419 protein-coding genes, 3 tRNA genes, 3 pseudogenes and 1 riboswitch (2 of these 426 only partly in view) are annotated in these 461,373 nt (G+C 59.2%); of the genes and pseudogenes, 199 read left to right on the forward strand and 226 right to left on the reverse strand.

Annotation, left to right across the window (positions count from 1 at the left end):
* From csrA to ltaE, 4 genes are all read right to left on the reverse strand, one after another.
* Positions 1-66, reverse strand: partial view of a carbon storage regulator CsrA gene (gene csrA / locus HKK55_RS17755; RefSeq protein ID WP_002554426.1) — the 5' portion only. 123 nt of this gene lie to the left of the window's left edge; the window shows 66 of its 189 coding nt (coding positions 1-66); its start codon is at positions 64-66; its stop codon lies beyond the left edge, outside the window.
* A gap of 186 nt (positions 67-252) precedes the next feature.
* Complete coding sequence (locus HKK55_RS17760; protein WP_169355869.1) at positions 253-1,494, reverse strand: aspartate kinase; 1,242 nt, start codon at positions 1,492-1,494, stop codon at positions 253-255.
* A 95-nt stretch (positions 1,495-1,589) separates the two neighbouring features.
* Positions 1,590-4,208 carry an alanine--tRNA ligase gene (alaS, locus tag HKK55_RS17765; protein ID WP_169355870.1) on the reverse strand — a complete coding sequence of 873 codons (2,619 nt, stop codon included), beginning with the start codon at positions 4,206-4,208 and terminating at the stop codon, positions 1,590-1,592.
* 146 nt (positions 4,209-4,354) lie between these two features.
* Positions 4,355-5,359, reverse strand: a complete 1,005-nt coding sequence (gene ltaE / locus HKK55_RS17770; protein ID WP_169355871.1) for a low-specificity L-threonine aldolase — start codon at positions 5,357-5,359, stop codon at positions 4,355-4,357.
* Positions 5,360-5,555: 196 nt separating this feature from the next.
* Positions 5,556-5,725, forward strand: a riboswitch (FMN riboswitch).
* Positions 5,726-5,840: 115 nt separating this feature from the next.
* On the opposite strand from ltaE, the gene HKK55_RS17775 reads away from it, so the two are divergent.
* A complete protein-coding gene (locus tag HKK55_RS17775) occupies positions 5,841-6,350 on the forward strand; it encodes a 6,7-dimethyl-8-ribityllumazine synthase (protein ID WP_155586193.1) in 510 nt (169 codons plus the stop codon).
* Between the two features lie 131 nt (positions 6,351-6,481).
* On the opposite strand, the gene astE is transcribed toward HKK55_RS17775, so the two are convergent.
* From astE to acs, 14 genes are all read right to left on the reverse strand, one after another.
* A complete protein-coding gene (astE, locus tag HKK55_RS17780; protein ID WP_169355872.1) occupies positions 6,482-7,486 on the reverse strand; it encodes a succinylglutamate desuccinylase in 1,005 nt (334 codons plus the stop codon).
* 12 nt (positions 7,487-7,498) lie between these two features.
* Entirely contained in the window at positions 7,499-7,783 is a 285-nt protein-coding gene (locus HKK55_RS17785; RefSeq protein ID WP_169355873.1) for a topoisomerase II, read from the reverse strand.
* A 22-nt stretch (positions 7,784-7,805) separates the two neighbouring features.
* Positions 7,806-9,152 carry an N-succinylarginine dihydrolase gene (gene astB, locus HKK55_RS17790; protein WP_169355874.1) on the reverse strand — a complete coding sequence of 449 codons (1,347 nt, stop codon included), beginning with the start codon at positions 9,150-9,152 and terminating at the stop codon, positions 7,806-7,808.
* Between the two features lie 189 nt (positions 9,153-9,341).
* The gene (gene astD / locus HKK55_RS17795) at positions 9,342-10,811 is read right to left on the reverse strand and encodes a succinylglutamate-semialdehyde dehydrogenase (protein WP_169357894.1); all 1,470 of its coding nucleotides are present in this window, start codon (positions 10,809-10,811) and stop codon (positions 9,342-9,344) included.
* Positions 10,808-11,833 carry an arginine N-succinyltransferase gene (astA, locus tag HKK55_RS17800; RefSeq protein ID WP_169355875.1) on the reverse strand — a complete coding sequence of 342 codons (1,026 nt, stop codon included), beginning with the start codon at positions 11,831-11,833 and terminating at the stop codon, positions 10,808-10,810. The genes astD and astA overlap by 4 nt, the downstream gene beginning before the upstream one ends.
* A gap of 55 nt (positions 11,834-11,888) precedes the next feature.
* Positions 11,889-12,908 (reverse strand): arginine/ornithine succinyltransferase subunit alpha, encoded by a 1,020-nt coding sequence (gene aruF, locus HKK55_RS17805; RefSeq protein WP_169355876.1) that lies wholly within the window; start codon positions 12,906-12,908, stop codon positions 11,889-11,891.
* A 192-nt stretch (positions 12,909-13,100) separates the two neighbouring features.
* Positions 13,101-14,321 carry an aspartate aminotransferase family protein gene (locus HKK55_RS17810; RefSeq protein ID WP_169355877.1) on the reverse strand — a complete coding sequence of 407 codons (1,221 nt, stop codon included), beginning with the start codon at positions 14,319-14,321 and terminating at the stop codon, positions 13,101-13,103.
* Positions 14,322-14,551: 230 nt separating this feature from the next.
* Positions 14,552-15,532 (reverse strand): transcriptional regulator ArgR, encoded by a 981-nt coding sequence (gene argR, locus HKK55_RS17815; RefSeq protein WP_169355878.1) that lies wholly within the window; start codon positions 15,530-15,532, stop codon positions 14,552-14,554.
* A 248-nt stretch (positions 15,533-15,780) separates the two neighbouring features.
* The gene (locus HKK55_RS17820; protein WP_088426873.1) at positions 15,781-16,545 is read right to left on the reverse strand and encodes an ABC transporter ATP-binding protein; all 765 of its coding nucleotides are present in this window, start codon (positions 16,543-16,545) and stop codon (positions 15,781-15,783) included.
* 27 nt (positions 16,546-16,572) lie between these two features.
* Positions 16,573-17,685 carry a M14 family metallopeptidase gene (locus tag HKK55_RS17825; protein WP_169355879.1) on the reverse strand — a complete coding sequence of 371 codons (1,113 nt, stop codon included), beginning with the start codon at positions 17,683-17,685 and terminating at the stop codon, positions 16,573-16,575.
* Position 17,686: 1 nt separating this feature from the next.
* Positions 17,687-18,385 (reverse strand): ABC transporter permease, encoded by a 699-nt coding sequence (locus tag HKK55_RS17830; protein WP_155586203.1) that lies wholly within the window; start codon positions 18,383-18,385, stop codon positions 17,687-17,689.
* Positions 18,382-19,071, reverse strand: coding sequence for an ABC transporter permease (locus tag HKK55_RS17835; protein WP_155586204.1), 690 nt, complete (start codon positions 19,069-19,071; stop codon positions 18,382-18,384). The genes HKK55_RS17830 and HKK55_RS17835 overlap by 4 nt, the downstream gene beginning before the upstream one ends.
* Before the next feature lie 92 nt (positions 19,072-19,163).
* Positions 19,164-19,958, reverse strand: a complete 795-nt coding sequence (locus HKK55_RS17840) for an ABC transporter substrate-binding protein (protein WP_169355880.1) — start codon at positions 19,956-19,958, stop codon at positions 19,164-19,166.
* A 654-nt stretch (positions 19,959-20,612) separates the two neighbouring features.
* On the reverse strand, positions 20,613-22,568 hold the full coding sequence (acs, locus tag HKK55_RS17845; protein WP_169355881.1) for an acetate--CoA ligase: 1,956 nt from the start codon (positions 22,566-22,568) through the stop codon (positions 20,613-20,615).
* 394 nt (positions 22,569-22,962) lie between these two features.
* On the opposite strand from acs, the gene HKK55_RS17850 reads away from it, so the two are divergent.
* The 5 genes from HKK55_RS17850 to HKK55_RS17865 all read left to right on the forward strand — a co-directional run bounded on the left by HKK55_RS17850 (position 22,963) and on the right by HKK55_RS17865 (position 26,576).
* Positions 22,963-23,235: a DUF2790 domain-containing protein gene (locus HKK55_RS17850; RefSeq protein ID WP_155586207.1), complete on the forward strand. Its 273-nt coding sequence runs from the start codon at positions 22,963-22,965 to the stop codon at positions 23,233-23,235.
* 480 nt (positions 23,236-23,715) lie between these two features.
* Positions 23,716-24,966, forward strand: a complete 1,251-nt coding sequence (locus HKK55_RS17855; RefSeq protein ID WP_169355882.1) for a ribonucleotide-diphosphate reductase subunit beta — start codon at positions 23,716-23,718, stop codon at positions 24,964-24,966.
* Positions 24,967-25,149: 183 nt separating this feature from the next.
* Positions 25,150-25,368, forward strand: a complete 219-nt coding sequence (locus HKK55_RS29475; protein ID WP_336604599.1) for a hypothetical protein — start codon at positions 25,150-25,152, stop codon at positions 25,366-25,368.
* Positions 25,369-25,413: 45 nt separating this feature from the next.
* Complete coding sequence (locus HKK55_RS29480) at positions 25,414-25,863, forward strand: HNH endonuclease (RefSeq protein WP_336604600.1); 450 nt, start codon at positions 25,414-25,416, stop codon at positions 25,861-25,863.
* A gap of 71 nt (positions 25,864-25,934) precedes the next feature.
* Positions 25,935-26,576, forward strand: a complete 642-nt coding sequence (locus HKK55_RS17865; RefSeq protein WP_169355883.1) for an HAD-IB family hydrolase — start codon at positions 25,935-25,937, stop codon at positions 26,574-26,576.
* Between the two features lie 41 nt (positions 26,577-26,617).
* Here the strand turns inward: HKK55_RS17865 and HKK55_RS17870 are convergent, their stop codons facing one another.
* The 3 genes from HKK55_RS17870 to HKK55_RS17880 all read right to left on the reverse strand — a co-directional run bounded on the left by HKK55_RS17870 (position 26,618) and on the right by HKK55_RS17880 (position 28,591).
* Positions 26,618-27,022, reverse strand: coding sequence for a type II toxin-antitoxin system VapC family toxin (locus HKK55_RS17870; protein WP_169355884.1), 405 nt, complete (start codon positions 27,020-27,022; stop codon positions 26,618-26,620).
* The gene (vapB, locus tag HKK55_RS17875) at positions 27,015-27,254 is read right to left on the reverse strand and encodes a type II toxin-antitoxin system VapB family antitoxin (RefSeq protein WP_169355885.1); all 240 of its coding nucleotides are present in this window, start codon (positions 27,252-27,254) and stop codon (positions 27,015-27,017) included. The genes HKK55_RS17870 and vapB overlap by 8 nt, the downstream gene beginning before the upstream one ends.
* Before the next feature lie 377 nt (positions 27,255-27,631).
* A complete protein-coding gene (locus HKK55_RS17880) occupies positions 27,632-28,591 on the reverse strand; it encodes a LysR family transcriptional regulator (protein WP_169355886.1) in 960 nt (319 codons plus the stop codon).
* A 228-nt stretch (positions 28,592-28,819) separates the two neighbouring features.
* On the opposite strand from HKK55_RS17880, the gene argH reads away from it, so the two are divergent.
* The 7 genes from argH (at position 28,820) to HKK55_RS17915 (ending at position 35,835) form a co-directional block, all read left to right on the forward strand.
* A complete protein-coding gene (gene argH / locus HKK55_RS17885) occupies positions 28,820-30,247 on the forward strand; it encodes an argininosuccinate lyase (protein ID WP_169355887.1) in 1,428 nt (475 codons plus the stop codon).
* Between the two features lie 218 nt (positions 30,248-30,465).
* Positions 30,466-31,344, forward strand: a complete 879-nt coding sequence (locus HKK55_RS17890; RefSeq protein ID WP_169355888.1) for an amino acid ABC transporter permease — start codon at positions 30,466-30,468, stop codon at positions 31,342-31,344.
* A 24-nt stretch (positions 31,345-31,368) separates the two neighbouring features.
* Entirely contained in the window at positions 31,369-32,133 is a 765-nt protein-coding gene (locus HKK55_RS17895) for an amino acid ABC transporter ATP-binding protein (protein WP_169355889.1), read from the forward strand.
* 25 nt (positions 32,134-32,158) lie between these two features.
* Positions 32,159-32,980, forward strand: a complete 822-nt coding sequence (locus tag HKK55_RS17900; protein WP_169355890.1) for an ABC transporter substrate-binding protein — start codon at positions 32,159-32,161, stop codon at positions 32,978-32,980.
* Positions 32,981-33,146: 166 nt separating this feature from the next.
* A complete protein-coding gene (locus tag HKK55_RS17905; protein ID WP_169355891.1) occupies positions 33,147-34,334 on the forward strand; it encodes an MFS transporter in 1,188 nt (395 codons plus the stop codon).
* Positions 34,335-34,433: 99 nt separating this feature from the next.
* Positions 34,434-35,381: a hypothetical protein gene (locus HKK55_RS17910; RefSeq protein WP_169355892.1), complete on the forward strand. Its 948-nt coding sequence runs from the start codon at positions 34,434-34,436 to the stop codon at positions 35,379-35,381.
* 133 nt (positions 35,382-35,514) lie between these two features.
* Positions 35,515-35,835: a helix-turn-helix transcriptional regulator gene (locus HKK55_RS17915; protein ID WP_169355893.1), complete on the forward strand. Its 321-nt coding sequence runs from the start codon at positions 35,515-35,517 to the stop codon at positions 35,833-35,835.
* Positions 35,836-35,946: 111 nt separating this feature from the next.
* Here HKK55_RS17915 and HKK55_RS17920 read toward each other — a convergent pair whose 3' ends face one another.
* Positions 35,947-36,885, reverse strand: coding sequence for a GlxA family transcriptional regulator (locus HKK55_RS17920; protein ID WP_169355894.1), 939 nt, complete (start codon positions 36,883-36,885; stop codon positions 35,947-35,949).
* A gap of 116 nt (positions 36,886-37,001) precedes the next feature.
* Here HKK55_RS17920 and HKK55_RS17925 point away from each other — a divergent pair, with 116 nt between their 5' ends.
* A complete protein-coding gene (locus tag HKK55_RS17925; RefSeq protein ID WP_169355895.1) occupies positions 37,002-37,796 on the forward strand; it encodes an SDR family oxidoreductase in 795 nt (264 codons plus the stop codon).
* Positions 37,797-37,834: 38 nt separating this feature from the next.
* On the opposite strand, the gene HKK55_RS17930 is transcribed toward HKK55_RS17925, so the two are convergent.
* Both HKK55_RS17930 and HKK55_RS17935 read right to left on the reverse strand, forming a co-directional pair.
* The gene (locus HKK55_RS17930; protein WP_237151267.1) at positions 37,835-38,533 is read right to left on the reverse strand and encodes an amidase family protein; all 699 of its coding nucleotides are present in this window, start codon (positions 38,531-38,533) and stop codon (positions 37,835-37,837) included.
* 241 nt (positions 38,534-38,774) lie between these two features.
* Entirely contained in the window at positions 38,775-39,830 is a 1,056-nt protein-coding gene (locus HKK55_RS17935; protein WP_169355897.1) for an MBL fold metallo-hydrolase, read from the reverse strand.
* Between the two features lie 128 nt (positions 39,831-39,958).
* Here HKK55_RS17935 and HKK55_RS17940 point away from each other — a divergent pair, with 128 nt between their 5' ends.
* The 3 genes from HKK55_RS17940 (at position 39,959) to HKK55_RS17950 (ending at position 42,516) form a co-directional block, all read left to right on the forward strand.
* On the forward strand, positions 39,959-40,579 hold the full coding sequence (locus tag HKK55_RS17940; protein ID WP_169355898.1) for a TetR/AcrR family transcriptional regulator: 621 nt from the start codon (positions 39,959-39,961) through the stop codon (positions 40,577-40,579).
* A gap of 215 nt (positions 40,580-40,794) precedes the next feature.
* The gene (locus HKK55_RS17945) at positions 40,795-41,853 is read left to right on the forward strand and encodes a diguanylate cyclase (RefSeq protein WP_169355899.1); all 1,059 of its coding nucleotides are present in this window, start codon (positions 40,795-40,797) and stop codon (positions 41,851-41,853) included.
* A 135-nt stretch (positions 41,854-41,988) separates the two neighbouring features.
* Positions 41,989-42,516, forward strand: a complete 528-nt coding sequence (locus HKK55_RS17950) for a DUF1003 domain-containing protein (RefSeq protein ID WP_169355900.1) — start codon at positions 41,989-41,991, stop codon at positions 42,514-42,516.
* A 199-nt stretch (positions 42,517-42,715) separates the two neighbouring features.
* On the opposite strand, the gene HKK55_RS17955 is transcribed toward HKK55_RS17950, so the two are convergent.
* Positions 42,716-43,678 (reverse strand): LysR family transcriptional regulator, encoded by a 963-nt coding sequence (locus tag HKK55_RS17955; protein ID WP_169355901.1) that lies wholly within the window; start codon positions 43,676-43,678, stop codon positions 42,716-42,718.
* Positions 43,679-43,695: 17 nt separating this feature from the next.
* On the opposite strand from HKK55_RS17955, the gene HKK55_RS17960 reads away from it, so the two are divergent.
* On the forward strand, positions 43,696-44,397 hold the full coding sequence (locus HKK55_RS17960) for a CTP synthase (protein WP_169355902.1): 702 nt from the start codon (positions 43,696-43,698) through the stop codon (positions 44,395-44,397).
* Positions 44,398-44,539: 142 nt separating this feature from the next.
* Here the strand turns inward: HKK55_RS17960 and HKK55_RS17965 are convergent, their stop codons facing one another.
* Positions 44,540-44,863 (reverse strand): DUF2025 family protein, encoded by a 324-nt coding sequence (locus HKK55_RS17965; protein WP_169355903.1) that lies wholly within the window; start codon positions 44,861-44,863, stop codon positions 44,540-44,542.
* Between the two features lie 233 nt (positions 44,864-45,096).
* Between HKK55_RS17965 and HKK55_RS17970 the strand changes: the two genes are divergently transcribed.
* The 4 genes from HKK55_RS17970 (at position 45,097) to HKK55_RS17985 (ending at position 49,606) form a co-directional block, all read left to right on the forward strand.
* On the forward strand, positions 45,097-46,221 hold the full coding sequence (locus tag HKK55_RS17970; RefSeq protein ID WP_169355904.1) for a glycerophosphodiester phosphodiesterase: 1,125 nt from the start codon (positions 45,097-45,099) through the stop codon (positions 46,219-46,221).
* A gap of 81 nt (positions 46,222-46,302) precedes the next feature.
* Complete coding sequence (locus HKK55_RS17975) at positions 46,303-46,608, forward strand: PepSY domain-containing protein (RefSeq protein ID WP_169355905.1); 306 nt, start codon at positions 46,303-46,305, stop codon at positions 46,606-46,608.
* A 151-nt stretch (positions 46,609-46,759) separates the two neighbouring features.
* Positions 46,760-47,782: a transporter gene (locus HKK55_RS17980; protein ID WP_169355906.1), complete on the forward strand. Its 1,023-nt coding sequence runs from the start codon at positions 46,760-46,762 to the stop codon at positions 47,780-47,782.
* A gap of 207 nt (positions 47,783-47,989) precedes the next feature.
* Positions 47,990-49,606, forward strand: coding sequence for an inorganic phosphate transporter (locus HKK55_RS17985; protein ID WP_169355907.1), 1,617 nt, complete (start codon positions 47,990-47,992; stop codon positions 49,604-49,606).
* A gap of 141 nt (positions 49,607-49,747) precedes the next feature.
* Here HKK55_RS17985 and HKK55_RS17990 read toward each other — a convergent pair whose 3' ends face one another.
* From HKK55_RS17990 to HKK55_RS18000, 3 genes are all read right to left on the reverse strand, one after another.
* Positions 49,748-50,722 (reverse strand): biotin-dependent carboxyltransferase family protein, encoded by a 975-nt coding sequence (locus HKK55_RS17990; RefSeq protein WP_169355908.1) that lies wholly within the window; start codon positions 50,720-50,722, stop codon positions 49,748-49,750.
* Positions 50,719-51,597, reverse strand: coding sequence for an allophanate hydrolase subunit 1 (locus tag HKK55_RS17995; protein WP_169355909.1), 879 nt, complete (start codon positions 51,595-51,597; stop codon positions 50,719-50,721). Before HKK55_RS17995 ends, HKK55_RS17990 begins: the two co-directional genes overlap by 4 nt.
* Before the next feature lie 174 nt (positions 51,598-51,771).
* Positions 51,772-52,632, reverse strand: coding sequence for a 5-oxoprolinase subunit PxpA (locus HKK55_RS18000; RefSeq protein ID WP_237151268.1), 861 nt, complete (start codon positions 52,630-52,632; stop codon positions 51,772-51,774).
* A 235-nt stretch (positions 52,633-52,867) separates the two neighbouring features.
* On the opposite strand from HKK55_RS18000, the gene HKK55_RS18005 reads away from it, so the two are divergent.
* Positions 52,868-53,785, forward strand: coding sequence for a LysR family transcriptional regulator (locus HKK55_RS18005; RefSeq protein ID WP_169355910.1), 918 nt, complete (start codon positions 52,868-52,870; stop codon positions 53,783-53,785).
* Here HKK55_RS18005 and HKK55_RS18010 read toward each other — a convergent pair.
* Positions 53,771-54,676, reverse strand: a complete 906-nt coding sequence (locus HKK55_RS18010) for a LysR family transcriptional regulator (RefSeq protein WP_169355911.1) — start codon at positions 54,674-54,676, stop codon at positions 53,771-53,773. The genes HKK55_RS18005 and HKK55_RS18010 overlap by 15 nt on opposite strands.
* A 121-nt stretch (positions 54,677-54,797) precedes the next feature.
* Here HKK55_RS18010 and HKK55_RS18015 point away from each other — a divergent pair, with 121 nt between their 5' ends.
* Positions 54,798-55,556 (forward strand): SDR family NAD(P)-dependent oxidoreductase, encoded by a 759-nt coding sequence (locus tag HKK55_RS18015; protein ID WP_169355912.1) that lies wholly within the window; start codon positions 54,798-54,800, stop codon positions 55,554-55,556.
* Between the two features lie 2 nt (positions 55,557-55,558).
* On the opposite strand, the gene HKK55_RS18020 is transcribed toward HKK55_RS18015, so the two are convergent.
* On the reverse strand, positions 55,559-56,419 hold the full coding sequence (locus tag HKK55_RS18020) for an NmrA family NAD(P)-binding protein (RefSeq protein ID WP_169355913.1): 861 nt from the start codon (positions 56,417-56,419) through the stop codon (positions 55,559-55,561).
* A gap of 113 nt (positions 56,420-56,532) precedes the next feature.
* Here HKK55_RS18020 and HKK55_RS18025 point away from each other — a divergent pair, with 113 nt between their 5' ends.
* Entirely contained in the window at positions 56,533-57,441 is a 909-nt protein-coding gene (locus HKK55_RS18025) for a LysR family transcriptional regulator (protein WP_169355914.1), read from the forward strand.
* Positions 57,442-57,597: 156 nt separating this feature from the next.
* On the opposite strand, the gene HKK55_RS18030 is transcribed toward HKK55_RS18025, so the two are convergent.
* The gene (locus tag HKK55_RS18030; protein WP_169355915.1) at positions 57,598-58,038 is read right to left on the reverse strand and encodes a multidrug/biocide efflux PACE transporter; all 441 of its coding nucleotides are present in this window, start codon (positions 58,036-58,038) and stop codon (positions 57,598-57,600) included.
* Positions 58,039-58,126: 88 nt separating this feature from the next.
* On the opposite strand from HKK55_RS18030, the gene HKK55_RS18035 reads away from it, so the two are divergent.
* Positions 58,127-58,981, forward strand: coding sequence for a LysR family transcriptional regulator (locus tag HKK55_RS18035; protein ID WP_169355916.1), 855 nt, complete (start codon positions 58,127-58,129; stop codon positions 58,979-58,981).
* 4 nt (positions 58,982-58,985) lie between these two features.
* Here the strand turns inward: HKK55_RS18035 and HKK55_RS18040 are convergent, their stop codons facing one another.
* Positions 58,986-59,831, reverse strand: a complete 846-nt coding sequence (locus HKK55_RS18040; protein ID WP_169355917.1) for a LysR family transcriptional regulator — start codon at positions 59,829-59,831, stop codon at positions 58,986-58,988.
* Positions 59,832-59,942: 111 nt separating this feature from the next.
* Here HKK55_RS18040 and HKK55_RS18045 point away from each other — a divergent pair, with 111 nt between their 5' ends.
* The gene (locus tag HKK55_RS18045; RefSeq protein ID WP_169355918.1) at positions 59,943-60,668 is read left to right on the forward strand and encodes an SDR family oxidoreductase; all 726 of its coding nucleotides are present in this window, start codon (positions 59,943-59,945) and stop codon (positions 60,666-60,668) included.
* A gap of 23 nt (positions 60,669-60,691) precedes the next feature.
* Here the strand turns inward: HKK55_RS18045 and HKK55_RS18050 are convergent, their stop codons facing one another.
* Genes HKK55_RS18050 through HKK55_RS18065 form a run of 4 tightly spaced genes read right to left on the reverse strand, consistent with a single transcriptional unit; the run spans position 60,692 to position 63,274 of the window.
* On the reverse strand, positions 60,692-61,930 hold the full coding sequence (locus HKK55_RS18050; protein WP_169355919.1) for an RNA polymerase sigma factor: 1,239 nt from the start codon (positions 61,928-61,930) through the stop codon (positions 60,692-60,694).
* Positions 61,927-62,421: an SRPBCC family protein gene (locus tag HKK55_RS18055; RefSeq protein WP_169355920.1), complete on the reverse strand. Its 495-nt coding sequence runs from the start codon at positions 62,419-62,421 to the stop codon at positions 61,927-61,929. Before HKK55_RS18055 ends, HKK55_RS18050 begins: the two co-directional genes overlap by 4 nt.
* A 34-nt stretch (positions 62,422-62,455) precedes the next feature.
* Positions 62,456-62,800, reverse strand: coding sequence for a YciI family protein (locus tag HKK55_RS18060; RefSeq protein WP_169355921.1), 345 nt, complete (start codon positions 62,798-62,800; stop codon positions 62,456-62,458).
* Positions 62,801-62,842: 42 nt separating this feature from the next.
* Positions 62,843-63,274 (reverse strand): nuclear transport factor 2 family protein, encoded by a 432-nt coding sequence (locus HKK55_RS18065; protein ID WP_169355922.1) that lies wholly within the window; start codon positions 63,272-63,274, stop codon positions 62,843-62,845.
* Between the two features lie 148 nt (positions 63,275-63,422).
* Between HKK55_RS18065 and HKK55_RS18070 the strand changes: the two genes are divergently transcribed.
* Complete coding sequence (locus tag HKK55_RS18070) at positions 63,423-63,911, forward strand: N-acetyltransferase (RefSeq protein ID WP_169355923.1); 489 nt, start codon at positions 63,423-63,425, stop codon at positions 63,909-63,911.
* 69 nt (positions 63,912-63,980) lie between these two features.
* Here the strand turns inward: HKK55_RS18070 and HKK55_RS18075 are convergent, their stop codons facing one another.
* A complete protein-coding gene (locus HKK55_RS18075) occupies positions 63,981-64,466 on the reverse strand; it encodes a GyrI-like domain-containing protein (protein ID WP_169355924.1) in 486 nt (161 codons plus the stop codon).
* 197 nt (positions 64,467-64,663) lie between these two features.
* Between HKK55_RS18075 and alaC the strand changes: the two genes are divergently transcribed.
* The gene (gene alaC, locus HKK55_RS18080) at positions 64,664-65,881 is read left to right on the forward strand and encodes an alanine transaminase (protein WP_169355925.1); all 1,218 of its coding nucleotides are present in this window, start codon (positions 64,664-64,666) and stop codon (positions 65,879-65,881) included.
* A 153-nt stretch (positions 65,882-66,034) separates the two neighbouring features.
* On the opposite strand, the gene HKK55_RS18085 is transcribed toward alaC, so the two are convergent.
* Both HKK55_RS18085 and HKK55_RS18090 read right to left on the reverse strand, forming a co-directional pair.
* Positions 66,035-67,387 (reverse strand): GntP family permease, encoded by a 1,353-nt coding sequence (locus HKK55_RS18085; protein WP_169355926.1) that lies wholly within the window; start codon positions 67,385-67,387, stop codon positions 66,035-66,037.
* An 84-nt stretch (positions 67,388-67,471) separates the two neighbouring features.
* Positions 67,472-68,005 (reverse strand): gluconokinase, encoded by a 534-nt coding sequence (locus HKK55_RS18090; protein ID WP_169355927.1) that lies wholly within the window; start codon positions 68,003-68,005, stop codon positions 67,472-67,474.
* Positions 68,006-68,219: 214 nt separating this feature from the next.
* On the opposite strand from HKK55_RS18090, the gene HKK55_RS18095 reads away from it, so the two are divergent.
* From HKK55_RS18095 to HKK55_RS18115, 5 genes are all read left to right on the forward strand, one after another.
* Positions 68,220-69,251, forward strand: coding sequence for a LacI family DNA-binding transcriptional regulator (locus tag HKK55_RS18095; protein WP_169357895.1), 1,032 nt, complete (start codon positions 68,220-68,222; stop codon positions 69,249-69,251).
* 271 nt (positions 69,252-69,522) lie between these two features.
* Positions 69,523-70,155, forward strand: coding sequence for a glutathione S-transferase family protein (locus HKK55_RS18100; protein ID WP_169355928.1), 633 nt, complete (start codon positions 69,523-69,525; stop codon positions 70,153-70,155).
* Between the two features lie 10 nt (positions 70,156-70,165).
* Positions 70,166-70,903 carry an NAD(P)-dependent oxidoreductase gene (locus tag HKK55_RS18105; RefSeq protein ID WP_169355929.1) on the forward strand — a complete coding sequence of 246 codons (738 nt, stop codon included), beginning with the start codon at positions 70,166-70,168 and terminating at the stop codon, positions 70,901-70,903.
* 10 nt (positions 70,904-70,913) lie between these two features.
* The gene (locus HKK55_RS18110) at positions 70,914-72,329 is read left to right on the forward strand and encodes an MFS transporter (RefSeq protein ID WP_169355930.1); all 1,416 of its coding nucleotides are present in this window, start codon (positions 70,914-70,916) and stop codon (positions 72,327-72,329) included.
* 149 nt (positions 72,330-72,478) lie between these two features.
* Positions 72,479-72,991, forward strand: a complete 513-nt coding sequence (locus HKK55_RS18115) for a hypothetical protein (RefSeq protein WP_169355931.1) — start codon at positions 72,479-72,481, stop codon at positions 72,989-72,991.
* A gap of 215 nt (positions 72,992-73,206) precedes the next feature.
* Here the strand turns inward: HKK55_RS18115 and HKK55_RS18120 are convergent, their stop codons facing one another.
* Entirely contained in the window at positions 73,207-74,526 is a 1,320-nt protein-coding gene (locus HKK55_RS18120; protein WP_169355932.1) for a PAS domain-containing methyl-accepting chemotaxis protein, read from the reverse strand.
* 398 nt (positions 74,527-74,924) lie between these two features.
* Positions 74,925-75,794 carry a LysR family transcriptional regulator gene (locus tag HKK55_RS18125; RefSeq protein ID WP_169355933.1) on the reverse strand — a complete coding sequence of 290 codons (870 nt, stop codon included), beginning with the start codon at positions 75,792-75,794 and terminating at the stop codon, positions 74,925-74,927.
* 98 nt (positions 75,795-75,892) lie between these two features.
* On the opposite strand from HKK55_RS18125, the gene gstA reads away from it, so the two are divergent.
* Positions 75,893-76,495 (forward strand): glutathione transferase GstA, encoded by a 603-nt coding sequence (gene gstA, locus HKK55_RS18130; protein WP_169355934.1) that lies wholly within the window; start codon positions 75,893-75,895, stop codon positions 76,493-76,495.
* Positions 76,496-76,522: 27 nt separating this feature from the next.
* On the opposite strand, the gene hutH is transcribed toward gstA, so the two are convergent.
* From hutH to HKK55_RS18175, 9 genes are all read right to left on the reverse strand, one after another.
* Positions 76,523-78,004: a histidine ammonia-lyase gene (gene hutH / locus HKK55_RS18135; RefSeq protein WP_169355935.1), complete on the reverse strand. Its 1,482-nt coding sequence runs from the start codon at positions 78,002-78,004 to the stop codon at positions 76,523-76,525.
* Positions 78,001-79,005 carry an ornithine cyclodeaminase family protein gene (locus HKK55_RS18140; RefSeq protein WP_169355936.1) on the reverse strand — a complete coding sequence of 335 codons (1,005 nt, stop codon included), beginning with the start codon at positions 79,003-79,005 and terminating at the stop codon, positions 78,001-78,003. Before HKK55_RS18140 ends, hutH begins: the two co-directional genes overlap by 4 nt.
* Before the next feature lie 216 nt (positions 79,006-79,221).
* On the reverse strand, positions 79,222-80,148 hold the full coding sequence (locus HKK55_RS18145) for an aliphatic sulfonate ABC transporter substrate-binding protein (protein WP_169355937.1): 927 nt from the start codon (positions 80,146-80,148) through the stop codon (positions 79,222-79,224).
* A complete protein-coding gene (locus tag HKK55_RS18150) occupies positions 80,148-81,161 on the reverse strand; it encodes an ABC transporter substrate-binding protein (protein WP_169355938.1) in 1,014 nt (337 codons plus the stop codon). Before HKK55_RS18150 ends, HKK55_RS18145 begins: the two co-directional genes overlap by 1 nt.
* A gap of 94 nt (positions 81,162-81,255) precedes the next feature.
* Entirely contained in the window at positions 81,256-83,886 is a 2,631-nt protein-coding gene (locus HKK55_RS18155) for a TonB-dependent receptor (protein ID WP_169355939.1), read from the reverse strand.
* Positions 83,887-84,163: 277 nt separating this feature from the next.
* Positions 84,164-85,108 carry a FecR domain-containing protein gene (locus tag HKK55_RS18160; protein WP_169355940.1) on the reverse strand — a complete coding sequence of 315 codons (945 nt, stop codon included), beginning with the start codon at positions 85,106-85,108 and terminating at the stop codon, positions 84,164-84,166.
* Entirely contained in the window at positions 85,105-85,614 is a 510-nt protein-coding gene (locus tag HKK55_RS18165; protein WP_169355941.1) for a sigma-70 family RNA polymerase sigma factor, read from the reverse strand. Before HKK55_RS18165 ends, HKK55_RS18160 begins: the two co-directional genes overlap by 4 nt.
* A 218-nt stretch (positions 85,615-85,832) precedes the next feature.
* Positions 85,833-86,624 carry a phosphate/phosphite/phosphonate ABC transporter substrate-binding protein gene (locus HKK55_RS18170; protein WP_169355942.1) on the reverse strand — a complete coding sequence of 264 codons (792 nt, stop codon included), beginning with the start codon at positions 86,622-86,624 and terminating at the stop codon, positions 85,833-85,835.
* Between the two features lie 10 nt (positions 86,625-86,634).
* Positions 86,635-87,576 (reverse strand): fatty acid desaturase, encoded by a 942-nt coding sequence (locus tag HKK55_RS18175; protein WP_169355943.1) that lies wholly within the window; start codon positions 87,574-87,576, stop codon positions 86,635-86,637.
* Between the two features lie 382 nt (positions 87,577-87,958).
* Between HKK55_RS18175 and HKK55_RS18180 the strand changes: the two genes are divergently transcribed.
* Both HKK55_RS18180 and HKK55_RS18185 read left to right on the forward strand, forming a co-directional pair.
* Positions 87,959-88,396 carry a GNAT family N-acetyltransferase gene (locus tag HKK55_RS18180; protein WP_169355944.1) on the forward strand — a complete coding sequence of 146 codons (438 nt, stop codon included), beginning with the start codon at positions 87,959-87,961 and terminating at the stop codon, positions 88,394-88,396.
* Between the two features lie 58 nt (positions 88,397-88,454).
* The gene (locus HKK55_RS18185) at positions 88,455-89,273 is read left to right on the forward strand and encodes a class I SAM-dependent methyltransferase (protein ID WP_169355945.1); all 819 of its coding nucleotides are present in this window, start codon (positions 88,455-88,457) and stop codon (positions 89,271-89,273) included.
* Between the two features lie 135 nt (positions 89,274-89,408).
* On the opposite strand, the gene def is transcribed toward HKK55_RS18185, so the two are convergent.
* From def to HKK55_RS18200, 3 genes are all read right to left on the reverse strand, one after another.
* A complete protein-coding gene (def, locus tag HKK55_RS18190) occupies positions 89,409-89,948 on the reverse strand; it encodes a peptide deformylase (RefSeq protein WP_169355946.1) in 540 nt (179 codons plus the stop codon).
* A gap of 3 nt (positions 89,949-89,951) precedes the next feature.
* Entirely contained in the window at positions 89,952-90,896 is a 945-nt protein-coding gene (locus HKK55_RS18195; protein ID WP_169355947.1) for a YihY/virulence factor BrkB family protein, read from the reverse strand.
* Between the two features lie 181 nt (positions 90,897-91,077).
* On the reverse strand, positions 91,078-91,263 hold the full coding sequence (locus tag HKK55_RS18200; RefSeq protein ID WP_169355948.1) for a CsbD family protein: 186 nt from the start codon (positions 91,261-91,263) through the stop codon (positions 91,078-91,080).
* A gap of 199 nt (positions 91,264-91,462) precedes the next feature.
* Here HKK55_RS18200 and HKK55_RS18205 point away from each other — a divergent pair, with 199 nt between their 5' ends.
* A complete protein-coding gene (locus tag HKK55_RS18205; protein ID WP_169355949.1) occupies positions 91,463-91,840 on the forward strand; it encodes a hypothetical protein in 378 nt (125 codons plus the stop codon).
* A 255-nt stretch (positions 91,841-92,095) separates the two neighbouring features.
* Here the strand turns inward: HKK55_RS18205 and fadD1 are convergent, their stop codons facing one another.
* Complete coding sequence (fadD1, locus tag HKK55_RS18210; protein WP_169355950.1) at positions 92,096-93,787, reverse strand: long-chain-fatty-acid--CoA ligase FadD1; 1,692 nt, start codon at positions 93,785-93,787, stop codon at positions 92,096-92,098.
* A 374-nt stretch (positions 93,788-94,161) separates the two neighbouring features.
* Entirely contained in the window at positions 94,162-95,850 is a 1,689-nt protein-coding gene (gene fadD2 / locus HKK55_RS18215; protein WP_169355951.1) for a long-chain-fatty-acid--CoA ligase FadD2, read from the reverse strand.
* Between the two features lie 209 nt (positions 95,851-96,059).
* Here fadD2 and HKK55_RS18220 point away from each other — a divergent pair, with 209 nt between their 5' ends.
* Together HKK55_RS18220 and HKK55_RS18225 are read left to right on the forward strand one after the other, a co-directional pair.
* The gene (locus HKK55_RS18220) at positions 96,060-97,004 is read left to right on the forward strand and encodes an alpha/beta hydrolase (protein WP_169355952.1); all 945 of its coding nucleotides are present in this window, start codon (positions 96,060-96,062) and stop codon (positions 97,002-97,004) included.
* A gap of 68 nt (positions 97,005-97,072) precedes the next feature.
* The gene (locus HKK55_RS18225) at positions 97,073-97,543 is read left to right on the forward strand and encodes a MaoC family dehydratase (RefSeq protein WP_154745702.1); all 471 of its coding nucleotides are present in this window, start codon (positions 97,073-97,075) and stop codon (positions 97,541-97,543) included.
* A 56-nt stretch (positions 97,544-97,599) separates the two neighbouring features.
* On the opposite strand, the gene HKK55_RS18230 is transcribed toward HKK55_RS18225, so the two are convergent.
* Entirely contained in the window at positions 97,600-98,067 is a 468-nt protein-coding gene (locus HKK55_RS18230; protein WP_169355953.1) for a PA2169 family four-helix-bundle protein, read from the reverse strand.
* Positions 98,068-98,272: 205 nt separating this feature from the next.
* On the opposite strand from HKK55_RS18230, the gene HKK55_RS18235 reads away from it, so the two are divergent.
* A complete protein-coding gene (locus HKK55_RS18235) occupies positions 98,273-98,509 on the forward strand; it encodes a DUF3820 family protein (protein ID WP_003213031.1) in 237 nt (78 codons plus the stop codon).
* 13 nt (positions 98,510-98,522) lie between these two features.
* Complete coding sequence (locus HKK55_RS18240) at positions 98,523-99,701, forward strand: aminotransferase class V-fold PLP-dependent enzyme (protein ID WP_169355954.1); 1,179 nt, start codon at positions 98,523-98,525, stop codon at positions 99,699-99,701.
* Between the two features lie 124 nt (positions 99,702-99,825).
* On the opposite strand, the gene HKK55_RS18245 is transcribed toward HKK55_RS18240, so the two are convergent.
* Genes HKK55_RS18245 through zwf form a run of 3 tightly spaced genes read right to left on the reverse strand, consistent with a single transcriptional unit; the run spans position 99,826 to position 102,675 of the window.
* Positions 99,826-100,491 carry a bifunctional 4-hydroxy-2-oxoglutarate aldolase/2-dehydro-3-deoxy-phosphogluconate aldolase gene (locus HKK55_RS18245; protein ID WP_169355955.1) on the reverse strand — a complete coding sequence of 222 codons (666 nt, stop codon included), beginning with the start codon at positions 100,489-100,491 and terminating at the stop codon, positions 99,826-99,828.
* Between the two features lie 17 nt (positions 100,492-100,508).
* Positions 100,509-101,222, reverse strand: coding sequence for a 6-phosphogluconolactonase (gene pgl, locus HKK55_RS18250; RefSeq protein WP_169355956.1), 714 nt, complete (start codon positions 101,220-101,222; stop codon positions 100,509-100,511).
* Complete coding sequence (zwf, locus tag HKK55_RS18255) at positions 101,209-102,675, reverse strand: glucose-6-phosphate dehydrogenase (protein ID WP_169355957.1); 1,467 nt, start codon at positions 102,673-102,675, stop codon at positions 101,209-101,211. The genes pgl and zwf overlap by 14 nt, the downstream gene beginning before the upstream one ends.
* Positions 102,676-102,893: 218 nt before the next feature.
* Here zwf and HKK55_RS18260 point away from each other — a divergent pair, with 218 nt between their 5' ends.
* Positions 102,894-103,754 (forward strand): MurR/RpiR family transcriptional regulator, encoded by an 861-nt coding sequence (locus tag HKK55_RS18260; protein WP_178123141.1) that lies wholly within the window; start codon positions 102,894-102,896, stop codon positions 103,752-103,754.
* A 170-nt stretch (positions 103,755-103,924) separates the two neighbouring features.
* Here the strand turns inward: HKK55_RS18260 and HKK55_RS18265 are convergent, their stop codons facing one another.
* The 10 genes from HKK55_RS18265 to HKK55_RS18310 all read right to left on the reverse strand — a co-directional run bounded on the left by HKK55_RS18265 (position 103,925) and on the right by HKK55_RS18310 (position 115,335).
* The gene (locus HKK55_RS18265) at positions 103,925-104,770 is read right to left on the reverse strand and encodes a D-hexose-6-phosphate mutarotase (protein ID WP_169355958.1); all 846 of its coding nucleotides are present in this window, start codon (positions 104,768-104,770) and stop codon (positions 103,925-103,927) included.
* Positions 104,771-104,962: 192 nt separating this feature from the next.
* Positions 104,963-106,312 (reverse strand): carbohydrate porin, encoded by a 1,350-nt coding sequence (locus HKK55_RS18270; protein WP_169355959.1) that lies wholly within the window; start codon positions 106,310-106,312, stop codon positions 104,963-104,965.
* A gap of 202 nt (positions 106,313-106,514) precedes the next feature.
* On the reverse strand, positions 106,515-107,675 hold the full coding sequence (locus HKK55_RS18275) for an ABC transporter ATP-binding protein (protein ID WP_169355960.1): 1,161 nt from the start codon (positions 107,673-107,675) through the stop codon (positions 106,515-106,517).
* A 2-nt stretch (positions 107,676-107,677) separates the two neighbouring features.
* Positions 107,678-108,523, reverse strand: coding sequence for a carbohydrate ABC transporter permease (locus HKK55_RS18280; protein ID WP_169355961.1), 846 nt, complete (start codon positions 108,521-108,523; stop codon positions 107,678-107,680).
* Complete coding sequence (locus HKK55_RS18285) at positions 108,516-109,424, reverse strand: carbohydrate ABC transporter permease (RefSeq protein WP_169355962.1); 909 nt, start codon at positions 109,422-109,424, stop codon at positions 108,516-108,518. Before HKK55_RS18285 ends, HKK55_RS18280 begins: the two co-directional genes overlap by 8 nt.
* A 182-nt stretch (positions 109,425-109,606) precedes the next feature.
* Positions 109,607-110,893 (reverse strand): ABC transporter substrate-binding protein, encoded by a 1,287-nt coding sequence (locus tag HKK55_RS18290; RefSeq protein ID WP_169355963.1) that lies wholly within the window; start codon positions 110,891-110,893, stop codon positions 109,607-109,609.
* A gap of 104 nt (positions 110,894-110,997) precedes the next feature.
* Entirely contained in the window at positions 110,998-112,257 is a 1,260-nt protein-coding gene (locus HKK55_RS18295) for an AGE family epimerase/isomerase (RefSeq protein WP_169355964.1), read from the reverse strand.
* Between the two features lie 156 nt (positions 112,258-112,413).
* Entirely contained in the window at positions 112,414-113,259 is an 846-nt protein-coding gene (locus tag HKK55_RS18300; protein ID WP_169355965.1) for an ATPase, read from the reverse strand.
* 131 nt (positions 113,260-113,390) lie between these two features.
* The gene (locus tag HKK55_RS18305; protein ID WP_169355966.1) at positions 113,391-114,389 is read right to left on the reverse strand and encodes an NAD(P)-dependent oxidoreductase; all 999 of its coding nucleotides are present in this window, start codon (positions 114,387-114,389) and stop codon (positions 113,391-113,393) included.
* Positions 114,390-114,441: 52 nt separating this feature from the next.
* On the reverse strand, positions 114,442-115,335 hold the full coding sequence (locus tag HKK55_RS18310) for a LysR family transcriptional regulator ArgP (RefSeq protein ID WP_169355967.1): 894 nt from the start codon (positions 115,333-115,335) through the stop codon (positions 114,442-114,444).
* 100 nt (positions 115,336-115,435) lie between these two features.
* Here HKK55_RS18310 and HKK55_RS18315 point away from each other — a divergent pair, with 100 nt between their 5' ends.
* The 6 genes from HKK55_RS18315 to HKK55_RS18340 all read left to right on the forward strand — a co-directional run bounded on the left by HKK55_RS18315 (position 115,436) and on the right by HKK55_RS18340 (position 123,022).
* Positions 115,436-115,837 carry an ACT domain-containing protein gene (locus HKK55_RS18315; RefSeq protein WP_169355968.1) on the forward strand — a complete coding sequence of 134 codons (402 nt, stop codon included), beginning with the start codon at positions 115,436-115,438 and terminating at the stop codon, positions 115,835-115,837.
* Between the two features lie 5 nt (positions 115,838-115,842).
* Positions 115,843-116,445 carry a LysE/ArgO family amino acid transporter gene (locus HKK55_RS18320; RefSeq protein WP_169355969.1) on the forward strand — a complete coding sequence of 201 codons (603 nt, stop codon included), beginning with the start codon at positions 115,843-115,845 and terminating at the stop codon, positions 116,443-116,445.
* 188 nt (positions 116,446-116,633) lie between these two features.
* On the forward strand, positions 116,634-117,230 hold the full coding sequence (locus tag HKK55_RS18325; protein ID WP_169355970.1) for a superoxide dismutase: 597 nt from the start codon (positions 116,634-116,636) through the stop codon (positions 117,228-117,230).
* A gap of 543 nt (positions 117,231-117,773) precedes the next feature.
* Positions 117,774-119,825 (forward strand): bifunctional diguanylate cyclase/phosphodiesterase, encoded by a 2,052-nt coding sequence (locus tag HKK55_RS18330; RefSeq protein WP_169355971.1) that lies wholly within the window; start codon positions 117,774-117,776, stop codon positions 119,823-119,825.
* A gap of 152 nt (positions 119,826-119,977) precedes the next feature.
* Positions 119,978-121,306 carry an imelysin family protein gene (locus HKK55_RS18335; protein ID WP_169355972.1) on the forward strand — a complete coding sequence of 443 codons (1,329 nt, stop codon included), beginning with the start codon at positions 119,978-119,980 and terminating at the stop codon, positions 121,304-121,306.
* 261 nt (positions 121,307-121,567) lie between these two features.
* On the forward strand, positions 121,568-123,022 hold the full coding sequence (locus HKK55_RS18340) for a TrkH family potassium uptake protein (protein WP_169355973.1): 1,455 nt from the start codon (positions 121,568-121,570) through the stop codon (positions 123,020-123,022).
* Here HKK55_RS18340 and HKK55_RS18345 read toward each other — a convergent pair.
* Positions 122,979-124,040 carry an AraC family transcriptional regulator gene (locus tag HKK55_RS18345; protein WP_169355974.1) on the reverse strand — a complete coding sequence of 354 codons (1,062 nt, stop codon included), beginning with the start codon at positions 124,038-124,040 and terminating at the stop codon, positions 122,979-122,981. The two genes, HKK55_RS18340 and HKK55_RS18345, sit on opposite strands and share 44 nt — an antisense overlap.
* A gap of 161 nt (positions 124,041-124,201) precedes the next feature.
* On the opposite strand from HKK55_RS18345, the gene HKK55_RS18350 reads away from it, so the two are divergent.
* Positions 124,202-124,513 carry a DUF962 domain-containing protein gene (locus tag HKK55_RS18350; protein WP_169355975.1) on the forward strand — a complete coding sequence of 104 codons (312 nt, stop codon included), beginning with the start codon at positions 124,202-124,204 and terminating at the stop codon, positions 124,511-124,513.
* Between the two features lie 45 nt (positions 124,514-124,558).
* Here the strand turns inward: HKK55_RS18350 and HKK55_RS18355 are convergent, their stop codons facing one another.
* Positions 124,559-125,842, reverse strand: a complete 1,284-nt coding sequence (locus tag HKK55_RS18355) for an MFS transporter (RefSeq protein ID WP_169357896.1) — start codon at positions 125,840-125,842, stop codon at positions 124,559-124,561.
* 232 nt (positions 125,843-126,074) lie between these two features.
* Between HKK55_RS18355 and HKK55_RS18360 the strand changes: the two genes are divergently transcribed.
* From HKK55_RS18360 to HKK55_RS18370, 3 genes are all read left to right on the forward strand, one after another.
* Positions 126,075-126,380, forward strand: coding sequence for a hypothetical protein (locus HKK55_RS18360; protein ID WP_169352806.1), 306 nt, complete (start codon positions 126,075-126,077; stop codon positions 126,378-126,380).
* A 76-nt stretch (positions 126,381-126,456) separates the two neighbouring features.
* A complete protein-coding gene (locus HKK55_RS18365; protein WP_169355976.1) occupies positions 126,457-126,645 on the forward strand; it encodes a hypothetical protein in 189 nt (62 codons plus the stop codon).
* 94 nt (positions 126,646-126,739) lie between these two features.
* Positions 126,740-127,939, forward strand: a complete 1,200-nt coding sequence (locus HKK55_RS18370) for an MFS transporter (protein ID WP_169355977.1) — start codon at positions 126,740-126,742, stop codon at positions 127,937-127,939.
* On the opposite strand, the gene arfB is transcribed toward HKK55_RS18370, so the two are convergent.
* From arfB to HKK55_RS18385, 3 genes are all read right to left on the reverse strand, one after another.
* Entirely contained in the window at positions 127,936-128,349 is a 414-nt protein-coding gene (gene arfB / locus HKK55_RS18375; protein WP_169355978.1) for an alternative ribosome rescue aminoacyl-tRNA hydrolase ArfB, read from the reverse strand. The genes HKK55_RS18370 and arfB overlap by 4 nt on opposite strands.
* A gap of 78 nt (positions 128,350-128,427) precedes the next feature.
* On the reverse strand, positions 128,428-129,846 hold the full coding sequence (locus tag HKK55_RS18380) for a type III effector (RefSeq protein ID WP_169355979.1): 1,419 nt from the start codon (positions 129,844-129,846) through the stop codon (positions 128,428-128,430).
* A gap of 179 nt (positions 129,847-130,025) precedes the next feature.
* A complete protein-coding gene (locus HKK55_RS18385) occupies positions 130,026-131,444 on the reverse strand; it encodes an amino acid permease (RefSeq protein ID WP_169355980.1) in 1,419 nt (472 codons plus the stop codon).
* Positions 131,445-132,363: 919 nt separating this feature from the next.
* Here HKK55_RS18385 and HKK55_RS18390 point away from each other — a divergent pair.
* Together HKK55_RS18390 and HKK55_RS18395 are read left to right on the forward strand one after the other, a co-directional pair.
* A complete protein-coding gene (locus tag HKK55_RS18390) occupies positions 132,364-132,501 on the forward strand; it encodes a hypothetical protein (protein WP_003175756.1) in 138 nt (45 codons plus the stop codon).
* A gap of 74 nt (positions 132,502-132,575) precedes the next feature.
* Positions 132,576-133,535, forward strand: a complete 960-nt coding sequence (locus HKK55_RS18395) for a leucyl aminopeptidase (RefSeq protein ID WP_169355981.1) — start codon at positions 132,576-132,578, stop codon at positions 133,533-133,535.
* Between the two features lie 193 nt (positions 133,536-133,728).
* On the opposite strand, the gene rluB is transcribed toward HKK55_RS18395, so the two are convergent.
* From rluB to HKK55_RS18420, 5 genes are all read right to left on the reverse strand, one after another.
* Positions 133,729-134,976, reverse strand: coding sequence for a 23S rRNA pseudouridine(2605) synthase RluB (rluB, locus tag HKK55_RS18400; protein WP_155581410.1), 1,248 nt, complete (start codon positions 134,974-134,976; stop codon positions 133,729-133,731).
* A gap of 224 nt (positions 134,977-135,200) precedes the next feature.
* Positions 135,201-136,160: an SMC-Scp complex subunit ScpB gene (gene scpB / locus HKK55_RS18405; RefSeq protein ID WP_169355982.1), complete on the reverse strand. Its 960-nt coding sequence runs from the start codon at positions 136,158-136,160 to the stop codon at positions 135,201-135,203.
* A gap of 12 nt (positions 136,161-136,172) precedes the next feature.
* On the reverse strand, positions 136,173-136,871 hold the full coding sequence (locus HKK55_RS18410) for a ScpA family protein (RefSeq protein ID WP_177053511.1): 699 nt from the start codon (positions 136,869-136,871) through the stop codon (positions 136,173-136,175).
* A 120-nt stretch (positions 136,872-136,991) separates the two neighbouring features.
* The gene (locus HKK55_RS18415) at positions 136,992-137,621 is read right to left on the reverse strand and encodes an L-threonylcarbamoyladenylate synthase (RefSeq protein ID WP_169355984.1); all 630 of its coding nucleotides are present in this window, start codon (positions 137,619-137,621) and stop codon (positions 136,992-136,994) included.
* Positions 137,622-137,634: 13 nt separating this feature from the next.
* A complete protein-coding gene (locus HKK55_RS18420) occupies positions 137,635-138,498 on the reverse strand; it encodes a PHP domain-containing protein (RefSeq protein WP_169355985.1) in 864 nt (287 codons plus the stop codon).
* 87 nt (positions 138,499-138,585) lie between these two features.
* On the opposite strand from HKK55_RS18420, the gene HKK55_RS18425 reads away from it, so the two are divergent.
* The 7 genes from HKK55_RS18425 (at position 138,586) to HKK55_RS18455 (ending at position 144,135) form a co-directional block, all read left to right on the forward strand.
* The gene (locus HKK55_RS18425) at positions 138,586-139,182 is read left to right on the forward strand and encodes a septation protein A (RefSeq protein ID WP_169355986.1); all 597 of its coding nucleotides are present in this window, start codon (positions 138,586-138,588) and stop codon (positions 139,180-139,182) included.
* 1 nt (position 139,183) lies between these two features.
* On the forward strand, positions 139,184-139,483 hold the full coding sequence (locus tag HKK55_RS18430) for a YciI family protein (protein WP_169355987.1): 300 nt from the start codon (positions 139,184-139,186) through the stop codon (positions 139,481-139,483).
* Positions 139,484-139,587: 104 nt separating this feature from the next.
* Entirely contained in the window at positions 139,588-140,010 is a 423-nt protein-coding gene (locus tag HKK55_RS18435) for a translation initiation factor 2 (RefSeq protein ID WP_169355988.1), read from the forward strand.
* Positions 140,011-140,017: 7 nt separating this feature from the next.
* Positions 140,018-140,695, forward strand: a complete 678-nt coding sequence (locus tag HKK55_RS18440) for a response regulator transcription factor (RefSeq protein ID WP_169355989.1) — start codon at positions 140,018-140,020, stop codon at positions 140,693-140,695.
* A 176-nt stretch (positions 140,696-140,871) separates the two neighbouring features.
* Positions 140,872-141,336, forward strand: coding sequence for an LTXXQ domain protein (locus HKK55_RS18445; RefSeq protein ID WP_169355990.1), 465 nt, complete (start codon positions 140,872-140,874; stop codon positions 141,334-141,336).
* Positions 141,337-141,401: 65 nt separating this feature from the next.
* On the forward strand, positions 141,402-142,745 hold the full coding sequence (locus HKK55_RS18450) for a HAMP domain-containing sensor histidine kinase (RefSeq protein WP_169355991.1): 1,344 nt from the start codon (positions 141,402-141,404) through the stop codon (positions 142,743-142,745).
* Between the two features lie 40 nt (positions 142,746-142,785).
* On the forward strand, positions 142,786-144,135 hold the full coding sequence (locus HKK55_RS18455; protein ID WP_169355992.1) for a CoA transferase: 1,350 nt from the start codon (positions 142,786-142,788) through the stop codon (positions 144,133-144,135).
* A gap of 114 nt (positions 144,136-144,249) precedes the next feature.
* Here the strand turns inward: HKK55_RS18455 and HKK55_RS18460 are convergent, their stop codons facing one another.
* Both HKK55_RS18460 and arcD (HKK55_RS18465) read right to left on the reverse strand, forming a co-directional pair.
* Positions 144,250-145,113, reverse strand: a complete 864-nt coding sequence (locus tag HKK55_RS18460; protein WP_169357897.1) for a DNA-3-methyladenine glycosylase — start codon at positions 145,111-145,113, stop codon at positions 144,250-144,252.
* Between the two features lie 2 nt (positions 145,114-145,115).
* Complete coding sequence (gene arcD, locus HKK55_RS18465; RefSeq protein WP_169355993.1) at positions 145,116-146,543, reverse strand: arginine-ornithine antiporter; 1,428 nt, start codon at positions 146,541-146,543, stop codon at positions 145,116-145,118.
* Positions 146,544-146,993: 450 nt separating this feature from the next.
* On the opposite strand from arcD (HKK55_RS18465), the gene arcD (HKK55_RS18470) reads away from it, so the two are divergent.
* The 12 genes from arcD (HKK55_RS18470) (at position 146,994) to HKK55_RS18525 (ending at position 161,461) form a co-directional block, all read left to right on the forward strand.
* Positions 146,994-148,421 carry an arginine-ornithine antiporter gene (arcD, locus tag HKK55_RS18470; protein WP_169355994.1) on the forward strand — a complete coding sequence of 476 codons (1,428 nt, stop codon included), beginning with the start codon at positions 146,994-146,996 and terminating at the stop codon, positions 148,419-148,421.
* Positions 148,422-148,446: 25 nt separating this feature from the next.
* Positions 148,447-149,703 carry an arginine deiminase gene (gene arcA / locus HKK55_RS18475; RefSeq protein WP_169355995.1) on the forward strand — a complete coding sequence of 419 codons (1,257 nt, stop codon included), beginning with the start codon at positions 148,447-148,449 and terminating at the stop codon, positions 149,701-149,703.
* A 69-nt stretch (positions 149,704-149,772) separates the two neighbouring features.
* Positions 149,773-150,783 (forward strand): ornithine carbamoyltransferase, encoded by a 1,011-nt coding sequence (locus tag HKK55_RS18480; RefSeq protein ID WP_169355996.1) that lies wholly within the window; start codon positions 149,773-149,775, stop codon positions 150,781-150,783.
* 152 nt (positions 150,784-150,935) lie between these two features.
* The gene (gene arcC, locus HKK55_RS18485) at positions 150,936-151,865 is read left to right on the forward strand and encodes a carbamate kinase (RefSeq protein WP_169355997.1); all 930 of its coding nucleotides are present in this window, start codon (positions 150,936-150,938) and stop codon (positions 151,863-151,865) included.
* Positions 151,866-151,928: 63 nt separating this feature from the next.
* Positions 151,929-152,291, forward strand: a complete 363-nt coding sequence (locus tag HKK55_RS18490; protein WP_155581396.1) for a DUF5064 family protein — start codon at positions 151,929-151,931, stop codon at positions 152,289-152,291.
* A gap of 184 nt (positions 152,292-152,475) precedes the next feature.
* Positions 152,476-153,984, forward strand: coding sequence for a sigma-54-dependent transcriptional regulator (locus HKK55_RS18495; RefSeq protein WP_169355998.1), 1,509 nt, complete (start codon positions 152,476-152,478; stop codon positions 153,982-153,984).
* Positions 153,985-154,328: 344 nt separating this feature from the next.
* Positions 154,329-154,712, forward strand: a complete 384-nt coding sequence (gene gcvH, locus HKK55_RS18500) for a glycine cleavage system protein GcvH (RefSeq protein WP_169355999.1) — start codon at positions 154,329-154,331, stop codon at positions 154,710-154,712.
* A 10-nt stretch (positions 154,713-154,722) separates the two neighbouring features.
* On the forward strand, positions 154,723-157,572 hold the full coding sequence (gene gcvP / locus HKK55_RS18505) for an aminomethyl-transferring glycine dehydrogenase (protein ID WP_169356000.1): 2,850 nt from the start codon (positions 154,723-154,725) through the stop codon (positions 157,570-157,572).
* A gap of 161 nt (positions 157,573-157,733) precedes the next feature.
* The gene (locus tag HKK55_RS18510) at positions 157,734-159,110 is read left to right on the forward strand and encodes an L-serine ammonia-lyase (protein ID WP_169356001.1); all 1,377 of its coding nucleotides are present in this window, start codon (positions 157,734-157,736) and stop codon (positions 159,108-159,110) included.
* Positions 159,111-159,149: 39 nt separating this feature from the next.
* A complete protein-coding gene (gene gcvT / locus HKK55_RS18515) occupies positions 159,150-160,274 on the forward strand; it encodes a glycine cleavage system aminomethyltransferase GcvT (protein WP_169356002.1) in 1,125 nt (374 codons plus the stop codon).
* Positions 160,275-160,663: 389 nt separating this feature from the next.
* Positions 160,664-160,876, forward strand: coding sequence for a cold-shock protein (locus tag HKK55_RS18520; RefSeq protein ID WP_169356003.1), 213 nt, complete (start codon positions 160,664-160,666; stop codon positions 160,874-160,876).
* A 96-nt stretch (positions 160,877-160,972) separates the two neighbouring features.
* On the forward strand, positions 160,973-161,461 hold the full coding sequence (locus tag HKK55_RS18525) for an RDD family protein (protein ID WP_169356004.1): 489 nt from the start codon (positions 160,973-160,975) through the stop codon (positions 161,459-161,461).
* Positions 161,462-161,535: 74 nt separating this feature from the next.
* Here HKK55_RS18525 and nadA read toward each other — a convergent pair whose 3' ends face one another.
* On the reverse strand, positions 161,536-162,594 hold the full coding sequence (nadA, locus tag HKK55_RS18530) for a quinolinate synthase NadA (RefSeq protein WP_169356005.1): 1,059 nt from the start codon (positions 162,592-162,594) through the stop codon (positions 161,536-161,538).
* Between the two features lie 307 nt (positions 162,595-162,901).
* A complete protein-coding gene (locus HKK55_RS18535) occupies positions 162,902-163,801 on the reverse strand; it encodes a LysR family transcriptional regulator (RefSeq protein WP_169356006.1) in 900 nt (299 codons plus the stop codon).
* Positions 163,802-163,910: 109 nt separating this feature from the next.
* Between HKK55_RS18535 and lldD the strand changes: the two genes are divergently transcribed.
* The 3 genes from lldD to HKK55_RS18550 all read left to right on the forward strand — a co-directional run bounded on the left by lldD (position 163,911) and on the right by HKK55_RS18550 (position 172,206).
* Positions 163,911-165,053, forward strand: a complete 1,143-nt coding sequence (gene lldD / locus HKK55_RS18540; protein WP_169356007.1) for an FMN-dependent L-lactate dehydrogenase LldD — start codon at positions 163,911-163,913, stop codon at positions 165,051-165,053.
* Between the two features lie 397 nt (positions 165,054-165,450).
* Positions 165,451-167,118, forward strand: a complete 1,668-nt coding sequence (locus tag HKK55_RS18545; protein WP_237151378.1) for a ShlB/FhaC/HecB family hemolysin secretion/activation protein — start codon at positions 165,451-165,453, stop codon at positions 167,116-167,118.
* Between the two features lie 132 nt (positions 167,119-167,250).
* Positions 167,251-172,206, forward strand: a complete 4,956-nt coding sequence (locus tag HKK55_RS18550) for a hemagglutinin repeat-containing protein (RefSeq protein WP_169356009.1) — start codon at positions 167,251-167,253, stop codon at positions 172,204-172,206.
* Positions 172,207-172,291: 85 nt separating this feature from the next.
* Here the strand turns inward: HKK55_RS18550 and HKK55_RS18555 are convergent, their stop codons facing one another.
* A complete protein-coding gene (locus HKK55_RS18555) occupies positions 172,292-173,269 on the reverse strand; it encodes an alpha/beta hydrolase (protein WP_169356010.1) in 978 nt (325 codons plus the stop codon).
* 39 nt (positions 173,270-173,308) lie between these two features.
* Here HKK55_RS18555 and HKK55_RS18560 point away from each other — a divergent pair, with 39 nt between their 5' ends.
* The gene (locus HKK55_RS18560) at positions 173,309-174,259 is read left to right on the forward strand and encodes a LysR family transcriptional regulator (protein WP_237151269.1); all 951 of its coding nucleotides are present in this window, start codon (positions 173,309-173,311) and stop codon (positions 174,257-174,259) included.
* A gap of 140 nt (positions 174,260-174,399) precedes the next feature.
* Here HKK55_RS18560 and HKK55_RS18565 read toward each other — a convergent pair.
* The 18 genes from HKK55_RS18565 to HKK55_RS18650 all read right to left on the reverse strand — a co-directional run bounded on the left by HKK55_RS18565 (position 174,400) and on the right by HKK55_RS18650 (position 188,293).
* Positions 174,400-174,475, reverse strand: a tRNA-Lys gene (locus tag HKK55_RS18565).
* 63 nt (positions 174,476-174,538) lie between these two features.
* Positions 174,539-175,216 (reverse strand): 7-cyano-7-deazaguanine synthase QueC, encoded by a 678-nt coding sequence (gene queC / locus HKK55_RS18570; protein WP_169356011.1) that lies wholly within the window; start codon positions 175,214-175,216, stop codon positions 174,539-174,541.
* 1 nt (position 175,217) lies between these two features.
* Complete coding sequence (gene queE / locus HKK55_RS18575) at positions 175,218-175,865, reverse strand: 7-carboxy-7-deazaguanine synthase QueE (protein ID WP_169356012.1); 648 nt, start codon at positions 175,863-175,865, stop codon at positions 175,218-175,220.
* Positions 175,866-176,030: 165 nt separating this feature from the next.
* Entirely contained in the window at positions 176,031-176,864 is an 834-nt protein-coding gene (gene ybgF, locus HKK55_RS18580; RefSeq protein ID WP_169356013.1) for a tol-pal system protein YbgF, read from the reverse strand.
* A gap of 6 nt (positions 176,865-176,870) precedes the next feature.
* Positions 176,871-177,371 carry a peptidoglycan-associated lipoprotein Pal gene (gene pal / locus HKK55_RS18585; protein WP_003209827.1) on the reverse strand — a complete coding sequence of 167 codons (501 nt, stop codon included), beginning with the start codon at positions 177,369-177,371 and terminating at the stop codon, positions 176,871-176,873.
* Between the two features lie 52 nt (positions 177,372-177,423).
* Complete coding sequence (gene tolB, locus HKK55_RS18590; RefSeq protein WP_178128853.1) at positions 177,424-178,704, reverse strand: Tol-Pal system beta propeller repeat protein TolB; 1,281 nt, start codon at positions 178,702-178,704, stop codon at positions 177,424-177,426.
* Positions 178,705-178,721: 17 nt separating this feature from the next.
* Complete coding sequence (gene tolA / locus HKK55_RS18595) at positions 178,722-179,795, reverse strand: cell envelope integrity protein TolA (protein WP_169356015.1); 1,074 nt, start codon at positions 179,793-179,795, stop codon at positions 178,722-178,724.
* Positions 179,795-180,247 (reverse strand): protein TolR, encoded by a 453-nt coding sequence (gene tolR / locus HKK55_RS18600; RefSeq protein ID WP_161635741.1) that lies wholly within the window; start codon positions 180,245-180,247, stop codon positions 179,795-179,797. The genes tolA and tolR overlap by 1 nt, the downstream gene beginning before the upstream one ends.
* A 23-nt stretch (positions 180,248-180,270) precedes the next feature.
* A complete protein-coding gene (gene tolQ / locus HKK55_RS18605; protein ID WP_048727035.1) occupies positions 180,271-180,966 on the reverse strand; it encodes a protein TolQ in 696 nt (231 codons plus the stop codon).
* 1 nt (position 180,967) lies between these two features.
* Positions 180,968-181,423 carry a tol-pal system-associated acyl-CoA thioesterase gene (ybgC, locus tag HKK55_RS18610; protein WP_155581383.1) on the reverse strand — a complete coding sequence of 152 codons (456 nt, stop codon included), beginning with the start codon at positions 181,421-181,423 and terminating at the stop codon, positions 180,968-180,970.
* Between the two features lie 138 nt (positions 181,424-181,561).
* Entirely contained in the window at positions 181,562-182,620 is a 1,059-nt protein-coding gene (gene ruvB / locus HKK55_RS18615; protein ID WP_169356016.1) for a Holliday junction branch migration DNA helicase RuvB, read from the reverse strand.
* Positions 182,621-183,232, reverse strand: a complete 612-nt coding sequence (ruvA, locus tag HKK55_RS18620; RefSeq protein WP_169356017.1) for a Holliday junction branch migration protein RuvA — start codon at positions 183,230-183,232, stop codon at positions 182,621-182,623.
* Between the two features lie 116 nt (positions 183,233-183,348).
* Positions 183,349-183,873: a crossover junction endodeoxyribonuclease RuvC gene (gene ruvC, locus HKK55_RS18625; RefSeq protein WP_155581382.1), complete on the reverse strand. Its 525-nt coding sequence runs from the start codon at positions 183,871-183,873 to the stop codon at positions 183,349-183,351.
* 176 nt (positions 183,874-184,049) lie between these two features.
* On the reverse strand, positions 184,050-184,796 hold the full coding sequence (locus HKK55_RS18630; protein WP_169356018.1) for a YebC/PmpR family DNA-binding transcriptional regulator: 747 nt from the start codon (positions 184,794-184,796) through the stop codon (positions 184,050-184,052).
* Between the two features lie 134 nt (positions 184,797-184,930).
* Positions 184,931-186,706 carry an aspartate--tRNA ligase gene (gene aspS, locus HKK55_RS18635; protein WP_169356019.1) on the reverse strand — a complete coding sequence of 592 codons (1,776 nt, stop codon included), beginning with the start codon at positions 186,704-186,706 and terminating at the stop codon, positions 184,931-184,933.
* Positions 186,707-186,815: 109 nt separating this feature from the next.
* Positions 186,816-187,037, reverse strand: coding sequence for an FmdB family zinc ribbon protein (locus HKK55_RS18640; protein WP_010208103.1), 222 nt, complete (start codon positions 187,035-187,037; stop codon positions 186,816-186,818).
* Between the two features lie 202 nt (positions 187,038-187,239).
* Positions 187,240-187,593 carry a ribbon-helix-helix domain-containing protein gene (locus tag HKK55_RS18645; protein WP_169356020.1) on the reverse strand — a complete coding sequence of 118 codons (354 nt, stop codon included), beginning with the start codon at positions 187,591-187,593 and terminating at the stop codon, positions 187,240-187,242.
* Between the two features lie 226 nt (positions 187,594-187,819).
* Positions 187,820-188,293, reverse strand: a complete 474-nt coding sequence (locus tag HKK55_RS18650) for a Dps family protein (RefSeq protein WP_169356021.1) — start codon at positions 188,291-188,293, stop codon at positions 187,820-187,822.
* A 428-nt stretch (positions 188,294-188,721) separates the two neighbouring features.
* On the opposite strand from HKK55_RS18650, the gene HKK55_RS29435 reads away from it, so the two are divergent.
* A complete protein-coding gene (locus tag HKK55_RS29435) occupies positions 188,722-189,324 on the forward strand; it encodes a cold-shock protein (protein ID WP_169356022.1) in 603 nt (200 codons plus the stop codon).
* Positions 189,325-189,413: 89 nt separating this feature from the next.
* Here HKK55_RS29435 and HKK55_RS18660 read toward each other — a convergent pair whose 3' ends face one another.
* A complete protein-coding gene (locus tag HKK55_RS18660; RefSeq protein WP_169356023.1) occupies positions 189,414-189,620 on the reverse strand; it encodes a SlyX family protein in 207 nt (68 codons plus the stop codon).
* Positions 189,621-189,623: 3 nt separating this feature from the next.
* Entirely contained in the window at positions 189,624-190,049 is a 426-nt protein-coding gene (locus HKK55_RS18665; RefSeq protein WP_169356024.1) for an HIT domain-containing protein, read from the reverse strand.
* Between the two features lie 715 nt (positions 190,050-190,764).
* Between HKK55_RS18665 and HKK55_RS18670 the strand changes: the two genes are divergently transcribed.
* Positions 190,765-192,036, forward strand: coding sequence for an OprD family porin (locus tag HKK55_RS18670; RefSeq protein ID WP_169356025.1), 1,272 nt, complete (start codon positions 190,765-190,767; stop codon positions 192,034-192,036).
* Between the two features lie 188 nt (positions 192,037-192,224).
* Here the strand turns inward: HKK55_RS18670 and HKK55_RS18675 are convergent, their stop codons facing one another.
* Positions 192,225-193,067 carry a mechanosensitive ion channel family protein gene (locus HKK55_RS18675; RefSeq protein ID WP_169356026.1) on the reverse strand — a complete coding sequence of 281 codons (843 nt, stop codon included), beginning with the start codon at positions 193,065-193,067 and terminating at the stop codon, positions 192,225-192,227.
* 137 nt (positions 193,068-193,204) lie between these two features.
* Positions 193,205-193,690: a YajQ family cyclic di-GMP-binding protein gene (locus HKK55_RS18680; RefSeq protein ID WP_169356027.1), complete on the reverse strand. Its 486-nt coding sequence runs from the start codon at positions 193,688-193,690 to the stop codon at positions 193,205-193,207.
* A gap of 124 nt (positions 193,691-193,814) precedes the next feature.
* Here HKK55_RS18680 and HKK55_RS18685 point away from each other — a divergent pair, with 124 nt between their 5' ends.
* Genes HKK55_RS18685 through HKK55_RS18695 form a run of 3 tightly spaced genes read left to right on the forward strand, consistent with a single transcriptional unit; the run spans position 193,815 to position 197,396 of the window.
* Entirely contained in the window at positions 193,815-194,732 is a 918-nt protein-coding gene (locus tag HKK55_RS18685) for a putative 2-dehydropantoate 2-reductase (RefSeq protein ID WP_169356028.1), read from the forward strand.
* Between the two features lie 46 nt (positions 194,733-194,778).
* Entirely contained in the window at positions 194,779-196,815 is a 2,037-nt protein-coding gene (locus tag HKK55_RS18690) for a PAS domain-containing sensor histidine kinase (protein WP_169356029.1), read from the forward strand.
* Between the two features lie 2 nt (positions 196,816-196,817).
* Positions 196,818-197,396, forward strand: a complete 579-nt coding sequence (locus HKK55_RS18695; protein ID WP_169356030.1) for a cob(I)yrinic acid a,c-diamide adenosyltransferase — start codon at positions 196,818-196,820, stop codon at positions 197,394-197,396.
* Between the two features lie 105 nt (positions 197,397-197,501).
* Here the strand turns inward: HKK55_RS18695 and HKK55_RS18700 are convergent, their stop codons facing one another.
* From HKK55_RS18700 to secA, 3 genes are all read right to left on the reverse strand, one after another.
* On the reverse strand, positions 197,502-198,446 hold the full coding sequence (locus HKK55_RS18700; protein WP_169356031.1) for a Nudix family hydrolase: 945 nt from the start codon (positions 198,444-198,446) through the stop codon (positions 197,502-197,504).
* Between the two features lie 147 nt (positions 198,447-198,593).
* Positions 198,594-199,811, reverse strand: a complete 1,218-nt coding sequence (gene argJ, locus HKK55_RS18705; protein WP_169356032.1) for a bifunctional glutamate N-acetyltransferase/amino-acid acetyltransferase ArgJ — start codon at positions 199,809-199,811, stop codon at positions 198,594-198,596.
* A gap of 121 nt (positions 199,812-199,932) precedes the next feature.
* On the reverse strand, positions 199,933-202,668 hold the full coding sequence (gene secA, locus HKK55_RS18710; RefSeq protein WP_169356033.1) for a preprotein translocase subunit SecA: 2,736 nt from the start codon (positions 202,666-202,668) through the stop codon (positions 199,933-199,935).
* A 305-nt stretch (positions 202,669-202,973) separates the two neighbouring features.
* On the opposite strand from secA, the gene HKK55_RS18715 reads away from it, so the two are divergent.
* Positions 202,974-203,429: a DUF721 domain-containing protein gene (locus HKK55_RS18715; RefSeq protein ID WP_155581369.1), complete on the forward strand. Its 456-nt coding sequence runs from the start codon at positions 202,974-202,976 to the stop codon at positions 203,427-203,429.
* A gap of 22 nt (positions 203,430-203,451) precedes the next feature.
* On the opposite strand, the gene HKK55_RS18720 is transcribed toward HKK55_RS18715, so the two are convergent.
* Positions 203,452-204,930, reverse strand: coding sequence for a helicase HerA-like domain-containing protein (locus tag HKK55_RS18720; RefSeq protein WP_169357899.1), 1,479 nt, complete (start codon positions 204,928-204,930; stop codon positions 203,452-203,454).
* A 193-nt stretch (positions 204,931-205,123) separates the two neighbouring features.
* Between HKK55_RS18720 and HKK55_RS18725 the strand changes: the two genes are divergently transcribed.
* Positions 205,124-207,013 carry a methyl-accepting chemotaxis protein gene (locus tag HKK55_RS18725; protein WP_169356034.1) on the forward strand — a complete coding sequence of 630 codons (1,890 nt, stop codon included), beginning with the start codon at positions 205,124-205,126 and terminating at the stop codon, positions 207,011-207,013.
* A gap of 33 nt (positions 207,014-207,046) precedes the next feature.
* Here the strand turns inward: HKK55_RS18725 and HKK55_RS18730 are convergent, their stop codons facing one another.
* Both HKK55_RS18730 and purU read right to left on the reverse strand, forming a co-directional pair.
* Entirely contained in the window at positions 207,047-207,217 is a 171-nt protein-coding gene (locus tag HKK55_RS18730) for a hypothetical protein (RefSeq protein WP_169356035.1), read from the reverse strand.
* A gap of 80 nt (positions 207,218-207,297) precedes the next feature.
* Positions 207,298-208,146 carry a formyltetrahydrofolate deformylase gene (gene purU, locus HKK55_RS18735; protein WP_169356036.1) on the reverse strand — a complete coding sequence of 283 codons (849 nt, stop codon included), beginning with the start codon at positions 208,144-208,146 and terminating at the stop codon, positions 207,298-207,300.
* 351 nt (positions 208,147-208,497) lie between these two features.
* Between purU and mvaT the strand changes: the two genes are divergently transcribed.
* Positions 208,498-208,872 carry a histone-like nucleoid-structuring protein MvaT gene (mvaT, locus tag HKK55_RS18740; RefSeq protein WP_005790963.1) on the forward strand — a complete coding sequence of 125 codons (375 nt, stop codon included), beginning with the start codon at positions 208,498-208,500 and terminating at the stop codon, positions 208,870-208,872.
* A 90-nt stretch (positions 208,873-208,962) separates the two neighbouring features.
* Here the strand turns inward: mvaT and sbcB are convergent, their stop codons facing one another.
* Positions 208,963-210,387: an exodeoxyribonuclease I gene (gene sbcB, locus HKK55_RS18745; RefSeq protein ID WP_169356037.1), complete on the reverse strand. Its 1,425-nt coding sequence runs from the start codon at positions 210,385-210,387 to the stop codon at positions 208,963-208,965.
* Positions 210,388-210,586: 199 nt separating this feature from the next.
* Here sbcB and HKK55_RS18750 point away from each other — a divergent pair, with 199 nt between their 5' ends.
* From HKK55_RS18750 to HKK55_RS18775, 6 genes are read left to right on the forward strand one after another with little or no spacing between them, the layout of a single operon-like run.
* Positions 210,587-211,279, forward strand: a complete 693-nt coding sequence (locus tag HKK55_RS18750; RefSeq protein WP_169356038.1) for an RDD family protein — start codon at positions 210,587-210,589, stop codon at positions 211,277-211,279.
* Positions 211,276-212,256 carry a stage II sporulation protein M gene (locus tag HKK55_RS18755; RefSeq protein ID WP_169356039.1) on the forward strand — a complete coding sequence of 327 codons (981 nt, stop codon included), beginning with the start codon at positions 211,276-211,278 and terminating at the stop codon, positions 212,254-212,256. Before HKK55_RS18750 ends, HKK55_RS18755 begins: the two co-directional genes overlap by 4 nt.
* On the forward strand, positions 212,243-213,772 hold the full coding sequence (locus HKK55_RS18760) for a DUF4129 domain-containing protein (RefSeq protein WP_169356040.1): 1,530 nt from the start codon (positions 212,243-212,245) through the stop codon (positions 213,770-213,772). Before HKK55_RS18755 ends, HKK55_RS18760 begins: the two co-directional genes overlap by 14 nt.
* Complete coding sequence (locus tag HKK55_RS18765; protein WP_169356041.1) at positions 213,769-214,926, forward strand: DUF4350 domain-containing protein; 1,158 nt, start codon at positions 213,769-213,771, stop codon at positions 214,924-214,926. The genes HKK55_RS18760 and HKK55_RS18765 overlap by 4 nt, the downstream gene beginning before the upstream one ends.
* Positions 214,923-215,900 carry a MoxR family ATPase gene (locus HKK55_RS18770; protein WP_169356042.1) on the forward strand — a complete coding sequence of 326 codons (978 nt, stop codon included), beginning with the start codon at positions 214,923-214,925 and terminating at the stop codon, positions 215,898-215,900. Before HKK55_RS18765 ends, HKK55_RS18770 begins: the two co-directional genes overlap by 4 nt.
* A 7-nt stretch (positions 215,901-215,907) precedes the next feature.
* Complete coding sequence (locus tag HKK55_RS18775; RefSeq protein ID WP_169356043.1) at positions 215,908-217,239, forward strand: DUF58 domain-containing protein; 1,332 nt, start codon at positions 215,908-215,910, stop codon at positions 217,237-217,239.
* Between the two features lie 64 nt (positions 217,240-217,303).
* Here the strand turns inward: HKK55_RS18775 and HKK55_RS18780 are convergent, their stop codons facing one another.
* Positions 217,304-217,663 carry a PilZ domain-containing protein gene (locus tag HKK55_RS18780; protein WP_169356044.1) on the reverse strand — a complete coding sequence of 120 codons (360 nt, stop codon included), beginning with the start codon at positions 217,661-217,663 and terminating at the stop codon, positions 217,304-217,306.
* Between the two features lie 227 nt (positions 217,664-217,890).
* A complete protein-coding gene (locus tag HKK55_RS18785; RefSeq protein ID WP_169356045.1) occupies positions 217,891-218,265 on the reverse strand; it encodes a tetratricopeptide repeat protein in 375 nt (124 codons plus the stop codon).
* 174 nt (positions 218,266-218,439) lie between these two features.
* Between HKK55_RS18785 and pyk the strand changes: the two genes are divergently transcribed.
* Positions 218,440-219,891, forward strand: coding sequence for a pyruvate kinase (gene pyk / locus HKK55_RS18790; RefSeq protein ID WP_169356046.1), 1,452 nt, complete (start codon positions 218,440-218,442; stop codon positions 219,889-219,891).
* Between the two features lie 113 nt (positions 219,892-220,004).
* On the opposite strand, the gene HKK55_RS18795 is transcribed toward pyk, so the two are convergent.
* Both HKK55_RS18795 and HKK55_RS18800 read right to left on the reverse strand, forming a co-directional pair.
* Positions 220,005-220,754 (reverse strand): enoyl-CoA hydratase-related protein, encoded by a 750-nt coding sequence (locus HKK55_RS18795; RefSeq protein ID WP_169356047.1) that lies wholly within the window; start codon positions 220,752-220,754, stop codon positions 220,005-220,007.
* Between the two features lie 30 nt (positions 220,755-220,784).
* Complete coding sequence (locus HKK55_RS18800) at positions 220,785-221,717, reverse strand: iron-sulfur-binding ferredoxin reductase (protein ID WP_169356048.1); 933 nt, start codon at positions 221,715-221,717, stop codon at positions 220,785-220,787.
* Between the two features lie 303 nt (positions 221,718-222,020).
* Between HKK55_RS18800 and HKK55_RS18805 the strand changes: the two genes are divergently transcribed.
* The 4 genes from HKK55_RS18805 (at position 222,021) to HKK55_RS18820 (ending at position 228,521) form a co-directional block, all read left to right on the forward strand.
* Positions 222,021-223,544 carry a fumarate hydratase gene (locus HKK55_RS18805; protein WP_003214142.1) on the forward strand — a complete coding sequence of 508 codons (1,524 nt, stop codon included), beginning with the start codon at positions 222,021-222,023 and terminating at the stop codon, positions 223,542-223,544.
* Positions 223,545-223,800: 256 nt separating this feature from the next.
* Positions 223,801-225,567 carry an ATP-binding protein gene (locus tag HKK55_RS18810; protein ID WP_169356049.1) on the forward strand — a complete coding sequence of 589 codons (1,767 nt, stop codon included), beginning with the start codon at positions 223,801-223,803 and terminating at the stop codon, positions 225,565-225,567.
* Positions 225,561-226,886 carry a sigma-54 dependent transcriptional regulator gene (locus HKK55_RS18815; protein WP_169356050.1) on the forward strand — a complete coding sequence of 442 codons (1,326 nt, stop codon included), beginning with the start codon at positions 225,561-225,563 and terminating at the stop codon, positions 226,884-226,886. The genes HKK55_RS18810 and HKK55_RS18815 overlap by 7 nt, the downstream gene beginning before the upstream one ends.
* A 315-nt stretch (positions 226,887-227,201) precedes the next feature.
* Positions 227,202-228,521: an MFS transporter gene (locus HKK55_RS18820; RefSeq protein WP_169356051.1), complete on the forward strand. Its 1,320-nt coding sequence runs from the start codon at positions 227,202-227,204 to the stop codon at positions 228,519-228,521.
* Positions 228,522-228,648: 127 nt separating this feature from the next.
* Here the strand turns inward: HKK55_RS18820 and HKK55_RS18825 are convergent, their stop codons facing one another.
* Positions 228,649-229,404, reverse strand: a complete 756-nt coding sequence (locus tag HKK55_RS18825) for a hypothetical protein (protein WP_169356052.1) — start codon at positions 229,402-229,404, stop codon at positions 228,649-228,651.
* 202 nt (positions 229,405-229,606) lie between these two features.
* Here HKK55_RS18825 and HKK55_RS18830 point away from each other — a divergent pair, with 202 nt between their 5' ends.
* Positions 229,607-230,227 carry a flavin reductase family protein gene (locus tag HKK55_RS18830; protein WP_169356053.1) on the forward strand — a complete coding sequence of 207 codons (621 nt, stop codon included), beginning with the start codon at positions 229,607-229,609 and terminating at the stop codon, positions 230,225-230,227.
* 159 nt (positions 230,228-230,386) lie between these two features.
* Here the strand turns inward: HKK55_RS18830 and HKK55_RS18835 are convergent, their stop codons facing one another.
* A complete protein-coding gene (locus HKK55_RS18835) occupies positions 230,387-230,665 on the reverse strand; it encodes a hypothetical protein (RefSeq protein WP_169356054.1) in 279 nt (92 codons plus the stop codon).
* A 9-nt stretch (positions 230,666-230,674) separates the two neighbouring features.
* Positions 230,675-231,016 carry an antibiotic biosynthesis monooxygenase family protein gene (locus HKK55_RS18840; protein WP_169356055.1) on the reverse strand — a complete coding sequence of 114 codons (342 nt, stop codon included), beginning with the start codon at positions 231,014-231,016 and terminating at the stop codon, positions 230,675-230,677.
* 338 nt (positions 231,017-231,354) lie between these two features.
* Here HKK55_RS18840 and HKK55_RS18845 point away from each other — a divergent pair, with 338 nt between their 5' ends.
* Complete coding sequence (locus tag HKK55_RS18845) at positions 231,355-232,284, forward strand: AraC family transcriptional regulator (protein ID WP_155581348.1); 930 nt, start codon at positions 231,355-231,357, stop codon at positions 232,282-232,284.
* Positions 232,285-232,679: 395 nt separating this feature from the next.
* Here HKK55_RS18845 and HKK55_RS18850 read toward each other — a convergent pair whose 3' ends face one another.
* From HKK55_RS18850 to edd, 4 genes are all read right to left on the reverse strand, one after another.
* Positions 232,680-234,149: an ATP-binding protein gene (locus HKK55_RS18850; RefSeq protein ID WP_169356056.1), complete on the reverse strand. Its 1,470-nt coding sequence runs from the start codon at positions 234,147-234,149 to the stop codon at positions 232,680-232,682.
* On the reverse strand, positions 234,139-234,870 hold the full coding sequence (locus tag HKK55_RS18855; protein WP_169356057.1) for a response regulator: 732 nt from the start codon (positions 234,868-234,870) through the stop codon (positions 234,139-234,141). The genes HKK55_RS18850 and HKK55_RS18855 overlap by 11 nt, the downstream gene beginning before the upstream one ends.
* A gap of 147 nt (positions 234,871-235,017) precedes the next feature.
* Complete coding sequence (locus HKK55_RS18860) at positions 235,018-235,974, reverse strand: glucokinase (protein ID WP_169356058.1); 957 nt, start codon at positions 235,972-235,974, stop codon at positions 235,018-235,020.
* Entirely contained in the window at positions 235,971-237,797 is a 1,827-nt protein-coding gene (gene edd / locus HKK55_RS18865) for a phosphogluconate dehydratase (RefSeq protein ID WP_169356059.1), read from the reverse strand. Before edd ends, HKK55_RS18860 begins: the two co-directional genes overlap by 4 nt.
* A gap of 220 nt (positions 237,798-238,017) precedes the next feature.
* Here edd and gap point away from each other — a divergent pair, with 220 nt between their 5' ends.
* The 7 genes from gap (at position 238,018) to HKK55_RS18900 (ending at position 247,014) form a co-directional block, all read left to right on the forward strand.
* Positions 238,018-239,019 carry a type I glyceraldehyde-3-phosphate dehydrogenase gene (gap, locus tag HKK55_RS18870; RefSeq protein WP_169356060.1) on the forward strand — a complete coding sequence of 334 codons (1,002 nt, stop codon included), beginning with the start codon at positions 238,018-238,020 and terminating at the stop codon, positions 239,017-239,019.
* Between the two features lie 193 nt (positions 239,020-239,212).
* The gene (locus HKK55_RS18875; protein ID WP_169356061.1) at positions 239,213-239,731 is read left to right on the forward strand and encodes an RNA polymerase sigma factor; all 519 of its coding nucleotides are present in this window, start codon (positions 239,213-239,215) and stop codon (positions 239,729-239,731) included.
* 84 nt (positions 239,732-239,815) lie between these two features.
* The gene (locus tag HKK55_RS18880; RefSeq protein ID WP_169356062.1) at positions 239,816-240,784 is read left to right on the forward strand and encodes a FecR domain-containing protein; all 969 of its coding nucleotides are present in this window, start codon (positions 239,816-239,818) and stop codon (positions 240,782-240,784) included.
* A 118-nt stretch (positions 240,785-240,902) separates the two neighbouring features.
* On the forward strand, positions 240,903-243,488 hold the full coding sequence (locus HKK55_RS18885; RefSeq protein WP_169356063.1) for a TonB-dependent receptor: 2,586 nt from the start codon (positions 240,903-240,905) through the stop codon (positions 243,486-243,488).
* Positions 243,489-243,616: 128 nt separating this feature from the next.
* On the forward strand, positions 243,617-244,243 hold the full coding sequence (locus tag HKK55_RS18890; protein WP_169356064.1) for a biliverdin-producing heme oxygenase: 627 nt from the start codon (positions 243,617-243,619) through the stop codon (positions 244,241-244,243).
* Between the two features lie 71 nt (positions 244,244-244,314).
* Complete coding sequence (locus HKK55_RS18895) at positions 244,315-244,716, forward strand: YbaN family protein (RefSeq protein WP_169356065.1); 402 nt, start codon at positions 244,315-244,317, stop codon at positions 244,714-244,716.
* 159 nt (positions 244,717-244,875) lie between these two features.
* A complete protein-coding gene (locus HKK55_RS18900) occupies positions 244,876-247,014 on the forward strand; it encodes a methyl-accepting chemotaxis protein (RefSeq protein WP_169356066.1) in 2,139 nt (712 codons plus the stop codon).
* A 159-nt stretch (positions 247,015-247,173) separates the two neighbouring features.
* On the opposite strand, the gene HKK55_RS18905 is transcribed toward HKK55_RS18900, so the two are convergent.
* Positions 247,174-247,737 carry a nitroreductase family protein gene (locus HKK55_RS18905; protein WP_169356067.1) on the reverse strand — a complete coding sequence of 188 codons (564 nt, stop codon included), beginning with the start codon at positions 247,735-247,737 and terminating at the stop codon, positions 247,174-247,176.
* Between the two features lie 137 nt (positions 247,738-247,874).
* On the opposite strand from HKK55_RS18905, the gene HKK55_RS18910 reads away from it, so the two are divergent.
* From HKK55_RS18910 to HKK55_RS18930, 5 genes are all read left to right on the forward strand, one after another.
* Positions 247,875-249,302 (forward strand): di-heme oxidoredictase family protein, encoded by a 1,428-nt coding sequence (locus HKK55_RS18910; RefSeq protein WP_169356068.1) that lies wholly within the window; start codon positions 247,875-247,877, stop codon positions 249,300-249,302.
* 31 nt (positions 249,303-249,333) lie between these two features.
* Positions 249,334-250,398: an imelysin family protein gene (locus HKK55_RS18915; protein WP_169356069.1), complete on the forward strand. Its 1,065-nt coding sequence runs from the start codon at positions 249,334-249,336 to the stop codon at positions 250,396-250,398.
* Positions 250,399-250,400: 2 nt separating this feature from the next.
* Positions 250,401-251,498 carry a DUF1513 domain-containing protein gene (locus tag HKK55_RS18920; RefSeq protein ID WP_169357900.1) on the forward strand — a complete coding sequence of 366 codons (1,098 nt, stop codon included), beginning with the start codon at positions 250,401-250,403 and terminating at the stop codon, positions 251,496-251,498.
* 265 nt (positions 251,499-251,763) lie between these two features.
* Positions 251,764-252,936, forward strand: a complete 1,173-nt coding sequence (locus HKK55_RS18925) for an efflux RND transporter periplasmic adaptor subunit (RefSeq protein ID WP_169356070.1) — start codon at positions 251,764-251,766, stop codon at positions 252,934-252,936.
* A complete protein-coding gene (locus HKK55_RS18930; RefSeq protein ID WP_169356071.1) occupies positions 252,933-255,965 on the forward strand; it encodes a multidrug efflux RND transporter permease subunit in 3,033 nt (1,010 codons plus the stop codon). The genes HKK55_RS18925 and HKK55_RS18930 overlap by 4 nt, the downstream gene beginning before the upstream one ends.
* Before the next feature lie 130 nt (positions 255,966-256,095).
* On the opposite strand, the gene HKK55_RS18935 is transcribed toward HKK55_RS18930, so the two are convergent.
* The 5 genes from HKK55_RS18935 to colR form a co-directional block, all read right to left on the reverse strand.
* Complete coding sequence (locus tag HKK55_RS18935; protein ID WP_169356072.1) at positions 256,096-256,323, reverse strand: hypothetical protein; 228 nt, start codon at positions 256,321-256,323, stop codon at positions 256,096-256,098.
* The gene (locus HKK55_RS18940; protein WP_169356073.1) at positions 256,323-257,039 is read right to left on the reverse strand and encodes a lipopolysaccharide kinase InaA family protein; all 717 of its coding nucleotides are present in this window, start codon (positions 257,037-257,039) and stop codon (positions 256,323-256,325) included. The genes HKK55_RS18935 and HKK55_RS18940 overlap by 1 nt, the downstream gene beginning before the upstream one ends.
* 4 nt (positions 257,040-257,043) lie before the next feature.
* On the reverse strand, positions 257,044-257,724 hold the full coding sequence (locus HKK55_RS18945) for a class I SAM-dependent methyltransferase (protein WP_169356074.1): 681 nt from the start codon (positions 257,722-257,724) through the stop codon (positions 257,044-257,046).
* Positions 257,725-257,914: 190 nt separating this feature from the next.
* Positions 257,915-259,195, reverse strand: a complete 1,281-nt coding sequence (locus HKK55_RS18950; protein ID WP_169356075.1) for a HAMP domain-containing sensor histidine kinase — start codon at positions 259,193-259,195, stop codon at positions 257,915-257,917.
* Positions 259,185-259,868: a two-component system response regulator ColR gene (gene colR / locus HKK55_RS18955; RefSeq protein WP_010565305.1), complete on the reverse strand. Its 684-nt coding sequence runs from the start codon at positions 259,866-259,868 to the stop codon at positions 259,185-259,187. The genes HKK55_RS18950 and colR overlap by 11 nt, the downstream gene beginning before the upstream one ends.
* 200 nt (positions 259,869-260,068) lie before the next feature.
* Here colR and HKK55_RS18960 point away from each other — a divergent pair, with 200 nt between their 5' ends.
* From HKK55_RS18960 to HKK55_RS18980, 5 genes are all read left to right on the forward strand, one after another.
* Positions 260,069-262,018 (forward strand): LTA synthase family protein, encoded by a 1,950-nt coding sequence (locus HKK55_RS18960; RefSeq protein ID WP_169356076.1) that lies wholly within the window; start codon positions 260,069-260,071, stop codon positions 262,016-262,018.
* Between the two features lie 53 nt (positions 262,019-262,071).
* Positions 262,072-262,815: a phosphatase PAP2 family protein gene (locus tag HKK55_RS18965; protein WP_169356077.1), complete on the forward strand. Its 744-nt coding sequence runs from the start codon at positions 262,072-262,074 to the stop codon at positions 262,813-262,815.
* A gap of 72 nt (positions 262,816-262,887) precedes the next feature.
* Positions 262,888-263,586 (forward strand): response regulator transcription factor, encoded by a 699-nt coding sequence (locus HKK55_RS18970; RefSeq protein ID WP_169356078.1) that lies wholly within the window; start codon positions 262,888-262,890, stop codon positions 263,584-263,586.
* Positions 263,576-264,874 carry a HAMP domain-containing sensor histidine kinase gene (locus tag HKK55_RS18975; RefSeq protein WP_169356079.1) on the forward strand — a complete coding sequence of 433 codons (1,299 nt, stop codon included), beginning with the start codon at positions 263,576-263,578 and terminating at the stop codon, positions 264,872-264,874. The genes HKK55_RS18970 and HKK55_RS18975 overlap by 11 nt, the downstream gene beginning before the upstream one ends.
* 144 nt (positions 264,875-265,018) lie before the next feature.
* Positions 265,019-266,461, forward strand: coding sequence for a glycosyl hydrolase family 8 (locus HKK55_RS18980; RefSeq protein ID WP_169356080.1), 1,443 nt, complete (start codon positions 265,019-265,021; stop codon positions 266,459-266,461).
* 83 nt (positions 266,462-266,544) lie between these two features.
* On the opposite strand, the gene groL is transcribed toward HKK55_RS18980, so the two are convergent.
* The 4 genes from groL to HKK55_RS19000 all read right to left on the reverse strand — a co-directional run bounded on the left by groL (position 266,545) and on the right by HKK55_RS19000 (position 270,048).
* Complete coding sequence (gene groL / locus HKK55_RS18985; RefSeq protein WP_169356081.1) at positions 266,545-268,188, reverse strand: chaperonin GroEL; 1,644 nt, start codon at positions 268,186-268,188, stop codon at positions 266,545-266,547.
* 50 nt (positions 268,189-268,238) lie between these two features.
* Entirely contained in the window at positions 268,239-268,535 is a 297-nt protein-coding gene (groES, locus tag HKK55_RS18990) for a co-chaperone GroES (RefSeq protein WP_003208599.1), read from the reverse strand.
* Between the two features lie 238 nt (positions 268,536-268,773).
* Entirely contained in the window at positions 268,774-269,250 is a 477-nt protein-coding gene (locus HKK55_RS18995) for an FxsA family protein (protein ID WP_169356082.1), read from the reverse strand.
* A 66-nt stretch (positions 269,251-269,316) separates the two neighbouring features.
* Positions 269,317-270,048, reverse strand: coding sequence for a HugZ family protein (locus HKK55_RS19000; protein WP_169356083.1), 732 nt, complete (start codon positions 270,046-270,048; stop codon positions 269,317-269,319).
* A gap of 75 nt (positions 270,049-270,123) precedes the next feature.
* Between HKK55_RS19000 and HKK55_RS19005 the strand changes: the two genes are divergently transcribed.
* Complete coding sequence (locus HKK55_RS19005; RefSeq protein WP_169356084.1) at positions 270,124-270,882, forward strand: SDR family oxidoreductase; 759 nt, start codon at positions 270,124-270,126, stop codon at positions 270,880-270,882.
* Positions 270,883-271,023: 141 nt separating this feature from the next.
* Here HKK55_RS19005 and HKK55_RS19010 read toward each other — a convergent pair whose 3' ends face one another.
* Positions 271,024-272,031: a DUF481 domain-containing protein gene (locus tag HKK55_RS19010; protein ID WP_169356085.1), complete on the reverse strand. Its 1,008-nt coding sequence runs from the start codon at positions 272,029-272,031 to the stop codon at positions 271,024-271,026.
* A gap of 163 nt (positions 272,032-272,194) precedes the next feature.
* On the opposite strand from HKK55_RS19010, the gene HKK55_RS19015 reads away from it, so the two are divergent.
* The 4 genes from HKK55_RS19015 to HKK55_RS19030 all read left to right on the forward strand — a co-directional run bounded on the left by HKK55_RS19015 (position 272,195) and on the right by HKK55_RS19030 (position 276,988).
* A complete protein-coding gene (locus HKK55_RS19015; protein ID WP_169356086.1) occupies positions 272,195-272,548 on the forward strand; it encodes an MGMT family protein in 354 nt (117 codons plus the stop codon).
* Between the two features lie 43 nt (positions 272,549-272,591).
* On the forward strand, positions 272,592-274,124 hold the full coding sequence (locus HKK55_RS19020) for an AmpG family muropeptide MFS transporter (protein ID WP_169356087.1): 1,533 nt from the start codon (positions 272,592-272,594) through the stop codon (positions 274,122-274,124).
* A gap of 174 nt (positions 274,125-274,298) precedes the next feature.
* The gene (locus HKK55_RS19025; RefSeq protein WP_169356088.1) at positions 274,299-276,014 is read left to right on the forward strand and encodes a proline--tRNA ligase; all 1,716 of its coding nucleotides are present in this window, start codon (positions 274,299-274,301) and stop codon (positions 276,012-276,014) included.
* A 20-nt stretch (positions 276,015-276,034) separates the two neighbouring features.
* The gene (locus tag HKK55_RS19030; RefSeq protein ID WP_169356089.1) at positions 276,035-276,988 is read left to right on the forward strand and encodes a hypothetical protein; all 954 of its coding nucleotides are present in this window, start codon (positions 276,035-276,037) and stop codon (positions 276,986-276,988) included.
* 215 nt (positions 276,989-277,203) lie between these two features.
* Here the strand turns inward: HKK55_RS19030 and dinB are convergent, their stop codons facing one another.
* On the reverse strand, positions 277,204-278,262 hold the full coding sequence (dinB, locus tag HKK55_RS19035) for a DNA polymerase IV (RefSeq protein WP_169356090.1): 1,059 nt from the start codon (positions 278,260-278,262) through the stop codon (positions 277,204-277,206).
* Positions 278,263-278,543: 281 nt separating this feature from the next.
* Here dinB and HKK55_RS19040 point away from each other — a divergent pair.
* The 4 genes from HKK55_RS19040 (at position 278,544) to HKK55_RS19055 (ending at position 283,101) form a co-directional block, all read left to right on the forward strand.
* Positions 278,544-278,620: transfer RNA gene (locus tag HKK55_RS19040), tRNA-Met, on the forward strand.
* Positions 278,621-278,826: 206 nt separating this feature from the next.
* Positions 278,827-278,903, forward strand: a tRNA-Met gene (locus tag HKK55_RS19045).
* Between the two features lie 269 nt (positions 278,904-279,172).
* Positions 279,173-281,815, forward strand: a complete 2,643-nt coding sequence (gene mprF / locus HKK55_RS19050) for a bifunctional lysylphosphatidylglycerol flippase/synthetase MprF (RefSeq protein ID WP_169356091.1) — start codon at positions 279,173-279,175, stop codon at positions 281,813-281,815.
* Positions 281,815-283,101 (forward strand): virulence factor family protein, encoded by a 1,287-nt coding sequence (locus HKK55_RS19055; protein WP_169356092.1) that lies wholly within the window; start codon positions 281,815-281,817, stop codon positions 283,099-283,101. Before mprF ends, HKK55_RS19055 begins: the two co-directional genes overlap by 1 nt.
* A gap of 166 nt (positions 283,102-283,267) precedes the next feature.
* On the opposite strand, the gene HKK55_RS19060 is transcribed toward HKK55_RS19055, so the two are convergent.
* Positions 283,268-285,169, reverse strand: a complete 1,902-nt coding sequence (locus HKK55_RS19060; protein ID WP_169356093.1) for a potassium transporter Kup — start codon at positions 285,167-285,169, stop codon at positions 283,268-283,270.
* Between the two features lie 317 nt (positions 285,170-285,486).
* Here HKK55_RS19060 and rimO point away from each other — a divergent pair, with 317 nt between their 5' ends.
* From rimO to tsaA, 5 genes are all read left to right on the forward strand, one after another.
* Positions 285,487-286,815, forward strand: coding sequence for a 30S ribosomal protein S12 methylthiotransferase RimO (rimO, locus tag HKK55_RS19065; protein WP_178128886.1), 1,329 nt, complete (start codon positions 285,487-285,489; stop codon positions 286,813-286,815).
* A gap of 103 nt (positions 286,816-286,918) precedes the next feature.
* The gene (locus HKK55_RS19070) at positions 286,919-287,392 is read left to right on the forward strand and encodes a GNAT family N-acetyltransferase (RefSeq protein ID WP_169356095.1); all 474 of its coding nucleotides are present in this window, start codon (positions 286,919-286,921) and stop codon (positions 287,390-287,392) included.
* Positions 287,393-287,474: 82 nt separating this feature from the next.
* Complete coding sequence (locus tag HKK55_RS19075) at positions 287,475-288,185, forward strand: rRNA pseudouridine synthase (protein ID WP_169356096.1); 711 nt, start codon at positions 287,475-287,477, stop codon at positions 288,183-288,185.
* Between the two features lie 76 nt (positions 288,186-288,261).
* Positions 288,262-288,723, forward strand: coding sequence for a DUF1456 family protein (locus tag HKK55_RS19080; protein WP_169356097.1), 462 nt, complete (start codon positions 288,262-288,264; stop codon positions 288,721-288,723).
* 3 nt (positions 288,724-288,726) lie between these two features.
* Positions 288,727-289,422, forward strand: a complete 696-nt coding sequence (tsaA, locus tag HKK55_RS19085; RefSeq protein ID WP_169356098.1) for a tRNA (N6-threonylcarbamoyladenosine(37)-N6)-methyltransferase TrmO — start codon at positions 288,727-288,729, stop codon at positions 289,420-289,422.
* A 120-nt stretch (positions 289,423-289,542) separates the two neighbouring features.
* On the opposite strand, the gene fpr is transcribed toward tsaA, so the two are convergent.
* Positions 289,543-290,322, reverse strand: coding sequence for a ferredoxin-NADP reductase (gene fpr, locus HKK55_RS19090; RefSeq protein WP_003231344.1), 780 nt, complete (start codon positions 290,320-290,322; stop codon positions 289,543-289,545).
* Positions 290,323-290,446: 124 nt separating this feature from the next.
* Between fpr and HKK55_RS19095 the strand changes: the two genes are divergently transcribed.
* Complete coding sequence (locus HKK55_RS19095) at positions 290,447-291,373, forward strand: LysR family transcriptional regulator (protein WP_155581312.1); 927 nt, start codon at positions 290,447-290,449, stop codon at positions 291,371-291,373.
* A gap of 4 nt (positions 291,374-291,377) precedes the next feature.
* Here the strand turns inward: HKK55_RS19095 and HKK55_RS19100 are convergent, their stop codons facing one another.
* From HKK55_RS19100 to HKK55_RS19110, 3 genes are all read right to left on the reverse strand, one after another.
* Complete coding sequence (locus tag HKK55_RS19100; RefSeq protein ID WP_155581311.1) at positions 291,378-291,740, reverse strand: diacylglycerol kinase; 363 nt, start codon at positions 291,738-291,740, stop codon at positions 291,378-291,380.
* A 75-nt stretch (positions 291,741-291,815) separates the two neighbouring features.
* Positions 291,816-292,466, reverse strand: a complete 651-nt coding sequence (gene erdR, locus HKK55_RS19105; RefSeq protein WP_169356099.1) for a response regulator transcription factor ErdR — start codon at positions 292,464-292,466, stop codon at positions 291,816-291,818.
* A 261-nt stretch (positions 292,467-292,727) separates the two neighbouring features.
* Positions 292,728-293,438: a tRNA-uridine aminocarboxypropyltransferase gene (locus HKK55_RS19110; protein ID WP_169356100.1), complete on the reverse strand. Its 711-nt coding sequence runs from the start codon at positions 293,436-293,438 to the stop codon at positions 292,728-292,730.
* A gap of 210 nt (positions 293,439-293,648) precedes the next feature.
* Here HKK55_RS19110 and HKK55_RS19115 point away from each other — a divergent pair, with 210 nt between their 5' ends.
* Both HKK55_RS19115 and HKK55_RS19120 read left to right on the forward strand, forming a co-directional pair.
* The gene (locus HKK55_RS19115) at positions 293,649-294,089 is read left to right on the forward strand and encodes a PA3611 family quorum-sensing-regulated virulence factor (RefSeq protein WP_169356101.1); all 441 of its coding nucleotides are present in this window, start codon (positions 293,649-293,651) and stop codon (positions 294,087-294,089) included.
* A gap of 416 nt (positions 294,090-294,505) precedes the next feature.
* Positions 294,506-295,615 carry a TIGR00730 family Rossman fold protein gene (locus HKK55_RS19120; RefSeq protein WP_169356102.1) on the forward strand — a complete coding sequence of 370 codons (1,110 nt, stop codon included), beginning with the start codon at positions 294,506-294,508 and terminating at the stop codon, positions 295,613-295,615.
* A gap of 165 nt (positions 295,616-295,780) precedes the next feature.
* Here HKK55_RS19120 and recX read toward each other — a convergent pair whose 3' ends face one another.
* The 22 genes from recX to HKK55_RS19230 form a co-directional block, all read right to left on the reverse strand.
* Positions 295,781-296,248: a recombination regulator RecX gene (gene recX, locus HKK55_RS19125; protein ID WP_169356103.1), complete on the reverse strand. Its 468-nt coding sequence runs from the start codon at positions 296,246-296,248 to the stop codon at positions 295,781-295,783.
* Between the two features lie 8 nt (positions 296,249-296,256).
* Positions 296,257-297,309, reverse strand: a complete 1,053-nt coding sequence (gene recA, locus HKK55_RS19130; protein ID WP_169356104.1) for a recombinase RecA — start codon at positions 297,307-297,309, stop codon at positions 296,257-296,259.
* A gap of 83 nt (positions 297,310-297,392) precedes the next feature.
* The gene (locus tag HKK55_RS19135) at positions 297,393-297,893 is read right to left on the reverse strand and encodes a CinA family protein (RefSeq protein WP_169356105.1); all 501 of its coding nucleotides are present in this window, start codon (positions 297,891-297,893) and stop codon (positions 297,393-297,395) included.
* 129 nt (positions 297,894-298,022) lie between these two features.
* Entirely contained in the window at positions 298,023-298,706 is a 684-nt protein-coding gene (locus HKK55_RS19140; RefSeq protein WP_169356106.1) for a glycoside hydrolase family 19 protein, read from the reverse strand.
* A 42-nt stretch (positions 298,707-298,748) separates the two neighbouring features.
* Positions 298,749-299,759, reverse strand: coding sequence for a contractile injection system protein, VgrG/Pvc8 family (locus tag HKK55_RS19145; RefSeq protein ID WP_169356107.1), 1,011 nt, complete (start codon positions 299,757-299,759; stop codon positions 298,749-298,751).
* Positions 299,760-299,768: 9 nt separating this feature from the next.
* Positions 299,769-299,981 (reverse strand): tail protein X, encoded by a 213-nt coding sequence (locus HKK55_RS19150; protein WP_169356108.1) that lies wholly within the window; start codon positions 299,979-299,981, stop codon positions 299,769-299,771.
* Positions 299,974-300,357: a phage tail protein gene (locus HKK55_RS19155; RefSeq protein WP_169356109.1), complete on the reverse strand. Its 384-nt coding sequence runs from the start codon at positions 300,355-300,357 to the stop codon at positions 299,974-299,976. Before HKK55_RS19155 ends, HKK55_RS19150 begins: the two co-directional genes overlap by 8 nt.
* The gene (locus HKK55_RS29315; protein ID WP_237151270.1) at positions 300,357-302,258 is read right to left on the reverse strand and encodes a hypothetical protein; all 1,902 of its coding nucleotides are present in this window, start codon (positions 302,256-302,258) and stop codon (positions 300,357-300,359) included. Before HKK55_RS29315 ends, HKK55_RS19155 begins: the two co-directional genes overlap by 1 nt.
* A gap of 128 nt (positions 302,259-302,386) precedes the next feature.
* The gene (locus HKK55_RS19165; protein WP_169356110.1) at positions 302,387-302,980 is read right to left on the reverse strand and encodes a phage tail assembly protein; all 594 of its coding nucleotides are present in this window, start codon (positions 302,978-302,980) and stop codon (positions 302,387-302,389) included.
* Positions 302,981-303,154: 174 nt separating this feature from the next.
* Positions 303,155-303,661: a phage major tail tube protein gene (locus tag HKK55_RS19170; RefSeq protein ID WP_169356111.1), complete on the reverse strand. Its 507-nt coding sequence runs from the start codon at positions 303,659-303,661 to the stop codon at positions 303,155-303,157.
* On the reverse strand, positions 303,661-304,827 hold the full coding sequence (locus HKK55_RS19175) for a phage tail protein (protein ID WP_155581283.1): 1,167 nt from the start codon (positions 304,825-304,827) through the stop codon (positions 303,661-303,663). Before HKK55_RS19175 ends, HKK55_RS19170 begins: the two co-directional genes overlap by 1 nt.
* Positions 304,828-304,829: 2 nt before the next feature.
* Positions 304,830-305,021 carry a hypothetical protein gene (locus HKK55_RS19180; protein WP_169356112.1) on the reverse strand — a complete coding sequence of 64 codons (192 nt, stop codon included), beginning with the start codon at positions 305,019-305,021 and terminating at the stop codon, positions 304,830-304,832.
* A 94-nt stretch (positions 305,022-305,115) separates the two neighbouring features.
* Complete coding sequence (locus HKK55_RS19185) at positions 305,116-305,385, reverse strand: hypothetical protein (RefSeq protein WP_169356113.1); 270 nt, start codon at positions 305,383-305,385, stop codon at positions 305,116-305,118.
* Positions 305,382-306,233 carry a hypothetical protein gene (locus tag HKK55_RS19190; protein WP_169352807.1) on the reverse strand — a complete coding sequence of 284 codons (852 nt, stop codon included), beginning with the start codon at positions 306,231-306,233 and terminating at the stop codon, positions 305,382-305,384. The genes HKK55_RS19185 and HKK55_RS19190 overlap by 4 nt, the downstream gene beginning before the upstream one ends.
* Positions 306,234-306,577: 344 nt before the next feature.
* Positions 306,578-307,120, reverse strand: coding sequence for a phage tail protein (locus HKK55_RS19195; protein WP_169356114.1), 543 nt, complete (start codon positions 307,118-307,120; stop codon positions 306,578-306,580).
* On the reverse strand, positions 307,117-307,845 hold the full coding sequence (locus HKK55_RS19200) for a phage tail protein I (protein ID WP_169356115.1): 729 nt from the start codon (positions 307,843-307,845) through the stop codon (positions 307,117-307,119). The genes HKK55_RS19195 and HKK55_RS19200 overlap by 4 nt, the downstream gene beginning before the upstream one ends.
* Positions 307,842-308,837 carry a baseplate J/gp47 family protein gene (locus HKK55_RS19205; RefSeq protein WP_169356116.1) on the reverse strand — a complete coding sequence of 332 codons (996 nt, stop codon included), beginning with the start codon at positions 308,835-308,837 and terminating at the stop codon, positions 307,842-307,844. The genes HKK55_RS19200 and HKK55_RS19205 overlap by 4 nt, the downstream gene beginning before the upstream one ends.
* Positions 308,834-309,166, reverse strand: a complete 333-nt coding sequence (locus HKK55_RS19210) for a phage baseplate protein (protein ID WP_155581276.1) — start codon at positions 309,164-309,166, stop codon at positions 308,834-308,836. The genes HKK55_RS19205 and HKK55_RS19210 overlap by 4 nt, the downstream gene beginning before the upstream one ends.
* Positions 309,167-309,175: 9 nt before the next feature.
* A complete protein-coding gene (locus tag HKK55_RS19215) occupies positions 309,176-309,787 on the reverse strand; it encodes a phage baseplate assembly protein V (RefSeq protein WP_169356117.1) in 612 nt (203 codons plus the stop codon).
* 3 nt (positions 309,788-309,790) lie between these two features.
* Complete coding sequence (locus HKK55_RS19220; protein WP_169356118.1) at positions 309,791-310,303, reverse strand: hypothetical protein; 513 nt, start codon at positions 310,301-310,303, stop codon at positions 309,791-309,793.
* 22 nt (positions 310,304-310,325) lie between these two features.
* Positions 310,326-310,664, reverse strand: a complete 339-nt coding sequence (locus tag HKK55_RS19225) for a phage holin family protein (protein WP_169356119.1) — start codon at positions 310,662-310,664, stop codon at positions 310,326-310,328.
* 632 nt (positions 310,665-311,296) lie between these two features.
* Positions 311,297-312,031 carry an XRE family transcriptional regulator gene (locus HKK55_RS19230; RefSeq protein WP_155581272.1) on the reverse strand — a complete coding sequence of 245 codons (735 nt, stop codon included), beginning with the start codon at positions 312,029-312,031 and terminating at the stop codon, positions 311,297-311,299.
* Positions 312,032-312,227: 196 nt separating this feature from the next.
* On the opposite strand from HKK55_RS19230, the gene mutS reads away from it, so the two are divergent.
* Together mutS and fdxA are read left to right on the forward strand one after the other, a co-directional pair.
* On the forward strand, positions 312,228-314,819 hold the full coding sequence (mutS, locus tag HKK55_RS19235) for a DNA mismatch repair protein MutS (RefSeq protein WP_169356120.1): 2,592 nt from the start codon (positions 312,228-312,230) through the stop codon (positions 314,817-314,819).
* A gap of 142 nt (positions 314,820-314,961) precedes the next feature.
* Positions 314,962-315,285, forward strand: coding sequence for a ferredoxin FdxA (fdxA, locus tag HKK55_RS19240; protein ID WP_169356121.1), 324 nt, complete (start codon positions 314,962-314,964; stop codon positions 315,283-315,285).
* A 495-nt stretch (positions 315,286-315,780) separates the two neighbouring features.
* Here fdxA and apbC read toward each other — a convergent pair whose 3' ends face one another.
* On the reverse strand, positions 315,781-316,875 hold the full coding sequence (gene apbC / locus HKK55_RS19245; protein ID WP_169356122.1) for an iron-sulfur cluster carrier protein ApbC: 1,095 nt from the start codon (positions 316,873-316,875) through the stop codon (positions 315,781-315,783).
* Between the two features lie 171 nt (positions 316,876-317,046).
* Between apbC and metG the strand changes: the two genes are divergently transcribed.
* The 8 genes from metG to HKK55_RS19285 all read left to right on the forward strand — a co-directional run bounded on the left by metG (position 317,047) and on the right by HKK55_RS19285 (position 324,054).
* Positions 317,047-319,098, forward strand: coding sequence for a methionine--tRNA ligase (gene metG / locus HKK55_RS19250; protein ID WP_169356123.1), 2,052 nt, complete (start codon positions 317,047-317,049; stop codon positions 319,096-319,098).
* A 162-nt stretch (positions 319,099-319,260) separates the two neighbouring features.
* Complete coding sequence (locus tag HKK55_RS19255) at positions 319,261-319,839, forward strand: Rnf-Nqr domain containing protein (protein ID WP_169356124.1); 579 nt, start codon at positions 319,261-319,263, stop codon at positions 319,837-319,839.
* Entirely contained in the window at positions 319,836-321,032 is a 1,197-nt protein-coding gene (rsxB, locus tag HKK55_RS19260; protein WP_169356125.1) for an electron transport complex subunit RsxB, read from the forward strand. Before HKK55_RS19255 ends, rsxB begins: the two co-directional genes overlap by 4 nt.
* Positions 321,019-321,990, forward strand: coding sequence for an RnfABCDGE type electron transport complex subunit D (locus HKK55_RS19265; protein ID WP_169356126.1), 972 nt, complete (start codon positions 321,019-321,021; stop codon positions 321,988-321,990). Before rsxB ends, HKK55_RS19265 begins: the two co-directional genes overlap by 14 nt.
* Positions 321,987-322,598 carry an RnfABCDGE type electron transport complex subunit G gene (locus tag HKK55_RS19270; protein ID WP_169356127.1) on the forward strand — a complete coding sequence of 204 codons (612 nt, stop codon included), beginning with the start codon at positions 321,987-321,989 and terminating at the stop codon, positions 322,596-322,598. The genes HKK55_RS19265 and HKK55_RS19270 overlap by 4 nt, the downstream gene beginning before the upstream one ends.
* Positions 322,591-323,097 (forward strand): Rnf-Nqr domain containing protein, encoded by a 507-nt coding sequence (locus tag HKK55_RS19275; protein ID WP_237151271.1) that lies wholly within the window; start codon positions 322,591-322,593, stop codon positions 323,095-323,097. The genes HKK55_RS19270 and HKK55_RS19275 overlap by 8 nt, the downstream gene beginning before the upstream one ends.
* Before the next feature lie 25 nt (positions 323,098-323,122).
* Complete coding sequence (nth, locus tag HKK55_RS19280) at positions 323,123-323,761, forward strand: endonuclease III (protein ID WP_169356129.1); 639 nt, start codon at positions 323,123-323,125, stop codon at positions 323,759-323,761.
* 107 nt (positions 323,762-323,868) lie between these two features.
* Positions 323,869-324,054 carry a PA3496 family putative envelope integrity protein gene (locus HKK55_RS19285; protein ID WP_169356130.1) on the forward strand — a complete coding sequence of 62 codons (186 nt, stop codon included), beginning with the start codon at positions 323,869-323,871 and terminating at the stop codon, positions 324,052-324,054.
* Positions 324,055-324,135: 81 nt separating this feature from the next.
* Here HKK55_RS19285 and HKK55_RS19290 read toward each other — a convergent pair whose 3' ends face one another.
* From HKK55_RS19290 to HKK55_RS19300, 3 genes are all read right to left on the reverse strand, one after another.
* Positions 324,136-324,768, reverse strand: a complete 633-nt coding sequence (locus tag HKK55_RS19290) for a response regulator transcription factor (RefSeq protein ID WP_169356131.1) — start codon at positions 324,766-324,768, stop codon at positions 324,136-324,138.
* 635 nt (positions 324,769-325,403) lie between these two features.
* Entirely contained in the window at positions 325,404-326,621 is a 1,218-nt protein-coding gene (locus HKK55_RS19295) for an argininosuccinate synthase (protein ID WP_088422930.1), read from the reverse strand.
* 129 nt (positions 326,622-326,750) lie between these two features.
* Positions 326,751-327,659, reverse strand: a complete 909-nt coding sequence (locus HKK55_RS19300; protein ID WP_169356132.1) for an OmpA family protein — start codon at positions 327,657-327,659, stop codon at positions 326,751-326,753.
* Between the two features lie 156 nt (positions 327,660-327,815).
* On the opposite strand from HKK55_RS19300, the gene pyrC reads away from it, so the two are divergent.
* A complete protein-coding gene (gene pyrC / locus HKK55_RS19305) occupies positions 327,816-328,862 on the forward strand; it encodes a dihydroorotase (protein ID WP_169356133.1) in 1,047 nt (348 codons plus the stop codon).
* Positions 328,859-329,533: a ribonuclease T gene (rnt, locus tag HKK55_RS19310; RefSeq protein WP_169356134.1), complete on the forward strand. Its 675-nt coding sequence runs from the start codon at positions 328,859-328,861 to the stop codon at positions 329,531-329,533. Before pyrC ends, rnt begins: the two co-directional genes overlap by 4 nt.
* A gap of 273 nt (positions 329,534-329,806) precedes the next feature.
* Here the strand turns inward: rnt and HKK55_RS19315 are convergent.
* Both HKK55_RS19315 and HKK55_RS19320 read right to left on the reverse strand, forming a co-directional pair.
* A pseudogene (locus HKK55_RS19315) lies at positions 329,807-330,831 on the reverse strand (IS110 family transposase).
* Between the two features lie 116 nt (positions 330,832-330,947).
* Positions 330,948-331,550 (reverse strand): peroxiredoxin, encoded by a 603-nt coding sequence (locus HKK55_RS19320; protein WP_155581257.1) that lies wholly within the window; start codon positions 331,548-331,550, stop codon positions 330,948-330,950.
* Between the two features lie 237 nt (positions 331,551-331,787).
* Between HKK55_RS19320 and HKK55_RS19325 the strand changes: the two genes are divergently transcribed.
* The gene (locus tag HKK55_RS19325) at positions 331,788-332,006 is read left to right on the forward strand and encodes a bacterioferritin-associated ferredoxin (RefSeq protein ID WP_003208706.1); all 219 of its coding nucleotides are present in this window, start codon (positions 331,788-331,790) and stop codon (positions 332,004-332,006) included.
* Positions 332,007-332,206: 200 nt separating this feature from the next.
* A complete protein-coding gene (gene bfr / locus HKK55_RS19330) occupies positions 332,207-332,677 on the forward strand; it encodes a bacterioferritin (protein WP_169356135.1) in 471 nt (156 codons plus the stop codon).
* Between the two features lie 78 nt (positions 332,678-332,755).
* Here the strand turns inward: bfr and grxD are convergent, their stop codons facing one another.
* Positions 332,756-333,094 carry a Grx4 family monothiol glutaredoxin gene (gene grxD / locus HKK55_RS19335; protein WP_169356136.1) on the reverse strand — a complete coding sequence of 113 codons (339 nt, stop codon included), beginning with the start codon at positions 333,092-333,094 and terminating at the stop codon, positions 332,756-332,758.
* A 99-nt stretch (positions 333,095-333,193) separates the two neighbouring features.
* Complete coding sequence (locus HKK55_RS19340) at positions 333,194-335,302, reverse strand: molybdopterin oxidoreductase family protein (RefSeq protein WP_169356137.1); 2,109 nt, start codon at positions 335,300-335,302, stop codon at positions 333,194-333,196.
* A gap of 465 nt (positions 335,303-335,767) precedes the next feature.
* On the opposite strand from HKK55_RS19340, the gene argF reads away from it, so the two are divergent.
* Positions 335,768-336,688: an ornithine carbamoyltransferase gene (gene argF, locus HKK55_RS19345; RefSeq protein ID WP_169356138.1), complete on the forward strand. Its 921-nt coding sequence runs from the start codon at positions 335,768-335,770 to the stop codon at positions 336,686-336,688.
* On the forward strand, positions 336,685-337,794 hold the full coding sequence (locus HKK55_RS19350) for an ABC transporter ATP-binding protein (protein ID WP_169356139.1): 1,110 nt from the start codon (positions 336,685-336,687) through the stop codon (positions 337,792-337,794). The genes argF and HKK55_RS19350 overlap by 4 nt, the downstream gene beginning before the upstream one ends.
* 142 nt (positions 337,795-337,936) lie before the next feature.
* Here the strand turns inward: HKK55_RS19350 and ybaK are convergent, their stop codons facing one another.
* The gene (gene ybaK / locus HKK55_RS19355; protein WP_169356140.1) at positions 337,937-338,407 is read right to left on the reverse strand and encodes a Cys-tRNA(Pro) deacylase; all 471 of its coding nucleotides are present in this window, start codon (positions 338,405-338,407) and stop codon (positions 337,937-337,939) included.
* 360 nt (positions 338,408-338,767) lie between these two features.
* Here ybaK and HKK55_RS19360 point away from each other — a divergent pair, with 360 nt between their 5' ends.
* From HKK55_RS19360 to HKK55_RS19410, 11 genes are all read left to right on the forward strand, one after another.
* Entirely contained in the window at positions 338,768-339,619 is an 852-nt protein-coding gene (locus HKK55_RS19360; protein WP_169356141.1) for an MIP/aquaporin family protein, read from the forward strand.
* Between the two features lie 78 nt (positions 339,620-339,697).
* Entirely contained in the window at positions 339,698-341,203 is a 1,506-nt protein-coding gene (glpK, locus tag HKK55_RS19365) for a glycerol kinase GlpK (RefSeq protein WP_169356142.1), read from the forward strand.
* Between the two features lie 97 nt (positions 341,204-341,300).
* On the forward strand, positions 341,301-342,056 hold the full coding sequence (locus HKK55_RS19370) for a DeoR/GlpR family transcriptional regulator (protein ID WP_169356143.1): 756 nt from the start codon (positions 341,301-341,303) through the stop codon (positions 342,054-342,056).
* A gap of 243 nt (positions 342,057-342,299) precedes the next feature.
* A complete protein-coding gene (gene glpD / locus HKK55_RS19375) occupies positions 342,300-343,838 on the forward strand; it encodes a glycerol-3-phosphate dehydrogenase (RefSeq protein WP_169356144.1) in 1,539 nt (512 codons plus the stop codon).
* 318 nt (positions 343,839-344,156) lie between these two features.
* Positions 344,157-345,083: a glutamate/aspartate ABC transporter substrate-binding protein gene (locus tag HKK55_RS19380; RefSeq protein WP_169356145.1), complete on the forward strand. Its 927-nt coding sequence runs from the start codon at positions 344,157-344,159 to the stop codon at positions 345,081-345,083.
* A 195-nt stretch (positions 345,084-345,278) separates the two neighbouring features.
* The gene (locus HKK55_RS19385; protein WP_169356146.1) at positions 345,279-346,025 is read left to right on the forward strand and encodes an amino acid ABC transporter permease; all 747 of its coding nucleotides are present in this window, start codon (positions 345,279-345,281) and stop codon (positions 346,023-346,025) included.
* Positions 346,025-346,696, forward strand: a complete 672-nt coding sequence (locus HKK55_RS19390; protein WP_169356147.1) for an amino acid ABC transporter permease — start codon at positions 346,025-346,027, stop codon at positions 346,694-346,696. Before HKK55_RS19385 ends, HKK55_RS19390 begins: the two co-directional genes overlap by 1 nt.
* Positions 346,693-347,427 (forward strand): amino acid ABC transporter ATP-binding protein, encoded by a 735-nt coding sequence (locus HKK55_RS19395; protein WP_010170183.1) that lies wholly within the window; start codon positions 346,693-346,695, stop codon positions 347,425-347,427. The genes HKK55_RS19390 and HKK55_RS19395 overlap by 4 nt, the downstream gene beginning before the upstream one ends.
* A 192-nt stretch (positions 347,428-347,619) precedes the next feature.
* Positions 347,620-349,521 carry an ATP-binding protein gene (locus tag HKK55_RS19400; RefSeq protein ID WP_169356148.1) on the forward strand — a complete coding sequence of 634 codons (1,902 nt, stop codon included), beginning with the start codon at positions 347,620-347,622 and terminating at the stop codon, positions 349,519-349,521.
* On the forward strand, positions 349,518-350,858 hold the full coding sequence (locus tag HKK55_RS19405; RefSeq protein ID WP_169356149.1) for a sigma-54 dependent transcriptional regulator: 1,341 nt from the start codon (positions 349,518-349,520) through the stop codon (positions 350,856-350,858). The genes HKK55_RS19400 and HKK55_RS19405 overlap by 4 nt, the downstream gene beginning before the upstream one ends.
* Positions 350,859-350,876: 18 nt before the next feature.
* Positions 350,877-351,206, forward strand: coding sequence for a GlpM family protein (locus HKK55_RS19410; protein WP_178128887.1), 330 nt, complete (start codon positions 350,877-350,879; stop codon positions 351,204-351,206).
* Between the two features lie 153 nt (positions 351,207-351,359).
* Here HKK55_RS19410 and HKK55_RS19415 read toward each other — a convergent pair whose 3' ends face one another.
* Genes HKK55_RS19415 through HKK55_RS19440 form a run of 6 tightly spaced genes read right to left on the reverse strand, consistent with a single transcriptional unit; the run spans position 351,360 to position 358,619 of the window.
* On the reverse strand, positions 351,360-352,757 hold the full coding sequence (locus HKK55_RS19415) for a sigma-54 dependent transcriptional regulator (RefSeq protein ID WP_155581242.1): 1,398 nt from the start codon (positions 352,755-352,757) through the stop codon (positions 351,360-351,362).
* Positions 352,747-354,525, reverse strand: a complete 1,779-nt coding sequence (locus tag HKK55_RS19420) for a HAMP domain-containing sensor histidine kinase (RefSeq protein ID WP_169356151.1) — start codon at positions 354,523-354,525, stop codon at positions 352,747-352,749. Before HKK55_RS19420 ends, HKK55_RS19415 begins: the two co-directional genes overlap by 11 nt.
* Positions 354,525-355,649, reverse strand: coding sequence for a GNAT family N-acetyltransferase (locus HKK55_RS19425; RefSeq protein ID WP_169356152.1), 1,125 nt, complete (start codon positions 355,647-355,649; stop codon positions 354,525-354,527). Before HKK55_RS19425 ends, HKK55_RS19420 begins: the two co-directional genes overlap by 1 nt.
* Before the next feature lie 9 nt (positions 355,650-355,658).
* Positions 355,659-356,531, reverse strand: coding sequence for a carboxylesterase (locus HKK55_RS19430; RefSeq protein ID WP_169356153.1), 873 nt, complete (start codon positions 356,529-356,531; stop codon positions 355,659-355,661).
* Positions 356,528-357,922 (reverse strand): aspartate aminotransferase family protein, encoded by a 1,395-nt coding sequence (locus HKK55_RS19435; RefSeq protein ID WP_169356154.1) that lies wholly within the window; start codon positions 357,920-357,922, stop codon positions 356,528-356,530. The genes HKK55_RS19430 and HKK55_RS19435 overlap by 4 nt, the downstream gene beginning before the upstream one ends.
* Positions 357,915-358,619 (reverse strand): MtnX-like HAD-IB family phosphatase, encoded by a 705-nt coding sequence (locus HKK55_RS19440; RefSeq protein WP_155581239.1) that lies wholly within the window; start codon positions 358,617-358,619, stop codon positions 357,915-357,917. Before HKK55_RS19440 ends, HKK55_RS19435 begins: the two co-directional genes overlap by 8 nt.
* Positions 358,620-358,848: 229 nt before the next feature.
* Here HKK55_RS19440 and HKK55_RS19445 point away from each other — a divergent pair, with 229 nt between their 5' ends.
* The 4 genes and pseudogenes from HKK55_RS19445 to HKK55_RS29325 form a co-directional block, all read left to right on the forward strand.
* Positions 358,849-359,619, forward strand: coding sequence for a MipA/OmpV family protein (locus HKK55_RS19445; protein ID WP_169356155.1), 771 nt, complete (start codon positions 358,849-358,851; stop codon positions 359,617-359,619).
* A 72-nt stretch (positions 359,620-359,691) separates the two neighbouring features.
* Positions 359,692-360,558 carry a fatty acid desaturase gene (locus HKK55_RS19450; protein WP_169356156.1) on the forward strand — a complete coding sequence of 289 codons (867 nt, stop codon included), beginning with the start codon at positions 359,692-359,694 and terminating at the stop codon, positions 360,556-360,558.
* A gap of 201 nt (positions 360,559-360,759) precedes the next feature.
* Positions 360,760-360,870, forward strand: a pseudogene (locus HKK55_RS29320) (fatty acid desaturase); the annotation flags it as partial.
* A gap of 202 nt (positions 360,871-361,072) precedes the next feature.
* A pseudogene (locus HKK55_RS29325) lies at positions 361,073-361,183 on the forward strand (fatty acid desaturase); the annotation flags it as partial.
* 159 nt (positions 361,184-361,342) lie between these two features.
* Here the strand turns inward: HKK55_RS29325 and HKK55_RS19460 are convergent.
* From HKK55_RS19460 to HKK55_RS19480, 5 genes are all read right to left on the reverse strand, one after another.
* Entirely contained in the window at positions 361,343-361,765 is a 423-nt protein-coding gene (locus tag HKK55_RS19460; RefSeq protein ID WP_169356157.1) for an EamA family transporter, read from the reverse strand.
* Positions 361,762-362,142: a transporter gene (locus tag HKK55_RS19465; protein ID WP_169356158.1), complete on the reverse strand. Its 381-nt coding sequence runs from the start codon at positions 362,140-362,142 to the stop codon at positions 361,762-361,764. Before HKK55_RS19465 ends, HKK55_RS19460 begins: the two co-directional genes overlap by 4 nt.
* A complete protein-coding gene (locus HKK55_RS19470) occupies positions 362,139-363,059 on the reverse strand; it encodes an arginase (protein ID WP_169356159.1) in 921 nt (306 codons plus the stop codon). Before HKK55_RS19470 ends, HKK55_RS19465 begins: the two co-directional genes overlap by 4 nt.
* A 192-nt stretch (positions 363,060-363,251) precedes the next feature.
* Positions 363,252-363,905: a DsbA family oxidoreductase gene (locus tag HKK55_RS19475; protein WP_169356160.1), complete on the reverse strand. Its 654-nt coding sequence runs from the start codon at positions 363,903-363,905 to the stop codon at positions 363,252-363,254.
* Positions 363,906-363,966: 61 nt separating this feature from the next.
* A complete protein-coding gene (locus HKK55_RS19480; protein WP_169356161.1) occupies positions 363,967-364,986 on the reverse strand; it encodes an alpha/beta fold hydrolase in 1,020 nt (339 codons plus the stop codon).
* A 204-nt stretch (positions 364,987-365,190) separates the two neighbouring features.
* On the opposite strand from HKK55_RS19480, the gene metR reads away from it, so the two are divergent.
* Entirely contained in the window at positions 365,191-366,108 is a 918-nt protein-coding gene (gene metR, locus HKK55_RS19485; protein ID WP_169356162.1) for a transcriptional regulator MetR, read from the forward strand.
* 50 nt (positions 366,109-366,158) lie between these two features.
* Here metR and HKK55_RS19490 read toward each other — a convergent pair whose 3' ends face one another.
* The 3 genes from HKK55_RS19490 to HKK55_RS19500 are packed head-to-tail and all read right to left on the reverse strand — an operon-like array spanning position 366,159 to position 367,737.
* Positions 366,159-366,665, reverse strand: a complete 507-nt coding sequence (locus HKK55_RS19490; RefSeq protein WP_169356163.1) for a GNAT family N-acetyltransferase — start codon at positions 366,663-366,665, stop codon at positions 366,159-366,161.
* Positions 366,662-367,300 carry a LysE family translocator gene (locus HKK55_RS19495; protein ID WP_169356164.1) on the reverse strand — a complete coding sequence of 213 codons (639 nt, stop codon included), beginning with the start codon at positions 367,298-367,300 and terminating at the stop codon, positions 366,662-366,664. The genes HKK55_RS19490 and HKK55_RS19495 overlap by 4 nt, the downstream gene beginning before the upstream one ends.
* Before the next feature lie 26 nt (positions 367,301-367,326).
* Positions 367,327-367,737, reverse strand: a complete 411-nt coding sequence (locus tag HKK55_RS19500; RefSeq protein WP_169356165.1) for an NUDIX domain-containing protein — start codon at positions 367,735-367,737, stop codon at positions 367,327-367,329.
* 233 nt (positions 367,738-367,970) lie between these two features.
* On the opposite strand from HKK55_RS19500, the gene HKK55_RS19505 reads away from it, so the two are divergent.
* Positions 367,971-372,161 (forward strand): hypothetical protein, encoded by a 4,191-nt coding sequence (locus HKK55_RS19505; protein ID WP_169356166.1) that lies wholly within the window; start codon positions 367,971-367,973, stop codon positions 372,159-372,161.
* A 91-nt stretch (positions 372,162-372,252) separates the two neighbouring features.
* Here HKK55_RS19505 and HKK55_RS19510 read toward each other — a convergent pair whose 3' ends face one another.
* From HKK55_RS19510 to HKK55_RS19520, 3 genes are all read right to left on the reverse strand, one after another.
* Positions 372,253-373,599: an HD domain-containing phosphohydrolase gene (locus tag HKK55_RS19510; protein ID WP_169356167.1), complete on the reverse strand. Its 1,347-nt coding sequence runs from the start codon at positions 373,597-373,599 to the stop codon at positions 372,253-372,255.
* Positions 373,600-373,779: 180 nt separating this feature from the next.
* Entirely contained in the window at positions 373,780-374,052 is a 273-nt protein-coding gene (locus tag HKK55_RS19515; RefSeq protein ID WP_169356168.1) for a type B 50S ribosomal protein L31, read from the reverse strand.
* Between the two features lie 109 nt (positions 374,053-374,161).
* Entirely contained in the window at positions 374,162-374,920 is a 759-nt protein-coding gene (locus HKK55_RS19520; protein ID WP_237151272.1) for a hypothetical protein, read from the reverse strand.
* Between the two features lie 334 nt (positions 374,921-375,254).
* Here HKK55_RS19520 and HKK55_RS19525 point away from each other — a divergent pair, with 334 nt between their 5' ends.
* From HKK55_RS19525 to HKK55_RS19540, 4 genes are all read left to right on the forward strand, one after another.
* Positions 375,255-376,874, forward strand: a complete 1,620-nt coding sequence (locus HKK55_RS19525; protein WP_169356169.1) for an FMN-binding glutamate synthase family protein — start codon at positions 375,255-375,257, stop codon at positions 376,872-376,874.
* A gap of 46 nt (positions 376,875-376,920) precedes the next feature.
* Positions 376,921-377,205, forward strand: coding sequence for a putative quinol monooxygenase (locus HKK55_RS19530; RefSeq protein ID WP_169356170.1), 285 nt, complete (start codon positions 376,921-376,923; stop codon positions 377,203-377,205).
* A 58-nt stretch (positions 377,206-377,263) separates the two neighbouring features.
* Positions 377,264-377,560 (forward strand): cupin domain-containing protein, encoded by a 297-nt coding sequence (locus HKK55_RS19535; protein ID WP_169356171.1) that lies wholly within the window; start codon positions 377,264-377,266, stop codon positions 377,558-377,560.
* Between the two features lie 143 nt (positions 377,561-377,703).
* Positions 377,704-378,828 (forward strand): OpgC family protein, encoded by a 1,125-nt coding sequence (locus HKK55_RS19540; protein WP_169356172.1) that lies wholly within the window; start codon positions 377,704-377,706, stop codon positions 378,826-378,828.
* 68 nt (positions 378,829-378,896) lie between these two features.
* On the opposite strand, the gene HKK55_RS19545 is transcribed toward HKK55_RS19540, so the two are convergent.
* Complete coding sequence (locus HKK55_RS19545) at positions 378,897-380,318, reverse strand: amino acid permease (RefSeq protein WP_169356173.1); 1,422 nt, start codon at positions 380,316-380,318, stop codon at positions 378,897-378,899.
* Positions 380,319-381,001: 683 nt separating this feature from the next.
* On the opposite strand from HKK55_RS19545, the gene HKK55_RS19550 reads away from it, so the two are divergent.
* From HKK55_RS19550 to HKK55_RS19580, 4 genes are all read left to right on the forward strand, one after another.
* Positions 381,002-381,460 (forward strand): transposase, encoded by a 459-nt coding sequence (locus tag HKK55_RS19550; protein WP_169356174.1) that lies wholly within the window; start codon positions 381,002-381,004, stop codon positions 381,458-381,460.
* 296 nt (positions 381,461-381,756) lie between these two features.
* Positions 381,757-384,858, forward strand: a complete 3,102-nt coding sequence (locus tag HKK55_RS19555; RefSeq protein WP_169356175.1) for a transglycosylase domain-containing protein — start codon at positions 381,757-381,759, stop codon at positions 384,856-384,858.
* A 137-nt stretch (positions 384,859-384,995) separates the two neighbouring features.
* Positions 384,996-390,122: a DUF6543 domain-containing protein gene (locus HKK55_RS19560; RefSeq protein ID WP_169356176.1), complete on the forward strand. Its 5,127-nt coding sequence runs from the start codon at positions 384,996-384,998 to the stop codon at positions 390,120-390,122.
* A gap of 313 nt (positions 390,123-390,435) precedes the next feature.
* Entirely contained in the window at positions 390,436-395,421 is a 4,986-nt protein-coding gene (locus HKK55_RS19580) for an NEL-type E3 ubiquitin ligase domain-containing protein (protein ID WP_237151273.1), read from the forward strand.
* Positions 395,422-395,473: 52 nt separating this feature from the next.
* On the opposite strand, the gene HKK55_RS19585 is transcribed toward HKK55_RS19580, so the two are convergent.
* The 8 genes from HKK55_RS19585 to HKK55_RS19620 form a co-directional block, all read right to left on the reverse strand.
* Positions 395,474-396,700, reverse strand: coding sequence for a hypothetical protein (locus HKK55_RS19585; RefSeq protein WP_237151274.1), 1,227 nt, complete (start codon positions 396,698-396,700; stop codon positions 395,474-395,476).
* 140 nt (positions 396,701-396,840) lie between these two features.
* Positions 396,841-397,581: a molecular chaperone gene (locus HKK55_RS19590; protein ID WP_169356181.1), complete on the reverse strand. Its 741-nt coding sequence runs from the start codon at positions 397,579-397,581 to the stop codon at positions 396,841-396,843.
* Positions 397,582-397,594: 13 nt separating this feature from the next.
* Positions 397,595-398,122 (reverse strand): CS1 type fimbrial major subunit, encoded by a 528-nt coding sequence (locus HKK55_RS19595; protein ID WP_237151275.1) that lies wholly within the window; start codon positions 398,120-398,122, stop codon positions 397,595-397,597.
* Positions 398,122-398,862 (reverse strand): molecular chaperone, encoded by a 741-nt coding sequence (locus HKK55_RS19600; RefSeq protein WP_169356182.1) that lies wholly within the window; start codon positions 398,860-398,862, stop codon positions 398,122-398,124. Before HKK55_RS19600 ends, HKK55_RS19595 begins: the two co-directional genes overlap by 1 nt.
* A gap of 29 nt (positions 398,863-398,891) precedes the next feature.
* The gene (locus tag HKK55_RS19605) at positions 398,892-400,139 is read right to left on the reverse strand and encodes a hypothetical protein (RefSeq protein WP_237151276.1); all 1,248 of its coding nucleotides are present in this window, start codon (positions 400,137-400,139) and stop codon (positions 398,892-398,894) included.
* A gap of 40 nt (positions 400,140-400,179) precedes the next feature.
* Positions 400,180-401,418, reverse strand: a complete 1,239-nt coding sequence (locus HKK55_RS19610; protein ID WP_169356183.1) for a hypothetical protein — start codon at positions 401,416-401,418, stop codon at positions 400,180-400,182.
* 5 nt (positions 401,419-401,423) lie between these two features.
* Positions 401,424-403,949, reverse strand: coding sequence for a CS1-pili formation C-terminal domain-containing protein (locus HKK55_RS19615; protein ID WP_169356184.1), 2,526 nt, complete (start codon positions 403,947-403,949; stop codon positions 401,424-401,426).
* 121 nt (positions 403,950-404,070) lie between these two features.
* Positions 404,071-404,562: a CS1 type fimbrial major subunit gene (locus HKK55_RS19620; RefSeq protein WP_169356185.1), complete on the reverse strand. Its 492-nt coding sequence runs from the start codon at positions 404,560-404,562 to the stop codon at positions 404,071-404,073.
* A gap of 524 nt (positions 404,563-405,086) precedes the next feature.
* On the opposite strand from HKK55_RS19620, the gene HKK55_RS19625 reads away from it, so the two are divergent.
* Together HKK55_RS19625 and HKK55_RS19630 are read left to right on the forward strand one after the other, a co-directional pair.
* On the forward strand, positions 405,087-405,659 hold the full coding sequence (locus tag HKK55_RS19625) for a PadR family transcriptional regulator (RefSeq protein ID WP_169356186.1): 573 nt from the start codon (positions 405,087-405,089) through the stop codon (positions 405,657-405,659).
* Entirely contained in the window at positions 405,656-406,432 is a 777-nt protein-coding gene (locus HKK55_RS19630; protein ID WP_169356187.1) for a siderophore-interacting protein, read from the forward strand. The genes HKK55_RS19625 and HKK55_RS19630 overlap by 4 nt, the downstream gene beginning before the upstream one ends.
* A gap of 137 nt (positions 406,433-406,569) precedes the next feature.
* Here HKK55_RS19630 and HKK55_RS19635 read toward each other — a convergent pair whose 3' ends face one another.
* A complete protein-coding gene (locus tag HKK55_RS19635) occupies positions 406,570-407,196 on the reverse strand; it encodes a Pr6Pr family membrane protein (protein WP_169357906.1) in 627 nt (208 codons plus the stop codon).
* A 16-nt stretch (positions 407,197-407,212) separates the two neighbouring features.
* The gene (locus HKK55_RS19640) at positions 407,213-407,446 is read right to left on the reverse strand and encodes a VF530 family DNA-binding protein (protein WP_169356188.1); all 234 of its coding nucleotides are present in this window, start codon (positions 407,444-407,446) and stop codon (positions 407,213-407,215) included.
* A 278-nt stretch (positions 407,447-407,724) separates the two neighbouring features.
* Here HKK55_RS19640 and HKK55_RS19645 point away from each other — a divergent pair, with 278 nt between their 5' ends.
* The 3 genes from HKK55_RS19645 to HKK55_RS19655 all read left to right on the forward strand — a co-directional run bounded on the left by HKK55_RS19645 (position 407,725) and on the right by HKK55_RS19655 (position 413,794).
* The gene (locus HKK55_RS19645; RefSeq protein ID WP_169356189.1) at positions 407,725-409,755 is read left to right on the forward strand and encodes a TonB-dependent receptor; all 2,031 of its coding nucleotides are present in this window, start codon (positions 407,725-407,727) and stop codon (positions 409,753-409,755) included.
* Positions 409,756-410,346: 591 nt separating this feature from the next.
* Positions 410,347-412,761 carry a glucose/quinate/shikimate family membrane-bound PQQ-dependent dehydrogenase gene (locus tag HKK55_RS19650; RefSeq protein ID WP_169356190.1) on the forward strand — a complete coding sequence of 805 codons (2,415 nt, stop codon included), beginning with the start codon at positions 410,347-410,349 and terminating at the stop codon, positions 412,759-412,761.
* A 175-nt stretch (positions 412,762-412,936) separates the two neighbouring features.
* Entirely contained in the window at positions 412,937-413,794 is an 858-nt protein-coding gene (locus HKK55_RS19655; RefSeq protein WP_169356191.1) for a 2OG-Fe(II) oxygenase, read from the forward strand.
* 15 nt (positions 413,795-413,809) lie between these two features.
* Here HKK55_RS19655 and HKK55_RS19660 read toward each other — a convergent pair whose 3' ends face one another.
* From HKK55_RS19660 to HKK55_RS19700, 9 genes are all read right to left on the reverse strand, one after another.
* A complete protein-coding gene (locus HKK55_RS19660; protein ID WP_169356192.1) occupies positions 413,810-416,164 on the reverse strand; it encodes a bifunctional diguanylate cyclase/phosphodiesterase in 2,355 nt (784 codons plus the stop codon).
* A gap of 195 nt (positions 416,165-416,359) precedes the next feature.
* Positions 416,360-417,532 carry a PotD/PotF family extracellular solute-binding protein gene (locus HKK55_RS19665; RefSeq protein WP_169356193.1) on the reverse strand — a complete coding sequence of 391 codons (1,173 nt, stop codon included), beginning with the start codon at positions 417,530-417,532 and terminating at the stop codon, positions 416,360-416,362.
* Positions 417,529-418,503, reverse strand: coding sequence for a GTP-binding protein (locus HKK55_RS19670; protein ID WP_169356194.1), 975 nt, complete (start codon positions 418,501-418,503; stop codon positions 417,529-417,531). The genes HKK55_RS19665 and HKK55_RS19670 overlap by 4 nt, the downstream gene beginning before the upstream one ends.
* A 173-nt stretch (positions 418,504-418,676) precedes the next feature.
* A complete protein-coding gene (locus HKK55_RS19675; protein ID WP_169356195.1) occupies positions 418,677-418,976 on the reverse strand; it encodes a hypothetical protein in 300 nt (99 codons plus the stop codon).
* A 14-nt stretch (positions 418,977-418,990) separates the two neighbouring features.
* Positions 418,991-419,740: an SDR family NAD(P)-dependent oxidoreductase gene (locus HKK55_RS19680; RefSeq protein ID WP_169356196.1), complete on the reverse strand. Its 750-nt coding sequence runs from the start codon at positions 419,738-419,740 to the stop codon at positions 418,991-418,993.
* 151 nt (positions 419,741-419,891) lie between these two features.
* On the reverse strand, positions 419,892-420,653 hold the full coding sequence (locus HKK55_RS19685; RefSeq protein ID WP_169356197.1) for an SDR family NAD(P)-dependent oxidoreductase: 762 nt from the start codon (positions 420,651-420,653) through the stop codon (positions 419,892-419,894).
* Between the two features lie 12 nt (positions 420,654-420,665).
* Positions 420,666-422,006 (reverse strand): MFS transporter, encoded by a 1,341-nt coding sequence (locus HKK55_RS19690; protein ID WP_169356198.1) that lies wholly within the window; start codon positions 422,004-422,006, stop codon positions 420,666-420,668.
* A gap of 27 nt (positions 422,007-422,033) precedes the next feature.
* Positions 422,034-422,912 (reverse strand): polysaccharide deacetylase, encoded by an 879-nt coding sequence (locus tag HKK55_RS19695; RefSeq protein WP_003234086.1) that lies wholly within the window; start codon positions 422,910-422,912, stop codon positions 422,034-422,036.
* Between the two features lie 11 nt (positions 422,913-422,923).
* Positions 422,924-424,267 (reverse strand): amidase, encoded by a 1,344-nt coding sequence (locus HKK55_RS19700; RefSeq protein ID WP_169356199.1) that lies wholly within the window; start codon positions 424,265-424,267, stop codon positions 422,924-422,926.
* A 343-nt stretch (positions 424,268-424,610) separates the two neighbouring features.
* Here HKK55_RS19700 and HKK55_RS19705 point away from each other — a divergent pair, with 343 nt between their 5' ends.
* From HKK55_RS19705 to cmoB, 6 genes are all read left to right on the forward strand, one after another.
* A complete protein-coding gene (locus HKK55_RS19705; protein ID WP_169356200.1) occupies positions 424,611-425,600 on the forward strand; it encodes a GntR family transcriptional regulator in 990 nt (329 codons plus the stop codon).
* Between the two features lie 159 nt (positions 425,601-425,759).
* Positions 425,760-428,180: an endopeptidase La gene (gene lon / locus HKK55_RS19710; RefSeq protein ID WP_169356201.1), complete on the forward strand. Its 2,421-nt coding sequence runs from the start codon at positions 425,760-425,762 to the stop codon at positions 428,178-428,180.
* A gap of 216 nt (positions 428,181-428,396) precedes the next feature.
* Positions 428,397-428,789, forward strand: coding sequence for a protease inhibitor I42 family protein (locus HKK55_RS19715; protein ID WP_169356202.1), 393 nt, complete (start codon positions 428,397-428,399; stop codon positions 428,787-428,789).
* A 1-nt stretch (position 428,790) separates the two neighbouring features.
* Positions 428,791-429,447, forward strand: a complete 657-nt coding sequence (locus tag HKK55_RS19720) for a lysoplasmalogenase (protein WP_169356203.1) — start codon at positions 428,791-428,793, stop codon at positions 429,445-429,447.
* Positions 429,448-429,483: 36 nt separating this feature from the next.
* Positions 429,484-430,227: a carboxy-S-adenosyl-L-methionine synthase CmoA gene (gene cmoA / locus HKK55_RS19725; protein ID WP_169356204.1), complete on the forward strand. Its 744-nt coding sequence runs from the start codon at positions 429,484-429,486 to the stop codon at positions 430,225-430,227.
* Entirely contained in the window at positions 430,224-431,180 is a 957-nt protein-coding gene (gene cmoB, locus HKK55_RS19730) for a tRNA 5-methoxyuridine(34)/uridine 5-oxyacetic acid(34) synthase CmoB (RefSeq protein ID WP_169356205.1), read from the forward strand. Before cmoA ends, cmoB begins: the two co-directional genes overlap by 4 nt.
* Before the next feature lie 156 nt (positions 431,181-431,336).
* Here the strand turns inward: cmoB and tadA are convergent, their stop codons facing one another.
* From tadA to lptF, 10 genes are all read right to left on the reverse strand, one after another.
* Complete coding sequence (gene tadA / locus HKK55_RS19735; protein WP_169356206.1) at positions 431,337-431,834, reverse strand: tRNA adenosine(34) deaminase TadA; 498 nt, start codon at positions 431,832-431,834, stop codon at positions 431,337-431,339.
* Positions 431,834-433,213, reverse strand: coding sequence for a multicopper oxidase family protein (locus tag HKK55_RS19740; protein WP_169356207.1), 1,380 nt, complete (start codon positions 433,211-433,213; stop codon positions 431,834-431,836). The genes tadA and HKK55_RS19740 overlap by 1 nt, the downstream gene beginning before the upstream one ends.
* Before the next feature lie 129 nt (positions 433,214-433,342).
* Complete coding sequence (gene pdxJ / locus HKK55_RS19745; RefSeq protein WP_169356208.1) at positions 433,343-434,086, reverse strand: pyridoxine 5'-phosphate synthase; 744 nt, start codon at positions 434,084-434,086, stop codon at positions 433,343-433,345.
* 52 nt (positions 434,087-434,138) lie between these two features.
* Positions 434,139-434,828 (reverse strand): DNA repair protein RecO, encoded by a 690-nt coding sequence (gene recO, locus HKK55_RS19750; protein WP_169356209.1) that lies wholly within the window; start codon positions 434,826-434,828, stop codon positions 434,139-434,141.
* Between the two features lie 191 nt (positions 434,829-435,019).
* The gene (era, locus tag HKK55_RS19755; RefSeq protein ID WP_169356210.1) at positions 435,020-435,922 is read right to left on the reverse strand and encodes a GTPase Era; all 903 of its coding nucleotides are present in this window, start codon (positions 435,920-435,922) and stop codon (positions 435,020-435,022) included.
* On the reverse strand, positions 435,915-436,604 hold the full coding sequence (rnc, locus tag HKK55_RS19760; protein ID WP_169356211.1) for a ribonuclease III: 690 nt from the start codon (positions 436,602-436,604) through the stop codon (positions 435,915-435,917). Before rnc ends, era begins: the two co-directional genes overlap by 8 nt.
* Before the next feature lie 148 nt (positions 436,605-436,752).
* The gene (lepB, locus tag HKK55_RS19765) at positions 436,753-437,607 is read right to left on the reverse strand and encodes a signal peptidase I (RefSeq protein ID WP_169356212.1); all 855 of its coding nucleotides are present in this window, start codon (positions 437,605-437,607) and stop codon (positions 436,753-436,755) included.
* A gap of 5 nt (positions 437,608-437,612) precedes the next feature.
* A complete protein-coding gene (lepA, locus tag HKK55_RS19770) occupies positions 437,613-439,412 on the reverse strand; it encodes a translation elongation factor 4 (RefSeq protein ID WP_169356213.1) in 1,800 nt (599 codons plus the stop codon).
* A gap of 152 nt (positions 439,413-439,564) precedes the next feature.
* Positions 439,565-440,644 (reverse strand): LPS export ABC transporter permease LptG, encoded by a 1,080-nt coding sequence (lptG, locus tag HKK55_RS19775; RefSeq protein WP_169356214.1) that lies wholly within the window; start codon positions 440,642-440,644, stop codon positions 439,565-439,567.
* Positions 440,637-441,755, reverse strand: coding sequence for an LPS export ABC transporter permease LptF (lptF, locus tag HKK55_RS19780; RefSeq protein WP_169356215.1), 1,119 nt, complete (start codon positions 441,753-441,755; stop codon positions 440,637-440,639). Before lptF ends, lptG begins: the two co-directional genes overlap by 8 nt.
* 283 nt (positions 441,756-442,038) lie before the next feature.
* On the opposite strand from lptF, the gene HKK55_RS19785 reads away from it, so the two are divergent.
* From HKK55_RS19785 to rlmF, 5 genes are all read left to right on the forward strand, one after another.
* Complete coding sequence (locus HKK55_RS19785) at positions 442,039-443,529, forward strand: leucyl aminopeptidase (protein ID WP_169356216.1); 1,491 nt, start codon at positions 442,039-442,041, stop codon at positions 443,527-443,529.
* Positions 443,530-443,719: 190 nt separating this feature from the next.
* The gene (locus tag HKK55_RS19790; protein ID WP_169356217.1) at positions 443,720-444,148 is read left to right on the forward strand and encodes a DNA polymerase III subunit chi; all 429 of its coding nucleotides are present in this window, start codon (positions 443,720-443,722) and stop codon (positions 444,146-444,148) included.
* 7 nt (positions 444,149-444,155) lie between these two features.
* Positions 444,156-444,578: a DNA polymerase III subunit chi gene (locus HKK55_RS19795; RefSeq protein ID WP_169356218.1), complete on the forward strand. Its 423-nt coding sequence runs from the start codon at positions 444,156-444,158 to the stop codon at positions 444,576-444,578.
* Between the two features lie 213 nt (positions 444,579-444,791).
* Positions 444,792-447,638, forward strand: coding sequence for a valine--tRNA ligase (locus HKK55_RS19800; protein ID WP_169356219.1), 2,847 nt, complete (start codon positions 444,792-444,794; stop codon positions 447,636-447,638).
* A 248-nt stretch (positions 447,639-447,886) separates the two neighbouring features.
* Entirely contained in the window at positions 447,887-448,909 is a 1,023-nt protein-coding gene (rlmF, locus tag HKK55_RS19805) for a 23S rRNA (adenine(1618)-N(6))-methyltransferase RlmF (RefSeq protein WP_169356220.1), read from the forward strand.
* A gap of 84 nt (positions 448,910-448,993) precedes the next feature.
* Here rlmF and HKK55_RS19810 read toward each other — a convergent pair whose 3' ends face one another.
* Positions 448,994-449,275 carry an HU family DNA-binding protein gene (locus HKK55_RS19810; RefSeq protein WP_155581180.1) on the reverse strand — a complete coding sequence of 94 codons (282 nt, stop codon included), beginning with the start codon at positions 449,273-449,275 and terminating at the stop codon, positions 448,994-448,996.
* Positions 449,276-449,681: 406 nt separating this feature from the next.
* Between HKK55_RS19810 and yejK the strand changes: the two genes are divergently transcribed.
* Positions 449,682-450,686, forward strand: coding sequence for a nucleoid-associated protein YejK (gene yejK, locus HKK55_RS19815; protein WP_169356221.1), 1,005 nt, complete (start codon positions 449,682-449,684; stop codon positions 450,684-450,686).
* Positions 450,686-451,036, forward strand: a complete 351-nt coding sequence (locus HKK55_RS19820) for a glutaredoxin family protein (RefSeq protein ID WP_169356222.1) — start codon at positions 450,686-450,688, stop codon at positions 451,034-451,036. The genes yejK and HKK55_RS19820 overlap by 1 nt, the downstream gene beginning before the upstream one ends.
* A 177-nt stretch (positions 451,037-451,213) precedes the next feature.
* On the opposite strand, the gene HKK55_RS19825 is transcribed toward HKK55_RS19820, so the two are convergent.
* From HKK55_RS19825 to HKK55_RS19845, 5 genes are all read right to left on the reverse strand, one after another.
* Entirely contained in the window at positions 451,214-452,149 is a 936-nt protein-coding gene (locus HKK55_RS19825; protein ID WP_169356223.1) for a glutathione S-transferase family protein, read from the reverse strand.
* A gap of 81 nt (positions 452,150-452,230) precedes the next feature.
* Positions 452,231-452,536, reverse strand: a complete 306-nt coding sequence (locus tag HKK55_RS19830; protein WP_169356224.1) for a GIY-YIG nuclease family protein — start codon at positions 452,534-452,536, stop codon at positions 452,231-452,233.
* Between the two features lie 37 nt (positions 452,537-452,573).
* Complete coding sequence (locus HKK55_RS19835) at positions 452,574-453,044, reverse strand: nuclear transport factor 2 family protein (protein WP_169356225.1); 471 nt, start codon at positions 453,042-453,044, stop codon at positions 452,574-452,576.
* A 98-nt stretch (positions 453,045-453,142) separates the two neighbouring features.
* Positions 453,143-453,778 carry a response regulator transcription factor gene (locus HKK55_RS19840; RefSeq protein ID WP_169356226.1) on the reverse strand — a complete coding sequence of 212 codons (636 nt, stop codon included), beginning with the start codon at positions 453,776-453,778 and terminating at the stop codon, positions 453,143-453,145.
* 211 nt (positions 453,779-453,989) lie between these two features.
* Positions 453,990-454,808 (reverse strand): hybrid sensor histidine kinase/response regulator, encoded by an 819-nt coding sequence (locus tag HKK55_RS19845; RefSeq protein WP_169356227.1) that lies wholly within the window; start codon positions 454,806-454,808, stop codon positions 453,990-453,992.
* 437 nt (positions 454,809-455,245) lie between these two features.
* Here HKK55_RS19845 and HKK55_RS19850 point away from each other — a divergent pair, with 437 nt between their 5' ends.
* The 7 genes from HKK55_RS19850 to HKK55_RS19880 form a co-directional block, all read left to right on the forward strand.
* Entirely contained in the window at positions 455,246-455,875 is a 630-nt protein-coding gene (locus tag HKK55_RS19850) for a DUF1120 domain-containing protein (protein WP_169356228.1), read from the forward strand.
* 50 nt (positions 455,876-455,925) lie between these two features.
* Complete coding sequence (locus tag HKK55_RS19855; protein WP_169356229.1) at positions 455,926-456,543, forward strand: DUF1120 domain-containing protein; 618 nt, start codon at positions 455,926-455,928, stop codon at positions 456,541-456,543.
* Positions 456,544-456,591: 48 nt separating this feature from the next.
* On the forward strand, positions 456,592-457,206 hold the full coding sequence (locus tag HKK55_RS19860; RefSeq protein ID WP_169356230.1) for a DUF1120 domain-containing protein: 615 nt from the start codon (positions 456,592-456,594) through the stop codon (positions 457,204-457,206).
* Between the two features lie 38 nt (positions 457,207-457,244).
* Positions 457,245-457,865, forward strand: coding sequence for a DUF1120 domain-containing protein (locus HKK55_RS19865; RefSeq protein ID WP_169356231.1), 621 nt, complete (start codon positions 457,245-457,247; stop codon positions 457,863-457,865).
* A gap of 89 nt (positions 457,866-457,954) precedes the next feature.
* Positions 457,955-458,581: a DUF1120 domain-containing protein gene (locus HKK55_RS19870; protein ID WP_169356232.1), complete on the forward strand. Its 627-nt coding sequence runs from the start codon at positions 457,955-457,957 to the stop codon at positions 458,579-458,581.
* Between the two features lie 34 nt (positions 458,582-458,615).
* Positions 458,616-459,320, forward strand: a complete 705-nt coding sequence (locus HKK55_RS19875) for a fimbria/pilus chaperone family protein (RefSeq protein WP_169356233.1) — start codon at positions 458,616-458,618, stop codon at positions 459,318-459,320.
* A gap of 126 nt (positions 459,321-459,446) precedes the next feature.
* Positions 459,447-461,373 carry the 5' portion of a fimbria/pilus outer membrane usher protein gene (locus HKK55_RS19880; protein ID WP_178128854.1) on the forward strand. It continues 512 nt past the right edge of the window, so only the first 1,927 of its 2,439 coding nucleotides appear in the window; its start codon is at positions 459,447-459,449; the stop codon falls past the right edge of the window.

Consider the following 461,373-nt stretch of genomic DNA (forward strand, 5'->3'; position numbering starts at 1 on the left):
GGTCACGGTGATTTCTCCATCACCAATAATCAGGCTCTCCGCGCATCGACGAGTCAGAATCAGCATACCTTTCTCCTCACGCATTTCAGTTCAGGGACAACAGTCTGCAAAAAAAAGGCATTCGACCCACAACCAGATGGCCGCAGCCCTACACGCCTAAGTATTGTCGAGCACACGTAAAAGAACAGGTTTCTACAGGCACCAGACAGAAAAATGAAAGGCGCGGTTAAACCGCGCCTTCCTGACAACGCATCACTCGCCCTGTCGGGCCGGAGCGTCCAGCTCAAAAGCGGTATGCAGTGCGCGCACAGCCAGCTCCAGGTACTTCTCTTCGATAACCACCGACACCTTGATTTCCGAGGTAGAGATCATCTGGATGTTGATGCTCTCCTTAGCCAAGGCCTCGAACATGCGGCTGGCAACGCCTGCGTGAGAGCGCATACCCACACCGACGATCGATACCTTGGCAATCTTGATATCGCCAACCACTTCACGGGCGCCAATTTCGCTCGCGGTATTCTCCAGGATCCGGTGAGCCGCATCGTACTCGTTGCGGTGTACGGTGAAGGTGAAATCGGTGGTGTTATCGTGCGAAACGTTCTGCACGATCATGTCGACTTCAATGTTCGCGCCACTGATCGGGCCAAGGATCTTGAAAGCCACGCCTGGGGTGTCTGGCACTCCACGGATGGTCAGCTTGGCTTCATCGCGGTTAAAAGCGATGCCGGAAATGATCGGCTGTTCCATGGATTCCTCTTCATCAATAGTAATGAGGGTGCCCGGACCCTCTTTGAAGCTGTGCAATACGCGCAGCGGAACGTTGTACTTGCCGGCGAACTCCACCGCGCGGATCTGCAACACCTTGGAACCGAGGCTGGCCATTTCCAGCATCTCTTCAAAGGTGATCTTGTCCAGGCGCTGAGCCACGGATACAACGCGCGGATCGGTGGTGTAGACGCCGTCCACATCGGTGTAGATCTGGCATTCATCAGCCTTCAAGGCTGCCGCCAGGGCCACGCCCGTGGTGTCCGAACCGCCACGCCCGAGGGTGGTGATATTGCCGTGCTCGTCAACGCCCTGGAAACCGGCGACAACCACCACACGGCCTTCTTTCAGATCAGCGCGAATCTTCTGATCATCAATCTGCAGGATGCGCGCTTTAGTGTGCGCACTGTCCGTCAGAATACGCACCTGACTGCCAGTGTAGGACACGGCTGGCACACCACGCTTGTTCAGCGCCATGGCCAACAAAGCGATAGTCACCTGCTCACCCGTGGAAACAATCACATCCAGTTCACGAGGAAGCGGTTGTTGATCGCCACTGATGGCCTTGGCCAGATCGATCAGGCGATTGGTCTCACCGCTCATGGCCGACAGCACCACCACCAGGTCATCACCGGCATCGCGGAATTTCTTAACCTTGTCAGCGACCTGCTCGATTCTTTCGACAGAACCGACCGAGGTGCCTCCGAATTTCTGTACGATCAAAGCCATTTCTAAGCCGCCTCAGCCCGTAAAGGGGCGCCCATTATTCAATCAACCAGCGCTGCCTGAGCCCGCGACTAGACCACGGGCTCATTAACGTCGCCTTAAATGCCTGCCTCGACAAACGGCACGGTCAGGGCCAGAGCCGCGTCCAGGGCGCCAGCGTCAGTACCACCGCCTTGCGCCATGTCCGGACGACCACCGCCCTTCCCGCCCACTGCCGCAGCGGCTTGTTTCATCAAATCACCGGCCTTGAGTTGGCCAGTCAGGTCCTTGGTTACACCGGCAACCAGAACGACCTTTTCCTCATGGACACTGCCGAGCAGGATCACTGCGCGGCCGAGCTTGTTCTTCAACTGATCGACCAAGGCCAACAGCGCCTTGCCATCCTGACCATCCAGGCGCACCGCCAGGACTTTCACGCCCTTCACGTCCAGGGCAGAAGCCGACAGGTCATCGCCCGCCGCACTGGCTGCCTTGGCCTGCAACTGCTCCAGCTGTTTCTCCAACTGACGGTTGCGCTCCAATACGGCAGAAAGCTTGTCGATCAGGTTGTCACGGCCGCCCTTGACCAGGCTGGCCACTTCCTTGAGTTGTTCTTCGCCGGCGTTGAGGTAAGCCAGGGCCGCAGCACCGGTGACCGCCTCAATACGACGTACACCGGAAGCCACACCGCCTTCGCTGATGATTTTCAGCAGACCGATGTCGCCGGTACGGTTGGCGTGGATACCACCGCACAGTTCCACGGAGAAGCTGCCGCCCATGCTCAGCACGCGCACCTCATCGCCGTACTTCTCGCCAAACAGTGCCATGGCGCCTTTTTTCTTGGCGGTTTCAATATCGGTTTCTTCGGTTTCCACCGGGGTGTTCTTGCGAATCTCGGCGTTGACGATGTCTTCCAGAGCCTTCAACTGTTCAGGCTTGATCGCTTCGAAGTGACTGAAGTCAAAACGCAGACGCTGGCTATCGACCAGCGAGCCCTTCTGCTGCACATGCTCACCCAGCACCTGACGCAACGCGGCGTGCAGCAAGTGAGTGGCCGAATGGTTCAAAGCAGTGGCATTGCGCACATTCGCATCGACCTGAGTGTCTACCGGTGCGCCGACCGTCAGGTTGCCCAGCACCAGCACACCGTGATGCAGGAAAGCACCGCCGGTCTTGGTGGTGTCGCGCACGTCAAAACGACCGGACGTCGAACTCAAGAAACCACAGTCACCGACCTGACCACCGGATTCGGCGTAGAACGGCGTCTGATCGAGGACCACAACGCCCTCTTCGCCTTCGTTCAGGACGTCGACCGACTTGCCATCTTTATAAATAGCCACGATCTTGGCCGAGCCAACGGTGGCGTGATAGCCCGTGAACTCGGTGGCCACGTCAACCTTGACCAGCGTGTTGTAGTCCAGACCAAAGGAGCTGGCGGAACGGGCGCGCACACGCTGAGCTTCCATCTCACGTTCGAAACCGACTTCATCGACAGTCAGCTCACGCTCACGGGCGATGTCGGCCGTCAGGTCCATCGGGAAGCCATAAGTGTCGTACAGCTTGAACACCACGTCGCCCGGCACCACGGTGCCTTTAAGCTCAGCCAGGTCCTGTTCCAGGATCTTCAAGCCGTGCTCCAGGGTCTTGGAGAACTGCTCTTCTTCAGCCTTGAGCACGCGCTCGATGTTGGCCTGCTGCTGCTTGAGTTCCGGGAAGGCTTCGCCCATCTCGGCCACCAGCGCGGCAACGATTTTGTAGAAGAAGCTACCGGTGGCGCCCAACTTGTTACCGTGACGGCAGGCGCGACGGATGATACGGCGCAGCACATAGCCACGGCCTTCGTTGGACGGCAGCACACCGTCGGCAATCAGGAAGCCACAGGAACGGATGTGGTCCGACACGACCTTGAGCGAAGACTGGTTGTCGTTGGCGCAGCCAATGGCAGCGGCCGACGCGCTCAGCAGGTTCTTGAACAGGTCGATTTCGTAGTTGGAGTGAACGTGCTGCATCACCGCACTGATCCGCTCCAGGCCCATGCCGGTGTCTACCGACGGTGCTGGCAGCGGATGCAACACGCCATCGGCGGTGCGGTTGAACTGCATGAACACGTTGTTCCAGATCTCGATGTAACGGTCACCGTCTTCTTCCGGCGAACCCGGTGGGCCGCCCCAAATGTCGGCGCCGTGATCGTAGAAAATCTCGGTGCAAGGACCGCACGGGCCGGTATCACCCATGGTCCAGAAGTTGTCGGAGGCGTAAGGCGCGCCCTTGTTGTCGCCGATGCGAATCATGCGCTCGACCGGCACACCGATCTGCTGGGTCCAGATGTCGTAGGCTTCGTCATCAGTGGCGTAGACGGTGACCCAGAGCTTTTCCTTCGGCAGCTTCAGCACGCCAGTCAGGAAGGTCCAGGCAAAGGTAATCGCGTCACGCTTGAAATAGTCGCCGAAGCTGAAGTTGCCCAGCATCTCGAAAAAAGTGTGGTGACGAGCGGTGTAGCCAACGTTTTCCAGGTCGCTGTTCTTGCCGCCGGCGCGTACGCACTTCTGGCTGCTGGTGGCGCGGGTGTAGGCGCGCTTTTCCTGGCCCAGGAAGCAGTCCTTGAACTGGTTCATCCCCGCGTTAGTGAACAGCAGGGTGGGGTCATTGCCTGGGATCAAGGAGCTGGAGGCGACACGGGTGTGACCTTGCTCTTCGAAGAAGCGAAGGAAGGCTTCACGGATTTCTGCGCTTTTCATTAGGTTCTTCCACGGAGGCTGCGGCCAAAGGCCAGTGCTAAACGTCATCAGACGGAGCGACGGCAAAGGGCCGCATTATATCGGCCCTTTGCCCGTGGTACAGCGTGTTTATGTGATAGAAGCAGTCAATTAGACGGCCAGCACTGTCATTTTCGGGAAAACGCGACAAATGTCTCGACCACTTGCGCCAACTGCGCCCGGCTGACGTCCAGATGAGTGACCATGCGCAAACGCGGCGCAGCACTTAACTTGATCCCGCGTTCAGCCGCAAAAGCCTTCAATGCCTCGGCCTGATCGCCCATCTGCACATAGACCATATTGGTCTGCACCGGCTCAACCGTGTAGCCAGCGTTGCGCAATTCATCCCCCAGCCATTGAGCGTTGGCATGGTCCTCGGCCAGGCGCTCGACCTGATGATCCAGCGCATACAACCCCGCAGCCGCCAACGAGCCTGCCTGACGCATGCCGCCACCGACCATCTTGCGTAAACGACGAGCCTTGGTGATCAACGCGGTGGATCCACACAACACCGAACCAATCGGCGCACCGAGCCCCTTGGACAGGCACACCGAGACCGAGTCGAAATGCTGGGCAATCTCGCGGGCATCCACCCCCAGCTTGACCGCTGCGTTGTAGATCCGCGCGCCGTCCAGGTGCAGGGCCAGACCTTGCTCCCGACAGAAAGCCCGTGCCGCCGCCAGGTAGGCCAGCGGCAAGACTTTGCCTTGCATGGTGTTTTCCAGCGCCAGTAGCCGGGTGCGGGCGAAATGGAAGTCATCCGGTTTGATGGCCGCCAACACCTGATCCAGGTCCAGGGAACCGTCGGCCTGGACTTCCAGAGGCTGGGGCTGGATCGACCCTAGAACGGCCGCGCCACCACCTTCGTATTTGTAGGTATGCGCCTGCTGCCCGACGATGTATTCCTCGCCACGCTCACAGTGCGCCATCAACGCCAGCAGGTTGCTCATAGTGCCAGTAGGTACAAACAACGCCGCAGGGAATCCCAGGCGGCTGGCCAGCTCAGCTTCCAGGCGATTGACGCTGGGGTCTTCACCGTAGACGTCATCACCGCTGGCAGCCTTGGCCATTGCGTCGAGCATCCCTGGGGTCGGCTGGGTCACGGTGTCACTGCGAAGGTCAATCACGGTCATGAAGCAAACCTCTGGCGGATGAGTAATTCCTTTGGATAACGATTACTGCGGGCATGGCGGTTGAATATCAAGTCCTTTGTAGGCACGCGCCCCACAAACAGACCAACCAATATAATCAATAGCAATTATCGAAAAGCAGCCTATGCAGCTTTCAGAAATATATGGTAAAAACTGACCGCCGCCAGGGTTCTGGCGGCAACGTTCTCAGGGCGGGGTGTAATTCCCCACCGGCGGTAATTGCGCGCAATGCGCATAGCCCGCGAGCGCTTGGCGCCTCGAACTGCTTAGGCAGGACGGCGACAAGGTCAGCAGACCCGGTGTGATCCCGGGGCCGACGGTCATAGTCCGGATGAAGAGAGAACGGGATTGGCGCCTAAGGGCCGTGCGCAATCGATCATGCCTGGCATGGTGGGTGATGCCGTACCCTTAAATCCCATTCGATTCATAACGCCCTGTTTTTTTCATAAACAGGAGTCAGAACATGCAACCCACCGCAATTGACAGCAAAGCCAAAAACCATCACGGCGAGCGCGTCGCGTTTATCCAGGCCTGCTGGCACAAGGATATTGTCGATCAGAGCCGTAAAGGTTTCCTCGCCGAGATGATCGCCCAGGGCTACCAGGAATCGGATATCGATTTCTTCGAAGTCGGCGGCGCCTTTGAAATGCCCCTGCACGCCAAGCTGCTGGCCAAGACCGGCCGTTATGCCGGTATCGTCGCCGCTGCTCTGGTAGTGGACGGCGGGATCTACCGTCACGAGTTCGTCGCCCAGTCAGTGGTCAGCGGCCTGATGCAGGTTCAGCTGGAAACCGAAGTGCCGGTGTTCTCGGTGTCGCTGACACCGCATCACTTCCACGCCGGCATGGAACACCAGACGTTCTTTTTTGAGCACTTCGTGCACAAGGGCCAGGAAGCGGCGAAGACCTGTGCCGACACGCTGCACAAGATTCGTGCGTTGCGTCGTAATGAGCCACGGGCTGTAGCGGTTTAAGCCACACTGCAAAACCAATGTGGGAGCGGGCTTGCTCGCGAAAGCGGTGGGTCAGTTGATACACTTTTGACTGACACTCCGCCTTCGCGAGCAAGCCCGCTCCCACAGTTGATTGCGATCAGCCCTGAAGTTTATGCGAGGCCTTTGTCCGTCGTCGGCACAATCAAGATCCCCGCCCGCAAACCATTCCTCACCTTCGGGTTAGGGAAGATGATGCGTGCGCCCTCCTCCTCGATCACCCAGCGGCTCTTGGCAATGTCCTCGGCCAGCAGATAACCCTTTTTCAACTCCGAGAAGTTTTCCACATCCGCCGGCAGGTGCAGGATGAACTCATCGCTGTGCTTGATCACTTCCCGGGACACGCTGAACAGTTGCAGGCCGTTCAGGCTTTCGGTTTCAGGCTCGTTGCCTTCAATGATCTGCTTGAGGCGGGTTTCCAGGCGCGACACATTCACCCCCTGGTTCTGCCCAAATGGCCGGGCCTTGCCCAGTTCCAGGGTGAACGCCTCGGCGCCCAACTGCTCGTAGGTGAAGGCAGAAAAGGTGATCGAATTCTTGTTCTGCAACAGCACGGCTTCCATGCCCGCAGCGCGCAGGCGTGCCAGCTCACGACGTGAATGCTGACGCCCTTCTTTCCACGGATACAGGGCGAACTGCTCGATCTTCGAGCCGCGAATGGCGGTGTGCAGGTCGTAATGCAGGCGCGAACGATCAGGCAGGCTGAAGAAACTTCGGGCCAACTGTTCAAGCTCAGCCGCGCGCAGGGCTTCCGGGCCACTGCTTTGTTCGTGACGGCCATTGAACAGCCGGTTGACGTCCTGTTCGAGGTAACGCTCGCCCCGGCGCATGGCTTCGGGGTTGCCGAACAGGAACAGAATACGTGCGCGCGGCTTGAGATCGCCGCGGGCGATGCCGTGCAGCAACCGGTCGAGCAATTCGATCGGTGCAGTTTCATTGCCGTGGATGCCGGACGACAGCAGCACGTCGCTGCCATTGTCCCGCGCCTCAGACGGACGCACTTCCAGCGCGCCCTCACTGAGCCAGCGCAATCGCACGCCTTCGACGGTCGTTTGAGTCTTCTCGGCCGGTTCGCGTCCGGCCAGGGTCAGTTCAAGCAGTTTGCCGAGGGCGAGCATAGATCAGCTTCCTTAGTGGTTGCAGTCTGGACCGTGGACGTGATCTTCATCATCACCGACGTCAGCCGGTTCCATTTCCAGTTGCAGGCTCATCAGGTTGGTGGCCAATGGGCGCATCAGCAGGTTGGCGTACTCGGAGTCGCCTTCTTCCACATCCACACCGATCAGCAGTTGGCCACGGCCGTCGTGCTGGATCCAGATTTCTTTGCCCTGCCAGATTACCGCGACGCGGGTGCAGGAGGTTTCCAACTGAGTGCCATCGGTGTCTTCAAGGATCAGTTGCAGGGTGTCGGTCATAAAATAGCTCTCATCTGGGGCATTAATTGATCTGGAAAGGATAAACCGAGCCCAGTTTAAGGATTTGCGTCAGTTCATCCAGTGCCGTCCGGCACTCAAGCAGCAATTGCGGGTCAGCCAGGTCGGTTTCCCGCAGGCTGTCGCGGTAGTGCTTTTCGACCCAATGGGTCAGGGTGTCGTACAACGGCGCCGTCATGATAACCCCTGGGTTGACCGCCGCCAGTTCGGTTTCATTCAAGGCCACCCGCAAGCGCAGGCACGCCGGGCCGCCGCCGTTCTGCATGCTTTGCTTGAGGTCGAAAACTTTCACTTCGCGGATCAAGCCGCCGGAGGACGTCAGGCTTTGCAGGTACCGCCAGACACGTTCATTGCTGCGGCACTCTTCCGGCACGATCAGCAGCATCGAGCCGTCAACACGGGTCAGCAACTGGCTGTTGAACAGGTAGGAACGCACCGCATCTTCAACGCTGACCAGGGCACGAGGCACGCAGATCGACTGGAAATTGCCGCCACGTTTGCCGAGCTTGCCCTGCAACTCGCCGAGCATCTGCTCGGTATTGAGGAAGGCGTCCTCGTGATAGAACAGCACTTCACCGTTGCCCACCGCGATCACATCGTTGTGGAACACACCGGCATCGATCACCGCCGGATTCTGCTGCGCGAATACCACGCCATCATCTTGCAGGCCGTGCAGGCGGGCGACGGCCTGGGACGCTTCGAGGGTCTGGCGCGCCGGGTACTTTTGTGGCGCCGGGTAGCGGGTGTCGAACGCACTGCGGCCGAACACGAAAAACTCGACGCCAGCCTCGCCATAGTCACGGCAGAAACGCGTGTGGTTGGCCGCGCCTTCGTCACCAAACTGCGCCACCGCTGGCAACGCAGCGTGATGGGCGAAGTGTTTCTGGTCAGCAAACATGGCCCCCAACACGCGGCTGGTGGTCGGGTGTTCGATGCTGCGGTGGTATTTGCAGTTGAGGTTGGCGGCGGTGAAATGCACGCGGCCATCGGCAGTGTCGGCACTCGGGCTGACAGTGGCAGCGTTGGCCACCCACATGCTCGATGCCGAGCAACTGGCTACCAGCAACGGCATGGCCTGCTTGGCTGCTTGCTGGATCACTTGTGCGTCGGTGCCGGCAAAGCCGAGATTGCGCAGAGCCGCTACGTCAGGACGCTCCTGCGGGGCCAGCACCCCTTGCACAAAGCCCATTTCCATCAGGGCCTTCATTTTCGCCAGGCCTTGCAGCGCCGCTTCCTTCGGGTTGGAAGACTGCTGGCTGTTGCTCTGGGACGCGACGTTGCCGTAGGACAAACCGCCGTAGTTATGGGTCGGCCCCACTAGACCGTCAAAATTGACTTCACAGGATTTCATCGGCGAGGCTCCACGAACATCTGTTTTTTATAGGCTTCAAATTACTTGAATACACCACAAATCAAATATGGGAGCGGGCTTGTGTGGGAGCGGGCTTGCTCGCGAAGACGGTGGATCAGTTAATACATCCAGCGACTGACACACCGCCTTCGCGAGCAAGCCCGCTCCCACACAAGCCCGCACCTACATTTAGATCAGTGTTACACCGGGTGTCAGTGTTGCTGGCAACACCAGGCTTGGGGTCTCAAGCGAGGCCACCGGGTACGCGCAATAATCCGCAGCGTAATAGGCACTGGCGCGGTGGTTGCCCGACGCCCCTACGCCACCGAACGGCGCACTGCTGGCAGCACCGGTCAGTTGCTTGTTCCAGTTGACGATCCCGGCACGGCTTTCGAGCCAGAACTGCTGGTAACGCGTCTGCGAGTCAGACAGCAAGCCTGCGGCCAACCCGTACTGAGTGTTGTTGGCCTCGGCAATCGCCGCTTCGAAATCAGCGTAGCGGATCACCTGCAGCAGCGGGCCGAACAGCTCTTCGTCCTCGCGCTCGGTGACCGCCGTCACATCGATAATGCCCGGCGTCAGCAACGCGGCCTGGGCCTGTGGCTGGGTCATTTCCAGCAACGCTACAGCACCATTGGCGAGCATCAGTTCCTGAGCATCCATCAAGGCTTTCGCCGCCCCCAGGGAAATCACCGAGCCCATGAACGGCGCTGGTTGTTGGTCGAACGCACCGACTTCAATCGTCGCGCTCACCGCCACCAGGCGCGCCAACAGTGCATCGCCCCAAGCGCCCTCCGGCACCAGCAAACGACGGGCACAGGTGCAACGCTGGCCGGCAGAGATGAAGGCCGACTGGATGATGGTGTAGACCGCCGCATCCACGTCAGCCACTTCGTCCACCACCAGTGGGTTGTTGCCGCCCATTTCCAGGGCAAGGATCTTGTCCGGACGCCCGGCGAACTGCTGGTGCAGGTGGTTGCCGGTACGGCTGGAGCCGGTGAAGAACAAGCCGTCGATACCCGGATTGGCCGCCAAAGCGATCCCGGTTTCCCGCGCGCCTTGCAGCAGGTTCAGCACGCCCGCCGGCAGGCCAGCGTCGATCCAGCATTGCACGGTCAGCTCGGCCACTTTCGGGGTCAGTTCGCTCGGCTTGAACAATACGGTATTACCCGCCAGCAATGCCGGAACGATATGACCATTAGGCAAGTGGCCAGGGAAGTTGTACGGACCGAACACCGCTACCACACCGTGAGGCTTGTGGCGTAACACAGCTGTGGCGTCGCCCAACGGGCCGCTCTTCTCGCCGGTACGCTCGCGGTAGCTCTGCACCGAGATCGCGATCTTGTTGACCATGCTGGTGACTTCCGTCGCCGACTCCCACAGCGGCTTGCCAGTCTCTTCACCAATGCAACGCGCCAGTTCATCGGCACGGCTTTTCAGGTTGGCGGCAAACGCTTCCAGCACGCTCAAACGCTCTTCCAGCGAACGCTTGGCCCAGGCCGGAAATGCCTGACGCGCCGCTTGCACGGCGGATTCAACCTGCTCAACGGTGGCACCGTTACCCGACCACAGCACTTGCTGGCTCACCGGGTTCAGCGACTCAAAGCGCTCACCCTGGCCTGCCAGCCACTCACCTGCGATGTATAGCGAATTCATTATTTCGACTCCCGTGCAGCGGACAACGGTACGGCACGCACTTGATCACCGGCGATCAGTTTCAGGCGCTTGGCAGTCAGTGGATCGACCACTAACGTGCCAGCCGCCTGACGCGCTGGAGCGGCGGTGATGCGGCAATCTTCGCGTTTGCGGTTATGGATCAAGAACGGTGTGGCATCGTCTCCCGGCGTACCAATAGCCAGCACCAGCGCCTCACTGTCACGCACGGCGCGGATCTTGGAGGTTTCACATTCCACCGCCGGGCCCGCGTCAAAGATATCGACGTAACCCTGATAGCTGAAGCCTTCGCTCTTGAGCATGCTCAAAGCGGGCTCGGTATCGGTGTGAACCTTGCCGATCACGTTGCGCGCGTCCTCGGACAGGAAGCAGGTGTACAGCGGAAACTTCGGCATCAGCTCAGCGATAAAGGCTTTGTTGCCGACACCCGTGAGGTAGTCGGCCTGGCTGAATTCCATCTTGAAGAAGTGCCGGCCCAGGCTTTCCCAGAACGGTGAACGCCCGGCTTCGTCGGACATGCCGCGCATCTCGGCGATGATCTTGTTGCCGAACAGTTGCGGGAACTCGGCAATGAACAGCATCCGCGCCTTGGCCAGCATGCGGCCGTTGAGGCCGGTGCGGTAATCAGCGTGAAGGAACAGCGAGCACAGTTCGGAATTGCCGGTCAGGTCGTTGGCCAGGAACAGCGTCGGAATCTCGCGGTAGATGTTCAGTTCCTGGGAGGCGCTGACTGTCAGGCCGACCCGGAAGTTGTACCAAGGCTCACGCAGGCCGACCGCGCCGGCGATGGCGGAGATTCCCACCACCTGGCCTTCGTCGTTCTCCAGCACGAACAGGTAATCGGCATCACCGCGACCGGCTTCGCCGCGAAAGGTCTTTTCAGCCCAGCCGACCCGGTGGGTCAGGCGCTCTTCGTTGGCCGGCAAGGTGGTGAGGCCGGTGCCAGTGCTGCGCGCCAGATCAATCAGGGCCGGTAAATCGCTGCTGCGTACGGGACGAACGATCATGCTATCTCCTCAAACGGGCCGCTGGCTCCAGCCACCCGCGAAACTCTCGAATGCTTTAAACCGCCACCAGACGCACGCTGGCACCTTCACCGACGCCCAGGGCTTCGGCGGTTTCCAGGTCCAGGGTCACCGGCTTGCCTGGCGCGTAGTCCAGCTCCAGCATCACCGCGCGGTAATCCTGTAACTGCGCATTGCTGACCAGGTACTGACGACCGACACCCTTGACCCTCTCACCGATCTTCACCGGCACCACGCGGCTCTGGGCGATCGAACGAATGCCCGAGATCCGGGCGTGCAGCGTTGGGCCGCCGTCAAAGATGTCGATGTAATGATCGGTCTCAAAGCCTTCGCGCATCAGGATGTCAAAGGTGATCTGCGCCCGAGGATGCACCTGGCCCATGGCTTCCTGGGCTTCGTCCGGCAACAGCGGCACGTAGATCGGGTAATGCGGCATCAGCTCGGCAAGGAAGGTCCGACTCTTCAGCCCGCACAGGCGCTCGGCCTCGGCGTAGTTGAGGTCGAAGAAGTTGCGGCCAATGGCGTCCCAGAACGGCGAATCACCGTTCTCGTCGCTGTAGCCAACGATCTCGGTCACCACCGAATCGGCGAAACGCTCGGGGTGGCTGGCGACGAACAACAAGCGGCCACGGGAGTTGAGTTCCGACCACGGCGACCCCACCAGCTCCGGCACCACGTAGAAGCTGGTCAGCAAGCTGTTGCCGGTCAGGTCATGGCACTGGGACAGAACATGGATCTTGTTGTGAATCTTCAGCTCGCGGGAAGCGTGCACGAAGGTTTCGTTACGGAAGCTGTAGAACGGCTCCGAATAACCGGCCGAGGCGACGATGGCCGAACAGCCCACCAACTTGCCGGCTTCAGTGTCTTCAAGAACGAAGAAGTAACTTTCTTCACCGTTGAAACTGACTTCGGCAGCGAAGGACGCTTCGCTTGCGGCGATCTTGTCGCTCAGGCGTTCGACATCATCCGGCAAGGAGGTGACACCAATCGGGCTGTCCGCAGCCAGACGCTGTACCTCGCCCAGATCAGCCATTTGCGCGGGGCGCATCACCAGCATGGTGTCACTCCTTAACTCGAAAAATTCATAGAAAAATACCGGACAGATTTGAATCAACACAGACCCCAATGTGGGAGCGGGCTTGCTCGCGAATGCGGAGTGTCAGTCAATATCTCTGGCGACTGAACCACCGCTTTCGCGAGCAAGCCCGCTCCCACATTTGATCCGGTCCGGCAAATAAATGTGTGTCTATCAGGCTTGCGTCAGCTTCTTCACAGCACGTTCAAAACGATCCAGGCCTTCTTGAATGTCAGCATCTTCCACCACCAGGCTCGGGGCGAAACGCACCACATCAGGACCGGCTTGCAGGATCATCAGGCCTTCACGCTCGGCGGCATTGAAGATGTCCTTGGCCTTGCCTTTCCAGGCATCGCTCAGCACGCAACCGAGCAGCAGGCCCAGGCCGCGCACTTCGGTGAAAATGCCGTATTGCTGGCCGATCTGCTCCAGGCGAGCCACGAACAGGTCATGCTTGGCTTTAACGCCAGCCAGCACTTCTGGAGTGTTGATCACGTCGATCACCGCTTCCGCCACCGCGCACGCCAGCGGGTTGCCGCCGTAGGTGGTGCCGTGGGTGCCGACCACCAGGTGCTTGGCCAGGTCTTCACGCGTCAGCATCGCTGCAATCGGAAAACCGCCGCCCAGGCTCTTGGCGCTGGTGAGGATGTCCGGCACTACGCCGTAGTGCTGGTAGGCGAACAACTCGCCGCTGCGACCCATACCGGTTTGTACTTCGTCGAATACCAGCAGTGCGTTATTGGCATCGCACAGGTCGCGGGCACCTTGCAGGTAAGCCAGCTCAGCCGGCAGTACGCCGCCTTCGCCCTGGATCGGCTCCAGCACCACAGCACAGGTCTTGTCCGAAACAGCGGCTTTCAGCGCGTCCAGATCATTGAACGGAACGTGGGTGATCCCGGTGATTTTCGGACCGAAGCCGTCGGAATACTTCGACTGGCCACCGACGTTCACGGTGAACAGCGTGCGGCCGTGGAAGCTGTTCAGCGCAGCGATGATTTCGTACTTCTCGCTGCCGAACCGGTCGAACGCAACACGACGGGCCAGCTTGAAGGCGGCCTCGTTGGCTTCGGCGCCGGAGTTGCAGAAGAACACACGCTCGGCAAAGGTGGCGTCGATCAGTTTGTGAGCCAGACGCAAGGCCGGCTCATTGGTGAAGACGTTGGATACGTGCCACAGTTTATTGGCCTGTTCGGTCAGTGCACCGACCAGCGCCGGGTGGGCGTGGCCCAATACGTTGACCGCGATGCCGCCGGCAAAGTCGATCAGCTCTCGACCCGACTGGTCCCACACGCGCGAACCTGCGCCACGCACAGGGATGAACGCGGCAGGTGCATAGTTGGGAACCATGACCTGGTCGAAATCGGCACGTTGCACCGGGGCTTGCTCAACGGACATCGGAGTCTCCTGAAGAGGAACGCCTGCCTGAAACTGGCGGACGATGGAGGGATTGTAAGGACAGTTTTCAGCCCGGCCTTGCCGCCAAGCGACAACTTCTTATAGCGCCAACCCCGGTTTTACGCGGGTTTACGCCAATGCGACAAATTGCGTCGCAATGGCGCAGTTTAAACTGATGGCGAGAGTTTGCGGCCACGCAACTGGAATTTTGCTGCGCACAGAATTTTGGATCAGCCGCGCTCGGACGGCACCGACGACAATTCAAACGGGCTGCTGCTGCGGCGCTGGTTGCGGTCTTCGCGAGGGGTGGCGCCAAAGAAGTTGCGGTAGGCGCTGGAGAAGTGCGGTCCTGAGGAGAAGCCGCACGACAGGCCGATCTGGATGATCGACTTGCTGGTTTGCATCAACATCTGCCGGGCCTTGTTCAGGCGCAGTTCCAGATAGTACTGGCTGGGGACGCGATTGAGGTACTGCTTGAAGATCCGCTCCAATTGTCGTCGCGAGACGCACACATGCTGGGCGATTTCGTCGGTGGTCAGCGGTTCTTCGATGTTGGCTTCCATCAGCAACACGGCCTGGGTCAACTTCGGATGGCTGGAACCCAGGCGGTTTTGCAATGGAATACGCTGACGCTCGCCGCCTTCGCGGATGCGCTCCACCACCAACTCTTCCGATACCGCACCGGCCAGTTCAGCGCCGTGGTCGCGGGCCAACACCGCCAGCAGTAGGTCGAGCACCGACAGGCCACCGCAGGCGGTCAGGCGATCACGGTCCCAGTCAAACAGATGGCTGGTGGCGATAACCTTGGGGAAGCGCTCGGCAAAATCATCCTGCCAGCGCCAATGCACGGCGGCGCGATAGCCGTCGAGCAAGCCCAACTGCGCCAGTGGATAGACACCTGCCGACAAACCACCGATCACACACCCAGAACGCACCAATTGCTTGAGGGCGCTGCTCAACGGTGAAGCCAGCGCGGTCGGTGGCTCATCCGCCAACAGGAACAGCTTCTGAAAGCCTTCCAGCTTGCCGGCCCAAGGCTCACCCGGCAATTGCCAGGCGCCTTCGATCGGCGGTTCAGCCTGGAGAAACGACAACTCGTACACCACGTCCGGATGCACCCGCTGAGCAACGCGCAAGGCCTCCTCAGCCAGCGCAAGCGTCAGGGCTTTAGTGCTGGGCCAAATCAGGAAACCAATTCGATGGGCGGTCATGGAGTGCTATCCGAAACGAAAAACAGTGTTAAAGGCATCGCTAATGCTAGCCCGTAAGTGAACACAAATCTTAAAACCGATGAAGATCAAATGTGGGAGCTGGCTGGCCTGCGATGGCGCCAGCACATTCAACATTCCTATCGCCTGACACTACGCTATCGCAGGTAAGCCAGCTCCCACACTGGACCGGGGTTAGCCTGTAAGCCGCGCGAAGCATGCCCTATATCAGTGCACAACGGCAGCCTTGATTACTTCAAGCTGCCGGAAAGGAACTGCTGCAAACGCTCGGATTGTGGGTTGACCAGTACTTCACGCGGGTTACCACGCTCCTCGACGATACCTTTGTGCAGGAACACCAACTGGTTGGAGACTTCACGGGCAAAGCCCATTTCGTGGGTCACCACTACCATGGTCCGACCTTCCTGGGCCAGGTCCTGCATCACCTTGAGCACTTCGCCTACCAGCTCCGGGTCGAGGGCCGAAGTCGGCTCGTCGAACAGCATCACTTCAGGTTCCATCGCCAAGGCACGGGCAATCGCCACGCGCTGCTGCTCGCCACCGGACATATGGCCGGGGAACGCATCCTTACGATGAGCGACGCCGACCTTGGCCAAGTAGTGCTCAGCCTTTTCCCGCGCATCTTTTTTCGACATGCCGAGAACGTGGACTGGCGCTTCCATGACGTTTTCCAACGCGGTCATGTGCGACCACAGGTTGAAATGCTGGAACACCATGGACAGTCGCGAACGCATGCGTTGCAGCTGCTTAGGGTCCGCCGCCTTCATGGCGCCGTCCTTGTTGGCCACCAGTTTCAGCTCTTCGTTATTGAGCAGAATCTTGCCGGCGTGGGGTTGCTCCAGCAGGTTGATGCAGCGCAAAAAGGTACTTTTACCCGAACCACTGGAGCCGATGATGCTGATCACATCACCGGCCGCGGCGGCCAGGGACACACCCTTGAGCACTTCATGACTGCCATAGCGTTTATGCAGGTCTTGGACTTCAAGTTTGTACATGCGGTCGGTTCTCACAAAAACAGTTGGTCAGTCGTTGAGCAAGCGCCCGTGACGCAGCGCTTCGCGCCCCGCCACCTTGGCCAGCCAGAAACCCGCTTGGGCATAACGTAGCCGTTCAACGGCAAACAACACCCCAGGCGTGCCAGCGCAGACAATGCTGACGCGGTCGGTCAAGGGATCAATCACTTCAAACAGAGGGTCGCCCGCTTCCACCCACTCACCGGCGCGGCGCAGGTAACTGATCACCCCCGCATGGGGCGCGAACAGCAATTCGGTACCTTCGAAAGGCATGCCTTCGCAGGGTTCATGGGCCGGTTGTGGCCACTCCCCTTTTATCAAACCTTGCTCGGCGAGAAAGGCCAGGATGCCTTCAGCGTGGAAAATCGCTTCATCTCGACCCGTGTCAGCCTGACCACCCAATTCCAGCGTCGTCGCCAGGCACGCCAGGGGAATCTGCGCCTCGGGGAACTCCCGGGACAAGCGCAACCATGGCAGCGAGCAGGCTTCGTCAAAGGAACTGCCGCCGGAGTCTTCCGCCAGCAAGCCGACCTTCACATTCAAATGTGCCGACAGCGAACGCCACTGCGGCCAATGCTGGGGCAGCGCGTACATGTGCAGCGCGGCTTCGGCGTCGCAGTGGAGGTCGAGTACCACGTCGGCGGTGCAGGCATGGCTCAGCAACACCCGCTGCATGCCTTGCAATTGACTGCTCGGCGGCGGCAAAGCGTTGAGCGCATCAGTCATGGCCTGACGGACCAGTCGCACATTGGCGTGGGGATCATCTCCCAGGCGGCCCTTGAGCAACTCGGCAACCGGCTCGCTCAACTCGACGAAGTCACGGTTGAAATTTTTGCCGCTGCCGACTTCGAAACGCCCTTGGTGAGCGCCTTGCAGCAGTTGCCCCAAGCCCATCGGGTTGGCCACCGGCACCAGCTCGATCACGCCGTTGAGGGCGCCTTGCTGCTCCAGTTCGACCAGGCGTTTTTTCAACTCCCAGGCAGTGCGCATGCCCGGCAATTCGTCGGCGTGCAGGCTGGCCTGGATATAGGCCTTGCGCTCGCCGCTGCCGAAACGGAACACCGCCAGTTGGCGCTCGCAGCCCAGGTGCCCCCAGGGCAACACGTGATCGATACGTTCCATATCAGTGCTTCCGTGGAGCCAGGTAGCTCAGCCAGCGGCGCTCGGCCAACTTGAACAGGCGTACCAGGATGAAGGTCAGGCACAGGTAGAACACGCCGGCGGTGATATAGGCTTCGAACGGCAAGTAGTACTGGGCGTTCACCGTGCGCGCGGCACCGGTGATGTCGATCAGCGTGACGATGGAAGCCAAGCTGGTGGTCTGCAGCATCATGATCACTTCGTTGCTGTACTGCGGCAGTGCCCGGCGCAGGGCTGACGGCAGCAGGATCCGGCGATACAGCTTGTAGCGCGACATGCCCATGGCCTTGGCCGCCTCGATCTCGCCATGGGGCGTGGCCTTGAGGCTACCGGCAATGATCTCGGCGGTGTAGGCACTGGTGTTGATGGCAAAGGCCAGGCAGGCGCAGAAGGTCGCGCTGGACAGCAACGGCCACAGGAAGCTTTCACGCACCGCTTCAAACTGGGCCAAGCCGTAGTAGATCAAGAACAGCTGCACCAGCATCGGCGTGCCGCGGATCACGTAGGTGTAAAGCCAGGCGGCGCCGTTGACGACCGGCTGCTTGGACACACGCATCAGGCCCAAAGGCAACGCCGCGAGCAAACCGAAGAACAGCGAGATGGCCAACAATTTCAGAGTGGTCAGCAAGCCGCCGAGGTACAGCGGCATCGCCTCCCAGATGACGTTGTAGTCGAAGATCATAGATCAGCCGCCTTTACGCCTACCGAGTAGCGCTTCTCAAGGTGACGCAAGGCCAGCAACGACACACTGGTGATTACCAGGTACATCGCCGCCACTGCGAGGAAGAAGGTAAAAGGTTCGCGGGTGGCATCGGCCGCCTGCTTGGCCTTGAACATCATATCTTGCAGGCCCACCACGGAAATCAGCGCGGTAGCCTTGGTCAGCACCAGCCAGTTGTTGGTGAAACCGGGGATCGCCAGCCGAATCATCTGCGGCACCATCACCCGGAAAAACACCTGGAAGCTGCTCATGCCATAAGCAAGGCCGGCTTCAGCCTGGCCCTTGGGAATGGCCATGAAGGCACCACGAAACGTTTCCGAGAGGTAGGCACCAAAGATGAAACCCAGGGTGCCGATACCGGCGGCCAAGGGGTTCAAGTCAATATAGTCGTCGTAGCCGAGCATCGGCGCGACGCGGTTCAGCAGGTCCTGACCGCCGTAGAAAATCAGCAGGATCAGTACCAGGTCGGGAATCCCGCGGATCACCGTGGAGTACAAGTCGCCCAGCCATGCCAACCAGCGCACCGGCGACAGGCGTAACGCGACCCCGATCAGACCCAGAACAATGGCCAGGGCCATGGACGACAAGGCGAGCTGAAGCGTCAACCATGCGCCATCGAGGATGACAGCCCCGTAGCCTTTCAACATGATTCAGGTCCTCGAAAAGGGGGGATGAAAAAATGGCGCAAACTTCAGAGATCCTGGTGCTTGCGCCATTTCGGACAGACAGTTGCGATGACTTAGTTGGCTGCTTTTGGATCAGCGCCGTAAATATCGAAGTCGAAGTACTTGTCCTGGATTTGCTTGTACTTGCCGTTGGCACGGATCGCGGCGATGGCAGCGTTGATCTTGTCCAGATTGGCCTTGTCGCCTTTACGCACAGCGATGCCTACGCCGTCGCCGAAGTATTTGACGTCGGTGAACTGCGGTCCAACGAACGCGTAGCCTTTACCTGCTGGCGTCTTCAGGAAACCGTCCTGCAACAGGGTGGCGTCTGCCACGGTACCGTCGAGGCGACCGGCTTCCACGTCCAGGTAGATTTCGTTCTGCGAGCTGTAAGGAACCACGGTGGCGCCTTTAGGGGCCAGGACTTCCTTAGCGAAACGGTCGTGGATCGAACCACGTTGCACACCGATTTTCTTGCCCTTGAGTTCATCCAGGCTGTCGCTGACCACAGTACCTTCCTTCATCACCAGACGTGCTGGGGTCAGGTAGTAGCGAGTGGTGAAGTCCACGGACTTCTTGCGGTCATCAGTGATGGACATGGACGACAGGATCGCGTCGATCTTGCGCACTTTCAGCGCAGGGATCAGGCCGTCGAATTCTTGCTCGACCCACGTGCACTTGACCTTCATCTCTTCGCACAGGGCGTTGCCGATGTCGTAGTCGAAACCCACGATGCTGCCGTCCGGCGCCTTCGAGGCAAACGGAGGGTAAGCCGCTTCGATACCAATCTTCAGGGGTTTTTCGTCAGCGAAGGCCTGCATGGACAACACAGACAGCGCCAGGGCGCCCAACAGCACGAGTTTCTTCATCTTGGGACTCCATCGGTATAGGGCAAAAACAGCAGTATGAGCCATGGCCCACGATGCGACTGAGTGAAACCGAATAGCTTTGCGGCGTCCTACGCAATTGAACGTAAACGACGGCGAGCGAGTGATCGGCATTCTAACGACAGGCCGGAAGCCGATATTTCCTCAATGCGACAACAATTTACAGAAGCACCGAGAAAGCGGTTCCAGCCCATTGACAGCCTCGTGATTTTATGCAGAGGCAAAAGACATTAAACCTGTTAACGCTGCAAGTTGCGGGCCTATTATTCGCAAACCCTTCTAGCACGGCAAGTCTGGCGTTTAATCTTATTTCAGAGGGTGTCTAAAACGCGGGTTTTAGGGGCGCGGACGTAGCACTTTGCCCCAGGTTTGGGTGGTGGGTTACACATTTGGATGATTCGGTAACATTCAGAAACTTCCTACGATATAAATCGATATTTATTGGGCTGAAGGTGCAGATGGTCTGTCAGCCCCCGAACACGGACCAACCCAATCAGGCCTTGAAATGCAATCAAATGTGGGAGCTGGCTTGCCTGCTCCCACATTAAGCCGGTTCCGGCAGTGAAATATTGGTGTACCCCACAAAAAAGCCCCACCCGGCCTACGCCGAATGGGGCTTCATCCCACGAACCCGCCTTACGCGACGTTCATGGTCTTGTGGGTCTCAATCAAATGCTGCACCACACCCGGGTCCGCCAGGGTGGAGATATCTCCCAACCCATCATATTCAGCGGTGGCAATCTTGCGCAAAATCCTACGCATGATTTTCCCCGATCGGGTCTTCGGCAAGCCCGGTGCCCACTGGATCACATCCGGCGAAGCAATCGGCCCAATCTCCTTGCGCACCCAGTTCTTCAACTCCAGGCGCAGCGCCTCAGTCGGCTCTTCGCCATTTTTCAGGGTCACATACACATAGATGCCCTGGCCCTTGATGTCGTGTGGCACGCCCACCACCGCCGCTTCGGCGACTTTCGGGTGGGCAACCATAGCGCTTTCAATCTCGGCGGTGCCCATGCGGTGGCCGGACACGTTGAGCACGTCATCCACACGACCGGTGATCCACCAGTAGCCGTCTTCATCGCGACGTGCGCCGTCACCGGTGAAATACATGCCACGGAACGTCTTGAAGTAGGTATCGACGAAACGATCATGGTCGCCGTACAGGGTACGAGCCTGGCCTGGCCACGAATCGAGAATCACCAGGTTGCCTTCGGCAGCGCCTTCGATAATGTTGCCCAGGTTGTCCACCAACGCCGGCACCACGCCGAAGAACGGCCGTGCAGCCGAGCCCGGCTTGAGCGCATGCGCACCCGGCAGTGGGCTCATCAGGGTGGCACCGGTCTCGGTCTGCCACCAGGTGTCGACGATCGGGCAACGGGATTGGCCGACGTTCTTGTAGTACCAGTCCCACGCTTCCGGGTTAATCGGCTCACCCACCGAACCCAACAGACGCAAGCTGCTGCCGTCAGCGCCTTCGCAGGCAGCGGTGCCCGAAGCCATCATCGCGCGGATCGCGGTTGGCGCGGTGTAGAGGATATTGACCTTGTGCTTGTCGACGATCTTCGCCACCCGGGTGATATCCGGGTAGTTCGGCACGCCTTCGAACAGCAGTGTGGTCGCGCCATTCGCCAGCGGGCCGTAGACAATATACGTGTGGCCGGTGACCCAGCCGACGTCGGCGGTGCACCAGTAAATTTCACCTGGGCGGTAGTCGAACACGCGTTCGTGGGTCAGCGCCGCATACAACAGATAGCCGCCGGTGGTGTGCTGCACGCCCTTGGGCTTGCCAGTGGAGCCGGAGGTATAAAGGATAAACAGTGCTTCTTCAGCACCCATCTCTTTCGGCGCGCATACGGTGCCCGCCACTTTCATCAGGTCTTCGTACCAGATGTCGCGATGCTGGTTCCACTTGATGTCGCCACCAGTGCGCTTGCACACGATGACTTTCTGGATGCTGCTGGTTTCCGGGTTAGTCAGGGCGTCGTCGACATTGGCCTTCAGCGGAATTTTCTTACCGGCACGCAAGCCTTCGTCGGCGGTGATCACCACCTTGGATTTGCAGTCGATGATCCGACCGGCCAGGGCCTCTGGCGAGAAACCGCCAAAGACTACCGAGTGAATCGCGCCGATCCGGGTACAGGCCAACATGGCGACCACGGCTTCGGGAATCATCGGCATATAGATAGTCACCACGTCGCCGCGGTGTACATCCTGACCGCGCAAGGCGTTGGCGAACTTGCAGACTTGTTCGTGCAGTTCACGGTAGGTGATGGTGCGGCTGTCGGCAGGGTCGTCGCCTTCCCAGATGATTGCGGCCTTATCGCCACGCTCGGCGAGGTGACGGTCCAGGCAGTTGTAGGAAACGTTGAGAGTGCCGTCGGCAAACCATTTGATGTCGACATGGTGATCGTCGAAGGAAGTCTGCTTCACCGTGGTGAAAGGCTTGATCCAGTCAAGACGGCGAGCCTGCTCGCGCCAGAAACCGTCGGGGTTGACCACCGACTGCTGGTACATGGCCTTGTAGGTCGCCTCGTCGGTCAGCGTGTTGGCTGCTACTTCGGGGCGAACGGGGTACAGAGAAGCCGCACTCATCTTTCTTACCTCGGTGACATAGTTGTTGTTGTATGGCCCTGTTGTAGCCGGGCCGGGCCTATAGAACCATTCGACGATGGTAGTAACAAGCCCCTACAAATTGCCCAGTTATACCCCTACGCTGCTCTGGCCCGCGGCCTACGCTGGTTTGCGTCGTTTAAAAAAAATCTGAATACCGGGATTGTTACAGGATCGACCAATAGTGTTTATCAAAAGCACGGGTATATGAATTAAACCCGCACGCCTAAAATCGGCTCTGCCAACCAAGGCACCGTGATTAACCAAGTTGCAGCCCCCACGAAGGCACGTTAATCCGAACTTTCCAATCTAGTTGCACACGTGGCCTCACAAGGGCTTCGTGACCCCTTTCGACCGAAAAAAGGTAAATAGTCAAATGAAAGCTTTATTAGTTTTGGCCCTCAGCAGCTTGTGCGCTACCGCCGCCCTGGCCGACGAGATCCCGACTGAGGTAGCCAGCCAGAATACCGCCACTGTTGAGGATTACACTTACGACACCGACCTGGACATTGCCCGAGTAGTGTCCATGAGCAATATCCCGGATGTGTGTGAAGTTGTACCAGCGCGTATGGAATATGAAGATCACCAAGGCCAGCGGCATATTCTTAATTACAAGATCATGGGCAATGGTTGCTCTAACGGTTCGTAACTTCGTTAGTTGAAACTAAACCTGACCTTATCCGCCGCAAGAAATCATTCTTGCGGCCAAGAATCCGACGCCTGACACGCCCCGCCTTTCCCCTCCTCGCTACTCGAAAAAAATCCCACACCGGCAAACCCCAACAAACCCGCGGCTTGGCCTGCAAAGGTGGCTTTTTGGCCGTCGACTGAGGCCATCCGCCGCAACACAAAGCTGATTTTTTCCCTATAATGCACGGGCAAATCGGGCCTGCAATATCCCCTTACAGGGACGAAGAGCCAGACCTGAGGCCCCGCAGGAGCAAGCAACACACGCTCCGCCCCTCAAGCCTCATGCAGGACCCCGTGACCAAATTCCGTTTAATGCCTGCGTCAGCTGTTGCAACAAACGATTCCTTAAAGATCCACCGCGGCCTTTGGGCCGTGTGAACACCCAACCATCCGGTTTCACACGGGCACCCTTGAGCCCTCACGCAGGAGACGACACGTCATGCTGAGCTGGGACGAATTCGACAAAGAAGAAGACGGCGAAGTAGTTGCCAAAGGCGCCAACGCCGGCCACGCCACCGAAGCCAACATGGACCGCCTCGACGGTGCCGGCGCTGCCGCTGCCATCGAAGCCCGCGCCGTCACCGCCAATGACTCCGCCGCCATCGTGCGCGCCAAGGCCGCCCTGGACAAACTCGACGTCGCCGAAGGCCTCGCCGAGCTGGAAGGTTCCGCCGCCCGCGTCGCTGTCGACGAAAAGCGCATGATCAACTGCCGCGCCGACCTCAACCAACTCGTGCCATTCAAGTACGACTGGGCCTGGCAGAAATACCTCGACGGCTGCGCCAACCACTGGATGCCGCAAGAGGTCAACATGACCGCCGACATCGCCCTGTGGAAAAACCCAGAAGGCCTGACCGACGACGAACGTCGCATCGTCATGCGCAACCTCGGCTTCTTCTCCACCGCCGACTCGTTGGTTGCCAACAACCTGGTGCTGGCCGTCTACCGCCTGATCACCAACCCGGAGTGCCGCCAGTACATCCTGCGCCAGGCCTTCGAAGAAGCGATCCACACCCACGCCTACCAGTACTGCATCGAATCGCTGGCCATGGATGAAGGCGAGATCTTCAACATGTACCACGAGATCCCATCGGTCGCCAAAAAGGCAGCCTGGGGCTTGAAGTACACCCGTTCGATCTCCGATCCGAAGTTCGAAACTGGCACCGTCGAGACTGACAAAGAACTGCTGCGCAACCTGGTCGCCTACTACTGCGTCCTGGAAGGCATCTTCTTCTACTGCGGCTTCACCCAGATCCTGTCCATGGGCCGCCGCAACAAAATGACCGGCGTGGCCGAGCAGTTCCAGTACATCCTGCGGGATGAGTCGATGCACCTGAACTTCGGTATCGACGTGATCAACCAGATCAAAATCGAAAACCCACATTTGTGGGATGCCGAGATGAAGGAAGAAGCGACCCAGATGATCCTGCAAGGGACTCAGCTGGAGATTGAATACGCTCGCGATACCATGCCGCGTGGGGTGTTAGGGATGAACGCGGCGATGATGGAGGACTACCTCAAGTTCATCGCTAACCGTCGCCTGTCGCAGATTGGGTTGAAGGAAGAGTATCCTGGGACGACCAACCCGTTCCCTTGGATGAGCGAGATCATGGACTTGAAGAAAGAGAAGAATTTCTTTGAGACTCGGGTTATTGAGTATCAGACTGGTGGGGCATTGAGCTGGGATTGATCCTTCAGCCAATGAGTGCTTGCCAGGTTTGAGCTGAAAGCTCGACCGATCTAAAAAGCCCTGACTTGCTCAGGGCTTTTTTGTATCTGTTGAGCGCAAGGTCCTATAGATGAGTAGGAAATTTCGTAGACGCGGTAATGGCCACTCAGTATCGTCCTAGGGTTTTCTACCCTCGGCGATTGTATGGATACGCAAAAAAGCAATGCTGGCTGGAGTGACGCGGAGCTTGAGGCTTCAGTCGATGCCTATTTGAAGATGTGGAAGCTTGAGCAGGCTGGTCAGGCTTTTAAGAAGTCGGCGGAGAATCGCTTGTTGCGCGAGGGGCCATTGGCCCTACGCAGTGCTTCATCTATTGAATACCGCATGCAGAACATTTCCGCGGTTATTCAGCAGTTAGGCTGACAACCCATCACAGGTTACGTGCCCGCTAAAAACGTGGGTGCGGGTGTGAGTGCTCGTATCCGTGCGGTGCTAGAAGCTAAAGCTGTTTTGGATACTGAGACTTATACCGCTACGGCCGATGAGGCGGTTCTAGAGAAGCGCGCGGCCACCTTACAAAAGCGCTCGATTGCGGCCGAACCACAAGGGATTGTTAATCCGCAGCAAGTGAGTGCTACCAGCACTACTTATGTGCGCGACCCTCATGTGCGAGCGTGGGTTCGTCAGCAAGCAAAGGGGATCTGTGAAGGCTGCGGTTCAAACGCTCCTTTCGAGAGGGATGGTTTGCCATTTCTTGAAGTACATCACGTCAAGCACCTCGCCCAGAAGGGTTCGGATCGCATCACCAATGCTGTAGCCTTGTGCCCCAATTGCCATCAGCGTTGTCACCGATCGAGTGACCGGGATGTTTTCACCAAAGGGCTTTACTCCAAAATCACTAGATTGATACCGGAGTAAACTTCTGCGGTCACATCTGATGCATTCTAAAAAATAGTAGATAGGACCGAGACTAACCCGTGAACCCAGACATGCTCGAAGCCGGCCCCTTGGATGCCAAAGTACTTTCCGTCTTTGACTTCGACGGCACCCTGACCCACCACGACAGTTTTGTGCCCTTCCTGAGGTTTGCCTTTGGCAAGGGTGAGTTCGTTCGCAGGATGGTGAAGCTAGCGGTGCCTGGTGGGCAGTTTCTGCTACGCCAGATTAGCCGCGATGAACTCAAGGCGCAGTTGATCCGTACGTTTATGACCGGCGTGGAAAAGGCGTGGGTCCAGCGCAAAGCTGAGGATTACTGCCAGGCGTATTGGCCCAAGTTGATGCGCCCGGCCGGCTTGCAATCGGTCGCCGATGAGGTGAAGTCCGGGGCGGTGGTGACGCTGTGTTCGGCGTCGCCAGCATTGGTGTTGCAGCCGTTTGCGGATCGGCTTGGGATCAAGTTGATCGGGACGGAGCTTGAGGTGGTGGACGGCGTGTTGACTGGGAAGCTCACGGGAAATAATTGCCGGTGTGAGAATAAGGTGCTGCGGCTTGAGGCGGTGTATGGGGACCTGGGTGAGTATCGGCTCAGGGCTTGGGGTGATACGCGCGGGGACCGGGAGTTGTTGGCGGCGGCGCAGGATGCGCATTTTCGGCATTTTCACTCTGCGAAAAAACGGATCAGAAAGCACTGAATCCGCAATCGACGTTCAATCCAGAAGCTGGATAAGTTGCGTTAGGCAGCAATCCAGTTTTCCACAATCAGACCCTTTACGCGGTTGAACTCACCTTCATTATTCGTCACCAAGACCAAACCTGAGCTCCTGGCGTGGCCGGCGATATGAAGATCATTTACGCCGATGGGTGTGCCCTTCTTTTCCAGATCGGAACGGATGGAGCCGTAGTGAAAAGCGGCTTTGTCGTCATAGTGAATAACGTCGAGCCGGGAGGTAAAGTCCTCCACGGCTCTAGTATTCTTCTCAACTTGTTGGCTTTTTTCAGCTCCGTGCATCAGCTCTGCGAGGGTGATTGACGAGATTGCCATACGCCCCACGTTCGCGTTGAATTTGTCCAAAACCTCAATAGGCCGACGCTTGATGATGTAAATCACGATGTTGGTATCAAGCATGTACTTAATCATCAAAGGACTCCCGTTCTTGCTGAGCTTGGTCGGCGCGTTCCGCCATAAAATCATCAGATACCGACTCGCTTGCAAGGAAGAAGCTGTCCCACGTGTTTTCAATCGGCGAAATGATCAACTCGCGTCCAACGGCACGGACTTCGACCGTTTTCACACCCGCGGGAAAGCGCATGTCAGCAGGGATACGGATGTTTTGGGTCCGATTGTTGGTAAAGACCGTTCCAGTAGACATCAGGAACACCTCTCTGGGCATGGGAAGACAGGGAAGAATGATAGTTTGCCGCTGCTCTATTGCATAGCTCTATAGCAACCATTCGGCGGATGACTTCGTAGGTAGCGGTCTTGGTGCGCAGGATGCGCATTTTCGGCATTTTCATTCGAAGAAGAAGCTGGGTAAGTTGCAGCGTTGATGCGTAGCTCGCAAGCTCTATGTGGCGAGCGGGCTTGCCCGCGTTGGGCTGTGCAGCAACCCCTATTGAGAGTGGCCACATTTCTCCAGTTAGAACCGAGTGGCAGGATTTTGGGCCGCTTCGCGACCCAACGCGGGCAAGCCCGCTCGCCACAGGTTCTGTGTTTGCCGCCAGGTTTGTATGAACCCATAAAAGCGGCTCAGCTAATTGCTTTCAAATTCACACCTAATGCCGTCGCGAAGGCTTTGACCAACGGGCTTCTCGGTGCGTTGTGACGCAGGATCAGGTTGAACGGTGTGCTCAGGTGAACCTGCTGAGGGCAAAGTGCCCGCAAGCGCCCTTCCCTCACCAACGGTGCAGCATAGTGTTCCGGCAGGAAGCCCAAGAAACGGCTGGTGAGGATCAGGATGGCGACCGCTTCAACCTGTGACGCCGACGCTGATTGGCTGTCGTAGCTGACAAAGTTGGCCTTGTCACTATGGATCGCATACCGGTGGTTCACCACTTCGTGTTGGCGCAGGACGTCGGCGTTGATATCGCGGGCATCAAACAGTGGATGTCCGACGGCGCAGTAGGCGTGTGCCTTTTCTTCGTATAGCGGGAAATAGTCAAATTCTTCACGCCGCTGGTACACCGGGACGATGCCGACAATCAGGCGCCCTTCCACTACACCCCGCTCAACTTCGTCCAGTTGCGAGGCATGTAGGCGCAATCTTATTTTTGACGATTCACGATGTAATTTTCCCAGGGCGGTAATGAGTGGGGAATTAACGTCGGACACCGTGTTATCAATAACACCCACACTCAGGTCGCCGATGAGTTCATTTTGTGCCGAACTAAGCTTGTCGCGAAAACTGTCTACCGAGGTAAATAACTCGATGGACGCTTGATACACTAACTTGCCCTCTTCTGTCAGCCCAAACCCTTCTCTACCCCGTGTACACAGGCGCATGCCGATGCGGATTTCCAGGTCGGAGATCTGTTTGCTGATGGCGGCCAGGCCCACGTTGAGCTCGTTTTGCGCGGCGCTGAAGCCGCCGGCTTCGACCACGGCCATAAATACCCGGAGCAATTTGAAGTCCAGGCCGCTCAGTTGCAGCGGCGGTCTTGTGCCGGGTTTTGGCGGTATGTTTCCAGAAGTGGAAAGTGGAGTTTCCATAATACGCGTTGACCTCAAGTGCCATATTCAACAGGCTTCAACCCAGTCCTTGAACATAGCCAGGCGGCGATAATGAACATAAACATCCGCCCTTGGCAACCTTGAATATAGCGGGTTGAACAGCACACAGAGGCTGATTTAACGCCCTAAAAAACCTGACACTCCGATCAGGACTTTTTACTTTTCTACTGCCTCCGACTCTTCTAAAAACAAGCGTGAGGAACACCCATGTCTCAGCCCACCGATCGCCTTTGGGGCGCTCGTTTCAAGACCGGTCCGTCTGCTGCACTGGCCGCGTTGTCCCGTTGCCCTGAACGCTATTTCCGCCTGACGCCCTACGACCTGGCCGGCTCCCGGGCCCATGCCCGTGAGTTGCAGCGGGCCGGGTTGCTGGATGAGTCGGAAACCTTGCGCACGCTGGAAGCACTGGACCGGATCGGTGAGGACTTCGCCGCGGGCCGTCTGCACCCGACACTGGATGATGAGGACGTGCACACCTTCATCGAGCGGGTATTGACCGAGCGATTGGGCGCCCTGGGCGGCAAACTGCGCGCCGGACGCTCGCGCAATGACCAGACTGCCAATGATCTGCGACTGTTCCTACGGGACCACGCGCGCACCATCACCACCGAGGTGTTGGGTTTGCAGCAGGCGCTGGTGGAGCAAGCTGAGCAACATGTCGAGAGCATTTGCCCTGGCTTTACCCATTTGCAGCAAGCGCAACCTATCGTCTTCGCCCACCACTTGTTGGCCCATGCGCAATCGATGTTGCGGGATGTGCAGCGCCTGGTGGATTGGGATGCACGTACGGCGTTGTCACCGTTGGGTGCAGCGGCAATGGCCGGTTCGGCAATTGCGCGCCAGCCAGAGCATTCGGCCAAGGAGATGGGTTACACCGGGCCGTGCGAAAACTCCATCGATGCTGTCGCCAGTCGTGACCATGTGGCGGAATTTCTGTTTGTGGCGGGCATGCTCGGGGTGAATATTTCGCGGTTGTCGGAAGAGTTTTGCCTGTGGTCGTCGCGGCAGTTTCGTTGGGTGCAGTTGGACGATGCCTACGCCACCGGTAGCTCGATCATGCCGCAGAAGAAGAACCCGGACATTGCCGAATTGGCGCGGGGTAAGGCTGGGCGGTTGATTGGCAACTTGACTGGATTGATGTCGACGTTGAAGTCGCTGCCGCTGTCGTACAACCGCGATTTGAGTGAAGACAAACACAGCGTGTTGGACAGCGTGGATACCTTGCTGTTGGTGCTGCCGGCGATGGCCGGGATGGTTGCGACGATGAAGGTGCAGGTGGAAGAACTGCGGCGCCAGGCGCCGATGGGTTTCACCTTGGCGACGGAGGTGGCGGATTGGTTAGCCATGCGCGGTGTGCCGTTCAAGGAGGCACATGAGATTACTGGGGCGCTGGTGCAGGCCTGTGAGCAGCATGAGATTGAGTTGTGGGAAGCCTCGCCGGCGTTGTTGGCGGAGGTGGATACGCGGTTGACGCCGCAGGTGCGGGATTGCTTGACCCTGGAGGCGGCGATTGCGGCGCGCAGTGGTTGGGGTGGCACGGCGCCGGAGCGGATTAGAGAGCAGATTGGGCGGTTGAAGGTGGCGTTGGCTGGGCAGCAGAAGTGGGCTGAGAGTTATCAGGGATTCAGGATTTAAGCCTGTGGGATTTGGGGTGAATACACCGGCGTCATCGCAGCATAGGTATCTACACATTTGCTTGGGGACCTGATCTCGGCAGCGGCTACAGGTTTTCAGGGGGTTCGAGAGATGTGTAGATACCTATGGTCATCGCAGGCAAGCCAGCTCCCACATTTGACCGTGTTCCAACCGTTAGACCGAGTAAAGCCGCAGTCGCTTTTTTTTGGAGAATCACCATGAACCAAACCCCGGCAGAGCGCTTGAAAACCGAGCGCCAGCAGTCCGAGAACCAGTTCGATATCACGCAGTACGAGCACGTTCCCCGTCGCTATTACGGGCGGATGTTTTTTGCGACGTTGATCGTGATTGCTCTGGTAGCGTTGTTGCGCGCGTTTGCCAATGGCCAGATCGAATGGTCCTACATCGGACAGTTCCTTACGTCCGAGGCAATCATCTGGGGCTTGGTCAACACCATCATCATGTCGATCCTGGCCATGGCGCTGGGGGTGGTGATAGGGGTGATCACGGCGATCATGCGCATGTCGGCCAACCCGATCCTGCGTTACGTGGCCATCACCTACACCTGGCTGTTTCGTGGCACGCCGCTGATTCTGCAACTGCTGTTGTGGTTCAACCTGGCGCTGATTTTCCCGGTGATCGCGATTCCTGGGCTGTTCAGCATCGATACCGTGGACCTGATGACACCGTTCGTGGCCGCCCTCCTCGGCTTGAGCATCAACCAGGGCGCCTACACCGCCGAAGTGGTGCGCGCCGGCTTGTTGTCGGTAGACACCGGCCAGTATGAAGCCGCCAAGTCCATCGGCATGCCGAGCTTGCAAGCGCTGCGTAGGGTGATTCTGCCTCAGGCGATGCGGGTGATTATTCCGCCTGTAGGCAACGAGTTCATCAGCATGGTGAAAATGACCAGCCTGGCCAGTGTGATCCAGTACTCAGAGCTGCTGCACAACGCGCAAAACATCTACTACGCCAACGCCCGGGTCATGGAGTTGCTGATTGTTGCCGGCATCTGGTACCTGGCGGTGGTGACGGTTCTTTCATTCGGTCAGAGCCGCCTTGAGCGTCGTTTTGCCCGCGGCGCCGGCAAGCGTTCGTAAGCCCTGACTGAGGAGATTTGCCCCATGAGAAACATCGTCAAGGCCGTCAACCTGAACAAGTATTACGACCAGTATCACGCGTTGCAGGACATCAACCTGGAAGTCGAGCAAGGCGAAGTGCTGTGCATTATCGGCCCATCCGGTTCCGGTAAAAGTACCTTGCTGCGCTGCGTCAATCAGCTGGAAAAAATCGACAAGGGCGGCCTGTGGGTCGACGGCGAACTGGTGGGTTACCGGGTCGTCGGTAACAAGCTGCACGAGTTGAATGAATCGCAGATTGCCCGTCAGCGACTGGCCACCGGCATGGTGTTTCAGCGCTTCAATCTGTTCCCGCATATGACCGTGTTACAGAACATCATCGAAGGCCCGTGCCAGGTGCTCAAGCGCTCGCCCAAGGAAGCCACCGAGGACGCACTGGAGTTGCTGGCCCGCGTCGTTCTGGCGGACAAACGCAATGCCTACCCGGTGGAGTTGTCCGGCGGGCAGCAGCAGCGCGTGGCGATCGCCCGTGCGTTGGCGATGCGGCCGAAGTTGATGCTGTTTGACGAACCCACGTCGGCCCTCGACCCGGAGTTGGTAGGAGAAGTGCTGTCGGTGATGCGCGATTTGGCCACCACCGGCATGACCATGATTGTGGTCACCCATGAGTTGGGCTTCGCCCGCGAAGTGTCCAACCGCATGGTGTTTATGGATGCCGGCCAGATTGTGGAAGCCGGCAGCCCGGAAGAAATTCTAATAAGCCCACAAAACCCGCGTACCCAAAGCTTTATTTCTGCCGTTCGCACTTAACTAAAAAACTAACGAGAACGCCCCCATGAAAAATCTGACACTTCCATTTTTGCTCGCAGGCCTGATGGCCTCCACTTCGGTTTTGGCGGCATTGCCGGCAGCGATCAAGGACAAGGGTGAGATCAGCGCGGCCATCGTGCCGAACTACCCGCCGATGGATTTCAAGGACACCGCCACCAACAAACTCACCGGCCTGGACTTTGACCTGGGCAACGCCCTGGCCGAGCGCCTGGGGGTGAAGATCAAGTGGCAGGAGACCGGCTTCGAACAGATGCTCAGTGGCTTGACCACCAAACGTGTGGACATCGTATTGTCGGGCATGACCGACACCGCCGAGCGGCAAAAGTCGGTGACGTTTATTGACTACTTCACCAGCGGTCCGCAGTTGTACACGCTGGTCAAACGTGAAGACCTCAAGGAGCTGACCGACCTGTGTGGCAAGAAAGTCGGCACCAGCCGACGGACTACCTGGCCGTCGGAAATTGCCGCGTGGAGCAAGGCAAATTGTGAAGCTGCCGGTAAGCCAGCCATCGTGGTGATCGGCACTGAAGGTTCGGCGGATGCCCGTGCGCAGTTGCAGCAGAACCGTCTGGATGCGGCGATGCAGGGCAGTGAAACCATTCCGTATTTGATGTCGCTGGACAAGGGTAAGTACAAGCCGGTGGGCCTGGCGATTTCCAAGCAGTTCACAGGGCTGGGGATTGAGAAGAGCAATACCGAACTGGTGACGGCGATCAGTGAAGCGTTGCAGGGCATGATTGATGACGGGACGTACGGCAAGATTCTGAAAAAGTGGGACCTGGAGCAGGGTGCGGTGGAAAAAATCACCATCAATGCCGGGCAGTAACAACGCCTAACTCTGTGGGAGCCGGGCTTGCCCGCGATTGCGGTGTGTCAGCCACCAGAAATATCGACTGACAGGCCCTCATCGCGGGCAAGCCCGGCTCCTACAAGGGATCAACGGTGTATGCAAGATCTCGCTCAGCCCCAAGCATAAGGACACCCGCCCCACCGTGGCCACCTACTCCCTGGTAATCCGCCGCCTGATGATCTGCTCGGTGACCATCGTCGTCAGCCGCGCCATGACCAGCCCCTTGCTGGCCCTTTTACTGAGCACACGCCTGGGCCTCAACCAGCAAGACATCGGCTTGCTGATGGGCATCGCCGTATTCATCGCCACGCTGCTGGGCCTGTACGGTGGCTACATCATCGACCGCCTGGAAAAACGCAAGCTGCTGATCCTGGCAATGCTCTCCAGCTCCATCGGTTTTCTGTTGCTGACTTTTGCCAGCAACCTGTACCTGACCACCCTGACCTTGGTGATCACCGAAGCCGCCTCGGCGCTGTTCCTGATTGGCTCCAAGGCGATCATCAGCGAGAACCTGCCGGTGGGCCAACGGGCCAAGGTGTTTTCCCTGCGCTATACCCTGACCAATGTCGGTTATGCCACCGGCCCAATGCTCGGCGTGGTGATTGCCGGACAGTTTCCCTTGGCGCCCTTTCTGATCGCCAGCGCGATTGCCTTTGGCAGCCTGTTCTTGATGATCGGCATCCCGCCGACCCAGCGCGACGACAGCAACAAACCCTTGAGCTTCCTCAGCACCTTGAGGACCTTGCGCAACGATCGCACGTTGATTCTGTTTACCGGCGGCAGCCTGCTAAGCACCATTGTCCACGGGCGCTATACCTTGTATCTGTCACAGTTTTTGCTGGTGGCCTACAAGCCGGAGAACGCGCTGAAAATTCTCTCTGCCGTGCTGGCCTGCAACGCCATCACGGTGATTTTGATGCAGTACCAGATCGGTCGCTTTCTCAAACGTGAACAACTGCGGTATTGGATCGTGCTGGGCACTTCGCTGTTTATTGCCGGATTGATCGGCTTCAGCATGGCGGACAGTCTGGTGTCATGGTGTATCGCGATGTTTGTGTTCACCTTGGGGGAGATGATCATTTACCCATCAGAGTTCCTGTTTATCGACACCATCGCTCCCGACGCCCTACGGGGCAGCTACTACGGTGCGCAGAACCTGGCGGCATTTGGTGGGGCGTTGAGCCCGGTGATTTGCGGGTACCTGCTGATCAACGCGGCACCGGCGAGCATGTTTTATGTGTTGAGCGGGCTGACGGCGGTGGGTGGGACGTTGTGCTTCGTAGCCGCTGCCGAGCACGCGAGGCTGCGATCGGGCGCGCAGCGGCCGTAAATAAGCAACTCAACACCCTAACGGCCGCTACGCGCCCGATCGCAGCCTCGTGCCTCGGCAGCGGCTACAATAGCGAAACCTCTCACGGACCCGAGCCCCATGAAATTCGACACGGCCTACAGCCTGAGTCTCGACGACAAGCTGTCGATCTACGACGTGCGGGACCTTAATTTCGACGAAACCACCGCCTTCGACTCCGACAAAGACAGCTTCCTCTGCCCTAACGACGAGTGCCGGGCGGCGTTTGCGGCCAGTAACGTACTGACCACCTTCAACGCGAAAAACGTCAATTACCTGCGCACGCCGCACTTCAAGAACACCCCAAGCACCCGCCATATCGACGGCTGCCGCTACGCCAGCCACAAGGCCGGCACGCCTGAAACCGAGGACGAACGCGAGGAAAACTTCCCGTCGGAATTTGTCCTGACGCGGCGTCAATACGAACGCAATACACCTGTGCCGGGCACCGAAGGCGTTGCCCTACAAGATCCACCGAAAACACCTTCAAGCCACACCCATACATCCCACAGTTCCAGCGACACCACTCCGGACAAGACCAGTGTCTTCGCCCACCCGGTGGAGTGCTACGTGTCTAATATCGACGATAAGGACAAGCTCAAGGGCATGCCGTTGAAAATCGGTGAAAACACGGCGACCTACTGGGCATTTTTCAAGAAGATCGAGTACCTGCAGGACAACAAAGGCCTGATCTACTGGGGCCGGATCAAGGAGATCAAGGACTACACCAGCAGCTTTCGTATCGACTTCGAGAAGAAAGTCTGGCTCGACAAGAAGCCCTACTCGGTCAATGTTTACCTGAATAAAAAATTGATCGAGAACTACCGCAAGCGCAAGGCATTCCTGGAGCAGATCAAGGCCGCAGTGGACAGTGAACGGCCGTTGTATTGCTTCTTTTATGGGGTGACACCGGAGCTGAAACAGGTGCCGAGCAAGAAAAACCCCGAGCAGACATTCGGCGTATTCAGCGCCGATATCGAGAACCTGGACCACCTGATTATTCGCGAGGCGCCGGGCTTGGAAGCCTAGATTGCATCAGGCCCACATGCTCAGCAGCAGCGAAGCAGCTCTGCCGGAAAAAAATCGAGTTGATGAGCGGTCAAAACAACTGTACAAAAACACAGTATAGTTTGTCCTCCCCGTCGAACTCTGGAGAAAACCCATGTCCTCTCTGGCAATGAGCAGCCCCGTAGAACAGCAAATCGTCCTTCACCAATTCACCCCACGGCACAGTGTCCAGGCCCGCGCGATGCTGGGCTGGAGCCGCGAGGACTTCGCCCGGGAGTCCGGTGTGGATGCCATTACCCTTCAACGTTTTGAAAGCCACGGCGAGGTGAATGACGAAACCCGACTGACGTTGGCGTTTCGCCTGGAGGCCGAAGGCCTGGTGTTTTTCCCAGGGTTCACGCCGGGATGGGGGATGAGTGTGCGGGGTTCATTGCCAGCATCCATAGAGCATTTGGTTTTTGAAACAACGGAGTAAAAATACCCGCCCGCAGTGACGTTTATCCCAATTCACGGCAACCCTGGAGGGCGAATTGAAGCCCTGTTCGGCTGACCTTGCAAAGAGCGCCGAATGTAGACCACCAAGGATTCAAGCCTGCAACTGCAGCGCCCGACGGATCATTTGCGGAGGCTGGCCAAAGGCTCGCAGAAAGGCACGGCGCATGCGTTCCGGGTCACCGAAGCCGGTTTCGCGGGCAACGATGTCGATGGAGTGCCCGCCGGATTCGAGCATCAGGCGCGCCGCTTCAATACGCAGATGTTCGATGGCCTTGGCTGGGGACTGGCCGGTTTCGGAGCGAAACAGTCGGCTGAATTGCCGTGGGCTGAGATGGGCGACCTCGGCCAGTTGTTCCACCGAGAGCTCCTCCTGCAAGTTTCGTCTGGCATACGCCAGCGCGGTTTGTACCCGGTCAGACTTGGGGTCCAGTTCCAGCAAGGCTGAGAACTGCGACTGTCCTCCGGCACGGCGGTGGTAGACCACCAGCTTTTTCGCGACGTCTCGGGCTACTTCCACCCCCAGGTCCTGTTCCACCAGCGCCAGGGCCAAGTCAATGCAGGCGGTCATGCCGGCGGAGGTCCAGATGGGCCCATCAACAGTGAAGATCCGATCGGCATCCAGCTTCACGTTGGGGTAGGTCTGACGGAAAGTATGGGCGTGATACCAGTGAGTGGTTGCCTTGCGTCCGTCCAGCAACCCGGCAGCGGCCAGATGGAAGGCCCCGGTACAGGCCGAGGTCACACGGCGCGAGGTGTTCAGTGCATCTCGCAAATAGGCCACCATGCCTGCGGTGGGCGTGATCAACTCGTTATCCCCCAGTACCAGCAGCGTGTCGTAGGTGTGTTGATCAAACGCCAGGGTATCGATGGCGAAACCCATGGAGCTCTGATTCGGGCCACCGTGTTCCGAGATCAGATCCACGCGGTAGAACGGCCGTCCTACCACAAAGTTGGCAAACTCGAACACGGTGCTGCTGGCCAGGCTGAGCACCTGAAACCCTGGAAACAGCAGAATACCGACAGGTACCATGGCCAAACCTCACGTCTCTAAAGGTGGGATATATGACATTGCAGTCATAACATTACACCCATAATCTTGGCTCCAACAAGGTCGATCCCTTCTTCGGCCATTTTGGAGCAACTGCCATGACTCAACATAAAGGTTATGCCCTGATCACCGGCGCTTCGTCAGGTATAGGCGCGATGTATGCCGACCGCCTGGCACGCAGTGGCTACGATCTGATTCTGGTGGCCCGCAACCAGCAACGGTTGGAGCAATTGGCGACACAATTGAAGGCAAAGACCCAGCGTGACATCCAGATTATGGTAGCCGACCTCAACCAGCCCACCGACCTGGCGCGCATTGCGCAAACCTTGCAGGACAACACCCGCATCAGTCTGCTGGTCAATAACGCCGGCGTAGGTGCCACGGCTCCGCTACTGGAGTCAGACGCGGAAAAAATGGATGCAATGATTCTGCTTAACGTGCTGGCGTTGACCCGGCTGGCCAAGGCGGCGGCAGGCAACTTCGTTACTCAGGGCCGCGGTACGATCATCAACATCGCCTCTATCGTCGCCCTTGCACCGAAAGTGCTTAATGGTGTGTATGGCGGGACCAAAGCGTTCGTACTGGCCTTCAGCGAATCCTTGGGGCATGAATTGAGCGACAAGGGCGTGACGGTGCAAGCAGTACTGCCAGGCGCCATCGCCACCGAGTTCTGGGACATCGCCGGCCTGCCAGTAAACAATTTGCCGGAAACCATGGTGATGACCACGGAGAACCTGGTGGACGCGGCCCTCTCCGGCCTTGCCCAAGGCGAGACAGTCACCATTGCGTCACTGCCCGACATCGCCGATTGGGACGCCTATGAACGCGCACGCCTGGCATTGGGTCCTAACCTGTCACACCGTGAACCCGCGTTACGTTATGGGCTGAATTGAGCAGCCAGGGGCCATCTGATTCTCGGCGCAGGCAAACCCTAGGGTGTCCGGGCAGAATCGAGCGCCTGCGCCAACACCTGCTGGCAGCCGTGCACCAACGCGACCAGCGGGTCGCTCGCCCAGTGGGCGCCATAGAACCAGACTGAAGTCGCCGTCCCATCAGCATCGAGGCCGGTGGATACACATAGCTTGGGATGGGCTGAGGTGGCAGAGGGATGAAACGCAACACTTGACGCATCAGACACCAGCGCGTCCAGCCGCCCCTCCGCTACCCGATCATCAATCTCATTGCTCGAATCCAGAGTGAAGTGACGCGTGTCATCCAACCTGTGGGCCAATACCGGCACCAACTGTGCACCGGCGTTGTTCAGCACCTTCAACACCCAAGTGAAATGCGCACTGTGTTCGATGGTTTGCCGGTCATTACCCGACAGATATTCACTGGCAAAACCGATGCGACTGCCCGTCAGCAACGCGCAATTGCTCACGTTCCCGGGATTGACCACCGGAGGAATCTCCACCATCACCGGCCCCTCGGGATCGGCTCCGCTCATGGCGATCAGTAAGAGTGCAGGATCACGCACCGTACTCATCATCGGCCCCGGCACGTCGAATCTGGGCAGGGGATTAACCAAGTGACTGCGTGCAGTATCAAACTCAAGACTGCCCTGGCGGGCACTCGAATCGATAATCGCACCGCTGCCCAGGCTGCCAAATACCAACCGTGTGGGCTGCACGTGGTCATCTGTATTCGTCAGCGGGGGTGGGCAAGACAGGGGAACGGAATGCCCTTGCGACGATTTGAACGTGCATCCGGGCCCAAGCAGTACCACTTTGCCGCATTTACCATCCATACACGGTTACTCCTCGAAAACGCTATTTCGAGGAATGATTGCACTCTTTTCTCACGCTTGTCGCAGGCCTGAAACACCTTGAAAATCCCTTTTCCGCAGTGCCGTTACTGCAACCCTCACACGCTCATCCGCTGACGCGCGCTTCATTGCCGGTGTGCTCGACTTCCAGCCACCATGCCTGCCCGCGCTCCGGTTGATTGAGCATGAACGCCTGCCCCATGGGCGGCGTGGCAATCGACACATTGCGCTCCCAAGCCAGGGCCATGATGCGGTCAAAGGGTTCGTGCCAGGCATGGAACGCGAGGTCGAAGGTGCCATTGTGGATCGGCAGCAACCAGCGCCCCTTAAGATCGATATGGGCCTGCAACGTTTGCTCGGGCTGCATGTGAACGTGGGGCCAGTCGACATTGTAAGCACCGGTTTCCATCAAGGTCAGATCAAACGGCCCGTACTGTTCGCCGATGCGTTTAAAGCCATCGAAGTAGCCGGTATCGCCACTGAAAAAGATCCGTCGCGCACCATCGATCATCACCCACGACGCCCATAGCGTCTGGTTGCCATCAAACAGGCCGCGACCGGAGAAATGCTGGGCCGGAGTGGCGACAAAGCGGATGCCGTCCACTTCAGTGCCCTGCCACCAATCCAGCTGCCGCACTTTGCTGGCATCCACGCCCCATTTGATCAACGTGTCGCCCACGCCCAGCGGCGCCAGGAAATGGCGGGTCTTCGCGGCCAGTTGCACCACGGCCTTGCGGTCCAGGTGGTCGTAATGGTTGTGGGAAAGAATCACCGCTTCAATCGGCGGCAACTCTTCGAGGCTGATAGGGGGCTGGTGAAAACGCTTGGGGCCGGCCCAACTGAAGGGCGATGCACGCTCGGCGAACACCGGGTCGGTCAGCCAGAATTTGCCGCGCATTTTCAGCAAGACCGTGGAGTGTCCAAGCCGAAATACGCTGTGATCAGGCGCAGCAAATAACTGTTCGCGTGTCAGCGGCTGCACCGGGATCGCGCCCACAGGCCGTGTGCTGCGAGGCTTATGGAAAAGCATTTTCCAGAAAATCTGCAAGGTCTTGCCAAAGCCCCCGTGCTGCACCGGGGTGTCATTGCTGAAGTGCCCCTGCTGCTGCTCCGAACGCTTAAGCGTTGAAGAAGGGTCGAGACGGGTTGAGATAGTGGCCATTACCGAGTGACTCCTGCCGACATGTCGGTCAACAACTACACTGCACAGTGTAGTTTCAAGATTGCAACAAAATCTGTAGCAAGTAAACTACTGAGTGTAATTTTCTCTCACAGAGCCGAAAGCAACCCATGACCGCCCCCCTGCGCCTCACCGACCGTAAACGCGAAGCCATTGTGGCGGCTGCCATCGCCGAGTTTCGCGACAACGGTTTCGAGGTCACCAGCATGGACAAGATCGCTGCCACCGCTGGCGTGTCCAAGCGCACCGTGTACAACCACTTCCAGAGCAAAGAAGAGTTGTTCACCGAGATTTTGCACAAGTTGTGGTCCAGCAGCGTGGCGCAACTGGACGTCAGCTACAACAGCGCACACCCCCTGCGCGACCAACTGCGTGTGCTGCTGGAGGCGAAGATGAAGATGATGTCGGACACCAACTTCCTAGACCTGGCCCGCGTGGCGATTGCCGCAACGATCCACTCCCCGGAACGGGCCCAGGACATCGTCAACCGCCTGAGCGAACGGGAAGAAGGTTTTACCTTGTGGGTACGCGCCGCCCAAGAAGACGGCCGACTCAAGGCCGTAGACCCATGCTTCGCCGCCCATCAGGTACAAAGCCTGCTCAAGGCCTTTGCCTTCTGGCCGCAGATCACCCTTGGCCAGCCCATCCTCGACACCGCCACCCAAGCCAGCGTCGTCGAATCGGCAATGGACCTGTTCCTGGCCGGCTACGAGATTGCCGAACAGCGCTGATTCGCTCGCTCACCTCACCCACAGATCCTGTTGCAGGCACGACATCTGCATGTCGTTTTTGCTCTATTGCGGCCGTCTGCGACGCGAATGGCCTGGAAGGACACTGATTATTCCGGCGCGAATAACTGACAATATTCACCGGCATATCCGACCCTAAGTCTTCCCGATATCGCACACCGTCGTATCCGCAAAAAGAACATCTGACCCAGGAATCTATGGAAAACCAACGAGGCAAAGGGCTGTCATTTGCCAGACGTATCTACAGGCCAAGGATCATCGGCCTGGGCATCGGCTGCGTCAGTGTCGCTGCGGCTCTGTACCCGCTACAGATGCCAGGCTGGACCTGGGGCTTTTTGATATTCAACGGGTTTGTCTGGCCGCACCTGGCGTATCAGCTCTCGACTCGCTCCGAATTCCCCTACCACGCTGAACGACGCAACATCCTGTACGACTCGCTGTGTGGCGGGTTCTGGGCTGCAACCACGCAGTTCACACCACTGACGGCCGTGACCATCCTGTCGATGATGACGATGAACAACTTCGCCGCCGGCGGTAAGCGCATGTTTATCCGCGGCACAGTGGCTCAAGTGGCTGGCGTCGGCCTGGCGTGGCTACTATTCGGCGTCAGCTTCAACGGCGATGTCAGCCTCACTGAGGTCTACGCCTGCCTGCCGATGCTGATGTTCTACCCAATGGCACTGGGTATGGTGTGCTACCGCTTGGCGATCAAATTGTCAGAACACAAGCGCGCCTTGAGTGCCCTGAGCCGCACCGACAGCCTGACCGGCCTGCTCAACCACGGATCCTGGAAAGACTTGCTGCACTTGAAGTTTCACAAGTGCCAGCAACAACACACACAGGCCACCATCGCCCTGATCGATATCGACCACTTCAAACAGATCAATGACACTCACGGACATATCATCGGCGATGCGGTACTGCGCCAATTGAGTCTGGAGTTACGGCGCAATCTGCGGGAAAACGACCTGGCTGGGCGCTACGGGGGTGATGAGTTCTGTGTGATTCTTCCGAATATGCCGCTGGAGCAGGCAGCCCTGATCATGGACCGTATGCGGGAAGTGTTCAGCAACTACCGCAACCCCGAAATCCCCGAGCTGCGGGTCAGCCTGAGTATCGGCCTGGCGTCCTTTCGTCCCGCCTTCACCGACGCCGCGATGTGGCTCAATGCTGCGGATAAGGCGCTGTATGCCGCCAAAGACACCGGCCGCAATCGGGTCAACGTCGACGAGTACGTGATCGCCCATTCCGCCTGAAGTCGGTTTCATGACATCTCGTCCGATGAAGTGCGGCAGTTGGCGGCACACACCAGCGGCGACAGGAATCTTCATGTGTAAGGCTCGGTCTATAGTGCTTCACTGTGTTACTCAGACCGATGACTCGAGCCCGCCATGACCCCAGACAAACCTGAAGTAGCCCCCGCCAGCAAAGTCGACCACCTGCGGTTTCACCGCGCCCATGCTCACCTTGGGCCGACGTTTGGCACCGACACGTTTGCCCTGAAAGCCGAAGCTTTCGCCCGGTTCTTTGGCACGCCGACCTTCCTGGGTGCGCAAACGGCAATTGTGATCCTTTGGGTCGTGCTCAACATGACCGGTGTCACGCACTTCGACGTCTATCCATTCATCCTCCTCAACCTGGCGTTCAGTCTGCAATCGGCCTACGCCGCGCCGCTGATTCTGCTGGCACAAACCCGCCAGGCCGCCCGGGACAAGGCCCAGTCCGATGCCGATGCGCAGCACCGTGAGGCCCTGGCCGTTGCTAACACCGAGCGTCAAGCCCAAGCGGCGCAGACCACCCGACAACTGATGGATCTGCTGGAGCAGAACACCCGGCTGACGGAGATGACCAAGCAACTGACGGAGCGCATCGAAGGACTGACCTCGGAAATGCATGATCACTTTGTGCGCAAAACCTAAACACACCCTCGATCAACGGTGGAAGTTGTCGAGCTTTAGCGAGGCTGCGATGACGTCGGCACAACCTACATTGATATTGCCTGAGCCACCGCTATCGCAGCCTCGCTAAAGCTCGACAACTCCCACAAGGGTTTCACTTAGCCGGTTAGATTTTTATCCCTTAAATGATTGGCGTCAGCCAAATGCGCCGGGTCATGCATCACTTCTGTGTATGCCCTGGCAAGCGAACAGACCTTCCAAGCTCATCAAACAACGCCACCACCGAGCGCAACGCCCGACAATCGGGCCGCGTCAGCAGCCACAGGGCCGTGTCATGCCCTGCCAACGCCGGCCCCAAAGGCACCAGCCCCTGACCTTCCCCCAGCAAGTAATCCGGCAACGCCGCCACGCCCAGCCCCGCCCGCACCAACTCGGCAACCGAGAGCATGCTGTTGCAGCGATAACTGAGCACGACCCCAGGCAAGTGCTGACGGCGCCAAGCGACGGTGGGGTGATCCGGCAAAAAGTCATCCGGCGCAATCCAGGCCAAGGCCGTCAGATCATCGGTTGCATGCTGTTGCACATACCGGGTGCTGGCACAGATCCGATAAGACACCGTGCCCAGGCAACGCCCCACCAGGTGCTCCGGCGGCGCTGTGGTCAGGCGCAAGGCGACGTCGGCATCACGCCGGCTGAGGTTGGCAAAATCGTTAGAGGTGCTCAGTTCCAGGGTCAGCGCCGGGTAGTTGGGCATGAACTGTCCCAGGGCCGGTAGGAGCAGGCCTTGCAACACTGAGTCGGTGCAGGTCAGGCGCACGGTGCCACTGATCACCTCACCGCCCTGCTCCACACCGATACGTGCGGCGTCCAGAGCCTGTTCGGCACGCTCTGCCTGTTCAGCCAAGGTAGTGGCCAGCGTCGTGGGCAAGTACCCGGCGCGGCTCTTTTCAAACAGGGTCTGGCCCAGGGCCGCTTCCAGCCGCCGCACCGCACGGAATACCGTGGACACATCAACCCGCAATAACCCCGCAGCCCGCCCCAGGGTGCCGCCGCGCACCAGGGCAAGGATCAGTGAAAGGTCGGGGTAGTCGATTCGATAGTGCGTCGCCGCATTAAGCATATGGACCAGCGCCAATATTGATTGCGTGAACGCCAATCTATAGTGAGCACCTGGACTCAACAAGCCATGGGGAACACGCGATGAAAAAAACCACGCTGCACTTGGGATTGATTGGCGACTACGACCCGCAAGTCACCGCGCACCAAGCCATTCCTGTGGCATTGCAACACGCTGGCGAGGTGCTGGGCCTAACGGTCCGTTTTGACTGGCTGACCACCGACACCATCAAATCCACCGAGCAATTTCAGGCCTTCGACGGCTTCTGGGCCGTCCCCGCCAGCCCCTATCGAGACCTGGACGGCGCGCTACTGGCCATCCGTTACGCCCGCGAACAACAACGTCCGTTCCTCGGCACCTGCGGCGGTTTTCAACATGCTGTGCTGGAATATGCCCGCAACGTTCTGGGTTGGGCCGATGCCGAACACGGAGAACTGGCGCCCGACGCACCGCGCGCAGTACTCACGCCCCTGAGCTGCGCCCTGGTGGAAGCAACCGACAGCATCCATCTACGGGAAGGATCACGCATCGCCAAGGCCTACGGCACCCTCGACATCCAGGAAGGCTACCGCTGCCGCTACGGCGTTAACCCTGATTTTGAAAGCGCGCTGCTGGCGGGCGCTCTGCACGCCACCGGCCATGACGCCACCGGCGACTTGCGAGCGCTGGAGTTGGATGACCATCCGTTTTTTGTCGCCACCCTGTTCCAACCGGAGCGGGCAGCCCTTAAAGGCACCCTCCCGCCACTGGTCATTGCCTTGCTCAAGACCTGCCAGGAGGTATAGACCTGATGCACCACTGGACGAAGTGGGAGCTGGCTTGCCCGCGATGCAGACACCTCGGTCTATCAGACAGACCACAGTGATGCTATCGCAGGCAAGCCAGCTCCCACATTTTGATCTTCGTCATGCCAAAGATTGTGTCCGTTCAATTGACCAGGCTGCGTACCGCACTGATCTGTGGAATCTCCACGCGGCGCATATACACCCGCAGCGGTTCGGTGATGTTGATACGGTCATCGATGTTCTGGTCCAGCAGCAACTGGATGCGCTGGCGAGACAGCGTCATGGTCTGCTGATCGACGGGCTGCCAGACGAATTCGGCTGTGGGGATGATGCCGTCATCGGCGACGTCCATGCCGAAGGAGTCTTCGCTGAATCGAACGATGTATTGACCGGTTTTGCGGTTCAGCCCAACGAAGCCGTTAAGTTGATCGGCGGCCTGGCAGATAAGCTCGGAGGTGATGCGCATGGTAAACCTCACTGAAAAGTCCCACGGGGACTGGAAAGATGGTTTACACGCGTGGCAAGAAAGGTATTGCCCTCTAATGGGGCAACTCGAACCAAGAGTACTGCAAAGTACGGCACAAAAGCGCAGAAAAATGGCCGATGCACACGTTAATGTCGGTTTGGTGATAGCGCCTTTCGCAATCAATTGTTAAAAAGGAGCCCTTCTGACGCTACCTCCACGAAAGGACCTCGCCTATGCCTGCCACGTTTACCAAGAGTGCCCTGCTGCTCGCCCTGATGTTGGGCCTTGGCCACGCACAGGCTAGCCCGATCAGCCCGGTTGAATTGGCGACCAATGAGGGTATCCCTCATCCAGCGGTGATTGCCCACCGTGGCGCGTCCTTTGACGCACCGGAATCCACTGCCGCGTCCTACAAAGTCGCCCGTGACCTGGGTGCCGACTACCTGGAAATGGACCTGCAACGCAGCAAGGACGGCGTACTGTTCGCTCTCCACGACAACAACCTGCAACGCACCACCGACGTGGCCACCAAGTTCCCTGATCGCAAGGACAGCCCGGCCAACGAATTCACCTGGGAAGAACTGCAAACCCTCGACGCCGGCAGTTGGTTCAACGCGGCCTACCCGGATCGGGCGCGGCCGGGTTTTGTAGGATTGAAGATTCAGTCCCTCGACCAAATCATCAAAATTGCCGAAGGCAACCCGCAACACAAGCCTGGCCTATACATCGAAACCAAGGAGCCAAAACAGTTTCCTGGAATCGAAGCCGACCTGAAAAACAAGCTGCTGGACAAGGGCTGGTTGAGCTCCGCCGGCTCCAAACTGGGTAAGAGCAACACCGGCGTGGGCCAGGGCAAGGGTCGTGTAGTGCTGCAAACCTTCGAGAAGGACAGCCTCAAAGAACTGCAAAAGGAAATGCCCAACACCCCGAAAATCCTGCTGTTGTGGGTAGGCGAAGGCAGCATCGAGCCCAAATCCAAGGTGACCTTCGCCGAGTCCGGCGAACCCACCAAGGCCGCTTACTACGCCAAGCAAGAGCCGAAAGACAACGCCGAGTTCGAAAAATGGATCGACGAGGCCAAGAGCCTGGGCGCCATCGGCACCGGCCCGTCTGCGCTGCTGACTAATCTGGGCGATCAGAGTTATTCGGACCTGGTCCAGCCATGGATGAACCAGATGACCCACGACAAGGGCATGCTGGTGCACGTCTACACCGTCGATGAGCCGGTGGACTTCAAGAAGGTGATGGACGCAGGCGTCGATGGCATCTTCACCAACCGCGCTGGCGAACTGCTGAAGTACTACAAGCGCTGGCCGTCTTCGAGCGTGTCGGATCTGCTGCAGGACAATGGTTACTGAGTCAGTGTGCCATTAAGGATGAGTTAAGTTGCACCGGTTAATCTGGCGCCACTTAAACAGCTCACCCCAAGGACCCACATCATGAAGAACCTTACCGCCCTGTTCGCTGCCGCCGCCCTGACCCTCACCGCGGGCCTCGCCCAAGCCGACGTTCGTCCGGACCAGATTCCGAGCCTGCTCAAATCCGGCGACGTCATGGCGTTCGAGAAGCTCAATAGCGTCGCCCTGGCCAAGCACGCTGGCGCCACCATCAACGACACCGAACTGGATCACGAAGCCGACCGCCTGGTCTACGAGGTCGACCTGACCGACACCACCGGCAAGAAGTGGGACGTGAAACTGGACGCCAAGACCGGCGAAGTCCTGGAAAACAAGCAAGACACCTGATTTGCCCTCTCAAAAACGCCGCGCCGCCCTCGGGTCGCGCGGCGTTTTTATGCGCCTCTTGAAACTGTCACAAAACCGTCAAATCCACTTGCCATGATGCGCTCAAGTGAACCTGTGAAATTTCCTACAGGCGCTTTCCCTGCGAGCCTCCATGAACCACAGCATCGACCACAGCCATCAGGATTCCGATCTGTTTGGCTTGCTTTACGGTTTTCGTTTTCGTCCGGGTGAAAAAGGCGAGCAGATTGATTCAGCCACCGCGCTTGCCGCCTTACGGCAACCCGGTGACCCCGACGAGTTTCTCTGGTTGCATTTGAACCTGGCCCACGCCGCGTGCGAGCGCTGGATGCAGGCGCACCTGGAACTGCCAGCGGAGTTCTTCGAAGCCTTGCACGAGGGTTCGCGCTCCACCCGTATCGAACACGTGGACTCGGCCTTGCTGGCCGTGGTCAACGACGTGGTGTTCAACTTCAGCAGCATGATGTCTTCGGACATCTCCACCTTGTGGGTCTGTGCCCGCAGCCGGCTGCTGATCAGCGCACGCCTGCAACCGTTGCATTCGGTGGACAAACTGCGTTCGTCGGTCAAGGCTGGCGAACGTTTTCGCTCGCCTCTGGAGTTGCTGGTGCACCTGTTGCGCGACCAGGGCGAAGTGCTGACGCAGATCGTGCGCCAGACCAGCAGCAGCGTCGACCATATCGAAGACCAGTTGTTGTCCTCGCGCTTGTCCACCAACCGCGCCGAGCTGGGGGCCATGCGTCGGGTGCTGGTACGCCTGCAGCGGCTGCTGGCCCTGGAGCCGGGCTCGTTGCTGCGGTTGCTCAATCGCCCGCCCCAATGGCTTCAGAAAGAAGACGTGAAGGAGTTGCGCAAATCCACCGAGGAGTTTGCGTTGATCATCAACGACCTGATGGCCTTGGGAGAGCGGATCAAACTGTTGCAGGAAGAGATCGCCGCCAACCTCAACGAGCAGAGCAACCGCACATTGTTCACCTTGACCGTGGTGACGGTGCTGGCGCTGCCGATCAATATCATTGCCGGTTTTTTTGGCATGAACGTGGGGGGCGTGCCGCTTTCCACCGACCCGGAAGGGTTCTGGATTCTGGTGGCATTGGTTGCCACTTTTACGGTGATTGCCGGACGCTGGGCGTTTAGAAAGCGCAAAGACTACTGACATTGAAATGCGATCAACATGTGGGAGCTGCTTTATGTGGGAGCCGGGCTTGCCCGCGATGCAGGCAAGCCAGCTCCCACATTTGATCTATGGTGTTTTATAGACCAGTGGTCACTCTCACTCACCTAAACACTGACTTACCGCAGCATCTCTGTAACATTTCGCAATGATCATGGGCGACATCCTCCCCACACTGGATGCTCCGGCATGGCTACCCCTTCCCTGACCGCCTCCACGCACGCTGCTAGCACCGATCCAAAACCCCGCCTGGACAAGAAACCCGGCCTGCTGACGGTGATCATTTTCTTCGCCGTGCTCGCCATGGGGCTGTTGTTCACCGCCTACAGCCTGATGCACGACATGCACGAACTGGGCACCGTCGTCACCACCTGGACCCCGTTCCTACTGCTGGGTGTGGCGTTGTTGATCGCCTTGGGCTTCGAGTTCGTCAATGGCTTCCACGACACCGCCAACGCCGTCGCCACGGTGATTTATACCAACTCGCTGCCGCCGCATTTTGCGGTGGTGTGGTCCGGGTTCTTCAACTTCCTCGGCGTGCTGCTGTCCAGTGGCGCCGTGGCGTTCGGCATCATTGCCTTGCTACCGGTCGAGCTGATTTTGCAAGTCGGCTCTTCCGCAGGCTTCGCCATGATCTTCGCCCTGCTGATCGCCGCGATCCTGTGGAACCTCGGCACCTGGTGGCTGGGTTTGCCGGCATCGTCGTCCCACACCCTGATCGGTTCGATCATTGGCGTGGGCGTGGCCAATGCCCTGATGCATGGTCGCGACGGCACCAGCGGCGTGGATTGGGGCCAGGCGATCAAGATCGGTTATGCCCTGCTGCTGTCGCCGCTGATCGGCTTCGCTTTCGCCGCCCTGCTGTTGCTGGCCCTGCGCGCTTTCGTCAAGAACCGTTCGTTGTACAAGGCACCGAAGGGTGACACGCCGCCGCCGTGGTGGATTCGCGGCATGCTGATCGCCACCTGCACCGGCGTATCCTTTGCCCACGGTTCCAACGACGGCCAGAAAGGCATGGGCCTGATCATGCTGATCCTGGTGGGCACCTTGCCGATGGCCTATGCACTGAACCGCACCATGCCTGCCGATCAGTCGCTGCAGTTTGCCGCCGTGGCCGAAGTCACCCAGCAAGCCCTGGTGAAAAGCGCCCCGCAACTGGCCCCAGCCGACTCACGCGCCACCTTGTCGACTTACGTACGCACCAAGGAAGCCACTCCGGAACTGGTGCCCGCCCTCGCCTCCATCACCGGGCATATCGGTGAAGAAGTGAAGGGTTATGGCTCTCTGGCCAAGGTCCCCGCCGAAGCCATGGGCAACGTGCGTAACGACATGTACCTGACCAGCGAAACCATTCGCCTGATGGACAAGGGCAAGGTCGGCAACTTCGACGCCGACACCCAAAACAAGCTGCAATTGTTCAAGCAACAAATCGACAACGCCACGCGGTTTATTCCGTTGTGGGTGAAGATCGCCGTGGCGATTGCGCTGGGCCTGGGCACCATGGTCGGCTGGAAACGCATCGTGGTGACGGTGGGCGAGAAGATTGGCAAGACCCACCTGACTTACGCCCAGGGCGCTTCGGCGGAGATGGTGGCAATGTTGACCATCGGCGCGGCGGACATGTACGGCTTGCCGGTGTCCACCACCCACGTGCTGTCCTCGGGTGTGGCCGGGACCATGGTCGCCAACGGCGGCGGCTTGCAGATGAGGACCATCCGTAATCTGCTGATGGCCTGGGTGTTGACCTTGCCAGCGGCGATTCTGTTGTCAGGTAGCTTGTATTGGTTGTTTACCAAGCTGTTCTGACACAACACAGTTGTAGCCGCTGCCGAGGCACGAGGCTGCGATGGGTTTGGTGCGGCATTCCGACGTAGCGGCCCCCAGTGGCGGTCATGCGGACACGCATCGCAGCCTCGTGCCTCGGCAGCGGCTACAACTGCGATGTTGTCAGTTGCTGAACAACCCGCCCATCACCTTCAGCCGCTTCTTGTACACCCGTCGCGCCTCCAGCGCCTCCTCCAACGTCACCGCGACAAACCCGGCCCGCTGATTGGGCTGCATTTGCCCGATCAGATCCAGATCGGCACTGATCACCGTGCCAATCATTGCGTAACCGCCTCCCGACACTGCATCCCGATGTAGCACAATCGGCTCCAGCCCCGCCGGCACCTGGATCGAGCCGATAGGGTAGCAACTGTCGACGATGTTCGACGGATCCGAGCCAGCGCCAAACGGCTGTTCCCGAGGCTGAAAGCTCAAGGCGCTGCCGCCCTTGAAGCGATAGCCAATACGGTCGGCCTCCGATCCGACGGTCCAGGGCTCAGCAAAGAAACTGCTTTTTGCCCCCGCCGTCAGCCGTTCGTAATACAGCCCCGGCACCACCCGCAACGTGACCTCGCCGCCCACCGACTGACGCAACGCCATGGGCAAGCTGTTGCCCGCGCGGCCCTTGCCACTGGCAGATCCGATGGGCAGCTCGTCGCCCTCTGCCAGCCGCCTGCCGTGAAAACCACCCAACGCGCCCAGGGTGTAAGTGGAGCGACTGCCGAGCACCAGCGGCACATCGATGCCACCGGCCACCGCCAGGTACGTCCGCGCCCCAGCCTTGGGAAACTCGAACCGCAGCACCTGCCCGGCGCGCACCTGAAAGGCGGTGTCCTGATGCACCACTTCACCGTCCAGGCGCGGCGACATCAGCGCGCCGCTCAACGCCACCAACGCATCCTGCTGAAACTCCAGCTCCGGCCCGATCAAGGTGCATTCCAACCCCGCAGCATTGGCCGGGTTGCCTACCAGATGGTTGGCTGCGCTCAAGGCGTACTGGTCCAGCGCACCGGACGGCGGAATGCCAAGGTGGTAATACCCTTCACGGCCAAGATCCTGCACGGAGGTGGCGAGGCCGGGTTTGAGGACCTTGATCATGCCAGCGCCTCCTGCAGGGTTTTCGGATAACCGACAGGGTCGGCGAGGAAGGCATCAAGGGAAAACTCCACCGGGCGGATGCGTAAGTCGAAACGCCCGGCCTCGACCTGCGCGATCGCCACGTCATAAGCCTCGCGGTCCATGGGTTTGAACTGGACGATATCGCCGGGCCGGAAGAACACCATGTGTTCCTTGAGGTAGGCCAACCGCTGCTCAGGGTCGTAGATCGGCGCCGGGGTGACGCCGAACATCTGATAACCGCCGGCGCCACGGACCGAGTAGATACAGCCAAAACAGCCGCCATGACCGAGGGTCAATTTTGGCGTGTCAGTGCGCGGGCGCAGGTATTTGGGCACCTGCAATTGGCGTTCGCGTTCCACCATCTGGAACATGAACGGCAGCCCGGCGACAAAGCCGACCATCGAGACAAACCACGGCGCGCCGCTGTGGGCGGCGATAAAGGCCTCGACGTCCGCCAGGCCGTTGATGCGTGCGGCGTATTCCAGATCGGTACCGCTGGGGTCTTGATGACGGTCGCGAAAACGCATCAGGGTCTCTAAGGTCCAGGGGTCGTTGTACAGCACCGGAATCTCGATGATCCGAGTGTGCAAGGTACGTTCGGCTACGGCCTGGGCCTCGGCGCTCTGCACCGCATCCAGCAGCACGTGAGGGGCGATGCGGTCCGGGTCGAAACGAATCTGGAATGAGGCGTTGGCCAGGCACACGTCCAGCACACCTTCCAGGGCCAGGCGTTCTACCGCACGGGTGACCGCCATGCCCTTGAAGAAGGCTTCCAGGGACATGCTTTCGCTGACCTCGGCAAACAGGTGTTCATCACCGCCAAAGCTGTAGCGGATCGGGGAAGACTCGGCCATGTCTGTTCCTCTTGGAATCATTATAGAAAGGCAGGCAAAAAATCATCTAACGGTGGTACAGGGCTTATCGTGGCGTGACCATTTTTTGTGGCGAGCGAGGCTTCCTGTGGTGAGCGGGCTTATTGTGGCGAGCGGGCTTGCCCGCGTTGGGCTGCGAAGCAGCCCTAAAACCTCTCACCGCATTCTGTCTGGATGAGCGGAGTTGATCTTATTGGGGCCGCTTCGCAGCCCAACGCGGGCAAGCCCGCTCGCCACAGGAAGCGCGCTTCCCACAAGAGGCCCACTTGCCACAACTTCGATGCCGGCCTCATTCAGTGCTGTACGGGTGGCCTCCACCAGGTCCAACGCGCCCGGGGTGTCGCTGTGCAAGCAGATGGAATCAAATTCGATGGGCAAATCTTCACCTTCTACAGTCCGCACCACACCGCTCTGGCAGGCTCGCACCACCCGCGCTGCAACGGTCGCCGGATCCAGCGCGCGGACATTGCGGGTGAAGACGATGGAACCTGATAGGTCGTACTCACGGTCGGCGTAAAACTCCCGCACCACCGGTTGACCGAGTTCTTTGGCGATGCGCCAGATCACCGAGTTGGGCATGCAGTACAGCAGCAGCGTCGGCTCGATGATTTGCAGGTTTTCCACCAGCAGGCGTGCGGCTTCTTCGTCTCGGGCCAGGTGCATGTAGAGCGCGCCGTGGGGCTTGATGTGTTGCAGGGAAACGCCTTGGGCCCGGGCGATTTCCCGCAGGGCGCCCAGTTGGTAGAGGATGTCGTCCACCAATTCCTGGGCTGGGGCATTGATGTGGCGCCGGCCAAAACCTACCAGGTCGCGAAAACCAGGGTGGGCACCGATGGCCACGCCCAACTGTTTGGCGCGCTCAACCGTGCGGCGCATGGTGCCTGGGTCGCCGGCGTGAAAACCGGTGGCAATGTTGGCGGAACTGATAAACGCCATCAGTTCGTTATCCACTCCGTCACCGATGGTCCAGGGGCCAAAGCCTTCGCCCATGTCCGAATTGAAATCCACTGCCTGCATCGAGGTTGCTCCGCGAAAGTTCATGCCATGGAAATTAGGCTGCGGCTTGACCCCTTGGGAAGATCTATTATCAGATAGGGTATCTTCTGAAAATCAGATACTCACTTACGCTGTGGCCGCTAGCGCAGCCTGCGATCGGCTGCGCAGCAGTCGCGGGGCCTTGAAACTGCCGGAAGGTCCTGCGGCCCTTATCGCAGCCTCGTGCCTCGGCAGCGGCTACAGTCCAGGAATTGTTATGTCCCTCACCCTGCGTCAAGTCCGCTACTTCGTGGCCACCGCCGAAATCGGCCAGATTTCCCAGGCGGCAATCCACCTGAACATCTCCCAATCAGCCGTGACCACGGCGATCAAGGAACTGGAAGCCATGCTCGGCGCGCAGCTGTTTGTGCGCTCGGCCCAAGGCATGAACCTGACCGACGCAGGGCGGCACTTCCTCAACCGCGCCTACGTGATTGTGCGCAGTGTCGACGACGCCCTGAACAGCCCGCTGCCAGACTATCGCGCCAGCGGTGTGCTGCGGGTCGCGGCCAGCTACACCGTGCTCGGCTATTTCCTGCCCCACCACTTGCAGCGCATGGCGCATTGGCACCCGGACGTGACCATCGACGTGTTCGAGCAGGAACGCCAGGCCATCGAACACGGCCTGCTGGATGGCCAGTTCGACATGGCCGTGGTGCTCACCGCCAACCTCACCCACCCGGATATCGTCTCGGAAATCCTCTTCAACTCCGAACGCCGCCTGTGGCTGCCCAGCCATCACCCATTGTGCGAGCGCGCCGCCGTCAGCCTCGCTGATGTGGCTCAGGAACCGTACATTTTCCTGACCGTCGACGAAGCCGAACAAAGCGCCATGCGCTACTGGGAACAGGCCGGGCAAACGCCCCAGGTGCGGCTGCGCACCAGCTCGGTGGAAGCGGTGCGCAGCATGGTCGCCAACGGCAGCGGCGTGGCGATTCTCTCAGACCTGGTACACCGCCCCTGGTCATTGGAGGGCAAGCGTATCGAGACGGTAAGCGTGATCGACCGGGTGCCGTCGATGAGTGTCGGCCTGGCCTGGCACCGCGAACGCGTGTTCACCCCGGCGATGCAGGCGTTTCGTGATTACTTTCACGATGCCTTCCTCGCCCCTCAACAGCTGTCAGCACGCCGTTAACGCGGTTTGCAGCGTGGTGGTCAGCCAGTCCATGAAAACCCGCACCCGCAACGGCAGATGCCGTTGACCGGCGTATAGCAGGGAGACATCCATCGAAGGCGCTGGATACTCAGGCAACACCGCCACCAGGTCACCGCTGGCCAGCAGCTCGCGGATCCCCAGGCACGGCACCTGAATCAGTCCGAAACCTGCCAGGCAGGCCGCTTGATACGCATCCGTGCTGTTGACCGTGACACGCCCGGCCATCTCTACCCGCTGCACCTTGTTGCCTTGCTGGTATTCAAACCCCGACGAGCGCGAACCCAACGGACGCACGTAATGCACCAACTGATGATCGGCCAGGTCGGCCAGCTTCTTGGGCACGCCATAGCGTTGCAGGTACGCGGGGCTGGCGCAGTTGATCATTGGCATGCTGCACAGCACCCGTGCCACCACCGACTGGTCCGGCTGCGCGCCCACCCGTAGCACGCAATCGAAGCCCTCGGCCAACAGATCCACCTGGCGGTCAGAGCTGCTGATTTCCAGATCAATCAGCGGGTGCCGTTCCATGAACTCCGGCAGGCGCGGCACAATCACCTTCCTGGCCATGGTGTTAAGCATATCGACGCGGATCCGCCCGCTCAGTTGTGCCTCGTCCTGACGAAACAGCCCTTCCAACTCCTCCATATGCGACAGCAAATCCTTGCTGCGCTCATACAGCACCCGACCGTCCTGGGTCGCCTGAACCCTGCGGGTGGTGCGCTGCAACAGTCGGGCGCCGAGCAACTCTTCCAGGGCCTGCACATGCTCGGACACGGTGGAGCGTGGCAAGCCAAGGCTCTCGCCGGCCTGGGTAAAACTCGACAGTTCGGTGACGCGGACAAAGGTGCGCAGCAGTTCCAGCTTGTTCATGGGGCGACCCCGACTGTTCGACTTATCCGGCCAGTGATTCCGGTTCAGCTCTGTTTATCACGTTATGAGCGGACAAATACACTCAGTCCCACGACCAATCGCTCATCCCAAGGACTTCACCATGACCCGTAAAATCGCACTCATTACCGGGGCCAGCCGTGGCCTGGGCAAAAGCGCAGCACTGCACCTGGCCGCACAAGGCGTCGATATCATCGGCACCTACCACAGCAAAGCCGATGACGCCCAGGCGGTGGCCGCCGAGGTCGAAAAGCTCGGTGGCCGTGCTGCCATGCTGCAACTGGATGTCAGCCAGAGCTCAACGTTCGCAGCCTTCACCGCTGAAGTTGGCGCGCAGCTGAAGAACGTTTTCGCCCAGGATCACTTCGACTTCCTGATCAATAACGCCGGTATCGGTGCCCACGCCAGCTTTGCCGACACAAGCGAGGAACAGTTCGATCAGATGGTCGCCATCCACCTCAAGGGCCCGTTCTTCCTGACGCAAAAACTGCTGCCGCTGATCGCCGACGGCGGCCGGATTCTCAATATTTCCAGCGGCCTGACCCGCTTCAGCCTACCTGGCTACTCGGCCTACGCCTCGATGAAAGGCGCGGTGGAAGTACTGACCCGCTACCAGGCCAAAGAGCTGGGCGCGCGTGGTATCAGCGTCAATACCCTGGCCCCGGGAGCGATTGCCACCGACTTCAGCGGCGGTGCGGTGCGGGACAATCCAGACCTTAACGCCATGGTTGCCAACAATACCGCCCTCGGTCGGGCAGGCTTGCCGGACGACATTGGCGGGGCGATTTCCACCCTGCTGGCCGATGGCAGCCACTGGATCACCGGCCAACGGGTCGAGGCGTCGGGCGGGATGTTCTTGTAAGGTTAAAGACCGCTGCGCTTCACCAACTCGCGAAGGACAGTGTCCAGTTCGACCTGTCCTTTACGCGCCAGGCCTTCGAATTCAATCCAGCCTTCGTTGAAGCCATCGATCATCTGCATCCGTGGCAACGGGTTGCGCATGCCCTGTGCCGTAAACAGCGCAGGCCAGGTGTTGCGCGCCACCGCTTCGACGGTCACCGGTTTGCCCAATATTCGGGCAAAGCCTGCAGCAATCTGCCGGGGCGTGATGCGTTGTGCGCTTTCCAGTTCAACGACGCGTTTCCCACTCCAGGACTCCAGCAACAGCTCGGCAGCGACGCGGCCAACATCCACCGTGGCGATCATCGGCACCGGTTTGTCCAAGGGTTGCAGGAAGCTTGGAATCACCCCGCTCTCAACCGCAGGGGTTACGTCCCACAAAGCATTCTCCATAAACCATCCCGGACGCAGAAAGGTCAGCGGCACGTCCAGCACGCCAACGGCTTGCTCCAGCAGTTGCAACTGGTTGAGCAGGTTTGGCTGGCTGGCCTGGGCACCGATGGTGGATAGGCACACCACTTTGCCAGGCCGCGCGTTTTCCAGGGCCTGGCGGATGTTATCGACGATCAACCGCGCCTCAGGAAAGCCAGGCGATGGATCGAAGTTGGACGGCATCATGATGAACACCCCATCTGCTCCGCTGAATGCCTGAGCCATGGCCTGTGCGTCGTCGACATCGGCCAGCGCCACTTCACATCCCAATTTTGCCCAAGGCTCACCCTTCTCGGCGCTGCGCACCACGGCCCGCACCGATTGCCCCGCGCCCAGCAAGGCCCGTGCTACTGCGCCACCCACCTGACCGGTAATACCTGTGACTGCGTACATCTGCGTTCTCCCGAATACCTGCGACGGTTGTCGCGATGCAGCGAATTATCCTGCGCAAGGCAGAGGTTCTTCGATAGCATGAGTGTCATTGGATACCTGACAGGAAATCACCAATGAGCTTCGATCCAGGGTTGGCCGGCGGCATGGGCGTGTTGAGCGCGGTCGTGGACGGCGGCAGTTTTGCCCGCGCGGCCGACAGCCTGGACATGACGCCTTCGGGGGTCAGCCGGGCGATTTCGCGCTTGGAAAAACGCCTGGGTATCCGCCTGTTCGACCGCACCACCCGCTCGGTGCAACTGACCGACGAGGGCCGGCGGTTTTACCAGGAAATCGCCCCGCTGCTGGCAGGCCTTGAAGACGCCGCCAACTCGGCCGCGGACAGCGCGCTGACCGTACGCGGACGGTTGCGGGTCAATATTGATCCGTATTTTTCGCGCCTGGTGCTGGGGCCGGTGCTCGGCGAATTCATGGGCCGTTATCCACAGTTGCAACTGGATTTGCACACGCGGGACCAACTGGGAGACATGGTGGCGGACGGCTTTGACCTGGCCATTCGTTTTGGCATCCCGCAATCGTCTTCGCTGATTGCGCGCCAGTTGATGGAGGTGCGGGTGCTGACGCTGGCGTCGCCTGCGTATCTGCAGCGTCATGGTCGACCGTCTCACCCGCACGACCTGGAAGACGGGCAGCACGTCTGCATCGATTTTCGCGATTCACAAACCGGCCGCCCGTTTGCCTGGGAATTCCACCGGCCCGGTGAACACATCAGCGTGAGCACCAGCGGACGATTGGTGGTCAATGATGCCGGGACCTTATACAGCGTCTGCGAACATGGGCATGCCGTGGCTCAGATGCTCGACCTGGGACTAACCCCCGCGCTCAAGGCCGGCAGCCTGGTAGAACTGTTTCCCGACTGGCCGGATGAGCGCTTTCCGTTATATGCCTTCTACCCCTCACGGCATTTGCCGGCCGCCAAGGTGCGGGCATTCCTCGACTTTGTGGCGTCCCTCAAGCTTGCGTAGGTCTCTACACATTTATTGAATCCCAGACCTGTAGCCGCTGCCGAGGCACGAGGCTGCGATGCGTGTCCGCAGGACCGCCCTGCAGGTCTGCTACGCAGCCCATCGCAGCCTCGTGCCTCGGCAGCGGCTACAGAAAGTCAGACCCTACGCAATTGTTCAAGCTTGGCTAGCCACGCGCTGCGCCAGAAACTTATCCCGCAGCACGTCATAACCCCAGTGGTACACATAGGTGTACGGCAGGAAGAACAGCAGCACGCCGATGTCGAGGATGAAAGCCCGCATCAGGCTGATATCCAGCCACGCGGCGATCAACGGCACGGCAAACAGGATCAGGCCACCCTCGAACATCAGGGCGTGCAACACCCGGGTCCAGCCGCCATTGCTCAGTTGCAGGCGCGCCTTGAGGCGGTCGAACAGGCCGTTGAAGATGATGTTCCAAGTCAGTGCCAAAATACTAATGGCCAAGGTGACCGCACCCATCTCCAGGGCGGGTCTTCCGGTGATCCATACCAGTAACGGGGTGCAGATCAACAAGGCCAGGCCCTCGAAGCCGATGGCCTGGAAAACGCGTTCAGTGATGGTTTTGGTAGGGCTCATGACCCGTGCTCCGTGAGTGACTGTGGTTGCCATATTCACACCCTGAACCGATACTTCATAACCAGTAACCATCGACCAAGGCGATACTATGGCTTCCCACGAAGTGCTCCAGGCGTTTGTCCAGGCAGCGACCCAAGGTTCGTTTTCGGCGGCGGCACGCAAGCTGGGCAAGAGCCAGTCCACCGTCAGTGCGGCGGTGGCGAGCCTGGAGATTGATCTGGACGTGGTGCTGTTTGACCGCAGCAGCCGCAAGCCGACATTGACCCCGGCAGGCCATGTACTGCTGCAACGGGCCGAGCAGGTGCTGGAAGCCAGCAGCCGCCTGGAGTTGGCAGCCAGTCAGTTATCTCAAGGATTGGAGCCCAAGCTCAGTATCGCCATGTCCGATACCTATCAGTCAGAGCGTTTCGAAACCGCCCTCAGCGCCTTTGAGCAGCGCTACCCGGACCTGGAGCTGGAATGCCTGATCGCCGAATGCGAAGACTTGATTGACTTGGTGCAAAGCGGTCGGGCGCAGATTGCCTTTATTGAGATGCAAGCGGTGTATCCGCCAGACCTGACGAGGGCGCCGGTAGAAGAGCGGACGGAAATTGCCCTGTTTGTCTCACCCAAACATCCGTTGGCGAGCCTGGATGGCATCGACCAGCAGACCCTGGAACAACACCGCGAACTGCGCCTGGCGAGCATCATCAACCCCAATGAAACCCGGGGCCTCGGCCGGGTGTGGTCGGCGCCCAGTTACCTGATGTTGATGGAAATGGCGCAATTGGGGTTCGGCTGGGCACCGCTGCCGCGCTGGCTGGTGGAGCGTTTTGGCGGCGGCCACCTGCAAGAGCTCAAAGCCCGAGGCTGGCCGCGTTCGGTGGCCGTGGATGCCCTGTGGTCACGCCAGCATCCACCCGGCCCGGCGGGAAGCTGGTTGTTGCAGAAGATGCTCGAATAACCCGTCACGCCGCCTCGATCTGCGGCGGCCGATTGTTCTGGAAGTACTCATGCAACGCCCGCAACGCAGGTAACTCCAGCGCCTGAGCGGCGAAGCACAGGCCCACGCGACGCGTCGGCGCCGGCAGGTGCCAGGGTCGGATCACTACGCCGGCGCGCTCAGCCGCCAGCGACTGTGGCAACATCGCCACCCCCACGCCCGCCGCAACCATATGCAACGCCTGAGTCAACGACCCGGCATGCCCGGCCACCGCCTGGGGGGAGCGGCCATACAGGGCCATCAACCGCTGATGCGAGTCATGCTGCGGGCAGGTAATCCAGTCTTCAATCGGAGCCCAGGCCTGTTCGCGTCCACCTTGGGCCATCGGGTGAGCAGCAGGTAGCGCCATGACGTAGGACTCTTCCCAAAGCGGCAGGAATAACTCGTCCTCGCAGCACATTTCCTCCGCTGCCAATCGGCCCTCGCCTTCGCAGCCTTCTTGCAAGGTCAACAGCAAACCGGGCAAGCCCTGATGTGCCATGCGCAGAAAGGTTTCGATCTGGCTGTGGGCAATATCGCCCTCGACGCCCAGCTCCAGGGCGATGCGATTTTCTCGCCCGCGAAACAATCGGCTCAAGGCATCAGCTTCGGCCACCATGCGCCGGGCCTGTGGGTACAGTACCCGCGCTTCTTCACTGACCTCCACACCCCGAGGCTGACGCAGAAACAGCGCCACCCCAAGCTCCTCTTCCAGTTGCTTGATGGTCACCGACAAGGTCGGTTGACTGATAAACAAGCGCTGGGCGGCGGCGGTGGTGATATTGCGTTCTTCGAACACCGCGAGAAAGGCTTTGAGGTGACGGACATCCATAGTTAATACCGATGACAGACAGAGGAATAAGGCATTTTTCAGCCATGAGAACGCTAAATATACTGCGCCCACACTTTCGTCATTTGTTTTTCTTATTCCAGGAGTTCTTACATGAGCAAGCCACTGATCATTATCACCGGCGCCAGTTCCGGCATTGGCGAAGCCACGGCGCGCTTGCTGTCAGCCGCCGGCCACCCGCTGCTGCTGTTGGCCCGGCGTATCGATCGGCTCAATGCCCTGGAATTGCCAAACACCCTGAGCCGTGGCGTCGACATCACCGACCGTGCGGCGCTGGTGGCCGCCGTGCAGGAAGCCGAGGCGCAGTTCGGCCCGGCGGACGCGTTGATCAACAACGCCGGAGTGATGCTGCTGGGCAGCGTCAGCGAACAGGACCCGGCGCAGTGGGAACAGATGCTCGACGTCAATGTGAAGGGCTTGCTCAACGGCATTCACGCCGTAGCTGCCAGCATGGTGGCGCGCAACAGTGGCACGATCGTCAACGTCAGCTCGGTGGCTGGGCGCAAGACCTTTCCCAATCATGTTGCCTACGTGGGCACCAAATTTGCGGTACACGGGATTTCGGAAAACCTGCGGGAAGAGTTGGCGCCGCACAATGTGCGCGTGATCACCATTGCACCGGGGGCGGTGGAAACCGAGTTGTTGAGCCATACCACGGATGAAGGCATCAAGACCGGCTACCAGGCCTGGAAACAGGACATGGGCGGGACCGTGCTGAGTGCTGATGATGTGGCGTCGGCAATTGCCTATGCCTATCAGCAGCCGCAGCATGTGTGCATTCGGGAGATTGTGTTGGCGGCTACTCGGCAGCAGGCGTAACTAACCTGTGTGGGAGTTGATATTCACTGTTGCGGCTGGCCGAGTTCAGCCAACCGCCGCTCGATAAAGCGTTTTTCCGGAGCCTGTTGAGTCAGCGCCAATGCCTTTCCATAGGCAGCCCGCGCCTCCTCCACCCTTCCCAACTGCCGACAAAACTCCCCCCGCGCCGAATGGGCAAGGTGATAGTCCAACAACTCCCCGCGCCCCAAAATCCCATCCACCTGCTGCAACCCCACCAACGGCCCATCCTGCATGGCCATCGCTACCGCGCGATTGAGCTCGATCACGGGCGACGGCACCGCCCTGAACAGCACGTCATAGAGCCCGACAATCTGCGGCCAATCGGTCTCGCCAGCGCTCTGCGCTTCGGCGTGCAAGGCAGCAATCGCCGCCTGTAAACAGTAAGGCCCAAAACCCCGTGCGGTCAGCGCCCTCTCCACGAGAGCACAACCTTCGGCAATCAGCGAAGCATCCCACAGCGAACGGTCCTGTTCATCCAGCAGCACCAACTCACCACTGGCCAAGGTCCGCGCCGGGCGCCGGGACTCATGGAGCAGCATCAGCGCCAGCAGCCCCATCACTTCCGGCTCCGGCAACAACTCCATCAGCAACCGCCCCAGGCGAATGGCTTCCCGCGTCAGGTCCTCCCGAGTCAAATCCGCGCCCATGGAGGCTGAATACCCTTCGTTGAATACCAGATAAATTACCCGCAACACGCTGTCCAGACGCTCAGGCAGTTCGGCCAGGGACGGCACTTGATAAGGGATTTTCGCTTCGCGGATCTTACCCTTGGCCCGCACGATGCGCTGGGCGATGGTGGTGGGCGTGGCGAGAAAGGCGCGGGCGATTTCCTCGGTGGTCAGGTCGCAGATTTCCCGCAAGGTCAGCGCCGTCTGGGCATCCGCCGCCAGCGCCGGGTGGCAGCAGGTGAAGATCAGGCGTAGACGGTCATCTTCCACGTCGTCAGCACTCCAATCGGCCTCTTCCAATTCCTCGGCCTGGGCCAGCAACGCCGACTGGGACGCGGCAAAGCGTGCCTGCCGACGTAAGCGGTCGATGGCCTTGAAGCGCCCGGTAGACACCAGCCAAGCCCGCGGATTGGCCGGCACGCCGTCTTGCTGCCAGCGCTCAACCGCCACGAAGAACGCCTCGTGCAAGGCTTCTTCAGCGAGGTCGAAATCGCCGAGCAGGCGAATCAGGGTCGCAAGGATGCGCCGCGATTCGCCACGGTAGACGGCCTCAACCTGGGCCTTGACGGTCAATCGGACATGCCGGTGGTCACCAGTGTCACCAGCCGATCCAGGCTCTGGCCCCAGCCGTCATGAAAGCCCATGGCTTCATGGGCCTGTTTGTCTTCGGCGCTCCAATGCATGGCGCGGGCGGTGTAGAGGGTCTTGCCGTCGACGTCTTCAAAGGTGACCTCGGCGCTCATGAACGGCTTGCCCGACGGAATCCAGCCCGGGCAGAAGGCATCGGTAAATACCAGGCGGCGTGGCGCAATGATTTCCAGGAACACACCCTGGGTCGGGTACTCGCTGCCATCGGGCGCGCGCATCAGGGTGCGAAACTGCCCGCCGACCCACAGGTCCATTTCGCATTCGGGGGTGGTCATGCCGTGTGGGCCCCACCACTGCTGCAACAACGCAGGCTCGGTCCAGGCACGAAACACCCGACTGCGGGGCGCGTCGATCAAACGGCTGATGGACAATTCAAACTCGGCGGGCTGCACGCCCGCCTGGGCTTGGGTATTCATGAGTAAAACCTCCTGAGTTTTATGATTGTTTTGATCAGAGATTCAATTCGCGCACCGGGCGCACTTCCACACTGCCCACCCGGGCCGCCGGAATGCCGCCGGCCACCTGGATCGCTTCATTCAAGTCCTTGGCTTCGATCAGGTAAAACCCGGCGAGTTGCTCCTTGGTCTCGGCAAACGGCCCGTCGGTGATCGACAGCTTGCCGTTACGCATACGCACGGTGGTGGCGGTGGTCACTGATTCCAGCGGCTCGGCGGCGAGCATCCGCCCGCTGGCCTGCACAGACTGGCCATAGGCGAAACATTCCGGGTCCTTGGGGCTATCAGGCGAATCATGCAGCACCTGCTCATTGCTATAGATCAGGCAGAGGTATTTCATAAGATTCTCCGTTTTCGGACTCTCAACTATAGTCCCCGGTGATCAGGGTTCCAGCTCAAACAATGTGGTGCCCGTGTGCATATCGAACGGCGCCGACCAGTGCTCATGCACCACCCGCCATTGACCGTCGATGCGCTGGTAGCCGGCGGTCACCCGCATCCAGCACGCCTTGACCACGCCGTCCGGCCCGGCGCCACCACAACGAGCGAGCCAGAAGGCAAAGGCACTCTCGGCAGCCGGCACGATGTGCAACTGATGAAACTCGAAAATGCCCGGGCCGGGGCAGACTTTCATGCACGCTTCCCAATGCGCGCGGTAGGCGGCCTTGCCTTTGAATTGCAGGGCGCCAACAGCATCGAACGAGACGATATCGTCGGCGTAAAAGCTGACAATACGTTCGATATCCTTGGCCATCACCGCCTGCTGCCAGTGTTCGATCAAGGTGCTGATTTCGGTTTTAACCTGAGTGTTCATGGCGATACTCCTTTCATGGAAAAATCACTGAAGACACTCTTAGTCGAGTGAGCCGTCGGCAAATCGACACGCTCGCAAAAAATAAATGCGGGCACAACAAACCCGCTAGAATTTGCGACCTCTCTGTAGGAACTTGGATGTCTCATTGATGGAAACCCGCCTCGTTGCCTATGAGACGCTGACCGCCGCCCAGCGGCAGCAACTCAGCGCCCTTGAAGTCCACCCCGAACAACTGGCGTTTTCCGGCGATATCTACTGCGCGCTGAACACCCTGCTGGTCAACCCCAGCCCTGGCGTCAAAGGTTTCGCGCTGCTGGCCGAAGACATCCCAGTGGCCTTTCTTCTACTCAAGCGCCCACCCTGCCTGCCCCATTGGGCCGACGAACACAGCGCCACCCTGCACGCCCTGCAAGTCGACCGCCACAAACAAGGCCAGGGCTTCGGCAAAGCCTGCCTGCAAGCATTGCCCGCGGCTGCACGGCTGGCGTGGCCGCAGATCAAGGCGCTGGAATTATCGGTGGACCATGACAATGTGGCGGCGATGGGGCTGTATTTGCAGCAAGGGTGGGTGGACAGCGGAGAGGCTTACAAGGGGCGGATTGGGTATGAGCGTCGGTTGGCGTTGGTGATGCCGTAGCGAGGAGTCAAGACCAACTTGTACTAAGCTCATACAGGAGCCCGCCCGGGCTCCTGCGGGTAGCATGGGTTACATTGTTTTTGCTTCAACCGGTAACCAGATCTCCACTCCACCCGTGCCCTTCCTCGCATCAAAATCAGCGCTGTAACGCTCGAAGTCCGGGCCGGCGACCTTGAACCCAGAGTGTGGCAGCCACTCGAACATGATGCGTTCGTAGGTCTGCTCAAGGGCCTGCACCGGGCCGTAGTGCGGGAACACTGCATAGTGGTGGGCGGGAATCTCAACCGACTGGAAGTTGCCGGGAACATCGCCCTTGCTGGGTACTTCGACCCCTGCGAGATAGTCGAACTCGCCATGATTGGGGTTGTGGCAGACGCCGTAGGTCACGCCACCGATGCGCATTTTGATGCCGTTGATGCAGCTGTCGAACAACTCCCACAGCTTGGGAATGTCTCCCACCGTGGCTTTCGAATAACGCCCTTCTACACCGGCAATCACCAGGGCCTTGCCCTCTTCCATACGCGGTGACAGCGGTTGGTTTGCCTGTTGGTCCATCTGAACAGTCTCCATCGATGAGTGAACAAAACCGTAACGAGTATAGGGTCATACCAGCACTTCGCTCAAAGCCCAAAAATACTCGCCGTCCCATCTGGACAACTGGCCATCATCGCCCGTATTGTCTGCCCCGCAGGCCACCGCAGTGGCCGACGTCGCTCGGACGGTTCCGGGCGCTTACGTAGTTAGAGGCAACAATGGCAGACCAAGGTTCGCCGCGCCGCTTTGCGCGCATAGATCGACTCCCCCCTTACGTTTTCAATATCACCGCCGAGCTGAAGATGGCCGCCCGTCGTCGTGGCGAAGACATCATCGACTTGAGCATGGGCAACCCCGACGGCCCCACTCCACCGCACATCGTGGAGAAACTGGTGACCGTCGCCCAGCGTGAAGACACCCATGGTTACTCCACTTCCAAAGGCATTCCGCGTCTGCGCCGGGCGATTTCGCACTGGTATAAGGACCGCTATGAAGTGGACATCGACCCGGAAACCGAGGCCATCGTCACCATCGGCTCCAAGGAAGGCCTGGCACACCTGATGCTCGCCACCCTCGACCAGGGCGACACGGTGCTGGTGCCCAACCCCAGCTACCCGATTCATATCTACGGCGCGGTGATTGCCGGGGCCCAGGTGCGTTCGGTGCCGCTGATTCCCGGTGTGGACTTCTTCGCCGAACTGGAACGGGCGATTCGCGGCTCGATCCCCAAGCCGAAGATGATGATCCTCGGCTTCCCCTCCAACCCCACTGCCCAATGCGTGGAGCTGGATTTCTTCGAACGGGTGATCGCCCTGGCCAAACAGTACGATGTGCTGGTGGTGCATGACCTGGCCTACGCCGACATCGTCTACGACGGTTGGAAAGCCCCCTCGATCATGCAAGTGCCGGGCGCCAAGGACATTGCGGTGGAGTTTTTCACCCTGTCCAAGAGCTACAACATGGCCGGCTGGCGCATTGGCTTCATGGTGGGTAACGCAGAACTGGTCAATGCCCTGGCGCGGATCAAGAGCTACCACGACTACGGCACCTTCACCCCGCTGCAAGTCGCGGCGATTGCGGCGCTGGAAGGCGATCAGCAATGCGTGAAGGACATCGCCGACCAGTATCGCCAGCGCCGTAACGTGCTGGTCAAAGGCCTGCATGAGCTGGGCTGGATGGTGGAGAACCCCAAGGCGTCGATGTACGTCTGGGCAAAAATTCCCGAGGCCTATGCAGCGATGGGTTCGCTGGAGTTTGCCAAGAAGCTGCTGCTGGAGGCGAAGGTGTGTGTGTCGCCGGGGATCGGCTTTGGCGAGTATGGCGATGATCATGTGCGCTTTGCACTGATCGAGAACCAGGACCGAATTCGCCAGGCGGTGCGGGGCATTCGCGGGATGTTTCGGGCGGATGGGTTAGTCCAGAAAGCTAACGCCTGATCTGATCTGAATGTGGTAACCCGGTCAAATGTGGGAGCCGGGCTTGCCCGCGATGCAGGCACCTCGGTCTGTCAGGTAAACCGAGGTGATGCTATCGCAGGCAAGCCAGCTCCCACATTTGACCGAGCTCCCACAGTGGGTTCGGTGGTGTGCTTACACCACCAGCGACAGCAACATGATGAAGCCCAATGCCACAACGGACAGAATGGTCTCCATCGCCGTCCAGGTCTTGAACGTCTCAGCCACGGTCATATTGAAGTACTGCTTCACCAGCCAGAACCCTGCATCGTTGACGTGAGACAACACCAACGACCCCGCCCCCGTCGCCAACACCAGCAACTCGCGGTTCACACCCGGAATCATCCCCACCACCGGCACCACAATTCCAGCCCCGGTAATGGTCGCCACGGTCGCTGAACCGGTGGCCACACGAATCACCGCCGCCACCAGCCACGCCAGCAGGATCGGGTTGATCTGCGCGGTTACGGCCATTTGGCCGATCACATCACCCACGCCGCTGGTCACCAGCATCTGCTTGAAACCGCCACCGGCACCGATGATCAGGATGATCGCCGCGGTAGGCGCCAGGCTGGCGTCGAGCAGCTTGAGGATTTGCTTGGAACCGATGCCCTGGCGATGGCCAAAGGTGTACAGCGACAGCAGCAACGCCAGCAGCAACGCAGTGATCGGGTGACCGATCATGTCCATCCAGTTGCGAATCGCGTGGCCGTCCGGCAGGGCAACGTCGGCGAAGGTTTTCAGCAGCATCAGGAACACCGGCAGCAGCACGGTGATCAGGGTCACGCTGAAACTCGGCAGGGTTTTGGATTCCGGCTCACGGGCCAGTTGGTCCACCAGTTCCTGGGACGGATTGCCCGGGATGTACTTGGAGATAAACGAACCGTAGAGCGGGCCGGCGATGATGGCAGTAGGCAGCGCGACGATCAGGCCGTAGAGAATGGTCTTGCCGATGTCAGCACCGAACACGCCTATCGCCAGCAGCGGGCCCGGGTGCGGTGGCACCAGGCCGTGGACCGCCGACAGGCCGGCCAGCAACGGGATACCGATCTTGATCAGCGACACACCGGTACGGCGCGCAACGATAAACACCAGCGGGATCAGCAGCACAAAGCCGATCTCGAAGAACAACGGAATGCCCACCAGGAATGCGGCGAACATCATCGCCCACTGCACTTTTTCCTTGCCGAACGCGCGGACCAGCGTCTGGGCGATCTGATCGGCACCGCCGGAATCGGCCATCATCTTGCCGAGCATCGTACCCAGCGCCAGGATAATCCCGACAAAGCCGAGCACGCCGCCGAAGCCGTCCTGAAACGCCTTGATGATCTTGTCCACGGGCATGCCCGAGGTCAGGCCGAGAAAGCCGGCGGCGATGATCAACGCAATGAACGGGTGGACTTTGAACCGGGTGATCAAGACGATCAGCCCGATAATGGTCACCACTGCATCGAGCAGCAGGTAGGAATCGTGGGACATGCCAAACATGGGGGTCTCTCCTGTTTGTTGTTGTTATTAAAGCCGGTGTTGAATTTCGTGCCGTCGGATAGCGCTATCTTGTCAGGCAAAAAATTATTGGATGGGTTCAAAGCCGTGTTCAAGCCACCAGGCATTGGTTTGCTTGGCCAGGTCCTCGACGCTGTCTACGCTGGCGTTCAAGGCCAGGGTCAGCGGCTCGCCCTTCGGTGATTCGAGGGTGGCGAACTGGCTGTCGATCAGGCTCGCCGGCATGAAATGGCCAGGGCGATGGGAAACACGGTCGGCGGCCACCTCACGGGTCAGCTCCAGAAAGACAAAACCCAGGCCCGGCGCAGCTTCGCGCAGGTGGTCACGGTATTTTTTCTTCAGGGCTGAGCAGGTCAGGACCGGGTGTTGGCCGGTTTTCAGCGAGCGGCGCAGTTCATTACAGAGGATATCGAGCCAACCGGCACGATCATCGTCGTTAAGCGGATGACCGGCGCTCATCTTTTCGATATTGGCGGCGGGATGAAAGCTGTCGCCCTCAATGGCGGTAGCGCCGTTCAACAGGCACAGGGCCTCGCTGACGCTGGACTTGCCACAGCCGGAAACACCCATGATGACCAGGGCAGTAACAGGTTGACTCATGAAACACCTCAAGACGCAGATAGCGCTACCTTTGCCAGCCCTAAGGCTAGTGCAAAAACAGGCTTTTCCCGCGCCGTCTTGTCATTTTTATGGAGTGACGCGTGCATCCTCTCCCAGCACCCTCGAGTAAGATCAGGCAACCCAACGCTCAAGGATTTGCAGGCCTTTGGAGACAGCGCTACCTTAGTGCCTCGATTTTTGTTTGGCAAGCCGCCTGATGACCCCCAAGAACGATAAAAATACCCGCACGACGGGACGCCCCACCCTGAACGAAGTCGCCCGAATGGCTGGCGTCAGCCCGATTACCGCCTCCAGGGCACTGCGCGGCATCAGCACCGTGGCCACCGAACTGGTGGAAAAAGTCCAAAAGGCCGCCGCCGATCTCAACTACGTGGTCAACCCCGCTGCCCGCGCCCTGGCCTCAGCCCAGAGCCAGTCGGTGGTGGTGCTGGTGCCGTCGTTGTCCAACCTGCTGTTCATCGAAACCCTGGAAGCCATTCATCAGGTATTGCGGCCCAAAGGCTTCGAAGTGCTGATCGGCAACACTCATTACTCTCGCGAAGAAGAAGAAAACCTGCTGCGCAACTACATGGCTTACCAGCCACGGGGTTTTCTGCTGACCGGTTTTGATCGAACCGAAAGCGCCCGACGCATGGTCGAGAGCAGCAATGTGCCCAGTGTGTACATGATGGACCTGGACCCCGGCGCCGGCCTGCACTGCGTAGGTTTCTCGCAAACCAGCGCGGGCGAAACCGCTGCGGCGCATCTGATTTCCCGTGGTCGCAAGCGCCTGGCCTATATCGGCGCGCAACTGGACCAGCGCACCTTGCTACGTGGAGAGGGGTTTCGCCGCGCACTGCAACAGGCCGGGCTCTATGACCCCTCGCTGGAGCTGATGACGCCGCGCCCGTCGTCGGTGGGCCTGGGCGGCGAGTTGTTCCTGCAACTGCTGGCCAGCCATCCGGATGTGGACGCGATCTTCTTCGGCAACGACGACTTGGCACAAGGTGCCCTGCTGGAAGCCCTGCGTCACGGGATCAAAGTGCCGGAGCAAGTGGCGGTGCTGGGCTTTAACGACCTGCCTGCATCAAGCTTCATGGTGCCGCGCCTGAGCAGCATCAGCACGCCCCGGGAAGCCATCGGCAGACGCGCCGCCGAGCATTTGTTGACGCTGATCGCGGGCAACAAGATTGCCCGGCCAGTGGTGGACATGGGGTTTGAGTTGATGGTGCGGGAAAGCACCTGAGCAACAGCCGACTGAGCGAGTCAGGTGAACTGCTGATGGGCAAAATCATGGATCAGAAGCCACCCTGTATCCAAAGCCAGAACTCGGTCAATGTGGGAGCGGGCTTGCTCGCGAAAGCGGTGGGCCAGTCAGATATGTATCAACTGACCCACCGCTTTCGCGAGCAAGCCCGCTCACACATTTTTTACCGTGCCCACGTAACAAGGTCGCCGTCCCTCCCTGGCCCCTGCTAAATTGCCCCCTGCCAACTCACCATTGCCAGGAAAGCACCATGGGCCATTCGCTGAAAATCTTGGGTCGTACTTCCTCCATCAACGTACGAAAGGTCCTGTGGACCTGCCAGGAACTGGCCATCCCCTATGACCGCGAAGACTGGGGCATCGGTTTCACTCCAACCCAGTCCCCCGAGTTCCTGGCCCTCAACCCCAACGCCCAGGTGCCGGTGATCCTTGATGACAACGGTGTGCTGTGGGAATCCAACACCATCTGCCGCTACCTCGTAGGCCGGCACCAACGCCACGACCTGCTCCCCGCAAGCCCTGCCCCACGGGCCAAGGTCGAGCAATGGATGGACTGGCAAGCCACCGAGCTCAACCCGTCCTGGGGCTACGCCTTCCACGCCCTGGTGCGCAAAAACCCGGACTTTCAGGACCCGCAACGCATTGCCGCTGGCGTGCGCGGCTGGAGCGAAAAAATGGGCCTGCTGGAACAGCAGTTGATCCAAACCCGCGCCTACGTGACCGGTGAAGATTTCACACTCGCTGACATCCTGATCGGCCTGTCAGTGCACCGTTGGCAGATGACACCCATGGAGCATCCGTCCTACCCTGCCGTCAGCGCGTACTACGAAAAACTCAGCCAACGCCCAGGCTTCCAGGCCTTTGCCCTCGACGGTCATAACTAAGGACCACACGATGAAAGGACTCAACGTACTGCTCACCGGCGCATGCGGCAGGATCGGCAAGACGTTTTTCGAAGCCTCGAAAGATCGTTACCACTTCACCCTCACCGACCGCATCGAACCTGATTTCGCCCTCGGCGAACATCACTTCGTGCAGGCCGATCTGAGTGACAAAGCGGCCCTGGCAGCGCTGCTCGACGGCATCGACGTGATCGTGCACCTGTCGGGTATTCCCCACGCCAGCGCCACCTTCGACGAATTGCTACCCAATAATATCCTCGCCACGACCTACCTGTTCGAAGCCGCCGTCGCGGCCAATGTAAAGCGCTTGGTATTCGCCAGCAGCGCCCAGACCATCGAAGGCTACCCGGTGGACCGGCAAATCACCCCGGGCATGCCCGTGCTGCCAGCCAATCTGTACGGCGTGAGCAAATGCTACGGCGAAGCGCTGTGCGGGTACTACGCGGCGAAAACCCCACTCTCCGCCATCGCCTTGCGCATTGGTGCCTTTGAGTTTCCCGAAACCCACGACCTGAATAACGCCCGCGACCTCAGCGCCTGGCTCAGCCCTCGCGATGCCGTGCAGTTACTCCAGCGTTCAGTGGAAACTGAGGGCGTGAAGCACTTGATCGCCCACGGCATCTCCAATAACCGCTTCAAACGCCTGGACTTGAGCGAGACCACGCGGGTCCTGGGCTATCAGCCGGTGGATGATGCGTTCCAGGAATTCGAAATCCCCATCACCTACTGAGTCCCACGCCATGTCCTCACTCTCAGCGATGGCCTCGGACGGCATCGACCCGATCCGAGCCGCCCATATCAGCGCCCGCATTGATCGCCTGCCTGCCGTTGCCACCGTCTGGCGCCTGGTTGCTTTGTTGTCGATTGGTGGTTTCTTCGAACTGTACGACCTGTTCCAGACCGCCTATATCAGCCCTGGCCTGATCAGCGACGGCATTTTTGCCACCGGCAGCCAGGGCGTCTTCGGCTTCTCCGATCAGGCCGCCTTCGCCTCGGCCACCTTCCTCGGCCTGTTCCTCGGCGCCAGCTTGCTCAGCCCGTTTGCCGACCGTTACGGGCGCCGGGCGATCTTCACCTACGCGCTGATCTGGTACACCGTCGCGACGGTGCTGATGGGCATCCAGAGTTCCGCCCTTGGCATTATCTGCATGCGTTTTTTGGTCGGCATTGGCCTGGGCATCGAACTGGTGACCATCGACGCCTACCTCTCGGAGTTGGTGCCCAAGCGCATGCGCAGTTCAGCGTTTGCCTTCGCCTTTTTTGTGCAGTTTTTGTCGGTACCCGCGGTGGCGCTGATGTCCTGGTGGCTGGTGCCGCAGGCGCCGTTCGGAGTGTCCGGTTGGCGCTGGGTGGTGTTGGCCAGTGCGGTGTTTGCGTTGTTTATCTGGTGGCTGCGCTCGCGGTTGCCGGAATCACCGCGCTGGCTGGCCCAAAAAGGCCGCTTCGAGGAAGCCGGGCAGATCATGGACCGATTGGAGGCACGCTGCGAAAAAGATCACGGCAAGCCCCTAGATGAGCCGGAGCCCGAGGCCGTCAGCGTCCAGGGCAATGGTCGTTTTGCTGATATCTGGCAACCGCCCTACCGCCGTCGGGCGTTGATGCTGATTGTGTTTCATGTGTTCCAGGCCATCGGCTTCTTCGGCTTCGGCAATTGGTTGCCGGCGCTGCTCTCGGGCCAGGGCGTCAGCGTCACCCACAGCCTGATGTACGCCTTCATCATCACCCTCGCCTATCCGCTGGGGCCACTGTTGTTCGTCAAGGTCGCCAACCGCTTCGAGAACAAATGGCAGATCGTCGGCTCGGCCATGGGCGCGATGATCTTCGGCAGTCTGTTCGCCCTGCAAAGCAGTGCCGTGGGCCTGATTGCCTGTGGGGTGATGATCACCTTCTGCAATGCCTGGCTGAGCTTCAGTTATCACTCCTACCAGAGTGAACTGTTTCCCACCAACATCCGCGCCCGCGCGGTGGGGTTCTGCTATTCCTTCAGTCGCTTGTCGACCGTATTCAGCAGTCTGTTGATCGGCTTCTTTCTCGAACACCTCGGCACGCCGGGGGTACTGGCGTTTATCGCCAGCAGCATGCTGATCGTAATGGTAACGATCGGCGTGTTCGGTCCGCGTACGCGCAACCTGGCGCTGGAGAATATCGCCCACTGAGGCCAATGGCCGCCGACGGCAACTATTGGCCGTCGGCAGTACAACGCTTGCCTCGCTAACCTCCTCATAGCCAATGAATACGGGGCTTTATTACCCGGCACACTAATTGCTCTACCTGACGGACAGCCCAACACACCAGGTGCCAGCTCATGTTGATCAATACCAACGCCCAAGCCGCTTCTACGATCCAGCACATCAAGCGCTCCGACATGGACCCGGCCAATGCGGCGGCCAGCACGCTGTACAGCGGTGCCCTGCAAGCGGCCCAAAACCCTACTGTCGTGCCAGCCACCACTCAAAAGAGTGCTGATAAGGCCGTCGACAATATCAACGAAGCATTCGCGAAGACTCGCGTGCAGTTGCAAGCCAACACACCCGCAACCCCGTCGGCTACCGACACGCCCAAAGCCGAAGGCACCACAACCGCCCGCACCGACTTCAATGAATACATGAGCAAGACCCCGGCCGAGCGTATTCGTGAGCAGTTGCTCAAAGAGCGTGGCTTGACCGAGGAAGACGTACAGAAAATGCCGCTGGAACAGCAGGACGCCATTGGCAAGGAAGTGGCCCAGCGACTGCAGGCTCAGCAGACGGAACAGGTAGCGGCGACTACCGCCAACCCGCAGGCTCAGGCGGTGAAAGATACCCTCGCCGCAATCTGACGCACCTGTGGCGAGCGGGCCTGTTGTGGCAGCCGGTTTGTTGTGGCGAGCGGGCTTATTGTGGCGAGCGGGCTTGCCCGCGTTGGGCTGCGCAGCGGCCCTGAAACCCTCCACCCCAGATCTATCGAAAGACCGCGGTGATTGTATTGGGGCTGCTACGCAGCCCAACGCGGGCAAGCCCGCTCGCCACAGCAAGCCCGCTTTCCACAACCAGGTTATTGCAACTGCAAGGTGGAGTTGAACTGACTGATGGCATCCACCACATGCCGTGAGCCTTCCTGAATTTCCAGGATCACCTGCCCCGCCTCATTGGCCAGTTCCACACCAAGCCCGGTGCGACTCAAGCTCGATTGCATGCTCGACACCGCGCTCAGCGACAGGTCGTGGTTCTTGCGCACTACATCAACAATTTCCACCGTCGCCTGACTGGTACGGGCCGCCAGGCTGCGCACTTCATCGGCAACCACCGCAAAGCCACGGCCATGCTCACCGGCCCGAGCCGCTTCAATCGCCGCGTTGAGTGCCAGCAGGTTGGTCTGATCGGCAATCCCGCGAATGGTCTGGACGATGCTGCCAATGATGTCCGACTGCTTGCTCACCGCATCGATGCTCAGTGCTGCTTCGTTAAGGTCGCGGGAAATTTCTTCGATGATCTGCACGGTTTGCTGCACCACTTCCGAGCCCTTGCGAGCGCAGACGTCGTTCTGCACCGAGGTGCTATGAGCCGACTCGGCGGCGCTTCGCAAGGTGGTGACTTGATCGGTGATATCGCTGGCGAATTTCACCACTTTGTACAGTCGCCCGCTGGCATCGAAAATCGGGTTATAGGAAGCCTCCAGAAATACCGTTTGCCCGTGCTTGTTGCGCCGCTCGAAACGATGGGAGTGGTACTCGCCGCGATTGAGGGAAGCCCAGAACGCCTTGTACGCTGGCGAATCGGTTTCGCTGCGATGACAGAACAGGCTGTGGTGCTGACCGACGATTTCGCCCAGGGAATAGTGCATGGTCTTCAGGAAGTTTTCGTTGGCATTGATGATCTGCCCCTGAGGGGTGAACTCGATCACCGCCATGGAGCGGCCAATGGCGTCGATGAGGCTCTGGTTTTCGTGCTCGCGGTGGATCCGCGCAGAAATATCCGACGCTACTTTGATCACGCTCTGCACCTGATTGTCCGGGCCGAGCACCGGCATATAACTGGCCTCCAGCCACACTTCCTGGCCGCGTTTATTCAAACGCATGAACGTGCCGCTGATCGGCTCACCCCTGGCCAGGTCACGCCATAACTGGGTGTAGGCATCACTGCGGTAGAACGCCTCTTCGCAGAAGATCCGATGGTGCTCCCCACGGATTTCCTCGGCACCATAGCCCATGGTTTTGCAGAAGTTTTCATTGGCGTTAAGCACCACGCCGTCGCGATCAAACTCGATCATCGCCATGGATCGGCTGATGGCGGCCAGCTTGGCATTGGCCTCGGTCAGCGCGCAGGAAAAACGCTCGATTTCCAGCAGGTCGGATTTGTGTTGGCGGTTAAACATGATCGGATCACCTTAGCGCTGTCTTTGAATGACGGTTAGTTCTTGGATTTGACTGCGTACAACTTTCCACAAAACAGGCAAACGCAGCCGTCCAGAGACCGGACAGGTGTCAGGCGATAGATAAATGATGGTTAATCGGAGAGTCCATGGGGCAACGCTCTTATCAAGTCATCCTTTTCTTGATGGTCCCGTCTGGGGCCAGTTTCAACCGACACAAGCAAATCCATTTAAACCAACGCTCCCTTTTCCCGGCGCCTTGGAATGCGCACTCGCTTTATTCACTGCCTTCACAGGGGTCAGGCACCCCTGTCAAAATAACCACCCGGAACGCTTCATATGGCAAGCGCCATCAATGGCTACGAGTGAGCATAGTCAGGGCGTGGCGCTATGCAAGGCCACTAATCGGCCAGCATCTGTAACAACGCCTTTACTGCCGCCGAGGGCGTGCGGGTTCGAGAGGTGACCAAGGCGAATTCGCGGTGCACCGGGCAGGTCAGCGGCATGACGCGCAAGCCCTGGCGCTGGGCTGGCAAGGTCATTTCGGGCACCAGCGTCACGCCGACACCTTCGCGCACCAGGCTGAAGGCACTGTTCCATTCGCGCACTTCCACGCGAATATCATGGAGTGCCAACCCGGCTTCCGTGGCCAGGCTGCGGGCATTGACGGTGCAACCGCCGGTGGCCAGTACGAAGGGTTGCTCCAGCAGCGCCTCCAGCGCGACGGTCGCCTCGGCTGGGCGTCGGGAAAATGCATGATCCATCGGCAACACCGCCACCCAATTATCCCGTCCCAACACCGTGGCCTTGCGCTCAGGCCCAGGGTTGAGCACCACACCCAAATCGATCAAATCCGCGTCGAGCAAGGTGTTGACCTCATCGTCACTGACCTCCAACGCCGTCACTTCGATCCCGGGATAAAGCTGGTTGAAACGCCGCAACAACGGTGGCAGGAACGCCGCCAGCACCATGGGGAAACTCGCCAGGCGAATGGTCCCACGCAACATGGGCTTGGACTCGTCCACGGTTCGGCGGATGGTTTGCAAGGCATTCAACATCACCCGCGCCTGCTCGATCACCTGCAAGCCCAGCGCGGTGGGCAAGGTGCGACGGCTTTCACGGGCGAACAGTTGGGCACCGAGGGTGGCCTCCATGGCGGCCATGGCTTGGCTGGCGGCGGACTGGGTCATGCCGACCCGCTCTGCGGCTGCGGTGATGCTGCCGTTATCCGCCACGGCAACCAGGAGACGCCAGTGCATCAGGTTCATCATGGCAGTAGCTGTCCTTATGGGTGAACTCTGAAAGATTAATTTTACCCACGGTGCCATGCCCAGGAAACTGACGCAAATTCCGCAGGAGTCTGCCCCCGATGAAGCTGTATTTCTCCCCCAATGCCTGTTCCCTCGCCTCCCATATCGTGTTGCGGGAACTGGCCCTGCCGTTTGAACTGATCCGCGTCGACAACCAGAAAAAAACCACCGCCAACGGTGACGACTTTTTGCGGATCAACCCCAAGGGCTACGTGGCGGCCGTGCAATTGGATAACGGTGAAGTGCTTACCGAAGGCGCCGCGATCCTCCAGTTTCTGGCCGATCAGGTGCCCGAAGCGGGCTTGGCTCCGGCCAATGGCAGTTGGGAGCGCGTGCGCTTGCAGGAATGGCTGAACTTTGTCTCCAGCGAGATTCACGGCGGCCTGGGGGTGTTGTTCAACTCGGCCATCCCGGAGGAGGTGAAGGCGCTGTTCAAGGCCACATTGTTCAAACGCTTTGCGATCCTGGTGCAGACCCTGGAACGCCAGGATTACTTGCTGGGTGAGCAGTTCTCGGTGGCTGACGCCTACCTGTTTGTGGTGCTGCGCTGGGCGGCGCTTTTCGATATCGACCTGCAAAAGTGGCCGGCGTTGGCGCAGTTTCAGCAGCGGGTCAGTACACGTCCTGCGGTGATTGCAGCCTTGGCGGCTGAGAATCCATGATTTGAAATGCAATCAAAATGTGGTGTTTTATAGAACGGGTTCCAAGCCGGCGTTTTCAATGAACGCACTCAACGTCAACACATCCACCGACCCCGACCGATCCTGATCCAGGTGCGCCACCTGACTGCGCACCGCCCGATGGATCCGGCCACTGCCTTCCCCCAACCGCACCGTCCCACGCAAATCCACCGCCTGGGCCGCGACGATCAACTCGATACTGCCCAGCCACAACACTCGCTCCGTCAGGCGCCGTGTCTTGTCGATCACCGCCAGCGCTTGACCGGCATAGTCTTCCACCCGATCCGCCACCGGCACGCTCACGGCAGGCAGAGGATTAGCCAAGTGCCCAATCTCCGCCAACAGCGCCGCGCTGGTTCGCTGCAATGCCGCCATGCCGACGTGTCCAGGTTGGTCGATTAGAAAACGTGGCAACTCGCTGGACGCTGGCGACAACAACTTGGCAATCCGTTCAGCGCTGCAGGCGGCCACCCGGCTCAAGGCCAGGCCCAGCCCTTCACCAGCCAGCGCCAGGTGAGTGCTGTCGAAGTTAGCCGTGGCGAGCACCTGCTGTTCTTCACTGATCAACGCCGGGTTATCGGCGCCGCTGGTCAATTCCAACTCGATCTGTTCACGCAACTGCTGCAAGGCCTGCTGGGCCGCGCCTTGAACCACGGTGGCGCAACGAAAGCTCAACGGGTCCTGCAACCGGCGCGGATTGTCCGCCAACTCACCACCGTCCAGCAGCCGCAACAACGCCTGTGACTGCTCGGTTTGCCCTGGTGCTGGACGCAACCGTGAAGCCCGAGGCTGGAACGGGCTGAGGTTGGCGCGGTAGCCCTCACACGACAGTGCAATGGCCGCCAACACCGCCTGCAACGCCCGCTTAGCCTCGGCCACCAATAAAGCGCCAAGGCCGACACTGGCCGCATTCGCCGACACCAGTGCCAGACCATCCTTGCCCACCAGTCGTGCCGCTTGAAGACCGCTGCGTTGCAACGCCTCGGCAGCCGGCAAACGCTCCCCGCGCCACTGCACCCAACCCTGCCCCAACAACGCCAAACTCAGGTGCGCCAGAGGTGCCAAATCACTTTCACCCAGAGAGCCCAGCAATGGCACCTCGGGATCTATACCCGCATTGAGCAAGGCCAACAGGCTGTCGGCCGCGTGGGGGGAAATCCCCGACCGGCCTTGGGCCAATCCCGCCAACCGCGCCGTGATAATTGCCCGCAGTTCCTGACGATTGGCCAGGCGTCCTACGCCCACGGCGCGCCCTAGGGGAATCCGAGCTTGCAGCAGCGGATCGTCCAGAGGCACCTGCACATCCACCGCCGCACCGAGGCCTGTGGTCACGCCATAAATCGGCGTGCCCTGACTGGCGAGGCTTAGCAACAATCGATGCCCTTCCTCGATGCGCTGACGAGCGTGCAAGCTGAAGGCTGCGGGCGCGTCCTGTTCAGCAATAGCGAGCAAGTCCACCAGCGCCAGTCCTTGGGGATCAAGGTATTTCATGCCCACCGCAGCCTTTGGCCGATGCCCAGTCGCTTGGCCTTTTCCAGCAGCGCATGGCCCAGGGCGATATCACTGAGGCTCAAGCCTCGGTGCCAGAACAGGATGGTTTCCTCAGGGCTTTGCCGGCCATTTTTCAAGCCCGCAACGATCTGCCCCAACTCGGCATGCAAGGTGTCAGCACTGAGTTTCCCGACATCAACATGGGCACGCAACGCACCGAACATTCCGCCTTTGCACTGCCCCCAGTCGTCCACCACCAGCTTGCTCATGATGTCGGTCAGGGACAATTGCACCGCACTCATGGTGCCGTAAGGCACCACAAAGGCGCCGGGTTTGATCCACTCGGTGCGTAACAGCGGTTCCGGCTGATCAAGGCGCGAGGCCTCGACCACGATGTCGGCTCCGCGCACCGTGGATTCCCAATCCTCGGTGACAATCACCGGTTTGCCGAGGTCGCGACGCAAGCGTTCGGCAAAGGCTTCGCGGCTTTCGCTGCGACGGGAATGCACACGGATTTCCTCGAAATCGAACAGGTGGTCCAGCAACCGTACGTTCCAATACGCCGTGCCTCGGGCACCGATATGGGCCAGCACTTTACTGTCCGGCCTGGCCAGGTATTTGGCGCCGATCGCGGTGACGGCACCGGTGCGCATATCAGTGATGGCCGAGGCGTCGAGGATGGCTTTCGGGATGCCAGTGGCCGGGTCCAGGAGGTTGAGAATCGCCAGTTCCGAGGGTAAACCCTTGCGGTAGTTGTCGACAAAATCCCCCACTACCTTGACCCCGGCGTAGCCGATCGCGCCGCCCAACACACCTCGCAGCACGTTGAAATGGCCGTTGATTTCACCCCCGGGAATCAGGTGGGTGCGCGGTTCGATCACCGCCTCACCACGGCCCTGGATGGCCAGGCTGGCTTCGATGGCGTTGAGGATTTCGTCGTTACTCAAGTCCAGTTCGTCGATGTCCAGGCCGTTGAGAAAATCGATGTAGATCGGTTGCATGGTCTGCTCACTGATAGGTTAATAGGGCTTGATGCGATCGCTCTACTGTGGCGAGCGGGCTTGCCCGCGTCGGGGCGCGAAGCGGCCCCAAACCTGCGCCCACACTCTGCCAGATGTATCGCAACTACCTTTTCAGGGCTGCTACGCAGCCCAACGCGGGCAAGCCCGCTCGCCACAATAAGCCCGCTCGCCACAACAGACTCGTTTGCAACAAGGTCAGGGGGCCTTGAAGACAATCTGCTGCACATCGACCTTTTTCGGGATCAGGCCATTGGCAAAAAACAGGTCGGCGGTGCGTTGCTGGTTGGCAATGTCCACCGCGTCCAGTGGACGACTAGGCGTCGGCGAGCGATGGTTGAAATAGCTTTCCACCACGGCCGGTGGCAGGCCCAGGGTCTTGGCCATTAGCGCGACACTTTCGTCATGCTGGTCCAGGGACAACCGTTGCGCCTGGGCAAAGGTCTTGAGAATGATGGCGATGGCCTGAGGATGTTGCTTGGCAAACGGACCGCTGGCGATGAAAAAACTGCCCGCAGGATTCAACCCTTGGCCGTCCCCCAATACCCGCGCCGAACCGTCCACCACGGCCGCCGAGTAGTACGGATCCCACACTACCCAAGCGTCCACCTTGCCCTGTTCGAACGCGGCACGACCGTCGGAAGGCGATAGGTACACCACGTTCACGTCCTTCCACTGCAACCCGGCGCGCAGCAGGCTTTTGAGGAACAGGTTGTGAGCGCTGGAACCCTTGAGCAGCGCCACGCGTTTGCCCTTGAGTTCGGCCACGCTTTGCACCGTGCTGGCCTTGGGCAACAGGATCGCTTCGGTGCGGCCGTCATTGGGCTCGACGCCGATGTACTGCACGTCGATCCCGGCGGCCTGGGCGAAGATCGGCGGGATGTCACCGATATTGCCGATGTCCAGGCTACCCGCGTTCAGCGCCTCGATCAGCGGTGGGCCGCCGAGGAATTCGGTCCACTGCACCTGAGTACCGGGGAGCGCCTGCTCGAACAGGTGATGCTCACGGGCGAGCACCATGCTCACAGAGCTTTTCTGGTAGCCAATACGCAGGGTGGGCGGTTCAGCGGCCAGCAACTGTCCGGTAAACAGCGTCAACAAGGTTGCTGCAAAGAGCTTGCGCATCACAGACTCCCCTTAACCTTCGACGCGACATCCGCCGGCACCCACTGCTGCCACACCTGGGGTTGTTCTTTCAAAAATGCTTCGGCCACTTGGCGAGGCGCCGTACGTTTTTCGGCCATCTGCGCAAGGATGCCGTTGAGCAGATCAATCGGCAGGTCGACCTTTTCAAAGAACGTCACCAGCTCCGGGTACTGGGTCTTGAACGGTGCCGAGACACCAATCGCCAGGTGCGCCGGCATCGAGCGGGTGCCTTGTGGGTGCGGGTTGTTGGCATCGGCCAGGGTCTTCCAGGCCTCAGCGTTGAATGGTGGTTCTTCCAGCTTGATCAGCTTGAAACGCCCCAGCAGCGGAGTCGGCGACCAGTAGTAGAACAACACCGGTTTGCCTCGACGAATCGATGACGCCACCTCGGCATCCAGCGCCGCGCCGGAGCCGGTGCGGAAGTTGACGAAGCTGTCGGTCAAACCGTAGGCCTTGAGTTTCTGGCTGTTGACGATCTCCGACGTCCAGCCGGTGGGGCTGTTAAGGAAGCGTCCACGGGTTGGGTCTTCAGGGTCACGGAACACGTCCTTGTAGCGCGACAGGTCGGCCACGGATTTCAACTCTGGCGCCAGGGGTTTGATGCCTCGTTCGGCATCGCCCTTGATCACATATTCCGGCACCCACCAGCCTTCAGTGGCACCTTTGACCGTGTCGCCGAGGCCAAACACCTTGCCTTCACTTTCAGCCTTGACCCAGACCGGACTGCGCCCGGCCCACTCTTCGCCGATCACCTGAATATCATCCTTGGCCAACGCAGCTTCCAGGCTCACGGTGCTGCCGGGCAGGGTGTCGGTGGGATAGCCGTAGCCTTTTTCGACGATCAAGCGCAGGACTTCGGTGATCAGGCTGCCGCTTTCCCAGGTGATATCGCCGAAGTGGATCGGTTTGGCAGGCTCGGCAGCGGTGGCTGACTGTGCCAGGACGGTGAGTGCCAGCAGCGAGCCACCGAGCAGGTTTTTTAGTTTTTTCATGAATAGCCTCTGGGTGATTCGGTTTTCAAAGCACAAATTTCAAAGTGAGCAGTGTCAGGGTGGGAGCGGGCTTTTGTGGGAGCGGTGTCATTGGTTAAAAGTCATAACTAAGCCGCGTGTAGTAAAACGCCCCTTCCGGCGCGGTCGGCGACAGGTAGCTGTACTGCTGGCCTGGGGTCTGGCGCAGGCGGGTGTTGTAGTCGTCGGGTTTGCTGTCGAACAGGTTGTTGGCGCCCACCGACACGCGCAGTTGCTTGGTGAAGGCGTAGTTCACGTCCAGGTCGGTGTTCCATTGCGCGCCGAAGGTCTGGTCGTACTGGGCGTTGGCTTCACTTGCTGCATATTTGCGGTATTTGCCGTAGCGGGTTTCGCTGAGGGCGATGGTCCATTGGCCGAGCTTGTGGATCGCGCCGAATACCAGCTTGTCTTCTGGGTAGCCGTGCTCCAGGAAACCTCGGGATTCGCGGGTCAGCACTTCGAAACCATTGGGGTTTTCGTGGATTTTCTCGATGGTGGTGCGGGCCTTGGTGTAGCCCGCCGACAGGCTCAAGCCGCCGTACTGCGCCAGGTCCAGGTTGTACTTGCCGACGATATCGACACCCCGGGTGCGGGTGTCGGCGGCGTTGGTCATGAACTGCGCCCAGGAGTACTGGCCAAAGCCGGCATCCTTGAGGATCTGCTCGGCACGCGGGCCGGAAATACCACCGCTGAACAGCAGGCGATCACGGATGGAAATCTGGTAGGCGTCAATGGTCAGCGAGGCTTGCTCGGTAGGCCGCAGCACCAGGCCCAGCGAATAGTTGGTGGACTTTTCAGGTTTGAGCGGCTGGGCACCGAGAGCACGGGCGGCCGGGTTGTCTGCGGGCAGCATGCGGGTCAGCACCGGGTTGCCGTTGGCATCGAGGTTAGTGGTGGTGGTCCATGAGGTGCCGATCTGGCCCAGGCTGGGCGCGTGATACGCGTTATTGACCGTGGCGCGCAAGCCCACTTGCGGCGTGAAGTCGTAACGCGCCGAGAGCTTGCCGGTGGTGGCTGAACCGAAGTCCGAGTAGTGCTCGGTACGCCCGGCCAGACCCACCTGGAATTTGTCGGTGACCTGATGCTCCAGGCCGAAATACACGCCGCTGACGTCACGTTTGAAGGTGCCGGCATCGTCCGGGGTCAGTCCCGAGGCCTGCACAGCACCGACCTGCACCCCGTCGATACCGCCGTAGGAGTAGGAATCATAGTCACCCGCCTCCAGGCGATATTGCTCATGGCGATAGGCGATGCCGCCTGAAATCGTCAGTGGATGGCTGGACCAGTTGACGTCCAGGTCCTTGGCGTAATCGAGGGTAACGTTGGTCTGTTCGTTGATCAGAGTGGCGACGTCGAACTTGGTCGGGCTGTTGACGCCGTAGCTCGGATTGACGGTGTTGAAGGCCAGTTCGTCGTGCTTGTCGCGGCCATAGGTGGCGCTCAGGTCGAAGCGGCCCAAAACGTCGTCTTCGTAACGGCTGCCGAGGGTGAAGGCGCCGTCTTCATAGCGATAGCGGTATTTGGGGATCGTGCCGCCTGGGTAAATCCCCGCCACGTTGTTCGGGCTGCTGGCCAACAGCGGCGGCGTGTTGTTCACCGAGGTGTCCTGGCCGAACGTGGCGAAACTGTAGAGTCGCCACTGATCGTTCAGGCCGATTTCGGCGTTGGCCGCCAGGTTGTATTTGTCGCGCCCGGCACCGCCCCAACGTGGGTTCTGCACCTGGCCGTCGGCGACGTATTTGTCGCCAATATCGTCGGGCTTGTTGTTCAAGGTGTTGAAGCTCAGGGTCAGGAAACCATCCCCCGGCAAACCCACGCCGTACCAACCATCGGTGGTCTTGCTGAAGCCATCGCCCTGGGCATATTTGCCCAGTTGCGTATTGAGCTGACCACCGCTATCGCGCTCCTTGAGCACGATGTTGACCACCCCGGCCACCGCATCAGAACCGTACTGCGCCGAGGCGCCATCGCGCAGCACTTCGACATGGTCGATAGCGCTGATGGGGATCATGTCCAGGTCCACCGGCTGCGCGCCAATGAACGGCACGCCACCGGAGATATTCACCACTGCCGAGGTGTGGCGGCGCTTGCCGTTGATCAGCACCAGGGTCTGGTCCGGCGACAAGCCACGCAGCGACGCGCCCTTCGGGTCTTGCCCACGGGTGGCGCTGTTGTTCTGCGGGAAGTTGAACGAAGGCAGCAGTTGAAACAGCGCCTGGTTCAGGCTGGTGGCGCCGGTTTGCTTGAGTTCTTCGGCGTTGATCACGTCCACCGGGGCGCTGCCGGACAGGGCCGTGGCATCGCTGCGGCGAGTGCCGATGGCGACCACGCGGTCCAGGGTCGGCGCTTGTGCGGCAGCCGTTTGCGCCTTGATGTTACTGCTGGATTTAGGGCCTTCCTTGATGATGAAGGCGCCGTCCGGGCTGACCTGCACTTGTAGGCCGGTGCCCTTGAGTGCAGCGTCCACCGCTTGCTGCGCAGACAACGAGCCATCGACGCTGGCCGACGAATAGCTGCCCAACTGCGGGGTGAAGGAAATCACCTGGCCGCTCTGGCGGCTGATATTCAGCAGCACCTCATCCAAGGGGCCGGGCGCAATGTGGTAGACCTGACGCGCGTCTTCAGCGCTGGCGGCAAACGACAAAAACAGACTGGCCAACGGCACCAGGGCAAAGGTTCGAAGCGGCACACGGTTGAACTGGCTCACATTGGCTCCCCCCAAGGAAACTCCATAACGCTGCTCCCCGCAGCGCTTACGGGAGTGATGTGGGATGGCGCGGGGAAAACTTGCAGACCGTTTGGTTATGTCGTTAGAACCGTCCTTTACGCACGACTCGGTCAAATGTGGGAGTTGTCGAGCCCTGGCGAGGCTGCGATGGGATCGCTGCGGTCTGACAGGTACACCGAGTCGATCCCATCGCAGCCTCGCCAGGGCTCGACAGCTCCCACAGAAGAGCAGTTTCACGTTGAGTTTTCGGTACTCTTCAGGCTGCACTGACGGTCACCCACAACCCGGTCCGGCGGGTGATATGGATCGGTAACGTGCGCGCCAGGGTGTCGAGGATCTGCTGGGGATTGTCCAGCCGGTACAGGCCACTGACGCCCAAGCCGGCTACTGCGGGATCCAGGCGCAACACGCCATTGTGGTAAGGCCGCAAGGCCTCGATGACTTCCACCAACGGACGGTCGCGCACTTGCAGGAAACCGTCGATCCACGCCGTCGCCCCCGAGGAGCTGGCCTGCACCGGGCCAAAACCGGCTCGGTCGTAACTGACTTCGTGCCCGGCCGCCAATTGCAGGCGGTCGCCATTCTGGCCGTCGATCTCCAGGGTGCCGTTGAGCGCCACCACGTGGCCCTGCCCTTCCCGCTCACGCAGCAGCAACCGATTACCGTAGGCGCGCAATCGCGTTTGCTCGGTCTGGATCAGAAAAGGTCGGTTCGCATCATTGGCAATCTTCGCCAGCAGTTCGCCCTCACGTAGGCGCACCAGCCGTCGCTGGGGATCGAATTGGATATCCGCCGTGCTGCGCGCGTTGAGCAGCAACTCGCTACCATCGGCCAACTCGACGGTTCGGCGCTCGCCGGTGCCCGTACGCAGGTCAGCGGTCAACTCCGACAGTGGCAAGCCCAAAGGCCTTGCCAGCAAGCTCGCGCCCAATGCCACGCCCGCACCTATCAAGGCGCCACGCAGCAGCGTGCGGCGGCTGGAAGGCGCTTGCAGCGCCTGCTGCAACACCTTGCCGCTGACGCCTTGGGCCTGGGCAATCTGGAACACACCGAGGCGGGTTTCCAGCTGTTGGCACAAGGCGTCGTGGCGTGGATCTTCGGCACGCCATTGGTGATAACGCTGCCAGTCCGCCGCACTCGCCTGACCGGAGCGCAGCAAGACGATCCAGCGAGTGGCGCTGTCGATCAGTTCGTCATTCATTCCAGGCACAGCCGCAGGCAACGGTTGATGGCGCGGGTCATATAGTCGCTGACGGAGCGTTGGGAGATACCGAGTTCGGCGGCAATTTCGGGATACGTCAGGCCATTGAGTTGCGACAACAGGAAGGTCGCCTTGACCTTGGACGGCAAGCCATCAAGCAACTGGTCGATGGCCTGCAACGCTTCGAGCATTTGCGCCAGGTCTTCGGGGGATGGCGCAGAGGATGTTTCGTCCTGGTCCAGGGCATCGAGGTAAGCGCGCTCCAGGTCACGGCGACGCCACAGTTGATACATCAGGCGCTGGGCAATGGTCGTCAGCAAGGCGCGAGGCTGGCGGATCGGTGTTACACCCGGCGCGCTCAGTAACTGGACAAAGGTGTCGGCGGCGATGTCTTCGGCGTGGGCGCGGGAATCCAGGTGCCGATGCAAACGGCTGCACAGCCAGTCGTAATGACTACGGAACAATCCGCCCACGTAGTCGCTGTGAGAAGTGTCGGCGCCGGACATAGTGGCTCCATCTGAGTAGGTTGCACGTTATGTCCGGTGTTCCGGTGGGGCGATCCTAGCAAGGCTGCTTATTCTTTAATAATACTTAAAATGCATTTTTATATAACCTTACTGTAGCCGCTGCCGAGGCACGAGGCTGCGATGCGTGTCCGCAGAACCGCCCTTAAGGTCTGCTGCGCAACCCATCGCAGCCTCGTGCCTCGGCAGCGGCTACAGGTTCAACGCAGCCTTTCGAAACCCAGTGCCTGAGCCTGCTGCCGGTAATCCAACAGCACTTGGTAATCCGCTTCACTGGCGGGCAGCACCTCCTGCACGCCCAGTATCTGCGCCACCTGCGGCAGATCCTGCAACGCCTGATTCATCGCCTGACGGATCTGCAGGATGTATTCATCACTCAAGCCCTGCGCGCCGATGTAAGGCAGCGTCGGGCTGATCGCGCTGCGGGTGACGATACGCAGTCCCGCGACTTCTTCGGGGGCAAAACGCGCCAGGTAGGCGAAGGTCACGCTGTCGATGGCGGCGAGGTCCGCACGGCCTTCCCGCAGCCAGCGCAGGCTGTCGCGATGACCGCCGCTGATGGCCACGCTGGCAAAGAACCGTCCCTGGCGATGTAACGGCGCCAGGCGCTCGCGCAGCAGGTTCATGCCGCTGTTGGAGTCTTCACTGTTGATCACGCCGCGGCTGCCGTAGAAATCCGCCAGAGTCGTTCGCGGGTTGTCGTCGCGGGTCAGCAACAGGCTGCAATGATTACCGGCGCTGCTGTTGGACAGTTCGTAGCGAGGACGGCCGATCAGCCGCACTTGCCCACGCAGTTGGGTCATCAGCGGGTAGCCGCAGGTTTGGGTCAACAGCAGTTCGGGGGCGCGCCACAGGCTCATAAGATCCAGGCCGTCAGCGGTACGCCGGGTAACGTCGAGCTGCTCAAGGATGCGCGCCAGCCATTGCTCGTTGGCCTCAAGCACCTGCTGGGGCGCCACGTACATCAACAGCTCGGCGTAGTGTTCACTCATGCAAGCCTCGTCAGATAAAGGGATGGCGCGGACTGTCGATGGTCTTGAGCCCGTAGCGGCCGATCAATTGACCATAGCCTTGCACCACAAAGCCACCGCTGCGCGCCTGCCACTGCGCACGGCGTGCGCGATAGACCCGGGGCAGGAAATACCACGGCAGCTTCGGCAAGTCGTGATGCACCAGATGCAGGTTGAGGTTGAGAAACAGCCAGGTCCACGGCCAGCCGGCTTCGTTGAGCACGGTGCGCTGTTCAGGCTGCGGGTGCGGGCGGTGTTCATAGTACGAACGGATCATCGCCACCGACAGCGCGGGCACGCTGACCAGCGCCAGGTAATGCCACACCGGCAGCACGCTGTAGCGGGTAATAAACGCCAACATCAGCACCGTCAATGCGCCATGGGTCAGCCACATCAGCCAGGCCTGACGCTGGCCTTTGCGCAGCCGCAGCAGCTCTTCGCACGCCAGCGTCCACAGCGCCAACGGCGCGCCCAGCAGGAAACGCCCGAGTATGGTTTTGTTCAGCCCGTGCAGGCTGCGCTCGAACAGCGAGCTGCCGGCCCATTGTCCTTGAGTCAGGTAACGGCTTTCCGGATCAACGCCGGGAACGGTGAGCTGTTCATCGTTGTGGTGCAGCAGGTGGCTGTCGCGATACAGAGTGTAGGGATACCAGACCGCCAAGGGCGCATAGCCCAGGAGTTTGTTCAGGGTTTTGAAACGGGTGGGATGGCCATGCAGCATTTCGTGTTGCAGGGACAACCACAGCACCACAATCGGGATCAACAGCGCTGTGCTCAGCCACCGGCCCAGCCAGGCGCTGCCCAGGATCACGGCGAACCAGCTGGCGTAGACGCCGATCAGCAATAGCCAGGTCGGCCATTCGGTGCGGGCGGTGAGGCTTTGACTCAGGACTTCGATTTCGTGGCGATGGGTGTCATCGAGGTAGTTGGGCATCGGCGAGCTCAGGGCAGTCTAGGCCGACAACGAAAGTCGGTTTCATCCTGCTCTGTGCAATGAGGCGGGGAAATCTTGCAGATCGTTTGGTGCTTAGCTTAGAAGCAAACGTGTAGCCGCTGCCGAGGTACGAGGCTGCGGCTACAGGTAATCAATGAGCAAACAAACCCGTGTCGGATTTCTTGGCTTTTTTGTCGGCGCGTTTTTCATCGGCGGTCTTTGCCGGTTTCTTCTTCGCGGCTTTCTTTGAATCCATGCCTTTGGCCATGATGCGTGCTCCACTTACAGGGGATGTAACAAGGGGTATAACACCTATTGCCCAACAGAAGGCGCTTTGCCCGACTTATAATCCCAGCCCCTTGATCACGCCTGTCGAAATACCATGCCCGAGTTGCATATCAATCTACTGGCAGAGCCGCTTTGGCCGCTGCTGAACAAGTTTTACCGTCGCCACAACTCGCCGATGAAAGCCCTGAAGGGTGGCCAACTGTGGGTGGCCAAGCACAGCGAGATTGTCGCCGGCCTCTGCCTGAGCCCGGTGGTGGGCGGGCAATGGTTGACCGGGTTGTTTGTCGACCCGGCATTACGTGGCCAGGGTTTGGCGGTGCGACTGATTCGTGAGGCCGTCGCACCGGTGGAAGGCACTGTGTGGCTGCTTTGCCATCCGGACCTGGAAGGGTTTTATCAGCGCCTCGGTTTTACCCAGGACACACCACTGCCCCAGTCCCTGGCCGAGCGGCTGGTGCGCTACAAACGTAACAAGCCAATGATCGCCATGGGCTTAGAACCGTTGGTTAGGTCGACCTTCAATAATGGATGATCGGTGGCTGTGGGCTGCGTGCTAGCCTCCTCGCACAGTGGCCCACACCAGGATGATCATGAAAGCGACCCTTGCGGCTTTATCCCTCAGCGCCCTCCTTGCCCCAGCCTTGAGCCAGGCAGCAGAGGCTCCGGTTTCTACCCAACAATATGCAACCGTGCTGGCCGGCAGTTGGCGTGCACCGGCCAACAGCGCGCGCGACGTGTATCGCCATCCGCAGCAGACCCTGACGTTCTTCGGCCTGCGGCCCGACCAGACGCTGATCGAAATCACCCCCGGTGGCGGCTGGTACAGCGAAGTGTTGGCGCCGCTGCTCAAGGACCACGGCCATTACATCGCCGCCGTGCAGGCCCCGACCAGCAGCGCCTATGCCCGCACCTCCGAAGAAAGCCTGAAACAAAAATTCGCCGCTGATCCGGCCCGTTACGCCAAGGCTGGCTTCGTCGAGTTCGACCCCAAGACACCGACACTGGGCAAACCGGGTTCAGCGGACACGGTGCTGACTTTCCGTAACGTCCATAACTGGGTGTTGGCCGACACCGCCCCGGCGACATTTGAAGCCTTCTTCAAGGTGTTGAAACCGGGCGGCGTACTGGGCGTAGTGGATCATCGGGCCAAGGACGGTGCTTCGCTGGACGACATCAAGCACAGCGGCTACCTGACCACTGCGTATGTGGTGAAACTGGCGACTGATGCAGGGTTCAAGCTGGATGGGCAGAGCGAGATCAACGCCAATCCGAAAGACACCAAGGATTACCCGGATGGCGTCTGGACGCTGCCGCCGGCGTTGAAACTGGGGGAGAAAGATAAGGCGAAGTATCTGGCGATTGGAGAGTCGGATCGGATGACGTTGCGGTTCGTCAAGCCGGCCAAATAGCCAAGCAGAACGCGAATCTAATGTGGGAGCGGGCTTGCTCGCGAATGCGGTGGATCAGTCAATACATTTGGCGACTAACACTCCGTATTCGCGAGCAAGCCCGCTCCCACATTTTGACCTGTGTTATATCTCGGGTTATTCGTCGGCGTTAGGATCCATATCCGGGAACATCACTTCGATAAACCCGAACTTGCTGAAGTCGGTAATCCGCGACGGGTACAACCGGCCAATCAGATGATCGCATTCATGCTGTACCACCCGCGCATGAAAACCTTCGGCAATACGCACAATCGGTTCACCCTTGGGATCAAAACCTTCATAGCGAATCCGCTGATAACGGTCCACCGCCCCACGCATGCCAGGCACCGACAGGCAGCCTTCGTAGCCCTCTTCCAGCAACGGACTTAACGGCGTGATCAACGGGTTGATCAGGATGGTCTGCGGCACGGCCGGAGCATCCGGGTAGCGTTCGCTGCTCTCGAAACCAAAAATCACCAGCTGCAAATCAACGCCAACCTGCGGCGCGGCCAGGCCGACACCGCCCACATGTTCCATTGTCTGGAACATGTCGTCGATCAACTGCCACAACTCGGGGCTGTCGAACATTTGCGCAGGAACCGGGGGCGCGATACGCAGCAGGCGCTCATCGCCCATTTTCAGGATTTCACGGATCATGGATCAGGCTTCGTCAGTAGTGGGCTTGAGCGAGTGGTCCCGGCCTAGGCCTGAGACATGTTGTTTGTCATCGTGCTCGCCAAAGTCCTTTTCACCGGGATCCTTGCCTTCGGCCGACATGTGTTCGATCACCGCGTTCATCTCCGCGCCCAGCAGCAACACTGCGGCGGAAATGTAGAAGTACAACAACAGGACGATGATCGCGCCGATACTGCCATACATGGCGTTGTAGTTACCAAAGGCTTTGACGTAGTAGCCAAAACCCAGGGAGGCGAGGATCCAGACCACCACCGCCAGCACCGAGCCCGGGGAGATAAAGCGAAACTTCTGCTTCACGTCGGGCATCACGTAGTACATCAAGGCCACGGCAAACATCAGCAGGATGACGATCACCGGCCAGCGCAGGATGGTCCACAGGGTGACCACATATTCCTCCATGCCAATCTGCCCCGCCAGCCACTCCATCACCTGTGGTCCGAGGACCATCAGCGCGGCGGCCATCAGCAGCATGCCGGCGACGCCGATGGTGTAGAAGACCGACAGCGGAAAACGCTTCCAGATCGGCCGACCTTCGACCACATCGTAGGCGGCATTCATCGCGCTCATCATCAGGCGTACACCCGCCGAGGCAGTCCACAGCGCAACGACGATACCCACAGACAGCAAGCCGCCCTTGGATTGCTGCAACTGGTCGATCACCGGGTTGACCTGCTCCAGCGCCTGGGGTGGCAACACGAGCGCCGACTGGTCACGCAGGAAGGTGAAAAACTCCGGCAGGTGCAGGAAGCCAATCAGGGCAATCAGGAACAACAGGAAGGGAAACAGCGAGAACAGCATCTGGTAGGCCAGTGCCGAGGCGTAAGTGGGCATCTCGTCATCGATGAACTCGGTGACCGTGCGTACCAGCACTTTGTGCAGGGGCAAGCCGTTCAATACCGGAAAAATCATAGCGTCTCCTTTCGCCGCAAAAGGTTGAGTTGGTGGGCGACTCAGGGGCCGTTTTCTACATCAAGGTAGCCTATTTGGCGACCTTGAAACAATTTCGAAACTTTAATCACTGCAAATCACACAAAAACGGCCATCCGTGGATGGCCGTCGGACTGCTCATTCGCGAGCAATCGGGTCAGGACTATTTGACCGCTTTCTTTACCGCATCTTTGGCGTCACCGACGGCTTTTTGCACTTCACCTTTCTTTTCCTGAACCACACCTTCAGCACGCAGCTTATCGTTGCCGGTAACTTTACCAACACCTTGCTTGATGTTGCCGATGGCCTCGTTCGCTAAACCTTTTGCCTTATCCGATGTGCTACTCATGGTATTTCTCCTGGGAACAATCAAGGGTTATGGTCATTACGTACAGGTTGACCCTGGGCTGCTTGGCAGAGTTTCAATTATTTTTGCCCAGGCATTTCATCGCCCTCGACAGGTTGGGCTTTATGTTTTGCGGCCAACCCACGAGAATGCCCGGCACATTCAGGCTAAAACGCTGAATACCTGATCCCGTAGGAACGTTATGAAACTCAATAAAACCCAAGCCATCGCCCGCAGAAACCAAGAACTGGGCGGTGCCGTGCTCGGCGTCAACAACTGCCACTTCACCGACCTGGACCACAAGCGCAACATCTGGTGGTTCGACCTGCCGGTGACCCGTATTGGCGTGGGCCAGTACGAGTGGATTCACTTGTTGATGCACAACGCTGAAAGCGACCAGTTGCTGCATTTGAAAGTGCCAACGGCATTCATGCGCGAGAAGCTTGAAGGCCTGGTAGTGCGCAACGCCGGCAAGCGCAAGCCGGAGATCACCCTGGAGCTGAGTGCCGACAAGGATTCGTTCTTGAAAGATGTTCGCCCGGCGGGTGCGGGAGTGAGCTTCGCGCAGTTCGCCCTGTAGGAATGCGGCAAAAATTTGAATCCCCAAGCCTGTAGCCGCTGCCGAGGCACGAGGCTGCGATGCGGGCCGCAGGACCGCCCTCAGGGTCTGCTTCGTCGGAGTGCCGCACCAAGCCCATCGCAGCCTCATTCTTCGGCAGCGGCTACAACTGCAATCGCAGGCAAGCCAGCTCCCACATTTGATTGCATTCCAGGCAGGAAAAACACCACCCAACAAAAAGCCCCGCATCTGCGGGGCTTTTTGTTGAACGCCAGGTTACTTCTTCAAACCCAGCTTCTTCAGTTCTTCATCCCGCAACTCACGGCGCAGGATCTTGCCAACGTTGGTGGTCGGCAGTGCATCGCGGAATTCTACGGCCTTCGGCACCTTGTAACCGGTGACGTTGGCGCGCATGTGCTCCATCACCTGGTCCTTGGTCAGGGTGGCACCCGGCTTGACCACGATGAAGATCTTGATGTGTTCCCCGGATTTTTCGTCTGGTACACCAATGGCCGCGCATTGCAGCACGCCCGGCAGGGTTGCCAGCACATCTTCCAGCTCATTGGGGTAAACGTTGAAACCGGAGACCAGAATCATGTCCTTCTTGCGATCGACGATACGCATGTAGCCGTCCGGCTGGATGAGCGCAATATCACCGGTCTTCAACCAGCCTTCGCTGTCGAGGATCTCGGCGGTAGCGTCTTCACGCTGCCAGTAGCCTTTCATCACTTGAGGCCCCTTGATGCACAGCTCGCCGATTTCGCCCAGGGCCAGCTCGACGCCATCGTCGGAGATGACTTTGCACAGGGTCGATGGCACCGGGATACCAATGGTGCCGATCTGGATATTCTGGATCGGGTTGACGGTGGCCACCGGGCTGGTTTCGGTCATGCCGTAACCTTCACAGATGGAACAGCCAGTGACCGCCTTCCAGCGCTCAGCCGCTGCCAATTGCAGGGCCATGCCACCGGACAGGGTGACTTTCAACGCCGAGAAATCCAGCTTGCGGAAGCCTTCGTTGTTGCACAGGGCCACAAACAAGGTATTGAGGCCGACAAAGCCGCTGAACTTCCACTTCGACAGTTCCTTGACCATTGCCGGCAGGTCGCGCGGGTTGCTGATCAGGATGTTGTGGTTGCCTATCAGCATCATCGCCATGCAATGAAAGGTGAAGGCGTAGATGTGGTACAGCGGCAACGGGGTGATCAGGATCTCGCAACCTTCGTTGAGGTTGGAGCCCATCAGCGCCTTGCATTGCAGCATGTTGGCCACCAGGTTGCGGTGGGTCAGCATTGCGCCCTTGGCCACGCCGGTGGTGCCACCGGTGTATTGCAGAACGGCCACGTCATCACTGTTGGGGCTGACTTCGTTGATCGGCAGGCCATGGCCCTTGGCCAGGACGTCGTTGAACTTGAGCGCCGTGGGCAAGTGATAGGCCGGAACCATTTTCTTCACGTATTTGATGACGCTGTTGATCAACAGCCGCTTGAGCGGCGGCAACAGGTCGGCCACTTCGGTGACGATCACATGCTTGACGGAAGTCTTGGGGACGACTTTTTCGGCCAGGTGGGCCATGTTGGCCAGGCACACCAGAGCCTTGGCTCCGGAGTCGTTGAATTGGTGTTCCATTTCCCGCGCGGTGTACAGCGGGTTGGTATTGACCACAATCAGACCGGCGCGGATAGCACCGAACACGGCGACCGGGTACTGCAGGACGTTGGGCAGTTGCACGGCGATTCGATCACCGGGCTGTAAGTCGGTATGCTGTTGCAGGTACGCGGCAAACGCTCCAGACAGTTCGTACAACTCACCGTAGGTGAGGGTCTTGCCCAGGTTGCTGAAAGCCGGTTTGTCGGCGAAGCGTTGGCAGGACTGTTTCAGTACCGCCTGAATATTCGGATACTCGTCTGGATTGATGTCTGCAGCAATCCCGGCAGGGTACTTATCCTTCCAAAAGTCTTCGATCATGGAAGCCCACTCCTCAGCGACGCGAATTCATTCATCGCATTTGATGCGATTATTATTTGTTTGTGTTTTTTAGGGTGAGTCTGGCTGTTTCAAGCAGGCCGAGATGTCACAAAGCGCGCCGAGAGTAGCAGCTTTGCCAAAGGCCGCCTAGAGCCAAAAGCGGCCCCTACAGTCATAAACATGACTCAAGAATATCCAGTAGTCATATTTAGAGCAAAGATTCTATATGCTGTGAAATGGCTCTAGATCAGGGGTGTACGCAATAAATGTGGGAGCGGACTTGCTCGCGAAGAGGCGGTGTCAGTCAACTATGCATTAACTGACCCACCGCCTTCGCGAGCAAGCCCGCTCCCACATTTTGACCGCATTTCAAATCAAGCGATGTCGCGAAGCTCGCGCCGCAAGATCTTGCCTACCGGCGTCATCGGCAGCGAATCCCTCAGCACAATGTGCTTGGGCACCTTGTAACCCGTGAAGTTGACCTTGCAGTAAGCCTTCAGCTCCTCAAGGCTGACACCTTGGGCACGAGCCACAACAAACAGCTTCACAGCTTCTCCGGTGCGCTCATCTGGCACACCGATCACCGCGCAACTGGCAACACTCGGATGTGCCATGACCACATCTTCGATTTCGTTGGGGTAAACGTTAAAGCCCGAGACGATGATCAGGTCCTTCTTGCGATCCACAATACGCACAAAGCCATCCGGGTCGATCACGGCAATGTCGCCCGTCTTGAGCCAGCCTTCAGCATCCAGGGTCTCAGCAGTGGCGGCTGGCTGCTGCCAATAGCCCTTCATCACTTGCGGACCTTTCACACACAACTCGCCTCGTTCGCCCAAGGGCAATTCCGCGCCTTCATCATTGATGACCTTCATCGCCGTTCCCGGCACCGGAATACCCACGGTTCCCAACCGCGATTTGTTGCCATAGGGATTGGTACTGGCCACCGGCGAAGTTTCGGTCAAGCCATAGCCCTCGCCGATTGCGCAGCCGGTGAGTTGCTGCCAACGCTCGGCAGTGGCCTTCACCAGCGCGGTACCGCCAGAGTTGGTGAGCTTGAGGTGGGAAAAGTCGAGGCTCTTGAAGTCCGGATGGTCCATCAGCGCCACAAACAGCGTGTTGAGACCCAGCAGCCCGGTAAAGCGCCACTTTTTCAGCTCCTTGATAAACCCGCCAATGTCCCTGGGGTTAGTGATCAGCACGTTGTGATTGCCGGACACCATCATGCACATGCAATTCGCGGTGAACGCATAGATGTGGTAAAGCGGCAGCGGCGCGATCATCACCTCCTGCCCTTCCTTGATCAGCGGGTGACCGTCGTCGCCCAGTTGCGACATGCAGGCGCGCACTTGCTGCATGTTGGCGACCAGGTTGCCATGGGTGAGCATCGCGCCCTTGGCGAGACCAGTGGTGCCGCCGGTGTATTGCAGCACGGCGATGTCGTCCAGGGTGACCGGGTGGCGCGTAATGCCCTGGCCCGCGCCCATCCGCAAGGCACGCTTGAAGGAGACAGCCCGGGGCAAGCTGTAGGCCGGGACCATTTTCTTCACCTTGTCGACCACGGTGTTGATCAGCCAACCCTTGGCGGCGGGCATCATGTCGCCCATCTTCGCTTCGATCAGGTACTCGATCTCGGTATCAGTGGTGACTTCCTGAACCCGCGAACCAAACAGATTCAGGTAGACCAGCGCGCGAACGCCCGCATCCTTGAATTGGTGGCGCATCTCACGCGGGGTGTACAAAGGATTGGTGTTGACCACGACCAGCCCGGCGCGCAGGGCACCGAACACGGCAACCGGGTATTGCAGGACATTAGGCATCTGTACGGCGATGCGGTCGCCCGGCTTGAGGTCGGTGTGTTGTTGCAGGTAACCGGCGAACGCAGCGCTCTGGCGCTCAAGCTCGGCGTAGGTCAGTGTAACCCCCATGTTGCTGAACGCAGGACGATCGGCAAAGGTCTTGCAGGAACGCTCGAAGACTTCGATCACCGACTTGTAGACGGTCAGGTCGATGTCGGTGGGAACGCCCGCCTGGCGTTTGTCATTCCAGAAATCAGGTTGCATTATTCTTGTCCTCTTACCTGAATGTGTCCGGCCGCTTTCTACTGCTATGACAAGCGGAGCTTTGGGGACGTTAGCAGCTATGGCCAAACAGGCAAACACACAAAAACGTGTCATTGATTGTATGAATCTTGTCCCTGAGGCCTGGACTGATCTGACGACCCTCGGCAGATGAGCTATACACAGCAACGACCCTGAGCAAAGGAAGCGCCATGAATCACACCACTTTCTGGCTGACCGCGAATGACCGCAGTCGCCTGTACGTCAACCAATGGCTGCCGGACGAACCGCCCAAGGCGTTGATCATGCTCGCCCACGGCATGGCCGAGCACAGTGGTCGCTACGCCCGCCTGGCCGAAGCGTTGTGTGGCGCCGGCTACGGCCTGTATGCCCCCGACCAGCGCGGTCACGGCCGGACAGCCGATGAAGGCACCCTAGGGCTGTTCGCCGAGCGTGATGGCTGGAATAAAGTAGTCGGTGACCTCGCCAGCCTCAACCAACACATCGGCCAGCAGCAGCCTGGGCTGCCAATCATTCTGCTGGGCCACAGCATGGGTAGCTATATCGCCCAGGCCTACCTGCTGCATCACAGCGCCAGCCTCAATGGGGCCATTCTCAGCGGCTCGAATTTCCAACCGGTGGCGCTGTACCGCGCAGCCAAAGTGATCGCCCACGTCGAACGCTTGCGTCAGGGCCTCAGGGGCCGCAGCGCGCTGATCGATTTCCTGTCGTTTGGCTCGTTCAACAAGGCGTTCAAACCCAATCGCACTGCGTTCGATTGGCTCAGCCGCGACCCTGACGAGGTCGATAAGTATGTCAGCGACCCACTGTGTGGCTTCCGCTGCACCAACCAGCTATGGATCGACCTGTTGGGTGGCTTGCAGCAAATCAGCAAAGCGTCCAATCTCGCTCAGATCGATCCGGGCCTGCCGATCCTGGTGATGGGTGGTGAATGTGATCCGGTCAGTGAAGGCAAGCGTCTCAAAAGCCTGGCCCATGCCCTGCGTGATGGGGGTTGCCAGAACCTGCAACTGAATATTTACCCGCAGGCACGCCACGAATTGTTCAACGAAACCAACCGCGACGCGGTCACAGCCGATGTACTGGCGTGGCTGGCGCAGGCCGTCAACCTGCGCCGCCCTGCACGCTGCGAATGAACGTCTAAATATTTTCGTTTAAAATCAACGAATTAAGATTATTGATTAGCCACAGGATGCACCATTAGATGACCCAGGTTACCAACACTCCGTACGAAGCCCTCGAAGTCGGCCAGACCGCCAGCTACAGCAAAACCGTCGAAGAGCGCGATATCCAGCTGTTCGCAGCGATGTCCGGCGACCACAACCCGGTACACCTGGATGCCGAATTCGCCAAAGCCACCATGTTCAAGGAGCGCATTGCCCACGGCATGTTCAGCGGCGCCCTGATCAGTGCGGCAGTGGCGTGTGAGTTGCCTGGGCCAGGCACTATCTATATCGGCCAGCAAATGAGCTTCCAGAAGCCGGTAAAAATCGGCGACACCCTGACCGTGCGTCTGGAAATTCTCGAGAAGCTGCCAAAGTTCCGCGTGCGGATCGCCACTCGAGTGTTCAACCAACGTGATGAGTTGGTGGTGGACGGTGAGGCGGAAATCCTGGCGCCACGCAAGCAACAGGTCGTGACCTTGACCGAGTTGCCGGCCATCAGCATCGGCTAAGCCTGTGCTCATGAAAAAGCCCCCCATCGACGGGGCTTTTTCTATTCAGCCACGACTCAAGATTGAGCGCGAGCCTGGTTACGCAGGGCTTTCACCTGATCATGATTGCGTTGCGCACCGTGGAACTGGCGCTCAACCAGATCACGAATAGCCACCAGGTTGTGCTTGTTGATCTTCTCGATCGCTTCTTTATAAGCCTTCAACGCATGGTCTTCACCGCGCTCGGCTTCGTTCAGAACAGCCTCTTCATCCTTGCCAGTCACCATCGACTTAACGTCGACCCAGCCGCGGTGCAATGCACCTGCGACACTACCGGACTTTTCCGGGTCGCCACCCAAGGCACGCACAGCGGTTTGCAGTTCTGCGGCAGCGGTAGCGCAGTCAGCGGAACGCTTGACGAACAGCGCCTTGAGCTCTGGATGCTTGATATCTTCGGCGCAGGTCTCGAAGCCTTGCTGGCCGTCTTTACTGGTCTCGATCAGGTCATTAAGCACAGAGATCGATTCTTTGTTGATATCAGTCATTTTTCAACTCCTTCGCGGGTTATGAAACTTAACTTATTGATTGCAGCGCCCGTGCCAGCTCTTGATAAATTAATTATTTGTTATTTTTCAATAAGTTATTTATTGACCGAAAATCTGTATCCGTTTTTTTTGCATGATCTGTCATTTGGCCTGCATGCAGAATGCCTGTATTTTCCAAGCCATCGACTCAAACGCCTGAAGCCCAATGAATCCTGAAAAACTTGAACTGCTGATCACCCGTGAAATGCCCTTCGGCAAGTACAAGGGGCGGATCATCGCCGACCTGCCCGGCCCCTACCTGAACTGGTTTGCCCGTGAAGGCTTTCCTCACGGTGAACTGGGCGGTCTTCTGGCGTTGATGCAGGAGATCGACCACAACGGCCTCTCCGAGCTGCTGGAACCACTGCGCGCCAAACACGGCAAGCCCGCCCCCCGCCACTAAGTAGAGCCCGAACATGCAACGGAACGCACAAGACGAAACTCACTGGCAGGCCATCGCCCAGCGCTATGACCTGGAGCCCGGCCCCATCAACCTGGAAAACGGGTACTTCGGACGCATGAGTCGCGCAGTGCTTGAGCAGTACCAGGACAATGTTGCCTTCATCAATCGCAGCAACTCGATCTATGTGCGCCAGCGTTACGAGCAGGGCGAAAACGTCGAGGTCCGTAACCAACTGGCGCAGTTGCTGGACGCCGATCCCGAAGCTATCGCCCTCACCCGCTGCGCCTCCGACGCGCTGCAATCTCTGATCCGCAATTACAACCGCTTACAGCCAGGCGATCAGGTGCTGATCAGCGACCTGGAATACGACACCGTCAAAGGCGCCGTGCGCTGGCTGGCGCGCCACCGTGGGGTGGAGGTGATCGAAATTGCCCACGAACACCCGGCCAGCTTCGACAGCCTGGTGCAGACCTATCGCGATGCCTTCGTGAGTTACCCTCGCCTCAAATTGCTGGCGCTGACCTACGTCACCCACCGCACCGGACTGGTGATGCCGGTAGAGGCCATTGCGAGCGCCGCTCGGGAATACGGGGTTGATGTGATCCTCGACGGCGCCCACGCCCTGGGCCAGATTGAATTCAACCTGGCCCAGCTGGGCATCGCCTTTGCGGGGTTCAACCTGCACAAGTGGATTGGCGCGCCGTTGACCCTGGGCTTTATCTATATCGACCCGCAGCGGCTGGCGGATATTGATCCGGATATGGGTGAGTTTCACTACCCGACTACCGATGTACGCGCTCGTACGCCCTACAGCACGCCGAATTTTCCAGCGCTGATGACGTTGCCGCTGGTATTTGAGGAGCATCGGTTGTTGGGGGGCGCGCAGGCCAAAGGCGCCCGGCTCAACTACCTGCGGGATTTGTGGGTGCGTGAGGTGCGGCAGTTACCGGGGGTTGAGGTGCTGACGCCGGATGATCCACGGCTGTACTGCGCGATTACGTCGTTCAAGTTCACCCATCAGATGGATCAGCAAGTAATGGCGGATCGCTTGCTCAAGGAGTACGACCTGTTTACCACGACCCGCAGCGGTGCCTCGTTTGGCAGCTGTATTCGCGTGACGCCTGGGTTTGTGACTTCAGCGGCGGATATCCATGTTCTGATCAAAGCCATTACCGAGCTGGCCACAAACTAAATGTGGGAGCTGGCTTGCCTGCTCCCACATTTTGACCGAATTTCGCATAAAAAAAAGCGGCGCACCGACCAAGTGCACCGCAAAAATGCCGTAGAACACAGCAACAACGATTCGGTAAATCCAATCAGTCCAGCAGCGCCAGTGCCTCAGCGGTGGTTTCCTGAATACGCGCCCAGTCGCCGTTCTTGATCCACTCCGGATCAAGCATCCAGCTCCCGCCCACGCACATCACATTCTTCAACGCCATGTAGCTCTTGATATTCGCCGGGCCAACGCCGCCAGTCGGGCAGAATTTCACTTCGCCGAACGGGCCGCCCAGAGCCTTGATCGCGGCGACCCCACCACTGACTTCCGCCGGGAACAACTTGAAGCGGCGATAGCCCAGACCATAGCCTTCCATGATGCCTGACGCATTGCTGATACCTGGCAGCAACGGGATCGGGCTGTGCACCGAGGCTTCCAGCAGGTCACGGGTAATGCCCGGGGTGACGATAAATTGCGAGCCTGCGACTTCCGCCGCTTCGAGCATGGTGCGATCCAGCACAGTGCCAGCACCGGTGCACAGCTCCGGACGCTGCTCACGCAACACCTGAATGGCCTTGAGGCCGAACTGCGAACGTAGGGTCACTTCCAGTGCGGTCAAACCACCGGCCGCCAGGGCATCGGCCAACGGCAGAATGTCCTGTTCGCGGGCAATGGTGATCACTGGCAGAATCCGCGCCTTGGCACAGAGGCTGTCGATCAAGGCAACTTTGTCCGCCATGGAAACGGTGGGTTGAGGGCTTTTCATCGCGGCTGATCCTTGGCTCATGGGCACCAGTAAATCTCTAAAGTAGGTTGCAAAAACGCCCGAACCGGCATGGCAGCAACATCGTCACTGGCCAGCGCTGCGCTCAGGGTGGTGAGTTTCGAACTGCCGGAGATCGACAATACGGTGTAGTTGGCCGTGGCCAGTAATGCGCGGCTCATGGTCAGACGCTGATGGGGCACGGTCGGTGCCAACATCGGCCAGCAACGGCGACTGCCATCCGGCTTCAACGCATCCAGCAGATTCGGGCTGTTGGGGAACAACGATGCGGTATGACCGTCATCCCCCATACCCAGCACCAGCACATCAATTGCCGGCAACTCTGCCAACTGGCGGTCGGCCAGTTCGGCGGCGTCTTCAAGATTGGCGGCAACGTGGTACAGGCTCAAAAACTTCGCCTTGGCCGCCGGGCCTTGCAGCAGGTATTTCTTCAGAAGGCCGGCGTTGCTGTCGGCGTGCTCCACCGGCACCCAGCGCTCGTCGGCCAGGGTGATGGTCACCTTGGACCAGTCCAGGCCTTGTTTGGCCAGGTTCTGGAAAAACGCCACCGGGCTGCGACCGCCGGACACCACCAGCACAGCTTCGCCACGGGCACTGATGGCCGCGCGCAGTTGTTCAGCCACGTCATTGGCCAAGCCTTCGGCCAGCAACACCGGGTTACGGTACTCATGAGCGCTGACGCCCAGAGGCAGTTTCAATTCAGATATCGCCATACCAAGACCTCCCATCCCGCGTGATCAGTGCAATGGAGCTCATCGGCCCCCAGGAACCCGCCGCATACGGCTTGGGCGCATCACCGGATTTTTTCCACCCGGCGATCAACTGGTCACACCACTTCCACGCGGCTTCGATTTCATCTTTACGGACAAACAGGTTCTGATTGCCGCGCATCACTTCCAGCAACAACCGCTCGTAGGCATCGGGAATCCGTGCACTGCGATAGGTGTCGGAAAAATTCAGTTGCAGTGGCCCGCTGCGCAGTTGCATGCCCTTGTCCAGGCCCTGCTCCTTGGTCATCACGCGCAAGGAAATACCTTCATCCGGCTGCAGGCGGATGATCAGTTTGTTGCTGATCTGCAAGCGCTGCTCGGGGGCGAAGATGTAGTGGGACGGTTCCTTGAAGTGAATGACGATCTGCGACAGCTTGTCTGGCATGCGCTTGCCGGTGCGCAGGTAGAACGGCACGCCGGCCCAGCGCCAGTTACGGATATCGGCCCGCAGGGCGACGAAGGTTTCAGTGTCGCTCTGGGTGTTGGAATTCTCTTCTTCCAGATAACCCGGTACCGGTTTGCCAGCGCTGTAGCCGGCGATGTATTGGCCCCGTACCACTTGGGTGGTCAGGCCTTCCGGGCTGATGGGCGCCAGGGCCTTGAGCACCTTGACCTTCTCGTCGCGGATACTGTCGGCGGACAGGTCGGCCGGCGGGTCCATGGCGATCAGGCAAAGCAGTTGCAGCAGGTGATTCTGGATCATGTCCCGCAACTGGCCAGCCTTGTCGAAGTAACCCCAACGGCCTTCGATACCAACCTTCTCGGCCACGGTGATTTCCACGTGGGAGATGTAGTTCTGGTTCCACTGGGTTTCGAACAGGCTGTTGGCAAATCGCAGGGCGATCAGGTTCTGGACGGTCTCTTTGCCCAGGTAATGGTCGATGCGGTAGGTGCGGTTTTCCGGGAAAAACTGCGCCACGGCATCGTTGACCTTGCGCGAAGACTCCAGGTCCGAACCGATGGGTTTTTCCAGGACGACCCGGGTATTTTCCGCCAGGCCGACCTTGGACAGGTTCTCGCAGATCGCGCCGTACACCGCCGCAGGAGTGGCGAAGTAGGCGATCAGACGCTGCTCGGTCCCGGCCTTCTCGGCCAGGGCGACGTAGTCGTCAGCCTTCATGAAGTCGACGTGCAGGTAGCTCAGGCGCGCCAGGAAGCGTTGGGCAACAGCTTCATCCAGCTCCTTGCCAACATATTTGCGTAATTCTTGATCAATGTGGGCCAGGTGCTGTTGCTCGGAACCGGCTTCCCGGGCCAGGGCCAGGATGCGGGTGTCGTCGTGCAGGAGCCCGGCGCCATCGAGTTGATAGAGGGCAGGAAATAACTTGCGCAGCGCCAGATCACCCAAGGCGCCAAACAGGGCAAAGGTGCAGGGTTCTACGGTTATCGAAGGCATGATGTTTGTTCTTTTATCAAGTTAAGCTACAAATACCTTTTTTCAAGGCATCACTCAAGGAAAAATGTAGTAATAACCACAACATTTTCCCGAAATACGCATTGCGAGTGGTGGTGTTGAACTACCCTCAGTAGGATAGGCCACCGCAAAGGGCCACTCGTCGATTGGTTGACGACCCTTATTTGCATCGTCGCCCTAAGGAAACATGAATGGACCGCGTGCGAAATCTTCTGGAACAGATCCAGAAACGCCTCGAAGAACTGAACAAGGCTGAGCGAAAAGTCGCCGAGGTCATCCTGCTCAACCCGCAGCAGGCGACCCGCTTCTCTATTGCCGCCCTCGCCCAAGCCGCTTCGGTGAGCGAACCGACGGTCAACCGTTTCTGCCGCTCGTTCGGCGTCAGTGGTTACCCTGAACTCAAATTGCAGTTGGCGCAAAGCCTGGCCAGCGGCGCGGCGTACGTCAGCCGCGCCGTGGAAGCCGATGATAACCCTGAGGCCTACACCCAGAAGATCTTTGGCAGTGCCATCGCGTCACTGGACGCCGCCTGCCAGGCCCTGGACCCGAACCTGATCAGCAAAGCCGTGGATTTGCTGATCCAGGCCCGGCAGATTCACTTTTTCGGCCTCGGAGCTTCAGCCCCGGTGGCCATGGATGCCCTGCACAAGTTTTTCCGCTTCAACCTGGCGGTGACGGCCCATGCCGATGTGCTGATGCAGCGGATGATCGCGTCGGTGGCCCATACGGGTGAGTTGTTTGTGATTATTTCCTACACCGGGCGTACCCGCGAGCTGGTGGAAGTGGCACGTATCGCCCGGGAAAATGGGGCTTCGGTGCTGGGTGTGACCGCCGAGAACTCGCCACTGGCCAAGGCCAGTACGGTGAGCCTGAACATTCCATTGCCGGAAGACACCGACATCTACATGCCGATGACTTCGCGGATCATTCAGCTGACAGTGCTGGATGTGCTCGCGACCGGCATGACCTTGCGCCGCGGGGTGGATTTCCAGCCGCATTTGCGCAAGATCAAAGAGAGCTTGAATGACAGCCGGTATCCAGTGGGGGATGAGTTTAACTAAGGCCAAAACCTGGCCTCTGTGGCGAGGGGGCTTGTCCCCCGTTGGGCTGCGAAGCAGCCCCATAGACAGCAACCGAGATCTATCTGAAAGATCACTGCTGCCTTATTGGGGCCGCTTCGCAGCCCAACGCGGGCAAGCCCGCTCGCCACAAAAAGCCACCTTGGTTTGGATCAAATCCCAGCCCTGGCCTGCAGACTCAAATGCGCCCTCTCCCCCGGCGCCAGGCTGGCACCCGCCATCGCCGATTCAACACAGACAAACCCCGACGCCTCATTGAAGCTCACCCCCAGCAACGGACGGCTGCCTGGATGCCACACCACCGTATCGGCACTGTCACCGGTATCGATGCACAGCTCACGCTGCCAGGCGTGATCCTTGAGGTGCAACTCACCCTCATGCTGGAACACCCGCTGGCAACCTCCATCGACCCGTAACTCACCTTCCTGCTGGCAAGCCTGACGGCTCAGTTGGTCATAACCTTGCGCCCCATCGAGCCCAGACAGCGCTACCTCGCCAACATTGCCAATCCGCCAATAGGCGTGCAAAGCGTGGCTCAGTTGGCAGGGCAACTCGTCCTGATGCTCAGTACTCAAGCGCAGCTCCAAGCTCTCGCCCAGATGCGCATGCAGATCCACTTGCCAGTCGCACAGCTGTAACTGCCAATGCAAGCGCACGCCGTCGTCGTCGCTACTACTGTCCAGTAGCTTCCAGTCGATCAGCCGCGCCCAACCGTGGGATGGCCAAGCGTTTTCGCTGGGATGACGGCCATACCATGGCCAACACACCGGCACACCGCCACGGATCGCACCGACCTGTGGCCATTTGGCAGCACACCACAGCCAGGGTTTCTGGCCCACGGGTTGAAAGTGCAGCAATTGCGCGCCCTGACGACTGAACACTGCTTGGCATAGCGGGTGATCAATCACCAGCACCTCACGCATCTGGAAGCGCTCCCAGGCAAACACGGGACGCGGGCGCAGGGATTTGAAAAAGCGTTGCAGCGGATGCTCATGCATGTGCCACGGTCCTGAAGTTCAATGTGGGAGTCGGGCTTGCCCGCGATGCAAACAACTCGGTTTATCTGCAGTCCGAGTAGATGCTATCGCAGCGGTGCGGCGACCCGTCGAGCCAGCTCCCACACAAAAAAAAGCGGATAGCCAAGGCCATCCGCAAAATGCGCACAGAGAGAGGAGCTTATCGCAACAGCGTTAGAACACCGACTGAATTTTCAGACCGGCAACCAAGGCGTTGTCGACTTTATCCACGCCACCTGGGTGGGTGATGTATTGCAGGTTAGGACGCACAGTCAGCCAGTTGGTGACGTGGAAGCCGTAGTTGAGTTCGTAGTTGTACTCAGTGCTTTGCAGCGGCATGTAACCGGCCTGATCGTAATCGGTGAAGCCGCCAGACGCGTTGATCAACTCAGCATTTTTCTTCACGTCATCGTTGACATGAATACGGGCAAAGCCGATACCGATGTCATCTTTTGGACGTGCGTCGAATGGACCTTTGTACACAAACATCAGCGACTGGTAGTTGTCGATGAAGTTGGTGTCCTTGTCGTGGAAGGTAGCGTTGGCCGCAACGTTCAGACCGCGGGAAGCGTCGCCGTTGTGGGTAGTGAGTTGCTGCTGCACCACACCCCAGTAGCCACTCTTGCTGTTGCGTACGCGGTAAGGATTACCGGTGGCACCCGCATCCTGGCCGTTCACGTCCTCACGGACGTCATTGGCGTCGGCCGTGCTCTTGTAGTAACCCACACGGTATTCGCCCGGCAGGCCGTTGACCTTCGGCGACCAGACCAGTTCGACTGGCAAGACGGTGCCTTTGGTGCCGCTGCCGCTGAGTTTGAAACCATTACCGTGTTCAGTCTGCGATGGGTTCTGGTTGTACGCACCGATCTGGGCATACAACTCAGGCGTGATGTTGTACTTCACGCGCAACGCCGCCTGCATGACAGGCCAGTTGTACCAGATGTTGGTCGCCCAGTTACCCACTTGGGAACCACAGAACGCCAGGTTCTGGAACTCACATGGGAAGGTGTTGAAGTCTTCACCTTCACCGAAGTAACCGGCCTTCACGTCCAGTTTGCCGTCGAGGAACTGATGCTGAACCCACAACTGGGTCAGACGCACCATGTGGCCACGACCATAGACTTCCTGCGAGGAACTCAAGGTGCCGGCACGCGGATCACCCACACGGTCATTGGAGATGTTTTGGCCATTACGATTGGTCAACTGGATCTTGGCCTGGGTGTTATCCCAGCCCCACAGTTTTTGCAGGTCCAGCGCCACACCGAGACCGAACTGGTCAGAGTAACGACCGGTCTTGTCATCGTTGTAACCGCCGTGGGCGTTGTAGCCCATTTCCCCTACGTAGTCAGCCTTGATATCGATACCTTGCTCGATCAGCTTGGTACGCTCGCCGCCCCAATCGCCGGTCATCCACTTGGAATCGGCGCTGAACGCATCGGCCGCCATCGCATTGGCGGACAATACAAAGGCTGCTGCTGCTGACAGTTGGCAGAGCAGCCGGGTGTTGTTGTGTTGCTTTTTCATCCGTACATCCTCGTCTTTATTGTTATTAAACTGTTTTTATCTAACGCGGGTTACATTTTTTAATCAAAACAACAAGTTAAGCTTTAATTGCATGCCCGTAGGAGCGAGCTTGCTCGCGAAAAACTCAAGCTCACCGCGTTCATCCAGGATGCCCGCGTCATCGTTGACAACCTTCGCGAGCAAGCTCGCTCCTACAGATGCATCAACGGCCCTTGAACTGCGCCACGTTGTCAGCATGACCCTGTGCCGGCAGCGAAACAGCGGTACCCAGGCGCTCACCGGTCTTGGCGTCGAACAGCAATACCTTGGCCGGATCGAATTGCAGGGTCAGGGTCTCGCCGACCTGCGGTGCCACGTCCGGCGCCAAACGGCAGCAGACCTTGGTGTCATTGAGCTGCACGAACACCAGGGTGTCCGGACCGGTCGGCTCGGTCACTTGCACTTCGGCACGAATGCTCGACGAACCATTGCCCTCGCCCGCCGCCAGCACGATCTGCTCCGGGCGCAGGCCGAGGATCACATCGCGATCTTCCAGACCGGCGTCGTTCATGTTCAGCGCCAATTCGCAACGGGCCTGGCCGCTGTCCAGCAGCGCCACCAGTCGACCATCCTTGCGTTGCAGGCGCAGAGGGATGAAGTTCATCGGTGGTGAACCGATAAAGCTTGCCACAAACAGGTTGGCCGGGTCGTTGTAGATTTGTTTCGGCGTACCGAACTGCTGAATGATCCCGTCCTTCATCACCGCCACTTTGTCGCCCAAGGTCATCGCTTCGATTTGATCGTGGGTGACGTAGACGGTGGTGGTTTTCAGACGCTGGTGCATCAGTTTCATTTCGGTGCGCATCTCGACCCGCAGCTTGGCGTCGAGGTTGGACAGCGGTTCGTCGAACAGGTAGATCTTCGGCCGACGGGCCAACGCACGGCCCATGGCCACACGCTGTTGCTGGCCGCCGGAGAGCTGGCCCGGCTTGCGATTGAGCAAGTGCTCGATCTGCAGCAGCTTGGCGACACGCGCGACTTCTTCGTCGATGGCAGCCTGCGGCATCTTGCGGATTTTCAGGCCGAATTCGATGTTCTCGCGCACGCTCATGGTCGGGTACAGCGCGTAGGACTGGAACACCATGGCGATGTCGCGATCCTTGGGGCTCATGCCGCTGACGTCCTGGTCGCCAATCATGATCGCGCCGCCGGTGATGTTTTCAAGGCCGGCGATGCAGTTCATCAGCGTCGACTTGCCGCAACCCGAAGGTCCGACAAGAATCAGAAATTCACCTTCCTTGATCGACAGTTCGATGTTCTTCAAGGTGTCCGGCAAGCCGGCGCCATAGGTCTTGTTTACATTGCGAAGTTCAAGCGTTGCCATGATTACCCCTTGACCGCGCCGGCCGTCAGGCCGCGCACGAAATACTTGCCTGCGACCACATAGACCAGCAGGGTCGGCAGCCCGGCGATCATCGCCGCCGCCATATCAACGTTATATTCCTTAACCCCGGTGCTGGTGTTGACCAGGTTATTCAGCGCCACCGTGATGGGCTGCGAATCACCGCTGGAGAACACCACGCCGAACAGGAAGTCGTTCCAGATCTGCGTGAACTGCCAGATCAGGCACACCATGATGATCGGTGTCGACATCGGCAGGATGATCAGGCGGAAGATCGTGAAGAACCCCGCACCATCCAGCCGTGCCGCCTTCACCAATGCATCGGGAATGCTGACGTAATAATTACGGAAGAACAGTGTAGTAAACGCCAGGCCGTAGACAATGTGCACGAACACCAGGCCGGTGGTGGTGCTGGCCAGGCCCATCTTGCCGAGGGTGAACGAGGCTGGCAGCAGCACGGTCTGGAACGGCAGGAAGCAGCCGAACAACAACAGGCCGAAGAACAACTGCGAACCGCGAAAACGCCACATCGACAGCACGTAGCCGTTCAACGCGCCGATGGCGGTAGAGATCAATACCGCCGGGACGGTGATCTTGATCGAGTTCCAGAAGTAACCGTCGACCGTGGCCCAGGCCTTGACCCAGCCAATGCCGGTGACCACGGCAGGCCAGCTCAACAGGTTGCCGGTGCTGATGTCTTCCGGGGTCTTGAAGCTGGTCAACAGCATGACCACCAACGGTACCAGATAAAGCAGTACCGCGAGGATCAACACCGCGTAAATCGCGATGCGACTCAAGCTAATGAAAGGTTTGCCGGCGAGACTAGTCATTACGTTTGGTCCTTAGCTCGGAGTACAGGTAAGGCACGATGATTGCAAGAATCGCACCGAGCATCAGAATTGCACTGGCCGAGCCCATGCCCATCTGGCCGCGACTGAAGGTGAAGGAATACATGAACATGGCGGGCAGATCGGACGAGTAGCCCGGGCCGCCGGCCGTCATCGCCGCCACCAAGTCAAAGCTCTTGATCGCAATGTGCGCCAGAATCATCACCGCACTGAAGAACACCGGACGCAGGCTGGGCAGCACCACTTTCCAGTAGATCTTGGGCATGCTCGCGCCATCGATCTGGGCGGCACGAATGATCGATTGATCAACACCGCGTAAACCAGCCAGGAACATGGCCATGATAAAGCCCGAGGCTTGCCACACGGCCGCGATCACCAGGCAGTACACCACACGATCAGGGTCGATCAGCCAGTCCAGGCGGAAGCCTTCCCAGCCCCAGTCACGCAGCAGTTTGTCCAGGCCCATACCCGGGTTGAGCAGCCATTTCCAGGCCGTACCGGTGACGATCATCGAGAGCGCCATCGGGTACAGGTAGATGGTGCGGATGAAGCCTTCGCGGCGGATTTTCTGGTCGAGGAAAATCGCCAGTGTCACGCCGATCACCAAGGTGATGCCGATGAACATGCCACCGAACACCGCGAGGTTCTTGCTCGCCACCCACCAGCGGTCGTTGTCGAACAAGCGTGCGTATTGCGCCAGGCCTACAAATTTGTAGGACGGCAGGAAAGTCGAGTTAGTGAACGACAGGACAAACGTCCACAGGATGTAGCCATAAAAGCCCACCAGGACGATGAACATGCTGGGCGCCAGCACCAGTTTGGGTAGCCAGCGCTGCAGTGCATCGAACGGCGAGGCTTTGCTGAACACAGCAACAGAACTCATGGGAAAATCCAGTACAGAGATAATGATTTCAAGGGTGCTCCTTATGAGGGTTTGGCTTGTGTGGGAGCTGGCTTGCCTGCGATACAGGCACCTCGGTCCAGCTGACAGACCGAGGTGATGCTATCGCGGGCAAGCCCGGCTCCTACATAAGCCGGCCCCGGCAGGACCAGCGTTGCTAAGGCTTACTTGGCCGACTTGACCGCACTGTAGAGTTGCTTGGCGGTGGTGGCTGGATCGGCTGCAGGGTTGTTGATGTAGTTGGTCACTACGTCAAAGAACGCACCCTGTACGGCCAGCGTGGTTGCCATGTTGTGCGCCATACTCGGCTGCAGGCCACCGGTCTGGGCATCTGCCAGGAAGTCCTTGGCTGCGGTCTGTGCGCAGGAGTCGAAACCGTACTTGCCCATGTCTTTCAACATGTCGACCCGAACCGGAATCGAGCCCTTGTTGATGCTGAAGACTTTCTGGAAGTTCTCACCCAGCACGACCTTGGCAATGTCCTGCTGACCGGCCGCAGTGCCTTTGTCTTTCTGCTTGAACACCGCCAGGGAGTCGATGTTGTAGGTGAAGGCTTTGTCGGTACCCGGGAAAGCTACGCACTCGTAGTCCTTGCCAGCGACTTTCTTGGCCGCAGTCCACTCGCTCTTGGCCCAGTCACCCATGATCTGCATGCCGGCCTTGCCGTTGATGACTTTGGCGGCTTCCAGGTTCCAGTCCTGGCCTTTGCCGTCGGCATCCATGTAGGTCGCGACTTTCTTCAGTTCGGTCAGCGACTTGATCATTTCAGGACCGGTCAGGGCCTTTTCATCCAGGTCGACCAGGGCTTTCTTGTAGCCATCAGCACCCATCACCGAAAGGACCACGGCTTCGAATACGGTGCTGTCCTGCCAAGGCTGGCCACCGTGGGCGAGCGCAATGAAGCCCGCTTTCTTGAGCTTGTCGCCGGCGGCGTAGAATTCTTCGAGGGTAGTGGGTGCTTTTTCGATACCGGCTTTCTTGAAGACTTCAGGGTTGATCCACAGCCAGTTGACACGGTGAATGTTCACCGGCACGGCCACGTAGTTACCTTCGTACTTCACGGTATCGGAGACTTTCTTGTCGAGCAGAGAGTCCCACTTTTCTTCTTTGGCAACGTCCTTCAGGACATCGGTGTCGAGCAGCCCGGTGGACGCCCATTCCTGGATGTCCGGGCCTTTGATCTGGGCAACACCTGGCGGGTTGCCAGCAACGGCACGGCTTTTCAATACGGTCATGGCCGTGGAACCACCGCCGCCTGCGACGGCACCGTCTTTCCAGGTGAAACCGTCTTTTTCAACTTGGGCCTTCAGGACATCTACTGCCGCCTTCTCACCGCCAGAGGTCCACCAATGCACAACTTCAACCGTCCCTTTCGAGTCGGCGGCAAAAGCACTGAGGGGAAACAACGAGGCAATGGAAATAGCAACGGCGAGGCGATTAATCGCGTTCATCTGAGTACCTTTTTTGTTGTTATGCATGCAAGTCTAGAGCTTGCGCTGCATAGGATTCTAAACAGGGATATTTAAGGTGCACGTAACAAAGGGACGCACAAATGTCACCAAGTGGTGACATTACGTCCCGCGCCCAAGGCGCTGGCCATACTCGGGGATAAGGGTAGACCAGGCAGCAACACGGCTTGCCAGGCATGGTACAGATCCGGTTTGCCACCCCATATTTTGCTGCTGGGCTGGTTGTGCGGGCTCAATTCGTGGTGCCAACTGCCATGAGTACGGTCGATAAAATGGGTTTCGCAGAACTCCCAGAAACGCCGGTACCAGGTTTCGTAATGCAGCTCGCCCGTGCGTTTGAGCAGCGCCTGCGCCGCAGCGCTGGCTTCGGCGTGGGTCCAGTGTAGACGCTCACGGACCACCGGGCGCTGGGCCCAGTCGAGTGTGTAGACAATGCCGGGGGCGCCATCCACCGCCCAGCCATACTCGCAGGCACTGGCGAACAAGCCCTTGGCGTCGATCAACAGCCACTCGGGCGTCACCAAACCGGCTTGCTGGCGCGCGGCTTCAAGGTGCAACACCAACCGCGCCCATTCGAAGCCATGGCCGGGGGTGATGCCGTAAGGACGAAAGCCATCGGCCGGGTTGTCTTCGTTGTAGCCACGCACGGGCTGCCAGTGACGGTCAAAGTGTTCGATCACCATGAATTGATTGTCGGCGGCGTGGGTGTGGATCACGCGCTCAACGATACGCAGCGCGCGGTCCAGCCAGCGCGTGTTGCCAGTGACATCGGCCAGGGCGAGGAAGGCTTCGGTGGCGTGCATGTTGCTGTTGGCGCCGCGATAAGCCTCTACACCCGTCCAGTCCTGAGCAAAGGATTCGAGCATCGCGCCCTCCTCCTCACTCCAGAAATACTGGTCGATGATGTGGATAGCGTCATTCAACAGGGTTTGCGCACCGGGCGCACCAGCCACTACTGCTGAGCTTGCCGCCAGGGCAACAAAGGCATGCAAGTAGGCCGCCTTGCCGGTGTTGCCATCACGAGCCTCAGGAACCGCGAACCAGCCACCGTGGCGAGTATCGCGCAGCGGGCCACTGAGGGCGGTTACCCCGTGCGCCACCAGGTCAGCGTAGCCCGGCAGGCCTTGGGCGTGGGCCATGGCGAAGCTGTGGGTCATACGGGCGGTGTTCATGGTTTCGGCGATGGCATTGGCCGGCAGGTGGCCCAGGTCATCCAGGTTGCCGAAACCTTCAGGCAGCTTCGAGGCCTTGGCGAACGACAGCAGGCGCTGACCTTCAGTGGCCAGCCATGTGTGATGGGCGGGTGCGTTCAGCCAACTGCTGGAAGGCAGCGGTTGCGTGGTCATGGTGAGCCCTATTTGTTTTTATGGGATGACCGGAGTCTAAACAAGGGCTGGGAGAGGGCAAGTAACGAAGGGGGCTTGAAATGTCACCGACTGGTGACATTCCATTTGAAAACGCCTGCAGGAGCAACGAAAGCGGGCTCCTGCAAACCATTTACATCACTGCCCGATAGGACTGACTCTTGCCGGCGCACTGATCTGCTGCTGCAGGTTCTGCACCTGACTTTGCAAGGTGGTGACATTACGGGTGGTCTGGATGCGGAACACATCGAACTCTTTGGTCGTCGGGCCGTCAGCTGCGGCCTGGCGATTGTCCTGCTCACTCTTGAGCACCAGCAGATCCTGTTCCAGGCGAGCGATGGCCGCTGTTGGATTGCCCTGCTTCTTCAAAGCTGCCACATCAGCGGAGAGTTCCTTGAACTCGGCATCGCGCTTGCTTGCGTCGGTTTGGCCCGCCTTGAGCGTCGCAACGGCCTCCGTCAGGGCTTGAACCTGCCCTTGTAACTTCACGTTGGCAGCTGACAGTTCCGTGGTGCCGGACGTCATTGTCGCCAGCCGGTTGTCCAGATCCGTGGCCTGGCCGGCCACGCCCAACTGCTGCTTGCCCTGCTCCAGCAGCTGCGTTTCCAACTGTTTGATCTGCAGTTTCAGCGCTTCGCTGCCGTTATTGACGTTGGCCTCGCTGGCCACCACCTTGCCGGAAATATCTTGCAGGCGCCCGGCCGCTTCTTCGCTGATACGCGCGAAGCTTTCCTGGGTTGCCACCAACTGCTGGCCCATCAGGGAAATCTGCTGGAAGCTCCACCAGGCAAGGCCCGCAAAGGCAAACAACAGCGCGCCGACCAACGCCCACAAAGGCCCGGTGCTGGCGCTCTTGACCTTGACCACTGGCGCCGGCCGGGAGCGCACGGACGTGGCAGCAGTTGGCGCAAAATCATCGTCGCCCCCGGTGTCTGCCCGCAGGCTGGGAACGTTGTCGAAGTCGTCGTTAGCATCGTTACGCATGAATCAACCTTAAATCCTTGAGGTAGCCACATGGAAAGCCTGGCGGCGGAGTATAAACCCCTTGCCCGTCGCACTGATCGACCGGGAACCGCAAGTTCGGTTCCCGGTGTGTTACAGGTCATTGGTCGGTTCTATTTCGTCCCCCCATCCTGGGCCTTCCACCAATTGCAGAACTCATCGAGAGCGGTCCACAGGCTGACCTTGGGCTGGTAGTCGAGATAATGCCGGGCGCGACTGATGTCGAGGGTGAAATCTTTGTTCATGACCTGCATGCCCAGCCGGGACAGCGAAGGCTCCGGGCGCCCCGGCCACATCGCACAGAATGCTTCATTGAGCGCCGCAACGCTGTAGGACAAACCGTAGGAACGGTAACGCGTGACCTGGGGCATTTCCATTTGCCGCATCACATAGTTCACTACGTCCCATATAGGTACCGGGGTACCGTTGCTGATGTTGTAGGCCTTGCCCAGGGCGGAACCGGTGGCCAGCAAGCTACTGAGCAACGCCTCGTTGAGGTTGTGCACGCTGGTGAAGTCGACCTTGTTCAAGCCATCACCGACGATTGCCAGGCGATTCTTGCGCTGCATTTTCAACAGGCGCGGGAAGATACTCATATCACCGGCGCCAGTGACAAAACGCGGGCGCAGCGCCAGTACTTCAAGTCCGAACTCCTGGGCACCGAAGACCTTCTGTTCTGCCAGGTACTTGGTGGCCGCATAGGGATGCTTGAAGCGCTTGGGCACCTGTTCTTCGGTCAATCCCAGGTGGTCGCGGCCATCGAAATAAATCGACGGCGACGACAAGTGCACCAGGCGCCCGACCCGCTGTTTGAGGCACGCCTCGACAACGTTTTCGGTCACCAATACGTTGCCCTGGTGAAAGTCCTGATAGCGCCCCCACAGCCCCACAGCACCGGCGCAATGCACCACCGCCTCGACATCGCGACACAGGTCGCGCACCAGGTCCGGATCATTCAAATCACCCTGGATAAACTCGGCGCCGCGCCGTACCAGGTGCTCGACACCTTCGGCCCGCCGCCCGTTGACCCGCACGTCCAGGCCCTGCTCCAGGGCGAAACGCGCAAAGCGTCCGCCGATAAAGCCGCTTGCGCCGGTGACCAGAATCTTCATGTGTTACTCCGCATTCTTTCGTTTTTCATCGCTGCTGCCTTGACGCTTGCTGTCACTCCAACGGCACTAGCCATTGGCCAGTCGCCCGGGCCAGATGCTCAGTCAACATCCCGAGCAATTGCCCGCCACTGCGCCAATGATGCCAGTACAGCGGCACATCGATTGGCTTATCTGGCAACAACTCCACCAGAACTCCCCGCTCAAGCTGGTCGTGTACTTGTAATTCGGGCACTAGGCCCCAGCCCAACCCGGCCTCTGCCAGGCGCATGAAGCCTTCGGACGATGGGCACAAATGGTGCTCGAAACCACCCTCGACACCCAAAGAAGCCAAGTAACGATGCTGCAGGAAATCATCAGGGCCAAACACCAACGCCGGGGTCCGCGCCACTCGATCGGCACGGACCCCATCTGGAAAGTGCCGGGCGATAAACGCAGGACTGGCCAGCGCCCGATAGCGCATCGCCCCCAGCAACAAGCTACGGGCACCCGCGACAGGCCGTTCGCTGGCACAGATACACGCCGCCACCTCACCGGCCCGCATGCGCTTGAGGCCCACGGTCTGGTCCTCCACCACCAGGTCCAGCAACAGGTGCTGCTCAGCGCAAAAATCACTGACTGCCTCGGCCCACCAGGTGGCCAGGCTATCGGCATTCAAGGCAATGCGCAGACGCTCTGGCATGCCCTCTTCATCCAGGGCCGGGACCTGGCTCTGCAGATCCCGCTCCAACAACCGCACCTGCTGCACGTGGTTAAGCAGCCGTCGGCCGATGTCTGTCGGCGTCGGCGGCGTTGCCCGTACCAGCACGGGCTGGCCGATCCGCGCCTCGAGCAGCTTGATGCGCTGGGAGATGGCCGATTGCGAGACGCCTAGCACCTGGGCGCCCCGCTCGAATCCGGCCTGTTCCACCACCGCCGCCAGGGCGGCCAGTAACTTATAGTCGAACATCAGTTTTCCTAATGAGCGATCAGCAATATTGGTTTTTCTTATACAGCTTCAACCCCGAGAATAGCCAGCATCACTTCTCCACTCCTCAAGGATCTTTCCCATGGCCGGCGAAACCGCCCTGGCAACCCTGTTGCGCAGCATGAGCCCGCACCTCAACGAGGGCGACTATGTGTTTTGCACCCTGCCCGACTACCACATCCCGGACGGTTGCGAGGTGATCGGCAGCTTTCGTGAACAAGAAGGCCTGACGGTGATTGTCGAGCGCCAACAGGCCGAACGGGCCGGATTGCCCTACGAGTACATCGCCGCCTGGATCACCTTGAACGTGCATTCGGCCCTGGAGGCAGTCGGTCTCACGGCGGCTTTCGCCAGCGCCCTGGGCCAGGCCGGAATCAGTTGCAACGTGATTGCCGGTTATTACCACGATCACTTGTTTGTCGGCCGCAGCGACGCCGAACGGGCCATGACCGTGCTGCGCCAATTGGCAGCCAAGGCGGAGTAAAGACCATGTGGCAAAGTTACGTGAACGGCCTGCTGGTCGCCCTCGGTTTGATCATGGCCATCGGCACGCAAAACGCCTTTGTTCTGGCGCAAAGCCTGCGCCGGGAACATCACCTGCCGGTGGCCGCACTGTGTGTGGTGTGTGACGCCATCCTGGTGGCTGCCGGGGTATTTGGCCTGGCGACGGTGTTGGCCCAGAACCCTTTGCTGTTGGCCATTGCCCGCTGGGGTGGCGCAGCCTTCCTGTTGTGGTACGGCACCCTTGCGCTGCGCCGGGCTTGGTCACGGCAAAGCCTGGAGCAAGGGGAAAACCACAAGGTTCGCTCGTTGCGCGCGGTGCTGCTCAGTGCCTTGGCGGTGACGTTGCTCAACCCGCATGTGTACCTGGACACGGTACTGTTGATTGGCTCCCTGGGCGCCCAGCAAACCGAACCGGGCGCTTATGTCGCCGGCGCCGCCAGTGCCTCGCTGTTGTGGTTTTCCGCCCTGGCGCTCGGCGCTGCCTGGTTGGCACCGTGGCTGGCACGCCCGGCCACGTGGCGTTTGCTGGACTTGTTGGTGGCGGCAATGATGTTCAGCGTGGCCTATCAATTAATAAGCACGAGCTGAACTGATTTTGAAGAGCAGCCAAAAGACTCTGGAACCTCTATCCCACACAGTTGTTGCGTGGTTTTGCCGCACCCCCGGTGCTATGATCCGGACCCTGCGCCGCAAAGAGTACAAACTCCCCGGCGCTTGTATGGCCGCCCGTGATCGGCCTTGCGCTCACCGCAACTGACCTGATTAGGAGAATCATCATGGCTTTCGAATTGCCGCCGCTGCCTTATGCACACGATGCCCTGCAGCCGCACATTTCCAAGGAAACCCTGGAATACCACCACGACAAGCACCACAACACCTATGTCGTGAACCTGAACAACCTGGTGCCTGGCACCGAGTTCGAAGGCAAGACCCTGGAAGAAATCGTCAAGTCTTCCTCGGGCGGTATCTTCAACAACGCCGCTCAGGTCTGGAACCACACTTTCTACTGGAACTGCCTGGCGCCAAACGCCGGCGGTCAACCTACCGGCGCGCTGGCTGAGGCCATCAACGCGGCGTTCGGTTCGTTCGACAAGTTCAAGGAAGAGTTCTCCAAGACTTCCATCGGTACCTTCGGTTCCGGTTGGGGCTGGCTGGTGAAAAAAGCTGACGGTTCCCTGGCCCTGGCCAGCACCATCGGCGCCGGCAACCCGCTGACCAGCGGCGACACCCCGCTGCTGACCTGCGACGTCTGGGAACATGCTTACTACATCGACTACCGCAACGTGCGTCCAAAGTATGTGGAAGCGTTCTGGAACCTGGTCAACTGGAAGTTCGTCGCTGAGCAGTTCGAAGGCAAGACCTTCACCGCTTAAGCCACGCTTGCAGTAGAAAAAGCCCGGCGATTGCCGGGCTTTTTTGTGAGCGCTACATAGACTTAAAACAGACGAAGCACAGAGGAACTCAATGACTGGAAATTGCCACCTAGGCCGTGAGAGGAGTTTCCCTCTTATTGAATCTTGGAGTGTTTACTATGGCAACAGCAGCAGCAGCAGCCCCCCTAATCGCAGCCGTAGCCCCATTAGCAATAGATTTGGCGAAAACAGTGATAGGAACGGCACTACAAGCTGGACAATCGCTTTCGCAAACCATGCAAAACGATTCGAAACCGAATCCGAACCAGATACCAACCCAATAAAGACCTCATTCGCCGTTCTGGATATCCTGGGCGGCGATAAATGCAGCGCATTATTAGAGGCACATCTATATTCCCAGTTACCCCCCGCTAACATCACCCACCCACAACGCATCAGCCCACCCAAAATACCTGACGCCATAATGTCCCTTTGACTGCCATCACCGGATTGCCAATACTCATGGCATCTTGAGGCTACCCGAATGGAACAAGGAATGACCCTTTGAAGCTGGAACTCAAAAACAGCTTGTCGGTGAAGTTGCTCCGGGTTGTGCTGCTTTCGGCATTGATAGTGGGTGTGGCGCTGAGCGTGGCCCAGATCATCTTCGACGCCTATAAGACCCGCCAGGCCGTGGCCGGCGATGCCCAGCGCATCCTCGACATGTTTCGCGACCCCTCCACCCAGGCCGTCTACAGCCTGGACCGCGAGATGGGCATGCAGGTCATCGAAGGTTTGTTTCAGGATGACGCCGTGCGCGTGGCGTCCATCGGCCATCCCAACGAAGCCATGCTCGCCGAGAAAAGCCGTGACCTGCAGCAGTCCTCCAGCCGCTGGCTCACCGACCCGATCCTCGGCCAGGAACGCACCTTCACCACGCCGCTGGTGGGACGCGGGCCCTACAGCGAGTATTACGGCGACCTGAGCATCACCCTCGACACCGCCACCTATGGCAAAGGTTTCCTGGTCAACTCGGTAATCATATTCATCTCCGGCGTACTGCGTGCCCTGGCTATGGGTCTGGTGTTGTACCTGGTCTACCACTGGCTGCTGACCAAGCCGCTGTCACGGATCATCGGGCACTTGAGTTCGATCAACCCCGACCGTCCCAGCGAGCACAAGATCCCGCAGCTCAAGGGCCATGAAAAGAACGAACTGGGGTTGTGGATCAACACCGCCAATCAGTTGCTCGAATCGATCGAGCGCAACACTCACCTGCGCCATGAAGCAGAAAGCAGCCTGCTGCGCATGGCCCAGCACGACTTCCTTACCGGCCTGCCGAACCGCCAGAAATTACAGGAGCAATTGGACAAGATCCTGATCGATGCTGGCCGTCGGCAACGTCGAGTGGCGGTGTTGTGTGTTGGCCTGGATGACTTCAAAAGCGTCAACGAGCAATTCACCTACCAGGCCGGCGACCAATTACTGCTGGCCCTGGCCGACCGCCTGCGCGCCCACAGTGGCCGCCTCGGTGCCCTGGCGCGCCTGGGAGGCGACCAGTTCGCCCTGGTCCAGGCCGATATCGAACAACCTTATGAAGCTGCCGAGCTGGCGCAAAGCATCCTTGATGACCTGGAAGCCGAGTTCGCCCTCGACCACGAACAAATCCGCCTGCGCGCCACAATTGGCATCACCTTGTTCCCGGAAGACGGCGACAGCACCGAGAAGCTGCTGCAAAAAGCCGAACAGACCATGACCCTGGCCAAGAGCCGCTCACGCAATCGCTACCAGTTCTACATCGCCAGCGTCGACAGCGAAATGCGTCGGCGCCGGGAATTGGAGAAGGACTTGCGCGATGCCTTGAGCCGCGAGCAGTTTCATCTGGTGTACCAGCCGCAGATCAGCTATCGCGAGAATCGGGTGGTGGGTGTGGAGGCGCTGCTGCGCTGGCAACACCCGGAACACGGCCTGGTCCCGCCCGACCTGTTCATCCCGCTGGCGGAACAGAACGGCACGATTATTCCCATCGGCGAGTGGGTACTGGATCAGGCTTGTCGGCAGCTACGGGAATGGCATGACATGGGCTTCAGTGACCTGCGTATGGCGGTGAACCTGTCCACGGTGCAACTGCACCATGCCGAACTGCCGAGGGTGGTCAATAACCTGCTGCAGATCTATCGCCTGCCGCCCCGCAGCCTGGAGCTGGAAGTCACCGAAACCGGCCTGATGGAAGACATCAGCACTGCTGCCCAGCATCTGCTGAGCCTGCGCCGCTCCGGGGCGTTGATCGCCATTGATGACTTCGGGACCGGCTACTCATCCCTCAGTTACCTGAAAAGCCTGCCGCTGGACAAGATCAAGATCGACAAGAGCTTCGTTCAGGACCTGCTGGATGACGACGACGATGCCACCATTGTGCGAGCGATTATCCAACTGGGCAAAAGCCTGGGCATGCAGGTGATCGCCGAAGGGGTGGAAACCGCCGAGCAGGAGGCCTACATCATCTCCGAAGGTTGCCATGAAGGTCAGGGCTACCACTACAGCAAACCCCTACCGGCCCGGGAGCTGGCGGCGTACTTGAAGCAGTCCCGGCGGGACAACGCGGTGATTTTGTAAGTCCATGATGGCCACCCCAGGGCGCCAGCCGCCTATGTCACAAACTTTTACCGCGTTAACCCTTTACACAAAATGCAAATCTTTCGCATTATGTCGCAGTTTTGCGCGCAGCCATGCGCGCCCCAGTCATCTACCGAAGCAGGATGTTCGCCATGATTCGTATGCCTCTGGCCACCGCCAGTCTGCTGGCCATTGCCATTTCTCTCGCCGGTTGCGGTGAGGGCAAAGACAAGGCCGCCGCTCCTCAACCAGTCGCCAGCGCTACTGCGGCTGCCGCGCCTGCTGGCCAGGTCGACGAGGCTGCTGCCAAGGCTGTAGTCGCGCATTACGCGGACATGGTCTTTGCGGTCTACAGCGATGCCGAGTCCACGGCGAAAACCCTGCAAACCGCCATCGACACCTTCCTCGCCAACCCGAGCGACGAAACCCTGAAAGCGGCTCGCACCGCCTGGATCGCCGCGCGCGTACCGTACCTGCAGAGTGAAGTGTTCCGCTTCGGCAACACCATCATCGACGACTGGGAAGGTCAGGTGAACGCCTGGCCGCTGGACGAAGGCCTGATCGACTATGTCGACAAGTCCTACGAACACGCGCTCGGTAACCCAGGTGCAAACGCCAACATCATCGCCAACACCGAGGTCCAGGTCGGCGAAGACAAGGTTGACGTCAAAGACATCACGGCGGAAAAACTCGCCAGTCTCAATGAGCTGGGCGGCTCCGAAGCCAACGTCGCCACCGGCTACCACGCCATTGAATTCCTGCTCTGGGGCCAAGACCTGAACGGCACCGGCCCTGGCGCCGGCAACCGCCCGGCTTCGGACTACATGACCGGTGACGGCGCCACTGGCGGTCACAACGAGCGTCGCCGCACCTACCTGCGCGCCGTGACCCAACTGCTGGTCAGCGACCTCGAAGAAATGGTCGGCAACTGGAAGCCCAACGTCGAAGACAACTACCGCGCCACCCTGGAAGCCGAACCTGCCACCGACGGCCTGCGCAAAATGCTGTTCGGCATGGGCAGCCTGTCCCTGGGTGAACTGGCCGGTGAGCGCATGAAGGTTTCCCTGGAAGCCAACTCGCCTGAAGACGAGCAGGACTGCTTCAGCGACAACACCCACAACTCGCACTTCTACGACGCCAAAGGCATCCGCAACGTCTACCTGGGCGAATACACCCGTGTCGACGGCAACAAGATGACCGGTGCCAGCCTGTCGTCCCTGGTGGCCAAGGCCGACCCGGCTGCCGACGCAGCCCTCAAGGCGGACCTGGCAGCCACCGAAGCGAAGATCCAGGTCATGGTTGACCACGCCAACAAGGGTGAGCACTACGACCAACTGATCGCCGCCGGCAACGATGCGGGCAACCAGATCGTGCGCGACGCCATCGCCGCGCTGGTCCAGCAGACCGGCGCCATCGAACTGGCAGCGGGCAAGCTGGGCATCAGCGACCTGAACCCGGACAACGCCGATCACGAGTTCTGATCAGTGCTGCGTTGAATGAGGCGACCTTCGGGTCGCCTTTTTTTGTGCCTGAACTTCAAGGTCCATTAACCACCGCAAGCCCCCTGTGGGAGCGGGCTTGCTCGCGAAAGCGGTGGGTCAGCCAATGCATCCGTTGACCGATACACCGCTTTCGCGAGCAAGCCCGCTCCCACATTTGCCCGGCGTCGCCTTCGAGCCCCCGGTGTACAAGACCTGCACCGCAGGTAGAATGGCGCCTTTCCCTGTCACCGAGCGGACCTCATGGCGTTGCCGACCTTACGTATGATCGGTTTCATTATCGGCATCTTCCTGATCACCCTCGCGATCGCCATGGTCGTGCCGATGGCGACACTGGTCTTTTTCGAACGTACCAGCGACCTGCCTTCGTTTCTCTGGGCCAGCATGATCACCTTCCTCGCCGGCCTGGCACTGGTGATACCCGGTCGCCCGGAACACGTGCACCTGCGCCCCCGGGACATGTACCTGCTGACAGTCTCCAGTTGGGTGGTGGTGTGCATCTTCGCCGCGCTGCCGTTCCTGCTGACCCAGCACATCAGCTACACCGACTCGTTCTTTGAAAGCATGTCCGGCATCACCGCCACCGGCTCCACGGTACTCAGCGGCCTGGACAGCATGTCCCCCGGGATCCTGATGTGGCGCTCGTTGTTGCACTGGCTCGGCGGCATCGGTTTTATCGGCATGGCCGTGGCGATCCTGCCACTGCTGCGCATCGGTGGTATGCGTCTATTCCAGACCGAATCCTCGGACCGCTCGGAAAAGGTCATGCCCCGCTCCCACATGGTGGCGCGGCTGATTGTGGCGGCCTATGTCGGCATTACCATCCTCGGCAGCCTGGCCTTCTGGTGGGCCGGCATGAGCCTGTTCGACGCCATCAACCATGCGATGTCGGCGATTTCCACCGGCGGGTTCTCCACCTCCGACGAATCCCTGGCCCACTGGAAACAGCCGGCGGTGCATTGGGTGGCCGTTGTGGTGATGATCCTCGGCGCCCTGCCGTTCACCCTATATGTGGCCATGTTGCGCGGCAATCGCCGGGCGCTGATCAAGGATCAACAGGTGCAAGGCTTGCTCGGATTGCTGCTGGTGACCTGGCTGGTGCTGGGCACCTGGTACTGGTGGACCACCAACTTGCACTGGCTGGAAGCCCTGCGCCATGTGGCACTGAACGTCACGTCGGTCGTGACCACGACTGGTTTTGCTCTCGGGGACTACAGTATCTGGGGCAACTTCTCACTGATGCTGTTCTTCTACTTGGGCTTTGTCGGCGGCTGCTCGGGCTCCACGGCGGGCGGGATCAAGATCTTCCGCTTCCAGGTAGCCTACATCCTGCTCAAGGCTAACTTGAATCAACTGATTCACCCACGGGCGGTGATCAAGCAAAAGTACAACGGCCATCGCCTGGACGAAGAAATCGTCCGTTCGATCCTGACCTTTTCGTTTTTCTTCGCTATCACCATCTGCGCGATTGCCTTGGCCCTGTCGCTGCTGGGCCTGGACTGGATGACCGCATTGACCGGCGCGGCCAGCACCGTGTCCGGCGTCGGCCCAGGCCTGGGAGAAACCATCGGCCCTGCCGGCAACTTCGCCAGCCTGCCGGACGCGGCCAAGTGGATCCTGTCCCTGGGTATGCTCCTGGGCCGACTGGAGATCATTACGGTGTTTGTGCTGTGTATTCCGGCGTTCTGGCGGCACTGATCAGCGCTGACGCTTCCAGCAACCGCGCCCGGTACTCGCCGGGCGTGGCATCGAACCAGCGGCGGAAGGCCCGGAAGAAGTTGCTCGGATCGGCAAACCCCAGCAGGTAGGCAATTTCCAGCAAGGTCATGGACGGCTGCGCCAGGTATTGCTCCGCCAGTTCACGGCGGGTGTCGTCCAGCAGGGTCTGAAAACTGGTGCCCTCTTCCTGCAAACGCCGTTGTAAGGTGCGTTGAGACAGATGCAACGTCTGGGCCACCACTTCGCGCTTGGGTTCGCCTTGGGGCAACAGTCGACACAACACCTGCCGTGCCCGGTGAGTCACCCGGCTCTCCGAAAAGCGCGCCAGGTATTCGCCGGCAAAGCGATCATGTAACAGCGCCATGGCCTCGTTTGCGGTGGGCAACGGCGCCTCCATATCCGCCCGCTCGAAAATCAGCGCGTCATAGGGTGCATTGAACACCAGCGGCGAATGGAAGGCTTTTTTGTACGGTTCAAGGTCCGCAGGCTGATCACCCTGTACCAGCACTTTGCGCGGCTGCAGGGTGCGGCCGGTCAACCAGCCACATAGCGCCAAGGCGCTGGCCAGGGATGCTTCGGCACTTTGCCGGGTCGGTGGCAGGTGATCGCCGTGTACCGTAAGAATCAGCGCATAGCCTTCGGGCAAGAGTCGGAAACTCAAGTCGGCGCTTTCAGCAATGATTCGTTGATAACGCACCAGGCGCATGAAGCCTTCAGCCAGGGTACGACTGGACATCAAGGCATAGCCGGCCACATGAAACGACGCTGGGCGCACCACCTTGCCCATATTCAGACCAATCGCCGGGTTGCCCGACAACTCCACCGCTCGCTGCCAGAGCCGCGTCATGGAATCCTGCGGGAAACGCGCATCAGGGTCATCCAGGGCGGCATAGTCCAGGCCAAGCTGCTTGAACAAGGCACGGCAATCCAGGCCGTCCATCTCCAGAGCCTTGACTATCCCCATCGCCCAGCTTGAAGAAGTTGTTCGTTCGCTCATGGCGTTTTCTTGATATGGCAGGCTGAAACTACAGCCAGGAAACCCAAGGATACTAAAGTGGCATCTATTGTCACTGGCCGTTACACCCGATGACTCTAGACTCAAATAAGCTCCCCGCCGAACACCTGCTGGGCGGAACAATAAACAGAGGGCCGGTCATCGTGGAAAACGTCAGACAATTCAATAGCTTCGCAGAGTTTTATCCCTATTACCTGAGCGAACACGGCAACAGCACCTGCCGCCGCCTGCATTTCATCGGCACCAGCCTGGTGATTTTTATTCTGGCACTTGCCGTCGGCAAGGGTGCCTGGTGGTTGCTGCTGGTATTGCCGGTGGCCGGTTACAGCTTTGCCTGGGTTGGCCATTTCTTCTTTGAGAAGAATCGTCCGGCCACCTTCCAGCATCCGTTTTACAGCCTGCTGGGGGATTTTGTGATGTACCGCGACATGATTCTCGGCAAGGTACCGTTTTAAAGCCGCCACCTGCGCAAGCGTGATGACGGCAATGGAACACCTGGATCAGACCGGCAGCAGCGAGCCGTGGCCGGGCTGAGTCGTGCCGGGAGCCTGAGGTTCGGGCTCCTGGGGAATGGCCCTGGCGACGCTCAAGATGATCACGGCAGCAATCAGGTCCAAAATCGCCAGCACCACGAACAGCGGGCTGTAGCCGACTTTTGTCACCAGTACGCCAAACACCGCCGTAAAGGCCGCCGCGCCGATAAATCCACACATTTGCCCCCCGCCGGTCGCGGTCGCCACGTCGTTTTTCCCAAAGGAATCCGAAGCGATGGAAAACAACGCCCCCGACAACGTCTGGTGGGCGAAACCGCCGACACACAACAATGCGATCGCCGTGTAGGCACTGTCTACCAGCCCTATGCATGCAGGACCGATCATGCACAGGCAACCCAGCAACATCACCAGCTTGCGCGAGGTAAACAGCGACACCTTGAAGTGCCGGTGAAACAGCGGGCTCAGGTACCCTCCCAACACACAACCAATGTCCGCCGCGAGAAACGGTAGCCAGGCAAACAGCGCCATTTCCTTGATGTTCATGTGCCGCTCGGTCATCAGGTACAACGGGATCCATGCATTGAAGGTCTGCCAGGCCGGCTCCGAAAGCATCCGGGCCGAGGCGATGGCGAAGAAGTTGCGACTCTTGAGGATGCGCTTCCAACTGGCCTTTTTCTGAACGCCCTCCTTGAGGTGAGATTCCTGGCCGGCGAGGATGTAATCACGCTCGGCGTCCCCCAGGCGACGCTGATCCAACGGATGTTTGTAGAGCCACAGCCAGAGTCCGCTCCAGATGAGGCCAATCGCGCCGACAATCAGGAACGCTAACTGCCAGCCGCTGTGCAAAATCGCCCACACCACCAGCGGTGGCGCCAACAATGCACCAAAGGAAGAACCAAAGTTGAACCAGCCGATGGCGACGGAACGCTCCTTGGCCGGAAACCATTCGGTAATCGCCTTGACCCCGCCCGGAAATCCCGCCGACTCCGTCAACCCCAACGCACCACGGGCCGCGGCCAGGCTCTGCCAGCCGGTGGCAAAGGCCGCCAACGCGCACACCACCGACCAGGCAATAGCAAAAATCGCAAACCCCATCTTGGTGCCAATGGCATCAATCACGTACCCCGCCACCGGCTGCATCAACGCGTAACAGACCTGCCAGGCGACCACGATGTGAGAGTACTGCTCAGTGGAGATGCTCAAGTCACTCATCAGCGTCGGTGCGGCAACCGACAAGGTGTTGCGGGCCAGGTAATTGATGATCAGCCCGGCCGTCATCAGCCCGACCATCCACCAACGGATGCCTTTTATTTTCATCGTGTCACCTTAATTATTTTTAGAGTTGAGGCGTACGTTCTGCAACTGGCAGTGCTTGTAGGATGAGCCACACAAAGATGTAACGTCATATGTCATCATACAACTACACGCTTTATATTCAGTAGAAGGCAGACTGTCAATCGAAGAAAGTGACAAAACCGACACAGTCATACGATGACAAAGACTGTATTGTCGAAATTGATCCATGGCTGAAGCCGAGGGAGGTGTGACCCCATGTCACTTGCGGTTTCCAGATGACGATTCATACATCCGTCGATATAAAAGTCTTTTTGTCATTTACAGTGCTGTATCCTGCCAAGGCTTTTTGAAAGCGCGGAATCACCTGCGATTGAAAAAACAGACCTTGCGAGGAGCGACGACGATGCACGAAATACCTAATCTCCCCTTCCCAAGCCTGCACGAAACTGAGCAGCCAACCCCGCAACAGGCCAACAGCAAACAACCTGAGCCTGTGCAAGCAAAACCAGTCGACAGCGAAAGCCAGGACTGAGCGCCGTACCCAGACCGTGTGGAAAGCGTTACATTGCGCGCTTTCCACACTGCCTGAATCACCCGAGACAAATCCCATGCCCCACAACACCAACGACGCGCCCGACAACGCCTTGCTCGACACTGCCTTGCAGATGGTCGACGTCTGGAACCGCCTCAGCCCGGAAAAACAAGCCTTGCTGCTCAAGCGCTTCGGCACCCAGGAAAACGCCCTCGCCGCCTTGGTGACCACGCAATTGCTGAACCCCGCTACTCCCAAACCTTGATCAAGAGTTTTATGTTTTGCCCCCCCTGCCCAGGCAAAACCATCGGTATCATAAGCAGCCTATCTTTTCCTGCTGCAACAGTGGACCTCTCCCCATGCCAGATACCCAGCGCCCCATGGCGGTCACGCTGCAAGTCGTTTCCATCGTCCTCTTCACCTTTATCGGCTACCTGAATATCGGCATTCCCCTGGCCGTGCTGCCGGGCTATGTCCATAGCGACCTGGGCTTCGGCGCGGTGATCGCTGGGCTGGTGATCAGCGTGCAGTATCTGGCCACGCTGCTGAGCCGACCGTATGCCGGCCGGATCATCGACAACCTCGGCAGCAAACGTGCGGTGATGTACGGACTGGCGGGTTGTGGCTTGAGCGGCGTGTTCATGCTGCTCTCGGCCTGGCTATCAAGCCTGCCGGCCTGGAGCCTGACGAGCCTGTTGATCGGCCGACTGGTGCTGGGCAGCGCCGAAAGCCTGGTAGGCTCCGGTTCGATCGGTTGGGGCATCGGCCGGGTGGGTGCGGCGAACACCGCCAAGGTCATCTCCTGGAACGGTATCGCCAGCTACGGCGCATTGGCCGTCGGCGCACCGCTGGGCGTGCTGCTGGTCAGCCATCTAGGACTGTGGAGCATGGGGGTCAGCATTATCCTGTTGGCCGTGGTGGGACTGGTGCTGGCCTGGCCGAAAGTCGCAGCGCCAATTGTCGTGGGTGAACGCTTGCCGTTCCTGCACGTACTGGGGCGCGTGTTACCCCACGGTTGCGGGCTAGCCCTGGGTTCCATTGGCTTTGGCACCATCGCCACCTTTATCACCCTGTATTACGCCACTCAACACTGGGACAACGCGGTGCTGTGCCTGAGCCTGTTCGGGGCCAGCTTTATCGGAGCACGGCTGCTGTTCGGCAACCTGATCAACCGGATCGGCGGCTTTCGCGTGGCGATTGTCTGCCTGTCGGTGGAAACCCTGGGCCTGCTGCTGTTGTGGCTGGCGCCCGACGCCCACCTGGCATTGGCCGGCGCGGCCTTGAGCGGGTTCGGTTTTTCCCTGGTGTTTCCGGCATTGGGGGTGGAAGCGGTCAACCTGGTGCCTGCGTCCAGCCGTGGCGCGGCGGTGGGGGCGTATTCGTTGTTTATCGATTTGTCCCTGGGGATCACCGGGCCATTGGCCGGGGCGATTGCGGCGGGGTTCGGCTTTGCGTCGATCTTCCTGTTTGCGGCCATCGCGGCATTTGGCGGCTTACTGCTCAGCCTGTATTTGTACCGGCAGGCGCCGAAGTCTCGGGAAGCGCGGGAAACGACTTAGAAATCGACCTTGCCTCGGCCGGCCTTGATGCTGCCGCGCTTGGTCTTGGATTCAAGGCGACGCTTTTTTGAGCCCAGAGTTGGCTTGGTGGGGCGGCGCTTCTTTTCGACCTTGGTGGCACTGAGGATCAACTCCACCAGACGCTCCAGGGCATCGGCGCGGTTCTGTTCCTGGGTTCGGTATTGCTGGGCTTTGAGGATCAGCACACCTTCGCTGGTGATGCGGCTGTCGCGCAGGGCCAGCAGACGTTCCTTGTAGAACTCCGGCAATGATGAGGCCGGGATGTCGAAGCGCAGGTGCACGGCGCTGGAGACTTTGTTGACGTTTTGGCCACCGGCGCCTTGGGCACGGATGGCGGTCAACTCGATCTCAGCGTCGGGGAGGTGCACGGTGTTGGAAATCACCAGCATGAAGGGCTTGGATCCTTGGGTCAGAAGAACCCAAGGATACGCGAATGTCGCCGCGGCTGCGGCCAGGCGTCCCTGGGATCAGAGCACCCGCCCATCAGGCGTCACCGTTGCACGATTGCCACCCTGCAAATCATGTCGAAACTTCTCATAATGGGTCTTCACTGCCGGTTGCCATTCCAACTCTCGTGCGACGTCGGCGTTGGAGATAGAGAATTGGCGGGTATTGATCGGCGCGGTAAAGGGTTCGCGGTATAGCTGCGCGCCCCATTGCGCCGCAAGACCATGGTTGGCAGCGCCCAGGTTGACCTCAACCATGGAGTGGTGATTGTCGTCCACCAGGTAGCCGGTAGCCATCCAGCGCACCAGTTCTTTCATTTCCCGCTGTGCCCTGGCCTCACTTTGCGAGGGAGACTCTCCTGCCTTGGGTGGGTTGAGGCCCAGTTCGTTAATCAGGCCATTACCCAAAAGACGGGCAGCCGTCATAAAGCGGTCGGTAGTACCGGAAGGGCCTGCCACGACTGGTTTCGCCTGCAACGCCGCGTCGCGCGCAAAGCCGGTGTCCTGCTTCACTTGCCAGACCGCAAAGCCATTGCCCCGAGGAACCACCGTTTGCTCGAGGGGCAAGGATGTAAAACTTTTTATCGGGCCTTGATGGCCAAACTGGCCGTCGTCCCGATCCATGCGATTACGTGGATTGAGACGCGCAAAATCAAGCTCACGGGAGGTTAACCGCTGATCACTCTTCAGGTCAGCGGCCGACGTCCAAACCTTGTTCGCAAGGGGTAGGGCTTCACGGAAATCATTCTGCACTTTAGTTAAACTGGCACCTGCCTTGGCTGGATTGCTCACCACAGGCTGGCCGTTCACCTCCTTGATTTGCTCGTAGAGATGCGCATTTTTCGAAGCATCCTGAGTGCTTTCATTTTTGAATGTATAAAGCGCCAGTTGGTCGGGTAATGGCCGCTCCTTGCTGCTGCCCCGCGCTGGCCCGAATTGTTTTGACTCCAGATAGCGAGTATCAATAATTGCGCCAGCCTGTTCTTTCAACTCGGGCGAACCGTGAATACGCTCCATGGTTTCTCGAAAGTAAGGCGAGTTGCTCAGGTTGAAAAAGGCGGTGGCCTTTTCTCGCAGTGTCAGTGGCTCTTGCCCGCCGCGGTGGCGGTCTACCCCGCCATGGCGCGCCTCATCAAGGATGCGGGTGAAACCACCAGCACCCAACTGGCCGATCACCCCAAAACTGGGAGAGTCCAGTGAGTAACTGGCGAGCATCTTTGCCCTGGCTTTCAGCTCACTGCCTTCGACTAACGTAAACAGTCTGGTCACGCTTGAAAGCAAGGCATCCACCGTTTTGTGCGCTGCCGGGCTTTCACTGGCCACTCGGCCAAGATTGGCCTCTAGCTGCTTGTTCTCGGTAACGTTATTGCTCTGATGCATACTCGGATCAAGCGCGGGCCCGTGCAACACCTGCGGATAAAGGGGTGATGTCGTGATCATGGGGAAATATCCTCACCGATTGGGGGCAGAATCTCGACGGTTATTTATTACCTGTTGGGCCTTTTTTTCTGTAGCCATTTGCTGATTTAGGACTGATGAGTTTTGTAGGGACGCTGGAATGAGGCTGCCTGAACAAACAAACCCGGCACATGGCCGGGTTTGTTATTTATCGCCTGGGCCTATTTAAGCACCGAGGCTGTACTCAGAGTTTCCTGAGCTTTGCGCTTATTCTTGACGCAATAACACACCCACATAAACAGCACCCAAACCGGAATCGCATACACCGAGATCTGGATTCCCGGAATCATCAACATGATGCACAGGATAAACGCCACAAACGCCAGGCAGACATAGTTCCCATACGGATACCAAAGCGCCTTGAACAACGGCACCTGCCCCGTCCGATCCATATGCTGGCGAAACTTGAAGTGTGAAAAGCTGATCATCGCCCAGTTAATCACCAGCGTCGCAACCACCAGCGACATCAGCAATTCCAGCGCATGTTGCGGAATCAGGTAGTTCATCAACACGGCCACCAACGTCACCGCCGCCGACGCCAGAATCGACCGCACTGGCACCCCACGCTTGTCGATCTTCGCCAGGCCCTTGGGGGCATCCCCCTGCTCAGCCATACCCAGCAACATACGGCTGTTGCAGTAAGTGCCGCTGTTATAAACCGACAGCGCCGCCGTCAACACCACGAAGTTGAGGATATGCGCAGCCGTGTTGCTGCCCAACATCGAGAACACCTGCACAAACGGGCTACCGCTATAAGCATCACCCGACGCGTTGAGGCTCGCCAACAAACTGTCCCATGGCGTCAATGACAACAGCACTACCAGCGCGCCGATGTAGAAAATCAGGATCCGGTAGATCACCTGATTGATCGCCTTGGGGATCACGGTGCGCGGCTTGTCCGCTTCAGCAGCCGTGAAACCGAGCATTTCCAGGCCGCCGAAGGAGAACATGATGATAGCCATGGCCATCACCAACCCGCCGACACCATGGGGGAAGAACCCGCCGTGTTCCCACAGGTTGGTCACCGAGGCCTGTGGCCCGCCGGTGCCGCTGACCAGCAGGTAACTGCCCAGGGCGATCATGCCGACGATGGCCACCACCTTGATGATGGCGAACCAGAACTCGGCCTCACCGAAGACTTTGACGTTGGCCAGGTTGATCGCATTGATTAGCACGAAAAACGCCGCCGCCGAGACCCAGGTTGGAATCTCCGGCCACCAGTAGTGCACGTACTTGCCCACGGCTGTCAGCTCCGACATGCCCACCAGGATGTACAGAATCCAGCAGTTCCAGCCCGACAGGAAACCGGCGAAGCCGCCCCAGTACTTGTGGGCAAAGTGGCTGAAGGAGCCGGCTACCGGCTCTTCAACGATCATTTCGCCCAGTTGGCGCATGATCATGAAGGCGATAAAACCACAAATGGCGTAGCCAAGGATCATCGACGGGCCGGCGGATTTCAGCACCCCGGCCGAGCCCAGGAACAGGCCGGTACCGATCGCGCCACCGAGGGCGATCAGTTGAATATGACGATTTTTCAGGCCGCGTTTTAGCTCGCCTGAATGCGAGTTGGGTCCACTCATGAAAAGGGTCTCACGCAAGGTTTGATGATGTTCGTTGCACGTTGCTGCTTTGAAACGGACTCAAGCAGCGCCGATCAAACCCCAGCGCAGGCACCAGGAGTTCAGCGTCTTTCTAGCGGTCATGCGTCACCTGTTTGTTTTTATCTGTGACGAAATCGAACCCGACTGGCTTGTGGCCAGGCGGAATGAACAAGGCGGATAGCCCTGAGGTATTGGCCTTTGGATGCATCGATAAGCACAAGGGCATCACGACAGCCGGCAGGCGCAAAATGCGCGGATACGCAGTTGGGTCACAGTAAAACGCCGCGCATTGTACACCGCCAACATCATTCGGGCGGACATCGGTGTTTACGGCAGCGGTCTATTCAGGGGCTTTGCGGGCACTGGCGTTGAAGACAGGCGGCGCACGAGGCCAGCGGGCGCGAGGGGATCGGCGGGATCATTTGGCAATATGGCGTTCATTGCGCCTCCTTCTTGTTGTGGTGTACCGCACGTGGCACGGCACCATCACAGCCTTTGCCGTGGGCCGAAACAAGAGCCCCAAGACCCTGCCGAAGGCTTTGGAATCCACCTGTCGTCAGGTTTTCCTTACAGCGCTTCACCCCTTACACATTCCGTGTCTTCGAGGGCCATTTTCGTAAAATAATCGTTACGCTGTGGCAGATATCCGGGACAGATGACATATATCCGTCAGATAGCGAGAAATTGACGGTAGGAATTTTCCTGACCGCTAAACCCATCTAGCCGACTGTTTTCCATTAATAAAAATATCGCCACCAGAACAGAATAAAAAATCCAAATGGAATGGTGTCAATATATTTTTTGCATTCGGAATCACTCTAATCTAGGTTCTTTCCACTTGCTCGGCGCAGCCCGCTGACAAGCTTCATCTCAAACAACGTCCTCTAGGAGATACACCATGCAAGCACTGGAAAACGACCTGGAAACCGAACTGCAACTCGACGATTGGTTTGAAGCGCCGACCCATGAGGCCGCCGTTGAAATGATGCAAGCCGACGCCGTTGTGCCGTTCGGCACCGCGATGTGGCCTTTCTAACACCAGGCAGGCATCCAGGCAGGTGCAGTCCGCTGCATCTGCCACTTTCCCGAAGGCTTTGAAGGATGGACGTCATGGACAAGGCCCGCGCCGTCGAGCATTTTCTCTATTACTTGGCACATCACCCGGCCCTGACGGGCCTTCACCGCCCGACCGTGCTCCTGGGCCATACCGAGCGCTACGAGGCCATCACCCACGCGATCACCCAAGGCAGTGCCGCGCGCTTTGACTTCAAGGTGCAACGCCTGGACCTGGAACCCAGCGAAGCCCTGGCCAAGTCCATCGAAGACTGCGACCTGTACATGTTTCTCTATGATTCCTCGACCTTGCCCAATCCCCGGGCAGAAGGCCCCGATTTTATTCGCGCCCTGCAAGGCATCATGGCCGAGCACTGGAAAAAGTCCCTGTTACTCAAGGACTATGGCGACTACTTCTACGACACCTTCAGCGTCGCCCCGCAGCGCATTGCCGACCTCAATGCCACGCTGATCCGGCGCATGTCCCAGGCCAGCGTGCTGAGCTTCACCGATGAGCACGGCTCACGCCTTGAAGCGCCCATGAGCAGCATCAAGAAGTGGACCAATATCAATGGCGTCGGCAACCATGACCTGGCGCCCGGCGAAATTGCCACCCACAGCGAAGCCATCAACGGCCAGGTGCGCTTTGTCGGCACCTTTCTCAGCACCATTCCCTTCGCCCGTAAATACGGGGTGTTGCAGTCACCACTGGAGTTATGGATCGAGAACTCGACCATCTGCTCCGTCGCCAGTGACGTGCCGGGGTTGGCCGATGACTTCAACAAGTACCTGAATGCCAACCCCTCCAACCGCCGGGTGGAAGAACTGGGCATCGGCACCAATGAAGGGGTCAAAGACCTGTATGCCCGCAACGCCGGCTTTGAAGAACGCCACTGCGGCCTGCACCTGGGGTTGGGAGGCGGCCAGAAAGGCAGCCACCACTTGGACCTGATTTTCTCCAGCGGGGTGTTGGCCTTGGATGACAAGCCCGTGTTTGATGGCACTTTTGCGTTCTAATCACTCGTTTCAGACACAATGCAGTTCAAAGGTGGGAGGGGGCTTGCTCCCGATGGTGGTGTATCAGTTGATACATATGTTGACTGACTCTCCGCCATCGGGGGCAAGCCCCCTCCCACATTTTTGACCGTATCCCACATCCCAAAAAAAACGCCAACCCTAGGGTTGGCGTTTTTGTGCAGCGCTTACAGCATCACTGCGGCTTCTTGCGACCAAAACCTGGACGCTGACCCGAACCGGCCGGCGCACCACGGCGCTTGCCCGATGGCGCGTCGTCTACCAGCTTCAGCGCTGGGCGCTTTTTCGGCGCAGGCTTGGCTGGGCGCTTAGTGCTGGCGCTGTCCGCCGGGCGATCCGTCGCAGGAGCACCACGACCCGACTCACCACGGTTGCTGCGACCGCCTGCTGGCGCGTCACCACGACCCGCCGGACGCGGCGTGCGTGGAGCACGTTCGCCGTCCTGACGAGCAGGTGCCGACGGACGACGATCGCCTTCCACGTGCGGTTCACGGGAGATGCGACCGCCAGTAGCCGGCGCGTCCAACGCTGGGCGCACGGTGCGGGCAACGCGTTCGGTGCGAGCCACAGGGCGCGACGATTTACGCTGCATACGCTCAAGCTTGTCTTTGCTCTTGGCGTTCATCTGCGGCATGGCCACAGGCGTCAGGCCCACTTCAGCACTCAGAATGTCGACTTCATACTGGCTCATTTCGCGCCAGCGGCCCATCGGCAGGTCGGAGTTGAGGAACACCGGACCGAAACGCACGCGCTTCAGGCGGCTGACCACCAGGCCCTGGGATTCCCACAGGCGACGCACTTCACGGTTACGGCCTTCCATCACCACGCAGTGGTACCAATGGTTAAAGCCTTCGCCGCCTGGCGCCTGCTTGATGTCGGTGAACTTGGCCGGGCCATCTTCCAGCACGACGCCGGCTTTCAGGCGCTCGATCATCTCGTCATCGACTTCGCCACGTACACGTACCGCGTATTCGCGGTCCATTTCGTAGGACGGGTGCATCAAGCGGTTGGCCAGTTCACCGTCGGTGGTGAACATCAGCAGGCCAGTGGTGTTGATGTCGAGACGACCGATGTTGATCCAGCGACCTTCTTTAGGGCGCGGCATCTTGTCGAATACGGTAGGACGGCCTTCTGGGTCGTCACGGGTGCAGATTTCGCCATCGGGCTTGTTGTACATGATGACGCGGCGCACCGATTCGGCGGCCTCTTCACGCTTGATGACTTTGCCATCGATGGTGATGGCGTCGTGCAGGTCGACCCGCTGGCCAAGGGTGGCTTCAACACCATTGACCTTGATGCGCTTCTGGGTGATCCAGGCCTCTACGTCGCGGCGCGAGCCGACGCCGATACGGGCGAGGACTTTCTGCAGCTTTTCGCCTGCAGGGCCAATTTCCTGGCTGTCTTTCTGGTCTTGGTCACTCATCTTAAGCACCTCCCGGTGTGTCGATTCAGGCTTGGCCTGAAGGTAGTAAAAGCTGGGCTATTGGCGAACGCATCGCCAAAGGGTCGCGAATCATACGCTCATGGTGAGCGTTGCGCATCAGAGACTAGTCGATAAGTGGCCAAGCATCCGTCTTTCAGCCGACCGGCGGCTCTCCTGAACGAAGTTGGTCCAAGTGTGGGAGCGACGGAGCCTGATAGATCGGGTCACTCTTCGAATTGGCGGCGCTCATTCTCAATGGCCTCGGCCAATGCCTGGGCCTCGAGTTCCTCATCGCTCAGTTCCGACTGCTCAAGAGCGGCCACGGCGGCCAGGAGTTTCTCCCGGGCTTCGGCCACACCGAGGATGTCTTCCTCGGGTTCGGGTTCAGGTTCCGGCTCGGGTTCAGCGTCGTCAACCTCGGCCTCGATTTCAACGTTCACCGTCATTTCCGGATCAGGTTCCCTCACTCCATCGCGCAGCAAATCGTCGAAGTCGGTCTTGATCCCCTGCTCCATGTCGTCCAGTTCCAGCAACAACGTATGGAAACTGGTTTCGTCCTTGGGCTCTTCCGGCTCGGCACTGGCATCGGCCAACTCTTGCAGCCCGGCCGGCACCGGCACGTCGTCGAAGTCCAATATCGGATCCGGCTCGATTTCCCGCAGCTCGGCCAGGGGCGGCAAATCGTCGAGGTTTTTCAGGTTGAAGTGATCGAGAAACACCTTGGTGGTGGCAAACATCGCGGGCTTACCGGGCACGTCACGGTAGCCGACGATGCGAATCCACTCACGCTCCAGCAATGTCTTGACGATATGGCTGTTGACCGCCACGCCCCGCACATCTTCGATCTCGCCGCGGGTGATGGGTTGGCGATAGGCGATCAGCGCCATAGTCTCCAGCATCGCCCGTGAATAGCGCTGCGGGCGCTCTTCCCACAAGCGGCCAACCCACGGCGAGAATTTCTCGCGGATTTGCAGGCGGTAGCCCGAGGCAACCTCACGCAGCTCAAACGCCCGGCCATCGCAGGACTTGCGCAGGATCTCCAAGGCCTTCTTGAACACCGGCGGTTCCGGGCGCTCAGCTTCTTCAAACAGCTCGAACAAGCGCTCTAGGGATTGCGGCTTGCCCGAGGCCAGGAGAAAGGCCTCCAGCAACGGGGCCAGTTCGCGGGGTTCAGTCAAATTCATCGATTCAGCTCTTTATTCGGCTCGCGCCCGCACGTGGATAGCCGCAAAAGGCTCATTCTGTACCAACTCGACCAAGGATTCCTTGACCAGTTCGAGGATCGCCATAAACGTCACCACCACCCCCAGGCGCCCTTCTTCTTTGGTAAACAGCTCGACAAAGGGCACGAAACCGCCGCCTTTGAGGCGCTCCAGCACATCGCTCATGCGTTCGCGGGTGGACAAGGCTTCACGGCTGACCTGATGGCTTTCAAACATATCGCCACGGCGCAGCACCTCGGCCATGGACATCAACAATTCTTCCAGACTCACGTCCGGCAACAACTTGCGCGCCCGGGCTTCCGGGGCATCAAGCTTGGGCACCACCACATCACGACCAACCCGGCTCAGGCCGTCAATGCCTTCGGCAGCGGCCTTGAAGCGTTCGTACTCCTGCAAGCGGCGGATCAATTCGGCGCGCGGGTCATCCTCTTCCGCTTCGACGGTCTCCGAACGCGGCAACAGCATGCGCGACTTGATCTCCGCCAACATCGCGGCCATCACCAGGTACTCGGCGGCCAGTTCCAGGCGCACCGACTGCATCAACTCGACATAGCCCATGTACTGGCGGGTGATTTCCGCCACCGGGATGTCGAGAATGTTGATGTTCTGCTTGCGAATCAGGTACAGCAGCAAGTCCAGCGGGCCTTCGAAGGCTTCGAGGAAGACTTCCAGGGCATCCGGCGGGATGTACAAGTCCAGGGGCATTTCCATGACCGCCTGGCCGTAGACCATGGCGAATGGCAGCTCCTGCTGGGCGCCGGCCTGCTTGTCGACGGTTTCCACGACCGACATTCAGGCCTCGACCATGAACGGGGCTGGATCGCCGCAACCGACGCGGACCACTTCCGGCTCGCCATCGGCCAGGTTGATCACGGTGGAGGCCTTGTTACCGCCGTAGCCACCGTCGATGATCAGGTCGACGTGTTTTTCCAGCAACCGGCGCATTTCGTAGGGATCGTACAGCGGCTCGGTTTCCCCGGGCAGGATCAGCGACACGCTCATCAACGGTTCGCCCAGTTCCGCAAGCAGCGCCAGCGCAATCGGGTGCTCCGGAACCCGCAAGCCGATGGTGCGCTTCTTCGGGTGCAGCAACAGGCGCGGCACTTCGCGGGTAGCGTTGAGAATGAAGGTGTAGGGCCCCGGCGTGTGGGCCTTGAGCAGACGGAAGGTGCCGGTGTCGACCTTAGCGAACAACCCCAACTGGGAAAGGTCACTGCAAATCAGCGCGAAGTTGTGGTTTTTGTCCAGGTCACGCAGACGTCTTACCCGTTCAACGGCGCTTTTGTCGCCAATCTGGCAACCGATGGCGTAGGACGAGTCCGTGGGGTAGATCACCACGCCACCGGCACGGATGATCTCCACCGCCTGTTTGATCAGGCGCGCTTGCGGGTTTTCCGGATGAATCTGGAAAAATTGACTCACGTTCTCTACCTGTTCAGACGGTGGCAATAATGGGTTCATGTTTGAACCGACACCAAAGGGGCGGCAAATCTTCCGGGAGTTGGCGGTATTCACCAATCTCCGACCAGCCGCCAGGGCCATGGAAATCACTGCCGGCACTCACCAGCAGTCCGAACTCACGGGCCAGAATCGCCAGGCTGCCCACCTGTTCGGCGGGTTGATGCCCGTTGACCACTTCGATGGCGTGGCCACCCGCTTGAATATAGTCGCCAATCAGTTTGCGGCGTTTGCTGCGAGTAAAGTCGTAGTGCCAGGGATGCGCCAGGCTGACCCAGGCTTTGGCGGCCCGTAACGTGGCAACGGTGTCTTCCAGGGTTGGCCAGTGTTGCTTGACGTCCCCCAGCTTGCCGGCCCCCAGCCATTTGCGGAACGCTTCGGCGCGATCCTTTACAAAACCTTCACGCACCATCCAGTCGGCAAAATGCGGGCGGGCCGGCGCGTTGCCGCTGTCGCCCAGTTCCTGTTGGATGGCGCGAGCGCCTTCCAGGCCGTTGGGCATGCCCTTGAGGGCCAGTTTTCGGCTTATCTCTTCGGACCGCAGCCAACGGCCATCGTGCAATTTGGCGATGGCCTCCACCAGCGGGGGCGCGTTTACGTCAAAACCATAGCCCAGCACATGAATGGTTGCGCCGCCCCAAGTGCAGGACAATTCAACGCCGTTGACCAGTTGCATCCCCAAGGCATTCGCCGCAACGCGGGCCTCTTCCAGGCCTTCGAGGGTGTCGTGGTCGGTCAACGACAGGACTCGCACGCCTTTTTCAAACGCACGCGCAACCAGTACCGCGGGCGCCAGGGCGCCGTCGGAGGCCGTGCTGTGGCAGTGCAAATCAACATTCACGGGAGTGTGTAACCTCAAGTCAGCTGGCGCTTTCGCTACCAAGGATGTTTGTTATTATGCCGCCACATCCAGCTTCTGGCTCTTACTGTGAAACAATTCATCGACTTCATCCCGCTGTTACTGTTTTTCATCGTCTACAAGCTCGACCCTCGGGTCATCGATATCGCTGGCCATGAGCTGACGGTCGGTGGCATCTACAGCGCCACCGCAGTGCTGATCATCAGCTCCCTGGTGGTCTACGGCGCCCTCTTCATCTCCCAGCGCAAGCTGGAAAAAAGCCAATGGCTGACCCTGATCGCCTGCCTGGTCTTCGGCAGCCTGACCCTGGCCTTCCACAGCGAAACCTTCCTTAAATGGAAAGCCCCGGTGGTCAACTGGCTGTTCGCCCTGGCCTTTATCGGCAGCCACTTCATCGGTGACCGCCTGCTGATCAAGCGCATCATGGGCCACGCGCTGACGTTGCCGGAGCCGGTCTGGACCCGCCTGAACATTGCCTGGATCGCGTTTTTCCTGTTCTGCGGCGCGGCTAACCTGTTCGTCGCCTTTACCTTCCAGAACTACTGGGTCGACTTCAAGGTCTTCGGCAGCCTGGGCATGACCGTGCTATTCCTGGTTGCCCAGGGCATCTACCTGTCGCGTCACCTGCATGACACCGACCCTACCACGCCGAAAACCGAGGACTGACATGCTCTACGCCATCATTGCTACCGACGTTGCCAACTCGCTGGAAAAACGCCTGGCCGCGCGCCCGGCCCACCTCGAGCGCCTGAAACAGCTGCAAGCTGAAGGGCGTGTGGTGCTTGCCGGGCCTCACCCGGCCGTCGATAGCAATGACCCTGGCGCAGCCGGTTTCACTGGCAGCCTGATCGTTGCCGAGTTTGCCTCCCTCGAAAACGCACAAGCCTGGGCCAAGGCCGACCCGTATGTAGCCGCCGGTGTCTACGCTGATGTGGTGATCAAGCCGTTCAAACAAGTCCTGCCTTGACCCGGCTACGCTGAACCTATTGGGTTTGGCGTACTCCTATCGCTCATCATTCTCGGTAACCTGCCGACAACGTGCTGAACAATCGATTGGAATCAGGAGTTCCGATGCGCTTAAGTCAGTTGTGTCTGTTGGCAGTGTTAACGATCGGGGCAACCGCCCATGCTGAAGAGACCTCGAACACCGGCAGTTCCACGCCCCTGTCCTTGAGTGCCGGCAGCCAGATCACCGAGTTGCAGCAACGCTTGAAGGAAAGCGAACGGCTGCGTGACGAACTGGGCAAACAATTGCAAAGCACCGAATTGAAAGGCGCCGATGCCTCCCGCGAAAGTGCCCAATTGAATCGACTGCGCCAGGAGAACCAACGCCTTGTCCAGCAACTCAAAGAAGCACAGGGCACTGTGTTGCCACGCTGGCTGACCGAGCAGCAACAATGGTTTGTGACAGGTGCAGGAGTAGCGTTGATCGCCCTGCTATGCGGTATCTTCGCCAGCGGCGGGCACCGGCGCCGTCGACAATGGCTAAATTGAGTGAGTCATGAGCGAGCTGTTACTGATAGACGATGACCAGGAGCTCTGTGAGCTGCTGACCAGTTGGTTGAGCCAGGAAGGCTTCCAGGTACGCGCTTGCCATGATGGCCTGAGCGCGCGCAAGGCGTTGGCCGAGGCCGCACCCGCTGCCGTGGTGCTTGACGTGATGCTGCCCGATGGCAGCGGCCTGGAACTGCTCAAGCAATTGCGTAGTGATCACCCGGAGTTGCCGGTGCTGATGCTCTCGGCCCGGGGCGAACCGCTGGACCGGATTCTCGGCCTGGAACTGGGCGCTGACGATTACCTGGCCAAGCCCTGTGATCCACGGGAATTGACTGCTCGCTTGCGCGCCGTATTGCGTCGTAGCCACCCGGCCGCGGTGTCAACCCAGTTGGAGCTGGGTGACCTGTGCTTCAGCCCGGTGCGCGGCGTGGTCACTATCGACGAACAGGAGTTCGCCCTCACTGTCTCCGAAAGCCGTCTGTTGGAAGCCTTGCTGCGCCAGCCGGGCGAGCCGCTGGACAAGCAGGAACTGGCGCAGATAGCCCTGGGCCGCAAGCTGACCCTGTACGACCGCAGCCTGGACATGCACGTCAGCAACCTGCGCAAGAAGATCGGCCCACACGCGGATGGCCGACCACGGATCATGGCGCTGCGCAGCCGTGGTTACTACTACAGCCTCTGATGTTCCCTCTGTAGCCGCTGCCGAGGCACCGGCTACAGAAAATCAGGTCCCCAGTTTTGTAAGCCCCCGCCAAAATCGTCTTTACCCAAGCTTTACCCTCCCCTGACCGCCGCTGACCTTGATCTCCTTAATCTACTCACATCCGGACTCACCGGAATCGAGACAGGAGAAACACCATGCGCAAGACCCTTATCGCTCTGATGTTCGCGGCAGCCCTGCCTACTGTTGCCATGGCGGCCATGCCAGAAGGCCAAGGCCCAATGGGCGGTTCCGAAGGCCACATGATGGGCGGCCCGGGCCACGGCGGCGAACACGGCATGCGTGGCAAAGGTGGCCCCTTCAGCCAGCTTGATCTGAGCCGCGAACAGCGCCAGCAGATCGGCAAATTGATGGGCCAGCAAATGCACGGTCGCAAGGAACTGGTCAAAAAGTACCTGGATAAACTCCCGGCCGCCGACCAGAAAGCCATGCAGGACGAAATGGCTGCCGCCAAGCAGAAAACCCAGACCGACATTCGCGCTGTGCTGAAACCCGATCAACAGAAGAAATTCGACGAGATCGTGAAAAAACAAGCCGAGCGCCGTGCCGAGTGGAAGGAATTCCAGGCCTGGAAAGCGCAACAACCGCAAAAAGCGCAATAATGATCTAGCTTCACTCCCAGCCCAGTGGCCCATGCCGCTGGGCTTTTCCTGTTTGAGGGTTTCCCGTGCGTTCATTGTTCTGGCGCATCCTCGCCAGCTTCTGGCTGGCCATCGCCCTGGTTGCTGGGTTGTCGCTCCTGCTTGGGCATATGCTCAACCAGGACGCCTGGATTCTCAGCCGCCACCCAGGCCTCGCCAACCTTGCCGAAGAATGGACCCAGCTCTACGAAGCCCAGGGCGAAGACGCTGCCCAGGACTTGCTGCAGCAGCGCAAGCGCCAGTACCACATCGACGTGCAAGTGCTTAACGAAAGCGGCGAGCCGGTGGTACGCGGTACCTTTCCGCGCCGGGCCGCCGCCTTCGAAGCGCGGCAAAACGACAACCAGGACCGCCACCTGCCCTGGCGCCGGCTGACCGCTGAATACACCAGCGCGAAAACGGGTGACACCTACCTGTTGATCTACCGCATTCCCCACCCGGAACTGGACGCCTGGCATCGCAGCAGCCTGCTGTGGCCCTTCAGTGCGCTGACCATTGCCCTGGTGGTACTGACCCTGTTCAGCCTGCTGGTGACGCTCTCCATCACCCGCCCCCTTAGCCGCCTGCGCAGCGCAGTGCATGACCTGGGCCAGACCACTTATCAGCAAAACAGCCTGGCGCAACTGTCTAACCGTCGTGATGAATTTGGCGTGCTGGCCACCGACTTCAACCGTATGGGCGCACGCCTGCAAAGCCTGATCAGCAGTCAACGCCAGCTACTGCGGGACGTGTCCCACGAACTGCGCTCGCCCCTGGCTCGCCTACGGATCGCCCTGGCCCTGGCGGAACGCGCCACGCCCGAAGCCCGGGAAAAACTCTGGCCACGCCTGACCCGCGAATGCGACCGGCTGGAAGCCTTGATCAGCGAGATTCTGGTGCTGGCCCGTGTCGATGCCGACAACGCCAGCGCCGAAGACATCGAACTCAATCCGCTGCTCAAGACCCTGCAAAAAGATGCTCTGCTCGGCGCGCCGGACCAACCCGTGCAGCTCGAAGCGCAAGCGGGGCTGCAGCTTAAGGGCTGGCCAACCATGATCGAGCGCGCACTGGACAACCTGCTGCGTAACGCCCAACGCTTCAACCCGCCAGGGCTGCCAATTGAAATGCACGCCCAACGTCAGGGCGAACGCATTGTGATCAGCGTGCGCGACCATGGCCCAGGCGTAGATGCCGAGCATCTGAACCAGCTGGGCGAGCCGTTTTACCGTGCTCCAGGCCAAACCGCCCAAGGCCATGGCCTGGGCCTGGCCATCGCACGCCGCGCCGCCGAACGCCATGGCGGCAGCCTGATCCTGGCCAATCACCCCGAAGGCGGATTTATCGCCAGCCTCGATTTGCCATTGGAGCCAGGGGTTGCAGTACAACCCTAAGGTTGTTCTATGCTGGCCCTTCTCTTATGGAGGGCCTTTGATGACTGATCTGCTCACATCCATCCAAGCTGCACTCGATCTACCGCGTACTCCGCTGACCTTCACCGAGGCCGGCGCCCTGCCTTCAACCTTTGCCGTGACTGAATTGGCCAGTGCTACTGTCGGCGCAGCAGGCCAGGCCGTTGCCGAGTTGCTGCAACAACAAACCGGGCGCTTGCCCACAGTCTCCGTGGACCGACGTCTCGCCTCGTTCTGGTTTTCCACGTCACTACGCCCCGTCGGCTGGACCGTACCGCCGCTGTGGGACCCGATTGCCGGAGACTACGCCAGCGCCGATGGCTGGATCCGCCTGCACACCAACGCGCCCCACCACCGCGCTGCCGCCGAGCGGGTGTTGGGGCAAGTGGCTGATCGTGAGGCCATGGCGCTCAAGGTCGCACAATGGAACGCCGCTGAACTGGAACAAGCCATCGTCGACGAGGGTGGCTGTGCAGCGCAGATGCGCTCGTGGCAAGACTGGCAGGCCCATCCTCAAGGCCTGGCGGTCAATCAGGAGCCACTGATCCAACACCAAACCAGCGATGCCGTCAGCGAAAAACCCTGGCTCGGTTCAGTGGCGCGCCCCTTGGCCGGTATCAAGGTGCTCGACCTGACTCGCGTTCTGGCGGGCCCGGTGGCCAGCCGCTTTCTCGCAGGGTTAGGCGCCGATGTATTGCGCATCGACTCCCCCGACTGGAACGAAGCAGGCGTGGTGCCGGAAATGACCCTGGGTAAACGCTGCGCGCGCCTCGACCTGAAGAGCCCAGATGACCGGAAGGTCTTCGAGGACCTGCTCAAGGACGCCGATATTCTCTTCCATGGCTACCGCGCCGATGCCCTGGAGCAATTGGGATACGGAGCGGGCGAGTTGCAGCTACTCGCACCGGGCCTGATCGACGTCAGCCTCAACGCCTATGGTTGGAGCGGCCCATGGCGCAATCGCCGAGGCTTCGACAGCCTGGTGCAGATGAGCAGCGGCATTGCTCAGGCCGGCCTGCAGTGGAAACAAGCCAACAAGCCGGTGCCACTGCCGTTGCAGGCGTTGGACCATGCCACCGGTTACTTGATGGCAGCCAGCGCGATTCGTGCACTGAGTGAACGGCTGAAGTCCGGCCGGGGCGGTTCGGCGCTGCTGTCACTGGCGCGCACAGCGAAGTTATTGGTGAAGGCAGGGTTGGTCACGGAACAACCCGCGCTACGTGCCGAAGAACCTACCGATCAGGGGCTGGTGGTGGAACAAACGGCCTGGGGACCGGCCCATCGCTTGCTGGCGCCGCTGACCATCAGCGGCACACCGTTGCAGTGGGATTTGCCGGCGGGGGAATTGGGGTCACATCGGCCTCAGTGGTGACCTTTCGATCGCTATCGCAGGCAAGCCAGCTCCCACATTGATCAGCGTATCTCCTGAACAACGCGGTCAAATGTGGGAGCGGGCTTGCCTGCGATGAGGCCCTCATAGACTCCATCAATCTACCCGGCTTAACGATGTCCACAAATGCTGCGCCGCATAGGCTCTAAGCGGCCGCCAGGCCTCGGCCCGCGCCAGTAACTGGCGCGCGGTCACGGGGCCGCCTTCCAGTGCCGCCAACGCATTGATCAAACCGATATCCCCCGATGCAAATGCATCTGGCTCGCGCATCTGGCGCATGGCGATGTACTGCGCGGTCCAGTCGCCAATCCCGGGCAACTCGACCAACCGCGCTATCGCGTCCTTGAGACTGGCTTTGGGCTGGAAAATCTGCGGATCATCCAACAACGCCTGGGCCACGCCCGACAGGGTTCGCCCCCGGCTTTTCGGCATGCCCAGGCTAGCCAAATCCGCTGCCGCCAGCACCTCAGCCGTAGGAAAGACATGTGTCACGCCCGCCTGTGGCGTCTCCAGCGGCCCGCCATACTGTGCAACCAGCTTGCCCGCCAAACGGATCGCCGCGACCACGGTAATTTGCTGGCCCAGCACCGCGCGAATCGCCACCTCCAGGCCATCCCAGGTGCCCGGCACCCGCAGGCCCGGGCGCGCCGCTACCAGCCGCGCCATCAAGGGATCGGCTGCCAGTTGTTGATTGATGCCTTGCACATCAGCGTCCAAGTCAAACATCGCACGCAGACGCAGGACAATCTCCGACAGTGCATCCGGCTCAGCGAAGTCGACCGTCACATCAAGCCAATCCCCCTCACCCGACTCAACACTGACCCAGCCATGCTGGCCATCGATGCTGATGCTGCGCGTATACACACCCGCCACCACCGTCTCCAACCCGCTGATCGCCCGCGCCGCCAAAAAACCCAGCATCGCCTCCCAGTCATAAGGGGCTTGATACGCCAACTGCACCTTCACAATGACAACACCCCGCTGTACAACCCATACGCCGCCAAGCTCGCCCCGGCGATCACGCAACCGAAAATGCCTTTTTCCACACGGGTAAACAAGGGTTGGCCCTGTTCGTGTTTGGCCTGGGCAAACAGAATCACCCCCGGTGCATACAGCAGCGCCGACAGCAGCAAATACTTCAAGCCACCGGCGTAGAGCAGCCAGAGCGCATAGCCCAAAGCGATTACGCCGATCAGCAGATCTTTCATCCGCTCACCCTGGGCGCCTTCATAGGTTTCGCCACGCCCGCTCAACAACACCGCATAGGCTGCCGACCACAGGTAGGGCACCAGAATCATCGACGACGCCAGGTAGATCAGCGTGGTGTAGGTGCTTTCCGAGAACAGGGTGATCACCAGGAAAATCTGGATCATCACATTGGTGAGCCACAACGCATTGACCGGCACATGATTGACGTTTTCCTTTTTCAGGAACGCGGGCATGGTCTTGTCCTGGGCCGTGGCGTAAAGGATTTCGGCGCACAGCAATGCCCAGGACAACAATGCGCCCAGCAACGAAACCGCCAGGCCGATGCTGATCAACAGTGCGCCCCACGGGCCGACGATATGCTCCAGCACACCGGCCAGGGACGGGTTCTGCAAGGTGGCCAATTCCGGTTGGCTCATGATCCCCAGGGACAACACGTTCACCAGCACCAGCAGCGCCAACACCCCAAGAAAACCGATCACCGTGGCCCGGCCCACGTCCGAGCGTTTCTCGGCCCGCGCCGAATAGACGCTGGCGCCCTCGATGCCGATAAACACAAACACGGTGACCAGCATCATGTTGCGCACCTGATCCACCACACTGCCAAAGTTCGGGTTGCTCAGGCCCCAGATATCACGAGTAAAGATATCGGCCTTGAACGCCACGGCGGCGATGACAATAAACATCAGCAGCGGCACGATCTTGGCCACGGTGGTGATCTGGTTGATGAAGGCCGCCTCCTTGATTCCACGCATCACCAGAAAGTGAACGGCCCACAGCAATACTGAGGCACAGGCGATGGCAATGGGCGTGTTGCCCTGGCCGAACACCGGGAAGAAGTAGCCCAGTGTGCTGAACAGCAGCACAAAGTAACCGACGTTGCCCATCCAGGCGCTGATCCAATAACCCCACGCGGACGAGAAACCCATGTAGTCGCCAAATCCGGCCTTGGCGTAGGCATACACACCGGCGTCCAGTTCAGGCTTGCGGTTGGCCAGGGTCTGGAACACAAAGGCCAGGGCCAGCATGCCAACGGCCGTGATTGCCCAACCGATCAGCACCGCGCCGACCTCCGCCCGTGCCGCCATGTTCTGCGGCAACGAGAAGATCCCGCCACCAATCATCGAACCCACCACCAGGGCGATCAATGCGCTGAGTCGAAGTTTTTGCGCTGGTTGCGGCATGGGTACTCCCAATAGAAAAACAGCCATTGAACCAACAACTGTGCCTGCGGCTAATATGCACAGCGCGTTCAGCGTTTATTAGATATAGCGAATAAAACACCACGCCTCATAACTTAAAGGCATGGCAATAAATAGAGTTTAGGCAAATTTAGAATTTAAATACGGCTTGAACTTTCCTGGCTGTGGCCTATTTGGCAAACCCTCCTGAAAAAGTTTGCACATCTGGGAAAACGGGCTAGCTTCAAACGTCCACGCATATGAGAAATTTTTTCATCTAAAACGGAGAAAGGCTCTGGAACAAGCCTCTCCGGGGGATCTTATTGCCTGCGATCTTTCATCATAAGTCATTAATTCACAATGGAATGTGCCAATGAAGTGATCTGAGTCAGCTGTTTGATTAGCGCACAGATTTATTCTGTGGTCTCTCTTCTCCTGCATTGGAGTCATGCAATGTCTGAATCTCCCGGAAAACTCCGACTAGGTGCCTTGGTTGCACTTGTCGTGGGCTCAATGATTGGTGGCGGGATCTTCTCACTTCCACAAAACATGGCCGCCAGTGCCGATGTCGGTGCGGTGTTGATTGGCTGGGTAATTACCGCCATCGGTATGTTGACCCTCGCTTTTGTCTTCCAAACCCTGGCCAACCGCAAACCCGATCTGGACGGTGGCGTCTACGCCTACGCCAAGGCCGGCTTCGGCGATTACATGGGTTTTTCGTCCGCCTGGGGTTACTGGATCAGTGCCTGGCTGGGTAACGTCGGCTACTTCGTACTGCTGTTCAGCACCCTCGGTTACTTCTTTCCGATCTTCGGCGAAGGCAACACCCCAGCGGCGGTGATTGGCGCCTCGGTGCTGCTGTGGGCCGTGCATTTCCTAGTATTGCGCGGGATCAAGGAAGCGGCATTCATCAACCTGGTGACCACCGTCGCCAAAGTGGTGCCACTGGTACTGTTTGTGTTGATCGCCCTCTTCGCGTTCAAACTGGACATCTTCACCGCCGACATCTGGGGCGTGAAAAACCCGGACCTGGGCAGCGTGATGAACCAGGTGCGCAACATGATGCTGGTCACCGTCTGGGTGTTCATCGGCATCGAGGGCGCGAGCATCTTCTCGTCCCGTGCAGAGAAACGCTCCGACGTCGGTAAGGCCACCGTGATTGGTTTTATCACCGTGCTGCTGTTCCTGATGCTGGTGAACGTCTTGTCCCTGGGGATCATGACTCAGCCGGAACTTGCCAAGTTGCAGAACCCGTCGATGGCCGCCGTACTGGAACACGTAGTGGGTCACTGGGGCGCGGTGCTGATCAGCGTCGGCTTGATCATTTCCTTGCTGGGAGCATTGCTGTCGTGGGTACTGCTGTGTGCGGAGATCATGTTCGCCGCCGCCAAGGACCACACCATGCCGGAGTTCCTGCGTAAGGAAAATGCCAACCACGTGCCAGTCAACGCCCTGTGGCTGACCAACGCCATGGTGCAGATTTTCCTGGTGATCACCCTGTTCTCCGCCAGCACCTACCTGTCGCTGATCTACCTCGCCACCTCGATGATCCTGGTGCCCTACCTGTGGTCGGCGGCCTATGGGTTGCTGCTGGCAGTGCGCGGCGAGACCTACGAAAACGCCCTGGGTGAACGCAAGAAAGACCTGTTCATCGGCGCCATCGCCCTGATCTACGCCGTCTGGCTGTTGTACGCCGGCGGCACCAAGTACCTGCTGTTGTCCGCCCTGCTCTATGCCCCCGGCGCGATCCTGTTCGCCAAAGCCAAGCATGAATTGGGCAAACCGATTTTCACCAACGTCGAGAAGCTGATTTTCGCCGCAGTGGTCATAGGCGCCCTGGTGGCGGCCTATGGGCTCTACGACGGCTTCTTGACTCTGTAGTTTTTCGTTCACTGGAGGATCTGTAATGACCACCGAAAAAGTTAAGTACGGCGTACATTCCGAAGCCGGCAAACTGCGCAAAGTCATGGTGTGCTCCCCAGGTTTGGCCCACCAGCGGCTGACCCCCAACAACTGCGATGAACTGCTGTTCGATGACGTGCTGTGGGTGGCCCAGGCCAAGCGCGACCATTTCGACTTCGTGACCAAGATGCGCGAGCGGGATATCGATGTACTGGAAATGCACAACCTGCTGACGGACATCGTCGCCATCCCCGAAGCCCTGGACTGGATTCTGGAACGCAAGATCACCGCTAACCAGGTCGGCCTCGGTCTGGTCAATGAAGTGGGCTCGTGGCTGCGCAGCCTGGAGCCACGCAAGGTTGCCGAGTTTCTGATTGGCGGCGTATCGGCCGATGACCTGCCGAGCAGCTTCGGTGGCAAGACCATCGAAATGTTCCGCGACTTCCTCGGGCATTCGAGCTTCATTCTGCCGCCGCTGCCTAACACCCAATTCACCCGCGACACCACGTGCTGGATCTTCGGCGGCGTGACGCTGAACCCGATGTATTGGCCCGCGCGACGCCAGGAAACCTTGCTGGCCAGCGCCATCTACAAATTCCACCCCGAGTTCACCAACGCCGACTTCCAGGTCTGGTACGGCGACCCGGATCAGGAGCACGGCAACGCCACGCTGGAAGGCGGTGACGTGATGCCAATCGGTAACGGCGTGGTGTTGATCGGCATGGGCGAGCGTTCCTCGCGTCAGGCCATCGGCCAGCTTGCGCTCAATCTGTTCAAACACAAGGCCGTGGAGCGCGTAATCGTCGCCGGCCTGCCGAAATCTCGCGCCGCGATGCACCTCGATACGGTGTTCAGTTTCTGCGACCGCGACCTGGTCACGATCTTCCCGGAAGTGGTCAGCCAGATTGTCGCCTTCAGCCTGCGCCCTGACGAGAGCAAGCCCGGCGGTATTGATATCCAACGCGAGAAAACCAGCTTCCTCGACACCGTCGCAGCGGCCCTGAACCTGAAAACCCTGCGAGTGGTGGAAACCGGTGGCAACAGCTTCGCCGCCGAGCGCGAGCAATGGGATGACGGCAACAACGTGGTGGCCGTGGAGCCTGGCGTGGTGATCGGTTATGACCGCAACACCTACACCAACACCCTGCTGCGTAAGGCCGGTGTGGAAGTCATCACCATCAGCGCTGGCGAACTGGGCCGTGGTCGCGGCGGCGGCCACTGCATGACCTGCCCGATCATTCGCGACCCTATCGACTACTGATATTCAAACCTTGGCCGCCGCTCATGAGGCGCCGGCCAAGGGGATAACCTAAACAGAAGGAGATCCATCATGGCTTTCAACATGCGCAACCGCAGCCTGCTCTCGCTGATGCACCACACTACTCGCGAGCTGCACTACCTGCTGGACCTGTCCCGCGACCTCAAGCGCGCCAAATACACCGGCACTGAACGCCCGCACTTGCAGGGCAAAAACATCGCGCTGATCTTCGAAAAAACCTCAACCCGCACCCGTTGCGCGTTCGAAGTAGCAGCCCACGATCAAGGCGCCCACGTCACCTATATCGACCCGGTGTCGTCGCAAATCGGCCACAAAGAAAGCATGAAAGACACCGCCCGCGTCCTCGGTCGCATGTTCGATGCGATTGAGTACCGTGGCTTCGAACAGGAAATCGTCGAAGAGCTGGCCAAGTTCGCCGGCGTGCCGGTGTTCAACGGCTTGACCGCTGAATTTCACCCGACCCAAATGATCGCCGACACCCTGACCATGCGCGAACACAGCGACAAGCCGCTGCATGACATCAGCTATGCCTACCTCGGCGACGCCCGCTACAACATGGGCAACTCACTGCTGATGATCGGTGCCAAGCTGGGTATGGACGTGCGCATTGGTGCGCCAAAAGCCCTGTGGCCCCATGAAGACTTCATCAAGCAGTGCCAGGCGTTTGCTGAAGAAAGCGGCGCGCGCATCACCATCACCGAAGACCCGAAAGAAGCAGTGAAAGGCGTGGACTTCATCCACACCGATATCTGGGTGTCCATGGGTGAGCCGGTGGAAGCGTGGGACGAGCGTATCGAGCAACTGCTGCCGTACCAGGTCAACGCCAGGATGATGAAAGCCTCGGGCAACCCTCGGGTGAAGTTCATGCACTGCCTGCCGGCGTTCCATAACAGCGAAACCAAGGTCGGCAAGGACATCGCCGCGCGGTATCCGAACCTGGCCAATGGCGTGGAAGTGACCGAAGAAGTGTTTGAATCCCCGGCCAACATCGCCTTTGAGCAAGCGGAAAACCGCATGCATACCATCAAGGCGATCCTGGTGTCGGCGTTGGCGGATATCTAACTCTCACTGTCGGAACACGGTCAAAATGTGGGAGGGGGCTTGCTCCCGATGGCGGTGGGTCAGTCAATTTATCTGTAGCTGAACCACCGCTATCGGGAGCAAGCCCCCTCCCACATTGGGCTCTGTGTTCACACCTCTAGAAGGATCGCATTATGCGTATCGTCGTAGCACTGGGCGGTAACGCCCTGCTCCGCCGTGGTGAACCCATGACGGCGGACAACCAACGCGCCAACATCCGCATCGCCACCGAACAGATCGCCAAGATTCATGCCGGCAATCAACTGGTCATCGCCCATGGCAACGGCCCGCAAGTGGGCCTGCTGTCGCTGCAGGCGGCGGCCTACACCCAAGTCTCGCCTTATCCGCTGGACGTGCTGGGCGCCGAAACCGAAGGCATGATCGGCTATATCATCGAACAGGAACTGGGCAACCTGCTGGACTTCGAAGTGCCGTTCGCCACGCTGCTGACCCAAGTGGAAGTGGACGCCAAGGACCCCGCGTTCCAGAACCCGAGCAAGCCCATCGGCCCGGTCTACTCGAAAGCCGAAGCCGAACAACTCGCCGCTGAAAAAGGCTGGGCCATCGCCCCCGATGGCGACAAGTATCGCCGCGTGGTCGCCAGCCCCCGGCCCAAACGCATTTTTGAAATCCGCCCGATTACCTGGCTGTTGGAAAAAGGCAGCATCGTGATCTGCGCCGGCGGCGGCGGGATTCCAACGATGTACGGCGACGATGGCAAGCTCAAAGGCATTGAAGCGGTGATCGACAAAGACCTCTGTTCATCCCTGCTGGCCGGACAACTGGGTGCCGATTTGCTGGTGATCGCCACCGACGTCAATGCCGCCTTTATCGACTTCGGCAAACCGACCCAGAAAGCCATCGGCCAGGCCCATCCCGACGAAATGGAAAAACTCGGCTTCGCCGCCGGCTCCATGGGGCCCAAGGTTCAGGCCGCGTGCGAGTTCGCCCGCCAGACTGGCAAAACCGCAGTGATCGGTTCACTCTCGGACATCGAAGCTATCGTCCAGGGCCACGCCGGCACACGTATCAGCACGGCGAAACCTGGCATCACTTATCAGTAACGCTTTCGTTGGGGCAGGCATTGCGCCTGCCCTTTCTCCCATGCCTTTGAAGGAGAAACGCCTATGGCCACGTTTGAACCCGGACACCTGCACATCGAGCGCCACGCGCTGAACAAGGACGACTACAGCTACAACCTGTGCATCGACTATGAAGTCAGTCAGGACCCCAAGGAAGGCAAAGGGATGCTGTTCAAGCTACACGGTTCGGTGCAGGGCAAGGACCTCAAGGAGGAGTTTTTCCTGCCCAAGGACCAGGCCTATGACTTCGCCCGCCATGCGATGAATATCGCGCAGAAATACGGCATGCCGAAGATTGCCGTGCTCAATGGTTCGATGCACAAGCAGTACGATTTGATGTTTGAGGATGTAAGGCATCAGTTGGACGTGAAGCCCGGCGATCCGGTCAAACCCGAACACCTGGAATAACCCGATTCCCCAGGCACCAACGATCAAATGTGGGAGCGGGCTTGCTCGCGAATGCGGTGTATCAGTTGATACATCCGGTGACTGACACACCGCATTCGCGAGCAAGCCCGCTCCCACATTTTGATCTCCATCCGCTCCAAGGCATACTTGCCACCTCTCGCACGCCAGAACCCAAAACCGCCCCATGCGTATCCACGTCAGCTTCATCGACCGCGTCGGCATTACCCAGGAAGTCCTGGCCCTGCTCGGTGGGCGCAATCTCAACCTGGATGCGGTGGAAATGGTCCCACCCAACGTCTATATCGACGCGCCCACCTTGAGCGCCGAGGTCCTGGAAGAACTGCGTGACGCGCTGTTCAGCGTCCACGGCGTACAGGCCGTGACGGTGGTGGACATCCTCCCCGGCCAACGCCGCCATCTGCAGCTCGACGCCTTGCTCGCCGCGATGACCGACCCGGTATTGGCTCTGGACAGCGCCGGCAAGATCCTGCTGGCCAACCCGGCGCTCATTGCGCTGTATGGCCGCGAGCCCGCCGGTGAAAGCATCAACGCGCTGTTCGACGACCCAATGCTGCTGACCACCTTGCTGGACCACGGCTTTCGCCTGCCTCTGCGGGAAATCAGTGTCAACGGCCAAACCCTGTTGCTGGGCGCCACCCCGATCACCGACGCCGGCGCCCTGCTGACCCTGTACCCACCTAACCGTATCGGTGAGCAACTGTCGGCGCTGCACCATGACCATGCCGAAGGTTTCGATGCGCTGTTGGGCGAGTCCCCCGCGATCCGCACCCTCAAGGCCCGCGCCCAGCGCGTGGCGGCCCTTGATGCGCCGTTGCTGATTCAGGGCGAAACCGGCACCGGCAAGGAACTGGTGGCCCGTGCCTGCCACGCCATCAGCGCGCGGCACAGTTCACCGTTTCTCGCCCTGAACTGCGCGGCACTGCCGGAAAACCTGGCCGAAAGTGAGCTGTTCGGCTACGCCCCCGGCGCCTTTACCGGTGCCCAGCGCGGCGGCAAGCCGGGGCTGATGGAACTGGCCAACCAGGGCACGGTGTTTCTCGATGAAATCGGCGAGATGTCGCCGTATTTGCAGGCCAAGCTGCTGCGATTCCTCAATGACGGCAGCTTTCGCCGGGTGGGCGGCGACCGTGAGGTCAAGGTCAACGTGCGGATCCTCAGCGCCACTCACCGCGACCTGGAAAAGATGGTCAGCGAAGGCACCTTCCGCGAGGACCTGTTCTACCGCCTGAACGTCCTCAACGTCGAAGTCCCGCCCCTGCGCGAGCGTGGCCAGGACATCCTGCTGCTGGCCCGCTACTTCATGCAGCAGGCCTGCGCGCAGATCCAGCGCCCGGTCTGCCGCCTGGCGCCAGGTACCTATCCGGCGCTGCTGGGCAACCGCTGGCCGGGCAACGTGCGCCAATTGCAGAACGTGATCTTTCGCGCTGCCGCCATTTGCGAAAGCAGCCTGGTGGACATTGGCGACCTGGACATTGCCGGCACCTCGGTAGCGCGCCAGAGCGATGGGGAAGTCGACAGCCTGGAACAGGCGGTGGAGGACTTTGAGCGCTCGCTGCTGGAGAAGCTGTATGTCAGCTATCCGTCCACACGCCAGTTAGCCAGCCGCCTGCAAACCTCCCATACCGCCATCGCACATCGCCTGCGCAAATACGGTATCCCCAACAAGCCCTGAGAACACACGGTCAAAAATGTGGGAGCTGGCTTGCCAGCTCCCACATTGATTGCATTCCAACCTCACGTTCAAAAGCGACCTCCAGCTGTACTGAAAGCGCTACAGTGGAACGATATCGCTACAATCCTCATTGGCCAGCACTATGCAAGGCTTTGATCCTCATAGGCTTTTTTTCGCCTCTTTGGCTGTAGCGATATCGCTACAGCTGCATTTCAAGCCTTGCCCTCTACAATCAATAACTTATTGATTTTTAACGACTAAAAAACATTGGCCGCGATTTTGCTAAGTAACTCCCCATTATTCCAATCCCGTCCACCAGACGAATCTGGCCCTGAGGAGTTTCCATGAGCGAGTTGCGCTTTACTGAAGATCACGAATGGCTGCGCGCCGAAGCCGACGGCAGCGTTACCGTGGGTATTACCGCTTTTGCGCAGAACGCGCTGGGTGATGTGGTTTTCGTGCAACTGCCTGAGTTGCAGTCCTACGACAAGGGTGCAGAAGCCTCCACCGTGGAATCGGTCAAGGCGGCCAGCGGTGTGTACATGCCCCTGGACGGCGAAGTCCTCGAAGTGAACGGCCAACTGGACGCCAGCCCTGAGCTGGTCAACGAGGACCCGATGGGCGAAGGCTGGTTCTTCCGCTTTAAACCGGCTGATGCCGATGCAGTAGCTAAGCTGTTGGATCAGGATGCGTACGACCGCCTGATCAAAGCCAACGCTGAAGCCTGAGGAGCGCGCCATGACTGTTCAATTGAATACCGCTAATGAATTCATCGCCCGCCACATCGGCCCGCGCCAGGAAGATGAGCAACAAATGCTCACAAGCCTGGGCTTTGACTCCCTGGAGGCCCTGACCGCCAGCGTGATCCCGGAGAGCATCAAGGGCACCAGCGTGCTGGGCCTCAGCGACGGCCTGAGCGAAGCCGCCGCCCTCGCGTCGATCAAAGCCATCGCCGCCAAGAACGAGCTGTTCAAGACCTACATCGGCCAGGGCTACTACAACTGCCACACGCCGTCGCCGATCCTGCGCAACCTCCTGGAAAACCCGGCCTGGTACACCGCCTACACCCCGTACCAGCCAGAAATTTCCCAGGGCCGCCTCGAAGCGCTGCTGAACTTCCAGACCCTGATCAGCGACCTCACAGGCTTGCCGATCGCCAACGCCTCGCTGCTGGATGAAGCCACCGCTGCTGCCGAAGCCATGACCTTCTGCAAACGCCTGAGCAAGAACAAAAGCAGCCATGCCTTCTTTGCCTCGATCCACAGCCACCCGCAAACCCTCGACGTGCTACGCACCCGTGCCGAGCCGCTGGGCATTGACGTGGTGGTGGGCGATGAGCGCGAACTGACTGACGTCAGCCCGTTCTTCGGCGCCTTGCTGCAGTACCCGGCCAGCAACGGTGACGTGTTTGACTACCGTGAACTGACCGAACGCTTCCACGCCGCCAACGCACTGGTAGCAGTAGCCGCTGACCTGCTGGCCCTGACGTTGCTGGCCCCACCGGGTGAGTTCGGCGCCGACGTGGCCATCGGCAGCGCACAACGCTTCGGCGTGCCGCTGGGCTTTGGTGGCCCGCATGCCGCCTACTTCTCCACCAAGGATGCGTTCAAGCGCGACATGCCGGGCCGCCTGGTAGGCGTCTCTGTCGACCGCTTCGGCAAGCCGGCCCTGCGCCTGGCCATGCAGACCCGCGAGCAACATATCCGCCGTGAGAAAGCCACCAGCAACATCTGCACCGCCCAGGTACTGTTGGCCAACATCGCCAGCATGTACGCCGTGTACCACGGCCCGAAAGGCCTGACCCAGATCGCCAACCGTATCCATCACCTGACCGCGATTCTCGCCAAAGGCTTGAGCGCATTGGGGCTGAAGGTTGAGCAAGTCAACTTCTTCGACACCCTGACCCTCGCCACCGGCGCCAACACCGCCGCCCTGCACGACCAGGCCCGCGCCCAACGCATCAACCTGCGTGTAGTGGACGGTGAACGCCTGGGCCTGTCGGTAGACGAAACCACCACTCAGGCCGATATCGAAACCCTGTGGAGTGTGTTCGCAGGCGGCAAGGCACTGCCCGACTTCGCGGCCTTGGCCACGAAGGTTGAAAGCACCCTGCCGGCCGCGCTGCTGCGCCAGTCGCCGATCCTCAGCCACCCGGTGTTCAACCGTTACCACTCTGAAACCGAACTGATGCGCTACCTGCGCAAGCTGGCCGACAAGGACCTGGCCCTGGATCGCACCATGATCCCGCTGGGTTCCTGCACCATGAAACTCAACGCCGCCAGCGAAATGATCCCCGTGACCTGGGCCGAATTCGGTGCCCTGCACCCATTCGCCCCGGCCGCACAAAGCGCGGGCTACCAACAACTGACCGATGAACTGGAAGCCATGCTCTGCGCGGCTACCGGTTACGACGCGATCTCCCTGCAACCGAACGCCGGCTCCCAAGGTGAATACGCAGGCCTGTTGGCGATCCGTGCCTATCACCAGAGCCGTGGTGAAGAACGCCGCGACATCTGCCTGATCCCGTCGTCGGCCCACGGTACCAACCCGGCCACCGCCAACATGGCTGGTATGCGCGTGGTCGTCACCGCCTGCGATGCCCGTGGCAACGTCGACATCGAAGACCTGCGCGCCAAGGCCATCGAGCACCGCGAGCACCTCGCTGCGCTGATGATCACCTACCCGTCCACCCACGGTGTGTTCGAAGAAGGCATCCGCGAAATCTGCGGGATCATTCATGACAACGGCGGCCAGGTGTACATCGACGGCGCCAACATGAACGCCATGGTCGGCCTCTGCGCCCCCGGCAAGTTCGGCGGCGACGTGTCCCACCTGAACCTGCACAAGACCTTCTGCATTCCTCACGGCGGTGGCGGCCCAGGCGTTGGCCCGATTGGCGTGAAGTCGCACCTGACGCCATTCCTGCCTGGCCACGGCACCATGGAGCGCAAGGAAGGCGCGGTCTGCGCCGCACCGTTCGGCAGCGCGAGCATCCTGCCGATCACCTGGATGTACATCAGCATGATGGGTGGCGCCGGTCTCAAGCGCGCTTCGCAATTGGCGATCCTCAATGCCAACTACATCTCCCGTCGCCTGGAAGAGCACTACCCAGTGCTCTACACCGGCAGCAACGGCCTGGTGGCCCACGAATGCATCCTGGACTTGCGTCCATTGAAAGACAGCAGCGGCATCAGCGTTGATGACGTGGCCAAGCGCCTGATCGACTTTGGTTTCCACGCACCGACCATGTCGTTCCCGGTAGCTGGCACCTTGATGATCGAGCCGACCGAAAGTGAATCCAAGGAAGAACTGGACCGCTTCTGCAACGCCATGATCGCCATCCGCGAAGAAATCCGCGCGGTGGAAAATGGCACGCTGGACAAGGACGACAACCCACTGAAGAACGCTCCGCATACCGCAGCGGAACTGGTTGGCGAATGGAGCCACCCATACAGCCGCGAACAGGCGGTATACCCGGTAGCTTCGTTGATCGAAGGCAAGTATTGGCCGCCGGTTGGCCGGGTCGACAACGTGTTTGGCGATCGCAACCTGGTGTGTGCGTGTCCGTCGATCGAAAGCTACGCCTGACCTGACTGGCTCGCTTGTGTGGGAGCTGGCTTGCCTGCGATAGCATCACCTCGGTGTATCTGACATACCGAGGTGCCTGCATCGCGGGCAAGCCCGGCTCCCACATCAATCGCATTCCACAGGCAGACTGGCATCCAATAACAAGAAACCGGAGAACAACAATGTCTTTAAGCGTGTTCGACCTGTTCAAGATTGGCATCGGCCCCTCCAGCTCCCACACCGTCGGCCCGATGCGTGCGGCAGCTCGATTCGTCGAGGGCCTCAAGCGTGACAACCTGCTGAACGCGACCACCTGCGTCAAGGTGGAACTCTACGGTTCACTCGGCGCCACCGGCAAAGGCCACGGCAGTGACAAGGCTGTGTTGCTGGGCCTGGAAGGTGAACACCCCGACACCGTGAATACTGAAACCGTTGCCGCACGGCTACTGGAAATTCGTGGCAACGGGCGCTTGAACCTGCTCGGCGAACACAGCATTGCGTTCAACGAGAAAGAACACCTGGCGATGATTCGCAAACCCCTGCCCTATCACCCCAACGGCATGATCTTCCGCGCCTTTGATGCGGCCGGTTTGCAGATTCGCAGCCGCGAGTACTACTCGGTCGGCGGCGGATTCGTGGTAGATGAAGATGCGGCAGGCCACGACCGGATTGTCGAAGACGCTACGCCCCTGACCTTCCCGTTCAAAAGTGCCAAGGACTTGCTCGGCCATTGCGCCACCTATGGGCTGTCCATCAGCCAGGTGATGCTGACCAATGAAAGCGCATGGCGCTCGGAAGCGGAAACCCGCAGCGGCCTGCTGAAGATCTGGCAAGTGATGCAAGACTGCGTGGACGCGGGTTGTCGCAACGAAGGTATCTTGCCGGGTGGTCTGAAGGTCAAGCGGCGAGCGGCCGCGTTGCATCGCCAGTTGTGCAAGAACCCGGAATCCTCACTGCGCGACCCGTTGTCGGTGCTCGACTGGGTCAACCTGTACGCCCTGGCGGTCAACGAAGAAAATGCCAACGGCGGGCGCGTGGTCACTGCGCCCACCAACGGTGCGGCCGGAATTGTGCCGGCGGTGTTGCACTACTACATGCGTTTTATCCCCGGCGCGAGCGAAGACGGCGTGGTGCGTTTCCTGCTCACTGCCGCAGCCATCGGCATTCTCTATAAGGAAAACGCCTCGATCTCCGGCGCCGAAGTCGGTTGCCAGGGTGAAGTCGGTGTCGCCTGTTCCATGGCGGCTGGCGCCCTGTGCGAAGTGTTGGGCGGTACGGTTTCCCAGGTGGAGAACGCCGCCGAGATTGGCATGGAACACAACCTCGGTCTGACCTGCGACCCCATCGGCGGGCTGGTGCAGGTGCCCTGCATCGAACGCAATGCCATGGGTTCGGTCAAGGCCATCAATGCGGTGCGCATGGCTTTGCGCGGCGACGGGCAACACTTCGTCTCGCTGGACAAGGTCATCCGCACCATGCGCCAGACCGGCGCCGACATGAAAAGCAAATACAAAGAAACCGCCCGTGGCGGTTTGGCGGTCAACATTATCGAGTGCTGACGCCTACAAGCGCGTCCGCACGTTTTTCAGGAGCTGAATATGTCCACCGAAACCCTGTTGAAAACCCCGTTGCACGCCCTGCACATCGAATTGGGCGCACGCATGGTGCCGTTCGCCGGCTACGACATGCCGGTGCAATACCCGCTGGGCGTGATGAAGGAACATCAGCACACCCGTGAGCAGGCCGGGTTGTTCGACGTGTCCCACATGGGCCAGATCCGCCTGACCGGCGCCAATGCCGCCAAGGCCCTGGAAACCCTGGTGCCGGTAGACATCGTTGACCTGCCAGTGGGCATGCAACGCTACGCCATGTTCACCAACGACCAGGGCGGCATCCTCGACGACCTGATGGTAGCTAACCTGGGTAACGACGAACTGTTCCTAGTGGTCAACGCTGCCTGCAAGGACCAGGACCTGGCCCACTTGCGCCAGCACATCGGTGACCAGTGCAAGATCGAGCCGTTGTTTGAAGAACGCGCCCTGCTCGCCCTGCAAGGTCCTGCAGCGGTAAAAGTGCTGGCGCGCCTGGCGCCTGAGGTCACGAAAATGACCTTCATGCAATTCGCCCCCCTGCGTTTGCTGGGTGTGGACTGCTACGTCAGCCGCTCCGGCTATACCGGCGAAGATGGCTTCGAAATCTCCGTCCCCGCCGCCAGCGCCGAAAGCCTGGCCCGCAGCCTGCTGGCAGAAACCGAAGTGCAGGCCATCGGCCTGGGTGCCCGCGACTCCCTGCGCCTGGAAGCCGGCCTGTGCCTCTATGGCCATGACATGAACACCGACACCACGCCGATTGAAGCCAGCCTGTTGTGGGCCATTTCCAAGGCCCGCCGCGCTGACGGTGCTCGCGCCGGAGGCTTCCCGGGTGCCGACCGAATCTTCACCCAGCAGCAAACCGGTGTCAGCCGCAAACGTGTTGGCCTGCTGCCGCAAGAACGCACGCCGGTGCGCGAAGGGGCAGAAATCGTCGACGAACACGGCACCGTGATCGGCAGTGTGTGCAGCGGTGGTTTTGGCCCGAGCCTCGGCGGCCCGTTGGCCATGGGTTACCTCGACAGTGCGTTCATCGCGCTGGACACCGAAGTCTCAGCGCTGGTACGTGGGAAAAAGGTGCCACTTCGTGTAAGTAAAATGCCATTCGTGCCACAACGTTACTATCGTGGTTGATTGACTGTTTCTATAAGTAACGCGGTTGCGTTGACGCGCACTAATTTGTAACGCAACCGCCATAAAACAGTGCATTGACGATAGTCAATGTTATGTGAATTAACCTATAACAAGTGATCAACTCTATCGAATAAGTCAGTTCTCCGTTGTTGACCGAAGTGTCATAAACCCGAGGAAAACCGTGGCTTGCAGAGGGCTTGTTTTTTCGGCCTTAGTTGGCGTAGAGTTTGCCCACTGTGTTTGCATGGGTCGCTTTGAACCTGGACCTGGGCAGTAGCCAAAGTTTGCTACAACCCGTTCGATGTCTCTTACTTTCCTGCAATCCAGCCCAGTACTCTTTCATCTGAAAGGGGCTGTCATTAATTTTTAGCGTCAAAGGAAAGAAGAAAATGGCTGATCGTCTGAGCGGTACCGTCAAGTGGTTTAACGACGAGAAAGGTTTTGGTTTTATCACTCCAGAAAGCGGTCCGGATCTGTTCGTCCATTTCCGCGCTATTCAGGGCAACGGTTTCAAGAGCCTGAAAGAAGGCCAGAAAGTGACCTTCATCGCGGTGCAAGGCCAGAAAGGCATGCAGGCTGACGAAGTACAAGCAGAGGGTTAAATCCCTTGCGCGACAAAAAGCCCCTGATGGTGACATCAGGGGCTTTTTTATGTGCGTTATTCCGTAAAATGGCTTTTTCCCCCAGAGAGCCATGCCATGTCGAAACACCTGCTGAGCCCCCAAGGCGAGTTTCCCGCCGTTGGTCTGGGCCGTCGTCTGGCAGCGATGTTCTATGACTTCCTGTTGTGCACCGCCCTGCTGATCGTCACGGCGTTCATCTACAAGCTGGTGTGGATGGTCTTTGTCGGCGAGGCCAAACTGCGTGCACTCTCTGAGTCCGGAGCACTGGACGGTGACCCGCTGTTGTCGACGATTCTGTTTTTTGTACTGTTTGGTTTTTTTGCCAAGTTCTGGACCCATTCCGGGCAGACGTTGGGTATGCAAGTGTGGGGCGTACGGGTGCAAAACGCCGACGGTTCGCGGATCAGCTTATGGCAGGCGCTGTTGCGATTTGTGGTGTCGATCGCTTCGTGGTTGTGTGTGGGACTGGGGTTTATCTGGTCGCTGTTCGACAAGAAAAAGCGCAGTTGGCATGACATCTATTCGGATACGCAGTTAGTGCGGGTTCCGAAACAGAAGAAGTAATCCAGGAACAATGGAGCACTAAATGTGGGAGCTGGCTTGCTCGCTCCCACATTTGTATTGCGTCCGCCTTTGGATCAGGCGTTGCCGGCCAGTTTAAGGCGCGCCGCCTGAGTGAAATCCAGCATGCGCTTGAGCGGACGCACCGCCTGAGGAATCACCGAAGGCTCGACGAAAATCTCGTTACTCCCCTCTCGCAGACACTGCAGCGTGCGCTCCAGCGTATTCATCGCCATCCACGGGCAATGCGCACAACTGCGGCATGCTGCACCGTTACCGGCAGTAGGCGCTTCAACGAAGACCTTGTCCGGACACAACTGCTGCATCTTGTAGAAAATGCCGCGGTCGGTAGCAACGATAAAAGTCTTGTTCGGCAGACGTTGTGCGGCAGCGATCAACTGACTGGTGGAACCCACGGCATCAGCCAACTCGATCACCGACGTCGGTGATTCCGGGTGCACCAGAATCGCTGCGTCCGGGTACAACGCCTTCATGTCTTCCAACTGCTTGGACTTGAACTCTTCGTGGACGATGCACGCACCGTCCCACAGCAGCATATCGGCACCCGTCTGGCGCTGGATGTAGGTGCCCAGGTGCTTGTCCGGGCCCCAGATGATGGTCTCGCCGTTGTCCATCAGGCTTTCGACGATTTCCAGGGCGCAACTGGAGGTCACCACCCAATCGGCGCGGGCTTTTACCGCCGCCGAGGTGTTGGCGTAGACCACCACGGTGCGCTCGGGGTGCTGATCGCAAAACGCAGAAAACTCATCCACCGGGCAGCCCAGGTCCAGGGAGCAAGTGGCTTCCAAAGTGGGCATCAGGATGCGTTTTTCAGGGGTGAGGATTTTTGCGGTCTCGCCCATGAAGCGCACGCCGGCGACCAACACGGTCTTGGCCGGGTGCGCCGCGCCGAAGCGGGCCATTTCCAGGGAGTCAGAGACACAGCCGCCGGTTTCTTCGGCCAGGGCCTGAATCACCGGGTCGCAGTAGAAGTGAGCCACCAGCACCGCATCCTGAGCCTTGAGCTCGGCAGCGATGGCGGAACGTAAACCCGTCTCCTCTTCAGCACTGAGCACCTTGGGCTGCTTGGCGTCGAGGTGGGCTTGAACCAGAAGGCGTTCAGAAATTTGCGTCATGTTCGCAAGACCTGCAGGCGCAGTTGCGCGAAAGTCGAGTGTACCACCGGCTCTGGCCCCCTTGAGGGTACCGCCGGACGAAGTGATTTGTTCATCAAGCACGGTGAAGCTGCGCAAGGCTACAGAATATCGATTCGCTTCAAAAGCCTAATCTAGGGGGCAACCTTGTTTCGCCCACGAAACCAGCAGCCAAAAAACGGGAAACACCTTTGGGGTTTCCCGTTTTGATAGAGGCCATGTACCGCCCCTCGACGCGATATGGCGTGGAACCAACAGGTTGGAAAGGGCTGGCTTTCGGCGATGTTCCTCACGACTTCAGATCCGCCGGAACATTACCCATCTCTTTCGCCAGGTCCAGCCACGCCCGAGCCGCCGGCGGCAAATGGGCCTGATGCCGCCAGGCCAAGGCAATATGCCAATCGGTCTGGGGTTCGTCCAAAGGGATCAGCGCGATACCGGTATGTTTGTGTTTATGAGCCAGCATCCGAGGTAAAAAGGCGACGCCCAGGCCCGCTGAAACCAGGTCGACAATGAAGTCGATTTGCGCGCTGCGGGCCGTCACTCGTGGCACCACGCCCTTACGCTCGCAGGCGCTGAGAATGATACGGTTCAGGGCAAAACCGGACTCGAACAGAATGAACGGATGGTCGGCAAGATCAGCGAAATCCACTTGCTTGCGCCCTGCCAGCGGATGATCCACCGGCATCACCACCATCAGCGGCTCGACTCGCACATCCTGATACTCGAACTCCCCGTCAACCGGCACCAACAACGCCGCAAGGTCCACCTCGCCCGCCTGGAGGCACTCCTGCAGTTTCTTGCTGCCGTGCTCGATCAACTCGATATCAATCTCTGGATAGCGACGCCGATACAAGGCAAACATTGCCGCAAACAGCACACCACTGCCCACCGGCGGCAAGCCGATGCGCAATATGCCCCGCTTGAGCCCCAGCAAATCGTTGATCTCGGCCACCAAGTCACTGCGCTCGGCCAGCAACACCAAGGCACGTCGGTAGGCAATTTCGCCGGCGGCTGTCAGCTCGCTCTTGTGGCCGATACGGCTGAACAGCGCAGTGCCCAGCTCGTCTTCCAAGGTCTTGACCGCCTTGCTGACACTGGACTGGGTGAGCGAAACCACCTCGGCCGCCTGTGAGAAACCGCCCTGGCGTACCACCTCGACAAAAGCACGCAGCGTTCGAAGGTTCATGACTATTCCGTTTGCGACTGGATTCGAGTTGTAAAAGTTGTTTTTACCATGAAAAACCGTTGTCTATCCTCAGCCCATCGTTTTCTTTCTCCCGGGGGCCTCACTGTCCATGATCATCTCGTCCGCATCGGATTACCGCGAAGCCGCACGCCGAAAACTGCCGCGTTTCCTGTTCGACTACATCGACGGTGGCGCTTACGCCGAACACACCCTCCGGGCCAACAGCTCGGACCTGGCCGACATCAGCCTGCGCCAGCGGATCCTGAGAAACGTCGAGAGCCTGAGCCTTGAGACCACGCTGTTCGATCAGCCCCTGGCCATGCCGATCATTCTCAGCCCGGTGGGGCTGACCGGGATGTATGCACGGCGCGGTGAAGTCCAGGCCGCCAAGGCTGCGGAGAACAAAGGCATTCCTTTCTGCTTGTCGACCGTTTCCGTTTGCCCGATCGAGGAAGTGGCTTCGCAAAGTGCCCAGTCGATCTGGTTTCAACTCTATGTGCTGAAAGATCGCGGCTTCATGAAGAACGCCCTGGAACGGGCCCAGGCCGCCGGGGTGAAAAACCTGGTGTTCACCGTTGACATGCCGACCCCCGGCGCCCGCTATCGCGACGCACACTCCGGGATGTCCGGACCGTATGCAGCGTCGCGCCGGATGCTGCAAGCCATGGCCAAACCGGCCTGGGCCTTTGACGTCGGCCTTATGGGTCGCCCTCACGACTTGGGCAACATCTCCAAATACCTCGGCAAACCCACCCACCTTGAGGACTACATCGGCTGGCTGGCCAACAACTTCGACCCTTCCATCAGTTGGAAAGATCTGGAGTGGATCCGCGAGTTCTGGAAGGGCCCAATGATCATCAAAGGCATCCTCGACCCACAAGACGCCAAGGACGCCGTGAGCTTCGGCGCTGACGGCATCGTGGTGTCCAACCATGGTGGCCGGCAACTGGATGGCGTGCTGTCTACTGCCAAAGCCTTGCCACCCATCGCACAAGCCGTTGGCAGTGATCTGACGGTGCTGGTGGACTCCGGCGTTCGTTCCGGGCTGGACGTAGTGCGCATGCTTGCGCTCGGAGCCAAGGGCGTATTGCTGGGGCGCGCCACCGCCTACGCGCTGGCGGCTGCTGGGCAGCAAGGGGTGGAGAACTTGTTGGATATCTTCGCCAAGGAAATGCGCGTGTCCATGACCCTGACCGGCGTGACGTCGATTGCGCAGATCGATGAGTCGATTCTGGTGCGCGGACAAAACTGAGCTGAAACACAACAGCCCCGCTCTCTTAGCAAGACTGGGGCTGTACTTGCCACTCACTTATAAACAAGACGATTAACAAGCTTAACTGCAACAATCAAAAACCCTTCTCGCGGCATTTTTTACGACGCCAGCCCACAGAACCGACCCATCTCAAGCGTATGCTTACCTTCCCCGCACCTTCTTCGTGCATTTTTTTACTGAATAAAGCGGCATTCCCCACGTTTTATGTAATAAATCCTACACCGATGTAACAATCAGTTTAATGATGGCTCAATTATGGCAAGTCCCTGAGTTCACCGTCTGGCTCAAGGGGCATGGATCGTCCGTATTTTTACGTTAAGGATGTCGAGTGCCGAATCAGCCCTCTACCGAGCATCTCCGTCTTACCCGGAGCCTGATCGTTTCCCTGCTCTGCCTGGGCTCGTTACCGGTGACCGCTGCCGATGGGCCACAGGCTGGCCAGGAAGCCCTGCGCTTGCAGCAACAACAGCAGCGCGACCTGCAACAGCTGCAATTGGAACAACGCCAGCGCCAGATGCAACGGGGCAGTTTCGGCACCCAACAGGCAGCGCCAGCGCTGCCTGCGGATACCGTGAAAGATGAGCGGTGCTGGCCCCTGAGCGGTACGCGCCTGGCCGGGGTCACGCTGTTCAGCAAGACCGAGTTCAACAAACACATCGAACCCTATGTGGCCTCGTGTATGGGCGTCACCCAGATCAACCGACTGCTGGCCGAGATCACCCGCCTGTACGTCGAGGCTGGCTATATCGCCAGCCGTCCGTACCTGATCAGCACCCCGGCTGCCGGGCAGACCCTGGATATCCGCGTCGAAGAAGGCTATATCGAAGCCATCGAGCTGGCCGACCAGAGCCTACCGGTTTCATTGCGCGGGGCCTTCCCCGGAATGCTTGGCAAACCCTTGAACCTGCGGGACCTGGAGCAAGGCCTGGACCAGCTCAATCGCCTGCGCTCAGTGGACCTCACCGCCGACATTGCGCCCGGCAGCGAGCCAGGCGCTTCGCGGCTCATCCTGCGCTCGCGCAGCAGTGCCTCGCGCTGGGGCCTGGGCCTTGGCGTGGATAACCTCGGCAGCGCCGGTACCGGACGTGATCGCAACGCCATCAGCTTGAGCCTCGACAGCCCGCTGCAGCTCAACGACTCGCTCAACTTAAGCTTCAGCGACACCCTCAACCACGGCCCGCGTTACAGCCGCAGCAACAGCCTGTTTTATTCCATCCCTTACGGTTACTGGACCTACAGCCTGTTCGCCAGCCACGCCGAATACCGCTCGCCGTTCAAACTCAGCAGCACCACGTTCTATAACAGCGGCCGTACCGATCAGGTCAGCCTGCGTACCGACCGTGTGTTGTGGCGCGACCAGGGCCATCAACTGAGCGCCAATCTGTCGTTGGCCTACAAAGACGTCGACAGCTACCTGCAAAAGGTTCGCCTGGGGATCCAGAGCCCGACGCTGACCGTGGCCGAGGCCGGGTTGAATCTGTTCTGGCTCAACAGCGCAGTGTGGAACCTGGACGTCAATTACGCCCAGGGTCTGACCTGGTTCGGCGCTGACCGGGATGCCGACCAAGTGCAAAAGAACCTGCCCCAGGCGCAGTTCCACAAGTACCGCGCCAACCTCACCCAATGGCGCAATGGCCAGCTCAACGGCCAACCGTGGCAGTGGCAAAGCCAACTGTCGGCGCAGTACAGCCCCGATGCCTTGCCTGCTATCGAACAACTGCTGGGCACCGACGATTCGGCGGTGCGTGGCTATCGCGAAAACAACGCTTCCGGTGCGATCGGCGCCGTCTGGCGAAACACCCTGCGCTTGCCGCTCAACAGCAACCTGCCGGTCACGATCACCCCACGCCTGGGCCTGGACAACGGCTGGGTCAAGCGCGAGTACGGCGCCCAGGGCCAACGCCTGAGCGGTGCCAGCGCTGGACTCAACCTGAGCTGGAAGAACGTGCAGCTCGACTTCGACTACCAACGCAACCTGAACACCCCAGCAGGTTTTGGCCAGGAGCCGGAAGTCTGGCTGACGCGCCTGAGCGTGCAGATATGAGCCAGAAAATATGAGCTTGCACAGATAAGCCGATACGCGATTAGCCTGACATAACCGCTGTACCTGACCCCACAGCAGCGTCGCACCGAACGGCGCACTGCGCGGATCAGCCAACATAGAGCGAGACTTTTTATGCCCAATGACACCCACAGCTTTCACCTCTCCCCTAGCGGCAAACTGCGCTGGGCCATCGCCAGTCTGTTCCTGGTGCCTCAACTGGTATTGGCTGCGGGCCTCACGGTGGTCGAAGGCCCAGGCGGGACCCCGCAACTGCAAAATCAGGCCGGTGTGCCGATCGTCAATATCGTCGCGCCGAATGCCGGCGGCCTGTCGCATAACCAGTTTCTGGATTACAACGTCGATCGTCAGGGCGTGGTGCTGAACAACGCCCTGCAGGCTGGGCAATCCCAGCTCGCCGGGCATCTGGCGGCCAACCCGCAATTCCAGGGCCAGGCGGCCAGCGTGATCCTCAACGAAGTGATCAGCCGCAATGCGTCGACTCTCAACGGCGCCCAGGAGATTTTCGGCCGGGCTGCCGATTATGTATTGGCCAACCCTAACGGGATCTCGGTCAATGGCGGCAGCTTCATCAACACCCCCAATGCCAACCTGGTGGTAGGCCGTCCCGAACTCAATGACGGCAAACTGCAAGCCTTGAGCACCCGCGATGCTCGCGGTCAATTGACGGTGCAAGGCCAGGGCCTGCAAAACCGCGGTGGCTCGATCAACTTGATCGCCCCACGCATCGACAGCCAGGGCCGCCTCGACGCCCGTGACCAATTGAACCTTACCGTCGGCCGCAACCAGGTCGACTTCGCCAGCGGCGAAGTGCGCAAGGTCGATCCGGCCAGCAAGACCCAGGACCAGCGCATTGACGCCAGCCTGTTCGGCGCGATGCAGGCCGGACGCATCAACATCATCAGCACCGCCGAAGGCGCAGGTGTGCGGGTCGGCGCGGTGCAAGTGAACGGCCGCGACGGCGTCAAAATCAGCTCTGCCGGTGACCTCGATATCAGCGGCCAAGTGCACGCCAATAGCCTTGAGGCTACTCGCGCCGGGGTGCAGAGCCGCCAGGGCGATGTCGACCTTCACAGCGCCAAGGACTTGAGCCTGGCCGCGACTGATGTCAGCGGGCGCAACGTCAAGCTCGACGCCGGGCGCAACCTGACCCTGAGCAGCCTGGAAAGCCACAAACTCCAGCAAGATCGTGACAAGTGGGAAAACAGCAACTTTCTGTTCACCTACGAAACCTATGACGCCACCACCACCGACCAGGACTCACGCCAACACGGTAACAAGGTCGTGGCCCAGCAGAATGCCGCGCTGTCTTCCGGCGCCAAGACCGAGATCAAGGCCAGCAGTGTTGAAGCAGGCGACACCCTGAATATCAAGAGCGGCGACGATCTGCGCCTGAGTGCCGCCACCGAGACCCATGAAACCCGCGACCAGGGCAACCACCGCAAACACCTGTGGAAAGCCAACTGGGACAAGTCCAGCAGCGAGCAACGCAGCGTCACCAGCAGCCTCAAGGCCGGCAAGAATCTGGAGCTGACCAGCCAACAGAAACTGCAACTGCAGGGCGCAGAGTTGAAAACCCCGGGCGACATTCAACTGGCCGCCCGGCAAGTGGAAATCACCAGCGCCAGCCGCACCCAGAGCAACAGCGACAACTCCTACTCCGGCGACTTGGTAGGCGGCAGCTTCTTCGGCAAAAAAGGCGATGGCGACAAGGGCAAAACCTTGAACACCGGCAGTAAGGTCAACGCCGACGGCAAGCTGATCGTCAAGGCTGACGAAGTGCGCATCAGTGGCAGCCAGGCTCGTGGCGGCAAGCAAGCCAGTGTGATCAGTGAGAAAGGTTCGCTGGTGATCGACGGCGTGCGAGATATTTCCCACGACAACAGCTACAGCAAAGACAGTAAGTTTTTCGGTATTTCCAAGGATGAGAGCCGCAAGAACCTCAAGGACAGCACCGTCGTCGCCAGCAACCTGCGCTCGGACAGTAACCTCAAGCTGCAAAGCGCCAAGGACATCGAAGTCAGCGGTTCCAAGGTGTCGGCGGCAGGCGAGCTGAAGGCGGACGCCAAGGGCGATATCAAGATCGCTTCAGCAGAAAATACCTCCCACGACACCACCAGCACCCACACCCGTGGTTTTGACGGCTACGCCAAGGAAACCGCCGACGGCACCCGCCAGTACCGCGCAGGTGTGCGTTATGAAGACCAGCAGCAAACCAGCAAGACCGACACCACCCGTCAACAGGCCTCCAGCCTCAGCGGTGGCACCCTGGCCGTCACAGCGGGTGGCGACTTGAGCGTCAAGGGTTCCGACCTCAAGGCCACCGAAGGCGATGCAACCTTGAGTGGCAAAAACGTCGACCTGTTGGCGGCCCACGACAGCAGCACCAACGCCACCGACAAGACCACCATTGGTGGTGGCGTCTACTACACCGGCGGTCTGGACAAGGCCGGCAATGGCGCGGAGTTCAGCCATCAGAGCAGCAACGACACCCGCAGCAAAACCACCGCACAAACCAGTAACGTGGCAGCGACTGGCAAGCTGACCATCAACGCCGGTAACACCCTTACCAGCCAGGGCGCACAGGTCAAGGCCGGTTCCGAGTTGCAGGTCAATGCCGCACAAGTCGATAACCAGGCCGCCCACAACAGCGAAACCAGCACTCACAAAGAGAACGGCTGGACCGCCGATGTCGGCGCGAATGTCGAATACAAAGGCATCACCCGGCCGATCGAAAAAGCCGTCGAAGGTGTGGCCCAGACCAAGTTCCATCAGCCAGGATTGCTGGACGCCTTCGAGCAGCCCAATGTCGGGCTCGATGTGGAAGTCGGTCATACCAACAAGACCCGGACCCAGCAGGACAGCACGGCGGTGGTCAGCCAGTTCAGTGGCGGTACGGTGCAGGTCAATGTGGCTGGCAAGTTGCAGGATGAAGGCAGCCAATACCGTGCCACTGATGGCGGGTTGAAGATCGATGCCGGCAGCCACGTTGCCACGGCGGCGGCCAATACCCACAGCAGCAGCGAGCAAGGCGTGGACGCCAAAGTGGGCGTGCGGGTCTACACCACTACCGGTGAAGACCTGAACGTACGCGGCAGCGGCACGGGCGGCAGCAGCGACGTGCGGGAAACCACCAGCACGGCGGTGGTCGGCAGCTACGCCGGGACCCAGGGCGTCAACATCGACGCCAAGGGCGATGCCCGTTATGAAGGCAGCCAGTTCAATGGCGGCCAGGCGGGGGTCAACCTCAAGGCTGGCGGTGAGCTGGCGCTGAACCAGGCCAACGACACCCAGAGCAAAACCAGCAACACCTTGCGCGGCAACGGTTCGTTGACCGTGGGCACCGCCCCGGGCACCAACGGCACTAACGTCAACCTCGGTGCCAGCGTGCAACTGGACCATAAGCGCCTGGACACCCAGGACAGCCAGGCCCACGTCGCGACGATCCAGGGCAACGGCCCGGTCCAGCTCACCAGCGGTGGCGACCTGACCCTGCAAGGCACCCAGATCGGTAGCAGCACCGCCAAGACGGGTGACATCAGCCTCAATGCCGGTGGCAAGTTGGACCTGCAAGCGGCGACCAACACTCACGTCAGCAGTGGCAGCAACCTGGGCGGTGGCCTGACTATTGGTGCGGGCAAGACCAGCAGTGCCGAAAGCAGTGGCAAGACCGGCAGCCTGAGCGCCAACTTCAATATCGGCAAAGTCGCGGAAAACGATCAGGGCGTCACCGTGGGGCAGTTGCACAGCAACGGCAAGGTCACGCTCGCCAGCGGTGCCGATGCAGCCGATGCCATCCACCTGCAAGGCACCCAGATCAAGGCCGGCAGCGTCAGCCTCGATGCGCAGAACGGCGGCATCCTGCAAGAGTCGGCGCAATCAACCCAAGCTCACAATAGCTGGGCCGTAGGCCTTGGCGCAGGCGGCAGTGGCGGCAAAACCACCCTCGCCGATGCCGGTGAACACGACACGCCAAAGACCCAGCACGGCATCAATGCCCGAGTGAAAGTCGATGTCGATCATCTGCAAGGCACCACCCAGCACGACAGCCTGATCAAGGCCGAGAACGTGGTTATCAACAGCGCTGGGGATACTCATCTGGCTGGAGCACGGATCGACGCGGATCAGGTCAGTGGCAAGATTGGTGGAGATCTCGTGATAGAGAGCCGCAAGGACCAGGTCAGCAGTACCCAGGTCAATGTCGATGCCAAACTGGATGTCGAGAAAAACCAGCCCGGCGTAGTCGACAAACTGGCCAAGACCACCGGCCCGCTCAAGGAAAAGGTGCAAGCCAAGGCCGAGGGCGCATTCGACAAACACCGCGAGAAACTGGAGAACGTCGTCGACAAAGGCACCGAGCATTTGGTCTCAGCCAAGGACAGCGTGGTCAACACCATCGGTGATGCCAAGGAGCGCCTGGGGGAGAAACTCACCCGCAGCGGCAGCTACGACGTCAATCCGGAGCCCCGTGGCGCTTTCGGCACCCGCGTGGACAAAGCCAAGACCTACCTGGCGGACAAGAAGGATGCGCTGGGCACTCGCCTCTCCGGCGTCAAGGATAAGTTCTGGCCGAAAACCAGTGACAGCTACGCCGTCAGCGACAAGAACACCACCGGCAGCTCGGTGGCCAATACCGCAGAAGGCGTGTTGTTCGGCGACAAGAGCGGCAACACCACCTACACCCCGACCTTGAACCTGGACGTCAGCCATATCGTCAAGGACAGCGTCACCCAAGCGTCGGGCATCAGTGGCAATCGGGGCGTCAATCTGCAGGTCGGAGGCGATACTCGACTGACCGGCGCACGGATCAGCGCCAGCGACGGCAAGGTCAACCTCGGCGGCTCTACCGTCACGGCCACTACCCTGGCGGGTAGCGACTACCGCGCCGATGTTGGGCTGAACGTCTCGAAGTCTCCAGTTAACCTGATTCTGGGCGCCAAGGACGAACTGACCCAGAAACAGGACGAGGCCACCCGTAAGGATCAAGCCTTCAACCTTGGACCGCTGCGAGTGGGCGGGCACAGTGACAGCCAGGAGTTGCAGGCTGGGATTGATCAGAAGATCAACTAAGTAGGAGTGGCCCCAGTGAGAGCGAGAATACCTGCTCTCACTGAGGCCATCGTTGCGTCAGCCTTTTGCTGACGCGATGCAGCTATCACGCCGAGTGATCGTTGAACCAAGTGACCGCATTACCCACCGTACGATCCACGACATCCGGCTGGTCGTAGTATTGAAAATGATTGGTACCGTTCTCCCAGATGAGTTTCTTGTCTGAGGTGGGGATCGATTCAAAATGCCGGCGAGCCGCAGCCGGGTTCATACAGCTATCAGAATGCACAACAAGGGCCGGTTTCTTGAGCTTTGCCACACCCGGCACGGTGGTGTAACTGAAGTGGTCCAAGTCACTCATGATTGCGTAGCGATTCTCCCACCCCTTGAGCGTCCAGGGGCCGTACCAACTCCACACCAGAGGGCCGGGCAACCCTGCGCTTGATCCAAGCACGGGATCACCAAGCTCGGCACAGACCAAAGGTTGATACACGACCTCGCCGGTTGCCTCGTAGCGTGCCTTGGCATCGCGTGCGCGCTCCAGACGTGCAGCCAGCAAAGCCTCCAGTTGTTCGGTTGTCGGCGCGGTCGCGGCATCAAAGGGATTCTCACAGACACCCGCAGCAATCATGAACAGGTCGGTTTCACGGTCACGGTAGTAGCCCGTAATCGAAGCGACCGCCTTGACCCGATCGTCGTAGGAGGCAATGTCCAGCATCTCCGGACCGCCCTGGCATATGCCAAGCAGGAAGACGTGGGCACTATCAATGTCCTCGCGGGTGAGCAGGTAATCGAGCGACGCGACGACATCCTCATTTTTCATTTTCGGATTTTCAAGCCGCCGCGGCATGCCACCACTTTCACCCACCGTTCGCGGATCAAATGCAAGGGCGGCGAATCCCTCATCTGCCAACCGGGTGGCGTACTGAGTGGGTGCCTGCTCCCTGGAAAAAGAATAGGGGCCCAGAACCACAACCACCGGGAACGGCCCCTTTCCTTTAGGCAGGAAGAGCACGCCGACCACATCGTCGCCATGGGACTTGAACGTTACCTTTTCAGGTGTGTAGTTACCGTGTACGGACATGATCCACCTCCAGCGTTGTGAGTTCGCGGAGTTTATGGAATGCTCATTACCACGACTATGACCACAATATTTGATAAACAAATGAACATTGCTCATCAATTGAAGGGCGCGGATCTCTTTACGCTGACCGTATTTCTGACGGCCGCCAGACATCTCAATTTTCGCGCAGCGGCTGTGGAACTTGACGTCACGCCCTCAGCAATCAGCCACTCGGTGAAGACGCTGGAGCAGCGACTCAGCGTTCGCCTGTTCAATCGGACCACTCGCAGTGTTTCCCTTACCGATGCGGGTGAACGATTGGCGATGAAGCTGGGCCCCGCCATGTCCTCAATCGCTGATGCAATGCTGGAAGTGGATGATCTTCGCGCAACCCCCAGTGGCACGATAAGAATCAATGCCAGTGAGGGTGCCATCCGCATGGTTCTGCGACCGGTGCTAGCCCGCTTCCTGCGTGAGTACCCGCAAATTCATCTGGATATCGTAAACGACGGAAAGCTCAGCGATATCACAGGTGACGGCTTCGACGCAGGTATCCGGCTGGCTGAGGCGGTGCCACAAGACATGATTGCCATTCGCCTCACCGACAACATCCGATTTGCAGCAGTGGGATCGCCGACCTATTTTGCCGCACACGGTCGCCCGGCAGTGCCCCAAGATTTGCATCAGCACGACTGCATTCGATTTCGCTTCGACAGCGGAGCGATATACCGGTGGGAGTTTGCGCGCCAGGGGGCTGTAGAGACGATCAACGTCAATGGACCTCTGACGCTGACCGATCAGCCGCTCATGGTGGATGCGGCAATTGATGGCATTGGCATTGCGTTCGTGCCGGAACACTTGGCTTTGGAGGGGTTGTGCGACGGCAGATTGGAACGTGTTCTGGACGACTGGTGCCCGAGCATGCCTGGGCTGCGTCTCTACTATTCCGGTCACCGCCATGTTTCAACCGCGCTCAGGGCATTGATAGCCACGATTGCGAAACCGCAATAACGTCTCGGCGTCAGGGATGACGGAAAACGGGCTCGCGAAACAACACTTTCCGATCCCGTACATTCACCAAATCACAGGCAAAAAAAAACCCGGAAATCCTCACTTACGTGGGCCTTCCGGATTTTCTAAACCGCCAAAAATGGTGGGTCGTGTGGGATTCGAACCTACGACCAATTGGTTAAAAGCCAACTGCTCTACCAACTGAGCTAACGACCCGCTGTGTTGTGGCGCGTATAATACTGATTTCTAAGGGTTATTCAACACTTTATTTGAAATAAATCAGAAATAACGCGTTGGGTCGGTAATTCCGGCCGCTTTGAAGCCATCTGCACGCAGTCGGCAGCTGTCGCATTTCCCACAAGCACGACCGTCATTGTCCGCCTGATAGCAGGAAACAGTCCGCGAGTAGTCGACACCAAGTCCTACGCCCACCTTGACAATTTCGGCCTTGCTCAGACTCTGCAGTGGCGCCAGGATACGCAAGCCCTGCCCTTCTACACCGGCCTTGGTAGCCAGGTTGGCCATGCGCTCGAAGGACTCGACGAACTCGGGACGGCAGTCCGGATAACCGGAGTAATCCACTGCGTTGACGCCGATGAAGATGTCCCGTGCATTCAGTACTTCCGCCCAGCCCAGCGCCAGAGACAGGAAGACGGTGTTGCGCGCCGGCACGTAAGTCACCGGAATGCCTTCGCCAGGTGTTTCTGGCACATCGATAGAGCTATCGGTGAGGGCCGAGCCGCCAATGCCATTGAGGTTCAGGCCGATCACCTTGTGCTCGATCACACCCAGGTCGAGCGCCACGCGCGCAGCGGCGTCCAGCTCAGCGCGGTGACGCTGGCCGTAGTCGAAGCTCATGGTGTAGCAGCTATAGCCTTCAGCGCGGACCATGGCCACTACCGTGGCGGAATCAAGCCCGCCGGACAGCAAAATCACCGCGCGTTTTTGATCAGTCATATCAGCGCCCCGGCTCGTCGTTCCAGAGATACTTGTGCAGTTGCAGTTGCAGGCGCACCGGCAGGTTGTCCGCAACCACCCAGTCGGCCAGGTCGCGAGCGCTCAGGTCATGGTGGCTTGGAGAGAACAGCACTTCACCGGCACGCCGGTCGAGACCGTACTGGATCAGCTTGGAGCTGGCCCACTCGTAGTCTTCTCGGGAGCAGATGACGAACTTGACCTGGTCGTTGGCCGTCAGCAGGTCGATGTTCTCATAGCGATTGCGCTGCACTTCCTTCGAGCCTGGGGTCTTGAGGTCGACCACACGGCTGACCCGAGGATCGACCGCAGAAATGTCCAGGGCACCGCTGGTTTCCAGCGACACCTCGTAACCGGCGTCGCAGAGCTGCTTGAGCAGAGGAATGGCATTGGGCTGTGCCAAGGGCTCGCCGCCCGTCACACAGACGTAGCGCGGCCGGTAGCCGGCCACTTGCTGGAGGATGTCGTCCAGGGTGCGCACAGTTCCGCCACTGAAGGCATAAGCGCTGTCACAGTATTGGCAACGCAACGGGCAACCGGTAAGGCGCACAAATACTGTGGGCAGGCCGGCAGTGCGCGTTTCACCCTGTAACGAGTAAAAAACTTCGGTGATGCGTAATGTGTCTTGCATAGTCGCCACGGGCGTAACAGCTAAACAGGCTGTCCGCCTCCGTCAGGCACCTCAAGGGATCCCGCCAACGCGTGAACCCCAGGAAGCGTGTTTCATAAAAGGGCGTGGATTCTAACGAAAAAACCCGCGACAAGCGCGGGTTTCTTCTAAACGGGATGGCTACGCTTACATGCGTTGCAAATCACGCTGAGCCAACTGAGCGGCGGAAGTACCCGGGTATTGGGCCACCACCTGCTGCAGAATGCCTTTGACCTTGTCAGTATGACCCAGGCGGCGCTCTACATCAGCGAGCTTGTACAGCGAATCAGGCACCTTGGCGTGCTTTGGGTAGAGCTGGCTGACCTTGGCAAACGCCTGACCTGCACCTTGCAGATCACCTTTGGCCAGGTTCACCTCGCCCAACCAGTACTGGGCATTACCCGCGTACTGACTGTTCGGGTATTTGCGCAGGAATGCGGTAAAGGCCTGGCTGGCCTTGTCGAAATCCTTGGCTTTGATCAGGTCGAAGGCTGCGTCGTAATACAGTTTTTCCTTCGCCGGATCACCCGGTTCGCTGCTGGCAGCAGGAGCCTGGCTGGCAGCCGCAGCTCCTACGGCTGCACCACCGGCGGCGCTTGTGGCACCACCGGCAGAAGAATTATCAGGAGTAGCGGCGGGTGAAGCGCCGTTTCCTATGCGCCGATCAAGATCCTGGTATCGCTCCAGGCCTTCTTGCTTCAGGCGATTGACTTCATTTTGCAGAATCTCAATGGTGCCTTGCTGCTGCGACAATTGATCCTGCATGCGTTGCAGTTGATTGAACAGCTCGCCCTGTGCCGAGGGAGCGGCAGTAGCCGGTCCCCCAGCATAGGCGCCGTTCGTGCCATAACCTGCTGGCGGATAGCTGCTCCCGCTATTGTTATAGCCAGAGTTGCTATCAGTCACAGGAACCGCAGCCCACACCGCAAGCGGTGCCAGGCTGAGAGCCAATACGGTTACAACACGACGGCACGTTCGCATGACGAATTACTTACGCAGTTCGACGCGACGGTTTTGAGCCCAGGACTGCTCGTCGTGGCCAGTAGCAACTGGACGCTCTTTACCGTAGGAAACCAGTTCCAGTTGGCCTGGAGCAACACCTTGCAGTACCAGGTAGCGCTGAACGGCTTTCGCACGACGCTCGCCCAGTGCCATGTTGTACTCACGAGTACCACGTTCGTCAGTGTTACCTTCCAGAACAACGCGAGCGCCGTTAGCTTTCAGGTCCTTGGCGTGAACGTCCAGAGCGCGCATGGCTTCTGGCTTCAGGTCAGAACTGTCGTATTCGAAGTAGAAAGTGGTGATAGCGCGCAGAGCAGCTTCTTCGCTCAGGGAGCCGTCGACTGCACCAGTGTTAGCGCCGTAACCAGCGTTTGGATCAACAGCTGCGCCTTCACCGGCATTGTCGCCGCCTTTAGAGGAGCAACCAACGGCTACGGACAGAGCCAGAGCCAGAGCAGCAAACTTACCAAACTTCAGCATTTCCATCGTGAAACTCCTAATGAACCCCAGTGTGTTAAGTAAAACGTGTAGCGCCGCGTCAGTTCAGGTAAGGGGACCAGGACGGTTCTCTGACTTCGCCTTGAGCGGTAGGAAGCGGGAGCCTTACGCGTCCATTTATGGACACGAGCATCAAGACTCCCCGGCCCTGCTGGCGGGTGGCGTAGATTACCATGGTGCCGTTGGGCGCAACAGTGGCTGACTCATCAAGGTTGGTATCTGTAAGGATTTTTACGGTTCCGCGCTGCAAATCCTGGGCCGCAACCCGGAAATTAGTGAAACCATCCTGACGGTGAATCATCACCAGCGTCTTTTCATCAGCCGAAAGCTTCGGGTTGGCGTTGTAGTTACCAATAAAGGTCACACGTTCCGCACCACCACCGCCAACGCTGGTTTTATAGATTTGTGGCTTGCCGCCCCGGTCGGAGGTGAAGTAGATGGTCGAACCATCCTTGCCCCAGAACGGTTCGGTGTTGATACCAGGGCCGCTGGTCACACGGGAGATCTGGCGCGAGCCCATGTTCATCACGTAGATATCAGGGTTACCGTCCTTGGACAGCACGAACGCCAGACGCGAACCATCCGGCGACCACGCAGGTGCGCCGTTGAGGCCTTCAAAGTTGGTGATCTGCTCACGGCGACCGGTATCGATGTGCTGAACGAAGATCCGTGGACGACGCTGCTCAAAGGATACGTAGGCAATACGCTTGCCGTCCGGAGCAAAGCGTGGCGACAGGATCGGCTCACGGGATTGCAACAGGGTCACGGCACGAGCACCGTCATAGTCGGAGCGCTGCAAGGTGTAGCGAGTGTTATCCACCGAGAAACGTTCGGCCGTCACATAGAGCAGACGCGTGGAGAAGGCACCCTTGATCCCGGTCAGTTTTTCGAATGACTGATCGGAGATGTAGTGAGCCATGTCACGCAGTTGATCCACGGTGCCCGACACGCTGCCGGTCAGCACTTGCTGCTCGGTCGCGACGTTGAACAACGCGTATTGAATCTGCAGGCGGCCACCGGCCGGAACAATGCTGCCTACCATCAGGTACTGGGCGCCCAGGGCTTTCCAATCACGGTAGATGACTTCGCTGGCCTGGGTCGGCTGGCTGATCATGTTCTGTTTCGGAATCGGCGCGTAGTAACCCGAGTTGCGCAGGTCATCACTGACAATCTGCGCCATGTCGTCCGGCAATACGCTGCCGCCCTGCCAGCCAAACGGTACAACCGCGATCGGGGTGGCCCGATCACTACCGCTGGTGACCAGGATGTTCTTTTCATCCGCCGCCGCTATCCCTGCCATGCAGCAAATAACGACAAGCATTCCTCGAAGAAGGTTTCTCACAAGGCTAGATCCTCAGGTGTGAATGTCATCTTGAATGAACGGTAGGGAGCGAAGTCGCTTGGTTTCATTCCCTGCATCTCGGTCAACCGGCCAATATTCTTGACCGCTGCAACCGCTGAACTGTCGAACGAACCATCGCCACTGGACTTGGCCACGCTGACCGAGGTCACCGTACCGTCCGGCAACATGCCGATCTGCAGCACTACTGTCATACCTTTACGTGCCGAAGGAGGACGTGCCCACCCTTCTGCTGCCCGAGCCCGAATCAGATCGTCGAAACTGCCCGCAACTTGATCACCACGCTCATCGGCCAAGGCCTGCTGACGCTGCGGCGTGTCGGAAAGCAAATCGGCCAAGGCCTGGGCCTTTTTATCTTCGGTCGATTTACGTGCTGCTTCCTGGGCCTTTTTCTTGGAGGCATCGGCAGCCGCTTTCTTCTTCGCGTCGTCGGCGACTTTCTTCTTCGCCTCGTCGGCTTCAGCTTTCTTCTTGGCGTCGTCCGCGGCTTTCTTCTTCGCGTCTTCGACTATCTTTTTCTTCGCTTCTTCAGCGGCCTTTTTCTTGGCCTCTTCTTCAGCAGCTTTCTTGGCTTCTTCTTCAGATTTCTTCTTGGCTATATCAGCCAATTGTTTCTCTTCGGCCTTTTTGGCTTCGGCAGCCTTCTCGGACTTCTTGGCTTCATCAGCCTTTTTCGCCTCGTCAGCTTTCTTCGCCTCGTCAGCCTTTTTCGATTCCTCGGCTTTTTGAGCAGACTCTTCTTTCTTTTGTTCCGCAGCCGCTTTCACCGCTTCCTGCTCGACCTTCTTCTGTTCCATCTGCTCGACTTCAGTCTGGCGCGCAGCCGACTTCTGGGCTTCACCCGCAATCTTCTGATTGGTCTGGGTGGTAGCCTGGCTTTTCGATTTCAGCTGATACAGGGTCGCCTGCACGATCGGCTTGGCCGGCGGCAGGTCCGGGGTCATGGCAAAGCTGACAAACAGCATGCCAAACACCAGGACGTGCAGGGCAACTGCCCAGACGCTAGGCCAGAAGTAGCTTTCCGAGGCGGACGGCTCTCGCTGTTGGTGCATCAGGGCGCCTCGGTAATCAAGCCAACATTACCGACTCCGGCCTTCTGCAGCCCGCCCATGGCACCCATCACGGAGCCATAGTCGACGACCTTGTCGCCGCGAATGAACACCTGGGTGTGCTTGCCACCTTCGTTGCCGGCGCGAATGATCTTGGTCACAGCATCAGTCATCTGCGGCAAGGTCATGGCCTTGTCCTGCTGTTTCTGGGTGTCGACTTCGCTGCCAAGGTTCCAGTAATAGGTCTTGTCAGCCTTGATCGAAATGGTCAGGACCTGGGTGTTGTTGTCTTGCGGCAAGGCTTCGCTGGAAACCTTGGGCAGATCAACCTTCACGCCCTGATTGAGCATCGGCGCGGTCACCATGAAGATAACCAGCAGTACCAACATCACGTCGATGTAAGGCACTACGTTCATCTCGGCGACCGGCTTGCGCTTTTTGCGAGCTCGAGCGATTAAAGCCATTGGGAATTACCTGCTTATTCTTCGCTGGTGTGCACTTTACGGTGCAGGATCGCCTGGAACTCATCGGCGAAGGTGTAGTAACGGCTGATCAAGGTTTCGCCACGGGCGGCAAAACGGTTGTAAGCGATTACTGCGGGAATGGCAGCGAACAGACCGATAGCGGTAGCGATCAGTGCTTCGGCGATACCCGGGGCCACAGTGGCCAGGGTCGCTTGCTGGGCCTGGGCCAGGCCACGGAAGGAGTTCATGATCCCCCACACGGTACCGAACAGGCCGATGTACGGGCTGACGGAGCCGACAGTGGCGAGGAACGGCAGGCTCTGTTCCAGCTTCTCTTCTTCACGGGAAATGGCGACGCGCATGGCACGCGCCACGCCTTCCATGACCGCTTCCGGATCAACGCCTGGCTGCTGGCGCAGACGGGAGAACTCCTTGAAGCCAGCACGGAAGATCTGCTCGACACCCGAGTCCGGGTCGGGGTTGCTGCCGGCCTGACGGTAGAGTTTGGACAGATCGATCCCCGACCAGAAGCGCTCCTCGAAGCTCTCCAGGGCACGTCGACCGGCGCGCAGCAGGTTGCTGCGCTGAAAAATCATGACCCAAGAGGTAACCGATGCGGCTACCAGGATCAGCATAACCAGTTGAACCACGACACTGGCATTGCTGACCAGGCTCCACATGGAGGAATGGTCGACGACGGTAGGTTCCACGCTAAATCTCCTGCTCTGAATGTTTACCCGCGCCGCTCACGCCGGCGAAGGCCGCGCGTAGAGTTTCGGGAATGGCCCTAGGCTTCAAACTGTTGGTGCGCACACAGGCCACCAGGAACTGCCCCTCACAGAGCAGCGTTGCATCCGTAGCCCGCCTGACCTGCTGTTTAAAGCGCAGGCTGGCACGGTTCAATTCGGTTATTTCTGCGCTGACCAGCAGTTCATCGTCCAGTCGCGCCGGCGCGTAATAACGGGCCTCGCTGGAATGCACGACAAACAACAGGTCCTCCCCTACCAGCGTGGATTGGGCAAAGCCCAGCTCCCGTAGCCGCTCGGTTCGAGCCCGCTCCATGAACTTGAGATAGTTGACGTAATAAACGATGCCGCCAGCATCGGTGTCCTCGTAATAAACGCGACAGCGATGTGCGAACGACTGATCCCCGTTTTGCGCGCGCATACTCTAGTGCTTACTCCTCAGGTTGCCAATCCGGCCAGGCAACTGTTTTTCATTCTCTGACACATTTCTAATGAAAGAATGACGACGCCAGCCACTAGGACAGCACAAACCTCGAATAAATCGACTGGCCAAGCCCTTTTAATCGTCCACTGCATCGAGGAATTCGTCTACCACGGGCATCTCACCCAATCGTGACGGAATGTTTAACCCAAAATGCAGGTAAGCATGACGCGTCACCACACGCCCCCGAGGCGTACGCATGATATAGCCCTGCTGGATCAGGTAAGGCTCCAGCACGTCCTCAATGGTATGACGCTCCTCACTGATGGCTGCCGCCAGGCTATCCACGCCCACAGGGCCGCCGTCGAACTTCTCGATCATGGTCAAGAGTAGACGTCGATCCTGATGGTCGAAGCCATGCTCATCGACATCCAGCAGGTTCAATGCCAAGTCCGCGACCGCCTTGGTGATATGCCCCTTGGCACGCACTTCGGCAAAGTCCCGTACACGGCGCAACAAGCGGTTGGCAATCCGTGGCGTACCACGGGCGCGACGGGCGATTTCAAAGCCACCTTCAGGATCGAGCGGTAAACCAAGAATCCCGGCTGAACGTCCGACGATCGTGGCCAGATCCGCTGTGCTATAGAACTCTAGACGTTGAACAATGCCGAAACGGTCTCGCAGCGGATTGGTCAGCATCCCGGCACGGGTAGTGGCACCCACCAGGGTAAACGGTGGCAGGTCAAGTTTGATCGAGCGCGCCGCCGGCCCTTCGCCGATCATGATGTCCAGCTGGAAGTCTTCCATGGCCGGGTACAGCACTTCTTCGACGATAGGCGAAAGCCGGTGGATCTCGTCGATGAACAGCACATCATGAGGCTCAAGGTTGGTCAGCAGCGCCGCCAGATCGCCCGGACGCTCCAGCACCGGGCCCGACGTGCTCTTGATGGACACACCCATTTCCTGGGCAATGATATTGGCCAGGGTGGTTTTACCCAAGCCGGGCGGGCCGAAGATCAGCGTGTGATCCAGGGACTCATTGCGCCCGCGTGCGGCCTGGATAAACAACTCCATCTGCTCACGCACGGTGGGCTGGCCGATGTATTCGGCCAGGCTCAGGGGGCGGATAGCCCGGTCCTGGACCTCTTCACGGTCACGGGGGCCAGTGGCCGCGATCAGACGATCAGCTTCAATCACTTAAATCATTCCCTTCAGGGCACGGCGGATCATGTCTTCGCTGCTCAGGTTCTTGTCCTTGATCGCCGACACGGCTTTGCTGGCTTCCTGAGGCTTGTAACCCAGAGAAATCAGCGCGCTGACAGCATCACTTTCGGCACTGGCCACTTGAGAAGCCGGCATATCCGGCTGATTGGGCACCAGGGCAAACATACTCGGCACGGTTTCCCAGGCCTTGAAGCGATCCTTGAGCTCTACCAGCAAACGTTCGGCGGTTTTCTTACCGACACCGGGCACCTTGGTCAAGGCTGAGGTGTCCTGGGCAGATACACAACGCACCAGCTCGTCGACCTCAAGGCTCGACATCAAGGCCAGCGCCAGCTTCGGGCCGACGCCATTGAGGCGAATCAGCTCACGAAAGAAGTCGCGGTCACGCTTGCCGATGAAACCATAGAGCAATTGCGCGTCTTCGCGCACCACCAGATGCGTGTGCAACGTCAGCGGCTCACCGATCGACGGCAGGCGATAAAGGGTCGTCATGGGTACTTCCAGCTCATACCCCAACCCGTTTACATCCAGAATCAAGTGCGGCGGCTGTTTCTCAGCCAACGTGCCGCGCAAACGTCCAATCACGGTTCAAATCCCTAAAGCTTGAGTCAGATCGAGGCCTGACCGGAAATAACGCAGGCATGACGGCCGACAACCCAGGCCTTTCACACGCTACGCGCAGAATGATTGCGCTGATGCTATCAGAGACGCAGGCGGCCGCCACGACTGCGTGCTGTGCCCAACCCGTGAGGCAGCAGACTGGAACGGGTATGGGCATGACAAATGGCAATGGCCAGGGCGTCGGAGGCGTCGATTTGCGGCTTGGCGGTGAGCTTGAGCATGTGCATGACCATCATCTGCACCTGCTCTTTATTGGCCGCACCGGTGCCAACGACTGCTTGTTTGACCTGGGTCGCGGTGTATTCGGCGATCTCCATGCCCTCTTCGGCACCTGCAACGATGGCGGCGCCACGGGCCTGGCCCAGCTTCAAGGCCGAGTCGGCGTTTTTAGCCATGAAGACCTTTTCAATACCCATGGTCACCGGACCGTAGGTCTGGATCACTTCACGTACGCCGCGGTAAACGATCTGCAAGCGCTCGGCCAGCTCGCCCGCACCGGTACGGATACAGCCCGAGGCGACGTAGACACAGCCTCGCGGGGTGTGTTGCACCACGCCAAAGCCGGTAATTCGCGAACCGGGGTCGATACCTAGGATTAGAGTCATAACGCCTGCAGGTTAGGTTTAAGGCGGGTGTGCAAGACACATATTTTGTGTAGCAGCATAGAACCCTGTGGGAGCTGTCGAGCTTTAGCGAGGCTGCGATGCGGGCACCGCAGTATCAGGGTGCCATCGCAGCCTCGCTGGGGCTCGACAGCTCCTACATTGGATCTTTGGTGCTCTTAGGCGAGCTGTTCGGCTACCGACTCAGGAATATCAGCATTGGAATAAACGTTCTGCACGTCATCCAGGTCTTCAAGCATATCGAGCATCTTAAGCACCTTCTGCGCACCGTCCAGGTCCAGTTCAGCACTGGTCGTCGGCAGCATGACGATTTCCGCATCGACGCCTTTGAAACCAGCCGCTTCCAAGGCGTTACGCACCGAGTAGAAACCCGCGAACGAGGTGAACACGTCGATGGAACCGTCTTCGTTGGTCACTACGTCGTCGGCATCAGCCTCCATCGCGGCTTCCATCAGTGCATCTTCATCAACACCCGGCGCAAAGGAGATCTGCCCCTTACGCTCGAACAGGTAAGCCACCGAGCCATCAGTGCCGAGGTTGCCGCCACACTTGCTGAACGCATGGCGCACAGCCGCAGCGGTACGGTTACGGTTGTCGGTCATGCATTCGACCATCACCGCCACACCACCTGGGCCGTAACCTTCGTAGCTCAGCTCGACCATATCGTCGGTATCAGCCGCGCCAGCACCACGGGCGACCGCACGGTCGATGATGTCACGGCTCATGTTCGCGCCGAGCGCCTTGTCCAGCGCAAGACGTAAACGCGGGTTAGAACCCGGATCACCGCCGCCCTGACGGGCAGCGACGGTCAGTTCGCGAATCCACTTGGTGAAGATCTTGCCTTTCTTGGCATCCTGACGCTCTTTGCGGTGCTTGATGTTCGCCCACTTGGAATGGCCAGCCATAACACAACTCCGAAATTCTCTAGAAACCTTAACGATCCCGCCCCAGGCAGGATTTAGCTCTTTAACGCAAAGGCGCATCCGAAGATGCGCCTTTTTGACTGCGTAAAACCTTATCGCGTTTTCACGCAGCAGCCTTACTCAGCCTTTGGCACTTCACGCAGACGGATGTGCAGTTCGCGCAACGCCTTGGCATCCACCACGCCCGGAGCTTGCGTCATTACATCGGCAGCACTCTGGGTTTTCGGGAAGGCAATCACTTCACGGATCGACTGGGCACCGGTCATCAGCATCACCAGACGGTCAAGGCCAAAGGCCAAGCCACCGTGGGGTGGAGCACCGTACTTCAGTGCGTCGAGCAGGAAGCCGAACTTCTCTTGCTGCTCATCTTCGTTGATGCCCAGCAGGCGGAAGACCGATTGCTGCATTTCCTTGCGATGGATACGGATCGAACCGCCACCCAGCTCGGTACCGTTCAGGACCATGTCGTAGGCACGGGACAGAGCGCCGGCCGGGTTGGCCTCCAGCTCTTGCGGCGTGCACTTCGGTGCAGTGAACGGGTGGTGCAAGGCACTGAAGCTGCCGTCGTCGTTTTCTTCGAACATCGGGAAGTCGACGACCCACATTGGCGCCCACTTGCAGGTCAGCAGGTCGAGGTCGTTACCCACTTTGATCCGCAGCGCACCCAAGGCTTCGCTGACGATCTTCGCCTTGTCGGCACCGAAGAACACGATGTCACCGTCAACCGCGCCAACGCGATCAAGGATCACATTGAGGTTGGCTTCCGGGATGTTCTTCACGATTGGCGACTGCAGGCCTTCAACGCCCTTGGCGCGCTCGTTGACCTTGATGTACGCCAGGCCCTTGGCACCGTAGATGCCAACGAACTTGGTGTAGTCGTCGATCTGCTTGCGCGGCATGCTCGCGGCGCCAGGAACACGCAAAGCGGCAATGCGGCATTTCGGATCGTTGGCAGGGCCGCTGAATACCTTGAAATCGACTTCTTTGAGTTGGTCGGCAACGTCAACCAGCTCCAGCGGGTTACGCAGGTCTGGCTTGTCGGAACCGTAACGGCGCATGGCTTCTTCGAAGGTCATGTGCGGGAATTCGCCGAACTCCAGGTCCAGCACTTCCTTGAACAGGTTGCGGATCATTTGTTCAGTGATGCCCATGATCTCTTTTTCATCGAGGAAGCTGGTCTCGATGTCGATCTGGGTGAATTCCGGCTGGCGGTCGGCGCGCAGGTCTTCGTCACGGAAACACTTGGCGATCTGGTAGTAACGGTCGAAGCCGGCCACCATCAGCAGTTGCTTGAACAGCTGCGGCGACTGCGGCAAGGCGAAGAAGGAACCGGCGTGGGTACGGCTAGGCACCAGGTAGTCACGGGCGCCTTCTGGAGTAGCGCGGGTCAGGATCGGCGTCTCGACGTCGAGGAAGCCGTTCTCGTCCAGGAAGCGGCGGATGCTGGTGGTCATGCGCGAACGCAGACGCAGCTTCTCGGCCATTTCCGGGCGACGCAGATCGAGGAAGCGGTAGCGCAAGCGAGTTTCTTCACCAACGTCGGAGAACTCGTTCAGTGGGAACGGCGGGGTTTCCGATTCGTTCAGCACTTCCAGCTCGTAGCCGAGGACTTCGATCATGCCCGACGCCATGTTGGCGTTGGTGGCACCGGCTGGACGCAGGCGCACCTTACCGGTGATCTTCACGACGTACTCGCTGCGCACGCGATCGGCGGCGGCGAAGCTCTCGGCGCGGTCCGGATCGAACACCACCTGGGCCAGACCATCACGATCACGGATGTCGAGGAAGATCACCCCGCCGTGGTCGCGGCGACGGTGAACCCATCCGCAAAGGGTGATTTCCTGACCTTCCAGGGTCTCGTTCAGTTGGCCGCAATAATGGCTGCGCATCATGGTAGTGGTTTCGCTTCTCGTAATTCGAAATTCGGTGGAGGTCTTGCCTGGGTCACCGCACATTAAGTCAGGTGTCGGATAATGCAAGAGCCCGCGCGTAGAGTTCAACTCAGTCTGCTTTGTCGCCGCCAGCCAGATTCTTCTTCGAGCCGGTCTTGAAGTCGGTCTCGTACCAGCCGCTGCCGCTCAGGCGAAAGCCTGGCATGGACAGCATCTTCTTCAGCTCGGGCGCCTGGCAGGCAGGGCAATCGACCAGCGGCGCTGCGCTGATCTTCTGAATGGCTTCCAACTGATGACCACAGGAAGCACATTGATAGTCGTACATGGGCATGGAATGTCTCGGCGATCAGGTCACTACTGCGCCGCGCCGGCCCCTGAAAGCCCCGGCGACAGCAAAGGGCGGGATTATATCTGGTAAATCGAGGCTGTGCAGCCGTGGCGGCTCGCTGCTCTTTATATAGATACGTATGGAGCCGGATTTGCCCCCGATACCCGACCCGACACAACACGGGATCAAGCATCGGGTGGCCGGGTCAGCCCGGGGCGACGGGGCCATCAGGTATCGCTATACGCCCTTTCAAGACATGGACGACACACACCACCCGGACAAGACCACTGAAGTTCTTCACACCTCCATAACGCAAATGCACTTCCCGATCCACGTAAGACAATAAAGCACTGACTGAACAGGCATTGATCCTCGCGATTTCCGTGAGGATATTCCAATAGACCTCCTCAAGTCGCAAACACGTCGAAAAACCATTAAGCCTGACTGATCGGGACAATGGCCTGGCCAGTTGCATATCGAACCCTTTGACAAAGGGATCAACTTTTATCTTATGAAAACCGGAAGTCTCCATAACCCCACTACCCACTCCACGTGACATACACTTGACACTCCATTGCCAGACGACCACTCAAGGAATTTCTCTCCTTGGTCGTTGAGCCTATAAAACATCAAGTAGACAAGTGCAGCCAGAAGACGTGGAGTTGATCGTCGTAGGACAAGCCAACGCGCGCATCGGGAAGGTCGTGAAGCGTAGGGCCAAGCCGGGGGAGCCGTCCCCATCGACAGGCGAGCGACGTCAGGTCGACGTCACTCACCAATAACGATTATTTATTTTCGAGCAGGGAGCGCAACATCCACGCCGTTTTTTCGTGGACCTGCATACGCTGGGTCAACAAGTCTGCTGTCGGTTCATCACTGACTTTATCCAGTAACGGGAAGATCCCGCGGGCGGTCCGGGTAACCGCTTCCTGCCCCTCGACCAATTGTTTGATCATATCCTCCGCGCGGGGCACCCCCTCTTCTTCCTGGATGGAAGAAAGACGGGCATACACCGAATAAGCACCCGGCGCCGGAAAGCCCAGTGCACGAATACGTTCGGCGATTAAGTCAACGGCCAATGCCAGTTCGTTATATTGCTCTTCAAACATCAAGTGCAGTGTACGAAACATTGGGCCCGTGACGTTCCAATGGAAGTTGTGGGTCTTCAGGTAAAGTACATAGGTATCGGAAAGTAGTCGTGAGAGCCCATCGACGATTGATTTACGATCTTCTTCACTGATACCAATATCGATTGCCATGTTTATCCCCTTCAATTGATAAAAATTCATTGATCAGGTGCAGGACCACTCTAGCAAGAGTACTGGCCCTGTGCAGCCCGATGCCCCGTCACGACGTGCGGCAAATCGTCCCTGCGCAGGCGCACATCAACGGTAGGCAAGGCTTTGAGCGTTACCAAAAAAACCTGAGGGACGCCCAAAAGCCCCTGCACCTGTCTAGGACAAGTGTTTGCCACAGAAATGCAGTGACCGCCGCAACAGCCCGAAATGCTTGATTTGAGAAGGCACAGGCTTTGCTGTTAAATAGGCAGCGTGTCGCTGCCGTTATTTTTCGCGGTAAGCCACATAGGCTGATACCCGCGCACGTGCCCAACGCCTCCCATTGTTCAGAAGCGAACCGTGCCAGTCAGCTCTTCCTTCGTGATCCGTCTTAACGTGAGTTAATCAAAATGTTGAAAATCGTCCACCTGCTAACGGGCGTTGCAGCTTTGCTGCTGTCCTTTATCCCGAGCCTGCAACAGGGAAGCCCTCCCTACCTGGAACAATACGACGCTCTCTACCTGGCCTTGTTCGGCCTTCTTAACCTGACCCTGGCTCCAGTGATCCCTTACTGGAATAAAGGCACGCGTCATCAACTGCAAAACCTGGTCAGCGCGCTGCTGGTACTGACTGTTGTTGTACAAACCCTTACCCTCTTGGCACCTATGCCTGAAGTCGGGGGCCACCCGGCCATCTTGCTCAGTCTGGTGATTGCTGTGGTCGCCATCGTTCTTCATCTGGCCATCAGCTTCTACCGTTCGTCCCCTGCGGCCTCGTCGCAGAACTACGACATGACCAACCGGGATACCGGGACCGTCAAGTGGTTCAATACCTCCAAAGGCTTCGGCTTTATCTCCCGGGACTCGGGCGACGATATCTTCGTCCACTTCCGAGCCATCCGTGGCGAGGGCCATCGCGTCCTGGTCGAAGGCCAGCGCGTGGAGTTCTCCGTGATGAACCGTGACAAGGGCCTGCAAGCTGAAGACGTGATCGCCGCCTTGCCGCGTCGCTGATCTCAGCCTCTAGCCCTGAAAATAAAGAAACCGCGATGCAGCCCATGCTGCATCGCGGTTTTTTATTGCCCGGCATTTGATCGGGCCAATCAGTAATGAGGCGGCGGAGCCTCTTCTTCGGAAGACTCGAACTGCCCGCCCATTTCTTCCTGACGCTTGAGCAACGCCGCCATTTGCAGTTGCAGGCGTTCGACTGCGCGCTGCTGGGTGACCAGAATGTCATTCAGGGTCTCAATGGTGTCGTCCTGGAAGGCCAGGCGGCTTTCAAGGTCCGTCACACGATCTTGCAGGTCCATGGCTCAGTCCTGGGTAAAGATGAAATCGGTGGGCAACAATGCGCGCAAACGCCCACGAATGGCCGCTACCTGCTTCTCAGTGTAAGGCTGCGCCGGATGCTTGCCCCAGACAGGGGCAGGCCACGCTGCATCATCCCGCTTGCGCACGATGACGTGTACATGCAGTTGGCTGACAACGTTGCCCAAAGCGCCGATGTTCATTTTATCGGCAGCAAACCCTTCATTCAGCAACTGCGCCAGGGCCGTACTCTCCTGCCACAAACGCTGCTGGTCAGCGACATCCAGTTGAAACACTTCGCTGATACCGTCGATACGCGGTACCAGGATGAACCAAGGGTAATTCGAGTCATTGGACAGCAGCAGCCGGCTCAAGGGGAAATCCCCAATGGGCAGTGTGTCTTGTTGAAGACGTGGATCTAAGGCGAACACCGCATTCACTCCGTTCGGCTGGTCAGGTTTCAGGCGTCCAGCATACCTGCGAATGAGCGCTGCTTCACGGCGAAAACACCCGAGCGTATCCGAGCAAACAGGCACGCACCAAAATGATCCGTTTATGCCCCACATCGTGCAAGCCGCATCCGCCGATTACTCACTGCATAGGGTGAACGGGTAACGTTTTCCACTGGTGCGAGATTTATGTACCACCGAACAGGAGCAAAGCCTTGCCGTCAAGGCCAAACCAAACGGCGTAAAAAGCCCGTGCTTATGCGGTTTTTACACTGCGAGGGAGCTTTTCACGAAAAAATGACATTCGGTTACCGGTTTGAGCACGCTTGTTGCATTCACACCCACATCGTCGGCAACGGTACCTGATGGGAAGCAGGTGTTTCACTACCGAAAACAGTAGTGACTCAATGCTTTTCAAGGAAGAGTTTAAACTTTGAGCGGTGTATTTTTTTCTATGCTTAGAGTTAAAAAACAGTATTGAAGTTGTCAGTCCGGTTACAAACGGACTGTGAATTTGCGACATGGACCTAGCAGTTTACGACAGGCCCGTAAAGAAACTGAAAGGATAGGTAAGCAAGTATCGTCAATAATGTCAGCGTGATATAAATTTGCGCCGACACAAAAAAGAAAGAGCCGCCCAGATAAAAATACAGGTGGGACGGCAGTACTCTTCCTAAAACCAAAGGAGCAAATCACGATGCGCGTGATGAAGTGGAGCATGATCGCCCTGGCTGTTTCAGCAGGCACCTCGCAGTTCGCAATGGCGTCCTCCCAGGACGATTCCAAGGGCTTTGTTGAAGACAGTACTTTCAGCATCAACACTCGCCTCCTGAACTTTAGCCGTGACTTCCGTAACAATGACTCCGGCAAGAGCCGCGTCGACGAAACCGGTTTGGGCTTCAACGCCCTGTACCAATCGGGCTTCACCCAAGGCACCGTCGGTGTGGGTGTCGACGTTATCGGTCTGCTGGGTATCAAACTTGACAGTGGCAAGGGCCGTTCCGGCACCGGCCTGTTCCCTACAGGTTCTGATGGTCGCTCGGAAGATCAGTACTCCAAAGGCGGCGGCGCAGTTAAGTTCCGCATCTCCGACACCGTGCTGAAGATTGGCGACCAGTACACCACAGCCCCTGTATTTGCGACCGATGACAGCCGCCTGTTGCCAGAGGTTGCACAAGGCACCTCGATCGTCAGCAACGAAATCAAAGGGCTGAAACTGGAAGCTGGTCACTTCACCGGCATCACCGCTCAAGCCCAAAGCTATCGTGACAGTCTGCACCTGCCGGAAGCCAACTTCGCCGGCGCGGTGTACGCCTTCACTCCAGAGCTGACCGGTAGCCTGTACTACTCGAAAGTGGAAGACTACTGGCGCAAAATCTACGCCAACGTCAACTACACCCACGCTCTGAGCGACAAGCAGTCCTTCGCAGTCGACTTCAACATTTACGACACCAAAAGCGACGGCCAGGGCCTGCAACGCGCCGAGAAAGACAACACCACCAAGCTCGACAACCGTGCCTTCAGCTTGCAGGGCGCGTACACCTACGACGCCCACACCTTTACCCTGGCCTACCAGAAGGTTACCGGTGACGGTGACTACGGCTACGGCGTAGACGGCGGCGGCACGATCTTCCTGGCCAACTCCGTTGCCCGTTCCGACTTCAACGCTGAAGACGAGAAATCCTGGCAAGCTCGCTACGACCTGAACATGGCCACCTTTGGCGTGCCAGGCCTGAGCTTCATGACTCGTTACGTCAGCGGTAGCGGCGCCAACACTGGCACTACGTCGAACGGCAAAGAGTGGGAACGCGACATCGAAGCCAAGTACGTGATCCAGAGCGGTCCGGCCAAAGACTTGAGCCTGCGTGTACGCCAAGCCACTTATCGCTCGAGCGATGGTGTCTACTACGGTTCTGCGTCGATCGACGAGCTGCGTCTGATCGCGCAATACCCGCTGAACATCCTGTAATCCGCTGTTTGATTACACGGATGACCTAGAGCCCTGCTCTAAATAAAAAGCCGCTCACTTATTCACAAGTGAGCGGCTTTTTTATTGCAGCTTTATTTCATCGTAAAAATAACTAGCAAGCTAGCTAACGAGATTGCTTTCGAAGCAGAACTTGACCATCTAGCCAAGTTCAGCCACAAAACTCGCCCTTACTGGGCGGAAGTATCTTGCATGATACGAATAACCCGATGCGGAAACGGAATATCAATTCCAGCCGCTTTTAAACGATCACGAGACAGTTCATTAAACAAGAACATCACATCCCAATAATCCGCCGTCTTGGTCCACACCCGCAGGGAAACAGTAATCGAACTATCACCCAGGGTCGAAACCACGGCAACCGGTGCAGGGTCAGCCAGTACCCGCGGATCCTTGGCCAACTCCAACAACACTTCACGGGCTTTCTGCAGATCGGCTTCGTAATCAACCCCCACATCAAATACCACCTTGCGGGTCGGCTGACGGTTGGTGTTAGTGATGATGCCGTTGGACAGAATGCCGTTGGGCACAATGACGGTTTTGTTGTCGCCGGTACGAATCACTGTGTGGAAGATCTGGATGCTGTCGACGGTACCCGACGTACCTTGAGCTTCGATCCAGTCGCCGATGCGGAAGGGGCGGAACAGTAGAATCAGTACACCACCGGCAAAGTTGGCCAGGCTGCCTTGCAACGCCAGGCCGATGGCCAGGGTTGCGGCGCCGATTGCCGCTACGAACGAGGTGGTTTCGACACCAATCATCGAGGCCACGCTGACCATCAGCATGATCTTGAGGACGATGTTTGCCAGGCTGGTAACAAAGCCCTGCAACGCCATATCGGCGTTACGCATGGCCAGCAGGCGGCCTACTTTGTGGGTCAGTTTGTTGATCAACCACCAGCCAATAGCCAGGGTGATCACGGCCAGCAATACCCGGCTGCCGTATTCCATGATCATCGGGATCCAGGATTGGGAAGCTTTGATCAAGCTATCCACTTCAGCGTTCAAGTCCATCATTATTCTCCTGTTTACCGGACGTGCGGCTCAAAAATAGTGCCCACAGCAATCGAGCCCCGAGGGGCTCAATCGTTTCTGCAAGTTCTGGGGCGTGGGACGTTGAAAACGCCTACAGGTTCCCCAAGGGCGAGGGGTCAGTCGCGGAAATTGTTGAATTGCAGCGGCATGTCGAATGTCTTGGCGCGCAAGGCGGCAATAGCTTCCTGCAGGTCATCACGTTTTTTACCGGTGATGCGCACCTGCTCGCCCTGAATGGCGGCCTGAACCTTGAGCTTGGCGTCCTTGACGTGAGCGACGATTTTCTTCGCCAGCTCCTTGTCGATACCTTCCTTGAGGACGGCGTCCTGCTTCATCAGCTTGCCGGAAGCGTAGGAATCCTTGACTTCAAGGCACTGCACATCAATCTTGCGCTTGACCAGCGCCAGCTTGAGGATCTCGATCATTGCTTCCAACTGGTAGTCGGCTTCAGCGGTCAGGTTGACGGTCAGGTCCTTTTCCTTGAATTCAAAGCTGCCCTTGCCTTTCAAGTCATAGCGACGGTCCAGCTCCTTGACGGCGTTTTCGACGGCGTTGGTGAGTTCGTGCTTGTCCAGTTCGGATACCACGTCGAACGACGGCATGTAATTTCTCCAGTAAAAAGGGGCGCGGCTCAATGGAGACGGAGCACGCCTGGGGTAAAATGCGCGCTCATTATAACGGTTCTTTTCCTTCCTTCACTGTGAGCTTTTGCGGAGTAAAAACCTGATGTCGACCACCTGGCATGTTCTCGGCGCTGGCAGTCTCGGGACCTTGTGGGCCACTCGCCTGGCCCGCGCGGGCCTGCCGGTCAGGTTGATTCTGCGAGATCGCGAACGCCTGGCGAGTTATCAGGCTGGGCCGGGGCTGACATTGGTCGAACAAGGCCAAGCGCACACTTACCCGATTACCGGCGAAACACCTGGCACCCCTGAACCGATTCATCGCCTGCTGGTAGCGTGCAAAGCCTACGACGCCCAAGCCGCTGTCGCACAACTGACCCATCGCCTGTCACCCGACGCCGAACTGATCCTGCTGCAAAACGGCCTGGGCAGCCAGGACGCCGTGGCGGCCCAGTTGCCTCTGGCCCGTTGCATCTTCGCCTCCAGCACCGAAGGCGCGTTTCGCGAGAGTGACTGGCGTGTGGTGTTCGCCGGCCATGGCTTTACCTGGCTGGGCGACGCAAGCCAACCTACACCGCCGCTCTGGCTGGACGACCTGCACACCGCCGGTATCCCTCACGACTGGAGCACCGATATCCTCACGCGGCTGTGGCGCAAGCTGGCGCTCAACTGCGCCATCAACCCGCTGACCGTGCTGCACCAATGCCGTAATGGCGACCTGCAAACCCATCATTGCGAAGTCGCCACCTTGTGCCTCGAACTGGCTGAGCTGCTGGAATGCTGTGGTCAGCCGGCAGCCGCACAAGACCTGCAAAGCGAAGTGGAGCGCGTGATCCAGGCCACGGCCGCCAACTACTCCTCGATGTACCAGGATGTAGCCAACGCCCGGCGCACCGAGATCAGCTATTTGTTGGGCTACGCTTGCCAGGCAGCCGCTCGTCATCAACTGACCCTGCCGCACCTGCAACAACTGCAGGCACGCCTGGTGAACCACCTGATCGCACGCGGATTGCCCCGCGACTGAGGCACGCGCTACCCTGCCTGCTTGTTCCTTGCCTGCGAAAACCTCGATGCCACTGCGCCAGCGTCTCGAAAATCTACCGGTTGGGCAGAAACTGCTGGCAGCCCTGCTGGTGCTGCTGACCACCGTGTTGCTGGTGGCCAACCTGACCTTTATCAGCGCCGCCTACTGGATCTCCCAGGAAAGCATGGCGCCCCAGGCCCTGCAGGCCATCGGCCGACTGGTCTCCAACCCGTCCCTGGCCGCTGAAGCCCTGGATTCGCCGGTCAAGGCCGAAAGCCTGCTCAACGAATTGACCAGTTACTCACCGCTGCGGGCCGCGGCACTGTATGACGGCGACGGGATCCGTCTGGCCCAGATGCAACACGGTGATCGCCTGCATCTGCCGGACCACTATCGGCATATCGAAGCCTGGCGCGTCACCGAATTTCGCAGCAACCAGGTCATCACCCTGCCCCGCCCTGGCAAACCTTCCGGGCATCTCCTGTTGGTGGCCAGCAGCGAACTGCCGGGAGCCTTCTATACCGGGACCCTGACCGCCAGCCTGGGCATCCTGATATTCAGTGTGCTGTTGTGGCTGGTGATTGCCCAACAGATCAAACGCCTGATCACCCGTCCGATTCATCAATTGGAAGAACTGTCGCGCCAGGTAACGCGGGAAGAGAACTACGCCCTGCGCGCCAGTCGCGGCAACCATGACGAAATCGGCAGCCTGGCGGAAGCCTTCAACACCATGCTCTCGCGCATTGAAGCCCGTGAGCAGCAACTGAAACGCGCACGGGATGATTCCCAGGCCGCCTACGATCAGGCCCAGGGCCTCGCCGAAGAAACCCGCCACACCAATCGCAAGCTGGAGCTGGAAGTCCAGGTGCGCAGTAAGATCGAGAAGAAACTCACCGGGTTCCAGAACTACCTCAACAGCATCATCGACTCGATGCCTTCGGCCCTGATCGCCCTGGATGAACAGCTCTATGTCACCCAATGGAACCAGGAGGCCAGCGCGCTTTCCGGCACACGTCTGGACGAAGCACTGAACCAGCCGATATTTCTCGCTTTCGAGCCTCTCAAGCCGTTCTTGCCACAACTCAAGGCCACGGTGGAGCAACACACCGTTGAGCGGATCGAGCGAGTCACCTGGGTCAAGGACGACGAGCCCAAGCATTACGCCCTGACCTTCTACCCGCTGATGGGCGGCGCGGGCCGCGGGGTGGTGATTCGTATCGACGACATTACCCAGCGCCTGTCCCTGGAAGAAATGATGGTGCAGTCGGAGAAGATGCTTTCAGTAGGTGGCTTGGCGGCCGGCATGGCCCATGAAATCAACAACCCCTTGGGCGCCATCCTGCATAACGTGCAGAACATTCGTCGCCGGTTGTCCCCGGAGCTGCCGAAAAACCGCGAGCATGCCGAACAGGTCGGCATCGAGCTGGACACGGTCAACCGCTACCTGCAAAGCCGCGAAGTGCCAAAACTGCTCGATGGCATTCAACAAGCCGGTGCGCGGGCGGCGAAGATCGTCACCCATATGCTCAGCTTCAGCCGCCGCAGCAACCGCCAGATGGCGCCGTGCGACTTGCCGGCGTTGATCGACCAGGCAGTGGACATCGCCGGCAACGACTTCGACCTGGCCATCGGCTTTGACTTCAAGGGCCAGGCAATCATCCGCCAGTTCGATCCGCAACTGGGCCCGGTGCCCGGCACCGCCAACGAACTCGAACAGGTGCTGCTCAACCTGCTGAAAAACGCCGCCCAGGCCATTCACCAGCGTGCAGATGACAGTGAGCCGGGACGCATCATCCTGCGCACCCGACTCAATCCACCCTGGGCCGAGATTCAGGTGGAAGACAATGGCATCGGTATGAGCGAAAACGTGCGCAAACGCACCTTCGAGCCGTTCTTCACCACCAAGGAAATAGGCCAGGGCACCGGGCTTGGCCTGTCGGTTTCTTACTTCATCATCACCAACAATCACAAGGGCCAAATGGAAGTGCAATCGACGCAGGGCCAGGGCACCTGCTTCACCTTGCGCTTACCCCTGGCCGGCAGCCAACTGCCACACAACGAACTCATCCAACTGGAGCGCTAACCATGGGCTTTCGCCTGTCGAAGATTTACACCCGTACCGGCGACAAGGGCGAAACCGGCCTGGGAGACGGACGTCGTGTGCCCAAAGACCATCCCCGTGTGGAGGCGATTGGCGAAGTCGATACACTGAATAGCCAGTTGGGTTTGCTGCTGGCGAGCCTGGAAGAACAGAACGGCCAGCACCCGGGCTTGAAGGATGTGATCGAGGTGCTCACCCCTTGCCAACACCGTTTGTTCGACCTCGGAGGTGAGTTGGCGATGCCGGTGTACAAGGCGCTCAATGCGGCTGAAGTCGACCGTCTGGAAGCCGCGATTGACCGCTGGAATGAAGAGGTAGGACCGCTGGAGAACTTCATCTTACCGGGTGGTTCGGCACTGATTGCCCAGGCCCATGTCTGCCGGAGCCTGGCGCGGAGTGCGGAACGGCGGTGTCAGCATTTGAATGCGATTGAGCCGCTGGAAGGTGTGGGGTTGGCGTATATCAATCGGCTGTCGGACTTGCTGTTTGTCGCCGCGCGGGTGATTGCCAAGCGTCAGGGGGTTGCGGAGGTTTTGTGGCAGGCGGCGGCCAAGCCGCACTGATCATTCAGTGTCGGATCAGGCCTCATCGCGGGCAAGCCCGCCACAGGGGAATGCATTCCAAGTGTGGGAGCGGGCTTGCCCGCGATGAGGCCAGCAACATCCACCTCAGACTTCCGGCCAGAACGCCCGAATCCCCGCGACACCCTGAGCCCCAGCTTCCCAAGCCTGTTCCCGCTCGGCAGGCCCTACCCCGCCCAGCAAAAACACCGGTTTACTGAAGCCCGCGATCAACTGCGCCGCCTGCTCCCAACCCAACGGCTGGGCGTCAGGGTGAGTCTGGGTCGGCTGCACGGGCGACAGGGTGACAAAATCCACGTCCATCAATTCCGCCAAGGCCAGCTCTTCGGCATTGTGGCAAGACGCCGCTAACCAACGATCTTTGGGCAATGGCCGGCCCTTGCTGGCGTATTTGCGCAGTTGCGCCGACGTCATGTGCCAGCCGGCCGATGGGAAATCCCCCAGCCATTCAAAAGGCCCCTTGAGCATCAGTTGCGCCTTGCCGGCACACAAGCCCACGGCGTCCACCGCCAGGTCGCGGTACTTCGGGTCATAACCGTTGGGCGCCCGCAACTGGACCAGCTTGATGCCGCCCGCAATGGCTTTCTGGATGCCCCGCAATAGCGTCGGCGTTTCCAGTTCGCCCGGGGTAATCAGGTATTCGCCAGGCAGACGCGCAGCCGAGACGATCGGTGCGTTGGCCGCCGGAAACTCGTAATTCACCAGATCCCGTGGGGCCACCCACTCGAGGGGCTGCCCTTCGGCGCCGTGAGGCTCGCCAATAAAGGCCGAGACTTCCCAGACATCCAGCAATACCTGCTTGTCTGGATAGTCATGCTGCACCTTGATCAACGGCCGGGCCGTGGTGACCTGAATGCCCAGCTCTTCCTGCAGCTCTCGGCCCAGCGCGGCAGCCACCGACTCATCGGCCTCCACCTTGCCACCGGGAAACTCCCAGAGCCCGCCCTGATGCTGGGTATCGGCGCGGCGCGCCAGCAGAATCCTGCCGTCGATGCCACGGATGACCGCTGCTGCTACATGAACTCGTTTCACCGTACTGCTTCCTCTAAACGTTAAATACCATGTAGGAGCGAGCGTGCTCGCGAGAAACCCAAGGACGCCGCGTCGAACCGGGAAGCCCGCGTTATCGTTAACGACCTTCGCGAGCAAGCTCGCTCCTACAGTAGTCATCGCCCCGTATCAGGTGCGGTATTCAGCGTTGATCTTCACGTACTCGTGGGACAGGTCGGTGGTCCAGATGGTTTCACTGCACTCACCCCGTCCCAGTTCGATGCGGATGGTGATTTCTTCCTGCTGCATCACCGCCGAGCCCTGGGCTTCGGTGTAGGTCTCGGCACGCGCACCACGGCTGGCGATGCATACGCCACCGAGGAACACGTCGATCTTGCTCACGTCCAGGTTCGGTACACCGGCCCGGCCAACGGCGGCCAGGATACGACCCCAGTTCGGGTCGGAAGCAAACAACGCGGTCTTGATCAGTGGCGAATGGGCCACGGTGTAGCCCACATCCAGGCATTCCTGGTGATTACCGCCGCCGTTGACTTCGACCGTCACAAACTTGGTAGCGCCTTCGCCATCACGCACGATGGCCTGGGCCACGTCCATGCACACTTCAAACACTGCTTGCTTCAACGCAGCGAACAACGGACCGTTGGATGAAGTGATTTCCGGCAAGTCAGCCTTACCGGTAGCGATCAACATGCAGCAATCGTTAGTCGAGGTATCGCCGTCGATGGTGATGCGGTTGAACGACTTGTTGGCACCGTCCAGCATCAGGTTCTGCAACACGTCGCGAGCGACTTTGGCGTCGGTGGCAATGTAGCCGAGCATGGTTGCCATGTTCGGACGAATCATCCCCGCCCCCTTGCTGATGCCGGTCACGGTGATGGTCACGCCGTCATGCACAAACTGCCGGCTCGCGCCCTTGGGCAAGGTGTCAGTGGTCATGATCCCGGTGGCCGCTGCCGCCCAGTTGTCCACAGACAGGTCATCCAGTGCGGCTTGCAGAGCGCCCTCGATTTTCTCCACTGGCAGCGGTTCGCCGATCACGCCGGTGGAGTACGGCAGCACTTGACTGGCATCAACGCCGGTCAACTCCGCCAGTTTGGCGCAGGTACGAGCAGCGGCCGCCAGGCCTGGTTCGCCGGTGCCGGCGTTGGCATTGCCGGTGTTGGTCAGCAGATAGCGCACCGGGCCTTCCACACGTTGTTTGGCCAGGATCACCGGAGCTGCGCAAAACGCGTTCAGGGTAAACACACCGGCAACAGTCGAGCCTTCGGCACAGCGCATCACCACTACATCCTTGCGCCCCGGGCGCTTGATGCCGGCCGAAGCGATACCGAGTTCAAAACCGGCCACCGGGTGCAACGTGGGCAAAGGACCAAGACCAACAGCCATGAATGCGCTCCTTAAAATATGTGATGTCTGCGCCGTCGTTATCGACGGTGATTAAATGGCAAAACGCCGCGACGGCTGATGCCGGTCGCGGCGCGGGGTGCTGCAGCGTCAGACGAAAATCTTAGTTGATTTCGCCGTGGCAGTGTTTGAACTTCTTGCCCGAACCGCACCAGCACAGCTCGTTGCGACCCAGCTTCTGCTCGTTGCGAACCGGGGTTTGAGCCAAGGCCACATCGACCTCTTCGCCCAACACTTCCGGCTGTTCAAGGCCTGGGGCCTCGTCGTGCTGGAACTGCATGCGCGCGGCCAGGGCTTCGGCTTCCTGACGCAGGCGGGCTTCTTCTTCAATCGGGTCTTCGCGACGTACCTGTACGTGGGACAGGACACGAATCGAATCGCGCTTGATCGAATCCAGCAACTCGGAGAACAGCGTGAACGACTCGCGCTTGTACTCCTGCTTCGGGTTCTTCTGGGCATAACCACGCAAGTGGATACCGTGACGCAGGTGGTCCATGGTCGACAGGTGGTCTTTCCACAGGTCGTCCAGCACGCGCAGTACGATTTGCTTCTCGAAGGTGCGCAGTGCTTCGGCACTCGCCTGCTCTTCTTTCTCGTTGTACGCGGCCAACAGCTCGACCATCAGCTTCTCGCGCAGGGTTTCTTCGTACAGGTGGTCGTCTTCGTCGAGCCATTGCTGGATCGGCAAGTCGACACCGAAATCGCTCTTCAGCGCAGCTTCCAGACCGGCCACGTCCCACTGCTCAGGCAGCGATTGCGGTGGAATGTGGGCGCTGACGGTAGCGTTGAGTACGTCCTGGCGGAAGTCGGCAATGGTCTCGCCAATGTTGTCGGCAGCCAGCAACGTGTTACGCATGTGATAAATCACTTTACGCTGTTCGTTGTTGACGTCATCGAACTCGAGCAGTTGCTTACGGATATCGAAGTTGCGGCCTTCAACCTTGCGCTGAGCCTTTTCGATAGCGTTGGTCACCATACGGTGTTCAATCGCTTCACCGGACTGCATGCCCAGGGCCTTCATGAAGTTCTTCACGCGGTCCGAGGCGAAGATACGCATCAGGCTGTCTTCCAGGGACAGGTAGAAACGGCTGGAACCGGCATCACCCTGGCGACCGGCACGACCACGCAGCTGGTTGTCGATACGGCGCGACTCGTGACGCTCGGAGGCGATCACCTGCAAGCCACCGGATTCCAGCACTTGCTGGTGACGCTTCTGCCAGTCGGCCTTGATCTGGGCGATCTGCTCAGGCGTCGGGTTGTCCAGGGACGCCACTTCCACTTCCCAGTTACCGCCCAACAGGATGTCGGTACCACGACCGGCCATGTTGGTGGCGATGGTCAGTGCGCCTGGGCGACCGGCCTGGGCAATGATCTCGGCTTCTTTTTCGTGGAACTTGGCGTTGAGGACCTTGTGCTCGATGCCTTCCTTGTTCAGCAAGCTGGACATGTGCTCGGACGTTTCGATGGTGGCAGTACCCACCAGCACCGGACGGCCCTGGGTCATGCATTCCTTGATGTCTGCAACGATGGCGGCGTATTTCTCGTCGGCAGTCAGGAACACCAGGTCGTTGAAGTCTTTACGCGCCAGTGGTTTGTTCGGCGGGATAACCATCACCGACAGACCGTAGATCTGGTGGAATTCGAACGCTTCGGTGTCGGCTGTACCGGTCATGCCGGACAGTTTGTTGTACAGACGGAAGTAGTTCTGGAAGGTGGTCGAGGCCAATGTCTGGCTTTCGGCCTGGATGTTCAAGACTTCCTTGGCTTCGATCGCCTGGTGCAGGCCTTCCGACAAACGGCGACCTGGCATGGTACGACCGGTGTGTTCGTCCACCAGCACGACCTGGCCGTCCTGGACGATGTATTCGACGTTGCGATGGAACAACTTGTGGGCGCGCAGGCCGGAATAAACGTGGGTCAACAAGCCCAGGTTGTGCGACGAGTACAGGCTCTCGCCTTCAGCCAGCAGGCCGATCTGGGTCAGCATGTCTTCGACGAACTGGTGACCGGCTTCGTTGAGTTCGACCTGACGGGTCTTCTCGTCGATGGAGTAGTGACCTTCTTTGGTCACCACGCCTTCCACTTCCTCAATATGTTGCTCAAGGCGCGGAATCAGCTTGTTGATTTCGATGTACAGGCGCGAGCTGTCCTCGGCCTGACCGGAAATGATCAGCGGGGTACGGGCTTCGTCGATCAGGATGGAGTCGACTTCGTCGATCACGGCAAAGTTGAGTTCGCGCTGGAATTTTTCTTCCATGCTGAACGCCATGTTGTCGCGCAGGTAGTCGAAACCGAATTCGTTGTTGGTGCCGTAAGTAATGTCGGCAGCGTAGGCGGCGCGCTTCTCTTCCGGCGGCTGGAACGGCGTCACGACGCCGACGGTCAGGCCGAGGAATTCATAGAGCGGGCGCATCCAGTTGGCGTCCCGGCGAGCCAGGTAGTCGTTCACCGTCACAACGTGCACGCCCTTGCCGGACAGCGCGTTGAGGTAAACACCCAGGGTTGCCACCAGGGTCTTGCCTTCACCCGTGCGCATTTCGGCAATCATGCCTTCATGCAAGGTCATGCCACCGATCAACTGCACGTCGAAGTGACGCATGCCCATGACACGCTTGCCGGCTTCGCGGGCGACCGCAAAGGCTTCGGGAAGCAGCTTGTCGAGGGTTTCACCTTTGGCTATGCGGGCCTTGAACTCTTCGGTCTTGGCGCGCAATTGCTCGTCCGAAAGGGCAACCATCTGCTCTTCGAAGGCATTGACCAGCTGCACCGTCTTGAGCATGCGTTTGACTTCGCGCTCATTCTTGCTTCCAAAAAGTTTCTTTAACAAAGGCGCAAACATATCGGCAGGTTCTTCCACACATAGGGATGGAGGGCGCCCCGTGAGTCGCCCGAGCAGCCCTCATGGCCGCATGCGAACGCGCATTCTACCCGGAAACGTGGGTGAGGAAAGTGGCGTTGTTCCCCGATGCTGGTACGGCGCTATTAGAGGGCTTGTTTAAAATAAGGGCTTTTTGCAGAACTTCAACCCATGGAGCACAGAAGTTACTTATTGATTTAATGGAGAAACCCCTGACAAAGCAATGCTCGGGGCGGGCCAGACGCTTTCTGCTACCATGGCAGCTCTGTTACTTAAGGTGTCTGATCATGGCATTTCGCCCTCTTACGGCCCGCGCTCCTGCCGTGTTGCTTCGCGAAGCCAAGCCCTTAAAAGCCATCTTCGGCCACGCGCAACGCCTGGGCCACCTGCAACGCCTGGTGGATAGCCAGCTGCAACCGGCTGCCCGCGAACATTGCCATGTCGCCTCCTGGCGCGAAGGCAACCTGTTGTTGATCGTCACAGACGGCCATTGGGCAACCCGCTTGCGCTATCAGCAAAAACGCTTGCAGCGTCAACTACAGGCCTTTGACGAGTTCGCCAGCCTGACACGCATTCAGTTCAAGGTGCAGCCGCCGACCGTCCAACAAGGCGCGGTGGGGCATACGATGGATTTGTCGACGGATGCCGCCGAGACCATTCAAGCCACGGCGGACGGTATCACCGATCCGAATTTACGAGCGGCGCTGGAGCGATTGGCAGCGCATGCCAAGCCCAAAACCTGAGCCTGGCACACAGCCTATATAGCTATTTACGCTTGCTGCCGCCCAACAACGACCCCAACAACCCACGCACCAACTGCCGCCCCATCTGATTGGCCGCCTGCTGCATGGCTGACTTCAGCGCTTTGCCTGCTGTAGTACCCAGGAAGGCGCCAGCCTTGTCAGTGAAACTCGGCTCTTGCGCGGCAGGCGCAGCCCCCTCCAGCGGCGCCAGGTCTTTGCGTGCCATTAGTACTTCGTAGGCCGATTCTCGGTCTATCGGCTTGTCATAGCGGCCCAGCAAAGGCGAACTGGCGATCAACGCCGCCCGCTCGGCCTCGGTCAAAGGCCCGATCCGCGATTGCGGTGGCGCCACCAGCACCCGCTGGACCACCTCTGGCGTACCGTTTTCCTGCAAGGTGCCCACCAACGCCTCACCGGTACCCAGCTCGGTCAGCACCGCCAGCGCGTCGAATGCCGGATTGGGACGGAAACCATCAGCCACCGCCCGCAGGGACTTCTGCTCTTTGGTGGTGAAGGCCCGCAGACCATGCTGAATACGCAAACCCAACTGCGCCAGGATGTTGTCCGGCAGGTCGCTCGGTGATTGAGTGACGAAATACACCCCGACACCTTTGGATCGAATCAGCCGCACGACTTGCTCCAACCGATCCTGCAGGGCCTTCGGTGTATCGGCAAACAGCAAGTGCGCCTCGTCGAAGAACAGCGCCAGCAATGGCTTGTCGGCATCGCCGCGTTCCGGCAGTTGCTCGAACAGCTCCGCCAGCAGCCACAACAGGAACGTCGCGTAGACCTTGGGCGACTCATGCACCAATCGGCTGGCATCCAACAGATGAATGCGCCCGCGACCATCGCTGGTGGGCTGCAGAATGTCTTCCAACTGCAAGGCAGGCTCGCCAAACAAGGCTTCTGCGCCCTGCTGCTCAAGCACGGCAAGGCGCCGCATTAGCGCCTGGCTGGAACCGGTGGTCATCAAGGCCGCGTCTTCGCCTAACAGTTCCGGGTGGAGCTTGAGGTGATTGAGTAGCGCCTTGAGGTCCTTGAGGTCCAGCAGCAACAGACCCTCACGGTCGGCCACTTTGAAAGCAGCATACAAGGCCGCCTGCTGGCTATCGGTCAACTCCAACAAGGCACCCAGCAACAGCGGGCCCATTTCACTCATCGTTGTACGAAGCGGATGACCGGACTGCCCGTGGATATCCCACAGCGTCACCGGACAGGCCTTCGGCGTGTAATTGAGGAACGGCATGCCGGCGATCCGCTCGGCGACCTTGCCTTGAGGATTGCCCGCGGCACCCAGGCCGCACAGGTCGCCCTTGATATCTGCGGCGAACACGGCGACGCCCGCATCGCTGAAGGCTTCCGCCAGGCGCTGCAACGTAACGGTCTTGCCGGTCCCCGTGGCGCCGGCAATCAAGCCGTGGCGATTAGCCAGGCGCATGGCCTGGGCAATAGGTTGGCCTTTAAGGTCTGCACCAATAATCAGTTGCGAGGAGTCTGGCATTTTGTCACCCATGGTTAATCTTTAACGCTGCACGGTCGATACAGACAAGCGAGAGACCCAAAAAGTCTAAAAATAGGTCAGATACTTCCTATAAAGGTAAATGGAAATATCACACTTCTTTTGACGCTGCCATTTCGCGCGTTTTCACAAGGACGCGCCTCGGACATTAAGACCTTAGCGGACCCTACAAGCCATGAATAAAAATCTGCGCTTCAGCCACAAGATACTGCTTGCAGCCGCCCTTATCGTCATTGCCGCTTTTGCGTTGTTTACCCTGTACAACGACTACCTGCAACGTAATGCGATTCGTGACGACCTGAACAACTACCTGCATGAAATGGGCGACGTCACCGCCAGCAACATTCAAACCTGGCTCGCCGGGCGCATTGTCCTGATAGAAAGCGCCGCACAGAACATCGCCATCAACCCTGAGCCTGTCACCGTCGCCTCCTTGCTGGAACAGAAAGCCCTGACATCGTCGTTCATGGCAACTTACCTGGGCGACAACAAAGGCGGCTTCACCATCCGCCCAGACAGCAAGATGCCGGACGGCTTCGACCCCCGCGTGCGCCCTTGGTATAAAGGCGCCCAGGCCAGCGGTGGTTCGACCCTGACCGAACCCTATATCGACGCAGCCACAGGCCAGTTGATCATTTCTGTTGCCACACCCAGCAGCAAGGCCGGCCAGAGCGTCGGCGTGGTGGGCGGAGACCTGAGCCTGCAAACCCTGGTGGACAACATCGGTGCCTTGAACTTCGGCGGCATGGGTTATGCGTTTCTGGTGAGCGCCGACGGCAAGGTGCTGGTACACCCGGATAAAAACCTGGTGATGAAGAGCCTGAGCGACGTCTACCCGACCAATACCCCGAAAATCAGCAGCGACTTCAGCGAAGTCGAAGTCGACGGCAAAACCCGCATCGTCACCTTCGCCCCGATCAAGGGGTTGCCGTCAGTGAACTGGTACCTGGGCCTGTCAGTAGATAAAGACAAATCCTTCGCCATGCTCAGCGAATTCCGCACCTCGGCCATTATTGCCACGATCATTGCGGTAGTGATCATCCTGGCCTTGCTGGGCATGTTGATTCGCGTCCTGTTGCAGCCGCTGCACGTCATGACCCGGGCCATGGAAGACATCGCCGACGGTGAAGGCGACCTCACGCGCCGCCTGAATATCCAGAACCACGATGAGTTCGGCATCCTGGGTATCGCGTTCAACCGTTTCGTGGAGCGGATTCACACCTCAATCCGCGAAGTGTCTTCCACCACCGAGCAGGTCAACGAAGTCGCCCTGCGGGTGGTCAGCGCCTCCAACTCGTCGATGGTCAACTCCGACGAGCAAGCCAACCGTACCAATAGTGTCGCGGCCGCCATCAACGAACTGGGTGCCGCTGCCCAGGAAATCGCCCGCAACGCCGCACAAGCGTCCCATCAGGCCAGCGATGCCAGGCACCTGGCCGAAGATGGCCAGCAAGTGGTGGAACGCAATATCAAGGCAATGAATCAGCTGTCCGAGATGATCAGCGCCTCCAGCAGCAATATAGAAGCGCTCAACAGCAAGACGGTGAATATCGGGCAGATTCTTGAGGTGATCACCAGCATTTCCCAGCAAACCAACCTGCTGGCGCTCAACGCGGCTATTGAAGCGGCACGGGCCGGAGAAGCCGGGCGCGGGTTTGCGGTGGTGGCCGACGAAGTGCGCAACCTGGCTCACCGTACCCAGGAGTCGGCCCAGCAGGTGCAAAAGATGATCGAAGAGCTGCAAGTCGGCGCACGGGAGTCGGTCAGTACCATGAGCGAAAGCCAGCGCCACAGCCAAGACAGCGTCGACATCGCCAACCTGGCAGGAGAGCGACTGAACAGCGTAACCCTGCGCATCGGCGAGATCGACGGCATGAACCAATCGGTGGCCACCGCCACCGAGGAGCAGACGTCGGTGGTGGAGTCGATCAACATGGACATTACCGAGATCAACACCCTCAATCAGGAAGGTGTGGAAAACCTGCATTCGACCCTGCGTGCTTGTGCCGATCTGGAACAGCAGGCAGCACGATTGAAACAGTTGGTGGGAAGTTTTCGGATCTAAATCACAAGCCGCTACCTTGGGTAGCGGCTCCCCCTACTCTTCCTGTGCTTCGGGTTTGTCCCGGACCTGCTCCCACAACTCGGCCGCCCCCGGAAACTCGGTACCGTCGTCGCTATCGAGATCGTCCGGGTCAAAACGGCTCAAGCAGCCTTCGCCCAATGTCGCCGGGGCTTTGGAAGTGGCCTTGTCGAGTGGGTCACTCATTCTCCGATCCTCATGCTTGCCGAAAGAAAAAAGGCCTGGAACGATTTAACGCCCAGGCCTTTCACGCTTCAAGCCATCAATCAGAACACGACGGTTTTGTTGCCATGCACCAGCACCCGGTCTTCCAGGTGATAACGCAGGCCACGTGCCAGAACCATCTTCTCGACATCACGGCCGAAGCGCACCATGTCTTCAATGCTGTCGCTGTGGCTGACCCGTACCACGTCCTGCTCGATGATCGGACCGGCGTCCAGTTCTTCGGTGACATAGTGGCACGTTGCGCCAATCAACTTCACGCCGCGCAGGGACGCTTGGTGATATGGCTTGGCACCGACGAACGACGGCAGGAAGCTGTGGTGAATGTTGATCACTTTGCCTGCGTATTCACGGCACAGTTCCGGCGGAAGGATCTGCATGTAACGCGCCAGCACCACGACATCGGCGTCGTGCTGCTTGACCAGGCGCGACACTTCGGCAAACGCCGGCTCCTTGTTCTGCGGGTCGACCGGGACGTGGTAGTACGCAATACCGTGCCACTCGACCATGCTGCGCAGGTCGCCATGATTGGAGACCACGCAGGAAATTTCGCAGTCCAGTTCATCACTGTGCCAGCGGTGCAGCAAGTCTGCCAGGCAGTGGGACTCGCGGCTGGCCATCAGGACCACGCGCTTTTTCTGTTCCGTGTCGGTGATGCGCCAGGTCATCGAAAACTCTTCGGCGATCGGCGCAAATGCCTCGCGAAAAGCCTCAAGACCAAAGGGCAGTGTGTCGGCACGAATCTCGTGACGCATGAAGAACCAACCGCTGAGATTGTCCGAGTGATGGCTCGCTTCGGTGATCCAGCCGTTGTGGGACGCCAGAAAGTTACTGACTTTAGCAACGATGCCGACGCGGTCCGGGCAAGCAATCACCAGCCGAAAAGTGCGCATTAGGGGGAAACTCCAGAACTTCGCAAAGGCCGCCATTCTAGCGATTACGCAGAAAAACTGCAGTATTCCTTAACGCTTATTCTGTCTGCGTGCGCTGGGACTGTCCCTTAATAGCGTAAGGTTTTACCTCTCTATATGTGCCTGATCGCTTGGGCTTGGGCAGTTAGTCAAGATTTAACGAGAGTATCTTTATCCCGTCCCCCTTACTAATTAACTCAATTCCACGCTTTTGCCACAAACAACCAAAGTAAATTACATAAAAGCCCCCTTAAATGTTTACTTGAGGAAACTGTCTGACTATTATTAGGCCATTATCCCCTGTCACCCAGCGCCCTACATAAGGTAGCCCTCATGTCCCTGATCAACGAATACCGCGCCACCGAAGAAGCTATTAAAGAGCTGCAAGCCCGTTTGAAGAACCTGTCCCAAGACGACAAACTGCAAACCGAGCTGGAATTCGAAGGCAAACTGCGCACCCTGATGGGTGAGTACTCCAAATCCCTGCGTGACATCATCGCGCTGCTGGATCCAGAGTCGAAAGTTAAAGCACCACGTGGCGCTGTGAAAACTACCGGCACCAAACGTGCTCGCAAGGTTAAACAGTACAAAAACCCACACAACGGCGAAGTGATTGAAACCAAAGGTGGCAACCACAAAACTCTGAAAGAGTGGAAAGCCAAGTGGGGCGGCGACGTGGTTGAAGGCTGGGCTACCCTGCTGGGCTAAGCCTCGCACGGTCGCAGCTTGACTCGCGACACAATAAAAAACGCCAGCATGCTGGCGTTTTTTATTGTCCGGACTTTTCCCATAAATTGATTACAGGCCCAAACGTGCACCTAAAGAGTCTGCATACTCTTGCCACTCATCGAGCACCTGACGCTGAAACGATGTAGCACTAACAGCCAATTCCAGCCGGGCTTGCTTAAAACTCTCAAGGGTATTCGGTGCGCCCCATCCCGCGTCTGACAAACGTTGCTGACAGAAAAGTTTCCAGCTCTCTTGCTCCTCGCTATTCAAGGTGTGCGGAAAGTTTCGAGCACGGTAGCGAAATAATAATTCAGGCAAACGCTGATCATCAAAAGGCCACTGACGCGCTAATTGCCCAGGCTCGGCGAGTCTGACTTGCTCACATAAACGCCGATCACGATCACCGATAAAACCATCGTATAGCTGCTGCTCAGGGTCGGCGCTCGATGCAAAGTCTTCTTCGGCATAAATCGCCGGTAACTTATCGCGCCAAACTTCCTGTGCGTCAGTTAGTCGCAGGGCACGCGCCTGATACAGGTCCATGTCCAGTTGTAAACGCTGACGGTCTTCGGCCCGCAGCACATTCAAAGGGGCTACCACCGGGCAGCGATTGATATGCAACAGCTTGAGCGGCACTGGCAGCTCACCCTCGGCCAGGTCATCACGCCGGGTGTACAAGCGCTGGCGCAGGGTGTCGGCGTCCAGGTCGAGCAACCCTTGGGGGTCGAGTCCCAGGTCACAGACGATCAAGGCATTGCGGTTGCGCGGGTGCCAGGCCAGTGGCAGCACCACTCCCAGATAATGACGCTCGGCAGAAAAACGACCGGAGATATGCACCATCGGCTGCAACAGCCGGACCTGGTCCATGACCCGTTGTTTGCTGCGCAACTGAAACAGCCAGTCATACAGCTTGGGTTGTTTCTCGCGAATCAGTCGGGCCAGGGCAATGGTGGCGCGGACATCGGACAAAGCGTCGTGGGCCTGCCCATGGTCGATGCCATTGGCGGCGGTCAGACGTTCAAGCTTAAGGGTGACCCGCCCGTCCTGCTCAGGCCAGACAATGCCCTGCGGACGCAGGGCGTAAGCCGTGCGAACCACGTCGATCAGGTCCCAGCGGCTGTTACCGCCCTGCCACTCACGCGCATACGGGTCGAAAAAGTTGCGATACAAACTGTAGCGCGTCATTTCATCGTCAAAACGCAAGGTGTTGTAACCGGCACCACAAGTACCAGGCGCAGCGAGCTCGGCGTGGACCCGGGTCATGAAGTCGGCCTCGGCCAACCCCTTCTCCGCCAGCACGCTCGGCGTGATACCGGTAATCGCGCAGGCGGCCGGATGGGGCAGGATATCGTCGCTGGGCTGACAATAGAGGTTGACCGGCGGCCCGACCTCGTTGAGGTCAAGGTCGGTACGAATCCCGGCTACCTGCAGTGGACGGTCATTACGCGGGTTGATGCCGGTGGTTTCATAGTCGTACCAGAAGATGGTGGTCACGGGCTATTCCTGTGCTGAAGACCGACAAAGTCTAGGCGCTGAAAGACGCCTGAGGCCAGCGCTGCGTGAGCTGTACAAACATTCAGTGAAACGTTGCAGCACTTTGAGTGGTTGCTTCCACCGTCGACACTGCTAGCATCCGTCTCACTATCCGCCTGCTGTCGCCCGGCGCAACAGCTCTGCACTGCCAAGGACCGCGATGCCATCAGCGCCATTGGACACCCGCTATCAGATCGAGACCCCAGAAGGCATCGACCTGCCCCTGCGCCCGGCCGGCCTGCTGCCTCGCTCCCTGGCGTTCGCCTTCGACCTGGGCTTGCGCGGCCTGATCCTCGGCATCCTGTTTCTGGCCCTGGCGTTTCTTGGCAACCTGGGGATGGGCCTCGGCTCGATCCTGCTGTTCCTTGTCAGTTGGTGGTACATGGTGTTGTTCGAAGTCCTCAACCAGGGCTGCTCGCCCGGCAAGCAGATCATGGGCCTGCGGGTGGTCCAGGACGATGGCACGCCCATCGGCTGGTCCGCTTCGCTGATTCGTAACCTGCTGCGTTTTGTCGACATGTTGCCCTTCGGCTACTTCCTCGGCGCCATCAGTTGCCTGCAGCATCCCCACTTCAAACGCCTTGGCGACCTGGCTGCCGGGACCCTGGTGATTTACCGCGAGCAGCCGTTGTCACGCCCGCAACTTCCCCAGGCCCCCGCACTCCGCTTGCCATTCGCCCTGGACCTGAACGAGCAACGGGCCATACTCGGTTTTGCCGAGCGCCAGGGAGAACTGTCCACTGAGCGCGTCAACGAACTGGCCGCGATCCTGGCCACACCGCTGCAAGTCTCCCCCACCCGCGCCGTGAGCGAACTCAACGGCGTGGCCCGTGGTTTGTTGGGGCCGACATGAAGCAGAGTCTTTTCGAAAGCCGTCACCAGCCCCGATGGCAGGCCTTTGCCGCCCAACTGGCACAGCTTGAACAGGGCAAGGCCAAACCCTCGGACTTTACCGATTTCCCTCATCATTACCGACGTTTGTGCCAGCACCTGGCCCTGGCCCAGGAGCGTGGCTACAGCAGTTACCTGGTGGACCCGCTGCAACAACTGGCCCTGCGCGGTCACCAACAGTTGTATAGGCATCGCCGCCAGTTGGGGGCCAATGTGCTGGGTTTCGTACTCGCCGACTTCCCCCGGCTGGTGCGCGAGCAATGGCGTTTCGTGCTGGTGGCCAGCCTGCTGTTCTTTGGCAGCCTGCTGGGTATTGCCCTGCTGGTGTACCTGTTTCCGGACCTGATCTACAGCATCGTCAGCCCCCAACAGGTGGCCGAGATGCAAAGCATGTACGACCCCGACGCCAGTCGCCTGGGGCGCGCCGCCGAGCGCGCATCGAGCGAAGACTGGATGATGTTCGGCTATTACGTCATGCATAACATCGGCATCGCCTTCCAGACGTTTGCCGCCGGTTTGCTGTTTGGCCTGGGCAGCGTGTTCTTCCTGTTCTTCAACGGGCTGATCATCGGTGCCGTTGCTGGGCACCTGACACAAATCGGCTACGGCCAAACCTTCTGGTCATTCGTCATTGGCCACGGCGCCTTCGAACTGAGCGCCATCGCATTGGCGGGCGCCGCCGGCCTGCAACTGGGCTGGGCACTGATCGCCCCAGGGCATTTGGCCAGAAGCGAGTCCTTACGGCTGGCTGCGCGCAAAAGCGTGCAAATGATCTGTGGTGTCATGGTGTTTCTGCTGATTGCGGCGTTTATCGAAGCCTACTGGTCATCCACCACCACCGTGGCACCCTGGATCAAATATTTGGTGGGCGCCGCGCTCTGGCTATTGATGGCCGCCTACCTGCTGCTCGCCGGACGGAGTCACCATGCGCCTGAGTGACGCCAGTGTGGTGATTCGCCCCCGTACTTCCTGGGAAGCCATGGACCTCGGCGTCCTGATGGCCCGTGAACATCGTGGGTTGTTGATGAGCAGTTGGGCACTGATAACCCTGCCGATCTTCGCCCTATTCAGCGCGCTGCTATGGAATTACCCGTCCACCGCGCTTTTTCTGTTCTGGTGGCTGAAACCCGCCTTTGACCGCCTGCCGTTGTACATCCTGTCCAAGGCTCTGTTCGGCGAGACGCCCACCCTCAAGCAGTCGCTGCGCCAATGGCCACGCCTGCTCAAAGGTCAACTGTTGGCCAGCCTGACCTGGCGTCGCTTCAGCCTCAGCCGCAGTTTCGTGATGCCAGTGGTCCAGCTCGAAGGCCTGGAAGGCCAGGCGCGCCAACAACGCCTGGGGGTGCTGCAACAACGCAATGCCGGCGCAGCACGCTGGCTGACCCTGATCGGCGTGCACCTGGAAATGGCTTTGTGGATCGGCTTGATGGTGCTGTTTTATCTGCTCCTGCCACAGCAGGTCGAACGGGATTGGGACTGGCAACAACTGATACTCGCGACCGGCCACGATTGGCTGTGGCTGGAGCACCTGACCAATGCCTTCTACGCCTTGATCCTGGTGTTCTGGGAGCCGATCTATGTGGCCTGCGGTTTCAGCCTGTACCTGAATCGCCGCACCACGCTGGAAGCCTGGGACCTGGAACTGGTGTTCCGTCGCCTGCGCCAGCGCCTGAGCTCGGTGGTATCGGTTCTGCTGCTGGCCATCGCACTGATGCTGATCCCGACTATCCAACCAGCCATGGCCGATGAGCCGATCGCTGCGAAGCCGCTCAGCACACAAGCCGCTAATCAGTCGATCAAGGCATTGCTGGAACAACCACCGTTCAAGAATCCAGAAACCGTTACCCGTTATCGCTTCGGACCTGATAAATCCAGCGAGAAAGACAAATCAGGGGGCGATGCCAAGCTACCGGCCTGGCTGGAAGCGCTGCTGAACAACCTCAACAGCAACTCCTTCAAGCACCTGGCCAAGGGTCTTGAGGTATTGCTCTGGAGCTTGCTGCTGGGCGCATTGGCCCTGGTGATCTGGCGCTATCGCGACTGGCTGCGGGCCTTTGTCAGCCGACGCGCGCCGCACAAACCAAAAGTCGCCAAGCGTGCGCCAACGCAACTATTCGGGTTGGAGCTGGGCACCGAAACCTTGCCCGACGACATTGCCAGCACCGCCGAACAGCTCTGGCCAACCCAGCCACGGGAAGCCCTTGGCCTGCTCTACCGCGGCTTGCTCAGCCGCCTGCTGCACGACTTCAACCTGCCATTGAAAGACGCCGACACCGAGGGCCAGGTCCTGGAGCGCATTCATCGGCTGCAACAGCCCCAGTTACTGGCGTTCAGCGATGACCTGACCCGGCACTGGCAAAACCTCGCCTATGGTCACCGTCTGCCTCCAACACAGGCCCAACAACAGCTGTGTGGCGATTGGCGAGCGCTGTTCGGCTCGGGAGCCGCGCAATGAAGCGGCCATTGTTGTGGGTCGGGCTGGTGCTCGGTTGCTTGCTGACCGCCGGAGGCCTGTACGCCTGGCACAAGGCAATTCCCTACCAGGAAGTCGTCGAGCGTGGACCCTCTCCCGAAGTCCAGGCCAACCCCTATCTGGCGGCGGAGCATTTTCTGCGTCAGCAAGGCCTGGTGGTCGAACACGCCAAGGGCCTTGAACAACTAACGAGCCTTGCACCCAAGGGCAGCAGCCTGCTGTTGCTGGGCGAGCGCAGCAACATGTCCCCGCGCCAGGCTGACCAACTGTTGGAATGGGCCAAGAATGGCGGCCATCTATTGCTGGTGGCTGAAGCACTTTGGGACGACGAAACCGGCAAAAGCGACGATCTGCTGCTGGACCGTGTGCAACTGCGCCAAGCCTTCAGCGAAGGCTTCGACAAGCCGGTACCAGCCGGTAAAAAGCGTGCACCTGACCTGACCAAGTTGTATGTCGACAACGAAACCCCTGCGGCCTATTTCAGCTTTGACACGGACTTCAATCTTACCGACCCCAAGCACCTGGCCCAGTTCTCAGCCAACAGCGCCAAGGCCAGCCACTTGATGCAGGTCAATCTCGGGCAGGGCAGCGTCACGGTGGTCACCGACAGCGACTTATGGAAAAACCGCAATATCGGTCGACACGACAACGCCTGGCTGCTGTGGCACCTGAACCAGGGCACCACCGTCACACTGCTGTTCAACAGCGACGTTGACGACTTTTTCAGCCTGTTGCTGCGGTACTTTCCCCAAGCCCTGGTAGCGCTAGCAGCGCTGATGGCCCTGGGTTTGTGGCACGCTGGCATGCGCCAGGGGCCGATTCAACCACCCGCTTCCAGGGCACGCCGGCAATTGCAAGAGCACTTGAAAGCCAGTGCAGATTTCCTGCTGCGCCGTAGCGGACAAAACAGCCTGTTGCAGGCCCTGCAGCACGACATCCTGCGTACCGCCCGGCGCTGTCATCCGGGCTTCGAACACCTCGACACCGCTGAACAGTGGCAGGCCCTTGAACGCCTGACGCGCCAACCTACCCTTGTCATCAGCCAGGCCCTCGGCCCACTCCCGGCAAAGCGGCTTTCCAGCGCCGACTTCAGCCGCCAGGTGGCCTGCCTGCAAACCCTCAGGAATGCCCTATGAGCGAATTTCCAGCGCAATCCCTTCAGCGCGCCAGCGAATTGGCCCAGGCCTTGCGCGTCGAACTGCGCAAAGCGGTGATCGGCCAGGATCAGGTGATCGATGACGTGCTCACGGCGCTGATCGCCGGCGGCCATGTGCTGCTCGAAGGCGTTCCCGGCCTGGGCAAGACCTTGCTGGTGCGTGCCCTGGCGCGCTGTTTTGGTGGCGAGTTCGCGCGCATCCAGTTCACCCCGGACCTGATGCCCAGCGACGTCACCGGCCACGCCGTATACGACCTGCACAGCGAACAATTCAAACTGCGCAAAGGCCCCTTGTTCACCAACCTGTTGCTGGCCGATGAGATCAACCGCGCGCCAGCGAAAACCCAGGCGGCACTGCTGGAAGCCATGCAGGAGCGCCAGGTCACCCTCGAAGGTGAAGCGCTGCCCATCGGGCAACCGTTCATGGTGCTGGCCACCCAGAACCCGATCGAGCAGGAAGGCACCTACCCGTTGCCCGAAGCCGAGCTGGATCGCTTCATGCTCAAAGTGCGCATGGACTACCCCGAGGCACAACAGGAACTGGACATGGTGCGTGAAGTGACCCGCTCATCCCGGGCCGACATGCTCGACGTGCAACCGCTACGCACCGTGCTCCAGGCCGAAGACGTGCTGCTGCTGCAACAGATTGCCAGCGAACTGCCTCTGGATGAACAGGTACTCGACTACGCCGTACGCCTGGCCCGCACCACCCGCAGTTGGCCGGGCCTGACCATCGGCGCAGGGCCTCGGGCCTCCATCGCCCTGGTGCGCGGTGCGCGGGCCCGAGCGCTGTTGCGTGGCGGCGAATTCGTGACACCGGACGACATCAAGGGCTGCGCCCTGGCGGTACTGCGTCATCGGGTGCGCATTGCTCCGGAACTGGACATTGATGGGCTGGAGGTGGATCAGGTGCTTAAACAACTGCTGGACCAAGTCCCGGCGCCTCGGCAATGACCCGCCCATGAAGCCCACCCGCCTGCTGCTGATCTGGCTCGGCGTACTGCTGGGGTTGAGCATTCTGCTGAGTGCCTTTGCGGCGTTGCAGTTCAACGTGCCGAGCACGCTGCACTCGATTGCCTGGGGCCTGCTTCTGGCCCTTCTGTTACTGGCCTTGCTGGACGCCGCTCGTCTACGCCGCCGACCTTCGCCACGGGTGCGACGGCAGATGCCCGGCAGCCTGGCCTTGGGACGTTGGAGCGAGGTACGGATCACGCTTGAACACAATTACCCACAGCCACTGGCCGTAAAGGTGTTTGACCACGTACCCGATGGCCTGAGCCTGGAGCACCTGCCACAGTCCATCAACCTGCGACCCGGCGAACACAGCGAACTGGGCTATCGCCTGCGACCGTTGCGGCGCGGGCACTTCAGTTTCGAGCGGTGTGAAGTCCACCTTCCCAGCCCCTTGGGGCTGTGGTCGGCACGACGCTTTATAAAGGCCCACGATGCGACCCGGGTGTACCCGGACTTTGCCCGTTTATATGGTGCGCAGTTGCTAGCCGTAGACAACTGGCTCAGCCAGCTCGGCGTACGCCAGCGCCAACGCCGCGGGCTGGGCCTGGAGTTTCATCAGTTGCGTGAGTTTCGCGAGGGCGACAGCCTGCGCCAGATCGACTGGAAAGCCACCGCCCGCCAACGCACCCCGATAGCTCGCGAGTATCAGGATGAGCGCGATCAACAGATCGTGTTCATGCTCGACTGCGGCCGGCGCATGCGCAGCCAGGACGGCGAACTCTCCCACTTCGATCACGCCCTGAATGCTTGCCTGTTGCTCAGTTACGTCGCCTTGCGCCAGGGCGACGCCGTGGGGCTGTGCACCTTTGCCTGCGACCAGCCCCGCTACCTCGCGCCCGTCAAGGGCAGTGGCCAGCTCAACCTGTTGCTCAACACGGTGTATGACCTGAACACCACCCGGCGTGCGGCCGACTACCAGGCCGCCGCCAGCCAACTGTTGGCTCGACAGAAACGCCGGGCGCTGGTGATCGTGGTGAGCAATCTACGAGATGAGGACGATGAAGAACTGCTGACAGCGGTCAAACGCATCAGCCGCCAGCACCGCGTACTGGTGGCGAGCCTGCGGGAAGAAGTCCTGGACCAATTGCGCCAGTCGCCGGTCGAAACCCTGCCCGAGGCTCTGGCCTATTGCGGCACCGTCGATTACGTCAATGCCCGGAACGAACTCCATGACCGGTTGAGCGCCCACGGCCTGTCGGTGCTGGACACACAACCCTCTGAGCTGGGGGCCGCTCTGGTAACACGCTACCTGGGTTGGAAGAAAGCGGGAGTATTATAAAAAACGGCGCACGGCCACGGTTCCGGTACAGGGACCCAAACCAGCCCGACAACGCGCGCAGTGGCTAAGCCGAGGCCTGCAAGGGATCAAAGCTGAAGTACTGCAACAGCGCATTGATCAGTTGCCCGTATTCAACGGGCGCCCGCAAAATACTGAACCCTGAATCGTAATGCCGGGGGTTGATGTCTTCATGGCTCCACAGGCAGGTGGCCGTAAGATCAACTGCATGCACATCGCCCTCAGGCCCGGGGATCTTCAAGCGCAGCTCGAAGTCCACATCGACCATCATGGGCAAATGACTGATCAACATCAGACCCTCTTCAGAGACATTACCCAGATAACCAATGGGCCTGTCCGTCAGACGGTTGAAAACTTGCAGAAAGCAGGGCAATTGATGCCGCTTAATCCTTCGGTCGGTAAACATGATGAGTTCGCCATCCAATGGCCATGACTCTGGCCGCTCCAGTGATTCGGAACAGGCCGCTATGGCCTGCTCTCCCTGGACTTCGGTGAGACAACAGCAAGCGCCTTGTCACGTTACAGCTGCCGAATCCGGGTCTAGCATCCGTTCAAACAAGAAACTTGTACAAACAGACATTCAAAGATTAGCCGAAGACTGGCAAGGGGCCAGCTATGGAATGACAAATATCATCACAATGACGCCGGACGCGGTTGAGCGGCACTGATGCCTGGGTAGTGCCCCAGTTGCTGCAGGGTGTCCAGACGCGCACGTGCCCGAAAGGCATACTCGCTGGCCGGGTATTGGCTGATGATGAACTGGTAGGTTTGCGCCGCATCGACGAACAGCTTCTGCCGCTCCAGGCACTGCCCGCGCAGCATCGAGACCTCAGGTTGCACATAGCGCCGGGACCGACTTTCACGGTCGACCTGGGACAACTCAAGGGTTACCCGCTGACAATCGCCGACATCATAGGCGCGATAGGCATTGTTCAAATGATGGTCCATCGACCAACGGGTACAGCCGACAACACTGACGGCCAGGGCAGCAATGATCACGATTCGCATGGGGGTTCTCCTGTCTTGTGCAGTGTATCGACCCCTGTGCAAAAATCTTCAAGGTTGATCGCCTGTCCAAACAGGTGAAAACAAGCGAAACGTCGATAAGTAGTGCAAACGAACAATGACTACAACCAAAGAGCATAGTAGCCTTCCTCAGCGCTTGAACTCAGGAGTCCGTGCATGTCCGTCCGTCGTACCAAAATCGTCGCCACCCTTGGCCCGGCCAGTAACTCGCCGGAAGTCCTCGAACAGCTGATTCTGGCTGGCCTGGACGTTGCCCGTCTGAACTTCTCCCATGGCACCCCGGACGAGCACAAGGCTCGCGCCAAACTGGTGCGTGACCTGGCCGCCAAGCATGGCCGCTTCGTCGCACTGCTGGGTGACCTGCAAGGCCCGAAAATTCGTATCGCCAAATTCGCCAACAAGCGGATCGAACTGAAGATCGGTGACAAGTTCACCTTCTCCACCAGCCATCCGCTGACCGACGGCAACCAGCAAGTCGTGGGTATCGACTACCCGGACCTGGTGAAAGATTGCGGCGTCGGCGACGAGTTGCTGCTCGACGACGGACGCGTGGTCATGCGCGTCGACACCGCTACCGTCACTGAGCTGAACTGCACCGTGATCATCGGCGGCCCACTGTCCGACCACAAAGGCATCAACCGTCGCGGCGGTGGCCTGACGGCGCCGGCCCTGACCGAGAAAGACAAGGCTGACATCAAGCTCGCCGCCGAAATGGAAGTGGACTACCTCGCCGTGTCCTTCCCGCGCGACGCCGCCGACATGGAATACGCCCGTAAGCTGCGCGACGAAGCCGGCGGTACCGCCTGGCTGGTGGCGAAGATCGAACGCGCCGAAGCCGTGGCCGATGACGAAACCCTCGATGGCCTGATCAAGGCTTCCGACGCTGTGATGGTTGCCCGTGGCGACCTGGGCGTGGAAATCGGTGACGCCGAACTGATCGGCATCCAGAAGAAGATCATCCTGCACGCACGCCGCCACAACAAAGCGGTGATCGTTGCGACCCAGATGATGGAGTCGATGATCCAGAACCCGATGCCTACCCGCGCCGAAGTGTCCGACGTGGCCAACGCCGTGCTCGACTACACCGACGCCGTGATGCTCTCGGCTGAAAGTGCTGCAGGCCCGTACCCGTTGGAAGCCGTCCAGGCCATGGCGCGTATCTGCGTCGGCGCTGAGAAGCACCCGACCAGCAAGACCTCCAGCCACCGCATCGGCAAGGTGTTCGAAAGCTGCGACCAGAGCATCGCCCTGGCTGCCATGTACACCGCCAACCACTTCCCGGGCGTGAAAGCGATCATCGCCTTGACCGAAAGTGGCTACACGCCGTTGATCATGTCGCGTATCCGTTCCTCGATCCCGATCTACGCGTTCTCCCCGCACCGCGAAACCCAGGCCCGCGCGGCCTTGTTCCGTGGCGTCTACACCGTACCGTTCGACCCGGCATCGCTGCCGCCTGAGCAAGTCAGCCAGGCCGCGATCGACGAGTTGCTCAAGCGCGGCGTTGTGGAGAAAGGCGACTGGGTCATCCTGACCAAGGGCGACAGCTACCACACCATCGGCGGCACCAACGGCATGAAGATCCTGCACGTTGGCGACAAGATGGTCTAAGTGACACGCTGAAAAACAATGTGGGAGGGGGCTTGCTCCCGATAGCGGTGTGACAGTCAGCTTATCTGTCACTGATCCACCGCAATCGGGAGCAAGCCCCCTCCCACATTTGGTTAGCGTCGGTTGATAAACCCTGACAACGCCGCAATCGCCTCCGGCGACTTCAACCGTTGGGTAAACAACGCACCCTCCTCCTCGATCACCTTGCGCAGTTGCTCGCGGTCGACGCTCTTCATCAGGTGCTTGCTGACCTGCACCGCCCCAGGCGCCAGGGTTTCAAAGCGTACGGCGACTTCCCGCGCCTTGGCCAAGGCTGATTCGCCGCTGCCCAATGCCTCAGTGGCAATGCCCCAAGCGGCAGCCTGCTCGCCGGTAAACCCTTCACCCAGCAGTAACAACTCCGCAGCCTTGGCATGCCCCAACAATCGCGGCAGGATCAAACTGGAACCAAACTCCGGGCACAGCCCCAAGTTGACGAACGGCATGCGCAACCGCGCATCCCGGCTGACATACACCAGATCACAATGCAGCAGCAGCGTCGTACCAATCCCCACCGCTGCACCCGCAACCGCCGCAATCACGGGTTTTCGGCAATTGAGCAAACTGCGCATGAAATGAAACACCGGGCTGTCGAGATCCGCCGGCGGTTGTTCAAGAAAGTCGCCAATGTCATTTCCGGCGGTGAAGCATTCACTGCTGCCCTGGATCAACACCGCATTGAGTGTGGCATCAGCGTCCGCCTGCTCCAGCGCCTCGGCCAACTGGCTGTACATGGCGCGGGTCAAGGCGTTTTTCTTGTCCGGACGATTAAGCTGCAGGATCAGCAGCCCACGTTCGCGTTGCAGCAGGATGGCGTCGGTCATGGCAAATCTCGCGGCTGGAAAATTCAGCGCTCAACCACGGGGCAGGAAGACGTCGGCCAGCAGTTGATTGCGCGGCAGTCCCGCCAGGAACAGGCGCTTTGAAAAGGCCTCGACGCTGGCAGGGTGCCCGCAGAGTAAAGCCAGAGTTTGCCTTGAAACAAGCCGCAGTTGCGCCAAAGCCTCAGTCAACTCAGCCGCTGTCCATAGCTCGACGCTGAGGTTGGGATGGCTGGCAGCCAGCGCCGCCAAAGGCTCGGCCAAGTAATGCCCGTTGGCATCATGCGCCAGATGAATGACCCGGATGGCGCCCTGATGATCCTGGCGCAAGGCCTCCCGCAGCACACCCCACAAGGGTGCCATGCCGGTACCGGACCCCAACAGCCAGAGCGGACGGACCTGCCAGTCCGGGTCGTAGTGCAGCGCGCCACCACGCAGTTCGCCCAAACGCAGGCCGTCGCCCGCCTTCAGCTTTCGGGCAGCATCACTGAATTCGCCGGGCAAGCGGCAATCGAGGTGAAACTCCAAGTACGGGTCGACCTGGGGCAAGCTGGCCAGGGAATACGGCCTCGCGATCCTCCCCGCCCACAACACCAAGTGCTGTCCGGCCTGATAGCGCAGGCTGCGCTCCGGTTGCAGACGCAGACGCAGCACCGCCGGGTTCAACCAGTCGGCGCGCAGTACCTGCGCAGCCAGGCCATCAGCGCGCGGATCGAAAGCTTCCACCTGCAGATCGCCCGTGACCTGGCACTGACACGCCAGGCGCCAGCCGTCCTGGCGTTGCGCTGGGCTCAAGGCATCGGGCTGTTTGTCCTGAACCTCGCCCTGGCAACGCACCAGGCAGGCATGGCAACTGCCCGCCCGACAACTGTAGGGCACGGCGACACCCGCCTGGTTCAGGACGTCCAGCAGGTTGCTGCCGGTGGGTACCGACCAGTGGCGTTCGCCGACGTGGAGTTCAGGCATGAAACCTTCTCTAATTAGGAGCGAGTTTGCTCTCGATGGTCGCTAACGATAACGCGGGGAATATGACGAAACCCATCAGATTCATATTTTTCGCGAGCACGCTCGCGCCTAAAGTGGAGCGCGCCCAGCATTCATGACCATAGTCGGGTGTATCGGCCACCGCACCGGGTTATACTGCCGCGCCTTTTTAGCGTCGCGCCTAGCAGCACCCGGCGTGCCTTGGAAAGGTGCCTTCAGCCGACCGATGCACCCCACTGAAGACACCTTTATTGAATGTTCCCGTCTTATAGAGGAGCGCGACTCATGACCGTGATCAAGCAAGACGACCTGATTCAGAGCGTTGCCGACGCCCTGCAGTTCATTTCCTATTACCACCCCGTTGACTTCATCCAGGCCATGCACGAAGCCTACCTGCGCGAAGAGTCGCCAGCGGCCCGTGACTCCATGGCACAGATCCTGATCAACTCGCGCATGTGTGCCACCGGCCACCGCCCGATTTGCCAGGACACCGGGATCGTCACCGTATTTGTACGTGTAGGTATGGACGTGCGCTGGGATGGCGCCACCATGAGCCTGGACGACATGATCAACCAAGGCGTGCGCCAGGCTTACAACCTGCCGGAAAACGTCCTGCGGGCCTCGATCCTTGCCGACCCGGCAGGCGCGCGCAAAAACACCAAGGACAACACCCCTGCGGTGATCCACTACTCCATCGTCCCGGGTAACACTGTGGAAGTGGACGTGGCAGCCAAGGGCGGCGGCTCCGAGAACAAGTCGAAAATGGCCATGCTCAACCCGTCCGACTCGATCGTCGACTGGGTGCTCAAGACCGTTCCGACCATGGGCGCCGGCTGGTGCCCACCGGGCATGCTGGGCATCGGCATCGGCGGCACCGCCGAGAAAGCCGCAGTGATGGCCAAGGAAGTGTTGATGGAATCCATCGACATCCATGAGCTGAAAAAGCGTGGCCCGTCCAACCGTATCGAAGAGATGCGCCTGGAACTGTTCGAGAAGGTCAACCAACTGGGCATTGGTGCTCAGGGCCTGGGTGGCCTGACCACCGTGCTCGACGTGAAGATCATGGACTACCCGACTCACGCGGCCTCCTTGCCGGTGTGCATGATCCCGAACTGTGCCGCTACCCGTCACGCGCACTTCGTGCTCGACGGTTCCGGCCCGGCCTCGCTGGAAGCGCCACCGCTGGACGCCTACCCGGAAATCGTCTGGGAAGCCGGCCCGTCGGCCCGTCGCGTCAACCTCGACACCCTGACCCCGGAAGACGTACAGAGCTGGAAACCGGGCGAAACCGTGTTGCTCAACGGCAAGATGCTCACCGGCCGCGACGCCGCGCACAAGCGCATGGTCGAGATGCTGAACAAGGGCGAAACCCTGCCGGTGGACCTCAAGGGTCGCTTTATCTACTACGTCGGCCCGGTTGATCCGGTACGCGAAGAAGTCGTCGGGCCAGCCGGTCCGACCACGGCCACACGGATGGACAAGTTCACCCGCCAGATCCTCGAGCAAACCGGCTTGTTGGGCATGATCGGCAAATCCGAGCGCGGCCCAACCGCTATCGAAGCGATCAAGGACCACAAGGCCGTTTACCTGATGGCTGTCGGCGGCGCGGCTTACCTGGTGGCCCAAGCCATCAAGAAATCCCGCGTGGTGGCTTTCGCTGAACTGGGCATGGAAGCGATCTACGAGTTCGACGTGAAAGACATGCCGGTGACCGTTGCGGTGGACAGCAAGGGTGAATCGGTACACATCACAGGTCCTGCCATCTGGCAGAAAAAGATCAGTGAGAGCCTGGCGGTAGAAGTGCAGTAAGCATTTCCCCTGCTGGATAAAAAGGCGACCGATACGGTCGCCTTTTTTATGCCTACACATTCTGACGATGGTGAAAGTTTTCACTGTGGCGAGCGGGCTTGCCCGCGTTGGACTGCGTAGCAGTTCCATTTTGGGGGCCCCTACGCGCCCCAACGCGAGCAAGCTCGCTCGCCACAGGTACTCCTCGGGACTCACCACAACAGCAACGCCACGCATGCTATGGTGCTCGCCCCTAATTACCCCCGTTCATCTGCATATGATCGCGATTCCCCGCCCATTGCGTTTGACCCTCTACACCCTGCTGATCGTCGCCGGCGCCGTGCTCGCTGCCGGCCTGGCGATGCGTCACGCTGAACGCCAGACCCTGGTAGACGATGCCGCCCGCGCCAATCAACAACTTGGGCTGTACGGCAACTCCCTGCATACCCTGATCGAACGCTACCGCGCCCTGCCCGCCGTGCTGGCCCTGGACTCGGAAATGATCAGCGCCTTGAAGGGCCCGTTGGACGCCGCGACGCAGGACCTGCTCAACCACAAACTGGAACGCATCAACGGCGCAGCCCAGTCTTCAACCCTGGAATTGATGGATCGCACCGGCCTGGCCGTGGCCGCCAGCAACTGGAACTTGCCCAGCAGTTATGTCGGACACAACTACGCGTTTCGCCCGTATTTCAGCCAAACCCTGAGCCAGGGCACGGGGCGCTTTTACGCCGTGGGGGTGACCACCGGCATTCCGGGTTATTTCCTCTCAAGCGCGGTCCTGGATGAACACCAGCAGTTCCTCGGCGCCATGGTGGTCAAGCTGGAGTTTCCGGAGCTGGAGCGCGAGTGGGCTCAGGGCAACGATCTGCTACTGGTCAGCGATGCGCGAGGCATTGTGTTTATCGCCAATCAGCCGGGCTGGCGCTATCGCGCCTTGCGTCCGCTGTCGGACAGTGACCACGCCGAACTCAAGGCTACCCGGCAATACGACAAGAAGCAGCTGCTGCCCCTGGACACCCAGGCCTTGCAGCGCTTTGACGACAACAGCCACCTGATGCGCGTCGATGGCCCCGAGGGCCGCACCGACTACCTCTGGGAATCCCTGCCGCTGAAAGCGGAAGGCTGGACCCTGCATCTGTTACGCAAGCCGCAACTGGCAGCCGAGGAACAGCGCAATGCGGGCCTCGCCGCCGCTGGGCTGTGGCTGACGCTGGTGTTCCTATTGCTGTTTCTGAGCCAGCGCTGGCGCCTGGCCCGCTTGCGCCAGCGCAGCCGGGAAGAACTTGAGCAACTGGTAGAAGAACGTACCCGCGACCTGCGCACCGCCCAGGATGGCCTGGTGCAGTCGGCCAAGCTGGCAGCGCTGGGCCAGATGTCCGCGGCCCTGGCCCATGAGATCAACCAACCGCTGACCGCCCAGCGCATGCAACTGGCGACGCTGCGGCTACTACTGGATCACGGCCGCGTGGATGACGCCTACAAGGCGCTGACACCGCTGGACGACATGCTCACCCGCATGGCCGCCCTCACCGGCCACCTCAAGACCTTTGCCCGCAAAAGCCCCAGCGGGCTGCGCGAACGTCTGGACCTGGCAACGGTGGTGGATCAGTCGCTGCATTTGCTCGACGCTCGCCTGCGGGACGAATCCATCGGCGCAGTGCTGGACCTGACCCGCCCAGCCTGGGTGCGCGGCGATGCGATCCGTCTGGAACAGGTGCTGATCAACCTACTGCGCAATGCCCTGGACGCCATGGCCGACAAACCGCGCAAACGCCTGGAAATTCGCCTGCACACGGATCAACAACTGTGGCGCCTGACCGTCAGCGACAGCGGCGGTGGCATTGCCGAAGATCATCTCAGCAACGTGTTTGACCCATTCTTCACCACTAAACCGGTGGGTGACGGGCTCGGCCTGGGGCTCGCGGTGTCCTACGCTATCGTCCACGAACTGGGCGGCCGCCTGAGCGCCGCCAACCAGGGTGACGGCGCGATCTTCACCCTCACCCTGCCCATCGCCCTGGAGACGCCAGACCTATGTTGAACGCGGTGATTGTGGTCGATGACGAAGCCAGCATCCGCACGGCCGTTGAGCAATGGCTGAGCCTGGCGGGCTTCGAAGTGCAGCTGTTCAGCCGTGCCGAGGAATGCCTGCAGCAGTTGCCCAGGGATTTCCCCGGGGTAATCCTCAGCGATGTGCGTATGCCGGGGCTCAGTGGCCTGGAGTTATTGGCTGAGGTACAACGGCGCGATACCGACCTGCCGGTGATCCTGCTCACCGGCCACGGTGATGTGCCGATGGCGGTGGAGGCCATGCGCGACGGCGCCTACGATTTCCTGGAAAAACCCTTCAGCCCCGAGGCCCTGCTCAGCAGCCTGCGCCGAGCGCTGGACAAGCGCGGGTTGGTCCTGGAAAACCGTCGCCTGCATCAACAGGCTGATCACCGGGCCAAGTTGGACGCAAGCCTGCTCGGCGTCTCCCGCAGCTTGCAGAACCTGCGTCGGCAAGTGCTGGACCTGGCGACCCTGCCGGTCAATGTGTTGATCCGTGGCGAGACCGGCAGCGGTAAAGAACTGGTTGCCCGTTGCCTGCATGATTTCGGGCCCCGGGCGAAGAAGCCGTTTGTGGCATTGAACTGCGCGGCGATTCCAGAGCAGTTGTTCGAAGCCGAGCTGTTCGGCCATGAAAGCGGCGCCTTCACCGGCGCCCAGGGCAAGCGTATTGGCAAACTGGAATATGCCGATGGCGGGACACTGTTTCTCGATGAAATCGAAAGCATGCCCTTGGCCCAGCAGGTGAAGTTGCTGCGGGTGTTGCAAGAGCAGAAGCTCGAACGCCTAGGTTCCAACCAGAGCATCAAAGTGGATTTGCGGATCATTGCCGCGACCAAGCCGGACCTCCTGGACGAAGCACGAGCCGGGCGCTTTCGCGAGGACTTGGCGTATCGGCTGAACGTCGCGCAGTTGCGCCTGCCGCCGTTGCGCGAGCGTCGGGAAGATATTCCGCTGCTGTTCGAACACTTCGCACAAAGTGCCGCCGAGCGTCTGGGCCGCAGCTTTGCGCCACTGAGTGGGCCACAGTTGGGGCGACTGCTCAGCCATGACTGGCCGGGCAATGTGCGTGAGTTGGCCAACGTCGCCGAGCGCCAAGTGTTGGGGCTTGGTGAACCAGAGCCGGAAGGAATCGAGGCTGGGCAATCGCTGGCGGCGCAACAGGAAGCCTTTGAAGCTCACTGCCTGAAAGCGGCACTGACCCGACACAAAGGCGATATCAAGGCGGTGCTGGCGGAGTTGCAACTGCCACGGCGTACCTTTAATGAAAAGATGCAGCGGCACGGGTTGGCGCGGGAGACGTTTCTCTAGGCTGACGTTGTGTTGCCCGCAAGGGCCTCATCGCAGGCAAGCCAGCTCCCACCTTTGACCGAGTTGCCAGCAACAGCACCGATCAAATGTGGGAGCCGGGCTTGCCCGCGATGGGGCCATTAAAGACAGCCCACCCCTCAGGCCGTTGAGCGGATTTCCGCCTACCTCATCCAAAACATCAGCGACTTTCCGCTCAATAAAATCCTGTAACCCTTCTAGACCGGGCCTTCATCAGCTTGGCACAGCTCCTGCTATAGCCCGAGCAGGCTGCGCTTGCGCGCGCTCCACAAAAACAATTAGATGAAGGATCCTTCAATGGATAACTCCAACTCCCTGCCTCTAGGGTCGGCGGCTGCGCCGGCAAAAGAACGCACCACTTCCAGCCGGATCAAGTCGATTTTCAGTGGCTCGGTCGGCAACATGGTCGAGTGGTACGACTGGTACGTCTACGCCGCTTTCTCGCTGTACTTCGCCAAAGCCTTCTTCCCCAAAGGCGACACCACCGCCCAACTGCTCAACACCGCCGCGATCTTCGCCGTGGGCTTCCTGATGCGCCCTATCGGTGGCTGGCTGATGGGCCTGTACGCCGACCGCAAGGGCCGTAAAGCTGCGCTGATGGCCTCGGTGCTGCTGATGTGCTTCGGCTCGCTGATCATCGCCCTGACCCCAGGTTATGAAACCATCGGTGTCGGCGCGCCGATCCTGTTGGTGTTCGCCCGTCTGCTACAAGGGCTGTCAGTGGGTGGCGAATACGGTACCTCGGCCACTTACCTGAGCGAAATGGCGACCAAGGAACGTCGCGGCTTCTTCTCCAGCTTCCAGTACGTGACCCTGATCTCCGGCCAGCTCATCGCCCTCGGCGTGCTGATTGTGCTGCAACAAACGCTGACCACCGAGCAACTGTACGACTGGGGCTGGCGTATTCCGTTCGTCATCGGCGCCCTCTGTGCAGTTGTTGCGCTGTACCTACGTCGCGGCATGGAAGAAACCGAGTCGTTCACCAAGAAGGAAAAAGCCAAGGAAAGCGCGATGCGCACCTTGATGCGTCACCCCAAGGAACTGATGACCGTGGTCGGCCTGACCATGGGCGGCACCCTGGCGTTCTACACCTACACCACCTACATGCAGAAATACCTGGTGAACACCGTCGGCATGAGCATCTCCGACTCCACCACCATTTCGGCGGCCACGCTGTTTCTGTTCATGTGCCTGCAACCCATCGTCGGCGGGCTATCGGATAAGGTCGGTCGTCGGCCGATCCTGATTGCCTTCGGTATCCTGGGGACCTTGTTCACCGTACCGATCCTCACCACCTTGCACACCATCCAGAGCTGGTGGGGCGCGTTCTTCCTGATCATGGCGGCGCTGATCATTGTCAGCGGCTATACCTCGATCAACGCCGTGGTGAAGGCCGAGCTGTTCCCTACCGAAATCCGCGCCCTGGGCGTTGGCCTGCCGTATGCGCTGACCGTGTCGATCTTCGGCGGTACCGCTGAATACATCGCGCTGTGGTTCAAGAGCATCGGCATGGAAACCGGCTACTACTGGTACGTGACCGCGTGTATTGCGGTGTCGCTGGTGGTCTATGTGACCATGAAAGACACCCGCAAGCATTCGCGGATTACCACGGACTAAAAAATGTGGGAGCGGGCTTGCTCGCGAATGCAGTGTGTCATTCAGCACATCAGTGACTGACACTCCGCTTTCGCGAGCAAGCCCGCTCCCACATTTCGATCTCATCGTTTGACGAATCGCACCTACCTCAAGACAACTCTGCAACCCCCTGCTGCCCATACCGGCGTTGCGCATACGATGCCCCGGCAATCATCACCACCAGTACCACCGCCAACACTGCCGACGAACCGATGGTGCCGAAATCCAGCCCACCCTTTTCAAGGGGTTTGGTCAGGAAGTCGCCCAACGTTGCGCCGAACGGTCGGGTCAACACAAACGCCACCCAGAACAGCAACACCGACGAAATCTTCGTGAAGTACTTGAGCAACACCACCACCGCGATACTCGCGCCGATCAGCAAGGCACCACCGGCAAAGCCAAGCCCTGAATCGTCGGCGAGGAAATCCCCCAGCGCAGTACCCAAGGTGTTGGAGAACAGGATCGCCATCCAGTAGAACAACTCACCACGAAAGGTCTGGACCTTGTTCACGTTCAGCGAGTCGCCGCTGACGCGCCACAGGGCAAAGATCGCCACCAGAATCGAGATCAGGATCAGGGATCCTGTGGCATAACCGAGGCCCAAGGTGCGGTCCATAAAGTCCGACATGGTGGTGCCGGCGGTGCTGGTGGACAGGATCACGATCCAGTACAGCACCGGGTTGTAGGTTTTCGACCAGAGTTGCGTCACCAGGGTGACCAGAAACACGCTGATCAGGATCATCGAGCTGATGGCATAACCGACATTCAGGGTCATCGACAGCAAGTCCCCGGCGGTTTCGCCCAGGGTCGTCGCGCAGATTTTCATGACCCAGAACGCCAGGGTTATCTGAGGAAGTTTGTTCATGACGCAGAAGGCTCCAGAGTTCAGTCTTGAAGGCCGACGCAGAGGGGGGTGTCGACCTGGCGCGCAGACTGAACGCAGGGCTGTGAAAAATAGGTGGGCAGCGTATGAAAATTCCATGTTCCGTAGCAGACACCGGTGGAAATCCCTCGCCACGGCTTGCACTATGATGCCCTTCCAGAACCGCCCAGCAGGAACCCCGGCCATGTCCGACGATATCCATTTCTACGAACCCGCCAACGGCCACGGCCTGCCCCATGACCCGTTCAATGCCATCGTCGGCCCGCGACCGATTGGCTGGATTTCTTCCCAGGACCGCGAAGGCCGCCTGAACCTGGCGCCCTACAGCTTCTTCAACGCCTTCAACTACATTCCGCCGATCATTGGCTTTTCCAGTGTCGGGCGCAAAGACAGCCTGAACAACATTGAGCAGACCGGCGAGTTCGTCTGGAACCTGGCCACCCGTCCGCTGGCCGAGCAGATGAACCAGAGCTGCGCGCCCGTGTCACCCGAGGTCAACGAGTTCGAATTGTCCGGCCTGACGCCAGTGGCCTCAAAAGTGATTGCCGTGCCTCGGGTAGGCGAGAGCCCGGTGTCGTTCGAATGCAAGGTGACGCAGATCATTCAGTTGCAGCGAGCCGACAAGGAGTTGGTACCCACTTGGCTGGTGCTCGGCGAAGTGGTCGCCGTGCACATCGCCAAGTGGTTGCTCAAGGATGGGGTGTACGACACCGCCGCCGCCGAGCCAATTCTGCGCGGCGGCGGCCCGGCGGATTACTTCCAGTTGGGGCCTGAGGCCTTGTTCAAGATGTACCGGCCACGTTGAATGGATTGCTATCTACCTGACAAAACAAATCAGAGTGGGAGCTGGCTTGCCTGCGATGGCGGTGTATCAGTCGGCACATTTGGCAACTGACACACCGCTATCGCGGGCAAGCCCGGCCCCCACATTTGATTTTCGTTGCCTGGTAGTCAGTGCTCGGTTTCAGCTGGCAACAGCAGCCCAGGTCAACTGACCGTCTTCATCAACGTCGATCAAGCGCTCAAGTTGCTGGGCAGCAGCGTCGTCGGCGTCATCGGCAGTCTTGAACTTCTGGCCATCAAGGATCTTGTGAAAGCGCGGTGCGCCCATGCCATCCAGTGCCTTGACGGCGACGGCGGCGCTGTAGCCACCTTCTCCCGGCACTACGGCGGAAACGGCTTCGTGGTGGGCAAACTCTTTACGTGCCATGTTGCGGGTCCTGGCCAATGGAAAGTTGGCCATTCTAAACACTCATCCAGCCAGTTGCAGGTATTCGCCGTAAGCGTTGACGGCAGACGTATCGGTGAAGGTCTGGAAGTCCATGCTGCGGATCACCAGGTCATTGACCAACTCGGTAAAGATCACCAAGGCCGGGGAGCTGAAATAGGCACTCATCGCCTGTTCACTGCTCCAGAAACCCGAGATCAGCCACACATCCGGATCCGACAGGGAATGCTGCAACGAGAATTGCAGGCAACCCTGAGCCTGGCGGCCCGGTTCGATCAAACTACTCAAGCGTGCACCCAGTTCGGTGCTGCACCCGGTGCGGGCGCGGATAAAGGCCATATGGCTCGCGGGAATGGGGGTGGACATGTTCGACTCTCCCGTTGAGAAGTGATGCTCGGCAACACTGTGGGGGTGTGTTGCCACAGGATCAAAGATAGCGGCGCCCCCGCACGCGTGGTTAGTCGATTCCTGCCGGCTTATTGCACAATCCTGCGAGAAGCGTAGAGATAGCGTTCAAGCCACAGGTTTTACGCCGGGCATGACGGCCTTGTTTCATGCGGGTTACCGCCAGGTGACAGCGGCCATACTTGCCTGATCCGTGATTTATCGCAGGATCAGGCAAGGATTGTGCAGAATTGACATAACACTGTTTGGAAACCCGCCTTTAAGCTGTGCCCATCGTCAAAGCGCCCAGAGGATGCCCCATGTCGTCGCTAGAACATCGCCCTGCCCCCCTCGACCCCGACATGGAAAAGCAGCGCGCAGAGTTGGCCGATATCGTTCTGCGTCACACCTGCGAGGACGGCTCCTACGCCACGGCGATCAATTCCTTCGTACTCAACCGGCATAACGCACCACGGGACTTCATGCCCGTGCTGGCGCAACCGGCGTTGTGCATCCTTGCCCACGGCAGCAAGGAAGTGCGCCTGGCAGACGAAACCTTCGCGTATGACCCGCTTAATTACCTGGTGTTTTCGGTATCGATGCCAGTAGCCGGGCGCATTATCGAGGCCTCGCCGGAAAACCCTAACCTGTCACTTCGACTGGACATCGACCCGGCACAGATCACCGCGCTGATCGCCGAGGCCGGCCCCATGGGTGTGCCCACTCGCCCGACTGCCAGAGGCTTGTATGTCGACCGTCTCGACAGCCAGTTGCTGGACGCAGTGCTGCGCCTGACACGCCTGCTGGACACGCCCAAAGACATCGCCATGCTCGCGCCGCTGATCAGCCGAGAGATCCTGTATCGCCTGTTGCGTAGCCCGCAAGGCTATCGACTGTATGAAATTGCCGTCGCCAACAGTCAGAGCCATCGGGTCAGCCAGGCCATCAAATGGTTGAACGGCAACTTTGAACAACCACTGCGCATTGATGATCTGGCTAAGGAAGTGAACCTCAGCGTCTCGACCTTGCACCACCGCTTCAAGGCAATGACGGCCATGAGTCCGTTGCAATATCAGAAGCAACTGCGCCTGCAGGAAGCCCGACGGCTAATGATCGCCGAAGGCCTGGAGGCTTCGGCGGCGGGGTATCGGGTGGGGTATGAAAGCCCGTCGCAATTCAGCCGTGAATACAGCCGGTTGTTTGGCGCACCGCCGTTGCGGGATTTGGCGCGGTTGCGCTTGAGCGTCTGACGCATACCCAAGGACAACAAAGATCAAATGTGGGAGCTGGTTTGTGTGGGAGCGGGCTTGCTCGCGAATGCGTCCTGCCAGTTGAAATACTTGTATCTGACACACCGCATTCGCGAGCAAGCCCGCTCCCACATTTAGACCCAGCCCTTTCAAGGTCTTTGAGAACGCAGCCGTACTTGGAAAGAGAACACTGACCTGTGGCGAGGGGGCTTGCCCCCGTTGGGCTGCGGAGCAGCCCTAAAACCTGCCATCTCGGTCTATCTGAAGAAACTCAGCGATCCTATTGGGGCCGCTTCGCAGCCCAACGGGGGCAAGCCCCCTCGCCACAGGGTCAATGTGCACCTCTAATGACTGTTTTTTCAAAGACCTTGAAAGGGCTGACATTTAGACCGGGCTTAATCCAGGGTGCGGGGCAACTGCAAAGTCACCCGCAAGCCACCCTCACGCAAATTCTGCAAACTCACTTCACCGCCATGGCTATGGGCGATATTGCGCGCAATGCCCAGTCCCAGGCCATAACCCTGCTGCTGCCCGGCAAGGCGAAAGTGCGGTTCGAAGACTTGCTCCAGGCGCTGTTCGGGCACGCCTGGGCCTTCGTCATCAACGTGGAGGATGAACTCCGCGCCGTCATCTTCGATGTACAGATGGGCGTTCTGGCCATACTTCAAGGCGTTGTCGATCAGGTTGCCCATGCAGCGTTTGAGGGCCAGCGGTTTGCCCTGATAGAGCGCCAGCGCCCGCCCGTGTTGGGTCACCCGGCCGTTGCCATTGGGCGCCAGGTAAGGCTCCACCAGGCAATCGAGCACATAATTGAGGTCCACCGGTTCGATGTTCTCGTGAATATCGGTGTCCTTGACGCACTGCAATGCGCCCTTGACCAACAATTCCAGCTCATCCAAGTCCCGGCCAAACTTGGCCTGCAGTTTTTCATCTTCCAGCAATTCCACTCGTAACCGTAGACGCGTGATCGGTGTGCGCAGATCGTGGGAAATGGCGCTGAACAATTGGCTGCGCTCAGTCAGGTAGCGGCTGATGCGTTCGCGCATGGCATTAAAGGCCCGCCCTACTTCCACTACTTCACTGCCACCGCCTTCGGCCACCGGTTCCACGTCGGCGCCCAGGGACATGTCCCGCGCCGCCCGCGCCAGGCGCTTGAGCGGCCGGCTTTGCCAATGCACCAGCAGGCCGATAAACAGCAGCAGGAACGCACTGGTCAGCACGATAAACCACACCTGCTGGGACGGCAGGCCTTGTTCTTCCAGGCTGGTGTAGGGCTCAGGCAACAGCGAGGCGATGTATAGCCATTCGCCGGGAGCCAGTTGGATTTGGGTCACCAGCACGGGCGGATTAACCGGTTCCAGGGTCAAGGCGTAGTGAGCCCAGGAGCGCGGCAATTCGTCGAGTTTCAGGCCGGCGTTAAAGATCCGCAGGTCTTCGGCGCTGACAAACTCCACCGAGACGTGCACGTCGCTGCCCAGGGTCTGGCGCAGCACTTCATCCACGGCTTTGAGCACCGCCTGCTTGCGCGGGGTCTCGGGCAGTATCGCCATGTCCAGCGGTTTGTCGTTGAGGGTCACCACGAAACGGGTGCCGCCCATGCTGCGCAATTGGTCCAGCACCAACGGGCGGTAGGCCACCGGCAGAGAGCGGAAATAACTGACGCTGGCGGTCATCGAATGGGCCAGGCTGCGGGCGCTGGTGACCAGGCCTTCCAGCTGGGTAGCCCGCAGTTGCGAGACCCAGATCACGCTGGACAACGCCTGGGCAAACAACACCGCCAGCAGCGTCAGGAGCAACATCCGCCCCAACAGCGAGCGAGGTACCGGAAACCGCCGGCGTGGTTCGTTCAGGCGTTCAGTGGGCATTACTGGCAACCACACTGGCCGCCAGTTGATAGCCACTGCCGCGCACTGTGCGAATCAGCCGGGGTGGTTTTTCGGTGTCCCGCAGGCGTTGGCGCAAGCGGCTGACGGCCATGTCGACGATTCGGTCCAACGGCATCAGGTCGCGGCCACGGGTGGCGTTGCCAATGGTGTCTCGGTCGAGGATTTGCTGGGGATGATCGAGGAACAGCTTCAACAAGGCAAAGTCGGCGCCGGAGAGGATCACTTCCTCCCCGTCCAGATGAAACAGGCGGTGGCTGACCATGTCCAGGCGCCACTCATCGAACACCAGCACCTCGCCACCGCTACGCTCCTGCCCGAACTGGGCACGGCGCAACAGGGCCTTGATCCGTGCCTGCAATTCACGCGGGCTGAACGGCTTGCCGATGTAGTCGTCGGCGCCCAACTCCAGGCCAATCACCCGGTCGGCTTCGTCGGAACTGGCGGTGAGCATGATGATCGGCACCTGCGCCTGGCGCGGGTGCTGGCGGATCCAGCGGCAGAGGCTGAAACCGTCTTCGTCCGGCAGCATCACATCGAGGATCACCAGGTCGCACGGTGCCTCGTTCATCGCCTGGCGAAACCCCGCACCGTCCGACACGCCACGGACCTGGAAGCCGGCGCGACAGAGGTAGGTTTGCAGCAACTCGCGGATTTCCTGGTCGTCGTCGACAAGGAGAATGGACTTACTGGTTACGCTCACGGGGATCATCCTTATTTTTGTTATGCCTAACCCTGTAGCCGCTGCCATAGGCTGCGATAAGGCCAAAGGCCTTCAACGATTTCAAGAACCTGTGCCTCTTCGAGGCAATCGCAGCCTTCGGCAGCGGCTACAGGGTTGGGGGCAGAACTACGCAAACGCCTGCTCAAGCGCGACACCTGCCCCGGTCAACCCAGAATACGGCGCCGTTACCAGCCACACCGGAATGCCCTTGAAGTAGTCACTCATGCAGCCTTTGTCACCAAAGCTCTTGGCAAAACCACTCTTGATAAAGAAGTCGGCAAACCGCGGGATCACGCCCCCAACGATATACACCCCACCACGACCGCCCGTGGTCAACACGTTGTTACCGGCCACCCGGCCGAGCCAGATACTGAACTGGTCCAGCACTTCCAGAGCCACCGGATCGCCAGCAAGACCCGCCGCCGTTACGGCTTCGGGGGTTTCCAGCACCGGCGTGTGGCCGTCCACCGCACAGATCGCCCGATATAAACGCGGCAAACCGCCGCCGCTCAGTACGGTTTCGGCGCTGACATGGCCGATCTCGTTGTAAATGTGCTGCCACAGTTGCGCTTCTCGCGGGCTGCTCAGGGGCAGGTCGACATGGCCGCCCTCCCCCGGCAATGCAGCCCAGCGCCCGGCGCCCAGGTCCAGCAGGGTGCCCACGCCCAGGCCAGTGCCCGGGCCGATCACCACTGCCGGGCGCAACGGCTCCGGCGTGCCTTCGCAGACCACGCGAAATTCATCGGGCTGCAGGCGGGTCATGCCCAGGGCCATGGCCGAAAAATCGTTGACCAGCAGCAGCTCATCCACCTGCAAGGTGTTGCAGAAGGCAGTTTTGCTCAGCCGCCAGTGATTGTTGGTGAATTTAAATTCATCTCCGCTCACCGGCCCGGCGACCGACAGACACACCGCACCGATGGAGCCCAGCGCCAGGCCTTCCTCCTTGAGGTAGGCTTGGATGGCCTCCTCGGGGCTGGCATGATCCGCTGTCGCATGGACGCGAATCGAGTGCAGGGCTTGATCCCGCCACAACGCAAAACGGGCGTTGGTACCGCCGATGTCACCGACCAGCGCAAGCTTCACTTAAGACTCTCCAGGGCAGACGTAAAGGCGCTGGCGCCCTGCTCTGCGGAGCTTGCGGCCAAGCGCATAAATGCAAACAGCTCGCGACCGGCCCCCACGTTATTGCCCAACAGGCCCGTGGCAGGCGCGCGCGCTGCAAATTCTTCGGCGTCCACCTTAAGCTCCAAGGTGCCTTTAACGCCATCCACACGAATGATATCGCCATCTCGCACGCGCGCCAGCGCACCGCCGCGCTGAGCCTCAGGGCTGACATGAATCGCGGCCGGGATCTTACCCGAGGCGCCGGACATCCGCCCGTCTGTCACCAACGCCACCTTAAAGCCACGGTCCTGCAACACACCGAGGAACGGCGTCATCTTGTGCAGTTCCGGCATGCCATTGGAGCGCGGGCCCTGGAAGCGCATCACCGCAACGAAGTCTTTCTCCAACTGGCCGGCCTTGAAGGCATCGGCCAGGTCCTGTTGATCCTGGAACACCACGGCCGGAGCTTCGACGATTTGATGTTCGAGGGCCACAGCGGAGACTTTCATCACCCCGCGACCCAGGTTGCCTTCCATCACCCGCAACCCACCTTCCGGCGAGAACGCCCGAGCCACAGGCCGCAGAATGGTTTCGTCGAGGCTTTCGATCGGGCCTTCACGCCACACCAGTTCGCCTTCCACCAGGAACGGTTCCTGGGTGTAGCGGCTCAGGCCATGACCGGCCACGGTGTTGACGTCGTTGTGAAGCAGGCCGGCTTCCAGCAGCTCGCGAATCAGGAACGACATACCGCCCGCCGCCTGGAAGTGGTTGATATCGGCCTTGCCGTTTGGATAGACGTGGGACAGGGTCGGCACCACCTCGGAGAGGTCGGCCATGTCCTGCCAAGTGAGGATGATACCCGCCGCCATGGCGATGGCCGGCATGTGCAGGGTGTGGTTGGTGGAACCGCCGGTGGCGTTGAGGGCGACGATGGAGTTGACGATGGACTTCTCGTCGACGATCTCGCCAATCGGCATGAACGAGCCGTTCTGCTTGGTCAGGCGGGTGACCTGCTGCGCGGCTTCACGGGTCAGGGCGTCACGCAGCGGCGTGTACGGGTTGACGAAAGACGCGCCCGGCAAGTGCAGGCCCATGACTTCCATCAGCAACTGGTTGGTATTGGCGGTGCCGTAGAAAGTGCAGGTGCCGGGGCTGTGGTAGGAGTTCATCTCCGATTCCAACAGCTCTTCACGGGTGGCCTTGCCTTCGGCGTAGCGCTGGCGCACGTCGGCCTTCTGCTTGTTGGAGATACCCGACGGCATTGGCCCGCCCGGTACGAAGATCATCGGCAGATGGCCGTAACGCAAGGCGCCCATCATCAGGCCCGGGACAATCTTGTCGCAGATACCCAGCATCAGCGCCGCATCGAACATATTGTGGGACAGCGCTACCGCCGTGGACATCGCAATGACTTCACGGCTCAGCAGGCTCAGCTCCATACCAGGCTCGCCCTGGGTCACGCCGTCGCACATGGCCGGGGTGCCACCCGCGAACTGACCAACGGAACCGACTTCGCGCAGGGCCTTTTTGATTTGCTCGGGGAAATGTTCGTACGGCTGGTGCGCCGAGAGCATGTCGTTATATGAAGAAACAATTGCCACGTTGGCGGCGTTCATCATCCGCAGGCTGTGCTTGTCCTCGGTACCGCAACCGGCCACGCCGTGGGCAAAGTTGGCGCATTGCAGCTTGCCGCGCATCGGACCGTCGCTGGCAGCACCGCGAATAAGTGCAAGGTAGGCCTCACGGGTGGCGCGGCTACGGGCGATAAGCCGTTCGGTGACCTCAAGTACGCGGGGATGCATGTGTAGAACTCCAGGCTAACGGATGTGGCGACCTGTATGTCTATGCTGATCAAACGCCGCTGCACGTGGGATGGCAGAGTGTTATTTGACCCATCGGACCAGTTGATTCAGGTCACTCGTTGTAGATTGAACAAAATATTGCCACTAAAAAGGCTTGTTTTCTATTTTTATGCGAATAATCTTGTAATTCTTACAACAAATCGACGACAGGCGCTTTCCAATGACACTTCGAATCGCAATCAATGGTTTTGGCCGGATCGGCCGTAACGTCCTGCGCGCACTTTATACCCAAGGTTACCGTCAGGATTTGCAGATCGTCGCCATCAACGATCTTGGCGACAGTTCGATCAATGCCCACCTGCTCAAATACGACACCGTCCACGGCACTTTCGAAGCAGAGGTCGCCCACGATCAGGAAAGCCTGACCGTCAATGGCGACCGGATTGCCGTCAGTGCCATTCGTAACCCGGCCGACCTGCCCTGGGCTGCCGAGAAGATCGACGTCGTGTTCGAATGCACCGGTCTGTTCACCGACCGTGCCAAGGCTGCAGCCCATATTACCGCTGGCGCGCGCAAGGTGATCATTTCGGCACCGGCCAAAGGCGCTGACGCCACCGTGGTCTACGGTGTGAACCACGACATCCTGCGTCAATCCCACCAGATCATTTCCAACGCTTCCTGCACCACCAACTGCCTGGCGCCGGTTGCTCAGGTGTTGCACCGCGAGTTGGGCATCGAAAGCGGCTTGATGACCACCATCCACGCCTACACCAACGACCAGAACCTGACCGACGTCTACCACACCGACCCGTACCGCGCCCGTTCGGCCACCCAGAACATGATCCCGAGTAAGACCGGTGCCGCCGAAGCGGTAGGCCTGGTACTGCCGGAGCTGGCGGGCAAGCTGACCGGGATGGCCGTTCGCGTGCCGGTGATCAACGTGTCCCTGGTGGACTTGACCGTCCAACTCAAGCGCGAAGCGTCCGCTGATGAGGTCAACGCCCTGCTCAAGGCGGCCAGCCAGCACTCGAAAATTCTTGGCTACAACACCCTGCCGCTGGTTTCCAGTGACTTCAACCATAACCCGCTGTCGTCGATCTTCGACGCCAACCACACCAAATCCAGCGGCAAGCTGTTGAAGGTGTTGGCCTGGTATGACAACGAGTGGGGCTTCTCCAACCGGATGCTGGATAACTGCCTGGCGCTGTGTAACGCCGAATAACCCCGCAAGGGTGATTCTCTGTGGGAGCTGGCTTGCCTGCGATACAGGCGACTCGGTCTGTCAGTTAGATCGAGTTGATGCCATCGCAGGCAAGCCAGCTCCCACAGGGATCGGTGCAAGCGCTCAAAGTGCCACTTGCCATTTTCGCTGATGATAAGCATTATCATTCGCTGCAAATCGGTCTGGTATCACTGTGAGCCAATCTCGCTTCAATCAAGTCTTCCTCAGCCAACGGGTCATTCTGCTGCGCACCTTGCAGCGGATGGTGAATAACCACAGCACCGCCGAGGACCTGTTGCAGGAAACCTACCTGCGTGTCACTCGGGCCCTGAGTGAAAGACCGATCGACCACCTCGAGCCCTTCGTCTACCAGACAGCCCGCAACCTGGCGCTGGACCACCTGCGCTCGCGTCGGATTCAAGCCCGCACGTTGCAGGAAGATGTACCCATGGACATCCTGCAGAGCGTCGCCTCTCCCGTCAGCACCCCCGAAGACGCAACCCAGGCCGAGCAATTGCTGGAACACCTGAGTGTCAGCCTCGGTCAGTTGAGCGCGCGCCAGCAGCAGATTTTCATCCTCAGCCGCCTGCACGGTTGCAGCTATCAGGAAATCGCCGATCAGCTCGATGTGTCCTTGAGTACCGTGCAAAAGGAACTGAAATTGATCATGGCCATCTGTGTGGGTGTGGCCGAACGGCTGGATCGCCCTTAAGCTTTGTCGGAAAAAGCCGACAGCAGTGTCGATTCAAACTGCAAGACGATTGAATAAAACGTGGGCGAAGACCCGAGGAACACCGTGACGGACCCGAATAAACTGCAGCCCCATGAGCTGGCTCATGAGGTGTTGCAAGATACGGCCATGGACCAAGCCCTCGACTGGCTGATCGCCTTGCAGTGCCCGCAACCCGGGCAACAGGCCGAGTTCGAAGCCTGGCTGGCCAGCGACCCGGCGCACCTTGAGGCTTTCGCCAAAGCCCAGGCCGCCTGGGGTGGCGCGCCGGTACACAGTGCCGCCGTGGCCCTCAACGCGCCCCGTAAGCCCAGCGCCTGGCGCCGTATCAAGCCGCACTGGAAACCCTTGGCCACCGCCGCCGTGTTGTTGCTGGGATTGTTCAGTTTCAGCAACCTGCCGGTACGCTTGCAGGCTGACCACCTGACCGTGGTGGGCGAGCGCCAGCGCCTGCAACTGGACGATGGCTCGAAAGTCCTGCTCAACACCAATTCCGCCTTCTCCAGCACCATCAATGACCATCAACGCATTGCCCGCCTGTATCAGGGCGAAGCGTTTTTTGAAGTGGTGGCCAATCGCGAGCTGCCCCTGGAAATCGATGCCGGCCCCGTGCGGGCCCGTGTCAGTGATACCGCCTTCGCCGTGCGTTACCTCAATGGCGAAGCCCAGGTCCAGGTGCAACGCGGTGACGTCGACCTGAGCAACACCTTCGACGACGCCCGGGTGCGCCTGAGCGCCGGCCAAAGCATTCGCATCGGCCCCAAGGGTTTCGGCCAACCTGCCCGTCTGGATGCCAGCAAGGACCTGGCTTGGGTCCAGGGCCGGCTGGTCTTCGAAAACTGCCCGATGAGTGAAGTACTGGCCGAACTGCGCCGCTATTACCCCGGCTGGATCGTCAACAACAACGAGCAGTTGGCCAGCGTCGCCGTCACCGGCAATTACCGCCTCGATCAGCCGCTGGACGTGGTGCGCTCCCTGGCCCACATCACCTCGGCCAAGCTCTCGGAATACCCGGCGCTGGTGATTATCAACTAAATGAGAATTATTTTTACTCGATAGCCAACGACGGTACGTCTAGTTATAGCCAATGCAACTGATTCGTATTTGATTCAGATTCGCAACTATAAGATTCGTACCTTCCGGAGCGCTCTCGATGTCCTCTCGTTTCAATCGGTCCTCTTCCCCCGCTCGTCGCCACGGCTTATCCCTGTTGACTGCCGCCATCTTGCTGGCGGGGAGCCAGGTCGCACCGGTCATGGCCGCCACCGGCACCGAGCCTGCCACTCGCAGCCATGGCAACTACAGCTTCAGCATCGAGCAGCAATCCCTGGTTTCGGCACTCAATGCCTTTACCTCGGTGACTGGCTGGCAAGTCGGCCTGCCCGCGGAGTTGGCCCAGGGTGTTTCCTCCCCAGGCGCACGCGGCTCGCTGACACCGGAAAAAGCCCTGGATCGGCTGTTGGTGGGGACCAACCTGAGCTATCGCAAACTGGGCAATAACAACATCGTCCTGGAAAAACGCGCCACCGGCAGCACCCTCAACCTGCAACAAGTGACCATCAGCGCCACCCGCCAGGAGCAGGACGTGACCAGCGTGCCCAGCACTGTCACCGTGCATGACCGTGAAGAGCTGGACCGCCAGAACGTAAACAACATCCGTGAGCTGGTACGTTACGAGCCCGGTGTTTCGGTGAGTGGCACCGGCAGCCGCTCGGGCAACGCCGGCTACAACATTCGCGGTATCGACGGCGACCGCATCCTGACCCAGGTGGACGGCGTCGAAGTGCCGGACAACTTCTTCAACGGCCCCTACGCCAAGACCCGCCGTAACTATGTCGACCCGGAAATCGTCAAGCGCGTGGAGATCCTGCGCGGGCCAGCCTCGGTGCTGTACGGCAGCAGTGCCATCGGCGGCGCAGTGAGCTACTTCACCCTCGACCCCGACGACATCATCAAGCCCGGCCAGGACTTCGGCGCACGCCTCAAGACCGGCTACAGCTCCGCCGACGAAAGCTGGCTGACCTCCGGCACCGTCGCTGGCCGTGTCCAGGACTTCGACGGTTTGCTGCACCTGAGCCAGCGCAATGGCCATGAAACCGAGTCCTACGATGGCAACAATGCCAACGGCCTGGCCCGCACCGGCGCCAACCCGGAAGATGCGCGCACCACCAACGTACTGGCCAAGTTGGGCTGGAACTATGGCGACGACAACCGCCTGGGCCTGACCTACGAGAAGTACAAGGACGACCGAGACATCAATCAGAAAAGTGCGGTGGGCGGTCCCTTCAACGCCGGGCAAGGCTTCAACTTCTATCGCGGGCGCAAGGGTAACGACACCATCACCCGCGAGCGCTTCGGTATAGAAAACAGCTTCAGCCTCGACTCGCCGATTGCCGATCACATCAAGACCAGCCTCAACTACCAGATCGCCAAGACCGACCAGACCACCCAGGAAATCTACCAGCCGTCCCGTAAGGTATTGCGCACCCGCGATACCCTTTACGAAGAAAAGCAGTGGGTATTCGATGCACAGTTGGACAAGGCTTTCAACATCGGCCAAACCGACCACCTGCTGACCTACGGCACCACGCTCAAGCAGCAGAAAGTCACCGGTTCCCGCGAAGGCGGCGCCACTTGCCTGGCCGTGGGCGCAGGCTGCACCGCTATCGGCGCGCCGAGCCCGTCCGCCTCCGACAGCGTCAAGAAGTCCAGCGACTTCCCGGACCCGACCATCAACAGCTACAGCCTGTTTGCCCAGGACCAGATCAGTTGGAATGACTGGACCTTCCTGCCCGGCGTGCGCTACGACTACGTGCAACTCAAGCCCAAGCTGACCCAGGAGTTCCTCAATACCGTCAACCCGAACGGCACCGATCCTGTCAGCGACGAGAAGAAAACCTGGCACCGCGTATCGCCCAAGTTCGGCCTGACCTACGCGTTGACCGAGCAATACACCTGGTTCGGCCAGTACGCCGAAGGCTTCCGCACCCCGTCGGCCAAGGCCTTGTATGGTCGCTTTGAAAACCTCGACGTGGGCTACGTTGTCGAGCCCAACTCCGGCCTGAAACCGGAAACCAGCAAAAGCTACGAAACCGGCCTACGCGGCAACTTCGAGTCCGGTAACTTCGATGTAGCGGTGTTCTATAACAAGTACCGCGACTTCATCAACGAAGACGCCTCTGTTCCGGGCGCTACCGTTGAAGCCTTCCAGGCCAACAACATCAAGCACGCCACCATCAAGGGCGTGGAAGTCAAAGGCCGCCTGAACCTCGATGCGCTGGGTGCGCCGCACGGTCTGTATACCCAAGGTTCGATTGCCTACGCCCACGGTCGCAATGACGACACCGGCGAGCCGCTGAACAGCGTCAACCCGCTCAAGGGCGTATTCGGCCTGGGTTACGAGCAGGAACAGTATGGAGCGCTGGTCAGCTGGACCTTGGTCAAGAAGCAGGACCGCGTCGACAACACCACTTTCTTCGCACCCGACGGCAACAAGACCAACGGTCCGTTCAAGACGCCAGGCTTTGGTGTGGTGGACCTGACCGGTTTCTACAAAGTCACCGACGAGGTGACCATCAACGGTGGCCTGTACAACCTTACCGACAAGAAATACTGGAACTGGGATGACGTGCGCAGCTACGACGGCGTCGGCGAAGCGGGCGTGACTTCCCCTGCCAGCCTGGACCGCCTGACTCAGCCGGGCCGCAACTTTGCGATCAACCTGATCTGGGATATCTAAACCCTGCACACCACTGCGCCAGTTTTGTGACGGGCGCAGTGAGGATTTTTTACGGTGGCGCGTCTTCTTGTTCGTCTAGTTCATAAGCACTTGTCACCGAGCACCTCGACTTCTCCAGGAACGATCACATGACTCCCCAACACCCGACCACCGAAGCCAGCCAAACCCCTCTCCTGCGCTCCCAGCGGGTTAGAGAACTGACCCAAGACCTACACAAAAGCCTCGAGGACACCGTCGGCGAATGGGCCCCCACCGACACCCTTCCCGGCTTCACCCGTTTCGTGCAAATGCAGTACCTGTTTCAGTCGGAAATCCAGGCGCTGTACCACGACCCCGAACTGGTCAAACTGTTTGCCGACCTGCCTGAACGCTGCAGGGTAAAGGCCGCCCAAGCCGATCTGGTCGACTTGGGCGCCCAGGTTCCAGCAGCCGTTCCAGGCGCTCTACAAGCGCCGTCCAAGGCTCAGGCCCTGGCCTGGATCCGGGTATCGGAAGGTTCGAAGCTGGGTGCCGCCATCCTCTTCAAGCAAGCGGTTGCCCTGGGTTTCAGCGAAACCCACGGTGCCCGTCATCTGGCAGAACCCGAAGGTGGCCGCATGCGAGGCTGGAAAGCGTTTAATGCTATCTTCGACAACCTGCCCCTCAGTGCCGAAGAGGAAGCCGAGGTGGACCAGGCTTCCAGAGATGCCTTCGCACGTCTGGAACTGTTGTTGCGCACCGTTGGAAAACGCGCCACCAGCCCTCAGCCTGCATAAGTAACAGCGGCCATGGCCGTGCAACAACCGGTCGCTGATGGCGACCGGACACTCACCTCATATTATTGGCCATGACTCGACCTACCCTTTCACGCTCGAAAACCGCGCGCCTGCTGTTCGGCCTGCTGGCCTATGTCAGTCTGGGTATCGGCTTGATCGCGATTGTCGTACCGGGCCTGCCCACCACCGAATTCATCCTGCTGGCCGCCTGGGCCGCCACCAAGAGTTCGCCGCGCTTGAGCGCCTGGCTGGAAAACCACCGGTTATTCGGGCCGATCCTGTCCAACTGGCGCAACGGCAAAATCATCGCCCGCCGAGCCAAGATCAGCGCCACCGTGAGCATGCTGCTCTGCGCCGGCTTGATGCTGGTGATGCTGGAACATGGCTGGCCCATCTACCTGGCCATTGCTGGGATGAGCCTGGGCAACCTGTGGATCTGGTCACGGCCTGAGGCGTTGGCGCCTATCTCCTGATTGGCACCTATCTCTGTAGCCTCGACAGCGGCTACGGCCCTACCGTTCATCGCCTTCCTCTAATGAATTGGCCGCCCGCGCCGATGTTCCGGGCAAGGCGCCGAATGGACTTGGCCATGCACTGCTTGCATACCAATAAGTCCATTCGCGAGTAATCCTATGTTCGACTCCCTTTCCATCCGCTTGAAAATCGTGCTGCTGTCCGGTCTTTGCCTGTTGGGGGTGATCGCGCTGATTGTCAGCATGAATATTTATCAGGCCAATCAGAACGACGAACTGATCAGTGCATCGAGCTCGCGAATGCTCACCGCCAGTGTGGAAAACCTGCTCCAGGCGAAAGCCGCCGAACAAGCGGTACAGGTGCAGAAAACCTTCGGTGAAAGCCTGTTGGTCGTCACCGCCCTTGCCGACCAGATCAAAGACCTGCGCACCCTCGCTCGCAAACAGTCACTGCCCGCTGGCGCCCTGCGTGAAGAACTCAACCAGAACCTGAAGACTGCCTTCGAGCGCAACAGCAAGGTGCTGGGCATCTGGCTGTCGTTTGAACCCAACGGCCTGGATGGCCAGGACAGCGACTTCGTCAATGACAAGGTTCGCGGCTCCAACGAAGCCGGACGTTTTTCCAGTTACTGGAGCCGCGCTGGCGGCCAGGGACTGAACACGGTGATCGTCGAAGACGACCTGACCAAAACCACCCTTAACCTCAGCGGTACGCCCTACAACATCTGGTACACCTGCCCACGAGATACCCAACGCACCTGCCTGCTGGACCCTTACGCCGACGAAGTGGCCGGCAAATCGATGCTGATGACCACCATCTCCCTGCCACTGCTGGCAGACGGCAAGGTGATCGGCGTGGTCGGTATCGACCTCGCCCTCGATTCCCTGCAAGCGGCAGCCAACGCGGCGCAACAAGAGCTGTTCGACGGCGCCGGGATCATGGAAATTCTCTCCGGCACCGGGCTGATCGCCAGCTACAGCGGCCAGCCGGAGATGGTCGGCAAGAACCTCGTCGATACCCTCGGCAGTGAAGGCAGAGAAATCGTGCAACTGCTGGCCAGTGACACCCACAAGGTTCGCGAGCAAGACGACATGATCCGCGCCGTGTACCCGGTCAAGCCGATTGCCGATGCCAAATCCTGGGGCGTGGTGATCAAACTGCCCAAGCAAGTGTTGCTGGCCGATTCGGTCAAGCTGCAAGGCGTGCTCGACCAGGCCCAGGCCAGTGGCACCCTGAAAGCCTTGCTGGTCGGTGCTGCCGCCGGCCTGGTCGGTTTGTTGCTGATCTGGCTGACCGCCACCGGTGTGACCCGGCCGATCAACAGCGTGGCCGCCATGCTCAAGGAAATCGCCAGCGGGGACGGCGACCTCACCCAACGCCTGACCTACAGCAAAAAAGACGAGCTGGGGGAACTGGTGAACTGGTTCAACCGCTTCCTCGACAAGCTGCAACCGACCATCGCCCAGATCAAGCAGAGCATCACCGAGGCGCGCGGCACCGCTGACCAATCTTCGGAAATCGCCCGCCAGACCAGCGAAGGCATGCAAGTGCAGTTCCGCGAAATCGATCAGGTGGCCACCGCCTCCAATGAAATGAGCGCCACCGCCCACGACGTGGCCAACAGTGCGTCCAACGCCGCCAGTGCCGCCCGCGGCGCCGATCAATCGGCCCGCGAAGGCCTGTCGATCATCGAACGCAGTACGCGGGACATCACCACCCTGGCCGAGGAAGTCAGCAAAGCCGTGACAGAAGTCGAAGCCCTGGCGGTCAACAGTGAGCAGATCGGTTCGGTGCTGGAAGTCATCCGCAGCATCGCCGAGCAAACCAACCTGCTGGCATTGAATGCGGCGATTGAGGCGGCCCGGGCCGGGGAAAGTGGCCGGGGCTTTGCGGTGGTGGCCGACGAGGTTCGCAACCTGGCCAAGCGCACCCAGGATTCCGTGGAAGAGATTCGCCTGGTGATCGAACGCATCCAGGGCGCCACCCGTGGCGTGGTGGCAACCATGCATTCAAGCCAGAGCCAGGCGCAGAACAACGCAGGGCAGATTCAACAGGCGGTGCAGGCCTTGGGCAAGATCAGCGACGCGGTGACGGTAATCAGCGACATGAACCTGCAAATCGCCAGCGCCGCCGAACAACAGAGCGCCGTGGCCGAAGAGGTCAACCGCAACGTCTCGGCGATCCGCACCGTGACCGAAACCCTGACCAGCCAGGCCACCGAGTCGGCGGCCATCAGCAGTCAACTCAATGCGCTGGCCAGCCAGCAGATGAAGCTGATGGATCAGTTTCGGGTGTGATGCCCTGAGCTGAGCACCATGAAGATCCAAATGTGGGAGCGGCGGTGCGACTTGTGTGGGAGCGGGCTTGCTCGCGAATACGTCGTGTCAGTCGCTAGATGTTTGGCTGACACACCGCTTTCGCGAGCAAGCCCGCTCCCACATTAGATCAGCGGTGTTTTACAGACCGGTCCAGGCGCTGACAAACGGTGTCAGGTCTTCCTTCGACGCCGTCCGCGGCGGGTTCTGTGGGGTGCCCAAATAGAGGAAGCCAATCACTTCCTCACCAGCGGTCAGCCCCAGGCCTTTGGCGACGTGGGCCGAGTAGGACAGCTCACCAGTGCGCCACACCGCACCGATCCCCTGGGCGTAGGCCGCCAGCAGAATGCCGTGGGCAGCACAGGCCGCTGCCAGGCGCTGTTCGGACTTGGGTATCTTGAAGTGCTCCTGCAGTCGGGCAATCACCACCACGACCAACGGCGCACGCAATGGGCCTGCCAGTGCCTTGTCAATCACGGCCTGAGGAGCGTCGCAATCTTGCAAACGAGCCGCTTCAGCCAGCAACGTGCCCATCTGTTCGCGGGCCGCACCTTCCACCGTCAAAAAGCGCCAAGGCCGCAGTTGGCCGTGGTCGGGCGCACGCATGGCTGCCGCGAACAACACCTCGCGCTGCTCGGCGGTAGGGGCCGGTTCCAGCAGTCGCGGCACGGAAACACGGTTGAGCAAAGCGTCGAGAGCCTGCATGGCCACCTCCAGAAAAGAATGTGCGGTCATTCTAGCGGGATTGAATCGGATACCACCAAACGATAATTGCTCTTATTCAATCAGCCCTGCCCTGTTAGACTTTGCGACCTTATTTTTCCCCCTCCACAGGATTGCTGATGCGCTGTACGCTACCCCTTCGTCTATCTGCATGCTTGATGGCCCTGTGCCTGAGTGCGTGTGATGACGCGCCACGCTTTACCAAGGCTGAGCCGGGTGAAGCGCGGAGCGGCGGCGGTACGACGGTGAGAAAGACCGACCAGAACGCATTCTCCCTGCCATCAGCCAACCTGGCACCCACCCGGCGCCTGGACTTCAGCGTCGGCAACAGCTTCTTCCGCAGCCCCTGGGTGATCGCACCGTCTACCACCACCGCCCGGGACGGCCTGGGGCCGCTGTTCAATACCAACGCCTGCCAGAACTGCCATATCAAGGATGGCCGTGGCCATCCGCCGCTACCTGACGCGCCCAACGCCGTGTCGATGCTGGTGCGCCTGTCGATTCCTGATGCACCGCCCTACGCTAAGGTCATCGAGCAAATGGGGATTGTTCCCGAGCCGGTCTACGGCGGCCAATTGCAGGACATGGCGGTGCCCGGCGTCGCTCCGGAAGGCAAAGTGCGGGTCGACTACACGCCGGTGAACGTGGGCTTTAAGGACGGCACCGCAGTCGAACTGCGTAAACCGACGCTGCAGATCACCCAACTCGGCTATGGGCCAATGCACCCCGACACACGCTTCTCCGCCCGCGTGGCTCCGCCGATGATCGGCCTGGGTTTGCTCGAAGCCATCTCCGACGCCGACATCCTGAAAAACGCAGCCACCCAGCCGGATAAAAACGGCGTGATTGGCCGACCAAACTGGGTCTGGGACGACGCCCAGCAAAAAACTGTCCTCGGCCGATTTGGCTGGAAAGCCGGGCAACCGAACCTCAATCAACAAAATGTTCACGCGTTTTCTGGTGATATGGGCCTGACCACTAGCCTGAGACCGTTCGATGACTGCACCGATGCCCAAGTGGCCTGCAAACAGGCGCCTAACGGCAATGGTCCCGATGGCGAACCGGAAGTCAGCGATAACATCCTGCGCCTGGTGCTGTTCTACATCCGTAACCTGGCGGTACCGGCCCGTCGTGACGTCAACGCCGAGCAGGTGCTGGCCGGGAAAAACCTGTTCTTCCAGGCGGGTTGCCAGTCGTGCCACACGCCAACATTCACCACCGCGCAAAATACCGCCGAACCCGAATTGGCCAATCAAGTGATTCGCCCCTACAGCGATTTGCTGCTGCATGACATGGGCGAAGGCCTGGCTGATCACCGTACCGAATTCCAGGCCAGTGGCCGCGACTGGCGCACGCCGCCGTTGTGGGGCATTGGCCTGACGCAAGCCGTCAGTGGCCATACCCAGTTTTTACATGACGGCCGCGCCCGCAATCTGATGGAGGCCGTGCTGTGGCACGGCGGTGAAGCCCAGGCGGCGCAGCAACATGTGTTGTCTTTTAATGCCGAGCAGCGCGCCGCATTGCTGGCATTCCTGAATTCTCTATAAGCTTTGTCACAATTACAGAAGGGAGCTCGACATGTTCCGTCCCAAGTTGTTGTTCACCAGCCTGGCCGCTCTCGCGCTCGGCGCCTGTTCGCCCCAGGACCCGCAAGCGGTGACCTCGGCGGCCATCGCCAAACAAGTGATCCTGCCGACCTACAGCCGCTGGGTCGACGCCGACCGCCAGTTGGCCGTCAGCGCCCTGGCGTACTGCCAAGGCAAGGAAACCCTGGAGACCGCCCGCGCTGATTTCCTGCATGCGCAAAAGGCCTGGGCCGAGTTGCAACCACTGCTGATCGGCCCACTGGCTGAAGGCAACCGGTCGTGGCAGGTACAGTTCTGGCCGGACAAGAAAAACCTGGTGGGGCGTCAGGTCGAGCAACTGGTCATTGCTCAGCCTCAGATCGATGCCGCCGCGCTCGCCAAGTCCAGCGTCGTGGTGCAGGGCCTGTCCGCCTACGAATACATCCTGTATGACGCCAAGGTCGACCTGGCTGATGCCGAGCAGAAAGCCCGTTACTGTCCATTGCTGATGGCCATTGGCGAACGGCAGAAAGTCCTCGCCGAGGAGATCCTGTCGCGCTGGAACACCACCGACGGCATGCTCGCGCAGATGACCAAGTTTCCGAACCAGCGCTACGCTGATTCCCACGAAGCCATCGCCGACCTGCTGCGCGTCCAGGTGACCGCCCTCGACACCCTGAAGAAAAAACTCGGCACCCCGATGGGCCGCCAGAGCAAGGGTATCCCTCAGCCGTTCCAGGCCGATGCCTGGCGCAGCCAGTCGTCCCTGCAGAGCCTGGAAGCCAGCCTTGCGGCGGCCCAGACCGTGTGGGTCGGCGTCGACAACAAGGGCCTGCGCGGCCTGCTGCCAGCCGATCAGAAGCCACTGGCCGACAAGATCGATGCCGCTTATGCAGCGTCCCTGAAACTGTTCGCCAGCAACCAGCGTTCGCTGAATGAATTGCTGGCCGATGACGCCGGACGCCAGCAACTCAACGATCTCTATGACAGCCTCAACGTGGTTCACCGCCTGCACGAAGGCGAGCTGGCCAAGGCGCTGGGCATCCAACTGGGCTTTAACGCCAACGACGGTGACTGATGATGCTCAGGCGACAGGCTTTGGCCATCGGCAGCGTGCTGCTCAGTGCAATCACGCTGGGTGGCTGGACGCTGTTCAAGCAGAAGGGTAAAAGCCCGCTGCTGCTCTCGGCGCGCGATGACGGTGATGGCAAGCACTACGCCGTGGGCTACCACCTGGACGGCAAACCAGTGTTTGCCACCCAGGTCGGCCAGCGTTGCCACGACATCATCAACCACCCGACGCTGCCGATTGCGCTGTTTGTCGCCCGTCGGCCGGGTACCGAGAGCTACCTGATCGATTTGCGCGACGGTGCGCTCCTGCAAACCATCACCTCCCAAGCCAATCGCCACTTCTATGGCCACGCGGTCATTCACAAAAGCGGCGACTGGCTGTACGCCACGGAAAACGACACCTCCGATCCCGGCCGCGGCTTGCTCGGCGTGTACAAATTCGAAGGCGAGCGGCTGGTGCACAGCGGCGAGCTTTCCACCCATGGCATCGGCCCGCATCAGGTGTCATGGATGCCTGACGGTGAAACCCTGGTGGTGGCCAATGGCGGCATCCGCACCGAAGCTGAAAGCCGGGTCGAGATGAACCTCAACGCCATGGAACCGAGCCTGGTGCTGATGCAGCGTGACGGCACCCTGTTGAGCAAGGAAACCCTGGCCCAGCAGATGAACAGCGTACGGCATATGGGGATTGCCAGTGACGGCACCATCCTCGCCGGACAGCAGTTCATGGGGCCGTCCCATGAGCGTTCAGAGTTACTGGCGATCAAGCGGCCGGGGCAACCTTTCGTGCCGTTTCCGGTGGCCGACGAGCAGTTGCAGGCCATGGGGCATTACACCGCCAGCGTCGCGGTGCACAGCGAATTGCGCCTCGTGGCCCTGACGGCACCACGGGGCAATCGGTTCTTTATCTGGGACATGGACAGTGGCGAGTTGCGCCTGGATGGCCCGTTGCCAGACTGTGCTGGCGTAGGCGCAGTAGCCGACGGATTTGTGGTGACCTCCGGCCAGGGTCGTTGCCGGTTCTACGATTGCCGACAGTCGCCGCTGGTGGCAAAGCCTCTGGAGTTGCCAGCGGGCCTGTGGGACAACCATCTGCACCTGATCTGATACCTATCTTGAACCGAATGCTGCTGTACCCGCGTACAGCAGCGCCGTGTCTGCCTGAGCGCCTGAAAAACACCTCGCTACATTCTCCTACCTAGTGTGTGAAATGGCCCTACTAAGAGGGTCACACATCCCACATCAGCCTGAGCCTTTGCGCCTTATGTGCGCCCCCCTTCTTCACGACAATTGCGCCACAGATCGGCACAACGGGTGCTGAACTGTCGCCCCCTCCCTACCCAGACCGAACTCATTCCCAAGGAACAGAACCATGCCAGGTCGCCAGATGATCACCATGCTGAGCGTCGTTCTATTCGTGGTGCTGATGCTCGCCAGTTACAAGGCGCTATGGATCTACCAGCAACTCCAACTCTTGCACGCCCCCAAGCCGCCCATCAGCGTGGCGGTGGCCACTGCCATAGAACAACAGTGGCAAGCTGAGATACCGGCAGCGGGCACCCTCAAGGCGCTGCAGGGGATTGATCTGAGCATCGAAGTTCCAGGCGTCGTTACCGAGTTGCACTTTGAATCCGGGCAACCGGTCAAGGCTGGCCAACCCCTGCTCCAACTCGATAACGAGGCAGAGCAGGCGCAGTTGGATATCGCCCTGGCGGAACTGCGCCTGGCGCAACAGAACTTCAACCGAGGTCAACAATTGGTGACCAGCCGGGCCATTTCCGCGAGTGAGTTCGATCGCCTTGCAGCGGAGAAAGATCGTCACCGGGCGGTGGTCGCTCACCACGAGGCGGCACTGGCAAAAAAAGGCCTCACTGCACCTTTCAGCGGCACGATCGGCATTCGTAACATCGACATAGGCGACTACTTGCAGAGCGGGACCGTGGTCGCCAGTTTGCAGGACACCAGCAGCCTTTATGTCGACTTCTATGTACCGGAGCAATCGATTCCCCTGATGACCATCGGGCAATCGGTGCGGGTCGAGGTCTCAGCGTTGCCTGGGCAACACCTCTTGGGAAGACTCAGCGCAATCAACCCCATCGTACAAGACAGCACCCGCAACGTGCTAGTGCGCGCAACCTTGCCCAACCCGCAAAACCGTTTGTTGCCGGGCATGTTTGCCAGTTTGCAGGTGCTGCTGGCGGACCCGCCAACGCATCTTGTGGTGCCGCAAAGCGCAATTACTTACAGCCTTTACGGACACTCTCTGTTTGTAGTGTCCATACGCAAAACCGTCGACGGACTGTTGGACCTTGATGCCAACGGGCTGCCTGTACTGATCGCGGAACAACGCTTGATTGAGACCGGCGAGCGTCGTGGCGGACAAGTCGCCATCACCAAGGGCCTGAGCAAAGGTGAACAGATCGTCACCGCCGGCCAGATCAAGCTGACTCACGGCGCGCCCATCAGCGTGAGCGTCGACAAGGCCCTGGCAGACGATCATCGACAACCCGCACCGGCCTCGAGTCCGGAGAGCGCCGCACAATGAAATTTACCGACATATTCATTCGGCGCCCGGTCATCGCGCTGGTGGTCAGCCTTTTGATTGTGCTGCTTGGGGTTCAGGCCTTCAGCAAACTGCCTTTGCGCCAGTATCCAAAGATGGAAACGGCGCTGATTACAGTGACCACCACTTACCCGGGCGCCAACGCCGAAACAATTCAGGGCTACATCACTCAGCCGTTGCAACAAAGCCTGGCAAGTGCCGAAGGCATCGACTACATGACCTCTGTCAGCCGTCAGAACATTTCAGTGATTTCGGTCTACGGGCGGGTCGGCGCCGACAGTAATCGGTTATTCACCGAACTACTGGCCAAGACAAATGAAATCCGCAGCCAGTTGCCCAAGGAAGTGGAAGACCCCACGCTGAACAAAGTGGCTGCCAGTGCACTGGCACTGATGTACCTCAGTTTCTCCAGCGAAGACATGAACGGTGCTCAGATAACCGACTACCTGTTACGGGTGGTCCAACCGCGCCTGGTGACCTTGCCGGGCATGGGAAACGTCGAGATCATCGGCAGCCAGGCCCCGGCCATGCGCCTGTGGCTGGATCCAATAAAACTGGCCGGGTTCGGCTTGAGCACCAACGACGTCACCCACGCCGTAAGTCGCTACAACTTCCAGTCGACCGCCGGGGAAATGACTGGCGAATATGTGGTCACCAGCATCCAGGCCAACACTCAGTTGGACTCCGCCGAGGCTTTCGCTGCAATCCCGCTCAAAACCCACGATGGCAGCGTGGTACACCTGAGTGATGTCGCCAGGGTGGAAATGGGCGCCGAGAACTACAACTCCTTCAGCAGCTTTGACGGTAAACCCGCCACCATTATCGCCATCAAGGCCGCGCCAGGAGCCAACCCCCTGGCACTGGGCGATGAAATACGCAGCCTCATGCCTGACTTGCAGAGCCACCTGCCACCCAACCTGAAAGCCCAGATCGCCTTTGACTCAACACTTTTTATCCAGGCATCCATGGATGAGGTGGTAAGCACCTTATTCGAAGCTGTGTTGATCGTAAGCCTGGTGGTGTTTTTGTTTATCGGGTCGCTGCGCAGCGTAGTGATTCCGGTCATCACGATTCCTCTGTCGCTGATTGGCGTGATGTTCTTCATGCAGTTGATGGGCTACTCCCTCAACGTGATGACGCTGCTGGCCATGGTCCTGGCCATCGGGCTGGTAGTGGATGATGCCATTGTGGTGTTGGAAAACGTTCATCGACATGTCGAAGCGGGCAAGTCGCCCCTGGAGGCAGCCATTAAAGGGGCTCGGGAAGTGTGCATGCCCGTGATATCGATGACCGTCACGTTGGCCGCCGTGTATGCGCCTATCAGCTTTCTCGATGGACTGACCGGGGCCTTGTTCAAGGAGTTCGCCCTGACCCTGGCCGGGGCCGTGGTGATTTCCGGGATTGTGGCACTCACGCTGTCACCGATGATGTGCGCGCTGTTGCTGCGCCCCACCGACCAGCCTGAAGCGGTGGCCCTGCATCTGGACCGTTTTTTCAATAATTTGAAGCAACGCTACCAACGACGACTGCATGACGTGCTGAACACCCGGCCAGTGGTGATGGTATTTGCCGCGATCATTTTTTGCCTGATTCCGTTGATGATAAAGCTCACCGTTACGGAACTCGCTCCTGATGAGGACCGGGGAATAATTTTCATGTTATCCAACGCCCCGCAACCCACCAACCTGAACTACCTCAACACCTATACCGATGAGTTCGCCAGCCTGTTCAAAACGCTTCCTGAACATGCCGCGTCCTTCCAGATCAATGGGTTGCAGGGCGTACACAGCGGAGTCGGCGGTATTCTGCTCAAACCCTGGAACGAACGCAGCCACACTCAGATGCAGTTGCTGGCGCAGGTCAGTGAACGACTGGATACCATTCCCGGGTTGCAAGTCTTCGCCTTCAACCTGCCGGCCCTGCCCGGCTCCGGCGAAGGCCTGCCCTTTGGTTTCATTATCAGTACGCCAAACGACCATCGCTCATTACTGGATGTCGCCGAACGGATCAAACAGCGCGCCATCGACTCAGGAAAGTTCGCCTATCTGGACATCGACCTGGCCTTTGACCGGCCAGAAGTGGTGATCGACGTCGACAGGGTCAAGGCGGCACAAATGGGTGTATCCATGGAAGATCTGGGGCTGACCCTCTCAACCCTACTGGCTGAACCACAAATCAATCGTTTCAGCATCGACGGGCGTAATTACAAGGTTATTGCTCAAGTCGAGCGGGCCTATCAGGACAATCCGCAATGGCTGAACAACTACTACGTCAGGAACGCCAAAGGCCAATTACTGCCACTGTCCACGCTGATCAGCATTTCCGAACACCAGGCGCGTCCACGGCAGTTGAACCAGTTCCAGCAATTGAACTCGGTACTGATCACTGGCTTCCCGATCATTGGCATGGGCGACGCTATCGACACGATAAACGCCATTGCCCAGGAGGAGGCGCCCTCGGGCTACACCTTCGACTACAGCAACGCCGCCCGCCAGTTTGTCCAGGAAGGTCATGCTCTGTGGGGCACATTCGGCCTGGCGTTGGCAATTATCGCCCTCGTCCTCGCGGCGCAGTTTGAAAGCTTTCGCGATCCGCTGGTGATACTAGTGACCGTACCGTTATCGGTAAGCGGGGCGTTGGTTGCGCTGTTCCTGGGCTGGTCGACCCTGAACATCTACACGCAGATTGGATTGGTAACCCTGATCGGCCTGATCAGCAAACACGGCATCCTGATCGTGGAGTTCGCTAACCAACTGCGCCAGGAAAAAGGCCTGACGCCTCGCGAGGCGGTAGAGCAGGCGGCGGCGATCCGCCTGCGTCCTGTGCTGATGACCACGGTGGCAACGGTGCTGGGGGTTTTGCCGTTGATCCTGTCCAGTGGCGCGGGGGCCATCAGCCGCTTCGATATCGGTCTGGTAATTGCCACCGGCATGTCCATCGGTACTTTGTTCACCCTGTTTGTGTTGCCTTGTGTCTACACCGTGATGGCCAAACCGGACAACATCGACTGAATCGACAGCATCGCACCCTATTTACCTGGGTATTCAGACCAGCCGGGCTTCGCCGACATTGCCCTACCCCCGGGGCAGAGCAAAAAAAAGGCCTCGCAATGCGAGGCCTTTTCAGGGGGTTTCAATCGTTTCAACTCTGCGGCCTCATTCCTTGAGACATCCCGAACATAAACAGCAACAAGTCATGATCAGGCCGCGCCGGAATACTCACCTTGGCGACCCGAGGCAACAGACACTGTCCGCCACCTTGCACCGCACTGAGCACTTGTGTCCGGGGCTGCTCCCAGGCGGCCAGGGCCAAGGAAGCAATCCCCAGGGCCCCCACCAGAAACAAACCTCGTGCTATTTCTAGCTTCATCAGGTTAAACCTTTGATCGCGCTGCCAAACGCCGTCTCATAAAAGTAGCTGAGTTTTTGCCAATCGGTACTGTTCCACGACGAGTGGCGACGTAATTGACGCATGTCGTGGGACGCCGCCTGCCGAGCGGTCATGCGCTGGCGGCACTTCTCAAAATCCAGCAACGCCACTTCAACAGTGGCCGAATCACCTTCACCCGTGACCCGCACAAAAACATGCTTGATATACAGGCATCCGTGTTGCCACCGGCCCTTGTGCATACGTGCCAGGGTTGCGGCCAGTTCCTGGAGAAGGCGCTCATGCACCGCCTCTCCGTACTGCTCGCGGCCACCGGCGGCATACCAGTTTTCGATCTCGTCGAATCCGTCCAGCGCCGCCGTCACCAGCAAGGCCTCCCACTGATGCTCCGGATCACGGCGAGCACCGCAGAACACCAGCTCCGGCACACGTACATCCAACAAGCGCAGGCCTTTGAGGGCATCACGCTCGCGTAATACGGTCGGGCGTCCAAAAGGATGGAGCCAACTGCGGTAGATATGGCCTGTCTGGCGTTTGCTATAGAGCAAACGCCCGTTGGTGCCGACCACGCGTTGCACACCACTTTCACCGCCGCGACGACGGTTGGGCTCCTCGACCCACTCGCCCGTCTGGCGCCAGAAATAATCAAATCTCTCTTCGGGAGCTACTTCACTACCTGCTAAACACTCAACTGCCATCCTGTTACCTCTTGCGTAATACATACACTCGCCACATGGCGTAGAGCGGAATGAAGTCCAAATGTTCCTGAACCCGGAAACCGGCTTGTTCAAACTCAGCCTCAACAGTAGCAGCCGGTAACACAAACCTATTCTGGTAACCGCCCTGCTCCCCTTTGTTGCGACGTCGCACTTCGGAACGCTTGCGTTTCCAAGCCTTGAAATTGCCATCTACCCACAACGAAATAATCACGCTGTCGCGGGTAACCCGCTGAAATTCCTTCAATATTGCGAGCCGGTGTTCAGGCTCGCCGATGTGGTGCATCAGACGCATGCAGAAAATGCTATCAACCGCGTTGTCTGGCAAATCGATATCAAAGGCTGACGTCTGCAAGGGGCGTACCCGTTTCACCACATCCGCCGGTTGGGCCATGGTGGCGATCTTCAACATCGACTCTGAGTTATCTGCACCGATGATCACACGATTGGGTTTTTCTGCCAGCAACGGCCAGAAACGCCCCGCCCCGCAAGGCAGGTCCAGCACCAGACCTGGCTCGCCGGCCATGGCCAGCGCACCGCGAGCCAATTGCTCGTCGCGTTTGTGGGACATCCGACGCGCGAAAGTGTCCTGATGTTTGAGCAAATAATTCTGCGCGTGCTGATCGTCGTACTTTTCGGAAAAATCGAGCTTGATCGGACTAGACATCAACGGGTCTCCGGTTACTGATGCCTACGACCTTATGTTTCGGTCTGTCATCGTCCGGTCAACCCTTTGTGAAAAAAACGTCGCGTCTAAGGGTAAAACAATACAAAGTTTTACAAGATAACATCGTGGCATGGGGCCATCTTCGGCGAAAAGCCGGGATCTGCCTCTGAGAGTAGAGGCAGGGCAGGACTCAGGGTTTGACCTGGCTCAACTCGACGTGGAAACGGCAGCCGTTGGGTTCCATGGTGCTGAGACTGACGGTCCAGCCCTGGTTCTCGCAAATACGCTGGACCAGTGACAGGCCCAACCCAAGGCCTTCGCCGCGTTTCTCGCTACCGCGCACAAACGGCTCGAACATCGCTTCACGCTTGTCCTCGGGAATCCCGACACCGCTGTCCTCCACCACGAACCCGCTAGGTTCCAAGGTCAATCGGATAAAACCGCGCTCGGTGTAATGCAGGGCATTACGCAGCAAGTTGCCCATCACGGCGTGCAGGAAGGTGGCGTTATAGCGGGTGTCCAGTGGGTTGCCCGGCTGGTAGGTCAGTTCGATGCCTTTGTCTTCGATAGGCTCACGCCAGATCCCCAGCAAGTCGTCGGCCACCTGGGTCAGGTTGACCTGGGGCGACATGCTGGCGTCTTCCCGCTGAGCCCGTGCCAGCATCAGAAAGGTCTGCACCAACTCACGCATTTCTTCGCAGGCGCGGGCGATACGCTCAACCTGATTACGGCCACGCTGGTCAATCGCCGGGTTTTCCAGCAACAGCTCACAGGAACTGGCCAATACCATCAACGGCGTGCGCAACTCATGGCTGACATCGCTGGTAAACAACCGCTCCCGGGACAGCGCCTGACGCAAACGCCCGAGGGTGGCGTCGAACGCCACCGCCAATTCACCGACTTCGTCCGCGGCATAGTCCGGAGCCAAGGGTGGGGCCAAGCCGAGCAATTGGTCACGATGACGAACCTGACGGGCCAGCCGTACCACTGGCGCCATCACCTTGCGGGCCAGGACCCAGCCGAGGAACACCGCCAGCGCCAGGCTGAGGACAAAGCCCACCAGCACTACGGCAAATAGCACCCGCTCGCGTTCTTCGAAGTCGCTCTGGTCTTGCAGCAGGACGTAGCGGCGCCCATCGACGATCTCGACCATCGCATGGTAGGAAAGCTGCTCACGAAACACCTCATGAAAACCTGCGTCCAGGTGGCGCAGGTCCTTGGGCAACTCAAAGTCGCCCAGGCCACCGCTAAAGTAGAACAACTGGTCTGGCTCGGGGCGGTGACTCCAGTCCTCGACACTGTCCATCAGCAACAGGCGCTGCAGATCACCGCCCAGGCCGGCAGAGATCAACTTCTCTTCCACCAGGTGCACCGTCGCGACGATGCCCATGGCGAAGGCCCCCGCCACCAACGCGCTCATCAACGCAAAGGCAATGATGATCCGCTGGGCGAGGCTTTGCTTAAACTCCATCACGGCCCTCGGCCAGGCGATAGCCCACACCGTGCACCGTTTGCAGCAACGGTTTGGCGAAGGGCTTATCGATCACCTGACGCAGTTGATGGACGTGGCTGCGCAGGCTGTCGCTGTCCGGGCAATCATCGCCCCACAGGGCCTCTTCGAGAATTTCGCGGCGCAATACGTGAGGGCTTTTCTGCATCAACACCGCCAGCAGCTTCAGGCCTACCGGGTTGAGCTTGAGCAGGCGCCCTTCGCGGGTCACTTCCAGGGTATCGAGGTCGTAATGCAGGTCGCCTACCTGCAAGGCACGGCGGCCGCCACCTTGGGCGCGACGCAGCACGGCTTCGATCCGTGCAGCCAGTTCCGACAGGGCGAACGGCTTGAGCAGGTAGTCATCAGCGCCAGACTTGAAGCCTTGCAGCCGGTCATCCAGTTGATCGCGGGCGGTGAGCATGATCACCGGGGTATCACGGCGGGCGTCTTCACGCAGGCGTTTGCACAGGGTGTAGCCATCGATCCCCGGCAGCATGATATCGAGCACGATCAGGTCGTAGTGTTCGGTGGCGGCCAGGTGCAGGCCCGACAAACCGTCCTGCGCACAGTCCACGGTATAACCCTTGAGCCCTAGGTAGTCGGCCAGGTTGGCCAGAATATCGCGGTTGTCTTCAACCAATAAAATTCGCATGGGCAGTTTCTCCGTACGCGGTACAGCCGTCTTGGCTCGCGCAGCTTAAGGCCAACTTTGGCTCAGGGCTAGGCCTGAGGGAGCCGCCGATCAATTGTTTCAACCAATTGAATGACTTAACAAGTTTTTCACTATAGGTTCACACCCTGACTACAGACGCGGCGCGAAGATCGCATCCCATTGATATAAGGAACATAGACATGGGTTATCCCAAAACCGCGCCAATGCGCTATTTATTGTTGGTAACGGGTGCCTGGCTGGTGGTTTTCCTGCTGACTCGCAGTGTATTGCTACTGACCCACCTGGACGAAGTCGGCGGTAATCTGTTGCCGGTATTTGGTGTCGGTTTACTCTACGACCTGGGTTTCCTGGCCTATGCCGCCCTGCCCCTGGGCCTGTATGTGCTGCTGTGCCCACCCGCCCTGTGGCGTCGCCGTGGCCATCGCTGGTTCCTGCAAGCGCTGTTGACCGTCAGCCTGTTTGCCATGCTGTTCACGGCAGTGGCGGAATGGTTGTTCTGGGATGAATTCGGCGTGCGCTTCAACTTTATCGCCGTCGATTACCTGGTGTACTCCGACGAGGTGTTGAACAACCTGCTGGAGTCTTACCCAATCGGCAAATTGCTGAGCCTGCTCGCCATGCTGGCGGTTGTCTTGAGCCTGGTATTACGCAAGCCCTTCAATGCTGCCGTCAATGCGCCAATGCCGCCCATGCGCCGCCGCCTGCTCAATGCCCTCGGTTTGTTGGTAGTCGCCGGCCTGAGCCTGCAACTGATCAGCCAGGACAGCCCGCGCAGCCAAGGCGGCAATGCCTACAAGAATGAATTGGCCAGCAATGGTCCATATCAGTTCTTCGCCGCCTTCCGTAATAACGAGCTGGATTACTCGCAGTTTTACAAGAGCCTGCCCGCAGAGGTCGTCGCCAAACAGCTTCGCGCCGAACTCAGCGAACCTAACGCACGCTTTATCGGCACCGACCCGCTGGATATCCGCCGTGCCATCACCAACCCGGGCACCTTGCGCACCCCCAATATCGTGCTGGTGACTATCGAAAGCTTCAGCGCCAAGTACATGGGCAGTAACGGCGACGGGCGCAACCTGACCCCCAACCTCGACGTGCTGCGCAAACAAAGCCTGTATTTCAACAATTTCTACGCCACCGGCACCCGCACTGATCGCGGCCTGGAAGCCATTACGTTGGCGATTCCACCGACGCCTGGGCGCTCCATCGTCAAGCGTATCGGTCGGGAAAGCGGCTTTGCCAGCCTTGGCCAACAGCTCAGTGCGGTCGGCTATGACAGCGTGTTTGTCTACGGCGGTCGTGGCTACTTCGACAACATGAACGCATTTTTCAGCGGCAACGGTTATCGCGTGGTGGATCAGAGTAGCGTCGACGAAGCGCAAATCTCCTTCAAAAACGCGTGGGGCATGGCTGATGAAGACCTCTACAACCAGACCCTGAAACTGGCCGACGCCGACTACGCCAAGCAGCAACCGTTTTTGCTGCAACTGATGACCACTTCCAACCACCGTCCTTATACCTACCCGGAAGGCCGTATCGACATCAAATCCGGCAACGGTCGCGACGGTGCAGTGAAATACACCGACTACGCCATCGGCCAGTTCCTGGAGGCCGCGCGCCAAAAGCCGTGGTTCGACAACACGATCTTCGTCTTCGTCGCCGACCACACTGCCGGCAGTGCGGGCAAGGAAGATTTGCCCATCAGTAACTACCAGATCCCATTGTTCATCTATGCACCGAAGCTGATCGAAGCCCGGGAAACCGCACAACTGGCCAGCCAGATCGACCTCGCACCAACCTTGCTCGGCTTGCTCAACCTGAGCTATGAATCGACCTTCTTTGGCCGTAACCTGCTGCAAGACAACCCACTGCCACCGCGTGTGGTGGTCGGTAACTATCAGCACCTGGGCCTGTTTGACGGCAAAGACCTGGCCATTCTCAGCCCTCGCCAAGGCCTGCGTCGTCATGACCAAGCCCTGGGCGAGAGCCAGGAATCGCGCGTCAACAGTGATGACCCGTTGATCCAACGGGCGATCACCTATTACCAAGCCGCCAGCTATGGTTTCAAACAACAATTGCTGAGCTGGAGGGCGCCCAAGGACGCGGCCCCACAGCTCGGCGAACGCTAACCAGAACGCCCCGGCCAGGTCTGTCCGGGGCTTTTTCAATGTCCGAGTTCGCCATGTCATCCACTGCTGTCCGCCCGACCTCCAAACCCCTCAACTTTTGGCTGTGCCTGGGAGTACCCGCCGTCGCGGCGGTAATCTTGCTGTTGCTGCAACTGACGTCACTGGACATGGACCTGGCCAAGCTGTTCTACAACTCGACCGACGGTAGTTTCATCGGTCGCCACAGCTTTTTCCTTGAAGACATCCTCCACGACCGCGCCAAGCAACTGGTCATCCTGTTCTCGCTACTGGCGGTACTGGGCTTTATTGGCGCGTTCATCCTTGAGCGTCTCAAACCCTACCGCCGCGAACTGGGTTGCCTGGTGCTGTCCCTGGCCCTGTCCACGGCCTTCGTCACCCCGATGAAAGCCGTCACCGCCGTGCAATGCCCATGGAGCCTGAAGGAGTTCGGCGGCAAAGAAACCTACAGCGAACTGCTCAGCCCACGCCCACCAACCGACAAACCTGGGCGTTGCTGGCCCGGTGGTCATGCCGCGACCGGCTTTACCTTGTTCGCGCTGTTCTTTGTCTTGCGCGACCGCCGGCCACGCATGGCACGTAACGCCTTCATCTTTGCCGCCAGCCTGGGAACGGTGTTCTCCATTGGCCGGATGATGCAAGGGGCGCACTTCTTTTCCCATAACGTGTGGACGGCGATTTTTTGCTGGCTGATCTGCCTGGGGGCGTATTACTTCCTGCTGTATCGACCGGCGAAGACCGCTGAACCCACTTTCCAGAACCAGACCGCAACCCCCTGATACACAGCCCTTGCCTAGCCGGGGGCAAGGGCGCAACACTGCGCCCTCCCCTGGCAATGATCACCCTGAGTCATGTCCGACACCCTGCTGCTGATTGAAGACGACCTGCCACTGGCGGCACTGACAGCCGAATTCCTGCGCGCCGAGGGTTTCACCGTCACCGTGGAACACCGAGGCGATCTCGCCGCCCAGCGCATCCACGACGAACAGCCGGCGCTGTTGATCCTGGATGTCATGTTGCCGGGGATCGACGGTTTCACCCTGTGTCGGCAGATTCGCGATCAGTACCCCGGGCTGATCCTGATGATGACTGCACTGGATGAAAACGCCGAGCAACTGATCGGCTTTGAAGCCGGAGCCGATGACTACGTGGTCAAGCCGGTAGACCCGCTGTTGTTGCTGGCGAGGATCCGCTCGCTGCTGCGTCGCCACCCTCAAGCCCCTCGTGCCTACTATCAATGGGGGCAGTTCAAGCTGGACTTGAACAATCACTTCGCTTGGCTCAATGAAGTGCCCTTGCAGTTTTCCCTCGCCGAGTTCGAGCTGCTGGCCATTTTTGCCCGTCACTGCGGGGTATTGCTGACGCGGGAAAAACTACTACAGCGCCTGCGTGGCCTGGAGTACGACGGGCTGAACCGCTCCATTGATATGCGCGTATCGCGCCTGCGCAAAAAGCTCATGACCCTTGAGTGCCCGGTGACCATCCAGACCATTACTGCCCAGGGCTACCTGTTTGTCGAAGTCCCGGCAGGTCATACCCATGCCGTCTAAGGTGCGCCCATGGATGGCGGTGGTGGCCGGTACCAGTTGGGCGGCCCTGACGCTTTACTTGCTGTGGCTGTGCACCAACGCTTCGGTGTTTGTCGGCGAAGACAGCTTCCTGCGCCTGATGGCGGGCCCCGGCTACCTGGTGGCCGAGCAACTCAAAGCCTTGCCGGCCGAACAGCGCGAGGCACGCATTGAATCACTGCAGGCACGCTTCCAGTACCCGGTGAGTCTGGAGAAGATCGAAGACATCGAATTGCCGCCTGAAGCCCTTGTCATGCTGGAACACCACCAGCCCGCCATGAACAGTGACGAAGACGTCACCTACTTCCCGCTGGACGATGACACGGTGATTCAATTCGGCCCCATGTGGGGCACCGCGGAAACCAAGGATTTGCTGCGCTTCCCCGTCTATTGGATAACCGCCTGCGTCGCCGGCCTGCCGGTGTTGTTGTTCCTCTGGTTCGGTTTGCGCGCACGACGCAAGTACGCTAACGACCTGAACGCGCTTAATGAATGCATTGGCGCCCTGGCACGCACGCCCAATGTGATGCTGCCGGCGATGAGCCAGGAATGGGCACCGTTGCTGCTGACACTGCAACGGCATGCCCAGGAAATCACCTCGATGGGTGAACGTCACCGAGAGGTTTCCCAGGCGGTGTCCCACGAACTGCGCACGCCTCTGGCCCGAATGCGCTTTGCCCTGGCATTGCTGAGTAAAAGCGAAGACCCCATCACCCGCACGCGTCTGCAGGAGCGTTTGCAAACCGACATCGAAGAACTGGAATCCCTGGTTCGCGCCAGCTTGGCCTTTGCCCGGCTGGCCGACGCGCCTGCGGACCTGCACCACGAGCCCATCAATATCCGCGCCTGGCTGCAGCAGGAGTTTGCCTTGCTCGATGGCCACCATCGCCTGCTGACCCTGGAAACCGATCCACCGGGCCTGGAGCTCGTGGGTGATCGCTCATTGCTGCACCTGATCGTGCGCAACCTGTTGAGCAACGCCATCACCTATGCCCGTGAGCAGGTGAACGTCAGCGTGTCGTACCACGATCAACAGCACCTGGTGTTGCACGTCGACGACGACGGCCCCGGGGTACTCCCGGAAAATCGCGAAAAAATCTTCGAGCCCTTTGTCCGCTTGGCCCTGGGCAGCGATGAGCCCAGCGGCTTTGGTCTTGGCCTGGCCCTGGCCAAGCGCGCCACCCATTGGCACCGTGGCCTATTGTCGGTTTCCCGCAGCCCTCTGGGCGGCGCACGCATGAGCCTCATATTGCCACTACGGCCCTTGTAGCCCCGAATAGCCAGCCTGTTACAGCCGGTGACAGTGAACCGTTCCCACTCCCGTTAACCTCCCGAGCTGATTCAGGACCGCTCGGTCACTTGCCAGCGCTCGCCCTGAGTCCACCCCCCCTGGAACAGGTTGGAGAGTCACCTCATGCGTCACCCTAAACGGCCAAGCACTGCACTGGTGCTATCGCTGTGCATCGCGGCCAGCGCATTACTCACCTGCACCGCCTCGGCCAAGAGCCATCCCGCCCCTTACTATCCCGGCACCATCGCCCCTGATCATTTGCCCCAGGCCGACATGGATCAGCAACTGGCCACTTTCTATAAAGCCTGGAAAGCGATTTATCTCTCCGACGAGTGCGGCAGCGGCCGTTACTTCGTCAAGGTCAACGCTGACCATAAGCCGGTGGGCGGCGATACCGCACCGGGCACCATCACCGTGTCCGAGGCCCATGGCTACGGCATGCTGATCAGCGTGATGATGGCGGACTATGACACCGACGCACAAAAGATCTTCGACGGCATGGTGCGTTACTTCGAGGACCATCCGGCTACGTCCGACCCAGGCCTGATGGCCTGGAACCAGATCGAAGGCTGCGCTAACTCCACCGGCCGGTTCCGGGGCGACGTCAGCGCCACCGACGGCGACCTGGATATTGCCTACGCCTTGCTCCTGGCCGACCAGAAGTGGGGCAGCCAAGGCATCATCGACTACCGCAGCGAAGCCAACGCCGTCCTTGCAGCGATCCTTAAACATGAAGTCCACCCCAGGACTCACCACTTGATGATCGGCGACTGGGCCGGCACCGATGGCGATCACGAAATCGAGTACACGACCCGCAGCTCGGACTTCATGCAATCGCATCTCTATGGTTTTTACGCCATCACCGGTGATAAGCGCTGGCAGGCCGTTCGCGACAAGACCTACTCGATCATCAACACCTTCAACCAGCGCTACACCCCAAAAAGCGCCTTGTTGCCGGACTTCATCAGCCACCTGGACACTTCGATGACCCCAGCTCGCGCCGAGTTGGTGGGCGACAAGCGCGACGGTGACTACGCCTGGAACGCCGCCCGCTATCCCTGGCGTGTCGGCCTGGACTACCTGCTGTACGGTGATCCTCGAGCCCTTGAAACGTTGACGGTATTCAACCGTTGGGCACGCTCGACCACCCATGATGATCCGACGACGTTCAACAGCGGTTACAGGATCGACGGCGGCGCCCTCGCCGATGAGGGCAGCAACGCCCTGGCGTTTGTCTCGACCCTGGGGGTCAGCGCGATGATCAGCGCCGACAATCAGCCCTGGGTCAACAGCGTCTGGGACAACCTGCAACGCCAGTCGATCAACGATAACGCCTACTACGGCAACACCCTCAAACTGCTGAGCATGGTCATCATGTCCGGCCATTGGGAACGTCCCAGGCCTGCACCGAGTAAAAAGACAGCACACGTGTCTGCTGATCAGCAACTCACCCCAACTCGAGCGCCTATGGGATCTGTGCCAGTTGCCGTGAATCCATCTGCCCGGCTGGAGCTTGCCCGTGGGTTCACGTTCAAGAAGCTGCTGCGCCGACGGGGATTGGGTTGACCGCACGGCCCACATCCCAGCCATAAAAAAGCCCCGCCTGCATCACTGCAGGCGGGGCTTTTCAGTATCGGAGTAAGGCTGGCTTACATCATGCCGCCCATACCGCCCATACCACCCATGTCTGGCATACCGCCGCCAGCAGGAGCGTCATCTTTGATCTCGGCGATCATTGCTTCAGTGGTGATCATCAGGCTGGCAATCGACGAAGCCGCTTGCAGAGCCGAACGAGTCACTTTAGCTGGGTCCAGGATGCCCATTTCGATCATGTCGCCGTATTCGCCGGTAGCAGCGTTGTAACCGAAGTTACCCGAACCCTGCTTAACCTTGTCGACAACCACGCTTGGCTCGTCGCCGGAGTTGGCAACGATCTGGCGCAGTGGTGCTTCAACAGCACGACGCAGCAGAGCGATACCGACGTCTTGATCAGCGTTGTCGCCTTTCAGCCCGGAGATAGCCTGCAGAGCGCGAACCAGTGCCACGCCACCGCCAGGTACCACGCCTTCTTCAACGGCTGCACGGGTAGCGTGCAGGGCGTCTTCAACGCGGGCTTTCTTCTCTTTCATTTCAACTTCGGAACCCGCGCCAACCTTGATCACTGCAACGCCGCCGGACAGCTTGGCCAGACGCTCTTGCAGTTTTTCACGGTCGTAGTCGGAAGTGGTATCAGCCACTTGCGAACGGATCTGGGTCACACGAGCCTGGATGTCAGCTTCGACGCCAGCGCCGTCGATGACGGTGGTGTTTTCCTTGGTCACGGTCACACGCTTGGCATTACCCAGGTGTTCCAGGGTAGCGCTTTCCAGGCTCAGGCCGATCTCTTCGGAGATAACGGTACCGCCAGTCAGAACAGCGATGTCCTGCAGCATGGCCTTGCGACGATCGCCGAAACCAGGTGCTTTAACAGCAACCACTTTCACGATACCGCGCATGTTGTTCACAACCAGAGTCGCCAGGGCTTCGCCTTCAACGTCTTCGCTCACGATCAACAGTGGGCGGCCGGCTTTGGCAACAGCTTCCAGAACTGGCAGCAGTTCGCGGATGTTCGAGATCTTTTTGTCAACCAGCAGGATCAGCGGGCCGTCGAGCTCGGCGGTCATGGTCTCTGGCTTGTTGACGAAGTACGGGGACAGGTAGCCACGGTCGAACTGCATGCCTTCAACAACCGACAGTTCGTTTTCCAGGCCCGAGCCTTCTTCAACGGTGATCACGCCTTCTTTACCGACTTTTTCCATGGCTTCGGCAATGATGTCGCCGATGGAGCTGTCGGAGTTGGCCGAGATGGTGCCGACCTGAGCGATAGCCTTGGTGTCAGCGCATGGCTTGGACAGGGACTTCAGCTCTTTGACAATGGCGATGGTCGCCTTGTCGATGCCGCGTTTCAGGTCCATCGGGTTCATGCCGGCAGCGACGGCTTTCAGGCCTTCGTTGACGATCGACTGAGCCAGAACGGTAGCGGTGGTGGTGCCGTCGCCTGCGTCATCATTGGCACGGGAGGCAACGTCTTTGACCAGCTGCGCGCCCATGTTTTCGAAGCGATCTTTCAGCTCGATTTCTTTAGCAACGGACACGCCGTCCTTGGTGATGGTCGGAGCGCCGAAGCTCTTCTCGATGATCACGTTACGGCCTTTAGGGCCCAGGGTCGCTTTTACTGCGTCAGCCAGGACGTTGACACCGGCGAGCATTTTCTTACGGGCGGAGTCGCCGAATTTAACTTCTTTAGCAGCCATGATCGATATTCCTTAAATACTTTGTAGTAACGGGAAAATGAGCGGGGAAATCAGCCTTCCAGAACAGCGAGAATCTCGTTCTCAGCCATTACCAGCAGGTCTTCGCCGTCGATTTTCACAGTGTTGCTGCCGGAGTAAGGGCCGAATACAACCTTGTCACCCACTTTCACAGCCAGCGCACGTACTTCACCGTTTTCCAGGGTTTTGCCTGGACCAGCAGCCAGAATCACACCGTGGTTGGCTTTTTCAGCAGCCGAACCTGGCAGAACGATCCCACCAGCGGTTTTCTTTTCTTCTTCACTGCGACGGATGACGACGCGGTCATGCAGAGGACGAAGCTTGCTCATTGTCGATCTCTCCTAATTGTGTTTTTCATCGGCCGGTGTCAATTCCGGCAGGTTAAATTCCGGCGGCGCCGGTCGCGGTTCGCAGGACGAAACGCGGAAGTCTGTCTGGTGTTGCCACCAGAAACCTTGCGGTGACCGTTACATAAGGGCGCATAAGCTTATTACAAGGCTTGGAGATGAAATTTTTTGTGTCTTTAAAAGCAACACAGCACCCGAAGGTGCCGTGCAGGTGAAGGGATTACTTGGCGTCGCGGTGTTCGAACTCGCCTTCGATCACATCACCCTCGCGCCCCAGGGGCTGGCGGGGAGCCGGACCACCGCGCGGCTGCAGGTCATCGGCGAACGCGCGCTGACGAATCGCAGCCTCTTCGGCACGCTGGCGCATCTTGCCCGCCAATAGCCGACGGGTGAACGGCATCAACAGCACCAGGGCGACCACGTCGCTGACAAAACCCGGCAGGATCAACAGGCCGCCAGCCAAAGCCATCATCAGGCCTTCAAGCATGGTCTGGGCCGGCAGCTCGCCGCGATTCAAACTTTCACGGGCGCGCAGCGCGGTGGCCAATCCGGCGATACGCAGCACGAATACGCCGAGCATCGAGCCGAGAATAATCAGCAGCAGGGCCGGGAAAAACCCGATGGCCGCACTGACCTTAACGAATACGAACAGCTCCAACACCGGGAACAGCAGAAAGAGCAATAAAAAAGGGCGCATCAAATGGTTCCTCAACGCAAGAATGCCTTGCTAGTTCACCTTAGATGACGTCGCCGTTTCGTGAATTCAAGCTTCGGCAACCGCTTTTTTCGGCCAAGCCTGCGCGTGAGCCAGGAAAACCAAGGCTTCGCGTACTTGTGTCGGCGTGTTGCAAGGCTCGGCAAAGGGTAGCCAGTACAGCGCCTGACCGATGCGCAGGTGCATCCCTTCACTGTCGATACCAGCCAACTGAGCAGGCTCTGTTGTCGGCAAGCCAGCCAGCTCAACATAGTGGGCAATGGCCTTGGTGTGGTCACTGTTCATATGTTCGATCATGCTCAGCTCGGCCTTGCCGGCGAACGGATTGGCCAAGGCCAGTTGATCGACCCAATGGATCGCGCCAAAACCACCGATATAACGATGGCGCACCGGCTTGAGCACCCAGAAATCAAAATCATGGGCCTTGTGGTAATTCGCCGAATCAGGGAAATAACGGTAATAACGCTCGGCGGCCGCTTCGATCGCCGCAGCATCCGTGATCTTTTGCGCCTCAGCCAGGTAGGTCAGACGCCCTACTGCCTGCACATCGTCCGCCTCGCGCTCCCCCACCAGCAACGAGCACTTGGGGTCTTTCTGCAGGTTATGGGTGTGCTGCGCGATGCGGCTGATCAGAATCAGCGGCTGGCCTTCGGCATCCAGGCAGTAAGGCACCACCGAGCCAAAGGGGAAACCAGGCATGGCCTTGGACAGCGTGGAGAGCGCTCCACGGTATTCCTTGAGCAGTAGTTCTCGGGCATTCTTGGCAACGTGCGCGCTCAACTTATGACTCCTTCGGTAAAATTCGTCAAAAAACGGACTAGGGTGAGCGCTTAAATCTGCTCACAGGACATGCGAATGCATCTCAACGACAAAGTAATCATTATCACCGGCGGTTGCCAGGGTTTGGGCCGGTCCATGGCCGAGTATTTTGCAGGCAAAGGCGCCAACCTGGCGCTGGTGGACCTGAATAAGGAAAAACTCGACCAGGCGGTCGCCGCTTGTCAGGCCCGTGGCGTCAAGGCCCGTGCCTATCTGTGCAATGTGGCCAATGAAGAGCAAGTCGTCCAGACAGTCGCGCAGATTGCCGAAGATTTCGGTGCTATTCACGGTTTGATCAACAACGCCGGGATCCTGCGCGATGGCTTGCTGCTCAAGGTCAAGGACGGCGAGATGACCAAGATGAGCCTGGCTCAGTGGCAGGCGGTGATCGACGTCAACCTGACCGGCGTGTTCCTGTGCACCCGCGAAGTGGCGGCAAAGATGGTGGAGTTGAAGAACCAAGGCACCATCATCAACATCTCGTCGATTTCCCGGGCGGGTAATGTCGGCCAGACCAACTACTCGGCCGCCAAGGCCGGGGTGGCTGCGGCGACCGTGACCTGGGCCAAGGAACTGGCTCGGTACGGCATTCGTGTGGCAGGCATTGCGCCAGGTTTTATCGAGACCGAGATGACGCTGGGCATGAAGCCTGAGGCGCTGGAGAAAATGACGGCGGGGATTCCCCTCAAACGCATGGGACGGCCCGAGGAGATTGCTCATTCGGCGGCGTATATTTTCGAGAACGACTATTACACCGGCCGGATTCTGGAAATGGATGGCGGCTTGCGGTTGTAAGAACCAGCCCTTTCAAGGTCTTTGAGAACGCAGCCAAACACGGTTGAAACATCCAGCTCAGGGTAGTGAAGATCAACCGTGGGAGCGGCGGTGCGACGACTCGACTTGCTCGCTCCCACATTTTGATCGCACTCGGCCTGATTACCAGGTCACGCCAAAACCTGCGGTATAGCGCGTCTTGCTCAAGTCACTGTCCGAGCCGCCACTAATAATGTCGCGCTCAGCCTTAAGGTTGAGAGACGCCCATTCAGTGACCTTGTAGCGCAAACCCATTTCCGCATCGAGGGAATAGTCGGTAGGTCCTGTCAGCGGTTTGCCCAATTCGCCGTTGGTAAAGAACTCCACCGTCTTGCCAACCAGGTAACGGTTGTAGCTCCATTTCATGGCCAACGAGTAGAAATTGTCTTTACCGCCGTCGGCGTATTCATAGTCGGTACGGTTCAACAACGAGCCCAAGGAAAACGCGCCCAATTCGTCATCCCAGAACTGGTAGCCCGGACCGGTACCGATGGTGCGCTGGCGCGACAGGTCTTCGATCTTGTCGCGTTTGTAGGTCAAGCGACCTTGCCAGAACCACTGTTCGGTGAGGAATCGGTCCAGGTCGTACTCGGCGCTCCAGTTGTCGGTCGTCACGACGTCGTTCTGGAACTCCCGGTTGTATTCGCCCTTGGCCGTATGCCGCCAGGCGCCATGACGGGCGCTGGTCTTGAAGTCGATGTCGTAGTCGTTGGTGTCTTTTTCTGCGCGCTTGTAGTCCAGCGCCACGTCAACATTGCCCTTCCACACCAGGTCTTCGATCACAGGTTTGGGCTTGATGATCTGCTGGATGCTCGCCAACTCGACGGTCTTCGGTGCCTCACCATTGGCCAAGGTGACCTTGCCGGGCTCGGCGGCCTGCAGGGATTTGGCTTTCTCGCCCGTGTAGGCATCTTGCTTGACCAGCAACTCCTGGTCGCTTTCCAGGGTTTTCACCTGTTTCCAGTCCACCGGAATGGAGCCGGCATAGTCGGTCTGGATCAGCAGTTTACCGCCATCGAAGACTTTGATTTTGCCGGTCAGGCGATCACCGTTTTTCAACCAGACGGTATCGGCGAGCAGAGGCGTGGAGGCGCTGAAAACAGCGAGGCATAGCAGGGTTCTGGACAGCATAAGCAGATGACGGACTCAAGTTTGCGAAAAAAAAGGGCATTATCGTCAAGGATAAAGTCTTAGCAAGGACTGACTCGACTCTCTATATTGAGTTCAATTCTCATTGCCATTTTTACAGACATTTCTTACAAATAGACTGACGATTTCAACGGGATACGCTCAAGTGATTGACCCCGCCGACGAAGAACAAAGCCCTGCCCAGATACGCCGAACGGCGCTCTACCTGACCCTCGCCCAAGTGCCAGAGGGTTATGTGGTGAGTTATGGCGAGTTGGCACACCTTGCGGGTTTGGGTCGCGCGGCCCGTTGGGTCGGCCGTACCCTCAGCCAACTCCCCGGCGACACCAAGTTGCCCTGGCACCGGGTGCTGGGTGCCGGCGGTCGGATAAGTCTGCCCGTGGGGAGTGCCTCTGGGGACGAGCAACGTGCGCGTTTGCGCAGTGAAGGTGTCAGTATCCTGAACAATCGCGTTGATATTCGGCGTCATGGCTGGCGCCCGGTAGAGCACAGCGGTTAGAGTGCGCGCTTTGTTTCCGCAAATCTGAGGCAGACTCCAGCCCATGCCCCGTAAAACCTGGCGCGCCGCGCTCGCTGCCTATGCCAGCCCCTCGACGTTAGTGCTGTTGCTGCTCGGCTTTGCTGCCGGCCTGCCTTACATGTTGGTGTTCTCGACGCTCTCGGTGTGGCTGCGCGAAGCCGGCGTGGCCCGCGAAACCATCGGGTATGCGAGCCTGATCGGCTTGGCCTATGCCTTCAAATGGGTCTGGTCGCCGCTGCTCGACCAATGGCGCCTACCGTTACTCGGCAAGCTTGGGCGTCGTCGCTCCTGGCTGGTACTGGCCCAGTCGCTGGTAATCCTAGGATTGATCGGCATGGGTTTCTGCGATCCGCAGAAGCACTTGTCCTGGCTGATTGCTATTGCCGTAGTTGTCGCCTTCGCGTCCGCCACCCAGGATATCGCCGTGGACGCCTATCGCCTGGAAATCGCCGACGATAGCCGTCAGGCCGCCCTGGCTGCCAGCTATATGTCGGGCTACCGGATCGCCGCGTTGTTGGCCACCGCCGGCGCGCTGTTCTTTGCCGAAGGCTTCGGCTCCACCGGTTTCAACTATAAGCATTCGGCCTGGACCGGCACCTATGTGCTGTTCGGCCTGCTGATGATCCCGGCCCTGCTGACCACCTTCTTCATGCGCGAACCCGACGTACCGCTGCGAACCCAATTGCAAGCCGGGCGCTACAGCTTCGTCCATCAACTGGTCTCGGTGTTTGTGTTGATCGTGTTGCTGGTGTCGGTACCCGCAATGTTTACCCAGCTGTACAACACTGACTTCGCCAGCGTGCTGTTCCAAGGCGTCAGCCTGCTCGACCTGCTGCTGGAAGACCGGGCATTCCTGCGGGCCATCCTCTACATCACCCTTACCACCCTGTGCCTCTCGGCGATGGGCCGTCGAGGCCTGGCGCCGGTGCTGACACCGGTCAACGACTTTATCCTGCGTTATCGCTGGCAGGCATTCCTGCTGCTGGGGCTGATCGCCACTTATCGCATGTCCGACACAGTCATGGGCGTGATGGCCAACGTGTTCTATATCGACCAGGGCTTCACCAAGGACCAGATCGCCGGTGTCAGCAAGGTCTTCGGCCTGATCATGACGCTGGTAGGCGCCGGCATGGGCGGCCTGCTGATCGTGCGCTTCGGGATCCTGCCAATCCTGTTTATCGGCGGTGTCACTTCGGCCGGGACCAACCTGCTGTTCCTGATGCTCGCCGACATGGGCGCGGACCTGCAGATGCTGATCTTCACCATTTCCCTGGACAACTTCAGCTCGGGACTGGCGACGTCGGCGTTTGTTGCCTACCTGTCGAGCCTGACCAACCTCAAGTTCTCTGCCACCCAATATGCGTTGCTCAGTTCGATCATGCTGTTGCTACCGCGATTGATTGGCGGCTATTCAGGGGTGATGGTGGAGAAGTTCGGTTATCACAACTTCTTCCTGATCACCGCCCTGCTCGGTGTGCCGACGCTGGTCCTGATTGCCTTGCACTGGTTTCAGGAAAATCGACGGATACGGTTGAATCCTCCGGCAGAAGAATGATTGTTAAAATGGGGCCGGCTGGGCTGGCCCTTTAAAAGCTGGACCGCAGCGCCCTCTATCGCGAGCAAGCTCGGCTCCTACAGACAGCTCTGCATCCTGATGCCTGTACGTCGGCAGCAAGCGCCCGTACAATCCAAAGTCATTTCAAGTCCAAGCAACCGACAACGGCCTACCATGCGCACCAGTCAATATTTGCTCGCCACACAGAAAGAAACGCCATCTGACGCAGTCGTGATCAGCCATCAGTTGATGCTGCGCGCCGGCATGATCCGCAAACTGGCCTCGGGCCTGTACACCTGGCTGCCCATGGGCTTGAAGGTGATGCGCAAGGTCGAAGCGATCGTTCGTGAAGAAATGAACGCCGCCGGCTCTCTGGAAGTGTTGATGCCGAGCACCCAACCGGCCGAGCTGTGGCAGGAATCCGGGCGTTGGGAAGAATATGGCCCTGAATTGCTGCGCTTCAAGGATCGTCATGGCCGCGATTTCTGCGCTGGCCCGACCCACGAAGAAGTGATCACCGACCTGATGCGCAATGAGTTGAGCAGCTACAAACAGCTGCCCCTCAACCTGTATCAGATCCAGACCAAATTCCGTGACGAAATTCGCCCACGCTTCGGTTTGATGCGCGGCCGCGAGTTCATCATGAAGGACGCGTATTCGTTCCACGCTGACCTGCCATCTCTGCAGGTCACCTACGACCGCATGCACCAGGCCTACTGCAACGTGTTCACTCGCCTGGGCCTGAAATTCCGTCCGGTTGAAGCGGACAACGGCTCCATCGGTGGTGCCGGCTCCCATGAGTTCCATGTACTGGCCGAATCCGGCGAAGACGATATCGTCTTCAGCAACGGTTCCGACTACGCGGCGAACATCGAGAAAGCCGAGGCCGTGCCACGGGAAACTTCCCGTCCTGCGCCAAGCGAAGAGCTGCGTCTGGTGGATACACCCGAGACCAAGACCATCGCCGCGCTGGTGGAGAAATTCAATCTGCCGATTGAAAAGACCATCAAGACCCTGATCGTGCACGCCGAAGAAGAAGGCAAGCTGATCGCCCTGGTGATCCGTGGTGACCACGAGCTCAACGAAATCAAGGCTTCCCAGCAACCTGGCGTTGCCAGCCCGCTGGTCATGGCCAGCGATGCCGAACTGCGTGACGCTATTGGCGCCGGTGCGGGCTCCCTCGGCCCGCTGAACCTGCCACTGCCGATCATCATCGACCGTTCCGTCGAACTGATGAGCGACTTCGGCATCGGTGCCAACCTTGATGACAAGCATTACTTCGGCGTCAACTGGGAGCGTGACCTGCCCGTTCCAACTGTGGCCGACCTGCGCAACGTGGTAGCCGGCGACCCAAGCCCGGATGGCAAGGGCACACTGGAAATCAAGCGCGGCATCGAAGTCGGACACATCTTCCAGCTGGGCAACAAATACAGCAAGGCAATGAAGTGCGAAGTGCTGGGCGAGAACGGCAAGCCGGTCACCCTGGAAATGGGCTGCTACGGCATTGGCGTTTCCCGCGTGGTTGCTGCTGCCATCGAGCAGAACAACGACGAGAAAGGCATCATCTGGAGCGACGCCCTGGCGCCCTTCCAAATTGCCCTGGTACCGCTGCGCTACGAAACCGAGCAGGTACGCGAAGCCACCGACAAACTGTATGCCGAACTGACGGCCGCCGGTTTTGAAGTGCTGCTGGATGATCGGGACAAGAAAACCAGCCCCGGCATCAAGTTCGCCGACATGGAACTGATTGGCATCCCGCACCGGATCGTGGTCAGTGACCGCGGCCTGGCCGATGGCAATCTGGAATACAAGAGCCGGACCGAAGCCGAAGCCCAACCGTTGCCGGTGGCTGACGTGCTGCCTTTCCTTCAGGCGCGTATTCGTCGCTGAAAACCAGATCAAGAGAAGTCATGTTCAAGCGAAACACCCAAGCCCTGGGGGGCGCCGCCTTGTGCGGCGCCCTGCTGGTCAGCGGCTGCGCTAATCAGATGTCGCAACGTAGCGAGCACGAGGAACGTATCGAGCGCAAATTGCTCGACCATAGCCTGCAGATTGATGTGGGCGAGCCTAAAGCGCTTGAGCTGCCGCAACGCCGGGTTCGGATTCATGAGCAAAAGACCTTCGAAGTCACCGAATTCGAAGTGACCCGTCGTTACGATCGCTACACGCCCTACCAGCCATGGCGCAAGGTCTATGAGATCCCGCTGGGCGCGGTGGCGTTGGTGGCAGGTGTCGGCGCTAACGTGGCCAACATCTTCGCGCTGGGCAACCTTCCCACCAGCATGACGCGTGACTGGCTCAGCTACGGCGTGGACGGGCTCAACCCGTTCATGAACGTGCAATCCCACGGACGGGCACAACAAAACCTGGCAGGTATCGATGAAGTCCAGCGCGACAAGCGCCTGGAGTATTCCAGCCTGCCCTGGAGTGAACGCCCGGTGCAGGTTACCGCGGGCAAGCTGACCCATGAGCTGACCACGGACCGCAGCGGTGTGCTGCGCCTGAACCTGCTGGACAGCCCGTTTGCCGAGCAAGACCTGAACCGTATCGGCACACTGAAGATCAGTGTCGAAGATGCCCAGGATGACGTGCATTCGGATTCTTCCCTGGCAATCAGTAATACCCTGCGGGGCAAATTGCTGGAAGCCCATGGTTTGATCTACGACGACCTGGAAGATGACGAAGTCAGTCAGTGGGTGCATCGGGTCAAACGCTTGTCGGAGCTGGGCCTGGAGGAAGAAGCCAGCGAGCTGGAGCAAAGCCTGATCGAACTGACTCGCAATGATCCTGAGTTACAACAGGAATTTCTTAAGGCCTTGACCAAGGATGCGGGGCGGTTGGTGGCGGATCCTGGGGCAGGCTGAGTTCCAAACAACACCGAAAAACCAAATGTGCGGGCTTGCTCGCGAATGCGGTTGTAGCCGCTGCCGAGGCACGAGGCTGCGATGCGCGTCCGCAGGACCGCCGCCTTGGGGCCGCTACGCAGCCGATCGCAGCTTCATTCTTCAGCAGCGGCTACAACCGTATTCGCGAGCAAGTCGAATCGTCGCACCGCCGCTCCCACATTTTGATTCGGTTTCTACCAGGCCAACTCCAGCTGTTCATTACCGCCGCTCAAATCCAGTAGCCGCACCCCAATCCCCAGCAATCGCACCGGTTTTCCTCCGCGATTGAACGCCTGTGTCAGCAACTGCTGATAACTCTCAAGATCCCGCCCCGCCCCCGCCTGCTCCAACGTGGTTTGGGTGAAGTCATGAAATTTCACTTTAACGAATGGCTTACCCGCCCGGTAGCTGCTGTCGATACGCGCTATGCGCCCGGCCAGGGTTTCCATCAGCTCAGGTAGCTTTTCCAGGCAACTGGGCAGGTCCGGCAAGTCGACATCGTAGGTATTTTCCACACTGATGGACTGTCGGCGACTGTCGTTCTGCACCATCCGGTCATCGATCCCACGGGCTAGGCTCCAAAGCCGCTCACCAAAACTGCCGAACTCCCGCACCAGCGCCAGCTTATTCCACTCCCGCAGTTGCAGGCAGTCCTCGATCCTCAAGCGCGCCAGTTTATCCGCCGTCACCTTGCCCACGCCGTGCAGCTTGCTGACCGGTAATGCCGAGACGAAGTCTTCCACCTGGTCAGGGGTGATCACAAACAGACCGTTGGGTTTTTTCCAGTCGCTGGCGATCTTGGCCAGGAATTTGTTCGGGGCCACGCCTGCGGAAACGGTGATATGTAGCTGATTGGAAACGCGGCGCCGGATGTCCTGAGCGATGCGCGTGGCGCTGCCGCCAAAATGCGGGCAGTCCGAGACGTCCAGGTAAGCCTCGTCCAGGGAAAGCGGCTCGATCAAGTCGGTGTAATCACGAAAGATCGTCTGGATTTCCTTCGACGCTTCTTTATAGGCATCCATGCGTGGCTTGACGATGGTCAAGTCCGGGCAGAGCTTCAAGGCGTGCCGGGAGGACATGGCCGAGCGCACACCATAAGCCCGCGCCTCGTAATTGCAGGTGGCAATCACGCCCCGCCGGTCCGCGGAGCCTCCGACTGCCAAGGGCTTTTGTGCCAGGCTCGGGTCATCGCGCATCTCGATAGCGGCGTAGAAGCAATCACAGTCGACGTGGATGATTTTGCGCTGCGTCATATAAAGAAAGAGGTGGCCAAGGCAGAAAATGCGAGTATCTCACTGACACCTGTATATAGCACCAGTACTTTAAATCTTCCGCCCAAACGGTAGGAAAAAACCTGATGAATTCATTTTCTCAATCGAAACAGCCCCTCCAATAGAGCTGAAAGCCTCGGCCTGACTGGCCCGCGTCCTATCAAGATGTTGCCGTGGAGAGCTAAGCGATTGAACCACAAGCGCTTTTCTTTGAATCAACGGTTGACACACCGTCGTTCCTCTGTAGAATGCCGACACACAGACGCGGGATGGAGCAGTCTGGTAGCTCGTCGGGCTCATAACCCGAAGGTCGTCGGTTCAAATCCGGCTCCCGCAACCAAACATCAAAAAAGGCTACTCGAAAGAGTGGCCTTTTTTGTGCCTGTCTGTTTTACCTCTCCCGCAATTGTCCGACAAAAAAACCGTTTCCAATCGAGCACTTACCGCGCTCAGGTGACGATGAACGGTTAATTCGCACTTATTTGACCCATCGGCCGATTAACGGTTGACACCCTGCCGTTGCTCTGTAGAATGCCGCCACACAGACGCGGGATGGAGCAGTCTGGTAGCTCGTCGGGCTCATAACCCGAAGGTCGTCGGTTCAAATCCGGCTCCCGCAACCAAACATCAAAAAAGGCTGCTCGAAAGAGTGGCCTTTTTTGTATCCGTCGAAAAAGTTCTTTTGAAACAATGACATGGCATATTTCATGAAACCGTACACGGTTTGTAGAGTCCATCTCATTGCAAGCTATGCTCAACACTTCTCTACGACCAATGGGCGCTGTCGCCGGACCCGGTGATACGCGTTAATATTTGTAATTATTTTGTCCATAGGGATTGGTAACTTGGCTGGATACCCCCATCCTGTCGCGCACAATCCACGAGGTGATTGATGCGCGCCAACTCGTCTGAACCACAAGACACCGTCACAGCGACACAACCGATCACTCCCACCCGTTTGCGCTGGCTGGATCTGTTGAGCAAATACCGTCAACCCATCGGGCTGGCCGTCACGTTGTTGCTGTTCGCTATTGCCCTGATCGCCTGTCGCCACCTGCTGCTTGAGCTGGACCTGTACGCGCTCCACGACTCGATCCTGGAAGTGCCGAAACCGTCGTTGCTGGGCGCGCTCGCCGCGGCCATCGCCGGCTTCATTATTCTGCTGGGCTATGAATTTTCCGGCGCCCGTTATGCTGGCGTAAAGCTGCCAGCCAAGACCCTGGCCCTCGGCGGTTTTACCGCCTTTGCCATCGGCAATGCGATTGGCTTGTCGATGCTCTCAGGCGGCTCGGTGCGTTACCGTTTATATGCACGTCATGGCATCGGGGCGTCAGAAGTTGCCCACATGACGGTGTTCGCCAGCCTGGCCCTCGGTTGCGCCCTGCCCCCGCTGGCTGCCCTGGCCACCCTGAGCAACTTGCCGGCGGCCGCCAACGCCCTGCACCTGCCGGCCAGCCTGCTCGGCGGTATCGCCGGCGCCATCCTGCTGCTCTCCGCGGTGCTGTGCATCGGCATTTATCGTCGTCGCCTGCCAGAACAACCTTATCCAGACAACCTGCTGGTCAAAGCTGGGCGTCGTACCCTGCGCCTGCCCGGTCGACGCCTGACCTTCCTGCAACTGATCATCACCGCTCTGGACGTCGCCGCTGCCGCCACCGTGCTCTATATGTTGCTGCCGGAAGCGCCACCTTTTGGGCCGTTCCTGCTGGTCTACCTGTTGGCCCTCGCCGCTGGCGTGCTCAGCCATGTGCCGGGTGGTGTCGGCGTGTTCGAGGCCATCCTGCTGGCGGCCTTCGCCGACAAACTCGGTGCCGCGCCATTGGCCGCCGCCCTGCTGCTGTACCGGATGATCTATGTGGTGCTGCCACTGTTGATCGCCTGTGTGTTCTTGCTGGTCAACGAAGCCCAGCGTCTGTTCCAGACCCAACAAAGTCTGCGGGTCGCTTCGGGCTTGGCCGCACCCGTGCTGGCAGTGCTGGTTTTTTTGTCCGGCGTGGTGCTGCTGTTCTCCGGCGCCACCCCGGAAATCGACTCACGCCTGGAAAACATCGGCTTCCTGATTCCTCATCGCCTGATTGACGCGTCGCACTTCGGTGCCAGCCTGATCGGCGTGCTGTGCCTGTTGCTGGCCCAGGGCCTGCGCCGACGTTTGTCGGCGGCCTGGATGCTGACCATGGTCTTGCTGCTGACCGGCGCCCTGCTGTCGCTGCTCAAGGGCTTCGACTGGGAAGAAGCAAGCCTGATGACCATGACCGCCGTACTGCTGGCGATCTTTCGGCGCTCCTTCTACCGCGCCAGCCGCTTGACCGAACTGCCGTTCTCGCCGCTGTATCTGGTGGCCAGTGTCTGTGTGCTCGGCGCCTCTATGTGGCTGCTGCTGTTCGCTTATCAGGACGTACCCTACAGCCATCAACTGTGGTGGCAGTTCACCCTAGACGCCAACGCCCCGCGCGGCCTGCGCTCACTGTTGGGTGCTGCGGTACTGCTAGTGATTGTGTCCCTGACCTGGCTGTTGCGCACCGCGCGCCCCGTGATCCACCTGCCGACCCCGGATGAACTGGAGCGTGCCACCAAGATCCTGATGGCCTCGGCGCAACCCGACGGAGGCCTGGCGTTGACCGGTGACAAGGCGCTGCTGTTTCACCCCAACGACGAGGCGTTCCTTATGTACGCCCGCCGTGGCCGCAGCCTGGTAGCCCTCTACGACCCGATCGGCCCGACCCAGCAACGGGCCGAAATGATCTGGCAGTTCCGCGACCTGTGCGACATTCACCATGCGCGCCCGGTGTTCTACCAAGTCCGGGCCGAGAACCTGCCCTACTACATGGACATCGGCCTGACGGCGATCAAACTGGGCGAAGAAGCCCGCGTCGACCTGAAACGCTTTGACCTGGAAGCCAAGGGCAAAGAGATGAAGGACCTGCGCTATACCTGGAACCGCGGGAGCCGGGACGGTCTGTCCCTGGAGATTTTTGAGGCGGGCCAGGCACCGATGGATGAGCTTAAAGTCATCTCCGATGCGTGGCTGACCGGCAAGAACGTGCGGGAAAAAGGCTTCTCCCTGGGACGCTTCAGCGACGACTACCTCAAGCACTTTCGCATTGCGATCATTCGCTTCGAAGGGCGCACGGTGGCTTTCGCCAACCTGCTCGAGACCTACAACCATGACCTGGCCAGTCTCGACCTGATGCGCGCGCACCCGGACGCGCCGAAGCTGACCATGGAATTCATGATGGTCGGCCTGATTCAACATTATAAGAGTCACGGCTACGCCCGTTTCAGCCTCGGCATGGTGCCGTTGTCGGGTTTGCAACCACGACGCGGCGCCCCCTTGACCCAACGCTTGGGTTCGATGGTATTCCGCCGCGGTGAGCAACTGTATAACTTCCAAGGCTTGCGCCGCTTCAAAGACAAGTTCCAGCCTGACTGGGAACCCCGTTACATGGCCGTGCCCGCAGGACTTGATCCGCTGGTGGCACTGGCCGATACCGCCGCCCTGATTGCGGGCGGCTTGACTGGATTGGTGAAACGCTAATGATTCGACGCTCCTGGCGGTATGTATTGGCATTTTTGGTGGTACTGGCACTGATTCTGGGTGGCGGCTACTGGTACTGGAATCGCACCGCACCGCAACCGACGCTGGAACAGTTCCCACAAGCCGACGGCACCGTGCTGACCCGCGTAACGCCTGGCACCGCGCCCAAGGCCCGGGTGGCCGTGGCCGTGATGGCCGACGAAACCCTGACCGATAGCCAACTGATCGCCTTGAGCCAGGGCGCAGCTGCGCAGATCGTCCAGGTAATCCTACCCAAGGATGACTGCAAGCTGCAGGAACAAGCCCTGCAAACCGCCCTGAGCCAACTCACAGGCCCGGCGACGCTGGTCAGCGGCATCGGCCCTGGCGCAGCCCTGGCCTGGCGCTGGCTGGCCACGCAGAACGACGACAAGGCCAATGCCATCTCCGTCGGCTTCACCCTGGTCCAGGAAGGCTGCAAGGACCCGCTGCCGAAAACCTCGGCCCACGGTAACTGGCTGGTAGCGTGGAACGACAACCCTGACGATGAGAGTGCCAGTTTCGTACGGGATACCCCGCGCGCGACCACCAGCATCAGCGACTATGACATTCACTTCCCACAAATCCTGAACAACGAACTGCGCAAGCAACTGGTGGGTTCGGACAATGGTGGGCTGGCGATTCCTGTGGTGGAAGTGCCTGCCGGCCAAGCCAAGGACACCGTGACGCTGTTCCTGTCCGGTGACGGCGGCTGGCGCGACCTGGACCGCGACGTGGCCGGGGAAATGGCCAAGATCGGCTACCCGGTCGTGGGCATCGACACCCTGCGCTACTACTGGCAGCACAAGACCCCGGAACAGAGCGCCAAAGACCTCACTGAACTGATGCAGCACTATCGGCAGAAGTGGGGCACCAAGCGCTTCGTGCTGACCGGCTATTCGTTTGGTGCCGATGTTTTGCCAGCGATCTACAACCGTCTGCCGGAAAGCGAGCAGCAACGAGTGGATGCAATCATCCTGCTGGCCTTTGCCCGCACCGGCAGCTTTGAAATTGAAGTAGAAGGCTGGTTGGGTAATGCCGGCAAGGAAGCCGCCACCGGCCCGGAAATGGCCAAGTTGCCAGCTGATAAAGTGGTGTGCATCTACGGCGCAGAGGAAGTCGACGAGAGCGGCTGCACCGACAAGACTGCCGTAGGAGAAGCGGTGAAGTTGCCCGGTGGACACCACTTCGACGAGAACTATCCAGCGCTGGCCAAGCGCCTGGTGGACATCATCGAGAAGCGCCAAGGAAAAGCGAAGGAAGAGTGATTGAGTAGCCGGCGCTACTCGGTCAAATGTGGGAGCGGGCAAGTCGAATCGTCGCACCGCCGCTCCCACACAAGCCAGCTCCCACAGTGGATAGCATTCCAAATCAAGTAGTCTGCCCACAAAAAAGCCCCCGCTGCCGCAAGGCAACGGGGGCTTTTCATTGGGCTTACATTTCTACCTGAGTGCCCAGCTCAATCACCCGGTTCACCGGCAGCTTGAAGAAGCGCAGGTTGCCGTTGGCGTTCTTGAGCATGAAGGCGAACAACGCTTCTCGCCAGCGCGCCATGCCATCGAGCTTGGAGGCAATGACCGTCTCGCGGCTGAGGAAGTAGGTGGTACGCATTGGGCTGAAATCCAGGTCGTCCAAGTGGCACAGTTTCAGCGCCTCGGGCACGTCTGGCTCATCGACGAAGCCAAAGTGCAGGATCACCCGGAAGAACCCATCACCGTAGGAATCGACCTCAAAACGGCGCTGGGCCGGCACACGGGGAATGTCCTCGTAGACCACCGTCAGCAACACCACCTGCTCGTGCAGTACCTGGTTATGCAGCAGGTTATGCAACAGGGCATGAGGCACCGCATCAGGCCGTGCGGTCAGGAACACCGCCGTGCCCTGCACCCGATGGGGCGGCTGTACGCGGATACTGCTGATAAAAATCGGTAGCGGCAGCCCACCCTCATCCAGGCGATCCACCAACAGCTCCTTACCGCGCTTCCAGGTGGTCATCAGGACAAACAACACAATCCCCGCCAATACCGGGAAGGCACCGCCCTGGACGATCTTCGGCACGTTGGCGGCAAAGAACAGCCCGTCCACCAGCAGGAAACCGATCAACACAGGGATCGCCAACACCGGTGGCCATTTCCACAGCAACAGCATCACCGCCGACACCAGGATACTGGTGATCAACATGGTGCCCGTCACTGCTACGCCGTAGGCCGACGCCAGGGCGTTAGAGGACTCGAAGCCCAGCACCAAAAGGATTACGCCAAACATCAATGTCCAGTTCACCGCTCCGATGTAGATCTGGCCCTGTTCGGCACTGGAGGTGTGCTGGATGTGCATACGCGGGATGTAACCGAGCTGGATCGCCTGGCGGGTCAGGGAGAACGCCCCGGAAATCACCGCCTGGGACGCAATCACCGTCGCCAGGGTCGACAGCACCACCAACGGAACCAAGGCCCAGCTCGGCGCCAACAGGTAAAACGGGTTACGCGCGGCTTCCGGATTTTCCAGCAACAGCGCGCCCTGGCCGAAATAGTTGAGTACCAGCGCCGGCAGCACCAAGGCGAACCAGGCGCGGGCAATCGGCTTGCGGCCGAAGTGGCCCATGTCGGCGTACAAGGCTTCGGCACCCGTCAGCGCCAGCACCACCGCACCGAGAATCGCCACCCCCATGCCAGGGTGGACGATAAAGAAGCGCACGCCCCAGACAGGGTTCAGCGCGTTGAGCACCTCAGGATGCTGGGCAATCCCATGCACGCCCAGGCCAGCCAGTACCAGGAACCACACCACCATCACCGGCCCGAACAGCTTGCCGATACGGTCGGTGCCGTGTTTCTGGATCAGGAACAGCGCCACCAGAACCACCAGCGCCAACGGCACGACCCAGCGCTCAAGGCCATCGAAGGCCAACTCCAAGCCTTCCACCGCCGACAACACCGAGATCGCCGGGGTGATCATACTGTCGCCGTAAAACAGCGCCGCGCCGATCAAGCCAAGAATCACCAACACCGCGCGCAGCCGTGGATAAGGTGCCGCCGCCCGCCGGGCCAGCGCCGTCAGGGCCATGATGCCGCCCTCGCCCTGGTTGTCCGCACGCAGGATAAACAGCACGTACTTGATCGAAACGACCCAGACCAGCGACCAGAAAATCAGCGCCAGAATCCCGAAGACCCCGTCGTGGTTGACCTGAACCCCGTAACCACCAGCAAACACCTCTTTGAGGGTATAGAGCGGGCTGGTGCCGATATCGCCGTAAACCACCCCCACTGCGGCCACCAGCATGCCGATCGGCTTTGCGTTGGAATGCTCGGCACCTGCTGCCTGACTACTTGCCTGACCCATTAACCACTCCTGCCCTTTTTTGACCTGAGGTCTTTTATAAACAGCACATCCGTAGGCCGGCGCCTAAGCTGTGCACAGCATGCGCTGTTTTACTTCTCGTTACAGACGATTTATTGACCACAGGGTTTCACCCAGGTGCAACGGCGCGAAGCATAGCGCAGCACTCGTCGTATTTCCCTGCATAAAGCTGGTCAAGAGCGATTCCCGTCGATAGAATTGCGCACTTTTTGATCAGAGGCACACCAAGTGCCCGTCCGCCGCCTTGCCCTTCACGGTGGCGGCGTCATTCAATGCCGAGGTTAGACATGTCCACCACCATCGCAAAAGCCAACCCCAAGGTCGGCTTTGTATCCCTGGGTTGCCCAAAGGCTCTGGTCGACTCTGAACGCATCCTCACCCAGCTGCGCATGGAAGGCTATGACGTCGTGTCCACCTACCAGGACGCGGACGTGGTGGTGGTCAACACTTGTGGTTTTATCGACTCGGCCAAGGCGGAATCCCTGGAAGTGATCGGCGAAGCCATCAAGGAAAACGGCAAGGTCATCGTCACCGGCTGCATGGGTGTCGAAGAAGGCAACATCCGCAAGGTGCACCCGAGCGTGCTGGCCGTGACCGGCCCGCAGCAGTACGAGCAGGTGGTTAATGCCGTGCACCAAGTGGTCCCACCGCGTCAGGATCACAACCCACTGATCGATCTGGTACCGCCACAAGGCATCAAGCTGACCCCGCGTCACTATGCGTACCTGAAGATTTCCGAAGGCTGCAACCACAGCTGCAGCTTCTGCATCATCCCGTCGATGCGCGGCAAGCTGGTGAGCCGTCCGGTGGGTGACGTACTGGACGAGGCCCAGCGCCTGGTCAAGTCCGGCGTCAAAGAGTTGCTGGTGATTTCCCAGGACACCAGCGCCTACGGCGTCGACATCAAGTACCGCACAGGCTTCTGGAACGGCGCGCCGGTGAAAACCCGCATGACCGAACTCTGCGAAGCCTTGAGCAGCCTCGGCGTGTGGGTACGCCTGCACTACGTCTACCCGTACCCGCACGTTGACGAGCTGATCCCGTTGATGGCCGCCGGCAAGATCCTGCCGTACCTGGACATCCCGTTCCAACACGCCAGCCCGAAAATCCTCAAGGCCATGAAACGCCCGGCCTTCGAAGACAAAACCCTGGCGCGGATCAAGAACTGGCGCGAGATCTGCCCGGAACTGATCATCCGCTCCACGTTCATCGTCGGCTTCCCCGGCGAGACAGAAGAAGACTTCCAGTACCTGCTGGACTGGCTGACCGAAGCACAACTGGACCGCGTTGGCTGCTTCCAGTACTCACCGGTGGAAGGTGCTCCGGCCAACCTGCTGGACGCAGCGATTGTTCCAGATGACGTCAAGCAAGACCGTTGGGAGCGTTTCATGGCGCACCAACAGGCCATTAGCTCGGCGCGCCTGCAACTGCGCATCGGCCGGGAGATCGAAGTGCTGATCGACGAAGTCGACGAGCAAGGCGCGGTTGGCCGCTGCTTCTTCGACGCACCGGAAATCGACGGTAACGTGTTTATCGACGATGCCAGCGACCTGAAACCAGGTGACAAAGTCTGGTGCACCGTGACGGATGCCGACGAGTACGACCTCTGGGCTGAAAAGCGCGCATAAGGTGTAAAGAATTGAAAAAGCCCCGCTCTTTAACAAGATGCGGGGCTTTTTTAGGTCTATCGTTTTGCCCATCAGCGCCAATCATTGGCAAGGGGCAGCGGGCATGCGTCAGCATTCGGTTATCCATACACCCAAATCCAGCGACTATCAGGAACTGGCCCGCATCTGGGAGGCGTCGGTGCGAGCCACCCATGACTTCCTGCCGGACAGTTACATCGAGTTGCTGAAAAACCTGGTGCTGACCCGCTACCTGGATGCAGTGATGCTGATCTGCACCAAGGACTCGCGCCAGCACATCACCGGCTTTGCGGGCGTGGCGGCGGGCAAGGTCGAGATGCTGTTTATCGACCCTGCACACCGTGGCCAGGGCCTGGGCCGACAACTGCTGCGCTATGCGATCGAGCAGTTGAATGCCGATGAGCTGGACGTCAACGAACAGAACCCGCAAGCCCTGGGGTTCTACTTCAAACAGGGTTTTGAAGTCATCGGACGCACCGACCATGACGGCATGGGGCAACCTTATCCTTTGCTGCATATGCGTTTGCGCCAGGGACAGCAGCAGGCGCGCAGTGGCTAAAAGCCGCAGCACTGAAATGGGGCCGGGATTAACCGGCGCCACACAGGTACAATAGCAGCCCCCTTTTGTTACGGCCCTTGTCATGACTGACCCCATACGTCTCTCCAAACGCCTCATCGAACTGGTCGGCTGCTCCCGTCGGGAGGCTGAGCTGTTCATCGAAGGCGGCTGGGTCACGGTGGACGGCGAAGTGATCGACGAACCGCAGTTCAAGGTCGCCACCCAAAAAGTCGAACTGGACCCCGACGCCAAGGCCACGGCCCCGGAGCCGGTGACCATCCTGCTGCACGCACCGGCTGGCGTGGACGCCGAGACTGCGATGCAGTCCATCAGCGCCGAGACCCTGTCGGATGAGCACCGCTTCGGCAAGCGCCCGCTCAAGGGCCACTTCCTGCGCCTGACCGCCAGCGCCGACCTGCAAGCCAACGCCAGCGGTCTGCTGGTGTTTACCCAGGACTGGAAAATCCTGCGCAAATTGACAGCCGATGCTGCCAAGATCGAGCAGGAGTACGTGGTTGAAGTGTCCGGGGACATGGTTGCACACGGCCTCAACCGCCTGAACCATGGCCTGACGTACAAGGGCAAGGAGTTGCCAGCGGTGAAAGCCAGCTGGCAGAACGAGAACCGCCTGCGCTTTGCGCTGAAAAATCCGCAACCGGGTGTGATTGCCTTGTTCTGCGAAGCCGTTGGCTTGAAGGTCGTCGCCATTCGACGCATCCGCATTGGCGGAGTCTCCATCGGCAAAGTGCCGGTGGGCCAATGGCGCTATCTGTCCGGCAAAGAGAAGTTCTAACCGCTCTTTCGCCGCCGAACCTCTCGACACCGCCTCTCTGGGCGGTGTTCACAGTTGAATGACCAGGATTGCCAACATGATTCACAACGACGTACTGCGCAGCGTGCGCTACATGCTCGACATCAGCGACAACAAGATGGTCGAGATCATCAAGCTCGGCGGCATGGATGTCACCAAGGACGACCTGCTGACCTACCTCAAGAAAGACGAAGAAGAAGGCTTTGTGTTCTGCCCGGACGACGTCATGGCGCATTTCCTCGATGGACTGGTGATCTTCAAGCGTGGCAAGGACGAGAGCCGTCCACCACAGCCGATCGAGTTGCCGGTGACCAACAACATCATCCTGAAGAAACTGCGGGTCGCCTTCGAACTGAAGGAAGACGATATGCACGCCATCCTCAAGGCTTCCGAGTTCCCAGTGTCCAAGCCGGAACTGAGCGCACTGTTCCGCAAATTCGGCCACACCAACTACCGCACTTGTGGCGATCAGTTGCTGCGCAACTTCCTCAAGGGCCTGACGCTGCGCGTTCGCGCCTAAGCCATGAGCTACAGCGTCTCGCCCATCGGCTTCGTCCGCTCCTGCTTCAAGGAGAAGTTCGCCATCCCGCGCCAGCCGCAACTGGCGCCCGCTGCCCGAGGCGTGCTGGAGTTGGTGGCGCCGTTCGATCAGGGCGAGGCGATACAAGGCCTGGAACAGGTCAGCCACGTGTGGTTGCTGTTTCTGTTTCACCAGGCCCTGGAAGAAAAGCCCCGCCTGAAAGTCCGCCCGCCGCGCCTGGGGGGTAACAAATCCATGGGGGTTTTTGCCACCCGTGCCACTCACCGCCCCAATGGCATCGGCCAATCGGTGGTGAAACTAGACAAGGTGGAAGCCAATCGCCTGTGGATATCCGGCATTGACTTGCTGGATGGCACGCCAATTCTCGACATAAAGCCGTATGTGCCCTACGCCGACATCATCGATACAGCGACCAATAGCATCGCCAGTGCCGCGCCGCAGCTGATTCCCGTGCAGTGGCTGAAGTCTGCCCTGCAACAGGCACAAGGCCACGCTCAGCGCCTTGGGGAGCCATTAGTCGCGTTGATTGAGCAGTGTTTGGCACAGGATCCACGACCGGCGTACCAGACGCCAGGGCCCGAGCGGGAATATGGGGCGCGGTTCTGGGATGTGGACGTGCGGTGGCACTATCCAGAAGCCGGAATGATTTGTGTGCTGGAAGTGGTTGCGGCCGGGTAAACGCCGAAAACAACTGTGGGAGCGGACTTGCTCGCGAAGGCGGAGTATCAGTTGATGCATATTTGACTGATACATCGCCTTCGCGAGCAAGCCCGCTCCCACATTTTTTTTGCGTCGCGTTTACTTCTCGACGAACGCACGCTCGATCAGGTAATCACCCGGCTCACGCATACGCGGCGAAACCTTCAGACCGAAGCTGTTCAACACTTCGCTGGTCTCGTCCAACATGCTCGGGCTGCCACACAGCATGGCGCGGTCGTCCTCGGGGTTGATCGGTGGCAGACCAATGTCAGTGAACAGCTTGCCGCTGCGCATCAGGTCGGTCAGGCGGCCTTCGTTTTCGAAGGGCTCGCGGGTCACGGTTGGGTAGTAGATCAACTTGTCACGCAGGGCCTCACCGAAGAACTCGTTCTGCGGCAGATGCTCGGTGATGAATTCGCGGTAAGCGACTTCGTTGACGTAGCGCACGCCGTGGCACAGGATCACTTTTTCGAAACGCTCGTAGGTTTCCGGATCCTGGATAACGCTCATGAACGGCGCCAGACCGGTACCGGTGCTGAGCAGGTACAGGTGTTTGCCCGGCTTCAAATCGTCCAGCACCAGGGTGCCGGTCGGTTTTTTGCTGATGATGATCTCGTCGCCTTCCTTCAAGTGCTGCAATTGGGAAGTCAGCGGGCCATCCGGGACCTTGATGCTGAAGAACTCCAGATGCTCTTCCCAGTTCGGGCTGGCAATGGAGTAAGCACGCATGAGAGGGCGGCCGTTAGGCTGTTGCAGGCCGATCATCACGAACTGACCGTTCTCGAAGCGCAGGCCCGGGTCGCGGGTGCACTTGAAGCTGAACAGAGTGTCGTTCCAGTGATGAACACTGAGGACACGCTCGTGGTTCATGTTGCTCATGTACGGGGAACTCCTGGAAATGGGTCTGCGCCAAATGATAGATGCGCAATTGCACAGCATTCTAATGGCGGCGACAATATCTGTTAACTGGATTATTAAGATAAGGGTTATCGGTTATATAGATATGCGATTTACTCTACGTCAACTGCAAGTCTTCGTCGCCGTCGCCCAGCAGGAAAGCGTCTCGCGCGCTGCTGGCCTTCTGGCCTTATCTCAATCCGCCGCCAGCACCTCAATTACTGAGCTGGAGCGTCAATCCAGCTGCCAATTGTTCGACCGTGCCGGTAAACGCCTGAGCCTTAATGCCCTCGGCCGCCAGCTGCTGCCCCAGGCCGTTGCACTGCTGGACCAGGCCAAGGAGATCGAGGACCTGCTCAACGGCAAGTCGGGCTTCGGCTCCCTGGCAGTCGGCGCCACCCTGACCATCGGTAATTACCTGGCCACGCTGCTGATCGGCAGCTTCATGCAGCAGCACCCGGAGAGCCAGGTGAAGCTGCATGTGCAAAACACCGCGCATATCGTGCATCAGGTGGCGCACTACGAAATTGATCTGGGTCTAATCGAAGGCGACTGCAGCCACCCGGACATCGAGGTGCAAACCTGGGTGGAAGACGAACTGGTGGTGTTCTGCGCGCCCCAGCATCACTTAGCCCAGCGCGGCCAAGCCACCATGGAGGAGCTGACTCATGAAGCCTGGATCCTGCGGGAGCAAGGCTCCGGCACGCGCTTGACCTTCGACCAGGCCATGCGGCATCACCGCAGTGCGTTGAATATCCGCCTGGAGCTGGAACACACCGAGGCCATCAAGCGCGCGGTGGAGTCGGGACTGGGGATTGGCTGCATCTCACGGTTGGCCCTGCGCGATGCCTTCCGGCGCGGCAGCCTGGTACCGGTAGAAACCCCGGACCTGGACCTGGCCCGGCAGTTCTATTTCATCTGGCACAAACAGAAATACCAGACCTCGGCCATGCGTGAGTTTCTGGAGCTCTGCCGGTCTTTTACCGCAGGGGTGCAGCGCAGCGACGAGATCGTGCTGCCCAACATTGCCTGAAGCCTTAGATCAGGATCACGGCCCACACCAGGGTAATCATGGTCAACGCCACGAACTGCGCGGCGCTGCCCATGTCCTTGGCGTTCTTCGACAAGGGGTGACGATCCAGGGAAATCCGGTCAATAGCCGCTTCTACCGCCGAATTGAGCAGTTCGACGATCAACGCCAGCAGACAGACCGCGATCAACAACGCCCGTTCGACCCGGCTGACATTCAGGAAAAAACTCAGCGGAATCAGGATGACGTTGAGCAACACCAACTGGCGAAACGCCGCCTCGCCAGTGAAAGCCGCGCGCAGGCCATCCAGGGAATAACCGCCTGCGTTCAGAATACGTTTGATACCGGTTTGACCTTTGAAAGGCGACATAGAGTAGGCAACTGCAAAAAAAGGAGTGGGGAAACTAGAGCACGCAAAGTCAAAAAAGCGTGAATGTATACCGTCTTACTGTTGTGAAATTGACTCAAGTTGTTGCAAGAGCAGCGCCGCCTGGGTTCGTGTACGCACCCCAAGCTTGCGGAAAATCGCCGTTACATGAGCCTTGATGGTCGCTTCGGACACGCTCAGCTCGTAGGCAATCTGCTTGTTCAACAACCCTTCGCAAACCATGGTCAGCACCCGGAACTGCTGGGGCGTCAGGCTGGCCAGGCCATCACGTGCGGCCTTGGCTTCATCGGAGACGTTGATCTCTTCGAACGCTTGTGGCGGCCAGGAGACATCGCCGTCCAGCACCATGCGCACAGCTTTTTGAATCTCTTCCATGGAACTGGATTTGGGAATAAAACCGCTGGCCCCGAACTCCTTGGAGCGCACCACCACCGATGCTTCTTCCTGGGCCGAAACCATCACCACGGGAATCTGCGGGTATTGCCCGCGCAGCAGCACTAGCCCCGAAAAACCATAGGCGCCAGGCATGTTCAGATCCAGCAACACCAGGTCCCAGTCGGATTTTTCGGTGAGGCGGGTTTCCAGCTCGGCAATACTGGCGACTTCGACCAAACGTACCTCCGGCCCCAGGCCCAGGGTAACGGCCTGATGGAGTGCGCTGCGAAATAGTGGATGGTCGTCGGCAATCAGGATTTCGTATGTGGCCATTTTTCAAATGATCCTGTTTTTTATGGGAGCACCGATGGGTTCAGTGCTCGCCAAGGCAACACAAGGTGTCTGCAAGGCAGGCACCACAGGGCACGTTCAACGCCAAAAGCACAACTCACGACGTTTGAAATTTACGGCGGTGCCCTAATCGGCGCCAAGCATGCCCAGCGCAGCCTAGGTGGTCAAGCGCTACGCCCGTGGGTATTTTACCGGGTACGACGGTTGCCTTGCCATCATGCCAAGGTCCTCTGGCCAGGATGCCTATAGATAAGGTGTCAGGCGTGTATGAACAACGTCCTGCGGATCCAGCGCCAACTGAAACTTGGCAGCCAGATAGTGAGTACTGAAGACGTCCAGATAAGCGTCCAGCACCTCGCTGGCCGGCTGATCTCCCGCCAGCTCAAGGCACAGGGCAGCGACTTCTGCGGTACAGAAGTGATCATCACGCTTGGAGCGCCGCAGCTTGTAGCGCGATAGCTGCTCAGGTTCCAGGCTCAGTACCGGTAAGTGCTCAAGGTACGGGCTCTTGCGAAACATCTTGCGTGCCTCGCTCCAGGTTCCGTCCAGCAGGATGAACAGCGGACGCTTGCCAGGGGCCAGCTTGACCTTGTTGACCACCCGTTCAGGGGCCACGAACTCACCGGGAAACACGATATAAGGCTGCCACTGCGGGTCTGCCAACAGCGTCAGCAGTTCAGGCTCTACCTCGGTTCGCGACCAAGGGAACGCCGTCGTGTCGTCGATCACATCCGCAATCAGCCAGCCGGTGTTACTGGGTTTCATGGGTTCCACGTCATGCATCAACAGGCACATGGCCGATTTGGCCTGGACCTTCGGCCGCCAGGCACACAGGCAATACTCGGGGATGACCCGGCAGCCTGGACAGCGCTCGGCGCGAGAACCACGGGCGACAAAAGGCTTGATGGCCCGGGCCAGGCGCTGGGTGCGCAAACGGGAGACGGCGTGGCTCATCGGGTGCGCCAACGCAAAGCAGTGAAGATCAACACAGATAGAACTCGGGAAAGGCATAAAGTCGCGGCAGTTTACCAGAGCCCGCCACCCTCACCTGCACTTCCCGCAATACGCTGGCCGTACTGGCCCAGCGTCACCTATAATCCCGCGCCACTGAACGCACAGCGCAGTGGCTGGTCATAGCACCAGTACCCGAATCAGGAGATTTCCATGCTGCGTTTCATGCTGCGTTATGCCGCCCCCTCCATCGCCCTCGCGTTGGTTTTGCCCGTGGGCGCCCAAGCGGCTTCCTTGCTGGAACTTCAACTGAACAAGAAGCTGCAGAGCGTTGCGGCGGAAAGCAACAAAGATCTGCCAAGGGAGCTGGATGAAAAGACCCTGGAAGTGGCCTACACCGTGGAAGGTTCGCAACTGATTGATCATCTCAGCGTCCAGACCGACCGTGCCGAACAAATGCGCGCCAACCCGAAGGCTGTGTATTTCCAACTGGGCCAGAGCGTTTGCCTGAACAAGGGTTATCGCGAACTGATGGCCAAGGGTGCGGTGATGCGCTACGAAATCACCGAGAACAAGACCAATCGTCCTGTAGCCTCGGTCAAGTTTCAGGAAGCTGATTGCCCGGCACCGGCTGCAGCGAAGAAGAAAAAGTAAGCAATGCCCTTTCGCACGCCGCTGATCAGCGGCGTGCAATACCCCCTCCGTAATGCCCCTCTGCTCTGTTCATATCAGCGACTAAACTCCGTGATGAGTGATCAATAAGCTGTTGCCAGCCAAGACTTTATAGGCTCATGATCAAATCATCCCGAAAGCCAGCAACCTGCGGCTTTTATGTTGTTCTGTAACATTTTCAGGGCAAAAGAGGATTGCTTCGCCTGGCTTGCAGTGCAAAGGTTTTTAATCACAAGGAACATACAGAGCCTGTTTCGCCCACCTCGCTCATCAGAGGCCTGGCGAACCCCGTGTAGAGCCCGGCCATGCGCCGAGGCCAACAGCGACACATGCAGTGTCGTGGCCCCCCGACGAATCTCTCGTCGGCACCCTGGGTTCTGTGAAGAAGGAGAAGTTGAATGCCTTACGAACCGAATGACCTCCTGCTCCGTCACTTTCAAGAAAACGGGACCGACCTCACGCAGCAGGTCGACGCGCAACTCAACCTGATTGCCCCCAATAGCCCGAATATTCCTCTTTATCGTGACATGATCTTCACCGTGTTGCGCATGGCGCAGGACGATCGCAGCCGCTGGAACGCCAAGATCACCCTGCAGGCGATCCGCGAACTGGACCATGCCTTCCGAGTCCTGGAGCAATTCAAAGGCCGGCGTAAAGTCACTGTCTTCGGTTCGGCGCGTACCCCCGTAGAAAGCCCGCTGTACGCATTAGCCCGGGAAGTCGGTGCTGTCCTGGCACGCTCAGACCTGATGGTCATTACCGGTGGCGGTGGCGGCATCATGGCAGCGGCCCATGAAGGTGCCGGCCTGGAACATAGCTTGGGGTTCAACATCACCCTGCCCTTCGAACAGCACGCCAACCCGACCATCGATGGCACCGAGAACCTGCTGTCCTTCCACTTCTTCTTTACCCGCAAGCTGTTCTTCGTCAAGGAAGCCGACGCCTTAGTGCTGTGCCCAGGTGGTTTCGGCACCCTGGATGAAGCGCTGGAAGTCCTGACCCTGATCCAGACCGGCAAAAGCCCGCTGGTTCCGGTGGTACTGCTGGATGTACCGGGTGGTGGTTTCTGGCAAGGGGCGCTGGACTTTGTTCGTAGCCAGTTGGAAGCCAACCGCTACATCTTGCCCACCGACCTCAAGCTGGTGCGCATGGTGCACAGCGCCGAGGAAGCGGTAGAGGAAATCAACCAGTTCTACGCCAACTTCCACTCCACCCGCTGGTTGAAGCGCCAATTTGTGATCCGTATGAATCACCCACTGAGTGATCGCGCACTAGCACATCTACAGGAAGCGTTTGCCGACCTGAGGCTCAGTGAGGACTTTCATCAACATGCTTATGAAGGCGAGGGATACGACGAGCCACGCTTCAACCATCTGACGCGGCTGGTGTTCAACTTTAATGGCCGTGATCAGGGCCGCCTGCGGGAGTTGGTGGATTACATCAACTTGCCGGAGAACTGGGCACAAGCTCAAGGGAAAGCGCAGCAGCGGGTGACAGAACCGGCATAAGCCAAACGCAAAAAGGCCCGCTATTTTCATAGCGGGCCTTTTTGTATGGTGTCGGTGTATTCAGGTGGAACGAGTGTGGGCTAGGGCCGCTACGCAGCCCAACGGGGGCAAGCCCCCTCGCCACAGAAGCCCTTCACCGCGGCAAAGTCGTTAGCCATAGGACACTCAATCATCCATGTCCCGACCGCTTAACAAGCGGCTGATCATTTCCATCGAGAATCCGCGATAACTCAGGAAGCGACCTTGTTTCGCCCGCTCCCGAGCATCGATGGGCAGATGACCGGCAAACTTTCGACGCCAAGTGTCTTCCAACTGCGTCTGCCAACTGATGCCGCTCTCACGTAACGCGAGTTCGATATCAGCACGTTGCAGGCCGCGCTGGCTCAGCTCCTCGCGAATCCGCGCCGGACCATAGCCGGAACGAGCCCGGTAGGACACAAAGCTTTCGAGGTAACGGGCTTCCGAAAGCAGCCCCTCTTCCGTTAGACGGTCGAGGGCTGTTTCGATCATTTCAGGAGGAGCACCGCGCTGACGCAGTTTACGCGTCAACTCAACTCGACCGTGCTCGCGTCGAGCGAGCAGGTCCATTGCAGTGCGCCTTACGGCGACGAGTGTGTCCAGTACAACTGTCATCGTTTGGCTCAGATGTCAGCGTCGGCCATATCGTCAGCGGTTTCTCGGGTTGCAGTCGATTTGACGTCGGCTGTCGGAGTCAGCAGCTTGTCGCGGATCTGCTTCTCAAGGGTCGCAGCCACATCAGGGTTATCCTGCAGGAACTTGGCCGAGTTGGCCTTGCCCTGACCGATCTTGCTGCCGTTGTAGGCATACCAGGCACCGGACTTCTCAACGAAACCGTGCAACACGCCCAGGTCGATCATCTCGCCGTTCAGGTAGATACCCTTGCCGTAGAGAATCTGGAACTCAGCCTGACGGAACGGCGGAGCCACCTTGTTCTTCACGACTTTAACGCGGGTTTCGCTACCCACAACCTCGTCACCTTCTTTCACCGCGCCAGTACGGCGGATGTCCAGACGGACCGAAGCGTAGAACTTCAGCGCGTTACCACCGGTGGTGGTTTCCGGGCTGCCGAACATCACGCCGATCTTCATCCGGATCTGGTTGATGAAGATCACCAAGCAGTTGGCGTTCTTGATGTTACCGGTGATTTTACGCAGGGCCTGGGACATCAGACGGGCTTGCAGGCCAACGTGCATGTCACCCATTTCGCCTTCGATTTCAGCCTTGGGTACCAAGGCCGCCACGGAGTCGATGACAATCACGTCGATGGCGTTGGAACGCACCAGCATGTCGGTGATTTCCAGCGCTTGTTCACCGGTGTCCGGCTGCGATACCAGCAGGTCGTCAACGTTGACGCCCAGCTTGCCAGCGTATTCAGGATCCAGGGCGTGCTCGGCATCGACGAACGCACAGGTGGCGCCCATCTTTTGTGCCTGGGCAATCACCGACAGGGTCAGGGTGGTTTTACCGGAAGATTCTGGACCGTAGATTTCAACGATACGGCCTTTTGGCAGGCCGCCAATGCCGAGCGCGATGTCCAGCCCCAGAGAGCCAGTGGAAATAGCAGGGATCGCCTGACGGTCGTGATCGCCCATACGCATTACGGCACCCTTGCCGAATTGACGTTCGATCTGACCCAGGGCCGCAGCCAAGGCTTTCTTCTTGTTGTCGTCCATTAAAGTCCTCACGTAATCAATAAGGCCTGACGGCCAACACCTGTATAAGTAGACAGTATTGTTCCACAAAGATCCGGGATCGACTACCCCTGTTTTTCTATTTCGAGTGCAGCTCGTCGCAATAGCCCCTCTAACGCGGCCTTTACCGTTTGTCGGCGGACCTCGTCTCGATTACCGGGGAACTGCTGGCGTTCCGCCGTAACCTCATCACCCACACCCCAGGCCAGCCACACCGTGCCCACCGGCTTGTCCGGCGAGCCACCGTCAGGGCCGGCCACACCGCTGACCGCCACGGCAAACCGCGCCAGGCTTTTCTCCTGAGCACCCTTCACCATGGCCTCGACCACCTCCCGGCTGACAGCGCCGACTTTGGGAAACAACACTTCCGGCACATTCAACTGCCGGGTCTTCTGCCGGTTGGAATACGTGACATACCCCGCCTCGAACCAGGCCGAACTCCCGGGAATACGGGTGATTGCTTCAGCGATACCACCACCGGTACACGACTCGGCAGTGGTGACATGGGCATTGAGCACCTGCAAGCGGCGGCCAAGTTCAGCGGCGAGTTGGGTAATTTCCTTCACGGTCGTCTCCAGGAGTGGGCGGGCGTTTGCCTACCCTACAGGAGCCCATCGGTCATGCAAGATACAGACAGGGACAGGATGCTAATGAATGAGGGCACGTATATAAGCCTGACAGGCCCGCAACCGTCATTATGTCAGCACATTCAACGCCTGCTGATACAGCACCCGGCGAGCCGCCGCGCCGTTCGGCGTTCTGCCTTTACTACCGGTATTGATAATGCTGCCGATATTCTGGATATCACTCACGTCAGCCAAGGCGTTGAGCCGGTTGACCGACCAGAACCATGCCGCCGACATGACGGCGTGCCATGGCTGCCCCAACAACTCAGGATGACTGACCAGATCCAACCCCAAGGCATCTCCACACAGACGATAGTTGTGCTTTCCCGTGACCTGAATCAGCCCACGACCGCGATATTTCCAACCGTCGCCAGGGGCGGTATTGCCCATGCGACCGGCATATACGTCGCAGGCAATCAACTCGGCTTTTCCGGCAAGGCCCATGGCCAAGGCGTTCGGTTTGTTACGCACCGTATTGTTCATCACCGTTTTGACGTAGCCGCCCTTACCGTTCGGCTCGGCGTAACGGTTTGGCCAGGTATTGGCCAAACCGTTGGCGCTGTAGTTCAGATTTTCCACCAGACGAGTCAGTTGGCTCGACTCATGACCGATCTGAGCGATGAAAGCCGCACTGCGTAGCCTGGTAATAATCTGATACTCGCCCATTGCCGCGCTAAGGGCTGGAGCAAAAACGCCGGCGATTCGGCCGGCGTTCGGAAGGATGAGCAGCAACTGCTGCTCGGTGATGGACATGGCATTCTCCAGAAATAAATGCGCTCGTGGGTGTTCCACAGCTCAGGGCGCCAGCCCGCTCGCCATGATCGAACTGCGGTAACTTTGCGTCGGGTCAATGGTGTGAATCACGGTGGTGATCGACCAGCGGCCCTGCATGTACAGGGGCCAGGTTTCATCCAGCAGCAACAGGCCTTCAGCGGACAGTTGCGGGTTGCCCGGACAATCGATGGTCAGCTTCAGCCCTTCGCGCCCAACTCGGCGCAATTCACCTTGCGCCACCGCACGGGCTTCGTCTTCGTTCTGGCAACGCTGGCGCAGGATCTTGAACGGTGGATTACCGATCTCGACCTTGCGCTGCTTACCGCCGCCGGCATCCCACCAATTGACACGGCAACCCTGGTATTTGGCCCGGGCGGTGTCGTCGAGCTTGGCGCTGATAAAGGCCTCGTCGCCGGGGCGATTGTCGTGAGTTACCGACAGTCGAACATCGGGCAGTGGCTGGTCGGTGAGCGACTTGACCTGCCCACGCTTGGCCAGCACATACAACTCGTTAACCGGCTTGGTCACCGCGTCGTAGCGGGCGGCGAGCCGGGTGATAAAGCCCATGTCGGTTTCGTTGGACTGGTCGATATGGGTGACCGGTATCGCGTCCAGGTCCGGCGCCACTCGGGGAGAAAAACCGTGGCGGGTGGTCAGTTGCCGAAACAGTGCACCCAAGGTCGTCGGCCCGTAGCTGGCGGATCGGCGCTGCCTGAAGCCGCTTTGATCGGCCACACTGAACGGCGCCGCCGAGGCCACGATGGCCAGGCGCATGGGGAACAGATGCGGGGTTCGCTGGGTGATGATGAACTCACCTTTTTCTACCAGCCCCGACTCCAGGTAACCGACCCGCAAGCCGACTCTTCCGCCGAGGCTGGGCAAGCCGTCGAGGCCCTCGATGTTGATCATCAGCTCCAGCCGGTCGGACTCGATACCGGCGGCGTCGGTGTGTTTCCACTGCATCAACCGTTGATTGAGCAGCGCCGCATTGGCGCCGTAAATCTCAATGGCCGGGGTATATCCCATCGACATGTGGCCTCCTTAATCCCAGGCCGAAATAGCCCGCACGGCAGCAGGCCGAGCGTCCACTTCGGGCACGATCACCCAGACACCGGCCGGTAACACCGGGCCATATTCGGCAAGCCCGGGATTCAAACGCCAGAGGATTTCTTCGGCGGCGTCATCACAACGACCAAGCTCACGGTAGAGCAACAGGTTGACCGAATCACCTGCAATACTTCGTACCCTACGCATTGACGAACTCCTCCAGCACCAGCGTCCAGTTGATCACCATGGCGGTGCCGTCATCGATCACATCCGTTTGGTTTTCCACCACCGAATTGATCCGCCACAAACCCCAATTACGCCCGATACCATCTACCAGCGGCAGGGGCATCCGTGCATCCTGCAGGGCCCGTAACTCGTCCAGACGTTGCATGCCCAAGGCCTGCATCGCACTGCCGGTAAACGTCAGGCTTTGCAGTTTTTGCCCGCCCTGGCGCGACTGGGGTTTGCTGGCAATGATGTCCAGGTTGACCCAGCCACCATCCGACTGGCGCTGCAGCGTCTTGTACGCAAAGCCTCGCGACAGCCCGAAAATGAAGCTGCCCAACACCATTTGCTGTCGCATCACGCCACTCCATCGGTCAATGTCGCGCTGCGTCGAACCGCCAGCGCATCGGTCATCATCGGCATGCATTGGTTCTGCAGGGTTTGAATCACCATCGTGGCAACCTGCTGGGCGCTGTTGGGGTCCAGGCCGCTGATATTGATCACCGGACTGAGGGTGATTTGCCGGTTATCCGCCGGCGTATTGTTGGTGAGCTGTTTGCTGACCTCGTCCGGGGAGCGCAAGCGGTCGACCATGCCTCCCAGTTTGTCGCCGAGCCAGGCACCGGCATCGCTGCCGAAGAATCCGCCCAGCGCGCCACCGACGGCGGTGCCGATTCCCGGAAGGATCAAGGTGCCGAGAGCTGCACCTGCGGAGGCTCCGGCCCAGGCGCCGCCGGCGGTGCCGAGGCCCGCACCGACGGCGCGCAGGTCTCCGTTTTTTGCGCCTTGTACAACGTCAAACGCCGCAGTGGCCAGCCTCATGGGCGATGATCGGCGAATGCCGGCAGAGCCGAGCTTGGCCATCGTTCCTGTCAGGCGGCTGGTGGATATTTTTGTTGCGCGAGCGATGGAGGATTGACTCTGGACAGGCATCATCGACGGAGCAAATCCGACACCCAGAGCGGGTGGCGCTCCACGGATAACGCTCTTACTCGATACCCCAGCAGGCGGCTTGGCTGCGGCGTTACCCAAGGTCAGCCTTTTAGGCTCAAGTGAGCTGCCGACCGATCGGGTAACTGTGCCTTGCGTCTTGCCCGGCTTAGCGGTCCTGACAGTATTGACGGACCGGCTCTGTTTACCTTGTGTACGGGTCTTGGACGGCTTCATAGGTTTGCGCGGGGTTTTCGGCCCATAGGACGGAATGCTGGAAATTTTCGCTTCAGCAGGGCAACAGCAGTCGCCTTTTTTCCCTTCATCCTTCCCTTTCAGCAAGTCACCGAGCCCTTTGGGCAAGCGTGCCGCCACTGCGTCGAGTGCCTTACCTGCGACTCGAGTCTTGGCCTCATCCAGTACAGGTCCGAGAACACCGCTGACAATCGGCCCCAAAGTGGCGCCCACTGACTTAAGGGTTCCGGCGATCTGAGGTGAACTCTCGGCGAACGAGTTTGCACCGTCGGTCATCCAGCTCAGTGCTTTGAACTTCGTGTTTTCCAACAGCGAAGGCGATGTGTCCATGGTGTGGACCAACCGCTCTTTACTGGCCTCGTAGGCTTCACGATTGGCCTGTACCGAATTCTCGGGTGCAGCGGGCTTGCTGGCGTCAGGACTTGGCAATGCAACCTGCCCGGGCGCCGAAGCCTTGGAAACCGTAGTTTCTGCATGACGCTGTAACGTCGAGGCAACATCCATCAACCGCGCATTCAGCGTGAGGCTGGTACCCGAGCTTTCTGTCCAGGACGCTTGATCGTGGCTTTGCCCACGCCCTGATCCTTCAGCCGTAAGAGCCAAAGCGCCAGGGTTGATCACGCTAATGGCGCCAGCCATCACACTCTGGTGGGTGATGGTCTTCAGGTCGCGTTGCTGGTTGACGAGGTTCAACAACAGATTCAGACCGGCGACGATCATTTCCAGCTTCACTACTGGCGAGGCTTCATGTTTATTGCCGGGTTCGTCCGTAGAGCCTGCGACCGCGCTGCCATCCTTCTGCTCTAGCAACGCCAGTTGCGATGACAGCGTGTTGTTGAGCGATACCAGGCTTTCCCGCAGCAGTCCTTGCTCCAGGATAAAACCATTGATCTGCAACCCCGCATTAGCCAAGGCCAGGCTCAAGCCCGACAAGGGCTCCTGGACGGCGTCCAGGGTGGAACGTCCGGCGAAGTGCTCAGGCTGAGAGAGGCGCCCGAGACTCGCATCACCATCATCAAAACCGCCCCGAGCTTCATCGAGCAGGGCGAGCTTGAGCGAATAGTTATCTTGCATCCCGCTCTACTCCTGTTTGACGCCAAGGCGAGTGATCGCGATGTCGTAGCGGCGCAATGCTTTACCGACTTCCCAATCGAGGATTTCCGCTTCATTGACCGAGTAAATGAGCGGCACGACGTCGAGGATTACTTCGATGTCGCGCTCCGAAAGAAGGCCGCCGGTTTGTTTAAAAAATCGTCGATGCGCTCCTGCAGTTCGGTCCAGTCGGGCACGGTCAGGCTGGCCAGGTCGGGGATCATCAAGCCGGTGCAGTGAGAGGTGATGAACTCGGCACGCTCCTTGGCCGTGGTGAGTTTTTTCATCACCTTGGTGGCGCGCAGGGCCGGCATTTCCAGGGTGACCGACGTCAGCGAGCGGCCAGCGGCGTCCAGTGGCAACAGCAGTTGCACCTGTTCGGTGGTCAGCGACTCGGAGGATTCGTTAGCCGCTTCGCCGAGCTCTTCCAGGAAGTACGATGCCGGGCGGGTCGACATGTCATGCACGTATTGGGCGATGCTGACGTAGTCCGGGCGTTTGAGTTGGTCGAGCTCTTTTACCGACAAGCCGGTGGCCAGTTTGGCCAGCTCGAAGAACTGATCGTCCTCGTCGTCACCGGCGCGGGCCAGGGCTTCTTTTTGTGGGGCGTAGAACAGCGGTTTGAGCTGAATCTGCTCGATCGTGGCGCCGGTGTCGGCGGTGATCGGGGACAGCAGGACGTGCAGCGGGGGCATCCAGGCCATGGAACAATTCCTTGGTGAGTAAATATCTGTGGGGGCGGGCTTGTCCGCGGTTGCGGCTGTAGCCGCTGCCGAGGCACGAGGCTGCGATGGACTGCGTAGCGGTCCCAATGGGCGGTCCTGCGGACACGCATCGCAGCCTCGTGCCTCGGCAGCGGCTACAGAGCAGCGACAGCCTTACGGCATCAGCACCGCACGGCGGGCGTCACCCAGAATGTCCACGCCGTTGAGCACGAATTTCTGCGTGCGCACGTCGATGTCGATCACGGTAATACCGTTGTCCATGCGGTTGTAGGTGCGGCAGGACAGTTCCAGGGTGGTGGTGGCCTTGTCGCCCATTTTCAGCTTCGCCTCCTCCAGGGATTTGAGCTTGCCGCCAACGGTGTGGTAGGTGAAGAAGGTCCGACCATCCTGATCCTGGCCCGCTTCGCGAACGTTCAGCAGGATGTCTTCACCCAACTTGACGCCCAGGGCCAGCATGATTTCCGGACCGGCACCTTGCAGGATCAGCTTGGCATTCAACACCTTGCCGCTCTTGGCCATTTCCTCGCCGATAAAACGGCCGCCGGTCATGGGCTCCATGTCGAATTCAATCTTCGGCGGGGTGAACTCCTCCACGGTGGCGGACAGCGGCAGGCCTTGGAGGGTGGCCGCAATGGCCTGTCTGACTCGGTTGGTAAACATTAGAGAACGTCCTCCAGGAATTGCTCGATGATTTCATCGCGGGCGTTGAGTTGATAAACCATGTGTTCGTTCGGCGCGTAGCGGCCGTAGTCGATAACGATGAACCAGGTGCCGTTCTTGTACTTCTCGACGCTGTTCAATTCCGGGTGCAGGTACACGCTGCCGCCGGGGATGGTTTCGTCGGCCACCAGGGTTTGCAGCCAGTCGTTGATGCGCTTGACCTCCTGATCCATGAACGACTTGGTCAGGTTCTTGGCCATGGCTTTCTGGCCGGCCTTGACCAGTTTGCGGCTGATGGCGTCTTCCAGGCCGACGTAGCTGATGAACTTGCCGGTGATGGAACGGTTGCCCAGCAGCGAGAAACCGCCAAGGATAGTGCGGGCGTAGTAGCTCACGCCGTAGCGGTTGAGCAGATCGCCTTCGGTGGAGGTGTCGAGGATGTTGTACTCAACCACGCGGGAAACGTCTTCGGCGAAGGTCACCTGGTTACCCGGGCTTTCCCACTGCTTGACCTTGGCCAGTGCAGCGATGGCCAGGGACGATGGCGCCAGGAACACATTCTTCTTCGCAGCCTTGGAGTATACCGACGGCATGTTGTGCACCAGCAGGCAACGGTCGAAGCCCAGATCGGCACCGCCCAGTTCGCCGCTGTAGGTCACTTGATCAGCAACCGATGCGTCCTTGCCATCCAACACCACACGGGCCTTGATGCGCTTGCCGAAGGAAGCGAATTCGCCCGCCACGGCCTTGGTGCCGGTGAAGCCTGGGGCGCCGATGATAGTCAGGTCTTCCGGGACGCTGCTCAAGGCAGCGAGGCCCAGTTTGCGGCCGGTCACAGGCTCGTTGCCGCCGATGACATTGTTCAACGTGTCGGCCGGAGTCGTGCCCTCCTCGACGATCACCACGTAGACCGGCACCTTGACCACTTTGAGGATCTGGTACACCGCGTGATACAGCGTGCCGGCTTCAGCACCGGTAGGGTCCAGCAGTGCCTGAGCGGTGAAGCTGTTGATGCGGAACGGGGCGTTTTTCGGGATCGACAAATGCGCATTGGGCGCGGTGCCGACCAGACCGATCACGTTGTCGCCCAGGCCACCCATGGCCTCGGGGGATTCGGTGGCATTGACGGTGATACCGTTATGCTCGAAGTTCAAAACCTCAGCCATGATTATTCAGCCTTCTTGGTGGCGGCCTTCTTGGCCTTGGTGGTGTCCAGGACGCTGGTCAGTTCCAGGCGGCCGGCGGTGCGTAGAGCGGATGCTTCGACGTCCAGCAGGTCCAGTTCCTGGCCGACGGTGGACCAGTGGCCACCTCCAGTGGGGAATGGGACGAGGACGGTGTAGGTTTGGCGGTTTGCCATGGATGAAATTCTCCAAGTTCAAAGCAAAGCCCTTTTACGAGGCTTTCTGAGGACGAAAAAAAACCGCTTTCGCGGTGTCGGTAGTTACATGGCATCACTCGCCGGACAACGGGTAACGAGCCTTAATTTCCTCGACCTTCGCGCGCCATGCTTTTTCTTTGATTTCGGTCTGGTCATATTGCCACTCCATATAAAGCGGATCAGAGTCAGTTCGATAAGCCAAACGTCTATTAAAGTCTACGTCGGCGGCTTCTTGTGTCTTTAAAGCAGCGTCAATGTCGGACCGTAAAAAACCCATATCAGACAATTGCTGAGCGGTAACATTATAAATTGTCTGACCGCCATATTTAAATTCCTTGATCATTGCTGACTCCCATCCGCCACAACATTACTAATATTACTAAGGAAGTTAGACAAACTTCCGCGCGAGTCACGCACTACGCCTTTAACCAAATGTGCCCAAGTCTTATTCCCCGTTATCGTAGAGGCAACCGTTGAAAGAACCATCGTGCCACCAGTCAGGTCCGCAAAAGAACTAGAGACACCGGTATCAATCGTCGTCATATTAATGTCGACTCGATAATTTGCCGTGTACCCGGAGTAAAAAATATTTCCGATTCCCAGTTTTAATTTCGAGCCCGAAAATGAAACCGAACCCTGCACAGTCGACTCTAAACCGTGGCCTCGATAGAAAAGCGAAGAACCAAAGTAAAACCAACCTGAGGTTCCCGGTTTCAAGACGGTCGGCATAACAACATCTACCGCTCGATAGTAAACAGAACCACCCTCAAGGGAGAGAAAATGCAGGTTTGAGGTCCCTGGCGAGTATTCGCCAACTCGGGGGGTAAAAATTGGATTATCCCCACTTCCCCACCGAGCAAAAACCACCTTGTTTGATACCGCCCGATAACACATCAGTTCATTTGGGCCAGAAAACTCATGAGCCTGAGAGGCTTTCAAATTTATCATTACATAGGGTGTTGTTCCCGTCCTAGACATAGCCTCGCCAATTGTCTTCAATGGTGCCGTGGCCGTACCGAGTGCCAAATCGCTACCATCCACAGCATCGACAAATAACTCCTTCGACATATTCGGGATTGTACGAACCGCCGCCAATACCGAGTTATCAATTTCGGTAATTTTATTATTTACCGCCGCGGTCAAGCCATTCGCGGCACTTACAAGGGCTGCAATTTGCTGTTCTGTACTCAAGATTAGTCTTCCTTATTTCGTGTTGATCTTTTTTCGCACCAGCATTAAATGCTGCCACAAGACATTGATAGTTATCAGCTACTACATCCCCAGCACTACAACACTGCCTGCACAGTCAAAATAACTTGGAGCGTTGCCACCGAGTAGACTTGAGCCAGCTGCCTTTTCTATATTAAAAAAGAACCGACTACTTACTGCGACCATCGTGTACGTCGTTGCCTTTGCTGCAAGCACAGTCAACTTCGTCCGAAAGAAGTTTAGGGCGTGTCTGATCATCGCTGCACTTTTCGAAAACTGATCAGGCGAATCCAACGCGATTTTCGTCAGAGCCTTAAACCCCGTATTCATCTAGCTCCAGCCTTAGCCTCTAACGCCATCACCCGGAACAAAATATTAAGACCCCGAGTCATATTGTCGATGTTTGCAGCGGACATAGCGGCCAACTCTTCAGTCAACAAGACATTAAGATTTTCAGAGCCGACCACCACCGTCACGCTATCCGCCGGCAACGGCGAAATATCCAACGTAAACTTCTGCAGTACCCGCGCCGCCGCTGCCTTGTACGTCAACAACTTCCCGGCCACCGAATACACGGCCAACAGCGTCCCACTGGCGAGGTAAAAGCCGAACTCGCCAATCTCATATTCGCCCTCGCCATCAAACAACGCGGCCATCCTGAGTTGGCGGTCGCCCAGGTCCTCGTAATCCACAATTGCCACCCGCTGGCGTTCATCCCGCAGGGCGGTTTCAGTACCGTCTGGGTCATAGCGACCCGTACCGGCGCCGATGTGGGTGATCTCGCCTTTCAAACCCTGGTTCTTTGCCTGCAGCACTTCATCCAATCCCTTGGAGGTGAAGCGCACTAGGCGCGTAATGTCTTCTGTCATGGCTGCGCCCTGAGGTCGTAGTCGTTGATGGTGTAGTGCCGGGCAACCCCGACACTGTTAAGCCGGGCAGCCAGCCCGAGTTCGGGCAGTGCGCCCCACAGAAACAGCTCGCCGTCACTCAACGGGGTATGGGCCGCACTGGTTAATGAAAATCCGCCGCGCAGTTTCACTTCAGGCAACACGCCCGGGTGGCTGTCGTCACTGATGCTTAGCCCTGGGTCAGCTGCCGCCGCAACGCGCAAACCACCCCGGGTCTGGTGAACGATGGTGATCGTCGCCTGATCCCGTTCGCTCTTGGCCGCGTTGATGCGGCGGATCAAACGGTTGTGGTCGCCGCTGGACCAACTGCGGCCGATGATCGCCTGCACGTCGAAGGTGTAAGGCAAACCCAAGGGGCGTTGTTGGTACCAGGCGCTGATATTGGGAGTGAACCCCAGCGACTCGACGGCGTAGCTCAATGCTTTGGGGGTACCTGCCTGGCGCTGGATCTGCCAGGACAGGGCAACCGTCAAGCGCTTTTCCGACTCGCTGGCGGCAGCATCCCATTCGCTGACACCACGGTCGGCAGCGAGGTACGGCAAGAATTCCACCGGTGTCTCGAGCGGATTCATCAACGCAGGAAATGGCGGCGTGACCCGATCGAGCAACTGGCCCAAGCCTTGGTCCAGCGCTTTCTCCAACGGTGAACTGTTGGCGGGCAACAAGCTTGGTTTGGGCTCACTCATAGCGTGCGCACCTCCACCTCGACGCCCGTGCAATACGGGGCCTGGAATGCCGTGGTGACGATCGGCTCCAGCGGTTCAAGTATCTGCAACTGGGCGGCACCCGCCGTATGGATGGTGTAGTCAATCCAACTCGGATCCACTCGCCCTTCCAGCCGATGGCAGGACTCGGCATAGGCTTGCAGCAATTGCTGCGCCGCTACCTGCGTCAGCCCTGAATCCGGCCCCGCATTGATCTTCGCCACCACCCGGATTTTGTAGCGCAAGATCTGCGCACCCTGCACCGTGACCAGATCGGTTTCCGGCCGCACATCAGGCCGGGTGAAATGTTGACGAACGCCGTCGAGCAAGTCAGCCGATGGTGTGCCGTCCCCTTCTCGGGACAAGACGGTGACCATCACCTCGCCGGGGGCGGTTCGACGGCCATTGCCATCTTTGACCTGGGCGGCATACCCGTCCGGGTCGAAGGTGTAGGTGACCGTCACCACGCCCGGCGCCGCGCTTTGCACTTTCACCGCAGGTCGCTCACCCAGGGTGAAGACCTCGCGGCGGTACTGCATCCGCGAGCCCGCTGCCGGAGCATGAGGCGCCAGGTAGTAGCGCAACCGAGCATCGTCGTCGCTTTCCAGGGTCGGCGGGACCGGCGGGAAGGCCGCCGGGTCGCCGGGGTCCAGCACTTGGCGTTCCAGGCCCATATCGGCAAGGCGTGCGTCAAGGTTGCTGCCGTTGGCCCACCACGCCAGCATCTGCTTGATGCGGGTGTTGTACTTGCGTTCGTGGGTTTGCAAGCGTACGCAAAAAGCTTCCAGCGCCAGGGTCAGCAACTCGCTTTCGTTTTCCAGGCTGACCTTCAGCTTTGCCGCACTTTGCGGCGAGCGGTCGGCAACGTAACTGACCACGAATGCCTTGAATTCAGCCAGCAACGGTTCGAACTCGTCGACGGCAATGATCGCCGGCTCGGCCAGTTGGTTCTGGCCAGGTATCAGCATGCTCATGTCACTACCTCGAAGGATTGTTTGCGGTTTTTCCAGGTGCCAGCGAAGCGCAACAACAGCCCGGCGCCCTGACGGCTGGCGACGATCACCTGCGGTTCAAAATCGGCGATGCCGTTCTGCGGGTTGTAGAACGCTTGGGCGGCGTGGCTTTGGGCAAGAATCAACAGGTCATCCCCCAGGTTCTGCCCCAACAGTTGCGGGATCATCGAACCGTACAGTGGACGCTTTTGCCGGGTGCCCAGAGGGGTGGTCAGTGCCCGGGTGGCGCGCTGCACGAATTGCAGCCAGTCATCCACCGTGGCGCCGGTATTTCGATCGATTCCGATCATGGGAAGTCCTTATCTGGGGCTGATGACCCGGCCCAGGTGATCCACCACCGGGCCACTGAAGTGAACACCGCCGGCATCCAGCAACATGCCAACCGCGCCGACTTTCAGTTCGAGGCTCTGGGCAGTCATGGCCAGACTGGTTGCGCCGATGCTCACGTCGACCCGGTCGCGGGAGCCCTTGAAGACCGTCGGCCCATTGCTCCAGTTGAAGACATGGCTGGCATCGTCGTAGTCGCTTTGCGTGCCGTCCTGATGACGGCGGCGGGTCAACGTGGCGACCGTCGAGACCGGCGGAAAGCGGTCGCTGTGCAGGCCAAACAAGGCCACTGACTGCGCCCCGCCCTCGCCGCCGCCATAGTTGAGCAACAGACATTGCTCGCCCACCGAGGGAATACGTGTCTCGGTCTGCGCACCCGCACTGGGATTGAAAAAGCGAATGGATGGGGTAAGCAGTTCGCCGTGACTGACCTTGCAGGTGTTGCTGGCGGCATCCACCTCCTGGCACACGCCGATCCGGCAGAAGCTTTCGGCACGCCGGTAGAGGTCTTCGAACTGGGTTTCCATTTCCGCCAGACGCTCGACAATCGGCGCCAATTGCATGCGTAACAGCGCGTCAAACATGGGCTACCCCGGCAGTGCCTGATATTGATCGGGGTCATCGATGTTCGAGACTTCCCACGTGCAGGCAAACACAGGCTTGCCTAGAGGGTCGTCGAGCAACGGCTGACCGAGATAAAGGGTTTGGGTGAAGGAGACGGTCCAGGTGTCGTAGTCGGGTTGTGTGCCGAGCAGTGTTGGCACCGCAACGATGCTCGCTGGCAAATCGCACTGCGCGGACGGCAGGCCCCAACGGTTGTCGAGCACCAGATCCATCAGTTGGCTGGCCAGATCACAGGCATCAAACGGCAATGATCCGCGAGCAACCATGGCCTTGAGCGAGATCGCCATGACATGGGCTTTGCGCCCTTCAAGGGAGCGGACCCCGGGGCCATTGCCTTCGACCGTGATCAATACGCCGGTCTTATCCTCTGCTCCCTGGAAGTCCTGGTTGCTGCCTATCCGCAAATCGGGAAAGGCACGGTGCAGCGCTTCTCCGATGGCCATCGGCAACTGGGAAGGTTTTTCGATAAGCATCATTTAAGTAGCTTCCTTGCAACGGTCACGGCTGGTTGGGCGGTGGGCCTTCGTTGACCCCGATCCGCTTGGCCGCCCAGCGTTCATACAAGCCGATGGCCACGTCGGCACCGGCCATGGCGGTCAGGCAGCCAATGGCGCCGGCGGTCCAGATCGACATGCCGGCGGCATAACACAGCATCAATGCCGAGACTCCGCAGACCATGCACGCCCCGGAGCGTAGGGCCAGACGGCGAACCAGCGACCATCCACGGGCGCCCTCCTTGTCGGCGCGCCACATTTCTCCGGAAACCCCGCCGATCACCGCTAATACGATGACCAGCCAGATAGGCATTTCCGCTAACGCTTGCTGCTCGTTTGTCATGTCAGGCCTCCTGGAATGAGTGATACCGGCCTGGCGCCGGTGCGTTGATTAATCCGTATGAGTTTCAAATCCATTGCGTCTCAAAGGGCGCCTTCTTCAGGTAGGCATTCCAAAAAGCCCGGTTGCCCGGGCTTTTCAGTAATGCGGTCCTTGACCTTTCGGCGCTACTGGCGCGGTACAGGTCCATTTAAATTGTTAGTTCCGACCACGATCCCTGTCTGCCGGATAACTGCTTCTGGTGCTTTACGCTGCACACCCGGGTCAGTTGCCAACCCTCTGAACCGTTAAGGCCGGTTCATCGCTGCCTGTTGTTGGTAAAACGGTGGAACTAAAGAGCGTCGGCATCCTTGCCGGTATTGCCTGGCATCCGTGCCACCTTGGGTGGCGTCCTTGCCAATGTTGCGTGCCGTCCTTGTCTTCCCTGGCAGCATCCTTGCCGCCTCCACCAGACCTTATTGGCTGGCTTGAGATGAAGAATATGCATGTATGCATATACAGTCAATGCACAAATGCATTTATTTTTGCGAAATAAATGCATAGCCGCATAAAGGCCTTGCAGGTAAAGGGTTTGCCGGGTTTGCACAGGCGAAAAAAAACCCGCTCGATGGCGGGCTTTGTCTTACAGAGGAAGGTTAACGGGCGTACATGCCCCACCAGAAAACGTGACCGAGGATGCTGATTTGCTCTTCCTGGATTTCCTGGAAACTGTAGTCCTCGTCCGGATGTTCATCGCGATTGAAGCTGCGCAGGCGAATCCCCGAAGGCAGGCGATAGAGCTGCTTGACCCGCAACTGGCCGTTGTGATTGATGGCGTACAAATCACCGTCGACGATGTCGCCAATCCCGCATTTTCCGGCATTGACCCCCACCGTCGCGCCGTCGCGCAGCACCGGCAACATACTGTTGCCACGTACGGTCACGCATTTGGCCTGGTCAAACTGCACGCCGTTATGCCGCAGGCTGCGCTTGCCGAAACGCAGGCTGGCCTTCTCGCTTTCCTCGATGACGAATCTTCCTGATCCAGCAGCCAATTCAACCTCGCGCAGAAAGGGGATCGACACCTCGTCATCGTTGACGGGGGTATCGTCGTCCCACAGGCTTATGTCCTTGAGTTCCGAATGCATCGGGTCGCGCTCGTCTTCCCGCGACGCTACCAATGCCGCGCGCCCGCGCAGTTGATCAGTGCTGACGCGAAAGTAGTCGGCGATGCGTGAGATGTGTTTGTCCGACGGATCAACGATCTTGCCGCTGAGAATCCGGGACAGTGTGGATTGAGGCACGCCGGTACGCCGGTGAAGCTCCGTGGGGGAGATCCGGTCGCGATCCAGCAGCTCTCTTAAGACGATAGAAACGTTGCGTTTTTGCATAACGCGGATATTGAAGGCAGTTTTCGCGGATGGCAAATGCTATTTTGCATATTTATGCATTAGCCGTGCCTTTATACCGCGTCTTTGTGAACTGCGAAGCCCCGACCTTGCGTGTTAACCTTGCGCCCATCGCAAAAAATGCTGGGCCAAGCGCCCCCTTTGCCCCATCACTTCCAACGAATTTGCTAACTATCCAATGAGTAAAAACACTTCCGATCTGTCCTCCCACACCCCGATGATGCAGCAGTACTGGCGCCTGAAGAACCAGCACCCTGATCAGTTGATGTTCTATCGCATGGGCGACTTCTACGAGATCTTCTATGAAGACGCGAAGAAAGCGGCCAAGTTGCTGGACATCACCCTGACCGCGCGCGGGCAGTCGGCCGGGCAGGCGATTCCGATGTGCGGGATCCCTTATCACTCGCTGGAGGGTTACCTGGTCAAGTTGGTCAAGCTTGGCGAGTCGGTGGTGATCTGCGAGCAGATCGGCGATCCGGCCACCAGCAAGGGCCCGGTGGAACGCCAAGTGGTGCGCATTATTACCCCGGGGACGGTGAGTGATGAAGCCCTGCTGGATGAGCGTCGCGACAACCTGATCGCGGCGGTGCTGGGGGATGAACGGCTGTTCGGCCTGGCAGTGCTGGATATCACCAGCGGCAACTTCACGGTGCTGGAGATCAAGGGCTGGGAGAATCTGCTGGCGGAGCTGGAGCGCGTCAATCCGGTGGAGTTGATGATTCCGGACGATTGGCCCAAAGACCTGCCGGCGGAACGCCGCCGTGGGACCAAGCGCCGCGCGCCGTGGGACTTCGAACGTGACTCGGCGCTGAAAAGCCTGTGCCAACAGTTCTCCGTGCAAGACCTCAAGGGCTTTGGTTGCGAAACCCTGACCCTGGCCATCGGAGCCGCCGGCTGCTTGCTCAGCTACGCCAAGGAAACCCAGCGTACCGCCCTGCCCCATTTGCGCAGCCTGCGTCATGAGCGCCTGGACGACACGGTGGTGCTCGATGGCGCCAGCCGACGTAACCTGGAGCTGGACACCAACCTGGCCGGCGGCCGCGACAACACCCTGCAATCGGTGGTCGACCGTTGCCAGACCGCCATGGGCAGCCGTCTACTGACCCGTTGGTTGAACCGCCCGCTGCGGGATTTGACGGTGCTGCAATCGCGCCAAACCTCGATTACCTGTCTGCTGGATCGTTATCGCTTTGAAAAGCTGCAACCGCAGCTCAAGGAAATCGGCGATATCGAGCGGATCCTCGCGCGGATCGGCCTGCGCAACGCGCGGCCTCGTGACCTCGCACGCCTGCGGGATGCCCTCGGCGCCCTGCCGCAGTTGCAAGTGGCAATGACTGAACTGGAAGCGCCGCACCTGCAACAGCTGGCCGTGACCACCAGCACCTACCCGGAACTGGCGGCACTGCTGGAAAAAGCCATCATCGACAACCCGCCGGCGATCATCCGCGACGGTGGCGTACTGAAGACCGGTTACGACAGCGAGCTGGACGAACTGCAATCCCTGAGCGAGAACGCCGGGCAGTTCCTGATCGACCTGGAAGCCCGGGAGAAAGCCCGCACCGGCCTGGCCAACCTGAAAGTCGGCTACAACCGCGTCCACGGCTACTTTATTGAGTTGCCGAGCAAGCAGGCCGAGCAGGCACCTATCGATTACCAGCGCCGTCAGACCCTCAAGGGTGCCGAGCGCTTTATCACCCCGGAACTGAAAGCGTTCGAAGACAAGGCGCTATCGGCCAAGAGCCGCGCCCTGGCCCGCGAAAAGATGCTCTACGAAGCGCTACTCGAAGACTTGATCGGCCAACTGGCACCGTTGCAGGACACCGCTGCCGCTCTGGCGGAGCTGGACGTACTGAGCAACCTGGCCGAGCGCGCACTGAACCTTGACCTGAACTGCCCGCGCTTTGTCAGCGAGCCGTGCATGCGCATCGTCCAGGGCCGCCACCCGGTGGTGGAGCAGGTATTGACCACGCCATTCGTGGCCAACGATCTGTCCCTGGACGACGATACCCGCATGCTGGTGATCACCGGTCCGAACATGGGCGGTAAATCCACCTACATGCGTCAGACCGCATTAATTGTGCTGCTGGCCCATATCGGCAGCTTCGTGCCGGCGGCCAGTTGCGAATTGTCCCTTGTGGACCGCATCTTCACCCGGATCGGCTCCAGCGATGACCTGGCCGGCGGCCGTTCGACCTTTATGGTGGAAATGAGCGAAACCGCCAACATCCTGCACAACGCTACCGAGCGCAGCCTGGTGTTGATGGATGAAGTCGGCCGTGGCACCAGCACCTTCGACGGTCTGTCGCTGGCATGGGCGGCGGCTGAGCGGTTGGCGCACCTGCGGGCCTATACGTTGTTCGCCACTCACTACTTCGAGCTGACCGTGCTGCCGGAAAACGAGCCGCTGGTCGCCAACGTGCACCTCAATGCCACCGAGCACAACGAGCGCATCGTATTCCTGCACCACGTGCTGCCAGGGCCAGCCAGCCAGAGTTATGGCTTGGCCGTGGCCCAGTTGGCCGGGGTGCCCACGGAGGTGATCACCCGTGCCCGCGAGCACCTGAGCCGCCTGGAAGAGACCGCCCTGCCCCACGAGTTGCCGGTGGCCAGCCCCGCGAAAGCTGCCAGCAAATCCAGCGCTCCGCACCAAAGCGATATGTTCGCCAGCCTGCCCCATCCGGTTCTGGATGAGTTGGCTAAGCTTGACTTGGATGACTTGACGCCGCGCAAAGCGCTGGAAATGCTCTATGCACTGAAGACACGGATCTAACGCAGACGCTTGCAAGCTGATAGAATCTCGCGCGGTTTGGGATGCTGCGGGCTTTTAGCCTGGCCCGCAGACTATCGCTCCCGAACCTCGCGAGCCCCGCCACAAGGGGTTTCGCTGCCGCCGCCTGAGGAGAAAATTAGAAATGACCTTCGTCGTCACCGACAACTGCATCAAGTGCAAGTACACCGACTGCGTAGAAGTCTGTCCGGTGGACTGCTTTTACGAAGGCCCGAACTTCCTGGTGATCCACCCGGATGAGTGCATTGACTGCGCGCTGTGCGAGCCAGAATGCCCGGCCCTCGCCATTTTTTCCGAGGACGAAGTCCCGGAAGAAATGCAGGAGTTTATTCAGTTGAACGTTGATCTGGCCGAAATATGGCCGAACATCACTGAGCGCAAAGACCCGATGCCAGATGCTAAAGAGTGGGATGGCAAAAAAGGCAAGATTGCAGACCTCGAACGCTAATAGCGTCGACGCCCTCCAAAAGGCCCTTTGCGGGCCTTTTTGCGTTTCTGCCTACGGGGTTTCACTTTTCTACAGGCAAAAAAAAGGGGCGGTATGACCCGCCCACATTTTTTCCCTAGTCCCTGTGTTCCTTTTCATCATCCTGATGAATCGCATCCTGCGAGGTTCCCTGAGTCATCGTTCCTTGATGACTGTGTCAATCCGTGGACACAGGGCTGATCTTAGAGAGTTCCCGATTAAGTTCAACGTGATCCAATGGACAGAATCCAGGGTCTTGCATTTAAAAACCCAATAAATAGTTATTACATTTCAGCTAGTTAGAAAACAGTACCTGCCATTCGAGCTGTCCGCGTCTGGTAAAAAAACCAAACACTTACGAAAAAGTAAGTAAATGCTTACACCAGCAATTACGTAAACGCCAAACGATCTCTATTAAGTGCTCTTCAGACAAGAAAAAGCCCCGACACAGTCGAGGCTTGCCTACCCGCAGGTGAATCAGTCGTCGCTGACCGTGATAGTCGGCATTGCTTGGGCGCCTGCCTCTTGCAGGACAATCCGTGCACCAACATGACGGGCCAGTTCCTGGTAAACCATGGCAATCTGGCTGTCAGGCTCGGCGACCACGGTAGGCTTGCCACCGTCGGCCTGCTCACGAATCACCATCGACAGCGGCAACGATGCCAGCAGCTCGACACCGTACTGGGTCGCCAGCTTTTCACCGCCACCTTCACCGAACAAATGCTCGGCATGGCCACAGTTGGAGCAGATGTGCACCGCCATGTTTTCCACAACGCCCAACACCGGGATATTGACCTTGCGGAACATCTCCACGCCTTTCTTCGCGTCCAGCAGCGCCAGGTCCTGGGGCGTGGTGACGATCACCGAGCCGGCCACCGGTACCTTTTGCGCCAGCGTCAGCTGGATATCACCGGTACCCGGTGGCATGTCGATTACCAAGTAATCCAGATCGCCCCAAGCGGTCTGGGTGACCAGTTGCAGCAGGGCACCGGAGACCATCGGCCCGCGCCAGACCATCGGCGTGTTGTCATCGGTCAGGAACGCCATGGACATCACTTCCACACCATGGGACTCGATGGGCACGAACCACTTCTGGTCCTTGATCTTCGGCCGGGTACCTTCGGCGATGCCGAACATCACGCCCTGACTCGGCCCATAAATGTCTGCGTCCAGAATCCCGACGCGTGCGCCTTCACGGGCCAGGGCCAGGGCCAGGTTGGCGGCGGTGGTGGATTTGCCCACGCCACCCTTGCCAGAAGCAACGGCAACCACGTTTTTGACGTTGGCCAACCCTGGAATCTGCGCCTGGGCCTTGTGCGGCGCAATCACGCACTGAATATCGACGGTGGCTGCGCTGACACCGTCCAGACCTTCAATGGCCATTTGCAACATCTGCGCCCAACCGCTCTTGAACAGACCTGCGGCATAACCCAGTTCAAGTTGGACCGAGACCTTGTCACCCAGCACATCAATGGCGCGAACGCACCCGGCGCTGACCGGGTCCTGGTTCAGGTAAGGGTCGGTGTACTGGCGAAGAACGGCTTCCACCGCTGCGCGATTGACGGCGCTCATGGGCTACTCCCGAAAAAGACTGACTAAAACAGGCGGCTATCCTAACCGTTCCTGACGGCCTGCGGCATGCTTTCGCGGTAATGGAAAACGCTGAAACAACGCCACGGGGTGAAATAAATTTCCCGGCGCTTTATAGTGGCCGACCTCCGTTTCATCAAGTAGCCGAGCCCCATGTCCGAGCCACGCAAGATCCTCGTCACCAGCGCCCTGCCCTATGCCAATGGTTCAATCCACCTTGGCCATATGCTTGAGTACATCCAGACCGATATGTGGGTGCGCTTCCAGAAGCATCGCGGCAATCAATGCATTTATGTCTGCGCGGACGACGCCCACGGTTCGGCCATCATGTTGCGCGCCGAAAAGGAAGGCATTACCCCGGAACAACTGATCGCCAACGTCCAGGCTGAACACAGCGCCGACTTTGCCGAGTTCCTGGTGGACTTCGACAACTTCCATTCGACGCACTCTGAAGAAAACCGTGAGCTGTCGAGCCAGATCTATAAGCGGCTGCGGGACGCCGGTCACATCGCCACGCGTTCAATCACGCAGTATTTCGACCCGGAAAAGAAAATGTTCCTGGCCGACCGCTTCATCAAGGGCACCTGCCCGAAATGTGGCACCGAAGATCAGTACGGCGATAACTGCGAGAAATGTGGTGCTACCTACGCGCCCACCGACCTGAAGAATCCGAAGTCGGCGATTTCCGGCGCCACCCCGGTGCTCAAGGACTCCCAGCACTTCTTCTTCAAGCTCCCGGATTTCCAGCAGATGCTGCAAACCTGGACCCGCAGCGGTACCCTGCAGGACGCCGTGGCCAACAAGATCGCCGAATGGCTGGATGCCGGCCTGCAACAGTGGGACATTTCCCGCGATGCGCCATACTTCGGTTTCGAAATTCCTGACGAGCCAGGCAAGTACTTCTACGTGTGGCTGGACGCGCCGATCGGCTACATGGCCAGCTTCAAGAACCTTTGCGACCGTACGCCGGAGCTGGACTTCGACGCGTTCTGGGGCAAAGACTCCACCGCCGAGCTGTATCACTTCATCGGCAAGGACATCGTCAACTTCCACGCCCTGTTCTGGCCAGCAATGCTCGAAGGTTCGGGCTACCGCAAGCCGACCGGCATCGCCGTACACGGCTACCTGACCGTCAATGGCCAGAAGATGTCCAAGTCCCGTGGCACCTTTATCAAGGCGCGCACCTACCTGGATCACCTGTCGCCGGAATACCTGCGCTACTACTACGCAGCCAAGCTGGGCCGCGGCGTCGATGACCTGGACCTGAACCTGGAAGACTTCGTACAGAAGGTCAACTCGGACCTGGTGGGCAAGGTGGTCAACATCGCCAGCCGTTGCGCAGGCTTTATCCACAAGGGCAACGCCGGTGTGCTGGTGGCAGAAAATGCCGCGCCAGAGCTGACCGACGCGTTCCTGGCCGCCGCGCCAAGCATTGCTGACGCCTATGAAGCCCGCGACTTTGCCCGCGCCATGCGCGAGATCATGGGCCTGGCCGACCGTGCCAACGCCTGGATTGCCGACAAGGCACCGTGGTCGCTGAACAAACAGGACGGTAAACAGGATGAAGTCCAGGCCATCTGTGCCACGGGCATCAACCTGTTCCGCCAGTTAGTGATCTTCCTCAAGCCGGTGCTGCCATTGCTGGCGGCCGACGCCGAGGCGTTCCTCAATGTACCGCCACTGACCTGGAACGATCACGCGACCTTGCTCAGCAACCATCAGCTCAATGAATTCAAGCCGCTGATGACCCGCATCGACCCGGTGAAAGTCCAAGCCATGACCGACGCGTCCAAAGAAGATCTGGAAGCCAGCAAGACTGACACGGGCGAAACCGCGCCTGCCGGTAATGGCGAACTGGCTAAAGACCCGCTGTCTGCGGAAATCGATTTCGACGCGTTTGCCGCAGTCGACCTGCGGGTGGCGCTGATCCTCAAGGCCGAAGCCGTGGAAGGCGCCGACAAGCTACTGCGCCTCACGTTGGACATCGGTGATGAGCAACGCAACGTGTTCTCCGGGATCAAGAGTGCCTACCCGGACCCGGCCAAGCTGGAAGGCCGCTTGACCATGATGATTGCCAACCTCAAGCCCCGGAAAATGCGTTTTGGCATCTCCGAAGGCATGGTGATGGCAGCCGGCCCTGGCGGTGAAGAGATCTATTTGCTGAGCCCTGACAGCGGCGCCAAGCCCGGCCAGCGCATCAAGTAACCCTACCTGTGGCGAGCGGGCTTGCCCGCGTTGGGTCGCGAAGCGGCCCATAAAAAGGGACTGCTGCGCAGTCCAACGCGGGCAAGCCCGCTCGCCACAGGGCTAGTGCCCCCTCCTCGCTTGCCGGATAATCGGATTCTGTTTGCTTAACCCGGCATGCCCATGATCGATATGCTTCTCACCCTTGTCAGCACGGCCCTGATCAGCAACTTCGTGCTGCAGATGCCGCTGGCTGTCGACCCGGTGCTGGCATCACCCACTGCCCCACGCAGACAAGTGCATGCCCTGGGCATTGCCACCACCTTGCTGATGGTGCTGAGCGGTGTCATCGGCTATCTGCTTGACCACTATGTGCTACAGCCACTGGCGCTGACATCCCTGCGGTTGTTCGTGTTTCTGCCGGTGACCATTCTGTTGATTCAACCGCTGCTAAGCGTGCTGTCCCGCCAGCTACCCAAACTGTCATTCGATGGCCTGTGGCCGTTGATCCTGGGTAACGCCGGGGTGTTGGCCGTGCTGCTAATGGGTACACAGGACAATAGAGGGCTGGCGCATATGACAGCCTTGAGCCTGGGCGCTGGCCTGGGTTTCTGGCTGGTGCTGAGCCTGTTCAGCGACCTGCGCCAACGTATCGCCGATAACGATATCCCGCTGCCCTTTCGAGGCCTGCCCGTGGAGCTGATCAGTGCCGGGCTGATGGCTGTGGCTTTTCTGGGTTTCAACGCAATGATCAAACCATGAGCCTGATTCAACGTATCGACGCGCTGCTGCCACAGACTCAATGTGGCAAATGTGGGCATCCTGGCTGCAAGCCCTACGCCGAAGGTATTGCCCAAGGCGAGGCCATCAATAAATGCCCTCCGGGCGGGCAAGAAACTATCGTCGGACTGGCGCAGTTGTTGAGCGTCCCCGTGTTGGACCTGGACACTTCCCGTGGGGATGCCCCGGCGCAGATCGCCTTTATTCGCGAAGCGGAATGCATTGGGTGCACCAAATGCATCCAGGCCTGCCCGGTAGACGCGATCGTCGGTGCCGCCAAGCTGATGCACACGGTGATTATCGACGAGTGCACGGGTTGCGACCTGTGTGTCGCGCCCTGCCCCGTTGACTGCATCGAGATGCACCCGCTGGTCATGGTGCTGCCGATTGTGGGTGGCCTGGCGTCCAACGACCATGAGCGCCAGGCACGCAGCGTCAAGCGCGACCGCGCCCGGCGGCGCTTTGAACAACGCAACGCACGACTGCTCCGAGAGGAAGAACAGAAGCTCGCCGAACGCCTGTCCCGCGTCAAACGCCCTACGGCGGTTGAGACGGTGACAGTCGACCCGGTCCAGGCAGCCATCGAGCGGGTTCGCGCGCAAAAAGCAGCTGACATGGACGCTGCCGTGAAAAAGGCCAAAATCAACCTGGCCATGAACCGTGCCCAGCTACACAAATCCCTACAAGCCTTCGGCCATCCACCTACCTTTGAACAGCAGTCGCAGTTGATCATCCTGCAGCGGCAATTCGAAGCCGCTGAACAGGCACTCGCGGCGCTTGACGTGAACAGCACACCGCCGCCGACTCCGAACAAGGATCCAGAGCTGAAACGGGCGAAAATACAGCTGGCGATGCGTCGTGCTGAACTGCAAAAAGCCCAAAACCAAAACGCCGACCCGCAACAACTGACGGCATTGAGTGCAGCACTGGCCACAGCCGAACAAGCCTTGCATGATGCTGAAGCCGTTTCCGATCAGCCCCGTCCCGACTTGCAACGTGTGGAAAAGCGGCCAATCGATAGCCAACTACGCCAACTGAAAACCTCCCTGGCCTATGCCCGTGCTGACCTGAGCAAACTTCAACGTCAACCTGGCGCCAGCGAGGCCGAGTTGGCCGATGCCCAGCGCCGTCTCGACGATGCCCTGCGTTTGGTGAATAGCCATGTCACCGGGTGAAACCGTCGACCGCCAGCAACAGGCGATGAAACGCGTGCTGCTGGCGACAGTGCCAGGCTTACTGGCCATGTTCTGGCTATACGGCTGGGGCATGTTGATCAATCTGCTGTTGGCCGGCACTTGTGCGCTGGTGCTGGAAGCGGGTGTGCAGCGGTTGCGCCAGCGCTCTGTCAACGATCTCAGCGGCTTGGTCAGCGCTACGCTGCTGGCCTTAGCGTTACCGCCTTATTGCCCCTGGTGGCTATGTGTGGCGGCAGTAGCCAGCGCATTACTGCTGGGCAAACATTTGTATGGTGGCAACCAGAACCCGTTCAACCCGGCCATGGTCGGTTATGCATTGATGCTGGTGGCCTTTCCACAACCCATGACTCACTGGCCCGCGTCTCACGGCATGGACCTGCTGGCGGGCCTGCAACAGGTACTCGGCCTGCATGGCAATGCTCCGGATGCCTGGGCCCAGGCCACTGCCCTGGATGTCCTGCGCATCAACAAGAGCCTGACCATCGACGAACTGTTTGCCGCCAGCCCAGCCTTCGGTTACGTCGCCGGCAGGGGCAGTGAATGGGTCAACCTGGCGTTTCTTGCCGGAGGACTGTTTCTCTTGCAGCAACGGGTGTTCAGTTGGCATGCACCGGTGGGCATGCTCGGCAGCTTGTTCATCATCAGCCTGGTGTGCTGGAACGGCTCGGGGTCGGATTCCCATGGCTCGCCGTTGTTTCATCTGCTCACTGGCGCCAGCATGCTCGGGGCATTTTTTATTGTTACCGAGCCTGTGTCCGGCCCTAAAAGTCCACGGGCGCGCCTGATGTTTGGCGCGGGGGTGGGCTTACTGACCTACCTGATCCGTACGTGGGGCGGTTACCCTGACGGTGTAGCGTTTGCAGTATTGCTGATGAACCTGGCAGTGCCGACACTGGAACGCCTGTCGACACCAAAACAGCCAGCGGTGACCTCATGAAACGCACCCGAGGCCTGCTGATTGTGTTGCTGATCGCCGCCGCCGGGATTGTCCTGACCATCCTCGTCCAGCAGTTGACCGCCAGCCGCGCTGCCCAGGAACAACAAGACCAACAACGCCGTGCCTTACTGGACATACTGCCCGGTGGCAGTTACGACAACCAGCCACTGGAACATCCGCTGGCGATGAACCCGCAGGTATTGGCAAACAGTCAACTGCTGGGCGGTTATCTCGCTACCCTGTCGAGCCAGCCCAATGCGGTTCTGCTGCGCTCCCAGGTCAGTGGCTACGGAGGCCCCATCGAGTTGCTGATCGCCATTTCCCACACTGGAAAGTTACTGGGGGTGAAAACCCTGAAGCAGTCGGAAACCCCTGGTCTGGGTGGACATATTGCCGAGGACAACAACCCTTGGCTGGCCGCCTTCAAGGCACGCTCTCGTAACGATCCAACGGATGCGGACTGGGCTTTGAAGAAGGACCATGGACAATTCGATCAAATGGCTGGCGCTACCATCACCTCTCGAGCGGTAATCCACGCGGTGCATGACGCCTTGCGCTATTTTGATGAGCACCGGCAATCGATGTTGGAGCAAACTGCCCGTGACTAAATCACCTGGCCTCGCCGGTGCATTGATGCTTGCGCCCCTGATTGGCGTCAGTGACACGCTGCCCAAGGCCGTGAGCTTCTGGGCGCTTTCGGTGTTAATCGTGACGCTGTATGGCGTGGGCATGTGCGGCGTGCGAAACCTTCTCGGTGAGCGTATGCGACTGATCGCCAGCCTGCTGCTCGCCGCTACGTTGGTCAGTTGCGTACAACTGATCTTGCAGGCCTTTGCACTGCCCCTGTATCAACAACTGGGCATTTACCTGGCGCTGATCAGCGTCCAATGCGTGCTGCTGGAGCATTCAGGCGGATTCGACGCAGGCCAGGGCAAAACGCGATTGCAACTGTTCGGCCTGTTTGGCCTACTGCTGATTACCCTTGGTTTAGTGCGTGGATTGATCGGCAGCAGCACCATCACCACACTCGCGCCAGGCGGATTTATCCTGCTCGGATTATTGCTCGCAGGCCGACAGGCCTGGGCTCACTTTTCAAAACCACACTGACCGTCTGCAAGGAACCGCTCGCCCCATGAATGCCGCAAAACGCCTGGAAATTTTCCGTCGGCTTCACGAAGACAACCCGGAACCGAAAACCGAACTGGCCTACTCCTCGCCGTTCGAGTTGCTGATTGCCGTGATTCTCTCGGCTCAGTCAACGGACGTCGGCGTCAACAAAGCCACCGCCAAGCTGTATCCGGTAGCCAACACGCCTGCGGCTATTCACGCCCTCGGGGTTGGAGGGTTGTCCGAGTACATCAAGACCATTGGCTTGTACAACAGCAAGGCAAAAAACGTCATTGAGACCTGTCGGTTGCTCGTAGAGCGTCATGCTGGCGAAGTTCCACAAACACGCGAGGAGCTCGAAGCGCTGCCCGGTGTCGGCCGAAAGACCGCCAACGTCGTGCTCAATACCGCTTTCCGCCAGTTGACCATGGCTGTGGATACGCACATTTTCCGGGTCAGCAACCGAACCGGCATTGCCCGGGGGAAAAATGTGGTGGAGGTAGAAAAACAACTGATGAAGTTTGTGCCCAAGCCCTATCTGCTTGATTCACACCATTGGCTGATCCTTCATGGACGCTACGTCTGCCAGGCCCGCAAGCCCCGCTGCGGCAGTTGCCGCATCGAAGATCTGTGCGAATACAAGGACAAGACTTCCGACGATTGAGCAACCATTGCTTTTTTTGATCAGTCGATTGAAAAAATCTTTTTTACCCGCAACACGATAATCGTTATAAGGAGCGCCAACGGCAGTCTTAGCCTGGAGTTAACCTTATGAGCACTGGCAAAGAACAATTGGATGTAGAAGACGAGCTTGTTGGCGCTGAATCCGACGACGATGCAGCGGAAGCACCTGTAGAGGTGGCCAAGACCAATTTAAGCAAACGCCGCACCATCGACAATCTTCTGGAAGAGCGACGCTTGCAAAAACAGTTGGCCGATTACGATTTCGATCTCTGATCGAACCGACACCGGTAGCGATCAGAAGCCTCCTTTACGGAGGCTTTTCTGTGTATACACCACTGAGCGAGTGGGCCTTCCCTATACCAGGCCGTTGCGTTGTGCCAGTTCGATCAGGTCTACCAGGGAACGCGCATTGAGCTTGAGCAGCAGGCGCGTCTTGTAGGTGCTCACGGTTTTGTTACTCAGGAACATGCCATCAGCGATCTCCTTGTTGGTCTTTCCTCGGGCCAGCTGTTGCAGCACCATCATCTCTCGACCTGAAAGACGCTCGACCATATCGGCTTCACTGGCGTTCCCCATGGTGGAGCGCACCGAGTTCAGCGCCTGGTTAGGGAAGTAGCTGTAACCGCAGAGCACCGCCTTTATCGCGCTCAACAGCTCTGTCAGGTCCTGTTGCTTGCACACATAGCCAGCAGCCCCTGCCTGCATGCACCGCATGGAAAAATGACCGGGCGCCTGGGACGTCAGCACCAGCACCTTGAAAGGGTGCGCCTGTTTGGTAGACGACAGCCGACATATAACTTCCAGACCGTCGAGTTTGGGTATTCCAATATCCAGTATGACAATATCCGGCATATGCTCCCGTGCAAGTTGCAACGCATCGACACCGTTATCAGTCTCGGCAACGACCTCATAACCATGACGTTCCATTAGCATACGTACAGCAAGACGAATGACGGGATGATCATCCACGATCAGCACTTTATTCATGGGCAAGTCCAATTTCGCTGTTCGAATTATTTAGAGCAAGCACAATAGCCTAGTCATTTCCTCCTTGGCATAGCACTCCCCCCCAAGCAACAGCAAGCAGAGACCCACCCCACAAAGAGATAGGACTTAACCTACAAAAAGACACCACAACAGATGTATCGAGTTTTGTTGGGGCTTTCAGAAGTTTCCGAGGAAAAACATATCTTGAGTGAAAAGTCCTCAGAGTAATCGCCAAAGGTAAACATCCCGCACACTGACTTCAGGAAATGCCCCTTGTTTAGCAGCAACATTCCGACGCACGCCCAGCAAACTCAAGCGCTAAAAAGTTCCAACCAGAATATTTTATTGCATAGTAATTTTCTGACAGATCATTCAATAAACACCGCCTGAATGACGACTAATTGAGTGAAATTTCCGCAATACAATTCCCTACGCACTGAATGAAAACTACATCATGATATGTCGTAACGACCAAGATCAATCTCTCGAGTGGGCCGACACATCGCTTCGCGACAAACTAAACGAAGGTTAAACTTATTGAACGACACAAAGTCGCCATATGTTTAAAGCATAAACAGAACTCAAAAAAATGGCCCCTTAAGCAAGGGGCCATTTTTCATCGCAACTTAAATCACTCAGAACAACTTGCGGCCTTTGTTGGCTGCAATACGCATACGCAATGCGTTGAGCTTGATGAAACCAGCAGCATCCGCCTGATTGTAGGCGCCGCCATCTTCTTCAAAGGTGGCGATATTGGCATCGAACAGCGACTCATCGGACTTGCGTCCGGTCACGATCACGTTGCCCTTATACAGCTTCAGGCGCACAACGCCGTTCACGTGAGCCTGGGACGCATCGATCATCTGTTGCAGCATCAGGCGCTCAGGGCTCCACCAGTAGCCGGTGTAGATCAGGCTGGCGTACTTGGGCATCAACTCGTCTTTGAGGTGAGCCACTTCACGGTCCAAGGTGATGGATTCGATGGCGCGGTGGGCGCGCAGCATGATGGTGCCACCCGGGGTTTCGTAGCAGCCACGGGATTTCATGCCCACATAGCGGTTCTCGACGATGTCCAGACGGCCGATACCGTGCTCGCCACCGATACGATTCAGGGTCGCCAATACAGTGGCCGGGGTCATTTCGACGCCGTCCAGCGCGACGATATCGCCGTTGCGGTAGGTCAGTTCCAGGTACTGGGCCTTGTCAGGAGCGTTCTCCGGGGAGACGGTCCATTTCCACATGTCTTCTTCGTGCTCGGTCCAAGTGTCTTCCAGCACGCCGCCTTCATAGGAGATATGCAGCAGGTTGGCGTCCATTGAGTACGGGGACTTCTTCTTACCGTGGCGCTCGATCGGGATGTTGTGCTTTTCAGCGTAGTCCATCAGCTTTTCACGGGACAGCAAGTCCCACTCACGCCAAGGAGCAATCACTTTCACGCCTGGCTTCAAGGCGTACGCGCCCAGTTCGAAACGCACCTGGTCGTTGCCCTTGCCGGTGGCGCCATGGGAAATGGCATCAGCGCCGGTTTCGTTGGCGATTTCGATCAAGCGCTTGGCGATCAGCGGACGTGCGATGGAGGTACCCAGCAGGTACTCACCTTCGTAGACAGTGTTGGCGCGAAACATCGGGAAAACGAAATCGCGGACGAACTCTTCACGCAGGTCGTCAATGTAGATCTCTTTCACGCCCATGGCTTGCGCCTTGGCACGTGCAGGTTCGACCTCTTCGCCCTGACCCAGGTCAGCGGTGAAGGTCACCACTTCACAGTTATACGTATCCTGCAGCCACTTGAGGATCACCGAAGTGTCCAGGCCGCCGGAATACGCGAGAACGACCTTGTTTACGTCGGCCATGCCATCACTCCACGGGGTTGTACGGAAAGGCGTCGATTCTACCGACCAAAACCGTGAAATTACAGAGGCGCGACAGCAAATGAAGATAAAGCGACAGATTATGTCGAGCGGGCGACGAATTACCGCACCTTACGACGTGGTTGCCGCGTTGCTCGGAGCAGTGGCCTGGGGCGCCGGTTTTTCAGGGGTTGCCACCCGTTCCAGATGAATATTGACCCGCCGGTTCTTGGCCCGGTTGGCGGGATTGGTATTGGGCACCAACGGGTAGCGCTCACCGTGAAAACGCAGGGTAATCTGGGACTCCGGAATGCCGTTGGCCTTCAGATAGTCCATCACTGCCAGGCCGCGACGACGGGACAAGTCGCGGTTGGTCAGCCGATTACCGCTGTTGTCCGAGTGACCGTCCAACTCGATATGGTTGACCGTCGGGTCGGCTTTGATGAACTCCAGCATGACCGACAGCTTCTTCTTGGCAGCGGCATCCAGCTCGATTCCGCCGCCAGGGAAGCCCACTTCAGCTTGTTTGACCTGCTCGAAATTCATCGGCAGCAGCTTGGCGGTACACAGTTGATAGTCGCTGTAGGCTTTGTTGAATTTCACCGGCAGCAGGCGTATCTCGGAGTAACCGCCGTCACGGGCGTAGTGGCGCACCGTTGGGCTACGACCCTCAAGCAGGCCGGTGAACAAGCGCCCGGCCTGGGCCTGGGAACTGTTGAACAGCACATCGCCACTGCCAACGCGTACCGCCCCCAGATTGATGTCACCACGCCCCGGCTGCCACGGCGCGGCCGCGGCCAACAGCGTCGCAGAACCGGCGCCCAGCGAACCGTTGTAGGCTTTCAGACGAAATGTCGCTTGCTCGCCGGCCCGGCGCACGAACTCGCCCGAACCAAAATCGGTGATGGGTTGGCTCAAGCGGCACTCGAACTTATCGCCCTCCACCTTCCACTCAATATTCTCCAGACGTGTCTGGAACGTGAGGGCCATCGCGGGCAGGCTGGCGAACACACTGAGCAGGGCTAGATAATGCTGGCGCACGGGAGGCTCCACTGGTTTCTACAACACATCAAGGCGTCATACATCGTTAAGGCATACCCAGGGATATCGGTCGCCGCCCGCAAAACTTGATAGCGAGTGCCTGCAAGAGTCTTTTCCGGTAGCATTCCCACCAGATTGACCCGCCTGGAATCCCCAATGTCCGACCGCCTGACCCTGCTGCGTCCCGACGACTGGCATATTCATCTTCGCGATGGTGCAGCGTTACCCCAAACCGTGGCCGATGTAGCGCGCACGTTTGGCCGCGCCATCATCATGCCTAACCTGGTACCTCCGGTGCGAAACGCCGCGGAAGCCGACGCCTATCGCCAGCGCATTCTTGCTGCGCGACCGGCTGGCAGCCGCTTCGAGCCGTTGATGGTGCTTTACCTGACCGACCGTACCCAGCCCGAAGAAATTCGTGAGGCCAAGGCCAGCGGTTTCGTCCACGCCGCGAAGCTGTACCCTGCTGGCGCAACCACCAACTCCGACTCTGGCGTGACCAGCATCGACAAGATCCTGCCGGCTATCGAAGCTATGGCAGAAGTCGGCATGCCGTTGCTGATCCACGGTGAAGTCACCCGTGGCGATGTCGATGTGTTTGATCGCGAGAAGATCTTCATCGACGAACACATGCGTCGCGTCGTGGAGTTGTTCCCGACCCTCAAGGTGGTGTTCGAACACATCACCACCGCTGATGCCGTGCAGTTCGTCATCGAGGCTTCGGCCAATGTCGGCGCGACCATCACCGCTCATCACCTGCTGTACAACCGCAACCACATGCTCGTGGGGGGGATTCGGCCACACTTCTATTGCTTGCCGATCCTCAAGCGTAATACCCACCAGGTAGCGCTGCTGGATGCCGCCACCAGCGGCAGCGAGAAGTTCTTCCTCGGCACCGACTCGGCGCCTCACGCCCAGCACGCCAAGGAAGCAGCGTGTGGCTGTGCCGGCTGCTACACCGCCTATGCGGCGATCGAGCTGTACGCCGAAGCGTTCGAACAACGCAATGCCCTGGACAAACTCGAAGGCTTCGCCAGCCTCAATGGCCCGCGCTTCTACGGCCTGCCGGCGAATACCGACCGCATTACCCTGGTCCGTGAAGACTGGACCGCCCCTGCCAGCCTGCCATTTGGCGAGCTGACCGTCATCCCGCTGCGCGCCGGTGAAACACTGCGCTGGCGCCTGCTGGAGGAACACCCGTGAGTGAAGACCATTTCGACGACGAACACGAAGGTCATGGCGGTGGCGGTTCACGCCACCCGATGGCTGAACGTTTTCGTGGCTACCTGCCAGTGGTCATCGACGTAGAAACCGGCGGTTTCAACTGCGCCACTGATGCATTGCTGGAAATTGCTGCCACGACCATCGGCATGGATGAACAGGGTTTTGTGTTCCCGGAGCACACCCACTTCTTCCGCGTCGAACCGTTCGAAGGCGCCAACATCGAAGCCGCTGCCCTGGAATTCACCGGGATCAAGCTCGATCACCCGCTGCGCATGGCCGTCAGTGAAGAAGCCGCGATGACCGACATCTTCCGTGGCGTGCGCAAGGCCTTGAAGGCCAATGGCTGCAAACGCGCGATCCTGGTGGGGCATAACAGCAGTTTCGACCTGGGCTTCCTCAACGCCGCAGTGGCACGCCTGGACATGAAGCGTAACCCGTTTCACCCGTTCTCCAGTTTCGACACTGCGACTCTCGCCGGTTTGGCTTATGGCCAGACCGTACTGGCGAAAGCCTGCCAGGCAGCCGGTATCGACTTCGATGGTCGTGAGGCTCACTCCGCCCGCTACGACACCGAGAAAACCGCCGAGCTGTTCTGCGGCATCGTCAACCGCTGGAAACAGATGGGTGGCTGGGAAGATTTCAACGACTGATTTCTCACCCATAAAAATCTATGGTCACCCCCATTTTTGCAATACTGATTAACGGGTGGTGTGGTTGGCTTGCTTAAATCTATCCGGCGTCTGTTTGGGGCATGCCCCAGCGCCACGATGAGAGTCGCGCCTGACGATCCTTAAAAACCCGTCGGCTTCTGAAGCCGATTTTTATGTCAGGATCTTCGCCAGGCCGGTGTGCCGTTCACATCATCTGTTGTTCAGCTATCGCAAAACCTGAAGGTGAATCGTGGTACTGCAACAACCGCGGGGTCAGGCGTTCAAGGCGTCTGGCCCTGCTTCATATTGCGTATGGTGAGCGGCTATCGCCCAAGCGATACGCGCCAGTTTGTTAGCCAGGGCACAGGCCACGACATTCGAATGTCGTCGACTTAGCAATGAGCGCACCCAATCGGCCAAGGCGCCTTTTTGGTGCTCCAGATTTTGCATATAGACCCTGGAACACTGCACCAACAGTTGTCGCAGGTGCTTGTCACCACGCTTGCTGATTCCCAGCAAGTTGGCCTTGCCACCGGTGCTGTACTGTCTGGGCACCAAGCCCACTGAGGCGGCAAAGTCCCGACTGCATCGGTACTGCTTGCCGTCGCCCATTTCTACAGCCAGCAGGCTGGCGGTGATCGGGCCGACACATGGAAGACTCAGCAAACGACTGCCCAGATCATCGTCGGCCAGTTGGCCCGCCAGCTCTTTGTCCAAGACCTTGATTTGCTCATCCAGGTAGGCAAAGTGGTCGTGCAGGCGTTGCAACAATATCGTCAGACGAACGGGTAATTCATGCTCGGCCAAGGCGCTCGCCAGACGCTTCATGATGGCCAACCCTTTGGGCAGACTGATCCCAAACTCCAGCAGGAAACCGTGCATCTGATTAGCCGTTTTGGTGCGGTCATGCACCAGCGATTCGCGCATCCGGTGTAGCACGGACAGGGTTTGCTGGGATTCGGTTTTAGGCGTGACGAAGCGCATAGATGGGCGCGAAGCGGCTTCGCAGATTGCCTCAGCGTCGACAAAGTCGTTTTTATTGCCCTTGACGAAGGGCTTAACGAACTGCGGAGAAATCAGCTTGGCCGTGTGCCCCATTGCCGCCAACTGACGAGCAACATAGTGCGACCCCGCACAGGCCTCCATCACCACGATACAGCTCGGCGAGTTGCCGAAAAACTGCATCATTTGCGTCCGTGAGCATTTTTGCGAAACACCTCACAGCCCGACTTATCCTGGCCGTGCAGGTGGAAAGTATGTTTGCCGAGATCGATACCGATCAGTGCTGACTCGCTCATGATGATGGCCTCCGAAAACAAAACACCCCGTGAAAGCGTAGCCCTCACAGGGTGTTGGGGGTGACCATCTCATTAACCCGGCTCAGTGCCGGGTTTTTTTATGCCTTGAACGTGGCTTACAGCTTGCCAGCGTTCTCGGTCAGGTAAGCCGCGACGCCTTCTGGCGAAGCGTTCATGCCCTTGTCGCCTTTTTTCCAGTTGGCAGGGCAAACTTCGCCGTGCTCTTCGTGGAACTGCAGCGCGTCAACCAGACGGATCAGCTCTTCCATGTTACGGCCCAATGGCAGGTCGTTGATGATCTGCGAGCGGACAACGCCCTTGTCGTCGATCAGGAACGCACCACGGAAAGCTACGCCACCTTCGGACTCAACGTCGTAGGCCTTGGCGATGTCGTGCTTCATGTCGGCAGCCATGGTGTATTTGACTTTACCGATGCCGCCATCGTTGATGGCGGTGTTGCGCCAGGCGTTGTGGGTGAAATGGGAGTCGATGGAAACGGCAACCACTTCAACGTTACGCGCCTTGAAGTCTTCCATGCGGTGATCCAGAGCGATCAGCTCCGATGGGCAGACGAAGGTGAAGTCCAGCGGGTAGAAGAACACCAGGCCGTATTTGCCTTTGATGGCTTCAGACAGTTTGAAGCTGTCTACGATTTCGCCATTGCCGAGGACGGCTGGTACGTCGAAATCTGGGGCTTGTTTGCCGACGAGTACGCTCATTGGATATCTCCTGGTGTGGTAGCTGAAGTAAAAGGACCGGCCTCAGTGTGCCTTGGCTAAACGACAGGCCTGTGACGCGGTCACGCTTCGTGAAGACCGACCATCATACACCGAAAAAACCGTTCGTCAGCGCGAGGCTGCGTAACCACAAAGGCCGGAGAAACTACTTTGACAATCATTCTCGTTAACATTAAGATCCATCGCACTTAAGCCTCAAACCCGCGATGGTTCTCCCTTATGTATGTCTGCCTCTGCACTGGCGTCACCGACGGACAAATCCGCGAAGCAATCTACGAAGGTTGCTGCAGCTACAAAGAAGTACGTGAAACCACCGGCGTTGCCAGCCAATGCGGCAAATGTGCCTGTCTGGCCAAGCAAGTGGTACGGGAAACCCTGACGCAGCTGCAAACTGCCCAGGCTGCGATCCCCTACTCAGCAGAATTTACACACGCGTAATTGGCGTGTTTTAAAGAACCGGACTTAATGTCCGGTTTTTTTATGCCTTGATTTCAATCAGTTAGCGTCAAGACGCGGAACACAAACATTCTTATTCCGATTAATTTTCATATATTATTCAATAACTTAGGTTTGACAGTAGTAATTGCTCGGCTCAAACTCCGCCCTATATACAGCGAATACAGGGCAGGACCCCAATCATGAAAGGCGACATTACAGTCATCCAGCAACTCAACAAAATCCTTGCCAATGAACTGGTCGCGATCAATCAGTACTTCCTGCATGCGCGCATGTATGAAGATTGGGGCCTGGAAAAGCTGGGCAAGCATGAGTACAAAGAATCCATCCACGCCATGAAAGACGCAGACAAGCTGATCAAGCGCATCCTGTTTCTTGAAGGTCTGCCGAACGTCCAGGACCTGGGCAAGCTGAACATCGGCGAGCACACCCAGGAAATGATCAACTGCGACCTGGGCTTCGAACGCAAAAGCCACACCGACCTCAAGGCCGCCATTGCTCATTGCGAAAGCAAGGGCGACTTCGGCAGCCGCGAACTGCTGGAAGATATCCTTGAGGATCAGGAAGAACATATCGACTGGCTGGAAACCCAAGTGGGCCTGATCGATAAAGTCACTATCGAGAACTATCTGCAATCGCAGATGGGTGAATAAGCCTTAATTCTCGACCACTAAAAAGCCCCGCTCTCTTATGGAGAAGCGGGGCTTTTTATTACCGCAGCCTAAAACAAATCAGGCTTCGGTCTTCGCAGCAGCTTTTGCCGACGCGTCTTTGATCAGCGCTTGCAACGAACCATCAGCCGCCATCTCGGTGATGATGTCGCTACCACCGACCAACTCACCCGCTACCCACAGCTGCGGGAAGGTAGGCCAGTTGGCGTACTTTGGCAGGTTGGCGCGGATTTCCGGGTTCTGCAGGATATCCACGTAGGCGAACTTCTCGCCACATTGCATGATTGCCTGGGAAGCCTTTGCGGAGAAGCCACACTGAGGGGCGTTAGGCGCACCCTTCATGTAAAGCAGAATGGTGTTATTGGCAATCTGCTCTTTAATCGTTTCGATGATATCCATGGAACACCTCGGCTGGAACTTTCCGACTCATGGGTCGGCACGGTGGCGCATTGTAACGCAAAGCCCAGCATGACGCTCGGACTCCCCGACAGACACTCTTCAAGCTGCCGCCACCTGCACCGGCACACCATTCAACGCGGCGTTGCCCGATAACTCATCCACTTGACGCTCATCCGTCAGGTCATTGGCACTCGCCCCGGGCTGGCCACTGGCAATCGTCATCTGCACCCCTGGACGGCCATGACCCCAACCATGAGGCAGGCTGACCACGCCAGGCATCATGTCCAGGCTGGCCACTACTTCCACCTCAATCATGCCAATCCGTGAACTGACGCGTACCCGCTGGCCATCGCTCAACTGGCGCCGAGCCAGATCGTCGGGGTGCATCAACAACTGATGCCGGGGTTTGCCCTTCACCAGACGGTGATAGTTATGCATCCACGAGTTATTGCTACGCACGTGCCGTCGCCCGATCAACAACAACTCATCGGCCTCAGGCAGCGGTTGCGCGACGAATCGCACCAGGTCCGCCAGAATCACTTCAGGCGCAGCCTGCAGGCGACCATTGGCGGTTTTCAAGCGCCCGGCCAGATTGGCGTGCAACGGCCCCAGGTCCAGGCCGTGGGGATGATCAGCCAGTGCCGCCACTGAAAGTTTGTGACTGGACGCATCGCCATACGCTCCGGCCCTTATGCCAAAATCGATCATCTGCGCCGGCGGCATGGTTGGCTTGAGCGTGTTGCCGGTCTTCGCTGCAAATGCCTGGGCCAACCCGACAAAGATTTCCCAGTCATGCAGCGCACCTTCGGGCTTGGGCAGGATGGCGCGATTGAACCGCGTGACATTACGCACCGCGAACATATTGAAAGTGGTGTCGTAATGATCGTTTTCCAGGGCCGAGGTGGACGGCAGGATCAGGTCTGCATAGCGCGTGGTTTCATTGATATACAGATCGATGCTGACCATGAACTCCAGACCGTCCAGGGCTTGTTCCAACTGCCTCCCGTTGGGCGTAGACAGCACCGGATTACCCGCCACCGTCACCAGGGCGCGGATTTGTCCTTCGCCGTCGGTGAGCATTTCTTCGGCCAGCGCCGACACCGGCAGCTCGCCGCTGTATTCAGGGCGACCGGAAACCCGACTCTGCCAACGATTGAAATGACCGCCGGAAGTGGCCGCCACCAGATCGACCGCAGGTGTGGTGCATAAGGCGCCCCCCACTCGATCCAAGTTACCGGTGACCAGGTTGATCAACTGCACCAGCCAGTGACACAAGGTACCGAAGGCCTGGGTCGAGACCCCCATCCGCCCATAACAAACTGCCTTGTCGGCAGACGCGAAGTCCCGCGCTAACTGGCGAATCTGTTCGGCAGACACCGCGCATTGACGGCTCATGGCGTCGGCCGTAAACCCGGCAACGGCGCGGCGCACCTCATCCAGGCCATCTACCGGCAAGTGGCTGTCACGGGTCAGGTTCTCGGCAAACAGGGTATTGAGCAGCCCGAACAACAGTGCCGCATCACCACCGGGACGCACGAACAGATGCTGGTCGGCGATCGCCGCGGTCTCGCTGCGTCGGGGATCGACCACCACCACTTTGCCGCCACGGGCCTGGATGGCCTTCAGGCGCTTCTCCACATCCGGCACGGTCATGATGCTGCCGTTGGACGCCAGCGGGTTACCACCCAGGATCAGCATGAAATCGGTATGGTCAATGTCCGGAATCGGCAGCAGCAGGCCGTGGCCATACATCAGGTGACTGGTGAGGTGATGAGGCAGTTGGTCCACCGACGTGGCGGAAAAGCGATTGCGCGTCTTGAGTTGGCCAAGAAAGTAATTGCTGTGGGTCATCAAGCCATAGTTGTGCACGCTGGGATTGCCCTGGTACACCGCCACTGCGTTCTGCCCATGACGCGCCTGGATCCCCGCCAACCGCTCCGCCACCAGGGCAAAGGCTTCATCCCAAGCGATGGGCTGCCACTCGCTGCCCACCCGCAACATGGGCTGGTGCAGGCGGTCCGGATCATTCTGGATATCCTGCAGCGCTACGGCCTTGGGGCAGATATGACCGCGACTGAAACTGTCCAGCGGATCGCCCTTGATCGAAGTGATTGCCAGGCTGCCGTCTTCGGCCTGGGTGGTTTCCAGGGTCAGGCCGCAGATGGCTTCACACAGGTGGCAGGCACGGTGATGGAGAGTCTTGGTCATGGCCAGTCTCTTTTTTATGGGCAGCGTTGTCGGGGTGAGCGCTTTGCGCAAAACTATGGCCCGCCACCGCCCCTTACGCCAGCAACGTTCGTCGTGTGAATCCGCCGCCATCAGGCCCGACCATGGTGAAGCATTAGGAAATGTTTCAGAACCGGCAATCCCACCCTTCGCCACCTGCCCAAACCGACACAACCTGACCTACGCCCGCCCTGACGCGTTGCAAAGTTAAGCAACGCCAGTGTACAAATGACCCGCTGCTGTCAGGAAACAGGCTTCAAAAGCGCTCTCCTCGCGTCCTTGAACACCCCTAAAAACCGTAGCCTATTGGTAAGACGCGACATTTAGTGTCAATATCGCGCCTTCCCCTATTTCGTCGCCCCGTGCGGCTTTCGCCGCAGGTCTCGCCCGTTTTCCCAATAAACAAGGCTTTGAGTATCTGCGGTCTGTTGCAAAAGGTAGTTAATGATGAGCGCAAGGCACTTTCTCTCCCTGATGGATTGCACGCCCGAAGAGCTGGTCAGCGTGATCCGTCGAGGCATTGAGCTTAAAGACCTGCGTAACCGCGGCGTACTGTTCGAGCCTTTGAAAAACCGCGTGCTCGGGATGATTTTCGAGAAGTCGTCCACCCGCACCCGCCTCTCCTTCGAAGCCGGGATGATCCAGCTCGGCGGCCAAGCCATCTTCCTCTCGCCACGGGACACCCAACTGGGTCGTGGTGAACCTATCAGCGATTGCGCCATTGTCATGTCGCGCATGCTCGATGCGGTGATGATCCGTACCTTCGCCCACAGCACCCTCACCGAATTTGCCGCCAACTCCCGGGTACCGGTAATCAATGGCCTGTCCGATGACCTGCATCCCTGCCAACTGCTGGCCGACATGCAGACGTTCCTCGAACACCGTGGCTCGATCCAGGGCAAGACTGTGGCCTGGATTGGTGACGGCAACAACATGTGCAACAGCTATATAGAAGCGGCAATCCAGTTCGACTTCCATCTGCGCATTGCCTGCCCTGAAGGCTACGAGCCCTCCGCAGAATTCCTCGCCAAGGCCGATGGCCGTGTACAAATCGTGCGCGACCCTCGGGACGCGGTCGTCGGCGCCCATCTAGTGAGCACCGACGTCTGGACCTCCATGGGCCAGGAAGACGAAACCGCCAAGCGCCTGGCGCTGTTCGCACCGTTCCAAGTGACTCGTGCCCTGCTCGACCTGGCCGCACCGGACGTACTGTTCATGCATTGCCTGCCGGCCCACCGGGGTGAAGAAATCAGCCTCGACCTGCTGGACGATCAGCGTTCGGTAGCCTGGGACCAGGCGGAAAACCGTCTGCACGCGCAAAAGGCCTTGCTCGAATTTCTCGTCGAACCGGCGTACCACCACGCATGAGCCAGCCATTACTGCTGAATCTTCGCAATCTGGCGTGCGGTTATCAGGATCAACGGGTGGTGCAGAACCTCAACCTGCACCTCAACGCTGGCGACATCGGTTGCCTGTTGGGTTCCTCAGGCTGCGGCAAGACCACCACCCTGCGGGCGATTGCCGGATTTGAGCCGGTGCATGAAGGGGAAATCAGCCTGGCGGGCGAAGTCATCTCCAGCGCCGGTTTTACCCTGGCCCCGGAGAAACGTCGGATCGGCATGGTGTTCCAGGACTACGCGCTGTTTCCTCACCTCAGTGTGGCCGACAACATCGCCTTCGGCATCCGCAAGCACCCGCAAAAAGACCGAGTCGTTGCCGAGCTGCTGGAACTGGTCAACCTCAAGAACCTGGGCAAGCGCTTCCCCCATGAGTTGTCCGGTGGCCAACAACAGCGTGTTGCCCTGGCGCGGGCATTGGCGCCGGAACCACAGCTACTGTTACTGGACGAACCCTTCTCCAACCTCGACGGTGAACTACGGCGCAAGCTCAGCCATGAAGTGCGCGACATCCTCAAGGCTCGAGGCACCAGTGCGATTCTGGTGACCCATGACCAGGAGGAAGCGTTCGCGGTGAGTGACCATGTTGGCGTGTTCAAGGAAGGTCGCCTGGAACAGTGGGATACGCCCTACAACCTTTATCACGAACCACTGACACCGTTCGTCGCCAGCTTTATCGGGCAGGGTTATTTCATTCGCGGGCGGCTGACAACGCCGGAATCCGTCAGTACCGAGCTGGGTGAGTTGCGCGGCAATCGCGCCTATACCTGGCCGACTGGCGGCGCGGTAGATGTATTGCTGCGCCCGGATGACATCGTCTATGACCCGGACAGCGCGTTGAAAGCACGGATCGTCGGCAAGACCTTCCTCGGTGCGTCGACCTTGTATCGCTTGCAACTGCCAACCGGCGCCCAGCTGGAGTCGATCTTCCCCAGCCATGCTGATCATCAAGTAGGTGCTGAGGTTGGCATCCGTGTGGCGGCCGAGCATCTGGTGCTGTTCCAGGCCTCGGGCAGCACAGCGGCGCAGATCCCTCAGGTCGAATCGGGCGTTCGGCGTCACAGCACCGCCAACTGAAGAAACCGAACACAAATGTGGGAGCGGCGATGCGACGATTCGACTCGCTCGCGAAGCAGCGGATCAGTTGATGCATACTTGGCTGACACTCCGCCTTCGCGAGCAAGTCGAATCGTCGCACCGCCGCTCCCACATTAGATCTTCATACCCGGCCAATCTGCGCAAACTTGGCCTGGGTATGCTCGGCCAACACCGCCGCAGCCAACTCCACCTCAAGCCCCCTCCTCCCCGCGCTGACAAAAATTGTCGCAAAAGGCTGCGCCGTCACATCAATGAATGTGCGCAAACGCTTCTTTTGCCCCAGCGGACTGATTCCCCCCAGCAAATACCCGGTCGATCGTTGCGCGGCCGCCGGGTCGGCCATCTCGACTTTCTTCACCCCTGCCGCATGAGCCAAGGCCTTTAAATCCAGACTTCCGACGACCGGCACCACCGCCACCAGCAACTCGCCTTTTTCGCTGCTGGCCAGCAAGGTCTTGAACACCTGAGCAGGGTCAAGTCCCAGCTTTTCCGCGGCCTCCAGGCCATAGGACGCCGCCTTGGGGTCGTGTTCATAACTGTGGATACGATGTTCGGCGCGAACTTTTTTCAACAAGTCCAATGCGGGCGTCATGAAGGCTCCAGGCTTGGCATCAAGGTGGAAAAACGGATCACCAATTCTAGGCCAAGCCCGCGCAAAAGGCTCTAGTCCGACCCGCCCTGCGACGTATCCGAACAGGGAGTGACAGCCCTTTTATCAATCTCCTTCGCGATCATTCACCACACCAATAGTTAGAAAATGACCGATGGTTCACTTTCGACCTTTGACAGCCGTGTTTCTTGTCTATATTTTTTCGTTTCCGAATACTATAGAAACAGTCCTTCGGTACCCCAGCAGCAAGCCGCGAACAGGATGGGGATCCTCGCCACGGTGAAAATCGCCTCTTGCCCGTTATGACAAGACGCCGGACAACAACAAAAACAGAGGTTTTCAATGACAACTGCTCTTCAACAGCCTCCACTCTCAAGCCAATGCATGGCCGAATTCCTGGGGACCGCGTTGCTGATCTTCTTTGGTACCGGATGTGTTGCTGCGCTCAAGGTCGCGGGTGCCAGCTTTGGCTTGTGGGAAATCAGCATCATCTGGGGGATCGGCGTCAGCATGGCGATCTACCTGAGCGCCGGTATTTCCGGGGCTCACCTCAATCCGGCCGTGAGTATCGCGCTGTGTATTTTTGCCGATTTCGACAAGCGCAAACTGCCGTTCTACATCATTGCTCAAGTGGCGGGCGCCTTCTGCGCAGCCGCGTTGGTTTATACGCTTTATAGCAACCTGTTTTTCGATTACGAACAAACCCACCATATGGTCCGCGGCTCCCAGGCCAGCCTGGAATTGGCGTCGGTGTTCTCCACCTACCCACACCCACTGCTGAGTACTGCCCAGGCATTCCTGGTGGAAATGGTCATCACCGCCATCCTCATGGGCGTGATCATGGCCCTGACCGACGACAACAACGGCTTGCCCCGTGGCCCGCTGGCCCCGCTATTGATCGGCTTGCTGATCGCGGTAATTGGTAGCGCCATGGGCCCGCTGACCGGGTTTGCGATGAACCCAGCCCGTGACTTCGGCCCCAAACTGATGACCTTTTTCGCCGGTTGGGGTGAAATGGCCTTCACTGGTGGGCGCGATATCCCTTATTTCCTGATTCCGATTTTTGCACCCATTGTCGGTGCCTGCCTCGGCGCTGCCGCTTATCGCGGGTTGATTGCCCGTCACCTGCCTGGCGCCGCACCTGCTACAACTGACGCAGAAAACGCCGACACTGGCAAAACCCGAACTTCCTGACAGCGGTAGCCTGGGTGCTCCTGCCCTTTGCGACCCAGGCTATTGACCCACTCCTTTTTTCCGTCCAAGGCAATCGACATGACCGACACTCAGAATAAGAACTACATCATTGCCCTCGATCAGGGTACGACCAGCTCCCGAGCGATCATTTTTGATCGTGACGCCAACGTGGTCTGCACCGCCCAGCGCGAATTCGCCCAGCACTACCCGCAAGCCGGCTGGGTCGAACATGATCCGATGGAAATCTTCGCTACCCAGAGTGCGGTGATGGTCGAGGCCCTGGCACAAGCCGGCCTGCACCATGACCAGGTTGCTGCCATCGGCATCACCAACCAGCGTGAAACCACCGTGGTCTGGGACAAGGTCACCGGCCGCCCGATCTACAACGCCATTGTCTGGCAGTGCCGCCGCAGTACCGAGATCTGCCAGCAGCTCAAGCGCGACGGCCATGAGCAATACATCAGCGACACCACAGGCCTGGTAACCGACCCGTACTTCTCGGGCACCAAGCTCAAGTGGATCCTCGACAACGTCGAAGGTAGCCGCGAGCGTGCGCGCAACGGCGAGCTGCTGTTCGGCACCATCGACAGCTGGCTGATCTGGAAATTTACCGGCGGCAAGACCCACGTCACCGACTACACCAACGCCTCGCGCACCATGCTCTTCAACATCCACACCCTTGAGTGGGATTCGAAGATGCTGGAGATCCTCGATATCCCGCGTGAGATGCTGCCGGAAGTTAAGTCTTCCTCGGAAATCTACGGCCGCACCAAAAGCGGCATCGCCATCGGCGGTATCGCCGGTGACCAGCAGGCGGCGCTGTTTGGCCAAATGTGCGTAGAACCGGGCCAGGCAAAAAACACCTACGGCACCGGCTGCTTCCTGCTGATGAATACCGGCGACAAGGCCGTGAAGTCCAAGCACGGCATGCTCACCACCATCGCTTGCGGCCCGCGCGGCGAAGTGGCCTACGCCCTGGAAGGCGCTGTATTCAACGGTGGCTCCACCGTGCAGTGGCTGCGTGACGAACTGAAGATCATCGCCGATGCCACCGACACCGAATACTTCGCCAGCAAGGTCAAGGACAGCAACGGTGTGTACCTGGTCCCGGCCTTCACCGGCCTGGGCGCTCCGTACTGGGACCCGTACGCCCGTGGCGCGCTGTTCGGCCTGACCCGTGGTGTACGCGTGGATCACATCATTCGCGCAGCCCTGGAGTCGATTGCCTACCAGACCCGTGACGTACTCGACGCCATGCAGCAGGACTCCGGCGAGCGCCTGAAATCCCTGCGGGTAGACGGCGGCGCCGTGGCCAACAACTTCCTGATGCAGTTCCAGGCCGACATCCTCGGCACTCAGGTTGAGCGTCCGCAAATGCGCGAAACCACCGCACTGGGCGCCGCCTACCTGGCAGGCCTGGCCTGTGGTTTCTGGGGCAGCCTGGACGAATTGCGCGGCAAGGCCGTCATCGAGCGCGAATTCGAACCTCAGCTGGACGAAGCCGCCAAGGAAAAACTCTACGCCGGCTGGAAGAAAGCCGTCAGCCGCACCCGCGACTGGGAACCTCACGAGGGCGCTGAATAAGCCAACGGCTGGACCTATATAGGGTTGTAACTGGCAGGGAGCAGATTCCTGCGTCATCATGGGCCACTTTTTTGTACGGCAGCCCAAAGGACGCCCCATGAATCTGCCTCCCCGCCAGCAGCAAATCCTCGAACTCGTCCGCGAACGCGGCTATGTAAGTATCGAGGAAATGGCGCAGTTGTTCGTTGTCACCCCGCAAACCATCCGCCGTGATATCAATCAACTCGCCCAAGATAATCTGTTGCGTCGCTACCACGGCGGCGCGGCCTATGATTCCAGCGTCGAGAACACCGAGTACGCCATGCGTGCCGACCAGATGCGCGACGAGAAACAGCGCATCGGCGAAGCCATTGCCGCGCAGATCCCCGATCACGCCTCGCTGTTCATCAACATCGGCACCACCACCGAATCCATCGCCCGGGCGCTGCTGAACCACAACCACCTGAAAATCATCACCAACAACCTCAACGTCGCCACGATGCTCAGTGCCAAGGATGACTTTGATGTGCTGTTGACCGGCGGCAACGTGCGCCGTGACGGCGGCGTGGTGGGCCAGGCCAGCGTGGACTTTATTAACCAGTTCAAGGTCGACTTTGCCCTGGTGGGTATCAGCGGTATCGATGAAGACGGCAGCCTGCTGGATTTCGATTACCAGGAAGTGCGAGTGTCCCAAGCGATCATCGCCAATGCGCGCAAGGTGATCCTGGCCGCGGACTCCAGCAAATTCGGGCGCAATGCCATGATTCGCCTGGGACCTATCAGCTTGATTGATTGCTTGGTCACCGATCAGCAGCCGGTTCCAGCGCTGGTGCAGTTGCTCAATCAGCACAAGATTCGGCTGGAAGTGGTTTAACTCTCCGTCAGCTTCATCGCCTGTTCCACCGCCATCGCGGGCTTGCCCGCGATGGCGGATTAGCTCACGAGACATTTCTTGAGTCGGTCTCCCGACTCACGTTCACAAATTTTCCTTTTCCTGCCCTTCGATCAGTATTTTCAATCGAAGTCGGGTGGCTGTGCCCGCGTTTATAGGCTACCATTTTCGCAAATGAACATTAATGTTCGAATTCCAATACGAAAAAGATTGCGAGGCCAGCCGATGAACCCTTCTACCTTGCCTGCTCCACCGCTTGCCGAAGTCTATGACGTCGCCGTTATTGGCGGCGGGATCAACGGCGTCGGCATTGCAGCAGACGCAGCCGGTCGCGGTTTGTCGGTATTCCTTTGCGAAAAGGACGACCTGGCCAGCCACACCTCCTCAGCCAGCAGCAAGCTGATCCACGGCGGCCTGCGCTACCTTGAACATTACGAATTCCGCCTGGTGCGCGAAGCCCTGGCTGAACGGGAAGTACTGCTGGCCAAGGCCCCGCACATCGTCAAGCAAATGCGTTTTGTCCTGCCGCACCGCCCGCACCTGCGCCCAGCGTGGATGATTCGTGCCGGCCTGTTCCTGTATGACCACCTGGGCAAGCGGGAAAAGCTCGAAGGTTCGAAAAGCCTCAAGTTCGGTCCGGACAGCCCGCTGAAAAGCGAAATCACCAAAGGTTTCGAATATTCCGATTGCTGGGTCGACGACGCCCGCCTGGTGGTACTCAACGCCATGGCCGCACGGGAAAAAGGTGCCCATATCCACACCCAGACCCGTTGCGTCAGCGCTCACCGCAGCAAAGGCCTGTGGGAAATGAACATGGAACGGGCTGATGGCAGCCTGTTCTCGATCCGCGCCAAGGCGCTGGTGAACGCAGCCGGCCCTTGGGTTGCCAAGTTCATCAAGGACGACCTGAAGCTGGACTCGCCGTACGGCATCCGCTTGATTCAGGGCAGCCACCTGATCGTGCCGAAACTGTACGAAGGCGCCCACGCGCACATTCTGCAGAACGAAGACCAACGCATCGTCTTCACCATTCCGTACCTGAACCACTTCACCATCATCGGCACCACCGACCGCGAGTACACCGGCGACCCGGCAAAAGTAACGATTACCGAAGGCGAAACCGACTACATGCTGAATGTGGTCAACGCTCACTTCAAAAAACAGCTGAGCCGCGACGATATCGTCCGTACCTATTCCGGCGTGCGTCCGCTGTGCAATGACGAGTCCGATAACCCATCGGCCATCACCCGCGATTACACCTTGTCGCTGTCCGGCAACACCGGCGAAGCGCCTCTGCTGTCGGTGTTCGGTGGCAAGCTGACCACCTACCGCAAGCTGGCGGAGTCAGCGATGGGTTATCTGGCACCGTTCTTCACACAGATGCGGCCGAGCTGGACCGCGAAGGCGCCATTGCCCGGCGGCGAAGACATGACCACACCAGAAGCCCTGGCCGCGGCGATTCGCAACAAGTTCGACTGGGTCCCGAGCGAGATCGCCCGACGCTGGTCCACCACCTACGGCAGCCGCACCTGGCGCCTGCTGGAAGGCGTGCAGTCGCTGGCGGACATGGGCGATCACCTCGGTGGCGGCCTCTACACCCGGGAAGTCGACTACCTGTGTGCCGAAGAGTGGGCTATGCACCCTGAGGACATCCTGTGGCGCCGCAGCAAGCTAGGGCTGTTCACCACCCCGGAGGAGCAGGCAAACGTGCAGCACTACCTGGACAAGGTTGAACAGAACCGCAGCAAGATTGAAGCGGCCTGACATACCCGCCACGACAAAGCCCCTGCGCCGAAAGGTTCAGGGGCTTTTTTATGGCCATTCAAATAGTCGGTTTTCCGAACACCATGCCATCGCTGATTCGGTTTGCCGGATCAGGCCCTTGAAAGCCTTCAGTCATATAAAGTTAATATTGTTATAAATCATACAGTTAATAACTTATTTAAAGCCTGGCACGACTCATGCTCTACACTCGTAGTGCGATTGCCTGAGGTGCCTCAGGAGCCGCCATAGGCATTCGCTGTACAAATAAGGGCCGTCTTAACCGGCTTCATAAAAAAAACAAATGTCGAGGAAGTATTGATGCGCATCGTTCCCCATATTTTGGGCGCAGCTATCGCTGCTGCTCTGATCAGCACTCCAGTTTTCGCCGCCGAACTCACCGGCACGCTGAAGAAAATCAACGACTCCGGCACTATCACTCTCGCTCACCGCGACAGCTCCATTCCGTTTTCCTATATCGCGGATGGTTCGGGCAAACCCGTGGGCTACTCCCACGACATTCAGCTGGCCATCGTTGAAGCCCTGAAAAAAGACCTGAACAAACCCGACCTGAAGGTCAAGTACAACCTGGTCACCTCGCAAACTCGTATCCCGCTGATTCAGAACGGCACCGCGGACGTCGAGTGCGGCTCCACCACCAACAACGCCGAACGCGCCCAACAGGTGGACTTCACGGTCAACATGTTCGAAATCGGCACCCGCCTGCTGGTCAAGAAAGACAAGGACGGCAAGCCGTCCTACAGCGATTTCGCTGACCTGAAAGGCAAGAACGTCGTGACCACCGCCGGCACCACGTCCGAGCGCATCATCAAAGCGATGAACGCCGACAAGCAGATGGGCATGAATGTCATCTCCGCCAAAGACCACGGCGAATCCTTCCAGATGCTGGAAAGCGGCCGCGCCGTAGCCTTCATGATGGACGACGCCCTGCTGGCAGGTGAAGAAGCCAAGGCCAAGAAGCCCGATGACTGGGTTATCACCGGTACTCCACAGTCCTTTGAAGCTTACGCTTGCATGGTTCGCAAAGACGATCCGGCCTTCAAGAAAGCCGTGGATGACGCCATCGTCGGCCTGTACAAATCCGGCGAAATCAACAAGATCTACAGCAAGTGGTTCGAAAGCCCGATTCCACCTAAAGGCCTGAACCTGAACTTCCCGATGAGCGACAAGGTCAAGGAGCTGATCGCCAATCCGAGCGACAAGCCCGCGCCTGACGTAAAAATCTGATTTCTGACTAACCTTATCTCCTGAGGGAGCCAACCCTCCCTCAGGCGTCTGTTACTACCTGCTGGCTTTAATTTTGGAACACTCGACCTGGCGGTTTTCGAGCCGATCGTGTGTGCCTGGCGTTCACCGTCAGGCGGGAACGGATCTTCCCCAAGCGGGTGCTTGTACATTGATCGATCTCGAGGGGAGACCCTAATGAATTACAACTGGGACTGGGGCGTGTTCTTCAAGTCCACCGGCGTTGGCAGCGAGACTTATCTCGACTGGTACATCGCCGGTTTGGGCTGGACCATCGCCATCGCCGTCGTGGCATGGATCATCGCCTTGCTGCTGGGCTCAATACTGGGCGTCATGCGCACCGTGCCAAACCGCCTCGTATCGGGCATCGCGACCTGCTACGTGGAACTGTTTCGTAACGTACCGCTGCTGGTTCAGCTGTTCATCTGGTATTTCCTGATACCCGACATGCTGCCGCAGAACCTGCAGGACTGGTACAAACAAGACCTGAACCCGACCACCTCGGCCTACCTGAGCGTTGTCGTGTGCCTGGGTCTGTTCACCGCCGCACGTGTTTGCGAACAAGTACGCACCGGCATCCAGGCACTGCCACGTGGCCAGGAAGCCGCTGCGCGCGCCATGGGCTTCAAGCTGCCGCAGATCTACTGGAACGTGCTGCTGCCCCAGGCTTACCGGATCATCATTCCGCCGCTTACCTCCGAGTTCCTCAACGTCTTCAAGAACTCCTCCGTGGCGTCGCTGATCGGCTTGATGGAGCTGCTGGCGCAAACCAAGCAGACCGCCGAGTTCTCCGCCAACCTGTTCGAGGCCTTCACCCTGGCCACGCTGATTTACTTCACCCTGAACATGAGCCTGATGCTGCTGATGCGTGTGATCGAGAAGAAAGTCGCAGTGCCCGGCCTGATCTCCGTGGGGGGTAAATAATGGAATTCGATTTCAGCGGCATCATCCCCGCCATCCCCGGCTTGTGGAATGGCATGGTCATGACCTTGAAGCTGATGGTCATGGGCGTGGTTGGCGGGATCATCATCGGCACGATCCTGGCGTTGATGCGCCTGTCGTCCAATAAACTGCTGTCCCGCGTGGCCGGCGCCTATGTGAACTATTTCCGTTCGATCCCGCTGCTGCTGGTGATCACCTGGTTCTACCTGGCGGTGCCATTCGTACTGCGCTGGATCACAGGCGAAGATACGCCGATCGGTGCATTCACCTCCTGCGTCGTGGCGTTCATGATGTTCGAGGCGGCGTACTTCTGCGAAATCGTGCGGGCCGGCGTGCAATCGATCTCCAAGGGCCAGATGGCCGCCGCACAAGCCATGGGCATGAGCTACAGCCAGACCATGCGCCTGATCATCCTGCCCCAGGCGTTCCGCAAGATGACCCCGTTGCTGCTGCAACAGTCGATCATCCTGTTCCAGGACACCTCGCTGGTATACACCGTGGGCCTGGTGGACTTCCTCAACTCCGCCCGTTCCAACGGCGACATTATTGGCCGCTCCAATGAGTTCCTGATCTTCGCCGGTGTCGTCTACTTCATCATCAGCTTTTCCGCCTCGCTGCTGGTCAAGCGTCTGCAAAAAAGGTTTGCCGTATGATCTCTATCAAGAACATCAACAAGTGGTATGGCGACTTCCAAGTGCTGACCGATTGCAGCACCGAGGTTAAAAAAGGCGAAGTGATCGTGGTATGCGGGCCGTCCGGCTCCGGCAAATCCACCTTGATCAAGTGCGTCAACGCCCTGGAGCCGTTCCAGAAAGGTGACGTGGTAGTGGATGGCACGTCCATCGCCGACCCGAAGACCAACCTGCCAAAACTGCGCTCACGCGTCGGCATGGTGTTCCAGCACTTTGAGCTGTTCCCTCACCTGACCATCACCGAAAACCTGACCATCGCGCAGATCAAGGTGTTGGGCCGCAGCAAGGAAGAAGCCACCAAGAAAGGCCTGCAACTGCTGGAGCGTGTCGGCCTGTCGGCTCATGCCCACAAGCATCCTGGCCAGCTTTCCGGTGGTCAGCAACAGCGTGTGGCGATTGCCCGTGCGTTGGCGATGGACCCGATCGTCATGTTGTTCGACGAACCGACTTCGGCTCTGGACCCGGAAATGGTCAACGAAGTGCTGGACGTGATGGTGCAACTGGCCCACGAAGGCATGACCATGATGTGCGTGACCCACGAGATGGGCTTTGCCCGTAAGGTCGCGGACCGGGTGATCTTCATGGACGCTGGCAAGATCATCGAAGACTGCCCGAAAGAGGAGTTCTTCGGCGACATCAGCGCCCGCTCCGAGCGTGCGCAGCACTTCCTTGAGAAAATCCTGCAGCACTAAAAGCACACCGCTCTCACTGCCGAAACCGGACAAATGTGGGAGCGGGCTTGCCCGCGATAGCGATTTGCCAGTCAATCTACTGGCACCTGACATACCGCCATCGCGGGCAAGCCCGGCTCCCACATTTGATCTTCACTGTTTCGCAGACCGTGTTCGGCTTGGTTGAGCTCTGGTTGACCCAAGGCATCTGTGATGAAATGCGACCCCACCCTCTATCGCGCCGCACCGCCATCACTTGCCGTGAAGCCTCGTCTGATTCGCCAATTGTTCCTGCCGCCACTGATCATCCTGCTGATGATCGGCCTGGGTTTTATCGGCCTCTGGATCAGCGAATACTACGGAATCCGCACCCTGAGCGAGAACGGCGAACGTCAGCTGGAGCTGCACGCCCGTACCGTCGAGAGTGAGATCAGTAAATACACCTACCTGCCCAGTCTCCTGGAGCTGGAGTCCAGCGTCTCCAAGTTGCTGGCCGACCCGTCTGCGGAACACCGCAAGACAGTCAACGATTACCTCGAAGGCCTGAACCGGCGCAGCCGCAGTCGGGCCATTTATGTGATGGACACCACCGGCCGTGTGCTGGCCACCAGTAACTGGCGCGATGCCGACAGTTACCTGGGGGAAGACCTGTCCTTTCGCGCCTATTTCCAGAATGCGGTGCGCGGCCAACCCGGTCGGTTCTACGGCATCGGCAGCACCAACGGCGAACCCGGTTACTACCTGGCCCATGGCCTGGAAGAACACGGCAAGATCATCGGCGTCGCGGTGGTAAAAGTGCGCCTGGAAGCGTTGGAAGAGCGCTGGCAACGGGCGCGCCTGGAAGCCTTCGTCAGTGACGAGAACGGCATCATCATTCTGTCCAGCGACCCGGCGCGCCGCCTCAAGGCCGTGCGCCCCTTGAGTGACGACACCAAGGAGCGCCTGGCCCGCAGCCTGCAATATTACTGGGCAACCCTCAACGAGCTGGAACCCCTGGCCCGCGAGCGCCTCAGCGAGGGCACGGAAAAACTGACCTTCCCGGCCAACAGCGAAGTGGTGGCCGACGACAACGAAGTCAGCTACCTGGCCCAGACCCGGCCCCTGAGCGACACACCGTGGAACTTCACCCTGCTCACGCCCCTGAATGACCTGCGCCGGGCAGCGGTCAATCAGGGGATTCTGGTAGCCGTGGCCTTTGCCTTGGTAGCCTTCCTGTTGATCGCCTGGAATGAGCGGCGCAAGGTCATCGCCACCCGCCTCGCAGCACGAGAAGCCTTGCAGGAGGCCAATAACCAGTTGGAGCGGCGGATCGCAGAGCGCACCACCGATCTGCGGGCCAGCAACGAACGGCTCAAGAGCCAGATCCGCGAACGGCGCCAGGCCGAAGAAACCTTGCGCCGAGCCCAGGATGAACTCGTCCAGGCCGGCAAGCTGGCCGCCATCGGCCAGATGTCCACCAGCATCGCCCATGAATTGAATCAACCCTTGGCCGCCCTGCGTACGCTGTCGGGCAACACCGTGCGCTTCCTGGAGCGCGGTGCCCTGGACACCGCCAGCACCAACCTCAAGACCATCAACGAACTGATCGACCGCATGGGCCGTATCACCGCCAGCCTGCGCTCCTTTGCCCGGCGCGGTGACGACCAAGGCGAAGCGAGCCTGGGCAAGGCGGTAGACGCCGCCTTTCAGGTCCTGGGCAGCCGCCTGGACAGCTTGCCGCTGACCTTGCACCGCAACTTCACACCCGCACAATTGCAAATCGACCAGACCCGCCTGGAGCAAATCCTGGTCAACCTGATCGGCAACGCCCTGGACGCCATGCAGGCGCAACCGGCTCCCGAGCTGTGGCTGGAGGGTGATACCGTCGATGGTAAATACCGCCTGCGAGTACGCGACAACGGGCATGGTATTGACGCGCAAACCCGCAAACATTTGTTCGAACCTTTTTTCACCACCAAACCCGGCGAACAGGGACTGGGCCTTGGCCTCACCCTGTCGGCCAGCCTCGCGGCGGCCACCGGCGGCACGCTTGCCGTCGAGCCCCCGGTCAACGGTGGCACAGCCTTTGTCCTGAGCTTGCCCCTGGCAGGCCCTCATCCCGGCGAGTCGACATGAATACCGAACACAACACCGACCTGACCGTCCTGATCGTCGAAGATGACCCCCATGTACTGCTCGGCTGCCAGCAAGCCTTGGCCCTGGAAGACATTCCCAGCGTTGGCGTAGGCAGCGCCGAAGAAGCCCTGACCCGGGTGGGTGAAAACTTTGCCGGTATTGTCATCAGCGATATTCGCCTGCCAGGCATCGACGGGCTGGAACTGCTGACCCGTCTCAAGGCGTTGGACAAAAGCTTGCCGGTGGTACTGATCACCGGCCACGGAGACATCTCCATGGCCGTCGGCGCCATGCGCAACGGCGCGTATGACTTCATGGAAAAGCCCTTCTCCCCCGAACGCTTGGTGGACGTCGCCCGCCGCGCCCTGGAGCAGCGCGGCCTGGCTCGGGAAGTCTGGTCGTTGCGTCGGCAACTGGCCGAGCGCGACTCCCTGGAAGGCCGGATCATCGGCCGCTCACCCGCCATGCAGAACCTGCGGGAGTTGATTGCCAACGTCGCCGACACTTCAGCTAACGTGCTGATCGAAGGCGAAACCGGTACCGGCAAGGAATTGGTCGCCCGTTGCCTGCACGATTTCAGCCGCCGCCATTCCCACCAGTTCGTGGCCTTGAACTGCGGTGGCCTGCCAGAGAATCTGTTCGAAAGCGAAATTTTCGGCCACGAAGCCAATGCCTTTACCGGCGCCGGCAAGCGGCGGATCGGCAAGATCGAGCACGCCCACGAAGGCACGCTGTTCCTCGATGAAGTGGAAAGCATGCCGCTGAACCTGCAGATCAAGCTGTTGCGGGTCTTGCAGGAGCGCACCCTGGAACGTCTGGGTTCGAACCAGAGCGTGGCGGTGGATTGTCGGGTGATCGCCGCCACCAAGTCCGACCTCGATGACCTGAGCCGCGCCAATCAATTTCGCAGTGACCTGTATTACCGCCTCAACGTGGTAACCCTGGAACTGCCGCCCCTGCGCGAACGCAGGGAAGATATCCTGCAACTGTTCGAACACTTTCTACAACAATCGTCCCTGCGCTTTGACCGCACCGCACCGGACCTGGACAACCAAACCCTGTCCAACCTGATGAGCCACGACTGGCCGGGCAACGTGCGCGAACTGCGCAACGTCGCCGAGCGCTTTGCCCTGGGATTGCCGGCTTTCAAGAAAAGCGGTGCCAGCAGCGGCAGTAACAGCTTGGCCTTCACTGAAGCGGTGGAAGCCTTCGAGCGCAACCTGCTCAACGACGCCTTGCAGCGCAGCGGTGGCAACCTGACCCAGGCCAGCCAGGAGCTGGGCATGGCCAAGACCACGCTGTTCGACAAGGTCAAGAAGTACGGCTTGAGTCACTAGGAGCGTATTGTGGATTTATTGCTTAAGGCTGCGCTGGGTGCGGGGGTAGTGCTGATCCTGGCGGCGCTGGCCAAGACCAAAAACTATTACATCGCAGGCTTGGTACCGCTGTTTCCGACCTTTGCATTGATCGCCCATTACATCGTCGGCAAGGGTCGGTCGGTGGAGGATTTGAAGACCACCATCGTGTTCGGGATGTGGTCGATCATTCCGTACTTTGTGTACCTGACAACGTTGTACGTGATGGTGGACCGGATGCGGCTGGAGGCATCACTGGCCGTGGCGGCGGTGGCGTGGTTGATGGCGGCTACGGTGTTGGTGAGCGTGTGGGTGCGCATTCACGCCTGACGTTCAGACTCACCCCAATCAAAAATGTGGGAGCTGTCGAGCTTTAGCGAGGCTGCGATGGGATCACCTCGGTGCACCTGTCAGACCGCAGCGATCCCATCGCAGCCTCGCTAAAGCTCGACAGCTCCCACAGGAGATCATCGTCGCCAAGATTCAGCGAATGATCTTTTCCACCTGAATCCCCAACTTCTTCAACCGATACCAGAAGCTGCGCTCGGAAATCCCGATCTTCTGGGCTGCCGCCGCCTGCACGCCGTTGCTCTCCTGCAACGCCGCCAGGATGTACGCCTTCTCCACCTCGGCCAATGCTGCATCCAGGTCTTGAGGCACGCCGGGCCCTTCGCTGAGAACGGCTCCCACGCTGCTGTCTGCCGGGCGAGAAGCAAACAGATACGCCGGCAGATCAATGTCTTCGATCACTGCGCTGGCGGCCACGATGGTCGCCCGCTCAACGCAGTTCTGCAGTTCACGGATATTGCCCGGCCAGCCGTAGGCCGCCATGGCCTGCAACGCCTCCGGACTGAAGCCGGTGATGCGTTTACCGGTGGTGGCGCTCAAGGTCTGGGCAAAGTGTCGGGCCAGCGGCGCGATATCTTCCACGCGCTCACGCAGGGCCGGCAACGGGATCGGGAAGACGTTGAGACGGTAGTAGAGGTCCTCGCGGAACTCCTTGTTGGCCACCGCCTCCAGCAAGTTCTTGTTGGTGGCAGCGATCACCCGCACATCCACCTTGCGCTCGCGTGGATCACCCACCGGCTCGATCACCCGTTCCTGCAGAGCGCGCAGAATTTTCGCCTGCAACGCCAGGGGCATATCGCCCACTTCATCGAGGAACAGCGTGCCCTTGTCGGCCTGCATGAAACGTCCGACCCGATCCGCCACGGCGCCGGTAAAGGCACCCTTGCGATGGCCAAACATCTCGCTTTCCAGCAAACCCTCGGGAATGGCTGCGCAGTTGACCGCCACAAAAGGCCGGTCGGCGCGGTTGCCATGTTTGTGGATAGCCCGGGCGACCATTTCCTTACCGGTGCCGCTTTCGCCTGTCAACAGGATGGTCGCGTTGCTGTCGCGGACCGAATCCACCGCCTGCAACACCCGGCGAAAGGCCGGGCCATCGCCCACCAGGCTGTCGAACTGGGCATGCTCGTCCAGCTCGGCGCGCATCCGCGCGTTGTCGCGCATGATGTCGCGAAACTGCAATGCCTTGGCCACGGTGATGTCCAGCTCATCGATGTCGAAGGGCTTGGCGATGTAGTCATAAGCGCCGTTACGCATCGATTGCACGGCGTTTTTCACGGTGCTGTAGGCCGTCATGACAATCACCGGCAACTGCGGGTAACGCACTTTGATTTCCGCCAACAGCGCCGGGCCATCCATGCCAGGCATACGCCAGTCGCTGATCACCAGGTCGATGTCTTCCTGCTCCAGCACCTTGAGCGCGTGCAAGCCGTTGCCCGCCGTGAACACCTGGATGCCGCTCTGGCTCAAGGCCGAAGACAGCAGGTCACACAGCTTGGGCTCGTCGTCGACCACCAATACGTTATGTGTCATCACCATCCTCATCAAAACCGTCGTCTTCACCGTTAGCCGGAATGTACAGGCTGAAGGTGGCGCCGGCATCTTTCTCGCTGGCACATTCGATACTGCCGTCATGACTCTCCATGATCGAGAAGACTTTGGCCAGGCCCAGGCCAGTGCCTGAAGCCTTGGTGGTGACGAACGGCGTGAAGATGCGCTCGATCATGTCTGCCGGAATACCCTGACCGGTATCGGCAATGCTGATCACGGTGTTTTCTCCCACCGTACTGATACCCAGGGTCAGGCAACCACCGTCTGGCATCGCATCGATGGCGTTGAGAATCAAATTGAGGCAAGCCTGTTTGAGTTGCTTGGCATCCGCGTAGATGGTCGCACCGGGCGCGCGGTCGTCGATTTTCGCATCGATGTTGTGGGTGGACAGCTCCGGGCCGCAGAAACCGAGAATCTCCTCCACCAACGGCCGCGCCAGTTGCAGGGTACGCAGCGGCGCACTGGGTTTGGCGAAGTCAAGGAACTCGGTGATCAGGTCATTGATTCGGCTGACTTCGCTGATCACGTATTCCAAGTGACGCTTGTCGGTTTCCGGCAGATCGGCCCGGCGGTGCAACAACTGGGTGGCCGTTTTGATGATGCCCAGCGGGTTGCGAATTTCGTGGGCCAGGCCCATCGCGACTTCGCCCAGGGCATGCAGCCGGTCGCGACGGCGCAACTGCGCTTCCAGGTGATGCAATTCGCCCAGGCGTTCGGTCATGTGGTTAAAGGTGCTGCTCAGCTCGGCCAGCTCATCACCGCCGCTGACCGGCACCCGGTGTTGATAGTCACCTGAAATCACCGCCCGTACCCCTTCAGACAGGTTGCGCAGCGGGTGAGTCAGGCGCTTGGACACTAACCAGCCGGCACTCAGCGACAGCGCCGAACTGACCAGAAAGATCAGCACGAACAGGTTGCTCTGGTTGACCAGGCCCACCAGGCTGGAGTGACGCAGCAAGCCGCTGAAGATCACCCCTTGCAACTCACCGGAATCATTGAATATCGGCCAGTACAAACCGCTGTAGCGACTGGTGAACTGCTCACTCGGCTGCTTGGTCGAGCGCATCATGGCTTCGACCTGGCTTGGCACCTTGCTGGGGTGGTCCTCGAAACGCTGGGTGGCAAAAATCTCCGAGAAGCCAGTAGGGTTGGCCAGGTACAGGCGCAAGTCCAGGGAGTGCACATCGGCCACGCTGGTGAGGAAGCTGTTATCCAGGAAGGTCGCGATGACCAGCATGTAATCAACGCCCTCTTCAGTGGTCTCGAACGTCGAGACCACTGCACCGGTGGACACGCCACTGATTTGGATAGTCTGCAGGACCGCGTTGGACGACGTGCTGATCTGCCCGACAATGCTGTCAGCCACGGTGCTGAACGCCACCTTGTGGTCGCTTTTGCGAATCAGCGCAACCATATCGATGCCCATGGCATCGGCGATATCGGCCGTCAACTTGTCGTGCTTGGCCGAACTGCGAGACGTGGGCGGACGGGTATAGCGCAGGAACAACTGCGCCGCACGGGCGTTGTCGTGAAGGGTTTCACTGATCTCATCCTTGACGATCTTGGTCGACTCTTGCAGCCAGATACGCACGTTGCTGTCGAAAATCTGCGACAGGGTGGTGGCCGCCAGCTCAGCGGCAATCATGGTCGGAATGACGCTGACCAGCCAGAACGCCAGGACCAGCTTACGCTGGACGCTCCAACGCGAAATGGCAAAGGGGCGGGCTTTTTGGCGGGTCTTGGTGATCATCAGGTTTCGCTTATCGCAGCAGCCATGGCGGGGTCGGATCGATCCGGACGAATAAACACTTTTACGACTTTAAGCAGCATGTTGAGCAGCCAATTGCGATGGCGGAAAAACACACTATTACCCTCGAACTTGCAGCCCAGGCGCAGCTTACTGGCATACCCGGCCTGACCACACTCATACCGCGCAATATTGTTCTGAATACAGTAGTCGACGTTGGTCAGCCAACTACGAAAGTACAGGTTGTACTCCCGGCTGCGGGCCAGGTCATGGGCGAAGAATTTGTCGATCAACCGATCCTGGTTCAGCAGGATCAGATTGAAGGCCACCAATTGCTCGTCCACCCAGTAAAGAACACAGACCGCACGCTCTCCCAACTGTTCGAGGATACCGGTGAAATACCCGCTCGGCAGGCGTTCGAATTGCAGGTCGGCGCGTTCCAGAGTGGCTTCATACAACCGCATGATCTCTGGCAGCACGTCGTCGATAGTGCGTCGCCACTCCACCCGCGGGCCTGGCGCCCGCAGTTTGCGGCGTAGGTCCTTGCGGGTGGATTTGCCCAGGGAACCCAGGTAGGCGTCCACTGAACCAAAAGGGATGGGCAACAGCGCCGATGGCAGGCTGGGCATGCTTTGAAAGCCCGCTGCCTGGCAACTGTTGGCCCAATGTTCGTCATTGGTCGGCGCGTCTTTCACCGCCAACAGGCCAATGCCGAAGTCATCGGCATCCCGGCGCGCAGCCTGGAGCAAATGCTCAAGCAACGCTTGACGCCGGGACTCGGGAATATGGCTGGCAGTACCCGCGTCGCACTGCTCGGCCACCGGCGAACCAATGGCGTACAGGCCCAATTGCAAAACACCCGGCCACAGTCGCTCCAGGCGCTCGGTAAAGCGCTTGCCGATACCCGACACAGTGGTGTCGAGGCGGTAATGGGTGATAAACGCCGGGGCAACTGCCACCAGCGTTTCACCCTCGAACACCGCCAGATAACGCCACTGAAAATCATCGATGGCCGCTTTTTCCACGGCCACGTAATAGTCCCAATCCTCCAGGGCACCAGGAAAGCAGTCGTTCCAGGCACTGCGCTCGATAGCACCAATGGTCGAAAAGGCTTGGGCGGTAATCACGTCTCTTCCTTAAGCCAGGGCTTGCTGTCGATAATCTTCAGGGGCCTCGATGGCCTGGGCATGTTGTTGGATAAAGTCGGCGCTCAACTCGATCACCCGACGGTATTGCAGGTCGACGGTGATCATGTGGTAGCAGTTGTCCAACAGGACCTTGGTCACCTGGCCGCCGAGATGGCGTTCCACGTAATCGGCGTTCCAGCGGCTGGTGATGTCGTCCTCGATGGAATGCAGCACCAGCGCAGGGGTCTTGATCGACGGCATGCGCTTCTTGACCACGGCGTTCATGCGGTGCAACTCGCGCACCGTCACGCCCTCCATGGTCAACAAACCGGCCTGGCTGCTCTCCCCTTCCTTCATCTGCCGCTCGACGATCGCGCGCAGGCGCTCGTTCTTGATGCCGTAGGGGGGCTTCTCCTCGAAGACACAGATGTGCACGCCGAATGGAATCTTCATCAGCAATGGCGTCAGGAACGCCAACTTGTGGATGTTCCAGCCGTCGTACTTCAACGTCGTGGAGTACATCAGCAGGCCGGTGACCTGACCCGGAAACTCCGAAGCCAGGTACATCGACATGACCGCGCCCATGGATAAACCACCGACAAACACTTGCTCATGCCGTTGCTGCACGCCGACGAACGTTTTGCGCACACCTTCGTACCAGTCCAGCCAGCCGGTGGCTTGCAGGTCGCTGTTGTCCCCGCAGTGCCCGGCCAAGGTCGGCACGTACACCGTGCAATTACCCACTTTGGCCAGGCCCTGGGCCACCCGACGGAGTTCCGTCGGGGTGCCGGTCAGGCCGTGGATCAACAGGATCCCGACCGGACCTTCGCCGAGAACGAAGCCGGCATCACCTTCACCGAGGTCGATCCCGTGCTGGTTCACCGCTTGGTCGCCCGCACCAGCAGTTGTTCGAGCAGCTTCAGACCCAGGTCGATTTCCGGGTAGCTGATTTCCAGCGACGGTGCCAGGGTGATCACGTTCTTGTAGTAGCCGCCCACGTCGAGGATCAGGCCCAGTTTCTGCCCGTCAACCACCATGTCGCCCTTCATGCCTTCCTCGACCATATAGTCCAGGGTGGCCTTGTCCGGAGTGAAGCCGTCGGCGGTGCAGATTTCGCAACGCAGCGCTAGGCCCAGGCCGTCGACGTCGCCGATAATCGGGAAGCGCTTTTGCAGCTCTTGCAGGCCGGACAGGAAGTATTTGCCCTTGGCCATGACCATCGCGCCGTAGTCAACTTCGCTGGTCATCTTGAACATTTCCAGGCCTACCGCAGTACCCAGTGGGTTCGATGCGAAGGTGGAGTGGGTGGAACCTGGTGGGAAGATCTTCGGGTTGATCAGCTCTTCACGGGCCCAGATACCGCCCAGCGGGTTCAGGCCGTTAGTCAGTGCCTTACCGAAAACGATCACGTCAGGTTTGACGTCGAAGTGTTCGATCGACCACAGCTTGCCGGTACGCCAGAAGCCCATCTGGATTTCGTCGCAAACCATCAGGATGCCGTGCTGGTCGAGGACGTGCTTGAGCTCGCTATAGAAGTTCATCGGCGGGATCACGTAGCCGCCGGTGCCCTGGATCGGCTCGACGTAGAAGGCTGCGTATTCACACTGATTGGTTTTTGGGTCCCACACGCCGTTGTATTCAGTCTCGAACAAACGAGCGAACTGCTGCACGCAGTGGCTGCCGTATTCTTCCTTGGTCATGCCTTTCGGGCCACGGAAGTGGTACGGGAACGGGATGAAGTTGGCACGCTCGCCAAAGTGGCCGTAGCGGCGACGATAACGGAAGCTGGAAGTGATCGACGACGCGCCGAGGGTACGACCGTGGTAGCCGCCTTCGAAGGCGAACATCAGGCTCTTGCCGTTGGAAGCGTTACGCACCACTTTCAGGGAGTCTTCGATGGACTGCGAACCGCCGACGTTGAAGTGCACGCGACCGTCGAGGCCGAACTTGTTCTTGGCATCGACTGCGATCATTTCCGAAAGCTCGATCTTGCCTTTGTGCAGGTACTGGCTGGCGATTTGCGGCAGGGTATCGATCTGCTGTTTCAGCGCGTTGTTCAGGCGCGGGTTGGCGTAACCGAAGTTAACGGCCGAGTACCACATTTGCAGGTCGAGGTAAGCCTGGTCTTCGGTGTCCCATACATAGGAGCCTTCGCAACGGCTGAAAATGCGCGGAGGGTCGATGTAGTGAACGGTATCGCCGTAGGAGCAGTACTTGGCTTCTTTATCCAGAAGAACCTGGTCTTCTGCGGTAGCGATGCGGATATCAGACATGGTGGAAGAGTTCCTGATTATCAGAAGAAGTGTTGAAAGAGGTGGCGTTGGCGGCCATGCCCTGAGGCAGTTGGGCCAGCAGCGCAGGCACTTCGGCAAAGGTGTCGAAGCGCGCGTAAGGGATGTTGTTGGTTTCGCAATACTCGGCCAGGCTGCCTTTGGCGAAGACGAAGTCGGCAGTGGACGCCACACACATGTCTGACTTGCCGTCGCCGATCACCAGCACGCGTTTGTTGCGCGGGGTGGATTTGCACTTGCAGTTACCGGACGCGGCACGGCAGGCGTCGCTGGAGTACGGGAAGTCGATGCGCCAGCTGTTCTGGTCGACCTGACGCAGGCGGTTGGCGAGGATCGGCAGCAAAGTCACGTAGTTGCGCGACAGAATCCGCGCAATGCCTTGCTCGATACCGTCGCTGACCACTTCGATGGAGGCACCCAGGCCGATGACGTGATCGACGAAGTCCGGGAAGTCGGGATCGATTTCGACGCTGTCGAAGTACGCCAGCAATTCGGCCGGGGTCGCCTTGATCAGGGCCAATTGGCGGCTCAGGCATTCGCGGGAGCCGATATGCCCATCCAGCCATTCCTGTTCGATGGTTTCCCACTCGGGGCCGGCGAAACGTTGGAGGACGTTGTCGATGACATCGGTAGGGGTGATGGTCCCGTCGAAGTCACACACGATATGCCAGTGGATCATCTGCATTTACCTATTGGGTAGGAACGCGCTGTTGCGCTTGCAGAGGGATAGAGCATGGAGTGTGCCAAGTGCGCCAACACCTGATAACACGGGGCTCGCGGGGCTTTTTCTTTTGAATGTGTCGTAAACAGCTACAATTTTTGTAGCTTGCTACAAACAAGATGAGTGCTTGCACAGGTAGCGCCCTTCGCGCGTTCATGCGCGCATGTTCAGATAAGGAAAACGTTCCATGTTCAGGGTTACCTCTGCTGTATTCGCCGGCCTGCTTGGCCTGTGGGGCTTTTCAGGCACCGCAATGGCGGACGGGATTACCGGTGAAGCAGGCCTGGGTATCAGTTATCAGCCCCACGATCCCACCGGCAGCCGTTATGAAACCGTGCCTGTTCCGTATTTCGACCTGGATTGGGGAGATGTCAGTCTTGGTACCGACGACGGCTTGACCTGGAGCGCCCTCAACACCAACGGTCTCAGCGCCGGCCCCTACATCAATTACCTGCCGGGACGCACCGCCAACGGTTCGCTGCGGGGCTTGCGCAACGTGTCGAACATGGCCGAGATCGGCGGCTTTATCCAATACGCGCCCGCCGACTTTTGGCGGGTCTACGCCCAAGTGGGTCGGGCCGTCGGCGGTGGTCATGATCAAAGTGGCGTGCTGGGCAAGGTCGGCGGCGAACTGGGTTACCCCCTGGGTGGCGGGATCATCGGCAGCAGCAGCCTGATGGCGCACTTTGCCGATGGGCGCCAGGCCCAGACCTATTTTGGCGTCGACGCTAACGAATCCGCGGCTTCCGGCTTTCGCCCCTACAACGCCAGCGGCGGCTTCCAGAACCTGACATTGACCCAGAGCTTCGAGTTTCCCCTCGCGCCCAACTGGTCGCTGCTGACCAGTGCCAGTTGGGTACACCTGGTGGGTTCGGCGGCAGACAGCAGCATCGTCAAGCAGACCGGGGATGTGAACCAGGGCCAGGTACAGACGGCCATCAGCTACAAATTCGATTAATACATAACTTTTTACAAATTGGTCTGAGCTTTGCAACGACGCCCCGGAATTCATTTCCTCAGGACGTTATTCATGGCTCGCCCCGCTTATCGCCTGCTCGCCCATTCGCTGTGGGACCTGGTTCCCATTGCGCTGGGCGTGGCGCATTTCGCTTTTGTCATCTGGTTGGTAACGGCTTTCCACAGCCTGTCCTGGTGGGCCATCGTGCCCCTGGCACTGGTGTATGCCGTCAGCCTGTCGTGGAGCATCAACAGCATTTCCCATAACCAGATTCACAACGCCTACTTCACCCAGGCCTGGATGAACCGTGGGTTCGATCTGCTGCTGTCAGTGACCATCGGTTTCTCGCAAACGCTCTACCGTGATATCCACAATCGCCATCACCGTGGCAACTCCGACCTGCCGGGGCCGAACGGCCAAACCATCGACCCGCTGTCGATCTACTTGCGAGGCAAGGACGGCCAGCCCGAAAACCCTTGGGCCTACACGTTCCTCAGCTTTTTCCGCGACGACCCCAAGCCGTTCTATGAGGAAATGAAGCGCAAACGCCCGGCGGATGCCCGCTGGGTCAAAGTGGAGATCTACGTGACGGTGGCGTTCTACATCGCCCTGGCGTTTTACAACTGGCAGGCGGTGCTCTGGCTGTTGCCGTTCTGGTATTTGGGCCAATGCCTGTCGTCCCTCAACGGCTACTACGAGCACTTCGGCGGCAACCCGGACTTGCCGATTGCCTGGGGTGTGAGTTCTTACAGCGTGCTGTACAACCTGATCTGGATGAACAACGGCTACCACGCCGAGCACCACTACCGGCCGAAGATGCATTGGACGAAAATGAAGGCGTTTCACCGCGAGATTGCTCAGCAGCAGCGTGAGGCGGGGGTGAAAGATATTCCGGTGTCCCATGGCCTGGGATTTTTGGTGGCTCACCGTAAACCCTGATCTGAAACCGCTCCCATTGTGGCGAGCGGGCTTGCCCGCGTTGGGCTGCGAAGCAGCCCCATTAAGCCCCCCGCATTCATTCAGATAGAGCTCGGTATCAGGTTTTAGGGCTGCTGCGCAGCCCAACGCGGGCAAGCCCGCTCGCCACAGGGATCGAGGTTAGTTCTCTTCACCCTCAGCCAACAACACAATCCCGCCGATAAAATGAAGGCGTTTCACCGCGAGATTGCCCAGCAGCAGCGTGAGGCGGGGGTGAAAGATATTCCGGTGTCCCATGGACTGGGTTTTTTGGTGGCTCACCGTAAACCCTGATCTGAAACCGCTCCCATTGTGGCGAGCGGGCTTGCCCGCGTTGGGCTGCGAAGCAGCCCCATTAAGATCCCAGCATTCATTCAGATAGAGCTCGGTATCAGGTTTTAGGGCTGCTGCGCAGCCCAACGCTGGGCAAGCCCGCTCGCCACAGGGATCGTGGTTAGTTCTCTTCACCCTCAGCCAACAACGCAATCCCGCCGATAAAATGAAGGCGTTTCACCGCGAGATTGCTCAGCAGCAGCGTGAGGCGGGGGTGAAAGATATTCCGGTGTCCCATGGCCTGGGATTTTTGGTGGCTCACCGTAAACCCTGATCTGAAACCGCTCCCATTGTGGCGAGCGGGCTTGCCCGCGTTGGGCTGCGAAGCAGCCCCATTAAGATCCCAGCATTCATTCAGATAGAGCTAGATATTAGGTTTTAGGGCTGCTGCGCAGCCCAACGCGGGCAAGCCCGCTCGCCACAGGGGTCGTGGTTAGTTCTCTTCACCCTCAGCCAACAACACAATCCCGCCAATAATCACCGCCACGCCCACCCAGTGTAGAAAGCTGATGTGCTCACCCAGGCCCAGCCAGGAACCGAGTAACACCACCACAAACACCAACGAACTCAGCGGAAACGCCAGGGACAGGCTACTGCGGCGCAAAATCAGCATCCACACAAAAAACGCGCCGATATAGCTGCCAATGGCCGCCAGGATTCCCGGGTTTCTCGCCACATCCCACAACCATTGCAGGGTGAAGTCCATCTGCCCCAGTTGATCGCCGGCCACTTTGGTGAATAGTTGCCCGGCACTTTCGGTACAAATCAGCAACGCCCACAGCACCACGGTACCCAGGCGCCCGTGCAGCCAGCCCTCGGGGCGAACGGGGCTCATGGAAATATTCTCTGAGTTCATGCTTGCGTCCCTGAAATAGCCACCAGCATGACGCCGGCCGTGATCACGAAAGTGCCCAACCAGCGTCGGCGGCTGACGGTTTCCCCGAGTACTACCTTGCCGGCAAGCACTACGCCGCAATACGCCAGCGCCGCTGCCGGAAACAGCAGGCTCAATGGCGCGCGGGACAAGGCTTCGAGCCAGACAAAAAATTCAATGGCGTAGGCGGCAATACCCGCCCACAGCAAGGGTGCGTTAAACACCTGCCCCCAGAATGCATTCAGGCGAAAACCGCCCTCCAGTTCCGGCAGGCGATCCAGGCCCAATTTGAAACACAGTTGACCGATCACATCGAGCACGATGGAAAAGGCCACCAACAGCACCACAGTCAGGGTCACGGGAACAGCTCCTCAAACAGATTGATCAACGCTTCGTTGGTCGCCGAATTGCGCAGCAAGTCTTCATCACTCCAGCGTTCGGCGGGGGGTTGGTCAGACTTGGCTTCCCAGCGTTTGAGCGCATTACTGAAGGCCGGCTGGGCAAACTCGCCACACACGTCGATGCCGATGATCCGCTTGCTCGCCGCCAGTGCCCGCAGGGCTTGCAGCAAATGGGTCAGGCGCATGCCGCCTTGATCCCAGTTGGTGGCAGCGTCTTCGCTGGCGAGCACGTCCTTGTCGATGGTGATCCAGATCGCCTCGGTGGGCAGACTGGCGATCATCTGCGTCAGGAACGTAGCCCAGTCCAGCTCAGCCAGGTTGCGCCAATGCAGATGGTCTTCCTGTTGCTCGTGGCCTGCGCCATCGCCGACCCGGCCCCAGACTTTCGACGGCGGGTGCTGCCAGGGAAATAGCTGCAAATCCCCGCGTTTCAGGGCGCCGAGATTGCCGCCACGCAGTTGTGGGTTGTGCAAATCATCGCTGCACGGCCCGAGCGTGACGATGCGCTTGATGGCCGGCATTTTCAGCGCCCGGTTGACCCATGAGCCGCAGTGGCGACGAGGCGCAAAACGGACCCAGTCGGGGTGGTTATCGAAGTGAATCAGGCTGATGGGTTCTTTGAGATCAGCGAGAAAGGCCGGTGTCAGGTGATGGTAATCACCGGACCCGACGAAGAAGATTTCCGGCCTTGCGCCGGTAGGCCGGGGCCGCTGGGCCAGACGTTCGGCAAACCGCTTGTAGGTTTTTTCGGTGGACCACAGGCGCAGTTTCGGGCCCAGGTCCAGCAAGTCCATGCGCGTGGCAAGGCCACTGGCAAGACGCCGGGCAATCGGATCCTGAGCCGTGAGGCTGTGGTCGAGGTCAAGAATGTTCAAGGAAATATTTCCCCCTGGCAGCGCCCCTCCAGACACCGGCTTCATCACTCATGAACGCCGGCCGAATGGGCTTTAGGGGATGAATGCAAGGGACGGGCCAGCGGTGAAGCAAACGCTGCTATGGAGAACACCGGAGATCAAAAAGTGTGGGAGCGGGCTTGCTCGCTCCCACATTTTGATCTCCATGGATCCTCAGGCCTTGGCTTCGCTGATGATTTGCCGAATCGCACCGACAAAAGCTTCCGGCGGCTGACCGCCGCTGACCGCGTACTGGTCGTTGAAGACAATGGTCGGCACTGAGCTCACGCCACGGGACACCCACAACTGCTCTTGCTCGCGAACATCGGCGGCGTATTCATCGCAGGCCAGGATTTCTTCTGCACGCTTGCGATCAAGGCCGACACTTTCAGCAATCGTCGCCAGGGTAGCGTGATCGGAAGGATTCTGCTGATCGGTGAAGTACGCCTTGAACAGCGCCTCCTTGAGGTTGTACTGCAAGCCCTCAAGCCCGGCCCAATGCAGCAGGCGGTGGGCGTCGAAGGTGTTGTAGATACGGCTTTGGCCATCGGTGCGAAAAGCGAAGCCAACTTCGGCACCCCGGTCGCGAATCATCGCCCGGTTGGCCTGGGACTGTTCGGCAGTGGAGCCGTACTTTTCAGTGATGTGCTCGGTGATGTTCTGCCCTTCGGCAGGCATGTTGGGGTTCAGCTCGAAGGGCTGGAAGTGGATCTCGGCCTGCACCTCAGGCCCCAACTGGTCCAGGGCCTCGGTCAGGCCACGCAGGCCGATGATGCACCAGGGGCAGGACACGTCGCTGACGAAATCGATTTTCAGGGGAGTACTCATTTAGGCAACCTCGCAGGCTAAAACGCGCCGGAAAAGTTGCACCATACACCCGCCCCCTACCTCACAAAAGGTTCGCCGGCTCCACTGGATCAATTCGTGCCCAATGCGCCGTGTCTTGCCGATGGGCTTGCAGGTACGGCAACACCGCCGCCAGCAACGGCGCCTTGAAGGCCTCCTGGAATCGATGAGCCAGGCCCGGGATCAGCCGTAACTGGCTGCCCTGGATGTGCGCCGCCAGGTGCACGCCATGCATCACCGGCAGCAACGGGTCAGCGGTGCCATGGACCACCAGGGTCGGCACTCGCAATTGATTGAGCAACGGCACCCGGCTGGGCTCGGCCAGGATCGCCATGATCTGGCGCTTCACGCCTTCGGGGTTAAAGGCACGGTCATACGACAGCGCCGCCTGATGCAGGAGCATCTGGCGATCGTCCTTCACCTCAGGGCTGCCCAGCGCCGCCAGCAGGTCGGCCTGTTGCTCCAATGCCACTTCGCGATTGGGCGCGCTGCGCCGCGACAACAATTGCACCAGTGCCGCACTCGGCGCCGGCAGGCCTTCAGCCCCGGAGCTGGTCATGATCAGCGTCAGGCTTTCTACCCGCTGGGGCGCCATGGCCGCCAGGTGTTGGGCAATCATCCCGCCCATGCTGGCGCCCAGCACGTGGAACTGCTGGACTTGCAGCGCATCCATCAGCCCCAGGGCATCGTCGGCCATGTCGGTCAGGGTGTAGGGCGCCGCCACCGGCAAGCCTAACTTGTAGCGCAGCACTTCAAACGTCAGATTGGCGCTGGCCGGCGCCTGGCGCCAGGTAGACAAGCCCACATCACGGTTGTCGTAACGAATCACCCGAAAGCCTTGCTGACACAGGGCGACCACGACTTCGTCGGGCCAGTGAATCAGTTGCCCGCCCAGGCCCATCACCAGCAGCAACGCCGGGTCCGAGGCACGGCCAATACTTTGGTAAGCCAGGCTGACTTGTGGCAGGTCGACCCGTTGGGTCGGGACATTGACATCACATCGAGAAGCCGCAAAGGACGGCAGGCCGAACAACAGCGCGGCCAGAAATAACACTACACGCATGGAAAACACCGAAACGCAGAACCCCAGTAGAGCGCGAGTCTGATGAAGTTTGTTCAAGCGCGCTGCCACAGTTGCGTGACAGTTTGATGAAGGGCGCCCAACGGTCATTGGGGTTAAAGCAGGGCTCGAATGTCGACACCGACGACAACATGAGACAAACTCACCCTATTCGTCTTTATCACAAATTATATTCATGGAGTGCCCGTGCTCGAAATTCGTCACCTCAAGACCCTGCACGCCTTGCGCGAAGCCGACAGCCTGGTGGAAGCCGCCGAACGGCTGCACCTGACCCAGTCCGCGCTCTCCCACCAGTTCAAGGAACTTGAGGAGCGCCTGGGCATGCAGCTGTTCGTGCGCAAGACCAAACCCCTGCGCTTCACCAGCGCCGGCCTGCGCCTGCTGCAACTGGCGGACGCCACCCTGCCCTTGCTGCGCGGCGCCGAGCGGGACATCGCACGCCTGGCCGGAGGCACGGCCGGGCGCCTGCACATGGCCATCGAGTGCCACAGTTGCTTCCAATGGCTGATGCCGACCATCGACCAATTCCGTGACGCCTGGCCGGAAGTCGAACTGGACCTGGCCTCCGGGTTTGCCTTCGCTCCGCTACCGGCCCTGGCCCGTGGCGACCTGGACCTGGTGGTGACCTCCGATCCGCTGGAGCTGGCGGGCATCACCTACGTACCGCTGTTCACCTACGAAGCGATGCTGGCGGTGGCCAACCAGCACCCGCTGGCAAACAAGCCCTATATCGTGCCCGACGACTTGCTCAACGAAACCTTGATCATCTACCCCGTGGAGCGCGACCGCCTGGACATCTTCACCCGCTTCCTGGAGCCGGCCGACGTAGAGCCCGCCCAGGTACGCACCTCGGAACTGACGGTGATGATGATGCAGTTGGTAGCCAGCGGCCGTGGCGTTTGTGGCATGCCACATTGGGCGCTGCATGAATACAGCTCGCGGGGTTATGTGAAGGCCAAGCGGCTGGGAGAGAAAGGCCTGTTTGCCACGCTGTATGCGGGGATTCGCGCCGATATGCTGGACGCGCCGTACATGCGCGACTTCTTGCTGACGGCCAAGGACACGTCGTTTTCAACATTGGACGGCGTCAGCGCCGTTCGCTAGACGGGGGCATAACGACAGCTCCCACACAAATCTGCTTCGCCGCTGAATAATCAGTCGACTTGCAACTCACGCCACATGTGAATCTTGTCGAAGTAGTCGACTCCCACCCGCACCGCCAACGGCTCCAGCCCGTACTGAATAAAACCGCACCGCTGATAAAGGGCAAACGCTGCCTCATTGCCGGCGGTGACGGTCAACTGAACCAACTTCACGTCAGGATGCTTGTGCGCCTCAACAAGCGCCGCTTCAACCAGCCGCCGGCCCAACCCGCGCTGTTGAAACGCCTCGGCGACGTACATCCCGAATAGCGTCACCTTGTGCCGAGCCTTTTCCCGAGGCTCGAACGCCAGGCCAACAATGCCCGCCAATTCCGCCCCTTCAAACCCGCCAATCACCCGATCCAGCGGACTCTCCAAGCGCTTCTCCCACCAGCTCAAGGGCATCGCTGCACGCTCGGTAACGCTGGAAGTAAACGCCTGTGGATAAGTGCCATAAGCCTGGAGCATCAACGCCCGATAGGCTGGGGCATCGCCGGCGGCCAAACCTCGGATATTCATGCGCTGCGCCGCTGCTCAAGCATCAGCCGAACGGCCAAGGCTGCCAGCACAAACCCCATGAAATAGCGCTGCACCGCCAGCCAGCTCGGGTTGTTGATAAACCAGCCGGCAATGGTAGCGGCGAAGAGCGAGATCAGCAGGTTCACCATGAAGCTCACGCTGATCTGGGTCATGCCGAGCATCAGGCTCTGGGTAAACACCGAACCGTGCTCCGGGGTGATGAACTGCGGGAACACCGAGAGGTAGAACACGGCAATTTTCGGGTTCAGGGCACTGGTGAGAAAGCCCATCAGCACCAGCTTGCGCGAAGAGTCCGGCGGCAGTTGCTGGGCCTCGAACGGCGAGCGCCCCCCCGGTTTGACGGCTTGCCAGGCCAACCACAACAGGTACAGGGCGCCGGCCCATTTCATTGCTTCATAAGCCATCGGCACCGCAAGAAACACCGCCGTCAAACCAGCGGCGGCGGCGAACAGGTGGACGAAGAATCCCGCCACCACGCCCAGCAGCGATATGACCCCGGCCTTGCGGCCCTGGCAGATCGAGCGGGAGATCAGGTAGATCATGTTCGGCCCGGGTGTGAGCACCAACAGCAGGGAAGCTGCAGCGAAAATCAGCAGGTCTTGGGTCGCAATCACGGTTCAATCCTTTGAGCCTGTGGGGGTCAGGCAGTGGCCAGAGATGAGCGATAAAACGGCAGAATCAGGTCCCGTGTCAACGGCGCCAGCACCAAGTCGCCGTCACCGGCCGGATCGATCCAGCGCACCTCTTCAATCTCGGCAGCGGGCGTCACTGGCACGTCGATATTGACCTGGAACAGCTCGGCCTCCACGACGAAGCCCGGCTCGTTGGCGGCGGGCGCCGAGAATTGGCCGAGGTAGATGGCCGCCGCCGGATCGATGCGCAGCCCTAACTCTTCGTGCAGCTCCCGGACCAAGGCCTCGGCTGGCTGCTCGCCTGCATCGATCTTGCCGCCCGGCTGCATAAAGGCCTGGGTACCGCGCTTGCGGACCAGCAGGGTTTGGCCATCGCTGCCGATCAACAGGGCGGCGGCGATGTGGATAGTTCCGGACATGAAGTAAACGCCTCTGAGTAAAGGCGGCAAGGATCACATGCGCGTCAACGGCAGGCAACCGAATCGCCCTGAGCTGTACGAAGCGCCAGCGTGGATACGCCACCCGCGTCGTTTTTTTATCCGCCATACATGCACCGCAACACCCATTACTGCCAGCCATAGACTCAGAACACATAGTCAATCGGGCGCGCCGCATCCTGAGTGCGTTGCGCCTCATTTATACGGGTTCCAACATGCACATTTCATTGCTCCCCTCCCAAGACCAACAGGGTGACGCCCCTGAACAGATCCAGGTCGCCACTGTGGCAGCCCATCCCTTGCAGCCCGTGACGCTGCCGGTGGTAGCGCCTGCGCAGCTATCGATCGACGAACAGCAAGCGCACCTTATTCGCGAGCTCGGCAATCTTAATGCCCGAACCGACGATCTGATGCACGAACAGCCGAGCCTGGAGGCTGTATATCAGCAGAAATTGGCCGCAACATTTCCCGATTTACCCAGGCCCATCAACCCAAATAGCATCTTTTACAGTCGTTACCGCGAGGACCGCGAGGGGCAACGACAACTCCTGTCTTGCGAACTTCTGGGGTCGCTATTGAACAAGGTACGGGCTCCTGGTGGGGGCGCATACCTGACAGAGACCGGCGCCTTCTACCGGGAACGCAACACACTGGAGGCGGACAAAAGCATCTCAGCAATCGGTTCGCCGGCGACAATCGCCAGCGCGCTGGAAATAGCCTTCACGATGAGCCTGAATGAATTCTGGGGGGCTCGCGAGGACGAACAACCCAACACTGAAGAGCAGTTGCTTGCCCTGCGCCGACAGGTCCTCGCCCATCAGTTGGCATTGCGCACGGTCGACGGCACGCTGTCGGCCGACGGACGGACGCTGGCAGATAACCTACTGAAATATCCGGACGCAACAGCACGGGAAAAGGCGTTCGCCGCCGGCAACAGGCCTGGGGTATATCGGCTGACATTGGAGGACGGCAGTGAATTCGCTGGCGCATTTATCCTGAGTGCCAGAGATGGAACGCCGCCAGCGGGCAACGTGATGCTGTACAGCCCAGGCGAGGGATTTGAGGAATATGAAAATCTCAGTCGCTTGAATGAAACAGTAGCGGCACGCGTACGTGACAACGGATCAGCAGGCAAGCTGCTGGCCGGTAGCCTGCCTGCAGCGGCTCGTACTCAATTGTCCCGCCTGCCCGTGTTGGCAACGCGACCACCCAAAATAGAAGCCGATGTGATTGCAGACAGTGTCCGCTCACTGCGGATCCGGCAACACTTCCGTATCCGCGAGGCCCTGCGTGGGGAGACATTGCCGGTAACAGGCGAACTCGATCTGGCTGCTGATCTGACGCCGCAACTGGATGCCTGCGCGGCCCTGGCGGCTCGCAACCTACGCTTGGTGGAGCCGCACGAACCCGACTGGCTGATAGCTGCCAGCCCAGTAGATCAAGTTCGGTACAGGCAACTGGAAAAGGCGATGATTGACAGCAACGAGGTGCTCATCCCTGTGCTTGAGAAGATCTCGACACTGAAATCGTTTTCAGAAAACGAAACCCACAACGTACTGAAAATACAGAAACCGGCGTATGCCGATGTGGATATTGCCCCCTATGACAGCCTGGTGCATCTGCGCTTGATCGCCACTAACACATTCGATGTGAAGGGGTATCGCGACGAGGAAACCGCAACCGTCTATATCTGCGAGGACCCAAAGATAGACATCCCGCAGTTTCTGAAGAACCCATCATTGAAACGAGGCTCCTGGAAGACCAAGGACGTCGTGGATTTGCGGACCCTGGGAAGTTACGCCCGGCGTAACGTCGACCCTTGGTCCGCCCATGAGGTACACAGAACAATCACCGCTACCGCCGACATTATCGACATCTCGGGAGAAAAGAGAGGCACGCTCGGCAATGCGGATTTACGCGTTCTCGCCCAGCAGGCCAATATTGCCGAAAAATATGACGAGTATCTCAGGTCAGCCTTCTCGCCGAGCGGCGCGGGAAACATCTTTGCCACCGCCTGGCAACGCGCCAATGCAGCGAAAATGAACAAGGATGCTCTTGAGAGCCGGCTGAATCCTGCAGCCTACAGCCTGTTTACTTTCAAGACGCCCGGCAGCGGATTTGACTGGATAAAGGCGATAACGGAGCACCCCGATTCGGCAAGCCGCCCCCAGGTCAGCGGATTCGATATTGAGGGCAACCTGTTGATGATAGGCAGCGCGCTGGAAGGGGGTCAGGGAGGACAGGTCATCAATGGCGTCGCGGTCATTCAGCGAAAAGGCACCGGCACCGGCGGAGTCAGCGTCCTGTATACGCCGGATGCACCAGATGGCGTGGCATTCAGAGAGCTGGTCGATGGGCTGACGCAAGTGGACACGCTGAAGGCAAAGCCCGAATGGCGAGCCTATTTGACTCAACGGATGGCGACAAACGATGTACAGGAGCTTGCTCGGATCTTCAGCGATACACGCGGTGTGCACCGTTATGCCTTGAAGCCGATAACCGGTAATTTTCAGGCGTACCTGTATGCGGCGCAACTTGGCTTTCAACTCGCGCACGCGGATTACCGCTCCCGAAGTAACGAGGAAATTTCACGAGAATCGACGGTAAATGCTTTTATGTTCGCCGCTGAGGTCACCGATTTTCTGATAGATCTAGTGCCGGCCAAGGCAGCACTGTCGTTTTTGCGCAGGGGAATCATGGGCGCGCTGCACAAAGCTCTAAAGCTGGGGCACCGTATCCCCGGGCTTGTCAACAAAGTCAGCGGAGGCCGAAAAGCCAGCATTGAGATCGGAAAAGCATCGATCCGGCCGCTGGAGCCGGCCTGGGTCAATGTCACAGAGTATCGGTTACCTAAACAGATCGACCCGCTCTTTGACGTGGAGATGTTTGCACAGACGAACACTTACAAGTGGTCGCGCAGTACGGGAAGCGCACCTTACTTTATCGACAACCGAAATAACCAATTTGTCGCGATGAGGGATGAAGCGGGGCGCTATTACCTATACTCGTCCTATATGAAGGACGGCGCGCGGTGTATAAAAGACCCCGCTGGGAGCAAAGTGGACTTTATCGTCGTGCCGGGAGACGCAAAAAGCTGGAAGCCGCGTTTCGAGAGGACAGTAACAGGCGGAGGGTTAATCTGGAGTACCCTGCGCCCTCTCACGGCGGCACAGCAAGTGGATAATGATCTGATCTCGGCGCTTCGCATTTATTCAACAGAAACGGAAATGCCACACTTCGTAGAAATCCTCAAAGAATTAAGTGATCCTCAAAAAAAACAACTACTTGATAACGCTCGACAACGGTTGGGTACCGATGTAGATGAAACTGAATTTCGTCGCATGGTATCGAGACAACGGAGTTTAAGCCAAAGCGCTAAAACCAAATTACGTGATGCGCTGCTGACTCTACGATCTGACACGGACATTTTCAGCCACATCAACAGATCAACTAGCTTCCTGACCCCACCACTCTCCCCCTCAAACAAGGAACAACTTTATAGAAAAATAAAAAGAATCATTGGGAAAAATGATGACTTTTCAAAACACATCAGATCATCCATTAGGGTTCTAGACCCCGAAACAGGAGCACACTTTGTAGGTTATGCCATTACGCCCAAGCAGTTGAGCAACCTGAACAAATTTGATCAAAAATACAAACTTTCAACTTGGGCGACCGACAGCCTTAATGACTTTCTAAACGAAAAGGGACGACGACAAATCCTTAGCAATATAGCAGCCGATAACAAAATCACACCGCAAGAGGCACTGGAACTGCTTGTATCGTCGCCCATAATACAAGAAGCATTAAAAACGTTTAAAACAGAAAAATTCATAGAAAAGCTACGAAAACTCGGCGTAGATTCCTTTTCGGGGGATCTGAAAAAATCCGGCGTGCCTTATATCGCACTGTCCCATGGCAAACAAACAAGCGTCGACCCTGGCGTAAAAATGGTCGACAGCGTAGCCGTCGCTGAGTTTGAAAAAAACATCCCCCAATTCTCAACACCTTTAGAGTTCCCCACACCCCGAGCTCAAACCCACAGAGTTGATAAACCACCACTTACACCCAGCACTTCTGTTCCCCAAAGACCACCAGCCATGCGAGATCCAGCAATTAACATCGTGAAACTGGATGAGCTGGCAGAAACCCAAATCCCGCTACTACCCGATAATGCCAGAGCCAAAATTGAGGAAATTATTCAGGATATTCAAGCAGGTCGTGTTACCCGAAAAAAAATAGGCAAATACACCTATGTTGATTTACCGCAAGTAGAAGTTGGTACTGGACGTGGTCGATGGCGAGTAGCTTTTGAGAAAACCGGAAAAGAGGATGAGAAAGATATCTTCATACTCAGGGGGATCATTGATTATCACGGTAACAAGCAAATAGCCTGGGGAATATAGGAGGTAACACGTTGGAGCTTTATCTTCAGGTGCCCCTGCACGGCACAGGAAAGCGAACGCCGCCTCGCCGGGGCCCGACCGTTGCAGGCAGCTAGGCGAGAAGCGGCGCCTCATCGGGCTCTTTGATAAACACGCTGTACTTGGCCCCTTCCATCGCCTCAAAGGCAATCAGCTTATCCACCAACGGCAGGTTCAGCACCTTGCCGGCGTTGAGCAGCAACATACCGTTGTCGGCGTTGAGGTTGCGGGCCAACACCATGCCTTCGGCCAGTTCGCGAGTGCTGAGCACCTTGACGCTCGGATCACCCAAGGTCACATCGCTGAGGAACGCAGCGCAGGCCTGGATGAAATCTTCCACCATGTCCGGATCGTAGAGGCGCCCGGCGTATTTGCGGATGTACAGCAGCGCCTCATCGCTGTTCATCTGCCGCTCCAGAATCAACCCGTGTTGCAGTTCTATGAAATCCACCGCCAGTTTCAGCAATCGCGAGCCGAATGGAATCGCCTCGCCCTTGAGGTGATCGGGGAAACCCGTTCCGTCCCAACGTTCCTGATGATGACGGATCAGCCGGGCTGCATCTTTCATCGGCTCCAGGGTCATCAGCAGCGACTCGCTCTGGGCCGGATACGCCCGATAGCGCTCGCGGTCGGTGCCGTGCAGCATATCGGCCGGAGCGATCATCATGCTGTCGCTCCAGCTGAGCTTGCCGATGTTGTAGAGCGCGGCGGCCATGGTCAGGTCGCGGTTGCTGGCTTCATCCAGACCATGGGTGTTGCACCAGGTGCGTACCAGTTCGATGGTCTGCCGGTTGGTTTGCTTGCTGCGGGGCAGGCGCAGGTTGGCCAGCAGCGAGAACACTTCAGTGCCCGTTGCATAGCTGTGTTTGAGTTCTTCATAGGCCAGGTCGAGCATATCGGCGGTTTGCTGCAACTCACTGGTACGTGACGCTACGTGCTTTTCCAGGGAGGCGTTCAGATGCTTGAGCTCGTCATTCTGTTGGCGAATCAGTTGTTCCAGTCGCAGACGCTCACGCTCTGAATGTTGGTGGGCCAGGGATTGGCGCAGCGCCAGCAGCAACTCTTCGTCCTTCCAGGGTTTGCTGAGGTAACGGTAGATCTGCCCTTCGTTGATCGCCTTGATGATCAGGGTCAGGTCGGTCTCACCGGTCAACAGGATGCGCACGGTGTGGGGATAATCATGATGGATCTGCGCCAGCAATGAGGCGCCATCCATATCCGGCAGGCGCGCAGCGCTCATCACCAGATCGACGGGATGGCGAGCCAGAATGTCCAGGGCTTCGCCTGCGCGGGTGGCGCTGTACAACTCGAAGGGTTCCAGGCTCAGCAACTGTGTCAGGCGGTCAAGAACGTCCTGATGCGCATCGATCAACAACAACACCGGACGGTTGGCATCTGAAAAGGGAAGGGACTCTCCCATGGGGCACCTCGGATCGCGTCGGTATGCGCTTCCTACGGTCAAGGTAACAGCCTCCTGGCAATTACCCAGTAGTTTAGTCAGCTTTCGTCAAAATGATGGCCTTATGACACTGGTCCGTCAACCGAGCATAAAAAAGCCGCCTCACTGAATGAAGCGGCCCTGAGGTGAAGCGCTTGCTGATCACGCCTCGACGTTTTTCGGGCTCGAACCAAACGAGGCAAAACGCTTGTTGAACCCGGCAATCCGGCCTTCGGACTGGGTCTTGCGTTGCTGTCCGGTGTACACCGGGTGCGAAGCGCTGGACACGTCGAGAGCGACGTAAGGGTAAGTGTTGCCATCACTGTGTTTGTGGGTACGGTCACTGTCGACAGTAGAACCGATCAGGAAGAACACATCGGCGGCGGTGTCGTGGAACAGCACGGTATGGTAGTCGGGATGGATACCAGATTTCATAAGGCCTCCGGGGCGTCTGGGTGATTTCAATTTGTTATACAGTAACACAAATATCACACCCAAACGAGAACCGATTGCAATAAGAATAGAACCATCGGTGCTGGTTGCATTAACTCAACCATTCGCTCACCTGCTTCAATGCCTCTTTGACAGACTCCGGTGTGGCTTCGTTCTTGATCATCGTTTCTGCATACCCCTTGACCATTGCCTTGACATCACCACTGGCTGCGCCGGCCATGGCCTTGTCAAAACCGTCCGCCCGGGTCTTTTCAATGCCGGCCTCCACGCCCGATTTAACGCCTCCAAGACCTCCCTCAGCGTTTCCAACCCCTTGCAATATGTTGCTCAATCCGGGGACGAACCACAGCGACTGACCCGCCTGGCTGGCGAGTCCCTGCAGGTTGCCCTTGTTGGTACCGTTGGGCCTTACATAAGGGTCTTTTGTAGCGTCCAGCCGGTGGTCGTCCCTCAAGGCGGTATAACCTTGCTCTGTGAAGTCTTTCCACATACCGGCAGGAGTACCGTGTCGGGCGTCACCACTGCTGGTAATCCCTTCAAGATCCCCATTGTTATGCGCCGTGCCACGCTGCTGACCTGAAGCCGATAACGATGTATCAATGTAGTTGAGCACCTTGGCGGCGTTGAACGCAGCATCGGCCCTGGCGTCCGGGTCTTTGTTTTCCGCGCTCCAATCACCTAATCGGCTATACGCCTGCTCACGATTGATGTCTTTTTGATGACCAAGATTCTTGAGGATGGGATTGTCATTAATAATCTGCTCGGCACTGCGTTTGTCCCCAGGTGGACGCCCCGTGGCGAAATCCGGCTTGAGCCTGACGTCCTGTTCCGGCTTATCGATACCCTTCATCAATTGAAGGGCCCTCACGACTTGTTCTGGCGGTACGGCAGGCGTCTCAATAACCCCGGAAGAGCTTTGCGGCACTGGCCCTGTAGAAGAAACAGCAGTAGATAGCGTCATACACGACTTACTCACAGACGTATTAATCGAGACTTCCTGTTGACCGTTGCATCCTTGCCTTGTGTATCAGCCCCACAAAGGCTTGGCCATAAGTGGCGTCGCTGAGCTGAACAGTTCCTCGATCGGCCTTGGTGCGCCGCAGAGCGCTCAATCCTTGTCCACGGTTTCAGTACTGGCGCAGAATGCGTGACCGACCTGATGAGTCCGAACCCAAGGAAACCGTATGAGCCTGTCTTTGCTAAGCCGTTACGCCTTCTTTGCCGTGTGCGTTATTTTCACCCTTGCCAGCCTCCCCTTTGTCGAACATGACTGGCTGTGGCCTATCACGATAGTCACCGGCATCCTCAGCCTGATCGGCATTTTCGACCTGATGCAAAGCCCCCACGCGGTGCGCCGCAACTATCCGATCCTGGGTAATATCCGTTACCTGGTGGAAGGCATCCGTCCGGAGATCCGCCAGTACCTGCTGGAATCGGACAGCGACGCCCTACCCTTCTCACGCGCCCAGCGCTCGTTGGTCTACTCCCGGGCCAAGAATGAAAGCGCCGACAAACCGTTTGGCACCTTGATCGACGTGTACCAGTCCGGTTTCGAATTCATCGGCCACTCCATGCGCCCTGCGCCATTGAGCGACCCCAGCGCCTTTCGCGTGATGGTCGGCGGCCCGCAGTGCACACAACCGTATTCGGCCTCGGTGTTCAACATCTCGGCCATGAGCTTCGGCTCCCTGAGCGCCAACGCCATCCGCGCCCTGAACCAAGGTGCCAAGCTCGGCAACTTCGCCCATGACACCGGCGAAGGCAGCATCAGCCCCTATCACCGGGAAAACGGCGGCGACCTGACCTGGGAACTGGGCAGCGGCTACTTCGGCTGCCGCACCAGTGACGGCCGCTTCGACCCGGAACGTTTCGCCGTGCAGGCGCAGAACCCGCAAGTGCGAATGATCGAAATCAAGATGAGCCAGGGCGCCAAGCCCGGCCACGGCGGGATCCTGCCCAAACACAAGGTGACCAAGGAAATCGCCGAGACGCGCGGCATCATGATGGGCGAAGACTGTATCTCGCCATCGCGCCACAGCGCGTTTTCCACGCCTATCGAAATGATGCAGTTCATCGCCCAGTTGCGTGAACTGTCTGGCGGCAAACCCGTCGGCTTCAAGTTCTGCCTGGGCCACCCATGGGAATTCATGGGCATCGCCAAGGCCATGCTGGAAACCGGGATCCTGCCGGACTTTATTGTGGTCGACGGCAAGGAAGGCGGTACCGGCGCCGCGCCCGTGGAGTTCACTGACCACATCGGCGTGCCCCTGCGCGAAGGCCTTCTGTTCGTCCACAACACCCTGGTGGGCCTGAACCTGCGGGACAAGATCAAGCTCGGCGCCAGCGGCAAGATCGTCAGCGCCTTCGACATCGCCAGCGTGCTGGCCATCGGCGCCGACTGGGCCAACGCGGCCCGGGGCTTCATGTTTGCCATCGGCTGCATTCAGTCACAAAGCTGCCACACCAACAAATGCCCGACCGGCGTCGCCACCCAAGACCCATTGCGTCAGCGTGCGCTGGTGGTACCGGACAAAGCCCAGCGGGTGTTCAACTTCCACCGCAACACCCTCAAGGCTCTGGCGGAAATGCTCGCGGCTGCGGGTCTCGATCATCCATCACAGTTGTCGGCCAAGCACTTGGTACGGCGCATGTCGGCGACCGAGATCAAGTTGTTCTCGCAGTTGCATGTGTTCCTCAAGCCCGGTGAATTGCTCACCGGCGAAGTGAACGGCGAGTTCTACTCGCGGATGTGGCAGATGGCGCGTGCCGACAGTTTTGAGCCGCATGAAGAAGCGGCCGCTTAAGCACCATTGCGGCGCCGGGCACGGCGCCGCTCAAAGGATTGACCGCATGTTGAAAGTGATCGCCGAAGACTTCATCAAACCCGAACACCTGGACACCGTGCGGCCGTGGTATGCAGAACTGGTAGAAAAAACCCGCCAGGAACCGCTGTGCATCGCCTACGATTTGTTCGTTGACCAGAAAGACCCGGGGCACTTCATCTTCATCGAGCAATGGCCCGACCAGGCCGCGCTGGACACGCATTGCCAAACCGAGCACTTCACCCGGTTGGTGCCGCAGATCAACGCGCATCAGGCCAAGCCGTGCCGGGTATTGCTGATGGATGCGTTCTAGCCATCACTCCCTGCTGAACCGGACCACCGACGGCATTTTTGAACCAAGGAGATTCACCATGCCGTTACTCGACTTCGCCTCGCTCGCCGAGCATCTGCCCGACAGCTGGAAATCAACATGCGTCGGCCAGGTCGGTCCCGCGCGAATCAAGGTCCTGCGTATGAACGAGCAGGCCTACGAAGAAGAAACCCACGACTATAACGAAGGGCTACTGGTCATTAACGGTCACCTGCGTTTGTCCATTGGCGAAGAGGAAGTCAACGTGAGTGCCGGCCAGATGTACCTAGTAGAAGCCGGCATCGCCCACGGTGTACTCGCCGGCAGCCACGGTACATTGGTGATCATCGATGTCTAGCCAGACAGGATGAGACATTCAGTAATACCCACGCTTTGCAATTGCTTACAAATACCGCCAACCTGCGCCCGCCCGACGTACGGTCCGACCAATGCCGACGTCCACTTGTCATTACTAAACCCACTGTTCAAGAGCCCGCAGCCATGTTTAACGGACGCGACCCACGCATCGATTTTTTTCGCGGTCTGGCGCTGATCTTCATCTTCTGGGATCACGTGCCCCACAACCCTCTGGGCCAAATCACCCTGCGCAACATCGGTTTCAGCGATGCGGCGGAAGTCTTCGTGTTTCTCGCGGGCTTCGCGGCGGTGTTGGCCTACGGCAAGATCCTGCAGCGCGAAGGGTATTGGATTACCTGCGTGAAGATCCTGCGTCGTGCCTGGGTACTGTACGTGGTGCATATCTTCCTGCTGGCGATGCTGATGGGCATTGTGTTCTTTGCCAACAGTCATGTGGAAACCCGCGACCTGGTCCAGGAAATGGGCCTGACGCACTTCATCAGTAACCCTCAGCAAGCGCTGACGGATGAGTTGCTGTTGCGCTTCAAACCGAACCTGATGGACCCGTTGCCGCTGTACATCGTGCTACTGGCGGGCCTGCCGCTGGTGCTGCCGTTGCTGGTACGCAAGACCTGGGCAGTCGTTGCCGTGTCACTGGCGGTGTACCTGCTGGCGCCGAAGCTGGGCTGGAACCTGTCGGCGATTGCCGACGGTGTGTGGTACTTCAACCCCGTCACCTGGCAGTTGCTGTTTGTACTGGGCGGCGCGGCGGCGTTGCACAGCCAGCAACCCCGGCCGGCGCAACGCCGACCGCTTTCACGCCAGCCATTGTTCATCGCAGCCGCCTGCTACGTGGTGGCTGCCGGCATCATCACCGTTTCCTGGCGCTGGCCCGAGATCCACGATGCAGTGATGCCCTCCGCCCTGAGCGACCTGTTGTACCCCATCAGCAAGACCGACCTGTCGCCGGTGCGTCTGCTGCACTTCCTGGCCTTGGCCTACGTCACCGCCAAATTGTTGCCAGGCCGTGGCTGGACGCAAAACTGGCTGGCACAACAAACCTGCCGCATGGGTCGCTACTCCCTCGAAGTGTTCTGCCTGGGGGTGTTGTTGGCGCCGTTGGCGGACATGGTCAACGCCATGACCGATGATGCCTTCGCCATGCAGATCTTCACCGCGCTGGTAGGCGCCGGATTGATGGCCTTGCTCGGCGCGTGGCTGGACTTGAACAAGCGCCTGACCCAACCGGCGCAGGTCGCCACGGCCTGACCTTCGACATCGCAAAAACAAAAGCCCCGATCAATTGACCGGGGCTTTTTTTGTTGACCGTGTACGTATCAGGACGTTGAACGCACCGAGCCTGGGGAGGCATTGGTCGGCTGCAACTTGAACACGTAGAACAGCACTGTCAGGAACAGCAGGAACACAGGCCCGACATACAACGCAACACGGGTATCCGGGAAGTACGCCATCAGGCCCACCACCAGCACCAGGAACGCCAAGGCCAGGTACGAGCTGACCGGGTACAGCCACATGCGGTATTTCAGGGCTTTCTGTTCGGCGGGGCTCAAGCTTTTACGGAACTTGAGTTGGGCCAGCAGGATCATGACCCAGGTCCAGATCGCGCCAAACGTGGCGATCGAGGTCACCCAGACAAAGACCTTGTCCGGTACCAGGTAGTTGAGCAGTACGCCCAGCAGCAAGGCGAAAATCGACAGCAGCAACGCACGGCGCGGTACACCATTGCTGGAGGTGCTGGCGAAGGTCGCCGGGGCCTGGCCGTTCTGCGCCAGGCTGTAGAGCATGCGCCCGGTGCTGAAGATCCCGCCGTTGCAGGACGACAGCGCGGCAGTGATCACCACGAAGTTGATGATGCCGGCAGCGGTCTTGATGCCCAGACGCTCGAAAGTCATCACAAACGGGCTGCCTTGGGTGCCGATTTCATTCCACGGGTAGATCGACAGGATCACGAACAACGCGCCCACGTAGAACAGCAGAATGCGCCAGAACACCGAGCCGATGGCGTTGGGAATGGTCTTCTGCGGGTTCTTCGCTTCACCAGCGGTCAGGCCGATCATCTCCACGCCCAGGTAGGCAAACATCACCATTTGCAGCGACATCAATACGCCCTGCACACCGTTGGGCAGGAAGCCGCCGTGGGCCCACAGATTGGAAATCCCCAGCGCCACGCCGTCGTTGCCAAAGCCGAACGCAATGATGCCGACGCCGCCGATGACCATCGCAATGATGGTGACGATCTTGATCAAGGCGAACCAGAACTCGAACTCACCGAAGGCTTTCACCGCGATCAGGTTGATGGTGCCCATGCTGATCAGGGCGGCCAGGGCCCAGATCCAGCGTGGCACATCGGGGAACCAGACGCCCATGTACACGGCGACGGCGGTGATTTCTGCGACGCAGGTTACCAGCCACAGGAACCAGTAGTTCCAGCCGGTGAGAAAGCCGGCCAATGGGCCTAGGTAGTCTTGGGCGTAACGGCTGAACGAGCCGGCGACGGGGTTGTGCACCGCCATCTCGCCGAGGGCGCGCATGATCACCAGGATCGCCAGGCCGCCAATGATGTACGACAGCATGATTGCCGGGCCGGCCATCTCGATGGCCTTGGCCGAACCCAGGAACAGGCCGACACCGATACAGGCGCCGAGCGCCATCAGGCGAATATGCCGTTCGCCAAGTTCGCGTTTAAGCGGACCGCCCGAAGCGGTCTCGCCGTGGGGCAGGTGGTTGCCAGCGGGCATAGGGGTACAACCTCATTTTGTTATTGGATATGAACCACCGAGTGTTCGACGTCACAGCGGGTCGCCACGACGCCCTCCTGCCAGGCCTGCCTTTTGGGTAAACCTGCCTGGCCGTACAAACCGGGCCAGCTCAGCGGGGGTGCAGTATAAAAAGCCATGAGCAGGGCTTTTCACTCTATAAACAGCAAGATTCAGCGAGAAGTCTCGGTAAAAGCGCCTTTTGCGGAGGGGCATCACCTGGGCAATGTAGGAATTGCCTTTAATTAGCGGCGGCGAGTATTGCACAGGGAGGGTGCACCGTCATGCCCCTACCTTTGGTGGATTTACCTGGGGAAGAGGCTCTAGAACGCACCTATTGTGGCAAGTGGCTGGATTGTGGCCAGCGGGCTTGTTGTGACCCGCTCACTTGTTGTGGCGAGCGGGCTTGCCCGCGTTGGACTGCGCAGCAGTCCCAAACCTGGCGACCGTGGTTTGTCTGCTAGAACTCGGGGGTCCTACTTGGGGCGGCTGCGCCGCCCAACGCGGGCAAGCCCGCTCGCCACAACAAGCCCTCTGGCCACAATAAGCCTGCTCGCCACAGGGATCAGACGGTCGCAGAGACATCTGCACACTGATTTCAGGATCGCCTCCCAGCACTCAGTACTAGCGTCAATAAGTCACTACATCCATTAAGGAGCAAAGGATTGCCTCGCCAACCCAACTCTCACCTATTACGCCGTGGCCGCTATTCAGAGTCGGGTCACGCTTATTTGATTACTGCTGTGGTTCATGCCAGACGCCCCTTGTTTCGTGACTTTCATCTGGGACGATTATTGGTGGCCGAACTAAAGCGAGCCCACGACTTTGGCTTGGTCAACTCACTCGCCTGGGTCGTAATGCCAGATCACTTTCATTGGCTATTTGAACTACGGGAAACGGAGCTGGCGCAAGTAATGGGGCGAACCAAGTCCCGGAGCACTCTGTCCATCAACCGTGCTTGCGGCAGCTCAGGTGCTTTCTGGCAACGGGGCTATCACGATAGGGCAGTGCGTGCAGAGGAAGACCTGCGCAAGATTGCCCGCTACATCATCGCCAACCCCCTGCGCGCCGGACTGGTGGAAAATATTGGCGACTATCCCCTTTGGGACGCCGCCTGGCTTTGAGTCAGACATCCACCCCAGTTGACCCGCGAGCCTATTGTGGCGAGCGGGCTTGCCCGCGTTGGACTGCGCAGCAGTCCCAAACCTGGCGACCGTGGTTTGTCTGCTAGAACTCGGGGGGCCTACTGGGGCGGCTGCGCCACCCAACGCGGGCAAGCCCGCTCGCCACAACAAACCCGCTCGCCACAAGAGCCTGCTTGTCATAAACACTGTCCTGCTACACAAATTTTTCCTACACGCTCACCACCGTCTAAGCTTCAGACAAGTCCGATCAATCTGCGTGAATGGATCAATCGACTATGGGCGCTTTATGGCAAACCGATTCGACCAAGGCTACGGTGCCAACCGACAGCGCGGATGAACCGCCATTGCCACAAAAGCCCCGAAAACGCCGTTTTATCTGGCGTATGTTCTGGCTGTTGCTGGTGATGGGCCTGATCGCCCTGGGTTATGCAGCGTCCAGGGAAATGCGCACTTCTCAGTGGCAAGCCCGGGAGTTCAGCCGTGTGGCGGCCACTTTGACCTATGACCTGCAACCCGGCCCCAGCGACGCCATCGTCTACCCCGGCGCAGGCCCTTTCGATCAGCGCCTGGGCTACAGCGCACTCGGTGATTTCCTGCCGCGCCTGCTCAAACGCGACTACCTGATCCAGTCACAAACGCGCTTCTCCGATGCGCTGATGGACTACACCCGCCACGGCCTGTTCGTGCCCTATGCCGAGAAAATCCAGGCGGGCCTGTCGATCACCGATTGCCGCGCCACATCGCTGTACCAATTCAGCTACCCCCAGCAGTTCTACCCGACCTTCGCGTCCATCCCACCCGTGGTGATCAACAGCCTGCTGTTTATCGAAAACCGCGACCTGCTGGACCCCGCCCAACCCCGCGCCAACCCGGCAGTAGACTGGCCACGGTTTGCCAAGGCCGCCTGGTCCCAGGTGGCCAAGCTGTTGCACTTGCCGGGCCAGACCGCAGGCGGCAGTACCCTGGCCACCCAGTTGGAAAAATACCGCCACTCACCCGACGGCTTGACCCTGTCCGGTGGCGAAAAGATTCGCCAGATGATTTCCGCCAGCGTGCGCACCTACCAGGGCGGCCCCGACACATTGAAGGCCCGGCAGAACATCGTGCGTGACTACCTCAACAGCGTGCCGCTGTCGGCAGTGCCCGGGCATGGTGAAGTGCATGGCATGGCCGAAGGCTTGCGGGTCTGGTACGGCGCTGACTTCAAGCAGACCAACGCCATTCTGGCCAGCACCGATGCAAAAAACCTGGCGCAGAAGGGCCTGGCCCTGCGTGAGGTGTTGTCTCTGATGATCGCCCAGCGCCGACCCTCTCACTATTTGTCCAAGGGTCATGATGAACTGGCACAACTGACCGACAGCCACATCCGCCTGCTCGCACAAAACGCGGTGATCGACCCCGCACTGGCCAGCGCCGCCCTCGCCAGTAAAGTCAGTTACCGCGACTGGCAACGACAACCGACCCTGCAACCCATCGAAACCAGCAAAGGCATCAGCGTCGCGCGCAGCCGTCTGGCCACATTGCTCAAGCGACCTCTGTACGACCTGGACCGCCTCGACCTGTCCGCCACCAGCACCCTGCAAAATGACCTGCAAACTCAGGCCACTGAGTACCTCAAGCACTTGGCAGACCCAGCTTTCGCCGGCCAGCTCGGGCTGCTCGGCCCACGCCTGCTGACCCCGGCCAGCACCGCTCAGGTACGTTACAGCTTCAACCTCTACGAGATGACACCCGATGGCGCCCGAGTACGGGTACAGACCGACAACACCGATCAACCCTTCGACATCAACGAAGGCAGCAAGCTGGAATTGGGCTCCACTGCCAAGCTGCGTGTGCTGACCACCTACCTGCAAATCATCAGCGAACTCCATGACCGCTACGCCGGCCAAACACCCGCCGCGCTGAAGAAAGTCAACATTGATGAGCAGGATCGCCTGTCCCGCTGGGCTGTGGATTACCTGGCGCAAAACAGCGACCAAAGCCTGCCGAAAATGCTCGACGCGGCCCTCAACCGGCAGTACTCCGCCAGCCCCGGCGAAAGCTTTTTCACCGGCGGCGGCCTGCATCACTTCCATAACTTTCGCAACGAAGATAACGGCCGCAGCCCGACGTTGCGGGACGCCCTGCGCGAATCGATCAACCTGCCGTTCATTCGCCTGATGCGCGACCTGGTGCGTTACAGCACCTATCATGGCGCCAACAACAGTGCCGAGCTGCTCAAGGACGACAACGATCCGCGCCGCCAGGAATACCTGGCCCAATTCGCCGACCGCGAGGGCACGACCTTTCTGCTGCGCTTCTGGAAAAAATACCGCAACAAGGACACCCAGGCCCGACTCGACACCTTCCTCGACGGCATGCACCCCACCGCTATCCGCCTGGCCGCCGTGCATCGTTACCTGCTGCCCCAGGCCAGCCAACAGAGCTTCAACAGCTTTGTCCGTGCCCACTTGACCAGCACCAAGGCGCCAGAAAAACTCACCGATGAGCGCCTGGAAAAGCTCTATCAAAATTATGGCCCCGGTGCCTACGACCTGCCGGACCAAGGCTACATCGCCAAGGTCCATCCCCTGGATTTGTGGCTGCTCGGCTACTTGCTGAACAACCCCGAGGCCACCTTCACCCAGGCCGTCGCCGCCAGCGAGCATGAGCGCCAGGAAGTCTATGGCTGGCTGTTCAAGAGCCGGCACAAAAGTGCCCGAGACAGTCGGATTCGCACCATGCTGGAGATCGAAGCGTTCCTCGACATTCATCAACGCTGGCAGGCGGTCGGCTACCCGTTTGACCACCTGGTGCCGTCGCTGGCCACCGCCATTGGCAGTTCGGGCGACAAGCCCGCCGCCCTTGCCGAACTGGTGGGCACCATCCTCAATGACGGCATACGCCAGCCAACCCTGCGTATCGACAGCCTGTACTTTGCCGCCGGTACTCCCTACGAAACCCGTCTGATCAACGACCCGAACCGTGGCAAGCGCGTGATGCCCAGCGAAGTCGCCAGCGCCTTGCGCACAGCGCTCTCGCAGGTGGTGGACGCCGGCACCGCCAAACGGGTCTCAGGCAGTTTCAAACTGGCCGATGGTACGCCACTCGCCATGGGCGGCAAGACCGGCACCGGGGATAACCGCATTGAAGCCATCGGTGCCGGTGGGCGAATTCTCAGCTCCAAGTCAATCAACCGCACGGCCACCTTTGTTTTCTATATTGGCGAACATCATTTCGGCACCCTCACCGCCTTTGTACCCGGCGCCTCGGCCCAAGGTTTCAAGTTCACCTCGGCCTTGCCCGTCCAAGTCCTCAAGGGCATGTCTGCGATTCTGACCCCCTATCTGCAACCCGGTGCCCAAAGTTTGTGCCTGCAACCGACCGCCCGCCAATAAGGGCGTTATATAGCTGTTTTTCAGTCCTGAATAGTGCATCGGACGCGCGCTGTTCCTAGCAACATTTCAACCTTTTAAACCCGCGTACCTGGCAGATAATCGGATGCTCCAAGTCTTAATAAAAGGTCATCCAACTCATGTCAGTCACGCTCATGGACCGAGCCATTTCGGCCGCCGAAAAAAAACCGGTTCATTACGATTTCATCCAGCAACAACTACCTCGATGGCTGACCGATACAGGGTCGCAACGAATAACCTCACTGAAAAATCTCACGCCTGACATCGCCCTGATCCACGCCAACGCCTTGCCATCGGCGCAACACAATTCACTCAAACAAGCCCTGGGCAACCATTGGACAACCCAGAACGCGCTGGACAAAAAGCTCGCGGCCCTAAGCGACATCAAGGCATTTGCCGAACCGCTGCTCAAAGATGCCCTGAAAGACTACGGCGACATCGACATACTCCACACCTGGATCCGCGTCTACGCACCTGCCAAATTGGCGTGGTGGGCAAAGAACGTGCTGCACGGTGTCACCAGCAGAATCACCACCCTGCTCGACGCGGCGCTGCACAATTTCTCGACAGAGGAAAACTTCGCCGAGTTTACGTTCCTGTCCGACGAGGACATTCGCGGACAACGCCAACTGTTGACATTCCAGCACAAGGAAACCGGCCAGGCGCTCACCACCGAGGATTTCAAGACCCTGTGTCGGAACCTCGATATCGGCGCACGCTATCAACAAAAAATACGCGCCACACTGGGGTTCGATGACGCGGCAATCGCCGCCCCGCTGCACCTCGACATCATCAGCAACCTGAAGGCAGCGTTGAACAGCGCCGCCCATCTGGGGCTGGCGAAAAAAGACATCACCCAGGATGCCTATGAGCTCGTTCAAGCCCTGCTGCGTGGAGACTCCCGACTGGAACTGAACGGCCAACCGATGGATTTCTACACACTGGACCTGCTGGAAACACGCCTGATCGGCGTCCTGGTTATCGCGCCTACACAGGTTGGCCCCGAGACCATGAGGATGCTGGCCTATATTCCCGAGGACCCCGAGCATCCGCTCAAGGAATACGCTTCGTCACTGGACTTCGTCAAAGAGCTGACCAGCCAGTTACGTGACAAAAACCCTGTGCCTGAATCATCACGTCCCAGCTATCAACAATTCTTCAGCCAGTTCATTGCCCACCAGGAACGTGGCCGTTTTTTTAACCAACTCAACAGCGTGCTCTCCCCCCTGCGCTGGCTTCCCAGGGAGCGTGGCGATAGCCGTCCGAGCTGGCGAGAAACACCGGAGCAGGCACCCAACCTGCAGTTTCACATCGAGGCGGTACGGGATGACACCGCCCACCGCGCCAAAGATCCGACCTACGATGACCTCTGGCACTACCTGTACCGGGTCAAACTGAACAAGATCGTCAATGATGCTCAGGAAATCGCTATTTCCACGGCCTACGCTGACCGCATGGCTCGCTGGAACTGGTGGGATAACCTGGAAAACATGCTCACGGACATTTTCAACGCGGCCCTGCTGGTCGTGACCCCGTTCGTGCCCTTTCTCGGTGAGTTGATGATGGCGTATACCGCCTACCAGGTACTCAACGACGTCTTCGAAGGTATCGTCGACTGGGCCGAGGGCCGCCAACTTGAAGGATGGGAGCAAACCCTGGCGGTGGCAGAAAACCTCATTCAACTCGGCCTGTTCCATGCCGGCGGGAAGATTACAGAAGTCGCCAGGTTGAAGCTGTCGCCCTTTGTCGACGGGCTCAAGCCCGTACAGACGCCCACGGGCGACACTCGCCTATGGCACCCCGACCTAACGCCTTATCAGCAAAGGTCCCTGCGCCTGCCGCCGACAATCGTCCCTGAAGAGAACGGCCTGCACCCGCATCAAGGCAAGCAGATTCTACGGGTGGACAACCGTCACTATGAGGTCAGGCAAGACCCCGCCAGCGAGACCTTTCACCTCGCTCACCCCAGGCGTTCCGACGCCTATCGTCCCCAGGTGACCCTTAACGGTAGCGGCGCCTGCGTGCTTGAAGGCGAGGAACCACGAGCCTGGAGCAACACGCGCTTGATGCGCCGCCTGGGGCCTCTGGCAGAGGGGCTGAGCGCTGGTGAGCTTGAACAAACGCGCGTCATCAGTGCTGTGGATTACGGCGCATTGCGCCAGATGTACGTCAGGAACGAGCCGACCCCAGCCTTGCTGGCCGACACGTTGAAACGCTTCAACAATGAGAAGCGGATCAAAGACGATGTCGAAAAAATTCGCACGGCAATGCCGCTCGATCCTTCGTCGTTCTGGTTTGAGCAAACGGTCACTGAGCTTGCTGGCTGGCCACAGGACAAAGCACTGCTTGTCTATCAGCGCTCGGACCTGACCGGTGATTTCCGGCGTTATGGCAGTTCAACGGCCCAAGGCAACGACGCGCTGGCCGTTAGTACCGCTGAAGTCATGTCTGGTCAGTTGCCGGAAAAAATCGTGACGTTCCTCAGTCAACGACAGGTCAGCGGCCTGCTGGGCGAAACCTTGCCCGCTTCAGAGCAGCAAAAGGCACTGCGCGAGCGGCTTGCCGAACATGTCGTACAGCAAACCGATTCGATCACCCGGCACCTGTACATGGAGCAGGAAAGCTCCAGCGATCCCCATGTCCAGTTACTGCGCACCCAGTACCCCGAGCTGCCCCTGAGCATCGCCCAACGCCTGGTCAGGCATATCCGGGCCCGTGACCTGAACGTAATGAGCGAGGACAACCGCCTGCCGCTGGACGTCAAGAACCAGGCCCGTGAACTGCATTTCGAAGCCGAAAGCACCCGCGTCTTCGAACAGCTCTATCAAGGTAAAAACCTCTCGGCACAGGCCGAAAGCCTCGCCCTCAACACCCTGAGAATTCACACGGATGCACTGTCGAAGCTGCGCATCGAAGTTCGCGAACGAACGCCCACAGGCGACATACGGATTCAGGTCGGCGCGCAAGACGCCCCGAACGTTCGGGTTCTGGTTCGCAACAGAAACGCGCAATACCGGGTCTTTAACGCCCAAGGGAAATTGGTACACGGGACCACGGACTTCTACACGGCAGTCTTCCAGGCCTTGACCAACGACGAGCGCTTCACTGATGGCGAAAGGTTACGTGCATGGCTTGTCGACAAAACCAAAGTCCCTGCGCAACGACGCCTGGTATTGGCTGAACCGCCGATCCGAGCGCAGGCCGAACCCGAAACCCTCATCCTTCTGGGTGGAGGTTTCGTCAGTACCTTACGTGGCGCGCCGGCGGACGAGATATCCCCCCCAACCTTGCAGCAACGCATTAAAAAGTGGCTACCTGCAATGTCCGAACAAAGCGTGAGGAGCTTTGCCCAAAAGGCGGAAAGCCCCGATGGGCTCAAGGTACTGGAGCGCCTGGAAACCGAAAGCGCAGCGTTTGAAAACACGCTGGACACCTATGTCCGGTCCAAAACCCAGTGGCGCGATGACAGTCCATTGGCGGCCGAAGTTCGAAAACAAAGGGCGGATTTTGCCACTCTCCTGTTTGACGCTTGGCGCGAGGGCTATACACGATTGCATGACGAATCAACGCCTAATCGCGGTGCCAGACTGGACCTGTCTAGAATGCAATGGCCGGACAAATTACCCACGCTCCCCACCGAAATGCGACAAGTCACTCGCTTGTTTATGAACGACAGTGAAATCACTTCCGAACGTGCCAATTTCCTGAAGTATTTTCCCCATCTTAAGGTGCTTGACCTGTCGGCCAACCATTTGGAAACCCTTCCGCCCGCTATTGCCCACATGCGCTTGCTCAAGCAACTGAGCCTGAGTGGAAACCGAATTGTTCTGGACGCTCCCGCCGTCGAACGCCTGCGCAACCTGACGCGTCTGACCCTGCTCAACCTCGCCAACAACCCATTGGGTACGGCGCCCGATATCAGCCTGATGCCGAACCTGAACACACTGCTTCTGGCCAATACCGGTATCCGCGAATGGCCCACCGGCCTTTTTGCGCAACCGCGCAACGACGAATTTGTGCTGGAGTTGCAACGCAACCCTATTACCACGGTGCCCGATGTCGCCAGAAACTCGGAGTCAGCCATCACTATCGCCCTGACCCGCCTGGACCGCGCCCCTCTGAGCATCGAGGCCTTGAACCTCTTTGAAGGTTATAGAACCGCCGTTGGGCTCGACCCCTATCGAACGTATGAACCCCAAGGCAGAAGCGATTTCTGGCTTGAAGGGCTGGGCGATGAAAACCGCTATCTCTATCACGAACTCTGGATGGACCTGGAGCATGAAGACGGCTCCCAGGGTTTTTTCGAAGTGCTCAAGGCCCTGGAGCCAGCGGAGGTTTTTGAAGACCCGATCGACGAAGCGCTCTATGCGCAAAACAGCACACTGCTCAGATCACAAGTGCGCAGCATGCTGTTGGCCATGGACGCAGACGGTGACTTGCGCCAAACATTGTTCCGCATGTCCAGTTTCCCGGGGTTGTGCCCCGACGCCGGCATGCAAATCTTCAACAGCATGGGCATCGAAGTTGAAGTCAGCCAGGCCAGGCTCTTCAGCCGAACGCCCGCCGAGCGTGAGGAGCGAACGGTCAAACTGGCCAAGGGCGCTGCCCACCTCAAGCTGCTGAACCACGTTGCCCGCGCAGACATCGCCAACCGCCTCAAGCCCGTTGCCGAGGGCGGTCTTGGCCTGCGCCTGAACTCAGACATGGTTGATGGCGAGCCCGGTACCGTCGATGAAGTGGAAGTTCACCTGGCCTATCAGACGCGCCTGGCCCGCAGGCTCGGTTTACCCTGGATCAGCGAACATATGGTGTATCGCGAAACAGCCCAGGTTCCTGAAGCCTCCATCACCCAAGCGCACACGGCGGTACTGCAATTGAGCGAAGGTGACGGCCTGGTGGATCAGATGCTACTCGAACCCTACTGGGAAAGCTTTCTCCAGGAACACTACGCGAGCGACTATGAGGCAAACGAAAGCAGCATCGACGACCAGTTCTCGCTCCTCGATCAACTGCACAGCGAACAGCAGGCGTTGGTCCAATCGCCGGACCTGACCGACGCACAGAAAGCTGAAAAACGTGAACATCTGAAAACGCTGGTCGAGCAATTGCAGGTCGAGGACCGGGTAGTGCCTGACGAGCTGATGTCCGATGAGCTCTACAGCCAACTGCTGAATGATCTGGGCGAGCGGCGCAAGGAATGGCTGCGTGAAATGACCCGACAGTCGCTGAAACGGATTGACGAGTAAAGCGCCAAGGCGAGCGCGTATCCAGCGCTCGCCTGCGATAAAAAACAACGGTATTAGTTATCTATATTTTGCATTTGAATATTGAAGAACAGGCACACTTAAACCTTGAATAACCCCCAACATTTTGAACTTTTGTTCTCAACCTCAAAGGATACGCTAGTGATTAAAACCACTTAACGAGTTTAATTTCATGCCCGAACTTTCAACCCTACCCAACAGGCCGACAGCGCTCTATAAAGGCCCCCATTATGACCTGATCAAACAAAAAATTCCGGATTGGCTTTCCACAACTTCCCTTGCGAGAGCCAGTCAGTTGAACAGCGCAGCCGTTTCTCGGCCAGCCTGGTACACCAGCGCCTCGACTGAGCAACATCAAGCGCTCAAGACTGCCAATGCCGAAGGTTGGCGCACACACAATACCGTGCAGGGGAAACTGCGCGATGTGCAGGACGCGTATGCGTTTGCCGAACCGCTATTGAAAAAAGCCATCCTGGATCAGTACGGCCTCGATCTGGACGTCAATACAACCTTCCTGAACCTGTATATCGCCAAGGATTTACCGTGGTATGCCGTCAATTTCTTTTCGGCAACCATCAGCCGAAAGATGTCACTTCTGGACGCCGCACTGCATAACTTTGCCAAGGGCGAAACGTTTGAAGCCCACTCCTGTTACATCAGTCCACCCGACTATCGCGGTCACTTCGCGATCCTGCCGTTAGACGACACGATGTCCATCGACCAGTTCAAGACATTGTGTCGTGAACTGGATATCGGCGCCCGCTATCAACAACACTTGAATAACCACCTTCTGCCGACGAACCTTGTCGCTCGCGCCGAGTTGAAAAACCAGATCACCGCCAGCCAAAAAGCGGCACTCAAGGCCGCAGCGCAACTGGCCTGCCTGAAAACCGATGCTCAACAGAACCCGGACCTGGGGGCAGGCGCCTATCAAGTGTTGATGCGCGCGCTACGAGGCGAACGAGGCCTGATGCAGTTCTACCAACTGAATATTCTGGACGCATCACTGACGGGCATCCTGCTCATTGCGGCCGACCTGGATAAGATTTCCAGCGTGTCGAAATTGATCGCCTACATACCCCACGACCCCGAGAGCCCCGTCAAGGAGTACAACTCTACCCTTGAATTCATGCGCGACCTGACGCGCAAACTGCAAGCCAATGCGCCCCTGCCCTCTCGCCAGCAACAGACTTATCAACAGTTCTTCAGCCAGTTTGTCGATCATATTCAACGCGGGCACTTCTTTGCCGGGCTGGATCAACGGCTCTGCCAGGTTAAGTGGCACCAGAAAACGCCACTGGATCCTCGCCCTCAATGGCGGGAAGCGACGCTCGAAAATCCCAACCTGCAGTTTTCCTTACCCAAGATCGAAGATGATCTTTGGGAGCACCTCTACCAACAAACCCTCAACAAGATTCTTAACGATGGGCGCAGCATCGCCATCCCTACAGCCGATGCGGACAGCGCGTACCGCTGGGCCTGGTGGGACAACTTCACCAAAATCCTCTCGGATATTTTCAACGTCGCCCTCATGGTCATCACGCCGTTCGTGCCGGGCCTCGGCGAACTGATGCTGGCCTACACCGCCTACCAATTGGCCGATGATGCCATCGAAGGTGTTGTCGACCTGGCCGAAGGCCAGTTCAAGGAAGCCGCTGAACACCTGATCGCGGTGACGACCGATATTCTCCAACTGGGAGCCTTCGCCGCAGGTGGAGAAGTGGCGAGCGCCTTCAAACGTTCGCCCTTCGTCGATGGTATGAGAGCAGTCCGTGTCGGTGACGAACAACGCTTGTGGAGCCCGGACCTTGGGCCTTATGCCAAGGGCGACCTGCAGCTGCCAGCCGACTCCCGACCCGATGCACTCGGCCTGCACTCCCACCAAAACCAAAAAGTCCTGCGCCTGGATAACCAGCACTACGTCGTCGAGCACGACGAAACCGCCAATACTTACCGGGTCAAACACCCCACCCGCCCCGACGCCTATTCACCCACGGTCGATCATAACGGCAGTGGCGCCTGGATCCATGAAGGGGAGAACCCTCGCACCTGGGACAGCGAGACCTTACGCAGCCGCCTCGGCCCAGTGGTGGATGGACTCACCCCCACTCAACTCGAACAAGCCTGTGAGACCAGTGGCACCCACGACGGCGCCTTGCGCATGATGTACGCCAACCGCGATACCCCGCCGCCTCTGTTGGCCGACAGCCTCAAACGCATGAAACTACGCGTGGAAATCGAGGCGACGCCCGAAAAGATCCGCACAGGGGCAGCAACTGACCTGCCAACCAACTGGTCGGCGCAAACCACCAGTGAACTTCAGGGCTGGCCGTCGAACAAAGCCATCAAGGTATTCATCGGCGACGACCTGGTGGGTGACGCCATGCCCTACGGAGCTATGGACGCCACCGATGCCAACACCCTCAAGATCAGTCACCAGGATGTGCAAGCGGGCAAGCTGCCCGAGCAACTCAGCGTCTTTTTGAGTGAAACAGAACTCAGCACCCTGCTGTCCGCCCCTGTACCTGAAACCGCTGCGGGACGAATCAAGGCATTGCGCGATCTCCTGGCCAATACGCTGGAGCAGGAAAAAGCCGCCGTCTTCAACCACCTCTACAGCACCCAGGAAGTCAGCGACACCCCCCATGGCCGGCTGATTCAACAGCAGTTCCCGCAACTGCCCAAAGACCTTGTGGCAACACTGCTGCTACGCACCTCACCGCAAGAGCTGACAGTGATGAGCAGCGAACAGCGAATCCCCCTGCGCTTGAAAAACCTGGCCAGGGCACTGGCAAACGAAGTGCGGGCCAGCCACGCGAGCGAAGGCTTTTACAACGATGCCTTGCTGACACCGGACACCGAGCGCATGGCACTCAATATCGTGCGCCAGCACACCGATGCACTGGGCGACTTGAACATTGCCATTCATGAGCAGACCCCCGACGGTGCCTTGCGTTGCCAGGTGGGGCCCGCCGAGGCCGGTACGAAAAAAATACTGGTGTACAAGGGTCAGGGGCGTTACCAAATCCACGAGGCCTTCCCTCAAGGGCACCCACCGCAGTACAGCTTCTACGAAGCCCTGTTGCGCGCCGTCCCTGCGGAAAAACTTGACTACCTGCCGGGCCAGGGAGGGATCTTCAAGGAGTGGCTCAAGGACCAACTTAAACCACTGGCCGAACGCCGCACGGTGCTGCAAGTGCCGACTCGGCGCGCAGGCGATGAGCGCACGACACAAATCCTCCTGCAAAAACCCATGTTCGGTGGCCTGCGTCGTTTGATTCTTGGAGAACCACCGAGGCAGCCACCGACGCTTAAAGAAACATTGGCCACACTGTGCCCCCGCTTGAGCGAGGAACAGATACAGGCAGTGACGCCACACCTGAACACCCCGCAAGGAGAACGGTTGCTGAAAACGCTGGAAGCTGACCGCGCAACGCTGGACGAAGACATGGACCGTTTTCGTAAAAAAAGGCCATCACTCGACAGGGCAACGCCTAATTGGGTGCTGAACGAAAAACTCATGCGCGACCTGATCATTCTTGAATTGAAAGTCTGCTGGGAAGAAGGTGCCTACCTGCGCATGCTCCCCCCGGAACCCAGGCCACGCGGCACCCTGCTGGACTTGAGTGAGTTGGTCCTGGGTCGCTACATACGCGGCCTGGAACCCCTGCGAGCAGACTTCAGCCACGTCACCCGTTTGAATCTCAATGGCACGAGATTGGATATTCAGGATGTGAAGTTTCTCGATAATTTCCCCAATCTGCGAGCCCTGGACCTGTCAGGCAATGAGCTCGACGAAATTCCATGGCGACTATCGAAGATGAAGGACCTGACGGCCCTGAACCTGAGCGACAACCCAATCACATGGTCTCCCGATGACTACAAAGTCATTAAACAATGCCCGCAGCTTCGCTCATTGAGCCTGGAAGGCCACACCAACCTGACCATCCCGCCGAATCTCACCCTGATGACCGAATTGCGCCGGCTGGTAATGCGCAGGACCAGCGTTATCCAATGGCCCACAGGAATGGAAAGCCGAAGAGGTTCCATCCCGGAGCTGGACTTCAGCAACACGCCGCTCAACACCGTGCCCGACGTCGCTCCAGACTCTGTGGCAGCTCGAATAGTGGCCTACAGTTGGCTGGATCGTGCAAAGCTTGGGCATCTGGATGAGGACAGGTTCGTCAGCTATCGTCGCAACTTCGGTATTGACCCTTACCGCACCGTGCCACGAGGGGGCAAGGCCGCTAGAGAGTACTGGATGTATTTCATGGCAAGTGAAGACCTTGACTACGCCGTACAGATTTGGGATGACGTCGAAAAAGAGCACGGTTCCCAGGGCTTCTTCGACGTGCTCAAACTGTTGCGCCCACCCGAGCAGTTCCAGACAGATACCGATGTGCAGCTGTTTCAACAGGGACGTGAGGACCTCACCACACGGGTCTGGCAGGTGCTGTTCGCGGTAGATGAAAACCCGGAGTTTCGCGACCGGATGTTCAGTTTGGCCGGCACGCCAGCCAACTGTGCGGACGCCGGCGCCCATATTTTCAACCGCATGGGCGTTGAAACCCTACTGGAAAACATTCGCAACGATGACACCCCATTGGGGCTCGCGACCCGCGAAAGCAATCTGGTAAAACTGGCCAAACAGTCCTGGCGTCTGGACCAGGTCAACCAACTTGCCCGCAAAGAAATCCAGCATCGTGTCACCCCAACGAACGAGGGCGGGTTGGGGCAAGCATTTGGCAGCGGTCCGAACCAGGTCGATGACGTGCAGGTGTACCTCGCCTACCAGACCGGGCTCAAGACTCGCCTCGACCTGCCGTGGCTGTCCAAACACATGGTCTACCGCGACACCGCCAGGGTGACGCAGACCCACCTCGATACTGCGTTTGGCGACATCACCCAGCGGGAGCAAGGCGACGGCCTGGTTAATGGACTGCTTGAACAACCGTTCTGGAGCGACTACCTGCACGACGCGTACCTGGAAGAGTTCAACACCCAACGTGAGAAGCGCGCAAACGCCGGCAGCCAACTGGAAGATTTACTGGAGGCACAACAGGAATGGGCCAGCGCACAAGTGACACCCGAACGTAAAGCAAGCCTGCGCGAACAGCTCATCACATTGGCCGATGAGTTGGTTATCCCTCACACCGTGGTGTTAGCCGAACAGCCGTTATCGGACGCTACCGTGCGAGACCTCTACGATCATATCCAGCATGATTACAACGAACTGGGCCGACGCCTGACCCGTGACGCGTTGCAAAACGCAGGCCTGTAATACCCCGCTTCAAAGCCACTGCCGGCAGCAGGCCGGGCAGTGGCCCAACCGGTCACACCTCTGAATCCCAGATCACCGTGACCATCCCCGAATAGGTACTGCCCGGCTGATTGAGCATTTCGGCCACATCGTCCCTGGCCACCTCAAAGTGCAGGGTGCCGGGCCGATCATTGACGTAATACCGAGGCTGGAACAGCTCAGTACCGACACCGTCCAGACGTAATGGACGCCGGTTGACCGCTTGCTCATCCTGACCGGCCACCCCATAGGGCAGGCTGACGGCCACCTGCAGGGGCACCTCATCGCCATTGCCATTGCGCAAGCCACAGGTGTTGTTCGAGACAATGGAGCACTCAAGCTGCATCTTGAAACGCGAACTGGCGGCGATGATGAAGGTTTGGTCACGGAACAGCCGCGACGGCACACGCCCATGATTCAGCCAGGCTTGCCAGCCGCCTTGGGGCACCAATTCGATGCGGTTGCCGCCTGGAGGAATATCGACCTTGAGGGCATGTTCCACACTCAGGACAAAATCAAGTGTCGCCGTGTCGATACTGGGGGTCAACGCATCCCCCATATCAAAGTCCCCTCCCCTACCAACGGAGTAAGACAACGTGCCGCGGTACTCACCGGCGCTCATATTCAGTGGGTTTGGGGTGCGCAGTTCATACACATAATCGATGCCACTCCAACGGAAGTAGGGAATCGTCACCGAGGGTGTCCTGGCACACGCCCCCGCGCCCTCGGGCACCAGCCAGAAAAACTGCGCAAAAGCGGCACCCGCCAACAGAAAACCGGTACTCACGCAGGGGGCTGGGGCGGAACTCCACCTCGCTTGCCAGGGAATCCCTGGGCCGGCCCAAGCACTCACTCCGGGTGGGTGAGACATGTTCCAACCGCCACCGATGCCGGCAATACGTATCTGCACGACCTCTGTGTCACCGGAGCTGTGGCGCACATCAACGTTCCGCCAGTCCGAAGGCACGGTCAGCATGAACCCTTGTCGCGGATCTGTATGGTTAGCTTCAATCGGCTGCTGCGTCACGAACGAAAGCTCGGGAAGCCTCAGACTGAAAATCCCCAATGCCTTGCAGCGGGCAGGCATGAACGAAACACAGACCCCCGCTTGAGGCGTTTTATTTTCAAATCGGTTGACCATCGGGTTAGTCGGATCCGGAACAAAGGTCGCCCGAATCTCCTGCACCGCAGCCTGCGCCGGCCACGCAAATACCGTGGCCACCAGCATCAGTGCGGTTGATAGTTTTGTGCGTACTCGCATCGAATTCCTCACTTTGCCAATAAACACCCGAGCCGAACATGTGGGAGCTGTCGAGCCCCAGCGAGGCTGCGATGGGGATCTGCCAGGCAGATAAACCGCTATCGCGGGCAAGCCCGCTCCCACAGAGGGTTCAATCAGCCTCAGCCTGTGATCTCAACCACCTTCTCGGTGCTGCCTTCCAGCAGGAAGAACCGATAAATCCGACCGGCCTGTTTTTCAAAGCTGAACACCCGACCCGGGAAAATATGGTTCTTGGTGACGGGCGCGCAGTCGGTTCGATCATTGATCGCACAGTCTTTGAACTCATCTACCACCACCACGGTATTACCGGCGTTGCGCAGGGTGTAGTTGCGGCCGCCGTTCTCGACCCGGGTATCAAAACGGCTTTGCGTCGGGCGCACGAAAAACACTGTGCCGTATCCGGACATGACCCGCACTCCCGCCGCCAGCGAGGCTTCATAGGCCTGGCGTTCTTCTTCGCTGACCCCGAACTCATCGTCTTTTTCCGGCGCCACCGGCAGGTAGCGCACCCGGAAGTAGCGCTCTCGGTCGCGCTCGCCCATAAACAGGAAACGTGTGCTTTGCATGGCACTGGCCGGCACGATCAGGCGCGCCGGGCTGGCCATCAGGCCATCGCGCACAATGCCGTCGTCCTGGTTTTTGAGCGGCACTTCGTCGTAGCTGCCATCGGGTTTGTAGAGCATTTCCGTGACATTGATCTTGACGAACGCGGTGCTGGTCCCGCCGTTGAACACCCGCTTGAGGTAGGTGCTTTTGTCGCCCGCCATGTAGTCGTAAAAATCGCCGACATTAATCGCCGGCCCAGCCACGGCACTGGCCGACCACAGGCACATGCCCAGTACTGCACACAGGTATTTCATAACCACCTCATTATTACGGTCTCAACGCATCGAACATCAGGTGCACGCTGCCGAAATAGTCGCCCGGCACATAACCGTCCACGGGTTCAACGGCAGCAATTTCCAGCAACACCCGCTTGCCGGCCCGCGCCTCGGCGGCCGGTACCACCAGGGTTTCGTCCAGGTTCAACACCTGGCCATTGAACGTGACGTTCAACACAATCGAACGCCGGCCGTTGGACAAAGTCGGCTCCTGGCCCAGGCGTGCAGCGATGCCTCCTGCGCTGTTCTTGACGTCGAAGTGTTCGCGCAAAGGGCTCAGGGTCCTGGCCACCAGGTTCCAGGCCAGTTCCTGCTCACGCTCCAGGAAGCCGGGTTTGATCGGCAGCACATAAAAGTCGCTGGTGGGGATGGTCACCGAGACATCGAACAGCTGCACTTCACGAATCGCCCAGGCCTGCGCACTGAGCAAGGTCCCGACAATCAACAGCAGCGTTACCACGACGACTTTGAATAACCTGCCCGGCCGGTAGCCGGTCCCATGGGTTCTCTCACTGATCATCAGCCTTTGACCTCATGTTGTTTTTTCTCGCTGCCCTCGACCAGGGTGAAGCGGTAAGTGCGCCCGGCCTGCTTGGGAAAGCTGAACGCACGGCCGGGCAGAATGTGGTTCTTGGTGGTGGGCTGGCAGTCCTGGGCATCACCTGCGGCGCAGTCCTTGAACTCGTCCACCACGACCACGCTGTTACCGTTGTTGTGCAGCCCATATTCGCCAGCGCGATCATCGATACGCGTGGCAAAACGGGTGTCTTTGGGCCTGACGAAAAACACCGTGCCAAACCCCGCCAACACCGTGACACCCGCCGAGAGATTGTTTTTGTAAGCCTCGCGCTCTTCGCTGGAGACGGTGAATTCGTCCTCCGGCTCCGGCATTACCGGCACGAAGCGCAGGCGGAAATAGCGCTCTTTTTCCCGCTCACCCAGGTACAGCAAGCGTGTGCCCTGCATGCCATCAGCCGGGACAATCATGCGTGCCGGTGTGGCCATCAAGCCATCGCGGGCGGTGTTGTCGGCGTTGCTCTTGAGTTCGACTTCTTCGGAGGTTCCATCGGCGTTGTAGACAATCTCCATCACCGAGACCTTGATAAAGGCCGTGCTGTCGCCACCGTTGAATACCCGTTTCAGGTAGGTACTTTTATCGCCGGCCAGGTAGTCGTAGAACACACCGACATTGATATTGGGAGCCGCGGCTGCCGACAGGGGCAACCAGCAGAGCGCACACAGCGCCAACAACTGTTTCATCTCTATAAACCTCATGCTATCGACACCGCTTAGAGTTCCGAATCCCAGATCACCGTGACCTGGCCCGCGTAGGTGGTACCGCCCCGACTGACCATCTGGTCGGCATAGTCTTTCTTGACCTCGAAATGCAATGTCCCAGGCCGCCGATAGACGTAGAAGCCCGGCTCGAACACCTCGGTACCGGCACCACTCAATAACAGCGGCTGGCGAATCACCGCAGCGCCGTCCGGGCGGTTCAGGCCGTGAGGTAAGCTGACGCTGACATCCAGCGGCACTTCGTGGTTGTCGGTGGTGTTTTTCAACGCGCAGGTGTCACCGATGGTTCGTTCGCAAGCCATTTGCATCTTGAAAGGCGACGACACGGAGAGGTTGAAGGTCTGGTCGCGGAACAATCGTGACGGTTTGCGGCCCTGGTTCAGCCAGGCTTGCCAGCCGCCCTGAGGGACCAACTCAATGCGGTTGCCACCCGGAGGAAGCTCGACCTTCAGGGAGTGCTCCACGCTCAGTATGAAGTTGAGCGTTAACATGCCGTCGTCGGGCAGCATGACGTCCCCCATGTCGAAGTCCTGGCCAGGGCCAATCAAAAAGTTATGGGTCCCTTCATAGGTCCCCGATGACATACCAAGGGGGTTCGGGGTGATCAGTTCATAAGAAATACTCATGCTCGAGTATTTGAAGTCCGGGATCATGTGCGTAGGGCGCTTGAAACAAACACCGGCGCCAGGAGGTACTCGCCAGAAAAACCCGTAATAGTAAGAGGTCCCATACCCTACGCCGCCATATTGGCAGGGAGCCGGGGCGTTGACCCACGTGTTGGTTTCCCATGACGCCGGATACAGTGGCAGCGTCTGCTCATGGGCCCCGCCTATGCCGGTGATCCGCAAAAAAACCTGTTCTGTATTTCCCGTTTCCCGGTGAGTCACAGTCACCGCCGTCAACGACGATGGGACTTGGAACATCGGCCCCTTACGTACCTCATCCAAAGGTTGAATCGGAGCGACAGCATTGAAGTCGATCGGAAAGTTGATGCTGAACACCCCATCCTGACAATAAGTCGGGTGCTCACGGCAATACCCTCCAGGTGGCGTGGTGTTCTCGAACGTGTTCACCATGGGATTGCCGGGGTCCGGGCGGAACACTGCCGTGATCTGTTGAGTAGCAGCCAACGCTGAAGCGCTGAACAGCACGGCCGCGCTTAGGGCCCCCAGACGGGCGATCAACACAGTAACGGGCAACAGGCCTGAGAGCATTCGTTCAATGGGTTTTGACGTGGACACCGATTTCACCTGATAACAGTGGAGGCTGGTAACTGCCCCCTTAGAGTTCCGAATCCCAGATCACAGTGACCTGGCCCGAGTAGGTGGTACCGCCTCGACTGATCATCTGGTCGGCATGTTCTTTCTTGACCTCAAAGTGCAACGTGCCCGGCCGCCGATTGACGTAGAAACCCGGCTGGAACACCTCGGTGCCGACACCGCTCAATAGCAGCGGTTGACGATCCACGGCCGCGCCGTCCGGGCGGTTCAGGCCGTGAGGCAAGCTGACGCTGACATCCAGGGGCACTTCGTGGTTGTCGGTGTTGTTTTTCAAGGCGCAGGTATCACCGCTGACGCGCTCGCAGAGCATTTGCATCTTGAAGCGCGATGAGGCGGAGATGTTGAAGGTCTGGTCGCGGAACAATCGCGCCGGCTTGCGGCCCTGGTTCAGCCAGGCTTGCCAGCCGCCCTGAGGGAGCAACTCAATACGGGTGCCGCCGGGGGGCAGTTCGACCTTGAGGGTGTGCTCCACGCTCAGGCTGAAATTGAACGTCAGGGCGCTGTCGTTGGGCATCATCACGTCGCCCATATCGAAATCCATACGCGGCCCCACCGTGTAAGTCAGGCTGCCTTGATACTCGCCCGAAGACATGCCGAGCGGGTTGGGTGTACGCAGTTCATAGGCCAGGTGGATCGAGGTGTAGCGCAAGTTCGGCACTTGATACCGTGCCTGCTTTACACAGGTGCCGTCGCCTTCAGGGATTCGCCAGAAATAGGAGAAGCCCGTGCCCGTCGCTGACTGATCGTTAGTTCGAATGCATGGCAGTGCATCCCGGGCCCACCAGCCGCCAACCCATACATTGTTATGGTTGCCACCTCCGCTGATCTGCGACGCCGAGGCACCCAGTTCATGCCATCCGCCCAATGCGGCAATGCGCATTTCCACCGTTTCCTGCTCCCCGGTCCTGATGTGAGTCACCTGGACCTGACGCCATTGCGAGGGCACCTTGAACATGGCGCCCTGGCGCATTTCATTGTTGGCCACAATCGGCCCATTGGCGCTGAAGGTCAGGGTGGTCAACAAACTGAACAATCCCCACCCCGCACAAAAAGCCGGTTGTGTACCGCAATGGCCGGTGATCGGCGTGGTGTTGGTGAACTTGTTCACCATGGGGTTAGCCGGGTCTGGCACGAAGACCGCGGTAATGTTCTGTACCGCCGCCCAGGATGCCGAACTGAATAGCAACGCCGCGCCTACGGCCCCCAGCCGTGTAATGAAGGTGGTGTGTAATCTCGTCATGACGTTCAACCAGCGCTCTGAATTGTTGAGGTGGAATCGGCCAGGGTGTCCGGCGTGCAGCGCAGGTCGCCGATCATCAGCACATCGTTTTCATTGCGCGCATTGGCGGTGTCGAGACGGAACTGGCACAGCAATTGGTTGTTGCGCCGCACTTCGAGGGTGGGAGAGCTGGCATTCATTTCCAGGGAGAAGAACCCGTCGACCTCACTCACCCCACGGCTGGCGTGGTTGATGATGTGGTGGCCCTTGAGCGGTTTGCCTTGGGGGTCGACCAGGCGCCCAAGCACGGTGACGGTGCGCATTACGCTGATCTTGCGGTAGTCCACGCCGCCCTTGTTCAGGTGATAGGCGGTGCGTGGCGGCTGGATACTGGCCGCCGGCGCGTGGTTGCCTTCGAAGTCGAAACTGACCGAGCTGCCTTTGTAGGCGGTGATCGGGATGAAGTTGCGCCCAGGCCGCAAGGTGGTGCTGCCGCCACTCAAGTCATCGGCACGCAGGAGGATGTCGTCGACATCGGTTTCGACATCCACAATCATCCCCGAGCCGCCGCCGTGGTACTGGCTGGTGAGCACCATCTGCTGGCCGCCGATGGCAAACGTGCTGTCCAGGTTCAGGCCACCGGTGAGGTCGTTGTTGAACGAGGAGCGCTGCACGAAGCCGTCGCCGTTGAGCGCATCGGTCTGGAAGCTGGCCATGCCGGACAGGCCGACGCCATAAGTGTCGCCCAGCACGGTGCCCGAGACGCTTTGCAGCACGTGGTCTTGCAGGTCTTTGCGGTAGGTCAGCGAGCCGTTGTGATCGCGCCCACCGTCGCGGGAGGTGCGCGTGCCGATGCTGGCAGACCATTGCTCGCCGGGGCTGCCCAGCGCCAGGCTGACACTCAGGTCGACCCCGCGATTGCGTTTATCTCCCGTGCTGGAGCTGGCCGGGCGGTCGAACAACGAGAGTCGCCAGTTGGCGTCGCTGCCAAACAGATGGGTGCGTTCGTTCCAACCCAGGTCCAGGCCAACCCCTTCGGAGTTACCTTCGCTGTAGGACAGCCGGGCGCTGATGGAACGCAGGTTACTCAGGCGATGGTTGAGCGAGAGTGACGACAGGCTGGTCTGGCCGATAAAGACATCACGTTGGCGAATGCGGGTGCCGTCGGGCAGGGTTTCGTAGGTGTTGCGGTTGTCGAGCCAACTGCGGGTGTGGTTGAACACCACGCTGCCCAGGCCGTAGTTGTAGAGGCTGTTGAAGTCGACACCGGTGCCGTAGTTGTCGGTCTGGTAGACATTGGCGTAGAGGCTGGCGTTATTGGCCAGGGTCCAATCGATGGACGTGCCGTACTGCATGCTTTCCTTGACCTGGCGCCCGGACAACCCCAGCACCACCCGCGGGTGAGCCAGGTAGTTGACGGAGGCACCGGCGGTCATGTCGCCGCTGGACTGCTCATCCCAGTTGCTGAGCAGCTTGCTTTCCTGGCCGGCAAACACGTTGTAGCGCCAATGGTTGTCGAGGTTGCGCCAGTTGTTGGGCTTGTACACCAACTCCTGGGTGGTGCTGGTGACCTGGCCGTCTTCCACCAGGCGCACTTCCACCTCATAGATGCCGCCCGGCAAGGGCCGCGTGTCCAGGCTTTGCAGGCCGGTGGTGACCGCCTGGGTGTTGATCAGCAGGCCATTGCGGTAGATCTCCACCGAAGCCTGGCGGTTGGCGGTGACGTAAATGGGGTAAATGCTTGGCTTGGGGTTGCTGATCATCAGGCTGTCGGAGCTGCCGTACATCACGCCCACGGCGGTGTCGGGGCTGGCGCCGAAGGTGCGTAATTGACGGGTCAGGCCTTCGGCGTTGGGGGTGAAGTAGCCCAGGCGCAAAAAATTGCCGTGCAGTTCACGTTGGGAGTAAAGCGAATACACCGCATGGTTGAGGGCATCGTCTTGCGGCCCGCCCAAGCGTGAGAACTGCATGTTTACCACCTGGCTCCAGTTGCCCAGGCTGCCGCTGGCGTCCAGCCCCAGGCGACCGCCCAGGTCCTGCCCCTGGCCACCGCTGAGATTGAGCTGATTACGCACGATCAAACCGGTGCTGCCGCCGGTGGGCAGGGAGTAATACTGCGACTCGAGCCCATCACGCTCGGCGTTTTCGGTCAGCAGCGTGACGATGGATTTTTCAAGGTTGTAGTGCACTGCCAACAATTGCTCCGGACAGTTGCCTTCGCATGTCCCCAGCGACACACCTTGCTTGAGGTAGTCGCCCCAGCGATCGCGCTCGATGTCCTTGATCACACTGCCCTCGTGGTCGGTGAAGTCCAGCAGGGTCAGGCGGTCATCGCGGGTCAGGACGATCATTGCCTCGGACACGAATTCCTGATCAAGCTCAACCCGTACCGCCAGGGGCACATCAAAAAAATGCTCTTCAAAGTCCGCAGGCAAACCCTTGGCCTGGGACAGCAAACTTCTCGGGGTTGTGCCAGTTGCCGCGTCTGCTGCAAACGCACCCGTAGCAAACAACAGGGCAAGCGCTGCCGCGATGGGAATCATCGGGAACATGAACGGATACTCTGAATACACACGAGGAATACTTGAATGCCGATCAACCAGCAGCGGTTGCTACCAGTCGATCGGAAGTTGGCACGCAATAAGCCAACGCTTATTGATCAAGCCAATGCTTTCACGGCGTGACGCGCGGCTCGTGGTCAAACACCACCACGTAGTTGGTGGTGAACAGCCCGGAGACACCGGCTGCCGGAGTTGCGGCCGCGATCACCATGTCGGCCTGGGTGCCTGGCGTGGAGCTGGCGTCGTCGACCACTTCCAATGGCGAACCGGTCAGGGTGACGCCGTTGAAGGTGGTGGTCAGGGCAATGGAGTCCGTGCCGTTGGTCAGGGAAGCCGGGCCGCCCTCGATGTAGGCTTTGATCGAACCGTCGGTGTTTTTCACCGCGTAGGTGGCACGCAGCGGGCTCAGTTGATTGGTGACCGTGTTGTAGGCCATGGTCTCGTCGCGACCGAAGTTTGGATCAACAGGCTGAGCATGGAACTGGGTGGTAGGAATGGTTGCCTTGATGTTGATGACGCTGGTGGCTTCACCGGCGGCAAACACGCTGGAGGAGGCAGCGGCCAGCAGGGCCAGTGGCAGTACTAGAGCAGTTTTTTTCAGCATCATTAAATACCTGTCATCGCATTAAGTTAGTTAAAAGCTCGATGGGAATCGAAGCTTTCTGGCACGTCTAAAACCTGAACTTATCGTTGTTCAATACAAGTCCTAAGACGCCAGTAAATAATTAACCGAATTCAACTTAAAGTAAGCCAGTGGATTCCGTATGACGCGTAGTTATTACCCTCCAGTCCAGACGGATAAAACATCGAAAAATCAATATCTAACAAATCACCTGTCAGCTGCAGCACACCCACAGTAAAACCTTGACCGACACAAGTAACACCCTCATCCGTAAGAGAAGTATTACAGGGCGCTCTCCGATCTAGCATTCAAACTAATTAGAGCAGTTACTCCACAAGACTAGTTAAGCTTTACTTCCCATTCCGTCAACTAATTTCGGTGAGCGATGAAGCGGAGGATGCATCGGCTCCGGTATCCGACGATGCCTTGCCGTTCGTCAGGAGGTCTTGCTCAACGATAAAGATATATCTTACGTTATGTCTAAACCACACACAGAGAGCACGACAATGAGAGACCATCATTCCCACCGTGAACCCGGTGACGGCCGCGACGGCTTCGAGAAACGCCCAGGCCGCGAACGCGGCGGCCGTGGCCCACGGGTCTTCGCCCCCGGAGATTTGAAACTGTTGTTGCCGGCGCTGATCGCCGAACAGCCCTGCCACGGCTACGACCTGATCCGCCAGATCGAAGGCCTGTTCGACGGCGCCTATAGTCCCAGCCCCGGGGTGATCTACCCCACGCTGACGTTCCTTGAAGAAAGCGAATTGATCAGCGGCGACGCCGAAGGCGGAAAAAAACGCTACACAATCACCGACGCCGGACGTCTCTTCTTAAGTGAACAAGCCGTTGCCCTGGACGGCGTGCGCATGCGCATCGACGTCAGCAAACGTTCGCTGCGTGGCCATGATCGGCCGCCGGAAATTCACGAGGCGGTGCACAACCTGCGCCATGCCCTGCAACTGCACCACGGGCGCTGGAGTCCGGAAGAAATTCACCGGGTCAGCGAGCTGCTCAATAACACCGCCAAAGCCATTGTCGACGGCCCAGCCGTGCAACCTTCATCGGAGCAAGCCGAATGAGTGAATCCAACAAGTTGGAAATCCACCGCGTCATGCATGAAATCAAGCGCCGTCGCCTGGACGTGCTACGGGTGGTCGACATTACCCCGCGCATGCGCCGCATCACTCTGGGCGGTGAGCAGTTGGCCGGGTTTATCAGCCTGGGCAGCGACGATCACATCAAGCTGCTGTTCCCACAGAGCGCTGCCGAACAAGCCGCGTTGGAAAGCCCGACGTTCAGTATCAAGGGTGACGGCCCGCAGCCGGCGATGCGCGACTACACGCCGCGACGTTTCGACCTGGCCATTGGCGAGTTGGACATCGACTTCGTACTCCACGGCGACGGACCTGCATCCACGTGGGCCGAACAAGCAGCCGTGGGCCAACACCTGTACATCGGTGGGCCTCGTGGCTCGATGGTTGTGCCGGATATTTTCGACAGCTACCTGCTGATCGGCGATGAAACCGCCCTGCCCGCCATTGCCCGACGCCTGGAAGAATTGCCGGCCGGGCGTAACGTACTGGCGGTGATTGAAGTGGCGAACGCGGCAGAAAAACAGACGCTGGAGAGTGCGGCGGATGTCGAGGTGATTTGGGTGGTGCGTGGGGCGGATGACTTGCTGACAACCGTGGCGCAGTTGCAGGTTCCGGGCGGTTCGCTCTACGCATGGGTGGCGACCGAGACCAAATTATCGCGCCAGGTTCGCCGGGTACTGCTCGATACCCACAAGCTCGATGACAGCTTCGTCAAGGCCGTGGGTTACTGGCGTGCGGACGGCAGCGACGAGGAATAGGCGTCACACGGTCAACCTGTGGAGCGGGCTTGTGTGGGAGCGGGCTTGCTCGCGAAGGCGGTGAGTCAGTCAGCACATGTATTAACTGACTCACCGCCTTCGCGAGCAAGTCGAATCGTCGCACCGCCGCTCCCACATTATCCCTGCGGTGATTTGACGATCTTGTCCAACCCGACAATCGCCAAGGCAATCACCACAAACCCCGCCAATATCCCTGCGGCATTCACAAACACCTGTGGATAACCCAAGGTATCCACGTCAATAAACGGATATTGATACTGCCCCAGCAAATGCCCGCGCAGCAGCACATAGGCGAAGTACACCAGGGGGTAAATCACCCACAGGCCAATGTGCGTGAACCGCAACGTGCCCTTGGGCACACAGAACCACCAATAGCCAAGAAACAGCAGCGGCATCACGTCGTGGAGCAGTTCGTCGGCGATAAACTGGAACCCCTGGGGGCTCCACAAATGCCGTAGCAGCAGGCTATAGGCCAGCCCCACCACGACGATGCTCACGGCAACCCCACTGCTGACAGCAGGCTGCAGGAAAAACCGTCGCCCGGCTGAAGGACGACTCACCCATGCATAGCTCAACACCACCACCGCCAGGGTATTGGTGAGTACCGTGAAGAAGCTGAAAAAACTCACCAGGCCGCCGAGCAAACTGGCGTCGATGGTCCAGCGCGAATAGAAAATCAGGTACTGCTGAATCGCCAGGCCTGCCCAGCCGGCCAGCGCCGTTACCGTCACATACCCACGCAACCTGCCGCCCATGTCATCAATCCTGAGGACGTTTGGTACGCATCAGCTTGACATACAGCCCTTCGACTTTTTCTCGCGCCCATGGCGTCTTACGCAGGAACGACAAGCTCGACTTGATGCTCGGATCGCTGGAAAAACAGCGGATGTTGATGCGTTCGGCCAACCCTTCCCATTGGTAGTGAGCCACCAGCGCGGTGAGTACTTGTTCCAGGGTGACGCCGTGCAAGGGGTCGTTGTTCGTTGCGCTCATGCCGGGCCTTTTTGCCAAAAATTGAAGAAGAAGCCGCGCACCTTAGCCGAGGGGCCAAGCGGGTGGAAGCAGTGCCTTCACTATAGCCACACAAACCTGTAGCCGCAGCCTCGTGCCTCGGCAGCGGCTACAGGGATTTGGGGAAAGTTCCCCTTTCCAGAGTAAAAAGAGATGTTATATTGTAACAACAACTATCAAAGGTATCGTTTTCGTTACCGCGTTCAGCCTTCTCTTTTCGACTCAGGGTGCCCTGGTGTGCGCCCTCCAAGGAATGACCGATGTCCCTCTTCCCTTCTCGTCCCCTGCTATGGCGCCTCACCCCGCTGGCCGCCGCTCTGCTGATCAGCTCCCAGACTCAAGCGCTGGAGCTGCAACCCCAAGTGATCACCGGCAATCCTCTGGGCAGCCAGCAACTTGCCTCGCCGACCACCGTGCTGGAAGGCGATGACCTGACCCTGCAACAAAAAGGCAGCCTCGGCGAAACCCTGAATAAGCAGCCGAGCGTGTCGTCGTCCTACTTCGGTCCGGGCGCCAGCCGCCCGATCATCCGTGGCCAGGACGGCGACCGCATTCGCATCCTGCGCAATGGCGTGGGTGCACTGGATGCCTCGTCGCTGTCTTATGACCATGCCGTGCCGCTGGACCCAGTCAACGTCGACCGCATCGAAATCGTCCGTGGCCCGGCCGCCCTGCTCTACGGCGGTAGCGCCATCGGTGGCGTGGTCAATACCTTCGACAATCGCATCCCCACCGAGGCTATCGAAGGCATCCATGGCGTCGGTGAGCTGCGCTACGGTGGCGCCGCGACCACCCGCAGCAGCGCCGGTAAACTGGAAGCCGGCAACGGCACGTTCGCCCTGCACCTGGACGCCAATGCCCGGGAATTCAACGACCTGAAAATCCCCGGCTTCGCCCGCAGCCGTCATGCACCTGAAGGCGAAAACGGCGACGGCAAGCGCGGTCGGCTGGGCAACAGCGATGGCCGGCAGGACGGTGGCGCAGTCGGCGGTTCCTACACCTGGGACGACGGTTACGCCGGTCTTTCCTACAGCAACTACGACAGCAACTACGGTTCGCCCGCTGAGCAGGACGTGCGGATTCGCATGAAGCAGGATCACTACGCCTTCGCGTCCGAGATCCGTAACCTGCAAGGTCCCTTCACCTCGGTAAAACTCGACGCCGGCTACACCGACTACGAGCACCGGGAAATCGAAGGTGGCGAGACCGGCACCACGTTCAAGAACAAGGGTTATGAGGCCCGTATTGAGGCGCGGCATCAGCCACTGGGGCCGTTCGACGGCGTAGTGGGCGCTCAAGTGACCCGCAACGAATTTTCCGCCCTGGGTGAAGAGGCCTTCGTACCAAAGACCGACACCAATGCCGGCGCGCTGTTTATCCTCGAAGAAATGCAGGCCACCGAACGCCTGAAACTGAGCCTGGGCGGGCGCCTGGAACACACCACCGTCGACCCGGACAGCAAGGGCAACGCGCGCTTCGCCAATGCCGACAAGTCCAACAACTTCACCGCCGGCAGCCTGTCGTCCGGGGCGGTCTATACCCTGACGCCGATCTGGTCCCTGGCCGCGACCCTGGGCTACACCGAACGCGCCCCGACCTTCTACGAGCTGTACGCCAACGGCGCTCACGTCGCCACCGGCACCTATGAAGTGGGCGACGCCAACCTGTCCAAAGAAAAGGCCGTATCCAGCGACCTGGCCCTGCGTTTTGACAACGGCACCCACAAGGGCAGCTTCGGCGTGTTCTACAGCCGCTTCTCCAACTACATCGGCCTGCTGGGCAGCGGTCGCACCTTGAATGACGAGGGCGAAGAGGACGCTGGTGGCCATCCTGAATACAAATACTCTGGCGTGCGCGCCCGATTCGCCGGCTTTGAAGCCCAGGATCACTGGAAGTTGGGCGAAGGTGCCTACGGTAAGTTCGCCCTGGAACTGTCAGGCGACTACACCCGTGCCACCAACCTGGACACCGGCGAAGCCTTGCCACGCATTGCCCCGCTGCGCTTGAACAGCGGCCTGCTGTGGGAACTGGACCGCTGGCAGGCGCGTATCGACGTCGAACACGCGGCAGGTCAAGGACGTGTGCCCGATAACGAAAGCGGCACCGACGGCTACACCACTCTGGGCGCCAGCGCCGGCTATCGTTTCAACGTCGGTGGCAGCCAGTGGCTGGCCTTCGTCAACGGTGAGAACCTGACCAACCAGACCGTGCGTTATGCCAGCTCGATCCTGCGGGATATCGCGCCAGCGCCGGGGCGCAGTGTGGAGTTCGGGTTGCGTACTACCTTCTGACGCAGACCTTCCAGGCAACGAATAACCTGTGGCGAGTGGGCTTGCCCCCGTTGGGCTGCGAAGCAGCCCTAAAACCTGCTACCTCGGTCTATCTGAAAAAACTCAGCGATCTTATTGGGGCTGCTTCGCAGCCCAACGCGGGCAAGCCCGCTCGCCACACGAAACCGCAATCCTCAAGCTCGGGTGTCCCAGCCCCACTGTTACCAAATACGAAACGATCCATCTTGCGAATGCCCCTTTCTCTCCCCGACAAGTGGCTTTATCCTTGTCAGTAATAACCTGAAACGTTTCACCCCCAATCTGCCCCCCACTTTTCGTGTCCAGGCCCTCGGCCCGATCACGCCGGGGAGCTGTTGTCCCACTTCCCTCAACGCGGTTTATCCTTGTCAAGGTCGTCCCTGAAAAACATTCCCAGCCCCACAGACAGCGCTGTCTTTACAACAGTGGAGCACCAGGACCGACGACCGCCCGAGCCATCGACCGCGAAGACGAGAAAAAACAACACTTTTGCAGCTGAACCAAGCCCGCGCCAGATCGTCATCTACAGTGAACAAGCGCGGGACTACATTAAACGTCACGGAGAACAACACTATGAGCACTGATGGTGCTTCAAGCCCAAGCCGCCTGCTGCCCAGGCTGCTGGGGATCTTGCTGCTGATAATGGGCCTGGCCTTGCTGGCCGGGGGGATCAAGCTGAGCATGCTCGGCGGGTCGCTGTACTACCTGCTGGCCGGTCTCGGCATCACGCTGACCGGTATCCTGCTGATGGCCACCCGCCGTGCGGCGCTGGGCCTGTATGCAGTGGTGCTGTTTGCCAGCACCGTCTGGGCCTTGTGGGAAGTCGGCCTAGACTGGTGGCAGTTGGTGCCACGCCTGGCACTGTTGTTCGCCCTCGGCATCGTCATGCTGCTCCCGTGGTTCCGCCGTCCGTTGCTGCGTGGTCAAGCCGCGCCGCTGGGCACTGGCGCGCTGAGCGTGGCCGTGGTTTTGGCAGGTGCTGCGGCACTGGCCAGCCAGTTCACCAATCCGGGCGAGCTGGTCAAAGGCCAACTGGACCGTGATGCGGTCCCCGGCATGGCCAACGCCGCGCCAACCCAGGCCGATGGCGACTGGAACTCCTATGGTCGCTCGGCCTTCGGTGACCGTTACTCGCCATTGGCGCAGATCACGCCAGAAAACGCCCACAAGCTGGTGCCCGCCTGGACGTATCGCACCGGTGATATTCCTGGCCCAGGCGATCCCGGTGAAACCACCGCGGAAAACACCCCGCTGAAAGTCAACGGTATGCTCTACGTGTGCACACCTCACAGCCAGGTGATTGCCCTTGACCCGGACACCGGCAAGGAAATCTGGCGTTTCGATCCGAAGATCACCACCCAGGGTGCTGAAAACTTCAAGGGCTGGGCGCACATGACCTGCCGTGGCGTGTCGTATCACGATGACGCCGTCTACGCCTCCGCGCAAAGCCCGACTGGCAGCGCCAGCCCAGCAACCGCGCCAAATGCCTGCCCACGCCGGATCTTCGTACCGACCGCCGACACCCGTCTGATCGCCCTGAACGCCGACACCGGCAAGATGTGTGAAGACTTCGGTGACAAAGGCCAGGTCGACCTGCGTGCCAACATTGGCAGCTTTGCCCCAGGCGGTTACTACTCCACCTCGCCACCTGCGGTCACCAAGAACCTGGTCGTCATCGGCGGTCACGTCACCGACAACGTCTCCACTGACGAGCCAAGCGGCGTAATCCGTGCGTTCGACGTACACACCGGCAAGCTGGTGTGGAACTGGGACAGCGGCAATCCGGATGACACCACTCCGTTGGCCGAGGGCAAGACCTACACCCGTAACTCGCCAAACATGTGGTCCATGTTCTCGGTCGACGAAAAACTCGGCATGCTCTACCTGCCGATGGGCAACCAGATGCCCGATCAGTACGGCGGCGACCGTACCGAAGACTCCGAGAAATACAGCGCTGGCCTGACCGCCCTGGACATCGACAGTGGCCATGTGAAGTGGACATTCCAGTTCACTCACCATGACCTATGGGACATGGACGTGGGTGGCCAGCCTTCGCTGGTCGACATCAAGACCGCTGACGGTGTGAAACAAGCCGTCATGGCGTCGACCAAGCAGGGCAGCATCTACGTGATCGACCGCAGCAATGGTCAGCCAGTGGTGCCGATCAATGAAATCCCTGTGCCCCAAGGCGCAGTGGCCGGCGATCACACCGCACCGACCCAACCCAAGTCCGACCTGAACTTCATGCCACCGCCCCTCAAGGAACGTGACATGTGGGGCGTGACGCCGTTCGACCAGATGCTTTGCCGCATCGACTTCAAGTCCCTGCGTTACGACGGCCCGTTCACCCCGCCATCGCTGCAAGGCTCGATCGTTTACCCGGGTAACTTTGGCGTGTTCGACTGGGGTGGCATTTCTGTCGACCCGGTTCGCCAGATTGCTTTCGTGAACCCGAGCTACATGGCGTTCAAATCGAGACTGATCCCGGCGGCCGACATCGCCAAACAAGGCCCACGTGTCAGCGAAACCGAAGGCGTACAGCCGAACAAAGGCGCGCCATATGGCGTGATTCTTGAAGCGATGCTCTCGCCACTGGGCCTGCCGTGCCAAGCGCCGGCCTGGGGTTACGTGGCAGCGGTCGACCTGACCAACCATAAAACCATCTGGATGCACAAAAACGGCACCGTGCGTGACAGCTCGCCGGTTCCAATCCCTCTGACCATGGGCGTCCCAAGCCTGGGCGGGACCTTCACCACGGCCGGTGGTGTGTCCTTCCTCAGCGGTACCCTTGATCAGTACCTGCGCGCCTATGACGTGAAAAACGGCAAGCAGTTGTGGGAAGGTCGCCTGCCAGCAGGCGCTCAAACCACACCGATGACCTACACCGGCAAGGACGGCAAGCAATACGTGCTGGTCATGGCCGGCGGTCACGGTTCCCTGGGCACCAAACAGGGTGACTACGTGATGGCGTTCAAACTGCCGGATTAATTCACCGACAGCAGTAAAAAGAAGCGGCTGCCGAAAGGTAGCCGCTTTTTTTTGCCCACGGCCCTTGTCCCCTATCCTCGGGTCAGTGCCAAAAAAAAGCCGAGCCTGTCACGAATAAAGTCGATCCAGCCTGCTTTACTGTTTCCCCTCGAAACGAACAGCAAAGGATGGCTGCATGCACACTCTGGATAGAGTCCCCAGCAAAAACACCCCTGCCCCAACCGTCGACAGAAGAATCCTGACCCTGGAAAAACTCAGTCGACATAGCCTGCAGCAACTCATCGACGGTGAGGTGCTGGCCATTCGCATTCCCGACTACTGTGACGAAACGATCGCCGCGACGCTGAATCAACACATCGACTCCAGCACCCAACTGCGCCCCTACACCCACGAGGTGTATGAAGAGGGGCAAGTCGTGCAGCACTTCTACGGCGTCCATCGTTGGGGGACTCCGTTCAACAGCACTTACGGCAAGGCATTGGAAGAAGACGCCAGGCAGAAATACTATGACGACGCCCTCCACATGCAGCGCTTGATGGAGCGCCTTTGCGCACCTCGGCGCACGCCCATTCAGACACTGATCGAGGAATTCAACGCCCATTGGCCCACGGGTGCAGCGATTGCGGGCTTTGAAGGCAAGCCGATGTACGCAGGGATTATTCGCGCCATGTTTCCAGAAACGGCGCACCTTTCAGAAACCACGCCCCATGTCGATTGCTTGCCCCAGGCCATCGTCCCACTGGAGCAGCAGTTCAGCGCCAATATTTATCTTCAAACCCCACCCTCGGGCGGAGAGCTACGTATCTGGGACACCGAGCCATTTTCCTTCGCTGAAATCGAACAGTTTGAAGGTGAGAACCTTCCGCAGGAGCGGCTGCTCGAACCCTTGCGGATGGTCCCGCAGAAAAATGAGCTGATCATCATGAATACCCGCCGCCCTCACGCCATTTGCGGGTTTGAGTCCGGCAAGCGCATCAGCATTCAATCCTTTATTGGCTACGTGACCGGGCAGCCGTTTCAGTTCTGGTGCTGAACACTGATCGACGTTTCACACCGAAGCCCGCTCTCGACGCATCCACATCTCGAACGCCATGGCATTCAATGGCCGACTGATCAGGTAGCCCTGGGCGGTATCGCACTTCCACAGCTTCAGCAGTTTCAGGCTGTGCTCGAACTCCACGCCCTCAGCCACCACCTTGAGCCCCAGGTTGTGGCTCATTTCGATGGTCGAGCGCACGATCACCCCATCGCCGCTGGTGCTGTCGAGGTTGCGCACGAAGGACTTGTCGATCTTCAGTTCCTGCACCGGCAGGCGCTGAAGTTGCGCGAGGGATGAGTAGCCAGTGCCAAAATCGTCCACCGACAGGCTGATGCCACAATCGCGCAGTTGCTCCAACACACGCAGGGCCTGCTGCGGGTTGTGCATGATTGCGCTCTCGGTGATTTCAAACACCAACTGCTCCGCCGGTACGCCGTAGTGCGCCAGCCGCTCAGTGACGCGAGTGGCCAGGCTGTCATCGCTCAGGTCATCCACCGAGATGTTCACCGACAGTTGCACCTGCCACCCCCGCACATCCCACTCGGCCAATTGGCGGATGGATTCCTCGATCACCCATTGAGTCAAGCTGCCAATACTGCCAGTGCGTTCAGCCAAGGGAATGAATTCGGATGGCGAGACCAGCCCCAGGGTTGGGTGCTGCCAACGCAACAATGCCTCGGCCTGGCGCACATGGCCGTGGTGCAGGTCGAGCTTGGGTTGGTAACACAGGAACAACTCGTTCTCCACCGCTGCCCGGCGCAGATCTCGGATCAGGGTGATCTGGCGCTGGTGGACCAGGTCACGGTCCTGCTGATAAATCTGCAAATAGCCGGGCAGCGCCGCAGCATCGTGGCGAGCAATGGACGCACGACTGATCAGTTCCTCGACGTGTTGCCCATCAGCAGGATAAGCGGCGATACCGATGCTCACTTCATGCCTGAGCTCATCACCGCCAATGTGCTGGGGCTCCGTCAGCAACCCATACAAACGGTCGGCCCGAGCCACGGCGCGGTCGATCTGGGTGTTTTCCAGCAGCAGCAAAAATTCAGTGCCGGTGATCCGCGCCGCCGTGTCGCTGGCCGACAGGCTGCACAACAAACAACGGCTGGCCTCGCGCAGCATCTCTTCCACCCCTTGGGGGCCAAAGCCTTCGTTGATCACCCGGTAGTTTTCAATCCCCAGGTACAGCAACACCACCGGCCGGCCGGCGCTGATCGCACTGCCCAGGCGCTCCATGGCCAGGGCGCGGTTGGGCAGGCCTGTCAGCGGATCATGCAAGGCGTTGTGGGCCAGTTGTTGCTCGCGCACGGCAATGCCGCTTTGCATGGCATTGAACGCATGGGCCAGCAGGCCGAACTCATCCCGACGGCGCACCACGACCGGCGTGCGGTAATCACCGGCACCGATACGCTCGGCGGCCCGCACCAATGTATTGAGCGGGCGCGAGACCCGCCGCGCCATGAACAACACGCCCACCGACGACACCACCAACGCCGCCAGGGCGATGCCGAGAAACTGCCCATCAAGGGGCGCGAAGGATTGCAGTGAATGGTCCAGGGGGCTTTGCAGCAACACCTGCACCGGGTTGCGGTCACGGTCGTCGGTGTTGGCCAGTTGCAGAGCCTGGTTGAGAAAACGCTGCCCGCCCAGGACGCTCATTTGTGCGGGCCGGTTTTGCGCAGAGTTGTTCCGCGAATCCTGCATGACGCCGGTAATCGCCGCCCAATAGGCATGGGGCTGGGTGCTGAACAGTTCGCCGGGCTGCCGGTCGTGTTGGCTCATGAACGACACTTCGAGGTTGCTCATGGTGCGCAGTTCGCTGGCGAAGATATCGTCCATGCGAAACCCCATCACCACACGGGCGATGGGCTGCGGGTCGAGGACCTCATCCTGCACCAGCAGGAAGGGATGGCCGCCGATGGTCACAATCAACGTCTGCAAGGCGCTGCGCCGAGCCTGGCGCAAAGCATCGGTGTAGGGGAAGGCTCGGTCCTGAGGGACGGCAGGCAAGGTACTGGCGATGACCTGGCCACCAAGGCCCAGGACAAACACCTCACTGGCGCGAATGCCCGTGCCGTGCCGACGCAACGCGGCGAGAATCGGCGCCGCTTGGCCTCCCGCGACAGCGCGGCGAAACTGCGAGTCCACCGTCAGCCAATCAAGGCCATATTGCAGGCGTCGACCGCGCAGCTCCAGCAACCGCTCGAACACCCGGCTACCGGTTTCCAGTTGCACCTGCGCCTGGTTTTCCACGGCATGGTAGGTGGCGGTTTTCATCGCGAAGTACACCGCGCCCACTACCACCAACAATAACAGCGCCAGCACACCGGCAATCCGCGCCTGGAAGGTATGGCGCCATTTCATGCCCACGCCCTCTTCAATGAGCCGAAAAACCCCTTGGTCATCTGCGTCCCTCGCAACAACTGAACCCGGCGTCAAAAAAATGCCCTTCCAGGAAGGACACTTGGATTTTCCAGATTAGCCTTGGATGAGCAGAAGCACACGCAATAAAACAGGGACGTCGACTGTCATTAAAATGGCGTTATTTTTTTGTGGTGCTTAACTTCTTGCCCGCATGAAATCACCCCAACGCCGCACCAGGTAGTTGTGCTCGTCCATCACCGAGTTCCACACCGCGATATGGCCCATGCGCTGCTCGTAGGAGCCGCCGTCGCGCACCTCGCCAATATCGATCAACGGCAAGCCGTCGCTACCCAGCAGCTCTTCCCGGGCCGGCTTGCCGGCGTACCAGTAATCCCATTCGGCGCTGCTCAAGTGGTCACGGGTACGGGCCGGGTTGCCAATGTAGTAACCCTGGCGAGCCATCACCGCGCCCGGCCAACCGGACAGCCACCAGTTGAGGTAGGCGTAGGCCGCATCCAACACCCGGCCCTTGGCATGTCGCGACAGGGACAGGCCGCCGAACCAGGCGCGATAACCTTCCCGAGGCACCGCCAAACGGTATTTGACCCCGGCGCGGTGCAGGCGCATCAAGGTCGGCGACCAGAGGCTCTGGATATCGACATTGGGGCTGAGCATCAATTGCGCCGCTTCTTCGTCATCGGACCAGAACGCCGCAAAGTGCCCTTCCTTCTGTTTGCGTACCAGGATGTCGGCCAGCACATCGATCTCCTCGATGCTCATGTTGCCGATGTCCTTGAAGCTGGCCAGACCCGCGCCCTGTACCGCCAACGCCGCATCGAGGGCGCCGATGGCGGCGTCGCTTTGCAATGCGGTGCGGGCACTCCAGGCCGGATCCAGCAACCAGCCCCAGCTTTCGTTGGACGGGCTGAAGCCGACGGGAAGACGTTCGGGGCGGTAGGCAAAGCTGTCGGCGTTGTGGGTCAAGGGCAGCATGCTGATACGGTGGGTGGCGGTGCTGCCGAGGCTGCCGTCGTGTTGCACGAACAAGCGCTCGCTGGGCACGCTGCCGCCGCCCAGACGGTCGTTGGCGGACAAACGGCCACGCTTGGGCAGGTCATTGATTTCATGCCATAGGGCGATGCGCTGGGTGTCGATGGGCTGGATCGCCCGCGCCGGCCAGACGAAGTCGACGTTGTGAAACCACTGGTCGTACAGGTCATAGCTTTCGGGCTGCATCACTGCAATGCGCTGGGCCTTTTCGACGTCGTGCACTTGATAGACCAGGCGAATCCCCAGTTCCTGTTCGGCGCGTACGCGCAAACACTCAAGCAACGTCACCGACGTCCCCAGCACACGCAACGTAATCATAAGTTGAACCTACGAGAGAACACATCAAAGGAGCGGCGCAGCAACGCCGGGTCAAGGCCCCGCAGGATAAACACCAGCCGCGACTGCCGATCGGTACCCGGCCAGGCAGGCAAGTGGACCGGCGCATGCAGGCAATGCTGCACGCCATGAATGACGATGGGAGCTTGGCTGGCGTTCACGTTGAGCAGTCCTTTGACGCGAAGAATGCGTTCGCCATGGCATCTTAGCAGCATCGAGAGCCAGACCCCGAAACCCACCCAGTCCAGTGGCTGGTCGAAGGTCAGGCAGCAGACTTGCGCCGCGCCATGGGTGGTGGCGGTGGTTTGATGAAGTTTCCAGCGGCTCACTTCGGCGGCGGGATCGGCACTGCGCAGGCCTTCGCCCAGCAGCAATTGATCGCCGCTGTCGATCTCATGGGTATTGAGGATCGGCGTGCCGGCGTTCAGCGCCTGCAAATGCTCGCGTAACGGCTTGCAGTCCTCGATCCGATCGGTCTTGCTCAACAACAGACGATCCGCCGCCGCCACTTGCGCCAGCCACTCCGGGTGCAGGCGCTCTTGCAGTGCCGCGTGGCAAGCATCCACCAACGTGATCACCAAGCCGATATGAAAGCGCCCGCGCAGTTGCACGTCGTTGTTCAGGGTGGCGAGGATCGGCGCCGGATCAGCCAGGCCGGTGGTTTCCAGGATCACCCGCTTGAAGGCGGGAATCTCGCCCCGGTCGCGACGTTGCAGCAGACCGAGCAAGGCGTCTTTCAACTCACCGCGAATGGAGCAACAGACACACCCGCCGGGCAACAATACGGTGTCCGGTGCCACTTCTTCCACCAGCAAATGGTCGATGCCGACGTCGCCGAACTCATTGATCAGCAGCGCCGTATCGCCCAGGCTTTCGCCTTGCAGCAGGCGCTTGAGCAAGGTGGTCTTGCCGCTGCCGAGGAAGCCGGTGATGACGTTGAGGGCGATGCTCATATTCTTAACTCCATATCGACCTTGTAGATACCGTCTTGCGCGTCACCAGGCAAGAGTCCTGTCAGGTCATACATTTGGCCCGTTGTAGCCGCTGCCGAGGCACGAGGCTGCGATAAGTGCCGATCGCAGGCTGCGCCAGCGGCTACAGGTGATCGACACGGCCTTGGCTGCGGCTACAGGGATTGTTCCAGATGATCGAGCAGTGTTGGGTCCAACGGATCCAACGGTCGGCCGAGCATGGTTTCCGCTGCCCGCCACAGCTGATCCAGACCGCTCGCCAGTTCTTGCTTGCCGGTAGCCCCCAACAGCAGATAAGACGCGCCCTGGAAGTCCTCGACCTTGAGCCGGAACACCGCCAGCACCTGATTGATCGCCGCGATCCGGCGCAGGCGTTCGCGACGACGGGGCAGTTCATCGCCCAGAGGGTCGCTCCAGTGCAGGTCTTCGCCCAGCAGTCCGCAGAGTCCACACATAACTTATTGCTCACTCATGGCATGACGTCGCCGGAGTTCGGGCCAAGGGTCTGGCCGACGAACAGGTTGCCGCCAGGTTCGCTGGCAAGCAGCACGGCGGTGGGGGCAACTTCGTCCGCCAGACCAAAACGGCCCAAGGGTAACTCGGCAGATTTGGCACGCTTCCAGGTGTCACTGATACCGCCGACCAAGGGCGTTTCGATCGGGCCGGGGGCGATGGCGTTGACCAGCACGTTATCTTTCGCCACTTCCAGGGCCAGGGACTTGGTGAAGCCAATCACGCCGGCCTTGGCGGCTGCGTAATGGGTCAGTTCGGCGCCGCCCTTGATGCCCAGTTGCGAGGCAACGTTGATGATACGTCCCCAGCGCTGCGCGAGCATGTGGGGCAAAGCGCGCTGGCTGGCGACGAAGACGCTGGTAAGGTCGACGCGCAGCATGTCGTTCCACATCTCGATACTCAGATCGACGCAACGGGCCTGGGTCAGCATGCCGGCGTTGTTGACCAGAATGTCGATACCGCCGTAATGCGCGACGCACGCATCGACGCTGGCCTGGGCCCCTTCGACGGTGCCGACATCGGCCACGCATTCGAAGACTTCGGCGCCCAGGGTGCGGCAGGTTTGGGTGGTTTCGGCCAAGCGGGTGGCGTCGCGGTCGGCCAGTAGCAGGCGTGCGCCTTCGACGGCGTAGGCACGGGCGATGGCGGCTCCGATGCCGCTGGCGGCGCCGGTAATGACGGCGCGGCGATTAGTGAGTTGGGGCATTGTTAGCCCTCCTTTGATGAATGAACACCATCAAGTGTGGGAGCTGGCTTGCCTGCGATGCAGACACCTCGGTGTATCAGCCGAACCCGAGGTGATGCCATCGCAGGCAAGCCAGCTCCCACATTGGATTGTGCGTGGATTGAAACTGGGATTAATCCGGCCAGCGCACCGTCAGCCCGCCATCAATCACAATGCTCTGCCCCGTCAGGTAACTCGACTCCTCACTGGTCAAAAACCGCACCAGGGACGCCACTTCATCCGCCCGCCCTACCCGGCCCAACGGAATCGCCCGCGCCGCTTTCGCCAAGCCCTCAGGCCCCAAGGAGTTCTTCGCATCCAGCGACTGCGGCGTTTCAATCAACCCCGGAATCACCGCATTGCAACGAATCCCCAGCGGCGCCAACTCCACCGCCAGCGACCGGCACAACCCCGGCACGCCGGCCTTGGCCGCCGCATAATGTGAATGTTCCTGCCAGCCATACACCCCACCGGCAATCGACGATATCGCCACCAGCGCCCCACCTTCACGCATATGCCGGGTCGCCGCACGGAAAGTGCGCATCACCCCCGTCAGGTCGACATTGAGCATCTCGTTCCACAACTCATCGGTCATCTCCAGCAACGGTGCGCGGCGCAGCAGGCCGGCGTTGGCCACTGCGTAATCGAGACGACCAAAGTGCTGGATCGCCTGGGCGGCCAGGTTATCCACAGACGCGGTATCGCCCACGTCCAACGGCAGCATCAGGCATTCACCGCCGGCCTGCTCCACCAGCGCGACGGTCTGATGCGGGTCATGGGGATCGGCCGGGTAATAACCGCCCACCACCGCCACACCGCTGCGGGCATAGGCCACCGCGAGGGCCTGGCCGATGCCACTGGCAGCACCGGTAATCAAGGCAACTTTACGACTCATCAACTGAACTCCTTACTGGACGGTTTCCGGACGCACATGGCGCGCGGCAAACATCAGCGCACCGGAGAGAAAGCACGGCAGTGCGCCGAAATACAGGGCTGAGGTCTGCCAATCGCCGCCAGCCGACAACACCGATGTGGCACCGAAACCTGCGACCACGGCCCCAATCGGCCCCATCGCGTGAATGATCGCGCCGCCGGTGGCGCGGATGCTGGTGGGAAAACTTTCACTGATGAAAAACAGTGCCGCCGAGTACGGCCCGATCAGGAAGAACAAGCCCAGACTGTAGAGCCCGACCACCATTGGCATGTTGCTCGGGCCATAGAGCATCCCGGCAAACGCCAGCCCGCCGAGCATCCAGCCCAGGCCGATCACATTGCGTCGGCCGATCTTGTCGCCCATCCAGCCGTGGCAGAGGTAACCGCAGTAACCCACCAGATTCGACAGCACCAGAATGATCAGCGAGTTCTCAAACGAGATGTGGTGCACGCTGACGATCACCGACGTGCCCAGCACGCTGAACACCTGGATCGCTGCCCAGTTGAGCAGGATCGCCGCACCGATCACCAAGGTCGCGCGACGGGCCGGGCCACGAAATGCAGCTTTGAGGCCAGCCTTGCTGTGTTCGTCATAGTCCACGCCGTAGGTCATGGCGACATTTTGTGCCTCTGCCACCGCACCGCTTTTACGCAGTTCGCCGATGCGCTGGTGGATCTGGAATTGCGGGCTCTCCTTGAGCTTGCGAGCCATGATCGCGATCACGATCGCCGGAATCGCCGCAAACACGAAGCAACCCTGCCAACCAATGATCGGCAGCAGCAACGCGGTCAACCCCGCCGCGATCAACGCCCCCACCGGCCAGCCGCCCTGCACCAGGCTGTAGATAAAACCACGCCGCTTGGCCAGCTTCGGGTCATCAGAGGCCGCGTACAGCTCGCTCAGGTACGTGGCGTTGACCGTTTCCTCGGCATATCCCAGACCGCCCAACGAACGGATGAAGATCAGCGGCGACTTGCCCCACGCGCCGCCGATGGCGGTCAAGGCGGAGCAGATCGCCGAACCCGCGACAGTAAAAATAATCCCTTTGCGCCGCCCGAGTTTGTCTACCAAAGGCCCAATGGCCAAGGCCACCACGGCGGTGCCCACGGCGACCCAGGTGGCGATTTCAGCTTGCTCCACTTCACCCCAACCAAAGTGCCGGCCGATCTCCGGCAGCAGGGTGCCGAAAAGGATGAAGTCATACACCGCAAACACCCAGGCGAAAAACGCGATCCAGGTGGCAAAACGCACTTCCTTGGGCGTCAGTTGCCGGGGTTTCCAGCCAGTCAGATCAAGCTTGTTGTAGATAGACATGAGTCGCGCCTCGATGGGAGCAAAGGGTCAGGTACGGGGTTGGCGGCGGATAAAGTCGTCGGCGATTTCGTCGAAAGTGACAAAGCGCACGCCGGCATGGCTCTGGATGTGTTCGATCAGTCGTTCGAGCATCAGCAGCACTTGTGGGCGACCGGACACATCGGGGTGGATGGTCATGGTGAACACGGCATGTTCGTGTTCGCGGTAGACCCAGTCGAACTGGTCGCGCCACATTTCTTCAAGGTGGCGCGGGTTAACGAAGCCGTGGCTGTTGGGGGCCTTTTTGATGAACATCATCGGTGGCAGGTCGTCGAGGTACCAGTTGGCCGGAATCTCCACCAGGTCGGTTTCTTCGCCGCGTACCAGAGGTTTCATCCAAGTGTCGGGGTGCTGGCTGTAGTCGATCTTGGTCCAGCTGTCGCCCTTGCGCACGTAGTAGGGATGGAAGTCGTTGTGCATCAGGCTGTGGTCGTACTTGATGCCTTTTTTCAGCAGCAGTTCGTTGGTGACTTTGCTGAACTCCCACCATGGCGCCACGTAGCCGGTGGGCCGTTTGCCGGTGACCTGGGTGATCAGTTCGATGGACTTGTCGAGGACGATTTCTTCCTGCTCGGCCGTCATGGCGATGGGGTTTTCGTGGCTGTAGCCGTGCACGCCGATTTCGTGGCCGGCGTCGGCCACAGCCTTCATCTGCTCGGGGAAGGTTTCCATCGAGTGGCCGGGGATAAACCAGGTGGTGCGCAGGCCGTAGCGTTCAAACAATTTCAGCAAGCGTGGTGCGCCGATTTCACCGGCGAACAGGCCACGGGAAATATCGTCTGGGGAATCTTCGCCGCCGTAGGAACCGAGCCAGCCGGCGACCGCGTCGACGTCGACGCCAAATGCACAGAGGATGTCTTTAGCCATGATGTGTCTCCTTATTGGATAAGTGCGGTTTCAACCGAGAGCGCAGCTCTTAACAGCCGCGCGTCTTCGCCGCTGGGGGCGCTGAGTAGCAGGCCGGTAGGCAGGCCCAGGGCGTCGCGACCGCTGGGCAGGGTTACGCCGGGCATGTCCAGCAAACTGCCGGGCATGGTCAGGCGCAGGGTGGCAAGGTTGGTGCTGACGAACAGTTGGTCGTCGGCTTCCAGCGGTGCCAGGACCGGGGCGACATGGGCCACGGTTGGGGTGATGAGGATGGCGCCGTCGAGTTCGTCGATCAGTTGCTGTTGCAAACGGCGGCGGGCGTCGTACAGGCCCAGCAGTTGGCTGGCAGGTAGCGTGCGCGCGGCTTCAAGGCGGCGGCGTACGCGGGGGTCGAGTTGCTCGGCGTCGGGGCTGTCGAGCAACGCTTCGTGTAAGGCAAAGGCTTCGAAGGAACCGAGCCAGCCTTGATGCTGGATCAGGTCCAGCGTGGCTTGAAAAACCTTCGAAGGACGTACATCAATCAGCGCACCAGCAGCCTTTAACTGGTCGATAGAGCGGTGCAGGTTATCGCGCACGCTCTGCTCGACCCTGGCGTCTTCCAGCACGCTTTGTTCAACCTGGAACCGCTGACCCTTCAGGCTGCGAGCCGAGCGTGGCTGGCGCTGGTCGCGGCCATTGAGCAAGTCATCAATGGCCAGGGCGTCGCGCACACTGCGGGTCAGCGGGCCGAGGCTGTCGAGGGTGTGGGCCAGGGGAAACACGCCGTCGCGACTGTAGCGTCGGCAGCTGCTGCGGTAGCCAACCAAGCCGTTGAAGGCGGCGGGAATGCGGATCGAGCCTGCAGTGTCGGTGCCCATGGCAACCGGCACGATACCGGCCGCCACGGCGACAGCCGAACCTGATGACGAGCCGCCGGGAATGCGCGGCTGATCAGTGCCGAGCGGGTTGTGGGGCGTGCCGAAATGCGGGTTCAGGCCCAGGCCCGAATACGCCAGCTCGCTGAGGTTGGTCTTGCCCATGCTGACCATGCCGACGCGGCACAACTGGCTAACGACCGGGGCGTCCAGCAAGGCAGCCGACGCTTGGCGGCGATAGGCGGCGCCTGCCGTCGTAACACTGCCGGCGACATCAAACAGATCTTTCCAAGCCAGCGGCACGCCATCGAATACACTCAAGGGCTGCCCGGCACGCCAGCGGGCAGCCGCCGCTTCGGCTTCGCGGCGCGCGCGCTCGGCGGTCAAGGAAATAAACACGCTTGGGGCCAAGTTCGCGTGAGCGAGTGACTGTTCAAGGGCTTGCACCGGATCACTGCGACCGCTGGCGAAGTCCTCGGCCAATGAGGTGGCGTCTGACATGAAAGGACCCCTAAAAATGTACATATTAATAAAATGTACATTTTACAAAGGCAGCATTCGTGCCAGTCTCATCGTTATCACGGTGCACCACTCGCAGTTGAAGACCTGAAGCTGGTGTAGATATACGGGCTAGATGGGTTTACATCGTTAAAAGAAAAACCTGCCGGTGCGCCAAAGGTGACCTAGAATGAAATAATGTATCTTTTACTAATAGATCCATTTTGGTGCAGAAAAGTAACATTCCTCTATTGATGCCCCCAAAAAAGTGCCGCTAACGTGGCGCAGAGTGACAGGGGCATCTATGAGAGAATCCCCGGCCACCGTCCCTGCTCTAGAGAACCCGATGAAAGCAGTGTCAGCTTCGGCTTCCCGTTACGCGATGATCCGCCAGGTCTTGCGTGACGCTATCGTCAACGGCACCGCACGCCACGGCCTGGTACTGCTGGAAGCGCCGCTCGCCGAGTTGTTCGGTACCAGCCGGGTGCCGGTGCGCAAGGCCTTGGACCTGCTGCACAGGGAAGGGCTGATCTGCCGTTTTGATGGCCGGGGTTACCTGATCAGCCCGAATGGCCTGGCGCTGGAGCCATTGCGTCTACCTTTGAGCCATGCGCACCTGGGCCTCAACGGTGACGATGAACTGGTGGACATCCGGCCATTGGGCGAGCGAATCGTCGAGGAAATTGGCGCGGCGCTCTCTACCTGTATCGCTTTCGGCCACTACCGTTTGGATGAACAAGCCGCCGCTGAACACTACGGTGTCAGCCGTGCGGTGGTGCGTGAAGCGCTGATGCGCCTGCGGGATCGCGGCCTGGTGGAAAAAGAACCGTACTCCCAATGGCTGGCCGGGCCGCTGACCGCTCGGGAAGTCACCGAAGACTACGAACTGCGGGCCTGCCTGGAGCCGGAAGCCTTGCGCCAAAGCGCCCCGAACCTTGCGCGTGAAGTGCTGGAAGCCATGTTGCAGCGGGTACTCGACGCGCAAAACAGTGCCCATTGCAGCCTGGAAGAAATCGAACAGATTGAAGACGACCTGCACCAGCACTGCCTGGCTGGCCTGCAAAACCGCAAGATCGCCGCGCTGATCCGCCAAGGGCAGAGCCCGATGATCATCAGCCGGATTTTCTACCGCCTGCTGGGTATCGGCGCAGATCCAGCGATGCTGGCCGAACACCGTTTGATCCTGGAGTTGCTGCTGCACGGCGCCATCGATGCGGCGGCCATGAACCTGCGCGAACACCTGCAACGGGCACGGCAACGGATGTTGCAGCGGTTGAAAGTGCTGTCGGTGCTGCCAGAACAGCCATTGCCGGGCTACCTCAGCAAAATCAGCTGACTACACACACTCCAAAATGTGGGAGCTGACTACACACACTCCCACAAAGGAATTGTGGCGTGACGAATATCATGCAATTTGTTGCTAACTGATCCCGGCCATTGAAACCACCGCTGACCCGCCCCATCTAACCTCCATACTTCCTTATGCAGGTGCCCCATGAGCGACCAGCAAGAATTCCCTGAAGACTTCACCGAATACGCCGACCCCGAAAACGCTGAACACGAAACGTCCTCCAACAAAGGCCTGGCCCTGCCTGGGCAAAACCTGCCGGACAAGGTCTACATCATCCCGATCCACAACCGGCCTTTCTTCCCGGCGCAGGTGCTGCCGGTGATCGTCAATGAAGAGCCGTGGGCCGAAACCCTGGAGCTGGTGAGCAAATCCGATCACCATTCCCTTGCCCTGTTTTTCATGGACACACCGCCGGAAGATCCACGGCATTTCGACACCTCCAGCCTGCCGCTGTACGGCACACTGGTGAAGGTCCATCACGCCAGCCGCGAGAACGGCAAACTGCAATTCGTCGCCCAGGGCCTGACGCGCGTACGGATCAAAACCTGGCTCAAGCACCACCGGCCACCGTACCTGGTGGAAGTCGAATACCCGCACCAGCCCACCGAGCCGACCGATGAGGTCAAGGCCTACGGCATGGCGCTGATCAACGCGATCAAAGAATTGTTGCCGCTGAACCCGCTGTACAGCGAAGAATTGAAGAACTACCTCAACCGCTTCAGCCCCAACGACCCATCCCCGCTGACCGATTTCGCCGCCGCGCTGACCTCGGCCACCGGTAACGAGTTGCAGGAAGTGCTGGACTGTGTGCCCATGCTCAAGCGCATGGAAAAAGTCCTGCCGATGCTGCGCAAGGAAGTCGAAGTCGCGCGCCTGCAAAAAGAAATATCTGCGGAAGTTAACCGCAAGATCGGCGAGCACCAGCGCGAGTTCTTCCTCAAGGAACAGCTCAAGGTCATCCAGCAAGAGCTGGGGTTGACCAAAGATGATCGCAGCGCCGATGTCGAACAATTCGAACAACGCCTGGTGGGCAAGGTGCTGCCGTCCCAGGCGCAAAAACGCATCAGCGAAGAAATGAACAAGCTGTCGATCCTGGAAACCGGCTCGCCGGAATACGCGGTCACGCGCAACTACCTGGATTGGGCCACCTCGGTGCCGTGGGGCGTGTATGGCGAGGACAAACTCGACCTCAAGCACGCCCGCAAGGTGCTCGACAAGCACCACGCTGGCCTGGACGACATCAAGAGCCGCATCCTCGAATTCCTCGCCGTCGGTGCCTATAAAGGCGAAGTCGCCGGTTCCATCGTGCTGCTGGTGGGCCCGCCGGGCGTAGGCAAAACCAGCGTCGGCAAGTCTATCGCCGAGTCCCTGGGCCGACCGTTCTACCGCTTCAGCGTCGGCGGCATGCGCGACGAGGCCGAGATCAAGGGCCACCGTCGTACCTACATCGGCGCCATGCCAGGCAAACTGGTGCAAGCGCTTAAAGATGTGGAAGTGATGAACCCGGTGATCATGCTCGACGAGATCGACAAGATGGGCCAGAGCTTCCAGGGCGACCCGGCTTCGGCCCTGCTGGAAACACTGGATCCGGAGCAGAACGTCGAATTCCTCGACCACTATCTGGATCTGCGCCTGGACCTGTCGAAAGTGCTGTTCGTATGCACCGCCAACACCCTGGATTCGATCCCGGGCCCGTTGCTGGACCGCATGGAAGTAATTCGCCTGTCGGGTTATATCACCGAAGAGAAAGTCGCCATTGCCAAGCGTCACCTGTGGCCCAAGCAACTGGACAAAGCCGGGGTATCGAAAACCAGCCTGAGCATCACCGACGGCGCCCTGCGCGCGTTGATCGACGGCTATGCCCGGGAGGCCGGGGTACGCCAGCTGGAGAAACAACTGGGCAAATTGGTGCGCAAGGCGGTCGTCAAGTTGCTGGATGAGCCGGACTCGGTGATCAAGATCGGCAACAAGGACCTGGAAAGCTCCTTAGGCATGCCGGTGTTCCGCAACGAGCAGGTCCTGTCGGGCACCGGTGTGATCACTGGCCTTGCCTGGACCAGCATGGGCGGCGCGACCTTACCTATCGAGGCGACGCGCATCCATACACTCAATCGTGGCTTCAAACTCACCGGGCAACTGGGCGATGTGATGAAGGAGTCCGCCGAGATTGCCTACAGCTACATCAGCTCCAACCTGAAGTCGTTTGGCGGTGATCCGAAGTTCTTCGACGAAGCCTTCGTGCACCTGCACGTACCGGAAGGCGCCACACCGAAAGACGGCCCAAGTGCCGGGGTGACTATGGCCAGTGCGCTGCTGTCGCTGGCACGTAACCAGCCGCCGAAAAAGGGTGTGGCCATGACCGGTGAACTGACGTTGACCGGGCATGTGCTGCCGATTGGCGGGGTTCGCGAAAAGGTGATCGCGGCGCGGCGGCAGAAGATTCACGAGCTGATCTTGCCGGAGCCCAATCGCGGGAGTTTCGAGGAGTTGCCGGAGTATCTGAAGGAAGGTATGACGGTGCACTTTGCCAAGCGCTTTGCGGATGTGGCGAAGGTGTTGTTCTGATGGTTATGTAGTGCCTGGGCTGGCCTCTTCGCGAGCAAGCCCGCTCCCACATTTGACCGAGTCCACCCTTTGGAATGCGGTCAAATGTGGGAGCGGCGGTGCGACGATTCGACTTGCTCGCGAAAGGGCCGGTACAGCCAACACCCCTCCCATCTTGTCACACCCTGTCTCATCTTCGGTTATGCTCGCCCTTCGTCGCCAAACAACGGAGCCCCCATGACCGCTGCCCGCCTGCTTCTTCCCCTGAGCCTCATGTTGCTCGCCGCTTGCGCCAGTGCACCGAAGCAAAATGTCACCGTGGAAAAACAGAGCACATGCCCTCTCGTCCTTAAAACCGGACAAAACCTGATCCTGACCTTGCCCAGCAACCCCACCACCGGTTATCGCTGGGCGATCCAGGACTCAGCCGGCGGCGTGTTGCGCAGCCTCAGCCCTGAGGTCTACACCAACCCGGAAGACACTGGCCTCGTCGGTGCCGGCGGCAAGTCCACCTGGCGCTTCCAGGCCTTTGCCCAAGGCCAGGGCCGCTTGCGCCTGACCTCCCAGCAACCCTGGGAGCCGGAAGCAGAGCCGGCCGAAACCTTCGACTGCGCCATTACGGTGAACTGATATGCCATGGCTGATTCTCGCTCTGATGGGCGCCGGCACCTTTATCTATGGGCTGACCACCCACGCCGCGTTACTGTGTCTGCTGGTCAAACCCTTGCCGGTGCTGGCACTGTTGGGCTGGTTGCATGACGCGCCACCCACCGACTATCGACGCTGGATCAGCCTGGGTCTGATTTTCTCCCTGGTAGGCGATGTATTGCTGGCATGGCCCGGCGACCTGTTTATCTTCGGCCTCGGCGCGTTTTTGTTCGCCCATTTGGCGTACCTCAAAGCCTACTTGAGCGATTGCCGCCGTCTCGCGCTGTTGCCGCTGGTACTGGCGTTGGTGGTGGGCGCGATCTTGCTGAGCATCTTGATTTCCCATGGCCTGGGCGAGTTGCTGGTGCCTGTGGTGATTTACGCCCTGGTGATCAGCGCCATGCTCTGGCGAGCGTTGGCGCGACTGGGCAGCAATGTGCCCAAGCGTTCCGCGATGCTGGCGGCAGCGGGTGCGGTGTCATTCGTGTTTTCCGACACGCTGATCGGGATCAACCGGTTTGTGGTGGCGTTTGAAGCAGCGCCGTATTTGTTGATCGTCAGCTACTGGCTGGGCCAGTGGGGGATTACAGCATCGGCGTTCCATCAGACAACCCGCGCATCCCACGACCAACTTGGCTAAAATGCCGGCTTTTCCCCCTTCGTCACCGGAACAGCCGTGAGCAAAGAACCCGATCGCCTATTCGCCCAGCCCTTGCCCCAGGTGCCAGACTTCGCCTTCAACGAAGACGTGGTACGGGTGTTCCCGGACATGATCAAGCGCTCGGTGCCCGGCTACCCGACTATTGTCGAAAACCTCGGCGTACTCGCTGCACAGTTTGCCCAACCGGGTAGCGTGCTCTACGACCTGGGTTCGTCTCTCGGTGCGGTAACCCAGGCCCTGCGCCGTCACGTGCGCACCGACGGTTGCCGGGTGATCGCTGTGGATAACTCGGCGGCAATGGTCGAGCGTTGCCGGGAATACCTTAACGGCCAGGACTCGATGTTCCAGGAGTTGCTGCCGGTGGAAGTCGTCGAGGGCGATATCCTCGCGCTGCAATTCCAGCCGGCCTCGGTGGTGGCGCTGAACTTCACCCTGCAGTTTATTGCTCCCGAAGAACGCCTGGCGTTGCTGGGGCGGATTCGTCAGTCGCTGCTGCCGGGCGGCGCGTTGATCCTCTCGGAAAAGCTGCGTTTCAACGACCCGCAAGAACACGCGCTGCTGACCGACCTGCACATCGCCTTCAAACGCGCCAACGGCTACAGCGAACTGGAAATCGCCCAGAAGCGCAGCGCCATCGAAAACGTCATGAAGCCCGACAGCCTCGAAGAACACCGCGAACGCCTATTGGCGGCCGGGTTCTCGAAAGTCGTGCCGTGGTTCCAGTGTCTTAACTTTGCCTCGTTGATTGCCTTGCCATGATTGATCTGTCTCCCCTCGCCCGCCATCTGGTCGGCACTCCTTTAGCTGTTTGGGCTCAAGGCCTGCAAGCGCAACTCGATAGCAAGATGGAAAAGGGTCATGGCGACCTGGAGCGCTGGCAGAGTGCGCTGGATGCACTGCCGAAGATCATGCCCAGCGAAATCGACCTACTTAACGGCCTGATTCTGGACACTGAGTGCGACGACGAAACCCGCGCGCAGATGCGTACTGCGCTGATGGGCTTGTGCCCGTGGCGCAAGGGGCCGTTTGACCTGTTCGGCGTGCATGTGGATACCGAATGGCGCTCGGACTGGAAGTGGTCGCGAGTGGCCCCGCACTTGGACCTTAAAGGCAAGCGCATCCTCGATGTTGGTTGTGGCAACGGCTATTACATGTGGCGCATGCTCGGTGCTGGTGCGGACAGCGTGATTGGTGTTGACCCGAACTGGTTGTTCTTCTGCCAGTTCCAGGCGGTGCAGCGTTACTTGTCAGCGCCAAACGCCTGGCACTTGCCGTTCCCGTTTGAAGACCTGCCGCCGAATATGGAAGGCTTCGATACGGTGTTTTCCATGGGCGTGTTTTATCACCGTCGCTCGCCCATCGAGCATTTGATTGCGCTCAAGGATTGCCTGGTAAAGGGCGGCGAGTTGGTGCTGGAAACGTTGGTGGTTGAGGGCGATCAACAACAAGTGCTGGTACCGGAGGACCGTTATGCGCAGATGCGTAACGTGTGGTTCCTGCCGTCAGTGCCGGCGTTGATGCTGTGGCTGCGCCGTGCAGGCTTCAGTGAGGTGCGCTGTGTGGATGTGAGCGTGACCACGGTCGAGGAACAGCGTGGGACGGAGTGGATGAAGTATCAATCCCTCAGCGATTTCCTTGACCCTGAGGATCACAGCAAGACCATCGAAGGGCTGCCGGCGCCGATGCGGGCAGTGATTGTCGCCAAGAAATAACACCCGGCTCCTCCTGAAAAATGGAGATCAAATGTGGGAGCTGGCTTGCCTGCGATAGCATCACCTCGGTTTGCCTGATACACCGAGGTGTCTGCATCGCAGGCAAGCCAGCTCCCACATTGATTGGGTTATCACATTGAGGTTTTTGGGGGTTGCTTAGAGAGCAGGTTTGGCTCTTCGCGCCTTGAAGAACTCGCTCAACACCGTCCCGCACTCCTCAGCCAACACCCCGCCTTCATACAACACCCGATGATTGAGAAAGCCTTGGGTAAAGAATTGCCCCTGGCTTTGCACAATCCCCGCTTTGGGCTCCAGCGCGCCATACACCACCCGGGCGATCCGCGAGTGGACGATCAACCCAGCGCACATGCTGCATGGCTCCAGCGTCACATACAGGGTGCTGCCCGGCAGGCGGTAGTTGCTGACTGCCTGGGCGGCAGCACGGATCGCGACCATTTCCGCGTGAGCGCTGGGGTCGTTGCCGCTGATGGGGCAGTTAAAGCCCTGGCCGATGATTTCACCGTCCTGCACCAGCACCGCGCCCACGGGCACTTCACCCAACGCTGCGCCTTGGGCTGCCAGGGCCAGGGCTTCACGCATGAAGTCCTGGTCGCGGCTGCGATCGATAATCGCCGTTGGGCGAAACTGGCGCATCACGCTACCTCGATGGCGGCCATAAGGCCGGTTTCCATGTGATCAATGACATGGCAGTGGAACATCCACACGCCTGGATTATCCGCCACCAGGGCAACACGGGCGCGCTCGTTCTTGCCCAGCAAGTACGTGTCGGTGAAATACGGGATCACCTTGTGCCGGTTCGAGGCAATCACCTTGAAGCTCATCCCGTGCAGGTGAATCGGGTGTTGGTACTGAGTCATGTTCTTCAATTCGAAAATGTAGCTCTTGCCCTTTTCAAGCTTGGCAATTGGGCGGTCGGCGCAGGTCTTATCGGTAATATCCCAGGCCTGGCCGTTGATCTGCCACAGGCTTGGCGGCTTATTGTCCACGTTCACCGAAACCGATCCAACCCATTCGAAATTGAAGTTGAGTTTCTCGGCATTGGCCAGGTCCGGCTCGGCAATCGGGTTGGCCGGCAGCGCGGGTGGCCATTCGTTCGGCGCATCGGTGTTGGGCACCGAACGGAAGGTACCGAGGCGCACCGGGCCATTGCGAATAGACAGTTCCTCTCCGGCAGGTGGGGCCTTGATCGCCAGACAAATGCGCATGCCCGGGCCTAACCAGTATTCCTTGCCTAACGGCCGTGGCTCGATGGGATTGCCGTCCAAGGCATAGATCTGCGCCTCGACGTCGGGAATGTTGATGCGATAGGTCAGGGTGTTGTCGAGGTTGAGCAAACGCACCCGAGTGATCTGCCCAGCCGGCAAATCGATCACCGCCTGGGACACGCCATTGATGGTCGACAGCCGCCCCGCCGTACCGCCACGCGCAGCTTCACGCGGGATACTGAAGGCCACAAAGGCGCCCTCTTCGTCCACGTGCCAGCTTTTCAGGCTCAAGGTGCGTTCGTGTTTGAAACCGGTCGGCTCGCGCTCTTCGATGATCAGCGGGCCCACCAGGCCACGGCCGAGCTCTTCGCTGCTGTTCACATGAGGGTGATACCAGTAGCTGCCGGCATCGGGCACGCGGAATTTGTAGTCGAAGTACTCACCGGGCAGTACCGGCAGTTGCGAGACATAAGGCACACCGTCCATTTCCAGCGGCAGGCGGATGCCGTGCCAGTGAATAGTGGTGGCAACCGGCAGGTGGTTGATAAAACGCACCCGCAGCCATTCACCCTGGCGCACCCGCAACTCGGTCCCCGGCGCCGATGGGCCAAAAGCCCAGGCTTGGGTCTTGTGTCCCGCCACCAACTCCACGTCCAGCGGCGCGGCAATCAGCTCGTAATCATGCCCAGCCTCGGCCTCGGCCACTTTCCCCAGCCAATAGCGGTAGGCGCCACCGGCACCGACGCCTACTACGGCAAGACCGGCCAGACCACCGAGGATTTGTCGACGGGAAAAAGATCGGGACACAACAACCTCACGTTTCTGCCGCGGGTCCAAGCCCCGCAAAGGGCTGATACGATACACCTGCATCGGCTAAACAGTAAGGCTTCGCATTGCCGCTCCCACACAAGCCCACATTGGATCTTCGTTGTTACTTCAGGCCTTGGCGGCGGCCAGGATCAAGGCTTTCATCTCGGCCACGGCGCCTTTGAAACCGACGAACAGCGCGTGAGCGACCAAGGCATGGCCGATGTTCAGCTCGTTGATGCCTTTGATCGCGGCCACGGCTTCGACGTTGTGGTAGTGCAGACCGTGGCCGGCGTTGACGATCAAGCCTTCGCCCAAGCCGCAATTAACGCCATCGATGATGCGCTGCAATTCGTCAGCGACTTCGGTCGGTGTGGTGGCGTCGGCATAACGGCCAGTGTGCAGTTCGATGGCGGGAGCACCCACGCGTTTCGACGCTTCGATCTGCCGCTCATCGGCGTCGATAAACAACGAGACTTCACTGCCGATCTTCGACAGACGCTCTACCGCTGCCTTGATCCGTGCTTCCTGGCCAGCCACATCAAGGCCGCCTTCGGTGGTCAGTTCCTGACGGGTTTCCGGGACCAGGCAGATGTGCGCCGGACGGATGCGCTCGGCGAACGCCATCATTTCTTCGGTGACGCCCATTTCGAAGTTCATTCGGGTTTGCAGCACGTCCTTGAGCAGCAACACGTCGCGCTCCTGAATGTGGCGGCGGTCTTCGCGCAAGTGCACGGTGATACCGTCGGCGCCCGCTTCCTCGGCGTCTAGCGCGGCCTTGACCGGATCAGGGTAACGGGTGCCCCGGGCCTGGCGCAGGGTGGCTACGTGGTCGATGTTCACGCCGAGAAGAATGCGATTGCTGGTGGTCACGAAAAACGCTCCTGAAGAGGGAAGTAATCGCTGCACAGCATACACGGGGATGTCAGGGCTTTCGAAACAACTCGCGACTGACCAGCGGCCGACCGCCCAAATGCACCGCCAGGGCCTGGCGCATCAGGCGCTTGGCGGCGGACAAGGCACCTGGAGCACTCCAGTCGGCCTCGCTCATAGCCAACAGCTCAGTGCCCTGGAACAGGCCGGGTTGCAGCAGGTAGACCCGCTCCAGGCCCGCGTCCACTTGCAGACGGTACATGCCATCGGCAGCGATGGGGTCGCCGTGCACGTCCTGGCTCAGTTCAAAGCCGTAGCCCAGGTCGTCCAGCAGGCGCCATTCGAAAGCGCGCAGCAGCGGTTCCAAAGGGCGGCCTTCGGCCAGGGCAAGCAACGTGGCGGCGTAGTGATCAAAGACTGCCGGGTGCGGATCTTCGGCCGGCAGCAGACGAATCAGCAGTTCGTTGAGGTAGAGGCCGCTGAACAGCGCCTCGCCGTTGAGCCAGTTGGAGGCTCCGGCGCTTTCCATGCGACCGACGTTCTTCAGCTCGCCACGCCCACGAAACTCCACTTCCAGGGCCACGAACGGCCGTGCCAAGGTCCCCGCCTTGCCTCGCGCGCTGCGCAAGACTGCACGCAGGCGGCCTTGGGGCGTGAGGAAGTCCACCAAGGCGCTGGTCTCGCGGTAGGCGCGGCTGTGCAGGACGTAAGCGGGTTGGCCGGTGGGTGGGGTTTGGGACATGAGATGGGATATCTCTAAAGAAGGACCAATGTGGCGAGGGGGCTTGCCCCCGTTGGGCTGCGAAGCAGTCCCAATAAGACCACCCGGTTCTTTCAGGCAGAACTGGGTGTGGTTTCAGGGCTGCTTCGCAGCCCAACGGGGGCAAGCCCCCTCGCCACAACAAGCCCCTCATCCACAAAACCGGTCACGGTTTACAGGTCGCCGTAACCCAACGAACGCAACGCGCGCTCATCATCAGACCAACCACCCTTAACCTTGACCCACAGGTTGAGCATGATCTTGGAGTCAAACAGCAGCTCCATGTCCTTGCGCGCTTCGGTGCCGATACGCTTGATACGCTCGCCCTTGTCGCCAATGATGATTTTCTTCTGGCCGTCGCGTTCGACGAGGATCAGCGCGTGGATATGCAGGGTCTTGCCCTGCTGCTTGAACTCTTCGATTTCAACGGTGATCTGGTACGGCAGCTCGGCGCCCATCTGGCGCATGATTTTCTCGCGCACCAGTTCAGCGGCAAGGAAACGGCTGCTGCGGTCGGTGATCTGGTCTTCCGGGAAGAAGTGCTCGTTCTCCGGCAGGTGCTGGGCGATAACCCGCTCCAACGCTTCCAGGTTGTGACCGTGCTGGGCCGAGATCGGCATGATCTGGGCGTTCGGCAGTTGTTCCTGCAGCCAGCTCAGGTGCGGCATCAGCTCGGCCTTGTCTTCGATGCGGTCGGTCTTGTTCAACGCGACGATCAACGGGCCAGTCACGTATTGCACACGCTCAAGGACCATCTGGTCTTCGTCGGTCCACTTGGTGCGGTCAACGACGAAGATCACCACGTCGACGTCTTTCAACGCGGCCGAGGCGGTCTTGTTCATGTAGCGGTTGAGAGCTTTCTCGCCACCTTTGTGCATGCCTGGGGTATCAACGTAGACCGCCTGGATATTGCCTTCGGTCTTGATGCCCAGCATGTTGTGGCGCGTGGTCTGCGGCTTGCGCGAAGTGATCGCAAGCTTTTGTCCCAGGATGTGGTTCAGCAGCGTGGACTTGCCCACGTTGGGACGGCCGACGATGGCAACATAGCCACAGCGTGTTGCGGTTGAATCAGTCATGGCCATTCTCCACGCCCAGGGCAATCAGTGCTGCGGCGGCCGCTACCTGTTCGGCAATACGACGACTCACACCCTGACCTCGGCTTTTTTCATTCAGTAAGGTGATTTCACATTCGACGAAGAACACTCGGCAATGTGGCTCACCCTGGATATCCACCACTTCGTAACGTGGCAGTTCACACCCGCGGGACTGCAGAAACTCTTGCAGGCGGGTCTTGGGATCTTTGTTGGTGTCCACCAGCGTCAGGCTTTCAATCTCCGAAGCCAGCCAGGCCACTACCCGCTCCTTGGCGGCTTCCATACCGGCATCGAGGTAGATCGCACCGATCAGGGCTTCGAGGGCATCGGCCAGAATCGACTCGCGACGGAAACCACCGCTTTTCAACTCGCCGGAACCCAGGCGCAGGTACTCGCCAAGGTCGAAACCACGGGCCAGTATGGCCAGGGTCTCGCCCTTCACCAGGCGGGCACGCAAGCGCGACAACTGGCCTTCACGGGCCAGGGGGAAGCGATCGAACAGGGCTTCACCGGCGACAAAGTTGAGGATGGCATCACCGAGGAATTCCAGGCGCTCGTTGTTACGCCCGGCAAAACTGCGGTGTGTAAGGGCAAGGATCATCAGTTCCTGATCCTTGAAGGTGTAACCGAGCTGACGCTCGAGACGGCTTAGAGAAACGCTCACGGTTTACCCACATTCAGTTCGTGGCGCCAAAGGCCTACGACGATTAACGCTGTGTTCAAATTCAAATCCTGGTGGTTGCTGCATGAGGCCGGACAATTGTCCAAGCCCCAGAAAAGCATTCGGCGCTGTGTTCACAGCGCCGTATGGATTACTTGATCAGCCCGACCCGCGAGAAGTTCGGCAGGTGGCTGAGCTTGGGTTCCGGCCAGCTCATCCAGACCGCGAAGGCCTTGCCGACGATATTCTGGTCGGGGACCATGCCCAGCAGGTCCTTGGGAATGTTGGGGTCATCCCAGTACCGGCTGTCATTGGAGTTGTCGCGGTTGTCGCCCATCATGAAGTAATGCCCGGCAGGCACTGTCCATTGGTTATCAGGCGGCGAACGGTAGCGGCTCATTTCCTTACGGATTTCGTGCTCTACCGCCCCGAGCTTTTCCTGGTACAGCTCTGCGCTGCCCAAGGTGTTCGGTTCGGAACCGATCAGTTTTTCCGCCACCGATTCGCCATTGACGAACAGGCGCTTGTCGCTGGTGTAGCGAATCACGTCGCCCGGCAGGCCCACCACACGCTTGATGTAGTTGACGTTCGGGTCGCTTGGGTAGCGAAACACCATCACATCGCCGCGCTGCGGATCGCCGATCTCGATGACTTTCTTGTCGATCACCGGCAAGCGGATCCCGTAGGAAAACTTGTTCACCAGGATGAAGTCGCCCACGTCCAGGGTGGGTTTCATCGATCCCGAAGGAATCTGAAACGGCTCCACCAGGAACGAACGCAGCACCAACACGATAAACAGAACCGGGAAGAACGACTTGCCGTATTCAACCAGCAGCGGTTCCTTGTTCAGTTTCTCGACCACAGCCACATCAGGCTGGCTGACGCTGCCCTGATAGGAGGCAATGGCCGTGCGCCGACGCGGGGCGAAGAACACCAGATCAAGCAACGCCAGGAGACCACAAACGGCAACGGCGATGACCAGCAACAGCGGGAAATTTAGTGACATAGGACCTAACTATCCAACCTGAGCACCGCAAGGAAGGCTTCTTGTGGAATTTCCACGTTGCCCACTTGCTTCATGCGTTTTTTACCGGCCTTTTGCTTCTCAAGCAGCTTGCGCTTACGGCTGACGTCGCCACCGTAGCATTTGGCCAGTACGTTCTTTCTGAGTGCCTTGACGGAGGTCCGTGCAATGATCTGCCCGCCAATGGCGGCCTGGATCGCGACGTCGAACATCTGGCGCGGAATCAGTTCCTTCATCTTCTCGGTCAACTGGCGACCTTTGTAGTGCGCGTTATCCTTGTGCACGATCAGCGCCAGGGCGTCGACCTTGTCACCGTTGATCAGCACATCCAGTTTCACCAGATTAGCTGACTGATAACGATCAAAATGGTAATCCAGCGAAGCATAGCCGCGACTGGTGGATTTGAGACGGTCGAAGAAGTCCAGGACCACTTCGTTCATCGGCAAATCGTAGGTCACTTGTACCTGGGTACCGAGGAACAGCATGTCGTGCTGCACGCCACGCTTTTCGATACACAGGGTAATGACGTTGCCCAGGTGCTCTTGCGGCACAAGAATATTGGCCCGCACGATCGGCTCGCGCATGTCTTCGATGGACGACAGGTCCGGGAGCTTGGACGGGTTGTCGACGTAAATCGTTTCACCGGTTTTCAGCAACAGCTCAAAAATAACCGTTGGTGCGGTGGTGATCAGGTCCAGGTCGTATTCGCGCTCGAGGCGCTCCTGGATGATCTCCATGTGCAGCATGCCGAGGAAGCCGCAACGGAAGCCGAAGCCCAGGGCGTCGGAGCTTTCCGGGGTGTACTGCAACGATGAGTCGTTGAGCGTCAGCTTTTGCAGGGCTTCGCGGAAATCTTCGAAGTCGTCGGAACTGACCGGGAACAGGCCGGCGTAAACCTGCGGCTGGATGCGTTTAAAGCCCGGCAGCACGTCGACGTCAGGGGTGGAACTCAAGGTCAGGGTGTCACCGACCGGTGCACCGTGGATGTCCTTGATACCAGCGATGATGAAGCCTACTTCGCCGGCTTTCAGATCAACGGTCGCAGTATGCTTGGGGTTGAATACACCGACGCTGTCCACCAGGTGGATCTTGCCGGTGGACTTGACCAGGATCTTGTCGCCCTTCTTTACACGGCCGTGGCGCACGCGTACCAGGGAAACAACGCCCAGGTAGTTGTCGAACCAGGAGTCGATGATCAACGCTTGCAGCGGATCTTCGTAGTTGCCGGTGGGGGCGGGAATGGTTTTTACCAAGCGCTCAAGCACTTCGTCGACACCCAGGCCGGTCTTGGCGCTGCACTCGACGGCGTCGGTGGCGTCAATGCCGATGATTTTTTCGATTTCTTCTTTCACGCGGTCCGGATCGGCCTGTGGCAGGTCGATCTTGTTCAGCACCGGCATGACTTCCAGGCCTTGCTCGATGGCGGTGTAGCAGTTGGCCACGGACTGGGCTTCAACGCCCTGCCCCGCGTCCACTACCAGCAACGCACCTTCACAGGCCGCCAGCGACCGGCTGACTTCGTAGGTGAAGTCAACGTGGCCGGGGGTGTCAATGAAGTTCAACTGGTACTTGATGCCATCGCGGGCGGTGTAATACAGAGTAACGCTGTGGGCCTTGATGGTGATCCCGCGCTCGCGCTCGAGGTCCATGGAGTCCAGCACCTGGGCTTCCATTTCACGCTCGGCAAGGCCGCCGCACATCTGGATGAATCGATCGGCCAGCGTCGACTTGCCATGGTCAATGTGGGCGATGATGGAGAAATTGCGGATATGACTCAAATCACTCACGGATCAACACTCAAAAAGGCTGCAGGCAGACTGCCCGCTGAAAAATAGCCGGGAATTGTACCTGATGCTCAGGCCAGACGTCATCTTTGGCGACCAAGAACAAAAATGCCCCGATCTGTCGAACGGGGCATTTTTTATTCATAAGCAGGTAATCAACCGGCTCGGCGCAACAACCAGAACCCGGCCACCGCACAAATGAGCGTGGGTACCAGCACTGCAAACAGCGGCGAGAAGCCGAATACCAGGCTGGAAGGGCCCAACAAGTCCTGCGCGATACGGAAGGTGAAGCCCACCAGCACGCCGGTAAACACCCGCTGCCCCAACGTCACGGAGCGCAGCGGGCCGAAGATGAAGGAAATGGCCATCAGCACCAGCGCAGCGGTTACCACCGGCTGCAATACCTTGACCCAGAACGCCAGCCAGTAACGGCCATTGTTCAGGCCCTGGTCGCTCAAGTAGTGGATGTAACTCCACAAACCGGCAATAGACAGGGTTTCTGGGACCATCACCACGGTATTGAGCAAATCCGGGCTCAAGGCAATGTCCCAGGTTTCTTGCGGGGTGTTGACCACCTCGGTAGTCGATGCCGGACCGGTGCCGATACCACGGAAGAAGGTGGTGGTCACATCACTCAACAGCCACTTCTCGTCGCCATACTGCGCACGCTTGGCAAAACTTGCCGACAGCATGTGCCGCTCCTTGTCGAAGTGATAACGGGTCACCCCCAGCAGCAAGCCGCCCGGTTGCACGGCGTTGATGTGGATAAACTCGTCACCCTGGCGGTGCCACAGGCCGTGCTTGGCGCTTTGTGCGTCGCCCGACCCCTGGGCCAGGGCTCGATTGGCCTGGGCCTGGCTTTCAGTCGGTGGCACCACGTATTCGCCAATCAACACGCCGACCACCATCAGCACCAGCATGGGCTTCATGACCGCCCAGACAATACGGCCGATGGACACACCGGCGGCGCGCATGATCGTCAGTTCACTGTTGCTGGCCAGGCTGCCCAGGCCGATCAGGCAGCCGATCAGCGCCGCCATCGGCAACATCTCGTAGAGACGACGCGGCGCGGTGAGCATCACGTAGCTCAGAACGTCGGTTACGGTGTAGCTGTCGGTGACGTTACCCACCTCGTCGATGAACGCGAACAGCAAGGCCAGGCCCAGGATAATGCCCAGTACAGCGAGGATCGCCATCAACACGCTGCTACCGATGTAGCGATCGAGCTTAACCACGAGCCATCTCCTTCATGCTGCGACGACTCGCCATTTTCAAACGCAACGGTTCCCAGTACAGCAGCCCCAGGCCGATGACCAGGAAGACCCCGTGGACCCACCACAACCCCAAGCCCAGCGGGATCTTGCCCTTTTCCAGGGAGCCGCGGGCGGAAATCAGGATGGTCAGGTAAGCCATATAAAGCAGGATGGCCGGCAACAACTTGAGGAATCGGCCCTGGCGCGGGTTCACGCGTGCAAGTGGCACTGCCATCAAGGTCACGATAAACACCAGCAGCGGCAACGACAGGCGCCACTGCAACTCGGCCACGGCACGAGGCTCCGGGTTGCCCCACAGAGCGCTGGTGGGCATCGCGTCACGGTCGGTCACTTCGTTGCTGATTTCAGGCTTGGCCAACAGTACGCCGTAGGTGTCGTACTTGATGGCCCGGTAATCCGCCTGGCCGGGGCTGCCGTCATAGCGATAGCCGTTTTCCAGGATCAGGTAGCGGTTGCCGTCCGGACGGATCTCCTGGCGACCGCTGTCGGCCACCAGCACCGAGATACCACGGTCCTTCTGGTCCTGGCCCAAGCGCTTCTCGGAAATGAATACGCCACCCAGGCTGGCGCGATCTTCGGTCATCCGCTCGGTGTAGGTCACCCGCGAGCCGTCATTCAACGCCTGGAAACGCCCAGGAACCAAGGTATCGAACTCGGTCATCGCATCTTGTTTATTAAGCAGCAGCTGAAATTGCATGGAGCCTTGAGGCGCCAGGCTCAGGCTCAACCAGGCAACCACCAGGGCCACGCCGGTCGCCGGTACCAGGGTCATGGCCAGCAAGCGCTGTTGGCTCATGCCGGTGGCCGAAAGCACGGTCATTTCACTTTCGAGGTAGAGCCGACCATAGGCCAGCAAAATACCCAGAAACAGCCCCAGCGGCAGAATCAGCTGCAGGAAGCCGGGCATCCGAAAGCCCATGATCAAAAACAGGGAGCCAGGATCAAGGGCGCCGGAGGCGGCTTGAGCCAGGAACTTGACGAAGCGACCACTCATGATAATGACCAGCAATACCGCACTTACGGCACTCAGGGTCACCAGGACTTCGCGGGACAGATAACGGAAGACAATCAAACCAGACACTCCAGGGTTGTCAGGCTAAGCGGCCAAACAAGCAAGCATATCGAGTCGACCCATTGGCACAGGTCGGCTAAAAAGATGGCGCATTATCCTGTGATTGACCGCGCCTGTCACTGCGCATGCTCAAGCAGGCGCACAAAGCTGCCTGCAAGGGTTGTCAGCCGAACGTTGCGAGGTTCAAACTGCGGCCTTTGTCGCAGGCCGCCTACAGGTGGCCAGGCTTATAAAGCCGGGGGTACAAACGCCTGGCTCTCAGACCTCATCAAGGGACCCGAAAATGGAACTGGTTGTAAAAAGCGTTAGCCCGGAAACGTTGAAAACTGCCACCCTCGTGGTCGCTGTCGGCGAAGGCCGCAAGCTTGGCGTAGCCGCTAAACAGCTGGATGAATTGAGCGGTGGCGCCATCAGCGCCGTACTCAAGCGCGGCGACCTGGCCGGCAAAGTCGGTCAGAGCCTGCTGCTGCAAAGCCTGCCCAACCTGAAAGCCGATCGTGTATTGCTGGTGGGCGTGGGCAAGGAAGCCGAACTGGGCGACCGTCCGTTCCGCAAGATCATCAGCGGCGTGCTCAATACCCTCAAAGGCCTGGGTGGCAGCGATGCAGCGCTGGCCCTGGACGAAATCGTGGTCAAGGGCCGCGACAGCTACGGCAAGACCCGTCTGCTGGCGGAAACCCTGGCTGATGGCGAATACACCTTCGACCAGTTCAAGAGCCAGAAAGCCGAGCCCCGCGCCCTGAAGAAAGTCACCCTGCTGACCATCAAGGCCGCCCAGGCTGAGGTTGAGCGCGCCGTGACCCACGCCCAGGCGATTGCCGGCGGCATGGCCTTCACTCGCGACTTGGGCAACCTGCCACCGAACATCTGCCACCCAACCTACTTGGGCGAGCAAGCCAAGGCGTTGGGCAAGGCATTCAAGGGCCTGAAAGTCGAAGTCCTTGATGAAAAGAAAATCAAGGAGCTGGGCATGGGCTCGTTCTATGCCGTGGGCCAGGGCAGCGACCAGCCGCCACGCCTGATCGTCATGCAATACAACGGCGGCAAGAAGTCCGAGAAGCCATTCGCCCTCGTCGGTAAAGGCATCACCTTTGATACCGGCGGCATCAGCCTCAAGCCTGGCCTGGGCATGGACGAGATGAAGTACGACATGGGCGGCGCTGCCAGCGTCTTCGGTACCCTGCGCGCCGTGCTGGAACTCAAACTGCCGATCAACCTGGTGTGCATCCTGGCCTGTGCCGAGAACATGCCGAGCGGCGGCGCGTCCCGTCCGGGCGACATCGTCACCACGATGAGCGGCCAGACCGTGGAAATCCTCAACACCGACGCCGAAGGCCGCCTGGTGCTGTGCGACGCCCTCACCTACGCCGAACGCTTCAAGCCACAAGCCGTGATCGACATCGCTACCCTTACCGGTGCCTGCGTGGTCGCCCTGGGCGCTCACACGTCGGGCCTCCTGGGTAACAACGATGAGTTGATCGAGCAACTGCTCAGCGCCGGCAAGCAGGCCGACGACCGCGCCTGGCAACTGCCGTTGTTCGACGAGTACCAGGAACAGTTGGACAGCCCGTTCGCTGACATCGCCAACATCGGCGGCCCGAAAGCCGGCACCATCACCGCGGCCTGCTTCCTGTCGCGCTTCGCCAAGAACTTCAACTGGGCCCACCTGGACATCGCCGGCACGGCCTGGACCAGTGGCGGCAAGGACAAGGGCGCCACTGGCCGTCCCGTTCCACTGCTGACCCAGTACCTGTTGGATCGCGCCAAAGCCTGAAACTGAAAACGCCGGGGCGGCCATTACGGCGCCCCGGTCGTAGCAGCTGTCGAGCGCAAGCGAGGCTGCGTCAGCGGAGTACCTGACACACCGCAACGCAGCCTCGCTTGCGCTCGACAGCTGCTACGGGGTTTTCGTGATGAGCGATTAGACGGTATTTACAATTGCGACGCGGCTATCCGGAACCACAATGACCCAAGTCGACTTCTATATATTGCCCAGCGCCGATCCTTCGGCACGCCTGGACTTTGCCTGCAAACTCACTGAAAAAGCCTGGCGCATGGGCCACCGCATCTACCTGCACTGCAGCGATGCCACCCAACGCGACGAGCTTGATGCCCGCCTGTGGCGGTTCAAGGGTGAAAGCTTCGTGCCTCATGGCCCCGCAGAAGTAGAGCCCGATGGTTTGGTTGTACTGGGTTTGGGCGACAATTGCGGCGATCACCATGACCTGCTGGTCAACCTGGACCTGAAAGTACCCGCCTTCGCCAAGGGGTTCGCCCGTATAGCGGAAGTGGTGGTGGAAGATCCGGCTATTCGTCAGGCCGCGCGGGAGAGTTTCCGTTTCTACCGCGAACAGGGCTATCCTCTGCAAGATCACCGATTACAGCGACTCTGAGCACACGATGGACACTCCAAACCCGCTAAAACCGTCTGACCATCTGCTGGACGACCTTGAGTCGATCCGCCAGTTGTTGGGTGATGATGACAACCTGCAAACACCGTCGCTGACCGAACCAGCCAGTGATGTACAAATTCCCTTGCTGTTCGACATGGTCGGCGGCAAACCTGCGCCTGTCCCGGTCGAATCGCCCGTTGTAGCAGCAGACCCGATCCCGGCCGCCGCGCCAGCACAAGCTCCGGCCGCCGAACCCGAGGCCGCAAAAGCCCCGGACGCCCTACTGCTGCACCTGGACAACGAACTGCGCGCCGCTGCGCAATTGATCATGCAAGACGTGATCGACGATTTTGCCCCGCACATCGAAACCGAGATCAAGCGTCGGCTGGATGCGCGCATGGAGCGGCTGCTGAGCCAATATCAGAACTGAGCCGTGAGCACACATTCCTGTGGGAGCTGGCTTGCCTGCGATAGCGGTGTATCAGTAACAGAAGATGTTGGCTGAGAAACCGCTATCGCAGGCAAGCCAGCTCCCACATTGGTTTGCATGTGCCTTAAGCCCGTCTTCAACTCGCCCTCTCTCCTATCCCCCGTTATACTTGTCGGCTTTCCTGAATTAATGCCAACTAGGGTCCCGCCGCGCATGGATAAGACCTACCAGCCGCACGCTATTGAAACTTCCTGGTACCAGACCTGGGAGTCCGAGAATTATTTCGCTCCGCAAGGCGCGGGCGATTCCTACACCATCATGATTCCGCCACCGAACGTCACTGGCAGCCTGCACATGGGCCATGGCTTCAATAATGCGATCATGGATGCCCTGATTCGTTTCCGCCGCATGCAGGGTCGCAATACCCTATGGCAACCAGGCACCGACCATGCTGGTATCGCCACGCAGATGCTGGTGGAACGCCAACTGGAAGCCACTGGCCAGAACCGGCACGACCTGGGTCGCGAGAAATTCCTGGAGAAGATCTGGGAATGGAAGGATCAGTCCGGCGGCAACATCAGCCGTCAGATTCGTCGCCTGGGCTCGTCTGTGGACTGGAGCCGCGAGCGTTTCACCATGGACGACGGCCTGTCCGAATCCGTGAAGGAAGCCTTTGTGCGCCTGCATGAAGACGGCCTGATCTACCGCGGCAAGCGCCTGGTCAACTGGGACACCAAGCTGCACACGGCGATTTCCGACCTTGAAGTGGAAAACCACGACGAGAAAGGCTTCCTGTGGAACCTGAAATACCCGCTGGCCGACGGCGCCAAGACTGGCGAAGGCAACGACTACCTGATCGTCGCCACCACCCGTCCGGAAACCATGCTCGGCGACGCCGCCGTAGCGGTTAACCCGAACGACGAGCGCTACCAGGCCCTGATCGGCAAGTTCGTTGAATTGCCATTGGTTGGCCGTCGCATCCCGATCATCGCGGATGATTACTGCGACCCTGAGTTCGGCACCGGCTGTGTGAAAATCACCCCGGCCCACGATTTCAACGACTATGAAGTCGGCAAGCGCCACAACCTGCCGCTGCTGAACATCTTCGACAAGAACGCTGCTGTTCTGCCAGCCTGCCAGGTGTTCAACCTCGACGGCACGCTGAACGAAAGCATCGACGGCAAGATCCCGGCCGAATACGCCGGCCTCGACCGTTTTGACGCGCGCAAGCAGATCGTTGCCGCCTTCGACGCTGCCGGCCTGCTGGTGAGCGTTGACGATCACGGCCTGAAAGTGCCGAAAGGCGACCGTTCCGGCACCATCATCGAGCCTTGGCTGACCGACCAGTGGTACGTGTCTACCAAGCCGTTGGCAGAACCTGCGATTGCTGCCGTGGAAGACGGCCGCATCGCCTTCGTACCTAAACAGTACGAAAACATGTACTTCTCGTGGATGCGTGACATCCAGGATTGGTGCATCAGCCGCCAGCTGTGGTGGGGCCATCGCATTCCGGCTTGGTACGACGAATCGGGCAAGGTCTATGTAGGCCGCGACGAAGCCGAAGTGCGTGCCAAGCACAACCTTGGCTCGGACGTTGCGCTGCAACAGGACAACGACGTACTGGACACCTGGTTCAGTTCGGGCCTGTGGACGTTCTCCACCCTGGGTTGGCCGCAGCAAACTGAGTTTCTGAAGAAATTCCACTCCACCGACGTGCTGGTTACCGGCTTCGACATCATTTTCTTCTGGGTTGCCCGGATGATCATGCTCACCATGCATTTGGTGAAGAACGAAGACGGCACGCCACAGGTACCGTTCAAGACCGTGTACGTGCACGGCCTGGTGCGCGATGGCCAGGGCCAGAAGATGTCCAAGTCCAAAGGCAACGTCCTGGACCCGCTGGACATCATCGACGGCATCGACCTGGAAACCCTGGTGCAGAAACGCACTTCGGGCCTGATGCAGCCAAAACTGGCGAAGAAGATCGAGAAGCAGACCCGCGACGAGTTCGCCGACGGCATTGCCAGCTACGGCACCGATGCCCTGCGTTTCACCTTCTGCTCGCTGGCATCCACCGGACGCGACATCAAGTTCGACATGGGTCGCGTCGAAGGCTATCGCAACTTCTGCAACAAGATCTGGAACGCGGCGCGCTACGTGTTGGACAAAGGCGAAGACTGTGGCCAGAACGGCGAGGCCATCGAGCTATCCCTGGCGGATCGCTGGATCATCTCCCAGTTGCAACGCACCGAAGCCGAAGTGACCCGTCAACTGGACCAGTTCCGCTTTGACCTGGCTGCACAGGCCTTGTACGAGTTCATCTGGAACCAGTATTGCGACTGGTACCTGGAACTGTCCAAGCCGGTGCTGTGGGACGAGAACGCACCGATCGAACGTCAGCGCGGCACCCGTCACACCTTGGTACGCGTGCTGGAAGTCGCCCTGCGCCTGGCGCACCCGTTCATGCCGTTCATCACCGAAGAAATCTGGCAGCGCCTTGCGCCGCTGGCCGGCAAAGAAGGCAAGACCATCATGCTGCAACCTTGGCCAGTGGCCAATGAAGCGCGCATCGATGAGGCTGCCGAAAGCGATATCGAATGGCTCAAGACCCTGATGCTGGGCACGCGCAACATCCGCGCCGAGATGAACATTGGTCCCGGCAAGCCACTGGCGGTGTTCGTGAAGAACGCCAGCGCCGAAGATCAGCGTCGCCTCACCGAGAACGATGCGCTGCTCAAGAAGCTGGCCAAGCTGGAGTCGATCACCGTATTAGCCGCTGGCGCCGAAGCACCGTTGTCCGCCACCGCACTGGTTGGCGAGTTGGAAGTGCTGGTGCCGATGGCCGGTCTGATCGACAAAGATGCCGAACTGGCGCGTCTGGACAAGGAAATCCTGCGTCTACAAGGCGAAGTGCAGCGGGTGGGCGGCAAGCTATCCAACGCGGCGTTCGTCGACAAGGCTCCGGCTGAAGTCATCGATAAGGAACGCGCCAAACTCGCCGAGGCTGAACAGGCTCTGGGCAAGCTGGCTGAGCAACATGCACGGATTTCCAGCCTGTAAGGGGCAGCCCGTTTGAAAAAAGAGACCTTCGGGTCTCTTTTTTTTGCCCAGAAAAACACTGATATTTCTCTTTGGAAACCCGATCAATGTGGGAGCTGGCTTGCCTGCGATGATATCGCCTCGGTCTGGCAGGTACACCGAGTCGCCTGTATCGCAGGCAAGCCAGCTCCCACATTTGACCGAGACCGACTCAGGAATGTGTGACAATACCCGCCACTTTTGAAACAACCCCAGAATCGACGCAGCCCATGACCGCTCCCAGCACACCCAAACCACCGCGCAAGAAGCCTAACCCTGCAACGCCGGCCAAGCCTGTCGTTGCGCGCAAAGAGGCCACTCTGCACCCGCGTAACCGCCATCAGGGCCGTTACGACTTTCCAGCGCTGATCAAAACCACGCCGGAACTGGCCAAATTCGTGATCCTTAACCCTTACGGCAAGGAAAGCATCGACTTCGCCAGCCCCGACGCAGTCCGGGTGTTCAACCGAGCGTTGCTCAAAACCTTCTACGGCATCCAGCACTGGGATATCCCGGCTGACTACCTGTGCCCTCCCGTTCCGGGGCGTGCCGACTACGTGCACTTCCTCGCGGACCTGTTGGCCAGCGTCAACGAGGGCGTGATTCCCCGTGGCGCACCGGTCAAGGTGCTGGACATCGGCATGGGCGCCAACTGCGTCTATCCGTTGATCGGCTACAGCGAATACCGCTGGCACTTCCTCGGTTCGGAAGTCGACCCGACAGCCGTGGCAGCTGCCAAGGCCATTGTGCAATCCAACGGGCTGAACAAGGCCATCCAACTGCGCCAGCAAAGCAATCCCAAGCACATCCTGCTGGGTCTGCTGGAGCCGGGGGAGCGTTTTGACCTGACCATGTGCAACCCGCCCTTCCACGCCTCCATGGATGAAGCGACCAAAGGCAGTGAGCGCAAATGGCGTGCACTGGGCCGGGCTGACCCGAAACGTAAGCTGCCGGTGCTGAACTTCGGCGGCCAGTCGGCTGAATTGTGGTGCGAAGGTGGCGAAGCACGATTTGTGACACAGCTTATTGCTGAGAGTGCGCACTTCCAGCACAAAGTACTGTGGTTCAGCACGCTGGTGTCAAAAGCATCGAACCTGCCAGCCATCCAGACCGCCCTGAAAAAAGCCGGCGCACTGGAAAGCCAAGTGGTAGAGATGTCTCAGGGCCAGAAACAGAGCCGTTTCGTCGCCTGGACCTTCCAGACCAAGAGCGAACAGCAAACCTGGCGCCAACGCTGGGTCCGCAAGGACTGATCGCCACCACATTAAAGACACAAACGGCAGGCAACAAAAAACCGTGCCCGGATCGCTCCGGAGCACGGTTTTTTTTGCTGCGTCTTACTTGTTAACCGAGTCGGTCAGGCCTTTGGCCACAACCAGCTTGATAACTTTCTTGGCAGCGATTTCGATGGCAGCGCCAGTCGAAGGGTTACGGCCAGTACGGGCAGGACGCTCGGTCACTTTCAGTTTGCCAACGCCTGGCAGAGTGATTTCGCCGCCATTTTCCAGCTGATCAGCAACGATCTGGCCCAGTTGGTCCAGCAGAGCACGCACGGTGGTTTTCGGTGCGTCTACAGCTTCAGCCAGATCAGCGATCAGTTGGTCTTTAGTAATAGCCATTGTGGTGTTCCTTCCCTATCAAATTCATTTGGATTGCAGAGTGCAGTGTCAGCCATCGAGCCCGACCATGAGGCCTGGCACCCACGGCTCTAAACCACGACAGATCGGGGTTATAGATACCTGAAACGGGGTTTGGTTCGACCTGACAGATGCTGAATGCACGCTTAACGCTGAGACTTCGCGTAAGACGGGGCAAAACTAGCACAGAGACGGGGAAATATCCGCCTCAACATGCCTATTTGGTCAGCTTTATCGCTCTAAACCGTGAAAAAAAGGCATATAGACCGTCGGACGGCGCGCAAAACACCCTTCACACCCTTCACACCCTCCGCGACCAGCGGGTGCGGTACACTGGCGACTTTTTCCGGGAGGCCGCCCTCCTCCCATTCAACCAGCCGAGAAGCCCATGCCGATCCGTCATTGCATCGTCCACCTGATCGACAAAAAACCCGACGGCACACCCGCAGTTCTCCACGCCCGTGACTCTGAACTTGCCGAGTCAGCGGCCATCGAGAACATGCTTGCCGACCTCAACGAGAGCTATAACGCCAAACAAGGCAAGGCCTGGGGGTTTTTCCATGCCGAGTCCGGCGCGCACCCGTTCAGCGGCTGGTTGAAGGAATATTTCGACGCTGGTATGGATTTCACCGCTTTCAGCCGGGTAGCGGTTGAGCATCTGCAAAAGCTGATGGAGGAGTCCAACCTCTCCACGGGCGGCCACGTACTGTTTGCCCACTACCAACAAGGCATGACCGACTACCTGGCCATCGCCCTGCTGCATCACAGTGAAGGCGTGGCGGTGACTGACCAACTGGACGTAACGCCTTCACGCCACCTGGACCTGGGCCAACTGCACCTGGCAGCGCGCATCAACGTCTCCGAGTGGCAGAACAACAAGCAGTCCAAGCAATACATCTCCTTTATCAAGGGCAAGAACGGCAAGAAGGTCTCGGAGTACTTCCGCGACTTTATCGGCTGCCAGGAAGGCGTCGACGGCCCGGGTGAAACCCGCACCCTGCTCAAGGCCTTCAGTGACTTCGTTGAAAGCGAAGACTTGCCGGACGAGTCCGCCCGCGAGAAAACCAAGACCCTGGTGGATTACGCCAGCAGCCAGGCCAAGCTCGGCGAGCCGATGGGGCTGGAAGAACTCTCGGGGCTGATCGATGAAGAGCGGCCGAAAGCCTTCTACGATCACATCCGCAACAGGGATTACGGCCTATCGCCGGAGATTCCAGCGGATAAACGCACGCTCAATCAGTTCCGCCGCTTCACCGGGCGCGCCGAAGGCCTGTCCATCAGTTTTGAAGCGCACCTGCTGGGCGACAAGATCGAGTACGACGAAGCTGCCGGCACGCTGATCATCAAGGGTTTGCCGACCCAATTGACCGACCAGCTCAAGCGCCGTAACTGATGCTGGGCGGGGTCCTGAAGAAAGTCCTGCTGATCTTGCTGGTGGTGGTGGTTTTCCAGAACTGGGGCAAGATCGAGCGGGCGTTCAACCCGTCGCAGGTGGTGTCCGAGCAGATTCGGGCCAACGCCCAGGTGACGCTGTACACCACCGACTGGTGTGGTTACTGCAAGCAGACCCAGCGCTTTCTTGATCAGAAAGGCATTCCCTACAAGACGGTCGATATCGAGAAGGATGCCGAGGGGCGCAAGGCCTATGAGGCCCTGGGTGGAGGCGGAATTCCGTTTGTGGACGTGAACGGCACGCTGATTCGCGACTACAACCCGGATGCCATCATGGCGGCACTCAAGTAACAAAGGCAATCACCTGTGGCGAGGGGGCTTGCCCCCGTTGGGCTGCGAAGCGGCCCTTATTCGATTCACCGCATTTATTCAGACAGAATAGAGTTGTAGATTTTGGGGCTGCTTCGCAGCCCAACGGGGGCAAGCCCCCTCGCCACAAAAGCTTGCTCATCACATCAGAGCGCTTACCTACTGCACCTGAATGCGAAACCCCAGCCGCGGAAAGTGCACATGCACCGTGCCGCCCTGCTCATCGGTACGACGCAGGATCAACTCCTCGCTGCCTGCGAACAGCAGCTCACCCACCACCGGGTCAACGCCATAATCCGTCGCCGAGACGCTCACCTGCTGGCCAGCCTTGAAGTCATTCGGTTCGTCAAACAGCTCATCCGGCAAGGTTGCCGGCGTGGAGTTTCGCGCCACCTCCAAGGCTTGTTCGGCGCTCATTTCAGTCGCAGAACCATGACCAAAACCCATGACGCGCGTATGCCAGGCTGAAACAGCGGGATAAAGATCGACCAGCGGAGCAGTCACCGGCGTCGCCTTGAGAAACCATAACGGGTGCGCCATGGAGAAGTCGGCGATCGACGGCTCGCCAAACAGGAAGTCCCCCTGCTCGCGCTGCAACTGCTGTTCCAGACGCCCCATGATGACTGGCCACTGATGGCGCGCCTGCTCGGCCGGTATGCGCGTAGCCGAGCCGCCTGTGAACAAGGCGGCACGGTCGGCGATAAACGCCTTGAGCGCTTCAGGCGGTAGTTTGGCAAAGCGTACCGCTACTGACTCGGGCTGGAACACGAGGCTGACGGCATGTGCGAACACTACCGAATCGGCCCAGGCGGCAAATACCTGGCTGACCAGTTCCTGCCCCTCGGGAAACAACGCGGGCGAGGATTTTTCCTGCTCCAGGCGCCGGGCAATCAACGCGGTGTCACAGTAGATATCAGCACCGACCTGCAACACCGGCGTCTTGCGGTAGCCGCCAGTCAGGGCCGTGAGGCCGGGCTTGGGCATCACTGGCGAGATGTGCACCGAGTGCCAGGACAGGCCTTTGAAGCCGAGCAAAAGCCGGGTTTTTTCTGCGAATGGGGACGCCGGGTAATGGTGGAGGATCAACTCTGACATGCTGGAATCCGCTAAACGGGTGAAAGCCCAGCTTAGCGCGCAAAAACCATCCGGCCTACCCATCGGCCTGATAGGAACTTATCAGGCCGATTGATAAGCCACGGCGCCACTGGCCACCAGGCACTCCTTCGCGCTTTTTTTCAGTTTCTTGATCAGCCGCTCCTGGCGCAGGGCTTCGCTTTTGCTTGAGCAGGCTTCGGTGTAGACCAGCGCCACGGCCGGGCTTGAGAGGAAAAAACGCGCGCCCTTGCCGCTCTGGTGGGAAGCAAAACGACGCACAGGGTCATTGCTGATCCCGCAATACAACGATCCATTGGCCGCACGGACAAGATAGACAAACCAAGGTTTGGGCTCTACGGCTTCAGCACAGCTCGACGGACTATTCACAGATTGATCTGGCCAACGATAAAGAGCCCCAATCTTATCAACGACTGGCCTGGAACGCCTTCAACCCTTTCAACGCCTGGGTACGCACCGCGTTGCGTACCAACGGCGTCCAGCCCAACAGCAGGCCCTTCGCACCGAGCGCCTGGCGCGACCAGCGCCACAGGTCGAAGTGATCGTGGTGTTCACAGATCTTGCCGTCGCGAAACACGAAGCGTGCCTGGATATCGTTGACCACCGTGTTGCCGGTCTGGCTGAACAGGTAGGTCGCCACCCAATGGGCGCTGCCGGTGATCTCGTCACTGTTCACCTGATCGAAGGTCAGGGAGAAATCCTTGGCCCGGGTGGTCAGCATGCGCCACATGTCGCCGGCATCACGCCCACGCAACTCGCCGAACGCCGGGTCACTGAACACCACGTCGTCGGTGTAGCAGGCGCTCATCGCTTCAGCGTCCAGGCGCTGGAACGCGCTGTAGAACTCGGTGATCAAGGCGTTATGGGCGTCGCTCATGGGCACCATCCGAAAAAGGGTCAGGAACCGCTTACGATAGTGCGCAAGCGCCTGGAACACTATCGGTATTTATGACAGGAATGCCACGGCTACGCCCTTTAAGGCACCATGCCGCAACTGCGAGCATAGGCGAACAAGTCCACATCGGTGGAAATACAGAGTCGATGCATGGCCGTACTTTTCTGTTTACTGATGGTGGAAATGCTGCGATTGACCCGCGCGGCGATCTGGCTGACGGTCATGCCACTGGCCAGCATCCGCACCACTTCCCGCTCCTTGCCGGACAATTGCGGCTGTTGGGACTGGTCACCGGTACCGGCCTGCGCCAGTTGCACCCGCAGACACTCGCTGGCAAATGTCCGGCCTTCGCTGACAGCCTTGATCGCCGAGGGTAGCTCCTTGGCCGATGCACTTTTGGCGACGATTGCCTTGGCGCCATGGGCAAACGACGCACGCAGGGTGGCAACGTTGGCAAACATCGTCACCAGAATCACTGGCAACCTCGGATACTGACGGCGCAACAGGCTCAGCAGCCCATAACCATCAGCCTGCTGGTCACCCGGCATGGCGAAGTCGCTAACCAGCAAATCGCAGGGCGTCGTACTCAACAACTTGAGCAATTGATCGGGCCCATCGGCCTCACCGACCACTTTGCACTTGCCGTTCGCCTCAATCACGACTCTTTGCCCGATGCGGACAATGGGGTGATCGTCGGCAATAATTACTCGAAGCATAGGAACTCACGGATGATGGCAACTTGAATCCGCGCAAAATAACCCCGCACGCGGCCCCCAACAACCGCCGGCAACCGCTGGTTTTGCGTCCTCAACCAATGTTTTGTAGCCATCAATAACAACCCTACAAAATAAAAAGAAAACACTTACATCTAACACCTTCAACACTTCAGCGTAACGCCCTACAAGCAACCAGAAAGCCGGCGACAAGTCACAGGCTATTCAAGTAAACAAGGTAACGGTGCAGGTCACTTTGAAACGCGTCCAACTGCGACCGATTCAGCAGCACACCATGGGAATGAAGTTGTTCGATCAGTTGTGAACCTCTGGACTCCAGCTCCGTCGCGCCAAGAAACGCCAGGCTTCCCACCAGCCGATGAAGCCGTTCAGCCATCAGCGACGTATCGAGGGTATTACGCGCATGATCCAGAAGCGCATTGTCTTCCCACGCTTCGGTGAGCAGGCTGCCAAGCATCTGGCTCACCACCTGAGTGCTACCGAATGTCTCGATCAAACTGTCACGCGTGGGCCAGGCGCTCAACACCGAGGATCGGTTTGACGCCGACGGCACAACAGGAAGTCCTGGCAGCCAATGCAACAAGACCTCATGCAGTTGCCCCAGAGTGAGGGGCTTGAGCAGCCAGGCATCCATGCCGGCATCGCGGCAACGCTGGGGGTCGTCATGCACCAGATTAGCGGTCAAGGCAATGATCGGAACGCGCTGGCGCTTCTTGATCTGCTCAAGCAGGCGAATCGCCCGCGCCATGCGGTAACCGTCCATGCGTGGCATCTGACAGTCGGTGATGACCAGATCGAATGGCCTTTCGCAGATAGCCGCCAAGGCAAGGCGCCCATCACTGACCAGTTCGTGGCCCAGCCCGAGCTTTTGCAGGAGCCAGCCCATCAGGGCGCGATACGTTGGATGATCTTCCGCTACCAACACGTTCAAGTGCTGCCAATGCGACAACAGCTCAATGGAGGCTGCCAGCGCCTGGGAGGGCCTGGGGCTGGAAAGTTCGCGCCCCCCCATGGTCACCTCGTGGTTGCTGGCAGTCCTGCAGCACCCGGGGTTCACGATAAACCGGCGGGACTGACGCAGCAGCCAGACGATGCACGGTGCACAAACCCCATGACATTTACATGACTGTTATCGCCAAAAAAACACTATCTTTTGAATGGCACTTTGACGATACAACAACTACGAAAAAAGCAACTTTCCTACGCCAGTAAATAACCTCCTCCCACCCCGCTCTTATTGATTTCCTGCTGCCCTGCCATTGTCGTATTTGTTGTATTTCCCCTGCCCCCTCTGCCCGTTAAATTGCTCGCACCCCGCCAGAGGGTCCGGACTCGCCGCCTGCGGCATCCCAGAAAAAAATGACTCGCCACCCGGCAACCCACTCCCTTCGCCCGTCGGGATTGCCGTGGTGTGCCTTATCTCCCGACCTTGCACTGGAACACCTAGAAATGAACAAGTCCCTAACCTTGTTGAGCACTGCCCTGTTGCTCGCTACCGCTTCACCTGCTTTTGCCGCCAGCTCCGTGGACCTGACCGTCAAGGGCCTGATCACGCCTAGCGCCTGCACGCTGGAGCTGCCTGGCGTTGTCGACTTTGGAAAAATTTCGGCCAAAGACCTGAACCAGGACCGACAGACGCGGCTTGAAGACAAAACGCTTCAGTTGACCGTGAACTGCGAGGCCAAGACGCTGTTCGCGATCAACCCCATCGATAACCGCGTGGGCTCGCCGTCACAAACCCATCCTGCAGCCTATGGACTGGGGCTGATCAATGACACGGAAAAACTGGGGATGTATGTATTCGGCCTCCGTAACTCGGTCACCGAGCCTCCTTCCACAGAAATTTTGCAATTTCGCGACGGCCAATGGCGTTCGTTCTGGATCGACGAATATGCGACGCCGAACCAATTGCTCGCTTTCGGCGGTTTTCAGGGCGATATCGGCTACTTGCCTGAGCCCATCGAAAATGCATCCGTGGAGATCTGGATCAATACCTGGATTGCACGGGCAGACACCCTGAACCTGACCAATGAGGTAGCACTGGACGGTTCAGCAACCCTGGAACTGAAGTACCTGTAAACCCTCCAGGGCGTTTCGATGACCTTTCCTGATAAAGAGCTTTTTTGCATATGAACACTTTTACCTTCCGGCTGCTGGCGACACTGCTATTCACCTCACCCGCCTTTGCCGCCAGCTCCGTCGACCTGACCGTCAAGGGTCTGATTACTCCCAGCGCCTGCACCCCAACCCTGCCCGGTGTTGTCGATTTTGGAAAAATCTCGGCCAAAGACCTGAACCTGGACAAACACACAACGCTTGAAGAAAAAACGGTCCAACTGACCATAAGCTGCGAGGCCAGTACTCTATTTGCAATCAACCCCATCGATAACCGAGCCGGCTCGGCGTCCAGCAGTAATTCCACCTATGGCCTGGGGCTGATCAACAACACGGAAAAACTGGGTCGTTATTTCTTGATGTTCCGCAACCCAGTCACCGATATCCCATCAGAAATGTTGACGTTTAGCGCCGGAAGATGGAGCTGGCTCGGCGACGACGATGCCGCAATACCTAACCAGTTAATTGCCTTCGGAAGCTTCCAGAACGATGTCGGTTACTTGCCTCACACACTTCAAAATGCAGCCGTGGAAATCGTGCTCAATGCCTCCATCGCCCCGGCGAACACCCTTACCCTGACCAATGAAGTGGCATTGGACGGCTCGGCAACGATGGAATTGAAGTACCTGTAAACCCATTCGACGCTCCGTTGACCTCTCTTGAAAAAGGGCCTTTTGCCTATGAATGCTTTTGCCTCCCGACTGATACTGACACTGCTGTTTGCGCCATCAGCATTTGCAGCCAGCTCCACCGACATGACCGTCAAGGGCGTGATTGTTCCCAATGCCTGCGAACCACTGATCTCCGGTGGAGGTATCGTCGACTTCGGAAAGATGTCGGCCAAGGAGCTGAGTGCCGATCAGCCGACCACGCTGCCTGGGCAAACTATGCAGTTGAGCGTGAGGTGTGAAGGCCCGACATTTTTCACCTTGAACACCATCGACAATCGCGCGGGCTCCTCCGCCAATCACGATGACTGGCATGGCCTGGGGATGACGCCCGAGGGTGAAAAGCTTGGCGGTAGCGCCTTCCACCTTCACACGCCAATGGCAGACGGCGTTCCCGCACACACCATCACCTCCACCGACGGCGGTGCGACCTGGCAGGTCAACAGCATGCTCAGCCACTCCATGCTGACCGCCGTGGCGATGGGTGATGGCTTGACCCCCATCGCCGTCAGCGCGTTCGATGCCCAGATCCGTCTGCACACCCACATCGCCCCGGCCAGCGGCCTGACCCTGACCGACGAAGTCCCCGTCGATGGCCACGCCACCGTGCAGGTCAACTACCTGTAACGGCTGCCAACAGACTCAATCGAAAGGAACTCGCCCTTATGAAAACCACGCTCACCGCCCTCGCCGCCGGCTTGATGCTCCTTGGCTCTGCCAACACCTTTGCCGCTTCCACCGTCGACCTGACCGTCAAGGGCCTTATCGTGCCCAGCGCCTGTAACCCCGACCTGAGCAGTGGCGGCGTGATCGATCACGGCAAGATATCCGCCAAGGACCTGCAAACCGACAAACCAACGCTGATTGGCACCCACGTCATGACCCTGGTGATGGTCTGCGACAGCGCCATTTCGGTTGCGCTGCACTCCATCGATAACCGCTCCGGCTCATCCCTCTTACCCACCGGCTATGGCCTGGGCCTGATCAACGGTGACCAGAAACTGGGGTGGTTCACCCTCATGTTGCGTAACCCAGTAGCCGACAACGTGCAGGTCCAGCCGATCGCGTCCCTGGATGGTGGCAATACCTGGTACGGCGAAAGCACCTGGGATGCGGGCCTGTTCATGTCGATGGCCAGCATGAGTGACGACACCCAGCCGGTGCCGATGAAGGAGCTGGCGGTAGAACTGGTGGTGAACACCTCTATCGCCGCCACCGACAGCCTTGACCTGAGTAACGAGGTCACCCTCGACGGCTCGGCCACTCTGGAAGTGAAGTACCTGTAACACCCCCGGTAGCCCGTGCCTGACAGATACTTTCGGGCATGGGCATGGTTGCGTATCGGCCGTATTTCCCTTTGCCAGTGGCCCCATCGATGAACACGTTCCCTCGCTTTTTGGCGGTACTGCTCTTGCTGACGTCTATCCAGCCGGTTGTTGCTGCATCCTTTGTCGATGTCACGGTAACCGGCCGACTAACGCCGGATGCCTGTCATGTCTCGCTGTCTGACGAGGGCACAGTCGACCACGGAAAAATCCCCGCTCATACCCTCAGCGCCACCGAGTTCACCGTGCTGCCCAGCCGGATGTTGGAGCTGAGTGTGCAATGTGCCCGCCCCATGCTGTTTGCACTGGTGGGTATCGACAATCGCTCGGAGTCGTCGCTGGCCCCAGGATTTTTCTACGGGTTGGGCAGAAACATTCATGCGCACGACGAGCGACTCGGCTCGGTGGCGTTGTCCTATCGCGACCCGGTGGGCGACGCGCAGCCCATGCAAGTCCTGGCCTCCAGCAACAACGGCGAAACCTGGACGCCAGAGCCCAACGCCTATCCCAAATCCTATATTGGCTTCGCCCCGCCCGGTGACCGTCAGCCCGACTTCATCCGCCAGTTGACCACCCGGCTACGGATCGACACCTCGATCAATTTCTCCCGGTACCTGACCCTGGATCAGGAGGTACCACTCGATGGTTCCATCGTCCTGGATTTGCGCTACCTCTGACCTTTTTCATCTTGCCCCAATGGAACCCCCCGTCATGACGACGATATTGTTGAAAATCGCCGCCTGCCTCGGTGCCCTGGCCTTGTTGCTCGGCACCCAGGCACGAGCGGACGGCATGGTGCCGGACACCTCCGTGGTGATCGTTCACGAAGCCGATGGCGAAGCCGCGATTTCAGTGACCAACACCGACACCCAGTTGGCGCTGCTGCACGTCACTCTGGAAGACATTCCCGAGGACAACGAAGCGTTGCTGGTGGTCACGCCACCGTTGTCACGGGTGGAAGCGTCGAAATCGCAACTGGTGCGCTTCATCCTGCAAACCCATCAGCCACTCAAGACCCAACGGCTCAAACGAGTGATCTTCGAAGGCATGCCGCAAAACCGGCCCGCTACCGAAGTCGGGCATGCCAGGGTGGGCGTGACGGTTCGCCAGAACCTGCCGCTGATCATTCATCCCAGGGGCTTGGCGCGTAACCCCACGCCCTGGACCGGTCTGACCTGGTCGCAGGGAAACGGCACGCTGCAGGTACGCAACGACACGCCGTATGTGGTGCGCCTGGCCCAGGAGCTGCAACTGCTGCCAGGCGATGGCCGGGCCATGTTGCCGCGCACCTATGTGTTGCCGGGAGAAACCTTGAGTGTGCCCGCCACCGGTGGCGCAGCCGAGGCGGTGCGGATACAGCCGGCCACCGTGTACGGCTTTGCCGTGGCGGCCTATGAAGCCCCCATCACCCGCTGACAATCCACAGGCGCCACAGGTCAGGACGGCGCCTGAATAACGAAGTGACGGCTCAATGACCGTCACCAGGACGCCCCGTACCGCTGAAGTGATTCGGCGACGGGCTCCATCATTCGAGTGCCTTTCGTGAAAACAGTATTGAGTTACCGTGACGGCGAAGCCGTGCCCGCCATTCCTCGCCGTTGCGCCTGGCCCGTGTTGTTGCTGACCAGCGTCTTGCTGCCTGTCGAGACCCGGGGCGATACATCATCGTCCGCCAGTTTTGATGCCCGGACCCTGTCCCAGCGCGGCATCGACCCGCAACTGGCCAGCCTGCTGCTGTCGGCGCCGCGTTTTACCGCCGGCCGTCATGCGCTCAGCCTTGTGGTCAACGGCCAGCGGCGCGGGCGCCTTGAGGTCAGTTTTGATCAGCAAGGCGCCCTGTGCTTTGACCAAGCCCTGCTGGACGCCGCCAATCTACGGGTACCTGGCGACAACGCGGTCTGCCATGACTTTCTCGCGCACTATCCTCGAAGCCAGGTGCAGCCAGATCCGGCCACCCTCACGGTATCGCTGGTGGTGCCCACCGAAGCCCTGCGACCGATACCGCAGGATATTTCCGGCTATCAAACCGGCGGCTTCGCCGGGCTGCTCAATTACGACCTGACCGGTGTCCATAACCGTTTTGGCGATGACAACAGCCGCTTTGGCTCGGCCAATACCGAGGTGGGGTTCAACGCAGGCGACTGGATTGTGCGTAGCCGCCAGGTACAGACCTGGCAAGACGGTCTGTCGCGCAGCACTCACCTGGAAGCGTATGCCCAACGCACCTTCGCCAGTCATCAGGCGGTGCTGCAGGCCGGCCAGATCAACCTCTACAACCCGGTGTTGTCCGGGGCGCAGATCAACGGAGTCCAAGTGCTCACCGAACAGGCCCTTCAAGAGCAGGGCCAGGGTGCGACCATCGACGGGATTGCCAACAGTCCGGCGCAAGTCGAAATTCGCCAGAATGGGGCGTTGATTCATTCCACGGTAGTGCCCGCCGGACCGTTTTCCCTGACCGACGTGCGACGCCTGAATACCCGCTCGGACGTCGAAGTCACGGTCAAGGAAAGCGCCGGTGGCGAACGACGCTTCACCGTGCCTGCGGCGATGCTCGGCCTCGGCTTGCCGGCGCCGGGGTACTCGGTGGCGATAGGTCGGGTGCGCAACATCGGTGATGCCCGGGGTGATGATCCGTGGGTCGCCAGTGCCGGCTGGACCGGTGCCGTGCATCCGCAACTGACGATGGGCAGCGGCGTGCTGGCTTCCGACGAGTACCGCTCCGCAGGCTTGAGCCTGGGCTGGCTGCCGTGGCTGGACAGCCAGATTCAACTGTCCAGCCAGATGTCCGATGCAAGCGCACCCAATAAGGTCCGAGGGTTGCAGACCGACCTTTCATGGTCCCAACGCCTGAATGACCAGTGGTCGTTCAGCGCCGCCAACTCATGGCGCACCCCCGGCTATCGCGAGCTGGAAGAGGCGACCTACGAACCCGAAAGCACCCAGCAACGCAGCTCCCGCTACCGCGATCAGCAAAGCGCTACCCTGGGTTGGTCTCACTCATGGCTCGGGGCGTTCAGCGCCGGGGTCTCCCGCTCCGGCACCTTTGATGGCGACAGCAACAGCCGCGCCCTGGCGTCCTGGGGCACAAGTATTCGAGGGGTGTCACTGTCCGCCAGCGCCGAGTGGCAAATGGGCGGGCGTCAGGAGCAGGACAACGCGGTCTACCTGAATGTCAGCGTGCCCCTGGGTGAAAGTCGCCGGGCCCGCAGTTGGCTGCGCAACTCCGGTGGAGAAAACCGCACAGGCGTGGGGCTGAATGAGCAAATCAACGATCAGCTCAGTTATCAGGTCAGCGCCGAACACGACAGCCGCGACCACCAGGTGGAAACCACCCTCGGTGTCTCGACACTGCCGCGCTACAGCCAGCTCGACTTCAGCTACAGCCGCTCCGACGCCGAACGCTCGAGCTATCAAGGTGGCGCCCGTGGTGGTGTGGTGGTGCACGGTGGTGGTGTCACGCTGTCACCGT

The sequence above is a fragment of the Pseudomonas sp. ADAK18 genome (genome assembly GCF_012935695.1).
Lineage (GTDB): Bacteria > Pseudomonadota > Gammaproteobacteria > Pseudomonadales > Pseudomonadaceae > Aquipseudomonas.

Coding starts and splice junctions, on each gene's coding strand:
- HKK55_RS17760 (WP_169355869.1), bottom strand. CDS start 1,494: ATGGCTTTGATCGTACAGAAATTCGGAGGCACCTCGGTCGGTTCTGTC.
- alaS (WP_169355870.1), bottom strand. CDS start 4,208: ATGAAAAGCGCAGAAATCCGTGAAGCCTTCCTTCGCTTCTTCGAAGAG.
- ltaE (WP_169355871.1), bottom strand. CDS start 5,359: ATGACCGTGATTGACCTTCGCAGTGACACCGTGACCCAGCCGACCCCA.
- HKK55_RS17775 (WP_155586193.1), top strand. CDS start 5,841: ATGCAACCCACCGCAATTGACAGCAAAGCCAAAAACCATCACGGCGAG.
- astE (WP_169355872.1), bottom strand. CDS start 7,486: ATGCTCGCCCTCGGCAAACTGCTTGAACTGACCCTGGCCGGACGCGAA.
- HKK55_RS17785 (WP_169355873.1), bottom strand. CDS start 7,783: ATGACCGACACCCTGCAACTGATCCTTGAAGACACCGATGGCACTCAG.
- astB (WP_169355874.1), bottom strand. CDS start 9,152: ATGAAATCCTGTGAAGTCAATTTTGACGGTCTAGTGGGGCCGACCCAT.
- astA (WP_169355875.1), bottom strand. CDS start 11,833: ATGATCGTTCGTCCCGTACGCAGCAGCGATTTACCGGCCCTGATTGAT.
- aruF (WP_169355876.1), bottom strand. CDS start 12,908: ATGCTGGTGATGCGCCCCGCGCAAATGGCTGATCTGGGCGAGGTACAG.
- HKK55_RS17810 (WP_169355877.1), bottom strand. CDS start 14,321: ATGTCCGTTGAGCAAGCCCCGGTGCAACGTGCCGATTTCGACCAGGTC.
- argR (WP_169355878.1), bottom strand. CDS start 15,532: ATGACCGCCCATCGAATTGGTTTCCTGATTTGGCCCAGCACTAAAGCC.
- HKK55_RS17820 (WP_088426873.1), bottom strand. CDS start 16,545: ATGTACAAACTTGAAGTCCAAGACCTGCATAAACGCTATGGCAGTCAT.
- HKK55_RS17825 (WP_169355879.1), bottom strand. CDS start 17,685: ATGGAACGTATCGATCACGTGTTGCCCTGGGGGCACCTGGGCTGCGAG.
- HKK55_RS17830 (WP_155586203.1), bottom strand. CDS start 18,385: ATGATCTTCGACTACAACGTCATCTGGGAGGCGATGCCGCTGTACCTC.
- HKK55_RS17835 (WP_155586204.1), bottom strand. CDS start 19,071: ATGTTGAAAGGCTACGGGGCTGTCATCCTCGATGGCGCATGGTTGACG.
- HKK55_RS17840 (WP_169355880.1), bottom strand. CDS start 19,958: ATGAAGAAACTCGTGCTGTTGGGCGCCCTGGCGCTGTCTGTGTTGTCC.
- acs (WP_169355881.1), bottom strand. CDS start 22,568: ATGAGTGCGGCTTCTCTGTACCCCGTTCGCCCCGAAGTAGCAGCCAAC.
- HKK55_RS17850 (WP_155586207.1), top strand. CDS start 22,963: ATGAAAGCTTTATTAGTTTTGGCCCTCAGCAGCTTGTGCGCTACCGCC.
- HKK55_RS17855 (WP_169355882.1), top strand. CDS start 23,716: ATGCTGAGCTGGGACGAATTCGACAAAGAAGAAGACGGCGAAGTAGTT.
- HKK55_RS29475 (WP_336604599.1), top strand. CDS start 25,150: ATGGATACGCAAAAAAGCAATGCTGGCTGGAGTGACGCGGAGCTTGAG.
- HKK55_RS17865 (WP_169355883.1), top strand. CDS start 25,935: ATGCTCGAAGCCGGCCCCTTGGATGCCAAAGTACTTTCCGTCTTTGAC.
- HKK55_RS17870 (WP_169355884.1), bottom strand. CDS start 27,022: ATGATTAAGTACATGCTTGATACCAACATCGTGATTTACATCATCAAG.
- vapB (WP_169355885.1), bottom strand. CDS start 27,254: ATGTCTACTGGAACGGTCTTTACCAACAATCGGACCCAAAACATCCGT.
- HKK55_RS17880 (WP_169355886.1), bottom strand. CDS start 28,591: ATGGAAACTCCACTTTCCACTTCTGGAAACATACCGCCAAAACCCGGC.
- argH (WP_169355887.1), top strand. CDS start 28,820: ATGTCTCAGCCCACCGATCGCCTTTGGGGCGCTCGTTTCAAGACCGGT.
- HKK55_RS17890 (WP_169355888.1), top strand. CDS start 30,466: ATGAACCAAACCCCGGCAGAGCGCTTGAAAACCGAGCGCCAGCAGTCC.
- HKK55_RS17895 (WP_169355889.1), top strand. CDS start 31,369: ATGAGAAACATCGTCAAGGCCGTCAACCTGAACAAGTATTACGACCAG.
- HKK55_RS17900 (WP_169355890.1), top strand. CDS start 32,159: ATGAAAAATCTGACACTTCCATTTTTGCTCGCAGGCCTGATGGCCTCC.
- HKK55_RS17910 (WP_169355892.1), top strand. CDS start 34,434: ATGAAATTCGACACGGCCTACAGCCTGAGTCTCGACGACAAGCTGTCG.
- HKK55_RS17915 (WP_169355893.1), top strand. CDS start 35,515: ATGTCCTCTCTGGCAATGAGCAGCCCCGTAGAACAGCAAATCGTCCTT.
- HKK55_RS17920 (WP_169355894.1), bottom strand. CDS start 36,885: ATGGTACCTGTCGGTATTCTGCTGTTTCCAGGGTTTCAGGTGCTCAGC.
- HKK55_RS17925 (WP_169355895.1), top strand. CDS start 37,002: ATGACTCAACATAAAGGTTATGCCCTGATCACCGGCGCTTCGTCAGGT.
- HKK55_RS17935 (WP_169355897.1), bottom strand. CDS start 39,830: ATGGCCACTATCTCAACCCGTCTCGACCCTTCTTCAACGCTTAAGCGT.
- HKK55_RS17940 (WP_169355898.1), top strand. CDS start 39,959: ATGACCGCCCCCCTGCGCCTCACCGACCGTAAACGCGAAGCCATTGTG.
- HKK55_RS17945 (WP_169355899.1), top strand. CDS start 40,795: ATGGAAAACCAACGAGGCAAAGGGCTGTCATTTGCCAGACGTATCTAC.
- HKK55_RS17950 (WP_169355900.1), top strand. CDS start 41,989: ATGACCCCAGACAAACCTGAAGTAGCCCCCGCCAGCAAAGTCGACCAC.
- HKK55_RS17960 (WP_169355902.1), top strand. CDS start 43,696: ATGAAAAAAACCACGCTGCACTTGGGATTGATTGGCGACTACGACCCG.
- HKK55_RS17965 (WP_169355903.1), bottom strand. CDS start 44,863: ATGCGCATCACCTCCGAGCTTATCTGCCAGGCCGCCGATCAACTTAAC.
- HKK55_RS17970 (WP_169355904.1), top strand. CDS start 45,097: ATGCCTGCCACGTTTACCAAGAGTGCCCTGCTGCTCGCCCTGATGTTG.
- HKK55_RS17975 (WP_169355905.1), top strand. CDS start 46,303: ATGAAGAACCTTACCGCCCTGTTCGCTGCCGCCGCCCTGACCCTCACC.
- HKK55_RS17980 (WP_169355906.1), top strand. CDS start 46,760: ATGAACCACAGCATCGACCACAGCCATCAGGATTCCGATCTGTTTGGC.
- HKK55_RS17985 (WP_169355907.1), top strand. CDS start 47,990: ATGGCTACCCCTTCCCTGACCGCCTCCACGCACGCTGCTAGCACCGAT.
- HKK55_RS17990 (WP_169355908.1), bottom strand. CDS start 50,722: ATGATCAAGGTCCTCAAACCCGGCCTCGCCACCTCCGTGCAGGATCTT.
- HKK55_RS17995 (WP_169355909.1), bottom strand. CDS start 51,597: ATGGCCGAGTCTTCCCCGATCCGCTACAGCTTTGGCGGTGATGAACAC.
- HKK55_RS18000 (WP_237151268.1), bottom strand. CDS start 52,632: ATGCAGGCAGTGGATTTCAATTCGGACATGGGCGAAGGCTTTGGCCCC.
- HKK55_RS18005 (WP_169355910.1), top strand. CDS start 52,868: ATGTCCCTCACCCTGCGTCAAGTCCGCTACTTCGTGGCCACCGCCGAA.
- HKK55_RS18010 (WP_169355911.1), bottom strand. CDS start 54,676: ATGAACAAGCTGGAACTGCTGCGCACCTTTGTCCGCGTCACCGAACTG.
- HKK55_RS18015 (WP_169355912.1), top strand. CDS start 54,798: ATGACCCGTAAAATCGCACTCATTACCGGGGCCAGCCGTGGCCTGGGC.
- HKK55_RS18020 (WP_169355913.1), bottom strand. CDS start 56,419: ATGTACGCAGTCACAGGTATTACCGGTCAGGTGGGTGGCGCAGTAGCA.
- HKK55_RS18025 (WP_169355914.1), top strand. CDS start 56,533: ATGAGCTTCGATCCAGGGTTGGCCGGCGGCATGGGCGTGTTGAGCGCG.
- HKK55_RS18030 (WP_169355915.1), bottom strand. CDS start 58,038: ATGAGCCCTACCAAAACCATCACTGAACGCGTTTTCCAGGCCATCGGC.
- HKK55_RS18035 (WP_169355916.1), top strand. CDS start 58,127: ATGGCTTCCCACGAAGTGCTCCAGGCGTTTGTCCAGGCAGCGACCCAA.
- HKK55_RS18040 (WP_169355917.1), bottom strand. CDS start 59,831: ATGGATGTCCGTCACCTCAAAGCCTTTCTCGCGGTGTTCGAAGAACGC.
- HKK55_RS18045 (WP_169355918.1), top strand. CDS start 59,943: ATGAGCAAGCCACTGATCATTATCACCGGCGCCAGTTCCGGCATTGGC.
- HKK55_RS18055 (WP_169355920.1), bottom strand. CDS start 62,421: ATGAATACCCAAGCCCAGGCGGGCGTGCAGCCCGCCGAGTTTGAATTG.
- HKK55_RS18060 (WP_169355921.1), bottom strand. CDS start 62,800: ATGAAATACCTCTGCCTGATCTATAGCAATGAGCAGGTGCTGCATGAT.
- HKK55_RS18065 (WP_169355922.1), bottom strand. CDS start 63,274: ATGAACACTCAGGTTAAAACCGAAATCAGCACCTTGATCGAACACTGG.
- HKK55_RS18070 (WP_169355923.1), top strand. CDS start 63,423: ATGGAAACCCGCCTCGTTGCCTATGAGACGCTGACCGCCGCCCAGCGG.
- HKK55_RS18075 (WP_169355924.1), bottom strand. CDS start 64,466: ATGGACCAACAGGCAAACCAACCGCTGTCACCGCGTATGGAAGAGGGC.
- alaC (WP_169355925.1), top strand. CDS start 64,664: ATGGCAGACCAAGGTTCGCCGCGCCGCTTTGCGCGCATAGATCGACTC.
- HKK55_RS18085 (WP_169355926.1), bottom strand. CDS start 67,387: ATGTTTGGCATGTCCCACGATTCCTACCTGCTGCTCGATGCAGTGGTG.
- HKK55_RS18090 (WP_169355927.1), bottom strand. CDS start 68,005: ATGAGTCAACCTGTTACTGCCCTGGTCATCATGGGTGTTTCCGGCTGT.
- HKK55_RS18100 (WP_169355928.1), top strand. CDS start 69,523: ATGGGCCATTCGCTGAAAATCTTGGGTCGTACTTCCTCCATCAACGTA.
- HKK55_RS18105 (WP_169355929.1), top strand. CDS start 70,166: ATGAAAGGACTCAACGTACTGCTCACCGGCGCATGCGGCAGGATCGGC.
- HKK55_RS18110 (WP_169355930.1), top strand. CDS start 70,914: ATGTCCTCACTCTCAGCGATGGCCTCGGACGGCATCGACCCGATCCGA.
- HKK55_RS18115 (WP_169355931.1), top strand. CDS start 72,479: ATGTTGATCAATACCAACGCCCAAGCCGCTTCTACGATCCAGCACATC.
- HKK55_RS18120 (WP_169355932.1), bottom strand. CDS start 74,526: ATGTTTAACCGCCAACACAAATCCGACCTGCTGGAAATCGAGCGTTTT.
- HKK55_RS18125 (WP_169355933.1), bottom strand. CDS start 75,794: ATGATGAACCTGATGCACTGGCGTCTCCTGGTTGCCGTGGCGGATAAC.
- gstA (WP_169355934.1), top strand. CDS start 75,893: ATGAAGCTGTATTTCTCCCCCAATGCCTGTTCCCTCGCCTCCCATATC.
- hutH (WP_169355935.1), bottom strand. CDS start 78,004: ATGAAATACCTTGATCCCCAAGGACTGGCGCTGGTGGACTTGCTCGCT.
- HKK55_RS18140 (WP_169355936.1), bottom strand. CDS start 79,005: ATGCAACCGATCTACATCGATTTTCTCAACGGCCTGGACATCGACGAA.
- HKK55_RS18145 (WP_169355937.1), bottom strand. CDS start 80,148: ATGCGCAAGCTCTTTGCAGCAACCTTGTTGACGCTGTTTACCGGACAG.
- HKK55_RS18150 (WP_169355938.1), bottom strand. CDS start 81,161: ATGAAAAAACTAAAAAACCTGCTCGGTGGCTCGCTGCTGGCACTCACC.
- HKK55_RS18160 (WP_169355940.1), bottom strand. CDS start 85,108: ATGAATGACGAACTGATCGACAGCGCCACTCGCTGGATCGTCTTGCTG.
- HKK55_RS18165 (WP_169355941.1), bottom strand. CDS start 85,614: ATGTCCGGCGCCGACACTTCTCACAGCGACTACGTGGGCGGATTGTTC.
- HKK55_RS18170 (WP_169355942.1), bottom strand. CDS start 86,624: ATGAGTGAACACTACGCCGAGCTGTTGATGTACGTGGCGCCCCAGCAG.
- HKK55_RS18175 (WP_169355943.1), bottom strand. CDS start 87,576: ATGCCCAACTACCTCGATGACACCCATCGCCACGAAATCGAAGTCCTG.
- HKK55_RS18180 (WP_169355944.1), top strand. CDS start 87,959: ATGCCCGAGTTGCATATCAATCTACTGGCAGAGCCGCTTTGGCCGCTG.
- HKK55_RS18185 (WP_169355945.1), top strand. CDS start 88,455: ATGAAAGCGACCCTTGCGGCTTTATCCCTCAGCGCCCTCCTTGCCCCA.
- def (WP_169355946.1), bottom strand. CDS start 89,948: ATGATCCGTGAAATCCTGAAAATGGGCGATGAGCGCCTGCTGCGTATC.
- HKK55_RS18195 (WP_169355947.1), bottom strand. CDS start 90,896: ATGATTTTTCCGGTATTGAACGGCTTGCCCCTGCACAAAGTGCTGGTA.
- HKK55_RS18200 (WP_169355948.1), bottom strand. CDS start 91,263: ATGAGTAGCACATCGGATAAGGCAAAAGGTTTAGCGAACGAGGCCATC.
- HKK55_RS18205 (WP_169355949.1), top strand. CDS start 91,463: ATGAAACTCAATAAAACCCAAGCCATCGCCCGCAGAAACCAAGAACTG.
- fadD1 (WP_169355950.1), bottom strand. CDS start 93,787: ATGATCGAAGACTTTTGGAAGGATAAGTACCCTGCCGGGATTGCTGCA.
- fadD2 (WP_169355951.1), bottom strand. CDS start 95,850: ATGCAACCTGATTTCTGGAATGACAAACGCCAGGCGGGCGTTCCCACC.
- HKK55_RS18220 (WP_169355952.1), top strand. CDS start 96,060: ATGAATCACACCACTTTCTGGCTGACCGCGAATGACCGCAGTCGCCTG.
- HKK55_RS18225 (WP_154745702.1), top strand. CDS start 97,073: ATGACCCAGGTTACCAACACTCCGTACGAAGCCCTCGAAGTCGGCCAG.
- HKK55_RS18230 (WP_169355953.1), bottom strand. CDS start 98,067: ATGACTGATATCAACAAAGAATCGATCTCTGTGCTTAATGACCTGATC.
- HKK55_RS18235 (WP_003213031.1), top strand. CDS start 98,273: ATGAATCCTGAAAAACTTGAACTGCTGATCACCCGTGAAATGCCCTTC.
- HKK55_RS18240 (WP_169355954.1), top strand. CDS start 98,523: ATGCAACGGAACGCACAAGACGAAACTCACTGGCAGGCCATCGCCCAG.
- HKK55_RS18245 (WP_169355955.1), bottom strand. CDS start 100,491: ATGAAAAGCCCTCAACCCACCGTTTCCATGGCGGACAAAGTTGCCTTG.
- pgl (WP_169355956.1), bottom strand. CDS start 101,222: ATGGCGATATCTGAATTGAAACTGCCTCTGGGCGTCAGCGCTCATGAG.
- zwf (WP_169355957.1), bottom strand. CDS start 102,675: ATGCCTTCGATAACCGTAGAACCCTGCACCTTTGCCCTGTTTGGCGCC.
- HKK55_RS18265 (WP_169355958.1), bottom strand. CDS start 104,770: ATGCATGAGCATCCGCTGCAACGCTTTTTCAAATCCCTGCGCCCGCGT.
- HKK55_RS18270 (WP_169355959.1), bottom strand. CDS start 106,312: ATGAAAAAGCAACACAACAACACCCGGCTGCTCTGCCAACTGTCAGCA.
- HKK55_RS18275 (WP_169355960.1), bottom strand. CDS start 107,675: ATGGCAACGCTTGAACTTCGCAATGTAAACAAGACCTATGGCGCCGGC.
- HKK55_RS18280 (WP_169355961.1), bottom strand. CDS start 108,523: ATGACTAGTCTCGCCGGCAAACCTTTCATTAGCTTGAGTCGCATCGCG.
- HKK55_RS18285 (WP_169355962.1), bottom strand. CDS start 109,424: ATGAGTTCTGTTGCTGTGTTCAGCAAAGCCTCGCCGTTCGATGCACTG.
- HKK55_RS18290 (WP_169355963.1), bottom strand. CDS start 110,893: ATGAACGCGATTAATCGCCTCGCCGTTGCTATTTCCATTGCCTCGTTG.
- HKK55_RS18295 (WP_169355964.1), bottom strand. CDS start 112,257: ATGACCACGCAACCGCTGCCTTCCAGCAGTTGGCTGAACGCACCCGCC.
- HKK55_RS18300 (WP_169355965.1), bottom strand. CDS start 113,259: ATGCGTAACGATGCTAACGACGACTTCGACAACGTTCCCAGCCTGCGG.
- HKK55_RS18305 (WP_169355966.1), bottom strand. CDS start 114,389: ATGAAGATTCTGGTCACCGGCGCAAGCGGCTTTATCGGCGGACGCTTT.
- HKK55_RS18310 (WP_169355967.1), bottom strand. CDS start 115,335: ATGTTCGACTATAAGTTACTGGCCGCCCTGGCGGCGGTGGTGGAACAG.
- HKK55_RS18315 (WP_169355968.1), top strand. CDS start 115,436: ATGGCCGGCGAAACCGCCCTGGCAACCCTGTTGCGCAGCATGAGCCCG.
- HKK55_RS18320 (WP_169355969.1), top strand. CDS start 115,843: ATGTGGCAAAGTTACGTGAACGGCCTGCTGGTCGCCCTCGGTTTGATC.
- HKK55_RS18325 (WP_169355970.1), top strand. CDS start 116,634: ATGGCTTTCGAATTGCCGCCGCTGCCTTATGCACACGATGCCCTGCAG.
- HKK55_RS18335 (WP_169355972.1), top strand. CDS start 119,978: ATGATTCGTATGCCTCTGGCCACCGCCAGTCTGCTGGCCATTGCCATT.
- HKK55_RS18340 (WP_169355973.1), top strand. CDS start 121,568: ATGGCGTTGCCGACCTTACGTATGATCGGTTTCATTATCGGCATCTTC.
- HKK55_RS18345 (WP_169355974.1), bottom strand. CDS start 124,040: ATGAGCGAACGAACAACTTCTTCAAGCTGGGCGATGGGGATAGTCAAG.
- HKK55_RS18355 (WP_169357896.1), bottom strand. CDS start 125,842: ATGGTCGGGCTGATGACGGCCGGGCTGATCATCAATTACCTGGCCCGC.
- HKK55_RS18360 (WP_169352806.1), top strand. CDS start 126,075: ATGGCTGAAGCCGAGGGAGGTGTGACCCCATGTCACTTGCGGTTTCCA.
- HKK55_RS18365 (WP_169355976.1), top strand. CDS start 126,457: ATGCCCCACAACACCAACGACGCGCCCGACAACGCCTTGCTCGACACT.
- HKK55_RS18370 (WP_169355977.1), top strand. CDS start 126,740: ATGCCAGATACCCAGCGCCCCATGGCGGTCACGCTGCAAGTCGTTTCC.
- arfB (WP_169355978.1), bottom strand. CDS start 128,349: ATGCTGGTGATTTCCAACACCGTGCACCTCCCCGACGCTGAGATCGAG.
- HKK55_RS18380 (WP_169355979.1), bottom strand. CDS start 129,846: ATGATCACGACATCACCCCTTTATCCGCAGGTGTTGCACGGGCCCGCG.
- HKK55_RS18385 (WP_169355980.1), bottom strand. CDS start 131,444: ATGAGTGGACCCAACTCGCATTCAGGCGAGCTAAAACGCGGCCTGAAA.
- HKK55_RS18390 (WP_003175756.1), top strand. CDS start 132,364: ATGCAAGCACTGGAAAACGACCTGGAAACCGAACTGCAACTCGACGAT.
- HKK55_RS18395 (WP_169355981.1), top strand. CDS start 132,576: ATGGACAAGGCCCGCGCCGTCGAGCATTTTCTCTATTACTTGGCACAT.
- rluB (WP_155581410.1), bottom strand. CDS start 134,976: ATGAGTGACCAAGACCAGAAAGACAGCCAGGAAATTGGCCCTGCAGGC.
- scpB (WP_169355982.1), bottom strand. CDS start 136,160: ATGAATTTGACTGAACCCCGCGAACTGGCCCCGTTGCTGGAGGCCTTT.
- HKK55_RS18430 (WP_169355987.1), top strand. CDS start 139,184: ATGCTCTACGCCATCATTGCTACCGACGTTGCCAACTCGCTGGAAAAA.
- HKK55_RS18435 (WP_169355988.1), top strand. CDS start 139,588: ATGCGCTTAAGTCAGTTGTGTCTGTTGGCAGTGTTAACGATCGGGGCA.
- HKK55_RS18440 (WP_169355989.1), top strand. CDS start 140,018: ATGAGCGAGCTGTTACTGATAGACGATGACCAGGAGCTCTGTGAGCTG.
- HKK55_RS18445 (WP_169355990.1), top strand. CDS start 140,872: ATGCGCAAGACCCTTATCGCTCTGATGTTCGCGGCAGCCCTGCCTACT.
- HKK55_RS18455 (WP_169355992.1), top strand. CDS start 142,786: ATGACTGATCTGCTCACATCCATCCAAGCTGCACTCGATCTACCGCGT.
- arcD (WP_169355993.1), bottom strand. CDS start 146,543: ATGCCGCAACCAGCGCAAAAACTTCGACTCAGCGCATTGATCGCCCTG.
- arcD (WP_169355994.1), top strand. CDS start 146,994: ATGTCTGAATCTCCCGGAAAACTCCGACTAGGTGCCTTGGTTGCACTT.
- arcA (WP_169355995.1), top strand. CDS start 148,447: ATGACCACCGAAAAAGTTAAGTACGGCGTACATTCCGAAGCCGGCAAA.
- HKK55_RS18480 (WP_169355996.1), top strand. CDS start 149,773: ATGGCTTTCAACATGCGCAACCGCAGCCTGCTCTCGCTGATGCACCAC.
- arcC (WP_169355997.1), top strand. CDS start 150,936: ATGCGTATCGTCGTAGCACTGGGCGGTAACGCCCTGCTCCGCCGTGGT.
- HKK55_RS18490 (WP_155581396.1), top strand. CDS start 151,929: ATGGCCACGTTTGAACCCGGACACCTGCACATCGAGCGCCACGCGCTG.
- HKK55_RS18495 (WP_169355998.1), top strand. CDS start 152,476: ATGCGTATCCACGTCAGCTTCATCGACCGCGTCGGCATTACCCAGGAA.
- gcvH (WP_169355999.1), top strand. CDS start 154,329: ATGAGCGAGTTGCGCTTTACTGAAGATCACGAATGGCTGCGCGCCGAA.
- gcvP (WP_169356000.1), top strand. CDS start 154,723: ATGACTGTTCAATTGAATACCGCTAATGAATTCATCGCCCGCCACATC.
- HKK55_RS18510 (WP_169356001.1), top strand. CDS start 157,734: ATGTCTTTAAGCGTGTTCGACCTGTTCAAGATTGGCATCGGCCCCTCC.
- gcvT (WP_169356002.1), top strand. CDS start 159,150: ATGTCCACCGAAACCCTGTTGAAAACCCCGTTGCACGCCCTGCACATC.
- HKK55_RS18520 (WP_169356003.1), top strand. CDS start 160,664: ATGGCTGATCGTCTGAGCGGTACCGTCAAGTGGTTTAACGACGAGAAA.
- HKK55_RS18525 (WP_169356004.1), top strand. CDS start 160,973: ATGTCGAAACACCTGCTGAGCCCCCAAGGCGAGTTTCCCGCCGTTGGT.
- nadA (WP_169356005.1), bottom strand. CDS start 162,594: ATGACGCAAATTTCTGAACGCCTTCTGGTTCAAGCCCACCTCGACGCC.
- HKK55_RS18535 (WP_169356006.1), bottom strand. CDS start 163,801: ATGAACCTTCGAACGCTGCGTGCTTTTGTCGAGGTGGTACGCCAGGGC.
- lldD (WP_169356007.1), top strand. CDS start 163,911: ATGATCATCTCGTCCGCATCGGATTACCGCGAAGCCGCACGCCGAAAA.
- HKK55_RS18550 (WP_169356009.1), top strand. CDS start 167,251: ATGCCCAATGACACCCACAGCTTTCACCTCTCCCCTAGCGGCAAACTG.
- HKK55_RS18555 (WP_169356010.1), bottom strand. CDS start 173,269: ATGTCCGTACACGGTAACTACACACCTGAAAAGGTAACGTTCAAGTCC.
- HKK55_RS18560 (WP_237151269.1), top strand. CDS start 173,309: ATGCTCATTACCACGACTATGACCACAATATTTGATAAACAAATGAAC.
- queC (WP_169356011.1), bottom strand. CDS start 175,216: ATGACTGATCAAAAACGCGCGGTGATTTTGCTGTCCGGCGGGCTTGAT.
- queE (WP_169356012.1), bottom strand. CDS start 175,865: ATGCAAGACACATTACGCATCACCGAAGTTTTTTACTCGTTACAGGGT.
- ybgF (WP_169356013.1), bottom strand. CDS start 176,864: ATGCGAACGTGCCGTCGTGTTGTAACCGTATTGGCTCTCAGCCTGGCA.
- pal (WP_003209827.1), bottom strand. CDS start 177,371: ATGGAAATGCTGAAGTTTGGTAAGTTTGCTGCTCTGGCTCTGGCTCTG.
- tolB (WP_178128853.1), bottom strand. CDS start 178,704: ATGCTTGTCGTTATTTGCTGCATGGCAGGGATAGCGGCGGCGGATGAA.
- tolA (WP_169356015.1), bottom strand. CDS start 179,795: ATGCACCAACAGCGAGAGCCGTCCGCCTCGGAAAGCTACTTCTGGCCT.
- ybgC (WP_155581383.1), bottom strand. CDS start 181,423: ATGCGCGCGCAAAACGGGGATCAGTCGTTCGCACATCGCTGTCGCGTT.
- ruvC (WP_155581382.1), bottom strand. CDS start 183,873: ATGACTCTAATCCTAGGTATCGACCCCGGTTCGCGAATTACCGGCTTT.
- HKK55_RS18630 (WP_169356018.1), bottom strand. CDS start 184,796: ATGGCTGGCCATTCCAAGTGGGCGAACATCAAGCACCGCAAAGAGCGT.
- aspS (WP_169356019.1), bottom strand. CDS start 186,706: ATGATGCGCAGCCATTATTGCGGCCAACTGAACGAGACCCTGGAAGGT.
- HKK55_RS18640 (WP_010208103.1), bottom strand. CDS start 187,037: ATGCCCATGTACGACTATCAATGTGCTTCCTGTGGTCATCAGTTGGAA.
- HKK55_RS18645 (WP_169356020.1), bottom strand. CDS start 187,593: ATGTCACGTGGAGTGGGTAGTGGGGTTATGGAGACTTCCGGTTTTCAT.
- HKK55_RS18650 (WP_169356021.1), bottom strand. CDS start 188,293: ATGGCAATCGATATTGGTATCAGTGAAGAAGATCGTAAATCAATCGTC.
- HKK55_RS29435 (WP_169356022.1), top strand. CDS start 188,722: ATGTTGAAAATCGTCCACCTGCTAACGGGCGTTGCAGCTTTGCTGCTG.
- HKK55_RS18660 (WP_169356023.1), bottom strand. CDS start 189,620: ATGGACCTGCAAGATCGTGTGACGGACCTTGAAAGCCGCCTGGCCTTC.
- HKK55_RS18670 (WP_169356025.1), top strand. CDS start 190,765: ATGCGCGTGATGAAGTGGAGCATGATCGCCCTGGCTGTTTCAGCAGGC.
- HKK55_RS18675 (WP_169356026.1), bottom strand. CDS start 193,067: ATGGACTTGAACGCTGAAGTGGATAGCTTGATCAAAGCTTCCCAATCC.
- HKK55_RS18680 (WP_169356027.1), bottom strand. CDS start 193,690: ATGCCGTCGTTCGACGTGGTATCCGAACTGGACAAGCACGAACTCACC.
- HKK55_RS18685 (WP_169356028.1), top strand. CDS start 193,815: ATGTCGACCACCTGGCATGTTCTCGGCGCTGGCAGTCTCGGGACCTTG.
- HKK55_RS18690 (WP_169356029.1), top strand. CDS start 194,779: ATGCCACTGCGCCAGCGTCTCGAAAATCTACCGGTTGGGCAGAAACTG.
- HKK55_RS18695 (WP_169356030.1), top strand. CDS start 196,818: ATGGGCTTTCGCCTGTCGAAGATTTACACCCGTACCGGCGACAAGGGC.
- argJ (WP_169356032.1), bottom strand. CDS start 199,811: ATGGCTGTTGGTCTTGGTCCTTTGCCCACGTTGCACCCGGTGGCCGGT.
- secA (WP_169356033.1), bottom strand. CDS start 202,668: ATGTTTGCGCCTTTGTTAAAGAAACTTTTTGGAAGCAAGAATGAGCGC.
- HKK55_RS18715 (WP_155581369.1), top strand. CDS start 202,974: ATGGCATTTCGCCCTCTTACGGCCCGCGCTCCTGCCGTGTTGCTTCGC.
- HKK55_RS18720 (WP_169357899.1), bottom strand. CDS start 204,930: ATGCCAGACTCCTCGCAACTGATTATTGGTGCAGACCTTAAAGGCCAA.
- HKK55_RS18725 (WP_169356034.1), top strand. CDS start 205,124: ATGAATAAAAATCTGCGCTTCAGCCACAAGATACTGCTTGCAGCCGCC.
- HKK55_RS18730 (WP_169356035.1), bottom strand. CDS start 207,217: ATGAGTGACCCACTCGACAAGGCCACTTCCAAAGCCCCGGCGACATTG.
- purU (WP_169356036.1), bottom strand. CDS start 208,146: ATGCGCACTTTTCGGCTGGTGATTGCTTGCCCGGACCGCGTCGGCATC.
- mvaT (WP_005790963.1), top strand. CDS start 208,498: ATGTCCCTGATCAACGAATACCGCGCCACCGAAGAAGCTATTAAAGAG.
- HKK55_RS18750 (WP_169356038.1), top strand. CDS start 210,587: ATGCCATCAGCGCCATTGGACACCCGCTATCAGATCGAGACCCCAGAA.
- HKK55_RS18755 (WP_169356039.1), top strand. CDS start 211,276: ATGAAGCAGAGTCTTTTCGAAAGCCGTCACCAGCCCCGATGGCAGGCC.
- HKK55_RS18760 (WP_169356040.1), top strand. CDS start 212,243: ATGCGCCTGAGTGACGCCAGTGTGGTGATTCGCCCCCGTACTTCCTGG.
- HKK55_RS18765 (WP_169356041.1), top strand. CDS start 213,769: ATGAAGCGGCCATTGTTGTGGGTCGGGCTGGTGCTCGGTTGCTTGCTG.
- HKK55_RS18770 (WP_169356042.1), top strand. CDS start 214,923: ATGAGCGAATTTCCAGCGCAATCCCTTCAGCGCGCCAGCGAATTGGCC.
- HKK55_RS18775 (WP_169356043.1), top strand. CDS start 215,908: ATGAAGCCCACCCGCCTGCTGCTGATCTGGCTCGGCGTACTGCTGGGG.
- HKK55_RS18780 (WP_169356044.1), bottom strand. CDS start 217,663: ATGTTTACCGACCGAAGGATTAAGCGGCATCAATTGCCCTGCTTTCTG.
- HKK55_RS18785 (WP_169356045.1), bottom strand. CDS start 218,265: ATGCGAATCGTGATCATTGCTGCCCTGGCCGTCAGTGTTGTCGGCTGT.
- pyk (WP_169356046.1), top strand. CDS start 218,440: ATGTCCGTCCGTCGTACCAAAATCGTCGCCACCCTTGGCCCGGCCAGT.
- HKK55_RS18795 (WP_169356047.1), bottom strand. CDS start 220,754: ATGACCGACGCCATCCTGCTGCAACGCGAACGTGGGCTGCTGATCCTG.
- HKK55_RS18800 (WP_169356048.1), bottom strand. CDS start 221,717: ATGCCTGAACTCCACGTCGGCGAACGCCACTGGTCGGTACCCACCGGC.
- HKK55_RS18805 (WP_003214142.1), top strand. CDS start 222,021: ATGACCGTGATCAAGCAAGACGACCTGATTCAGAGCGTTGCCGACGCC.
- HKK55_RS18810 (WP_169356049.1), top strand. CDS start 223,801: ATGATCGCGATTCCCCGCCCATTGCGTTTGACCCTCTACACCCTGCTG.
- HKK55_RS18815 (WP_169356050.1), top strand. CDS start 225,561: ATGTTGAACGCGGTGATTGTGGTCGATGACGAAGCCAGCATCCGCACG.
- HKK55_RS18820 (WP_169356051.1), top strand. CDS start 227,202: ATGGATAACTCCAACTCCCTGCCTCTAGGGTCGGCGGCTGCGCCGGCA.
- HKK55_RS18825 (WP_169356052.1), bottom strand. CDS start 229,404: ATGAACAAACTTCCTCAGATAACCCTGGCGTTCTGGGTCATGAAAATC.
- HKK55_RS18830 (WP_169356053.1), top strand. CDS start 229,607: ATGTCCGACGATATCCATTTCTACGAACCCGCCAACGGCCACGGCCTG.
- HKK55_RS18835 (WP_169356054.1), bottom strand. CDS start 230,665: ATGGCCAACTTTCCATTGGCCAGGACCCGCAACATGGCACGTAAAGAG.
- HKK55_RS18840 (WP_169356055.1), bottom strand. CDS start 231,016: ATGTCCACCCCCATTCCCGCGAGCCATATGGCCTTTATCCGCGCCCGC.
- HKK55_RS18845 (WP_155581348.1), top strand. CDS start 231,355: ATGTCGTCGCTAGAACATCGCCCTGCCCCCCTCGACCCCGACATGGAA.
- HKK55_RS18850 (WP_169356056.1), bottom strand. CDS start 234,149: ATGCCCACTGAACGCCTGAACGAACCACGCCGGCGGTTTCCGGTACCT.
- edd (WP_169356059.1), bottom strand. CDS start 237,797: ATGCATCCCCGCGTACTTGAGGTCACCGAACGGCTTATCGCCCGTAGC.
- gap (WP_169356060.1), top strand. CDS start 238,018: ATGACACTTCGAATCGCAATCAATGGTTTTGGCCGGATCGGCCGTAAC.
- HKK55_RS18885 (WP_169356063.1), top strand. CDS start 240,903: ATGTCCTCTCGTTTCAATCGGTCCTCTTCCCCCGCTCGTCGCCACGGC.
- HKK55_RS18890 (WP_169356064.1), top strand. CDS start 243,617: ATGACTCCCCAACACCCGACCACCGAAGCCAGCCAAACCCCTCTCCTG.
- HKK55_RS18895 (WP_169356065.1), top strand. CDS start 244,315: ATGACTCGACCTACCCTTTCACGCTCGAAAACCGCGCGCCTGCTGTTC.
- HKK55_RS18900 (WP_169356066.1), top strand. CDS start 244,876: ATGTTCGACTCCCTTTCCATCCGCTTGAAAATCGTGCTGCTGTCCGGT.
- HKK55_RS18905 (WP_169356067.1), bottom strand. CDS start 247,737: ATGCAGGCTCTCGACGCTTTGCTCAACCGTGTTTCCGTGCCGCGACTG.
- HKK55_RS18910 (WP_169356068.1), top strand. CDS start 247,875: ATGCGCTGTACGCTACCCCTTCGTCTATCTGCATGCTTGATGGCCCTG.
- HKK55_RS18915 (WP_169356069.1), top strand. CDS start 249,334: ATGTTCCGTCCCAAGTTGTTGTTCACCAGCCTGGCCGCTCTCGCGCTC.
- HKK55_RS18920 (WP_169357900.1), top strand. CDS start 250,401: ATGCTCAGGCGACAGGCTTTGGCCATCGGCAGCGTGCTGCTCAGTGCA.
- HKK55_RS18925 (WP_169356070.1), top strand. CDS start 251,764: ATGCCAGGTCGCCAGATGATCACCATGCTGAGCGTCGTTCTATTCGTG.
- HKK55_RS18930 (WP_169356071.1), top strand. CDS start 252,933: ATGAAATTTACCGACATATTCATTCGGCGCCCGGTCATCGCGCTGGTG.
- HKK55_RS18935 (WP_169356072.1), bottom strand. CDS start 256,323: ATGAAGCTAGAAATAGCACGAGGTTTGTTTCTGGTGGGGGCCCTGGGG.
- HKK55_RS18940 (WP_169356073.1), bottom strand. CDS start 257,039: ATGGCAGTTGAGTGTTTAGCAGGTAGTGAAGTAGCTCCCGAAGAGAGA.
- HKK55_RS18945 (WP_169356074.1), bottom strand. CDS start 257,724: ATGTCTAGTCCGATCAAGCTCGATTTTTCCGAAAAGTACGACGATCAG.
- HKK55_RS18950 (WP_169356075.1), bottom strand. CDS start 259,195: ATGGAGTTTAAGCAAAGCCTCGCCCAGCGGATCATCATTGCCTTTGCG.
- colR (WP_010565305.1), bottom strand. CDS start 259,868: ATGCGAATTTTATTGGTTGAAGACAACCGCGATATTCTGGCCAACCTG.
- HKK55_RS18960 (WP_169356076.1), top strand. CDS start 260,069: ATGGGTTATCCCAAAACCGCGCCAATGCGCTATTTATTGTTGGTAACG.
- HKK55_RS18965 (WP_169356077.1), top strand. CDS start 262,072: ATGTCATCCACTGCTGTCCGCCCGACCTCCAAACCCCTCAACTTTTGG.
- HKK55_RS18970 (WP_169356078.1), top strand. CDS start 262,888: ATGTCCGACACCCTGCTGCTGATTGAAGACGACCTGCCACTGGCGGCA.
- HKK55_RS18975 (WP_169356079.1), top strand. CDS start 263,576: ATGCCGTCTAAGGTGCGCCCATGGATGGCGGTGGTGGCCGGTACCAGT.
- HKK55_RS18980 (WP_169356080.1), top strand. CDS start 265,019: ATGCGTCACCCTAAACGGCCAAGCACTGCACTGGTGCTATCGCTGTGC.
- groL (WP_169356081.1), bottom strand. CDS start 268,188: ATGGCTGCTAAAGAAGTTAAATTCGGCGACTCCGCCCGTAAGAAAATG.
- groES (WP_003208599.1), bottom strand. CDS start 268,535: ATGAGCAAGCTTCGTCCTCTGCATGACCGCGTCGTCATCCGTCGCAGT.
- HKK55_RS18995 (WP_169356082.1), bottom strand. CDS start 269,250: ATGCGCCCTTTTTTATTGCTCTTTCTGCTGTTCCCGGTGTTGGAGCTG.
- HKK55_RS19005 (WP_169356084.1), top strand. CDS start 270,124: ATGCATCTCAACGACAAAGTAATCATTATCACCGGCGGTTGCCAGGGT.
- HKK55_RS19010 (WP_169356085.1), bottom strand. CDS start 272,031: ATGCTGTCCAGAACCCTGCTATGCCTCGCTGTTTTCAGCGCCTCCACG.
- HKK55_RS19020 (WP_169356087.1), top strand. CDS start 272,592: ATGCCCCGTAAAACCTGGCGCGCCGCGCTCGCTGCCTATGCCAGCCCC.
- HKK55_RS19025 (WP_169356088.1), top strand. CDS start 274,299: ATGCGCACCAGTCAATATTTGCTCGCCACACAGAAAGAAACGCCATCT.
- HKK55_RS19030 (WP_169356089.1), top strand. CDS start 276,035: ATGTTCAAGCGAAACACCCAAGCCCTGGGGGGCGCCGCCTTGTGCGGC.
- dinB (WP_169356090.1), bottom strand. CDS start 278,262: ATGACGCAGCGCAAAATCATCCACGTCGACTGTGATTGCTTCTACGCC.
- mprF (WP_169356091.1), top strand. CDS start 279,173: ATGCGCGCCAACTCGTCTGAACCACAAGACACCGTCACAGCGACACAA.
- HKK55_RS19055 (WP_169356092.1), top strand. CDS start 281,815: ATGATTCGACGCTCCTGGCGGTATGTATTGGCATTTTTGGTGGTACTG.
- HKK55_RS19060 (WP_169356093.1), bottom strand. CDS start 285,169: ATGGGTCAGGCAAGTAGTCAGGCAGCAGGTGCCGAGCATTCCAACGCA.
- HKK55_RS19070 (WP_169356095.1), top strand. CDS start 286,919: ATGCGTCAGCATTCGGTTATCCATACACCCAAATCCAGCGACTATCAG.
- HKK55_RS19075 (WP_169356096.1), top strand. CDS start 287,475: ATGACTGACCCCATACGTCTCTCCAAACGCCTCATCGAACTGGTCGGC.
- HKK55_RS19080 (WP_169356097.1), top strand. CDS start 288,262: ATGATTCACAACGACGTACTGCGCAGCGTGCGCTACATGCTCGACATC.
- tsaA (WP_169356098.1), top strand. CDS start 288,727: ATGAGCTACAGCGTCTCGCCCATCGGCTTCGTCCGCTCCTGCTTCAAG.
- fpr (WP_003231344.1), bottom strand. CDS start 290,322: ATGAGCAACATGAACCACGAGCGTGTCCTCAGTGTTCATCACTGGAAC.
- HKK55_RS19095 (WP_155581312.1), top strand. CDS start 290,447: ATGCGATTTACTCTACGTCAACTGCAAGTCTTCGTCGCCGTCGCCCAG.
- HKK55_RS19100 (WP_155581311.1), bottom strand. CDS start 291,740: ATGTCGCCTTTCAAAGGTCAAACCGGTATCAAACGTATTCTGAACGCA.
- erdR (WP_169356099.1), bottom strand. CDS start 292,466: ATGGCCACATACGAAATCCTGATTGCCGACGACCATCCACTATTTCGC.
- HKK55_RS19110 (WP_169356100.1), bottom strand. CDS start 293,438: ATGAGCCACGCCGTCTCCCGTTTGCGCACCCAGCGCCTGGCCCGGGCC.
- HKK55_RS19115 (WP_169356101.1), top strand. CDS start 293,649: ATGCTGCGTTTCATGCTGCGTTATGCCGCCCCCTCCATCGCCCTCGCG.
- HKK55_RS19120 (WP_169356102.1), top strand. CDS start 294,506: ATGCCTTACGAACCGAATGACCTCCTGCTCCGTCACTTTCAAGAAAAC.
- recX (WP_169356103.1), bottom strand. CDS start 296,248: ATGACAGTTGTACTGGACACACTCGTCGCCGTAAGGCGCACTGCAATG.
- recA (WP_169356104.1), bottom strand. CDS start 297,309: ATGGACGACAACAAGAAGAAAGCCTTGGCTGCGGCCCTGGGTCAGATC.
- HKK55_RS19140 (WP_169356106.1), bottom strand. CDS start 298,706: ATGTCCATCACCGAGCAGCAGTTGCTGCTCATCCTTCCGAACGCCGGC.
- HKK55_RS19145 (WP_169356107.1), bottom strand. CDS start 299,759: ATGTCGATGGGATATACCCCGGCCATTGAGATTTACGGCGCCAATGCG.
- HKK55_RS19150 (WP_169356108.1), bottom strand. CDS start 299,981: ATGCGTAGGGTACGAAGTATTGCAGGTGATTCGGTCAACCTGTTGCTC.
- HKK55_RS19155 (WP_169356109.1), bottom strand. CDS start 300,357: ATGCGACAGCAAATGGTGTTGGGCAGCTTCATTTTCGGGCTGTCGCGA.
- HKK55_RS29315 (WP_237151270.1), bottom strand. CDS start 302,258: ATGCAAGATAACTATTCGCTCAAGCTCGCCCTGCTCGATGAAGCTCGG.
- HKK55_RS19165 (WP_169356110.1), bottom strand. CDS start 302,980: ATGGCCTGGATGCCCCCGCTGCACGTCCTGCTGTCCCCGATCACCGCC.
- HKK55_RS19170 (WP_169356111.1), bottom strand. CDS start 303,661: ATGTTTACCAACCGAGTCAGACAGGCCATTGCGGCCACCCTCCAAGGC.
- HKK55_RS19175 (WP_155581283.1), bottom strand. CDS start 304,827: ATGGCTGAGGTTTTGAACTTCGAGCATAACGGTATCACCGTCAATGCC.
- HKK55_RS19180 (WP_169356112.1), bottom strand. CDS start 305,021: ATGGCAAACCGCCAAACCTACACCGTCCTCGTCCCATTCCCCACTGGA.
- HKK55_RS19185 (WP_169356113.1), bottom strand. CDS start 305,385: ATGATCAAGGAATTTAAATATGGCGGTCAGACAATTTATAATGTTACC.
- HKK55_RS19195 (WP_169356114.1), bottom strand. CDS start 307,120: ATGACAGAAGACATTACGCGCCTAGTGCGCTTCACCTCCAAGGGATTG.
- HKK55_RS19200 (WP_169356115.1), bottom strand. CDS start 307,845: ATGAGTGAGCCCAAACCAAGCTTGTTGCCCGCCAACAGTTCACCGTTG.
- HKK55_RS19205 (WP_169356116.1), bottom strand. CDS start 308,837: ATGAGCATGCTGATACCTGGCCAGAACCAACTGGCCGAGCCGGCGATC.
- HKK55_RS19210 (WP_155581276.1), bottom strand. CDS start 309,166: ATGATCGGAATCGATCGAAATACCGGCGCCACGGTGGATGACTGGCTG.
- HKK55_RS19215 (WP_169356117.1), bottom strand. CDS start 309,787: ATGTTTGACGCGCTGTTACGCATGCAATTGGCGCCGATTGTCGAGCGT.
- HKK55_RS19220 (WP_169356118.1), bottom strand. CDS start 310,303: ATGATGCTTATCGAAAAACCTTCCCAGTTGCCGATGGCCATCGGAGAA.
- HKK55_RS19225 (WP_169356119.1), bottom strand. CDS start 310,664: ATGACAAACGAGCAGCAAGCGTTAGCGGAAATGCCTATCTGGCTGGTC.
- HKK55_RS19230 (WP_155581272.1), bottom strand. CDS start 312,031: ATGCAAAAACGCAACGTTTCTATCGTCTTAAGAGAGCTGCTGGATCGC.
- mutS (WP_169356120.1), top strand. CDS start 312,228: ATGAGTAAAAACACTTCCGATCTGTCCTCCCACACCCCGATGATGCAG.
- fdxA (WP_169356121.1), top strand. CDS start 314,962: ATGACCTTCGTCGTCACCGACAACTGCATCAAGTGCAAGTACACCGAC.
- apbC (WP_169356122.1), bottom strand. CDS start 316,875: ATGAGCGCCGTCAATCGCGCAGCGGTGGAAGCCGTTCTTCGCCAGTAC.
- metG (WP_169356123.1), top strand. CDS start 317,047: ATGTCCGAGCCACGCAAGATCCTCGTCACCAGCGCCCTGCCCTATGCC.
- HKK55_RS19255 (WP_169356124.1), top strand. CDS start 319,261: ATGATCGATATGCTTCTCACCCTTGTCAGCACGGCCCTGATCAGCAAC.
- rsxB (WP_169356125.1), top strand. CDS start 319,836: ATGAGCCTGATTCAACGTATCGACGCGCTGCTGCCACAGACTCAATGT.
- HKK55_RS19265 (WP_169356126.1), top strand. CDS start 321,019: ATGTCACCGGGTGAAACCGTCGACCGCCAGCAACAGGCGATGAAACGC.
- HKK55_RS19270 (WP_169356127.1), top strand. CDS start 321,987: ATGAAACGCACCCGAGGCCTGCTGATTGTGTTGCTGATCGCCGCCGCC.
- nth (WP_169356129.1), top strand. CDS start 323,123: ATGAATGCCGCAAAACGCCTGGAAATTTTCCGTCGGCTTCACGAAGAC.
- HKK55_RS19285 (WP_169356130.1), top strand. CDS start 323,869: ATGAGCACTGGCAAAGAACAATTGGATGTAGAAGACGAGCTTGTTGGC.
- HKK55_RS19290 (WP_169356131.1), bottom strand. CDS start 324,768: ATGAATAAAGTGCTGATCGTGGATGATCATCCCGTCATTCGTCTTGCT.
- HKK55_RS19295 (WP_088422930.1), bottom strand. CDS start 326,621: ATGGCCGACGTAAACAAGGTCGTTCTCGCGTATTCCGGCGGCCTGGAC.
- pyrC (WP_169356133.1), top strand. CDS start 327,816: ATGTCCGACCGCCTGACCCTGCTGCGTCCCGACGACTGGCATATTCAT.
- HKK55_RS19320 (WP_155581257.1), bottom strand. CDS start 331,550: ATGAGCGTACTCGTCGGCAAACAAGCCCCAGATTTCGACGTACCAGCC.
- HKK55_RS19325 (WP_003208706.1), top strand. CDS start 331,788: ATGTATGTCTGCCTCTGCACTGGCGTCACCGACGGACAAATCCGCGAA.
- bfr (WP_169356135.1), top strand. CDS start 332,207: ATGAAAGGCGACATTACAGTCATCCAGCAACTCAACAAAATCCTTGCC.
- grxD (WP_169356136.1), bottom strand. CDS start 333,094: ATGGATATCATCGAAACGATTAAAGAGCAGATTGCCAATAACACCATT.
- HKK55_RS19340 (WP_169356137.1), bottom strand. CDS start 335,302: ATGACCAAGACTCTCCATCACCGTGCCTGCCACCTGTGTGAAGCCATC.
- argF (WP_169356138.1), top strand. CDS start 335,768: ATGAGCGCAAGGCACTTTCTCTCCCTGATGGATTGCACGCCCGAAGAG.
- HKK55_RS19350 (WP_169356139.1), top strand. CDS start 336,685: ATGAGCCAGCCATTACTGCTGAATCTTCGCAATCTGGCGTGCGGTTAT.
- ybaK (WP_169356140.1), bottom strand. CDS start 338,407: ATGACGCCCGCATTGGACTTGTTGAAAAAAGTTCGCGCCGAACATCGT.
- HKK55_RS19360 (WP_169356141.1), top strand. CDS start 338,768: ATGACAACTGCTCTTCAACAGCCTCCACTCTCAAGCCAATGCATGGCC.
- glpK (WP_169356142.1), top strand. CDS start 339,698: ATGACCGACACTCAGAATAAGAACTACATCATTGCCCTCGATCAGGGT.
- HKK55_RS19370 (WP_169356143.1), top strand. CDS start 341,301: ATGAATCTGCCTCCCCGCCAGCAGCAAATCCTCGAACTCGTCCGCGAA.
- glpD (WP_169356144.1), top strand. CDS start 342,300: ATGAACCCTTCTACCTTGCCTGCTCCACCGCTTGCCGAAGTCTATGAC.
- HKK55_RS19380 (WP_169356145.1), top strand. CDS start 344,157: ATGCGCATCGTTCCCCATATTTTGGGCGCAGCTATCGCTGCTGCTCTG.
- HKK55_RS19385 (WP_169356146.1), top strand. CDS start 345,279: ATGAATTACAACTGGGACTGGGGCGTGTTCTTCAAGTCCACCGGCGTT.
- HKK55_RS19390 (WP_169356147.1), top strand. CDS start 346,025: ATGGAATTCGATTTCAGCGGCATCATCCCCGCCATCCCCGGCTTGTGG.
- HKK55_RS19395 (WP_010170183.1), top strand. CDS start 346,693: ATGATCTCTATCAAGAACATCAACAAGTGGTATGGCGACTTCCAAGTG.
- HKK55_RS19400 (WP_169356148.1), top strand. CDS start 347,620: ATGAAATGCGACCCCACCCTCTATCGCGCCGCACCGCCATCACTTGCC.
- HKK55_RS19405 (WP_169356149.1), top strand. CDS start 349,518: ATGAATACCGAACACAACACCGACCTGACCGTCCTGATCGTCGAAGAT.
- HKK55_RS19415 (WP_155581242.1), bottom strand. CDS start 352,757: ATGACACATAACGTATTGGTGGTCGACGACGAGCCCAAGCTGTGTGAC.
- HKK55_RS19420 (WP_169356151.1), bottom strand. CDS start 354,525: ATGATCACCAAGACCCGCCAAAAAGCCCGCCCCTTTGCCATTTCGCGT.
- HKK55_RS19435 (WP_169356154.1), bottom strand. CDS start 357,922: ATGTCTGATATCCGCATCGCTACCGCAGAAGACCAGGTTCTTCTGGAT.
- HKK55_RS19440 (WP_155581239.1), bottom strand. CDS start 358,619: ATGATCCACTGGCATATCGTGTGTGACTTCGACGGGACCATCACCCCT.
- HKK55_RS19445 (WP_169356155.1), top strand. CDS start 358,849: ATGTTCAGGGTTACCTCTGCTGTATTCGCCGGCCTGCTTGGCCTGTGG.
- HKK55_RS19450 (WP_169356156.1), top strand. CDS start 359,692: ATGGCTCGCCCCGCTTATCGCCTGCTCGCCCATTCGCTGTGGGACCTG.
- HKK55_RS19460 (WP_169356157.1), bottom strand. CDS start 361,765: ATGAACTCAGAGAATATTTCCATGAGCCCCGTTCGCCCCGAGGGCTGG.
- HKK55_RS19475 (WP_169356160.1), bottom strand. CDS start 363,905: ATGAGTACTCCCCTGAAAATCGATTTCGTCAGCGACGTGTCCTGCCCC.
- HKK55_RS19480 (WP_169356161.1), bottom strand. CDS start 364,986: ATGCGTGTAGTGTTATTTCTGGCCGCGCTGTTGTTCGGCCTGCCGTCC.
- HKK55_RS19490 (WP_169356163.1), bottom strand. CDS start 366,665: ATGAATATCCGAGGTTTGGCCGCCGGCGATGCCCCAGCCTATCGGGCG.
- HKK55_RS19500 (WP_169356165.1), bottom strand. CDS start 367,737: ATGTCCGGAACTATCCACATCGCCGCCGCCCTGTTGATCGGCAGCGAT.
- HKK55_RS19505 (WP_169356166.1), top strand. CDS start 367,971: ATGCACATTTCATTGCTCCCCTCCCAAGACCAACAGGGTGACGCCCCT.
- HKK55_RS19510 (WP_169356167.1), bottom strand. CDS start 373,599: ATGGGAGAGTCCCTTCCCTTTTCAGATGCCAACCGTCCGGTGTTGTTG.
- HKK55_RS19515 (WP_169356168.1), bottom strand. CDS start 374,052: ATGAAATCTGGTATCCATCCCGACTACCATACCGTGCTGTTCCACGAC.
- HKK55_RS19520 (WP_237151272.1), bottom strand. CDS start 374,920: ATGAAGGGTATCGATAAGCCGGAACAGGACGTCAGGCTCAAGCCGGAT.
- HKK55_RS19525 (WP_169356169.1), top strand. CDS start 375,255: ATGAGCCTGTCTTTGCTAAGCCGTTACGCCTTCTTTGCCGTGTGCGTT.
- HKK55_RS19530 (WP_169356170.1), top strand. CDS start 376,921: ATGTTGAAAGTGATCGCCGAAGACTTCATCAAACCCGAACACCTGGAC.
- HKK55_RS19535 (WP_169356171.1), top strand. CDS start 377,264: ATGCCGTTACTCGACTTCGCCTCGCTCGCCGAGCATCTGCCCGACAGC.
- HKK55_RS19540 (WP_169356172.1), top strand. CDS start 377,704: ATGTTTAACGGACGCGACCCACGCATCGATTTTTTTCGCGGTCTGGCG.
- HKK55_RS19545 (WP_169356173.1), bottom strand. CDS start 380,318: ATGCCCGCTGGCAACCACCTGCCCCACGGCGAGACCGCTTCGGGCGGT.
- HKK55_RS19555 (WP_169356175.1), top strand. CDS start 381,757: ATGGGCGCTTTATGGCAAACCGATTCGACCAAGGCTACGGTGCCAACC.
- HKK55_RS19560 (WP_169356176.1), top strand. CDS start 384,996: ATGTCAGTCACGCTCATGGACCGAGCCATTTCGGCCGCCGAAAAAAAA.
- HKK55_RS19585 (WP_237151274.1), bottom strand. CDS start 396,700: ATGCGAGTACGCACAAAACTATCAACCGCACTGATGCTGGTGGCCACG.
- HKK55_RS19590 (WP_169356181.1), bottom strand. CDS start 397,581: ATGAAATACCTGTGTGCAGTACTGGGCATGTGCCTGTGGTCGGCCAGT.
- HKK55_RS19595 (WP_237151275.1), bottom strand. CDS start 398,122: ATGATCAGTGAGAGAACCCATGGGACCGGCTACCGGCCGGGCAGGTTA.
- HKK55_RS19600 (WP_169356182.1), bottom strand. CDS start 398,862: ATGAAACAGTTGTTGGCGCTGTGTGCGCTCTGCTGGTTGCCCCTGTCG.
- HKK55_RS19610 (WP_169356183.1), bottom strand. CDS start 401,418: ATGACGAGATTACACACCACCTTCATTACACGGCTGGGGGCCGTAGGC.
- HKK55_RS19615 (WP_169356184.1), bottom strand. CDS start 403,949: ATGTTCCCGATGATTCCCATCGCGGCAGCGCTTGCCCTGTTGTTTGCT.
- HKK55_RS19620 (WP_169356185.1), bottom strand. CDS start 404,562: ATGCTGAAAAAAACTGCTCTAGTACTGCCACTGGCCCTGCTGGCCGCT.
- HKK55_RS19625 (WP_169356186.1), top strand. CDS start 405,087: ATGAGAGACCATCATTCCCACCGTGAACCCGGTGACGGCCGCGACGGC.
- HKK55_RS19630 (WP_169356187.1), top strand. CDS start 405,656: ATGAGTGAATCCAACAAGTTGGAAATCCACCGCGTCATGCATGAAATC.
- HKK55_RS19640 (WP_169356188.1), bottom strand. CDS start 407,446: ATGAGCGCAACGAACAACGACCCCTTGCACGGCGTCACCCTGGAACAA.
- HKK55_RS19645 (WP_169356189.1), top strand. CDS start 407,725: ATGTCCCTCTTCCCTTCTCGTCCCCTGCTATGGCGCCTCACCCCGCTG.
- HKK55_RS19650 (WP_169356190.1), top strand. CDS start 410,347: ATGAGCACTGATGGTGCTTCAAGCCCAAGCCGCCTGCTGCCCAGGCTG.
- HKK55_RS19655 (WP_169356191.1), top strand. CDS start 412,937: ATGCACACTCTGGATAGAGTCCCCAGCAAAAACACCCCTGCCCCAACC.
- HKK55_RS19660 (WP_169356192.1), bottom strand. CDS start 416,164: ATGAAATGGCGCCATACCTTCCAGGCGCGGATTGCCGGTGTGCTGGCG.
- HKK55_RS19665 (WP_169356193.1), bottom strand. CDS start 417,532: ATGATTACGTTGCGTGTGCTGGGGACGTCGGTGACGTTGCTTGAGTGT.
- HKK55_RS19670 (WP_169356194.1), bottom strand. CDS start 418,503: ATGAGCATCGCCCTCAACGTCATCACCGGCTTCCTCGGCAGCGGCAAG.
- HKK55_RS19675 (WP_169356195.1), bottom strand. CDS start 418,976: ATGTGTGGACTCTGCGGACTGCTGGGCGAAGACCTGCACTGGAGCGAC.
- HKK55_RS19680 (WP_169356196.1), bottom strand. CDS start 419,740: ATGCCCCAACTCACTAATCGCCGCGCCGTCATTACCGGCGCCGCCAGC.
- HKK55_RS19685 (WP_169356197.1), bottom strand. CDS start 420,653: ATGAGTCGTAAAGTTGCCTTGATTACCGGTGCTGCCAGTGGCATCGGC.
- HKK55_RS19690 (WP_169356198.1), bottom strand. CDS start 422,006: ATGTCTATCTACAACAAGCTTGATCTGACTGGCTGGAAACCCCGGCAA.
- HKK55_RS19695 (WP_003234086.1), bottom strand. CDS start 422,912: ATGGCTAAAGACATCCTCTGTGCATTTGGCGTCGACGTCGACGCGGTC.
- HKK55_RS19700 (WP_169356199.1), bottom strand. CDS start 424,267: ATGTCAGACGCCACCTCATTGGCCGAGGACTTCGCCAGCGGTCGCAGT.
- HKK55_RS19705 (WP_169356200.1), top strand. CDS start 424,611: ATGAAAGCAGTGTCAGCTTCGGCTTCCCGTTACGCGATGATCCGCCAG.
- lon (WP_169356201.1), top strand. CDS start 425,760: ATGAGCGACCAGCAAGAATTCCCTGAAGACTTCACCGAATACGCCGAC.
- HKK55_RS19715 (WP_169356202.1), top strand. CDS start 428,397: ATGACCGCTGCCCGCCTGCTTCTTCCCCTGAGCCTCATGTTGCTCGCC.
- HKK55_RS19720 (WP_169356203.1), top strand. CDS start 428,791: ATGCCATGGCTGATTCTCGCTCTGATGGGCGCCGGCACCTTTATCTAT.
- cmoB (WP_169356205.1), top strand. CDS start 430,224: ATGATTGATCTGTCTCCCCTCGCCCGCCATCTGGTCGGCACTCCTTTA.
- tadA (WP_169356206.1), bottom strand. CDS start 431,834: ATGCGCCAGTTTCGCCCAACGGCGATTATCGATCGCAGCCGCGACCAG.
- recO (WP_169356209.1), bottom strand. CDS start 434,828: ATGTCCCAAACCCCACCCACCGGCCAACCCGCTTACGTCCTGCACAGC.
- era (WP_169356210.1), bottom strand. CDS start 435,922: ATGACTGATTCAACCGCAACACGCTGTGGCTATGTTGCCATCGTCGGC.
- lepB (WP_169356212.1), bottom strand. CDS start 437,607: ATGTCACTAAATTTCCCGCTGTTGCTGGTCATCGCCGTTGCCGTTTGT.
- HKK55_RS19785 (WP_169356216.1), top strand. CDS start 442,039: ATGGAACTGGTTGTAAAAAGCGTTAGCCCGGAAACGTTGAAAACTGCC.
- HKK55_RS19790 (WP_169356217.1), top strand. CDS start 443,720: ATGACCCAAGTCGACTTCTATATATTGCCCAGCGCCGATCCTTCGGCA.
- HKK55_RS19795 (WP_169356218.1), top strand. CDS start 444,156: ATGGACACTCCAAACCCGCTAAAACCGTCTGACCATCTGCTGGACGAC.
- HKK55_RS19800 (WP_169356219.1), top strand. CDS start 444,792: ATGGATAAGACCTACCAGCCGCACGCTATTGAAACTTCCTGGTACCAG.
- rlmF (WP_169356220.1), top strand. CDS start 447,887: ATGACCGCTCCCAGCACACCCAAACCACCGCGCAAGAAGCCTAACCCT.
- HKK55_RS19810 (WP_155581180.1), bottom strand. CDS start 449,275: ATGGCTATTACTAAAGACCAACTGATCGCTGATCTGGCTGAAGCTGTA.
- yejK (WP_169356221.1), top strand. CDS start 449,682: ATGCCGATCCGTCATTGCATCGTCCACCTGATCGACAAAAAACCCGAC.
- HKK55_RS19820 (WP_169356222.1), top strand. CDS start 450,686: ATGCTGGGCGGGGTCCTGAAGAAAGTCCTGCTGATCTTGCTGGTGGTG.
- HKK55_RS19825 (WP_169356223.1), bottom strand. CDS start 452,149: ATGTCAGAGTTGATCCTCCACCATTACCCGGCGTCCCCATTCGCAGAA.
- HKK55_RS19835 (WP_169356225.1), bottom strand. CDS start 453,044: ATGAGCGACGCCCATAACGCCTTGATCACCGAGTTCTACAGCGCGTTC.
- HKK55_RS19840 (WP_169356226.1), bottom strand. CDS start 453,778: ATGCTTCGAGTAATTATTGCCGACGATCACCCCATTGTCCGCATCGGG.
- HKK55_RS19845 (WP_169356227.1), bottom strand. CDS start 454,808: ATGGGGGGGCGCGAACTTTCCAGCCCCAGGCCCTCCCAGGCGCTGGCA.
- HKK55_RS19850 (WP_169356228.1), top strand. CDS start 455,246: ATGAACAAGTCCCTAACCTTGTTGAGCACTGCCCTGTTGCTCGCTACC.
- HKK55_RS19855 (WP_169356229.1), top strand. CDS start 455,926: ATGAACACTTTTACCTTCCGGCTGCTGGCGACACTGCTATTCACCTCA.
- HKK55_RS19860 (WP_169356230.1), top strand. CDS start 456,592: ATGAATGCTTTTGCCTCCCGACTGATACTGACACTGCTGTTTGCGCCA.
- HKK55_RS19865 (WP_169356231.1), top strand. CDS start 457,245: ATGAAAACCACGCTCACCGCCCTCGCCGCCGGCTTGATGCTCCTTGGC.
- HKK55_RS19870 (WP_169356232.1), top strand. CDS start 457,955: ATGAACACGTTCCCTCGCTTTTTGGCGGTACTGCTCTTGCTGACGTCT.
- HKK55_RS19875 (WP_169356233.1), top strand. CDS start 458,616: ATGACGACGATATTGTTGAAAATCGCCGCCTGCCTCGGTGCCCTGGCC.